Origin of the sequence: Occallatibacter riparius (assembly GCF_025264625.1) — a bacterium.
GTDB lineage: Bacteria > Acidobacteriota > Terriglobia > Terriglobales > Acidobacteriaceae > Telmatobacter > Telmatobacter riparius.
Window position 1 is genome coordinate 346,029 of record NZ_CP093313.1, and the last position, 461,373, is coordinate 807,401.

Annotated in this window: 382 protein-coding genes, 3 tRNA genes and 2 pseudogenes (2 of these 387 running past the window's edge); 237 read left to right on the forward strand and 150 right to left on the reverse strand. The window is 60.7% G+C overall.

Features of this window, described 5'->3' with window-relative positions; translation table 11 throughout:
- Window positions 1–438, forward strand: the final stretch of a protein-coding gene (locus MOP44_RS01210; RefSeq protein WP_260794072.1) for a tannase/feruloyl esterase family alpha/beta hydrolase. Its footprint begins 1,113 nt before the window's first position; only the last 438 of its 1,551 coding nucleotides appear in the window; its start codon lies beyond the left edge, outside the window; it ends in the stop codon at window positions 436–438.
- A 25-nt stretch (window positions 439–463) separates the two neighbouring features.
- Here the strand turns inward: MOP44_RS01210 and MOP44_RS01215 are convergent, their stop codons facing one another.
- Window positions 464–1,873, reverse strand: coding sequence for a tetratricopeptide repeat protein (locus tag MOP44_RS01215; protein WP_260794073.1), 1,410 nt, complete (start codon window positions 1,871–1,873; stop codon window positions 464–466).
- 222 nt (window positions 1,874–2,095) lie between these two features.
- Window positions 2,096–5,767 carry a TonB-dependent receptor gene (locus tag MOP44_RS01220; RefSeq protein ID WP_260794074.1) on the reverse strand — a complete coding sequence of 1,224 codons (3,672 nt, stop codon included), beginning with the start codon at window positions 5,765–5,767 and terminating at the stop codon, window positions 2,096–2,098.
- A 280-nt stretch (window positions 5,768–6,047) separates the two neighbouring features.
- On the opposite strand from MOP44_RS01220, the gene MOP44_RS01225 reads away from it, so the two are divergent.
- Window positions 6,048–7,097 carry a LacI family DNA-binding transcriptional regulator gene (locus MOP44_RS01225; RefSeq protein ID WP_260794075.1) on the forward strand — a complete coding sequence of 350 codons (1,050 nt, stop codon included), beginning with the start codon at window positions 6,048–6,050 and terminating at the stop codon, window positions 7,095–7,097.
- On the opposite strand, the gene MOP44_RS01230 is transcribed toward MOP44_RS01225, so the two are convergent.
- Both MOP44_RS01230 and MOP44_RS01235 read right to left on the reverse strand, forming a co-directional pair.
- Window positions 7,078–8,646 (reverse strand): sodium:solute symporter family transporter, encoded by a 1,569-nt coding sequence (locus MOP44_RS01230; protein WP_260794076.1) that lies wholly within the window; start codon window positions 8,644–8,646, stop codon window positions 7,078–7,080. The two genes, MOP44_RS01225 and MOP44_RS01230, sit on opposite strands and share 20 nt — an antisense overlap.
- 142 nt (window positions 8,647–8,788) lie before the next feature.
- Complete coding sequence (locus MOP44_RS01235) at window positions 8,789–10,402, reverse strand: GH35 family beta-galactosidase (protein WP_260794077.1); 1,614 nt, start codon at window positions 10,400–10,402, stop codon at window positions 8,789–8,791.
- Window positions 10,403–10,704: 302 nt separating this feature from the next.
- On the opposite strand from MOP44_RS01235, the gene MOP44_RS01240 reads away from it, so the two are divergent.
- Window positions 10,705–11,667 (forward strand): cation diffusion facilitator family transporter, encoded by a 963-nt coding sequence (locus MOP44_RS01240; RefSeq protein WP_260796718.1) that lies wholly within the window; start codon window positions 10,705–10,707, stop codon window positions 11,665–11,667.
- An 11-nt stretch (window positions 11,668–11,678) separates the two neighbouring features.
- Here the strand turns inward: MOP44_RS01240 and MOP44_RS01245 are convergent, their stop codons facing one another.
- The 5 genes from MOP44_RS01245 to fdh form a co-directional block, all read right to left on the reverse strand.
- Window positions 11,679–12,977 carry a flavin monoamine oxidase family protein gene (locus MOP44_RS01245; protein WP_313901042.1) on the reverse strand — a complete coding sequence of 433 codons (1,299 nt, stop codon included), beginning with the start codon at window positions 12,975–12,977 and terminating at the stop codon, window positions 11,679–11,681.
- Window positions 12,978–13,125: 148 nt separating this feature from the next.
- On the reverse strand, window positions 13,126–13,971 hold the full coding sequence (gene fdhD, locus MOP44_RS01250) for a formate dehydrogenase accessory sulfurtransferase FdhD (RefSeq protein ID WP_260794078.1): 846 nt from the start codon (window positions 13,969–13,971) through the stop codon (window positions 13,126–13,128).
- 15 nt (window positions 13,972–13,986) lie between these two features.
- Window positions 13,987–15,108 carry an NrfD/PsrC family molybdoenzyme membrane anchor subunit gene (nrfD, locus tag MOP44_RS01255; protein ID WP_260794079.1) on the reverse strand — a complete coding sequence of 374 codons (1,122 nt, stop codon included), beginning with the start codon at window positions 15,106–15,108 and terminating at the stop codon, window positions 13,987–13,989.
- Window positions 15,101–15,940, reverse strand: coding sequence for a 4Fe-4S dicluster domain-containing protein (locus MOP44_RS01260; RefSeq protein ID WP_260794080.1), 840 nt, complete (start codon window positions 15,938–15,940; stop codon window positions 15,101–15,103). Before MOP44_RS01260 ends, nrfD begins: the two co-directional genes overlap by 8 nt.
- Entirely contained in the window at window positions 15,937–19,164 is a 3,228-nt protein-coding gene (fdh, locus tag MOP44_RS01265; protein WP_313901043.1) for a formate dehydrogenase, read from the reverse strand. The genes MOP44_RS01260 and fdh overlap by 4 nt, the downstream gene beginning before the upstream one ends.
- A 673-nt stretch (window positions 19,165–19,837) precedes the next feature.
- Here fdh and MOP44_RS01275 point away from each other — a divergent pair.
- The 7 genes from MOP44_RS01275 (at window position 19,838) to MOP44_RS01305 (ending at window position 32,768) form a co-directional block, all read left to right on the forward strand.
- A complete protein-coding gene (locus MOP44_RS01275; protein WP_260794083.1) occupies window positions 19,838–24,553 on the forward strand; it encodes a choice-of-anchor D domain-containing protein in 4,716 nt (1,571 codons plus the stop codon).
- A 357-nt stretch (window positions 24,554–24,910) separates the two neighbouring features.
- Window positions 24,911–26,335, forward strand: a complete 1,425-nt coding sequence (locus MOP44_RS01280) for a TolC family protein (RefSeq protein ID WP_260794084.1) — start codon at window positions 24,911–24,913, stop codon at window positions 26,333–26,335.
- A gap of 25 nt (window positions 26,336–26,360) precedes the next feature.
- Window positions 26,361–29,531: an efflux RND transporter permease subunit gene (locus tag MOP44_RS01285; RefSeq protein ID WP_260794085.1), complete on the forward strand. Its 3,171-nt coding sequence runs from the start codon at window positions 26,361–26,363 to the stop codon at window positions 29,529–29,531.
- Window positions 29,528–30,679 (forward strand): efflux RND transporter periplasmic adaptor subunit, encoded by a 1,152-nt coding sequence (locus MOP44_RS01290; RefSeq protein WP_260794086.1) that lies wholly within the window; start codon window positions 29,528–29,530, stop codon window positions 30,677–30,679. The genes MOP44_RS01285 and MOP44_RS01290 overlap by 4 nt, the downstream gene beginning before the upstream one ends.
- Window positions 30,680–30,699: 20 nt before the next feature.
- On the forward strand, window positions 30,700–31,038 hold the full coding sequence (locus MOP44_RS01295) for a PadR family transcriptional regulator (protein WP_260794087.1): 339 nt from the start codon (window positions 30,700–30,702) through the stop codon (window positions 31,036–31,038).
- Window positions 31,039–31,228: 190 nt separating this feature from the next.
- Window positions 31,229–32,434, forward strand: coding sequence for a tetratricopeptide repeat protein (locus MOP44_RS01300; protein ID WP_260794088.1), 1,206 nt, complete (start codon window positions 31,229–31,231; stop codon window positions 32,432–32,434).
- A 13-nt stretch (window positions 32,435–32,447) separates the two neighbouring features.
- Window positions 32,448–32,768 carry an L-rhamnose mutarotase gene (locus MOP44_RS01305; RefSeq protein ID WP_260794089.1) on the forward strand — a complete coding sequence of 107 codons (321 nt, stop codon included), beginning with the start codon at window positions 32,448–32,450 and terminating at the stop codon, window positions 32,766–32,768.
- A gap of 5 nt (window positions 32,769–32,773) precedes the next feature.
- Here MOP44_RS01305 and MOP44_RS01310 read toward each other — a convergent pair whose 3' ends face one another.
- The 4 genes from MOP44_RS01310 to MOP44_RS01325 all read right to left on the reverse strand — a co-directional run bounded on the left by MOP44_RS01310 (window position 32,774) and on the right by MOP44_RS01325 (window position 40,817).
- Window positions 32,774–34,201: an L-arabinose isomerase family protein gene (locus tag MOP44_RS01310; protein ID WP_260794090.1), complete on the reverse strand. Its 1,428-nt coding sequence runs from the start codon at window positions 34,199–34,201 to the stop codon at window positions 32,774–32,776.
- Between the two features lie 25 nt (window positions 34,202–34,226).
- Window positions 34,227–35,720: a GH39 family glycosyl hydrolase gene (locus tag MOP44_RS01315; protein WP_260794091.1), complete on the reverse strand. Its 1,494-nt coding sequence runs from the start codon at window positions 35,718–35,720 to the stop codon at window positions 34,227–34,229.
- Window positions 35,721–35,776: 56 nt separating this feature from the next.
- Complete coding sequence (locus tag MOP44_RS01320) at window positions 35,777–36,763, reverse strand: amidohydrolase family protein (RefSeq protein WP_260794092.1); 987 nt, start codon at window positions 36,761–36,763, stop codon at window positions 35,777–35,779.
- A 277-nt stretch (window positions 36,764–37,040) separates the two neighbouring features.
- Window positions 37,041–40,817, reverse strand: a complete 3,777-nt coding sequence (locus tag MOP44_RS01325; protein WP_260794093.1) for a TonB-dependent receptor — start codon at window positions 40,815–40,817, stop codon at window positions 37,041–37,043.
- A 1,586-nt stretch (window positions 40,818–42,403) separates the two neighbouring features.
- Between MOP44_RS01325 and MOP44_RS01330 the strand changes: the two genes are divergently transcribed.
- On the forward strand, window positions 42,404–43,708 hold the full coding sequence (locus MOP44_RS01330; RefSeq protein ID WP_260794094.1) for a sensor histidine kinase: 1,305 nt from the start codon (window positions 42,404–42,406) through the stop codon (window positions 43,706–43,708).
- Window positions 43,709–43,711: 3 nt separating this feature from the next.
- Window positions 43,712–45,151 (forward strand): sigma-54-dependent transcriptional regulator, encoded by a 1,440-nt coding sequence (locus MOP44_RS01335; protein ID WP_260794095.1) that lies wholly within the window; start codon window positions 43,712–43,714, stop codon window positions 45,149–45,151.
- A gap of 6 nt (window positions 45,152–45,157) precedes the next feature.
- Here the strand turns inward: MOP44_RS01335 and MOP44_RS01340 are convergent, their stop codons facing one another.
- Together MOP44_RS01340 and MOP44_RS01345 are read right to left on the reverse strand one after the other, a co-directional pair.
- Window positions 45,158–47,074: a heavy metal translocating P-type ATPase gene (locus MOP44_RS01340; protein ID WP_260794096.1), complete on the reverse strand. Its 1,917-nt coding sequence runs from the start codon at window positions 47,072–47,074 to the stop codon at window positions 45,158–45,160.
- A 350-nt stretch (window positions 47,075–47,424) separates the two neighbouring features.
- The gene (locus tag MOP44_RS01345; protein WP_260794097.1) at window positions 47,425–48,396 is read right to left on the reverse strand and encodes a universal stress protein; all 972 of its coding nucleotides are present in this window, start codon (window positions 48,394–48,396) and stop codon (window positions 47,425–47,427) included.
- A 443-nt stretch (window positions 48,397–48,839) separates the two neighbouring features.
- Between MOP44_RS01345 and MOP44_RS01350 the strand changes: the two genes are divergently transcribed.
- Window positions 48,840–49,466, forward strand: a complete 627-nt coding sequence (locus MOP44_RS01350; RefSeq protein ID WP_260794098.1) for a rubrerythrin family protein — start codon at window positions 48,840–48,842, stop codon at window positions 49,464–49,466.
- Between the two features lie 59 nt (window positions 49,467–49,525).
- Window positions 49,526–50,023 (forward strand): DUF2231 domain-containing protein, encoded by a 498-nt coding sequence (locus MOP44_RS01355; protein ID WP_260794099.1) that lies wholly within the window; start codon window positions 49,526–49,528, stop codon window positions 50,021–50,023.
- A 617-nt stretch (window positions 50,024–50,640) separates the two neighbouring features.
- Here the strand turns inward: MOP44_RS01355 and MOP44_RS01360 are convergent.
- The 7 genes from MOP44_RS01360 to MOP44_RS01390 all read right to left on the reverse strand — a co-directional run bounded on the left by MOP44_RS01360 (window position 50,641) and on the right by MOP44_RS01390 (window position 57,697).
- Window positions 50,641–50,772 (reverse strand): LuxR C-terminal-related transcriptional regulator, encoded by a 132-nt coding sequence (locus MOP44_RS01360; RefSeq protein WP_260796720.1) that lies wholly within the window; start codon window positions 50,770–50,772, stop codon window positions 50,641–50,643.
- A 152-nt stretch (window positions 50,773–50,924) separates the two neighbouring features.
- Window positions 50,925–51,018, reverse strand: a tRNA-Ser gene (locus MOP44_RS01365).
- Between the two features lie 117 nt (window positions 51,019–51,135).
- Window positions 51,136–51,627, reverse strand: coding sequence for a cyclic pyranopterin monophosphate synthase MoaC (moaC, locus tag MOP44_RS01370; protein ID WP_260794100.1), 492 nt, complete (start codon window positions 51,625–51,627; stop codon window positions 51,136–51,138).
- A gap of 7 nt (window positions 51,628–51,634) precedes the next feature.
- Window positions 51,635–52,876 carry a molybdopterin molybdotransferase MoeA gene (locus MOP44_RS01375; RefSeq protein ID WP_260794101.1) on the reverse strand — a complete coding sequence of 414 codons (1,242 nt, stop codon included), beginning with the start codon at window positions 52,874–52,876 and terminating at the stop codon, window positions 51,635–51,637.
- A gap of 284 nt (window positions 52,877–53,160) precedes the next feature.
- Complete coding sequence (locus MOP44_RS01380; protein WP_260794102.1) at window positions 53,161–54,342, reverse strand: acyltransferase family protein; 1,182 nt, start codon at window positions 54,340–54,342, stop codon at window positions 53,161–53,163.
- Between the two features lie 274 nt (window positions 54,343–54,616).
- Window positions 54,617–57,325: an ABC transporter permease gene (locus MOP44_RS01385; protein WP_260794103.1), complete on the reverse strand. Its 2,709-nt coding sequence runs from the start codon at window positions 57,323–57,325 to the stop codon at window positions 54,617–54,619.
- Window positions 57,326–57,328: 3 nt separating this feature from the next.
- Window positions 57,329–57,697, reverse strand: a complete 369-nt coding sequence (locus MOP44_RS01390) for a PadR family transcriptional regulator (RefSeq protein ID WP_260794104.1) — start codon at window positions 57,695–57,697, stop codon at window positions 57,329–57,331.
- Between the two features lie 220 nt (window positions 57,698–57,917).
- Here MOP44_RS01390 and MOP44_RS01395 point away from each other — a divergent pair, with 220 nt between their 5' ends.
- Window positions 57,918–58,277, forward strand: coding sequence for a PadR family transcriptional regulator (locus tag MOP44_RS01395; RefSeq protein ID WP_260794105.1), 360 nt, complete (start codon window positions 57,918–57,920; stop codon window positions 58,275–58,277).
- 2 nt (window positions 58,278–58,279) lie between these two features.
- A complete protein-coding gene (locus tag MOP44_RS01400) occupies window positions 58,280–60,943 on the forward strand; it encodes an ABC transporter permease (protein ID WP_260794106.1) in 2,664 nt (887 codons plus the stop codon).
- Window positions 60,944–60,983: 40 nt separating this feature from the next.
- Here MOP44_RS01400 and fabI read toward each other — a convergent pair whose 3' ends face one another.
- The 4 genes from fabI to MOP44_RS01420 form a co-directional block, all read right to left on the reverse strand.
- Window positions 60,984–61,766, reverse strand: a complete 783-nt coding sequence (gene fabI / locus MOP44_RS01405; protein WP_260794107.1) for an enoyl-ACP reductase FabI — start codon at window positions 61,764–61,766, stop codon at window positions 60,984–60,986.
- A 92-nt stretch (window positions 61,767–61,858) separates the two neighbouring features.
- Window positions 61,859–64,150: a DUF3141 domain-containing protein gene (locus tag MOP44_RS01410; RefSeq protein WP_260794108.1), complete on the reverse strand. Its 2,292-nt coding sequence runs from the start codon at window positions 64,148–64,150 to the stop codon at window positions 61,859–61,861.
- A 324-nt stretch (window positions 64,151–64,474) separates the two neighbouring features.
- Complete coding sequence (locus MOP44_RS01415) at window positions 64,475–67,144, reverse strand: glycoside hydrolase family 9 protein (protein WP_260794109.1); 2,670 nt, start codon at window positions 67,142–67,144, stop codon at window positions 64,475–64,477.
- Window positions 67,145–67,365: 221 nt separating this feature from the next.
- A complete protein-coding gene (locus tag MOP44_RS01420) occupies window positions 67,366–68,529 on the reverse strand; it encodes a carboxypeptidase-like regulatory domain-containing protein (protein ID WP_260794110.1) in 1,164 nt (387 codons plus the stop codon).
- A gap of 343 nt (window positions 68,530–68,872) precedes the next feature.
- Between MOP44_RS01420 and MOP44_RS01425 the strand changes: the two genes are divergently transcribed.
- The 5 genes from MOP44_RS01425 (at window position 68,873) to MOP44_RS01445 (ending at window position 77,492) form a co-directional block, all read left to right on the forward strand.
- Window positions 68,873–69,385: a GNAT family N-acetyltransferase gene (locus MOP44_RS01425; RefSeq protein ID WP_260794111.1), complete on the forward strand. Its 513-nt coding sequence runs from the start codon at window positions 68,873–68,875 to the stop codon at window positions 69,383–69,385.
- 138 nt (window positions 69,386–69,523) lie between these two features.
- Window positions 69,524–70,882: a methylenetetrahydrofolate--tRNA-(uracil(54)-C(5))-methyltransferase (FADH(2)-oxidizing) TrmFO gene (trmFO, locus tag MOP44_RS01430; protein ID WP_260794112.1), complete on the forward strand. Its 1,359-nt coding sequence runs from the start codon at window positions 69,524–69,526 to the stop codon at window positions 70,880–70,882.
- Between the two features lie 372 nt (window positions 70,883–71,254).
- Window positions 71,255–74,722 carry a carboxypeptidase regulatory-like domain-containing protein gene (locus MOP44_RS01435; protein ID WP_260794113.1) on the forward strand — a complete coding sequence of 1,156 codons (3,468 nt, stop codon included), beginning with the start codon at window positions 71,255–71,257 and terminating at the stop codon, window positions 74,720–74,722.
- A 208-nt stretch (window positions 74,723–74,930) separates the two neighbouring features.
- Window positions 74,931–76,094 (forward strand): Gfo/Idh/MocA family protein, encoded by a 1,164-nt coding sequence (locus tag MOP44_RS01440; RefSeq protein WP_260794114.1) that lies wholly within the window; start codon window positions 74,931–74,933, stop codon window positions 76,092–76,094.
- 18 nt (window positions 76,095–76,112) lie between these two features.
- On the forward strand, window positions 76,113–77,492 hold the full coding sequence (locus MOP44_RS01445) for a Gfo/Idh/MocA family protein (RefSeq protein WP_260794115.1): 1,380 nt from the start codon (window positions 76,113–76,115) through the stop codon (window positions 77,490–77,492).
- 14 nt (window positions 77,493–77,506) lie between these two features.
- Here MOP44_RS01445 and MOP44_RS01450 read toward each other — a convergent pair whose 3' ends face one another.
- Complete coding sequence (locus tag MOP44_RS01450; protein ID WP_260794116.1) at window positions 77,507–79,045, reverse strand: glycosyl hydrolase family 79 C-terminal domain-containing protein; 1,539 nt, start codon at window positions 79,043–79,045, stop codon at window positions 77,507–77,509.
- A gap of 172 nt (window positions 79,046–79,217) precedes the next feature.
- On the opposite strand from MOP44_RS01450, the gene MOP44_RS01455 reads away from it, so the two are divergent.
- Complete coding sequence (locus MOP44_RS01455) at window positions 79,218–80,471, forward strand: ROK family transcriptional regulator (protein ID WP_260794117.1); 1,254 nt, start codon at window positions 79,218–79,220, stop codon at window positions 80,469–80,471.
- A gap of 35 nt (window positions 80,472–80,506) precedes the next feature.
- On the opposite strand, the gene MOP44_RS01460 is transcribed toward MOP44_RS01455, so the two are convergent.
- Together MOP44_RS01460 and MOP44_RS01465 are read right to left on the reverse strand one after the other, a co-directional pair.
- Complete coding sequence (locus MOP44_RS01460; protein ID WP_260794118.1) at window positions 80,507–80,977, reverse strand: SRPBCC family protein; 471 nt, start codon at window positions 80,975–80,977, stop codon at window positions 80,507–80,509.
- Window positions 80,974–81,279, reverse strand: a complete 306-nt coding sequence (locus tag MOP44_RS01465; RefSeq protein ID WP_260794119.1) for an ArsR/SmtB family transcription factor — start codon at window positions 81,277–81,279, stop codon at window positions 80,974–80,976. Before MOP44_RS01465 ends, MOP44_RS01460 begins: the two co-directional genes overlap by 4 nt.
- A 110-nt stretch (window positions 81,280–81,389) precedes the next feature.
- Here MOP44_RS01465 and MOP44_RS01470 point away from each other — a divergent pair, with 110 nt between their 5' ends.
- The 4 genes from MOP44_RS01470 (at window position 81,390) to MOP44_RS01485 (ending at window position 86,104) form a co-directional block, all read left to right on the forward strand.
- The gene (locus MOP44_RS01470; protein ID WP_260794120.1) at window positions 81,390–82,475 is read left to right on the forward strand and encodes an NAD(P)H-dependent flavin oxidoreductase; all 1,086 of its coding nucleotides are present in this window, start codon (window positions 81,390–81,392) and stop codon (window positions 82,473–82,475) included.
- Between the two features lie 39 nt (window positions 82,476–82,514).
- Window positions 82,515–83,528 carry an SAM-dependent methyltransferase gene (locus tag MOP44_RS01475; RefSeq protein WP_260794121.1) on the forward strand — a complete coding sequence of 338 codons (1,014 nt, stop codon included), beginning with the start codon at window positions 82,515–82,517 and terminating at the stop codon, window positions 83,526–83,528.
- Between the two features lie 145 nt (window positions 83,529–83,673).
- Window positions 83,674–84,714 carry a DUF7544 domain-containing protein gene (locus MOP44_RS01480; RefSeq protein ID WP_260794122.1) on the forward strand — a complete coding sequence of 347 codons (1,041 nt, stop codon included), beginning with the start codon at window positions 83,674–83,676 and terminating at the stop codon, window positions 84,712–84,714.
- Between the two features lie 220 nt (window positions 84,715–84,934).
- Window positions 84,935–86,104, forward strand: coding sequence for a DUF6599 family protein (locus MOP44_RS01485; RefSeq protein ID WP_260794123.1), 1,170 nt, complete (start codon window positions 84,935–84,937; stop codon window positions 86,102–86,104).
- A gap of 476 nt (window positions 86,105–86,580) precedes the next feature.
- Here the strand turns inward: MOP44_RS01485 and MOP44_RS01490 are convergent, their stop codons facing one another.
- Window positions 86,581–86,829, reverse strand: coding sequence for a hypothetical protein (locus tag MOP44_RS01490; protein WP_260794124.1), 249 nt, complete (start codon window positions 86,827–86,829; stop codon window positions 86,581–86,583).
- Window positions 86,830–87,028: 199 nt separating this feature from the next.
- Window positions 87,029–87,259, reverse strand: a complete 231-nt coding sequence (locus MOP44_RS01495; RefSeq protein ID WP_260794125.1) for a hypothetical protein — start codon at window positions 87,257–87,259, stop codon at window positions 87,029–87,031.
- A 281-nt stretch (window positions 87,260–87,540) separates the two neighbouring features.
- On the opposite strand from MOP44_RS01495, the gene MOP44_RS01500 reads away from it, so the two are divergent.
- The 49 genes from MOP44_RS01500 (at window position 87,541) to MOP44_RS01735 (ending at window position 123,908) form a co-directional block, all read left to right on the forward strand.
- Window positions 87,541–87,616, forward strand: a tRNA-Thr gene (locus MOP44_RS01500).
- Window positions 87,617–87,765: 149 nt separating this feature from the next.
- On the forward strand, window positions 87,766–88,788 hold the full coding sequence (locus tag MOP44_RS01505) for a hypothetical protein (RefSeq protein WP_260794126.1): 1,023 nt from the start codon (window positions 87,766–87,768) through the stop codon (window positions 88,786–88,788).
- Window positions 88,785–90,224 carry a ParB N-terminal domain-containing protein gene (locus tag MOP44_RS01510; protein WP_260794127.1) on the forward strand — a complete coding sequence of 480 codons (1,440 nt, stop codon included), beginning with the start codon at window positions 88,785–88,787 and terminating at the stop codon, window positions 90,222–90,224. Before MOP44_RS01505 ends, MOP44_RS01510 begins: the two co-directional genes overlap by 4 nt.
- On the forward strand, window positions 90,221–90,466 hold the full coding sequence (locus tag MOP44_RS01515; RefSeq protein ID WP_260794128.1) for a hypothetical protein: 246 nt from the start codon (window positions 90,221–90,223) through the stop codon (window positions 90,464–90,466). Before MOP44_RS01510 ends, MOP44_RS01515 begins: the two co-directional genes overlap by 4 nt.
- Window positions 90,463–90,783 (forward strand): hypothetical protein, encoded by a 321-nt coding sequence (locus tag MOP44_RS01520; RefSeq protein ID WP_260794129.1) that lies wholly within the window; start codon window positions 90,463–90,465, stop codon window positions 90,781–90,783. The genes MOP44_RS01515 and MOP44_RS01520 overlap by 4 nt, the downstream gene beginning before the upstream one ends.
- Entirely contained in the window at window positions 90,780–91,226 is a 447-nt protein-coding gene (locus tag MOP44_RS01525) for a hypothetical protein (RefSeq protein WP_260794130.1), read from the forward strand. The genes MOP44_RS01520 and MOP44_RS01525 overlap by 4 nt, the downstream gene beginning before the upstream one ends.
- Complete coding sequence (locus MOP44_RS01530; protein ID WP_260794131.1) at window positions 91,183–91,458, forward strand: helix-turn-helix domain-containing protein; 276 nt, start codon at window positions 91,183–91,185, stop codon at window positions 91,456–91,458. Before MOP44_RS01525 ends, MOP44_RS01530 begins: the two co-directional genes overlap by 44 nt.
- Complete coding sequence (locus tag MOP44_RS01535) at window positions 91,455–91,889, forward strand: hypothetical protein (RefSeq protein WP_260794132.1); 435 nt, start codon at window positions 91,455–91,457, stop codon at window positions 91,887–91,889. The genes MOP44_RS01530 and MOP44_RS01535 overlap by 4 nt, the downstream gene beginning before the upstream one ends.
- Window positions 91,886–92,392 carry a hypothetical protein gene (locus MOP44_RS01540; protein WP_260794133.1) on the forward strand — a complete coding sequence of 169 codons (507 nt, stop codon included), beginning with the start codon at window positions 91,886–91,888 and terminating at the stop codon, window positions 92,390–92,392. The genes MOP44_RS01535 and MOP44_RS01540 overlap by 4 nt, the downstream gene beginning before the upstream one ends.
- 2 nt (window positions 92,393–92,394) lie before the next feature.
- Complete coding sequence (locus MOP44_RS01545) at window positions 92,395–92,652, forward strand: hypothetical protein (RefSeq protein ID WP_260794134.1); 258 nt, start codon at window positions 92,395–92,397, stop codon at window positions 92,650–92,652.
- Entirely contained in the window at window positions 92,649–93,860 is a 1,212-nt protein-coding gene (locus tag MOP44_RS01550) for a DUF6745 domain-containing protein (RefSeq protein ID WP_260794135.1), read from the forward strand. Before MOP44_RS01545 ends, MOP44_RS01550 begins: the two co-directional genes overlap by 4 nt.
- Window positions 93,861–93,928: 68 nt before the next feature.
- A complete protein-coding gene (locus tag MOP44_RS01555) occupies window positions 93,929–94,228 on the forward strand; it encodes a hypothetical protein (RefSeq protein WP_260794136.1) in 300 nt (99 codons plus the stop codon).
- Window positions 94,229–94,239: 11 nt separating this feature from the next.
- The gene (locus tag MOP44_RS01560) at window positions 94,240–94,479 is read left to right on the forward strand and encodes a hypothetical protein (RefSeq protein ID WP_260794137.1); all 240 of its coding nucleotides are present in this window, start codon (window positions 94,240–94,242) and stop codon (window positions 94,477–94,479) included.
- Window positions 94,476–94,742 (forward strand): hypothetical protein, encoded by a 267-nt coding sequence (locus MOP44_RS01565; protein WP_260794138.1) that lies wholly within the window; start codon window positions 94,476–94,478, stop codon window positions 94,740–94,742. The genes MOP44_RS01560 and MOP44_RS01565 overlap by 4 nt, the downstream gene beginning before the upstream one ends.
- A 9-nt stretch (window positions 94,743–94,751) precedes the next feature.
- Window positions 94,752–95,228: an NUDIX hydrolase gene (locus MOP44_RS01570; protein ID WP_260794139.1), complete on the forward strand. Its 477-nt coding sequence runs from the start codon at window positions 94,752–94,754 to the stop codon at window positions 95,226–95,228.
- A gap of 355 nt (window positions 95,229–95,583) precedes the next feature.
- Complete coding sequence (locus MOP44_RS01575; RefSeq protein WP_260794140.1) at window positions 95,584–95,889, forward strand: hypothetical protein; 306 nt, start codon at window positions 95,584–95,586, stop codon at window positions 95,887–95,889.
- The gene (locus MOP44_RS01580) at window positions 95,886–96,497 is read left to right on the forward strand and encodes a hypothetical protein (RefSeq protein ID WP_260794141.1); all 612 of its coding nucleotides are present in this window, start codon (window positions 95,886–95,888) and stop codon (window positions 96,495–96,497) included. Before MOP44_RS01575 ends, MOP44_RS01580 begins: the two co-directional genes overlap by 4 nt.
- Window positions 96,494–96,619 carry a hypothetical protein gene (locus MOP44_RS01585; protein WP_260794142.1) on the forward strand — a complete coding sequence of 42 codons (126 nt, stop codon included), beginning with the start codon at window positions 96,494–96,496 and terminating at the stop codon, window positions 96,617–96,619. The genes MOP44_RS01580 and MOP44_RS01585 overlap by 4 nt, the downstream gene beginning before the upstream one ends.
- Window positions 96,619–97,191: a DUF4031 domain-containing protein gene (locus MOP44_RS01590; RefSeq protein WP_260794143.1), complete on the forward strand. Its 573-nt coding sequence runs from the start codon at window positions 96,619–96,621 to the stop codon at window positions 97,189–97,191. Before MOP44_RS01585 ends, MOP44_RS01590 begins: the two co-directional genes overlap by 1 nt.
- Window positions 97,192–97,370: 179 nt before the next feature.
- Window positions 97,371–98,399: a helix-turn-helix domain-containing protein gene (locus tag MOP44_RS01595; RefSeq protein ID WP_260794144.1), complete on the forward strand. Its 1,029-nt coding sequence runs from the start codon at window positions 97,371–97,373 to the stop codon at window positions 98,397–98,399.
- Window positions 98,400–98,401: 2 nt separating this feature from the next.
- Complete coding sequence (locus tag MOP44_RS01600) at window positions 98,402–98,686, forward strand: helix-turn-helix domain-containing protein (RefSeq protein WP_260794145.1); 285 nt, start codon at window positions 98,402–98,404, stop codon at window positions 98,684–98,686.
- A gap of 329 nt (window positions 98,687–99,015) precedes the next feature.
- A complete protein-coding gene (locus tag MOP44_RS01605) occupies window positions 99,016–99,438 on the forward strand; it encodes a hypothetical protein (RefSeq protein WP_260794146.1) in 423 nt (140 codons plus the stop codon).
- Between the two features lie 220 nt (window positions 99,439–99,658).
- Window positions 99,659–99,874 (forward strand): hypothetical protein, encoded by a 216-nt coding sequence (locus MOP44_RS01610; protein WP_260794147.1) that lies wholly within the window; start codon window positions 99,659–99,661, stop codon window positions 99,872–99,874.
- 15 nt (window positions 99,875–99,889) lie between these two features.
- On the forward strand, window positions 99,890–100,765 hold the full coding sequence (locus tag MOP44_RS01615; protein WP_260794148.1) for a hypothetical protein: 876 nt from the start codon (window positions 99,890–99,892) through the stop codon (window positions 100,763–100,765).
- A gap of 95 nt (window positions 100,766–100,860) precedes the next feature.
- The gene (locus tag MOP44_RS27955; RefSeq protein ID WP_390905463.1) at window positions 100,861–101,133 is read left to right on the forward strand and encodes an HNH endonuclease; all 273 of its coding nucleotides are present in this window, start codon (window positions 100,861–100,863) and stop codon (window positions 101,131–101,133) included.
- 216 nt (window positions 101,134–101,349) lie between these two features.
- Window positions 101,350–101,898, forward strand: coding sequence for a hypothetical protein (locus MOP44_RS01620; RefSeq protein ID WP_260794149.1), 549 nt, complete (start codon window positions 101,350–101,352; stop codon window positions 101,896–101,898).
- 1 nt (window position 101,899) lies between these two features.
- Window positions 101,900–103,588, forward strand: coding sequence for a terminase large subunit (locus MOP44_RS01625; protein ID WP_260794150.1), 1,689 nt, complete (start codon window positions 101,900–101,902; stop codon window positions 103,586–103,588).
- Window positions 103,589–104,944: a phage portal protein gene (locus tag MOP44_RS01630; RefSeq protein WP_260794151.1), complete on the forward strand. Its 1,356-nt coding sequence runs from the start codon at window positions 103,589–103,591 to the stop codon at window positions 104,942–104,944. It begins immediately after the preceding gene.
- Between the two features lie 12 nt (window positions 104,945–104,956).
- Complete coding sequence (locus tag MOP44_RS01635) at window positions 104,957–105,958, forward strand: HK97 family phage prohead protease (RefSeq protein ID WP_260794152.1); 1,002 nt, start codon at window positions 104,957–104,959, stop codon at window positions 105,956–105,958.
- Window positions 105,959–106,048: 90 nt separating this feature from the next.
- A complete protein-coding gene (locus MOP44_RS01640) occupies window positions 106,049–107,419 on the forward strand; it encodes a phage major capsid protein (protein ID WP_260794153.1) in 1,371 nt (456 codons plus the stop codon).
- A 178-nt stretch (window positions 107,420–107,597) separates the two neighbouring features.
- Window positions 107,598–108,269 carry a head-tail connector protein gene (locus tag MOP44_RS01645; protein ID WP_260794154.1) on the forward strand — a complete coding sequence of 224 codons (672 nt, stop codon included), beginning with the start codon at window positions 107,598–107,600 and terminating at the stop codon, window positions 108,267–108,269.
- The gene (locus tag MOP44_RS01650; RefSeq protein WP_260794155.1) at window positions 108,266–108,652 is read left to right on the forward strand and encodes a phage head closure protein; all 387 of its coding nucleotides are present in this window, start codon (window positions 108,266–108,268) and stop codon (window positions 108,650–108,652) included. The genes MOP44_RS01645 and MOP44_RS01650 overlap by 4 nt, the downstream gene beginning before the upstream one ends.
- An 18-nt stretch (window positions 108,653–108,670) precedes the next feature.
- Entirely contained in the window at window positions 108,671–109,066 is a 396-nt protein-coding gene (locus MOP44_RS01655) for a DUF3168 domain-containing protein (protein ID WP_260794156.1), read from the forward strand.
- Window positions 109,067–109,095: 29 nt separating this feature from the next.
- The gene (locus tag MOP44_RS01660; RefSeq protein ID WP_260794157.1) at window positions 109,096–109,533 is read left to right on the forward strand and encodes a hypothetical protein; all 438 of its coding nucleotides are present in this window, start codon (window positions 109,096–109,098) and stop codon (window positions 109,531–109,533) included.
- Window positions 109,534–109,566: 33 nt separating this feature from the next.
- Window positions 109,567–109,971, forward strand: a complete 405-nt coding sequence (locus MOP44_RS01665; protein WP_260794158.1) for a hypothetical protein — start codon at window positions 109,567–109,569, stop codon at window positions 109,969–109,971.
- 70 nt (window positions 109,972–110,041) lie between these two features.
- Complete coding sequence (locus MOP44_RS01670; RefSeq protein ID WP_260794159.1) at window positions 110,042–110,425, forward strand: hypothetical protein; 384 nt, start codon at window positions 110,042–110,044, stop codon at window positions 110,423–110,425.
- Between the two features lie 41 nt (window positions 110,426–110,466).
- Window positions 110,467–110,748 carry a hypothetical protein gene (locus MOP44_RS01675; protein WP_260794160.1) on the forward strand — a complete coding sequence of 94 codons (282 nt, stop codon included), beginning with the start codon at window positions 110,467–110,469 and terminating at the stop codon, window positions 110,746–110,748.
- A 20-nt stretch (window positions 110,749–110,768) separates the two neighbouring features.
- The gene (locus MOP44_RS01680; protein ID WP_260794161.1) at window positions 110,769–111,188 is read left to right on the forward strand and encodes a hypothetical protein; all 420 of its coding nucleotides are present in this window, start codon (window positions 110,769–110,771) and stop codon (window positions 111,186–111,188) included.
- Window positions 111,189–111,251: 63 nt separating this feature from the next.
- The gene (locus tag MOP44_RS01685; protein ID WP_260794162.1) at window positions 111,252–111,743 is read left to right on the forward strand and encodes an HK97-gp10 family putative phage morphogenesis protein; all 492 of its coding nucleotides are present in this window, start codon (window positions 111,252–111,254) and stop codon (window positions 111,741–111,743) included.
- Complete coding sequence (locus MOP44_RS01690; RefSeq protein ID WP_260794163.1) at window positions 111,744–114,323, forward strand: phage tail tape measure family protein; 2,580 nt, start codon at window positions 111,744–111,746, stop codon at window positions 114,321–114,323.
- 54 nt (window positions 114,324–114,377) lie between these two features.
- Window positions 114,378–117,308, forward strand: coding sequence for a hypothetical protein (locus MOP44_RS01695; RefSeq protein ID WP_260794164.1), 2,931 nt, complete (start codon window positions 114,378–114,380; stop codon window positions 117,306–117,308).
- A gap of 36 nt (window positions 117,309–117,344) precedes the next feature.
- Window positions 117,345–117,755, forward strand: coding sequence for a hypothetical protein (locus tag MOP44_RS01700; protein WP_260794165.1), 411 nt, complete (start codon window positions 117,345–117,347; stop codon window positions 117,753–117,755).
- 14 nt (window positions 117,756–117,769) lie between these two features.
- Window positions 117,770–118,426, forward strand: coding sequence for a hypothetical protein (locus tag MOP44_RS01705; RefSeq protein ID WP_260794166.1), 657 nt, complete (start codon window positions 117,770–117,772; stop codon window positions 118,424–118,426).
- 14 nt (window positions 118,427–118,440) lie between these two features.
- On the forward strand, window positions 118,441–119,046 hold the full coding sequence (locus tag MOP44_RS01710; RefSeq protein WP_260794167.1) for a hypothetical protein: 606 nt from the start codon (window positions 118,441–118,443) through the stop codon (window positions 119,044–119,046).
- An 11-nt stretch (window positions 119,047–119,057) separates the two neighbouring features.
- Window positions 119,058–119,408 carry a DUF6527 family protein gene (locus tag MOP44_RS01715; protein ID WP_260794168.1) on the forward strand — a complete coding sequence of 117 codons (351 nt, stop codon included), beginning with the start codon at window positions 119,058–119,060 and terminating at the stop codon, window positions 119,406–119,408.
- Between the two features lie 9 nt (window positions 119,409–119,417).
- Window positions 119,418–120,050 carry a hypothetical protein gene (locus tag MOP44_RS01720; protein ID WP_260794169.1) on the forward strand — a complete coding sequence of 211 codons (633 nt, stop codon included), beginning with the start codon at window positions 119,418–119,420 and terminating at the stop codon, window positions 120,048–120,050.
- A 264-nt stretch (window positions 120,051–120,314) separates the two neighbouring features.
- Window positions 120,315–120,743, forward strand: a complete 429-nt coding sequence (locus MOP44_RS01725; protein WP_260794170.1) for a DUF6950 family protein — start codon at window positions 120,315–120,317, stop codon at window positions 120,741–120,743.
- Entirely contained in the window at window positions 120,731–120,949 is a 219-nt protein-coding gene (locus MOP44_RS01730; protein ID WP_260794171.1) for a helix-turn-helix domain-containing protein, read from the forward strand. Before MOP44_RS01725 ends, MOP44_RS01730 begins: the two co-directional genes overlap by 13 nt.
- A gap of 22 nt (window positions 120,950–120,971) precedes the next feature.
- The gene (locus MOP44_RS01735; protein ID WP_260794172.1) at window positions 120,972–123,908 is read left to right on the forward strand and encodes a phage tail protein; all 2,937 of its coding nucleotides are present in this window, start codon (window positions 120,972–120,974) and stop codon (window positions 123,906–123,908) included.
- A 2-nt stretch (window positions 123,909–123,910) separates the two neighbouring features.
- Here the strand turns inward: MOP44_RS01735 and MOP44_RS01740 are convergent, their stop codons facing one another.
- Window positions 123,911–124,072 carry a ribbon-helix-helix domain-containing protein gene (locus tag MOP44_RS01740; RefSeq protein WP_260794173.1) on the reverse strand — a complete coding sequence of 54 codons (162 nt, stop codon included), beginning with the start codon at window positions 124,070–124,072 and terminating at the stop codon, window positions 123,911–123,913.
- 155 nt (window positions 124,073–124,227) lie between these two features.
- On the opposite strand from MOP44_RS01740, the gene MOP44_RS01745 reads away from it, so the two are divergent.
- The 6 genes from MOP44_RS01745 to MOP44_RS01770 all read left to right on the forward strand — a co-directional run bounded on the left by MOP44_RS01745 (window position 124,228) and on the right by MOP44_RS01770 (window position 133,820).
- The gene (locus MOP44_RS01745) at window positions 124,228–125,532 is read left to right on the forward strand and encodes a tyrosine-type recombinase/integrase (protein ID WP_260794174.1); all 1,305 of its coding nucleotides are present in this window, start codon (window positions 124,228–124,230) and stop codon (window positions 125,530–125,532) included.
- 555 nt (window positions 125,533–126,087) lie between these two features.
- Window positions 126,088–127,041 carry a tetratricopeptide repeat protein gene (locus MOP44_RS01750; protein ID WP_260794175.1) on the forward strand — a complete coding sequence of 318 codons (954 nt, stop codon included), beginning with the start codon at window positions 126,088–126,090 and terminating at the stop codon, window positions 127,039–127,041.
- Between the two features lie 307 nt (window positions 127,042–127,348).
- Window positions 127,349–130,690 (forward strand): protease pro-enzyme activation domain-containing protein, encoded by a 3,342-nt coding sequence (locus MOP44_RS01755; protein WP_260794176.1) that lies wholly within the window; start codon window positions 127,349–127,351, stop codon window positions 130,688–130,690.
- Between the two features lie 126 nt (window positions 130,691–130,816).
- Window positions 130,817–131,977, forward strand: a complete 1,161-nt coding sequence (locus MOP44_RS01760; protein ID WP_260794177.1) for an acyl-CoA dehydrogenase — start codon at window positions 130,817–130,819, stop codon at window positions 131,975–131,977.
- 98 nt (window positions 131,978–132,075) lie between these two features.
- A complete protein-coding gene (locus tag MOP44_RS01765) occupies window positions 132,076–133,050 on the forward strand; it encodes a metallophosphoesterase family protein (protein WP_260794178.1) in 975 nt (324 codons plus the stop codon).
- Window positions 133,047–133,820 carry a heme-binding domain-containing protein gene (locus MOP44_RS01770; protein ID WP_260794179.1) on the forward strand — a complete coding sequence of 258 codons (774 nt, stop codon included), beginning with the start codon at window positions 133,047–133,049 and terminating at the stop codon, window positions 133,818–133,820. The genes MOP44_RS01765 and MOP44_RS01770 overlap by 4 nt, the downstream gene beginning before the upstream one ends.
- A gap of 10 nt (window positions 133,821–133,830) precedes the next feature.
- On the opposite strand, the gene MOP44_RS01775 is transcribed toward MOP44_RS01770, so the two are convergent.
- Window positions 133,831–136,155 carry a RelA/SpoT family protein gene (locus tag MOP44_RS01775; protein ID WP_260794180.1) on the reverse strand — a complete coding sequence of 775 codons (2,325 nt, stop codon included), beginning with the start codon at window positions 136,153–136,155 and terminating at the stop codon, window positions 133,831–133,833.
- 379 nt (window positions 136,156–136,534) lie between these two features.
- Between MOP44_RS01775 and MOP44_RS01780 the strand changes: the two genes are divergently transcribed.
- Together MOP44_RS01780 and MOP44_RS01785 are read left to right on the forward strand one after the other, a co-directional pair.
- A complete protein-coding gene (locus MOP44_RS01780; RefSeq protein WP_260794181.1) occupies window positions 136,535–136,963 on the forward strand; it encodes a c-type cytochrome in 429 nt (142 codons plus the stop codon).
- A gap of 40 nt (window positions 136,964–137,003) precedes the next feature.
- Window positions 137,004–138,398, forward strand: coding sequence for a class I SAM-dependent rRNA methyltransferase (locus tag MOP44_RS01785; protein WP_390905464.1), 1,395 nt, complete (start codon window positions 137,004–137,006; stop codon window positions 138,396–138,398).
- On the opposite strand, the gene MOP44_RS01790 is transcribed toward MOP44_RS01785, so the two are convergent.
- Together MOP44_RS01790 and MOP44_RS01795 are read right to left on the reverse strand one after the other, a co-directional pair.
- Entirely contained in the window at window positions 138,395–138,979 is a 585-nt protein-coding gene (locus tag MOP44_RS01790; RefSeq protein ID WP_260794182.1) for a plasmid mobilization protein, read from the reverse strand. The two genes, MOP44_RS01785 and MOP44_RS01790, sit on opposite strands and share 4 nt — an antisense overlap.
- Window positions 138,980–139,090: 111 nt before the next feature.
- Entirely contained in the window at window positions 139,091–140,458 is a 1,368-nt protein-coding gene (locus MOP44_RS01795; RefSeq protein ID WP_260794183.1) for a sensor domain-containing phosphodiesterase, read from the reverse strand.
- A gap of 352 nt (window positions 140,459–140,810) precedes the next feature.
- Between MOP44_RS01795 and MOP44_RS01800 the strand changes: the two genes are divergently transcribed.
- Window positions 140,811–141,011 carry a hypothetical protein gene (locus MOP44_RS01800; RefSeq protein ID WP_260794184.1) on the forward strand — a complete coding sequence of 67 codons (201 nt, stop codon included), beginning with the start codon at window positions 140,811–140,813 and terminating at the stop codon, window positions 141,009–141,011.
- A gap of 18 nt (window positions 141,012–141,029) precedes the next feature.
- Here MOP44_RS01800 and MOP44_RS01805 read toward each other — a convergent pair whose 3' ends face one another.
- From MOP44_RS01805 to MOP44_RS01820, 4 genes are all read right to left on the reverse strand, one after another.
- Complete coding sequence (locus tag MOP44_RS01805; protein WP_260794185.1) at window positions 141,030–143,165, reverse strand: prolyl oligopeptidase family serine peptidase; 2,136 nt, start codon at window positions 143,163–143,165, stop codon at window positions 141,030–141,032.
- A 129-nt stretch (window positions 143,166–143,294) separates the two neighbouring features.
- Window positions 143,295–143,786, reverse strand: a complete 492-nt coding sequence (locus MOP44_RS01810; protein ID WP_260796722.1) for a bactofilin family protein — start codon at window positions 143,784–143,786, stop codon at window positions 143,295–143,297.
- A 228-nt stretch (window positions 143,787–144,014) separates the two neighbouring features.
- Window positions 144,015–144,575 (reverse strand): bactofilin family protein, encoded by a 561-nt coding sequence (locus MOP44_RS01815; protein WP_260794186.1) that lies wholly within the window; start codon window positions 144,573–144,575, stop codon window positions 144,015–144,017.
- A 232-nt stretch (window positions 144,576–144,807) separates the two neighbouring features.
- The gene (locus MOP44_RS01820; RefSeq protein WP_260794187.1) at window positions 144,808–147,282 is read right to left on the reverse strand and encodes a zinc-dependent metalloprotease; all 2,475 of its coding nucleotides are present in this window, start codon (window positions 147,280–147,282) and stop codon (window positions 144,808–144,810) included.
- 146 nt (window positions 147,283–147,428) lie between these two features.
- Between MOP44_RS01820 and MOP44_RS01825 the strand changes: the two genes are divergently transcribed.
- Both MOP44_RS01825 and MOP44_RS01830 read left to right on the forward strand, forming a co-directional pair.
- A complete protein-coding gene (locus MOP44_RS01825; protein ID WP_260794188.1) occupies window positions 147,429–147,917 on the forward strand; it encodes a protein-tyrosine phosphatase family protein in 489 nt (162 codons plus the stop codon).
- The gene (locus MOP44_RS01830; protein WP_260794189.1) at window positions 147,887–148,489 is read left to right on the forward strand and encodes a hypothetical protein; all 603 of its coding nucleotides are present in this window, start codon (window positions 147,887–147,889) and stop codon (window positions 148,487–148,489) included. The genes MOP44_RS01825 and MOP44_RS01830 overlap by 31 nt, the downstream gene beginning before the upstream one ends.
- Here MOP44_RS01830 and MOP44_RS01835 read toward each other — a convergent pair.
- From MOP44_RS01835 to MOP44_RS01845, 3 genes are all read right to left on the reverse strand, one after another.
- The gene (locus MOP44_RS01835) at window positions 148,445–149,734 is read right to left on the reverse strand and encodes a glycosyltransferase (RefSeq protein ID WP_260794190.1); all 1,290 of its coding nucleotides are present in this window, start codon (window positions 149,732–149,734) and stop codon (window positions 148,445–148,447) included. The genes MOP44_RS01830 and MOP44_RS01835 overlap by 45 nt on opposite strands.
- The gene (locus tag MOP44_RS01840) at window positions 149,731–150,891 is read right to left on the reverse strand and encodes a hypothetical protein (protein ID WP_260794191.1); all 1,161 of its coding nucleotides are present in this window, start codon (window positions 150,889–150,891) and stop codon (window positions 149,731–149,733) included. Before MOP44_RS01840 ends, MOP44_RS01835 begins: the two co-directional genes overlap by 4 nt.
- A 203-nt stretch (window positions 150,892–151,094) precedes the next feature.
- Window positions 151,095–152,075 carry an LOG family protein gene (locus MOP44_RS01845; protein ID WP_260796723.1) on the reverse strand — a complete coding sequence of 327 codons (981 nt, stop codon included), beginning with the start codon at window positions 152,073–152,075 and terminating at the stop codon, window positions 151,095–151,097.
- Window positions 152,076–152,198: 123 nt separating this feature from the next.
- Between MOP44_RS01845 and MOP44_RS01850 the strand changes: the two genes are divergently transcribed.
- Entirely contained in the window at window positions 152,199–152,516 is a 318-nt protein-coding gene (locus MOP44_RS01850; RefSeq protein ID WP_260794192.1) for a hypothetical protein, read from the forward strand.
- Window positions 152,517–152,959: 443 nt separating this feature from the next.
- The gene (locus MOP44_RS01855) at window positions 152,960–153,511 is read left to right on the forward strand and encodes a hypothetical protein (protein ID WP_260794193.1); all 552 of its coding nucleotides are present in this window, start codon (window positions 152,960–152,962) and stop codon (window positions 153,509–153,511) included.
- A gap of 73 nt (window positions 153,512–153,584) precedes the next feature.
- On the opposite strand, the gene MOP44_RS01860 is transcribed toward MOP44_RS01855, so the two are convergent.
- The 4 genes from MOP44_RS01860 to MOP44_RS01875 all read right to left on the reverse strand — a co-directional run bounded on the left by MOP44_RS01860 (window position 153,585) and on the right by MOP44_RS01875 (window position 155,664).
- Window positions 153,585–154,109, reverse strand: coding sequence for a DinB family protein (locus MOP44_RS01860; RefSeq protein WP_260794194.1), 525 nt, complete (start codon window positions 154,107–154,109; stop codon window positions 153,585–153,587).
- A 32-nt stretch (window positions 154,110–154,141) separates the two neighbouring features.
- Window positions 154,142–154,600, reverse strand: coding sequence for an SRPBCC family protein (locus MOP44_RS01865; protein ID WP_260794195.1), 459 nt, complete (start codon window positions 154,598–154,600; stop codon window positions 154,142–154,144).
- Window positions 154,575–154,964: an ArsR/SmtB family transcription factor gene (locus tag MOP44_RS01870; protein ID WP_260794196.1), complete on the reverse strand. Its 390-nt coding sequence runs from the start codon at window positions 154,962–154,964 to the stop codon at window positions 154,575–154,577. The genes MOP44_RS01865 and MOP44_RS01870 overlap by 26 nt, the downstream gene beginning before the upstream one ends.
- 94 nt (window positions 154,965–155,058) lie before the next feature.
- Entirely contained in the window at window positions 155,059–155,664 is a 606-nt protein-coding gene (locus MOP44_RS01875) for a porin family protein (RefSeq protein ID WP_260794197.1), read from the reverse strand.
- Window positions 155,665–155,796: 132 nt separating this feature from the next.
- Here MOP44_RS01875 and MOP44_RS01880 point away from each other — a divergent pair, with 132 nt between their 5' ends.
- Entirely contained in the window at window positions 155,797–157,425 is a 1,629-nt protein-coding gene (locus MOP44_RS01880; protein WP_260794198.1) for an alpha-L-fucosidase, read from the forward strand.
- Between the two features lie 134 nt (window positions 157,426–157,559).
- Window positions 157,560–159,011 (forward strand): glycoside hydrolase family 32 protein, encoded by a 1,452-nt coding sequence (locus tag MOP44_RS01885; RefSeq protein ID WP_260794199.1) that lies wholly within the window; start codon window positions 157,560–157,562, stop codon window positions 159,009–159,011.
- A 31-nt stretch (window positions 159,012–159,042) separates the two neighbouring features.
- On the opposite strand, the gene MOP44_RS01890 is transcribed toward MOP44_RS01885, so the two are convergent.
- The 4 genes from MOP44_RS01890 to MOP44_RS01905 all read right to left on the reverse strand — a co-directional run bounded on the left by MOP44_RS01890 (window position 159,043) and on the right by MOP44_RS01905 (window position 164,854).
- Window positions 159,043–160,968: an amidase gene (locus tag MOP44_RS01890; protein ID WP_260794200.1), complete on the reverse strand. Its 1,926-nt coding sequence runs from the start codon at window positions 160,966–160,968 to the stop codon at window positions 159,043–159,045.
- A gap of 125 nt (window positions 160,969–161,093) precedes the next feature.
- The gene (locus tag MOP44_RS01895; RefSeq protein ID WP_260794201.1) at window positions 161,094–162,824 is read right to left on the reverse strand and encodes a choice-of-anchor D domain-containing protein; all 1,731 of its coding nucleotides are present in this window, start codon (window positions 162,822–162,824) and stop codon (window positions 161,094–161,096) included.
- 4 nt (window positions 162,825–162,828) lie between these two features.
- Window positions 162,829–163,320 (reverse strand): hypothetical protein, encoded by a 492-nt coding sequence (locus tag MOP44_RS01900; protein ID WP_260794202.1) that lies wholly within the window; start codon window positions 163,318–163,320, stop codon window positions 162,829–162,831.
- A 193-nt stretch (window positions 163,321–163,513) separates the two neighbouring features.
- A complete protein-coding gene (locus tag MOP44_RS01905; RefSeq protein WP_260794203.1) occupies window positions 163,514–164,854 on the reverse strand; it encodes a M48 family metallopeptidase in 1,341 nt (446 codons plus the stop codon).
- A gap of 122 nt (window positions 164,855–164,976) precedes the next feature.
- On the opposite strand from MOP44_RS01905, the gene MOP44_RS01910 reads away from it, so the two are divergent.
- The 10 genes from MOP44_RS01910 to MOP44_RS01955 all read left to right on the forward strand — a co-directional run bounded on the left by MOP44_RS01910 (window position 164,977) and on the right by MOP44_RS01955 (window position 176,048).
- On the forward strand, window positions 164,977–166,722 hold the full coding sequence (locus MOP44_RS01910; protein WP_260794204.1) for a TldD/PmbA family protein: 1,746 nt from the start codon (window positions 164,977–164,979) through the stop codon (window positions 166,720–166,722).
- Window positions 166,722–168,374: a metallopeptidase TldD-related protein gene (locus MOP44_RS01915; RefSeq protein ID WP_260794205.1), complete on the forward strand. Its 1,653-nt coding sequence runs from the start codon at window positions 166,722–166,724 to the stop codon at window positions 168,372–168,374. The genes MOP44_RS01910 and MOP44_RS01915 overlap by 1 nt, the downstream gene beginning before the upstream one ends.
- Window positions 168,375–168,525: 151 nt before the next feature.
- The gene (locus tag MOP44_RS01920; RefSeq protein ID WP_260794206.1) at window positions 168,526–169,389 is read left to right on the forward strand and encodes an FKBP-type peptidyl-prolyl cis-trans isomerase; all 864 of its coding nucleotides are present in this window, start codon (window positions 168,526–168,528) and stop codon (window positions 169,387–169,389) included.
- Window positions 169,390–169,487: 98 nt separating this feature from the next.
- On the forward strand, window positions 169,488–169,778 hold the full coding sequence (locus tag MOP44_RS01925) for a muconolactone Delta-isomerase family protein (RefSeq protein ID WP_260794207.1): 291 nt from the start codon (window positions 169,488–169,490) through the stop codon (window positions 169,776–169,778).
- Between the two features lie 93 nt (window positions 169,779–169,871).
- Window positions 169,872–170,255, forward strand: a complete 384-nt coding sequence (gcvH, locus tag MOP44_RS01930; RefSeq protein ID WP_260794208.1) for a glycine cleavage system protein GcvH — start codon at window positions 169,872–169,874, stop codon at window positions 170,253–170,255.
- A 127-nt stretch (window positions 170,256–170,382) separates the two neighbouring features.
- Window positions 170,383–171,732 (forward strand): aminomethyl-transferring glycine dehydrogenase subunit GcvPA, encoded by a 1,350-nt coding sequence (gene gcvPA, locus MOP44_RS01935; RefSeq protein ID WP_260794209.1) that lies wholly within the window; start codon window positions 170,383–170,385, stop codon window positions 171,730–171,732.
- A gap of 2 nt (window positions 171,733–171,734) precedes the next feature.
- Window positions 171,735–173,246 (forward strand): aminomethyl-transferring glycine dehydrogenase subunit GcvPB, encoded by a 1,512-nt coding sequence (gene gcvPB, locus MOP44_RS01940; protein WP_260794210.1) that lies wholly within the window; start codon window positions 171,735–171,737, stop codon window positions 173,244–173,246.
- 403 nt (window positions 173,247–173,649) lie between these two features.
- Window positions 173,650–174,975, forward strand: a complete 1,326-nt coding sequence (locus MOP44_RS01945; RefSeq protein ID WP_260794211.1) for a TadE/TadG family type IV pilus assembly protein — start codon at window positions 173,650–173,652, stop codon at window positions 174,973–174,975.
- A 21-nt stretch (window positions 174,976–174,996) separates the two neighbouring features.
- Window positions 174,997–175,509 carry a TadE/TadG family type IV pilus assembly protein gene (locus MOP44_RS01950; protein ID WP_260794212.1) on the forward strand — a complete coding sequence of 171 codons (513 nt, stop codon included), beginning with the start codon at window positions 174,997–174,999 and terminating at the stop codon, window positions 175,507–175,509.
- Window positions 175,506–176,048 carry a TadE/TadG family type IV pilus assembly protein gene (locus MOP44_RS01955; RefSeq protein WP_260794213.1) on the forward strand — a complete coding sequence of 181 codons (543 nt, stop codon included), beginning with the start codon at window positions 175,506–175,508 and terminating at the stop codon, window positions 176,046–176,048. The genes MOP44_RS01950 and MOP44_RS01955 overlap by 4 nt, the downstream gene beginning before the upstream one ends.
- A 219-nt stretch (window positions 176,049–176,267) precedes the next feature.
- Here MOP44_RS01955 and MOP44_RS01960 read toward each other — a convergent pair whose 3' ends face one another.
- Complete coding sequence (locus tag MOP44_RS01960) at window positions 176,268–177,107, reverse strand: manganese catalase family protein (RefSeq protein WP_260794214.1); 840 nt, start codon at window positions 177,105–177,107, stop codon at window positions 176,268–176,270.
- Window positions 177,108–177,360: 253 nt separating this feature from the next.
- Here MOP44_RS01960 and dnaB point away from each other — a divergent pair, with 253 nt between their 5' ends.
- Together dnaB and MOP44_RS01970 are read left to right on the forward strand one after the other, a co-directional pair.
- Window positions 177,361–178,752: a replicative DNA helicase gene (gene dnaB / locus MOP44_RS01965; RefSeq protein WP_260794215.1), complete on the forward strand. Its 1,392-nt coding sequence runs from the start codon at window positions 177,361–177,363 to the stop codon at window positions 178,750–178,752.
- Between the two features lie 218 nt (window positions 178,753–178,970).
- Window positions 178,971–181,838 carry a M48 family metalloprotease gene (locus tag MOP44_RS01970; RefSeq protein WP_260794216.1) on the forward strand — a complete coding sequence of 956 codons (2,868 nt, stop codon included), beginning with the start codon at window positions 178,971–178,973 and terminating at the stop codon, window positions 181,836–181,838.
- Between the two features lie 27 nt (window positions 181,839–181,865).
- Here the strand turns inward: MOP44_RS01970 and MOP44_RS01975 are convergent, their stop codons facing one another.
- Window positions 181,866–182,252, reverse strand: coding sequence for a response regulator (locus MOP44_RS01975; RefSeq protein WP_260794217.1), 387 nt, complete (start codon window positions 182,250–182,252; stop codon window positions 181,866–181,868).
- Between the two features lie 181 nt (window positions 182,253–182,433).
- The gene (locus MOP44_RS01980) at window positions 182,434–183,129 is read right to left on the reverse strand and encodes a hypothetical protein (RefSeq protein WP_260794218.1); all 696 of its coding nucleotides are present in this window, start codon (window positions 183,127–183,129) and stop codon (window positions 182,434–182,436) included.
- A gap of 732 nt (window positions 183,130–183,861) precedes the next feature.
- Between MOP44_RS01980 and MOP44_RS01985 the strand changes: the two genes are divergently transcribed.
- On the forward strand, window positions 183,862–184,473 hold the full coding sequence (locus MOP44_RS01985; protein WP_260794219.1) for a hypothetical protein: 612 nt from the start codon (window positions 183,862–183,864) through the stop codon (window positions 184,471–184,473).
- Window positions 184,474–184,596: 123 nt separating this feature from the next.
- Here the strand turns inward: MOP44_RS01985 and MOP44_RS01990 are convergent, their stop codons facing one another.
- The 3 genes from MOP44_RS01990 to MOP44_RS02000 form a co-directional block, all read right to left on the reverse strand.
- On the reverse strand, window positions 184,597–186,597 hold the full coding sequence (locus MOP44_RS01990) for a DUF3857 domain-containing transglutaminase family protein (protein WP_260794220.1): 2,001 nt from the start codon (window positions 186,595–186,597) through the stop codon (window positions 184,597–184,599).
- 47 nt (window positions 186,598–186,644) lie between these two features.
- A complete protein-coding gene (locus tag MOP44_RS01995; protein WP_260794221.1) occupies window positions 186,645–188,582 on the reverse strand; it encodes a DUF3857 domain-containing protein in 1,938 nt (645 codons plus the stop codon).
- A 149-nt stretch (window positions 188,583–188,731) separates the two neighbouring features.
- Window positions 188,732–189,382: a Maf family protein gene (locus tag MOP44_RS02000; protein WP_313901044.1), complete on the reverse strand. Its 651-nt coding sequence runs from the start codon at window positions 189,380–189,382 to the stop codon at window positions 188,732–188,734.
- A 928-nt stretch (window positions 189,383–190,310) separates the two neighbouring features.
- Here MOP44_RS02000 and purM point away from each other — a divergent pair.
- From purM to MOP44_RS02030, 6 genes are all read left to right on the forward strand, one after another.
- The gene (gene purM / locus MOP44_RS02005; protein ID WP_260794223.1) at window positions 190,311–191,363 is read left to right on the forward strand and encodes a phosphoribosylformylglycinamidine cyclo-ligase; all 1,053 of its coding nucleotides are present in this window, start codon (window positions 190,311–190,313) and stop codon (window positions 191,361–191,363) included.
- 203 nt (window positions 191,364–191,566) lie between these two features.
- A complete protein-coding gene (gene purN, locus MOP44_RS02010) occupies window positions 191,567–192,190 on the forward strand; it encodes a phosphoribosylglycinamide formyltransferase (RefSeq protein WP_260794224.1) in 624 nt (207 codons plus the stop codon).
- Window positions 192,191–192,251: 61 nt separating this feature from the next.
- A complete protein-coding gene (locus MOP44_RS02015; protein ID WP_260794225.1) occupies window positions 192,252–192,911 on the forward strand; it encodes a phosphoribosyltransferase in 660 nt (219 codons plus the stop codon).
- Window positions 192,912–192,986: 75 nt separating this feature from the next.
- A complete protein-coding gene (locus tag MOP44_RS02020) occupies window positions 192,987–193,907 on the forward strand; it encodes a CPBP family intramembrane glutamic endopeptidase (RefSeq protein WP_260794226.1) in 921 nt (306 codons plus the stop codon).
- Window positions 193,908–194,207: 300 nt separating this feature from the next.
- Entirely contained in the window at window positions 194,208–195,107 is a 900-nt protein-coding gene (locus tag MOP44_RS02025) for a glycosyltransferase family protein (protein WP_260794227.1), read from the forward strand.
- Between the two features lie 139 nt (window positions 195,108–195,246).
- Complete coding sequence (locus tag MOP44_RS02030) at window positions 195,247–195,957, forward strand: hypothetical protein (RefSeq protein ID WP_260794228.1); 711 nt, start codon at window positions 195,247–195,249, stop codon at window positions 195,955–195,957.
- 12 nt (window positions 195,958–195,969) lie between these two features.
- Here the strand turns inward: MOP44_RS02030 and MOP44_RS02035 are convergent, their stop codons facing one another.
- Together MOP44_RS02035 and MOP44_RS02040 are read right to left on the reverse strand one after the other, a co-directional pair.
- Entirely contained in the window at window positions 195,970–198,705 is a 2,736-nt protein-coding gene (locus tag MOP44_RS02035; RefSeq protein WP_260794229.1) for an ABC transporter permease, read from the reverse strand.
- An 11-nt stretch (window positions 198,706–198,716) separates the two neighbouring features.
- Complete coding sequence (locus tag MOP44_RS02040; protein ID WP_260794230.1) at window positions 198,717–199,046, reverse strand: PadR family transcriptional regulator; 330 nt, start codon at window positions 199,044–199,046, stop codon at window positions 198,717–198,719.
- Window positions 199,047–199,190: 144 nt separating this feature from the next.
- Between MOP44_RS02040 and MOP44_RS02045 the strand changes: the two genes are divergently transcribed.
- Window positions 199,191–199,754, forward strand: coding sequence for a hypothetical protein (locus MOP44_RS02045; protein ID WP_260794231.1), 564 nt, complete (start codon window positions 199,191–199,193; stop codon window positions 199,752–199,754).
- Between the two features lie 41 nt (window positions 199,755–199,795).
- Here the strand turns inward: MOP44_RS02045 and MOP44_RS02050 are convergent, their stop codons facing one another.
- Window positions 199,796–200,116, reverse strand: coding sequence for a hypothetical protein (locus tag MOP44_RS02050; protein ID WP_260794232.1), 321 nt, complete (start codon window positions 200,114–200,116; stop codon window positions 199,796–199,798).
- 98 nt (window positions 200,117–200,214) lie between these two features.
- On the opposite strand from MOP44_RS02050, the gene MOP44_RS02055 reads away from it, so the two are divergent.
- Window positions 200,215–203,184 carry an FAD-binding and (Fe-S)-binding domain-containing protein gene (locus tag MOP44_RS02055; protein ID WP_260794233.1) on the forward strand — a complete coding sequence of 990 codons (2,970 nt, stop codon included), beginning with the start codon at window positions 200,215–200,217 and terminating at the stop codon, window positions 203,182–203,184.
- A gap of 39 nt (window positions 203,185–203,223) precedes the next feature.
- Window positions 203,224–203,520, forward strand: a complete 297-nt coding sequence (locus tag MOP44_RS02060) for an antibiotic biosynthesis monooxygenase family protein (RefSeq protein ID WP_260794234.1) — start codon at window positions 203,224–203,226, stop codon at window positions 203,518–203,520.
- A gap of 4 nt (window positions 203,521–203,524) precedes the next feature.
- Here MOP44_RS02060 and MOP44_RS02065 read toward each other — a convergent pair whose 3' ends face one another.
- Complete coding sequence (locus tag MOP44_RS02065) at window positions 203,525–203,752, reverse strand: hypothetical protein (protein ID WP_260794235.1); 228 nt, start codon at window positions 203,750–203,752, stop codon at window positions 203,525–203,527.
- A 68-nt stretch (window positions 203,753–203,820) separates the two neighbouring features.
- On the opposite strand from MOP44_RS02065, the gene MOP44_RS02070 reads away from it, so the two are divergent.
- Window positions 203,821–204,432 carry a YkgJ family cysteine cluster protein gene (locus MOP44_RS02070; RefSeq protein WP_260794236.1) on the forward strand — a complete coding sequence of 204 codons (612 nt, stop codon included), beginning with the start codon at window positions 203,821–203,823 and terminating at the stop codon, window positions 204,430–204,432.
- Between the two features lie 8 nt (window positions 204,433–204,440).
- Complete coding sequence (gene alr / locus MOP44_RS02075; RefSeq protein ID WP_260794237.1) at window positions 204,441–205,679, forward strand: alanine racemase; 1,239 nt, start codon at window positions 204,441–204,443, stop codon at window positions 205,677–205,679.
- A 6-nt stretch (window positions 205,680–205,685) separates the two neighbouring features.
- Here alr and MOP44_RS02080 read toward each other — a convergent pair whose 3' ends face one another.
- The 4 genes from MOP44_RS02080 to MOP44_RS02095 all read right to left on the reverse strand — a co-directional run bounded on the left by MOP44_RS02080 (window position 205,686) and on the right by MOP44_RS02095 (window position 209,997).
- Window positions 205,686–206,330: a cytidylate kinase-like family protein gene (locus tag MOP44_RS02080; RefSeq protein ID WP_260794238.1), complete on the reverse strand. Its 645-nt coding sequence runs from the start codon at window positions 206,328–206,330 to the stop codon at window positions 205,686–205,688.
- A gap of 213 nt (window positions 206,331–206,543) precedes the next feature.
- On the reverse strand, window positions 206,544–208,046 hold the full coding sequence (gene hslU / locus MOP44_RS02085) for an ATP-dependent protease ATPase subunit HslU (protein ID WP_260794239.1): 1,503 nt from the start codon (window positions 208,044–208,046) through the stop codon (window positions 206,544–206,546).
- Window positions 208,047–208,100: 54 nt separating this feature from the next.
- Entirely contained in the window at window positions 208,101–208,661 is a 561-nt protein-coding gene (gene hslV / locus MOP44_RS02090) for an ATP-dependent protease subunit HslV (protein ID WP_313901045.1), read from the reverse strand.
- Window positions 208,662–208,806: 145 nt separating this feature from the next.
- On the reverse strand, window positions 208,807–209,997 hold the full coding sequence (locus MOP44_RS02095; protein ID WP_260794240.1) for a serine hydrolase: 1,191 nt from the start codon (window positions 209,995–209,997) through the stop codon (window positions 208,807–208,809).
- Between the two features lie 103 nt (window positions 209,998–210,100).
- On the opposite strand from MOP44_RS02095, the gene MOP44_RS02100 reads away from it, so the two are divergent.
- The 8 genes from MOP44_RS02100 to MOP44_RS02135 all read left to right on the forward strand — a co-directional run bounded on the left by MOP44_RS02100 (window position 210,101) and on the right by MOP44_RS02135 (window position 217,499).
- Complete coding sequence (locus MOP44_RS02100; protein WP_260794241.1) at window positions 210,101–210,511, forward strand: PadR family transcriptional regulator; 411 nt, start codon at window positions 210,101–210,103, stop codon at window positions 210,509–210,511.
- The gene (locus MOP44_RS02105; protein ID WP_260794242.1) at window positions 210,504–211,934 is read left to right on the forward strand and encodes a S41 family peptidase; all 1,431 of its coding nucleotides are present in this window, start codon (window positions 210,504–210,506) and stop codon (window positions 211,932–211,934) included. Before MOP44_RS02100 ends, MOP44_RS02105 begins: the two co-directional genes overlap by 8 nt.
- A 171-nt stretch (window positions 211,935–212,105) precedes the next feature.
- On the forward strand, window positions 212,106–212,585 hold the full coding sequence (locus MOP44_RS02110) for a hypothetical protein (protein ID WP_260794243.1): 480 nt from the start codon (window positions 212,106–212,108) through the stop codon (window positions 212,583–212,585).
- 100 nt (window positions 212,586–212,685) lie between these two features.
- Window positions 212,686–213,657: a cation diffusion facilitator family transporter gene (locus MOP44_RS02115; protein ID WP_260794244.1), complete on the forward strand. Its 972-nt coding sequence runs from the start codon at window positions 212,686–212,688 to the stop codon at window positions 213,655–213,657.
- Window positions 213,658–213,721: 64 nt separating this feature from the next.
- Entirely contained in the window at window positions 213,722–213,952 is a 231-nt protein-coding gene (locus MOP44_RS02120; protein WP_260794245.1) for a hypothetical protein, read from the forward strand.
- Window positions 213,953–214,174: 222 nt separating this feature from the next.
- Entirely contained in the window at window positions 214,175–215,377 is a 1,203-nt protein-coding gene (alaC, locus tag MOP44_RS02125) for an alanine transaminase (protein WP_260794246.1), read from the forward strand.
- A 169-nt stretch (window positions 215,378–215,546) separates the two neighbouring features.
- Window positions 215,547–216,530, forward strand: coding sequence for a catalase family peroxidase (locus tag MOP44_RS02130; protein WP_260794247.1), 984 nt, complete (start codon window positions 215,547–215,549; stop codon window positions 216,528–216,530).
- Window positions 216,531–216,713: 183 nt separating this feature from the next.
- Window positions 216,714–217,499: a hypothetical protein gene (locus MOP44_RS02135; RefSeq protein ID WP_260794248.1), complete on the forward strand. Its 786-nt coding sequence runs from the start codon at window positions 216,714–216,716 to the stop codon at window positions 217,497–217,499.
- A 679-nt stretch (window positions 217,500–218,178) separates the two neighbouring features.
- On the opposite strand, the gene MOP44_RS02140 is transcribed toward MOP44_RS02135, so the two are convergent.
- Window positions 218,179–218,472: a helix-turn-helix domain-containing protein gene (locus MOP44_RS02140; RefSeq protein ID WP_260794249.1), complete on the reverse strand. Its 294-nt coding sequence runs from the start codon at window positions 218,470–218,472 to the stop codon at window positions 218,179–218,181.
- Window positions 218,473–218,643: 171 nt separating this feature from the next.
- Here MOP44_RS02140 and MOP44_RS02145 point away from each other — a divergent pair, with 171 nt between their 5' ends.
- Genes MOP44_RS02145 through MOP44_RS27960 form a run of 3 tightly spaced genes read left to right on the forward strand, consistent with a single transcriptional unit; the run spans window position 218,644 to window position 220,381 of the window.
- A complete protein-coding gene (locus MOP44_RS02145; protein ID WP_260794250.1) occupies window positions 218,644–219,345 on the forward strand; it encodes a hypothetical protein in 702 nt (233 codons plus the stop codon).
- Complete coding sequence (locus MOP44_RS02150) at window positions 219,342–219,776, forward strand: hypothetical protein (RefSeq protein ID WP_260794251.1); 435 nt, start codon at window positions 219,342–219,344, stop codon at window positions 219,774–219,776. Before MOP44_RS02145 ends, MOP44_RS02150 begins: the two co-directional genes overlap by 4 nt.
- Window positions 219,755–220,381: a nucleotidyltransferase domain-containing protein gene (locus MOP44_RS27960; protein WP_390905465.1), complete on the forward strand. Its 627-nt coding sequence runs from the start codon at window positions 219,755–219,757 to the stop codon at window positions 220,379–220,381. Before MOP44_RS02150 ends, MOP44_RS27960 begins: the two co-directional genes overlap by 22 nt.
- Window positions 220,382–220,523: 142 nt before the next feature.
- Here the strand turns inward: MOP44_RS27960 and MOP44_RS02155 are convergent, their stop codons facing one another.
- Window positions 220,524–221,597: an aldo/keto reductase gene (locus MOP44_RS02155; RefSeq protein ID WP_260794252.1), complete on the reverse strand. Its 1,074-nt coding sequence runs from the start codon at window positions 221,595–221,597 to the stop codon at window positions 220,524–220,526.
- Between the two features lie 120 nt (window positions 221,598–221,717).
- Between MOP44_RS02155 and MOP44_RS02160 the strand changes: the two genes are divergently transcribed.
- Window positions 221,718–222,554: a DUF1003 domain-containing protein gene (locus MOP44_RS02160; protein WP_260794253.1), complete on the forward strand. Its 837-nt coding sequence runs from the start codon at window positions 221,718–221,720 to the stop codon at window positions 222,552–222,554.
- 54 nt (window positions 222,555–222,608) lie between these two features.
- Here the strand turns inward: MOP44_RS02160 and MOP44_RS02165 are convergent, their stop codons facing one another.
- The gene (locus tag MOP44_RS02165; protein WP_260794254.1) at window positions 222,609–223,964 is read right to left on the reverse strand and encodes a hypothetical protein; all 1,356 of its coding nucleotides are present in this window, start codon (window positions 223,962–223,964) and stop codon (window positions 222,609–222,611) included.
- A gap of 160 nt (window positions 223,965–224,124) precedes the next feature.
- Here MOP44_RS02165 and MOP44_RS02170 point away from each other — a divergent pair, with 160 nt between their 5' ends.
- Complete coding sequence (locus MOP44_RS02170; RefSeq protein ID WP_260794255.1) at window positions 224,125–224,457, forward strand: PadR family transcriptional regulator; 333 nt, start codon at window positions 224,125–224,127, stop codon at window positions 224,455–224,457.
- Between the two features lie 30 nt (window positions 224,458–224,487).
- Entirely contained in the window at window positions 224,488–225,537 is a 1,050-nt protein-coding gene (locus MOP44_RS02175; RefSeq protein WP_260794256.1) for a hypothetical protein, read from the forward strand.
- 280 nt (window positions 225,538–225,817) lie between these two features.
- On the opposite strand, the gene MOP44_RS02180 is transcribed toward MOP44_RS02175, so the two are convergent.
- The gene (locus MOP44_RS02180) at window positions 225,818–226,063 is read right to left on the reverse strand and encodes a hypothetical protein (RefSeq protein ID WP_260794257.1); all 246 of its coding nucleotides are present in this window, start codon (window positions 226,061–226,063) and stop codon (window positions 225,818–225,820) included.
- Window positions 226,064–226,479: 416 nt separating this feature from the next.
- Between MOP44_RS02180 and MOP44_RS02185 the strand changes: the two genes are divergently transcribed.
- From MOP44_RS02185 to MOP44_RS02230, 10 genes are all read left to right on the forward strand, one after another.
- Window positions 226,480–226,866 (forward strand): hypothetical protein, encoded by a 387-nt coding sequence (locus MOP44_RS02185; RefSeq protein ID WP_260794258.1) that lies wholly within the window; start codon window positions 226,480–226,482, stop codon window positions 226,864–226,866.
- Between the two features lie 325 nt (window positions 226,867–227,191).
- On the forward strand, window positions 227,192–228,058 hold the full coding sequence (locus MOP44_RS02190; RefSeq protein ID WP_260794259.1) for a hypothetical protein: 867 nt from the start codon (window positions 227,192–227,194) through the stop codon (window positions 228,056–228,058).
- Window positions 228,059–228,466: 408 nt separating this feature from the next.
- Complete coding sequence (locus MOP44_RS02195) at window positions 228,467–229,210, forward strand: sulfite exporter TauE/SafE family protein (RefSeq protein WP_260794260.1); 744 nt, start codon at window positions 228,467–228,469, stop codon at window positions 229,208–229,210.
- Window positions 229,211–229,308: 98 nt separating this feature from the next.
- Window positions 229,309–230,091, forward strand: coding sequence for a hypothetical protein (locus MOP44_RS02200; RefSeq protein ID WP_260794261.1), 783 nt, complete (start codon window positions 229,309–229,311; stop codon window positions 230,089–230,091).
- Window positions 230,075–230,869 (forward strand): tetratricopeptide repeat protein, encoded by a 795-nt coding sequence (locus MOP44_RS02205; protein WP_260794262.1) that lies wholly within the window; start codon window positions 230,075–230,077, stop codon window positions 230,867–230,869. Before MOP44_RS02200 ends, MOP44_RS02205 begins: the two co-directional genes overlap by 17 nt.
- A 159-nt stretch (window positions 230,870–231,028) precedes the next feature.
- Window positions 231,029–231,418 (forward strand): 30S ribosome-binding factor RbfA, encoded by a 390-nt coding sequence (gene rbfA / locus MOP44_RS02210; protein WP_260794263.1) that lies wholly within the window; start codon window positions 231,029–231,031, stop codon window positions 231,416–231,418.
- A 7-nt stretch (window positions 231,419–231,425) separates the two neighbouring features.
- Window positions 231,426–232,511 (forward strand): DHH family phosphoesterase, encoded by a 1,086-nt coding sequence (locus MOP44_RS02215; protein WP_260794264.1) that lies wholly within the window; start codon window positions 231,426–231,428, stop codon window positions 232,509–232,511.
- 188 nt (window positions 232,512–232,699) lie between these two features.
- A complete protein-coding gene (locus MOP44_RS02220) occupies window positions 232,700–234,496 on the forward strand; it encodes an ArnT family glycosyltransferase (RefSeq protein WP_260794265.1) in 1,797 nt (598 codons plus the stop codon).
- Between the two features lie 114 nt (window positions 234,497–234,610).
- Complete coding sequence (locus MOP44_RS02225; protein ID WP_260794266.1) at window positions 234,611–235,612, forward strand: GNAT family N-acetyltransferase; 1,002 nt, start codon at window positions 234,611–234,613, stop codon at window positions 235,610–235,612.
- Between the two features lie 3 nt (window positions 235,613–235,615).
- Complete coding sequence (locus tag MOP44_RS02230; RefSeq protein WP_260794267.1) at window positions 235,616–236,245, forward strand: hypothetical protein; 630 nt, start codon at window positions 235,616–235,618, stop codon at window positions 236,243–236,245.
- 1 nt (window position 236,246) lies between these two features.
- Here the strand turns inward: MOP44_RS02230 and MOP44_RS02235 are convergent, their stop codons facing one another.
- Both MOP44_RS02235 and MOP44_RS02240 read right to left on the reverse strand, forming a co-directional pair.
- Window positions 236,247–236,423 carry a hypothetical protein gene (locus MOP44_RS02235; protein WP_260794268.1) on the reverse strand — a complete coding sequence of 59 codons (177 nt, stop codon included), beginning with the start codon at window positions 236,421–236,423 and terminating at the stop codon, window positions 236,247–236,249.
- Window positions 236,423–236,848 (reverse strand): DUF6677 family protein, encoded by a 426-nt coding sequence (locus MOP44_RS02240; RefSeq protein WP_260794269.1) that lies wholly within the window; start codon window positions 236,846–236,848, stop codon window positions 236,423–236,425. Before MOP44_RS02240 ends, MOP44_RS02235 begins: the two co-directional genes overlap by 1 nt.
- 389 nt (window positions 236,849–237,237) lie before the next feature.
- Between MOP44_RS02240 and MOP44_RS02245 the strand changes: the two genes are divergently transcribed.
- The 3 genes from MOP44_RS02245 to MOP44_RS02255 all read left to right on the forward strand — a co-directional run bounded on the left by MOP44_RS02245 (window position 237,238) and on the right by MOP44_RS02255 (window position 243,414).
- Complete coding sequence (locus MOP44_RS02245; protein WP_260796725.1) at window positions 237,238–240,519, forward strand: efflux RND transporter permease subunit; 3,282 nt, start codon at window positions 237,238–237,240, stop codon at window positions 240,517–240,519.
- A 52-nt stretch (window positions 240,520–240,571) separates the two neighbouring features.
- Window positions 240,572–241,867 (forward strand): efflux RND transporter periplasmic adaptor subunit, encoded by a 1,296-nt coding sequence (locus MOP44_RS02250; protein WP_260794270.1) that lies wholly within the window; start codon window positions 240,572–240,574, stop codon window positions 241,865–241,867.
- A gap of 92 nt (window positions 241,868–241,959) precedes the next feature.
- Window positions 241,960–243,414 (forward strand): efflux transporter outer membrane subunit, encoded by a 1,455-nt coding sequence (locus tag MOP44_RS02255; RefSeq protein WP_260794271.1) that lies wholly within the window; start codon window positions 241,960–241,962, stop codon window positions 243,412–243,414.
- Between the two features lie 70 nt (window positions 243,415–243,484).
- Here the strand turns inward: MOP44_RS02255 and MOP44_RS02260 are convergent, their stop codons facing one another.
- Entirely contained in the window at window positions 243,485–245,620 is a 2,136-nt protein-coding gene (locus MOP44_RS02260; RefSeq protein WP_260794272.1) for a PA14 domain-containing protein, read from the reverse strand.
- A gap of 409 nt (window positions 245,621–246,029) precedes the next feature.
- Here MOP44_RS02260 and MOP44_RS02265 point away from each other — a divergent pair, with 409 nt between their 5' ends.
- Entirely contained in the window at window positions 246,030–246,929 is a 900-nt protein-coding gene (locus MOP44_RS02265) for a hypothetical protein (RefSeq protein ID WP_260794273.1), read from the forward strand.
- Window positions 246,930–247,001: 72 nt separating this feature from the next.
- Here the strand turns inward: MOP44_RS02265 and cysE are convergent, their stop codons facing one another.
- Window positions 247,002–247,733 (reverse strand): serine O-acetyltransferase, encoded by a 732-nt coding sequence (gene cysE / locus MOP44_RS02270; RefSeq protein WP_449290006.1) that lies wholly within the window; start codon window positions 247,731–247,733, stop codon window positions 247,002–247,004.
- A gap of 75 nt (window positions 247,734–247,808) precedes the next feature.
- Window positions 247,809–248,783 carry a cysteine synthase A gene (cysK, locus tag MOP44_RS02275; protein WP_260794274.1) on the reverse strand — a complete coding sequence of 325 codons (975 nt, stop codon included), beginning with the start codon at window positions 248,781–248,783 and terminating at the stop codon, window positions 247,809–247,811.
- 316 nt (window positions 248,784–249,099) lie between these two features.
- On the opposite strand from cysK, the gene MOP44_RS02280 reads away from it, so the two are divergent.
- Window positions 249,100–250,296: a radical SAM protein gene (locus tag MOP44_RS02280; RefSeq protein ID WP_260794275.1), complete on the forward strand. Its 1,197-nt coding sequence runs from the start codon at window positions 249,100–249,102 to the stop codon at window positions 250,294–250,296.
- 8 nt (window positions 250,297–250,304) lie between these two features.
- Here the strand turns inward: MOP44_RS02280 and ppc are convergent, their stop codons facing one another.
- Complete coding sequence (gene ppc / locus MOP44_RS02285) at window positions 250,305–253,151, reverse strand: phosphoenolpyruvate carboxylase (RefSeq protein WP_260794276.1); 2,847 nt, start codon at window positions 253,149–253,151, stop codon at window positions 250,305–250,307.
- Between the two features lie 138 nt (window positions 253,152–253,289).
- Here ppc and MOP44_RS02290 point away from each other — a divergent pair, with 138 nt between their 5' ends.
- Window positions 253,290–254,405, forward strand: a complete 1,116-nt coding sequence (locus MOP44_RS02290) for an alpha/beta hydrolase (RefSeq protein ID WP_260794277.1) — start codon at window positions 253,290–253,292, stop codon at window positions 254,403–254,405.
- Window positions 254,406–254,417: 12 nt separating this feature from the next.
- Here MOP44_RS02290 and MOP44_RS02295 read toward each other — a convergent pair whose 3' ends face one another.
- From MOP44_RS02295 to MOP44_RS02310, 4 genes are all read right to left on the reverse strand, one after another.
- Window positions 254,418–254,873 (reverse strand): hypothetical protein, encoded by a 456-nt coding sequence (locus MOP44_RS02295; protein ID WP_260794278.1) that lies wholly within the window; start codon window positions 254,871–254,873, stop codon window positions 254,418–254,420.
- Window positions 254,874–254,954: 81 nt separating this feature from the next.
- Entirely contained in the window at window positions 254,955–255,533 is a 579-nt protein-coding gene (locus MOP44_RS02300) for a DNA-3-methyladenine glycosylase I (protein ID WP_260794279.1), read from the reverse strand.
- Between the two features lie 15 nt (window positions 255,534–255,548).
- Window positions 255,549–257,540: a ribosomal protection-like ABC-F family protein gene (gene abc-f, locus MOP44_RS02305; protein ID WP_260794280.1), complete on the reverse strand. Its 1,992-nt coding sequence runs from the start codon at window positions 257,538–257,540 to the stop codon at window positions 255,549–255,551.
- Between the two features lie 100 nt (window positions 257,541–257,640).
- The gene (locus MOP44_RS02310) at window positions 257,641–258,072 is read right to left on the reverse strand and encodes a hypothetical protein (protein WP_260794281.1); all 432 of its coding nucleotides are present in this window, start codon (window positions 258,070–258,072) and stop codon (window positions 257,641–257,643) included.
- Window positions 258,073–258,242: 170 nt separating this feature from the next.
- Between MOP44_RS02310 and MOP44_RS02315 the strand changes: the two genes are divergently transcribed.
- Window positions 258,243–260,543: a winged helix-turn-helix domain-containing protein gene (locus MOP44_RS02315; protein ID WP_260794282.1), complete on the forward strand. Its 2,301-nt coding sequence runs from the start codon at window positions 258,243–258,245 to the stop codon at window positions 260,541–260,543.
- A complete protein-coding gene (locus MOP44_RS02320; protein WP_260794283.1) occupies window positions 260,540–262,504 on the forward strand; it encodes a winged helix-turn-helix domain-containing protein in 1,965 nt (654 codons plus the stop codon). Before MOP44_RS02315 ends, MOP44_RS02320 begins: the two co-directional genes overlap by 4 nt.
- A gap of 158 nt (window positions 262,505–262,662) precedes the next feature.
- Here MOP44_RS02320 and MOP44_RS02325 read toward each other — a convergent pair whose 3' ends face one another.
- Window positions 262,663–264,942, reverse strand: coding sequence for a beta-glucosidase (locus MOP44_RS02325; RefSeq protein ID WP_260794284.1), 2,280 nt, complete (start codon window positions 264,940–264,942; stop codon window positions 262,663–262,665).
- A 257-nt stretch (window positions 264,943–265,199) separates the two neighbouring features.
- On the opposite strand from MOP44_RS02325, the gene MOP44_RS02330 reads away from it, so the two are divergent.
- From MOP44_RS02330 to MOP44_RS02350, 5 genes are all read left to right on the forward strand, one after another.
- Window positions 265,200–265,553, forward strand: a complete 354-nt coding sequence (locus MOP44_RS02330; RefSeq protein WP_260794285.1) for a PadR family transcriptional regulator — start codon at window positions 265,200–265,202, stop codon at window positions 265,551–265,553.
- 3 nt (window positions 265,554–265,556) lie between these two features.
- Window positions 265,557–268,196 (forward strand): ABC transporter permease, encoded by a 2,640-nt coding sequence (locus tag MOP44_RS02335; RefSeq protein ID WP_260794286.1) that lies wholly within the window; start codon window positions 265,557–265,559, stop codon window positions 268,194–268,196.
- Between the two features lie 27 nt (window positions 268,197–268,223).
- Complete coding sequence (locus tag MOP44_RS02340) at window positions 268,224–268,622, forward strand: PadR family transcriptional regulator (protein ID WP_260794287.1); 399 nt, start codon at window positions 268,224–268,226, stop codon at window positions 268,620–268,622.
- Window positions 268,622–269,323 (forward strand): hypothetical protein, encoded by a 702-nt coding sequence (locus tag MOP44_RS02345; protein ID WP_260794288.1) that lies wholly within the window; start codon window positions 268,622–268,624, stop codon window positions 269,321–269,323. Before MOP44_RS02340 ends, MOP44_RS02345 begins: the two co-directional genes overlap by 1 nt.
- Window positions 269,324–269,460: 137 nt before the next feature.
- Complete coding sequence (locus MOP44_RS02350; protein ID WP_260794289.1) at window positions 269,461–270,468, forward strand: alpha/beta fold hydrolase; 1,008 nt, start codon at window positions 269,461–269,463, stop codon at window positions 270,466–270,468.
- Window positions 270,469–270,534: 66 nt separating this feature from the next.
- On the opposite strand, the gene MOP44_RS02355 is transcribed toward MOP44_RS02350, so the two are convergent.
- Window positions 270,535–271,290, reverse strand: a complete 756-nt coding sequence (locus MOP44_RS02355) for a DeoR/GlpR family DNA-binding transcription regulator (RefSeq protein ID WP_260794290.1) — start codon at window positions 271,288–271,290, stop codon at window positions 270,535–270,537.
- A 55-nt stretch (window positions 271,291–271,345) separates the two neighbouring features.
- Between MOP44_RS02355 and MOP44_RS02360 the strand changes: the two genes are divergently transcribed.
- The 11 genes and pseudogenes from MOP44_RS02360 to MOP44_RS02405 all read left to right on the forward strand — a co-directional run bounded on the left by MOP44_RS02360 (window position 271,346) and on the right by MOP44_RS02405 (window position 284,897).
- The gene (locus MOP44_RS02360; protein WP_260794291.1) at window positions 271,346–271,945 is read left to right on the forward strand and encodes an NUDIX domain-containing protein; all 600 of its coding nucleotides are present in this window, start codon (window positions 271,346–271,348) and stop codon (window positions 271,943–271,945) included.
- Window positions 271,942–272,328, forward strand: coding sequence for a DUF4406 domain-containing protein (locus tag MOP44_RS02365; RefSeq protein ID WP_260794292.1), 387 nt, complete (start codon window positions 271,942–271,944; stop codon window positions 272,326–272,328). The genes MOP44_RS02360 and MOP44_RS02365 overlap by 4 nt, the downstream gene beginning before the upstream one ends.
- A gap of 99 nt (window positions 272,329–272,427) precedes the next feature.
- Entirely contained in the window at window positions 272,428–272,775 is a 348-nt protein-coding gene (locus MOP44_RS02370; protein ID WP_260794293.1) for a PadR family transcriptional regulator, read from the forward strand.
- 8 nt (window positions 272,776–272,783) lie between these two features.
- Complete coding sequence (locus tag MOP44_RS02375; protein ID WP_260794294.1) at window positions 272,784–275,525, forward strand: ABC transporter permease; 2,742 nt, start codon at window positions 272,784–272,786, stop codon at window positions 275,523–275,525.
- A gap of 165 nt (window positions 275,526–275,690) precedes the next feature.
- On the forward strand, window positions 275,691–276,035 hold the full coding sequence (locus MOP44_RS02380; protein WP_260794295.1) for a PadR family transcriptional regulator: 345 nt from the start codon (window positions 275,691–275,693) through the stop codon (window positions 276,033–276,035).
- Window positions 276,036–276,039: 4 nt separating this feature from the next.
- A pseudogene (locus tag MOP44_RS27965) lies at window positions 276,040–276,228 on the forward strand (permease prefix domain 1-containing protein); the annotation flags it as partial.
- Window positions 276,182–278,707, forward strand: a complete 2,526-nt coding sequence (locus tag MOP44_RS02385) for an ABC transporter permease (protein WP_260794296.1) — start codon at window positions 276,182–276,184, stop codon at window positions 278,705–278,707. The pseudogene MOP44_RS27965 and the gene MOP44_RS02385, both read left to right, overlap by 47 nt.
- Before the next feature lie 168 nt (window positions 278,708–278,875).
- Entirely contained in the window at window positions 278,876–279,742 is an 867-nt protein-coding gene (locus MOP44_RS02390) for a sugar phosphate isomerase/epimerase family protein (protein ID WP_260794297.1), read from the forward strand.
- Window positions 279,743–279,805: 63 nt separating this feature from the next.
- On the forward strand, window positions 279,806–281,311 hold the full coding sequence (locus MOP44_RS02395) for a Gfo/Idh/MocA family protein (RefSeq protein ID WP_260794298.1): 1,506 nt from the start codon (window positions 279,806–279,808) through the stop codon (window positions 281,309–281,311).
- Window positions 281,312–281,429: 118 nt separating this feature from the next.
- Window positions 281,430–282,023: a DinB family protein gene (locus MOP44_RS02400; RefSeq protein WP_260794299.1), complete on the forward strand. Its 594-nt coding sequence runs from the start codon at window positions 281,430–281,432 to the stop codon at window positions 282,021–282,023.
- Window positions 282,024–282,872: 849 nt separating this feature from the next.
- Entirely contained in the window at window positions 282,873–284,897 is a 2,025-nt protein-coding gene (locus MOP44_RS02405) for an SEC-C metal-binding domain-containing protein (protein WP_260794300.1), read from the forward strand.
- A 474-nt stretch (window positions 284,898–285,371) separates the two neighbouring features.
- On the opposite strand, the gene MOP44_RS02410 is transcribed toward MOP44_RS02405, so the two are convergent.
- The 7 genes from MOP44_RS02410 to MOP44_RS02440 form a co-directional block, all read right to left on the reverse strand.
- A complete protein-coding gene (locus MOP44_RS02410; RefSeq protein WP_260794301.1) occupies window positions 285,372–285,593 on the reverse strand; it encodes a hypothetical protein in 222 nt (73 codons plus the stop codon).
- A gap of 139 nt (window positions 285,594–285,732) precedes the next feature.
- Window positions 285,733–286,248, reverse strand: coding sequence for a L,D-transpeptidase family protein (locus MOP44_RS02415; protein ID WP_260794302.1), 516 nt, complete (start codon window positions 286,246–286,248; stop codon window positions 285,733–285,735).
- 124 nt (window positions 286,249–286,372) lie between these two features.
- Window positions 286,373–287,941: a Do family serine endopeptidase gene (locus MOP44_RS02420; protein WP_260794303.1), complete on the reverse strand. Its 1,569-nt coding sequence runs from the start codon at window positions 287,939–287,941 to the stop codon at window positions 286,373–286,375.
- A gap of 73 nt (window positions 287,942–288,014) precedes the next feature.
- The gene (locus tag MOP44_RS02425) at window positions 288,015–289,367 is read right to left on the reverse strand and encodes a M56 family metallopeptidase (protein ID WP_260794304.1); all 1,353 of its coding nucleotides are present in this window, start codon (window positions 289,365–289,367) and stop codon (window positions 288,015–288,017) included.
- A complete protein-coding gene (locus tag MOP44_RS02430; RefSeq protein WP_260794305.1) occupies window positions 289,367–289,771 on the reverse strand; it encodes a BlaI/MecI/CopY family transcriptional regulator in 405 nt (134 codons plus the stop codon). The genes MOP44_RS02425 and MOP44_RS02430 overlap by 1 nt, the downstream gene beginning before the upstream one ends.
- Before the next feature lie 913 nt (window positions 289,772–290,684).
- Entirely contained in the window at window positions 290,685–295,007 is a 4,323-nt protein-coding gene (locus MOP44_RS02435) for a kelch repeat-containing protein (RefSeq protein WP_260794306.1), read from the reverse strand.
- A 246-nt stretch (window positions 295,008–295,253) separates the two neighbouring features.
- Window positions 295,254–296,150, reverse strand: coding sequence for an RluA family pseudouridine synthase (locus MOP44_RS02440; protein WP_260794307.1), 897 nt, complete (start codon window positions 296,148–296,150; stop codon window positions 295,254–295,256).
- A 115-nt stretch (window positions 296,151–296,265) separates the two neighbouring features.
- On the opposite strand from MOP44_RS02440, the gene MOP44_RS02445 reads away from it, so the two are divergent.
- The gene (locus MOP44_RS02445) at window positions 296,266–296,934 is read left to right on the forward strand and encodes an HAD family hydrolase (protein WP_260794308.1); all 669 of its coding nucleotides are present in this window, start codon (window positions 296,266–296,268) and stop codon (window positions 296,932–296,934) included.
- Between the two features lie 130 nt (window positions 296,935–297,064).
- On the opposite strand, the gene MOP44_RS02450 is transcribed toward MOP44_RS02445, so the two are convergent.
- The 3 genes from MOP44_RS02450 to MOP44_RS02460 form a co-directional block, all read right to left on the reverse strand.
- Window positions 297,065–297,925 (reverse strand): ChaN family lipoprotein, encoded by an 861-nt coding sequence (locus MOP44_RS02450; protein ID WP_260794309.1) that lies wholly within the window; start codon window positions 297,923–297,925, stop codon window positions 297,065–297,067.
- Between the two features lie 93 nt (window positions 297,926–298,018).
- Window positions 298,019–298,384 carry a hypothetical protein gene (locus MOP44_RS02455; RefSeq protein ID WP_260794310.1) on the reverse strand — a complete coding sequence of 122 codons (366 nt, stop codon included), beginning with the start codon at window positions 298,382–298,384 and terminating at the stop codon, window positions 298,019–298,021.
- A gap of 102 nt (window positions 298,385–298,486) precedes the next feature.
- Window positions 298,487–299,200, reverse strand: a complete 714-nt coding sequence (locus MOP44_RS02460) for a DUF2490 domain-containing protein (RefSeq protein ID WP_260794311.1) — start codon at window positions 299,198–299,200, stop codon at window positions 298,487–298,489.
- Between the two features lie 345 nt (window positions 299,201–299,545).
- Between MOP44_RS02460 and MOP44_RS02465 the strand changes: the two genes are divergently transcribed.
- Window positions 299,546–302,236 (forward strand): EAL domain-containing protein, encoded by a 2,691-nt coding sequence (locus MOP44_RS02465; RefSeq protein WP_260794312.1) that lies wholly within the window; start codon window positions 299,546–299,548, stop codon window positions 302,234–302,236.
- Between the two features lie 64 nt (window positions 302,237–302,300).
- On the opposite strand, the gene MOP44_RS02470 is transcribed toward MOP44_RS02465, so the two are convergent.
- The 3 genes from MOP44_RS02470 to MOP44_RS02480 all read right to left on the reverse strand — a co-directional run bounded on the left by MOP44_RS02470 (window position 302,301) and on the right by MOP44_RS02480 (window position 306,694).
- Window positions 302,301–303,863, reverse strand: a complete 1,563-nt coding sequence (locus MOP44_RS02470; RefSeq protein WP_260794313.1) for an acido-empty-quinoprotein group A — start codon at window positions 303,861–303,863, stop codon at window positions 302,301–302,303.
- A 30-nt stretch (window positions 303,864–303,893) separates the two neighbouring features.
- Window positions 303,894–304,976, reverse strand: coding sequence for a c-type cytochrome (locus tag MOP44_RS02475; protein ID WP_260794314.1), 1,083 nt, complete (start codon window positions 304,974–304,976; stop codon window positions 303,894–303,896).
- Window positions 304,977–305,302: 326 nt separating this feature from the next.
- Window positions 305,303–306,694, reverse strand: a complete 1,392-nt coding sequence (locus tag MOP44_RS02480) for a multicopper oxidase family protein (protein WP_260794315.1) — start codon at window positions 306,692–306,694, stop codon at window positions 305,303–305,305.
- Window positions 306,695–307,005: 311 nt separating this feature from the next.
- Here MOP44_RS02480 and MOP44_RS02485 point away from each other — a divergent pair, with 311 nt between their 5' ends.
- The 5 genes from MOP44_RS02485 to MOP44_RS02505 all read left to right on the forward strand — a co-directional run bounded on the left by MOP44_RS02485 (window position 307,006) and on the right by MOP44_RS02505 (window position 314,909).
- On the forward strand, window positions 307,006–307,446 hold the full coding sequence (locus MOP44_RS02485; RefSeq protein WP_260794316.1) for a MarR family winged helix-turn-helix transcriptional regulator: 441 nt from the start codon (window positions 307,006–307,008) through the stop codon (window positions 307,444–307,446).
- Window positions 307,443–309,113 carry a chloride channel protein gene (locus tag MOP44_RS02490; RefSeq protein ID WP_260794317.1) on the forward strand — a complete coding sequence of 557 codons (1,671 nt, stop codon included), beginning with the start codon at window positions 307,443–307,445 and terminating at the stop codon, window positions 309,111–309,113. The genes MOP44_RS02485 and MOP44_RS02490 overlap by 4 nt, the downstream gene beginning before the upstream one ends.
- 85 nt (window positions 309,114–309,198) lie before the next feature.
- Window positions 309,199–310,080, forward strand: a complete 882-nt coding sequence (locus MOP44_RS02495; RefSeq protein WP_260794318.1) for a ThuA domain-containing protein — start codon at window positions 309,199–309,201, stop codon at window positions 310,078–310,080.
- Between the two features lie 125 nt (window positions 310,081–310,205).
- Window positions 310,206–311,330: a 4Fe-4S binding protein gene (locus MOP44_RS02500; protein WP_260794319.1), complete on the forward strand. Its 1,125-nt coding sequence runs from the start codon at window positions 310,206–310,208 to the stop codon at window positions 311,328–311,330.
- A gap of 465 nt (window positions 311,331–311,795) precedes the next feature.
- Window positions 311,796–314,909 (forward strand): TonB-dependent receptor, encoded by a 3,114-nt coding sequence (locus tag MOP44_RS02505; RefSeq protein WP_260794320.1) that lies wholly within the window; start codon window positions 311,796–311,798, stop codon window positions 314,907–314,909.
- A 78-nt stretch (window positions 314,910–314,987) separates the two neighbouring features.
- On the opposite strand, the gene MOP44_RS02510 is transcribed toward MOP44_RS02505, so the two are convergent.
- Together MOP44_RS02510 and MOP44_RS02515 are read right to left on the reverse strand one after the other, a co-directional pair.
- Window positions 314,988–315,527 carry a hemerythrin domain-containing protein gene (locus MOP44_RS02510; protein WP_260794321.1) on the reverse strand — a complete coding sequence of 180 codons (540 nt, stop codon included), beginning with the start codon at window positions 315,525–315,527 and terminating at the stop codon, window positions 314,988–314,990.
- A gap of 201 nt (window positions 315,528–315,728) precedes the next feature.
- A complete protein-coding gene (locus tag MOP44_RS02515; protein WP_260794322.1) occupies window positions 315,729–316,874 on the reverse strand; it encodes a TIGR04053 family radical SAM/SPASM domain-containing protein in 1,146 nt (381 codons plus the stop codon).
- Window positions 316,875–316,942: 68 nt separating this feature from the next.
- On the opposite strand from MOP44_RS02515, the gene MOP44_RS02520 reads away from it, so the two are divergent.
- The 3 genes from MOP44_RS02520 (at window position 316,943) to MOP44_RS02530 (ending at window position 319,771) form a co-directional block, all read left to right on the forward strand.
- A complete protein-coding gene (locus MOP44_RS02520) occupies window positions 316,943–317,644 on the forward strand; it encodes a Crp/Fnr family transcriptional regulator (protein WP_260794323.1) in 702 nt (233 codons plus the stop codon).
- A gap of 70 nt (window positions 317,645–317,714) precedes the next feature.
- Window positions 317,715–318,467 carry a DUF542 domain-containing protein gene (locus tag MOP44_RS02525; RefSeq protein ID WP_260794324.1) on the forward strand — a complete coding sequence of 251 codons (753 nt, stop codon included), beginning with the start codon at window positions 317,715–317,717 and terminating at the stop codon, window positions 318,465–318,467.
- The gene (locus MOP44_RS02530; protein WP_260794325.1) at window positions 318,464–319,771 is read left to right on the forward strand and encodes a hypothetical protein; all 1,308 of its coding nucleotides are present in this window, start codon (window positions 318,464–318,466) and stop codon (window positions 319,769–319,771) included. Before MOP44_RS02525 ends, MOP44_RS02530 begins: the two co-directional genes overlap by 4 nt.
- A gap of 143 nt (window positions 319,772–319,914) precedes the next feature.
- Here MOP44_RS02530 and MOP44_RS02535 read toward each other — a convergent pair whose 3' ends face one another.
- A complete protein-coding gene (locus MOP44_RS02535; protein WP_260794326.1) occupies window positions 319,915–320,835 on the reverse strand; it encodes a hypothetical protein in 921 nt (306 codons plus the stop codon).
- A complete protein-coding gene (locus MOP44_RS02540; protein ID WP_260794327.1) occupies window positions 320,822–322,057 on the reverse strand; it encodes a multiheme c-type cytochrome in 1,236 nt (411 codons plus the stop codon). Before MOP44_RS02540 ends, MOP44_RS02535 begins: the two co-directional genes overlap by 14 nt.
- 234 nt (window positions 322,058–322,291) lie before the next feature.
- Between MOP44_RS02540 and MOP44_RS02545 the strand changes: the two genes are divergently transcribed.
- The 8 genes from MOP44_RS02545 to MOP44_RS02580 all read left to right on the forward strand — a co-directional run bounded on the left by MOP44_RS02545 (window position 322,292) and on the right by MOP44_RS02580 (window position 331,282).
- The gene (locus MOP44_RS02545) at window positions 322,292–324,565 is read left to right on the forward strand and encodes a nitric-oxide reductase large subunit (RefSeq protein ID WP_260794328.1); all 2,274 of its coding nucleotides are present in this window, start codon (window positions 322,292–322,294) and stop codon (window positions 324,563–324,565) included.
- A gap of 96 nt (window positions 324,566–324,661) precedes the next feature.
- Window positions 324,662–325,576: a bifunctional 5,10-methylenetetrahydrofolate dehydrogenase/5,10-methenyltetrahydrofolate cyclohydrolase gene (locus tag MOP44_RS02550; RefSeq protein WP_260794329.1), complete on the forward strand. Its 915-nt coding sequence runs from the start codon at window positions 324,662–324,664 to the stop codon at window positions 325,574–325,576.
- Window positions 325,577–325,594: 18 nt separating this feature from the next.
- Entirely contained in the window at window positions 325,595–326,530 is a 936-nt protein-coding gene (locus tag MOP44_RS02555; RefSeq protein ID WP_260794330.1) for a hypothetical protein, read from the forward strand.
- A gap of 2 nt (window positions 326,531–326,532) precedes the next feature.
- Window positions 326,533–327,240: a dephospho-CoA kinase gene (gene coaE, locus MOP44_RS02560; RefSeq protein WP_260794331.1), complete on the forward strand. Its 708-nt coding sequence runs from the start codon at window positions 326,533–326,535 to the stop codon at window positions 327,238–327,240.
- Window positions 327,241–327,359: 119 nt separating this feature from the next.
- Window positions 327,360–328,514, forward strand: a complete 1,155-nt coding sequence (locus tag MOP44_RS02565) for a S1C family serine protease (protein WP_260794332.1) — start codon at window positions 327,360–327,362, stop codon at window positions 328,512–328,514.
- Between the two features lie 112 nt (window positions 328,515–328,626).
- Complete coding sequence (locus tag MOP44_RS02570; protein WP_260794333.1) at window positions 328,627–329,601, forward strand: SpoIIE family protein phosphatase; 975 nt, start codon at window positions 328,627–328,629, stop codon at window positions 329,599–329,601.
- Window positions 329,602–329,700: 99 nt separating this feature from the next.
- Window positions 329,701–330,333, forward strand: coding sequence for a DUF4126 domain-containing protein (locus MOP44_RS02575; RefSeq protein ID WP_260794334.1), 633 nt, complete (start codon window positions 329,701–329,703; stop codon window positions 330,331–330,333).
- 187 nt (window positions 330,334–330,520) lie between these two features.
- Complete coding sequence (locus MOP44_RS02580) at window positions 330,521–331,282, forward strand: DnaJ domain-containing protein (protein ID WP_260794335.1); 762 nt, start codon at window positions 330,521–330,523, stop codon at window positions 331,280–331,282.
- 502 nt (window positions 331,283–331,784) lie between these two features.
- Here the strand turns inward: MOP44_RS02580 and MOP44_RS02585 are convergent.
- Complete coding sequence (locus tag MOP44_RS02585; RefSeq protein WP_260794336.1) at window positions 331,785–332,552, reverse strand: hypothetical protein; 768 nt, start codon at window positions 332,550–332,552, stop codon at window positions 331,785–331,787.
- 279 nt (window positions 332,553–332,831) lie between these two features.
- On the opposite strand from MOP44_RS02585, the gene MOP44_RS02590 reads away from it, so the two are divergent.
- From MOP44_RS02590 to MOP44_RS02600, 3 genes are all read left to right on the forward strand, one after another.
- Window positions 332,832–333,023, forward strand: coding sequence for a type II toxin-antitoxin system VapB family antitoxin (locus MOP44_RS02590; protein WP_260794337.1), 192 nt, complete (start codon window positions 332,832–332,834; stop codon window positions 333,021–333,023).
- On the forward strand, window positions 333,016–333,423 hold the full coding sequence (locus tag MOP44_RS02595) for a type II toxin-antitoxin system VapC family toxin (protein ID WP_260794338.1): 408 nt from the start codon (window positions 333,016–333,018) through the stop codon (window positions 333,421–333,423). The genes MOP44_RS02590 and MOP44_RS02595 overlap by 8 nt, the downstream gene beginning before the upstream one ends.
- Window positions 333,424–333,740: 317 nt before the next feature.
- On the forward strand, window positions 333,741–334,715 hold the full coding sequence (locus MOP44_RS02600; protein ID WP_260794339.1) for an energy transducer TonB: 975 nt from the start codon (window positions 333,741–333,743) through the stop codon (window positions 334,713–334,715).
- A gap of 207 nt (window positions 334,716–334,922) precedes the next feature.
- Here the strand turns inward: MOP44_RS02600 and MOP44_RS02605 are convergent, their stop codons facing one another.
- Complete coding sequence (locus tag MOP44_RS02605; RefSeq protein WP_260794340.1) at window positions 334,923–337,061, reverse strand: radical SAM protein; 2,139 nt, start codon at window positions 337,059–337,061, stop codon at window positions 334,923–334,925.
- 418 nt (window positions 337,062–337,479) lie between these two features.
- Here MOP44_RS02605 and MOP44_RS02610 point away from each other — a divergent pair, with 418 nt between their 5' ends.
- The 3 genes from MOP44_RS02610 to MOP44_RS02620 all read left to right on the forward strand — a co-directional run bounded on the left by MOP44_RS02610 (window position 337,480) and on the right by MOP44_RS02620 (window position 342,998).
- Complete coding sequence (locus MOP44_RS02610) at window positions 337,480–339,522, forward strand: Kelch repeat-containing protein (protein ID WP_260794341.1); 2,043 nt, start codon at window positions 337,480–337,482, stop codon at window positions 339,520–339,522.
- A 335-nt stretch (window positions 339,523–339,857) separates the two neighbouring features.
- Window positions 339,858–342,251, forward strand: a complete 2,394-nt coding sequence (locus tag MOP44_RS02615; protein ID WP_260794342.1) for a chitobiase/beta-hexosaminidase C-terminal domain-containing protein — start codon at window positions 339,858–339,860, stop codon at window positions 342,249–342,251.
- A 90-nt stretch (window positions 342,252–342,341) separates the two neighbouring features.
- Window positions 342,342–342,998 (forward strand): YceH family protein, encoded by a 657-nt coding sequence (locus MOP44_RS02620; RefSeq protein WP_260794343.1) that lies wholly within the window; start codon window positions 342,342–342,344, stop codon window positions 342,996–342,998.
- A gap of 130 nt (window positions 342,999–343,128) precedes the next feature.
- Here MOP44_RS02620 and ndk read toward each other — a convergent pair whose 3' ends face one another.
- The 3 genes from ndk to MOP44_RS02635 all read right to left on the reverse strand — a co-directional run bounded on the left by ndk (window position 343,129) and on the right by MOP44_RS02635 (window position 347,610).
- Entirely contained in the window at window positions 343,129–343,545 is a 417-nt protein-coding gene (gene ndk / locus MOP44_RS02625; RefSeq protein WP_260794344.1) for a nucleoside-diphosphate kinase, read from the reverse strand.
- A 41-nt stretch (window positions 343,546–343,586) separates the two neighbouring features.
- On the reverse strand, window positions 343,587–345,527 hold the full coding sequence (locus MOP44_RS02630) for a glycoside hydrolase family 125 protein (protein ID WP_260794345.1): 1,941 nt from the start codon (window positions 345,525–345,527) through the stop codon (window positions 343,587–343,589).
- Between the two features lie 97 nt (window positions 345,528–345,624).
- Window positions 345,625–347,610 carry an alkaline phosphatase family protein gene (locus MOP44_RS02635; RefSeq protein WP_260794346.1) on the reverse strand — a complete coding sequence of 662 codons (1,986 nt, stop codon included), beginning with the start codon at window positions 347,608–347,610 and terminating at the stop codon, window positions 345,625–345,627.
- Window positions 347,611–347,805: 195 nt separating this feature from the next.
- On the opposite strand from MOP44_RS02635, the gene MOP44_RS02640 reads away from it, so the two are divergent.
- The gene (locus tag MOP44_RS02640; protein ID WP_260794347.1) at window positions 347,806–349,200 is read left to right on the forward strand and encodes a hypothetical protein; all 1,395 of its coding nucleotides are present in this window, start codon (window positions 347,806–347,808) and stop codon (window positions 349,198–349,200) included.
- Between the two features lie 108 nt (window positions 349,201–349,308).
- The gene (locus tag MOP44_RS02645) at window positions 349,309–351,345 is read left to right on the forward strand and encodes a M13 family metallopeptidase (protein WP_260794348.1); all 2,037 of its coding nucleotides are present in this window, start codon (window positions 349,309–349,311) and stop codon (window positions 351,343–351,345) included.
- A 73-nt stretch (window positions 351,346–351,418) separates the two neighbouring features.
- Here MOP44_RS02645 and MOP44_RS02650 read toward each other — a convergent pair whose 3' ends face one another.
- The 3 genes from MOP44_RS02650 to MOP44_RS02660 form a co-directional block, all read right to left on the reverse strand.
- Window positions 351,419–352,120 carry a potassium channel family protein gene (locus MOP44_RS02650; protein WP_260794349.1) on the reverse strand — a complete coding sequence of 234 codons (702 nt, stop codon included), beginning with the start codon at window positions 352,118–352,120 and terminating at the stop codon, window positions 351,419–351,421.
- A gap of 87 nt (window positions 352,121–352,207) precedes the next feature.
- Window positions 352,208–353,062, reverse strand: coding sequence for an OmpA family protein (locus MOP44_RS02655; RefSeq protein ID WP_260794350.1), 855 nt, complete (start codon window positions 353,060–353,062; stop codon window positions 352,208–352,210).
- A gap of 163 nt (window positions 353,063–353,225) precedes the next feature.
- Complete coding sequence (locus MOP44_RS02660) at window positions 353,226–354,626, reverse strand: PQQ-dependent sugar dehydrogenase (protein ID WP_260794351.1); 1,401 nt, start codon at window positions 354,624–354,626, stop codon at window positions 353,226–353,228.
- Window positions 354,627–354,736: 110 nt separating this feature from the next.
- Between MOP44_RS02660 and MOP44_RS02665 the strand changes: the two genes are divergently transcribed.
- Both MOP44_RS02665 and MOP44_RS02670 read left to right on the forward strand, forming a co-directional pair.
- Window positions 354,737–355,519, forward strand: coding sequence for a zinc ribbon domain-containing protein (locus MOP44_RS02665; protein ID WP_260794352.1), 783 nt, complete (start codon window positions 354,737–354,739; stop codon window positions 355,517–355,519).
- 59 nt (window positions 355,520–355,578) lie between these two features.
- On the forward strand, window positions 355,579–356,115 hold the full coding sequence (locus MOP44_RS02670; RefSeq protein WP_260794353.1) for a 5' nucleotidase, NT5C type: 537 nt from the start codon (window positions 355,579–355,581) through the stop codon (window positions 356,113–356,115).
- A 52-nt stretch (window positions 356,116–356,167) separates the two neighbouring features.
- On the opposite strand, the gene MOP44_RS02675 is transcribed toward MOP44_RS02670, so the two are convergent.
- The gene (locus MOP44_RS02675) at window positions 356,168–357,955 is read right to left on the reverse strand and encodes an acyloxyacyl hydrolase (protein ID WP_260794354.1); all 1,788 of its coding nucleotides are present in this window, start codon (window positions 357,953–357,955) and stop codon (window positions 356,168–356,170) included.
- A gap of 317 nt (window positions 357,956–358,272) precedes the next feature.
- Window positions 358,273–358,824: a Jag family protein gene (locus MOP44_RS02680; protein ID WP_260794355.1), complete on the reverse strand. Its 552-nt coding sequence runs from the start codon at window positions 358,822–358,824 to the stop codon at window positions 358,273–358,275.
- A gap of 96 nt (window positions 358,825–358,920) precedes the next feature.
- Between MOP44_RS02680 and MOP44_RS02685 the strand changes: the two genes are divergently transcribed.
- The 3 genes from MOP44_RS02685 to MOP44_RS02695 are packed head-to-tail and all read left to right on the forward strand — an operon-like array spanning window position 358,921 to window position 364,696.
- Window positions 358,921–360,297 (forward strand): TolC family protein, encoded by a 1,377-nt coding sequence (locus MOP44_RS02685; RefSeq protein WP_260794356.1) that lies wholly within the window; start codon window positions 358,921–358,923, stop codon window positions 360,295–360,297.
- Window positions 360,298–360,308: 11 nt separating this feature from the next.
- Complete coding sequence (locus MOP44_RS02690) at window positions 360,309–361,607, forward strand: efflux RND transporter periplasmic adaptor subunit (RefSeq protein WP_260794357.1); 1,299 nt, start codon at window positions 360,309–360,311, stop codon at window positions 361,605–361,607.
- Entirely contained in the window at window positions 361,607–364,696 is a 3,090-nt protein-coding gene (locus tag MOP44_RS02695; RefSeq protein WP_260794358.1) for an efflux RND transporter permease subunit, read from the forward strand. The genes MOP44_RS02690 and MOP44_RS02695 overlap by 1 nt, the downstream gene beginning before the upstream one ends.
- A gap of 73 nt (window positions 364,697–364,769) precedes the next feature.
- Here the strand turns inward: MOP44_RS02695 and MOP44_RS02700 are convergent, their stop codons facing one another.
- The 5 genes from MOP44_RS02700 to MOP44_RS02720 form a co-directional block, all read right to left on the reverse strand.
- A complete protein-coding gene (locus MOP44_RS02700; RefSeq protein ID WP_260794359.1) occupies window positions 364,770–365,681 on the reverse strand; it encodes a TIM barrel protein in 912 nt (303 codons plus the stop codon).
- 108 nt (window positions 365,682–365,789) lie between these two features.
- Entirely contained in the window at window positions 365,790–365,978 is a 189-nt protein-coding gene (rpmB, locus tag MOP44_RS02705) for a 50S ribosomal protein L28 (protein ID WP_260794360.1), read from the reverse strand.
- A gap of 481 nt (window positions 365,979–366,459) precedes the next feature.
- Entirely contained in the window at window positions 366,460–366,816 is a 357-nt protein-coding gene (locus tag MOP44_RS02710) for a DUF2911 domain-containing protein (RefSeq protein ID WP_260794361.1), read from the reverse strand.
- A 104-nt stretch (window positions 366,817–366,920) separates the two neighbouring features.
- A complete protein-coding gene (locus tag MOP44_RS02715) occupies window positions 366,921–368,255 on the reverse strand; it encodes an ATP-binding protein (RefSeq protein WP_260794362.1) in 1,335 nt (444 codons plus the stop codon).
- A 3-nt stretch (window positions 368,256–368,258) separates the two neighbouring features.
- Window positions 368,259–368,960 carry a response regulator transcription factor gene (locus MOP44_RS02720; RefSeq protein ID WP_260794363.1) on the reverse strand — a complete coding sequence of 234 codons (702 nt, stop codon included), beginning with the start codon at window positions 368,958–368,960 and terminating at the stop codon, window positions 368,259–368,261.
- A 154-nt stretch (window positions 368,961–369,114) separates the two neighbouring features.
- Between MOP44_RS02720 and MOP44_RS02725 the strand changes: the two genes are divergently transcribed.
- Entirely contained in the window at window positions 369,115–370,041 is a 927-nt protein-coding gene (locus tag MOP44_RS02725) for a sugar phosphate isomerase/epimerase family protein (RefSeq protein WP_260794364.1), read from the forward strand.
- Window positions 370,042–370,605: 564 nt separating this feature from the next.
- Here the strand turns inward: MOP44_RS02725 and MOP44_RS02730 are convergent.
- Both MOP44_RS02730 and MOP44_RS02735 read right to left on the reverse strand, forming a co-directional pair.
- Window positions 370,606–372,438 (reverse strand): hypothetical protein, encoded by a 1,833-nt coding sequence (locus tag MOP44_RS02730; RefSeq protein WP_260794365.1) that lies wholly within the window; start codon window positions 372,436–372,438, stop codon window positions 370,606–370,608.
- On the reverse strand, window positions 372,431–373,204 hold the full coding sequence (locus MOP44_RS02735) for an ABC transporter ATP-binding protein (RefSeq protein WP_260794366.1): 774 nt from the start codon (window positions 373,202–373,204) through the stop codon (window positions 372,431–372,433). Before MOP44_RS02735 ends, MOP44_RS02730 begins: the two co-directional genes overlap by 8 nt.
- A 107-nt stretch (window positions 373,205–373,311) precedes the next feature.
- Here MOP44_RS02735 and MOP44_RS02740 point away from each other — a divergent pair, with 107 nt between their 5' ends.
- Entirely contained in the window at window positions 373,312–373,629 is a 318-nt protein-coding gene (locus tag MOP44_RS02740; protein ID WP_260794367.1) for a PadR family transcriptional regulator, read from the forward strand.
- Entirely contained in the window at window positions 373,626–375,119 is a 1,494-nt protein-coding gene (locus tag MOP44_RS02745) for an ADOP family protein (protein ID WP_260794368.1), read from the forward strand. The genes MOP44_RS02740 and MOP44_RS02745 overlap by 4 nt, the downstream gene beginning before the upstream one ends.
- 45 nt (window positions 375,120–375,164) lie before the next feature.
- Here the strand turns inward: MOP44_RS02745 and MOP44_RS02750 are convergent, their stop codons facing one another.
- Window positions 375,165–376,931, reverse strand: coding sequence for a DUF885 domain-containing protein (locus tag MOP44_RS02750; RefSeq protein ID WP_260794369.1), 1,767 nt, complete (start codon window positions 376,929–376,931; stop codon window positions 375,165–375,167).
- 219 nt (window positions 376,932–377,150) lie between these two features.
- Here MOP44_RS02750 and MOP44_RS02755 point away from each other — a divergent pair, with 219 nt between their 5' ends.
- From MOP44_RS02755 to MOP44_RS02770, 4 genes are read left to right on the forward strand one after another with little or no spacing between them, the layout of a single operon-like run.
- A complete protein-coding gene (locus MOP44_RS02755) occupies window positions 377,151–378,005 on the forward strand; it encodes a c-type cytochrome (protein WP_260794370.1) in 855 nt (284 codons plus the stop codon).
- Window positions 378,002–379,615 (forward strand): acido-empty-quinoprotein group A, encoded by a 1,614-nt coding sequence (locus tag MOP44_RS02760; protein WP_260794371.1) that lies wholly within the window; start codon window positions 378,002–378,004, stop codon window positions 379,613–379,615. The genes MOP44_RS02755 and MOP44_RS02760 overlap by 4 nt, the downstream gene beginning before the upstream one ends.
- Window positions 379,612–380,901, forward strand: coding sequence for an MFS transporter (locus tag MOP44_RS02765; protein ID WP_260794372.1), 1,290 nt, complete (start codon window positions 379,612–379,614; stop codon window positions 380,899–380,901). The genes MOP44_RS02760 and MOP44_RS02765 overlap by 4 nt, the downstream gene beginning before the upstream one ends.
- Before the next feature lie 43 nt (window positions 380,902–380,944).
- On the forward strand, window positions 380,945–381,700 hold the full coding sequence (locus MOP44_RS02770; protein ID WP_260794373.1) for an SDR family NAD(P)-dependent oxidoreductase: 756 nt from the start codon (window positions 380,945–380,947) through the stop codon (window positions 381,698–381,700).
- Window positions 381,701–381,712: 12 nt separating this feature from the next.
- Here the strand turns inward: MOP44_RS02770 and MOP44_RS02775 are convergent, their stop codons facing one another.
- Window positions 381,713–382,585, reverse strand: coding sequence for a ThuA domain-containing protein (locus tag MOP44_RS02775; protein ID WP_260794374.1), 873 nt, complete (start codon window positions 382,583–382,585; stop codon window positions 381,713–381,715).
- Between the two features lie 330 nt (window positions 382,586–382,915).
- Entirely contained in the window at window positions 382,916–384,070 is a 1,155-nt protein-coding gene (locus tag MOP44_RS02780) for a PP2C family protein-serine/threonine phosphatase (protein WP_260794375.1), read from the reverse strand.
- A 437-nt stretch (window positions 384,071–384,507) separates the two neighbouring features.
- On the opposite strand from MOP44_RS02780, the gene MOP44_RS02785 reads away from it, so the two are divergent.
- The 5 genes and pseudogenes from MOP44_RS02785 (at window position 384,508) to MOP44_RS02805 (ending at window position 393,473) form a co-directional block, all read left to right on the forward strand.
- Window positions 384,508–387,243 (forward strand): MGH1-like glycoside hydrolase domain-containing protein, encoded by a 2,736-nt coding sequence (locus MOP44_RS02785; protein ID WP_260794376.1) that lies wholly within the window; start codon window positions 384,508–384,510, stop codon window positions 387,241–387,243.
- Between the two features lie 87 nt (window positions 387,244–387,330).
- Window positions 387,331–388,041, forward strand: coding sequence for a 3',5'-cyclic-nucleotide phosphodiesterase (locus tag MOP44_RS02790; protein WP_260794377.1), 711 nt, complete (start codon window positions 387,331–387,333; stop codon window positions 388,039–388,041).
- Window positions 388,042–388,081: 40 nt separating this feature from the next.
- Window positions 388,082–388,540: pseudogene (locus MOP44_RS27970) on the forward strand (MCP four helix bundle domain-containing protein); the annotation flags it as partial.
- 105 nt (window positions 388,541–388,645) lie between these two features.
- Complete coding sequence (locus MOP44_RS02800; RefSeq protein ID WP_260794379.1) at window positions 388,646–392,416, forward strand: response regulator; 3,771 nt, start codon at window positions 388,646–388,648, stop codon at window positions 392,414–392,416.
- A gap of 4 nt (window positions 392,417–392,420) precedes the next feature.
- Entirely contained in the window at window positions 392,421–393,473 is a 1,053-nt protein-coding gene (locus MOP44_RS02805; protein WP_260794380.1) for an adenylate/guanylate cyclase domain-containing protein, read from the forward strand.
- Between the two features lie 127 nt (window positions 393,474–393,600).
- Here MOP44_RS02805 and MOP44_RS02810 read toward each other — a convergent pair.
- Window positions 393,601–393,675, reverse strand: a tRNA-Phe gene (locus tag MOP44_RS02810).
- 322 nt (window positions 393,676–393,997) lie between these two features.
- On the opposite strand from MOP44_RS02810, the gene MOP44_RS02815 reads away from it, so the two are divergent.
- From MOP44_RS02815 to MOP44_RS02825, 3 genes are all read left to right on the forward strand, one after another.
- Entirely contained in the window at window positions 393,998–395,521 is a 1,524-nt protein-coding gene (locus MOP44_RS02815) for an adenosine deaminase family protein (protein ID WP_260794381.1), read from the forward strand.
- A gap of 9 nt (window positions 395,522–395,530) precedes the next feature.
- Complete coding sequence (locus MOP44_RS02820) at window positions 395,531–395,962, forward strand: MmcQ/YjbR family DNA-binding protein (RefSeq protein ID WP_260794382.1); 432 nt, start codon at window positions 395,531–395,533, stop codon at window positions 395,960–395,962.
- 128 nt (window positions 395,963–396,090) lie between these two features.
- Window positions 396,091–396,609 carry a hypothetical protein gene (locus tag MOP44_RS02825; protein ID WP_260794383.1) on the forward strand — a complete coding sequence of 173 codons (519 nt, stop codon included), beginning with the start codon at window positions 396,091–396,093 and terminating at the stop codon, window positions 396,607–396,609.
- Window positions 396,610–397,199: 590 nt separating this feature from the next.
- Here MOP44_RS02825 and MOP44_RS02830 read toward each other — a convergent pair.
- The 4 genes from MOP44_RS02830 to MOP44_RS02845 form a co-directional block, all read right to left on the reverse strand.
- Complete coding sequence (locus MOP44_RS02830) at window positions 397,200–397,772, reverse strand: hypothetical protein (RefSeq protein ID WP_260794384.1); 573 nt, start codon at window positions 397,770–397,772, stop codon at window positions 397,200–397,202.
- Window positions 397,773–397,846: 74 nt separating this feature from the next.
- On the reverse strand, window positions 397,847–398,428 hold the full coding sequence (locus tag MOP44_RS02835) for a TetR/AcrR family transcriptional regulator (protein ID WP_260794385.1): 582 nt from the start codon (window positions 398,426–398,428) through the stop codon (window positions 397,847–397,849).
- Window positions 398,429–398,584: 156 nt separating this feature from the next.
- The gene (gene arr / locus MOP44_RS02840; RefSeq protein ID WP_260794386.1) at window positions 398,585–398,998 is read right to left on the reverse strand and encodes an NAD(+)--rifampin ADP-ribosyltransferase; all 414 of its coding nucleotides are present in this window, start codon (window positions 398,996–398,998) and stop codon (window positions 398,585–398,587) included.
- A gap of 243 nt (window positions 398,999–399,241) precedes the next feature.
- The gene (locus MOP44_RS02845; RefSeq protein WP_260794387.1) at window positions 399,242–400,093 is read right to left on the reverse strand and encodes a sugar phosphate isomerase/epimerase family protein; all 852 of its coding nucleotides are present in this window, start codon (window positions 400,091–400,093) and stop codon (window positions 399,242–399,244) included.
- Window positions 400,094–400,296: 203 nt separating this feature from the next.
- On the opposite strand from MOP44_RS02845, the gene MOP44_RS02850 reads away from it, so the two are divergent.
- A complete protein-coding gene (locus MOP44_RS02850; RefSeq protein ID WP_260794388.1) occupies window positions 400,297–402,201 on the forward strand; it encodes an AsmA-like C-terminal region-containing protein in 1,905 nt (634 codons plus the stop codon).
- Between the two features lie 282 nt (window positions 402,202–402,483).
- Here MOP44_RS02850 and MOP44_RS02855 read toward each other — a convergent pair whose 3' ends face one another.
- Window positions 402,484–402,696, reverse strand: a complete 213-nt coding sequence (locus MOP44_RS02855; protein ID WP_260794389.1) for a DUF4926 domain-containing protein — start codon at window positions 402,694–402,696, stop codon at window positions 402,484–402,486.
- A 222-nt stretch (window positions 402,697–402,918) separates the two neighbouring features.
- Here MOP44_RS02855 and MOP44_RS02860 point away from each other — a divergent pair, with 222 nt between their 5' ends.
- From MOP44_RS02860 to MOP44_RS02870, 3 genes are all read left to right on the forward strand, one after another.
- Window positions 402,919–404,715 carry a glycoside hydrolase family 13 protein gene (locus MOP44_RS02860; protein ID WP_260794390.1) on the forward strand — a complete coding sequence of 599 codons (1,797 nt, stop codon included), beginning with the start codon at window positions 402,919–402,921 and terminating at the stop codon, window positions 404,713–404,715.
- Window positions 404,716–404,743: 28 nt separating this feature from the next.
- The gene (locus MOP44_RS02865) at window positions 404,744–405,067 is read left to right on the forward strand and encodes a hypothetical protein (RefSeq protein ID WP_260794391.1); all 324 of its coding nucleotides are present in this window, start codon (window positions 404,744–404,746) and stop codon (window positions 405,065–405,067) included.
- Between the two features lie 251 nt (window positions 405,068–405,318).
- On the forward strand, window positions 405,319–407,097 hold the full coding sequence (locus MOP44_RS02870; protein ID WP_260794392.1) for a glycoside hydrolase family 13 protein: 1,779 nt from the start codon (window positions 405,319–405,321) through the stop codon (window positions 407,095–407,097).
- 109 nt (window positions 407,098–407,206) lie between these two features.
- Here MOP44_RS02870 and MOP44_RS02875 read toward each other — a convergent pair whose 3' ends face one another.
- Complete coding sequence (locus MOP44_RS02875; protein ID WP_260794393.1) at window positions 407,207–408,124, reverse strand: TIGR01777 family oxidoreductase; 918 nt, start codon at window positions 408,122–408,124, stop codon at window positions 407,207–407,209.
- 134 nt (window positions 408,125–408,258) lie between these two features.
- Here MOP44_RS02875 and MOP44_RS02880 point away from each other — a divergent pair, with 134 nt between their 5' ends.
- From MOP44_RS02880 to MOP44_RS02890, 3 genes are all read left to right on the forward strand, one after another.
- Window positions 408,259–408,996: a helix-turn-helix domain-containing protein gene (locus MOP44_RS02880; RefSeq protein WP_260794394.1), complete on the forward strand. Its 738-nt coding sequence runs from the start codon at window positions 408,259–408,261 to the stop codon at window positions 408,994–408,996.
- Window positions 408,997–409,202: 206 nt separating this feature from the next.
- Window positions 409,203–410,348, forward strand: coding sequence for a c-type cytochrome (locus MOP44_RS02885; RefSeq protein ID WP_260794395.1), 1,146 nt, complete (start codon window positions 409,203–409,205; stop codon window positions 410,346–410,348).
- Window positions 410,345–411,979, forward strand: coding sequence for a hypothetical protein (locus MOP44_RS02890; protein ID WP_260794396.1), 1,635 nt, complete (start codon window positions 410,345–410,347; stop codon window positions 411,977–411,979). Before MOP44_RS02885 ends, MOP44_RS02890 begins: the two co-directional genes overlap by 4 nt.
- Window positions 411,980–412,136: 157 nt before the next feature.
- Here the strand turns inward: MOP44_RS02890 and yidC are convergent, their stop codons facing one another.
- The 4 genes from yidC to rpmH all read right to left on the reverse strand — a co-directional run bounded on the left by yidC (window position 412,137) and on the right by rpmH (window position 414,957).
- Window positions 412,137–414,005 carry a membrane protein insertase YidC gene (gene yidC / locus MOP44_RS02895; protein WP_260794397.1) on the reverse strand — a complete coding sequence of 623 codons (1,869 nt, stop codon included), beginning with the start codon at window positions 414,003–414,005 and terminating at the stop codon, window positions 412,137–412,139.
- A 53-nt stretch (window positions 414,006–414,058) separates the two neighbouring features.
- Window positions 414,059–414,322: a membrane protein insertion efficiency factor YidD gene (gene yidD / locus MOP44_RS02900; RefSeq protein WP_260794398.1), complete on the reverse strand. Its 264-nt coding sequence runs from the start codon at window positions 414,320–414,322 to the stop codon at window positions 414,059–414,061.
- Complete coding sequence (rnpA, locus tag MOP44_RS02905) at window positions 414,319–414,732, reverse strand: ribonuclease P protein component (RefSeq protein WP_260794399.1); 414 nt, start codon at window positions 414,730–414,732, stop codon at window positions 414,319–414,321. The genes yidD and rnpA overlap by 4 nt, the downstream gene beginning before the upstream one ends.
- A 69-nt stretch (window positions 414,733–414,801) precedes the next feature.
- Complete coding sequence (gene rpmH, locus MOP44_RS02910) at window positions 414,802–414,957, reverse strand: 50S ribosomal protein L34 (RefSeq protein WP_260794400.1); 156 nt, start codon at window positions 414,955–414,957, stop codon at window positions 414,802–414,804.
- A gap of 501 nt (window positions 414,958–415,458) precedes the next feature.
- On the opposite strand from rpmH, the gene dnaA reads away from it, so the two are divergent.
- Entirely contained in the window at window positions 415,459–416,874 is a 1,416-nt protein-coding gene (gene dnaA / locus MOP44_RS02915; protein ID WP_260794401.1) for a chromosomal replication initiator protein DnaA, read from the forward strand.
- A gap of 179 nt (window positions 416,875–417,053) precedes the next feature.
- Here dnaA and MOP44_RS02920 read toward each other — a convergent pair whose 3' ends face one another.
- Complete coding sequence (locus MOP44_RS02920; RefSeq protein WP_260794402.1) at window positions 417,054–418,523, reverse strand: RecQ family ATP-dependent DNA helicase; 1,470 nt, start codon at window positions 418,521–418,523, stop codon at window positions 417,054–417,056.
- A gap of 224 nt (window positions 418,524–418,747) precedes the next feature.
- Here MOP44_RS02920 and hemL point away from each other — a divergent pair, with 224 nt between their 5' ends.
- Window positions 418,748–420,067, forward strand: a complete 1,320-nt coding sequence (gene hemL, locus MOP44_RS02925; protein ID WP_260794403.1) for a glutamate-1-semialdehyde 2,1-aminomutase — start codon at window positions 418,748–418,750, stop codon at window positions 420,065–420,067.
- Here the strand turns inward: hemL and MOP44_RS02930 are convergent.
- Window positions 420,064–420,834, reverse strand: a complete 771-nt coding sequence (locus tag MOP44_RS02930) for a polysaccharide deacetylase family protein (protein WP_260794404.1) — start codon at window positions 420,832–420,834, stop codon at window positions 420,064–420,066. The two genes, hemL and MOP44_RS02930, sit on opposite strands and share 4 nt — an antisense overlap.
- Before the next feature lie 197 nt (window positions 420,835–421,031).
- On the opposite strand from MOP44_RS02930, the gene panB reads away from it, so the two are divergent.
- The 6 genes from panB to ypfJ all read left to right on the forward strand — a co-directional run bounded on the left by panB (window position 421,032) and on the right by ypfJ (window position 426,205).
- Window positions 421,032–421,922, forward strand: a complete 891-nt coding sequence (panB, locus tag MOP44_RS02935) for a 3-methyl-2-oxobutanoate hydroxymethyltransferase (protein WP_260794405.1) — start codon at window positions 421,032–421,034, stop codon at window positions 421,920–421,922.
- Window positions 421,922–422,764 (forward strand): pantoate--beta-alanine ligase, encoded by an 843-nt coding sequence (gene panC / locus MOP44_RS02940; RefSeq protein ID WP_260794406.1) that lies wholly within the window; start codon window positions 421,922–421,924, stop codon window positions 422,762–422,764. Before panB ends, panC begins: the two co-directional genes overlap by 1 nt.
- Window positions 422,765–423,375: 611 nt before the next feature.
- Window positions 423,376–424,275, forward strand: a complete 900-nt coding sequence (locus tag MOP44_RS02945) for an Fpg/Nei family DNA glycosylase (RefSeq protein ID WP_260794407.1) — start codon at window positions 423,376–423,378, stop codon at window positions 424,273–424,275.
- Between the two features lie 122 nt (window positions 424,276–424,397).
- The gene (locus MOP44_RS02950; RefSeq protein ID WP_260794408.1) at window positions 424,398–424,808 is read left to right on the forward strand and encodes a DUF1761 domain-containing protein; all 411 of its coding nucleotides are present in this window, start codon (window positions 424,398–424,400) and stop codon (window positions 424,806–424,808) included.
- A 29-nt stretch (window positions 424,809–424,837) separates the two neighbouring features.
- Window positions 424,838–425,227 carry a RidA family protein gene (locus MOP44_RS02955; RefSeq protein WP_260794409.1) on the forward strand — a complete coding sequence of 130 codons (390 nt, stop codon included), beginning with the start codon at window positions 424,838–424,840 and terminating at the stop codon, window positions 425,225–425,227.
- A 117-nt stretch (window positions 425,228–425,344) separates the two neighbouring features.
- On the forward strand, window positions 425,345–426,205 hold the full coding sequence (gene ypfJ, locus MOP44_RS02960) for a KPN_02809 family neutral zinc metallopeptidase (RefSeq protein WP_260794410.1): 861 nt from the start codon (window positions 425,345–425,347) through the stop codon (window positions 426,203–426,205).
- A gap of 24 nt (window positions 426,206–426,229) precedes the next feature.
- Here the strand turns inward: ypfJ and MOP44_RS02965 are convergent, their stop codons facing one another.
- Window positions 426,230–426,547 (reverse strand): hypothetical protein, encoded by a 318-nt coding sequence (locus tag MOP44_RS02965; protein WP_260794411.1) that lies wholly within the window; start codon window positions 426,545–426,547, stop codon window positions 426,230–426,232.
- Window positions 426,548–426,738: 191 nt separating this feature from the next.
- Here MOP44_RS02965 and msrB point away from each other — a divergent pair, with 191 nt between their 5' ends.
- The gene (gene msrB / locus MOP44_RS02970) at window positions 426,739–427,161 is read left to right on the forward strand and encodes a peptide-methionine (R)-S-oxide reductase MsrB (protein ID WP_260794412.1); all 423 of its coding nucleotides are present in this window, start codon (window positions 426,739–426,741) and stop codon (window positions 427,159–427,161) included.
- A gap of 34 nt (window positions 427,162–427,195) precedes the next feature.
- Here msrB and MOP44_RS02975 read toward each other — a convergent pair whose 3' ends face one another.
- Complete coding sequence (locus tag MOP44_RS02975; RefSeq protein ID WP_260794413.1) at window positions 427,196–429,739, reverse strand: glycoside hydrolase family 2 TIM barrel-domain containing protein; 2,544 nt, start codon at window positions 429,737–429,739, stop codon at window positions 427,196–427,198.
- 150 nt (window positions 429,740–429,889) lie between these two features.
- Here MOP44_RS02975 and MOP44_RS02980 point away from each other — a divergent pair, with 150 nt between their 5' ends.
- Window positions 429,890–430,594, forward strand: coding sequence for a CoA transferase subunit A (locus MOP44_RS02980; RefSeq protein ID WP_260794414.1), 705 nt, complete (start codon window positions 429,890–429,892; stop codon window positions 430,592–430,594).
- A gap of 2 nt (window positions 430,595–430,596) precedes the next feature.
- Entirely contained in the window at window positions 430,597–431,223 is a 627-nt protein-coding gene (locus tag MOP44_RS02985; protein WP_260794415.1) for a CoA transferase subunit B, read from the forward strand.
- 6 nt (window positions 431,224–431,229) lie between these two features.
- Here MOP44_RS02985 and MOP44_RS02990 read toward each other — a convergent pair whose 3' ends face one another.
- From MOP44_RS02990 to MOP44_RS03010, 5 genes are read right to left on the reverse strand one after another with little or no spacing between them, the layout of a single operon-like run.
- Complete coding sequence (locus MOP44_RS02990) at window positions 431,230–432,126, reverse strand: hydroxymethylglutaryl-CoA lyase (protein WP_260794416.1); 897 nt, start codon at window positions 432,124–432,126, stop codon at window positions 431,230–431,232.
- The gene (locus tag MOP44_RS02995) at window positions 432,119–434,119 is read right to left on the reverse strand and encodes an acetyl/propionyl/methylcrotonyl-CoA carboxylase subunit alpha (RefSeq protein WP_260794417.1); all 2,001 of its coding nucleotides are present in this window, start codon (window positions 434,117–434,119) and stop codon (window positions 432,119–432,121) included. Before MOP44_RS02995 ends, MOP44_RS02990 begins: the two co-directional genes overlap by 8 nt.
- 2 nt (window positions 434,120–434,121) lie before the next feature.
- Window positions 434,122–434,916 carry an enoyl-CoA hydratase/isomerase family protein gene (locus tag MOP44_RS03000; RefSeq protein WP_260794418.1) on the reverse strand — a complete coding sequence of 265 codons (795 nt, stop codon included), beginning with the start codon at window positions 434,914–434,916 and terminating at the stop codon, window positions 434,122–434,124.
- Between the two features lie 7 nt (window positions 434,917–434,923).
- Window positions 434,924–436,528 carry a carboxyl transferase domain-containing protein gene (locus tag MOP44_RS03005; RefSeq protein WP_260794419.1) on the reverse strand — a complete coding sequence of 535 codons (1,605 nt, stop codon included), beginning with the start codon at window positions 436,526–436,528 and terminating at the stop codon, window positions 434,924–434,926.
- A 9-nt stretch (window positions 436,529–436,537) separates the two neighbouring features.
- Window positions 436,538–437,698 carry an isovaleryl-CoA dehydrogenase gene (locus tag MOP44_RS03010; protein WP_260794420.1) on the reverse strand — a complete coding sequence of 387 codons (1,161 nt, stop codon included), beginning with the start codon at window positions 437,696–437,698 and terminating at the stop codon, window positions 436,538–436,540.
- A gap of 382 nt (window positions 437,699–438,080) precedes the next feature.
- Here MOP44_RS03010 and MOP44_RS03015 point away from each other — a divergent pair, with 382 nt between their 5' ends.
- Window positions 438,081–438,281 carry a cold-shock protein gene (locus MOP44_RS03015; protein ID WP_260794421.1) on the forward strand — a complete coding sequence of 67 codons (201 nt, stop codon included), beginning with the start codon at window positions 438,081–438,083 and terminating at the stop codon, window positions 438,279–438,281.
- A gap of 69 nt (window positions 438,282–438,350) precedes the next feature.
- Here the strand turns inward: MOP44_RS03015 and MOP44_RS03020 are convergent, their stop codons facing one another.
- From MOP44_RS03020 to MOP44_RS03040, 5 genes are all read right to left on the reverse strand, one after another.
- Entirely contained in the window at window positions 438,351–438,575 is a 225-nt protein-coding gene (locus MOP44_RS03020; protein WP_260794422.1) for a DNA-directed RNA polymerase subunit omega, read from the reverse strand.
- 208 nt (window positions 438,576–438,783) lie between these two features.
- Window positions 438,784–439,566 carry a LytR/AlgR family response regulator transcription factor gene (locus tag MOP44_RS03025; protein WP_260794423.1) on the reverse strand — a complete coding sequence of 261 codons (783 nt, stop codon included), beginning with the start codon at window positions 439,564–439,566 and terminating at the stop codon, window positions 438,784–438,786.
- Window positions 439,563–440,693, reverse strand: a complete 1,131-nt coding sequence (locus MOP44_RS03030) for a sensor histidine kinase (RefSeq protein WP_260794424.1) — start codon at window positions 440,691–440,693, stop codon at window positions 439,563–439,565. The genes MOP44_RS03025 and MOP44_RS03030 overlap by 4 nt, the downstream gene beginning before the upstream one ends.
- Before the next feature lie 210 nt (window positions 440,694–440,903).
- Window positions 440,904–442,277 carry an outer membrane protein assembly factor BamB family protein gene (locus MOP44_RS03035; RefSeq protein WP_260794425.1) on the reverse strand — a complete coding sequence of 458 codons (1,374 nt, stop codon included), beginning with the start codon at window positions 442,275–442,277 and terminating at the stop codon, window positions 440,904–440,906.
- Between the two features lie 61 nt (window positions 442,278–442,338).
- Window positions 442,339–446,334, reverse strand: coding sequence for a putative Ig domain-containing protein (locus MOP44_RS03040; protein WP_260794426.1), 3,996 nt, complete (start codon window positions 446,332–446,334; stop codon window positions 442,339–442,341).
- Between the two features lie 298 nt (window positions 446,335–446,632).
- On the opposite strand from MOP44_RS03040, the gene MOP44_RS03045 reads away from it, so the two are divergent.
- From MOP44_RS03045 to MOP44_RS03065, 5 genes are all read left to right on the forward strand, one after another.
- Window positions 446,633–446,788 (forward strand): hypothetical protein, encoded by a 156-nt coding sequence (locus MOP44_RS03045; RefSeq protein ID WP_260794427.1) that lies wholly within the window; start codon window positions 446,633–446,635, stop codon window positions 446,786–446,788.
- Window positions 446,789–447,032: 244 nt separating this feature from the next.
- Window positions 447,033–448,541, forward strand: coding sequence for an amino acid permease (locus MOP44_RS03050; protein ID WP_260796727.1), 1,509 nt, complete (start codon window positions 447,033–447,035; stop codon window positions 448,539–448,541).
- Between the two features lie 8 nt (window positions 448,542–448,549).
- Complete coding sequence (locus MOP44_RS03055) at window positions 448,550–448,873, forward strand: hypothetical protein (protein ID WP_260794428.1); 324 nt, start codon at window positions 448,550–448,552, stop codon at window positions 448,871–448,873.
- A gap of 124 nt (window positions 448,874–448,997) precedes the next feature.
- Window positions 448,998–449,198 carry a hypothetical protein gene (locus tag MOP44_RS03060; protein WP_260794429.1) on the forward strand — a complete coding sequence of 67 codons (201 nt, stop codon included), beginning with the start codon at window positions 448,998–449,000 and terminating at the stop codon, window positions 449,196–449,198.
- Window positions 449,199–449,222: 24 nt separating this feature from the next.
- On the forward strand, window positions 449,223–449,717 hold the full coding sequence (locus tag MOP44_RS03065) for a hypothetical protein (protein ID WP_260794430.1): 495 nt from the start codon (window positions 449,223–449,225) through the stop codon (window positions 449,715–449,717).
- A 321-nt stretch (window positions 449,718–450,038) separates the two neighbouring features.
- Here MOP44_RS03065 and MOP44_RS03070 read toward each other — a convergent pair whose 3' ends face one another.
- From MOP44_RS03070 to ygfZ, 5 genes are all read right to left on the reverse strand, one after another.
- Window positions 450,039–450,611, reverse strand: a complete 573-nt coding sequence (locus MOP44_RS03070; RefSeq protein WP_260794431.1) for a YdeI/OmpD-associated family protein — start codon at window positions 450,609–450,611, stop codon at window positions 450,039–450,041.
- A gap of 88 nt (window positions 450,612–450,699) precedes the next feature.
- Complete coding sequence (locus tag MOP44_RS03075; protein ID WP_260794432.1) at window positions 450,700–451,656, reverse strand: bifunctional riboflavin kinase/FAD synthetase; 957 nt, start codon at window positions 451,654–451,656, stop codon at window positions 450,700–450,702.
- Window positions 451,653–452,486, reverse strand: coding sequence for an MBL fold metallo-hydrolase (locus MOP44_RS03080; RefSeq protein ID WP_260794433.1), 834 nt, complete (start codon window positions 452,484–452,486; stop codon window positions 451,653–451,655). The genes MOP44_RS03075 and MOP44_RS03080 overlap by 4 nt, the downstream gene beginning before the upstream one ends.
- A 198-nt stretch (window positions 452,487–452,684) precedes the next feature.
- Window positions 452,685–453,332, reverse strand: a complete 648-nt coding sequence (locus tag MOP44_RS03085; RefSeq protein WP_260794434.1) for a DUF1844 domain-containing protein — start codon at window positions 453,330–453,332, stop codon at window positions 452,685–452,687.
- A 19-nt stretch (window positions 453,333–453,351) separates the two neighbouring features.
- A complete protein-coding gene (gene ygfZ, locus MOP44_RS03090) occupies window positions 453,352–454,464 on the reverse strand; it encodes a CAF17-like 4Fe-4S cluster assembly/insertion protein YgfZ (protein ID WP_260794435.1) in 1,113 nt (370 codons plus the stop codon).
- Window positions 454,465–454,582: 118 nt separating this feature from the next.
- On the opposite strand from ygfZ, the gene MOP44_RS03095 reads away from it, so the two are divergent.
- The 3 genes from MOP44_RS03095 (at window position 454,583) to MOP44_RS03105 (ending at window position 457,885) form a co-directional block, all read left to right on the forward strand.
- Window positions 454,583–456,331, forward strand: coding sequence for a hypothetical protein (locus MOP44_RS03095; RefSeq protein ID WP_260794436.1), 1,749 nt, complete (start codon window positions 454,583–454,585; stop codon window positions 456,329–456,331).
- A gap of 162 nt (window positions 456,332–456,493) precedes the next feature.
- Window positions 456,494–457,441: a chitobiase/beta-hexosaminidase C-terminal domain-containing protein gene (locus tag MOP44_RS03100; RefSeq protein ID WP_260794437.1), complete on the forward strand. Its 948-nt coding sequence runs from the start codon at window positions 456,494–456,496 to the stop codon at window positions 457,439–457,441.
- A gap of 129 nt (window positions 457,442–457,570) precedes the next feature.
- The gene (locus tag MOP44_RS03105; RefSeq protein WP_260794438.1) at window positions 457,571–457,885 is read left to right on the forward strand and encodes a superinfection immunity protein; all 315 of its coding nucleotides are present in this window, start codon (window positions 457,571–457,573) and stop codon (window positions 457,883–457,885) included.
- Between the two features lie 134 nt (window positions 457,886–458,019).
- On the opposite strand, the gene MOP44_RS03110 is transcribed toward MOP44_RS03105, so the two are convergent.
- Both MOP44_RS03110 and MOP44_RS03115 read right to left on the reverse strand, forming a co-directional pair.
- On the reverse strand, window positions 458,020–459,078 hold the full coding sequence (locus MOP44_RS03110) for an AI-2E family transporter (protein WP_260794439.1): 1,059 nt from the start codon (window positions 459,076–459,078) through the stop codon (window positions 458,020–458,022).
- Between the two features lie 13 nt (window positions 459,079–459,091).
- Window positions 459,092–459,862 (reverse strand): TIGR00266 family protein, encoded by a 771-nt coding sequence (locus tag MOP44_RS03115; protein ID WP_260794440.1) that lies wholly within the window; start codon window positions 459,860–459,862, stop codon window positions 459,092–459,094.
- 107 nt (window positions 459,863–459,969) lie between these two features.
- Here MOP44_RS03115 and MOP44_RS03120 point away from each other — a divergent pair, with 107 nt between their 5' ends.
- Window positions 459,970–460,320 (forward strand): ComEA family DNA-binding protein, encoded by a 351-nt coding sequence (locus MOP44_RS03120; protein WP_260794441.1) that lies wholly within the window; start codon window positions 459,970–459,972, stop codon window positions 460,318–460,320.
- Window positions 460,321–460,434: 114 nt separating this feature from the next.
- Here the strand turns inward: MOP44_RS03120 and MOP44_RS03125 are convergent, their stop codons facing one another.
- A complete protein-coding gene (locus MOP44_RS03125) occupies window positions 460,435–460,761 on the reverse strand; it encodes a GYD domain-containing protein (RefSeq protein WP_260794442.1) in 327 nt (108 codons plus the stop codon).
- A gap of 184 nt (window positions 460,762–460,945) precedes the next feature.
- On the opposite strand from MOP44_RS03125, the gene MOP44_RS03130 reads away from it, so the two are divergent.
- Window positions 460,946–461,373 carry the 5' portion of an alpha/beta hydrolase gene (locus MOP44_RS03130; RefSeq protein WP_260794443.1) on the forward strand. It continues 451 nt past the right edge of the window, so 428 of the gene's 879 nt are visible here — the first part of the coding sequence; its start codon is at window positions 460,946–460,948; the stop codon falls past the right edge of the window.

A 461,373-nucleotide genomic window follows, 5' to 3' on the forward strand; every position in this document is an offset into this window, starting at 1 on the left:
GACATGGACAAGGCGGCGCTGAATTCGAATGATCCGCTGGTGGAACCGGCGTCGACGAACATGTCGACGTTCTCAGGCAATGGCGGGAAGTTGATCTTCTTCCATGGCGACAGCGATCCTTGGTTCTCGCCGCTGGATACGCTGGAGTATTACAAGTCGCTGGCGGAGCCGAATGGCGGCGCGGAGAAGGTGGCGACGTGGAGCAGGATGTTCCTGGTGCCGGGCATGGGGCACTGCGGCGGCGGGCCGGCGCTGGATAACTTCGACATGCTGAGCGCGGTGGTGAACTGGGTGGAAAAGGGCACGGCTCCGGATGCGGTGGTGGCGACGGGGAAGGCGTTTCCGGGACGCAGCAGGCCGTTGTGCGCTTATCCGGAGCACGCGCAATACGCGGGTTCGGGGGATACGCAGGACGCGCGGAATTTTCAGTGCAAGTGAGGCGGGCGTGCGCGGGTGAGCGCGTTTAGCGAGAGGGCGGAAGATTTACGACGAAGGTTGTGATCTGCTTGAGGCGGCGGTCGAGGTCTTCTTTTTCGGCGCTGGCGTATTTCTTTTGTAGCTCCATCTGGGTTTGGCCGTCGGCTTTGCGGCCGGTGCGCCAGTAGGCGAGCGCGAGGTGATAGTGCGCCTGGGCGTGATTCGGCTTGAGAGCCACGGCGCGTTCGAGGTAAGGGACGCTGCCCGGCCAGTCCGACTGATTCTGTTTGAGGACACCTAACTGATACTGAGCTTCGGAGAGGTCGGGGCGCGCCTTGACTGCTGATTCGAGGAGCCTGCCTGCGTGATCCGTAGAGGACCCCGCGTCGGGATTTGTCAGCAGGAAAGTTGCGGCGTGCGTGGCGGCGGCGGCGTCTTGACTATGCGCGTCGGCGTAGGTGACGAGCAGAGCACAGCGGCTGTCAGTCTCCTGCATGACCGCAGTGCAGGAGAGGCCGAGCATCTGCGCATAGCCAGCGTTGTTGGGATCGGACGATAGCAGGCCGGCGAACTGCGGGATTGCTTTGGCGTACGCGCCGTTGCCGAAGTAGGCAGCACCGAGCGCGACCTTCATGCGGGTGCTGGAGGGGAAGCGCTCAGCGCCGGCTTCGAACTCTTTTACTGCGGCTTCGAAGGTCCAGTGGCGGAGAAACTCCATGCCAAGCTGCCAGATGTTGTCTTCGCTGGGCTGGAGCTCTGCGGCGCTTGTGAAGTGATGAACGGCGCTCTCGTAGTTGCCGTTGTGCTCGTCGATCTCACCGAGCAGCGACTGCGCGAGTGGAGATTGGCTTGCAGTTGAAGCGGAGGCGAGCGCCTGGGCCGCATCGCTGTATCGATTGGCGGCGACGAGGGTGGCGGCGTAGCTGAACATCAGGTCTTCGTCGCCGGGCTTGAGGCGGAGGGCGGCGGCGAATGCGGTGCACGCTTTGGCCGCATCGCCCTTGTCGAGATAGAGCTGGCCAAGACTCTGTTGCGCGACTGCGCTTTTGGGATTGAGACGCGCGGCGAGTTCGAACTCCTTGATAGCTTCGTTGTTGCGCTGGAGATTGTAGAGAGCGGCGCCCAGGTTGGCGTGAGCTATGTCGGAGCCTGGCTGCAGGCGCGCGGCTTCCTGCAGAAATGGGAGGGCTTCGGCGTATTTCTGCTGAGCGACGTAGATAAGGCCAAGGGACTCCTCGATGGGGAAGGAGTGGGGGCGCTGCTGTCGCAGTTCGAGCAGGAGAGTGCGCGCCTTGTCGAAATCGCCGGCGTCTTCGGCGGCCATGGCGGTTTGGAATTTTTGATCGAGCGAGGAGTGGGATGTAGTCTGCGCACGGAGAGGAGCGAGAGAGATGAGGAGCAGGATGAGGGAACAGCAGATTCCCTGCGGGAATGACAGAAAGAAAGGCAAGGGCAACTGCAGGTCCCTCCGTCCGCTGACGACCACCCCACGGACGAAGACCTGTCCGCGGGGGCCCCGTGAAACGCGCGGACTGTCGGGATGACACAGCTGTGGGGGAGCAGACTTGTGTTGCGAGAGCATTGCTTCCATCGTATGTGAATCGCAGAAAGAAAGAGGAGGAGACCCTGGTTGGGGTCTCCTCCAAAGTTGGGAGACAAAACTAACCGGCCGTGCTGGTTAGTAGGAGTACCGCAGAGAGAGTTGGAAGAACCGCGAGTCCGGAGCATAGCGCTGGAGGTTGCGGGTTCCGGTGATTTGTCCGCCCGTGCTGCCGATGCCGTTGTCGCTGGGCTGGCCCAAGGTCGGAGTGTTGAGGACGTTGAAGATGTCGGTGCGGAACTCGAGCGCCTGCTCGCGCCATGTCTTGAAGCTCTTGAAGATGGACATGTTCACGCGCTCATAGCCGGGTCCGTAGACTTCGTCGCGCTTGCCGCCGGAGTAGCCGAGGACAGAGGCGAGGTCAGTTACGTACACGGGGGTGTTGTTTCCATACGTGGAGCTCACGTTGGCCGCATCGGCTGCGTTCTTGGGAATGTAGTGCGGGTTGGCACTGCCATCGGAGAAAGTGACGTCGCCTGCATCCCAGGGGTTCTGGAAGGAGCAGGGGTTGTACCAGTTTTCGCGGGTGCGAGTCTTGGCCGCGCAGGTCACAGAGCTGACGAGCGACGGGTTGGGAGAGACAAAGGTGCCGCCGGTTGCGAACGGATCCTTGGTCTTGATGGCGCGGGTTCCGCTGCCGCTGGGCGAACTGACGCCGCGGGGATAGACGGTGAACGGATTGCCCGTCTGCGCGACCCACATGGCGTTGGCCGACCAGCCGCCCGCGAGGATATCCACGAACCGGTTGGAGTTGAGGTACTTGCGACCGGCGCCGAAGGGGAGTTCGTAAAGCGCGTTGAAGGTGACCCTGTGACGCGTGTCGAAGCCGGCGTTGGAGTAGTCCATCTTGATGGGAATCAGATTGCTCTGGCGGAATCCGCCGTCGCCACTGGTGCCCAGCGGTGTGGGAGCGTCGTCAAGCGCGTGCGACCAGGTGTAAGTGGCCAGCAGATTGTAGCCATGCGACATGCGCTTTTCAATTTTGCTCTGCAGGCTGTTGTAGTTGCTGTTGCCTGAGTAGGAGGTGTAGGAAGAACCGCCGAAGTCGGGCAGAGGACGCGCATGCTGCGTGCTGTTGTTCGGGTTCTCGTAAGCGAGCGGGTTGTTGGGATCAGGGAACACCTGGAGGTGATGCGAGTTGTTCCCGACGTAGCTGATGGTCGCCACGAAGTCGTTCGTGATTCCGCGCTCGACGGAGAGGTTGTAGTCCTGCGTATACGGAGTCTTCGCGGACGGATCGGAACCACGCATCGTCAGGCCGGTGACGTTGGAAGCGAAACCGTTGGCGATGATGGTGGAGAAGCCGTTGGCGATGGTGATGCCGTTGGTGGGGCAGTTGTACTGACCACAGCTCGCGGCGGGGAACGTACCCGCGTACTGGAACGGATAGTTCTCGCCGAGGTTCGGCCAGTAGCCAGTGCTTTCCAGACCGCCGTAGAAGATGCCGTATCCGACGCGCACAGCGGTCCTGGCATCAGGCGCCCAGGCTACACCGACGCGCGGGGCGAAGTTGGTGTGCTGCGCCTTAATGAGACGAGGATCGGCAGACGCGACCAGAGCAATGTTGTTCTTCTGCAAGATCTGGCCGAAGTTGGGGCTGTAATCCGGGTTGTTGATGATGGTGAGCGCGTACTTGTAGGTTTCCTTGGGAATGAGGTACTGAGCCGCGCCGCTGCCAAAGCCGGTGGTGGTGTCGAGGGTCGACTTGCCGGTCATGTTATAGGACGCCTGGTAGCCACCTACGTCCTGATAGGGCTGGAAGTACTCCCAACGCAGGCCAAGGTTCAAGGTGACCTTGGGAGTTATGCGCCAGTCGTCCTGCGCGTAGACGGCGTTGTTCCAGCGCTGATCACCATTGGTGACTTCGTTGGAGAGACCGCCGTTGTTCTGCTGGTCGAGGAGGAAGTCAGCAACGCCGTAGCCTGTGTTGGAGGCGTTGAGGTTGCTGGTGTACTCGCCGTTGTAGCTGTAGCTGCCGCGCGACTGCTGCGGCTGGAGGGTGGAGAAGCGAACGTTGGAGAAGCTGACGCCCGCCTTCAGAGCATGATTGCCGGTGATCTTGGTGACGTTATCAAGGATTTGATAAACGTTTTCATGTTCATCAGTCGTTGACCACGTAGGGCTGCCGAAACCGCTGATGCCACTGACGCTGACCGCGGGGAGGCCGCCATTGAGCGGAGCCTTGGGAATTCCGCCGAATCCGACCGAAGCGGCGAAATCAAGGTTGTCGGCATTGGGGTGCTGGAAGCCGGTGTGCAGATAATTGAAGCCGAAACGCGCTTCGTTGGTTAGCGTGGGCGTGAAGACGTGCGACTCGCTGAACATGAAGTTGGCGCCGTAGTTCTTCTGCTTGCCGTCGTCGCCGAAGCCGCCGCCGTCGAGGATTGGACCGAGAGGAGGCGTGTTGTAACCGACTTCATTCCAGTAGCTGTAACGGGAGTACGCCGTGTCCTTCTCGCGGATGTTGTAGTCCATGCGAGCGTCCCACTGGAAGGTGTTGTCGACGATGGGGCGCGAGACGACGTAGTTGTTGTAGAGCTTGTTGCCGTTGGCGTTGGGCAGAGGATAGTAGTTGAGCATCTGCTGCGCGGTCTGGTTGAGCGCGACGCCGGCGACATTGCTGGTGCAGGAGCCGCTGGTGACGAGGCAGTTGTTGGCGAATGCCTGCGGCGGAGCGTTCGGGGTCTGGTGATAGAGCTGCACGGGCGAATTGCCGGTCAGCGAGCTGTTCAGCAACTCGGAGAAATCGCCGCTGCGCTCGAGGACGGTCGGCACGGTGTAGGTGCCGGTCTCGGCGTAGCTGATGCGGTTGGCCTGGACATCAGCGAAGAAGAACAGCTTGTTCTTGAAGAACGGTCCGCCGATGGTGCCGCCGAACTGGTTCTCGTGATAGGCGGGCACAGGGATGTGCTGCTGCGCCAGCGCGTAGTCGTTCCAGTTGTAGGTGTTGAAGACGGTGTTGCGGAGGTACTCCCAGAAGCTGCCGTGGAAGCTGTTGGTGCCGGACTTGATGCTGGCGTTAACGACCGCGCCGGCCGAGTGACCGAATTCCGCGGAGTAGTCGCTGGTCTGGACCTTGAACTCAGCGAGGGCGTCCGGCGGCGGCTGCGCTACGAAGCTTGCGCCGTTATAGAAGTCGACAACGTTTACATTGTTGTCGACGCCGTCGAGGATGAAGTTGTTCTGCTCGGCGCGCTGACCGTTGGCGTTGAAGTCGCCCTTGCCGCCGCCGCGTGAACCCTGAGGCGGAACGGCACCGGCAGCGAGCTGCGCAATGTAGACCCAGTTACGGCCATTCAACGGCACGCTGTCGATGGTCTTGGTGTCCATGGTCTGGCCGACGGAGCTCTCCTGCGTCTGCATGAGGGGAGTGTCGGTAGTCACGGTGATGGTTTCGGTTGTTGCACCAGGCTTGAGCGACACTACGACATTGAGGCGCTGCTGGATGGAGACGTGCAGGTTGGTCTGAGTGGTGGTCTGGAAGCCCGCGGCGCTGGCCGTGATCTTGTAGTTTCCGATTTTGATGGGGGAAAAGACGTATACGCCGGCACCGTCGGACTTGGTGCGGAGCACCTGACCTTCGTCGACATTGATTAGGGTTACATCAGCATTGCCGATGACGGCTCCAGAGGGATCCTGGACGACGCCGGTAATGGTGCCCTGATCAGCCTGCGCATAAAGCCAGCGCATTGGCATGAGTATCAGGGCGAGAGCGAGCAACGATAGCAGATGCGATCGCCTCAATTGCATGAGAACAGCCTCCTGACAAAGACAGGTCTTGTCGGTGAGATTTTGACTTCGAATTGCGTGGACACCGATGGAGAGAATTCTGGCCGGTTTTTTACGTCTGGGAGCAGCCGTGAATGTATACGATTACATTCCTGGGGAAATTCATCTCCGGAACGGAAATTATCCCAGTGTTTACGCGCTTGTCAAGCGCGGGTTTCACAGAGGGAGAGAAGAATGTGAAAGAATCCGGTTACAATCCTATGCAACTGGACCATTTAACAGCCGGTTGACAGGGGCAATTATGTCGATCAGTATGCGCGAGATCGCGAAGCTGGCAGGCGTCTCCAGTGCGACCGTGTCACGCGTGATCAACGGCTCTGAGCTGGTGACCGAAGAGACGGCCAGCCGGATTCGCAAGATCATAGCGGATGTGAACTTCGTTCCCAACACCAGCGCGATCCATCTGAAGCACGGCAAGAGCCAGATTTACGGAATCATCATTCCGGATTTGACGAACCCGTTCTTCACGGAGCTGGTGAAGATGTTCGAAGAGCTGCTGGTGGAAAACGAGCAGGAACTGCTGGTAGCGAATACGGATTTTGCGTCGACGCGGCTGCAGCGCTCGCTGCGGCGCATGCTGTTGCGGCGGGTGGATGGCGTGGCGATTCTGACATCAGAACATGAAGCTGCCGCGCTCGAGTCGCTAGTTCAGAACCGGATTCCGGTGGTGACTACGGATCATTACAAGTCCGCGTGCGGCATCAGCGACATCATTATCGATTTTCCCGGCGGCATAGCGCAGATGGTCGCTCACCTGAAGAAGCTTGGACATCGCAAGCTGGGCTTTATTGGAGGAACGGAAGGGCTAGAGACGTCTCGGGTGCGCCGAGAGTCGTTCATGGACGCGATCGTGAACCAGGGCCTGACATCGCGGTCGGAATGGATGGTGACCGGCAACTACAGGATCGATGGCGGATCGGTTGCGATGAAAGGCATTCTGTCTCAGAAGGAAAAGCCGACAGCGATTATCACGGCAAATGATCTGACGGCGATTGGCGCGATGCGTGCAGCGTATGACAAGGGGCTGCGGATTCCTGACGATATTTCGATTGCGGGTTGCGACGACATTGAGATGAGCGACATTGTGTATCCGCCGCTCACTACTCTGCGTATCTCGCGGAGAGAGTACGCAGGCATGCTGTTCGAGGCACTGCGCGAGACCGCGAAGGACCTGAGCAAGCCAGGGCCGCAGTTCCGACTGCCGATGAGCCTGGTGGTGCGGCGGTCGACCGGGAAGGCTCCGAGCGACAGGAAGCCAGCGCGCAAGAGTGCTACCAGACGAGGCCGTTGAGAAAAGCACAGACGCCGAAGACGACGATGGCCCACAAGACGGTGGCACGGGAGAGATGGAGCCGCACGCGCACCCTGGAGTGGTGCTCAGTGTGCTCCGTCTTCCTCAAGGCAGCGATCGACCACACGCCCAGGACGCTCAACGAAAAGCTCGCGATGGCGCAATAGAAGTTGGCGCTCATCTGGCTGCCGTAGTGAAGCACGCCTGTGCGCACGAGCGCCTGGTGCAGGAGCGCAGCCGCCACTCCGATGAGGAAGCCGCCGAATGAGCCTGCTGCGGCGAGTTCCGGTGCGAGCGCGGCGATTGCGACGAGGGCGAACAACGGTGCGTTGAATGTGGAGAGAATGAGCTGGATGTACTCCATGAGGCTGAGGTAATGGAGCGCCAGATAAGCTGAGCCGATGGAGAGCGCGATGGCCGCGAGATTACAGAGCCGGCTTGCCGCGACGTAGTGTGCATCAGGCAGCGAGGGGCGAATCCAGTGTTGATAGATTCCCTGCACGCACGCAGAGGTGAAGCCGGCGACATTGTTAGCGAAGGTGGAGACGAGGCTGGCGGTGAGGCCGAGGAATCCGAGAGCGAGCCACGCGGGACTGTAATAGTGCTGCATGAGAAGGGGCAGCGTTGCGTTGTAGTTTGCGTTTGCGCGCTGCGCGAGAACGAGAGGAGCGGCTACGCCCGGAAGCACGATGAAGAATGCGAAGACCGTTTTGGCAGCGGCGACGGTGAGCGGGATCCGGGCCACGCGATCCTTATCGCGCACCGCGAGCGCGCGCTGCATCTGGACGAAGTCGGTGCTCCAGTAGCCGAAGCTCAATACGAAGCCGAGACCGACGATGAGACCGAGGCGATCCATGACCGCGTGCGGCGAGACGATGGGGAGGGACTGCCATGCATGCATCCTGTTAGCCGGGACGCTGGCGAGGAACTTTCCGAAGCCGCCGAAGTCGCGCATGACGAAGAACAGAAGCGGAACTACGGCTGCAAGGACGACGGCAAAGTGAATCAACTCTCCGTAGATGGTTGCGCGAAAGCCGCCCAGCGCCGTGTAGAAAGAGACGACCACGATTGTGAGCAAGACGGCCTTCAGGAAGCTCCAGCCGAGCCACGTGGCGATGGCCTGCGCTGCCGCGCAGAGACAGACGCCGGACAGCAGCAACATCATCAGCGCCATGGATACGGTGACCACGAGGCGCGTGCGTGCGCCGCAGTAGCTGCCGATGAAGTCGAGCACGGTGGGGTAGTGGCCGCGAGCGTAAGCAGGAATGAGCCAGAAGCCGAGCACGATGAGCGCGGGAACCGCGCCGATCCAATAGAAGTGGCACGCCAGCATGCCATATTGCGCGCCAAGCGCCATCATCGCGATCACGTCAAGCGAACCGCAGTTGGATGCGATGCAGGCAGTGGCGCAGAGCCAGAATGGGAGGGATCCTGTGGCGTTGAGGAATTGGTTCGAGTCGTGCTTCTTGCGGCCGGCGAGGATGCCCACGACAAGAAGGCCGACGATGTAAAGCACTGCCAGAACAGCTTGAAGAGGATACCAGTGCATAGGAGAAGATGGCGGTCCTCAGGCAGCTGCGTGAACACAGGCGCAGGGAAGCGTGTGCTCATTATAGTGAGGCGCGGGTGGTGCGGTCTGCGAGACGACGGTGTTCATGCCGCCGCCTCTGTATGGGGCTTTGCCATGCGGATCAGAACTTGCCCATCTTGACACGCACCACTTCGGGCGCGCTGTGGAAGCACAGGCCGCGATCGGTTTCGTCGCCGTTCCAGCGGCGGAGAGGTTTCCAGACGCCGTTCTCGTATGTGCCCTGCTCGGCAGAGATGATCTGGCTGCGAATCCACGGCTGCTTGCCGGGAATATGGAAGCTGACGCTTGCGTCGATGCCTGTAACGAGGAATTCGTCGGGGCCGATCTGCGCGACGAGTGCGGCTGCGTGCGCGTCTTTCGTGCCGGGAGCTCTGCGGCCGTCGGGCTGGGGAAAGCCGAATGCTACGGTGGCCTGCCAATCGCCGAGGTTGATCTCAGAGGAGGTTTGTCCGGGCTCTTCGACAGCGGTCTTGAGCTTGCCTTCGAATTCCGCCTGGGCAATTTCGCGGTCCATGGGCCCGATGAGCGCGAAGTTCATTGCATGCGCTTTCCAGGGCTCGTCGCCGAGGATGTTCCATCCGCTCTCGTCGACGCCGAAGGGCGCGAAGCCTAATGCGCCTTCTCCGAGTGCGTAGAAGAAGTATTTTCCAAAGCTGTCACCGCGGCCTGTTTCCGGTATCCACAAAGGATTGTCGGGGCGATGGTAGGCGTTCATCGTGTCGCGATAGAACTGCGAATCGTCTGAGTAGATGTCGGGGCCAATCATGTCGATGGCGGGTGCGAGAGCGCGCCACATTCCGACCAGCTTTTGCACGGCGCCGCCGCTTGGGTAGCCGATGCCGGGCGTGTCGATCTGTCTTTGCGGCAATTCCGCCGCAGGATACGTGAGCCACACGTTGATGTAACAGGGGATTGCGAATTCAGCCTTGCCGGCGGCGACGATCTCGTTGATGTACTTGGCCTGGTGATAGGCCTGGAAGGTTTCGTCGGCCTCGCCGGCGAAGACCTGGCGCCAGGTTCCAGGGCTCTTGCGAACGATCGCAAGGAGATCCTGGGGCACAGGGCCGTCGAATTCACGATGGGCGACGGGGGAGTTGTCGCGGATGCTGCCGACGTTGCCCGATTCGTTTTCCACCTGAACAACGATGATGGTGTGCCGATCGCCGTCGACTTGCTTGAGGTGACGCATGAGGGCGACGAATGCTTTCTTGTCGGCCTCGAGCGTGTTCCGCGAAAGAGGCGAGAGGACATCGATGGGCTCGCCGTCAGGGCGAATGACGCGCGGGAAGCGCGTGGTGTCAGTCTTCACCCAGTCGGGAACGTAGTGCATGTTGCCGTTCTTCCACGTGCCGAACCAGAGCAGCACCATACGCAGGTTGTGAGCGCGGGCTCCGTCGATGAGCTGATCGACGTTCGAGTAATCGAAGTGGCCCTCCTGGGCTTCGAACTGCTCCCAGTAGACAGGCGCCTCGACGGTGTTGGCGTGGAGAGCGGCTATGGCTTTCCAGACTTGCGGCAGTTCGGAGGGCCAGGCGCTGGAGTTGTGGATCTGGCCTCCCAATGCCAGGTAGGGGCGGCCATCGACGAGCAGGGCGTAGCGGCCGTCCTTCTGGACGACCTTGGGGGCATCTTCCGCGAACAGCGGCAAGGACAAGACAAACAGAGCAAGGAGGAGCAGGGTTGCCCGCAAGGGGTTGCGAGAGGTGGTGTTCATGAATGGATCCTCCCGAAAAATGTAATCGTATACATCAAAAATCCGCAAGAGGTGACTTCCCTTCCCCTGCTTTTTGAGAGGCATCCGGTTCAGCGCAGGTGCTGATTGCAACCATGCCACTGGGCGAGTGGTGCGGCAGAGGACCCAGGCTCCGCCCGGCCGATTGAAGCGCATGGCGCCAGTCCGAGACTCCCGGTCTGATTTCCCTTCTTCGCAATGGCGCATCGGAACAGAGTGAGTTCGCCGCTTTTGAAAGACGGAAAACAGCGCCTCGATAGAAGCGAACCTGAAGGAGGCTAGCCATTTCCCCATCGGCGCGATCCAGTGGCAGCAAGAAGGTCGTATACGCAGGGATTTTTGCGAATACGGCTATCGCATGCGTCAAGTACCTGGCTGCTCTCAGCACCGGCAGTTCCGCGATGATGGCGGAGGCGATCCACTCGAGTGTGGATATTGGGAACGAGATTCTGCTGCTGATTGGGATGCGGCGAAGCGGCAAGCCAGCTGATCCACTTCACCCTTACGGATATGGGAAGACGCTCTATTTCTACTCGCTCCTGGTGGCCATTTACATTTTCGCCCTCGGAAGCGGACTGACCATTTACAGAGGTATTTCGCGGATCCTCAACCCGTCGATTCCGGAGAATGTTGGATGGAGTTACGGCGTTCTGGTAGCTTCTGCCGCGTTCGAGTTCTACTCATGGCGGATTTCTTATCGAGAATTGAAAAAGCGCAAAGACCCTGATGAAGGCGTGTTTGACGAGGTGATTGGCAGCAAGGATCCTACGGTGTTCACGGTTTTCCTGGAAGACTCAGCGGGGATGATCGGCACCGTGATTGCGTTTCTGGGAATACTTTTGGGTGCGATCTTCCGGAATCCGTATCTCGATCCTGCGGCGTCGATACTGATTGGGCTGCTGCTGGCCGGTGTTGCGCTTCTGCTGGCGAGAGAGACCGGGGCGTTGCTGATTGGAGAACGTACCAATCGCGCTCGCATACGGACGATTGAGAGCATCATCTCTGATGATTCGGCGGTCGAGCAGATTGGAGAGCTGCTCACGATGCAACTGGGACCGGGGCAGGCGTTGCTTACGGCGCGCGTCACGTTCAAGCGCTCGTTAAGCGTGCAGCAAGTGGAAGGCAGCATCGCGCGATTGAAGAACCAGATACGCAAAGAGGAGCCGGCCATGGAGAGAATCTACATCGAGCCGGATTCGTTAGGTAGCCAAGAAAACGAGCATCCTCACTCCGGCACGGACGGCTAGCAGAATCTGAGTTACGCGTTCAGAATCTGGGAGGCCGCGCGGAGTCCGCTGCGAAGCGCTCCATGAACGGTTCCCCAATTTCCGCTGGTGTCTGTATGTTCGCCGGCGAAATAGAGGGTGTGATCAACGGGCTCCGTCATCATCTTTGAAGCATCCGCGGCGTCCACCGGGGCATAGCTATAAGCGCCCATAGTGAATGGATCGCGCTGCCAGTCATGCATCCAGGAGCGCACAAACAGTTGCTGAAGGTCTTGCTCTCTGCGGGCAAAGATGCGGGATAACTGGCTTAGCAGATGCTGCTCGAGCTCATGTTGGGTCTGCGGCAGTGACCGAACGCGAGGACCACCGGTCCAGGCAGTCAACCGGGGATGCTGATCTGGAAATGGCGTCCACCACGCGTTGGGCGCGTTGCCGGTGCTGAAGAGGAAGCTCAATTGACTCAGTTGACCTTGCAGATCGCCTCTGCTGCTGATCCAGAACGGCTCGCGGAATTCGAGTATGGTGCGTTCAACAATTCCCATTCTCATTTGCGCGGCAGCCTCCAGGGTTTTGTGAGGACGCGGTGTGAAGACTACCGCTCCAGCCAGCAGGACTCCGAGGGGGAGAGTGATGACCGCGCGTGAGGCGCGGATCTCCTGGCGACGGCCGTCGTTTTCGAAGCTAATCAGCACTGATCCCGGCTGCCACTCGATGGAGGTCGCGCGGGCGTTGAGGATGAGTTCGCCTCCATCGCGGATCATCGCCTGCGATACAAACTGAGGAACCTGGTGATATCCGCCGACGACGTGGAAGAGACGATCGGCTTCCATTGCGTCTTCAGCCGCTTGCTGGGCGCCGAGAGACTTCACGCCGATGTCTCGATGATCGGCAGCGTTGAAGCCTTCTACATAGTCGATGAGCCTGCGTCTGGCTGGTTCAGGTACGGAGGCGCGATCGAGATATTCCTTGAAGGAGCAATCGTCACCTTTCCAGTTTTTCAGCGCTTCTATCCAATCAAATTCGCGTTCGAGCGATTCTTCACAAGGAGCCAGCGTTTGATTGTTCCAGCAGAGCTGAGAGCCGTGCAGTTCCTCCGTGCGGAGGCCGGCGTCTCGCAGAAGGCCACGTAACTCGGGCGGATTGCCATGGACGAATTCGGCACCTAACTCGACGGCCTCAGGTCCGGGATTGACGGTGAAGACGCGGCCGCCTATCCTGCCGCGCGCTTCGATGACGGTGACACGGCGTCCCGCTTGGGCGAGGACGCCGGCGGCGGCGAGGCCTGCGACACCGGCGCCGATCATCACGATGTCCGTTTCGATCCGAGCCATATGAGGATCAGATGCGCGCTACTTAGCCTTTGGTTCGGTGATGCGGCTATGCGATCCCCACGATAGCAGCCGCGTTGCTCACGTTTGAGCGGGACAACGAAGAAGCGCGAATGTAACGAAGGAGAATTTACGAGGCCGTAGTTTCGCGTTAGGAGGCTTTTGCGTAGTCCCCGGACTGAGGCAGACAACGGTGGCTTGCCGAATAGATCACGAATCGCTCACCGCGGAGAAATCCGATCAGCGTCAGTCCGAACTCACGGGCAAGTTTGACTGCGAGACTGGAAGGCGCGGACACGGAGGCAATCACTGGAATGCCGACGGCGAGCGCCTTCTGGATAATTTCAAAGCCACCTCTGCCGCTCACGAGCAGGACATTATCACTGAGTGGCACGCGGTTTTGCAGGAGCGCCCAACCGGCGATCTTGTCCACCGCATTGTGTCGACCGACGTCTTCTCGCAGGACGACGAGGTCGCCTTGCTTGTCGAAGAGTGCGGCAGCGTGAAGGCCGCCGGTCCGATCGAACAGGGCTTGTTGTGCGCGCAATGCCTCAGGCATTTTGCATAACACTTCAGGGGAGATGCGGAAACTTTGATTGGGGGAGCGCAGCCCTCTGCGGCGGACGGTTTCGATGGTGGCTTTGCCACAGATGCCGCAACTCGAGGTTGCGAAGAAGTTGCGCTGGAGTGTGGTCGAGTCGAAATCAGCGTTCGCCAAGCGAACTTCCACGATATTCCGCTTTGTTGTTGTCTTGGTAGTAAGGTGGTCCACTTGCTCGATCTGTTCGCATGAATCGATGATGCCCTCGGTGAAAAGGAAGCCCAGAGCTAATTCGCGATCGTGCCCGGGGGTGCGCATGGTTACGCTCACGGGAACGCCGTTGACGCGGATTTCGAGCGGTTCTTCGGCGACCAAAGAATCCTGGACGGAACTGACTGCGCCGCTGCTCCATTCGGTGACCTGTGTCAATTCGAGGCTCTGCGGGGGTGGTCGCATAACAGTGGCGCTATTTTACGCGGATTCTCCTGAAATGAGCGTTGTGGGCGCGCTAGAGATAAATGAATCGCTGGATTGCTGCTCGCCTGCGTCTGAGCGCGGTCCCCAGAACGGTCTTCCGGTTGACGATGGTGCGTTTCGATTGGCGAGTTCGGCATCCATTGCTGACTCCTGGCCCGCGTTTGTGATCGCCCATTTGAGAGCCAGACCGCCGGCGATGGTCATCAACGGTGCGAAGACGGAGCGGAGGACGGAGGAGCGGCTTCTGCGCAGAACTGCGGGTGCTACGATGCCGAGACCGATGGCGCCCAGCACGAACAGAGCAGACTGACTGCCGGTTGTAAAGGGGCGAGTTGCCGGACCAGCGCTGGCGGCGTAGGCGATGAGGGAGGCAGCTTCGGCTGCGGCCGAAATGTCCTCGAACCGCGCGAGTTGCCGATCCAGTTCGTGGTCATTTGAATTGCCGCTCGCCAGAGCGAGTGCCGCGGCGCCAGTGCTCATAGAGCTTGCGGCGAAGAGTGGGCCGAGGAAGTTGGTGTGCGACCAAACTGGATTAGCGGTAGTTTCCAGCAACACTCCGGGATAGCTGATCATGGTGAGCGCAAAGGGAAGGCCGAGTGCGGAGACGACGCGTGCGGGAAGTAGACGCTGCAGCAGATGCAGGAGAACCCGGCCGAACGGCAGGCGTGCCGCAGGAATCATGAACACCGCGAGCAGCGTTGCGAATAAACCATCGCCGGAGAGCGCCCATGCCCCATGATTCATGGGCGAGGTTTTCTTGAAAATGCGAAGCATGTGGTGGAAGCGCTCAGGGCGACCGAGATCGGCGATGAGCAGAGGAGGGCAAGCCAGCATGGTGGCGAAGGCGATGAGGCGTCCGCGGCGAACGAGTTTGGCATAGCGTTCGTTGCCGGTGAGATCGGCAATCGCCGATAGGGTGTAGGCGCCGGCACTGATGCCTTCGAAGAAGAAGTAGAGCGCGATCTCCCAGCGCCAGAAAGGGCGTTTAAGAATCGGAAGGCCGTAGTAACCGGGTTCGCCGACGCGCTCTGGAGTGGCGCTGCGCTGGATGTCGTAAGCGGGCGTGAGCTGGCTGAAGACGTCGCGCGGATCGTTAATTTCCTGGAGCTCAGCCACGACTTCCTCCAGCGAAGAGCAACGCGGAAACTGCCGTGAGGGCGATGGCTGCGGCAAAGCTGAAGATGTAGTTCTTCTTGAGATGAGCCGCCGGTCGGCGCGGGCGCTCAGGGAGGTTGTAGACGAAGGAATTGTCTTTCAGCAGGAAGAATGAGTTCAGCGCGCTGTATTCACCGGATGCTTCAGCACCGTAGAGGTACGCATCGGTCTCGCCGCGCGCGTGGAGTTCCTCAACACGCTTGCGAGCGATTTCGCGGAGGTCTTTGACCTTGCCGAACTTGATGGATTCGGTAGGACACGACTTTGCACAGGCCGGTGTGAGGCCGTCCTTCTGGCGGTCATAGCAGAGGGTGCACTTGTGGGCTCGGCCATCGGATTTGTTGCGCGCGATCACGCCGAAGGGGCACGCAACGACGCAATTCGCGCAGCCGTTGCAGACATCCTGCTGGACGTAGACGTTGGCGAATTCGTTGTAGAGAAGCGCGCCTGTGGGGCAGGCTTCAACGCACGGAGCCGCCTGGCAGTGCTTGCAGACGTCGCTCATCATTAGCCAACGATTGATTTGTTCGATGGGATCATATTGCTCGACGAACGCCACGTGGCGCCAGGTTGTATCGGACAGCGCCACTGTGTTGTCGTAGCTGTTGCCGGTCCAGTTGAAGCCGTCGGCGGGAAGCTGGTTCCACTGTTTACAAGCGACCTCGCAGGCCTTGCAACCGATGCAGAGCGTCGTGTCGGTAAAGAATCCCGTCTCTTCTTCATCGGCAGGCGGCTCGGGGCGAATCCAGGTGTCGCGCAGGTCGGCGGCGATTTGTGCCAGCGACTCGTTCATATGGCTTGTCCTTCCGGCTGAGCGGATTTAGAGGTGTCTGGCGATTCTTCACGGGTGGGCCACGGAGCAGCGGGCAAAGGCTTGATGTCCTCATGGTGTTCAAGGCGGCCGGCACGTACATCCACGGTGAATGCTTTGGCTTCGTGCATGCTCACGTTGGGATCGGCGCTGATGGAGGTGAGGTCGTTTGCGATTGCGCCGACTGTCTCGCCGGCAAACCCCCAGTGGAAAGGCATGCCGATCTGGTGCACAGTCCTGCCGTTCACGATGGGGGGCTGCACGCGGCGAGTGACCATGGCACGCGCTTCAATGGCGCAGCGCGAGTTCCATGCCACCATCCATCCACCGTGGTCGATTCCCTTCTCTTCCGCCAGTTCCGCACTGATCTCGATGAACATGCCGGGCTGCAGCTCGTTGAGCCAACTGTCAAAGCGGCTCATGGGGCCGCTGAGATAGTGCTCGGTGAGGCGATAGTTGGTGGCGACGATCGGGTACTCCGCGGTAGGGCGGTTGTAGGTGTTGAGCGGGACGTGATAGAGCTCGATGGTGGGGTTGACGCGCTGCTCGGGATAGAGGAGGTTGGGAATGGGCGACTCGATCGGCTCGTAGTGCGTGGGCAGAGGGCCGTCTTTCACGCCCATCGGCGCGAATAGCCAGCCGCGCCCGTCGGGCTTCATGATGAAGGGCGCGTCGCCTGAAATGGCCTGCATGCCTGTGGAGTCGGAGTTGGGGCGATAGTCGGGTGGTTTCGTCGGTTCGAAGTCGGGGACGTCGGGGCCGGTCCAGCGCTTGTTCTCCTCATCCCACCACATGTACTTTTTGCGTTCGGACCAGGGACGGCCGTCGGGATCAGCGGACGCGCGGTTGTACATCATGCGGCGGTTCAACGGCCACGAGAAGCCCCAGTCGGGACTGGTGTATACGCCGGGAGTGAGTTTGCGCGAGCGCGATCGATTGTTGCCTTCTTCCGGGAATACGCCGCTATAGATCCAGCAGCCGCAGGCGGTGCTGCCGTCATCGCGAAGGCTGTTAAAGTCGCGCACCTGCTTGCGGTCCGCAACGGTGTAGCCATTGATTTCCATCAGGATCTTCTGGGCATCCGGTTCGCCTTCGATTCGGCTTGCCGAACCGTCGGGCAACACCTCGGCACGATCGAATTCATAATCCCAGGTGAGATTCAGCAGGCCCTGATCGCGCTCGCGCGTTGAGCCCGCGTAAAGCTTCTTCAAGCGCTTGCCGAGTTCGTAGACGAACCATGTATCGGAGCGGCAGTCTTCGGGTGGATCGATGGCTTTGTCGTGCCATTGCAGCAGACGCTGCGTGTTGGTGAAGGTGCCCTCTTTCTCGGCGCTCGACGCAGCAGGGATGAAGAAGACTTCGGTGCCGATGGTGGCGGGATCGGGATTCTCGGGTCCCTTGTACCAGAACGCAGCCGTGTCGATTTCGAACCAGTCGCGGACTACCAGCCAATCAAGCTTCTTGAGGGCTTCGCGGTTCAGTTTGCCATTAGGAGCGCCCGCCGCAGGGTTCTGGCCAAAGAGGAACATGCCTTTGATCTTGCCTTCGAGCATGCGGATCATGCAGGCGAGATGCGAGTAGTTGTCGTCCACGCGCGGAATCCACTTGAAGCCGTACTCGTTTTCTTTCGTGGCGGCATCGCCGTACCAGGCCTTGAGCAGGCTGACCATGAATTTCGGCAGATTGGCCATGAAGCCAGTCTTGGGCGTTTCCTGCTTGAGATAGCATTCGAGTGTGCCGTGATCGCGCAGAGCAGATGGCTGCATGATGTAGCCGGGGAGCAATTCGTACAGAGTCGGCACATCGGTGGAACCTTGAATGCTGGCGTGGCCGCGCATGGCCATGATGCCGCCGCCGGGACGTCCCATGTTGCCGAGCAGAAGCTGCACTATGGTTGCGGAACGGATGATCTGTACTCCGGTTGAATGCTGCGTCCAACCAACGGCGTAGACGATGCAGCATGTTCGTTCGCGACCTGAGTTGGAGCAGATCGTTTCCGCAACGCGCACGAAATCCTGTTCGCTGCAGCCGCAGATGTCGGCCACCATCTCAGGGGTGTAGCGGCGATAGTGGCGTTTGAGAATGTTCAGCACGCAGTTGGGATTCTGCAACGTCGGATCGCTTGGTGGTAGTGGATTCTCAAGGTGGCCGGTGCGCTCGGTGAACGACTCGGCTTTCATGTGATGGCCGGCCTGCGTGCGCTCGCCTTCGCCTTCGCCCTCGTAGTGCCACGTCTTTTGCGCGTCGTAGGTGCGCTTCTCCTGGTCGAAGCCGGAGAAGATGCCGCCAAGGTCCTCAGCGTCCTTGTATTCGTCATTCACGATAGTGGCGGCGTTGGTGTAGGCCAGCACGTAATCCTTGAACCACTTGTCGTGCAGCAGGATGTAATGAATGAGTCCGCCGAGAAAGGCGATATCCGTGCCGGTGCGGATCTTCACGTATTGTTGACACATGGCCGAAGTGCGCGAGAAGTGCGGGTCAACATGGATCAGCTTCGCGCCGCGTTCTCGCGCCATCATGGGAAAACGGAAACCGACTGGATGCGCCTCCGCCATGTTGGAGCCCATGATCAGAATGCAGTCAGAGTTCTGCAGGTCTTCCTGAAAGCTTGTGGCCGCTCCGCGACCGAACGAGGCGCCCAGACCGGGCACCGAAGCGCTGTGTCATATTCGCGCCTGGTTTTCGATGGGAATAATGCCAAGGCCGCCGTTGAGCAGCTTTTTGATGAGGTAATTCTCTTCGTTGTCCATGGTGGCGCCGCCCAGCGACATCATGTTCGTCACGTGGTTCAGCATTTGGCCGTCGCGGTTTTCGACGAATCCCTGCTCCCGCGTTTCCACGGTCAGGTGCGCGATGCGATCCATCGCCCAGTCGAGCGGCCTGGGCTCCCAACGATCGGAATAGGGAGCGCGATACATTACGTGCTTGATGCGATGGGGGTTCACGTTCAGCTGAAATGTGTTCGCACCCTTGGGACAGAGAGTGCCGCCGTTGATGGGGCTGGCGGGATTGCCCTCGATGTCAATGATCTTGCCGCCCTTGACATACACAAGCTGGCTGCAGCCCACCGCGCAATAGGGGCAGACGCTGTTCACCTCTGTGGCGCCGTTAATGCGTGAGTGCTTGTTGACTGAATTCGGGCTGAACGGCTGGTTTGCGCTGGCGCGTTCCGGATTTCGGGCAGGAATTCCTGAATGGTTCGGCATCAGCATCTCTCCACAACGCACACGGGGCCTATGGCTGGCACAGCCACCGTGGGTAGTCGGATGTCAGGAACGGCGGAGATGTTGCCATGACCTCGGGCAGCCAGATCGCGCCTGCCATCCGATAGAGTCACAGAGCCTGAGAGGCGACATCACGTAAGTGATATTCACGAGTGACCTGTGCACGTGGCAGAACGGTACGTTAGTTCTGACTGTCGTTACCCGCAGGCCCAATCCCTCGCGGCTCGATCCTCTACTTCGACGTGCACCTCAGGGCGTCCCCTGCGGTGGCTAGAAAACATTGCTGCCGCAGGATTTAAGGCTCTTGGACCGCCGGAAGAGAAGCCCGAGGACCCCCGGCCAAGGTTCGGCGCGCATAACAGCGGGAGAGCTATGTCGATCTCAGAGCGGGAGGACGAGGCACTCAAAGGCGCACCCTCCTTCAGGAGAATGGGAGTAAACAGATCCATTATCCGTGCGTGATGAATCATTGCCGTTGACCGAGAGTGCAACGGGCAGTATTATCCGGTCCACTCCCTCCAAGTGCCGCTATTCGGCGCCTGCATCAGCTCCTGTAAGCACTCGGCCCCCCGACCCCCTAACGGTGAGTGAACTATCTAGAAACCGCTAATGCTGTGCGGGTTTCTCAAGGCAACCTGCGCCTTCGGAGGAGCACATGTTCGTGTTTGAAATTTCCCCTCGAGTTGAATCACCGCAAATCGCGCTTCGGCTACCGCGGCGGATTCATGGCTTTGCTCTGCGCGTCATCGTGATGTGTTTTACCGCACTCATCGGTGCTATCTCTCTCCATGCCACGAATCGTGTCCAGCAAGAGAACAGCCTACCCGGCACGCCGGGATGGAATGACTTCTCCACGGTGGCGACGCAGGATCTGATCTCAGGATTTGGGTCTACGATCAGTGTCAATGCGGGTGGTTCGATTGATTTCTACGTCACCACCACGGACCCGAGCTTTACCATCAATGTCTTTCGCACCGGCTACTATCAGGGCATCGGCGCACGTCTGGTTCAATCGCTGGGCAGCTTCCCCGGCTTACATCAGGCTATTCCGACGCCAGATCCGGTAACGGGCATGGTCGCGTGTACAAACTGGACGAAGACCACGACATTGCAAGTGCCGTCAACATGGGTTTCGGGGGTCTATCTGGCCAAACTTACCACCTCCGCCAACCATTCCAGCTTCATCTTCTTCGTCGTACGCGATGACGGCGGCCATGAAGACATTCTTTTCCAGACCAGCGTGACAACGTATCAGGCTTACAACACGTGGGGTGGCACGAGCCTGTACGACAATCAAACCAGTAAGAGCGTCTACTCCTACCCGCATGCAACTAAGGTCAGTTTCGACCGACCATTTAATCCTCTGGACAGCAACGGTGCGGGGCACTATCTGTTGTACGAACAGTACTTCGTGTTCTGGCTGGAACAGCAGGGATACGATGTGGCGTACACGACGAATGTGGATCTCGACCTGGGCAGCAGCCCTCTAGTGAACCACAGGGCCTTCCTTTCGGTTGGACACGACGAATACTGGTCGCGTCCTATGCGCACGAACGTGGAGAACGCGGTTGCGTCGGGGCTCAATGTCGGTTTCTTCTCGGCGAACTCGATCTATTGGCAGATTCGATTGGAGCCTAACCCGAATGGCGTTGCCGGCCGCGTGCAGGTTGGCTATAAGGACTTCGCCCAGTCTCCGACGCCGCCGGGACCGGACCCGCAGTGGCAAGTAAATAACTCGATTCTCACCGCGAACTGGCGCGATCCGGCTATCAACGATCCCGAGAATGCCCTAATCGGCGTCATGTTCGAGAGCGCCGCAAGCGGAAACTACATCGTTCAGAATTCCTCGAATTGGATTTACGCCGGCTCCGGCTTTGTTGATGGAACGTCGATTCCCAACATCGTGGGATACGAGTACGACAAGGTCTGGAACAACGGCTTTACCCCGGCAGGGCTGACAATACTTTCGCAATCGCCGGTAGTCGATGGATCGGGGCTTCATTCGAATGCCAATTCGACAATATATACCGCTCCCAGCGGGGCCACTGTGTTCGCGTCGGGAACGATCCAGTGGAGTTGGGGGTTGGCAAACCTGAACTCGAATAACTTTGCGAACGCTGGAATTCAGCGAACGACCGCCAACATTCTGAACAACTTTATCCTCGGCGTTGCCGAGGTGAGTTTCAGCCCAAGCACGGTGAATTTCAATGGCGTTCAGGTCGGCAGCACAAGCGCCTCGCAGACCATCACGCTCACGAACTCGGGCACGGGCACGCTGAACATCGCCAGCATCGGCCTGACGGGCCCGGATCCGGGAGATTTCGCCCAGACCAACAACTGCCCAGCCGCGCTGACCTCCGGCTTATCGTGCACCATCAACGCGACATTCACGCCAACGGCGGCCGGAACCAGAGGCGCAACCATCACGGTCACGGATAACGCTGCGAACAACCCGCAGGGTGTGCCCCTCAGCGGCACTGGCCAGGCGGTGACCGCACCCATTGTGAGCCTGAGTCCCACGAGTCTCACATTCGCAAGCCAGAACGTAGGCACATCCAGCGCACCGCAGACCATAACACTCTCAAATGTCGGCACGGGTCCGCTGTACATCAGCAGCATCGCCATCGCAGGCACCAACCCTGGCGACTTCAGTTCCACGAATACGTGCCCGAGCGGTACCAACTCGCTGGACGTGAATGCTTCGTGCACCATCAGCGTGACCTATTCGCCGCTTGCAGGCGGTTCGCGCACTGCGAGTCTAACGGTGACCGATAACGCGGCAGATAGTCCCCAGAACGCCTCACTGATTGGGTCAGCGATTGTGCCTACCATCTACTTCAAAGATGGTTTTGAATCGGGGAACTTCAACCTTTGGAATCTGCCCAGCGGGGACAGCACCGGCACGCGGACGGTCCAGACACAGGTGGTCAACAACGGCACCTATGCTGCGTCTTTCGTAAATGCCACCAGCAAGTACAGCTATATCTATACCGCGATGTCCGCTGCGCACAGCCAGACGTTTACGCGGTTCTACTTCCGGCTGGCGAGTCTGCCACAAACGACCCCTCTCGCGATAGGTTCGGCTGCCAGTGGGTCCAGTAGTTGGGAGATAGACTACGACAGCACTTTCCAGGGCCTGGACTTCTACTTCTGGGACAGTACGGGGAACGTGCAGAGCGTGTTCTCGGCTAAGAGTTCCATCGTTGCCAACCAATGGTACTGCGTGGAATTAGGTGTTAATCAGACGACTGCCGGAGTAGGCCAGGCGTGGCTCAATGGAGCTCTGATCGGCACTGTCAATGCCAATCTTCTCACTGCCAATCCGTTCGTCAATCTGATGCTGTATACCACGTCTGCCGGCACGTTCTACTTCGATGACGTGGTAGTGTCCAATCTCTACAACGGCCCGCTGAATGCTGGGCCATCAGCGAACGTGAGCCCGGCGAGCGTGGTGTTTGCCAATCAACTGGTGAATTCAACCAGCAGCTCGCAGGCGGTTACGCTGAGCAATCAGGGAACGGCTGCCCTGAGCATCAGCAACATCGCGCTGGGTGGAACGAATCCTGGAGACTTCGCTCAAACGAACAACTGCCCCAGCGGGACCAATACGCTTGCCGTCGGCGCTTCCTGCACGATCAATGTCACGTTCACTCCAAGCACTACCGGAACGCGCGGCGCCACACTTGCAATCACCGATAACGATCCGACGGGCGGCCAGAACGTGCCGTTGAGCGGAACAGGGGCCCCGCCAACTCCGGGGGCTACGGTCACACCAACCAGTCTGACTTACGCCAGTCAGGCAGTGGGTATGACCAGTACCGCGCAGGTCATCACGATCAAGAGCAGCGGAACATCGGCGCTGAGCATCAGCAGTATCGGGCTAGGGGGAACCAACCCCGACGACTTTGCGCAAGCCAGTAACTGCCCCACCGGAGCCAATACGCTGGCGGTCGGCGCCTCGTGCACAATCAGCGTCACCTTCACTCCGACTGCAACGGGCACTCGCAGCGCCATCGTCACCATCACAGATAACGACCCGAGCGGCGTACAGAATGTATCGCTGAGCGGAACGGGGACTACACCGACGCCGGGCGCGACAGTGACCCCAACCAGCCTCAGCTATGCCGGGCAGGTTGTAGGTACAACCAGCGCGGCGAAGACCGTTACGATCAAGAGCAGCGGAACGGCTCCGCTGAGCATTAGCAGCATCGGGCTGGGTGGGACGAACGCCGGTGACTTTGCTCAGACCAACAACTGTCCCAGCGGTACCAATACGCTGGCGATCGGCGCCTCCTGCACGGTAAATGTCACCTTCACGCCAACTGCTACCGGTGCTCGCAGCGCAACGCTGGTCATTACCGATAACGACCCGTCGGGCACCCAGAACGTGGCGCTGAGCGGATCAGGCGCTTCCCAATCCGCAGGGGTGACGGTCACTCCCACCACGCTCGCCTTCAGCAGCCAGATTGTGGGTACAAGCAGTGCCGCGCAGATCATCACAGTGAAGAGTAGCGGAACGGCCGCACTGAGCATAAGCAGTATTACGCTGAGTGGGACCGCTGCCGGGGACTACGCTCTTGGCAACAACTGCCCCAGCGGAACTAATACACTGGCGGCCGGCGCTACCTGCACCGTCGGCGTCACGTTTACTCCAACCGCTCGTGGCACCCGCACTGCCACCGTAACGGTGAGCACTAATGCGCAAGGTACAGCACCTACCGTCGCGCTCTCGGGCACGGGAATCGGACCAGTCGCGTCGCTCTCGACCACCGCGCTCACGTTCGCTACTCTGAGGCTGACGACAACCAGCGCCGCGAAGAGCGTCACTCTCAGCAACAAGGGCAATTCCACACTGAACATCGCCAGCATTGCTGTCACAGGCGATTTCGCGAAAACAACCACGTGCACGTCTACCCTGGCGGCGGGCACCAGTTGCACAGTGAGCATTACGTTCTCGCCCACCGCGACGGGGACCCGCACCGGGACGCTAGCGGTGACCGATGATTCGGTTAGCGGTAGCACTCAAACTGCGTCTCTGACCGGTACCGGAGCGGACTTTACAATCTCGGCTTCGCCCACAAGCGCAGCCGTAGCGGCGGGAGGCAAAGCGAGTTACACGGTTACCGTAACTGCGCTGGGAGGCAATTTCACGTGGTCCGCCGCCTTCTCGTGCTCGGGACTGCCCAAGGGTGCCAAATGTACCTTCTCGCCAACATCTGCGTCACCGGGGACGACATCGGCAAGCTCCGCCCTGACACTTTCCACCACGAGCGGATCTACAGGCACGCCCCCTGGAACGTACACCATCAACATCAAAGGAACCTCCTCGACCTTGGTGCATACGATCCCAGTCACGCTGCAGGTGAACTAGGTACGGCGTCGCGGCCGACGGGCGGAGTCGCTGACCTCTGTTTCCAGAGACGAGCACTTGCATGCGGGTGAGGACGAACTTCATCCTCACCCGCGCTCGAAGACTCACTGGCGGTCCAGCACTTATCGATGATTTCAACCGGGCGCTTGCGATAAGCCCGTTTGCGAAGAACCATTTGAGCGGCGTGCTATTCGAATGACGCGCAGACCTCTTCGGTTCCGATGCTCCGCTTTGGCGAGTCGCGTGGACTGATGGCCATTCCGAAGGATGGGCATTGCATTGACATGCAGCGTCCTGTAGTGCAAGCATCGAACTTCGATGGTAGTTCACCCTTAACTACCTCCGAAGGATTCCTACGTGAAAACTGCGGTACGAAGGACGCAAATCGCACTTGCGCTTTCCATCGTGTCTTTGCCGCTGGCGGTCAGCGCCCAGGACGCCACACCGAGCCAGCAGACAATTCATGAGCCATTAACACTGCAGGCCGCAGTGCAGCAGGCAGCGGACAGGTACCCGGCGATACGCGCAGCGGAGGCGCAAAAGGAAGCGGCGAGGAACGCCATCGGTGTCGCGCAGGCCGCTTATCTTCCGCGTGCCGACATGCTCTGGCAGCTAAACCGCGCGACCACGAACAAAGCGAATCTCACACCGCTTGGCCAGGGCATTGTGCCGATCCCGACGGAGCCTGCGCGCGCAACCACGGATCAAAGCCAGTGGAATACGCTCACCGGCGTTCTCTTTTCCTGGCAGCCCTTCGACTTCGGTGTGCGGCACGCACAAGTTGGTGTGGCGCGTTTCGGCTACGAGTCGGCCAGGCATGCGGCGGATCTGACGAAACTCGATGTTGAGTCCGCGGCCGCGGGTGCTTTCTTTGACCTCGTTGCCGCGCGACAGCTCGACAAGGTGCAGCAGGCAAACGTGCAGCGCATGGAGGCCTTCTCCCGTTCAATTCACGTACTTGTCGACAACACTCTCCGTCCCGGCGCAGATGCATCGCAGGCCGATGCTCAACTGGCACAAGCGCGGACACTGCTCATTCAAGCGCAGACGCAGGAGAAGGTCCGGCTGGAGACTCTGGCAAACCTCTTGCAGATTTCGTCCGATCAGATACAAATCGACGACGCGGCTGTAATGGGAGATGTGCCTGCCTCATCCGATCAAAGCGGTTCAGTCGAGGCTAACCCGCTGGTTGAGCAACAGACCGCAATTCGCGATCAGGCGAAAGAGCAGCTTCATCTGTTGAATCGCTCGTGGGTGCCCTCGTTCTCACTGTATGGATCCGTTTCCGGACTTGGCGCCGGCCTGACAAGCGCGCCTGTTCCAGTGTTTCAAGGCGGAACGGCTGGGCTCGCGCCGCAGACGTACAACTGGCTCGCTGCCGCACAGGTAACGTTCCCCGCATTCCAGATCTTCACGCTGCATCCGCAGCAGAAAGCACAACAAGCTCAGCTCAGCGCAGCCGAAGCGAATCGAACGCGCGTGATGAGCGACGTTTCGGCGCAGCTGAAGGAAGCTCGCGCATTGCTCGCGGGAGCGAGAGCGGTAGCACAGAATACTCCCGTAGAACTTGATGCGGCACGCCAGAGCGAGCGGCAACAGCAGGCGCGCTATCAGGCCGGGCTGGCAACGGTGATAGAGGTCTCAGCCGCCGAGTCGGCGCTCGCGCAGGCCGAAGGCGACGATGCTGTTGCCAGGTTGAATGTCTGGCGCGGATTGGCCGGGGTCGCAGAGGAGGAGGGAGATCTCAACCCTTTCCTGCAACTGCTGCAGAGGAAACCGTGAACTCGCAGATGAGGAGCAAAGTCGAATGGGTCTGATTCGCGCAGCACTTCGCAGGCCGATCACGGTTCTCGTTCTGGTTGTTGCGCTCGCGTTGTCTTCGATCGTCGCGCTGATGCGCACGCGGATCGATATCCTGCCGTCACTCGATCTGCCAACGATTTATGTGGCGCAACCCTACGGAGGAATGAGCCCGCAGCAGATGGAGGGCTTCATCTCCTACTACTACGAGTACCACTTCCTCTACATCAATGGAATCGAGAGTGTTGAAGCGAAATCGATTCAAGGGACGGCGCTGCTGCGGCTGAATTTTCATCCAGGCACAGACATGAGTGAAGCGTTGGCGCAGACGATTTCTTACGTGAACCGCGCCCATGCATTCATGCCGCCTGGGACAGTCTCGCCCTTCGTCATTCGATTCGACGCCGGCACGCTTCCTGTCGGATATCTTGTCTTCTCCAGTCCATCGCGCACGCTCTCTGAGATTCAGGACCTCGCGCTGAATCGCGTGCGGCCGGTCTTCGCCACGCTACCAGGTGTCTCTTCGCCGCCGCCATTCGGTGCAAATCAGCGCACGATCATCCTCAACGTCAAACCTGACAAACTCCACGCCTACGGACTCTCGCCGCAGTCGCTGGTGCAAGCTCTTACCGCGGGCAACAGCATTCAGCCCGCGGGCAATGCGGATATCGGCACAACGAACACCCTTGTTTCAACGGATTCGACAGTCGTCGATTATCAGGACCTGTTGAACATTCCGCTCAAGACAGGCGCCGGCGCTGGCGTCTATATGCGGGACGTTGCCAGCGTCTCTGATACATCAGACATTCTGGCCGGTTACGCTCTCCTGAACGGGAAGCGCACCATCTACATTCCAGTTACAAAGCGACCCGATGCCTCGACCATCTCGGTGGTCAACGAAGTGCGGCAGAGTCTCAGCCGGTTCCAGTCGCTGCTGCCTAGCGACATCAATGTCAACTACGAGTTCGATCAATCGCAATATGTACGCTCCGCGCTGAACGCTGTTCTCCGGGAGGGATTGATCGGCGCGGCATTGACGGGGCTGATGGTCCTGCTGTTCCTACGCGATTGGCGTTCGTCGCTGATAGTGGTCATCACGATTCCATTCGCGCTGCTGGGCGCCGTGGTGGCGCTCAGACTCACCGGTCAGACCATCAACATCATGACACTGGGCGGACTCGCTCTAGCGGTCGGCGTGCTGGTTGATGAAGCGACCGTCCTGCTTGAGAACATTCACGTGCACGTTGAACAGGGAGAGACGACTGCACGCGCCGTCTTTTTGGCGAGCCGCGAAGTTGCCACTCCTCGTCTGCTCGCGATGTTGAGCGTGATGGCCGTCTTTCTCCCGTCTTTCTTCATGACTGGACCGGCGCACTCTCTGTTTCTGCCGCTGTCGCTGGCGGTCGGCTTCGCCATGGGCGCTTCTTACCTTTTATCGAGCACTCTCGTTCCGGTGATGGCGAACTGGCTCCTGCCCGACAAGGAACAACGGCAGGAACATGCGCAACAAGAAGGCCGATTCGCGCGCTTCCGCCGCCGCTACCATGGAGCTCTCGAGCGCGCGATGCGGTATCCGGCCTTGCTGCTCACCGGATACGCGGTTGTTGCCGCCATCGTGTTCGCGCTCGTCGCGACGCATATTCCGCGCGAGATCTTTCCCTCATCGGCTTCCACACAATTCAGGTTGCGCATCGACGCTCCTGATGGAACGCGCGTCGCCGTAACTGAAGATCTCGTTCGGCGCGTGCTAGCCTCCATCAATGACGAAGCCGGAGCGGGCAACCTCGACCTCAGCCTTGGCTACGTCGGAACTCAGGGGGCATCTTACCCAATCAACACAGTCTTCCTTTGGACGAGCGGCCCGCAACAGGCCGTCATCAATGTCGCCCTGAAGCTAGGAAGTGGGATCTCACTTCGCGATTTTGAGGAGCGTCTAAGAAGCCGGTTCGCGCGCGACTTCCCTGCCCTGCATTTCTCGTTTGATCCGGGTGACTTGGTCAGCCAGATTCTGAACTTCGGTTCTCCCTCTCTCGCGGAGGTCGCAATCACTGGGCCGCAGTACGGGGATGTGCAAGCGTACGCGGAGCGAGTCCGCCAGCAGCTTCTCAAAGTCGGCTCTTTGCGTGATGTGGAGTTCGAGGAGCCGCAGCACTACCCGGCGATCGATGTGCGCATCAACCGCATTCTGGCAGGGCAGTTGGGCGCGACCGCGACTGACGTTGGCACAGCGGTCGGGTCTGCTACTGCGTCCAGCAGATTTGTCGCTCCGAACTACTGGCGCGACCCGAAATCCGGGGTCAGCTACCAAGTCGAAGTAACTGTCCCGCAGGCCCAGATGACCTCGATGGCTGACGTGGCGAACATCCCGGTTTCCAGCACGACTGGCGCTCAGCCACTGCTCAGCCAGGTGGCGTCGATTCGGTCCACCAGCGTACCCGGCGAACTCGATCGTCAAAACGGCCAATGGATGCTGATCATCAGCGCCAATCCAGCGGGAAATAACCTTGGGACTGTTGCAAATGATGTGGACCGGGCGATTCGAGACGCGGGCGATCCACCACGCGGCGTAACCACCTCAGTGCGCGGGCAGATCAGCGCGCTGCGACAGATCTTTGGCGAACTCCTGATTGGCCTCAGCGCTGCCGTACTCGTGATCCTGCTTCTTCTCTCTGCGAACTTTCAATCCGTTCGTCTTTCGCTTGTGGTCGTGTCTACTGCTCCCGCGGTGCTGGTTGGCGTGGCGCTGATGCTGCTGGTGACAGGCACGTCACTCAACCTTGAGAGCTTCATGGGAACCATCATGGCCATCGGTGTTGCTGTTGCCAATGCAATCCTGCTCGTCACATTTGCGGAAAAGAATCGCCGCGCCGGAGTCGAACCACATAAGGCCGCTCGCGAGGCCGCCGCGGAGCGATTGCGCCCCGTTCTCATGACGAGCCTCGCCATGATCGCGGGCATGATCCCCATGGCTCTTGCCATCGGCCAAGGAGCGGAAGAGACCGCGCCGCTCGGCCGTGCAGTCATAGGCGGGCTGGCCGCAGCCACGCTGGCGACCTTGTTTCTGCTTCCCACCATCTTCGGAATCGTCCAAAGTAAGGCTTCCACTGAATCCGGTTCGCTCGATCCCGAAGATCCCGATAGCCGCTACTACTCTCCTGCCTCGGAGCCCTTGCGATGAGAATCTGCCTTATTGCCTCAGCGCTTCTGCTTGCTGCCCTGAGCGGCTGCGAAACGGGAAATACGAACAAGGCGAAACCCGCGCAGGCTACGGCTGCGCCTGATGTCGAAACCGTTCCCGTCACATCGCGCCAGCTCGACCTGAAAGTCAGTTTGCCCGCACAGCTTCTGCCGTATGAGTCTGTCGACATCTATCCCAAGGTGACCGGCTTTCTCGACTCCATTCGCGTGGATGTGGGCTCGCGCGTGACTCAGGGCGAGGAACTGATGCGCTTGTCTGCGCCGGAACTTGTGGCGCAACGCTCACAGGCTGAAGCGGCGGTACACGCGGCTGAATCGCAACTAGCTACTGCGCAGGCAAAGCTCGCCTCTGATCAGGGAACGTATCTGCACCTTTCGTCGGCAGCGGAGACCCCCGGCGTCGTCGCGCAGAACGACGTGATGGTTGCGGAGCAGACCGTTGCCGCCGATAAGGGGACCGTCTCCGCCGGTGAACATAATTTGGGCGCGGCAAAAGATGCGCTTCGCAGCGTCTCACAACTCGAGTCGTATCTCACGATCAAAGCGCCTTTCAGCGGCGTTGTGACCATTCGCAATCTACATCCCGGAGCGCTCACCGGGCCGGCCTCGGGTCAGGCCGGTTCGCAGCCGATCGTGCGCATCGTCGACACCGACCGTCTTCGCGTGGTTGTTCCCATTCCCGAAGCAGAAGTGGGGGAGATCAAACAGCAGGAGCCGGTTAGCTTCACAGTGCCTGCTTATCCGGGCGAAGTCTTCCACGCGCCGATTGCTCGGATCGCTCACGATGTGGATGTGAATACGCGGACGATGCATGTCGAACTCGACGTGCGGAACAGCGACGGCAAGCTCGCTCCCGGAAGCTTTGTGACTGTCTCGTGGCCTGTTCGGCGCCATGCCGCCACGCTGTTCGTCCCAGCAACAGCCGTCACCGGAGACCAACAGCACACGTTCGTGATCCGCGTCCGCGACAACAAGGCGGAGTGGGTTAATGTGCAAACCGGGCAATCTGCCAATGGCGAGACAGAAGTCTTTGGAGATCTGCATGCCGGCGACCAGATAGTCCGAATTGCCTCCGATTCCATCCGCAACGGTCAGAACGTCACGGTTCGCATGGCGAAGCAATCCTGAGCGCAGAAGAGGAACTCCCGATGGCAAAGCGGAGCAGCGCCAAATACCAGGATCTCTACATCGGCCTCGTCCGCCTGCACGTCCTGCATCATGCCGCGAAGGAGTCGGTTTTCGGCCAAGGCATGATCGAAGAACTTGGCCGGCACGGCTATCGGCTTGGGCCAGGAACCATCTATCCGCTGCTGCACAGCATGGAGCGGCGCGGCTGGTTGAGAGCCCAGCTTGTCGTGGTCGCGGGGAGAAGAAGAAAATCCTACGTTGCCACTCACGCTGGCAAAGCCGCATTGACCGAGGCGATTGCCCGGGTCGAAGAGCTGGTCCACGAGGTCGCGAAAAGTGATGGGGAAGCGCACACGTAAGAGCGCGGTCTCGCCAGCACAGCGCTCCGACCAATTACACGTGGCGCATAAATCGTGTGAAGAACGAAAGGCGGGATTGGGTTTCCAATGGATGAGGCAATGTGGTAAACAGTTTGTCTATTGGTATGAATTGCCGGCAGATTCCCTGTAGGCACGTTTCGATGAGCACGAACGGAGATACACTCTCGCGATGAAGTCTCACGCATTGGCAGCAGCACTGGCGATTTCGCTTCTGTATGCAGGCACAGGCGCGGCATTGGCGCAAGCTCCAAATGAGGAGCAGATGCAGCAGTACGCGCAGGCCGGACAGAGAGCTCTGGCATCCGGGAAGTACGATGAAGCGCGGGAGAACCTGGAGCAGGCGCTGAAGCTGAATCCAAATATTGCGGAGCTGCATGCGATGCTCGCGGCGGTCTACTTTAAGCAGAGGGCGTATGCGTCCGCGGTGCAGGAGATTCGCACGGCGCAGAAGCAGAAGCCTGGCCTGCCAAGGCTCGATAGCCTGCTCGGGTTGTCCCTTTCTGAAATGGGCGATTTCAGGGAAGCCCTGCCTCACCTGGAGAAGTGGTTCAGGCAATCAAAGGAACCTGACGTGCGGCGAATGTGTGGGCTGCAATTGTTGCGGGCGTACGACCGATTGGGGCGCGACTCCGAGACGGTGGAAACCGCGCTGCAACTGAACAAACTGTATCCCGACGACCCCGAGGTGCTTTATCACACGGGCCGCGTTTATGGTAACCAGGCGTACGTGGTGATGGAGAAGTTGCACGACTCTGCCCCGAATTCGATCTGGATGCTCCAGGCGCAGGGCGAAGCGAACGAAGCCAACAAAGATCCGGAATCGGCGATCATCGCATTCAATCACGTGCTGAAGATAGATCCGCGACGTCCGGGGATGCATTACAGGATCGGGCGGGTTTATTTGCGGCGGTATAACGAAGCGCGCCGTCCTGAGGATCGCGAGCAAGCCGAACGGGAGTTCAATGCGGAGCTTGAGATTGATCCGAATAATGGAAATGCGGCTTACGAACTAGCCCAGATGGCGGCGGATGATAACAAACTTGAGGAAGCGAAGACGCGATTCGAGCAGGTTGTGCAGCGCTTCCCCGATTTTGAACAGGCTCTCGTGGGTCTCGGCGGCGTGTACCTGCAGGCGCAGAATTCGGCACAGGCTGTGCAGCCGTTGAAGCAGGCGACCAAACTGGATCCCTCTGACGAAGTAGCGTGGTACCGGCTCGCGCAGGCGGAACGCGGCGCCGGGAATCGCGAAGGTGCGCAGATGGCCATGCAGACGTTTCGCAAGCTTCATGACTCGAGCAGCGCTGCGCATAAACCGCCGGCTCTCGACAGCGTAACGGCGCAAGAGCTGCGTTCTGATCCGCAACAGCAGCCATAGACAGGAGGACAGTTTGTCACGCTACGCATTTCTTCTTCGACTGAAGCCGGGGACCGGGCCAGATTACGATAAGGCGCACACTGCAGTGTGGCCCGAGTTGTTGACGGTACTCAAGGACGCGGGAATCTCCGATTATTCGATCTTTCGGCGCGACGAACTGTTGGTGCTGACCATGCGAATTGAAGGCGATTTTGAGGCCGCGTGGAAACGCATTAGTGAGGCGGAAGTAAACGCGCGCTGGCAAAACGCGATGGCGGAATACTTTGCACCGCAGCAGGAAACTCGGCCAGACGAGCGGTTTCCGATGATGCAGGAAGTGTTCTATTTGCCGTGAACGCTTCAGCACACCTGCACAAAGGGAATCTGCAGCAGGCTGGCCAGCTTGTTCAGCTTTCCGGCGATGTGGCCAACGCCAACCGCGCAGTGATGTGCAGGACCGTGAGCATTCCAGGCTTCAACGAAGCCACGCGCACCGAGCGGAAAGCGGTAGTGACTGTTGGTGTTGCCGATGCGGAGGATTTCGCCGGGAACGCTCTCGCCATGGGCGGCAAGCAGTTTGAATCCGCGTGCGGGATCTTCGACTATGGAAAGCAAAGTGACCGGGCCGTGCTTCACTGACATCTCCACGCCCAAGCCCTTTCCAACTTTACCGTGGTAGACAGACAACGGGCGGACTTTGATTCCGCCTTCAGCAATCGCGATGTGGCCGGGGCCATCGTGGCCCATGAGCACATGATCGGCTTTTAGATCGAGTGCGTAGTACTCGGTGAAGGAACCGCCCGCGCCGAAGCTACCCATGATTTTCATCGCAAGCGCATTCTTGACCTCATACTCTCCCGCCACCGGAATTCCGCGCGCGGTGAGAAGCGAGGTGCCGACAATGATCGAGCTCATGGTGTCTTCGTTCGCCGGAATGCCCGTGCCCTTGTAGTAATACGCGAGAGACTGCAGGTCGTGTTCGGCGACGAAGCGATCAAGAGCAACGGATGTGCGCGCGGCGCGAGCGAGTTCTTCCGCAGAGCAGTCCGGCTGCACCTCGAAATGGCTATGAAATTGGCTGATGCGTTGGCTGATCTCCGCATCGTTAACGGCTTTGCATATCGCACTCAGCTGATCGACTTCAATGTGTTCAATGTGGGTTCCGAAAGTGATAGCGACCTGCGTGAGATCTGTCTGGATATCGAGCATGCCGCTGTAATAGTGGCCCATCAGTCCTAGACGATTGTTCTGGAGTACCTGCCTTACGCGGGCCGCATCGATCCACTCGCCAATCTCGGCTTCTACGGATTCATCGCCCAGGACGCCCGTGATCTGATGAAACGGGATGCCGGCGCGCCGGAATACGTTCGCGATTTCGGGCACGGGACAGGCAGAACAGAAGGCGAGCCACTCGGCAGTCATCGCGGTGCGATCGGGCAATCGATTGAAAGATTCGTAATCGATGGCATCGGCGGGCTGAAGGTTCAGGACCAGGACGGGTACCTGCGCTCGCTGAACCAGGGGCAGCACTGTCGTGGAGAGCGCGTAGGTGGTGACATAGATGATCAGGAGGTCCACATCGGCAGTACGGCAAATGCGGCCGGCTTCGCGGCCTCGCTGAGGACTGTCAATGAGCCCGAGGTTCTCGACGACGGCCCCGAATCCACTGACCTTGTCCGCTACTATGCGTACGCAACCTTCAAGGCGGTCGCGCAGGCCGACGAACTGTGGCCAGTACGCATCGAGCCCTATGCCGCAGAGCGCAACACGCAGAGAAGTGTCATTCATCGGGCTCTCCGTTCGCGAGATGGAATCACTTGAGGCTCAGGATTGAGACGGCGAATGGCGCGAGTTTGAGCTCATCTCCATTCACGGTTCCAACCCGCGGAGGTTCGTCTCCTGATTCTTCATCGACGGTCAGCGTCGACGCATTCTGTAGTTCGGCAGCAACCTTGATGGTCTTCTCTGCATTGGTGCGGTTGACGAGAAGGACTTTTCGTCCCTGGGGAGTGTTGAATCCCTGGATAGAGACGTCGGAGGGCTGAGCCTTGCCTCCCGTTTCCACCAGCTTATCTCCAGGATGGAAGTTGTCTTTGATCATCTTCAGCACCCAATAGCGAGCGTTCGGCTTGCCGGTGTTGTAGTTCATCATTGAAACGCTCGGGAACTGAGATGGATAGCCGACGAGTTGCGACTCGCCGATAACGTCAACGCCGAGCCTTGAGAGCTCGATGAAGAGATGTCCATACAGAGCTGCCGCCGCATTCCAGTAGCGGTGCGGAATGTGATCGGGGAGAGCTTTCGATGCACGGATCTCGAAGTCATCGGTGGGAAGAATAACGCCTAGTTCGTCCGTGTCGATTTTTGTATAGGGCGAGAGGCGATCGCGGATGGCGATAACATAGCGGGTCAGTGTAATGAATCCGGCTGCCTGGTTGAAGAACGTGTGCTGCCAGCCGTCGAGGCTCTCGTCGAGAGCGGGCGAGGCATAGAAGTGGAACGAGATGTAATCGAGTGGGATGCCCGGCTTGTGGTTCTTCGGATTGAGGAAGTACTCGAAGTACTTCGGATTCGACCCAGGCGCAGCGAGCGCCAGGCCCATGAACTTCGTTTCGGGGCTTACCTTGCGAATGCCTTCAACGATAGCGTCGTAGCGCTTTGTGTAATCCTCGGGCGTGGTGTTGTGTTCGAAATCGACTTCATTCAGCACCTCCCAATAAGGAAATCCGTAGTGATAGCCGGATTCGTGGCGCTTGCCGTTTTCGTCGGTGAAACCTCCCTTCGTGAACCAGCTCACGAGGCGTCCGTAGTAGTCGCCCAATTCTTTGCCGGTGGGATCACGCAGTTCCGTGCCTTTGGTGTAGTCCCAGAAGACTTGATTGGGATCGTCTGGATACTTGACCGGCTGATCTGTCTTGAACATCCACGCAGGGATCGTGCTGAAGTTGATGATGGTCGAATGGCCGTTCGTGGCGGCGAGAAAATCCTTGGTGACCGGATCGATGTGGGTGAAGTCCCACGATGTTTTCTCTTTCGTGGGAGGCTCAAGTTCCGCGACTGCGATCTTAGGGTAGGGAAGCCACGGCACGTAGCGAACATAATCCGCACCAAGCTCCTTTAGTGCAGCGAAGGACCCATCGTGTATCGGGGCGCCGGGATTGAGCATGGGATTTGTGACCACCTGCAGCGTAGGAGTTGACCTGGATACGAGGATGGTCTTGTTCCAGTTGATCTCAAGAACAGGTTTCGACTCCTGTGCCGCTGCGGGCAGCACTGATAACACCGCAAGGAGAATCGACGAGAACATCCCTGCTGTTCTCAAGGAGCTAAAAGCTGGTCCGGGCACATGCGCCTCCATCCTGTTCAATGGTTGATTGTCTGGCTGGACATTCGCGTCAGGTCGGTTTGCGCAGACGTGCGCGCCCGCCACTGATAAGCCGCACAGGAGTTCTTCGAGAAATACTTTTCCTGCGCCTGGGTGCTGCGGGTTGCGATGTAGCGCTGCGCCACGCCAAAGGTGTGGTCATAATCGGCGAGTTGATCGCTGTTTGGCCAGTCGCTGCCAAAGAGCATGCGGTCCTCCCCGAAAAGCGACCAAAGCTGATCGAGGTGCTCCTTGTAACGGCTGACATCGAAGGATACGCGACCGTCGAACGTGCGCACTATCTGGGAACCCTTCACAAAAATGCGAGGGCGTTGAGCTAGTTCGCGAAGCGTTGATTCGTACTCGCGACGGTCAGGTCCTTCGCTAGGAATATCCAGGTTCGGCAGGTGATCGATAACTACGCGGAGATTTGGTACGCGATTCGATATCTCCAACATAGCGGAGATCAATGCAGGATTGGGGTTCGCAGTGTCGAGCACCAGACCGGCCTCGGCGAGCAGTTTGAGGCCGGCGATGAATTGCGGGTTGTGGGCCGCAGCAACTGGATCTCGATTCCAGAGATTGCCGTAACGAATCCCCAGGAACAGGTGCGAGCGGTGGAGCTGGTCAAGGGTGGCCGCGAAATCTGGCGTGGCGGGGTCCAGGTCTCCGATGAAGCCCACCACAAGCGGATTGCTTTCGACGACCTCCTGCAACCAGAAGTTATCGATCAGCCATGGGCTGCACTCGATTGCGATTGCGCCGGCGACGCCGTGCGGTCCGGCAAGACGCGCATAGCGGTCCGGTAAGGCAGGCTGGTAGAGCTTTTTATCCGATCTGTCGGGCCAGGGGATGCCGCCAGGGCGGCCCGGATCAAACAAGTGGATGTGCGTGTCTATAACAGGTGATCCCGGAGCCTGAGCCGTAACGCGCGGAAGAGCGAACGCAGCGAGGCTGGCGGATTGGAGGAAGATTCGGCGATTCATGTCGTCGCATCGGCGCGAGTCCAGGACTAGCGCACGGAGATTCACGCGGGAACGGGATGGAAGACCTCCGCTCCTCCTGCTGCCATCATCGCAACGCACTATAAGGATGAAGGCGGAAAGATGTCAATATAAATCATTTATGTATTGGACTGTCGGCCAAAGTAGAAATTAGGCTCAAGCTTCGGCGCCAGCTACCGCCTCTTCCACTAATCCGCACAAGCAGCACGGCGCCCGGGCACTAAACCCGGGCCCCGTCACGTCTGATTTCACTGTGCTTCTAGAACTCCAGGCGGGCCGCGAACTGCGCCTTGCGTTGATCCGTGAGCAGAACTGTCGCGTTGCCGAAATTAGTCGCGTTATCAAGCGTCGAGTTGATCGAGTGCGAGTCAAACCGGACGCTGTTGGTCACGTTGAAAGTTTCCCACCTGAGTTGGATGCGCATGCGTTCCCCCAGTAAGAACGTCTTGTTCAGCCCCGCATCCCAGTCATAATAGCCATCTCCGCGCAGGGGATTGCGTGTGCCCGACCCTCCGGGCAGTGTGTAGTCGAAGCTCGCGAATACTGCCTGCGGGTCCGCGAACCGCTGGGCCAGGTGGCCGTGCTTCGCCGCCCGCGAGGGAATCCGCGCAATCTGTGTTGCCCAGCCTTCAATGTCCCAGTTCGTCGGCCAGTTGCCTCCCTCGTTGACGGCGAAGGGGAACCCGCTCGTCCAGCGAACAATGCCTGTGGTCTGCCAACCTCCCAGCAGCGCATTCGTCAGCCGGTTCGCCGTCCCAAGGAAACGTCTTCCGCGCCCGAAAGGCAGGTCCCAAACGTAGTTCCCGTTGATCTGGTGGGTGGCGTCGTAGTCCGACACCCCATAAAGCTGGTTCGGCGCCCACGTGTTGATAATCTGCGCATTGTTATTCGAGCCCGAACTGCTCAGCCGTTCCGCCTGCGAAGCGATGTCCATCGACTTCGACAACGTGTAGTTCACGTCCGCGAACATCCCGGTGCCGATCTGCTGCCGATAGATCACCTGTAGCGCGTGGTAGTTGGAATACGCGATCGAGCGCCACGCATACAGCGCCGAATACTGGTCGTGATAGAAGCGGTACGACGGATAGGCTCCATTCGGATTGACTCCAGCGCCCGTCTGGGAATCGGGCAGATCCAGCGAGAACAACGCGTAGGTCTCGTTATAGATGTTTTGCTGGAAGATCTGGTAGACGTTCTGCGTCGCGGATGCCGGCCCCGCTCCATAGCCCAGATCCACACCCCCCAGCCCGCCGAACAACTGCTCCCAATACGGAATCGGCTGCACCGCGCCCACATCCGTTCCCGCACGGGCAAGCTTCGACAGCCTCGCCGCCTCGGCAAAGTAGTTCGATCCCGCCGCCGAAAGATTGATCGGCATGGCGACATCTTCCTGCGCCAGCAGGTGATGTGCGAGCCTCCCTACGTAAGCGATCTCGAGCGAAGAGCCATTGTGCAGTTGCCGCTGGATGGAGAAGTCGATCAGGTGGGCATACGGCGTCTTGATCTTTGAATCCATGCCCCAGCTGATCGCGAACAAAGAGGGATCAGGCACCGCCGGAAACCCTCCCGGAGGTGCGGCCGGGATCACTTCGGCAGGAATGGTGTTGATATCCGTGAAGCGCGGTGCGGTACCCACCTCAACCGACCCCGGCACGTTGGAGATCTGCGAAGACAATCCGAACGACCCCGTCGTGTCGAACGTGTTCACAGTGGCCGCGCCAAAGTGATCGAACACCAGCGAGTATCCCGCGCGGATGCTGCTCTTCCCATCCCCCAGAAGCTTGTTCCAGAGACCATCCGTTGGGCTGGGCGACCACGCCACGGCCACTCGAGGCCCAAGGTCCTTCTTTTCCATGTTCCAGAAATCGGGCCGCCCGTTCGAGCGCCCGTTCAGATCGAACCCCACCTGGCCCACGGCGTTTGCCGCCCCGCCCTGCGCTGCCTGGTTGGCGCTCTGTTCGTAATAGTCGGTGAGCGAGAACGGCGAGCAGGTACCTCCCGATACCTTGCAGATCCCCACCTGCGTACCACTCGTTTCCACCGGCGGCTGCAGCAGCGAGTAGCGTAGCCCGTATGTGATGGTCAGGTTCCTCAGCGCCTTCCACGAATCCTGCGCATAGAACTCGTACTCGTTCCAGCGGTAATCTCGCTTCAAGGGAGTCCCCAGCGCGAGCGCGGCTCCCGTCTTGGTGTAGTTGTAGACGGCATCGCCTTCGGTGATGATTCCCACGTCGCTGAGCAGCGCTGAGTTATAGCGGTTCTTGAAGGTCTTTGATACTGCCGGATAGCCGTAAGCTGCCGGGTCGAACGGTCCGCCATTGCCCGCCACCGTCGATCCATTCGCAAGCCATCCCGCATTCATCTGTCCCGAGGGAAACGAGTTGGCGTTGCTGGCTCGCTGGTCATCGATTAGCCGCAGGTTCACGCCCACTTGGAAGCTGTGGTCGTGCTTGGTCCACGACAGGTCATCCACCACGTTATGCAGCGGGATGATCACCCCCGTGCTGTACGTGAATGCCTGCGGCGAAGCAATGCCGGAGAAGTTCACGTGCGGCTGGGTTGAAAGTCCAGCGGCCTCCACCCCCTGTCGCGTGAAACCATACCGTAGCTCATTCACCAGGTTGGATGTGATGACCGCTGAATAACCTGCCGCGAATCCTTTGTTATTGGTCAGCACGCGTGTTGACGGCGGCTGGTCGGGAAATGCCGGCGTCGTAGGCTCATCGTCATTCTGAAGATTGCCCCGAAAGAAAACGCTCTGCTTGCCCGTCACGTTCCAGTCCAGCCGCCCAATGTACGTGTTGTACGTGCGATGGATGTTGTAAGGGAAGCGGTAACCTTGCGTGTTCAGTCCATCGCCCTGCGTCGCATCATTCGGCATCGGATAGTGCGAGAACACATTCAACACGTTCTCGTTTACCCCGATCCCCTGCGGGTCCATGCGCTTGATATCGGCAGGCGTTAGCGTCGTCACCGTGCCCGATGCGTTCTCATACTGGATATTTCCTGCCCGAAGGCTCGCCATCGGCACGGTCCCCGCATACACGCTCTGCCCCTCGGCATCCCGCCGTCCTTCGTAGTTCATGAAGTAGAACACCCGGTCTCGCAGCAAAGGACCCCCAACTGCCCCGCCGAACACGTTGCGAATAAGCTTGGGCGGCCGGTTCGGCTCGCCGGCCGCAATCTGTTGCTGCTTGTTGAAGAACGAATTCGCCTCCAGCAGGCTGCTGCGGTTGTATTCGTATGCCGAACCGTGAATCTTGTTCGTCCCGCTTCGTGTGATCAGGCCCACCTGCGCCCCTGAAGAACGTCCCTCCGCAGCATCGGGATTACTCGTCGTCACGCGAAATTCCGAGATGGAATCCTGTGTCACTCGAAGAACGCTGGTGAACGCGTATCCATTGTTGATGTCGTTCACGTCCACTCCGTCCAGCGTGATGTTCGACTGATCGCTGTGCCCGCCGTTCACCGCGCCGCTTCGCGAATCCCCCGCGCTGTTCCCCACTGAATTGGTTCCGTTGTTCGAATCCGTGCGACCCAGAAATGTCACTCCCGGTTGCAGGCTCAACAGGTCAGGAACATTCCTTCCTTCAATGGGCAGCGATTCGATATGTTCTTGCGAGAAGGCATTGCCCAGCGTGGCGTCAGTCGTGTTCAGCATCGGCTGGACGTTCATTTCAACCTTTACGTCTTCCGTCACGGATCCGAGGGTCAGCACTACATCTTCCGTTGCCGGCTGACCGACCAGCAGATTCATTCCGCGCTTTTCGGCCACCGAGAACCCGGCGCCCGTCACCTTGAGCGCATACTCTCCTGGAGGAAGCTGCGAGAACTGATACTCGCCCGTACTGTCCGTCGTGCTCTGCCGGGTCGCTCCGGTTGCGGTTAGGGTCAGTTCGCAGTGGGCCCCGGTCACCGCAGCCCCGCTCGGATCGGTCACATGGCCCCGCAGCGATGTTGTGGCTTGCCCAAACACCTGAACACAGCAGCCAATCATGGAAACGAGCACAAAGCATGCAATGCGCGCACGCCGCATCTGGACCTCCTGAAGAAGTGGCTATTTTGCAATGTCTGTAGCTACCGGGTAGGGGAGACTGCTCACCGGATTAGAATTCCGGCCTGAATGGCTTCCTTTGTACAGCAGAAGCCGTGAAAGCAGAATAGATCATTTCACCCGATCTCGATCGGATGCTTGTGGCCTTAATCTTCCGCCTTTACTGTTCCGATACTGCCTTCACGCCCACCTCGTGATCTACCGACGTGGTTCCGGATTGCCACGCCTGCGGCGGAGAACTCGAGCCGATCATCCAATTCTTGCTCGCCACGTGTCCGTCCAAACGACGGAACCCTACCTCGGATGCAAGTAGAGGATTCGCGGTGCCGTGAACGACAACCGGGTTCCTGAATTGATCATCTTCGACTAGATTTGAGTCCCAGGACTGAACAGTTCGAGAGCCGCGGATTGCGCCGCGTCACCGCGGGCCGCCGGACTGCGCGCCACCCTCTGGTCAGCGCTTGAAAGACAGTCCTGGCTCAAGCCATAAAAACAAGGATCGGCCTATCTCCGGGAGCTGACACGCTATCAGCGTAAGCAGCGGAATACCCACAATCGGAAGCACCTTGATGAAGAAATCCACGTCCAGCTTTCCCGATTCGGTCTCCGTCGTTCGGCTCAATATTTCTTCGCGGCACACCTAACCTTGTATGCCTGAACCAGGGTCAAACGCATCCGATCTGAACACGCCAATTGAGATCACGAAGAATGCCCGGCGTTTGTGGGAAGATCACGATTTGCGTGCTATCGGGAGATCACACGGCTCGATCCACTCCGAAGGATGCTGCGTCAGGCGGGGAAGCGTCTCGCTTCCGATAGCCTTCATATATGAATCGAAGGACTTCCCGCGACTCGCCGAATCACGGTTCTGTGCAAACGCGATTTTTGAGCCGTCGAAGAGGGAGACGTCAGTGAGGTCTTGCTTTGCAGCTGGTTCCGGAGGCCGCCAGCAGAAGGCTCTCCCATTCTTATGCTGGCGGCCCCCTCCGGCCAGGCGCGTGTATGCAGCGGCGCGCACCTGGAGCGGACCGGAGGAGCCCACCTAGAGTATGGGCCCATGTAATCTAAGCATCTCGGGCTCGGCGCCACAGCGAGTCCGCGAGAGACCTCGTTCCAGGAGCAACTTGGGCGGGTCTCCTGAAACAACGTCCAGTTGAGTCGCCCGACGTGTACGCCAGGTATCGAAGCAGAGAAGAGGGCTGCCCGAGGTCCACGTTCTGCAACTGCAATTGAGATTGCAACTGACCTGCCAAACTTAGGAAAAGATGGGCAGACACAGCTTGGCGTGGCTATGCTGTAGTCAACTTGTCTTAAGAACAGGGATGGAAGAGCTTGCGCGCCCGCAACCAAGGCAGCAGAACTATTGGGCAGGGTATGTTCCGGCGTGGAGGGCTGACATCCAAGGCGACGGTCAGATTTGATGTTTGGATTTTCGGACAGATGTCTGAATTACAAGACGCTCCGGCGATGTGATTTCCCGCACTGCGGCGCCGAAGCTGCCGGTTTAAGTTCGGCAAAAGGAGTGCTGTAGCAAGCTTCATTGACCAATGTTCCGGCCCTGCTGAGCCATGATTCAGAGCGCGCCATCTCTCGACCGTATTGAAAGACTGGCGTTCCGACGCCAAGAGACTGCTTTCTGCGTTCTCACGCTGTTGGTGCTCGCATCGCTTCTGGTGCTGCATACCTGGTTTGCATCTCTGCTGGGCGAACCTTCGCAAACGGTCATTCTGCTGCTTGTCTTCAGTTTCCTAGGGAAACTTCTTGAGTGGTACTGGCTTTGGCGTCAGCGGGACGGGATCAGCATTAGGACGGTGCGGATTGAAACAGCTATTTCGATGGTGGGCCTCTTCCTGTTGACTTGGCTGCTGGCCGTCTACACGGGCCGCGATGAGACCCCCTATTTTGTTCTCCTTGCGATCTCAATCTTGCAGTGTGCCTATCACTGCAGTTTGCTGGAGACAATCGTCACGGTTGCGGCGGCGATAGGACTGATGTTCGGGTGGGCTAACCATTTCTATGCGCTGCACCCTCCGCCACGGGCGACGCAATTCCTGGAGTCCGGGATGATCTCCGTGATCTACGCAGTGATGGGGTTGCTTGTCTGGTACCTCGTTCACCAGCTCGGCGATAAGGAAACCAGGCTGTTCGAGAACATGGCCGAACTGGAGGCTACTCGAGAACGGCTCGCTCGCGAAGAGAAGCTTGCGGCGGTGGGGAGCTTGGCGAGTGGAATTGCGCATGAGATTCGGAATCCTGTGGCAATGATCGCGAGTTCCCTGGAAACGGCCGGATATCCCAATGCGAATCCGGATGAGCGCGAGGAGATGTTCGCAATCGCCGCGAGGGAGGCCAAACGGCTGGAGAATCTGACTTCTGACTTCCTCGCTTATGCGAAGCCCAGGGTGCCACAGCGGACCGACGTGCGGATCTCGGATGTTCTGGATCACGTGGCAAACATAGCGCGACTCCGGGCGAATGAGTCGGGTATTCGGGTCAAGTACGGCCCATCGCATGACGGAATTGTCGCGGTTGACCCCTTTCAGGTGGAAGGCGCTCTGGTCAACCTGGCAATCAACGCGATTGCAGCAACGAAACAGGAGGGAACGATCCATATCCGGTCCCAGATCAAGGATGGCTACGTTCATTTCGAAATTGAAAACACGGGGGAGAAGATCCCGGAGGATGACCTTCAACATATCTTCGAACCCTTCTTCACGACAAAGCGCAGTGGAACAGGGCTTGGACTCGCAATTGCAAGAGCCATAGCCAGATCGCACGGCGGAGACATTTTGGTAAGCAAGAACGAAGATGGTGCAGTAGCATTCACCATGACCGTAGCGACCGCACCTGCCAGTAACGATGAGGAGATGTGACACATGGCGAAGATCCTGATTGTCGACGATGAAGCCGGGATGCGGCGGATTCTCGCAGTCAATCTGCACCGGGACGGGCATGTCATTGTTGAAGCGGGCGGAGCGTCAGAAGCTCTGCGAGTGCTGGCCGCTCACGATTTCGACGTAGTGTTGACCGACCAGAAGATGCCTGACGGCAGCGGGCTGGATGTGATGCGGGCAGTTCACGAAGACGATCCGACGACATCGGTGGTCTTTCTCACGGCCGTTGGAACGGTGGAACTGGCGGTTGAAAGCATGCGCGAGGGCGCGTTTGATTTTCTGACCAAGCCGTTTGTGCCGGACGTGGTGCGGGCCGCGGTTCGCCGCGCATGTAAGCATTCGGCTCTTCTGAGAGAGAACGCCGTTCTCAAGAGCCAAGTGCGCCAACTGGTGGGAGCCGATGAACTGGTGGGCGAATGCCGAGAGATCCAGACGGTTCGCGAACTTATCGCGCGGGTTGCAGGCACGAATTGCACGGTGCTGATTACGGGCGAGACCGGAACCGGAAAAGAGCTAGTGGCACGCGCCATTCACAAAAACAGCCAGCGATCAGAGCGACCCTTTATCGCCATCAACTGCGCCGCCATGACGGAGACTCTGCTGGAGAGTGAGCTGTTTGGCTATGAACGGGGTGCGTTTACGGGCGCCGATAAGGCGCGGGCGGGACTTTTCGAGGCAGCGCACGAGGGCACGCTGTTTCTTGACGAGGTTGCGGAGATGTCCGCCGCCGCCCAAGGGAAGCTCCTGCGCGTATTGGCTTACGGAGAGCTGCAGCGCGTCGGTTCAACGACCACACGCCAAGTGGACGTGCGGGTGCTTGCGGCAACGCACAGGAGCCTTCAGGAGAGAGTGCAAAGCGAACTGTTCCGGGAAGACCTATATTACCGGTTGGCAGTGGTACCGATTCATCTGCCGGCGCTGCGCGAAAGAGTTGAAGATATTGAAGAACTCTGCAAAATGTTATGTGCGCGCATCGCCGCGGAAATGAATACGGCCCCGCGTGTATTAAGCCCGGCGGCAATGGCGAAACTTAAGGCATACCAATTCCCGGGGAACATTCGGGAGCTCAAGAACCTGCTCGAACGCGCCATGATTCTGGCTCAGGGGCCTGAGCTAGGGGCGGAAGACTTTCCGCTGCAGAGTGCTTCGGCATCGCTGCGTGGAGCGTCGGCAGAGTTGTCCATCGAGGATCTGGCGGAGCGTCTTCCAAAGCAGCTGAACCTTCGAGATACACTCGCAGAACTCGAACGGGCACTCATCCAGCGTGCTCTGCGCATCTCGAATGGGATTCAGGCTGAAGCGGCGCGGCAATTGGAGCTTTCACGCAGCGATATCGGATACAAACTCGGTAAACATTCGCTGGCCGGCTCCTCTCGCACGACCATATCGGCCGGCGGGGAATTGGAGCATCGCACGGAGTAGCGCTTCCTACGCGGCGGCTGTTCGTTCCTCTGGCAATTGGGTCCGGCCGGCTTGGGAGCTCCGAAAATCTCCGACCGGCTCGCCTGGGGCGACAACGCGCAGAGCATACAGAATCGACAGGAGATCGATACCCTCCTGCAATATTGCTCCCTCGATTGGCTTGAGATAGCCGAGAGCACTGAAGGCGATTCCAATGGTACTGAGGGCCATTCCTCCGATTGCACTTGTCAGTGCGATGCGCCGCATCTTCATAGATATGTGAATGAGTTCATCCACACTTGCGAGCGATGATTGAAGAATCACTGCGCCAGCCGCCTCTGACGTGATGTCGCTGTTTACGCCCATCGCGATACCGACAGTGGCGCTCATCATAGCGGGAGCATCATTGATGCCATCACCGATATAGAGGGTGGGGTGAGCGACGGTGAGCTCTCGGACGATGGAGAGCTTCTCCTCAGGAGACTTCCCGCCGAATGTGTCGGGAATCCCCATGGTGGAGGCGAAGGCTTCCACCGCGGCGGGCCGGTCGCCGGACAGTAGCACAACTTTGGTGATTCCATGGCGAGAACGAACGTGCCCCAGAAAGGGACGGCTTTCTGGACGAGGTTCATCCCGGAAGCGGAGCAGGCCGGCGAGTTCTCCGTCGATGAGAATGATTGACTCAAGTCCGGGCATGACCTCTGGTAGACGGCGCTGCAAGCGAGCTGGGAGTTGATTGCGGCCAGTCATGATTACCATACGACCGTCAATGTGCGCGCTGATTCCGTGTCCTGGAATTTCGAAGACGTCTGAAGTCGGCGAGAGTTCCATCTGCTCGGCGCGGGCAGCTGTGAGGATCGCGCTGCTGAGAGGATGCTTCGAATACCGTTCAAGTGAGGCAGAGAACCACAGGATTCCCCTTGTGGAGTACGGACCGAGGCTGACGATCTCCTGGAGCTCGGGCCTTCCGTATGTGAGGGTGCCGGTCTTGTCTGCGATCAGGGTCTCGCAGGCAACGATTTTCTCAAGCACCAGGGGGTCCTTAATGATGATGCCGCGTTTTGCAGCGACCGAGATTGCGCCAATAATCGCAACGGGTATCGCCAATATGAGCGGGCAGGGAGTGGCGATGACCAGGACAGCGAGGAAACGCTCCGAGTCTCCGCTGGCAAACCAACTCAGCGATGCGATTCCAATCGCGGCCGGCGTATACCAGCCTGCCAGGCGGTCTGCGATGCGTCGCATCCTGGGGCGGTTCAGTTCGGACTCCTTCAGGATGCGAACGATCCGTGCATACCGTGAGTCGGCAGGAATATGCGTAGCCTGAATCGTAAGACACGCGCTTCCGTTGATAGCACCGGACAGCACAGTAGCGCCGGGCGCCTTGGCCACGAAGAACGGCTCCCCTGTCAGGTAGGATTCGTCCATCTGGCTATTGCCTCCGATGACAGCACCATCGACGGGGCAGAGTTCGTGTGGATGAATCGCCAGAAGGTCACCTACCGCAATCTCCTCGAGCGCAACATCCTTCTGCGTTCCGTCAGGCATGATCTGATGTGCAATCTGAGGCATCCGCTTGGCGAGGGCAGTCAGCATCGAAGAGGCGCGCCCGGTTGCGTAGTCTTCCAGCGTCTTGCCTCCGGACAACATCAGGATGACAACGCCTGCAACCCAGTATTGGCGGAACAGCAGAGCGCTGCCGATAGACAGAGCAGCGAGAACATCTACGCTGAAGTTGAGACGGAATAGCTGGCGCGCCAGGTCTAGCAGGAGCGGAACGAACGCAACCAGCGTCGCGATCAAAAGGACGAGTTCTGCTGCCTTCACATAAGCCAGCATGTGCAGAGTCCCGCTCACTGCCATCCCGGAGAGTATCCATAGCGCAACCACTGCGTGCCCCGATGCTCCGGAGGACCATGCCGTGTTTTGTGTCGATCCTGGCATACATCCTTCCCCCGATCTATGACGCGAGCTTCGCCGGGCGAGCGCCCCGGAGCCGTTGGGTTCGCGATCTTACCGAGTTACTGGCTGACGAGGCTTGTCCGGTCGCGCGTGTTGAAGTCTTGGCGAACGGCTTGACGATGATCCCCTTCGGAGTCCACCTATGAATCTCCAAGGACTTCGAGCACTCCGGACAAAGCCAGAAGTAGCGGCTGGGCACAATGCAGACCGGAAACCCGCTCTCGTCGCCGGTGGTGCGGCCTCCTGGCGGCAGGTCCAGTTCAATCAGCCGAAGCGTTCCGTCGAAGAAGTGATCTGCAATTCTGCCGCATTCTGGATTCGCGCAACGCATCTCAACCCTCCATGCCAAGCGGCTCGGCACGCAACCGAGTTCTGCGGTGATGAATGTCCGGAGCGGCGCACGAAGCTTGGTCGCGGGGCTGTTCGATTGAATTGCCAAGAACGAGAACAGGACATGGCATCTCAGAATAGAGCCGTCTCACGATGCTTGAACGCGGAAACGACCCATGATGACGCCCAGGTAAAGAGCGGAGCACCAAAAGATCATGCGGCTTGCGCGCATTGAAGTCCAGGATTTCAGACGCTGCATTGCCGCGTCGAATTGATATCTCGATTGGACCAGTCAGTGAAGTGCTTCGCGCAGCTGAAACAGGAAGCCATGACCTGACCGTCAACGGGCTTCTTTGCTCTGCCGCCAGTGTAGACTCTGCGCCGTCGAACACATGCAGAACTGATAAGGCGGCATGCTGCGCTCTGGCCACTTCCAACGCAAAGTTGAAGGTGAGTTCAAGGTCCGGGGAGTGTGTAACGGGAAGCAGCACACGGCGGATCGGAGGTGCTGGAGACAGGCTCAGAGAAACAGATCTGCCGATGACACAGACTGGCACGCTCAGGGCTGAGACGAGAGATTCTTCCAGTCCAAACTGTGCAACTTGTTGATTACCGCGGCTCTGGGTAACCATGACGCGATCTATGTCGAACGTCCGTACCACAGCGGGTAGATGTTGCGGTGTAACGTCGGTGAGGAGGAAGGCTCGGGCCAGGAACTCCGCTAAGAGAGTCTTGCGTCCATCATCCGACTGAATGCTTACGCGCCCGGGCACCCAGGGTGAACAGGAGCCGTCCGCACTCCGCGAATCGTCCGTCAGAGTGCTCCCTGGGCTCAGTTTGGCAAGGAGCAGTCGGGCGCCGGATTTCTCAGCATAGCGGATTGCCGTGAGCACCTGGGCAGGATCGTCGGATGAACGCATCACCACCAGAGTCGTTTTCGGAGAACACCACTTGCGAAATAGCTTGCGAGACATCGAGCCTTCTTTCGGTCGCGTGCAGCGACGACGCGCGGGTGCAGTCGAGACCACGCAAGACCCTCCGATTCTGCACCAACGCGCCGCTACCAATCGCAAGTGCATCTCAGTGACCAACAACAAAGCGGGGATTCATTGGACTTAGGGGAGGTGTGTGCTTGTTTGTTGGGGTGCATGTCTGAAGTTCGTAACGGAGTGTCTGAAGTTTCGGACCATCGCGCTGGCCGGCTGTCCAGGCGGCAATCACCTGGTCGCTAGCGCGGATGTCAAAATTCTTTTACGAATCGATCAAAGATCTCGTACAGTCGGCTATCTCGAGACATCGGCACGTTCGCAACTGCCGTAGATCATCGCATCTGTCTGCCGCGGGCACGGCCCTCGAAGTGCTAGAGACAGGATGTCGGGGCGCAATTACTTGCAATTCTGCCCTGAGGAGAGGATCTATGAAATCGAATTGCCTCGTCCAGCGTGTGTGGCTGGCTCTGCTTGCGATCGCCGCTATTGTCGCGTTTGCACCCGGCATTCGCGCTGCCACTACTCTCGAGAATATGCAGGCCGCCTTCAACGGAGAAAGCAACGCGCACGCCCGCTACATCGCCTTCGCACAGCAGGCCGACAAGGAAGGATATCGCGATGTCGCCAACTTGTTCCGTGCGGCAGCGCGTGCGGAACAGATTCACGCTTCGAATCATGCGGAAGTCATTAAGCAACTGGGTGCCCAGCCAAAGGCGGACATCGAGAATGCGCAAGTAAAGTCGACGCGCGAGAATCTTGAATCTGCCGTGAAGGGCGAGACGTATGAGCGCGACACCATGTACCCGGACTTCATCAAGCAGGCCAAGTCGGATGGGAACGCGAAGGCTACCCGAAGCCTGAACCTGGCGAAGACGGCCGAAGCGGAGCACGCCAAACTTTACCGGGCAGCGCTCGAGGGGCTTAGCGGCGGCAAGACCGCTTCAGCGGCAGGCTATTACGTGTGCCCGGTCTGCGGCTTCACCGCGCGAGTCCCGGATTTTGAAAAGTGCCCTTCGTGCTTCACGCCAAAAGAGAAGTTCGAGAAGATAGCCTGAAATCGAGCCCGATGTGTTGCCCTGCTCGGCGACACATCGGATTGCCAGTTGGAGGGCATATGATGCTGGTTCCATATCTGCCGGATTGGGAATCGCTACATCCTCTGGTGATTCATTTCCCGATCGTGCTTCTACTCCTGAGTCCCGCCTTTGTCCTGACCAGTGCTGTGCTTTCACCACAGAGAGGAAGAGCTTATCTGATCGTGGGGCTGGCATTGTTGCTGACCGGAACGGGAAGCCTCTTTTTGGCCGTTGAGACCGGAGAAGCGGCGGCCGAATTGGCCGACCACACGCCGGGAATGACTCCCGTGCTTCAGGCCCACGAACAGCTTGCATCCCAGACGCGGATGCTCTTTTCCGGCCTGAGCTTTCTCCTAGTGGCCTTGTTTGTCCTGCCCCATTTTTCGGCCCGGCCGTTAGCGAGGATATACTCAACAGTCCTTCCCATGGTTTTCCTCGCGCTGTATTTAACAGGCGCACTCGCACTTGTAAATACAGCACATCAGGGCGGCAGACTGGTTCATCAATTTGGAGTTCACGCGATGATTACGCACTAGGTGATTTGATTGTGCGCTGACAGAAGAGCGACCTGTGCATCTCGATACGAACATAAAAACCCTGCAAAAACCTCGTACCTAATTCTCACTGTTCTGCTGGTCGCTCTAGCTTGGCTGCATTTCGGAACCTTCTTGCTCACTTTGTTGTTTGGCTAATGCACTTTGCTCGATGGGGATCGCACTGGCCTGCTTCTAGCGACTGCTCGTAATTGGGAAATGAATAGACAATTCTCACCCTGGGGTTAACGCCTGTCGTCGGCAACCCATGGGGTCACCGCCGAGGGATGGGCGACATCCCAGGGTTAGGCTGCGCTGGTTTCATCAGGCCGTCCACAAGTTGCGCTGCCCCTCTTTGAAGCCTAGATATTTCTGGGTATTGCAGCGGAGGCATTGCATTAGCGAACGGAACTGATGGTGGTGAGTCGAGACGCCGTCACGAGCTACATCGGCGAGATCCTCTACGGCGAAACTCGCCCTAAGCTACGCAATCGCGAGCGGTTTGCTGGCTAAAATCTCCGGTGATCTATACCTTCTGAACACAAGTGGCCTGACCGCAGAATCCGTATGACGAGCCCTCAGCAGCTTCGAACTGGCGGTCCACCTGGGGAGACCCGGAGCTAGGGCTGGATTACCCCTTCGCGAACCGCATAGCGGACCAGACCAGCGGTATCGTGAATGTTGAGCTTCTCCATGATTTTCGCTCGATGCGATTCGGCTGACTTCGTACTGATCCCTAACATCGAGGCGATCTCCTCTGCCGGCCGAAGATATTAGCTCGATAAATGGGGTGAAGGAGGCTAATCCGAGGTATTCGGGAGAATATGGAGACTTAGGCCCATTTATGACAAGTGGCTCAAAGCTAATCTATTTAGCTGATTATGCGGATTTTGCTTTGACGGGATGGCGGAGAGAGGGGGATTCGAACCCCCGATACAGGTTTTAGCCCGTATAACGGTTTAGCAAACCGCCGCCTTCAGCCACTCGGCCATCTCTCCAAGTCTGTTTGGATTATACCGGGAAGTTGGAGGTTCGTCGCGCAAGAGCTTGGTTTTCGTTGTCGCTCCGAGAAATGGCTGTGCAGATGTGTTGCCGGTCGATCAGACGAGCGCACACTATGCTCGGGCGCCTTCACGGGCAAAGTCGCCGGATTTGCCGCCGGTTTTCGCTTCGAGCTGGATATGGCGAATCACGATTCCTTTATCGAGGGCCTTGGTCATGTCGTAGATGGTGAGAGCGGCGATCGAGGCTGCGGTCAGGGCTTCCATTTCTACTCCAGTGGGGCTTACGGTCGCTGCAGTGGCGGTGATGCGGACGCCTTCGCCCTCAATCTGAGCCTGCACGTCGACATGCGTCAGCGGGAGTGGGTGGCACATCGGGATGAGTTCCGAGGTGCGCTTGGCCGCCTGGATGCCAGCGAAACGGGCGACTTCGAGGGGGTCGCCTTTGGGGTTCTGGGGGAGTACGGCGAGAACTGCAGCGGAGAGTTCGACGAACGCGGAGGCGGTGGCGGTGCGGCGGGTGGGCAGTTTGGCGCTGACGTCGACCATGGAGGCCTGGCCGGCGTCGTCGTAGTGAGAGAGCTTGGGCTGATTCTTGTCGGGCATAGGTCCTCTATATAGGAAGGATGCGGGCGATGTCGCCGGCGGGTATGCGGTCGATTCCTTCGGGTACGAAGATGAAACAGTTGGCGCGTGCGAATGCAGCCAAGTCACCGGAGCCCTGCCAGGGCACCGGCGCAACCTCTGGGAGATGGCAGGAGAGCGGATCAGATTTGAAGGCTGCCGGGATGAAGCGGGTCAGGTTTGGCTTGCCTTTGGCGTCGCGGGAGAGCTGAGCGGCGGAGAATAAAGGTGCGAGCAGGTGGTTTCCGGCCAGGGCACGGAGGACGGCCGAGCCGAAGAGGAGAAATGTCGCGGCGGAGGAGATGGGATTGCCGGGCAGGCCGAAAAAGGCGAGCGGTGATTTGGCTCGCGGAATCTCGCCAAAGACCAAGGGCTTGCCGGGCTGGATGCGGACTCCAGTGAAATGGAAATGGGCACCGAGGCTGGCGAGGACCGGCTCGACGAGGTCGAATTTTCCGGCGGAGACGCCACCGGAGATGAGGAGCATGTCGGCTTCGATGCCTTTGCGGAGAGCGGACCCGAGGGCGGCGGTGTTGTCTTTTGCAGCGGGTAGTATCCAGGGTTCGCCGCCGTTCTGCGCCACCAGAGCGGCGAGCATGGAAGCGTTGGAGTTGCGAATCTGGCTGGAGCCGGGAGTTGTGTCGACGGGGACGAGCTCGTCGCCTGTAGTGAGGATGGCCACCCGGGGGCGGACGAAGACCTCAAGGTGAGCGTAGCCGCAGGTGGCGGCGGCGGCGATCTGGGAGGGGCCGAGCCGAGTTCCGGTGGGGATGAGTTCCTCGCCGGCGTGGGCTTCGGCGGCGGCGGGAACTACGTTTTCGCCGGGGTCGAGCGTGCGGCCTTTGATGAGACGGACCTTTTTGCCGTCCTGCTCGACGTGTTCGAGCATGGCGACGGCGTCGGCGCCCTCGGGGACGGCGGCGCCGGTCATGATCTCCCAGGCGGAGGCGGTGGGGAGCGGACCGGCGGGGGGCTCTCCTGCGCGGATGGAACCGGCGACTTGGAGCCATTTGTGGGCGGAGGCTTCGGCGGCGCGGACGGCGAAACCGTCGCGGGTAGAGCGCTGGAAAGCGGGCATGTCACGGTCGGCGCGGACCGGCTGGGCGAGGATGCAGCCGTAGGTGGAGTCGAGCGCGAGGCGCTCCGTGCGGGGGTGGCAAGCGAGGAGGTTCGAGGCGTAGTCGTAGACGACGCGAGCGGCTTCAGGGAAGCTCGGAACGGCTGAGGCCATGATCTGGATTGTAGTTGGGCGGGCCTTGGCCGACGGGCTGCTTGGTGGGTAATGCTTATAGTTGTTTATAGCCAATAATTTGAATCCATGGTACGACTGAAATTTCAACGGCTACATCGTTTCTGGTACGGCGGGGGCGGGGGTACCATCCTGCCGCCGCCCCTGAGGCTTCGGTTCCCGGCGCTTATTGCCAGCGGCATTTTTGGCAGGTGCGGGTAGTCAGGGGGCGATGCGAGATAGGTGATGGGCACTGTCTGGAACAGATTTCAGTCAAGGCTGGCAGATTATCTCGAGTGTACCCCCGGCTCCGGTTCCGTGCCGAACGCGTCGCGGATCATGTCATATGGATGCGCCGCCAGAATAATGCTCCTCACTCTATCGCTGCGCCGCTCAAAACATAGATAAAGCAAATAGCAGATACCGAAGGTTAGCGTCAGCACTGCGGAGACGACCATCCATGCTCTCAAGTCATGTGCCCGAACAAAGCCCCGCGAAGCGAACAGGGCGCAAAAGAACACCAGTATAGGGAGATGCGTCAGGTAAAGCGTGTACGACATGTTTGACACGCCCTTGGCTGCTTTCACGTAAAGGCTTCCTTCGTTCGCCGGATCGGTTTTATGCAGAATTACGTAACATAGCATTGCGCAGACGCAGCCTTCAATGAGATCGGAAGCGAACAGGTTCCACTTCGCTGCCCACAGGACCATCGACACAACGAAGAGCAACGCCACTCCGACTTGAGTCAACCGTCGCGCCTGTTCCGACGAGAGCTTCTTCGGAGCCAGTTGCAGCGCCGCACCCATCAACCAGATGAGAAAGTAGGCTGAAATCCGGTGACCAACAAAGAACCCCGCGCCAATCAGTAGAGCCGCATTCAGCATCCGGGTAGGCAGGGAGAACCGGGAACTTAACGCACTTAGAGCCAACGGGAAAGCGACATAGAACCAGAACTCGTAGGAAAGCGTCCAAAGCGCACCGTTCGACCCGAGAGGCTCCACGAGTATCTTTTGCAGGAAGAAAAGACAGCCGCAGAATGTCCACGCATTGAGTGAACTCAGGATTCCCGTGGAGATGAAACTTTCCCAGTGGGGACGGCCATACGGGCTGTCTAGCCCAAAAAAATGCAACCCGGTCAGATCGAGCGCAAGGGTTACAAGAAGCGCTGGGAGCAGCACTATCCATAATCGGGTGAGCCGCTGGATGGCATATGTTCTCCAAGTCCAGATGCGATTCTTCCAATTACGCAGCACGCCGCCTCCCACAAAATATCCGCTCAGGACAAAAAACACGATCACCGCTTCGTGTGCAGGGCTGGTGAACTCGGAGGGATTCCTTCCAGCCGCCGCGCCATGCTTCAGCACTGAGCCGATAAACAGCCCCTTGGCGTGCATGACGAAAACGGTCACGGCGGCCAGTGCGCGTATCGCGTCCAGATCGACCGAGAATTTGGCTTTACTTCTTGCCATTTTGTAGCCTGTACCCCTCTGACGCTTGCCCTTTGCGGGCCGCTCTGGGTGGTGATTCACTCTTTACCGGACTTCCCATGGTAGTCGCGTGCTGATCGAAGTCCGGACGCAACTCTGCGCTCAGCCCTATTGCGCTGGCCGAGGAACAGAGTAGTCCGGAATGCAGTCTGCGGCTGTGACAGGACTCACGGGTCGGTGTGATGATGGTGGGCCCGATCGACATTCTCTGTTGGAACTCCGATCGAGCGCGCGGGGGATGGAGCTTACTTTCCGGTTACTCCTGACGTAACGGGATGACTGGGTCAACTCGCCCGGATCGCCGAGCCGGGAGATAGCAGGCCAGCAGGCCGACCATGAAGAGAATGCCCAGGGCTCCTGCGGCGATTCGCGGGTCGGACTGGCTGTGCTGAATGCTTCGCGACACCGGGTCCATGCTCGCTGCCATCACGTGCATTGCCAGCACTGCTAACGCAATGCCCATACAAGATCCTATTGAGATCAGCGCCGCGCCTTCAGCCATGATCATGCGCAGAATGTCTCGTGAGCGAGCTCCTAAGGCGAGCCGGATACCGATTTCGTGCATGCGGCTTGAAACCGAATAGGCCGTGACGCCACCAAGTCCCACGCTCGCCAGCACCAAGCCAAACGCTCCTATCAGTCCGTAGCTCCATAGCCCGATCTTGACAATGAACATGAGCTGCTCGATCCAGTCCGGCATCGTCTTCACGTTGAACGTTGTGAGCTTTGGATCGATCGCCGCGATCTGGGCACGGACGATCGTTGCAGCATCGACACCAGGAGTGGTGCGAGTTGCCAGGGTGATGCCCTGAAACGTTGGCCTGGCGAAGTCTACCTGCGTCATCGGCAGGTAGATGGCGGGGCCAGGGCGTTCGATCGGAGTATCCAGCACATCGGCCGCGACACCAACAACCTCGTAAGTTTCGTCGCGCGATGCCATTCTGTAGTCAGCGGCCGAGCCGTTGAATAATCCGAATGCTGCACCGCTCTTGCTCACGAGAGTAAGCCGTCGTCCGATGGGGTCGGCGGTTCTCGATAGGCTTTGCGCCAGAGCCTCACTCACCACGATCGAGTGCCGACCAGGTTTCTCGTCATCACTCGTCAGGCCACGGCCACGAACGATGCTGATTCCCATGGTCTGAAAATAGCCGGACCCTACGATGTACTCCGTGGCTTGATCGACTCGCCTCGAACCGTCCGTATCTGTGGTGAAAGTCACTCTCCCGCTGGGCTGCATCGGAATCGCCTCCGTCCATGTGGCAGAGACGAATCCGGGCAAACCCTTCACATGCTCCAGCAGCTTGGGATAGAGCTCCTTCGCCTGTTCGGCGCTGTACCCATCGCGAACGGGGTCAATGGAAACGAGCTGAACGTTGCGGGCATCGAATCCGGATGCGTGAAGCATTGTGCGCTCCATGCCGAAGACGATGTAGCCAATGACCAAGAGCAGGGTGAGGGATGCGGCCATTTGCGAGACGACCAGCAAATTTCGGGCACTAAACGCCCGCCGTCTTCTTATCTGGAGGTTGCCGCCCTCTTTCAGCGCAGGCACGAGTTCGGACCGCGTCGCTTGAATTGCCGGCAAGAGGCCGATCGCAAGTCCCGTGAGGGCCGTGAGTCCGATTGTGAAAACTAATACGCGCCAATCCACCTCTACGTTGAAACGGATTGGCATGGCATGCGGAAGGCGTAGCTGAGACAGCATGTGCATCAGCCAACATGTAAGCGCAAAGCCGAGAGTTCCTGCGCCGGAGGCGATCAGCAGACTTTCGATGATGAGTTGGCGTATGAGACGCGCCCGGCTGGCGCCCAATGACAGTTGCACGGCAACCTCGCGGCGTCGATCGAGAGAGCGCGCAAGAAGCATATTCACGACATTCGAGCAAGCGATCAGCGAGAGAAGTGAGATGACCACCATCGGGAGAAAAGTAAATAAGGCGCGGTCCTTTTCCCGCGTCGGGATCAGCTTGCCGCCGGTAGCAACCGAGACGAGGCGATCACTTTCAACTGCCGGTTGTCCGCTATCTCGGAGTATCTGCCGCTGGATGGCGTCCAAAGCGGTCTCGATCTGCGAAGGCTTTACGCCCTGTCTTCGTCTGCCGATAAATTGGAACATCGCCACTTGCGGCCGTTCCAATGCGTCGTCTGACAATTCCGGTGCTACCGCAAGCCCCCCGGGAACTGGCAGCCAGAGGTCTGCAACGTACATCATTGGCGAAGCGCCTTGGAATCCGACGGGCACTACGCCTACGATCGTGCACTGCTTGCCATTGATGTGAATCGGCCTGCCGATCACGTCCGGATCAGAGCCGAGATTGCTTTTCCAGTAACGATCGCTGACAACGATTGATGGAGTTCCACGCGCTAATTCATCCTGTGCATCCAGGAGACGTCCTAACTCCGCCGTGACTCCCAGTGTCGTGAAATATGTTGGCGTGACGATGTGTCCCCAGATTCTCTCGGTGTGCCCGTTTGAGTTTACTCCGAATGGAACCGGAGCGACGTAGGCCGCAGTGGAAGAGAACAGATTGGTCTGGTCGCGGATGCGACGGTACGCAGGATACGAGACGGGTTGCTGTAAGGTGACCAGGTCATCGGCCTGGCCCACTCCGGGCACATCGCGCAAGATGGTTCCGTTCAATTCGCTGAAGAAGGCGGAACCCGCACAGATCGCAAGGCTCATCGAGACGACCGCAACGAAGGTGAAGGCCGGCTTTCGGATCAGGAGCCGCAGCTCGTAGCGAACGTCCCATGCAATTTCTCGCAGGTGCGCGACGGCGAGTTGGGCCGCAAGATCAGCGAAAAGGGCCACGAGTCCTGCCAGGCTTTGACGCCGCATTGAGGCGGCCGCCCCTTCAGTAGTCTCAAGCATTTCGTGCTCGAATGCACAGCGGAAACGGTGCGGAAAGAATCGCAGCAGACGCCGATAGAGGCTAACGACGAATCCAGCCGAGCGCGCATTCATACATCATGCCTCCGATTCGGCGGCCCGGCGCTTGGCGCGGATTACGCGAACCAGATCCTCAAGGCGTACACATTCAGCAGCCAACACGCGTCGCCCCAACGGAGTTAGCCGGTAGTAGCGACGCCGTGCATCATCCTCGTCCGCCGAAGGTCGGCGGTTTGCCTCTGCAATCAAACTCGCATCGAGCAGACGCTCCAATGTGCCGTAGAGCGTCGCCGGCCACAGCCGAACCTTCCCATCTGTGCGCTCCAGTACCTCCTGCATGATGGCGTAGCCGTGCTGCTCTTCGTTGGCCAGCGAGAGCAGGACGTGGAACCAATTCGGCTTCAGTGGAAGGAACTTCTGCTCGAGGCTAGAGTTTGAATCGTTCATTAGCGAGGAACTATATATTACTTACGATATATATCGTCAAGCATAGAGCTGATATGACATAGGCATCCAGGCGGCCCGCGAGGGCAGCGTCTCAGCGGCCGCGAGTCTTCTTCGTGATATCGGGGCAGTTTGCGTGGGGGCCGTGAACGCGGGGCACTCACCTCCCTTTTTTGCTTTCTTGGGTTGACATTCTACCCAAACGGGTAGATGCTTGGGAAGAATGTCGACCCGAGAGAACAACGACGACCGCATTTCCCTGCTGCAGGGCACCCTTGACCTGCTGATCCTCAAAAGCCTTGTCTTCGGTCCGTGCCATGGCCAGGGCATCGCACGATCGATTCAGGCCCAATCAGAAGATGTCTTTCTGGTTGAACATGGATCGTTGTATGTGGCTCTGCAAAGGCTTGAAGAGAAGAACTGGGTTCGCGCCAAGTGGGGCGTGAGCGAGAACAACCGCAAGGCCCGCTTCTATTCGCTCACCGATCAGGGGCGCGAGCAGTTGGCGGAGAAGGCGAGCCAGTGGCGGCGGCTGACGCGCGCGGTGGGCCTGATTCTTGATGGCCAATCCGAGGAGGCATGAGCATGTTCAAGCGGAAGCGGAGCGCGAAAGATTTCTCTGAAGAATTGCAAGCGCACATTGAGCTGGAGGCCGAGGAACTGCAGCGCGAGGGCTTGAGCGAGGAAGAGGCGCATCGGCAAGCACGATTGAAGTTCGGCAGCGTGCGCCGGGAGCAGGAACGCTTCCACATGCGGGGCCGTTGGGCCTCGCTGGACCATTGGCTGCGCGATCTGAAGCATGCGCTTCGCTCATTGGTGGACAGCCCGGGATTCACCATTACAGCAGTTGTGACTCTCGCGTTGGGGGTGGGCGCAAACTCGGCGGTGTTCAGCGTGATGCACGCGGTGCTGCTGCGGTCGCTGCCGGTGAACGATGCGGACAGGTTGGTGTATCTGCAGACGACGCATGCACCGCATGGGACCGGGACGGTGGGGGCTCACGACACGTTCTCGTACCCGGTTTACGCCGCGCTGCGAAACCAGAATGGCGCGATGGAAACGGTGATGGCGTATGTGCCGCTTTCAGCGAGCAAGGTGGCGGTGCGCATTGGTACGCAGCCGGAGGAAGCCGAAGGGGATATGGTGAGCGGCGACTTTTTCTCCGGATTAGGAGTAAGGCTCGAGCGAGGCCGTGGATTCACTGAAGACGACGAGAAGGATCACGCGCCGTTCGCGGTAATCAGCGATGCCTATTGGACGCGGCGATTTGCGCGGAGTCCTGATGTGCTGGGCACGACGCTGTATGCCAACGGCGTCGGCCTAACGATTGTTGGGGTCGCGGCGCGCGGCTTTGAGGGGCTGGAAGCGGGGCGATCCACGGATTTCTGGATTCCGCTGCAGAGCCGGCCGGAGCTGAATGCGTGGGGCAATCCGCTGGATGAGGGCAAGGTGTACATCACCAATCCAACGTGGTGGTGTCTGCGACTGATTGGGCGGCTGCGGCCAGCGGTGACAAAGGCGCAGGCATTGGCGCAAATGCAGCCGGTGTTTCAGGCGGCGGCGTATGAGGGATTGGGCGCCCCGGCGGCGGGCGAAAACAAACCGGTGCTCAGCCTGGGCGATGCCAGGGGGTTCCCTGCGTTGGGCGAGCAGTATGGCAAACCGCTGCGAATGCTGATGGGGCTGGTGGGGCTGGTGCTGCTGATCGCGCTCACCAATGTGGCGATGCTGCTGATGGCGCGCAACACGACGCGGCAACGCGAGTTCAGCATGAAACTGGCGCTGGGCGCCGGGCGCGGCGATCTGCTTCGACAGCTGCTGGCGGAGAGCCTGCTGCTGGTGACAGCGGGAGGACTGCTGGCGTGGATTTTCGCGATTTATGCCACCCGAGCGCTGGGCGCGTGGGCTCAGATTGAAGCGAGCCTGGCGCCGGATGGCGCGGTGCTGCGATTCACCGTGGCGGTTCTGGCGGTGGCGGTGGTTCTGTTCGGAGCCGTGCCTTTGCGCATCGCGATGTCAGCGGGGCCATCGCTGGCCGTCAAGACGTCGGCAGCGGTTTCCGGCGCCGACACGGGGAAAACGCGCATGGGCAGAATTGTCGTGGTTCTGCAAATGACAATCTGCGTGGTTCTGCTGGTGGCCGCGGGACTTTTGATTCGCACGCTGCGGGGTCTTGAGAACACGCCTCTGGGATTCAACACGGACGGGCTGGCGGTGTTTGGCGTGAAGCCGGAGATTCACTCGCTGGAACAAGGGAGAGAGTTCTACCGCGACCTGACGGTGAAATTGCGGCAGATTCCGGGCGTGGAGTCAGTGGGATTGATGATGTGGCGCATCGGATCGTGGTCATCCGACAACACGGAGATGCGGGTGAACGGGAAGCTACCGGACGTGCCAAACGGCGGGTCGCGAAGGGTGCGCATTAATGTAGTCGGGCCTGGCTTTTTTGGGACGCTCGGTGTGCCTCTGGTTGAAGGCCGGGACTTTGCCGACAGTGATACGGCGAGCTCTCTGCATGTGGGCATCATCAATGAGGAGTTTGCGCGGCGTTTCCTTCCCGGCCAGAATCCGTTGGGCCACGTCATCGAAACGGAGCGCCGGGGATTTCCGTTGACGATTGTGGGCGTGGTGAAGGACCACAAATTCCGGAGCATCGACGAAGAGCCGATTCCGATGGCGTGGTATGAGTATGCGCAGATTCCGGTGATCGGCAGAATGGACGTGGAGCTGCGGGTGCATGGCGAGCCGCTGGCGATTCTGCCTGCCGCGCGCAAGGTGGTGCAGCAGATGGACCCTACGCTGCCACTGATTCAGCCCATGACGCAGAGGGCGCAATACGATCTGACGATATCCAGCCAAATGCTCTTCGCTCGCCTGGCGGGATTCTTTGGAATTTTGGCGGTGGCGCTGGTGGCCGCAGGGCTGTACGGCACGCTTGCTTACCGCGTGAGCAGGCGGACGGCGGAGATTGGAATCCGTATGGCCATGGGCGCGCGCCGGGGGCAGGTGGTCTGGATGATCCTGAAGGACTCACTCGTACTGACGGCGATCGGCGTGGCCGTGGGCGTCCCCTCGGCCATGCTGGTGGGGCGTGCGTTGACCTCATCGTTGTATGGTGTGACGCCGCTCGATGGAGCGAGCTATGCGCTGGCGATTGGGGGAGTGGCGTGTGTTGCGCTGGCAGCAAGCGCCTGGCCGGCGCGCCGCGCCGCAAACGTGGAGCCGTTGACGGCATTGCGCACGGACTAGCGGCGCCCCCTTTCGGTGGGAGATATCCGGGGCAAACGACTCAGGCCATGATGTTGACGCCGCCGTCGATGTACATGGTCTCGCCGGTGACGCGCCTGGCGTAGGGTGTGGCGAGGTACGCGCAGGTGAAGCCGACGTCCATGATGTCGACGAGTTCGCCAACCGGAGCGCGCTGTCCGGCTTCGTTGAGCAGGAGGTCGAAGTCTTTCAGGCCGCCAGAGGCGCGGGTCTTGAGAGGGCCGGGAGAGATGGCGTGCACGCGAATCTTTTTCGGGCCGAGCTCGTAGGCGAGGTAGCGGCATGTTGCTTCGAGCGCTGCCTTGATGGGACCCATGACGTTGTAGTTGTTCACGACTTTCTGGGCGCCGTGATAGGTCATGGTGAACATCGAGCCGCCGTCTTTCATGAGCGGGGCGGCGAGGCGCGCCATGCGAATGAAGGAGTGGCAGGAGACGTCCATTGCCTTGGCGAAGCCCTCCGCGGAACAGTCGAGGAGGCCGCCTTGGAGGTCTTCTTTGGGGGCAAACGCGATGGCGTGCAGCAGGATGTCAAGCGAGCCCCAAAGCTGCTCGATGCGGGCGAAAACTGCTTCAAGTTCGCCCGGAGCAGAGACGTTGAGCGGCATAAAGATGGGTGCAGAGACTGACTCGGCCAGCGGCTCTACATAACTCTTCGCTTTCTCGTTGAGGTAAGTGATGGCGAGATCCGCGCCGAGTTCGTGAAATGATCGGGCGCAGCCCCATGCGATTGAGTGCTCGTTGGCGATGCCGACGACGAGGGCTTTCTTGTTTTTCAGCACTGGCTGTGGGATAAGGAGCGACATCGTAGTTTCCTCCAGCGGTGGCGGGAACATGCGTTGTTTGGGCCGTGGCGATTTCTCTGTTAGAGTCAGCCCGGCCCAGTTGGTTCGTACGGTCAGACGCGGGCCAATTCAGGGGTTTGTTCGGGGACATGGAGAACGTCGCGAATGCGCTGCAGCATGGTGCTCTGTTCTTCTGTCATGCCGAAGGTGGCGGAGTAGTCGTCGACAACGGCTTCTATGAGGGTGAGGAAGTTCTCCTGATCGGTAGGCGTTGAGAGCAGCAACGGCAGAGTCTTCAAAGCTCTTTGAGGCGCGTGACGGCAGATGACTTCCTGGTTGCCGCGAATGATTCGCATCTGTTCGGGCGTGACCTTGGGAATCAGATGGCCGTACTTTGCGATCAGCTTTTTCTTCAGTTCGAACTGCGCGAGCGGGAGGGGCTTTCCCCTGGCCGAGAGCAGGTAGCCGGCACGCGCAATGGCTTCGGCGTAGCCTCCCTGCGAGACTGCTTTGGCGATTCTTTCGGAGGCGGTGAGATCGTCATCGCTGGATTGTTGACTTACATCGGCTTGGGGTTTGTGTGAGACGAGGCTTCCGTAGGTCTGGAAGAACATGGCCTCGCTGGCGGCGTCGCGCACGTCGCGGTAGTAGTCGAGCGAGGCGCTGATGAGGTCGGAGAATCCGCGTTCGAACTTGCGCAGTTCCTGGTCGGAAGCAACGGGCTGTCGGTTCTCTTTCACTTTGTCGGCTGCGGGCTCGAGCCACCACAGCCATGGGTTCAGGTTGGAGATGGCCCAGCGCTGGAAGCGCATGGGGTGGAAGAGGCGGCCCATCATGGCGGTGTACTGGTTGGACCAGCTCTTCACGATGGGGCTGAGGAAGAGATCGTAGGCGCGCTGGTTGAACTCGGATATGTCGGCGACGGCCTGGAAGGGTCGCTCGTCCTGGCGCTTGAAGCGGTTGAGGCGATCGGTGATGTCTTCGAGACTGTGCTCGATGAATTCGACATCGTACTGCGGCTTGCCATCTTCGTCCTTGCTTTCGATGATGTGCATTCCATAGATGCCGGGGGGTAGCATTTCAATCGTCTTCAAGACGGAGACGATTTCGGTGTATTCCTTTTTGGCGACTTTGCCGGAGACGAAGATGCCGAGGTGGCCGATGCTCTTGTGTACAAGGCCGATGATGACGTGGCCGCGCGCTTTGATCTCGTCGGTGGAGTGGTAGATATCCGCTATCCAGTTGAAGGCCTGTTGCGGAGGAGTGATGTTGTCGCCCATGGAGGCGAAGAGAATGATGGGCGACTTGATGTCGCGCAGATCGAAGGTCATGCCTCCGAGGTCGGTCTTGCTGCCGGACCAAATGCGGTTGCCGACGAAGAGATTCTGCACGATCCACTCGATCTCCTGTTTGTTGAGGAGCGAGTATCCGCCCCACCAGCGCTCGAAGTCGAGGAAGCGCTCGGGCTCGTTGTCTACATTGGCGAACAGGTTGTAGTACTTGTCCCAGAAGGTGTTGGCAGGGTTGAGGTCTTCAAAGTTGAGCACAAGATTGGCGCCGTCGAAGATGCCATCGCCAAGGTCGGCGACAAAGGAGGACAGCCAGGAGCCACCGAGCAGGCCACCGGAGTAGCGCATGGGGTTTTCGCCTTCGCCTTCGCTCCACGAGCCGCCCCAGTAGGACATGGGCGCGCCATTGATGACGAGGGGACCGACTGAGTCGGGATCCGAGGCGGCGAGCATCATGGCGGCCCAGCCTCCCTGACAGTTGCCAATGACAACGGGCTTGGCACTGTGAGGATGCAGCTCGCGCACCTTGCGGACGAAGCGCTTTTCTGCGGCGCAAACATCGAGGAGCGTCTGGCCCGGAACCGGCTTCGGGTAGAACATGACGAAGTAGACGGGATGGCCGTCGCGCATAGCAACGCCAGCTTGGGAGTCGTCTTTGAATCCGCCGATGCCAGGGCCGTGGCCAGCGCGTGGGTCAATGATGATGTAGGGTCGGCGCTTGGGATCGGTGGTGACGCCGGCCGGAGGCAGGAGTCGGAGCAGAGCGTAGTTTGCTGGCCGATCGAAGGTGCGCGCGTCGACGATTAGCTCGTAATCGAAATGAAGGACGGGCGGCTTGCCGGCTTGCTCGTGCGCGATGAAGTTGTCGCCGCGCTGGCGAAGGGTGTCCCAGTAGAGGATCCAGCGTTGTGCGAAGTCGGTGGTGTATTGCGTCCACTGCTGGAAGAAATCGGACGGCAGCGCTGTTTTTTGCTGAAGGTCGAAGAGGTCTTTGCGGACTTCGTTTACATGCTCATTGAATCGCTGCGTGGCGGTTTGCAGTCGTTTGGCGAAGAGTTGCGTGGTTTTGTCGGTTGTGTCGCTGAATCTGGCAAGGAACTCGCTTGGATCGGTCATCAGCCGCCTCCCTTTGAACTGGAGAGCCAGAGGAACGAGCGAGTGAAAGGGGCCCACGTTGCGCCGCGCCCAGAGGCCCTGGCCGAGAATCCGTGGAAATGGGGTCGCACCCTAACCGCTGGAATGTTAGGAGCTTGTGTTTCCGGGAATCTGTGATGAGGGGCACAGGGGTAGGTGAGGCGCCTGCAGTGCGGCCAATTGCTTCGTTGCACTCAGGGTCAGAATGACAAATTTGTGGGGGAGCGGGCAGGGGCTGGCGGGCTCTGTATTTTCCCGCCTTCGCCGCAGCCCTGACGGGACGCGGACTTTCCGGGGCGCGTACCGTTACTTCGATTCGTGGGTGAGGGCTTCGGCGGCGTTGCCGGCTACTACCCAGCTTGCTGAGCCGGCGACGACGGCTTCGTCTTCGAACCAGAGGAAGCCGAAGTCGTCGATGCACTCGAGGAAGTCGGGCTTGATGATGATGTAGCCGGGAATGACAGCGCCTGGGATGAAGGCGTTGTCGCCGCGGTTGTTGCTGTAGGTCTTGGTTTTGGAGACGGTGCCGACGCCGGCGACATACGAGGTGCTGGAGACGGGGTGCGTGCCCAGGATGTAGTTGACGGCGCGGAGGGTGTATTCGGGACCGACGAGGTCAGGAAAAGCCTTGTGCAGGAAGTACATGCGGATTGCCATGTCGACTACAGCTCCCGATCCGCCCCAGGTGCCGAGGCTGGGGGGTACGCCGAAGGGGGTGGCTTCCATCTTCTTGTCGAAGCCTTCCATGTAGGTCTTCACCGCTTCGTGCATCTGGTCTTTGGCTGCGGGGTCGAGCCAGGGCAGGGCGCGGACGGCGGTCCAGCCGCCGAAATCCATGCGCTGCGGGGTGATCATCTGCGGGAACAGTTCTTTCAGGCGGGACTTGTAGGGTTCGGCTCCATGGGTGGCGATGGTGAGTTCGAGGGTTGCGGTCCATTCCATCGCCGGGCCGAAGTTGCCACGAGCGCCGGCGGGGGGAGGGGGTGGGGTGCTGGATGCCGGAGGGTTGGAATGGGGTTGAGCGCCGGCGGTCGTGCCCTGCGAGGCGGCGAGGACGCCGTTGGCCGGAGCACTGCCGGGGGCTCCGCCCCAGCCGCCGGAGGGGAAGGGGGTGGGGTGGGCCTTCTCGTCGTTGTAAGCCTTGATGGCGGTGTCGAGGCAGTCCTTGGCCAGCGCGTCATCATAGCCTTTCAGCGTGTCGGAGGCGGCGGCGAGGGCAGCGATGGCGTTCCACTGGAAGAAGGGATTGTTGGTGGTGAAGATCCAGCGGTCGTCGGGTCGGCCGGAGTAGTCGCCCTTGACTTCGTTGGGACCGAGCTTGGGGTCATAGATGCGGCCGTCGGTTTTCGAGGCTCCGTCGCCGAGGTGGGTGTACTGGCGGAGATCGGGCTCGTGGGTGCCGCGGATGGCGTGGCCGATGTTGTGGAACTGCGCGAGGATGAGGAGTGCGCCGTGCTTGACCTGCTCGACGGTGTCGGGCACGCCGTCAGGGCGGTGCATCTCGACCTGGCGTGTGGTTTCGTCGACGGTGAGCTCGTCGTACTTGAGGTTGAATTCGCGGTAGGCGAGAGCAAGGCTCTGGATGACGTTGAGCTGCGCGGGCTCCTCGAGGTCGAAGTCGCCGGCGTCGTACCAGCCACCGACGTTCATGCCGGGGATGTGATCGCCGCCTTTCCACTTGCCGTCGGTAGCGGTGGCCTGGTTCCAGCCGTCGAACTGCTCGCCGACGACGGGGGCCATGCGGCCGTCGTCGAGATGAGAAGCGCCATGCCACACGCGGTAGCCTTCACGGACGGCGACGTGATCCATCTGCTCGGCAATGTGATGGTCGAGGCTGTCCTGCCAAATGTTGGCGTATGCGTCCTTGGAGATGGGGAAGGGCGCGGTACGCTGACCGGCGTACTCAATGACATAGAGGCCGGGGTCTTTGATCGGGGTGAAGTCAAATTTCGAATAGACGTAGCGCAGCCAGGGGATTGAGGGGGTGATGGGGCCCTCGAATACCTGCTTGTAGGAGCCGTCTTCAGTAAGGCGCAGCACTTTGGCGGTTTTGGGCGCGTCGTACTTGGGATCGAGTTCGATGACCGCCACTTTGGAGAACTCGGGCACGTAGCCGACTTGGCTGTGCGCGACCATGGGGGGACGCGTCCAGTTGGGAATGACGTCGGGGTGAATGTGCCAAACGATGGCGCCGGTGGTCTTGCCGGAGGGGATAAGCGAGCGGAGCACGAACCAGCCGTTCTGGGCGCGGTTGCGGCCGTCGAAGAGCATGAGGTCGGAGGTGTCGGAGGTGACTTTGACGCGGGCGAGGGCGTCGTCGACGCCGAGGGTGATGGTCTTGCCCTGCGCAAACGGAAGCGGCTGGGTGTATCCCTTGGCCTTGTCCCAGTCTTCGAGGTAGTAGGCCTTTTTGGGCTCGTCGACCAAGGGCATCACTTTGACCATTGGGTCATCAGGGGTGCGCGGGAAGATGCCGGCCTTGGTTCCGTCGACCAGGTAGGCCTTTCCCATGTAGATGGAGGGCAGGAACTCGAGGTTGAAGCCGGCGCGGCCGGCGAGCTTCTCGGGTAGAGGCTTGTCGAGATTGATGCTGACCTTCACGCCGCCGGGTTCCGCTGCGACTTCGAGGGTGTAGCTCAGATCGAAGCTCGGGAACGCGAGGTTGGCGGTGAGGCGGTTGTTCTCCTTGTCGGCGTGACGGCCTTTGAGAGTGGCGACCAGGTCCCACTGCTCGGGGGTGGGCATGAGGCGCACGTCGCCGTTGGTGGCGATGCGCTGGCCGTGGAGGATCATCTCCATGGCGGTGTTCTTCTGGTCGACGAAGACGGGATGATAGGTGCTGTCGTAAAGGAAAACGCTAAATCCCTGGGTGTTGAGGTAGTTCTTGTCGGTGACCTGCATGTTGACGTCGGCACCGAAGAGGCTGGGAACGGAAGCGAGGGCCAGGAGGAGGCAGACTCCGAGACGGATGCGCATGGGTTGGGATACAACTGCTCCTTTGCCCCAAGCTAACATGCTGTTCCGGATTTGTGGATGTGAAGTAAGGCGATTTATCTCGAGCCGGCCCTGCTGTGCAAAAGCAAAGGGCGCTCCACATTGGGAGCGCCCTTATGCTTTCTCCGGTAACCGGGATGGCGGTGGTCTCCCACCCTAAACGCACAAAGCGCGTTTAGGATGGGGCACCCGGGCTCGTGCGGCTACGACTTCTTGCCGGCCTTGTAGGAGGAGCTGACCTTCTGGCCGGCCTGCTGCAGGATGCCCTGCGCATCGGCGGCATAGGGGCCGTTGGGCGCCAATTCGAGGTACTTCTGGTAGGCTTCAGCGCAGCCCGGAGGCAGAATGATGATCTGCTGCTTGGGGTTCTTGGGGTCGGGTCCCATGGTGGCGCTGCCGACCAGTCCCTGACCCTTGAGGTAATAGAGGATGGCCAGGTTGGGGTCGTTGGGATTGGGGTTGGCGGCAATAGCCTTGTCGGCCGCGGCGATCTGGGCTTGGGCGTTGTTCTGCTGGAAGAAGATGACGGCCTGGTTCTTCAGATAGAAGGAGGCCTGGGGGGGATTGGCCTTGGCAGCGGCGTCGTAGGCGGCGTTCGCATCTTCAACCTTGCCGGTGCGGGCGTACGCTTCGCCGAGAATGCTCTGCGCCAGTCCCTGCACTTCAGGATTGGGCTTCTTCGAGGTTGTTTCGAGATCGACGGCCTTCTTGCAGGAGGTGATGGCGTCGTCGAACTTCTTGAGGCCGACCTCGGCCTGGCAGAGGCGAGCCCAGAGGATGGAGGCGTCGGTCTTGGCCGCGGTGTCCTTCAGCATCAACTGTTCGGCTTCAGTGAACTTCGCTGTCTTGGCTGCGGGGTCCTTGGTTGCGTCGGCCTCGTGGATGTCGTCGGCGACAGTCTTGAGGTCGGCGTTGAGGTGCTTGATGACCTCATTGGCCTTGAGCGCCTCAGAGTTGTGCTTCTTCATGTCCTCGAGCTGCTTCTGCTGATCAGCGGGGAGGGTCTTGACGTAGGCCTCGCGGGACATGTCGATGTCCTGCTCGGTGGTCTGACCGGCAGTGACCTTGACGTTCTCGATCTTGTCGACCTGCTTGTCCTGGGGGGTGTCAGGCATGCGGAAGACGAGCGTGTAAGTACCGGCCGGAACTTCGCCGGTGAACTCGCCCTGAGCGTTGACCTGGAAGACATCTCCCTTGTCCTTGCCAGACGGCAGAGCGGTTACGTTGCCGGCACCCTGCGGAGCGCCGGTGGGATTAATGACGTGTCCGTGGATTTTGCCCGTGGGTGCGGCGGCAGGCGCCTGGGCCATCACGGGGACAGCGACAAAGGCCACCAGCCCGAGGCAAAGTGAGAGGATCCGTTTCATCGTTTTATCTCCTTGGAGCACCGCGAGCCACCAGGGCCGCGGACTCAAAAATCAATCTCACTCGACCTTCGCGCACGGGGCGGCGAGGACGAGGAGCGAAGCTTGCGGGAAGATGTGATGAGTCAGAAAGCTGAACAAAGTGTCCCGCATACAGATCGTCCAGCACAGCCAAAGTTAAACCCTCGCGCAACCTCTCGACAAGGGTGCGCTGCCGTATATGGATGTGAACACGGCTGAGGCGCAAACGGTTGCGTGCGGCCGAAAAAGAGCTGCACCAACAGACTATGTTAGTGCGTCAGCCGGACGGACGATTGTGGCATAGATCACAGCCTAGAATAAAGACATGGGAACGACGATTCGGGCGGCGACGGCCGAGGATGTGGGGCTGATTCTGCGGTTTGTCCGTGCGCTGGCAATGTATGAGCGCGAGCCGGACGCCGTGGAGGCCACCGAAGAGGACCTGCTGCGGCATGGGTTCGGGGAAACTCCTTACTTTCAGTGCTTAATCGCGGAGCGCGACGGGCAGCCGGCGGGTTTTGCGCTGTATTTCTACGATTACTCGACGTGGCTGGGGAAGCCGGGGCTGTACCTGGAAGATGTGTTCGTGGATCCACCGTTCCGGGGACTGGGGATCGGCAAGGCTCTGCTGCAACGGCTGGCGGCGATTGCGCTGGAGAAGGGCTGCGCACGGATGAAGTGGGAGGTGCTGGACTGGAACCAGCCAGCCATCGATTTCTATGGGGGGCTCGGAGCGGAGTTCCTGGATACGTGGCGGAACGTGCGGGTGAGTGGAGAGGCGCTGCGCAAATTGGCAGGCACCTGCGGTGCGGCTGACTGCGGCTTCGCAGTTAGTTGAATTGAGGTTTGTGATCTCCCACCCTAAACGCAAAAGACGCGTTTAGGATGGGGCACCCCAGGGTCCGTGTCCGGGCTGGCCTGGAACGGCAGATTCCCTATCGGGAATGACAGCAAGAAGAGCAAAGGCAAAACGACATTGAGGAAGATTCGGGTGATTGGCGGAGGGCTGGCGGGGCCGGAGGCGGCGCTGACGGCGGCCCGGTTGGGCTGCGAGGTGGAGCTTTATGAAATGCGGCACGTGGTGGATGGAAAACCGCTGCTGACGCCGGCGCACCGGACCACGGATTTCGGCGAGCTGGTCTGCTCGAACTCGCTGAAGAGCGAATCGGAGAATACGGCTCCGTGGCTGCTGAAGCAGGAGATGCGGCGCTATGGGTCCGCGCTGTTGAAGATGGCCGATGAGACAGCGGTTCCGGCGGGGCATGCGCTGGCGGTGGATCGGGTGGAGTTTTCGCGGCGGATCCAGGAGGCGATCGAGCGGGAGCCGCGGATCAGGGTGGTTCGCGAGGAAGTGACTTCGCTGGAGGATTACGACGGGCTGACGATCGTGGCGACGGGGCCGCTAACGTCAGATGCGCTGGGCACGGAGATTCAGAGGATTACCGGATCGCAGCACCTGGCGTTTTATGACTCGATTTCGCCGATCGTGGATGCCGAGACGATCGATATGGAGCGGGTGTACTTTGCCGCGCGGTGGGATAAGGGCACGCCCGACTATATCAATTGCCCGATGAACCGCGAGGAGTATGACGCGTTTTATGAGGCGCTGGTGGGTGCGGAGGCCGCGGAGTCGAAGGAGTGGGAGAAGTGCGACTATTTTGAGGGCTGTCTGCCGATCGAGGTGCTGGCGCGGCGCGGGCGGGATACGCTGCGGTTCGGGCCGATGAAGCCAGTGGGCTTGCGCGATCCGCGGACCGGGAAGACGCCTTGGGCGGTGGTGCAGTTGCGCAAGGAGAATCTGCGGGCGGACAGCTATAACCTGGTCGGGTTCCAGAATCACCTCAAGTATGGTGAGCAGGCGAAGGTGCTGCGGTTGATTCCCGGTCTCGAGAACGCGCGGTTCCTGCGGTACGGGCAGATTCATCGCAACACCTATATCTGTGCGCCTGCGCTGCTGGATGCGGCGCTGCGCCTGAAGGAACGGCCGGCGATTCTGTTCGCGGGGCAGATTTCCGGCGTCGAGGGATATACGGAGTCGATTGCGACGGGGATGCTGGCGGGGATCTACGCAGCTGGAATCTCTCGCGGAGAGGAGCCCGTGCCGGTTCCGCGGGGAACGGCGCTGGGGTCGCTGGTGCACTACATTACGCACGCCGATGTGAAGCATTTTCAGCCGGCGAACATCACGTTCGATCTGCTGGTGCCCCTTGAGGAAGAGACGCGCAAGAAGGTGCGGGATAAGAAGGAACGCAAGCGGATCCAGTGCGAGAGAGCGCTGGCGGAATTCGATGCCTGGATGGCGGCGGAGCAGCTCTACCACTCTAAACACGTTTAGGGTGCGGCACTCGGGTGCGTGGTTAAGTGGGTATTCAAAAGCAGGCTCTTCACCTGCAGTTCAGAATGACAAATTCTAGAGAAGGAGTTTGGCCCAAAAGCTCGTCCGATGAGTTACGGCCGAGCTTGACGTGCAGTTTGCCGGCTTCCCTACCCTCTCGCGTAACTCGTGCTCCATGGCTCGAACGGCAGGCAATCGTACTATCCACAAATTAAAGGGCTTTTCCTGCGGCTCATTCAAGCTTCCCTCCGCGCCGGAACAGGGGCGTTGACAGGCGTCTCTCAGGGGACGTACACTTCGCGCGCCCTTTAGTTCAAGTCTCGAACAAATGCAAAATTGAAAGACGGATTCAGGGAACAGGGAGGCCAACGTATGCAACGCAGGTCAAAGGCAGGTTCCACCTATCTACGGTGGGCCATTCGGATGTGGGTGTTCCTCGGGGCGCTCACATTCACATTAGGAGCGTCCGCCCAGGGTGGAGGCAACGTCGCGATCTCCGGAACGGTAACGGATGCATCGGGCGCGATCGTCAGCGGAGCCCAGGTGAAGGTGACCCAAAAGAACACCTCAACCGTTCGCACGGCAGCGACGAATAACGCCGGTCAGTTCAACTTCCCCTCGCTACCCCCTACTACCTACACGGTGTCGGTGCAGGCGCAAGGTTTCAAGCAATATGTGCAGGATGTGGTGCTGCTCGCCGATCAGATCCGTGACCTCGATATTCATCTGCAGGTCGGGTCGGAAACGCAGCAGATCACGGTGGAAGCATCGAATGTCTCGGTCAACACGGTGAGCCAGGAATTGAGCCAGGTGATTGAGAGCTCGCGGCTGAGCGATCTGCCACTGAACGGCAGAAACGCGGCCGATCTCACGCTTCTAGTGCCCGGGGCAACGACAGCGATCGCGAACAACTCCGGTACGCTGCAGGGTGACACTAAGCAGGTTCCTGGCGCCGAAGCGATCGCGGTGAATGGTGCGCGTCCCGATCAGATTGGCTACAACCTGGATGGGGCCAACAACCAGGATCTGATGAGCAACACGAACAATCCGTTTCCGTTCCCTGATGCGCTACAGGAGTTCAGTGTTCAGACGAACAGCTTCGACGCGCAGTATGGCAATAATGCCGGCGCCGTTGTGAACGTGGTGACCAAGTCAGGCACCAACAATTTCCACGGTGACCTGTTTGAATTCGTTCGCAACGGCGCGTTCAACGCGCGCAACTACTTTGCCCCGACGGTAGATCCGTTGAAGCGCAACCAGTTCGGCGCAACTGTTGGCGGTCCCATTCACAAGAACACTACCTTCTTTTTCTTTGGGTGGCAGAAGACGATCATTCGCAGCGTGAACAATGCCACGAACGCGATTGTGCCGACGGCGGATAACCTGAACGGAAATTTCTCGCTCACTAATCCCAACACCGTCATTACCAATCCGTTCACGCACACCCCTTATGCCAGCAACGCCAACATCGGACCGCTTGACCCGGTAGCCCTCAACATGGCGAAGAATCTGCCGGTGCTGCCGGCGGGATCGACGAATGGGTCGGTGACGTTCGGCACGCCGCTGCAGCAGAACTTCGACGAGTACATCACTAGGGTAGAGCAGATGTTTCGCGGTCAGGACCGTCTGTTTGGACGGTTTTACCTCAACAAGTACCGTCACGCGCCAACCTATGACGGCAAAGACCTGCTGACGGCAGGGCCTGGATCAACGGTCACAACACAGAACTGGGCGATTGGCTATACGTGGGTGATTTCGCCGCAACTGGTGAATAACACGATCATTGACTTTGTACGTTCGGCCTCAGATCGCGGCCAGCAGGGCGGACCGGGGGGCACGGTGCCGGACATGAAGACCTTCGGCTCGAACATCTGGCAACTGCCCACGGCGCAGAGCGGCATGCGCAACTTCGGTGTTGCCGGCGATTTCACGCTGGGCGGCTTCACCGATGCGAAGTTCATCCGGAACACTTATGACCTTCGCGAGGTGCTTGACTGGAACAAAGGCAAGCACGACATGACGTTCGGCTACGATCTGGAACTGGATCAGTCGATCATCCGGAATACCGATCTGGAGAATGGCAGCTTCAACTTCACGAGCGATGTGACGGGACTGTCGATGGCGAGCTTCCTGCTCGGCTATCAGCACACATTCACCCAGACATCGGGCGACTTCTCCGACTCGCGCGAGAACCCGATGGGCGTGTTCTTCAATGACAAGTGGAAGGTGTCGCCGCGGCTCACGCTGGATTACGGATTACGCTGGGAACCGCAGCAGGTGATGAAGGAAACCCGGGGGCGCATCGAGCAGTTCCGTCCTGATGCGCAAGCTGCCGGTGTTCAATCGGCGATTATTCCGAGCGCCCCTGCGGGCCTGTTCTTCATCGGCGACAAGTACAACGGCATCAGCGTGCCGGATCGTGGCCAGACGGGCGACTTCAACAACTTTGCTCCTCGCGTGGGCATTGTGTGGGACCCGACCGGATCGGGCAAGATGTCTCTGCGCGCGGGAGGCGGTCTGTTCTACTACTCGCGGCTGCCCGGATTATTCCTGAACGATGCGGCAATTTCCGCGCCCTTCAGCCTGCGCATCGACCTCAACGACTCAACAACGGGACCCTCGCAGATTGGTACGCTCTCGGATCCTCTGGCTGCGTATCCGAACTTCACCAGCGGCTTTCCGCAGCGCTATACCTTGGAGACCGCTCCAAAAGATGCGACGTTCGTAAAGAACCCGACGGTGTTCAGCCTGCAGCCGGGGGTCAAGTGGACAACGCCGGAGATCTACGACTGGAACGTCACATTTGAGCGCCAACTGCGCGCAGATACCGTGATGCACGCCTCGTATGTGGGCACGCGCGGTACGCATCTGCGCCAGGATGTGAACCTCAACCCGGGCGTTTACACGGCCGGCAGCAGCGCTTCACTGCAGACGCGGAGGCCGTTCCAGCCGTTCGCCGTAATTTACGAGAACCGGAACACGGGGGCCAATGGCTATAACGGTCTCCAGTTCGATTTGGAGAAGCGGGCGACGGGGAACGGAGGCCTCCTGAATCAGATCACGCTGCTTGGCAATTACACCTACTCGCATGCGAACGACTACGGGTTGGCGGAGAATGGCGGGATCACCGATATCGGATCGAGCATCGGATCGGGAATGTCCTTCTATGATCCGAGGCAGCATGCGTTCGAAACCGGACCAGCAACCTTTGATCGGAGACACCACGTGGTGGTTTCGTACGTATGGAATCTGCCCAAGCTGACTAACTCGAATGCGTTGGTTCGCAACGTCATTGGCGGATGGCAATGGACGGGTATCTATTCGTTCAGCTCCGGCGATCCGCTGACGATCCTGGCAGGAAAAGACCGTTCAACCACGGGCAACAATCTCGATCGTGCAGATTACGTCGGCCCTGCGGGCCAGCTCGGCAGCAGGGGAACCCCAACTCAATGCCCAGCTGGAACTCCGGGGAAATTCTTTGCCTGCTCACCCTGGCTTGACACATCGCGGTTCTATGTCCCTGGAGTGAACAACACCGATAAGCCAGATGGACAGTACGGCAATGTTGGCAAGGGGACCTATCGCGGGCCGAACGTCTGGACCGCGGATACGGGGCTCATCAAGAACATTTACCCGTTCTCATCGCACGAGAACTTGAATTTCCAGTTCCGCGGCGAATTCTTCAATATCTTCAACCATCCGCAGTTCAGTGACCCGAACACGACGGTGGCAAACGCGGCCTTTGGCAGCATTCGGTCGACGATCGGCACGGCCACAGGCAATGTGGGCACAACTGCGGATTCGCGCATCATCCAGCTCGCCCTGAAGTTCAACTTCTAGGGCGCTATCAACAGCCTGCGATTCACGGAACGCGTGAATTGCTCAGCAGGGAGGGCCGGGATGACCGGCTCCTCCCGTAAAATACTGGCGGATTCGCCGCTCTCTAGTTTTGGTGGCGCGCCTGACTCTCCTATTGTGAGTGGCCCTCATGGATGCTGATTCCCTTCTCCCTCGCCGCGCATTTCTTCGCAATCTTTCTGCTGCCGGCATGATTTCTGCTCTTCCTTCTTTCGCGGCTGCTCCGCCAGTGATTTCTGGCGACAGTGTGCGGGAGGAGGTACTTCCCTTTTCAGAGGATGCGCCGCCGCAACATTCCATCAAGTTTGGCGTGTGCGGCATCAGCCATCCGCATATCTACGGGATGATTGAAGCGGTGAAGCGCGGCGGAGGCGTTCTGACGAAGGTGTGGGCGCTGGAGCCGGAACTGCTGGCGGCGTTTCAGAAGCGATACCCCGACGTGGCGGTGGCGAAGACGCAGGACGAGGTCATTCACGACAGCTCGATTCAGCTTGTGCTGAGTTCGCAGATCGCCAACGAGCGCGCGCCGATCGGGATTCGGTGCATGAAGGCCGGCAAGGATTTCCTTTCGGACAAGCCGGGTATCACTACGCTCGAGCAGCTGAAGGAAGTGCGCGAGACCATCGCCGCGACGAAGCGCATTTACGCCATCATGTATTCCGAGCGGCTGGAGGTGAAGGCCGCGGTGAAGGCCGGCGAACTGATTCAAGCGGGTGCGATCGGGAATGTGATTCAGACGATCAACATCGCACCGCATCAGATTCGGCAGAAGCCGGGCAGCGATGCGGGAAGTGCGGGATCAATCGACGGCAGGCCGGCGTGGTTCTGGAAGGACGTTCAGTTCGGCGGGATTCTGTGCGACATTGGCTCACACCAGGTGGATCAGTTCTTGTACTACACCGGGTCGACACAGGCCGAGGTGGTTGCGTCGCAGGTTGCGAATGTGCGGCATCCGAGCCATCCGGAATTCCAGGATTTTGGCGACATGATGCTGCGCGGAAACAACGGCTTCGGTTACGTGAGGCTGGATTGGTTCACGCCATATGGCCTAGGCACCTGGGGAGACGGAAGGCTCTTCGTGCTGGGGACGGAGGGCTACATCGAGCTCAGGAAATACACGAATGTCGCAGTAAGCAAGCAGGGGAACAATCTGTTCATTGTCGATCAGAAGGAAGCCAGGTACATCGACTGCAACAACCTGACGCTGCCGTTTGGTCCGCAGTTTGTGAGCGACATCGTGAATCGCACGCACACCGCGCAGGACCAGACGCAGTGCCTTTTGGCCGCCGAGCTTTCAATCAAAGCGCAGATGCATGCAACGCACGCTCACCTCGCCTGGGAGAGCCGGGCCTGATTTGCTTTGGAGATGCAGATGAAACCGTCACGCAGGGACTTTATCAAGGGATCGGTTGCCGGGAGTGTTGCCGTGGGATTTCCAACCATTGTGCCTAAGTCAGTGTTTGGAGCGACCGCTCCGTCGAATCGCATCACCATTGGGGCGATCGGCGTGGGACGTATCTCGCGCGGCCACGATATGCCCGGAGTGATGCAATTCACGGGCGTGGCGGGACGTGACAACCGCATCGTCGCAGTGTGCGATTTGAGCGAGCAGCGAGTGGAGTTGGGCAAGCAGTTTGTCAATAAGCACTACACGGAGAAGCTCGGCAAACCTTACACGGGCACGAAGGTCTACTCGAATTACAAAGAGCTTCTGGCGAATAAAGAGATTGATGCCGTGCTGATCTCGACGCCGGATCATCAACATGCGCGACTTGCTGTTGCTGCAGTGAAGGCAGGCAAGGATGTGTATCTGCAAAAGCCCGCTTCGCTGACTATTCATGAAGGCCGCGTCATGGCGGATCAAGTGAAGGCGAGCGGACGGATTGTGCAGATCGGATCTCAGCAGCGGTCATGGAAGCAGTTCGCGCGCGCGGTGGCGCTGGTGCGCAATGGTCGCATCGGAACGGTGAAGCAGGTTGAGGTCGGGCTGCCGGGGGATCCCGCGGGCGGCGACCCTGAGACGATGCCGGTTCCTGCGGGGTTCAACTACGATGCGTGGCTGGGATCGACGCCGGAGGTGCCGTACACGCTGGATCGCGTGATGCCTACGAATGATTTCTCGCGGCCGGGGTGGCTGCGCATGGAGCAGTTTGGCGCAGGCATGATTACCGGCTGGGGCGCGCATCACGTGGACACAGCACACTGGGGCATGGATACGGAACTCACCGGGCCTGTTGAGATTTGGGGAAGCGCGGAGTTTCCGCAGCAGGGACTATGGGATGTGCACGGGCCGTTCAAAACGTATGGCCGCTATGCGAATGGCGTGGTGATGACCATCTCGGGTGAGTTCGAAAACGGCATTAAGTGGATCGGCGACAAAGGATGGATCTTCGTGTGCCGCGATGGGATGACGACGCCGACCGCGTCAGCGAGTGACAAGCAGGTGCCGATTGTGCCGATCCGCGCAAGCGATCCGAAGATTCTGGATTCCGAGATTGGGCCGAATGAGTTTCATCCGTACACGTCGGATGATCAGCATGGCAACTGGCTGGATTGCATTCATTCGCGTAAGGCGCCGACTGCTCCGGTTGAAATTGGGCATCGCGCGTGCACGACGTGCCTGCTGCACTGGATTGCGATGAAGACGGATCATCACGTTCATTGGGATCCAGAGACGGAGGCGATCAAGGGCGATGACATTGCCGCGAGCCTGCTTTCGCGCCATCAACGCCATCCGTATGAGATCGCGTAGCTGACTCAGGTGTATCAACGCAGGAACAGGACCGCGGCACTTGCAGCCGGCACGGTGATCCGCAGCGAGTTGGTGCGTGTCTTCATCACCTCTGTTCGCGGATCCCACGTGCCGTCGGTGCTCACGTCGGCTCGCTTGAATTCGACGCCGGTGGTTGCATCGAGCGCGGGGGCGGTTAGCCGCATCATTCCCGCGCGGGAGAACGGCCTCTCGACAGTGATGGCAACTTCTCTGTCGGCCGAGGATGATTTGTTGACCAGTGCGACGGTTATGCCGCCGTTCTTTTCGGCTGCGTATGGGCGCAGCATCGGGTCTTGTGCCGACTCGACGGCAAGCATGCTGCCGCCCGCGAAATGCTGTGCCAGTTGCATGCCGTAGAAGACGGGGCGCGGTTCGGCGGGCTGGCCTTGCTCCGTTGCAATGGGCGTGTAGAAACCGTTGGGCGCGCTTTGCTTCTTATTGCCCGCGGCTTCAAGGCCGGGATTGTGATCGCCAAGACCAGCGGAGAGGAAGCGGCTGTCTCCGCCATGAAGATTAACGCCAGCGCAGCCAAGACTCGCCAGCGTCAGCAGATAATCGGCGGCCCAGAGAGATGCGGCAAAGGCATTGCTCATGCCGGGCTTGCCGCCGCGATAGCACGAGTTCCCCTCTGACATGCGATAGATCAGGTGATGCGCATCGGCGGTGCGGACGATTTCGCGCGCAGATTGCTCGACGTTGGGATCGCCGGCGAGGAGACGCTCGGTGGTGACGCGCGGATCGTTGGGTGGACCCTCGGCGTAGTAGTGACCGCTCAGGGCCACGAGACGCTCGCCGAGCTTCGGCGCAACTTCGTCGCCGAAGCGAATCACCCAGTCGGACGCGGCCGCAGTGTCTGGACCTCCGAAGCGTGCCTGAGGCACGCGCGCGCTGACGGCGTCAGCAAAGGCAAGCCATTCGCGTACGTAATCGTCGAACCCCCAACCGGGCGGACGCGTGCCGTTGCTGGCTTTCTGATAAAGATCGGGCTCGTTGCCGATCTGGAAGAACGCGAGCTTCGAGCCGAGTCTCTTGTGTACATAGGCCGCTTCAGCGGCAGCGCGTTCCGGCGTGCTGTTGCCGAAGTTGAGGCCGTAGATGGCCGTCCAGCCGGTTGCCTGGAGAAAGCCGGCGAGAGCATCGATCGCTGCTGGTTCGATGGCGAACAGGCGGTGCGGCATCCAATTCTGCGCCAGGTCGCCCGGGGGGACGTGGAGTTTGGGGGCGGGCGTAGCCGGCGTGGCGCGGAACCAGCAGAACTCGCTGGTGTTGCCGCCAACTCTCAGGACGCCTGACGGACTTAGCCTGCGAAACATTGCGATGAGGTCCTGGTGCTGCGGAGAGAAAAAGGCCGGTTCGCTGAGCTGCGCCAGTTCATAGCTGAGACCGACGAAGTTCGGCGGAACGACGTGTCCAGGCTGGCTGCTGCGAATGCGAACGGAGTGCGGCGCGCTCTGCGCTTCTGTGCTTGACGTGCAAGCGGCCGCCATCGCGGAAGCTGTCATCTGCAGGAAGGAACGACGATCTATTCGCATTTATGGGACCTCGCCCGGGAATTAGTCCATCCGCTCGACGGAACTCGGGTTCGATTTTAGCGGTCCGCAAGGAGGAAAGTCATGCCCCTGCACAATCAAGGTTTTCTTTGGGTCGTTCTTAGTGATTCTTATCACTTTCTTTAGACAGATGGAGTTACTATTCTGATTTGCGATGTCTCTGCGAAATATATCCACTGTGAATGAACGCAATCGATCGTCGCGCCTGATTCCGAAGGATCGCTCATCGGGGCGTGCCCAGGCCATGTCTCCGATTCGCGACAGTAACCGCGATCTGGTGCTCGAAGTACTCAGGCGCAACCAGCCGATCTCGCGCGTCGATATCGCTCGCCGTTCTGGGTTGCAGCGATCAACTATCTCCTCGATTGTGGATGAGCTCATTGAGGAGCGGTGGGCTCGCGAGGGGTCTGTGGTTAAGACGGAGCGAGGCCGCCGTCCAACCATGTTGACGATGAATGACGACCTGCTCCTCCTAGTCGCCGACGTGCGGCCCACCAAGGCGATTCTTGCGGTGGTCGACTTGAACGGCAGGTTCCTCGATCGCGCCGTAGTCCCGATCATTGCGGATGCGAAGGAGGGGGTTGAGCTGATCGCAGCGGGGATGCGGCAGCTTCGTTCCAACTTCCCGGGAAAGAGGTGGGAGGGAGTGGGCATCAGCCTGCCAGGGCGCGTGAACAAGATCACGCACAAATTGGCGTGGGCGCCAAATCTTCCGTGGGTGGGTTTCGATATTCGCGGAACGCTGCAGAAGGCGCTCAAACTTCAGGTGGAGTTGGAGAATGCCGCAAACGCCTGCCTGCTTTCGGAGGTGTGGTTCGGGCATTTGGAGGGAGTGCAGAATGCGGTGCTGATCACGATTGCTGAAGGCGTTGGGGCATCGGCAATTGTGAATGGCACGCTGATGGAAGGCGCCGAAGGGCTGGCAGGCGAACTGGGGCACGTGACGGTTTCCGACTCGGGCCCGCGATGTGCGTGCGGGCAGGTGGGCTGCTGGGAGATGTTCGCCTCATGCCGGGCGGCGTTGCGCTACTTCCACGAAGAGATGAAGGGAAAGGGCGCTGCAACGATCCAGGACCTTCTGAACCTCGAAGCGAATGGCGACAAGGCGGCACGCGCGGCGTTGAATTGGCAGGCCGAATGGATTGGACGCGGAATGCGCGTGGTAACGGCAGGGTTTAATCCGGAGCTGATCCTGTTTGTGGGCGATATTACGCTGCGGTGGGATGCGGTGGGGCCGATTGTGCGTGCTGAGCTCACCAAGCGGCTGGTGGGCGGCGCGCAGCCGAAGATTGCGATCGTGTCGGATGGCGAAGCGGCGCGATTGCGTGGCGCGGCGGCGGTGCTGCTGCAACGCCACATCAGTTTCAAGCGAACATCGAGGAGCCGGAAGGTCGCGGTAACTGCCTAAAGGCCGCGACCTTGTGGCATCGGATTCATGCCACTTCATCGGCTGTGAGAATGATCGGCTTGCGTCAGGACGACGCTGCCCGTTTCGAGCAAAGACTTGAGGTTGGACAGAATCTTCGGCCATCCGCCTGAAACAGCCTGGATGAACTTCGACTCAGCGAGTTCGATGGAGTGTGCGATGGTAAGCCGCACGGCTTCGCTATAGGGCTCCAGATCGATGGTGCACAGGGCAAAGCCTTCGGCCTTAAGCTCCGGACGAAACTCGTTGCGCCACTTGAGCTGGATCCGATGGGGCGGATCGAGCTCGAGGATTTCTCCGGTGTCTGCCACTCTGCCGTCAGGAAAGAGCATTTGCCATGCGGCTCCGGGCTTCCAGTCGCTGATGATTTGCATGCCAAACCAGTAGTCCTTCATCTGATTGGCATCGGTCAGCGCAGACCATAGCTTCTCCGGAGTCGTGCGGATGAAGGTTACATATACGAAGCTGCTTTCGGATGATTTGCTCATGATTGCTTGCCCTCCAGATTCTTTTTCAGTCTCGATAGCGCCTGCAGGCGCGGGTGCTCGAACTTGCTGATCCAGCGTTCGGCGATTGCGTTGATAGGTACCGGGTTGATGAAGTGAAGCCTTTCCCTTCCCTGCCGCTTCCACGAGACCAGGTTCGCCTCTTTGAGAATCCCCAAGTGTTTTGCGACTGCCTGACGGGTCATATCGAGGCCTTCGCAGAGTTCGCCCAATGTCTGGCCGTTCTTGTGGCGTAGCCGGTCGAGGAGTTCGCGTCGGCTTGCGTCCGCCAGAGCCTTGAACACCGTGTCATCGTTCATCGCGATATGCAACCATTCAGTTGCGTAATCAGAATAGGAAACCTATTGGTTGCCTGTCAAGATCAGTGTGAATCCATTTGCGAGAGAATGTCGGCATGAGAGGCTGGCCCGATCGTCGACTGCTCGACATGCTGAAACTTGAGACTCCGATCATTCAGGCGCCGATGGCGGGATCGGATTCTGTTGCGCTGGCGCGCGGGGTTTCGTCCGTGGGGGCGCTGGGGTCGCTCGCCTGTGCGCTGCTCGGGGCGGACGCGGTACGCGATGCGGTGCACGCGTTGCGCGACGGGATGGAGCGGCCGTTCAATCTGAATTTCTTCTGCCACACGATGGAAGAACCGGGCACGGCTGCAAGGGAGAAGTGGAAGAGCTTCCTGCGACCGCACTACGAGCGGCTGGGTCTTGACATTGAGGCGGTGGGGGAGAGCCGCCTGCGGCTTCCGTTCGACGACGAGATGTGCGCGGTGGTGGAGGAGGTCCGGCCTGCGGTGGTCAGCTTCCATTTCGGATTGCCTGCTGCTGGGCTGCTGGAACGGGTGAAGAAGGTGGGTATCCGGATACTGGCGTGCGCCACGAGCGTGGACGAGGCGAAGTGGCTTGAAGATCGCGGATGCGATGCGATTGTCGTTCAAGGGCTCGAGGCCGGCGGACATCGGGGGATGTTTCTGGAGACTCAGGTGGCGGCTCAGGTGGGGCTGTTCGCGTTGCTGCCACAGGTAGCTGACGCAGTTTCGGTTCCGCTGATTGCAGCGGGCGGCATTGCCGATGGACGAGGCATTGCGGCTGCTTTTGCGCTGGGCGCATCGGGCGTCCAGTTGGGGACGGTTTACCTGTTCTGCCCGGAAAGCAAGGTGTCCCCGATGTATCGAAAGGTGCTGGAGCAAGCGACAGATACGGCAACTGCCGTCACGAATTTGTTCAGCGGGCGGCCTGCCAGGGGGATTGTGAATCGGTATCTCAGCGAGGCGGGACCGATGTCTGACGATGCGTTGGCGTTCCCGTATGCGGGAACGCTGATTGCGCCTCTGCGCGCGGCGTCGGAGAAGGCGGGCCTGATGGACTACATGCAGATGTGGGCTGGACAGACATCGAAGCTTGGACGCGCGATGCCGGCGGATCAGTTGACTCGGAAGCTTGCGACGGAGGCGTTGGATACGCTGCAAGCGTTGTCGGGCGAGTAGACGCGCACAGGCCTGGCGGTGGCGTGAATAATAAGGACAATGTCTCTCAAGCCATTCTTCAACCTGCTGCGCGAAGGGCGCCTTACGCCTGTGCTGGGCGTGGGCGCCGCACTCAAACCGTTTTACAAGCTCACCTGGCTCGCAGCCGCTGGAGAGTCCGGGCTGTTGAACCGGCTAGCGAGCGGACCGGCTACGTTCGAGTCGCTCGCTCAGGGCGGTGGCACAGCGGGTCAGAGACGCGAAGCGCTGGAGGCTTGGCTCCAGTTGGGCGTTCGGCTGAAACTGCTCAACTTGGGAGCCGGAGGCTATGAACTGCGCGGAATGGCGAATGCGTTGGCACGGCCGGAGAACGACGCCACGCTGGCCATGGTGCAGGAGGTAGCGGGGCTCCACCACAAGCTGATTGCAGACACGCTTCCTCGGGTCCGCAGAGGGGAACTCTTCACTCTTGCCGACCAGGATGGGGAGCTGATTGCGCGATCGTCGCGGATCCTTGAACCATTCCAGGTTGAGGCGATTCAAGAGTTCTTCCCGGGGAGCGGCAACGTGCGGCTGCTCGAGATCGGGTGCGGGTCAGGAGTTTATCTGCGATACGCGGCTGCGAGGAATGCTTCGCTGACGGCTGTAGGGCTGGAGCTTCAGCCTGCGGTGGCGGAGATGGCGCGCAGGAATCTGCGCGGCTGGGGTCTGGAGGGCCGGGTGAAGGTCGAGGATGGCGACTTCCGCGCGAGGCCGGTTGGAGAACTCTTCGATATCGCGACGCTTTACAACAACATTTACTACTTCCCTGTGGCAGAGCGCGTGGCCCTCTTGGAGCGCATTGCGAGCTTTCTCAAGCCGGGCGGGTTCCTGCTTTTGACGACCTGCTGCCAGGGTGGAAGCCTTGGCGCCGAAGCGCTGAACCTGTGGGGGGCGGCGACCAGCGGAGCTGGGCGTCTGCCGGCTGAAGATGAACTGGTTGGCCAGCTTCGGCAGGCGGGATTCGGCGTGGTCAAGACAAAGAGCCTGCTGCCCGGGGACAAGTTCCTGGCCTTTCAGGCGTTCCGCGGATAGCAGAGTCTGCGGCGGCACTTGCAATGAGGAACATCGAAGGCTCGCCTTGCGTATGAATGGATGCCGGCAATGCCAGCCTCAGCGCGTTGGCACGCGTCCGGTCTTAGGATTCGTGCTACGCTCGTCGCGTTGAAGGAGGCGCATCATGTACGTCCTCTCTGCCACGGAAGCGATCTCTCCTGCCTTGAATCGCACCCGCGACTTTCTATTCCGGCCGTTCCGCTGGGGGAATTATCTGAAGTTCTGCGCGGTCGCGGTGCTGACGGAGGGCATGTGGGCTAACCTGCAGGGGAATAAGGGCGGCTCACCGTCGTCGGGGAGTGGGTCGCATGGAGTTCCGCTGAATCTTGATCCGGGGATGATTGCGGCTGTTATCGCGTGTGCAATCCTGCTGGTGGTGCTGGGCATTGCGCTGATGTATGTCGTGGTTCGCCTGAGATTTGCGCTCTTCCACAGCCTGGTGCATCGCTCGCGTGAACTGGCGCCCGGGTGGCACCTCTATCGCGAGCAGGCGATGCGCTTCTTCGTGCTTTCGATCGTGGTGGCGGCGGGGTTCCTGGCGGTAGCCGCGGTAGCTCTGGCTCCCTTTGTGCCGGGGTTCATCCGGGTGTTCCGCGAGAGCCAGGAGCAAGGGCACCTCATCTTTGGCGACTTTCTGCCGCTGATTCTGCAACTGGCGCCGGTGATTATGATTCTGATGCTGGCCGGCGTGGCGGTCGGCGTGGTTCTTCGGGATTTCATGCTGCCGCATATGGCGCTGGAAAATGCGACGGCGGGCGAGGCATGGTCGGCGGTGCTGGAACGCGTGATGGAAGAGAAGGGCTCGTTCTTCCTGTACGCGGTGCTGCGGGTGATACTGCCGTTTGCGGCTACCATTGCGCTGACGATTGTGCTCATCGTGCCGGCGATCCTTCTGTTTGGCATTCCGGGAGTGCTGTTTGCGCTGGTGCACGCGGCTCAGGTGCATTCGACAGGCGCAGCGTGGCTGGTGATGGTGCTGCTCCAGGTGGCGCTCGGGATCTTGATGGTTGCGATCGGACTGCTGATGGCGATCTGCTTCGGCGGTCCGGTGAGTGTAGCGATTCGCAACTACGCGCTGGTGTTCTATGGCGGCCGGTATGAGCTGCTGGGGAACATTCTGGCTCCCGCGCAGACGGCGCCTGCGGCGCCGCCGCTGCCGGCGTGATTACTGCCGGGAAAAGCGAGCAGGGTACAGAAGGGCAGATGGACCAAACAGGCGCAATCCGCCTTGCGGATTGCGCCTGTTTGGTTCTCGTCCGCAGGGAATGAGGATTGCGCAGTCCAGTCTCGGGAACCTTTCTCAGAGATGGGGTGTCCAACAAGAGAGGGGGCGCGCGCCGGTCTAGAGGGCGAAGCTGTACCCTGAAGGTTGGAGTTCTGAATTGATGCGTTGGATTTATACATTTGTTGCTGGCGCGGCTCTGGCGGGTGCCGCCGCTGCAGGAGCGCAGCAAAAGCCTGCTGCGCCTGCGGCGGGACAGAAGACGGCTGCACCCGTTGCAGCCAAGGCGGCCCTGCCGGACGGGAAGCTGCTGCCGGATTCGTTCGCAGGGTGGGTGGCGAAGGGCGTTGCCAGGCCTCTTGCCGACGCGGCGCAGGCCGATGCAGCGAATGCCGCAGCACTGAAGGAGTATGGGTTCCAATCGGGAGCAACGGAGGCCTATGAACGCGACGGCGAGACGCTGACGTTGCGCGCCATGCGATTCAACGATTTGAGCGGCGCTTATGGGGCGTATTCGTTTTATCGCGGGACGGGGTGGCCGAAGGAGGATGTGGGCAACGGCGCGGCGTCGAACAAGAACCATGTGATCTTCTGGCGCGGGTTTATCGTCGTCGATGCGGAGTTCTCCAGGGTCGGCTCGATGTCGGGGTCGGAGCTGCGAGACCTGGCGGGACGCCTGCCTGAGGCGCAGGGAACGAAGGCGTTGGCTCCGCCGATTCTGTCGGTGCTGCCGAAGAAGTGGATGGACGCGCAGAGCACGCACTATGTGCTGGGTCCGGCGGGTTATGCGGGCTCGGGCGGCGTGCTTCCGCCGGAGCTGGTGGGCTTCGATCGGGATGCCGAGGCTGTGACGGCGAACTATTCGCTGTCGTCGGGGCCGGCGGTGCTCACGTTGATTGCTTATCCCACGCCGCAGATGGCGGCGGCTTACGAGACGAAAATTCGCGACTACATCAAGACAGGGGACAAGGCGCAGCCGGCGTTTACGAAGGCGCTAACGGACTCAGACCAGGCTTCGCTCGAAGTGCGGCGCAGCGGGCCCGTGGTGGCGCTGGTGAGCGGCGATGCGATTCCCGACGAGAGCCATAAACTGATCGGCAGCGTGTATTACCGGGAGGACTTCGTATCGATTCCGCAACCAACGGAGTCGGAGGTATCGAAGACAGGAAAGCTGTTGATGGGGATCGCGACGCTGGTGCTGATCGGCGCGGGCACGGCCATCTTCCTGGGGGTGTTCTTCGGCGGTGGGCGGGCGCTGTACCGCATCGCGAGAGGCAAGCCGGTGTCGAGTGTGTACGAAGCCGAGTTCATTCGCCTTGATTTGAGGGATTAATGAACGGGGGTTACCCCACGGCGGCAAATTGGTACGCACCAGAAGGGTTAACCGGGGAAACAAGCCTGTGGAAAACAGGTCCGAAATAGCAGAAAACTACCCGAAAACCCGAGGAAAACCGGAACCAAAAAGGCGAAGAAGCTACGAAGATCCGGTTGCGCGGAAAAGATGGGCCTTCCTTGCAAACCATTGAATATAGGCTATTTAAATTCTTCAGAATTATTCTTGACACTGGTAGAGCCGGAACCTACTATGCAGCCAGAAAGTTCTGATGGCTTTGCCTCCGTTGGAACTATTCTCCCTAAGGGAAGAGCTGCCCTGTTGCCGGGCGGCTCTTTCCATTTCTAAGGCACTTGCGGTGCGGCCACTGCGCTTGGCCCGATCATGCTCACGGCGCCGCTCGGGCCACTCTCGTGACCTCCCCTTTCCAGTCAGAGTTGATTCGGTTTTGTGATCGTCTGAGCTCGGGAGAGCTGTCAGCGGGCGGGGGTGGTGATGTCGCCCATCATGGCGCGGATGACGACCAGTACAGTGACGGTTACGGCGGCCCAGATGCAGGTCCAGAAGCCGATGCGGCTGAAGGGAATGAATAGGGCGCCCTGTTTGCCGTTGATATTGAAGCCGAACTGGTCGGGAAGCAGCGCGCGGACGGCGACGGCGAGCAGGAAGCCTCCAGCCCAAACGAATGCGATGCGGAAGGCGAGCACCAGCGTCTGCGCCATCATGGGCGTGTCCCCTTTCGCGGCGCGAGGGCAGACGAGATGCGCCGTCAGAATCTAAACATTACAGAAAAGGGGCTGAGAAGGAAAAGGGCGGAGGAGTGCGCTTCGTTTTCGAGACAACACGACTACGGTCAGCGGAGTTGGGCGGCGCTTGGGGGAGGGCAATATTTGGCGTAACTGGAGCCCGGGGTGAATCAGAGGGTCAGCGGTGCAGCAGGCGATGCCATCCGAAATAGGATGCGCAGGCGCAGGCGACGATGAGGGATTCAAGAATCAAAGCGTACACCACTCCACGAAAGGCCGGAGAGATGTAGCGCGCTTTGCGGTATAGGGTGAGGCTTGAGGTGGGGTCGACGATGAAATGCTGTGAAACGCGGACTAACGGCTCGTCTTGGTCCAGCACTCCGGCTGGAAAAGGGATGCAGGTGGGCATAGTGGTCGTGCGGTTTCCTGTTCAAGAAATCGGTTTAGTTGGAGAACCGAAACAACTGTACCACGACCTAAACCGCTGTTGAGTGATCTTGAGCACGTTACTTTTCCGGAATTTGCATGGCTAGAAGACGGATGTGTGAATGTCCTGACCGGGCATGGGACGGAACTATATTGGAAGGACGAGAGAAGTCGCCGGCACGGCAAACAGGCTGAAAACGATGCTGCCAATGAGCGCCGCAGCCTTTACCGAAAAGGTCGCGAACGATACAATCAGAAAAGTGTGCCGACGTAGCTCAGTTGGTAGAGCAGCTGATTCGTAATCAGCAGGTCATCGGTTCAAGTCCGATCGTCGGCTCCAGATTCCCTTAAAACCAGCGGATTTTATAAGGGAATCTGCCGGAATGCAAGTCAAGTTCGACTCCAAAGGGCGATGGAACTGCTGTTTAGAAACAGCGGCTCTATCGCCCTTCGCATTTCCGGCGATGATTTTCCGTGGTTGGTCCTTCGGTGCCCGCACCAAGGAGCGCAACCATGGAGCAGCATTCAAACGTATTCCGGCTTTCGCCAGCTGAGGCGAGGCCGTTTCCTGCCGCGGGCCTGGATGCCCGTCCGGCCGTGCCCGGCCCTGAGCCGGGAACCCCTGAACATCTGAGCGCACCTGCGCAGCCGTCTGGCCCGCAGGAATCCTCTCGCCGCGAACCGGAGCCTGGGTCCGGCTCGGCGGGCGAAGCCCCCTCCACGCGCTCCGGAGGGGAGCAGAACGGCGCCGCCGCGGATTCGACCCCCGCGGCGGATGCTGTGTTGGTGGCCCATAGCGCCAAGGCGCTCGAGGCTGGCGTCGAATCTATCAATGAAGTTCGTTCGGCGCTCGGGCTGGGGGCGGCCGCGGCGGATGCTGTTGACCAGGCGGACGGGTTTGGCGTTGATGCCTCGCTGCGCTGCCGTGACTGCCATCGGCCGCGTCATTCCACCCCCCGGCATGCGCCGGACTGCCGGTACGCCTACCAGAACTGCCCGGGCTGCACCTCGCGGGGTGCGCACCTGGCTTCCTGCCCGTTGAGCACGCAACTGCGCCGGCCTGACGATACGTGCTGCCCTGGCGTCGATATGCCGGGCGTGGGGGCGGTGCACACGCACGAGTGCCGCGTCCAGCGCCAGGTGCTGCGCGCCAGCGCACCCTACGCCGCTCCGGTCAAGCCAGCACTTGAGGCCTCCGACTTTGCCGGATATGCCGGGCCGTTCGGGCAGCTCCTGTTTGCGGCCCGCGATCTGGCCCGGTCGCGTGTGATAGGGGCCGATGCGTTGACCATGCCGCGCGACTGGTGCCTGGAGTGCGATCGCTCGGTTTCGCCGGACGGCTCCGGCCACCTCGAGCCCTGCCGCACCGGCCGCGTGCTCGACCTGGTCGCGCGGATCTGCGCGATCGCACCGGACTTCGATTTTTCAAGCCGTCGCCCGTGCGAAAGCTCTTCGGTCGAGGAGATCGCTGGCGCTCTCGCCGCTCGGCTCAAGAACGGCGGTGCGCAATGATGAAGGCCACTGCCATCACCCCTGCCGAAATAGTGCACGGCGAGATTCCGCTGGAGCAGCTCGTGCGCTCGCGGTTTGAAACGCGCAAGGCGATCGACCCGGGCCGCCTTGCCGAGCTCGCTGAAAGCATCCGTCGCAATGGCGTTATCGAGCCACTCATTGTGAGGCCGCTCGGAAAGCTTGGCCCATATGAGATTGGCGCCGGCCAGCGGCGTTGGGAAGCCTCGAAGCTCGCCGGCAAGACCACGGCGCCTTGTATTGACTGCGTAAGGAGTGCTCAATCCGAGGGAGCAATGGACGGGATGAGCCCTTCGCGGGTGACGGTCGCCGAGTTGCGCGCGCGCATCGTGCGGACTCAACTGCGCGTTCTGCGCGACGTCCCCTTCCCGCTGGACGACGAGATCCCGCCGATGGCCTGCACCGCGTGTCCGAAGCGCGCGACCGGAGCGGCCTCGCTGTTCGCCGACGTCGCGGAGGATACCTGCACTGATCCTGAATGCCTAAGCCAGAAGATCCGCACCTGGGTCAAGTCTCAGCTGGAAGCCGCGGAGCGCGCGGGCCGCGTGCTTGTAATGCTCTTCGATGGTCACGCGCAGGATCGGGCGGGCGTCAGCCGCTGGAACTGCGTAGTGGCCGCCGACTGCGCTTGCAAGGAGCAGGCGATCTGGGTTACCGGCAATCGGATCGGGCATTTCGTCCAGATCTGCCGCGACAAGAAGTGCCCTGAGCATGCTGCGAAAAGCGACGCTGACGCGCCCTCGACGACGAGCAGTGGTACCAAAGGTGGCGTGTCGAAGTCTGCAGCGCCTAAGCAGAGCGCGGAGGATAAGCGCCGGATCGAGGCAGAGAAGGCTGAGCGCGCCAAGCTGGCCGAGAAGGTCAAGAAGGAACGCGAATACCGCGCGAGGCTCTTTGCTGAGATCGGGCGGGTGGCGGACGCGCAGATTGATACACCGCGCATCGCTCTCCTGACGAAGCAAGTATGTCTGCGCGTGTTGGCCGGTGCGGGGCAATACGGCGCGGAGCTGGCCCCGGTGCTCGGCTGGGATCGCTCGCTGTTTGACTACGGCAACGACCGTCTGGAGGCGCAGGTGCGCGGCCTGACGTTGCAGGGCGCTCTGAGGGCGGCCGCGCTGCGCCTCGCTGTCGACCAGCTTCCGGTGGGCGATTACGACATCCAGCGCGGGCTGGCGCCTGAGCGCATGGAGCAGATCGCGAGTTGGCTCGGCATCGACGTCAAGGCGGTGCGTGCGGGCAAGCCGGGCACGGTGACGACATCGGTTGATCGTGCCCTTGCTCACGCCGCGGCGATCCGCGAGCGCGAGGCGGCGAAAGCTCCTGCAAAGAAGAGTGCGAAGAAGACGCCGGCGAAAGCTGCCAAGCCTGCGGCGAAGAAAGCTGCCAAGAAGGCCGCGAAGAAAGGCGGCAAGCGATGAATTGTGTCGAGATGTCGCTTGCTATTCGCGAGCGCGCAAGAGCTCTCAGAGATGCCGACCAGGGCTTGACGATCGGACAGCTTGCCGACGCCGGCGAGCTCCTCGTCGTTCTTGCCCGGATCGTCGAAGGCAAGGACGTAGAGCGCGCATTCGGTCGGCCCGGCGACTGGGGCTACTCGCATCCGATCGGGAGAGCTCTGGCTGCTCGCGAGGACAGCGAGCGAGAGGCGGCGAAGCGATGAGCCTGCTGGTGCCAGGGCGGTGCCGGCATTGCGGGTGCGGCGGCGAAAGCTGCCGCCTGCCCGACGGTGATTTGTGCGTGTTCACCGATCGGGAGCGGCTGGTCTGCTCCGCGCAGGCCTGCCAGATCGCCGAGGCGGATCGTAGGGCGCGCGCGGTTGAGGAGCGAAAGGCGTCCGTGCCGCGTTCGCCGCGCGATGCCTGGCGGGCGGCTTCCATCGCGATGTCGCGGCAAGGCCTGAACCAGGAGCTGATCAACGAAATATTGGCGCGCCGGCGCGATCGCGCGAAGCGGCGGAAAGGGAGACGGGCAGCATGAGTACTGCGGGAAACAGGGATCAGGATTCAGGAAACATCTTCAGCTACGTACCGGCGATGACGTGCAAGTGCGCGGTTGCGGGCTGCGGAAGAATGGCTTTCCCGGGCGAACGCTTCTGTGAGCGCTGCCTGGATGAGATCTCCGCGCTGGTCTGGATGTCTCAGCAGCGCGATGAGCGCGAGACCATGCGTGCGCAGCGCTTGGCGAAGCTGCGGAACGCCTGCAAGACCTGGCGCGCGGTGGGGCTTTATTACGCGGCGATTCGGTTTGAGTATGCGTGCGTGTGGCTGCACAAGTGGCGCTGGCGGTTTCTGGCGGCTGTGGTTCTCGCCGCGTTGATGTGCTTTTTCGGCGATCTGCTCGGCACCGCCTTCGAGATGTGGATGACGGGGGGGCGCAATGAGCGTAGATCTGCTGATCTACAACCCTTCCCAGAGCTTTGAGCAGATGATGGCCGATTGCCGCCGGGTGATTCTGCGGGCGGCGCTGGTCGACGCGCGGGGGAACCAGTGCAAGGCCGCAGAGCGTCTCGGCATGCACCGCAACACGCTGGCGCGGCACTGTGAGGCGCTGGGAATCAATGCCGCAACCTGCAAGCCGAAGCCTCCGCGCGGATATCGGCCGAGTGAGCTGGCGCGTCTGGTGCTGCGCAATGCGTCGGGCGGTGCCGCATGAGTCGCCACAGCTATGTGGTTGTCGATATGGCGGATCCGGGCGCGTCGATCGTGATGCTCGCGGTGGCGCAGCTCTGCCAGGACTGCGAGGCCATCACGGCCGCCGGCAACGGGCGCTGCGCGCGCTGCGGTTCGCAGTCGCTGCTCTCGATCGCGAAGGTGCTCAATCGCGAGGAGGAAGAGAAACCTCCGGTCCATCCCGTCGAAGTTCGCATATCGATCGGCGGTGACAATTTCGAGTACGTCCAGCGCGTGCTGAGTGAGCTTGATCGCGAGGCGTTCCTGCGCGACGCGGACAGCTTCCGGATGTGCAGCGGCGGTGCCGGCGGCTCGTATTCCGTGACGACAGTGACGCGGGATATCAGCGCGGAAGACTTTCGGGCAGAGTTGGCTGCATGGTTTGAGCGCCGGCGCGCGGGCGGTGCGCGATGAGGTTCTTCGAGAAGCAGCGGCCGGAAGTCTACATCCACACCGCGAAGCTGAAGCGCGACAGGAAGTCCGGCATCCGGTTGTGGCAGTTCACGCTGATCGTCACCATGACGGCGGAGCATGTGAGGGCCTGCGATGTCCCGGTGGCGAAGGCCTGGGACTACATCACGGACCGCGATAGCGCTGCGATCGAGGTGCTGATTGCGAGCGAGATTCAGGCCTGCGGGATCGATTTCTTCGCGCAGATCGATGACGTCACGCCGGTGCTGCACCTGGATGTGGTCGACCTGAAAGGGCTGCGGTTCACGCGGGAGAAGAACACAGTCGAGTTCTGGTTCAGCGGCGAGCACGTAAACGAGGGCGGCATTCACGACTTCATGAAGCCGTACGCGTACACGCGGGTGTGGGCGGCGTTTACACCGGCGCGGCAAGGTGAGCTGCAGATGCAGCCGGCGGCGCAGGGCAAGCTCGGCAGCAAGCCGAAGCGGATGAAGGATCCGGGATAGCTATGAGCAGCGGGAACGCAACGAGCGAATACACGCGCCTCGAACTGGCGATCGACGAGGAGATGATCCTGCGCGAGTCGGCGCTAACGCGCAACGCGGTGTTGCGGCGGGCGGTAGCGATCGCCTGCTGTGACCAGGCCGATGCGATGGCGCAGGCGCAGGGCTACGCGCGTGAGCCGCTGCCGGATGCGGGCATGGTGCTGATGCTGTGCGCAGTGATGAGAGCAAGCGAGGAAGTGGAACAGGAGAAGGCGGGATGACAAGGAGAATCACGAAGTTGACAGAGGCGCAGAGAGCGCGCTTCGACGAGTGGGCCGACAAGTGGATTGAAGTCGGCTTAAGAACAGGGAATGCGGATCGATTTAAGTTCGAAGCCGCTGTGCGCGAGTGCTATCGCTTCGCAGGTTTGCAGCCACCGAAGGTGATCGTGTGGGCGCCGTCGCCACTTGTGGTGGCGATCGCCGGGCCTGCAGCGTCGTACCTGCTGGCGCTGCGAGAGCGCCAGGGCCAGCGCGACGCGGTTCACGGCGCGGTTCACGGCGCGGTTGGCGGCGCGGTTGGCGGCGCGGTTCACGGCGCGGTTGGCGGCGCGGTTGACGGCGCGGTTCGCGACGCGGTTCTGCAGACGATCGCAAACAGTTGGTACTACATCCTGGGCGGTCAGTTCTGGGTTTCTGGAGGCTGGTGGGGTTGCGCCTTTACTTCGTACTTCCGCGATGTTTGCGGGCTTGAGCTCGAAGGCGATCTATGGAACCGCGGCCGCGCCTATGAGGCTACGGCTGAATCGGCGTGTTGGTGGTGGCCGCACCGCGACTTCGTGATCGTGAGCGAACGGCCATTAGAGATTCATCGCGAGCTGGCCGATCCGCCGCGGCCTCGAGGCTGGGGTTCGCATAGGCTGCATCGCGAAGACGGCCTGGCAATCAGCTTCCGCGATGGATGGGGTGTGTGGTCCTGGCATGGGACGCGCGTAACCCGCCAGATCATTGAAGCGCCGGAAACACTGACAGTCGCGCAGATCGCGGCCGAGGAGAATGCCGAGGTTCGGCGCGTGATGGTGGAGCGGATGGGCTGGGAGCGCTTCTGCTCAGAAGCCAAGATGAAGATCATCCACGTGGACGAACTCCACTCGAAGTTTCCGGATATCCCTGTTTCAGAGACGGTAGAGGCTGGCACTCGCTTCGTGACGCATTACCGCCCCGGCACCGAGCGCGCAGAGCTGCTCGAGGCGGCCGAACTCCGCGACTTTGAGGACAGGCCGCTGCGGTTCGTGCGCCTAACGGATCCATCGACAGGCCGGCAATACACGATCCGTGTGCGCCACGATCACAAGCGGTGCTACGAGGCTGTGGCGTGGACCTTTGGGCTCGATGATGAGCAGGCCTACAAGCGCGGACGCTTCCTGCGCCAGGGCGATGTTTTTCTGAAGCCATTGTTGGGCGGCCCGTTGGCACAGCAGCACAGCTAAAAGACCTCCATCCAATGCGCCGTTCGCGACGGTGCGCAACCTTAACTCTCAACCGAAAAGGATCATCGATGATGAGAACCAAGATTCCTGAAAGTGCGAAGCGTATTCCCGTCAGGCCTGTAGCTCTGGGTGAAGTGACGGGCCATCACCATAGCTTCATGTCGAACGTAGCCGAAACGGATGTTGCTGACCTGGTCGAGATGTATGAGGGTCCGGACGGTATGACTTATGTCCGCGTGCTCGGCGAACCCGGCGACGTCTCACTTGTCCACCAGGAGCACAAGGCCCATATCGTCCCGCCGGGTGAATACAGCGTGACGATTCAGCAGGAAAACACCGACTGGGGCGCGCGCCCCGTGGCTGACTGACGAGGCCCGCGTTGGCGAAGAGCACTGAACCAAAGCGCCGCTTTTTATTGCAGACCTCTCAGGCTGTCTTCGAAGAGGGTGCGCTGCGGCAGGTCACGGTTGAGGCGTACGACGGCTTTGCTGTTGTGCGCCTCAAGGGCCTTCCTGGTGCGTTCCCGTTACCTTGGGGAGCCGTGTATCGCCTGGCTGAAGCGCAGGCCGCGGAGCGCAGATTCAAGGGACTTATGGCGAAGCTGGGGATCGACGCGTGAGCAAGGGCAAGGATCATCTGGACTGGGGGAAGCTGGGGACCGTGGAGGCGATTGGCGAGTGGTTGCGCTCGAAGTCGGACGCGATCTGCGTGCTCGTGATTCGCGCGCCGGACTCGGTGCTGCTGGTCGATCCGGCCTGCACGCCGCGCGATGCCGGCGAGCTGGTCGCCGAGCGGCTGGGCCAGTTGTTGCAGCGCGTGGAAGCGGCGCGCAAAGAGGGCAAGAAAGGCATTCGGCTCGATCACGGGCCGGTGATGGAGTGAGGAGAGGAAATGGTTAAGTACGTTGCTGGATTGTTGTTTGACGAAGACTGCAAAAAGGTCGCTCTTGTGCTTAAGAACCATGGACCGTCGGCCATCGTCGGCAAGTGGAACGCGATCGGCGGCAAGCGCATCGACAGCACCAATCTGGGCCTCGGATTTGAGAGCGGGCCAGCTGCAATGTATCGAGAGTTTCTGGAGGAAACAGGCGTCGAAGTGCGCGATTGGTCGCTGTTCTTGCGGCTCCAGGGTGACCAATGGGAGGTCGAGTTCTATCACGCATTCGATACGGCGAAGCAGTCGCAGGTCCGCACGATGGAGTCGGAGCAGATCATGGTTTGGCCTATCGACGATGAGCACCCCGTCTGGGTGCCAAACCTCAACTGGATCATCCCGATGGCTCTTGGGCACACGGAAGATCACGTCTGGGTGTACGACGTGATGGAGAAAGAGACCATGGCACGGGTTCCTGAGTACAGAGGGCACTGAGGCGGCTATGGCGAGGCGAAGCGGCGGGGGAATGCGGAAGAGCGGATGGCATCGAGAGGCGCGGCGCCGGGAGCACGGGGACTTTAACCCGGAAGTCGCAGCGCCGTCGCGGTGGGAGCTGTTCCTGCGCGAGCTGGATGTGCGCGAGGCGCAGGTGCCGGAAGTGCTGTGGACGGGAGGCTCTATCGCCGCGCGGGATCCGGACCTTGGTGAAGGCAAATCGGCTACATGCATACGTGCCGGAAGTTGTTTTGGCTGCGCTTGGCTTCGACGTGGCCCGCGATCTTGAAAGCGTGCGCGAGCTGCAGCTGGCAACGATGGCGCGCCACGCGGCGGCCGCTGGGGGAGTAAGTCGATGGCGAAGCGCGAACGTCCGGAGGATGGCGGGATCGAGTGGCACGACAGGCTGAATGCTTTTGAGTGCCTGGGGTGCGGGGAGTTCGATGAAGTGCACAGCGCGCGGCGCCGCAACGATGCGGAGTGGATGCAGGAGCGCCGCGAACTGCTGGTGCTGGATCACACGGAGTGCTGGGAGTTCGACGATCCGAAGATGGCGCGGGACGCGCGGCGGTATCGCAGCGAGAGGAAGCGGCGAGAGTTGCTGAAGGCGCGTGCGGGTGCAGCGCTGGACAGGCAGGCAGTGAGTTGGAGGGGGAGATGACAAAGGCAGGGACCAGGGAACAGGGAGTAGGGAGTAGAAGACTGCGGCGCCGGCTGGGCGGCTGGCTGCGTGAGCTGGGGCAGGCGATCGCGGAGTCGGAGTATGAGACGACGCCGCAACCGCAACGGCGTGAACTTGAAGAGCAGGTCGATCGGCTGAATCGAAGTTTGGAGTATGCCGAGAAGGCTCATGATGCCGTGGCGCGCCGATTGGCTCGCACGGAAGAGCTGCTGTTTGCGGCTACCGAAGGCTATGAGGTTCCCGGGCTGACTCCGGCGGAGATCGAGCGCCTGGCGCTGCTGGCGGAAGAATGCGGCGAGGCAGTCCAGGCGGTCTGCAAGGTTCTGCGGCACGGCTGGGAGAGCCAGTCGCCGTATGGCGGCAAAACGAATCGCGTGGCGCTGGAGCGTGAGATCGGCAACGTGCGGGCCGTGGTGAATCTCATGCTCGATGAGAAGGATGTGCGGCTCGGCGATGTGCAGGCCTGGCAACGGGCGAAGCGCGGGCAGATTGTGAAGTGGACGCACCACCAGGCCTGCTCGATGCCGCGCGACGAGCAGCTCGCGATGATCGAACTAATTCAACTGAACGGAGGAAGTGAACGATGACGTGGAAAGAGAAGACTATCTATCGAATTTTGCTCATCATTGCGAAGCATCTTTCCGAAGGCGACTTGAAAACTGACATCGGCAATCTGGCGAACCACGTGAGTCTGGGCGAGAAGAACTGATGGCGGTTTACGTCGACGACATGCAGGCTCCGTTCGGGCGCATGGTGATGTGCCACATGATCGCGGATACATCGACGGAGTTGCGCGAGATGGCGCGGCGGGTGGGCGTCGCCGCGCGCTGGATCCAGTACGCAGATACCTGGAAAGAGCACTTCGATATCTGCAAATCGAAACGAGAGTTGGCGATCAGCTTCGGCGCGATCGCGATCACCACAAGGGAACTCGCCGCCATGGGCTATCGTCCATACCGAGCAAGGAGCCCTGAAAGCCACAATTCAAGGGGTGCGAACGTGGGAATGCGATTCATGGTGATAGCGAGTTCGGTGCGGGGGCAGCTGGCGGTGCCGGAGCCGCTGGATGAAACGGGGCAGGCGCTGGCGATCGCTCGCGTGGAGATGGAGCAGCGATCGCAGGCGCAGGCGCACGCGCTGTGGAATGACCGGCCCGGCGGCGATCCCACACTGCCCATGCGGGACCGCATGCGGGTGACGCCGGATGAAGTGGCCTGGGCGCGGCGGATTCTGGCGTGCATTGGCGAAGAACGGTTTGCGCGTACGTTCAGCCGGATTTGAGAGCTCTGCGGCGCAGTGAAATGGCCGCCGGGAGAAAGGGCGCGTCTCTACAGCGGTGGGACGCTAGAGGGACTTGTGGAACGTAACCCACGGGCCGGGCGGGATGGCTGCCCGGCCCGTGGTGCGAGTGCGGGGGAGAATCAAGTGGGTAAACAGCACGTAACACGACAGGGCGGACGATGACGAATCGCGGGGATCAGGAAGTGAGCCTGCGGGATCAGCGCAAGCCTTGTCACTTCTGGGTGGATAACGAGGTTGCGGACTGCTACCAGCCGCTCATCGGCGCGGACGCGACCTGGGTGTACTGCAGGATTGCGCGCTATGCGCATGGGGCCTGGATTGTTTCTCCGAAGGTGCGCAGTGGCGATACACGCGTGAGCCTTCGCGAGATGGCGGAGTGGTGCGGAAAGAGCGTGGACACGGTGTGGCGCTGCCTGCAGGTCCTGCAGCACGTTGGCCTGATTCACGCGCAGGGTGCGGTGAAGAGCAAGGGGCGTTATGCCCTTGCGGATGTGAAGGACCTGGTCTCGCGCGAGGGCGGGGCTTACGACTCGGGGATGGGATGCCTGCAACTGCCGGTGGCGAGGGCCGCGGCGTTGAAGGTGGAAGTAAGAGAGCTGCGGGCGCGGCTGGCACGCAAAACGAGCGGACTTTCCGTAGTCGGTGGGGTTTCCATGGCTAACGCATCTGTCGCTCTGAGCGACAGATTGGAAGGCTCGCTTTTTTCTGTGCCTGGGGAAAAGTGCGACAGATCTGTCGCTCAGAGCGACAAAACTGTCGCACCAGGAGCGACAGACGACAATGTTTTAAGAACACAAGACTGCAAGACTGAAAAACTCCCCCCAGCCCCCAGTTGCTGCGCGACCGGGGGAGATGGGGGCACGGCTTCGCCGGATCGCGAGATCGACGACGCTGTGAAGCGGGTGATGGACGCCATCGGTGCGACAGCACGGCGGCTGAAACGGAAAATCCGCGAGCAGATAGGCCTGCGGGTGGATGCGGGCAGTGGGCGGGCTGCGGAGGTCGCGGATCGAATGATCGCGGCGCAGCGCAAGCTGGAGAAGAACAGCCATCTGCTTTTCAAAGTGCCCAGTGCAGCCGAGTTTTACGAATCCGGCATGTGGGAGAACTCTGCCCGCTGGAACTGGGATCAGACGGCGATACGTGAAGCGCAGCGCGCCATGGAAGCGCGCGCAGGGAGCTTTTGAGAATGGCGAAGGCGCGGACGGAGGAAGAAAAGCTGTTCGACGTGGAAGTGGGAAAGCGGATCACGGCGGCGCGCGAGGCGGCGAAGGTCTCGCAGGCGGAGCTGGCATCGGCGATCGGCGTCAGTCAGCAGCTCGTTGCGAAGTATGAATCGGGCGGCCGGATTTCACCGATCCTTCTGAGGAAAACAGCGGTCGCATTACGCGTTTCGTTGTTGTTTCTGGTGCCAAATACAACTCCGAGTTGTATTCTTGCGGATTCTTCGCAGCGCCTGATGAATTTCCATTAGGATTCGATTCGACTCATGGACAATTTCCGGAGTGATCCGGCGGACACGGCAGAACCTGAAGTTCTCCGCACTGCCCAAAGAGACGATGCCGTGCGTCTGAAAAAGGAGCCCCGTTTTATGCAAATCCAGGGTGAGCATGTAAAGGCACCCAAAACTTGCGCTTTATTGTTCCGGATCGATCTCAGCTTACTCGTTCATCCGTCGCGTGCGGGTGGAAGAGGGTCTCGCCAACGTGAAGCTTGGCATTTGGCGGGCGGTGCGGCATGACGTGAGCGGAACTTTGACTGCCTTTCAAGAGCTCGATAAGCGATTAGCTTCTGGAGGCGCAAGTGGCACGTCGGGGAAGGCGGAACGGTGATCAGTTCAAGGTGTACGCGGCGGAAGGCGGCTTCCGTGTCATCCAGCGTACGAGCCTTGCGAACGCGCAGCTCTATGAGGCTCTGAAGATCTGGCGCCGCGAGTACGACACGGTGACGGGCGCGCACATCGGCTTTCGCGTGATCGGTGCGGAGTCAAAGAAGGTGGACAGCGATCTGCGCTCGATTCAGACCGCCGCCGCGATCGACAGCGCGGAGATGGAGCTGAACGTCGAGCGGTCGTGCACGGCCGGGCTGCCGGAAGTGTTGCGCCTGAAGCGTGCGAAAGAGGGACGGCTTCCGGAGGATGAAGTGGAACGCGTCCAGGCGAAGATTGCTGTGTATCCGCATGTGGGCGCGGCGCAGGGTGACATTTTGCGGGTTTGGCCCGCGTAAAGGGGAATTAACGAGAGGGGCTGAGTAGCGAAATGCGAAAGGCCCCGTATTAGAGAGCTCCTGCAGGTTTGGCTCGTAAATTGTCCACGGTGCACAGTGGTGAGCCGACGGGTAGTAGACAGGGAGCGTGAGCGGCGGCACTGATCCAATTGGCCCGGATCAGTGCCGCTTTCATTTGGGTGCAAGATCAGCCGAATCGATTCATTGGGAGAACGCAAGGGTGAATCTTTCCGAACAGTTCTGGCTCAGTCTTGTGATCCAGGTCGTCATCGGGGTCGCGGTGATCGCGATGATGAAGCAGCAACTTCGGGACCTTGTCGGGTGGGTTCGCCAGATCAGCCAGGACGTGAAGGATCTGCGCGAGAAGCACACGGACCATGAGGGCAGGCTCTCGCATGTTGAGGGTCAGCTGGGCGTGACGCGGAAAAAGCAGTGAGAGGAGCATGAGGCGATGCAGAACTGGAAGACAACGATCATCGGATTGGCGATGGGTGGCCTGCAGGCCGCGGCGACGTACCAGGGCAGCGGCGGCTGGAAGGGTTACGGGATTGCGATCGGCATCGCGCTGATCGGCATCCTGGCGCGCGATTTCAATGTGACGCTGAGCGATGCGGAGCTGGCGTCGATCAAGAACTTCATGAATAGCGGTGGGAAGGTTGCGGGTCTCGATGATCCGGCACACAAGCCGTGCCCGATGCCTCCCGATGGAAATGCTGCGCAGAAGCTGGGCGTGCTGATGTTGTGCGCGCTGCTCCTGCAGGCAACGTTGTTCACGGGATGCACGAAGGCGCAGGCCGCGCAGGACATTGTGAACTGGATGCCGGCGCTGCAGAACGCGGTGCATGTGGTGGATGCGACGGCTGCGGTGCTGGATCCGGCGGCGGCGCCGATTCTGGCAGCGGCTACGAAAGGATTCGACGCGGGCGCGCAGTTGGTTGTGGCGCAGGCGCAGGCGTATCTGGCAAGTCCAAGTGTATCGGTGCTGGCGCAGTTGCAGGCGGCGGTTGTGACGCTGCAGCAATCGGTGAACCAGGCGGTGCTGGAGGCGGCGCGTATCGTGAATCCTCAGAGCCAGCAGAAAGCATTGGTGGATATTGCAGCGGTGGCCACGATCGTGAACACGGTGCTGGCGCTGGTCAATGGGATGATCGGGCCGAGTGCAGCGAAGTCAGCGAATGCAGCCGCGATCAAGGTGGCGCAGGTGACTGGTTATCTCGACCAGGACAAGGCTGCCCGGCTGATTGCTGAGCACTACAGGATCAGCAACGAAGCGGCGCGGGTTGAGTATCGGGCAGGGTTGCAGGAGCTGGCGCAAGCCGGGTTCTAAGGTTGCCTAGTCGCAGTAAGACTCCATGCGGGCAGCCTGGCTGCGCTGAGTTGGTCAATGCGGGCGAGGGCTTTTGCGGAACGCATCGGAAGTCGGTGAGCAATCCGCGCAAGCAGTATGACAAGGCTCGGGGCAGCGCGGCGAGCCGCGGTTATGACAGAGATTGGCAGGCGGTCCGAGAGGAATTCATCAAGGAGAATCCGCTCTGCCAGGATTGTCTGGAGTTGAACCCGCCGCGGCCGACGCCGGCAACGGAAGCCCACCATGTGCTGAAGGTTGTCGAACGTCCGGATTTGCGGCTCCGGAAAGACAATCTGCGAGCGCTCTGTAAGGAGTGTCACAGCGCGCGGACGGCTCGGGGAGAGTGACTTGCCCGGAGGGGTAGGGGGTCAAAATCGCTAGCGACCTCGGCCTCGTAGACCGTGCCCCAGCCTTTTGCATGCGTCCACAAAATGGAGTTTTTGTCAGTTAGCTGTTGTTTTTGAGGTAGTTAGCCGTAGCTCATAACAAGCCCGTCAGGATCGCGCGTAGATGCCCCGTAGAGCGCGTCATGGCGGATCAACCACGCGAAAAGGTGCCTCAACATGGCTGGACGCCCGCGCAAGCCGACGAACCTCCTGGAGATCACAGGCGCTCTCCGGAAGAATCCGTCCAGGGCACGCGCGCGCCAGGGAGAACCTCAGCCTGCCCTCGGCCTGGGCGAGCCGCCGGTGCGGTGGCAGTCTCATCCTGCCGCGGCTCAGGCCTACGAGTTGTTCGCCCAGGACAAGAGCACCAACGAAGTCGCCGCGCAGCTCGGCATCTCCTGGGACGAGGCCCGTGCGATCCGTGAGAACCAGGCGCAGGCTGCCGACAATGCCAAGCTCTGCGAGCTCTGGCGCGAGCTTTGTGAGATGGCGGACTGGCTCACGAAGGCTGATCGCTGGACCGCTGAGCAGATCTGCGAGCTCAAGCTGCTCCAGGTCAAGCGCACGATCAAGTCCGCCGATCGCAAGGAACTCAACAGCCTCTGCAACAAGTGCGGCCTCGATCCTTCAGGCCGCTCTAAGGTCAACACGACTCCCGCGGATGCGAAGGCCGCCGCGACTGCCGATCCTCGCGACGTCTACCTGCGCAAAAAACTGAGGGCGTAACTTGGCCAGGCGCACCGTCGCCGAAAAGTACATCGCGGATGTATTGGCCGGCAGGATCCTCACTTCGCAACACGTCCGCCGTCAGATCGAGCGCCATCAGCGCGATCTGAAAGACGGCGCGAAACGCGGCCTGGTCTTCAACCGCGAAGCCGCGCAAGATGTCATCGACTTCTTTCCGCTCTTCCTCGAACACTACGAGGGCGAGTGGAACGGCAAGCCTTTCGAGCTCCGGCCGGACCAGCAGGCCATGCTCTGGATCCTCTACGGCTGGAAGTGGGCGGACACCGGGTACCGCCGTTTCAAGTACGCCTACGTCGAACAGGGCCGCGGTACCGGCAAGAGTCCGCTCGCCGCCGGCCTTTGCATCTACGAGTTCTTTGCGTTCGGCGAGCCGGGCGCCCAGGTCTACATAGCCGCCACCGACAAGGCAACGGCAAAGGTAGTCTTCAACGCAGCGAAGCAGATGGTCGAGAACTCCGACTATCTGCGCGCCCGCATTACCGAGCGCGGCGTTAACAACATGGCAATCCCGGAGACGGCCTCCTTCATGGAGCCGGTCTCCTCTGAGGATAAGAACCTACTTGGCCGGCGGCCATCCTTCACGGTGCTGGACGAGCTCCACGTCCACTCCAGCTCTGGCGTCTGGGATGTCTTCGACTCGGCCTCCGGCAAGCGTCCCAACTCGCTCATGTTCGCCATCACGAACAGCGGGTTCAATCGCGAGACGGTGTGCTGGAAGAAAAGGGAATACGTCGTCAAGGTGCTGCAGGGCATTATCCCTGACGACACCTGGTTTGGATGGGTCTGCGGCCTCGATGAAGAGGACATCAAAGATCCGAACGGTTGGAAGAACGAAAAGAACTGGATCAAGGCCTGCCCCGCTCTCGGCGTCATCATCCGCATTGAGCAGATGCGGCGCATGGCGGAGCAGGCCGCCAACGATCCGTCGGCGCTCAACACGTTCCTGCGGTACCAGATGTGCGTGTGGACATCCGGTCACAGCAACTGGATGCCGATGGACAAATGGGATCTCTGCAACGATCCCATCGACCCCGCAGCACTCCGCGGCCGCAAGTGCATCGGCGGCCTTGACCTGTCCACCACGATCGATATCTCGGCGTTCGTGCTTTTGTTCCCGCCGGCGCCGGACGATCCGCTCTGGCGCGTGTTGCCGTGGTTCTTCCTGCCGAAGGAAGCCATCGAGAAGCGCGCCAAAAAGGATCAGGTGCCCTACGACGTGTGGGAGCGCCAGGGATTGTTCACGCTCACTGAGGGTGATGTCATCGACTACGACTTCATCCGGGCCAAGGTAAACGAGGTCGCCGGCGAATACGAGATTCAGGAGATCGCCTACGACCCCTACAACGCGCAACAGATCGTTACGCAGCTCACCGGAGACGGCTTCACCATGGTTCCCATCCGCCAGGGCTTCCTGACGCTCAACGCGCCCACCAAGCGGCTTATGGAGCTGGTGCTCACGCACCTGTTCGCACACGGTGGCAACGCCGTCCTGCGCTGGATGGCCTCCAACGTAATCGTCTCCACTGACGCCGCCGGCAGCATCAAGCCTGACAAGAGTCTGATCCGCGAAAAGATTGACGGCATCGTTGCCATCATCACCGCCCTGGCGCGCGCCATCGTAGCGCCCGAGGACGACGGCTACATCTCGCCCGTAGTGAGGAGCGTGTAAATGTTCGAAGGAATCAAAGGCGCCGTCAAGGATCTCATCGTCCGCATGGGGCAGGAGGAGCAGCCGCTCTCGCTGTTCTCTGAGGCCAAGGCCGCGGCGTTCTCTTTCGATACGGTCTCCGCCGGCTGGTATGCGCGCAACGGCTACTACGGCATATACTCCGCGCTCTCCGGAGGCCTGCCCGCCTGGTCCGGCGAGCCTGTCTCCACTGAGACGGCGATGGGTCTCAGCACCGTCTGGGCCTGCAACAAGGTCATCTCCGAGTCGATCGGCTTTCTCGCGCTCAACATGATGCGCCAGGTGGGACAGGAAAAGCAGCCCGCTGTCGGCCATCCCACCTACAACGCGATGAAGAATGCTCCCAGTCCGGAGATGACGTCGCAGAATTTCACTGAGCTGCTCAGCTCGCATTGCGTCCTGCAGGGTAACGGCTTTGCGAAAATCGTGCGGCGCTCCGGAACCGGCACGGCGATGGAGTTCTATCCCATCCAGCCGCAGATGGTGTTTCCCGATCGCGAAAAGACCGGCCAGAAGCGCCTGGTCTACGTAGTCAAGGAGAACAATCAGCCGGACCAGACCTACACTGTCCAGCGCGACAAGCCGCAGGACATCCTGCACATCCGCGGCCTCGGCTGGGACGGTATGCGCGGTTACAGCGTCATCACCATGGCGCGGCAGTCGCTGGGTACCGCGATCGCGCAGGAACGCAACGTTGCCAACTTCTATGCGAAGGGCGGCCGAGTTCCATACGCGCTAAAGCATCCGTCGAAGTTCAAGGACGACAATGATGCGGAGCGCTTCAGCGCTAACTGGCTCAAGGCCTATTCGGATCCGCACAAACCGCCAATTCTTGAGAGCGGCCTAGAGTATGTCAAGCTCGGCCTCACGGCGGCCGACTCGCAGCTCATCGAATCGCGCGAGTTCACCATTCCCGAAATCTGCCGCTGGTTCAGCGTGTTTCCCACCCTGGTGGGCGATCTCTCGCACGCTACGTTCAGCAATATCGAGTCTCTCGCCGAGCAGTTTGTACGCTTCACCCTCATGACCTGGCTCACTCGTTGGGAGCAGGAAATGTGGCGCTGCGTACTGACGCCCGAGGAGAAGGGGCAGGGCTACTTTTTCCGCCATGACTTAAGTGCCCTGCTCCGCGCCGACTTCCAAACGCGCATGGCCGGATATGCGCAGATGCTTCAGATGGGCAAGAACTCCATCAACGAAGTTCGCGCGATGGAAGGCGAAAACCCCATCGATGGCGGCGACGAGCACTACGTCCAGGTCAACCTTGCGCCCGTGCAGAACATGCAGGGCGCCAACGCGCCGGCCGTGCGCATCCGCGTCGGCAGCGACAAAAAGTAGCGAGGAGTGAACATGAAGAACAAGCGCCGTGAAATGCGGTTGTCCATCAAGAGCGTGTCTGAGGACGGCACGTTTGAGGGGATGCTCTCGCCTTACAACAACGTCGACGACGGCGGGGATGTGGTCGAGCCCGGCGCGTTTACCAAGACGCTCCAGGAGAACGGCAGCACCGTGCCCATGCTCTGGCAGCACAAGGCGGATTGCCCGATCGGCGAGCTCGAGCTGAAGGATACCGCCGACGGCCTGGCCTGCAGCGGGAAGCTCTTGCTTGAGATCCCCGAAGCGAAGAAAGCCTATCTGCTGATGAAAGCGAAGATCGTCAAGGGGCTGTCCATCGGCTACGACGCCATCAAGGCGCAGGTTGTCGACGGCGTACGCCATCTCAAAGAGATCCGCCTCTGGGAAGGTTCCGTCGTCACGTTCCCCATGAACACGCTCGCCGGCGTCACCGATGTGAAGGCGCAGCGCGAGGAGAAAGGCGACTTCAACGAAGAGCTGCACGAGCAGCAAATGCTTGATGCCTGGTACCAGATTCCTTCTGCATTGCGTAGCGCGCTTTATAGTGCGGTGTGGCAATCGGGAGCCAAGCGCGCCGATATCATCGCCGCGAGTGAAACCGCGATCGATCAGTTCCGCGCCGCCTACATGGAATTCCTGCCGCAGTATCTCGACGTGATCGCGGAGCTCTACGGTATGGATACAAAGGCCTGGGCCGGCCGTCGTGAAACCAAGGATGGCCGCAAGCTCTCCGCTGCCACCAAGGGCACGCTGAGCGAGTGCCATGGCCACATGAAATCCGCATTCGATATTTTGGCCGCACTGCTGGACGACGAAGCCGGCGAGGACGTCGACGACGACTCCGAGGATGCCACTTCCAAATCCGCAGCCGCGCGCCAGCACAAGTCCAAGCCGGAAGACGGGGCCCCCGGCGACAGGTCCAAGTCGCTGGGGTCGCAGGAACTCCACTTGGCGGCCGACTCCCTCGAGGCTATGAGGGCGCTCCTGCGGGCGTAATCGCAGGTTTCGGGGTCCCCGGCGACAGGTCTACGTCGCTGGGGTGAAGGTTCACAACTCCACAACCCAATTCAATCAGGAGGTTCCCACGTGGAACTGAAGGATCAGTTGTCCGCTCTGCAGACGGAGCTGAAGAGCTACGTCGAAAAGGCCGCCGAAGAGAAGAAGAATTTCGGCACGATGCTCACTGAAACCAAAGAGTCTGTCGAGAAGCTGCAGAAGCAGATCGACGCCGTCGATATCAAGCTTGCCGAGAAGCACCAGGCCGGCGCGCCTGAACTCTCGCTCGAGGAAGAGCTCAAGCAGAACGACGACGTCGCCCGCATCATCAAGAACCGCTCTGGCCGTGTTTCGTTCACGGTCAAATCGAACCGCTTCTTCGATCGCAAAACCACCATCACCTCCGCCGCGGTGGGCGCTTCCACCTCCGGCGTGCTCACCATCGATCGCATCTCCGGAATCACGGCAGAAGCGCGCCAGGGCCTGCGCGTGCGCGATCTGTTCCTGGCGCGTCCCACCAGCCTGCAGCTCGTCGACTTCGTCAAGGTGACGTCGCCGCCGTCGTACACCATCAGCATGACCGGCGACACAACCAATGGAAGCAAGGCCATCGCCAACACTTCCATCAGCACTTCGGGCCTGAAGGTCGGTCAGCCGATCTCCGGCACGGGCATCGCGGCCGGATCTGTGATCGCCAGCATCACCGGCGCCAACGCCATCACTGTTTCGAAGAATGCTACCGCCACCGCAACTGGCGTCGCACTCTCCGTCACGGCTGGCGCGGGCAGCGTGACGGCAGAAGGCAACGCCATCAACGAGAGCGCCGTGACGTTCGCGTCTGCCTCGGAGAAGGTGAAGACGATCGCGGCCTTCATTCCCGCTACCAAGCAAATCCTCGACGACTTCGCGGAGCTGGCCGGCTACATCAACACGTCGCTGCCCTACTACGTGAACCTCGAAGAGGAGCTGCAGCTCCTGTCCGGCGATGGAACGGGCGAAAACCTGCACGGGTACATCCCCCAGGCGCAGGCCTATGACACCTCGCTCAACGTCGCCGGCGACAACAAGATCGACCAGCTCGGCCACGCCATCAGCCAGATCGCGCGGTCGAAGGAACTGACGCCCACCTTCATCGTCCTCAATGAGATGGATTGGTGGGCGATCCGCCTCACCAAGGACTCCTACGGCCGCTATATCCTCGGCGATCCGCAGACCGCGGTGCGTCCGTCGATCTGGGGCCTCGACGTGGTTCCCACGACCTCGATCCCGCAGAATCAGTTCCTCGTCGGCACCGGTGCGCCGCCGGCAGCCGAGATCCGCGACCGCATGGATATGCAGGTCGAGATCTCGACCGAGCACGCGGACTTCTTCCAGAAGAACCTGGTCGCGATCCGTGCGGAGAAGCGTGTCGCCAACGTGGTGAAGCGCCCCAACGCCTTCGTGCAGGGCCAGTTCAGCTAAACCTCTTCAACCCCTCAAGAATGGCGGGGATCTCCGGGATCCCCGCATGAGGTTGCACTCATGCGCGAAGTTCAAACGCCGGCGCCTCGGAAGTTCGAAACCAAGGTCGTCGCTCCGTCTCAAGCGAAGCCGCAGCTGAAGCCCGAATCGGGCCTGAAATAACTGGAGCGCAGCGACCATGAACTTTCCGTACGGCTATCCCTACGTCTCGCCTTACGATTCGAACTTCGACTCTTTCGGGACTCTGCGCCTCACGCAGACCGAGGAGCCGCAGACTTTCGTCGAGCCGCTCAATCTGGGCGAGGTTAAAACCTATCTCAAGCTCGATGACACGTTCACCGACGATGACACGCAACTCGCCGTCCTGATCTCGGCCGCGCGCGAGCAGGCAGAGATCCTGCAGAACCGCGACCTGGTCCGCAAGCAGTGGGATGTCAGCTATGACTACTGGCCTGCGTATCGCATCGGCCTGCGCGCCCCCTGCGTTTCCGTCGACCTGGTGCAGTACACGGATCTCGCCGGCAACGTGACCACGATGAACGTCACTGCGGATTACTTCGTTGACCTCAAGAAAGAACCCGCCGTCGTAACGCCGCCCTGGAACCGCTCCTGGCCCGCGTTTACGCCGGCGCCATCCTCGGCCATCCTGGTCCGCTTCACCTCCGGCTATGCGGCCAACGATCCGTTCTGGTCCGGGTCCGGAGCGCGCATCAAGATGGGCATGCTGATGTTGATCGGCTCCTGGTACGAAAACCGCCTGCCCTTCACCCCGGGCGCTCGCGCTGACGCTGAGCTGCCCTTTGCCGTTACCTCCTGCCTCAGCTTCGGGCAGCTTTGGAGAACCAAATGAAGGGTGCCTTTGCAGATCCTCTCGTCATCAATCCCGGCGAGCTGCGCCACCGCATCGAGATCCAGGAGGTCAGCAGCACCGCCCAGGATCCGCGCGGCAAGTCCGTCAATCCGAAGATGTGGGACAAAGTGCTTTCCTGCTGGGCGAAGATCGAGGGCGCTGGGTCGCGCACATTCCGCATGTCGTTTTCGAATAACGCCCAGGTATCGCTCTCCACGGATGTGATCACCATCCGCTGGCCCGGCAGCAATGTCGTCCTCAAGCCAGGGCAGCGCGTTCAGTTCAATTCAAACCTGTTCAATATCGACGCGGTCGACAACGTCCAGCATCGCAACCGCAAAGTTGTCCTGGCCTGCACCCAGATCAGCGCCGATTCCAACTAGTGAGAGGGAGAGCGTCCGATGGTAGATGCAGGTCTGGTAGCGCGGCTTGCCGCCGATGCAGCAGTGAAGGCGCTCTCAAAGGGGACGTGGCAGGTGGCCGCGCCGCCCATCTCTCCGGATGTCGACCCATGCCTGAGCTATCGTTTCGTCGGCGGCTCGAATGAGATCACGTTTAACACCTCTGGCGTCTTCCGCCAGCGCATCGAGCTGACAGCACACTCCGCCGATGCCGGCAAGGCCGCCGATCTGCGCGACAAGGCGATCGCCGCCCTGCTCGACTGGACGGGCCGGTTGTCGGACGGCGTCTTCGTGCTCGAAGTCCTCTTGCTCAATCCTGGAACTGACTTCATCGGTGAAGATCGTGCATTTCACCGCATGTGTGAGTTCTATGTCCTCTACACCATGCCCAGCTAAGGCCGGTCCGCCGGCGAGGAGAAAAGCTTATGGCTTACGCAGGTTCCAAGGCTCGTGCGGGCCGGAATATCATCGTCTCGGTCGGCGAGACGCCGACTGTGATCGGCGACGTTTTCGACTACGGAACGTTTGGTGGCGAATGGGCCACCACAAAGGTGACGCGACTGACGAGCTCGGCCGACGAGTTTATCAAGACCATCAAGGATAACGGCAATCTGCAGCTCAAGCTGAACGCGGTGCCCAGCGATGCCGGTCAGATTGCGCTCGAAGCCGCCGAGGCGGATGCTGATCCCACCAAGATCACGGTGCAGTTCCCGGTGCTGGATGGACAGACAACCACCGGAAACAGCTTCGTGTTCTACGGCCTGGTGCTCGGCTTCAAGTATTCGGGCGATCCCAGCAAGCAGCTCCAGGTCGAAGTCAACATCAAGATCACCGGCGATGTGACCAAGACTCCGGGGGCCTAAAGCGTATACTGCGAGGCGCGGGGGAATTCAAACATGACCAAGCTTCGCAGGTATCTTTTCGTTGCAATGCTCGCCGTCCTGGCGCCTCTGGGCGCGATCGCGGCCGACGTTTGGCATGAGGGGTATATTGAATACCCTCATACTCTCGCGGCGGCCGTGCACGGCGTGGTTCCGGAGGGCACGCGTATCACGCTTGACGACGGCACGGCGATCGAGCTTGCAACTCTCGATCCTGGCGATGTGTTTCAGAAGCTCATCGCCTATTGGAGCAAAGAACGCACGGACTACCGCGCGGCACCGCCCAATGTGGATAAGTTCCTCTTCAAGGTGCGAACGGGCAAGCCGGCGGCGAATGGTGGCCGCTATGTCGAGATTCGCTATTCGGCAAACGACTGGTACGGCCGTTCCTGGAAAGGTGTAACGCACGCCATCAAGTGATGGCCGTCGCGGGGCCCTGACAATCTGTAAGAGAAAGCCGCCTTCGGGTGGCTTTTGTTTTTGGAGACGAATGATGAAGAGAGCCAATGCGCCGACAAACAATCCGGCCCTGCCCAGAACCCCGGTTGTCATTGCCGGCAAGACTTATGACCTTTGCTTCGACTTCGCTGCCCTAGGCCGGGCGGAGAACGAGATCAATGCCGAGCTGGCACGCGCCGGCATTGCGGAGCGCGTCAACCTGCTCTATGCGCTTCCCGTAGCGAATCTGCGCAATACGCAGCTCGTGTTTGCCGCCGCGGTTCGGACGTTCCATCCTGATCTGAGCTTCGCAGAGGCGCTTGCGCTGCTCACGTTTGACAACCTCTGGGATGTGGCCGAAAAGATCCGCGAGGCCTGGAAGACGGCCGTTCCGGAGGCGGACAAAAAGCCGGTCCCTACCGCGCCCGGAAAGTAGGCCGGGCGCCGAGCTGGCATGAATACCTGGCCTTTGCGCGCGTGCGCATCGGCCTGTCTGAGGAAGAGTTCTTTGGGATCACGCCGCGCATGTATATCGCCCTTTGCGATGAGTGGAAACGGCAGGAGCGCGAAAAGAGGACAATGTGGGCGCAGTTGCGTACCGACATCATCAACTTCAGTATGAGGGGACCGGCGGACCCGGTCCGAGTCTCGGATATCCTGCCCGATCCGGACACGAAACCGCGGGCCCGTGGGCGCTGGCAGTCCAAAAAGCGGCTGGCAGAGGGTCTGATGGCGGTTTTTGAGCGCCTGGCCCGCTGATCGGGTGTATACTGCGGCGCATGAAACGCACGTGGATACTATGCAGCCTTCTGGGCCTCGTAGTCATCGGTTACGGAGTTGTGAGGTATGTCCATCACCGCCAATGGAGCCAGGCGCAGGCTGTGGCGCAGGTGGCCTTTCAGAAGGCGTGGCTACATAAGGATGATGACGATAGGGTATTTTCCCCGTACAAAAACGCACTTTTCGATGCCCGCGAGGCGGCCGAGGATATTCCTGCATGGGGCGAGACGGATCGGATAAGCGCGACGAAGTTTAGTTCTTGCGTTTCGATTCTCAACATCTACCGGAGCGATTCAAAGATCATCGCGCTTCGGGTATCGGACAATCAACCTGCCGACGATGTGCGTGTCGAAGGGATGAAGATGGCAACCGAGCTCGATCGCTGCGTGGGGCGCTATCCGTTCCATCCCGGCGACTAGTTTCGCCTTCCGTTTAATTCGTCAAAGCCGCCTTTCGGGGCGGCTTTCTTATTGGAGTTCACAATGCCCATGCGTATGCGGTCGACCGGCTGGAACGAGATGCAGGGCGAGATGAAGCTCCTTCGCGAGGCAGTCAACCGGGACGCTACTCGGCAGGCGGTGCGCGCCGGTGCCACCGTCATCCTCGAAGCAATGGAGACCGCGGCGCCGATCCTGGATCAGAAGACAGCCGAGAGCACTGCGCTGCCGCCGGGAGCGCTCAAACAAGATCTCAGCATTAAGTTCTTCAAGCGGTCGGAAAAGCTGGGCGTGGTGCGCGCCTGGATCGGCCCAACCCTCAACTGGCATGTGGCGCACTGGGTCGAGTATGGACACTTCCTGGTCAAAGGTGGCTATCTGAGCCTCAAGCGCGGCAAGCTGCAGGGGCACGGCCGCCGCGTCGGTGAAGTGCAAGAGCATCCGTTCCTGCGGCCCGCCTATGAGGCGAGCTGGCAGGCATCACTGGCGGCCTACGCCGCCGAAATGAAAAAGCAATTGCAAAAGTGGGTGAGCTGAATGGCGTCAACGGGAATCGGTTCGGTCCGCGCGTTCTTTGAGTCGGACAACACGGCGTTCGATCGCTCTGTCGAGGCGTCGGCATCGCAGCTCAAGGCCGCGGCTGTGGCTGCCGAGCTCGCCGGCGACAAGATTACAGAAGCGGGCGGCAAAATCGATCGCGCTGCGGCCATGCAGGAGCGCGCTGCTGAGCGTGCCCGTCAGGCCTGGCAGCGGGAATTGCTTGCGCAGGAGCGAGCCGCCGAGAAAGAGGCTGAGGTTGCGCGTGCCCGCGAGATGGCAGCGCTCAAGGCTGACATCCTGGCGCGGTCGCTCGCCGGCCAGGAGAACGCGCAGAAGATGGTGAACGCCGCTACCGAGCATGGCATTCCGGCCATGTCTGCCGCATCGGCCGCGGTGCGCACGCTCGAAGGCAATATCACGCATAACATCCGCGCTGCCGAGCGCTTCGTATCAACTACGCTCGGACTCGCGCCACTGCTCGAAAAAGCCTTTCCGGTTGTTGGAGCGGTCGCGCTGGGTGCGGCTGTCGTGGGCGTAGTCGGGGAGCTAGTTGATTTCGGCAATGAGGCTCAGGATCTCGCTAACACCCTTGGCACCGGATGGCTGGATGGCGCGATTCTCAAGCTCGAAGGCTTCGGGAAAAAGGTCAAAGAGGAAGAGGACAACATAAAGCAGTTCCAGCAACAGATCGATCAGAGCATCGCCGCGGAAAAAGAGAGTTCGTTTCAGACCACCGGGGAACGCGAGGGGCCTGCGGCTGAGGCGACCGCGCGGGCACAGGAGATGCTTCGTAAGGTCCAAGGACTTGAGTCAATGATGCCGGTGCTGCGTGAGAAGCTCCGCGTCGCCGAATATTTCGCGACCGCGCCCGACGCTCAGCGGTTCCAGTTCGACCCTTATGGTCAATCCGTCAACCGAAACAACGCCGATCCGGTGTTTCAGGCCAACGCTCGCATTGCGGAGCAATACAAGATCGATACCGGGATTCCGGCGATTGCCAAGGAGCAGGCCAAGGAGGCCCGCGCGCAGCTTGTGGCCACCCAGGCGGAAATCGACAAGATGCGGCAGGAGATGACGAAGGTCGTCACAAAGACCAGCGAGCCTGGATCGCGCTCGCCCGTCAAGGCTACGGATGAGGAGACCAGGCTGCTCGAACAGAGCTGGCAGCGGCAATTGCTGGCGCTCAAGGCGCATCACTACACGACGCTGCAGGAAGAGGCTGCATTCTGGCAGGCCCGCGCCAATCTGTCCAAGGGAGCCGCCGCGCAGTATGCGCAGGACGAAGCGAACAAGGCGCTCGCACAGATCCTCAATCGCACGCACGAGGCTTTCCAGAAGTTTCGCGAAGAGGAGGCTCGGCGGCTCCGTGAGCAGCCCCGCATGCCTGACTCGATGACCCGGGCGGCCGGCTTCACGATCTCCTCGGGCGGCACCTTTGGGTTGTTCTCCGAGCAGGGCCAGGCGCTGCGCGAAGCTACAACCAAGGCTGCCGAGGCGCAGGCCTCTCTAAATGCACAGTGGCAAGCGGCGGTGGATAAGGTCAACCTGCTCCACGGCCAGATCTCGCCGCTCGATGCGTCCATGAACGCGCAGGCTGCGCACGCTGAGCAGTATCGCTTGCAGCTCGAGGCGCTAAATGAGCAGCTGGAGGAAATGCAGAAGGGCGAAGCCCTGGCCGCGACACTGGGCGATACGGGCTACGCCGCGAAAGAAGTCCAGCTGCGCACGCAGATCGCGGAGCTGGAGAATAAGGCGCGCATCTCCGCTCTCGAGGATCAGCAGCAGGTCCTCAGTGACACATGGAAAGGCGCCATCGACAGCGTGTGGGATGAGCTGATCGCAAAGGCGCAGAACACACAGCAGCAAATCGCGCAGATTGCCGGACGCTTCATGGACGGCATCAATTCTGAAGCCGCCAAGGGATTGACTGGCGGCAAGACCGATTTCGGCGGTGTCTTTCGCGGAGCCAGCCAGAGCCTGATGAAGACGGGCCTGGAGAAGCTGGAGGGGTCGTTTCTTCACGGGTTGGGACTCGGCTCCAAAAAGGTCGACGGATCGGCCGGAAGCCCATTTCATGTGATTGTGGACAACAACGGTAATATCGTCGGCGGGGCTGGCATTCCGGCTGACATTGCAAAGCTTTTCGGCGGCCAGGCGCAGCCGTCCGTCTCAGGCCCGGCTGGCGCGGTAGCTGATGTTGCCGGGCATGGAATTATGGGCTGGGCTGGGAAGCTTTTCGGCGGTCGCTTGTCTGGCCTTGGCGGCATCTTCAGCCACCTGCTTGGTTTCGCCGGTGGCGGCGAGATCCCCGCTAACCTTCCGGTCATGGTCGGTGAAAATGGCCCGGAGATCCTGCCTCCGCTGAGCTCGCCTCGCCCGATCTTGTCGAATCGCGACAGCATGAAATGGGGTGCGGGCGCTGGCGGCGGCGTCTATATCGAACACGTTGACGCCAGGGGCACGGATCCGGCCTTGACCAGGTCGAACATCGAACAGGGATTCCAGCGCGTGCATGCGTCGGCCGCCGCCAGCGCTGCGCACGCCATGGCCGATCGGCAGCGGCGCGTGCCGCGGTAAACAACGCAACGCAGTCAACGTCAACCGCTCAAAAAAACTCCGGAGGAAATTTCCATGACCTGTCTTTTCCGGCTGCGCGCCTGCGCGGCGATCGCGGTTGTGTGCCTGCTCGCGTGCTTTGCCGTCCAGGCGCGCGCGCAGTACACCACGGTGACCACGACCTATCTGGGCGGCAGCCTGTCGCTTGTGGGCAGCGGCACGCTCTATCTGCAGCCCGTCTCCGGATGTAATGCCGGCGTCGGCGCCGCGCGCGTGGGCGCTTCGAATGGCCAGATCTCCGGACTGCCCTTCCAGGTTCCTGTGGTGAACGGCGCATCCTCGAAAGCGGTTCCGGACGCGCTGCAGACCACGCCCAACATCGCCTACGCCATTACGGCTCTCGACGACACCGGCACCGTGATTCTGGGCGCGGGCCTGCAGTCGGACGGGATCCACGTGCGGCCGGGCGGTCCGTATGGCTGCGTCCAGCCGACCGGCACTACCTGGAGCCTCGATACGTACGTTCCGAGCTCGCCCGTGAGTATCCTGCCCTCGACAATCTTCGACGCGCCTAGCACCACGACAGGTGCGCCGGGCAGCTCCGCCGCCGTCACGCTTTCGATGCTGACTGGCGGGCAGTATCACTTCGCCTTCACCGTGCCGCAAGGCCTCCAGGGCCCGCAGGGCATACCCGGCGGTTCTCTCAGCTATCCCGGCGTATCGTCGGATGGAGCAAAAGGGCTGAGTCTCGGTGCTGTCACCACTCAGGCGGCATCTACTACGTGGACTACTGCGCAGATCCGCGGCGACTCTCTGTTCTGTGGCGGCCAGGGCACGCTCGCGAATCCCTGGCATTGCGGCCCTACCACCGGACATGGACTGGCTGCGGCTCTCGCGGCGCTTCCCTCCATGGCCGGGAAATCCTTCACCGTTCTTGCTATCCCTGGTCAGACTTCGAACCAGACGCTCGCGGTCGCAAACGCCTTTGCCGGCACTTCTAAACAGCAAGCGACCATCACCGGCGGCTCGCTGACCTCGGGCACGCCGGTCACTATCACTTTCACATCGGGCTATGAGCCGACTTACAACGCATTCTTTACCGATACAAACTCCGTTCCGATCACTATCTGTGGTGTCTCAGGAACGGCGAGCGAGGGCACCGGTCACGTCGCAACATTCACGCCCTCCGGATCTGCAGCATGCGCGGGCACTCAGCAATGGACCACGACTGATCCGTCAGGCCCGCAGATCGTTCTCACCGGGTACAACGATCACGGCTCTGTATCGCAAGTCCAGGCGAATGACGCCACTCTCGCTGCGAAGTTCAACACTCTCGGGCTGCCGTTCCTGTTCCTGTCTATTCCCTATGGAGAGGGCGCCGGCCCTGGGAATTATCCGGGCGCAAACTCGTTTTGGTCGATCAACAATTCGCGAGCGGCGCTCTACGGAGCCTCCTATGTAGACGCCAACTACGCGCTGGCGCAGGGATATAACGCGGGGAATGCAGCGGATGTGAGCGATCACAACGCCGGTGTGGTTCCGACCTACACGGAGCGCGCTGTCAGCATGCAGGGCACGCTCAATGGCGCTCTCGGCACCACGGGGTGCCCGGCGGTCGTCATGACGTCCTCTTCAATCTTCAGCCTCGAAGTAAACGGCATTATGAATATGGCTGGCGGCGAGCAGATTCTCGTCACTGGTGTTTCGGGAACTTATCCAAATATCACGGTAACAAGCTGCCTTCGCGCTCAAAACGGTACGACCGCCGCCTCGTATTCATCGGGTGCGGCCTTCACTGCGACCGACTGGCTGCACTTCAACGATTATGGCCAGAGCCTGATCGCGGCGGCCGTCGCACCCCTGATAGGCAACGTGGCTTCGCCGAATGTTACGCTCCCTTCCAATAATGGCGGGGCGATTGCGCAGAGCGGCGGCCCAGGTGTGTGCGGGTTCGGAATCAATGGGGATCTCGATTGCCAATCGAACCTTGTCTCGTCTTCTGGCAAGCAACTCGGCACGGTCTCCCGGCCCTGGGGGGCGATGTTCTCGCTCTACGCGGGCATTCGCGGCGGCGCTCCCGCCACCTACACTCTTTACTCGAATATCGGCCTGATCGAATACAGCAATCCGCAGTTTGTGTTCGATGCTGTCGGCCCGACGCCCGCCGTCAATGGGCAGTACCTCTTCCGTGTGATGACTGCCGGCAACGCAAGCCACACCAATTTTTTGAGCAGCGATGCCAGCGTCAACGCTATCTTCGGCGGAGGAGTGACCGCGAAATCCTACGTCTTCAACAATACGCCTCCGTCCGCGCTAACCTCTGCCGGGTCCTTGGGTTATAGCTCTGGCGGCTTTTTGGATCTCTACGGGCCGGACGCTTCCACCTATCCGACCTTCAGCTTGCGGCTTCAGGAAGCAGGAGGCGCGGGTGTAATCACCGCGATGACCATTGACAACGCGGGGAACGCCATCCACCCAGGTGGACTTCAGTCGAAGTGGTTCACCCTGCAAAATACGTCGTCCCCGTCCTACTCCTCCCTGACTACGGCCGCCGTGTTCTCCCTCACCTCAACCCAGTTGGTGATGGACTCGATTGGCCCCAATACTTCCACCATCGGCAGCCTCCTGATCCGAGGGATTGCGGCTCTGAATACGAGCAACAAGATATTCCTGATTGGCGATAACACTGGGCTTGTCTCGACGCCAAATGGGCTATCCACGCCTAAGTTCTATTCGACGGCCGCGCAGACAACGACGAGCTGCGGAACTTCCGGTTCCATCATCTCCAGCGAGCCGTTCCTCGGTTCCTCGCACAAGACCGTTGTGATCCATCTCGCTGCCTGCAACGGTGCGGCTACTTACACCTTCCCAACCGCGTTTGCGAACACTCCCGGGATCTTCGCTTCCAGCAGCACCGCCGCCAGCGTGGTCACTTCCTTGTCTGCCAGCGCCGTGACAATCACGGGCACTACTTCCACCGGCACCATAGTTCTCACCGACTACTAACCTGTCAACCCTTCCCTGAAAAAAGAGAGGAATTCTATGCAAGTGAGGCTCTTCGTCCTGTTTATCGTCGTCGCTGTATCGCTCTTTGTGGGCGCGGCTCATGCGCAGGCCCAGGCTCCGATCGGGCGCCATATCGATTTCACCGCTAAGCTCCTGGACCTGAACTCGCATCCGATCGCGTTAAGCGAAAAGGATCCGACTCAAGTCACGTTGAGCTATGTGTGCATCAACGCGCTGGAGACCCCCGTGGATGCGGATCGCGAAATGGCTGGCGAACAGAAGTTCGCGATGGACCAGCTCGCCCGTAAGATCTACGCGCAAAAAGATGTGGTGCTGAGCGCGGAAGAGATAACGCTGCTTAAGAAGCGTGTCGGCATGCTCTATGGACCTCTCGTCGTTGGCGCGGCCTGGCGCATGCTCGACTCAGACGCTGCAGAGAAGAAATAGCGCGCGGGAGAGCCATGCTGATCACAGGTACTACCTTCAATGGCGCGAATGTCATCGCGCTGCCCTGCGACGTGGTGCCGCGTGTGACGGCGCCTTCGTCGATCGAGTGGGACGATCACGAAGCGGTGTCCGCCAGCGTCTCGCCCTTCGACGCGTCCACGCAGACCTACGACTGGATGCAGTCCTGGTGGGAAGGCCAGGTCAGCTTTCCGCCCATGGACCGCTGGTCGCACGATGCGTGGAAAGCCTTTCTGCGGGCCTGCCGCGGGCCGCTGAATGTCTTTATGCTCGGCGATCCTAAGGCGAAGCGTCCCAAGGGCGCCGCGGCCTTCAAGGCGGGCACTCCGGTAGTCAACGGCTCCGGGCAGACCGGCTACACGCTCAGTACGCGCGGCTGGACGGCAAGCATCAAGTCCATGCTCCAGTTCCATGACTACATCCAGATCGGGAACCGGCTCTACTCCGTCATGGACGTAGTGGACGTGGCCAGCGATGGAACCGCGACGCTGCCCATCTGGCCGCCGCTGCGCGATCTGCCGGCGGACGGCGCGGCAATCATCACCCACAACTGCCGCGGCATGTTCCGCCTGGTCAACAACAGCGGCAACAAAGACTCAGTGAACGTGGGCAACTACGGCCTGAGCGGTTTCGCCATCCGGGAGGCCATCTAACCGTGCCACGCCAAATGACAACTGCGATGGAGGCCGCGCTCTCTGCGCCTGTCCTTCGCTGCGCGGTCCTGGCTTCACTCGAGTTCGCCAGCGAGACCATCTATGTCTGGACCGGCCTCGGCGACCTGGTCTGGAGCGGCATGACGTTCAAGGGCATCGGCGATCTGAGTTCGATCGAAGGGATCTCCGAAGACTCGAACGTCGAAGCCAAGGGCGTGAAGATCGGCCTCTCCGGCATCTCCAGCGAGCGCGTGAACGATGTGCTGTTCGAGACGCGCCTCATGGAGACGGCGAAGATCTGGCTCGCGGCGTTCGATGAGAGCCTCGCGATCATCGCGGACCCGATCATGATCTACCAGGGCCTGATGGATGAGCCGGAGATTGTCGACGACGGCATTACCTGCCCCGTCACCATCAACCTCGAAAACATCCTGGTCGATATGAACCGCGCCATCAACAGGCGACTCAGCGACGAGGATCAGCAGCTCGATCTCGCCGATACTCTCGCGCGCCTGGGCCTGCCGTCTACCACTGTCGATACAGGCTTCACCCATGTCGCGGGCCTGCAGGAACAAATCACCTTCTGGGGCCGCTCGCCCAGCTCGGTCAACAACGTTTAACGGAGATTGCGATGGCGCAGAAGGCTCGCCGCTGCGAAGGCGGCATTGTGACGTTTTTCTGCCCTGGCTGCAAAGGTGGCCATGGCGTTCGCGTCGAGGGACCGCATGCGTGGGGCTGGAATGGATCGCTCGATGCGCCCACGTTCAATCCAAGCATCCTGATCCGCAGCGGGCACTACGCCGAGGGCCGCGCGAATCCTGACACCTGCTGGTGCACCTACAACGCGCAGCATCCGGACCAGCCCGCGCCGTTTGTTTGCTCGGTATGCCACTCGTTTGTGCGCGATGGCCGCATTCAGTTCCTGGCCGACTCCACGCACGCGCTCGCTGGCCAGACCGTCGAGATCCCGGACTGGGAATAGGAGTCTTTCATGCCTTATAAATGCTTTCTAATCCAACCATCCAAGGTCTGGACGGTCGAAGTGTCGTTGCATGGTATAGCTGGCTGCCTCAAGGGTTATATGGGTTCTCACTTCTTCGAGGCGGAGCTTTTCCGGGGCGAGCAGAACGAAGCTGAGAAGTTCTTCGCGCTTGGCACGGTTTCTCGTCAATTCGACGGCGTGTGCCGGCATTGCGCAGAGAAGCGCGCGGGTCTTGTCTCCACGAGCGGCTGTGTTGGTTCGATGTGGGAACGGTCCGATACCGGCGAAACCAAACGCCGCATCGATGAATTTCCAGCCGGGGCTATGTGGTTTGCCGATTGGTATAAGTCAGATGAGCGCAAAGACGCCGCCGGTCGGCATCTGTATGACTGGGACTGGGACAATCAGTTTGAACCGCCGCTGATTGTGAAGACGCCCGGGGGCGACTGGAACATCGATTCGCGCTGCAGCAACTGCACGATGCCGGCGGATAAAACGCATCGCTGCTGGGTGCGGCATGGCAATGTCCCGGAGATCACCGTAGATAAGAATGGCCACACCTGCGCCGCTGGCGCGGGGTCGATCCTGTGCGGGAATTATCACGGCTTTTTACGCAACGGTTACCTGACGGACGGGTGCTGAGCCCATGACGAAGTCGACTGGGACACGCGCTCAACAACATCGCCGCGAAGAGCTGTTTTCTGCTGAACTCACGCTGCGCCGAGTTTTGCTGCATCTGTTCGTCGCGCATAGTTGGGCGCGTGAGTGTTGCCACCAAATCGCGACCTGTGCCAACCATTCTTCGGAGCATCGGGCCGCCCTCCTTCGGTACCTCGGTGTGGATGAAGCAACTCAGATCGTACGCAAGCGCGTGTACCGGGTGCGCGCAGAGGTAAAGCGGCTCGGATGATCCGCCGCCCTGACTGGCAGTCGCGCCTCAGCGCGTACATCGTCGATTGCGCGCATCGGCCGTTTCGCTACGGCGAGCTAGACTGCGGCCTGTTCGTCGCCGGCGCCATCGAGACCATGACCGGCATCGACGTCGCCGGCGAGCTGCGCGGCAAGTATCGCTTCCGTCGCGAGGCCTTCGCGGCGATCCGCGCGCTCTGCGGACAACCGACCATGGCCGCGATCGCCGATCACCTGGCGGCGCAGTTTGGCATTGAGCCAATTGCGCCGACATTCGCGAGCCGCGGCGATGCGGTGCAACTTCGCTCCGGACAACGCGCCTCGCTCGGCATCGTGGACCTGCACAGCCACCATCTGCTCACGCCTTACAGCGCAGGCCTGCTCCGTCTGCCGATGAGTCACGCGGTGCGCGCATGGCGGATATGAAAGACGACCTCACACCGCGGCAGGCGGAGATTGTCGTCCTGCTCTGCAGGGGCTTCGAATACAAGGAAATCGCCGCCGAGCTGGGCATCTCGCACCAGGTCGTGAGGAATTACATGGCGAATGCTGTACGGCGCAGCGGCGCGCGCACTGCAACGCAGCTGGCGGTGTGGGTCGCGCTGGCCCGCGAGCGCAACAAAAAGTCCTAACACTCTTCGGGAGCTTTTCTTCATGGCAAAAGCAGTCACTGAAGTCGCGATCGGCGCGGCCGCGATCGGCGCATCGTTCATCATCCCCGGCTCGGGGATAGCGCTGCTCGGCATGACGCTTTCGCATGCGGCGGTCACGAGTGCGTTGGTCAGCATGGGCGCCTCGCAGATCATGGCTGGCCTGGCTGACGCTCTCCGCACCAACAAGAGCGGCATCGCCGTCGCTGTGACAACGCCGATTGGTCCCTGGGCCTATGGTTATGGACGGCAGAAGGTCGGCGGCGTCGAGATCTTCCGCGAGTCCAACAACAACACCGGCGTGAGCGGATCCACGTCGAACAACAAGCAGCTCCATCGGGTCTACGCGCTCTTCTGCCATCCCTCGAAGATCGGCTCCTTCCAGCTCCGCATCGATGGCAAGCAGGTGCTGCTCACTCCATCGGGCAGCGACTGGGTAAGCTTCTCCCCGACACAGGCCGTACGTAATATCACTTCCATTAGCCGCACCGCCGGCGTGGTCACCATGCACCTCGATGGCGGGGGTATCATCGGCGCTGACGGCACCACGCTGCAGATCCGCAGCGCGCCGGATAACACCCTTAATGGAACATTCCTGGTCACGCAACCCAACCCTGCCGATGCGACGGTTCTCACCTATATCTGCGGCGGCCCTGACATCGCCTCCACGAGCGGAGGCAGCGCGCGCACCACGTTCTCCGATTACAAGGACAAGATCCGCGTCTCGTTTCTCGACGGCAATCACACCTCGACGTTCCCTACGCTGCTCGCCGCGGGCACGTCCTGGAAGGCCTCTGACCTCTGCCTTGGCCATACGCTGGTCTACGTGCAGATGGGCTATGACGATGGCGTTTTTCCGAGCTCGATTCCCAATGTCTCCTTCGTGCTCGATGCGAAGAACGACATCCTGGATCCGCGCACCGGCCTGCGCGGCTGGACCGACAATGCTGCCCTCTGCATCGCCGACATGATGTGCCTGCCCAAAAAGCGCGGCGGCTTCGGCATGACCATCGGCACTGACATTCCCACTGCGCAGCTCATCGCCGCGGCCAACCTCTGCGATGAGACCGTGGCTCTCGCCGCCGGGGGTACGATCCGGCGCTATCGCTGCAACACGTTCTTCCAGCTCTCCGACGCGCGCGGCACGGTGCTCAAGGACATGCTTTCGAGCTGCGCCGGCCGCGTGAGCTACCAGGGCGGCCAGTATTCCATCTTTCCGGCCGGGTGGGTTACGCCCACGCTCGATCTCACCGATGCGGATCTCGCGGGTCCTATCCGCTTCCGGCCGCGCCTCAGCATCAGCGACACCGCCAACGCGATCAAGGGCACCTACGTCTCGCCGGAGAACGCCTACCAGCTCGCGGACGTGCCCGCCTATGCGATGGACGCGAAGCACGGGTTCGTTAGCGATCCCTACCTCGCCGAGGATGGCGGCGAGCGCATCTACAAAGACGCGCACTTCCCGTGCACCGATGATTCGGCCACCGCGCAGCGCCTCGCGAAGATCGCGCTCATGCGCCTGCGCAACGGCCAGGGCCGCATGACCCTGACCTGCAAGATGAGCTCCTATCGCGCCGTGGCCTGTGACGTAATCACGCTCACGCATCCGCGCTACACCTATTTGCGCAAACCCTTCGAAGTGCTGGCCAGCCGCGTGGTTTTCAAGCAGATGAAGGGCGGCGCCGTCCGGCCGCATGTGGAGCTCGATGTTACCGAGACCGATTCATCGAGCTTCGATTGGAATGCCTCCACCGAGCAGCTCACCCCACAGGGCTACCAGCAGCCGCAGAACGTCGGCGTGCGCCTCTGCGCGCCTCCGGAGGATGTCACCGCATATTCCGGCCCAGGCGCGGTGATCGATGGCATCACGTATCCGTCCACGTTCACGACGGGCGCCGATGGCCGCGTGCAGAACTCGATCTATGTGCGCTGGCTCCAGCCCAACGATGCGAACGTGGTCTCCGGCGGCCATCTCGAGGTGCAGTGGCAGCCGCTGGCCGCGGTTACCTGGTCAGGGTTGGCGAAGGTCGATCCGAGCAATGACCATATCTTCATCCCGAACGTCACCGACGGTGCGCAGTACAACATCCAGGTGCGGGCGGTGAACTGCGCCGGCGTCCCTTCTGACTGGATTGCGGTTGGACCGATCACGGTGAGCAACGGCTACTCGGCGTCGGCCACTTCGGGGAGTCCCGTCGCACCTCCGGGAACGCTGAGCGCGCAGGGCCTGGCCGATGGCACTGCGAACATCACCGTGCTGCCCTTTACGCCTACCATCGGCACGCCGGCCTGCACGCCGTCTCCGACCATCCTCACCGGCCTGAATCAATCGCAGCTCTACCACGTGTACTATGTCGACGCGACGTTCTCCGGCGGCACCATCACGCCGATCGCCACGCAGAATCCTGCGGACTATCTGAACAAGGTCGGCTATTTCCTGATCGGCGATATCGTCACGCCCAGCTACACGCCGCGCTACCAGCCTTCGACCTTCTCGGACCTGGGCAACTCGACAACGTCGAATCCCGTGGCCGCCTACGACAACGACGTGACCAGCGAGGCCATTGTCAGCTCCAACTGGTGGACGACAGGATCGCCCGGATCCTTTGTCGGCCATGTGAGCAGCGGCCAGTGCCAGTGGGCCGGCTTCCCATCCGTCAGCCCTGCAGGCGCGACCACGCTGCATGTGATCGCAAGCTTTGATGGCGGCGGGAGCTCCGGAACAACCATCTCTGGCAGCATCGATGTCAAGATCGGCGGCACGGTCACCAACCTCGTGAGCTTCAGTGCCGTGACGGCCGAAGCTGATTACACGATGACGATCCCGGCGGGCACCGATCTCAGCACCATCAGCGTGAGCGGATCCGCGACCGCCGGCGCCGGAACGCTCCCGGGCAGCGGCGGCTGCGCGCTGAAGGGGTTCGAAATATACATCCAGTAGTTTTAGCGGGGCGGGGAGTTGTGGATAACTCCCTCGGCCTCGGCAAGCCGCGCGATGGCCAGCCGGATCACGTTCGTCTTGTCGATACCAAGCTTCGCGCTAAGCTTCTCCACGACTTTGGTTTGCGCGGGCGTCAGGCGCATGGTGAAGGCGTTCGATGGCATCTAAAAGCCATAGTAACTACTCGCATAGGTACCTAAGAGGTGCGCTCAGGTGTCACAAAATAGCCCCACCTTTCCACATACCTACAACTTTAGGGGTAAATTTGGCGGGTGGCGTGGGGTGATTTTTCATGTCTACGATGGAGGAAACTCCAAAAATGAAACACACGCTGGGCCATGTGGAATGCCCGGCTTGTGCGCGGGCTCAACTGGTGCTTTATCGGGCTTTGTCTGGTGATCTTCTCTTCTCCGCCGCATTCGACATCTGGATCTCCCATCGCACTCTTGAGGCGGAAGGCCTCCGCATCGAGGGTGTTGAATACATCTCTCGCAAAACCGAGCGCGATTACCGCGTGTGCGCCAAGGCGCTGGGGAAGTACTTCCATAAATTGCGCTTGGATCAGATCGATGAGGCGCGGCTCTCGGCCTACCAGCAACTCCGGGCGACGAATCCCGTCGACCAGGTGAACGGGAACTGGTACTGCTGGCGCGGCGGTGTGCTGGCGGGTCACAGGAAGGCCGCGGACAACGAAGGCGGCTGGCGCGATGACTTCGACACGCTGGAAGCCGCTGAGGACTGGGCAAGGAATCACGGCGGCGGCTGCGAGTTTGTGCAGACCGTGTGGGCGCGCCGGGCGAGCGCCGGCTGTATTCGCAAAGAGATTGCCTTGCTGCAGAGAATCCTGCGCGACGCGGCGCTCTGGACCGAGGAGCGATCGAAGCGCTTTCTCAAAATCAAGTCGTCGGAGCCGGACGTCGAACGGGCGCTGAGCCGCGCCGAGCAGCATCGGCTTCTGCATGTGGCGTCGGGTCCGGCGAAACATCGCTTCATCTACCAGTACACCCTGGTCGCGCTGCAGACCACGGCGGGGCCGAACGAACTGCGGCAACTGCGCCTCGGAGACCTGGTGCTCGAAGGGCGCGAGCCGTATATCCAGATCCCGCGCGCCGGCGCGAAAAACAAGTATCGCAAGCGCATTATTCCGCTGATCACCGAAGATGCGGTGTGGGCGATGGAAGGCCTCGTCGGGCGAGCTCGCGAGAGGGGCGCATGGTCACCGTCGCATTACCTGTTCCCGCTGCAGCTCTCGCGCACGCACTACGATCCGAATCGGCCGATGAGCGAGTCGGGATTGAAAAAGCCGTTCGATGCGCTGCGCAAAGAGGCGCAGATGCCGGAGCTCCGGATCTATGACCTGCGCCACACCGGCATCACGCGCATGGCGGAGGCCGGCGTTCCGCTGCCGGTGGCGATGAGCTTCGCGGGCCACATGACCGAGCAGATGCAGCGGCGCTACACCGCAATCTGTATGGCTGCGCAGCGTCAATGGGGTTCGGCGGTGTGGGGCGCGCCTACGCGTCCGAGCGGCGAGGAGACGGCGCAGATCCGCGCGGCCTTCGACGTTCCGCGCAAGCCGGTAGCCGCGGTCGGTATCCCGACCAGAGGCGTGCGCCACGCCTGATCTTTTTTTACATGTACCAAGTTATGCACAGGGGGTAATCTTGACGCCGCATGAAATTGCGCGTACACATGGAAATCAGAAATTGCACCGAAAACAACCAAATCCACTGGTTAAGCATCCGGAGCGCGGATAGAACCACGGATGAACCGATTTGAGCAGCTGATTCGTAATCAGCAGGTCATCGGTTCAAGTCCGATCGTCGGCTCCATTGTTCCCTTCCCTTCTCACTCATCCAGTCCAAGCGGATTCGAGCTGTCATTTCCACAGCCATGCCGGTTCCACAACCGGATGTACCAAATCTGACACCAGTTATCCACGTACTTTTTGTTGCAGGGTTAATTCCTGTCTGCTTATCCACTTCTATTCTTGGCATAATCGCAGCAAGAAGAGCGGTTACTTCCGATGCTGTTCCGCCAACACGCAAGGAACGGCGCAGGAAAACGAGAGCCCGAGGGCCGAGCCGGGGGCACGATCGGTGCAATCCGGTACTTGGTTGACTATAGGCGAGTCGGTTACAGGGCGGCGAAGCATGCCGCGACTAGCCAGGAGCCATGAGTGAGCAGCTATAGCCGCCAGGATGTGTTGCGAATCCTACAGATCAGTGCCCGCCAGTTGCAGGGGTGGGAGCGAGCCGGGCTGATCGATCCCCAGCAGACATACACATTCCAGGATCTTGGGCAGTTGCGAATCCTGCGTGGGCTGCGCGAGGATGATGTTCCGGCCGCGTCGATTCGGCACTCGATCCGCGCGATGAAGGCAGTGGCGGGCATGACGAATCCGCTGCTGGAGGCGACGGTGGTGCGCACGGGCAGCACGCGCATCGCGTTCCGGCACCTGGGCGCGATGGTGGATCCTATCCGGCGCCAGCTTCTGTTCGATTTTGAGCGCGCGGGGCAGAAAGAGGCGATGGCCGAACCGGCGCCGCTGCGTCCGCGGGGCGTCGACCCACAACGGAATCAGCAGGACCTGTTTCTGGCCGCGGTGCAGGCCGAAGAGGCGGGCGAGCGTCAACGCGCGATCGGATTGTATGAGCAGATCATCGCCGCGGATCCTACCTACGCCGCGGCGTTCATCAATCTTGGCACTATCTACTTCCACCTGCGTCAGTACGGCCGGGCAGAAGAGCTATACCGGCGCGCGACCGAAGTAGACCCTGATTACGTGCTGGCATTTTTTGATCTTGGCAATGTTCTGGATGAGCTGGACCGGCCCGAGGAGTCGATTGCGGCGTACGAGCAGGCAGTTGCGCTAGCTCCCCGGTACGGTGACGCGCACTACAACCTGGCGCTGGCTTACGAGCGCAAGGGCGATCTGCGCAATGCCCTGCGGCACTGGCAGTCGTACCTGCGGCTGGACCGCACGGGCCCGTGGGCGGACCATGCACGCGGGCAGATTCGCAAGCTGCTGAGTCGCGAAAAACTAGCCATCGCGTGGCGCGCGGAGAAGTACGTGGCGCCGCCGAGCGGAAAATCGGCTTTGCGGCTGGCAAAGAGCTGGGAGAGCGAATAAGGACCGGGGCACATCCGGTGCTAACCCCAAGGCTCTTGAGCTCTGTCTAAGCGATGCCGGGCAGTGTTACCAAAAAATCCGCGGCCTGCACAACTTTGCTTTTCAAGCAGAGTCTAAGCTGGTTAGAATCCCGGTCAGAGCCGGGCCGTGCCGACTTGTAGCCTGTATCTGGAATTATCTGCTGTCGCACTTGAGCGGCCCTTAATCGTTTAGACCTGTCTTTTGCAGGCCCGAATTCGTCTACGTTTGTACTCCCCGGCGCCTGCTATGTAAGGATCGCATCTCAAGACGTCACAAGGAAAAACCTATGAAGACGATGTTTGCACTCTGCCGGCAGTACCGCCTTCGGGTGTGCGGCGCGGCGGCCAGCACGCTGTTGGCAGCCAGTAGCCTTTTGGGGGCGCAGAACGTTGCGCCGCGAATAACGGAACCCGTAGATGACGCGGCGCGCGTATCGCTGAAGGGCAGTGTAAGCGCGGCCGTGCGAGCGGCCACCGACTTGGGCGAGGTGCCTGCTTCCACGCAGATGACGCATGTGCGTCTCGGGCTGAAGCGCAGCGAAGCTCAGCAGGCAGCGCTGGAACAGTACCTCGCGGAGCTGCAGCAGAAGTCCTCGCCGAATTATCACAAGTGGCTGACTCCCGAGCAGTTCGGCGCGATGTACGGACCGGCCGATTCGGATATCGCAGCCATCGTGGCGTGGCTCGAGTCCCAGGGGCTCACGGTCGAGCCAATTTCGAAGGGTAAGACAGACGTTGCTTTTTCGGGTACGGCTGGACAGATCGCAAAGGCGTTCGGGACTTCGATTCACTCGTTCCGACTGGGAGACCGCGAATTCATGTCCAACACGACGGAGCCCAGGATACCGGCGGCTTTGGCCGGAGTGGTTTCCGGCGTGACGCACCTGAGCACTCTGGCTCCGCGGCCGATGTCGCACCGTGGCACCCCGGCGACACTGAACATTAACACGGGCCGCTTTACGCCGATGAGCGATGCGGCCGGTGCGGGGCCTCACCCGGAGCTCAGCTTCTCGGGCTCATCGTCGGGCAGCCAGTACCTCTATGTTGTTCCCGCGGATGCAGCAACCATCTACAACGCGCCGAACAGCTTCAACGGGACCTTCACCGGATCACAGAGCTATACGGGCGCGGGGGTAACGATCGGCATCGGCGGCGACGCGAATGTAAGCACCACGCCGGTGGTGAACTATCGCAAGGCCTTCCTGGGGAACTCGACGGCTCCCACCATCACCTATACCGACACGGTAAACAGTACGAATGATGCCAGTGAGGCCTATCTCGACATGGAGATCTCAGGCGGAATGGCACCAAGTGCGAAGATTCATTACTATGCCTCGCAGAATCTCTACGATGCGATTTCGCAGGCGCTGAATGATAACACCGTAGATATCTTCAGCCTGAGCTTTGGCCTGTGCGAGCTGTACTACACGACCAGCGATAACCAGACCATCAACAGCTGGTGGAGCCAGGCGGCGGCACAGGGCATCGCGGTGACGGTATCCTCTGGCGACAACGGCTCCGCAGGCTGCGACCCAACGTCGGACTCGAGCGGCAACTCCATCACGGCGGCCAAGGTCGGGCTGCAGGTCAATGGCCTGGCATCGACGCCTTATAACATTGCGGTGGGCGGTACTGACTACAAGGCCCTGCACGATAACTTCAGCCTCTACGCTACGCCTCCGGGGTCGACCGGTGTTTCGGGAAGTGCCTCGACGTTCTTTCGCACAGCCCTGAAGTATATCCCCGAGACGACGTGGAACGACTCGACCTCAAACAACACGACGATCAGCGCGAACGTGCCGTGGACGAAGGTGACGGATCAGAACATTGTGGCCGGGAGCGGCGGCAAGAGCACATGCTCGACCAACACGACAGTCAGCACGACCTCGACCTTCACGCCGGGCACATGCACTTCGGGGTACGCCAAGCCATCGTGGCAGCAGACCGGCACCTCTAATGACAGCGACGGAGCGCGCGACCTTCCAGACGTATCTTTACTTTCGGGCAACGGGCTTTATTCCGCTGTGTGGACAGTGTGCGACACGTATGTTCCTTCGGGCAGCACGCAGGCTCTGAACTGCTCGGATATGAGCGGCGCATACAACGTGGACGGATTTGGCGGCACGTCGGCGGCGGCTCCCGCATTTGCCGGCATGCTGGCGCTGGTGCAAGAGAGCCAGGGCGGCGGACGCCTGGGGCAGGCTGCTGAGAATCTCTACAATCTCAACAAGAACAGCGCGAACGCCAGCAAGATCTTCCACGACGTAACGGTGGGTAACATCTCGGTGCCCTGCACTGCAGGGACACCGAACTGTGGAAGCAACGGCTTCCTGAAGGGGTTTGACACCGCCACAGGCTACGACTTGGCGACCGGGTTGGGCAGCGTGGACGTGAGCGCGTTGATCGCGAACTGGGCTAACAGCACAGGCACGGCCACGGCGACCGTGACGGTGACGCCGGCCAGCTCGACGGTAAACGTGGCGAACACGCTGGATGTGAAGGTGGTGGTCAGCGGCGGTTCCGGTGGCCCGACCGGCTCGGTGACGTTGAAGAGCGGCACCTATACCTCTGCAATCACCAACCTCAACAGCGGATCTGCCACCATCACGATTCCCGGCAACAAGCTGGCAGTGGGAGTGGATACGCTCACGGCTACTTACGGCGGCGATGGAATTTATGCGTCGGCCTCCGGAACGGCCATGGTAACGGTGGATTCGGCCACGCTTACGCCAACCACTACGACACTGACCGTCGACAATGCCTCGCCCACGCAGGGAACGAACATCACTTTGACTGCCACCCTGGCGCCTTCAGCGGCGACCGGAACGGTGACTTTCAACGACGGGACGACAAAACTGGGAACCGGCACGCTCGCTTCGGGTAAAGCCACGTTCCAGACGAGCTCTCTTTCAGTGGGCGCGCACGCGATCACGGCGGTTTACGGGGGCGACACCTCGTACGCCTCGTCCACCTCGACGGCTGTAACGGTCACTGTGGCGGCACCGATCAAGGGATCGTTCACACTGGCGCTCAGCCCCTCATCGCTCACGGTCAGCCGCGGCTCGAGCGGAAACGAAACGATGACGCTGACGCCCGCCAATGGCTACAAGGGGACGGTGCAGTTCAGTGTCACCACCTCGGACAACAACGCTCTGGCCAATCTCTGCGTGTTCGGCGGGACGGGCTTTGACACCAACGGCAACCTCCAAGTGACCGGCTCTTCGGCAGTGTCGGCGACGGTTCAGATCGACACGAACGCGTCAGACTGCGTGAGCGCTGGGGCGATCAGGACCACTGGACCGCATGGCATGCGACTGCTTCCGCGCGGCGGATCGGCACATGCGAGCAACCAGAAGAGCAGCGGCTCCATTCCGGGCGGACTGGCGTTTGCTGGACTTCTGCTGGCCGGGTTGCTGGGCCGCTCCTCGCGCAAGCTGCGCGGATTGGCCTGCGTGATCGCGCTGACAGCCATAGCGTTCGGCCTGAGCGCATGCGGCAGCACCAGCGGCGGCGGTTCATCGGGGGTGTCGAATCCACCCAAAGGAACGTACACCATCACGCTTATCGGTGAGGACGTGACAGACACCTCGATCACAGCGCAGGGCAGCTTCACGCTGGTCATCAAATAGAAGAGGTGATCTTTCACTCCGCAGCGGGCGCTTCGGCGCCCGCTTTCTTTTGGCGGTAAGCGCGTGGGAGCGGACGAACGCGAACAGGCTCGGCTTTGATACACTCCGAAGCCGGAGGCCGTGATCTTGAGCACGCACAAACCTGCTCCACTTACCCGACTCAGTGAAGAAGAAGAGCTGTTCTATTCGACCGTGCGGCAGTTTGCCCAGGAGACGATTGCGCCGCTGGTGCACACGATGGACGAGGAACAGCAGATGGCGCCCAGCCTGGCGAAGAAGCTGTTCGAGCTGGGCCTGATGGGCATTGAGGCGGCCGAGGAGCATGGCGGAGCCGGCGGGACCTTCTTCGAGGCGGCTCTCGCGATCGAGGCGATCTCGACTGTTGACCCGGGTGTGGCGGTGCTGGTGGATGTGCACAACACGCTGGTGATCAACGCGCTGCGCCGCTGGGCGAGCGATGCGCAGAAGCGCAAGTGGCTGCCGAAGCTGGCGACTGACACGGTAGGCGCGTACGCGCTGAGCGAGGCGGGATCGGGCTCGGATGCGTTCGCTCTGCAGACGCGGGCGGAAAAGGCAGGCGGCGGCTATCGGCTGAATGGGCGCAAGCTGTGGATCAGCAACGCGAAGGAAGCGGGGCTGTTCATCGTGTTTGCGACGATTGATCAGGCGGCGGGATACAAGGGGATTACGGCGTTTCTCATCGAAAAGGGCATGGCGGGGTTCACGGTGGGTCGCAAGGAAGACAAGCTGGGGATTCGCGCGTCGAGCACCTGCGAGCTGATCTTCGACAACTGCGAGGTTCCGGCGGAGAACGTGCTGGGCGAGGCGGGCAAGGGATACAAGATTGCGATCGAGACGCTGAATGAAGGCCGCATCGGGATCGGCGCTCAGATGCTGGGCCTGGCTGAAGGCGCGTGGGGACATGCTGCGAAATACGCGCAGGAGCGGAAGCAGTTCGGAAAGGCGATTGCCGAGTTCCAGGCGGTGCAGTTTGCGCTGGCGGAGATGGCGACGGAGATTGAAGCGGCGCGACTGCTGGTCTACAACGCTGCGAGGCTGAAGGATGCAGGGCAGCCATACCTCAAAGAAGCTGCGATGGCAAAGCTGTTTGCTTCGCAGGTGGCCGAGAAGACGGCGAGCCAGTGCGTGGAGATTTTCGGCGGCAATGGCTTTGTACGCGATTATCCAGCGGAGAAGTATTATCGCGATGCGAAGGTCGGGAAGATTTACGAGGGTACCTCGAACATGCAGTTGATGACGATTGCCAAACAGATGCTCGGGAAGTAAGGCGCCCTTCCCTTCCACATGGCGACGTAGACGATGGAATAGAAACACACTTGTTCAGTTCTCCTCTGTGCAGGCTTTCAGAGATCGCAGGAGGATGAATGAGCAAGGACGTTGTGAACGATGCGCCTGTGCCGGACGCGCATGACGGTATTGATCGCCGGAACTTTCTCTCATGCATGGCATGGGCTGGTACCGGGCTGCTGTGGTCGATGGTCGGAGGCGTCCCGAGCGCCCGATTGCTCGGTCAATCTAAGGCGAGTGGACGCTTTGGTGGACATGAAGACTTTACGTTCGCGCATATCAGCGACAGCCACATCGGATTTAACAAAGGCGCAAATCCGGATGTCTCCGGCACGCTGCGCAAGGCCATCGATCGCGCTAACACGATGGCAGCGGGCATGAAGCCGCCGGACTTCCTGCTGCACACCGGCGACATCACGCAGAATTCAAAAGCAACTGAGTTTGACACGGCCGCGGAGTTGAACAAGAGCTTTCGCGGTGAGGTGTTCTATGTGCCGGGCGAGCACGATTTTATCGACGACGGCGAGCAGTACAAGCAGCGCTTTGGCAAGAACACCGTCGGCAACGGCTGGTACAGCTTTAATCACAAGGGAGTTCATTTTGTCGGCCTGAACAACTGCGTTCAAGTCGATGCGATGGGGAACATTGGTGCCGAGCAGCTGGCGTGGATGAGGTCCGATCTGGCTGGGCTTAGCGCATCCACTCCGATCGTGGTATTCGCGCATATTCCGCTTTGGATGGTGTATGAGAAGTGGGGCTGGGGCACCGGGGACGCGGCACAGGCTCTCGCGCTGCTGAAGCGGTTCGGCTCGGTCACTGTTCTCAACGGCCACATTCATCAAGTGATGCAAAAAGTCGAGGGGAATGTGTCGTTTCACACTGCCATGTCGACGGCGTTTCCGCAGCCCGCACCGGGCGCGGCTCCGAATCCTGGGCCGATGACGGTCGCGGCCGGCAAGCTCGCGAGTGTTATTGGCATCACGGATGTGAGAGTGGTGCGCGGGCATTCTCACCTCGCGGTGGTGGATCACACGCTTGGGGAAGGGGCATGACGGTTGCGAGCAAGCTGGGCATCGCGTTCGCCGTCATTGTTACGTCTGTCGCTCTCGCTCAGGTCCATCCGTTCGGCGATCCGAAACGCGACTCTCAGGAGTCGCGTGAAGGCTTGCTTCAGGCGGCAGGAATGCCCGATTCCGCACGCCGCACGTTGGTCACTAAATGCGCTGACTGCCATTCCAACGCGACGCGCTGGCCGGTGTACTCGCGGGTCGCACCGGCATCCTGGCTGATCGAGCGGGATGTGGCGGAGGGGCGCAGGCACATGAATCTGTCGCGCTGGCATGAGTTGTCATCCGATCAGCAGCAGTCACTGGAGCAGGAGATTGCGCAGGAGGCAAAGGCGGGTGAGATGCCTCCGGTGCAGTATCGGCTGCTGCACTGGACGGCGCGCCTGAACGCGGCTGACCGGGCGGCGTTGGGCGCGCTTGCTCCGGCAGGAGATGGCGAGTTGGGGACGGCGAAGGCTGGAGATGCGGAGCGAGGGCGCGACCTTTTCGGCGGACGGTGTACTGGCTGCCATGCACTCGATGCGGATCGGGAAGGGCCGCGGCTGCGCGGAGTGTACGGGAGGCGCGCGGGCTCGGTGCCTGGTTTCGGGTACTCGTCGGCATTGAGGAATTCAGGAGTGACCTGGTCCGACGCCACTCTGGAACGATGGCTCAGCGGCACGGATGCGATGGTGCCGGGCAATGCTATGGAGTTCTTTGTTCCGAGGGCACAGGAGCGAGCCGATCTGATCGCCTTCCTAAAGTCGTTGCACTAGCACGGGCGCGTCAGATTTTCTGGGTGCGCTGAACGGAGCGAACGCCGGGAACGCGGCGGAGGCCGAGGACCATCTTGTTGAGATGGCGCAGGTCTTCGGCTTCGACGACGAATTCCACAGCGGCTTCGCCGTTCTTGTCGTGCTTGGTATCGACGCCGCGGATGTTGGTGTCGTCGTCAGAGATGACGGCGGTGAGTTCTTTCAACATGCCGGCGCGGTCGTCGCAGAAGACGGTGATCTTGACGGGGTAGCGCTGGCGGCGGCCGGGTGTTTCGTCGCCTACTCGGGACCACTCTACGGCGATGCGGCGGTCGCTCTCGTAAAGCAGGTTCTGCACGTTAGGACAACTGCGCGCGTGAACGGCCACGCCTTTGCCGCGGGTGACGTAACCCACGATCTCTTCGCCGCGGATGGGATTGCAACATCGCGCTCGATAGACGAGCAGATCATTCTGGCCTTCAACTTGGAGAGAGTCAGAGCCCGTGAGGTGCAGCTTGCGGACGGCCTCGGACATCTCGCCGGGCTGGGGCTCAGCGGCAACATCTTCCCCGGGCTGGTGGACCATGCCGGGCGCGAGCTTGTTGAGCACCTGATGCGCGGAGTGCTTGCCTTGGCCCAGCGTCGCGAGCAGGTCAGCGGCAGTCGCGACTCCATACTCGTTGGCGATGCGGCCGAGGTCCTGGTCAGAGAGCTGCGCCATGGGCACCTTGTAGCGGCGGGCTTCTTTTTCAAGGAGCTTGCGGCCGATGTCGACGGCGCGGCGGCGCTGGTCTTCATTGAGCCAGTGCTTAATCTTGTTGCGGGCGCGCGGACTCTTGACGAAGGTGAGCCAGTCGCGGCTGGGCTTGTGGTCTTTCTGGGTGACGATCTCGACGATGTCGCCGGTGCGGAGCTTGGTGCGGAGCGGCACCATGCGACCGTTGACCTTCGCGCCGACACAGGTGTGTCCGACTTCAGTGTGGATGGTGTAGGCAAAATCGACAGGAGTGCCGTCTGCCGGAACCACAACGACCTTCCCCTTGGGCGTGAAGGTGTAAACCTCGTCGGGATAGAGGTCCATCTTCAGGCTGGAGAGGAATTCGTTGGGATCGGTCATCTCCTTCTGCCACTCGACGAGTTGGCGGATCCAGGCGAGACGCTCTTCGTCGCGGGCGGTGACGGGGTCACCCTTGGCCTTGTACTTCCAGTGTGCCGCGATGCCTTCCTCGGCGATGCGGTGCATCTCCTCTGTGCGGATCTGTACCTCGAACTGGTGCCCCCCCTCGCCGATGACCGTGGTGTGCAGCGACTGGTAGCGGTTGGCGCGGGGGATGGCGATGAAGTCCTTGATGCGGCCGGGGACCGGTCGCCATATTGAGTGGATGAGACCGAAGACGGCGTAGCAAGCGCCGACGTCCTGGGTTATGACGCGGATAGCGAGGAAGTCGTAGACCTGGTCGAACGAGCTGCGCTGGCGCTGGATCTTCTGGAAGATGGAGTAGAGGCGCTTGATGCGCCATTCGACGCGGGCGTCGATGTTGTTCTCACGCAACTGCTCGTTCAGAATGTCTTCAACAGTGCGCAGGAACTGCTCGCCCTCGACGCGGCGGGCTTCGACGGCCTGCGACATCTTTTCGTAGCTGACCGGATCAGTGTAGCGGAACGCGAGATCTTCGAGTTCGCCGCGCACCTTGCCCATACCGAGGCGGTGGGCCAGGGGGGCGTAGATGTCCATGGTCTCGCGGGCGATAGCTTCCTGGCGGTCGGGCTTGAGGTGCTCAAGGGTCCGCATATTGTGCAGGCGATCGGCGAGCTTGATGAGCACCACGCGAATGTCGGTGACCATGGCGAGAAGCATCTTGCGGACGTTCTCAGCCTGCCGGTCTTCGCGGTTGGCGAATTGGATCTTGTCGATCTTGGTGACGCCCTCGACGATGTGGGCTACCTGGTCGCCGAAGTTGACGGCGATTTCGTCGCTGGTGGCGGGGGTGTCCTCAACCGCATCGTGGAGAAGCCCGGCGGCGATGGCCGTGGCGTCGAGCTTCATCTCGACAAGAACTTCCGCCACTTCAAGCGGATGGATGATGTAGGGCTCGCCGGAGGCCCGCATCTGGCCGGCGTGGTGCTGGACGCAGAATTCCCAGGCTTTACGGATTAGGCAAACGTCTTCATTGGGGCGATTCGCCAGCACCTGGCGCAGAAGGCTCTCGAAGCGCTGATCGATGTCGGCCTGGGTTAGGTTGCGGCGAGATTTGGGCGGCTTTGATTCGGGCCGCGCCGGGGCCGGAGTCCCCTGAACCGCAGTCTCAGCTGCAGGGGCAGAGGCATCGGGTATGGTCTGCCGGACCGTCGCCATACTTCATTATAGGCAGATCGTGTTTCAGAAGCACCTGAGAGGAGGTGAGATAGACCCAGGAATGCCGGTACTGCGCCGGTTTAGGAAACCAGGAATGAGCTGCTGGAAGCGGCGAAAAAGTGGTGCTTATGCGAATAGATGGTAGCGTTTCCGCAGTTGGGATGTCGGTGTCTTGCGGCCCATTTGAGTGTGTCGGCAATCACAGCCCGGGCACCCGAAGGCGGGGGTAAAGTACCCAGCGGACTACGGTCAGACCAGAGTCCGTTCTGTGTTTGGATCCCGCCGAATTCACGGCTGAGAAAGCCGCTGGGCATCGGCGCTGGTAGTACGCAGCAAGCCGGATTCTGGCCTGCCCCAAGTGTCCAGAACCGAGGATCTTATGTTGAAACGCTTCGCAGTCATAGCCGCCGCAGCTGCTCTTTTTATGGCTGCCGGTTATGCCAATGACAACAAAGGAAAAGTGACCGTTCCCGTGGAGCGGGTAAATCCCACGGATGGCAAACTTATGTACAACAGCTACTGCGCGCCGTGCCATGGCACGGACGGACGCGGGGCTGGACCGGTTGCCGGTGCTTTGAAGTCGCAGCCGACCGACCTGACAATCCTGGCCAAGGCCAACAACGGGAAGTTTCCGGATGCGCATCTCGTATCAGTGCTGCAGTTTGGCTCGAGCCTGCCCGCGCACGGGAGCGCACAAATGCCGGTGTGGGGCCAGCTTCTTGGTAAGATAGACACCGTTCACAAGCAGGACACGCAGCTCAGAATCGCGAATCTGAGCCACTACCTGCAGAGCATTCAGGCGAAGTAAGCAGCCGGCGGCGGCTTTGCTCCGGCCGTGAGGAGGAGCAATGCCAAAACCAGCGAAAACATCGAAAGGCAAATTGAAGGCGCCCGCGTCCAGAACAGGCGGGGCGCCTTCTGATTTTCAGGCTAGGAATTCGGGTAAGTCTCAGAAGCCTGGGGGAGCGGAAGTTTCAACGAAGCCAAAGAGGACGCCGGCTCCGGCTTCGGGTGGCCCATCTGCTTTCGGTGCACGGATAAGCCAGCGGGCGGCCGACCGGCTGCGCAGCGGACATGTGTGGGTGTACGCGTCGGATGTGGAGAGTCTGGAGACGGGGGGTGAGTCCGCTCCCGCTCTGCTGCCGGTTGCGGATAATCGCGGCCTTCTGCTGGGAACCGCGCTCTACAGTCCGTATTCGCAGATTGCGCTGCGGCTGGTGTCGCACGAGGCGATCGGCGGGAGAGTGTGGCTGGGGCTGCTGGAGTCGAGATTACGGAAGGCGATTGCCGGCCGCGCGGCTTTGCTGGGCGAGAACACGAATGCGTGCAGGCTGGTCTTCAGCGAGGCAGATGAGATTCCCGGGCTGGTAGCTGACCGGTACGGCGACCTGGTGATTCTGCAACTGCTGACGCGGGGACTGGATTCGGCGGCCGTGCGAGATGCCTGCGTGCGGGTGCTGCGCGAGGAGCTGTCGCCGGCGGCGATTTTGGAGCGGCCGGATCCCAGGGTGCGCGAACTGGAGGGGCTGTCGGCTCCGGGGCTGGCGCCGCTGTGGGCGAAGGACGCCGAGTCTCAGTTGACCAGCACGGTCTTCCGGCTGAATGGACTGGAATTCTTCTACGACGCGAATGGCGGCCAGAAGACCGGGGCGTTCCTCGATCAGCGTGCCAATTACCTGGCGACTGCGAATTGGGCGGAACGGCTGAATACGACAGGGCGGGCGCTGGACGTCTGCACCTACCAAGGCGGCTTTGCACTGCACCTGGCGCGCGTGTGCCGGCAGGTGACGGGCATCGATGCCTCCCGGGCATCGCTCGAAGTTGCGGAGAAGAATCTGGAACGAAACCGGGCACGTCTGAAGGCCGAAGTGGACTGGGTCGACGCCGACGCATTCGATCTTTTGCGCGACTGGTCAGATGCGAAGGAAAGCTTCGACACGATCGTGCTGGATCCGCCGGCGTTTGCAAAGACGAAGCGAGCGGTAGAAGGCGCGCTCCGCGGCTACAAGGAGCTGAACCTGAGGGCGCTGAAGATGATCCGACCCGGCGGGCTGCTCGTGACGTGTTCCTGCTCGCATCACGTGGGTTGGAGCGATCTGGAAGGCGCCGTGGCTTCGGCTGCGGCCGACGCGCACCGGCGCGTGCGGATCCTGGAGAGGCGCGGGGCGGCGCTGGATCATCCGGTGGTGCTGAATCTGCCCGAGAGCGAGTATCTGAAGTGCCTGGTGCTTGAGGTGGATTAGGCGGCTGAACGCTTCTTCCATGAGAAAAGGCGAGTGAGCCGACTCTGGTGCTGCGGGGACTGCGCGGGCGTTGGTTCCGTGTGCCGCATTTCCGCGATGGTCTGCTTCACCTGGGTACGCAGGCTCTCCACTTCAAAAGCGCAGGAACGTAGGTAAGCGGAAATGGTGAGACCGGCTTCCCCGGCACGCTGGCGCAGTTGGTCATTTTCGGCGCGCGTGAGGCGGACAGTCACGCTGGCTGACTTGCGGCCAGCAGCATCGGTACAGAGCGACGATGCCTGGGCGGAGAGTGGCGCTGTGCGTTGCGGGAGGTCAGCAGAGGCGGGGCTGGAATCAAACAGCGGCAAACTGGCCGGAAACGCAGGCTGTGAGGGCTGCGCTTCCGGGCTCAACGCATGATCTGAAGAGGGCCGATACCGTGCATGCGTCTTGAGCGCATGTTCGTAGGTGAGTGTAGCGATGTCCTCGGCGAGACCATCGAGGTCGCGTGCCGGAGGGAACTTCTTCTCCGGGGAGGCGATGTCAGCCAGCATTCCTGCAAAGCTGCGATGACCGGGGGAGGGCTGTGCGAAAGCTGACATGGGACCAGCGTAGGTCCGGACCTCCGCAGACTGCAGCAGAAAAACGAATCGCCGATCGATGCCGTTCCCATTTTGGCGCGCGAAGAACAGCTTCCCGATTTGGACCGGGCCTCACGCGACGTAGGCGGTGGGGGCGCACTCGGGGTCGGGGAGAACGCGGCCGGGCAAGCGGAGTAGGTGGCTGATCTCTCTTGCGGGCATGGGCTTCGCGAACAGGTAGCCCTGCCCGTATCGGCAGCCCATCTGGCGGAGAAGTCGGTACTGGTCGCGCGTCTCGATGCCTTCGGCGACGACATCCATGCCCAGCACGCGCGCGAGCTCGATGATAGTGCGAACGATCTGCAATGGCTGGTCGCCATCAGACATGCGGCCGACGAAGGAGCGGTCGATCTTGAGTACATCGAACGGGAAGGAATGCAGGTTCGACAGCGAGCTGTAGCCGGTGCCGAAGTCGTCCATCGAAAGAGAGATTCCCAGGGAGCGCAGGCCGCCGAGGACTTCGACGGCAGTTCCCATGTTGGGGATAAGACTCGACTCGGTCATCTCGAGACCGAGCTGGCGGCTGGAAGTTCCAGACTGCATGAGGAGCGTCTCTACGTGGTCGGCGAGTCCCTCGCGAAGGAACTGCCGCGCGGAAAGATTCACGCAGACGCGCAGGGAGCCGTGGCGCGGATCTTCTTCGCGCCAGACCTGGATCTGGTTGCAAGCCTCGGCGAGGCCCCAGTCGCCAATGGGCAGAATCATGCCACTTTCCTCGGCGGCCGGAATGAAGTCCATGGGAGAGACGAGTCCGCGGTCAGGATGATGCCAGCGAATGAGCGCTTCAAGGCCGACGATGCGGCGCGAGGCGAGGTCAACTTCAGGCTGGTAATGGAGCACGAATTCGCGGCGCTCGAGCGCGCGGCGCAGATCGGCACTACGTGGCCAGGCTTCAGTGTTCGGGCGGAAAGCCTGGACGTGGCGCGCCGGCTGACTCGCACAGATGCGACGCAGCCGCTGCAACTCAAGCTGAGCGGAAACCATCTCCGCCATGTTCTCGAGCGACTGGAGTTCGGAAGCCGTGAGGCTGCGATGCTCGTGTCTGTACAAGAGTGTGAGAGAGCCGAGGATCAGGCGTTCACTGGAGCGCACCGGGACGCTGGCTGCAAAGGCGAAGTTGCGGTCGTTCACCTGTTTCCAATGTCCGGCAGACCGCGCCCATTCATGCAGGCCGGGGACCTGGCACGGAGCGTCGCTGGCGAGAATCATTTCGAAAAGGGATCCCTGGCGGGGAATCTCGCGGAGTGCTTCGCCCCAGTGCGATTTCACCCAGTAGCGCGTCTCGTCAGCAAAGCCGATGAGAGCGGTGTCAGCATTGAAGTATTCGGCCGCGAGACGCGTAATGGCATCAAACGCAGGATCGGGTGGGGTATCCAGAATTCCGGTGGCATCCAGAGCAGCCAGCCGCGCTCCTTCTTCCTCAAAGAACTGTTCGCTCAACCTGGTCTCTTCAATCATCAATCCCGGGCCCTTTAATGAGGCTCTAAGGTGAGCCTCACTCGCGAATAGCGACAAAATTCATGCACGCTCGGATAGGTTATCGGTGCTTGCGATGAAGTCCGCTACGTTACGGTAGGCCAGCCGACCTTGGTAATGGAGGTTATTAGAAGACGAGTGCGAGTTGTCCTGTTTCGGGACGTCGTGCTGATTCGATTCAGTGGCGTGAGCTCACACAGATTGCATCATCGGAATTGCAGGCAACCGTCCGGTTACAGACACCATCCGGTACCGCGTTGGTGCTAGCATCCGTTTTGATCAGACGCTCGACTGCGCCGATCTTACTGGGGGATGCATGAGGATTCCGGCGGTTCGGGAGCGCGTAGCGATCACAGGTTTACCGGGCTCATTTCTGGTAATGGCAGTGGATCGCGATCGCCAGGTTGCTGATCTTCTTCCTACGATCGGCGACCGGGTGCTCGAAGAGGATGTGCCGTTCGCGTCGATTCTGCCGATGCTGGACATCCGCGGCCGCCACAATTCGCAAGGCGATTAGAACTCCCCAACACAGTCTCTACTTCGCGTGTGCGCTTGCCTTCACGAGACCACTTTCGGTCCACAGGAAGGCAAGTTGGTCTGCATCGTCTTCGATCTGCTGCTCCACGCTGACGCCGTCAGAGTGGCCGCCCTTCACGCTGTAGTGCAGCAGAATGGGACGGCCGCTGGTTGAAGCAGCCTGCATGAGCGGCGTCATCTTGCGCGCATGTAGCGGATCGACACGCGTGTCGTTGTCGCCAGTGAAGAACATGATGGCGGGGTAAGGCGTGCCCTGCTTCACGTTTTGATAGGGCGAGTACTTGAGCAGATAAGGAAACTGCTGTTCGTCGTCGGCCGAGCCGTACTCGGTGGTCCACTGCGGGCCCTGCTCGAACTTCTGGTAGCGCAGCATATCGAGCAGCGGATAGCCGCACCAGATGGCGGCGAAGAGCTCAGGGTGCTGCGTCATGGACGCGCCCATGAGCAGGCCGCCGTTGGAACGGCCGGTGATGGCGAAGTGATCCGCTGACGTGTACTTCTTGTCGATGAGATATGTAGCTGCGGCGAACCAGTCGTCGAAGACATTCTGCTTTTTCTCGAACATCGCCTGCTCGTGCCACTTCTCACCGTACTCGCCGCCGCCACGCATGTTGGGCTGCGCGAACCATCCGCCTTGCAGCATCCACCACGCCCACGCGGGGTTCCAGCGTGGGGCCATGCTGAGATTGAATCCGCCGTAGCCGGTCATCAGCAGGCGTTCGGAGCCGTCCTGCTTCAGGCCCTTCTTTCCGGCGATGAACATGGGGATGCGCGTGCCGTCTTTCGACTGATAGAAGACCTGCTTGAGATCGAATTGCGCGGTGTCGAAGGGGACCTTGGGCTGTGCGAACACTTCGCGCTTGCCGGTGGCTGTGTCGAGCCGGTAGAGCGTGGGCGGCTGGATGAACGACTCAAAGCTGAAGAAGCCGTACCGCTCGCCTGCGTGGCCCTGGATGGCGGATGCTGATCCCATGCCGTCGAAGTCAACTGTGCCGGCGGGCTTGCCAGCCAACGTGTAGGCGGAGATCTCGGTCTTCACGTCCTTCAGGCGCTTGACGTAAATTCTGCTGCCGACGATGGAGAAATCGTCGATAACATCAGCGCCTTCGGGAACGACCTTGGCCCAAACATCAGGCATGATGCCGCCGAGATCGGCTTTGAGGATGCAGCCATTGGGTGCGTGATAGTCCGTCTTCACATACCAGCCGTTGCCCGCGTGAATGGCGGAGAAGCGGCTGTCGATTCCCCACACGATGAGGTCAAACGGCGAGTCGGCCTTGGTGAGGTCGCGATAGACGATGTCGACCCGCTTGGCGGGAACGCCGCGGTTGATGGTGATGACGAGATAGCGCCAGTCCTCGGTAACGCTGGCGGTGAACAGATCGATGGGCCCCAGTTGCTCGCCGCGAAATTCGTTGCCAAAGATCAGCGCGTCCTTTGAATTGCGCGTGCCGATGAAGTGCTCGTACATCAGCGTGCCCTTGCGGGTCTGCTTGCAATAGAAGATGGCTTTGCCGTCGGGGGTGAAGCTCACGGATCGGTAAAGAGCAGAGGGCAGCTCATCTTCGAGCGTCTTCTTCGTTTTCACGTCGAGGATGTGCAGCACGGTCTCATCGGCGCCGCCGGCGCGCTCGCCATAGACGATCATTGACGCGTCGCGTGAAACGGCCGAAAGTGTGAGCGATGTATTGGGATCGCGGCTGAGCTGCGCCGGATCGACGAGGCGCTCGTCCTTCGCGGTCCAGCTGCGGCGCACGTAGATGGATGCCTGGTCTTCGCCGGCGATGCGCTTGAGGAAGAAGTAATTGCCGTTGCGCTCGATGGGCAGCGACCAGCGCGACACATGCTCGAGGCCGTCGAGATCATCGAGAAGCTGCGTGCGGATCTTGGCCTGCTTCAAATACCGCTGTGTATAGACGTTCTGCTCGTCGATGAACTTTCGCGTTTCTGCGCTCTTCGCGTCTTCGAGCCAGCGGTAGTCGTCGGTGATTTTGGTGCCGAAGTAGTTGTCGATGACCGGCTGTTTTTCGACTTCAGGAGGGGGCGGCAGAGTAATGCCATCGCGGCCGTGAATGGCTTGGGCGTGAGTAAGAGTGGCGCAAAGAACAAGGCTGAGAACGAGAAGACGCCTCATGAGATCCCCCGCGGACAGGATACGCGACGATGTCACGAAAGGCTGCGTGATGTGCGAACAGCTGCAAAACGCACAAGCCCCGCATCAGCTTAAGCTGACGAGCGGGGCTCGGGTTTATCTGCTTACAGGCTAGGCGTGCGCTTTGGCAGGCTCGCTGGCCGAAGCAGCGGCGGGCTGGTTCTTGGCATCGGGCTTGCGAATGTCGATGCCGCCCTTGAAGAACGCGCCGTCTTCAATGCTGATACGCGCCGCGGCTACATCGCCGGTGAGGGCGCCTTCGGCACGGATGTCCACGCGGTCAGTGGCGGTGACGTTGCCGCGCACCTTGCCGAGCACAACGACTTCGCGCGCGGTGATACTGGCGGCGACATGGCCGTTGCGTCCAACGGTGACGCGGTTGCCGTTCAAGTTCACGCTGCCCTCAACCTTGCCATCAATAAACAGCGATTCGGAGCCGGAGATTTCGCCCTTGATAAACAGGCCCTTGCTGATGGTGGCCTGGTCACCAGCGGTCACACCCGCGCTTCTGGCGGTTTCGACGGACGACGAGGGCGGAGCCGGGCGCACCGGCTCGGGCGGAGTGTTGGACACGGGCTGCTCGGGTTGGCTTGGTTTCCACATACGATTCAAAAAGTTCCTTTCCTGGCCGCTCGGGGGGATTAACGTACAACAAACGGGGCGATAGAACCAAACGCGGCTGTGAGCATTCTATTTAAGCCGTCTCCTTACGCGCATGCGGCTTCCAGTACTCGCCCGGACCAAGGCTGCAGACAAATTAATACTGCAATGGAATGATTCTCGCACACAAGAGGCTGCGGCGGCCCAGGGAGGGGCCGTGCGGAGACGTATCTAAAGAGATAACTGGACTTCTACCGCTTCGGCCGGCTGAGCTTCCGCGGGAGCGTCAGCGGACGACGCTTCGGCGGTGGCGGGCTGGGCCGGCTTTTGGTCGCGCCGGATGTCAATGCCACCACGGAAGTAGGCGCCGTCTTCGATGCTGACGCGGGCGGTGCTCACATCGCCGGCCAGCGAGGCCTGGGCACGAAGGTCGACCCGGTCGCTGGCGAAAACACTGCCGGTGACCGAACCGAGGATCACGATTTCCCTCGCGGTGATGCAGGGACCCGGTTCTCCGCTTTTCGCCGCGATCACGTGGCCATTCTTGCCGATGGTGACGCGTTCGCCGGGAATGCTAATTGTGCCTTCGACGGTGCAATCGATGAAAAGCGGATCGGTGCCAGAGATATGGCCTTTGACCACAATGCCCTTGTTCAAGCTGGTCTGGTCAGAACCGGCGAACGCGGCACGCGGCCGCGCGTCAGCGGCCGGTAGAGGAGCAGCCGGGCGAACCGGTTCAGGGATGGGGACAAACGCTGGAACTGAAACGTTCTCTGGCTTCTGCTTCCACATGGGTCTTTCCTTTCGGGATATTCCGCAGAAACATTTCAACGGCAGGCGAATTGCCCGTTATGAGAAATCGTCAACGCGCGCACGGCTGTTCCCTTCACCGGGGGCGTTGGTAGCGGGAATTTCGCAAACCAAGGCTTGGAGAGGATTCTCGCACACGGCTGATAGTTCTGCTAGTTACCTGCGCAGGTGCTCGTAGAGCCTGCGCGAATTTGCCGGCGCTGTGAGTTACTTGTCACTCCAGCGAGGCATCCCCTAAGTCATCGCCGATCGGCTGGCCGGGCGGCGTGGGCAGTTCGGCAGCGGGGGCGAACTTCTCCGGCTCGCGCAGGAAGCGATCGATCTCAGCCTGGCCTGCTGACCTGTGCGCGGTGAGATCGCCGGCCGCATTGGAACGCTGGGTTGCGAGCCAGTCCTTCAGCTCCACCGCCTTCGCTCGGGCGATCCCACGCGCCTCGGCCGAAGCCTGATTGTCCGCTGCGAGGCCAAGCAGATGATTGAGCACGATGTGTTCAACTGTGATCTGAGTCTGCGCCGCGAGGCTATTCTGGCGCGGTGATTTCCATGTTGCTGAGAGAACCGCGTCGAGCACTTCTTCCAAGCCAGGCTGGCTTTCGTCGCGCGCGTGATCCTCTATCAGCCGCGAAGCGCGTGCTGGGTTGAAGAGGAGCGAGCTCGTCAAGTTCGTAGCGGCTTCCACAGGTCCCGTTGCATCGAAGGTCAATCCGGTGTGAGCGCCGAAGGACTCGCGCGTGCGGGGATACTCCGGCGGGCGCGGCGGAAAGATCTTCAGCAACGACTCAGGTACAGTGAGGTTCTCAGGCGAAAGCGTTTGGAGCACGGCCTTGAGCGCGTCGCGCTGCTGATCGGGCGGAAGGAGTTCGGTGACCATGCCGCCATCGCCGCGCACGGCATACCGATAATTGAGCCCGCCAATCGACTTGGCCGCGGCTTCAGTCTGATAGCGGTGCAGCAGGTAGAGCGGGACGAAGGTGTCTTCAAGTTGCGCCATGGGAGTGCCGGGACGAATAGCGTCTTCGCTGAAGCGCGCCAGCGCCGCTTTGCGAACCTGCAGGATGCGCGTGAGTTCCGCGGGTGCGGATCCGCCGTTATCCCAGAGATGCGCGTAAGGGTGCGCGCTGCCGAGCGGGCGTGCATCTTCATCGGTCATATAGCGCAGGCCGGCGGCTTCGTCGTCGCGCAGGAGTTTGTCGAGCGCGGCGTGTTCATCGGCGCCCGGCGCGAACTGCGTGTAGCCATACTTGATGGCGGCCATATCCCACGCGCCGATTCCGGTTGCGTAGGCATGCGACAGTTCAGGCCGGCCGCTGGCGTCGAGCGTGATCAACGGGTGCGGATAGTCCATCACCGATGTGCCCTGCGCGATGGAAGACGCCGCGAAGTTATGCATCAGCCCCAGCGTGTGGCCTACCTCGTGCGCGGCGAGTTGCCGTGTGCGCGCCAGCACCATCGCTTCCATGTCTTTGGGGATCGGCTTGCCGTCGATGTAGGGTGCGAGAAGCGCCTCGGCAATCAGGTAATCCTGGCGCGAGCGCAGGCTGCCCAGAGTGACCTGGCCCTTGATGATCTCGCCGGTGCGCGGGTCGGTGACCGCCTCGCCATAGCTCCAGCCGCGCGTGTAGCGGTGCACCCACTGGATCATGTTGTAGCGGATGTCCATGGGGTCAGCGCCCTCGGGGAGCACTTCGACTTTGAAAGCGTTCTTGAAGCCCGCCGCTTCGAATGCCTGCGCCCACCAGTTCGCGCCTTCCACGAGTGCCGAGCGGATAGGTTCGGGTGCGCCGCGATCGACGTAATAGATGATGGGCTTCACGGGCTCGCTGATTGCGGCGTTGGGGTCCTTCTTTTCGAGGCGATGGCGCGCGATGAAGCGCTGATCGAGCGGCTCGCCGACAGGCACGGAATAATCGCGGTAGCTGACGCCGAAGTATCCTGCGCGCGGATCGAAGCGGCGTGGCTTGTATCCGGCATCGGGCAACTCGATCATCGACGTGTGCTCGCGGATGGTGATGGCGTGCGGATCGGGCGTGACCTCGGCTACATGCTCGCCCTTCGGCAAGCCTTCGGATGCGAACGTCAGCATGGCTTCAACTTCGGTGTTCTTCGGGAATGCTTTCGTGTTTTCAAGCGCGATGGCGCTTCGGCTGGGGTCGAGACGATACGCGCCCTGGCCTGTGGCCCGTAGCGATTCGGCTACGCCATGGGCATCGCGGAGAAAGAAGTTTGTAGCGTCCACCAGCACGCGGCCGTTCTCTTCCGCTTCGACTGTGAATCCCCACAGCACCGACTCGGCAAAGGACTGCGTCACCGCCATGCGCTCGTCGGGATCGGTTGCCGAAGAACGGAAGTCCAGGTTGGGCTCGATCAGCAGGACTTTGCCGCCGACGCGGGAGAAATGCACCACGTGGCCGCGGCCGAGTTGTCCGCGATCGAGGCCGATGTCGTTGGAGCCCATGCCGTGCGGCAATTGATCGAGCAGAAGGAAATCCTGGTCGAAGCGCGGAATCTCAAGGTAGAGCTTGCCTGCTTTCGCCTCCCAATCGAGCGGAAAGAGGCCGTCCTTGCGCTCCATGCCGGCAATCTTTTGACTCAGGCTCTGAGTAGCGTCGGCGGCATGCGCATGGGGCGCGGAGGCGACGGCGGACGCAACTGCGGCAGCGGCGAACAGGACACGAACGAATCGGCTCATGAACGAAACCTCGGGGAGACTCTAACTGGTGACGGATTCAAGCTGCGCTTGATAGGTATATACAGGATGAGGGGCCGGAGATCGAAACACTCTGTGGCTGCGGGTCACCGCCTCGATGATGAAAGCACTCCTGAGGGGACAAAGACTTGCACGAAATCTTTTGGATTCAGGACTCACCTGAGCTCAGGCTCGCGATCGTGATGCGTCCGCGAGGAGAAGATTGGCTCGAAAGCGAGTTGCGGCACATGAGGGAAAACGGCATCGAGACGCTCGTCTCCATGCTTGAGCCGTTTGAAGCGCGATGGCTCGGTTTGGACGCCGAGGAGAGCACCGCACGGCAAGTCGGCCTTGAGTTCCTCTCCTATCCAATACCCGACACGTATGTGCCGGCTGACGTGCCCGGTTTTCGCGCGTTTGCCACGGATCTGGCCAGACGGCTGAAAGCGGGAGAAGTTATCGGATTCCATTGCCGCGGATGCATTGGTCGAGCCACGATCGCATCCGCATGCGCGCTCATTCATCTCGGGTGGAGTGCGCAAAAAGCTCTCCATGCCATCCGCAAGGCGCGCGGCGTCTGGGTGCCAGATACGCCCGAGCAGGAGGCTTGGATACTCGCTTACCAGGCGCAATCATGACCATGCCGACCGTCAATCTAAGCTTCCCGCATGCATGGCGAGCAGAGATTCTTGCAGCGCGGCCGATGATTCTGCCGACTCGCCACTACGTTTATCCGCAGGCCGTGGAGGAAGTGGAACGCGGCGCGCTGGAGATCGAGGTGCGAACCGCGGCCGACGCGGTTCAGCCGTTCCTGGCCACATGCGCACTGGGCTTTCGCGATCCCATCACGCCGACCGGTATCTGGTCGGCGCCCAATGAGCATGAGCTGTGCGCGGTCTCCGGTGGCTACGCGTACATCATCGACACGACGCAGCCGGAGCAGTTCACCATGATCCACTACAGGCCGGTGCTGCAGGTGCTGCCTGCGGTCGAATCCGGTTTGCTGCTGTTTGTCGGCAATCGCACGATTCTTGCATGGGGACGCGACGGGCAAGCGTGGGAGTCGCCCAAGCTCTCCGACGAGGGCATGACGATTGAGGAGATCAGCGGCGCGGTGTTGCATGGCCTCGGCTGGGACATGTTCACCGATCGAGAGGTGCCGTTCTCACTCGATCTCGAGATGGGCAGCGTCGTTCGGCAGCCTCGATAGAATTTGCCTGTGCTTCGACAGGGCGGTCTCGTATCCACGATATACGCCTTCAAACACAGCATCCCAGCTTGCCGTTTCCGCATAGCCACGCGAGGCAACACGCATCCCTTCCAGCTTCTCCGCATTACCGAGCAGTTCGGCAATCGCTGTCGCAAACTCCTCGTCGGGCACAATGCGTCCAGTTTCTCCGTCGCGCACAATCGATTTGGGGCCGCCTTCTGGAGTGACGATGGCCGGGAGGCCGCTTGCCAACGCCTCCAGCACTACATTGCCAAACGTGTCGGTGTGCGAGGGAAAGACGAAGACGTCCATGTTGGCGTAGGCCGCTGCAAGCGCGTTGCCGGTCAACACCCCGGTGAACTCAGCTCGCGGCAAGTGCTCGCGCAGCCACTGCTCTTCCGCACCATGCCCAACAATCATGAAGCGGAAATTCGTCACACCAATCTGCTCAAGCTGTTCCTGCACGGTGGCAAGCAGGGCGACATTCTTTTCGACTGAGAGCCTGCCGCAAAAGCCCAGCACATATTGCCGATCATCAGCCAAGCGCGTCCGATTGCGCGGATGAAAGAGCTCTGCATCCACGCCGCGCGGCATCAGGAAGCATTGCCGGCTTGTAGTCCGTTCGAGCATGTCGCACAACTCGAGGTTGGGGGCGAAGAGCACATCAGCAATCGAATAGATCCTCGTGGCGACCGCGAGCGACGCGCCTTCGATCTTCTGCCCGACCGCGTCGGCCTGCTCCTTCGGCAGGATCTGCAACACGTGTTGCAACCGCCGAGCTGCATACTCATGGACATTAGTGTGCCAGCTTGCCGCAAGGGGCAGATCGCGCGTATGCGCAAGCGCAGCGCCAAGCATGCCGACTTCGCTGGGGCCGGTGATGTGAATCAAATCCGGCTCGAATCGCGCGAGGGCATCCTCGATCTGCGGTAAATGGCGCATGAACGCGGGGTCGAAGCGGAGGTCCTTTTCGAGTGCGAACGACAGGAACCCGCGCGGCAACTCGAGTATCCACACATTGTCTTCCTGGGTCAGCTTCTGCTCGCGGTCGCCAGCGCGCACGCACAGAAACGGCAACCCCCGGCGCCGCGCGAACGCCTCGAAGTTGCGGCTCGTGTGCGCGACGCCGTTGATCTCATGAAACGAATCGGGGAAGTACGCGACACGGGGCACTCGATCGAAAGGCCCGCGATCGAGTAAGCCATGGCCATTGAGTTCGTGGTGAACCGCTTCTCGTTCGCTCAACCTTCCTGCTCGCCCAATGCCATGCGCAGGTCATTCGTATCGCTCCACGCGAATCTCAAGCTGCCTGAAACCGGAGCGGAGCCCATCAGCATTACCAGCCCGATCGCCCAGCGCATCGCTCTAGGCGCCGCACCCTTCGGCCATATCTCGCTCAGCGGGCGAACGACGCCATTGGAGTCGGGATGAAACGTACGCTCGTCCCAGGTACGCGATCCCTGCGGAAAATCCGGATACGTGCGGATCGCATCGAGCGTCGATTGCAGCAGGCGATGTTTCCAGGGCTGCGCATACTGAGGCATGAAGAGCACGTTGCTGCGTCGCTCGCGCCTAATTTCGTGCACGAACTCGGTGAAGTTCGCAGCGTTCGTCACGTTGATATTTCCGTTCGGCTCCACACCGTGACGATCGCCGCCTGAGATCAGCAGCATGTTCCATTTGGCCGCCAGCGAACGTACTGCGCGGTTCTCTTCCCACGGCCGCAAGCCGTTCAGTTCCAACGCGTGCAAATAGTTCCCGTTCTTCAGCAGGAATTCGTTTACAAGGAATTCATGCTTGGCGTTACCTATCAGGAACAGGTCCCACATGGGATGGTTGAACACCACCAGAACATTCGGCTCGTCATTGAGTGCAGCCAGAATCTCCGTCAGGCGCTTGTCGCTGGGATTACGCGTGTAGTCTGCCAGCGTTTGCATCCACTCCTGGGCGCGGGCGCTGGGCAGGTTGTGGATGCCGAGATGGAAATCCTGCACGCCGCCATAAGGCGCGCTCCACTCCACTGACACTGGAATCTGCCGCGCGCTGGGCACGGTGCGCAGCAGCATGGGAGCGTTGATGTTGTCGTGATCGCTGATCGAAACCATCGAGTTGAGACCGAGATCTTCGATCTGCTTGCTTTCGAGATCGAAGGCAAGCTTCGGCGTCATGGGCGGCGTCCAATAGCTGGCCGCATAATTCACGCGCAGATTGTGAAAGGTCTGTGCTCTGGTTTCGAGCCTGGTGAGAAGTGGCCGAATCAGAGGGTACTGATTTCCAAGGTTGGCCAGAAAGTCGAGTGTCTCGTGCGACTGGTTGGTGTGACTATGAAGTGAAACGCCCGCGAGATATCCTCGAGCGGCGTCCTTGTCGCGCCACAGATAAGAGACGGTTGAGTTGGGCATGTCTGCTCCTCATTCCCGCTTTCCTGTTGGATGAGTTGTGCTTACAGTCCAGTCTCCCGGATACGCGTCAATTTCCGATGAACGGAAGGCGAACGGTAGTTCAATTGCGCGCGAGAATCAAGATGGTGACGGATCGCGTGGATTCGCGAATCGAAGGCTGTAGAAGCTTGACTCAGCGAGGTGAATCCGGCGCTTAAGCGAATTTATCGGCGGGTCCTGGCCACATCGGGAGGGAGGATTTCTTCGATGCTGACGCCGGGCAGCAGTTCCGGATCGGTGCTGACTTCCGGGCGGCGGCTGCCGGCCGCCTCCGGAATCAGGTAGTTCTCAGTGAGCCCCTGCTTGAGGCATTCGAATGCCTCTTCGGGCGTGTCTGCGAACTGAAAGAGTGCAACATCGTCGGGGGAGATGGCGCCTGTATCCACCAGCGCCTGGATATTGAAAACTCTCTTCCAGTAATCCGAGCCGTACACGACGACCGTGATCTTCTTTGCCAGCTTCTCGGTTTGCGTGAGCGTGAGGATCTCGAACATCTCGTCGATGGTGCCGAATCCTCCGGGGAAAACCACCAGCGCCTTCGACAGGTACGCAAACCACAGCTTGCGCATGAAGAAGTAGTGGAACTCGAAGTTCAGCGACGGCGTGATGTAAGGGTTCGGGGCCTGCTCAAACGGAAGCCGAATGTTCAGGCCGATCGTCTTGCCGCCGGCCTCGTGCGCACCACGGTTGGCGGCTTCCATAATGCCGGGGCCGCCGCCCGATGTGACAACGAAGCGGTGGCGCCGCGACGGGATTGTCTTCGCCCATTGCGTGAGCATGAACGCCAGACGCCTTGCATCTTCGTAGTAGCGCGCCATCTCCACGGCCGCAACAGCGCGTTTGCGCTGCAGATTGCTCGCCTTGCCTTCGACAATGTCTGGAATGGTTGCCGGTTGCTCTGCGCTGGGCGCCGCTTTGGTGGCGCCGGGCTTGTCGAGCAGTTCGAGCGCGTGATCGGCTTCTTCTTTGCCGCGAAAACGCGCGGAGCCAAAAAAGACAACCGTGTCCTGGATCTGCTCTCGCCGGAAGCGCGCCAGTGGCTCGGTGTATTCAGCGAGGATGCGGATGAGGCGACCATCCGCGCTGTTCAGAAAGGTGGGATTCTCATAGGCCAGAGGCGCGCGCTCCAGAGGCGGAGGCGACATCTCGTCTGGCGGCGGTAACTTTGCTTCTGCTGCAGGCTGCACATCTGTGCCGGCCTGTACCTTGTCGGCCTTGGCATTTTCTGCGGCCGCTTGCTGACTAACTGCCATAAACTATCCGTCCCGATGGCGGATCGCATCCCTGAACGCGATCCAAAGATTCAACAACCCCAGACCCGATATGATGCCGCGCACGGCGCCATTGGCAGCATATGCGCCGATCGTTGGAAATTGATTGAACAATGGATTCTGGTCCCAGAACGCACGGAACCATGGCGCAAGGCACACAGCCAGCCCGATATAGAGCCGCAGCAGGACGCGCAAAAACAACTCAGCGCGTTCCAGCCAGCGTGGGATGCGCTGCGGACCGTGCCTGTGCCCCTGGGATTGGGGTACGGTGCCTTCGGCTGTTGGACCGGATGCGGTGCCGGGAACCTGGGGTAAAGCGGAGCCTGTCGCTGTCCCGGGCTGTGTGGCCGGGTTCGCGGGGATAGGCGTCAATTCCGGCTCCTTCGACATTCAGTAGCGTGCCCAGCTCGTCGCCAGATGTCCGTAATCAGTTGCATCTACGAACTTTGACGCGCCGGCCGGAGCTTCCGTTTGACGCGCTCTCCAACGTTGCCGAGGCAACGGGCTAGTCCCACGGTAACACAGCGCATGGATGGCGTTTGGAGCGCCGGGCCAGAGGACCCATTGAGCCGGGTTGAACGATGACCAGCGCGGGCGTATCGTTTGGAGGTCGGGGCTTCGCGCGGCGTGGGCAGCACCTGTTCCGATCGCGCAATAACTCTCCAGTAGCTGCCCCTCACGACTGCGTTGGAGAATCGTCCAATGGGCGTAAGCTATGGTGCCCATGCAGGCACAACGCCCGGGCAAGGGGGCTTCCCGTGAAAACATTCGTTGTCCTTATCGCAATTGGAATGCTGGGCTCAGGTTTAACCATCGCGCAGCAGGCCGCCCCTCCGACCCCCACCGCTTCCACTCAGTTCGATATCACTCCGCCCCATCCCTGCTCCGTTGCCGAGATGCGCGTGCGCCAGGGGGGCGGTCTGCAGATGCTCCGCTCAGCGGATGGCGATTCAAAGCCGATCATGACGCCGGGGATTACCCTCAAGTCGAAAAACGGCAGACCGCTAGTATCCGCCACAGTTACTGTTCATGGCACAGCGCCTGGATCTGCAGTTGTTCCGGCCGTTTCAGACAGCGCCAACAACCTCAATCCAAAACGTCCGCACAACATGGCCACCACGGTCCAGGTAAAGCTCAGGGAAGTGGGAGATGGCAGCTATTCAGGTGAACTGACGCTGTCGGGATTCGGTGTGATCACCACAGTCGACTTGAAGGCCATGACCTACGCCGATGGGACTAGCTGGAAGGCGCCTGCGAAGCCGGAATGCAGCGTAGCGCCCGACCCGCTGCTCCTGGTCAGCGAACGGTAGTCCAAGTCACGAATGCGGACGCCTTGCAACGTGCAGCGGGGCCTCCGCATTCGTTTGCTCTGTCGGAGCGGATTCAAACGGCAACCGGCTCCCCCTGCTCCATCGAGACAGGCTTTTCATCCGCGCTCGGACCCCAGCTTGACGGCACGGGGATATCGAGCAGGCGCAAATAGACGCAGAACTGGCCGCGATGCTGGTACCAGTGGTTCAGCATCACGTTGCGCAGAAACTGTTCGCGCGGCATGGCCAGCACTTCCCTGCCCCCCGACTCCATGCGCCAGAGTTCGTTCATGGCCGCGTCGTCAAAGCCGTGGAGAATCTCGCGGACTGCCTGGACGCTGCTTTCCAGGGTCTTCAGGATCTCCGCGACGGTGGCGGGCTGGGGGACCTTGAATTCCGGAGCCTGCGCGGGGTTATTCTGCACGAAGCGAGCCACTGCGCTGGGAACCAGCGCCAAATGCAGCGCAAGTTGGCCGGCAGTCATGGACTTGGGGTGCGGCTTCCAGGTGAGCTTGTCTTCGGGCAAGCGCTCGAGGAACCTGCGAGTGACGGGCGCCTGCTGCTCGAATTCAGCCAGTAGTGTCTGTGCGATGGACATGATTGCCTCCTATGGGAAATGGATGTGTGCGGTTAGCGCGATGCGTTACGCTCGGCGCGCAGCCGGGCCTGCTCGTGAGTGTGATTCCAGCCGGTGGTGACGCCCTTCTTGTGCTCTTCCGGGATGAGGCCGAAGGCGGAATGAGTGAACTTGATGAGGGTGCCGCCCGGGACTTCGCTGAGGCGATACTGCACATTGTTCACGACAGGGTAAGACATGAACAGCGGGCCGGCGAATTCAATCAATGCGGGCTGCTTGAGAGCTTGAACCGTCGCCCAGAAGTGGCCGTTATCGCCGCCGAGATCGCGGAACCAGCGGCCGCCGGGCCGCAACTCGAGCTTCATCGGCATCGGCGTGCCGTCGGGGTGCTCGCTCGCGGTCGTAAGCTGCTCGATGAGCGCGGCGAAAGTGGCTTCGAGCGGTGCGTTCACGTGGATTTCCTGAGTGATGTTAAGGGTAAGGTCCTCAATGCCCGGTGCCGTTGCGATCATGTTTCCCTCCTGGTTGTGTTTCAGATTTGCTCTCGGCTGCCCTCGCCATCTGCTCGGCGCGCTGTTTCACGCGCAGCAACTGGTGGCTCCAGTAGCGCTCGAATGTGGATGCCCACTCATGCAGCGGTCTGATTCCATCGGCACGCGTCTGGTAGAACCTGTGCCTGCCGTTGCGCCGCATTCGCACCAGCCCCACTTCATGAAGAACTCGCAGGTGCTTGGAGACGGACGGCTGGTCCAGGTTGAGTTGCTCAACGATGTCAGTAACGGGGCGCTCGCGGTCGAGAAGAAAGATGAGGATCTCGCGGCGGCGGGGTTCGGCGACGGCGTTGAAGACATCCGAGGTGGTTGCAGCCCTTGCCATGAAGAGAATAATGCATTCCTATATGGGCATATGTCAAGGCCAATAAATGGGGCCGCCTGCGTGAAGGTGCGAACCGGCCCCTGAGTGGCTGAAATTACAGACGGAAGTAAATGCCGATCATCGGCTCCGCCGTGTGCGTGAACCTGTCGGCGGAGGTGAACAGCTTCGTCACATCGGGAGCCTTGTAGAGGTTTCCGCGATATTGCAGGCGCACTCCGAAGTGTGGAATGACCGGCCAGTCGAGACCCGCTCCATAAACGTAAACGGCCTTGGTGTCGGTTTTGGTCTCAATGGTGGAGTCGCCGCTCTGCGGTACATTGATCAGGGCTCCCACTCCAAGCACGCCGAAAGGACGGACGCCGAGCACCTTGATCGACGGCACCCAGTCCACAGTGACTTCATGTGCGTCAGCCTTTACCGTGGCTTCGCTGATGTTTCCACAGGAAACACCACACGAATACTTCTGGTTCGCGCGGTTGAAGGAGTAGGTGCCTTCGAAGCCGACGATGGGGTTGGCGAGGTGCCGCAACTCCACGATTCCGCCAGCGCTGTTCGCGGGGCTCTGGGTGACGCCGTTCGCGTCCGTGGTTCCTGAGAACGCTCCGTAGACGCTCAGGCCTACGTCGGTCTGCGCCGATGCGCAGGTACAGCCAAGTCCTGATAAAGCAATGATCGCCAAAACTGCGGTAGAGAGTTTCATTTGCAATTGACCTCCTGAAATTGGGGATCAAAGAAATTTAAGACACTGATCCCCTTCTGTATTGGATTCAGAACAATGTTAGATGTAAACCTTTGCAGAAACGAAACCTGCCAATTTACGATTTCACCCGACATGAAAAATCTGCTTTTATGCCTGCCTCTGCTCGCCCTGTCCGCGGGTTCAATTGCAATTGCACAATCTTCCGCACCGGCCGATCCGCTGGCGCCGACGTTGGGCGTCAAGTCCGCTGCCGAAATCGACCGCGAGTGGCAACAGTCCGTCTCAAAATATGACGCGGAACGCAGCCGCCTGTTGAAGGAAGCAGACCGGCAAGCCAACGACGGTCCGTATCGCCCGGACTGGGCTACGCTGATGAAGTATCAGCAGCCACAGTGGTATAAAGACGCGAAGTTCGGCATCTTCATCCACTGGGGGGTGTACTCGGTGCCGGCTGCGGAAAATGAGTGGTATCCCAGAAATATGTACCAGACGAAAGAAGGCGCGTATAAGAACTTCCGCGAGCACTACGCGAAGGGCGATGACTCGAAGGGTTACAAGGACCTGATTCCGCTCTTCAAGGCGGAGAAGTTCGACGCGGCGGAATGGGCCAAGCTTTTCAAAGAGTCGGGCGCGCAGTACGTCGTTCCAGTGGCAGAGCATCACGATGGGTTCTCGATGTACGACTCGGGGCTCTCAGACTGGACGGTCGTCAAGATGGGTCCGAAGCGCGACACGCTGGGCGAACTGGCCAAGGCGATTCGCGCGGAAGGGCTTCACTTCGGGCTCAGCTCGCATCGCGCCGAGCACGACTTCTTCTACGACGGCGGGCGCACCATGCGCTCCGACGTGAACAATCCGAAGTATGCGTCGCTCTATGGTCCGGCGCACCAGTGGATCGATCCGGGCGGCGACGAACACAGCTTGATCAACGACTGGACCTATGTGAGCACGGCCTGGACGCAGGATTGGCTGGCGCGCGATACCGAACTGGTGGAGAAGTACAAGCCAGAGATCGTCTACTTCGACTGGTGGATCGGGCATCCGGTGTTTCGCAATGCGGTGGCTGAGTTCGCGTCGTTCTATTACAACTACGCCGCGGCCAATGGCTACACCGGCGTGATCGACTTCAAGGACTACTCGCTGAACTGGAAGGCCGGCGTGCGCGATTTTGAGCGTGGCCAGCAAGATCACATCATTGCCGACCACTGGCAGACCGATACATCCATCAGCAACAAGAGCTGGGGATATATCGAGAACGACACGTTCAAGTCGCCCGAGTTCCTGGTACATCAACTCGTCGACATCGTAAGCAAGAACGGCAACCTGCTGCTGAACTTCGGGCCGCGGTCTGACGGAACCATTCCCGACGAAATACAGAACACACTGCGCGAGATGGGGGCGTGGCTGAAGGTGAACGGCGAGGGGATCTACGGCACCACTCCGTGGAAGACCTATGGCGAGGGCCCGACAAAGGTGGTGGCCGGAGCGTTCCACGACACCGACACGAAGCCCTACACGGCCGAAGACTTCCGCTTTACGACGAAGGGTTCGACTGTATATGCGATCGGCATGGCTTGCCCGCAGGACGGGAAAGGGACGATCCACTCGCTGGGCTCATCGAGCCTTCCAATCGGCAACGTGGAGCTGCTTGGCTCAACCAGCAAGGTCACGTGGAACCAGACCGCAGAAGCGCTCGAAGTGACGCTGCCGGCAGGAGCAAGCTGCAAATACGCTTACACGCTCAAGCTCACAGCAAAGTAAGCACAAGGTCGAATCACGGCCCGCAGCCTTGTACAGAGGTTGCGGGCCGAGTTGCGTGAGAGCGGCGCAAAACTGATATCCTCCGGTTCGTGAAACGCCGAACATTTCTCAAAGCTGTTGCAGGAGCGAGTGCGATGAGCGCGCTTCGAGTCAATGCGGAGCCGGATGTGGCCACCATCGCGCACGATTCCAATCGGCCGGAATGCCACCTGCTGCCGCAGCACAACTGGATGAACGACCCCAATGGGCCGATCTTCTGGAAGGGCAAGTATCACCTCTTCTATCAGCTCAATCCGCATGCAGCGGTGTGGGGCGACATGCACTGGGGGCACGCCGTCAGCACTGACATGGTCCACTGGAAGCATCAGCCGGTTGCGATGGCGCCCACGCCCGGCGGTGCCGACAGCGAGGGATGCTTTTCGGGATCCGCCGTGGTACTCAATGGCAAGCCTACGTTCATCTACACCGGCGTGCAGAATGCGCCCAAAGAGCAGGTGACAATCCGCGACGGCAGCGACAAGCTGCGCGAGACGCAGATGATTGCCGTGGCCGAGGACGATGAACTGCTGCGCTGGAAGAAGGATGAGCAGCCCGTGATTCCGCTGCCTCCGCCGGGCGTGCAGGTGACTGGCTTCCGGGATCCTTGCCCCTGGAAGGAGCACGATGGGTGGTATCTCGGAGTGGGCTCGGGCGAGCGGGGCAAGGGCGGATGCGTGCTGCTGTACCACTCGCAGGATTTCCGGCACTGGGATTATCTGCACAAGTTGGTGGAGGGCAAGCCGAACGGCAAGCAGGCCGCAAACCCGTGCGACAGCGGCGAGATGTGGGAGTGCCCGGATTTCTTTCCGCTGGGGAAGCGGCATTGCCTCATCTATTCGACTGAAAACAAGGTGTTGTGGACGACGGGTCGCTATGACGCAGCGGCGCACATCTATACGCCCGAGCGCAGCGGCGTGCTCGACCACGGCGCGGCCTACTACGCGCCGAAGAGCTTTGTTGCGGCGGATGGACGGCGTGTTCTCTGGGGCTGGCTGCGCGAGACGCGGCCCGACGCGGAGTTTGCGGCGGCAGGCTGGTCGGGCTGCATGTCCTATCCGCGGGTGCTGACGATCGGGTCGCAAGGGCAGCTCGAAATGCAGCCGGCGAAAGAGGTGGAGCAGTTGCGCGGTCCAGTCGAGCGCGCCACTGTTACCGATGGGTCGCCGTTTCGCGGCAAGCTGGACGGGCTCCGCGGCGAGCTGAATCTGCGCAGCAATCTTCTCACCGATACGGTGACGACCGTTCGGCTGATCTCGCGTGGGCAGGCAGCGTGGGAGCTGACGGTGGACGTGCCTGCAAAGACGGTCCGCTGCGGCGAACTGGAATTTCCCTTTCCCGGGTTGCCGTGGCCGCACCCCGACTTGCGGATGTTCCTCGACGGTTCGGTGATCGAGTCGTTCATTGGAGCGCGCGAGGCGCTGACCAGCCGTGTGTACGGAATGAAACCAGGTGAGACGGAGCTTGAGGTCAGCGTGAAGGGAAAGGGCCAAATCAAATTGCAGACGTGGCCCTTGAAGGCGATCTCCGCGGACAGGCTGACGAGCTGAGTCTTAGACTAGCGCCGCTAACTCCGCTGTCTTAGTCCAGCTTTGGGTGCTGCTTGTGGAAGTCCGTAGCTTCCTGGTAAGCGCGGCCAAAGGCGGCGAGCTTCGCATCCTGATAGAGGCCAGCGAGAAACGTGATGGACACCGGAGTACCAGGACCTCCGATGTTGTCGTCGTTGCCGTCATCTTCCTTGGGAGGGTGTGGGGCGTCAGGGCCTCGGAAGCCATTGGGGACGATCAATGCGGGGTGACCAGTGAGGTTGGTGGCCACCAGTTGCTGGCTTTCCGTTGGTGCGACGATGATGTCGACCTTTTCAAAAAGCGCTGACACCTGCCGGCAGGCAAGCGTGCGCGCCCGGGCGGCCTGGATGTATTCGACCGCGGGGAAGAAGCGGGCGGTGCGGAAGGAGTTGGGCCAGTCATCGGCGCTCTGCTCGGTGAGGAGCTTGTCGCGGCCGGAGAGGGTGAGGTCGTCGAATGCCGCAGCGGCTTCGCATTCGAGCATGGTGACCATGGCGCCGTAGGGAAGCTTGGGCAGCTCAACGGGGATGAGATTCACGCCCATGCTCTTGAGCTTGTCGAGTGCGGCTAACTGGAACTTGTGGTCGTAGGCCACGCGGGTGCTGCGGGCCTGCATGTATGCGTTGCGCTCTTCGCGTTTCTTCTTGTCTTCGGCGGATTCGGTGGCCGGCGCCTGATCCGGCTTGAACGGCTTGGGGTCGTCGAAGTCAGATTTGAGGTAGCCGACGCGGAGCGAGCGCCAGTCGAACGCCGGGTTCCAAAGGAAGTTCGCGTAGGGGTATACGGATGTGTCCTTTCCGTCCTGACCGTGGATTACGCCGAGGACCAGCGCGCAATCCTCAGCGGTGCGGCAGATGGGCCCCAGCTTGTCCATCGTCCAACTCAGGGCCATGGCGCCAGTGCGAGGTACAAGGCCGAAACTGGGGCGGAGGCCAGAGTCGCCGCAGCGTGTGGAGGGCGAGGCGATGGAGCCCAGCGTCTCCGAGCCCAGCGCAAAGGCGACGCAGCCGGCAGCAACGGCCGATGCCGATCCGGCAGACGAACCGCTCGATCCCTGCTTGGGGTTCCATGGATTGCGGGTGCGCCCACCGAACCACTTGTCACCCATGGCAAGTGCGCCCAGAGTGAACTTGGCCACGAGGACTGCCCCGGCTTCGTCGAGCCGCTGCACCACGGTTGCATCCTCGTCAAACGACTGATGCTCGAACCCACCCGCGCCCCATGTCGTTGGATAGCCGTTCACCGCGAGGAGGTCCTTTGCGCCCCATGGAATCCCGTGCAGCGGTCCCCGGTATTTGCCGGCCGCGATCTCTTCGTCGGCTTTCTTTGCCTGAGCAAGCGCGCGGTCTTCGGTGAGCGTGATAACGAAGTGGAGCTTGGGGTCGTAGCGCTTCAGGCGTGCGAGGTACAGCTTCGTGAGATCGGTGGATGTGATTTTGCGGAGTTTCAACAGGCTGGCCAGATGGCTGACGCTCGCGAAGGCGAGATCTTCGATGTTCGACGGCGCTGTGGCGGATTCGTCCGCTGCCCAGCCGATCATGCCCGTGGGCGCGGTCCCGGCTTTTGGTGCAAGGACCTGAACGTTCTTGTGCGCGTGGGTCACCTCGCCCCTTGCGGGCTGCGGATGGAACACGAACGACGGTGCAACCGAATTCGGCAGCTTCAGCTTGCGGATCGCCTTCATCGACCCATTGCGATCCACCAGGCCGTCGATCATCATCTTCTTCTGCTCATCCGTGAACGGGCCGATGCCGGCGAGAATGGCCGCCTGATCGATCATCTCGGGGGTGATCTTGGGAGGCTTTGACTGATCGGTGCTGTCGCTCTCCTGTGCCTGTGCGGATTGCGTGGCGAGCGTGTAGAGAACACCGGGGAACAGTGCCGAGGCGACGCCTGCGCGGCTGCAAGCGCTGAGGAAACTGCGGCGGTCGAGTGTCATCGAGTGAGCGTCCTGAGGAAGATGAAGAGCGTCTCCGTCACTATAGCGGACCCTGAACGGAAGTCGCAGCCCTGAGTGCGGTCGGAACAGATTTCTCCAGTAGCGTTCGATCTCAACCTGGTCGTCTATTGAATCGGCGGCGGCGTGTTGGACGGGGCCGGTTTCGGCCGGTAAATCGTGTTCGCACCTTTCATCGTGATCGCCCCCTTGATCGATGGAGCGACGGTCGCGTGCAGATTGGCGGTGCCTAGTTGCTGGGCGCCGCCCAACACCGAGAGCACAGCGTTGAACTGCCCCACCGTCGAGCGCGCAATGAACACGGCGAGGACCCTGCAGCTCTGGCCAACAGCAAGGCCTGCGCAGTTGCTGTCCGTGAGAGAGAAAGAGCTGCTCTGGGGACCTTTGAGCTGTAGCTGGATGGCCTGCAGCGGCACCTTGCCGTCATTCATGATTGTGATCAGCTGGCGTATGTGCGGAGGCGAAAGATCCGGTTCTGCCGGAGTGATCGTCACATGTGGCCGCGGTTGCGGTTGCGGATTTGGTTGGGGCTGGGACGGAGTTCCCTGCTGGGGCGCAGTCGGCACAGACGAGGACGGCGGCGGAAATTGCGGCAACTGCCATCCGGAACCCGGTCGATTTCGTCCTACCAAAGCCACATCGTTCGCGACCATCTGGTTCAGGATCGCTTGCGTACTGCCGGGGGTGATATGCAACTCGGCCGTGTAGCTGGAGCGAAATCTCACCGCACCCGGCGCAAAGCGAACCGAAATCCTGCAGCTCTCATCGCTCCTCAGCGGGTTGGCGCATCGATTATCGACGATCTCGTAGCTGCTGGCACTCTTCCCCTTGAGCACTGCGTTCACGGTTAGCCCCGGGCCGCCTACGTTCGACACCTCCACATCCTGCGCTGCTGAGTCGACCTCGAACTGCAGCACAGACGGGATCACCCGCATCACGGGAGGGGCTACTGTCGCAGGCGCAGGAGGTGCCGGCGCAGACGGAGGAGGCTGTTGCACCGGGGGCGGTGTCGGTGGAGTCTGTGCCTGCTTGTTCCCCAGGTCTTCGCCGCTCGCAGAGGACTTTCCCCCCGCGTTCAGATCCAACACCTGCACGGGAGCTGGCGCGGTCCCGTTCGCCGTGAGCGGCACCTTGTGCTGTATACCGCTGCGATTGTCCGACACATCGAGAACTCCGGCTCGCTCTCCGGCCGTCGTGCCTGATTGAAATTGCACGGCAACTTTACAGATGGTGGTGCCGGCCAGGTTCTCACAGCCTCTTTGTCTGGCTATGTATCCGTCTCCCTCTGCGGATGCGGCCGTCAATGTGAGACCGGGCGCGCCACTTACACTCACAATCTGCTCGGCGGACGTGCTGCCCGTGAAGACGTCTCCGAAAGCCAGAAACTCCGGTGTAACCGTGACGATATCGGGCAGCGAGATAGCTGTAAGATCCGATATCAGGCGCTGCCCGGAAGCGGTTTCCACCACCAGCCGGGCGCGCTTGGCGCCGGGATCGCCGGAGTGGAAGGTCACATCAATCGTGCAGACGTTGGAGGCCGGCAGGTCTTTGCATTCGTCCGCGACGACTGTGAACTCCTGCGCGTCTTGTTCCACGGAAAACCGCGCGATCGGCAAATCGCGAAAGCCGCGGTTGGTGAGCTTCAGTTGTTTCTGCACAGCAGTGCCGTATGAAACCGCTCCGAAATCCACCTGCCCCGGATCGAGCTCGCCGCCCGATACAAGCCACAACACTGCGCCCACCAGCAGGACCGACAACCACGCAGATGAGCTTCGTGCCCGCTGCTTCCGGCTCAGTGCGCGCTCAGGAATGGTCAAGGTCAGCTTCAGCTGGCGCATGGGCTCACCTCGTGCTGGTCCGCGCACCTCGTCCGCCGTCCGCGACCAGTTCTCGGTCGTCCTCCACGCCCGCGGGGACCAGCGTTATAGTACCGGCCACCTGAACTGGCGGGCCGGAACTCTCATCCGGAGCCGCTGCTGGACCGTCTCCCAGAATGTCCTTCAGGCGGTCACATCCCGCCACCAGGACGAGCCACGTCACCATGGCATCGAGCACCGGCTGATTCTGAACCCCCATAGCGGCCAACACGCGGAGATCCTTGCCGAAGTAGATCAGGATCAGCGACAGCAAGCCGCACACCGTGAAGGAGGCCCACTTCTGCCTCCGCGCTGCTGCGTCCTGGACTTCCTGATCTTTGAGGCTCGCAGGGTCGGGAAACTTCGTCCGCCAGGCTTTGAACGATTCCAGAAGAAACAGGAGACCGCGGCTGATTCTCTCCACTCCAAACGCGGCCAGCAACAACATCGCCGTCACACTGACAGCATCGTGTGTCATAGCAACCTCCCGATCTGAAGCTTCACAAAAAAGCGGAAAGATGGGCGGCCCGAAAAAACGAGGAGATCACGAGTATCTGCCGGCAGTTGCGCGACCTGGAGACCCTGACAGCCGGAGGGAGAATTGATGCACAAGTATACGCCGGATTTGGTCGGAAGCAGCTTGATTTGATGCTTCCCGGCGCGCGGATTCCCTACTTCTGGAAGAACTCTCCGTGGCCGCCGTTGGCCCATGGGTCGTAATGCGCGGCGAAGTTGGCGCGGTTCTTCACGGAAGGGTGATTGTAGAGCCAGAACTCCACGATGGGGCTGGGATCGGGATCTTCGAGCCAGGCCTCGCCGAGAGCGTTGAAGGCGGCGACCGCAGTGCGTTGCGGATCGGGAACAAGGCCGTGCATGGCCTCCTGCCCGTAGACGTCGGACTGGTGCTCAAGATAGCGGCTGAAGGTGTTGCCGATCGGAGTGACGATGAATCCCGCCATGGATACCGCGAAGAGCAGCACTACGAAACCGGCGCGCGTGGCGAGGGGCGCGATCCCTCCCTTCGGGCCGGTTTGCTCGTGGATACTCCAGCGCTCGCCGTAACGCGCCACAAGCCATCTTGAGAAGCCGGCGCACACCCAGAAGAGGAAGAACATGCCGACCGCTGAAGCCGCAAGTCCCTTGGGGATGTGGTGCAGCACGTAGTGTCCGGTCTCGTGGCCGAAGATGTACATGACTTCGTCGTTGGGCACGCGGCCCGCGGTAGTATCCCACACAACGATGCGCTTGGTGGCGCCGAGCCCGCTGACGTAAGCGTTGAGGCCATTGGTCTTGACGCTGGCCTTCATAAGGTACATGCGGTCAGGCGGGATGTTGGTGCCGGTGCGCGCGACGACCTTTTGGAGGTCCGCGACGAGCGCGGCGTTGTTCTTCGACAGCGGTTCGAACTGGTTATAGATGGGCTCGAGCAGCGGTTCGCCGATTGCACCAGCAATGGAGAGGGGCACGGCGACGATCCAGCACAAGAGCCAGAAGCGCTGTGGGGAGACCTTCACGATCCAGTTGAAGAGCAACAGGCCCAGCAAGCCGAAGGCAAGCGCCAGGCCGAGGCTTTTGCCCTGGTCGCCGAACCAGCCTGCCCAGCCCTGGACGCTGATGCCGTAGTGGCGGCTGACGGTGTGGCCGATCATGTCGAGTGGAAGGCTCGCCAGAAAAGCAATCAGGATGAATGCCGCGAAGAACCAGACGCCCTGCATCCAACGGCGGGGCGAGCGACCGGCGGCCCATTGCTCCAGCGCGGCAGCGGTGCGCGTGGCCAGCAGCAGCCACAGGACGGCGAGTCCCCATATGGATCCGACGATGTCGAGAGTGAGCCGGATCTTGTTCAGCGTCTTTGCCTTGGCAAGCTTGTCGGGCGGCAGATGATAGGCCTGATCAGACGGTGCCTGCTGCTGGGCAGTGATCATCTGCTTTTCTTCGGGCGTGGGCTCAGGCGCGTTCTGCGCATTGAGCGTGGCAGCGCCGGTGACGAGCGATGAAACGAACAGAATCATAGTAAGAAGGCGCGCGAATCGCATGAGCAGTTCCTCAGGAGTGCTGTTGATTTGAGACAATTGCGGCACCAATGTTTTTACCCGATATTCTCCGTTCCCTGCCATTCCATTCCCGTGGCTCTGTGCAGCGAGGTCTCCGTTGTGGCACTGCTTCGGCTCTCGGACTGGCCGCCGCAATCGCTCTAGCGCAGCCGCACGTTGTTACCGCGCAGCAATCGCCGGTGCTGCTCGACGCCATGACATCAGAATTACACCGCGCGTTCACCTCGCTGGGCCGGGGCGATGCGGCGGCCAAGGAGAATGAACTGCCGCCGTATTTCCTCAGCTACTCGGTGAGCGATGCCGATGTTGTGATGATGCAGGCGCAGTATGGCGCGGTTGTCGCCGACAATGCGAACCGGGTGCGCGTTGCCGACATCCAGGTACGGCTGGGTGATGCGAAGCTCGACAACACGCACGGCCAGCATCGCGGCTCCGCAGTGAACAGCATGCAGCTTCCGCTGACCGACGATGCGGCAGCGCTGAAGCGCTCATTGTGGCTGGCGACCAACTCGGGATACTCGAACGCGCTCGACAACTACCTGCGGGTGAAGACTGAGGCGCAGGTGCGCGCGAAAGAAGAGGACACCTCGCCCGACTTCAGCGAAGAGAAGCCGCAGGTGGCTATCGGGAAGATCGCGCCGGCGGTGAAAGTGGATCGCGCAGCGTGGGCGCAGCGCATCACCGCGCTGTCGAAGGTGTTCCGCGCCTATCCGGATGTCTATCAGAACGCGGTGATCCTGAGCGTTCAGAACGACACTTACTACTTCGCATCGTCTGAGGGCTCGCGAATCGTTGCGCCGCATGAGCAGGCACGCCTCGTGGCTGTGGCGGTCACGCGTGCCGACGATGGCATGGATCTGTTCCGCGCGCAAACGTTCGAAGCCGAAACCATTGATGGGCTGCCTTCGCAGGCTGATCTCGAAGCAGCGATGAACGAACTCGGCAAGAGTCTCGAAGACTTACGGAAGGCCCCGGTGACGCAGCCCTTCGATGGTCCTGCGATTCTCTCCGGGCGGGCCGCCGCGGTGTTCTTCCACGAGGTGCTTGGCCATCGCCTGGAGGGCCAGCGCCAGCGCGGCGAAGAGGAAGGCCAGACCTTCACCAAAGATATCGGTAAAGAGATCCTGCCGTCGTTCCTGTCGGTTTCCGATGACCCAACGAAGACCATCTTCAATCACACATGGCTCAGCGGCAGCTATCAATATGACGACGAGGGCCAGAAGGCGCAACGCGTCGAACTGATCCAGGACGGCGTATTGAAGACGTTTCTCATGTCGCGGCTGCCGATTGCGAGCTTTGGTGAATCGAACGGGCACGGCCGCGCGCAGACCGGCCGCATGCCCACGGGTCGCCAGGGCAACCTGATCGTGACTTCGACCAAGTCGGTCTCAGACGCCGAGTTGCGCAAGCAGTTGATTGAGGAAGCGAAGAAGCAGGGCAAACCCTTCGGTCTCTACTTCGAAGACATCTCTTCGGGCTTCGCCGTGACGACGCGCAACTCGCCGCAGGCATTTCAAGTGATTCCGCTGGTGGTGTATCGCGTTTATGTGGATGGGCGGCCCGATGAACTGGTACGCGGCGTCAGCATTGTGGGCACGCCGCTGGCCGCGATGAAGCGCATTATCGCCACCGGCGACAAGAGCGAAGTGTTCAATGGCGAGTGCGGCGCGGAGTCGGGCTCTGTGCCGGTAAGCGCCGTTGCGCCCGCAATGCTGGTGAGCGAGATGGAGACGCAGCGGCAGCCGCAAGGGACGGCAAGGCCGCCGATTCTGCCCATACCGTCGGCAGAGGGAACAGAAAACAACTCGAGCAAGGGGGTGCGGTAATGAAGATGAGGTTCGTTGCACTCCTTGCAGGCGCCGGATTCCTCGCAATGGCGATGGCGTCTTCTGCGCAACCTACGCGCGCTGACGCTGAGAAGGATCCCATTCTGAAGGCGATGTTGCAGGAACTGGACCGCAGCAAGAGCGATCTGCAGCTTAAGGGATTCGAAAAACCGTTTTTCATCGAATACCGCATTGAAGAAGTTGACGCCTTCGAGACAAAGGCCGAGTTCGGCGCGACTGAGGGCTCTTCGCATGCGCATCAGCGCATCGCGCGCGTCACTGTACGCGTGGGCGATTACAAGACGGACAGCTCGGGGCAGCGCGGCGACGGCGCTCTGCAACTGGCCGGGCTTGGAGATGACCCGATCGCCATTCGCTCGGCGCTGTGGCAGGCCACTGACCAGGCCTATAAGGAAGCGCTCGACGCCTACGCGCAAAAGCAGGCCGAGCTCAAGCAGGTGCAGACGCCGCCGCAGGCTGACGACTTCAGCAAAGAGAAGCCGGTCATCTCCCTCGAGCCGCAGAAGCTGCTGGTCTTGTTCGATACCGATTGGCCGGGACGCGTAGCTAAAGCCAGCGGCCTCTACCGCACGGATCCCACGGTGAAGGCGAGCGAGCACGACGTGCAGTACTCCATCGCCTCATTCAGCGCGCGCGTAACCACCTCGCGCCTCGTCAACAGCGAAGGCACAATCGTTCGCAAGAGCTCGTCCAGCTACCAGGAGAGCTTTGCCGTGGGCACGCAGGCCGTGGACGGCATGCGCATCGACCGCTCGCACGCAACGACGGGCGCAGCTCTCAGTGATCTTGACTCTGCGGAGGCATTCGACAAGCATGCTGTGGCGCTCATTGCCTCACTCAACGATCTGCGCAATGCGCCTGTAGTTGAAGAGGAGTACCACGGGCCCATTTTGCTCAGCGCCGATGCGAGCACGGATGTGCTGCGTGCGCTGCTGGCGCGGGGTGTGGCTGCTACGCGGCCGCGGCTCGGAACGGAGGCGCGCACCAACGGGCCGTTCGCTTCGAGCTATCACACCAAGGTGCTGCCGGAGTTCATCAACGTTGTAGACGATCCGCTGATGAAGGTATGGGACGGCCGCAACCTGATCGGCGCATATGCCGTGGACGATCAGGGCGTTCCCGCGCAGTCAGTCAAGCTGGTGAACGCGGGAAGACTGGAGAATTACCTGATCGGACGCGAACCGGTGCGCGATTTCCCCAACTCGAATGGACACGCGCGCGCAGCCCTGATGAGTGCGCCGCGCCCAACGATCGGCGTACTGAAGATCACGGCTGAGAACGGGCTGAGCGACGAGGACCTGAACAAGAAGCTGCTTGCGCTGGGCAAGGATCGCGATCTGAAGAGTGTCTACTACGTGCAGACCATGGGCGGGGCCACCACGCCGAGATTGCTGTATCGCGTGAGCCTCGACGGCAAGCGCGAACTGGTGCGTGGTGCTCAGCTCGACGACCTGGACCAGCGCGCACTCAGGTCGAGTATTGAAGCTGCGGGCAAGGACCTGTGGGTGACCAATTATCTTGGCGAGATCCCAGAAACCGTATTGGCGCCGGCGCTGCTGCTGAACGATGGAACGGTAAAGCGCGCAAATGAGAAGCATGAAAAGCTGCCGTTTTATCCGGCGCCGGAATAAAAAATCAGTTCACAGTTCTTAGTCATAGTTCACAGCAGCGGCGATCGCGCCTGGACGCGGTGGAACTATGAACTATGAACTCAGGGGCAAGCGCCGAGGCGCTTGCCCTGATACACTCCCCATGAATAAACCCCCGGAGTTGAAACCACTCATGAAAAGCTTTGTTCCATTTGTCTGCCTGGCAGCCGCTGTCGCCGTCACGGCTCAGACTGCGCCGAAAGCCCCGGCTGCTTCCACTACCCATAAGGCCGCAACCACGTCGGCCGCCAAAACCGCTGCCGCTTCAACCACCGCGGGGTTTCCCACCATCTACAAGGTGCCCGCGGACGAGAAGCGCGTCGTCGCCCCTCAGAAGAAAGTAGCCGTGCTCACCTACCAGGACATCAAGATTGGCACCGGTCCCGAGGGCGAGTCGGGCAAGCTCTGGCATGTGAAGTACAAGGGCTGGCGCGCGGCCGACGGCGTCGTGTTCGATTCCTGGGAGAACAACAAGCGCCCCGTGATGGACAAGGACGGCAAGCCGGAGATGGACGCCGACGGCAAACCCAAGATGGGCGATCCCGAGCCGTTGACGTTTCCGCAGGGTGTGGGCCGGCTGATCCCTGGCTTCGACTACGGGGTCATGGGCATGAAGGTGGGCGGCAAGCGCCGCCTGTTCATTCCCTGGCAAATGGCCTACGGCACGCGAGCCATGCCGGACCGCCCCGATCACCCCGGCATCCCCGCTAAGTCGGACCTGATTTTTGACGTCGAGCTCGTCGAGGTGACCGATATGCCCGCGCCGCCGCAGAGGCCGATGATGCCTCCGGGTGCTGGCGGCAGTGTTCATCCGCAGCCGGTGATTCCGCCAAAGGGCAGTGGCGCGACGCCGCAAGGCAGCGCTCCAGCTACGCCTCCGACGGGCGCACCTCCGACGGGTACGCCGGATGCCACCAAGCCCACCACGCCGCCGCCGAGCACAAATCCGGGGACGACGCCCCCACCGCAGCCCTCCACCCCGCCGCAGCCGAAGTAAAGCTGTCCGATCCGCAGAGCCTCCGCTCCGATTCAGGACGGAGGCTTTGCTGTTTCTGGCGAGCATCTAGATCCGTAACCGTCTTCTACAATCAGCTCATGCAATTTCTCTCGGTCAGCCGTCGCCGCACAGATGCTTTTCCGCCCGAGGCTTTCACTCCTGAACTGGTGGGCCGCGAGGGCCGGCGGGTCAAAGAACTCTACGCCTCCGGGATCCTGCGCCAGATTTGGCGCCGGGGAGACATGCCGGGCGCCGCGATTCTGTGGGAGGCCGGCAGCGAAGCCGAGGTGCGCGAGGCGATCAACAGCCTTCCCCTCGCCCAGGCGGGCATGTTGGAACTGGTTTCACTCCTGCCGCTAGAGCCCTATCCCGGGTTTTCACAGCCCTAAAATCCCGCCGGAGGCAAAGCCACCGCCGCCTGTGCCTGGACCCGCCCCAAGCCTTACACTGGAAGGTTGTCATTTTCAGTTCGAGGGAGCCCCATGGCTTATCCGGCAAACCTGCGCTATACCCGCGAGCACGAGTGGATCGCGGTCGAAGGCAACATCGGAACCATCGGTATCACAGACTACGCACAGAACTCGCTGGGCGACATCGTTTACGTCGATGTGCCTAAGGTGGGCGATTCAGTGACCGCCAACCAGACGTTCGGCTCGGTCGAAAGCGTGAAGGCAGTCAGCGATCTCTATTCGCCGGTCAGCGGCACCGTGACGGCAACCAACGACGTTCTCAAGACCGAGCCCGACAAGATCAACTCCGCTCCGCACGACACCTTCATCATCAAGGTCGAGCTGTCGAACCCGGGCGAGTTGGACTCGCTGCTGGATGCAGCAGCCTACGAAGCGTTCATCGCGGAAGAACAGTAAGACCGTTCTTAGTTCGCCGTTCACATTGCTCCCTCCCTGGGGGGAGTCACATCCAAATGAGGACCGCCAGCTGAACCCTCGTTTGCACTAGCGGTGAACTGCGAACTAAGAACTCTTAAAGGACCGTATGCGTTACCTACCCAAAAGCCCCGCCGAGCGTGAGCAGATGCTCAAGGAGATCGGCGCGGCAGCTATCGACGACCTGTTCTCCATCATTCCAGCCGAGTACCGCCTGAACCGCGATCTCGATGTTCCGCGTCAGCAGGCGGAGAGCGAGATCATCGACTACTTCAAGGCCGCCGGCCACAAAAACGCGACCGATTACACCAGCTTCCTGGGCGCGGGCGCGTATCGGCACTACCGGCCGGTCATCATCGACTCGCTGGTGCAGCGCGGTGAGTTTCTTACCAGTTACACGCCCTACCAGGCCGAGATCACGCAGGGCACGCTCCAGGCCATCTTCGAGTTTCAGACGATGATCGCCGAGTTGACCGGTATGGACGTGGCCAACGCCAGCATGTACGACGGATCGACCGGCGCGGCTGAAGCGATCCTCATGGCGATGCGCGTGACTGGGCGGCATAAGGCTGTGGTCGCGCGTTCGGTGCATCCCGAGTACCGCGAAGTGATCGACACGTATCTTAAGCATCGCGAGTTGCCGAGTTCGCTGGTGAGCTTCGAGCCGAAGACGGGCCGCGTCGATCTTGCCGCGCTCGAGGAGTCAATCACGGAAGAGACAGCAGCCGTGCTGGTGCAGAGCCCGAACTTCTTCGGCGTCGTCGAAGACATTCCGGCAATCGCAGAGATTGCGCACAAAAAGGGCGCACTGCTGATCGTCTCCATTGCCGAGGCCGTGAGCCTGGGCGTGGTGCGACCGCCGGTTGAGGCAGACATCGTTAGCATGGAAGCGCAATCGTTTGGCGTGGCTCTGAGCTACGGCGGGCCCTTCTGCGGTGTCATCGCGGCGAAGGAGCAGTTCCTGCGGCAGATGCCCGGCCGCCTCGTCGGCCAGACAACGGATCGCGATGGAAACCGCGGCTTCGTGCTCACGCTCTCCACGCGCGAGCAGCACATTCGGCGCGAGAAGGCGACTTCGAACATCTGCACGAATCAGGCGCTCGTGGCTCTGATGGCGACCATCTTCCTCACCGTCTATGGCAAGCAGGGCATCCGCGAGTTGGCTGAGCAGAACCTGGCGAAAGCCCACTACGCCGCGACCGAACTCACCGCGCAGACGGGAAACAAGCTGTTGTTCAATGGCGCGCCGCGATTCCACGAGTTCGTGCTGCAGACCGGCGAGTCGCCGGCGGTGTGGCAGAAGCGGCTGATGAAGAACAAAATTGTCGGCGGCATCGAGCTCGGGCGCTGGTATCCGGAGCTTGGCGACGCGACTCTGTGGTGCGTAACCGAAGTGATTCCGAAAGAGCAGATCGATAAGGCGGCGAGCGTTCTGGCTGCGGGGCTGGTGGAGGCTTAAGCATGGCGACAACTGAAATCAACGCATCCAGCAAGACGACGGGCAAAGTACGCGCGCACCAGACGCAGAACGAGCGCCTGACTTTCGAAAAATCCGCACCCGGCAAGAAGGCCTACAAACTACCGCCACTCGACGTTCCTTCCGTGAACGCCTCCCAACTCCTGGGAGAGACCTTCCGCGAGAACGACGGCCTCCTTCCTGAGCTGAGCGAAATCGAGATCATCCGCCACTTCACGCGGCTTTCGACCTGGAACTACGCCATCGACCTCGGAATGTATCCACTCGGGTCCTGCACGATGAAGTACAACCCCCGCGTGAATGAATTCGTGTCGCGCATCGAGGGTCTGGCGGACGCCCACCCCTACCGCCCCGACGAGCTGGCACAGGGCATCATGGAGGTCATCGACCTGCTCCAGCGCTGCCTCATCGAAATCACCGGCATGGACGCCATCACCCTCCAGCCGGCCGCCGGCGCACATGGTGAATTCACCGGCATCCTCCTCGCGCGCGCGTGGCATGAGTCGCAGGGCAATGCCCGCAAGAAGATCATCATTCCCGACTCCGCGCACGGCACCAACCCTGCCACCGCCGCCATCTGCGGCTATCAGGTCGAAAACCTCAAATCCAATGCTGACGGCGGCATCGACCTCGAAGCGCTCGCCCGGCAGGTGGATGAAGACACAGCCGCGCTGATGATCACCAATCCATCGACCATCGGCGTGTTCGAGAACGAGATCCACAAAATCGCCGACATCCTCCATGCCAAGGGCGCGCTGCTCTACATGGACGGCGCCAACATGAACGCGCTGGTCGGCAAAGTCCGCCCCGGTGACTTCGGCGTGGACGTGATGCACCTGAACCTGCACAAGACGTTCTCGACTCCCCACGGCGGCGGCGGCCCCGGTTCGGGTCCGGTCGCTTGCAAGAAGTTCCTGGAGCCCTTCCTCCCTACCCCCGTCCTCGTTCAACGCCAGAACGGGACGAAATCCTGGAACTACGATCGCCCTCAGTCTGTCGGTCGGGTGCGCGCGTTCTACGGCAACACAGGCATGTTCATCCGCGCGCTGGCTTACATCCTGGCCAACGGACCGGACGGCCTGCGCCAGACCACCGAAGACGCCGTACTCAATGCCAACTACATCCGCAAAAAGCTCGAAGACCTCTACGAGCTGCCCTACAAAACGCCTTCAATGCACGAGGTGGTCTTCAGCGACAAGCGGCAGCAGGCCAAAGGCGTGAAGACGGGCGACATTGCCAAGCGGCTCATTGACTACGGCTTCCATCCCTACACGGTCAGCTTTCCGCTCATCGTGCCAGGGGCGCTGATGATCGAGCCGACCGAGAGCGAGTCTGTCGAAGAGCTGGACCTGTTCATTGAGGCCATGCGGTCCATCGCGAAGGAAGTGGAGGAGGACCCAGAACTGGTCAAGACGGCCCCTCATTCTACGCGGGTGTCGCGGCTCGATGAAGTGACCGCTGCCCGCAAGCCGATTCTGCGCTGGAAACTGGAATAATCCAGCCAGGCGATGGTGCTGAAGAGGCCTCCTGCAGCGCGGGAGACCTCTTTGCTTTTTGGGCTGCTACAGACGGGCGCTAAGCTGGAGTTGTAACCCTTCGACGTCCATGCGACCGGTTGAACTGTAAACACCTGTATACGGTTCGGCGCGCTTGTTGCTGCCCCTTCTGCTCCTCAATTTCCAATCCACACATTTTAAACAACATACTGAATAACCGCTTTGGCATCGCTGTTGCTAATTCCTCTTGGTCGGGGATTGGCAGCGCAGCGCCAAAGAACCGGCCCGTCCCCTTCTGTCAAGAACCAATGACCGAGGGATGGTGGCATGAAGGCGTGCTCGACCCGCTCGACCAGGCTGCGACCGAGCAGGCAGTCAGATTCAACACGCCTCAGGAGCAAGTATGAAGATCGTTCGCGAAGAAGAAGGGGCAACCTTGGTCCTTGTGGCACTGAGCATGACGGTGCTGCTTGGGTTCGTGGGTCTCGCAACCGACGTTGGAATCCTGCTGCGCCAGAGAAGGATCGCGCAGACAGTTGCCGACAGCGCTGCCCTCGCCGGCGTAACTGAATCCATGTATGAAGGCAGTCCGTCGAGCGTAACCTCGGGAATGTATACTGCGGCCTCCCACGACGCCACAATGAATGGCTTCACCCCGGGGTCGTCCAATGGGGCGGCGAACTCCGCGAACGGACTCACCCTGACCCTCAGGGTAGCTCCCACCATCTCAGGCTACAGCGGTTCCGGGCTGGTGCAGGCAACAGCGAGCTTCGCCACACCCACGATCTTCATGAACCTGTTCGGCATTCACTCCTTGAATGTCGCTTCCACAGCGATCGCATCGAACCTGCTTAATTCCGACGGGTGCTTCAATGTTCAGAATGGCGAGGGCCTGGCCAATCCCGCGGCCACCATGGGTGGGAGTTCCCAGCTGTTCGGTCAAAATTGCGGCGTCACCATTAACGGCAATCTGAGCATGGGAGGCAGCTCAAACATCAACGCTAAATTCGTTACCGCCTCTGGCACAATTACGAACGGTGGCAGTTCCAGCATCACCGGCCCCGTGTCTCAGAATGCTCCACCCACAAGCGACCCGTTGTCCAAGCTTCAGCAGACTGCGAATCAGCCACAGATCGATACCACCGCCAAGACTTGCACCGCGCCTTCCGGCACCGGGATGAGTTGCATCTACAACTTCAACAGCGGCAATCTCAGCGGCACACTGCAGTCGAACACCATGTATGTGTTCGACAAAAACGTAAATGGCGGCAACGGACCTTCAATCACCGGTTCGGTAACGGGTTCCAACGTCACAATCTATCTCGCCGACAACATCCCCTTCAGCTTCGCCAATAATGGAAACCTGAACCTCACGCCCCCGGGATATGGCCACCCCTGCGCGGGAAGCCTGAACCCGCTTTGCGGTGTTCTGTTCGACGCTCCCAGCGATGGCGCCAACGGCAAAGGCACCTACACCTGTTCGCATGGCAAGGGCAATAACTACGGCAACCCCGCTGAAATCTATTTCGATTTTGGAAGTAGCACGTCAGACCTGGAGGGCGTTATCTACGCGCCGTACATGCAGTTGTTCGTCCAGGACCAGGGCGCGTCTACCAAGCTGGCGAATGATGTAATCATCGGTAACTTCTGCTCGCAGGCTGCGACTCTCAAAATACAAGGGTACGACTCATCCGACTCGCCCCTGGCCAGAGTTGGGCTGATTTACTGAGCGGGTTAAAGGAGCAGATAGATGAAGTTTCGACTCAATGAAGAGAGTGGCGCGGCCCTGGTCGAGTTGGCCGTAATGATGCCGCTGTTCATCCTCATAACCTTCGGCGCCTTTGAGTTGGGTCGCGTCGCACACTACACCATCGAGGTAGAGAACGCGGCGCGTGCCGGGGCCTCGTTTGGCGGCGAGAACATGGGCAACGCCACGTCGACCAGCACGGTAGCCCAGGCAGCGAAGAACGATGCTCCCGATCTCTCCACGCTGACCGCCAGCCCGAGCGCAGGCTGCGTCTGCGAGACACTCAACCTTACCACCGGCACGCCCACCTACAGCCCGGCAAGCGGAACCGTGAGTTGCAGCGATGCGACCATCACCGCCTGCACTGGCTCCAGCAGCTCAGTCGCCCACTACGTGGTGAGTTACGTCACGGTCTCCACACAAGCTTCCGTCAATGCAGTGTTTTCGGTTCCACGGATCCTGCCGCGGACCTACACACTCCACGGATATTCCGCGATGAGGATTCTTCCAAATTGATCTGTCGACGAACATTACGGCAACGCATAGACGCCCTTCTACGGGGCGCTTTCAGGCGGTCGGCAAGAGACGATCGGGGCGCCACCGTCCTTGAGATGGCGATCTCCTTCACATTCCTGTCGGTCCTGATATTCGGCGTGTTTGAGGTCTGTCTGGCCGTGTACGCTTACCACTTTCTCGGCAACGCCGCGCACGAAGGCGCTCGGTATGCCATCGTTCGCGGATCGACCTGGACCTCCAGCTGCTCCGGATACTTGTCGAACAAGTGCACGGCATCCACAACGGATATCAAGAATTACATCGTCCACCGCAGCTATCCAGGCATACTTCTTACAACTGACAACATTTGCGTGCAGTATCGCGGCCCTGTCCCGGGAAGCGCAACGACGTCATGCAATGCCGCCAATTCAATCACCGGCGACAATGCCAAGGGAGACATCGTCCAGATCACGGTGAATTACCCATTCACCTTCAATCTTCCCGGGTTTCGCAAGAGTATCAACATGGCGAGCACTTCGCAGATGGTGATCGCCCAGTAATCCGCTGCCATTCGTGAACCGCGCCAGCGGATCACGCCAGCGACACATTGGCCTCCGTGGCGCCCAGGGAACCATTAATGTAAACAGAAGTTCTCCCCGGCCGGGTGAACTGTGTACGGTAAACGACACTCCAATCCAGCGGCCGTGTGTTCAACGTGCGATTCCTTGCATCCGGGGCCCGCGAAGTAGCTCAACCTCGCAAGCCCCGCCAGCCATCCTTCAATACTTCGCATCCGCGACACCGATCAGTTCATCGAGTTCCGGAGCCGTAGTTGTGCGCTGGCCATCGTCCTGCTTGCCCCGGTCTTCCGGCCCGGCCACGCCATCCACATGATCGATCGACAAGCCCTCGCCGCCGTCCATGGGCGACTGCACCTCATGCAAGCCATGCATGCTGGTCCACGGGCCTCGAACGTCCATGTCGGCCTCATCGCCAATCCCGGTTGAGCCGTTGAAATACTCATCCACGAGCTTCGGCGTGGGAGCCAGCCGCCCAATCGAGAAGGGCCGCTTCTCCAGGGTCTCCAGAGCGGCGGTGAATGCCTTCATGTGCGTGATCTCGCGGGTCATCAGGAATTGCAGTGTGTCGATCGACCCCGGATCGTCCGTATGGTCGATGAGCCGCTCGTAAACGATCTTGGCGCGCGCTTCCGCCGCGATATTGCTGCGGAGATCCACGTCGAGCTCACCGGTGATCTTCAGGTAATCGGCCGTCCAGGGATTGCCGGCCGAGTTGTATAGCGCCACCCCGCCACCCCCGGCGATGGTCACGAGGGGATCCGCTTCGGCCGCCTCCGCCTCGGTCTTCAGAGGCTTGAGGTGCATGCGGATCAGGGCGCCGACCACCTCCAGATGGCTCAGCTCTTCCGTGCCAATGTCGAGCAGAAGGTCGCGCCGCGCGATATCGTCCACGCAGTTCCAGCCCTGAATGGTGTATTGCATGGCAGCTGCGAGCTCGCCATTCGCGCCGCCGAACTGCTCGAGCAGCATGCGGCCGAACCGCACGTCAGGCGTGCCCACTTTGACGGTATACATAAGCTTCTTTACGTGGTGATACACAGAGAGTCCCTCCTCGATGGATCCTGATGGTTGTGGAGAGCGGACGCGCTTTCCCCGTCAAACCAGCGGCCTCATGAGCCGCAGCGTTGACGCCCGCGCGGGCGCAATTTGATCATCCTGCCGCTGTGATGCGAGGCTGAGCCCGAGGTTGGCCTGTCGATTGAAGTTCACATCTTCGGTGGGTCTGCTTTTGCAGATTCCTGTCCAGATGTTCACACCCATCCTCAGCCGCCTGTCCGCCTAAACTCGATCCATGGCCACCTTTGCCAATCCCGGCTACGATCCCGGTCTGCCCGCGGCAGTCGATGCCGAGAAAACTATCCTCGGCGCCATTCTCCTCGACAACCATGCGCACTCTGAAGCCGCGGAGAAGCTCGAAGCCGACGATTTCTCGCTCGACTCGCACAAGCGCATTTACCAGCGCATGGGCGACCTGCTGGCTGAGCAGCGCCCCGTCGACATCGTCACCCTGGCCAACGAGCTCGCCAAGTTCAAGGAGATCGAGGCCGTCGGTGGCGTCGCCTACCTCGCGTCGCTGACGGAAGGCCTGCCGCGCCGGCCCGTGATCGAGGAATACATCAAGATCGTCAAGGACAAGAGCCTGCTGCGGCGGCTCATGATGATCTGCTCCCAGGCCATCGCCCGCGCGGCCGACCAGAGCGAGACCGCCCTCGAAGTCCTCGGCGCCGCCGAAGCCGGCCTGCTGGAAGTCAGCGAGAAGAGCATCTCCAACGGCTTCCAGAGTCTGGACCAGATCGTCGCTGGCTCCTTCGGGTCAATTGACAACCTGTACAAGCAGAGCCGCGAAGTCACCGGACTCGCTACTGACTTCTACGAGCTCGACCGGAACACCAGCGGCCTTCAAAAGGGTGAGCTCGTTATCATCGCTGCTCGTCCGTCGATGGGCAAAACCGCATTTTCGGTCAACATCTGCCAGAACGCAGCCGTGAACCACGGGGCGGTGGTGGCTGTCTTCTCGCTCGAAATGGGCAAAGAGTCGCTCCTGCGCCGTATGCTTTCTGCCCAGGCCTGGGTCGATCAGCGCAAGCTCCAGACCGGCTTCCTGGGCCGCGAAGATCACGACAAGCTGCAGAAGGCCCTCAATGACCTGGTCGAGTCGCGGCTGTTCATTGACGATACGGCCGGCATCTCGCTGGCCGAAATGCGCGCCAAGGCCCGCCGCCTCAAGCAGCAGAACAACGGCAAGCTCGATCTGATCATGATCGATTATCTGCAGCTCATGTCCGCCACGTTGCCCTCAGCCGGCGGCAAGCGCTACGAGAATCGCACGCAGGAAGTCTCCGCTATCTCGCGCGGACTCAAGGCCCTGGCCAAGGAACTCGACGTGCCGGTAGTTGCGCTGTCGCAGTTGTCGCGTTCCAGTGAGCGCCGCGGCGACGACAAGCGCCCTCTGCTTTCGGATCTCCGCGAATCCGGCTCCATCGAGCAGGACGCCGACGTGGTCATGTTCATCCACCGCGAGGCGTACTACAACCGCGACGAAGAGATGTCGGAGTCCGACCGCGCCAAGAGCGAAATCATCATCGCCAAGCAGCGTAATGGCCCTACCGGCACCATCCACCTCAACTTCATCAACAAATACACCCGGTTCGACAATCCCGCGGAGGCAGTGCCCGGCGAGTAGTTATGCCAAAGCTCGTCCGGCGGTCCGGTAACTAAAGTACATAGATACCTCAGAGTGAAAGCGGAGTTACCGCTTTCGAGTCATTGAATCTACGGCATTTCGCTGGTGTACTTGGGGCGATCCACCTGGAGCCGCTAATGCACGCCGAAACGCCGTCGGGAAGATCTCGCCTCTTTCTACGCTCAAGTTATTCCGCAAGTAAATGCGCCTGTTGGGCGATGATCCTTCTCATCGTGGCCTTCTTCCCCGCCTGGCTGCACGCACAGGACGACGATGACGCGGATGATGACTCCGACGGGCCGTTTGTCAATCTGATCGTGACGTATGCCGCACGCGGCGATGCGACGGTAAGTTTCTACTCGTATCAGTTGGCAAACCTCGGCGGCATCCAGGCGGCTCTGGAACAGGCCTTGCATTGCCCGGCCGGTTCGCTCGTGAATCCGCCTGCCCAGACAGAACTTCCGCGATATCTAAAGTCCCGCCCGCTGAAGGATCAGGAACGATACCTGAAATATCGGGAGCAGATGCGGCACGGAAATCTAATCGGCACATGCGCCGGCGCCATGCAGCGCGCCGGGCTTCTGCTCTCCACAAATATCCCATTGGACCGGCTCAACGGCGAACTAAGAAGCGCCGGCATTCGGAAACTATGGGTGCACATCACCTATCCGCGGGCAAGGTTCGCCGAGTCGTCCGCCGCGGGCCGGAGCCCCAGACTGCCGGAAGAGGAACTACAGGCCAACTCAGCGCGTGCGGAACTTTACGATGACGCGAGTTACGCCATCGATACGGCATCCGCATCGCCTGATGCCATTCATCTTGCCTTCGGGTTGCGCCGGCAGGACGCGATCCGTGCGGCGGTGTTGCCGGTCATCTTCCTGATTACGCCAATCGTGTTGTGCCTGTGGATGCGGCGCGCGGCCATTCGCGACTCTTCCGCGGATCCCATCGGCGCGTGGTTCAGCTACCTCCGCGTGCTCCTCTTCAGCGGCAATTGCCTGCTGCTTATCTGGATCGTGGGGCAGACCGTCCGGAAAGGTTTCGACGACCTGATCGGCTACTACACATCGGCGCACAGCGCGAGTGCCGTCGCACTGAACGTGGGCGTGCTGTTTCTGCCGCCGTGGATCGCATACTTCGTCTGCCTGCTCCTGTCTTACCGCGTGTTTGCACAGGCCCGTGGCAACCGGTGGACACGAGGAGAGTTCCTGGCCAGCCATGCCCTGACACTGGCCGCGCAATTTCTCCCGGTCATGTGTCTCATAGCAAGCATAGAGATGGCCCCAATCAATGGGCAGGCTTCAATGGCCCTGCTCTTCTGCGTCTATGCCTCGTACAAGCTCTGCACCTGGCTGCTGTCGCGAGTTACAGGAATGCAGTTTGAGCCGTTGGCCACCGGCGAGCTGCGCGATTGCGTATTCACGTTCGCGAAGAAGGCCGCGGTGGAACTGCGCGGCGTATTCGTCATGCCCGCTGGAAAGTCGCAAATGGCGAATGCGTTTGCCTCGCGTCAGCGCATGGTGATGTTTACGGACTACCTGCTGAGCAGGCTCAACAAACGCGAGGTCGCGGCGATCGCCGCGCACGAAATTACCCACATTCAGAAAAAGCACGCGATGTGGACGGGCCTGGCGTTTTTTGGCCTGATGTTCTCGCCTGAGATCTTCTACTGGATATTGCGCTCCGTTTTGGGAGCGTTCCGGCATGCGCTGGAACTGCGGCGAGTCGCCGATGGAGCCGCCGCGGCCCCCGGTCTCTCCAACTTGGTGCATTTCGGTGATCGGGTGATGGCTTTCCCGGAACTGATCCTGGTGCTCTACATCATCGGTCTCGTTCTCTATTACCTGCAGTCGCGCTATTTTGAGCATGTAGCCGATGCTGGCGCCTTGCAGTTATCCGGCGATCCCGAGGCTGTGATTACAGCGCTGCTGAAGCTGGCGCGCCTGAACCTGCTGCCAGTGCAGTGGGACCGTGTCACCGGCTCCCTCATGACTCATCCCTCCATGCTGCGCCGCGTAGAGCGCCTGGCAAAAATCGGCCAGGTTCCACCCGAGCGCCTGCAGGAACTGATGCGCGAGCAGGCCGTCGGTCGAGCCGAGCCCACAGATGATGCGACCGGGTTGAGCGAAGAGCAATTTAAGGAAGGCGCGCCGCGCAATCCCGTAGTAACCCTAAGGGCCGTTTCCGAGCTGCTTGCGCTGAAGAAGTGGGTCCTGCGCTTCTGCTCCATTGCGACGCCGGGCCTGGTGGCGCTGGCCATCCATCATGCGGCTCTTCCGCATCCCGCGCCTGCATACATCGGCGGCGCAATCGCATGCTTCGCAATCTACGTGCTGGTTGGGGAGTGGCAGTCCGTATGGGGGCTCTCGCGGCGTCGCCAGAGATTTGTGACACGGCTTGAGGCAGAGGGAATTGCATGCGGCGAGGACCGCGCGGAGCTGATCGATCTGAATCCGCATCCCGTGCTGCGCACATACGACTTGGTCTTTGTATGGGACTTCGGCATGCTGTTCCTGGCGAAGGACCGGCTCAGTTACGCCGGCGACCAGTTGCGCTTCGCGCTGCGGCCTGAACAGGTACTTGCCGTGCGGCTGGGTCCCGGCATCCCGGATTGGCTTCCGGTTCGGCGAATCTATATTGACTGGCAGTTGGAACCGGGCGCGCCGGTGCAGACGTGGAACCTGGGAGTCAGGTCCCCTTGCGCATTTTGGCGAATCCGGAGCCAGGTAAAAGCAAAGTATGAAAACTTGCTGCGCTGGAAGCTCTCGTCCGCCTCTTTTCCTGAGGCTCCGGCTGCCCTGCAAAGCCTGCCCGCGCCTTCCATAGGCGAAATCACCAATCACGCCTTGCGTTCAATGGTCTCCATCCGGCGATACCTGAAGGTGGTGTTCCTGAACATGATCCTGGCCATCGCCGCGTGCGTTGTGTTCCGAATCCCGTCAGCATGGTATGTCTGCCTCTTCGACTTCCTCATGCTCACCTGGTCGTTTTCACCATTCTGGTTCTTCAAGGAGGCAGGAGCGGCCGCCCAGACTAACGAGGGTCTGCGCGGACATGAAACGCTGGCGCGCGAGGCGGGCGACTGAGCAGGAGTTGCAATCCGCGAATACTGCCTAAGCGGCCGTTCTCTTTCTGTCGAGAAGCTCGATGAGGTCGGAAACGAGCACCGGCTTGGGAAGGAAGGATATCTCCTGGGCAGGCTCAAACGGCAGGTCGCTCGGATCGAAATGATGCAGGTTGGCGGAGGTCAGAATGATCTGGCACCCAGGCTGCTCTTTCGAGAACCACTCGGCCAGATCGATGCCGCTGAGCCCGGGCATGACGACATCGGTGACGAGGACGTCAGGCCGGAAGCGCTGCGCCGCCTGCGCCGCCCCCTTTGCACTGTACTCGCACATGGTCTGGAAACCACGATGGCGGAGAATTCGCGCGAGGGTGTCGGCGATGGCGCACTCGTCATCGACCACCAGAACGCGGACACAGTCAGGGGAAGAGGGCAAAACAAAATCCTTTTGACGGCACCACAGCCATCATTGTCTCAATTTTATCCAATGAAAGAACCGGGGATTGTCCCTAGTATTTTGACGCATAAATCGCATTTATGTCGCGCTTTTTTCAAGGCGGTTTTGCCAGCAGGCGTTACGGACTCTAGAAGGCGGCGGACGAAGCCGATCGAGCTCTCTAGAACTCGTTCATCACCATAACAATTCGTCCGACGATAAGGTCGCCAGGCGACTCCCCCGGCCCGGGCTCGAGCAGGTCAACCGGAGCAGCACGATTATGCGGCCGCAGCAACAACCGGCCAGCCTGAAAATCCGCATAGCGCACCTTCAGGCGCGTGTCGTGCCGCACGGCGTAAAGGTTTGCCCGTGCAGGCCGGTATTGCAGCAGTGAGTTGTAGTGGCGGTCGAGGAACACCACGCTGTCCGCCAGCACGATCGGCTCCATGGCCGGGGCATCGAGCGCCGGGATCTGGATGGCGACAAAGCGATGCCACGCGCGCCGGCTGACCGTGGCTCTGGCTATGGCCCTGGACAGCAACCCTGCCGGAACCGGCAGCAGCTTTTGCACGGCGGCCAGCCTGAGTTGCGGCTCGTACATGGCGGTGGAGTGCGATACCAGCGGCACATGAAGCAGGTCTTCCATCTCAAAGGGGGGCGGTCGCGAGGGCACAAGGTCCGCCGCGGTCATCTGCTGAGCTTTCAGAACTCGATCAAGACCCTCCAGCGACAACTGCCGCTTGCCGCCTAGAAAATTCGACAGGTGTGGTTGGCCGTAGCCTGTCTGGCGCGCAAGAAGCGAAACGCTGAGTGTTCCCCGCTGAATTCTGCGCAGCAGCTCGAGCCGTAGATGCTCGTGCATCTGGGAAAAGTTCATGTGGAAAACTTGCCCAAGGCAATAACTCGCAACTAACTTCAATTGCTGTCAGCAAAACAATTACGCACAAATCGCCTTATTCTCTCGGTTCCTGAGTTCCTTGGAAAGCCAAGGAGCTGAGTTTCACCGGAAAGCCGTTGACCGAAAAGGTTCTGCTTCATAAATTATTTCTACTTACATCACACACTCTGGGGTCTGCCTCTGCACACGCGTGTCGCCTGAAACTCCGCCATAACCAGAAACTGTCGCGGACAGCGTCCATGCCCGCCGGGGAGTTCCTTCTTCCGGCACAGAAGCAAACACCAGGAGATACGAGGCACGTTAGAGGCTTCGATCTGGGTGCTGTGTGCGACTTTCCAGAATCTGTGCATTATTACCGTTATGTTTTGTGTAGAAGGAACCCGGCAGGCAATCCCCCAACAGGACGGTTCGATCCTGAAGCACCCGCCCGCGTCCCGCCTAACCCCGGTTCTAACAAGGAGAAGAAACAAAGGCCGGGATACGAACCCAAGGGAGACCCATTATGGAGTTGCGCGTGCAACTGAAAGTTTGCGAAGGGTGCGGCAGTCTTTGGTTCCGCGCCCAGAATCACTGCAGTACTTATTGCCGAGAGTGTGCCACCAGGCTCGCCGATTTCCCTGTGGACACCGGCCGGCGCCGCGGGCCGAAGCATAGGCTGTCCACCCCGAACCTCATGCGGACGTGGACAGTCGCTGAAGCAGGAGGTGCCGAATGAGCGCCGTCCTGCAATTTCCAACCATTGCCCTGGCAGCAGCCGCTCAGCGCCAATGGCAGGCAACCGGAACCTACGAAGCGCACCCGCAGAGCGAGGCGACGCCTCAAAGCGGCTTCGGACCAGCCCGCCAGCTTCCAGATTCTCCGTCGGCCTCTCAGATGCCTGGAATCGGCGAGCAGCCGATTGGCCGTCCAGTTCCTTCTCCGAACCTGGCCTTCTACCGCAAACATACTGAAAGGCTGCTGCGGCGCTACCTGCTCGCTTCCATGCTGGTGGCCCGGTCTCCGGTTGTCTTTAGAGAACGCATAGGACGCGGCCGCTCCTCCAATCGGCGGAACTACACCTTCGAGGACAGCGTCATCTTCGTGCTTGATGTGGAGAAAGGGCTGGAGCAGGTCTCGGCGCTCGACCGGGTGCTCATCAACCGGATCGTGCTCCAGGAATACTCCATCACCGAGGCGGCGCTGCTGCTCAACAAGAGCCAGCGAAGTATCGGGCTTCGCTTGGCCGACGCACTCGACCGCCTCACCGGCATTCTGATCGAGAATGGCACCCTCAAGATCCCGAACCGCCAAGGTCCGATGCCGGAAATAGATACCGACGACTAACAGGGATGCCCATCCCTGGTGTGAACCGAATACAGCCGCAGTCGGGTCATGCTGGAGATGGGCATCTTCCTATACGAACTTGGGCAGACCGCAGTCTCAAGCCAGAGCGCTCAGCGAAGGAGCCTAGTTGGCGGCCTTCTTCAGCACCGCTGTCCCCTTCTCATCCATCAGAATCGCCGACTGCAGTTTGCGGAACTCCGCAGCTTTGCCGGCAGCTATCTCCACTTTCTTCACCACGTACTCGCGTTCGTAGTGAAGGGTCTTGCCCTTGGCACTTACCGCGGAGTGATAGCTGGCGAAATCCACGTCCAGATCCACCGGGTCAGGGGTCTCGTCCACCACATAGCCGTCGGGCAGAGTGATGTCGAAGGAGTCCTTCCACCTCCCGGTAGCATCCAGATCGATCGGCACCTGGCGAGGCTTGTCATCGAAAGGCATGGCATAGGACCCGACCACGCGCGGCCGCACCAGCAGCAGAGGACCGGCCGTATGCGCATACTGGCTGGCCGTCAGCTTGTAGTGGAACTCCAGCGGCTTGTCGAGCGCCGGAGGCTGCACAAACTCGAACGAAGTCAGCGACACCCCCGGCAAATCGCGCGCAATCTTCTTCTCCAGATACTCGCGCCGCTGCTTTTCATCGGTGTCCTTGAGCAGATAGCGCATGTCGCTGCCGTCAGGGCCGCTGTGGACCGTATCTAGCGATCCGGTCAGCGTGCCGTCCGCCTGAAGCGAGAATGCTCCTGTGCGCTCCGTGCCGTTAGCGGTCGGCGGCAGCACCGGCAGCGCGATCACCTGGCTCGATCCGCCCGCGGCCAGCAGCCCATAACCACCCTGCTCGTTTGAGGGCAGGTTACCCACCGGCGTCCGCTGATCGGTGGGATCAAAAATCAGGTATCGCTTGCCGTCCTTGCCCTTCACCACAGCCTGCAGGCGCGCGTCCTGCACATCATCGGGGACCTCGATCGCCGTGATCATGTGATCGCCTAGCAGCGACGGGTCCTCCGGATCGACGACCCCGCGCCGGTGATCCACGGGGACGTAATAGGCCTTGATCCCAGCCACCTGCAACATCGCGATCAGAAGAGTGGTCTTGTCCTTGCAGTCGCCATAACGATTGCGATAGATATCCCCCGCATGATTCGCCTGGAGGCCGCCAATGCCTCGGCTGACAATGAAATAACGGATGTTCTTCTGGATGTCTTCGGTGATCCGGCTCAGCTTGGAATAGAAGTCCGGCGCGCCGGCGACAAGCTCATTCACCCGGGCAGTAATCTCCGGCGATGGCGTGGGACGGTCCTGCTCAAGCTTCGTCACCCACTGTCCGAGCGCACGCCACTCCTGGTCCTTTTCGGCGATGGCTGCATCTCCCCATTGCACTGTCATGCGCCCGGCAAGCGCGAACCATTCCGGCGACGAGGGCACATCCCGCAGGTTCAGCGCCGGCACATCTTTCAATTCCCACCGCCAGTGATTGGGCGCAACCTGCGCCGGCTTCACCGGATCAAACCGGTGCCACGCCTCGGAATAAGAATGACCCGCTGGCAGGTCCAGTTCCAGCGCCTGGAACACCACCGGAATACCGTTCTGCAGGGTCCAGACCTTCTCCTGCATGTAGGGCTTCATCACCTCTTCTGACTCGCATACGATCGTCGCGCCCACGTCAACGGCCGGAGGATGTGCGATGCGGGCCTTGCGCGTTGAGAGCATGACGGGCACGTCGGTATCGCCCTGCTCCACAAAATCCGTAGGCTGCGCTTCGTATGTGTTCTTTTCATCCGCCGCGATAGTCCACACGCGGAAATAGTTCAACTTCTCGTCGACGTCGTAGCTGACTTCGCAGGTGTTGTGCCGCCCCTGTGGCTTCAGAATGCGGATGACCTGGCGCTCGCGTTCCGTCGCCCTGCCGTTACCGTCGATCGTCTCGACGTACTCGTCATAGAGAATCACCGCAGTGGCATCCTTCACCACCGCGGCAGCCGGCGTGGGCGTTTTAGCGGCCTGCACGCCCCAGTCCGGTACCGGCTGGCCCTTGCTGAACCAGCTCGCCGAAGCCGGCATACAAGCCGCCGCGATCAATACGGTCACCGCAGCCCATCCAGTCAATTGGTTCCTCAAACCTGCCATCCCTGCCCCCGCCCCACGCTGGCCTCTCTATTCCCTATTCCCTGCTTTTACTTCGCTGCCTGTGCGGCCCGCGCCAGCACCAGTTGCTGCTGATCGGCCGTCGCCACCTTCTGATAGAAGTCGCGTAGTTGCGTGTAATCTTTCTGCTCAACCAGCGTGAAGTTATACGCCAGGCTTCGGGCGATTTCCACTTTGTCCTTGTCGTTCTTCGACGCCACGCGCAGTTGCGCCGAACTTCCGAACGGAATTGTCGCCGCCTGGGGAGCGCTCTCCACCGCGAAACCCTCCGGCAGGTGATAGGTCACGTCATCCACCACGCGTTCCGGATAGTGCACATCCACCGGGATCTTGCGGGACTCGGTGGCCACAAACGGATGCTTGGCACGTGACTCAAAGAACATGCCCGGCAAAAAGAAACGCTTGCCCGTGGCGCTGCCAAGCTGGCCATTGACCTTCAGCACGGCCACAAGATTGGCGTTGTAATCATCAAGCGCGAGGAAGTGATCGAACTCGGCCTCCATCCCCTCGGGCACGCTGTCACGCATCGTTTCGTTGAAGCGCTTCTTGACCTCGTCCTCATCATTGCGGATGGCTGTCTGCCGCCAGTGGAGCGCCTGCTGGCCGCTCATGACGACCCGCAGGGTGCCAGCTGCGCTGCCGTCCGGGCTCACCGTCAGGTCGGCGACGCGCTGCATCGTGTTCTGCGTGTACAGGTTGCCCGGCGTTGCCGCAATCTCGGCGCCCTTGCCACTCACACGAAGCCCGCTGGCATACGTGTGCTTCCAGTGCAGCAATCCGAACGGGCACATCTTCTGGCCGGGGTCGAGATACACTTCCTTGCCATTGATCGTCGCCACGGCAATGTAATCGTCGAGCTGCAACACTTGCAGGTAATCGGGATCGAAAATGGCGCGATCGCGATTCACTACCTGCATGGGAACTACCTGCAGACCCGCAGCCCGGGCCATCGCCACGTAGAGCAAAGCCAGGTCGTCGGAGCCGCCGCTCTTCTGCATCCACACATCCTCGGCCTTCTTGACCTCCTTGATCTTCTCCTTCTTGCGTTCTTCTTGGCTCTTGCGTCGCGTGAAGTCGGTGTTCTCGAGCTTCATCACCGCGTCATAGAGCTTCTTCGCCTTTTGCTCCTCGGTGTCGGTTGCACTCACCAGCTCAGCCACTGCTCCTTTGATCGCCTTATCGGCGCTGGCGAACTTCTCCGTATCCTTGGCCCACTCCTTGCCGCGCTCCCGCCAGAACTGCTGCCCGTCTGGGTAATCGGCGTAGTAGAACGCGATGCGCATCTTGAGGCTGTTCAATGGCGGCATCCAGTCCTCGTCAGGCAGGGCCGGCACATCGTCGACATCGTAAGTAAAGCGGCCCTGGCTGTCGCGGACAACCTTGGTGCCTTCCTTCACGTGCGGGGACCACATGATGCCTTCCCGATAGTGCGACGGCTGAAAGAAGTAGTGCGCCTTGTGGACGAAATAGCGCTGCTGAATGATCCACTCAGGAGACGATATCCACTGATCGTCATAGCGTATCTGCAGCCTGTACTCGATCACGCTGCCCACTTCAACGTTGGGCAGCGTGAACACCATTTCATTGAACTGAAAGTACTTTGAATTCACATCGGTGAGATCCGAGGGTTTGGTAGTGAGCGGATACACCGTTCCGTCCGAGTGAATGGTGCGGCCCTGAATGTCCTGGACCTTGGTCCAGCTCCTGTCGTAGGGGACATGGATGGTGGCGGCATCCTTGCCCTTTTCCGTCAGGATCTTGATGCGCTCGACGATCGAGTGGTAGTGCAGGTTATCGTCGGTCCGCTCTTCGAGGTAGAGGATGGAGGCAGCCGCCCCGGGAGCCTTCGGATCCGCGGTCATCTGGAGTTGTTCTTTGGTGAGTTCAGGCAGTTGCGCGCAAAGGGTGCCGGCGAAACCAAGACAGGCAGCAATAGAGACAAGCAGGGCAACGAAGCGAATCCGCATCGGGAGACCTTTTCCAACCAGGACTGGAGTTATCCCGCGATTGTACAGGCAACTTAATATCGAAAGGCAACTAAATAAAGGCCTGGATGACCGGTGGGGAAATAACGCCAGTTACGGAAGGTGTAGAAGGTCAGGAAGGAAACAGCGTCCTAAAGCCGCCGGCTCTCAAGCATGGACGTAACCAGCGCCAGCGGCAGCCCGACGACATTGAAGTAGCAGCCTTCGACACGCGGAATCCATTTCGCGGCGCGGCCCTGGATGCCATACGCCCCCGCCTTGTCCATCGGCTCGCCGGTGGCCACATACTCGGCAATCTCGTCATCGCTAAGCGTGACGAAGCGGACAGCCGTGACCTCCGCCGCCACCTCGCTGCCTTTTGCATCCACCACAGCCACTCCAGTGATCACGCGGTGCGTCCGGCCGGACAGCATGCGCAGCATCCGGGCGGCGTCTTCCGCGTCGCGCGGCTTTTCGAGGATGTGGCCATCGAGAGTGACGGTTGTGTCCGCGCCGAGGACGACGATGCCGCCGTGCGCGTGAGCGCCGTCAGCCGCACCGCAGGTGCCTGTTCCCTGTTCCCTGTTCCCTGTTCCCTGTCTTTCTGTTCCCTCGCCGGCGAAGACAGCGGTCGCCTTCTCGCGCGCCAGGCGCGTGACGTATGCGACGGGGTCTTCGCCAGGGCGCGGCTCCTCGGGAATGTGGGCGGGGATCACATCGAAGACGAACCCGGCCTGCGCCAGCAACTCGCGGCGGCGCGGCGATGCGGAAGCAAGAACCAGCCTTCGAACGTGACTCGACATGTCTACCATGTTCGCAGGTCCTTTTCGGAGATGTGTACCAGGCCACAAAAGCCCATGAAGACGGCTGCGCCTCACAGGCCTCGGAAAAACTCAAATGGGCGATGAAACGCGAAAGGGCACTGCTTTACAGCTTGCTGAATAAGGCCATTCGGAACAGGCCTTGTATCAGGGGCTGCCTTCAGGCAGCCCGTATGCCCCTCCACTGGTTGATCCTGGGCCTTTAGGCCCTGCCAAAGCTGCCTTGCTGAAAAGCCCGATTTCGATTCCTTCAGCAGGCTGTTTAGTCGTGCCGAAAAGCCAAAGAAATGACTGGGCCTTAGTCCCGAGGGACGCCGGTCGGGCACCTCAGCGCCAGGCGAGGAACTCCCCCGCAATCTCTTCAGCCCCTGCTCACGCTGGCCTCACTCCAGACTCGCCTCTGTCATCAGCCTGCGGAAAATTACCTCCACTATCGTGACCGCTATCACATACACAGCAAGCCAGACTCCCTACCATCAGAGGACCGCTCAGAAGGGAGGGAGTAGTGTCTCATCTCTTGTCGCAGACATCTCCTTGCCCCAGAGAAGAATGGAAGGTTGGGTTAACTAGTTCAGTACTGTGTTTACTAGAAAATTAGCTACCCCTCCCCCTGTTTTTACTTCTCCATTCATTCGCCAAAAATGACATCAAGCCAAGCATAATATTGAAGATATCGACCTACTATATTTCATAGCCAAGAAACAAGTCGTTGCAACAGCGAATGCGCCATTGTACTTAGCAGTAAACAGCATGGCCGTGTATCCAGCTAGACGCTGAAGGATGACCCATCCACGTTTCCCATACAACCGCTGTGCCGGTGATTCAAGGTCCTCGAGATCCTTGTTCCGTGGTGTAAAATCAGGGTTTCCGGCAGCAGAGCTGTCCCAAATTCGCGTAGGAAGCCCTCATCGTGCCTGATACTCCCAAGCCCAAGTCCGTGACCTATGCCGATGCCGGCGTAGACATCTCCAGCGGCGACCGCGCCAAGGAACGCATCAAGTTTCTCGCCCAGAAGACATTCAACCGTAATGTCTTAGGCGGCATCGGCGGATTCGGTGCCCTGTTCCGGCTCGACCTGCAGAAGTTCAAGAACCCGATCCTGGTCAGCTCCGCCGACGGCGTGGGAACCAAGCTGAAGATTGCCTTCCAGCTCGGAATGCACCAGACGGTGGGCCTGGACCTGGTGAATCACTGCGTGAACGACATCGCGGTGCAGGGTGCAACTCCTTTGTTTTTCTTGGATTACCTGGCCAGCGGCAAGCTCGACCCGCAGGTGACCGAAGACGTGGTCAGTGGCCTGGCCGAAGGCTGTAAAGCCAATGGATGCGCCCTGATAGGCGGCGAGACGGCGCAGATGCCCGGGTTCTATACCGATGGCGAATACGATCTTGCCGGCTTTATAGTCGGCGCGGTAGACCGCGACAAGATGATCAACGGACAGGGCATCAAGCCGGGCGACGTGCTCATCGGCTTCCCTTCCACCGGCCTGCACACCAACGGCTATTCGCTTGCCCGGAAGCTCTTCTTCGAGGTCGCCGGCTACAAGCCGACCCAGTACGTAACGCCCATCAAGGACAAGGCCGGCGCCGCCCTGATGAAGACCCACAAGAGCTATCTGCACGTGATTCAGAAGCTTGTTGCCGCAGGACTTACGACGGGAATGGCGCACATTACGGGCGGCGGCATCACGGAGAATTTGCCCCGCATTCTGCCTAAGGGCACAGCGGCGCAAATCGAGCTCGGCTCATGGCCGGTGCTGCCCATCTTTGAGCACCTGCGCGAGCTGGGCGAGGTGAGCCAGGACGAGATGATGCGGACGTTCAACATGGGCGTCGGTCTGATCGCGGCGATTCCAGCGGCGAAGTTCACCCGCGCCAAGAACCTGCTCGATAAAGCCGAAGAGAAGTTCCACATCATCGGCCGCATCGTGAAGGGCGAACACCGCCGCGTCCAGTACACCTGAACCAAACCGTTCGCTCATGCCGTCATCCCGAGCGAGGAGCGCAGCTACGAATCGAGGGATCTGCGGTTGCCTTTAGCGTTTTGACAGGGCACGATTTCTAGCTTGCTAAGCAGTCATTCGGATTGGCCTCGTGTCAGGGCACGACTTTAGTCGTGCCGTAAAGCCGCTGATAGAAACCGGGCCTTAGCCCTGAGGGAAGCTCTTTGGAATCCGCCCCGAAAAAACTTCGCCTCGGCGTTCTGCTCTCCGGCCGCGGCTCCAATTTTCTGGCAATCGCCAACAACATCCGCTCCGGCGCTCTTCCCAACGTCGAAATCGCCATCGTCCTCTCCAACATTGCGGACGCTCCCGCCATCGCCGCCGCCCGGCAACTAAACCTGCCCACAAAGGTCCACGTCTCGAAAGGTCGCCCGCGCGCCGAGCACGACCGCGACATGCTCGCCACCCTCCGTGAGAACAACGTGGATCTGGTCATCCTTGCCGGCTACATGCGGCTGCTCTCGCCGGAGTTCATCCACGCGTTCCCGACCCGTATCCTCAACATTCATCCGTCGTTGCTGCCGGCATTTCCGGGACTCGATGCGCAGACGCAGGCGTTTGAATACGGCGTCAAGATCGCCGGGTGCACAGTCCACTTCGTCGACGAACATCTCGACCACGGGGTAATGATCCTGCAGCGCGCTATCCCGGTGCTTGACACCGACGACGCCCACTCGCTCGCCGAGCGCATTCTGGCCGAGGAGCACCAGGCGTACTCGGAGGCCATCGCGCGAGTCGCGAGCGGCCAGTACGAGATCGACGGCCGGCGCTACATGAAGCGTGTGTGACAGCCGTCCTTTCCCCGTCGTCACTGCATCCCTAGAATGGCCTCGAAGTCAGGAGGCGCCCATGCGCTTTCACGACCGGTCCGACGCCGGACGACGGCTGGCAGAACAGCTTGCCGCCTTCACGAACCTGCCAGATGTGCAGGTGCTTGCCCTGCCGCGGGGCGGGGTTCCGGTAGCGTTCGAAATTGCCCAGCGGCTGCATGAGCCGCTCGACGTGTGGGTAGTCCGTAAGCTGGGCGCGCCGGAGATTCCAGAGTTGGCCATCGGCGCAATTGCGCCTGGCGATATCGAACTGCTCTCGCCTGACATCATCCGGCATCTCGGCATTCCCAGCGAAGTTGTTGGAGCCATAGCCGCCCACGAACGCGCAGAGCTGGATCGCCGCGAGAAGACCTACCGCGGTGACCGGCCACCCGTCGAAGTGGCGGGAAAGACCGTAATCCTGGTGGATGATGGCCTGGCCACAGGTTCAAGCATGCGCGCGGCCGTCGCCTCGCTGCGCCAGCGGAACCCGACGGGAATCGTTGTGGCGGTTCCCGTCGCAGCGCGGCAGGTAGTCGCCCAGCTCCAGCGCGAGGGCAGCCAGGTTGTTTGCCTGTTGACGCCGGCGGATCTTGATGCAGTGGGCCAATGGTACGACGACTTCAGCCAGACCTCGGACGCCGAAGTTTGCGTGCTGCTGGCCCGTGCTGCCGAATTAGCACAGTCGCGACCGGCGTAGCCTCTACAACCTTCGCGTCCTTCCCCGAGGGCTGAACCCGCCGGTAGAATGGCCGCATCCTTGACTTGAGGTCCCATGCTGGACGCCACCGCCGCTACGTCCGAAACCGCAGCACCTGTTCCCGCCGTTCCCGCTGGCCTGGAGATGCCGTCGACGCCAGCTGAAGCTGCGCTCGCACCGCCCGCCAAGCCGGTCCGCATCCCGCACCTGGGGCATGTTGCTCTGCTCGGCGCGGTCATGCTGGGTGGACTGTTCGCCGCGATCATCGTGATCTTTGCGGCGGTTTACTTGCGCGCGTTCGGCGTCTCAAAGATTGAAGACGCGATGCACAGCATGGCTTACGCAGTGGGCACCATGGCTATCTGGTACCTGGTGGCGTTTGCGCCGGCAGTGGCCATCTTTCCATCACTGTGGGGTAAGAGCTTCCTCGCCGGCCTGCAGTGGAATGCCTCGACCGCCCGCCGCCGGTGGCCGCTGTTGATGGCGACGGGCGCAAGCTGTTTTCTGCTTGCGTTCGCGGCCAAGGCGCTGCTTCATTTCCCCGACCACTCGCCCATCTCGGGTCTACTGACCACACCACAGGCCGTGTGGATTATGTTCGGATTCGCAGTGACCGTCGCGCCGCTGTGCGAGGAGATCATGTTCCGCGGGTTCCTGCTGCCGGCGCTCTCCACCGCATTCGATTGGCTCGGCGAGCGCATAACCAAACGTGCACCGCGCCCGCTGGCCGAGAACGGCCATCCGCAGTGGTCGCTCCCCGCGATGATCCTCGCATCCGTAGTGACCAGCGCGATCTTCGCTGTGTTTCATCTGAGCCAGAACGGCAACGCGCTGGGGCCCATGGTGCTGATCTTCACCGTCAGCTTGATTCTCTGCGCGGTACGGCTGGGCACGCGGTCGCTGGCGGCTTCAGCCCTGACGCACGCTACTTACAACTTCACGCTGTTCCTGGTCATGGCGATCGGGACACGCGGATTTACACACCTGCACCCGTAAGAGTCGCTCCGAAATCGCCGCGCGTCCCGCTCGAAACGGTGCTAAACTTTCCGCCGTAAGGAGCGGGAGCCTTTTCGGGGCTTTGTTCGGTAAGGGCTTCTGGTTTCAGAGGTTTCCTGTCATGGGAAACACCAGATGTATTAGAGATATTCGGCTTCACGGCTGTCCGCACGCGATCGTCGCGCCTTCTCAAAATCCCTGCCACGTCAACCCGCGCTCCCCAAACGGTTCCGCTCCGGCATTTGCGTTACGCGCCTGCCGGAGTCCTATCTGCTTGCACGCAGGAAAGGTTGATACGCCATGATGAGTCCGACCTTACTTGTTCTCGCTGCCGGAATGGGCAGCCGTTACACGGGTGTGAAGTGGCACGATCCGGTGGGCCCCGCCGGCGAGACCATCGTGGAATACTCCATCTTCGACGCCCGCCGCGCTGGTTTCGGCCGCATCATTTTTGTCATCCGCAAGGAGCAGGAGGCGCTGGGCCGCGAATTTGTGAAGGAGCGCTTTGGCCGCAGGATGACGCTCGAATATGTCATCCAGGACCACCATCGAATTCCGCCGGGATTTGGGATTCCCAAAGAGCGCACCAAGCCATGGGGAACCACGCATGCCCTCCTCGGCGCGGCAGGGGCGATCCACGAGCCTTTCGCGGTGATGAACCTGGCCGACTTTTACGGTGCGCAGGGCCTTGGCGCGGTTGCCAGGCACCTTTGTTCCGGGTCAAGCGACCAGGCCATGGTGGGCTTCACGCTGCGTAACACTCTCTCAGACTTCAGGCCGGTTCCTCGCGGTGTATGCGAAGTGGGCAGCGATGGCTACCTGCGCAAGATCGTAGAGATGAAGGATATCGAAAAGGACGGCGGGCGCATTCGCAACGCCGATGCGGCCGGCCGCGAGATCCAGCTCACCGGCAACGAGGTCGTCTCCATGAATTTGTGGGGATTTACACCGACGATCTTCGGGCCCCTGCGCGAGCATTTTATTCGCTTCCTCGCCAAGCATCATGAGGACCTGAACGCCGAGTGCTACTTGCCCAACACGGTGAACAGCATGATCCAGGAAGAGCAGATTCGCGTGAGGGTACTTCCCAGCCAGGAGGACTGGTTTGGCATCACGGACAGGGGCGATCATCCGCGCGCGGTCGACCGGATCGCTCACATGGTGGCGGACGGCCATTATCCGAAGCGGCTCTGGGCCTGACTCAAATTCGAGGCGAATATGCCGGTTCGTGCCACACTAAGTCCGGCTGGTGCTGAATACCTTCAACACCTTTGATCGCTCATGGCATACTCACTCGCGTTGATATCAACCCATATACCCACGCGAGAAGGAGAAGCCCATGCATGCAAGATGTGTTGGCTCCATTGCGATCAGGAGCCTGAGGATTATCGTTGTGCTCGGCGCGGCGTGCCCCGTGATTGCACAGGACACCAACGGAACAGCGTCGGGGATGGCTCCGCTCGAGCAGTATCTGATCGAGAATCGGGATTCGGAAATTGCGCTTGCCAGGAGCGCCGCACCGGAATCGATTGCCCTCGCCGCAGAGGTCCTGGTGCTCGGCCGCCATGGTTACGAAACCGCCGTTCAGGGGAAGAACGGCTTCGTATGCGTGGTGCAGCGTTCCTGGACCTCTCCTGTGGACGATCCGGACTTCTGGAGTACGAAGCTGCGGGCACCGATCTGCTACAACGCTGCCGCGGCACGCTCTTACCTGCCTCGCGTGATCAGGAAGACAGATCTGATTCTCGCTGGCAGGAGCAAAGAGCAGATGATCGAGGCTGTTTCGGCGGCGATCGACAAGAAGGAACTGCCCCCGATGGAGCCCGGAGCCATGTGCTACATGCTTTCCAAGCAGGGGATTATCAACGTGCACGCTGGGCACTGGCATCCGCATCTGATGTTTTTCATTTCGCAGTACGAGCCAGCGGAGTGGGGAGCAAGCCAGCCAGACTCGCCTATCCTGGCCGACAATGACAAACGAGAACACGTCACCACGTTCATGGTGCCGGTGAAGAAATGGTCCGACGGCACCGACGACGATGACCATTGAGGCTGTGAGAACCTAGTCCGTCCGCAGCGCTCGTGCCGGGTCGACGCTGGCCGCGCGCCGCGCCGGCAGGAATCCGGCCAACGCGGCCACCATGCAGATGGTGAGAATGCCGGTGAGGTAGACCGCGGGGTCTGCGAACGACACACCGAAGAGCTGGCTGCGCACCGCCCGTGCGGCCAGGAGCGCCAGCGGAATGGTGGCCCCCACGGCGCATCCAGCAAGGATCAGTGTTTCGCGCAAAATGAGGGCAACCACGGAGCCGCGGCGCGCGCCCAGAGCCATGCGGATGCCGATCTCGCGCGTGCGCTGCGCCGTGGAGTAGGCCAGGATTCCATAAAGCCCGATGCCGGCGAGCAGGGCGGCCAGTCCACCGAACACAAGCGCAAGCAACGCGATGCTGCGCTCCGTGAGGAGGTTCTCGTCAATCTGCTGCGTCAAGGTTCCGACGTCGTTGACGATGAGCTTGCTATCAATGTTCGCAACCGCGGCGCGGATGGTGTTTGCCGCCGACTCGGGCGTCTGCCAGGTGCGCACATAGAAGGAGAGGCCTCCGGGCCGGGTTGCCTGATGGAAGAGCGTGTAGCAGGTGGGCAGCGGCTGTGCTTTCACAGAAGTGTGCTTCACGTCGGCGACGACTCCGACGATCACTGCGTCCGTTGTAGTCGCCCGGTTAGGCCGGCCGAGGTGCCTGCCCAGTGCAGCCTGCGGATTGGCGAAGTAGTGCTTCGCAAAGCTCTCGTTAACGACGGCGACCCTCTGTGAAGTTACCGTATCGCTGGCGCTGAAATAGCGGCCCGCGACCAGGCGGATTCCCATGGTCTGCAGGTACCCGGTGCTCACCCACGGCAGCTCGACATCGAATTCATCCTCATCCCGCTGACTGGAGTAGCCCGTGACATAGACGTCGCCGGAAACCTGCTCGTCGGAGAGCTCGTTGTCATTAGTGGCTGCAACGCCGCGAATGCCCGGCAGGCTCGAGAGCGCGTCGAGTATGCGCAATTCTACGGGAACAATGGCAGAACCCGGATAGCCGGCGAACTGCGGCGCGATGCTGAATTTCAGCAGATGATCGGTGGCAAACCCCGGATCGACACTGCGCAAATTCTGGATGGTGCGCACGAACATTCCGGCACCCACCATGAGGAGCAGGCTGAAGCCTATCTGCAGCGCAACGCAGGTACGGCGGAAGCGAAGCGAACCGCCTAAGCCAGTATTGGCCTGCTGCCTGAGCGAGTCGGCCAAACGCGGGTTCCTGAACTGCACAGCAGGAGCGAGACTGAAGATCATGCTTCCGGCCAGCATCGCCAGAGCGGTGAAGGCGAAGACACGCCAATCGAGCGAAGCCATGAAGGCCGATGTGTCGCCTGTGCTGCCCTGCATCCAGCGTATGAGCAGGCGCAGCGTTTGAGGCGCGATGGCAAGGCCAAGCCCGGCTCCCGCGATACCCAGCAGTAGTCCCTCGCACAAAAGCTGGCGAATGATCTGCGAGCCTGTCGCGCCGAGCGCATAACGGACGCTGAATTCGCGCACGCGGTTGGCGGCGCGCACCAGCAGAAGGCTAGCCACATTCACAATGGCCATGGCGATAACCAGAAGCACCATCCCCATCATGATCATGAGCGGCATGGTGACTTCGTCACGCAACGGAGAGAAACCACGCGCACCATCCTCGAGGTTCAGATGCGTGCCGTCGAGGTATTCCTTGCGCGAATTCGCCGTTTGATCTTGAAGGGCTGAGAACTCCTGCTCACGCAGCGCGTGAAAGAGCGGATTCACCGCCGACTCGGCCTGCTTGGCGGTGACGCCGGGCTTGAGGCGCCCGACGAGGTCGATCCAGTAGGAATTGCGATCGCTGACGAATTTCCACGCCGGGAGCAGCGTGCGCTGCATGGTAATGGGCACGTAGAGAGCGGGCGTGCGGCCCCACACTACGCTGCGGAATCCTGGCGATGCGACGCCGACGATAGTGAACTGCGTGCCATTGATGAGGAGTGTGCGGCCTTCCACCGGCGCTTCGCCCAGGTGGGTGCGCCAGTAGTCGAAGTTCAGGACTGCTACAGGATTCGCGCCCTCGGCGGTTTCATCCCCCGAGCCAAAGACGCGGCCCGCCGCGGGCCGCACGCCCAGGACATTGAAGTAGTTGCCGGTGACCATCTCGGCATAGAGCGCTTCAGCATGGTTGTTCCATGTGACTCCGGCCTCAGCCATGCCTGAAGCAATGAGCCCGCTGAACACGTCGTTGCGGTCGCGCAGGTCGCGATACATGGGATAGGAGAACTCGTGGCGATGCCCAGGCGAATTTCCGCCCTCTGAGTGGACGTGGCCCTGAATGGAGCCGGCGAAGCTAAGCACCACAAGCTGCTGTGGGTCGGCGACGGGAAGCGCGCGCAGCAACGCCTGGCTCAGCATGCTGAAGATTGTGGTGTTGGCTCCGATAGCCAACGCCAGCGTAAGCACCGCTACGCTGGTGAGGCCGAGATTGCGCAGCAAGCCGCGAAACGAGAAGCGCAGATCGCGCAGCAACAGCTCAAGCGTCCAGGAGGGACGCTGTTCGCGGCATTGCTCCCGCGCGCGTTCACGGCCACCGAACGCGACGCCTGCCTGTCGGCGAGCTTCATCGGGACTCATTCCGGCGGCGATATTCTCTTCAATTTGACGCTCGATGTGAAACTGTAGTTCTTCATCCACTTCAGCGCGGCGCTTGCCCCGAAAGAAGAACCCCAGATGCGCAATCATCTCGCTGAACATGGGCCGCCTCCTCAGATTTCCTGCAGAACGAGATTGACCGCGCCGGCCAGGCGCTGCCAGTTGTCGAGTTCAGCAGCAAGCTGTTTTCGACCGGCCGCAGTGAGGGAGTAGAAACGCGCCTTGCGGTTGTTGCCGCTGGCCCCCCACTGCGCCTTGATCCAGCCCTTGTATTCAAGGCGGTGCAACGCGGGATAAAGTGACCCCTGCCCCACCTGCAGCACATTGTTCGACACCTGCTGAATGCGCTGCGCAATGGCCCAGCCATGTTGCGGGTCGTTGGCAATGGCCTTCAGGATCAGCATGTCGAGCGTCCCCTGTAAGAGTTCTACGGAAGTCGGCATTAGGCAGTTCCCCCCGATATTCGACAAGAGAATACCGAGACTTCTTGTCGAACGTCAAGGGGAGGCGGGGATAGAGATTAAGGAGGATTAGGGATTAGAAAACTTCCGTACTGCCTGAAAAGCTCCCCCTGTTATCCTTGATCCGTGATCCCCCCGTTTCGCATGAAGGGCGCTGCGGCCGTTACTCTGCTGCTGCTGGCTGCTGCCATTTCCGGCTGCCGCCAGGAGAAGCAGGCTGTTCAGAATGTCGCCCAGCATGCCGCTCAGGTCGAACAGAAGGCGCAGGCCGCAGCCACGCAGCGCGACGCCGACCGCGCCGAGCTGGCCAAAATTCCGCTACCCACAAAGAGCCACTACATTAACGTGCACGATCCCGGTGAGTGGAAAAACCCTTTCATCAGCGTGGATGCGGACACGATCGATCTGCGGATCATTCAGGCCGACGCGAACCCCAGCGACGTTGGGCAAGGCAGCATGCTGCGCCCGGAGGCTGCTCGTCGGCAGGAGCTGCAGATCCGACCTGAAGACCTGACCAAGGCGTTGATCGCGCTGCCTGAGCGAGCATGGCCGTACGGACGGGTGGTAGCGATTGCCGAGTCACCCGAAGCCGACCGCAAGAAGCGCCCGCTGGTGCGGCGGAACGTGGAAGCCGCGATTCAGAGGCTGAACGATCTGGGCGTGGTTGTAGAGGAGTGGCCTGCGCGATAGCTCATTTCATCCGCAGACCTCGCAACGGAGAAGGCGCTAGTTCATGGCCGGTGTGAACGAGCCTGCCTCCACGAGCGCCAATCTTGGATCCCACTGCCCACGAACCACCCTGCAGTTCCATAGAGCAGGAACGTGCCGCCGAACATGATCAATGCCTGGAAAAGCTGTTTCGTGAAGTCGGCCGGCGACGGATCGAACAGGAGCATGGAAGTAGGCAGTAGCACGAAGATCACCGCCAGCGGCGCGTGAATCACATAGACGGCAATGAGGGCAATAAGCAGTTCAGCCGTACCCACGGCGATAAACCAGTACCACGGTGACAGCCTTGGCGGTTCCGCAGATACATCGGAGGCTGGAGCCATTGTGCACCTCGCTTCGCAAAGCTGAGGCGAGTGTAACTCAAGCCTCCAACCGCTGAGTGGATGAGTCGACCAGAGCGTTCCCGCGCTACTATGGGCGGGTGAGCTCATTTCCGATTTTGAGCAACCTCACTCCTCATGAACATGAGCGCTTCGCCGCCCATCGCGAGCTGGAAGCGCGCCTAAAGCAATCCGTTCGTGGCGAGATCCGCTTCGACTCGGGATCGCGCGCGCTCTACGCGGTCGACGCGTCGAACTACCGCCAGTTGCCTATTGGCGTCGTGCTGCCGCGCGATGCGGCGGATGTGGAAGCCGCGCTGGCTGCCTGCCGCGAAGTGGGCGCCGCGGTTCTGCCCCGCGGGGCCGGAACCAGCCTGGCCGGGCAGTGCGCGAATGTCGCGGTGGTCTTCGATTACTCGAAGTACATGAACCGCCTCGCGTCGATTGATCCGGCGACGAAGCTGGCCATTGTCGAACCAGGCATTGTGCTGGATTCACTGCGCGATGCGGCGGAGCGGCACCAACTCACCTATGCGCCTGACCCTGCGACGCACAACCGCTGCACGCTTGGCGGGATGATCGGCAACAACTCCTGCGGCGTGCATGGCCTGCTGGGCGGCAAGGTCGTCGACAATGTAGATTCGCTCGACATCGTGCTCTACGACGGCACGCGCATGACGGTCGGCAAGACAAGCGCAGAGGAACTCGACGCGATCATTCGCGATGGCGGACGCAGGGGGCAGATTTACGCAGGCCTCAAGGGCATCCGCGACAAATACGCCAACCTGGTCCGAGAAAGGTTCCCGCGAATTCCGCGGCGCGTCTCGGGGTACAACCTCGATGAGCTTCTGCCCGAGCGTGGTTTCCACGTTGCACGCGCGCTAGTAGGGACCGAGGGCACTTGCGTCAACGTGCTCTCCGCCACGCTGAACCTGACGAAGAGCCCACAGCATCGTGTACTGGTCGTGCTGGGCTTTCCTGACGCATTCGCGGCGGCCGACGCAGTTCCGCTCGCGCTGCAGCACAAGCCGATCGGCCTGGAAGGCTTCGACCATCTCCTGGTCGAGTTCATGCGCCGCAAGGGCTTGGCGCTGACCGAATTGAACAGCCTGCCGAAAGGCGTGGGCTTTCTGCTCGTCGAAATCGGAGCGGACAGTCCGGAAGAAGCTCACACCCGCGCCGAAGCACTTGCTCGGGATGCGGGCTCGTGGCCCGATTCGCCGGCGGCTCACGTCTGCACGCCGGAAGAGGCGAAGAGCGTCTGGCATGTGCGCGAGTCCGCGCTCGGCGCAGTGGTCTTCGTACCGGGCGAGCCGGATCGCTGCGAGGGCTGGGAAGACGCCGCGGTTCCGCCGGAGCTGCTGGGCAAATATCTGCGCGCTATCACAAAGCTAATGGACGAGTACGGCTACACGAGCCCGTTCTACGGCCACTACGGCCAAGGCTGCGTGCACACGCGCATCAACTTCGATTTCCGCACGGATGCCGGCCTGCGCAAATTCCGCGAGTTTATCGATCGTGCGGCAGACGTAGTCATCGAGTTCGGCGGCTCGTTCAGTGGCGAACACGGCGACGGACAATCGCGCGCTGTGTTGCTGCCGAAGATGTTCGGGCCGGAGCTGATGCAGGCATTCCGCGAGTTCAAGCACCTCTGGGATCCAGATAACAAGATGAATCCCGGCAAGCTGGTGGATGCGGTGCGCGTCTATGACCCGGTGGAGAACCTGCGCTACACGCCCACGAGCCCCGCGAATCATCCGCGCGAAGAGACGCAGCTCGAAACGCACTTCGTGTTCGCCAAGGATCACGGCTCGCTGGAACTCGCCACGGAGCGTTGCGTGGGCGTAGGCGCATGCCGCAAGGCGTCGGGCGGCGTGATGTGCCCCAGCTACCAGGGTACGGGCGAAGAGATGCACTCCACGCGCGGCCGCGCGCATCTTCTGTGGGAGATGCTTGCCGGTAGCCTGCGCAAAGAGGGCTTCCAGAGCGAGGCCGTGAACGAGGCGCTCAGCCTCTGCCTGAGTTGCAAGGCGTGCAAGAGCGAGTGCCCCGTTCAGGTGGACATGGCGCAGTACAAGGCCGAATTCCTGGCGCAGCGCTACAAAGGGCGAATGCATCCGCTGCAGCATTACATCTTCGGATTCGCGGACAAGATGGCTCGGTTCGGGTCGGTGATGCCGGGGCTTACGAACGCGATTCTCAATGGACCGATGACAAGCCCGCTGATCAAGTGGATGGCGGGAGTGGCGAAGGAACGCAGGTTGCCGGAGCTTGCTAGAAGGCCTTTCGTGAAAACACGAAAGACCGGTCTGGAAAAGATACGCGATTCGCAGGCAGCCACATCGCAGGTGCTCTTGTGGCCCGACACATGGAACAACTACTACCATCCGGGTTCGCTGAACGCTGCTGAATCCCTGCTCACTGAAGCTGGCTTCCGAGTTGAAGTGCCGCGAGGCCATATCTGCTGCGGACGGCCGCTCTACGACTTCGGGCTGCTGGATCACGCGCGCTCGTACTTGAAGAACGTGCTCGATCGCATGGAGCCTCAGATCCAGGCCGGCCTGCCGTTCATCTTCCTTGAGCCGAGTTGCGCCAGCGTTTTCAAAGATGAGCTCCCTGAGCTGTTTCCCAGCGACCGCCGTGCCACGCTGCTGCGCGATTCCGTCTGGCTGCTCGCAGACTTCCTCGCTGCCAAAGTGCCCGGCTTCGCGGCCGGACCCGCCAAGGAGCGCCTCGCAGGCAAGCAGATCCTGATTCATGGTCACTGTCATCACAAGGCTGTATTCGGCGGACCGAAAGCGGAGGTCGAGCTGTTGCGGCAGGCGGGAGCCAATGTATGGATGATCGAGGCGGGCTGCTGCGGCATGGCCGGCCCATTCGGCTTTGAGGTCGACAAGTTCGAAGTGTCGAAGACGATTGCCAACCAGCAGTTGTTGCCCGCGGTGGAGAAGGCCAGCGACGAAACGATCGTGGTCGCTGACGGCTTCAGTTGCCGCGAGCAGATCGAGCAGCTTGGGCACAGGCAGGCAAGGCACTTCGCCGAGGTGCTCGCTGACAGTCCGCGGAAGTAAACCGGCTTCTGCGATACGATGGAAAGCAAAGGTCAGTGCATGTTTATCGTTATCTGGCAGTTTGAGATTGCCGAAGAGAAAGTTGCAGCATTCGAAGCGGCTTACGGTCCTGAAGGGGACTGGGCGCGGCTGTTTCGGTCATCACCCGAGTACCGCGGCACTGAGTTGCTGCGTGATGCCTACGTTCCCGGCTCGTACCTCACCATCGACCGCTGGAACAGCGAAGAAGCCTTCCGCGCATTCCGCAAGGAGCACGATGCGGATTACGAGACGCTGGACCGCGCCTGCGATTCGCTGACGCAGAAAGAAACCCGCATCGGCGCTTACAGAGCCTGACGCATCAATTCACGGGCTCCCAACCCGCGCCGCCGTGATAGGTATCTACATGCAGCTTGAATGCCCGTCCGCAGGTGGTGCACTGAAAATCGTGCGAGAGCGAGTCACCCGGCCAGATCGGCCCAAGCACCTCATTGAGTAAGCAATCAGCATGCACGATCAGCAACGTCCCCTGTGACACGATCTCGATGAGTTGGCGGACCAAGTCCCTGTATTCGCGGGGTGAGGTCATGTTTATCCGCTCAGCAAATCTCTTGCATCGAGGGCACGGTTCCATGCGGTCCAGTGTACGCTGACGCTATGGCTCTACCCGCGCGCGATTCCGAACTGATTCAGATCATGGATGCGGCGTGGGCCGATGCCGCGCGGCGGGCTGGTTCGCATCTCGCATGCCGGCCGGGATGCACACAGTGCTGCCATGGGGCATTCGCGATCAACGCGCTGGATGCGGCGCGGCTGCGAGCCGGCATGGATGAGTTGCGCGCGAAAGATCCTGCGAAAGCAGCGATGGTAACGCAGCGGGCGCTTGCCTGGATCGAGCAGTGGAGGGCAGCGTTTCCGGGCGACTCAGAGACTGGCACGCTTGGCAGCTCCGAGGCCGACGAGGAAGGTTTCGAGGAGTTTGCAAACGACGCCGCGTGTCCGGCGCTCGATCCGGCGACAGGACGATGCGATGTGTATGCATGGCGGCCGATGACCTGCCGGGTCTTCGGACCGCCAGTCCGGCAGGAGAGTGGCGCATTGGCCTGCTGCGAGCTGTGCTTCACCTCAGCGAGTGACGAAGAAACCGCTGCCTGCGAGATGCCCGTCCCGCACGATCTGGAAATGCAGATCGTGAACGAACTGGGCGATGATGCCGAGACCGTTGTGGCATACGCGCTGGTGAAACCCGCCTCAGCCTCAGGGCGATAAACTGACTCTTGGACTCAGGTTTGGATTCAACGCTGAAAACACGCCCATGCAGGGTCGAGATTCGCACCCTCGCTCTCGAGGACAATTACCGGTTTCTGCGTGGCCTGGCCGGCCCCGATGCCGAGTGTCTTGCCATTGTGAAGGCTGACGCCTACGGTCACGGCCTGGCGCTGTGTGCGCCCGCAGCAGTACGAGCTGGCGCGCACTGGCTCGGTGTCACCAGCGTTGAGGAAGGCGTAGCCGCGCGCGCGGCTTGCCTGACAGCTCATCTCGACGCGCGCATTCTTATCATCGGTGGAGTCTTTCCGGGGCAGTGCTCCACAGTGCTGGAGCATTCGCTGACCCCGGTAGCCTGGGATGGCTGGCATTTCGATGAGCTGGAAACGGCAGCACGGGCCTCGGGAGCGGCGCCGCAATCGGTCGGAATACATCTCGAGATCGACACAGGCATGAGCCGGCAGGGGGTTGCGCTGCGAAATCTGCCCAGTCTGCTGGCCCGGTTTGGACCGGAGTCGCCCCTGCGGGTTGAGGCCGTAATGACGCATCTCTACGCCTCAGACGAGGCGCACGGCGAAACGACACCCGCGCAACTAGCGCGGCTCGAAGAAGCGCTTGCAGCGATCGAGTCACAACTGCCCGCCGGAGTTCCCAAGCCGGAATTTCTGAGCGTTGGAGCGTCGGCAGCTTTGCTGGGCGGAGATGGCCGCACACTCCGCGATCTTGCCGGGCGGCACAATCTAGTTCCGATGCTGCGACTCGGCCTCGCGCTCTACGGGCTGGCTCCGGCATTCGATCCGGACTTTCCGGCCGGCCATGCACCGGCAACACTCACCTCGGCTCGCGCCAGTCTGCAGCCGGTGCTGGAGTGGAAGACGCGCGTCGTCAGCGTACGGGAGATTCCTGCCGACACTGAAATCGGCTACAACGGCACCTTTGTGGCGACGGAGCCGATGCGACTGGCTTTGATCGCTCTGGGCTATGCGGATGGAATCGACCGGCGCCTTGGAAATCGCTTCAGCCTGCTGGTGCGCGGCCAGCGCGCGCCACTGGTGGGGCGCATCAGCATGGACCAGGCAGTGCTTGACGTGACGGAGATTGACGGTGTGGGGCCGGGACATGATGTGGTGATTCTTGGCGCACAAGGCGGCGAGGTCATTACCGCGTTCGATCATGCTGCGGCATCCGGCACCATCCCGTGGGAGATCTTCACGCGGATCGCCTCGCGCGTACGGCGCGTAGAAGTCTGATCTCCTTCAGCGGCCGACCGCCTCAACGGCATGCAGCCCCGTCGCGGCAAGGGCGGCCTCGATCATCGCATCAATGCCAATGCACGAGTTGAGCAGCATGTGGTAGTGCCCGCGCGCGCACCACTCCTGATTGTAATAGCGCTTGACCACAGCGGCGCGCCGCTTGTCAGCGGCGATAAGCTCCTCCTCGGCGCGGCCTGCGTGGTCCGGGAAACTCCGCTCGAACCACTCCTTCTTGGCGGCCATGGTGGCGTAGACAAACGCATGGAAGCATCCCGGCTTGCCGGCCAGCGCAATCGCCGAGCCACGGCCTACGATCACGCAATTGCCCTGTTTCTCGGCTTCCAGAATCTCCTTGTGAATGAGCGCATACAGCCGCTGGCAATCGAAGAACTGCTCATCGCAGGGGCCGGTCGTCGAGTACATCGAGTCCTGCCAGAAGACCTTGCCGTAGCGGTAGTACCAGGGATCGAGTCGCTCGTCGAACTTGGCAGCCTGAGCTGTGGGGACGCCGGCGGTACGGGCGGCTCCCGCTATGAGTTCAGCATCGAGCAGTTGCCAGCCTAGGCGCGCCGCAAGATCGTGTGCGAACTCGGCGCCGCGCGAGCCGTACTCTCGTTCGACTGTGATGACGCGGATGGGGCGCTTCATGAAGTGCCTCCTTTCGAAATCCCGCCAATGGAGCATACAACGAAATGAGGGATTCCGGGCAAGCCGAATGTCGGTCGTACCTGGGTGTGGTACGCTCCAACCCGTTTGGATGCAAGACGGCTGACCAGAGGGACAGCCTTTGGGCAATTGGAGGGACCACATGAAAAAGCCCGGCACTCGTCCAGGGCTTCCGACTATTCCTATTTCCTGTATTTACAGGATGTAGCGGCTGAGGTCCTGATCTTTCACGACCGAAGCGACCATCTGTTTCACGTAACCATCGGTGATTGTGAAGACTTTTTCCGGTCCTGAAGCCGTCATGCGCTCCTCATAGGGCAGAGGTGCGGAAGCCTCGGCATTGATCCCGTCGGCAATCACGCCCGGCCCCTGTGCGTCGGCGGCGCGCTTCACCACGTCGGGCGCGAGGAAGCTGACATCCTCCAGGACGCGCTCCATGATTGTGTGCAGGCGGCGGGCCCCAATGTTCTCCGTGCTCTCATTCACTTTGAACGCAAACTCAGCCATCTCGCGCAGCGCCTCAGGGAAGAACTCGAGCTTCACGCCTTCCGTCTCAAGCAGAGCCGAGTACTGCTTGGTCAGAGACGCTTTCGGCTCCGTGAGAATCCGCAGGAAATCATCGACTGTCAGGGACTGCAACTCGACGCGAATGGGGAAGCGGCCTTGCAATTCCGGGATCAGGTCGCTTGGCTTCGAAACATGGAACGCACCGGCGGCGATGAACAGGATGTGATCGGTGCGCACCATGCCGTAGCGAGTGTTAACCGTAGTCCCTTCCACAATGGGGAGGATGTCGCGCTGCACGCCTTCGCGCGAGACGTCGGGTCCGTGCCCGCCCTCGCGGCCGGCGATCTTGTCGATCTCGTCCAGGAAGATGATGCCGCTCGATTCCACGCGTTCCACGGCGGCGCGGTTCACGCTGTCCATGTCGATCAGGCGCCCTTCTTCTTCCTGCACCAGGTAATCGAACGCCTCGGCCACCTTCATCTTCCGTTTCTTCGGCGTCGAGCCAAAGATGTTCGGCAGCATGTCCTTGAGGTTCATCTCCATGTCCTCAAGGTTCTGGTTGCTGATGATGCCGAACTGCGGCATGTTGCTCGGCCGCACGTCGAGCTCGACCATGCGATCGTCCAGTTTGCCCTCGCGGAACTGCTGGCGGAGCTTTTCGCGCGAGCGCTGGTGAGAATCTGCCTCGGGTAGCTTGAGCTGGCCTTCCTGCCCTGAGGGCGTACCCGGCGGAGGCGGTAGCAGCAGGTCGAGCAGCCGCTCCTCGGCATTCATCTCCGCGCGGTCTTCCACCTCTTCCAGGCGCTCTTCGCGCACCATGTCGATGGAAATCTCCACCAGATCGCGGATCATCGACTCGACGTCGCGGCCCACGTAGCCCACCTCGGTAAACTTCGAGGCCTCCACCTTCAGGAAAGGCGAGTTGGTCAACTTGGCCAGCCTCCGCGCGATCTCGGTTTTGCCCACGCCGGTCGGCCCAATCATGATGATGTTCTTGGGCATGATGTCGTCGGCAAGGTCGGGCGGCAGCTTCTGGCGGCGCTGGCGGTTGCGCAGCGCGATAGCCACGGCGCGCTTGGCGGCCTTCTGCCCCACGACGTGCTTGTCGAGCTCGGCGACGATCTCGCGCGGCGTCAGCTCGTCGAGTGAGATGTCTTGTTCTTCAGCGGATGCGGGAAGATAGATTGCCATTCTTCTCTTTACTACTCCTGGCCGGCGCTCAATGCGGCTCCCAATTCGATCAGATTACTTCAGCTCTTCAAACGTCACATTGTTGTTCGTATAGATGCAGATGTCACCCGCGATCTTCATTGCCTTCTCGGCAATATCGTGGGCGCCCATTTCGGTGTTCTCCATCAGTGCGCGCGCCGCAGCCGTGGCATAACTACCGCCCGAACCGATAGCCGCCAGCGGTTCGTCGGGGTCAATTACGTCGCCCGAGCCGGAGATAAGAAATGTCTGGTTCTTGTCGGCCACCAGCAGCAGGGCCTCGAGATTGCGTAGCATCTTATCGGTGCGCCAGTCCTTGGCGAGTTCGACCGCGGCACGGTTCAGGTTCCCGGCGTACTGCTCGAGCTTGGCTTCAAACCGGGTAAACAGATTGAACGCGTCTGCTGTCGAGCCCGCGAATCCCGCGAGAATCTTCTCCTGATAGAGCCGGCGAATCTTGCGTGCTGAGTGCTTCAACACGTGGTCGCCTAGGGTGACCTGGCCGTCGGCAGCCATCACCACCTGGCCGTTACGTCGGACGCAAATGACCGTCGTCGAGCGGATGCGCCTTTTCGTCTCTGAACTCTTCGAACCCAACAGAAACCTCCGGAAAACGTGCGTCCGGCGAGTCAAGAAACTGCCCGAGTCGCAGATTCGAGTATACCGCCCCTGCGGGCACCTGCGGTGCGGCCAACGGCGCCTTCGGCGCTGGTCAGGGCCGATAGTCATTGAGCGGTGATTGTTACTGGGAGGACGATTTCGCCAGCGTATTGAGAATGCTCCCGTAGATCCCGAAGAACTTCGCCTGCTCGAGAGCCGCATCGTTGTTCCATGTGACTGCCACGCAATAATGCTTGCCGTTCTTGCCCATCAACGCGGTGGTCATGTTGAGCACGCCGCCCTCCGATCCGCCTTTGAACGCGACCTGCCGCCACTGCGCGCGATTGGCCAGGCCGGGGTTGATCTGGAACGCGGTGGCATCGGCTGCCTTTGCGGCCAACGAGCAAAGCTCCTCAGGCGTGAAAAACCATTCGATGTCCGTCGCGGTAGGGGCGTCGCTGAACTGGCTTGTCTCTGGCAGCGGCTGCATGTCGACCTCGGCCAGGAGGGCCCGGCGTTCGCTCTCATCGGCTTTGCGGTAGCGCTCCAGCAGGGCGGAGTTGCTCTTTGCCTTCAGCACGAATGCCTCGCGCGTGCTCAGGAAAGGCTTGTTACGTAGGGCGAGCTTCTCGGCCTGGTCGCGGCCCACAATCGAAAGCATCGCATCGGCGCCGGTGTTGTCGCTGATCGAAATCATCTCGTTTTCCAGCGTGGCCAGGGTCAACGGAGTGCCGTCGGGCCAGCCCTGCAGCACGCCCGAAGGCAGCGACTTCCACTCCTTCTTCAGCGCGAACGTCTGGTCCAGGCGTAGCTTGCCGGCCGCGGTCTGCTGCTGGGCCGCGGCCAGGATGGCCAGCTTGAATGCCGAGCCAACTGCCAGCGCATCCTCGGGATGCAGCGAGACCAGCGGCTTGCCCTCTTCCAGAACCAGCGCGGCGGATTTACCGGGCAGGGTGGAGATTTCCTTCATCGCGTCTTCGAGGCTGACCGGCTTCGAAGGTGAAGGCGCGCCGAACCACAGGCCGTCGATGCGGCCCTCGGCGTCAAGATGAATTTTAGCCGGAGCGGTCCCCTTCTCCATCACCAGGGTAAAGCCGTCAGATGTCGCATCGGCGCGCTGAAACGCCCCTAACGTGCCGGTGTATTGCTTGACGATGGCATCGACCTGGGCAGGCTGGATCTGCGCCAGGAACACCGGCGCAAACCACGCCGCCTGGGCTGGGGTTTGCTGCAGCACGCGAGCCAGAACCTGCTGAGGAGTGATCGAGGTCTGGGCGACGCCCAGCGAGACATAGAACAGCACAAGCGCAATAGCGCTCAAGAACTTACGCATGAAAACACCTCGGCATGGATTCGGTTACGCATTATAGGCCCGCTCAACCTCACGATCTTGTGAGGGCCAACGCATCGTTCAGGGGCCTTTGAGGAAATACTTCTTGACGCGCCAGGCAATCGGAGGTACTGTCGTTCATCGATATATCGAAGATCGAGTACAAATCATCCCCAAACGCAAGCTCGACCCGCTCCCTTCCGCCGCCTTTCAGATCCTGCTCTCGCTGGCTGCCGACGACCTGCACGGCTACGGCATCATGCGCCAGGTGGCGGAGCAGACCGGCGGACGCATGCGCCTGGGGCCGGGCACGCTCTACAGTTCCATCCAGACGCTGCTCGAAGAGGGGCTAATCGAAGAGACTGATGGTCCGGAAGATCCGTCCGACGCCCGTCGCCGCCGGCACTATCGCCTGACCGCCGGCGGGCGTAAACTGGCCCGGTCTGAGGCCGACCGCCTGGCCGATCTGCTGCGGGTGGCCCGCGCACGCAAGATCTTCAAGGGGGATTATGTCTGAGAAGATCTATTCCCTTCTGTTCCGGCTGTTTCCAGCGCGGTTCCGCGCGCGGTGGCAAGAGGAGGCGCTCGAACTCTTTCGCGATCGCGCGGGTTACGAGCGCGGAGTCGGACCACGGCTGCGGATGTGGTTCGACATCCTTTGCGATTTTGCCGTCTCGCTGCCACTGGCCTACATGCGTGAGCACGAGGCTCTGGATCGGGCCCCCGTCGCCGCGCGCCCGGCAGGCCCGTCCTTCACCATGCTCGACGAGAAGCCCATCCGCTCCAGCGCCTACCTCTACGGCACTCTGCTTTCGCTGGCCATCCTCGCTGGAATCGGCTTCATGGCCAAACATGCCGGCCACTTCCCCATTCGCGCCGATGCTGACAGCAGCGGTATCACCATCGATCCCTGGGCCACGGGAGCCGGGGGCGATGGGGACGGCGGTTCGACCTTGGTTCTCGGCAACGGGGAAGGCACTACGCACGTCACGAACCCCAGCACGGTGCGGCCGATAAGCAAGGTGGTGCACGTTGCAGATCCGGCAAAAGTGCCGTTTTTCGACGCTGCGGAAAAGCATCGCGTTCTAGTAGGCGTGGCGGCTGTTCTCAAGCAGCGCTATCCCGATGCGGCTGCGGCGCAGCGCCTGGGCAAGTCTCTGCTCGGTGCGGAAAGCACCCTTGCCCGCACCAACGATCCTGATGCATTCGCAGCGGCAGTAACTCGCCAGTTGCGCGCTGACAGCAGGGATATGCACTTCGAGGTAGCGTACCTGCGCGAAGCGGCGCCTGCCGGTGCGACACCCACAGTCAACGACGCGGCCTACAGCGCGTCGATGCGCGCGGCCAACTGCATGATGGCGCCGTCCATCCTGCCGCACAAGATTGGCTACCTGAAGCTCGACTGGTTCCCTGATCCCCGCGTGTGCGGCGAGTCGCTGACATCCGCCATGAAGACGCTAAGCCGTGCGGACGGCCTGATCATCGATCTGCGCGAGAACTCGGGCGGCTCGCCGGAGATGGTGAAATTCCTGGCCGGCTGGCTCTTTGACCGGCCCACGTTTGTCTGGAATCCGCGGGAGAACTCGGCTGCCGGCATGTGGACCCACTCGCCCATGGCCGAGAGCGGCCTGGCCGGTAAGCCTGTGTGGGTGCTCACGTCGCACCAGACGTACTCCGCCGCAGAGGAATTCGCGTACAACCTGAAGATGTTGCATCGCGCCACGCTAGTTGGTGAGACCACCGCCGGCGCCACCGACGTGGGCATATTCCATCACATCGACGATCATTTCGGCATCGGCTTGCGTGAGAGCAAGGTCCCGAACCCCTACTCGTCGCCGGACTGGGCGGTGCATGGCGTCGATCCGGATATCCGCGTTGCTGCGGATCAGGCGCTGGAGACAGTCCAGAGGCTGGCATCCACGAACCTAGCCCGCCGGTGATCGCAACCTGCCCTTGTCGCCCTCGCCAGCCAGAAAGGCGATTTCCGCTTTCGTGTCGACCGGTGCGGTGTTTTCATTCCGGGAGCGCGCCGCGCCCTCCGTACCGCGGATCGAGTGGAACCTGAGCTATGCTTGAGTCGGGTCCTCCGCCGCGCGGAGTGCCGCGTAGCAATGAACCTTAACGCCGTCAAAATCTGGGAGATCGCCGGGGGAGTGGTCCTGCTCACCGGGGCTGCCGCCGTGGGTACCTGGCTGCTCCGCCGCAAGCGTCCCACCCCCGCCGAAATCGAGCTAGGACGACGCCAGTTCCTCACCCAGAGCGGCCGCATCGTCGACGGCACCCTGCTCGACGTGGCCGAAGTGCCCGGAGAAGACGGCAATCCCCTCACAATGCTCATGTACGAGTACCGCATCGGCGGCGTCGACTATGAGGCATCACAGGACATCACGCTCATGGGCGACGTCGTCACGGTGGCTCATGTGCGCTCCGGATTCCCCTGCTCGGTGCGCTACCAGCCTGGCAACCCGGAGAACAGCATCGTGGTCGCCGAGGGGTGGTCAGGCCTGCGCAAGACCGTGCCACTGATGACCGTTTGGGACGACCGACAGCGGGGCAACTCCGCGCGACTTCACACCGAGACGAGCGAATAGGCCGGTCACCTTTCGGACGGAATTCAGTTAAGCCTCTGACCAGCAGAGGCTTGCAAAAGCAATGCTGGCAGGCAAACTCCGCCCCCGGTACACTGGATGCATGCATGTCCATGCCGCGCCCGCTTCCTCTGCATCCGGCCCCGGCGCCAAAAGGACACAAGCCGTACTCCAGGTCTCGCTGGTCGCAACCGCCCTCTATGTTGCGGTAACGTTTATCGCGGGGCTGCGCGCCCACTCCCTGGCGCTGCTTTCTGAGGCCGGGCACAACGTCAGCGACTTTCTCGCGCTGCTGCTCAGCTTTGCAGCCGTCCATTTCCAGACGCGCCCCGCCGATCCCGTTCGCACCTTCGGCTATCAGCGCGCGGGGGTTCTGGCCGCCTTCATCAACGCGGGCAGCCTGATGGTCATCTCCGTCTGGATCGGGCTCGAGGCCGTTCACCGGCTCTATGCACCTGTGGCTGTGCATCCCCGTACCATGATGTACGTGGCCGCCGCCGGAGTGCTGATGAACGGCGTCATCGCCGCGCTGCTGTGGGGCGTGGCGCGCGACGTCAACATGCGCTCGGCCTTCCTGCACATGGCGGGCGACACGCTCTCGACCGCCGCAGTCATCATTGGAGGCGCAGCCATCCTCTTCACCGGCCAGAACTGGATCGATCCGGTTCTCTCGCTGGTGATCGCCGCGCTGATTCTGTGGTCCTCCTGGGGCATCGTCCGCGAAACACTGAACATCCTCCTCGAAGGCACCCCGCGCGGTGTTGACCTCAACCAGATCCGCGGCGACATGGCCGCCATCTCCGGCGTGCTGAATGTCCACGACCTGCACATCTGGTCGCTGGGCTCGCAGTCACGCGCTATGGCCTGCCACGTCACCATCGCTGACATTCCGCCGTCGGAGAGCGCCGGGATCCTTGAGAAGCTCAATCACGTGCTCCGCGACCACCACAACATCTGCCACACCACCATCCAGTTCGAGCACGAAAACTGTCCGGAACTGCACGGCTGCGTAGTGCCCATCGAAGAGATGTCCAGCGAGCCCGCCCATCATCACCATCATGGGCATGCGCATTGATCTGAACAAGTGGTCAGGTGATCAAGGGTTCAGCAATCGTCAATTCCGCGCTATACTTCCGCTCATGACCCCCCTGAATAGCCATGATGATCGGTTGTCTCTTTTCAGAGCCATCGGCTACACGGCGGTCTACGCATCCCTGATGTTCTTTGGTTTCCTGCAACTGAATTCCGCTCTGCAGACCCCCGACTCCTACTTCCTCTTTTCCGGTCCACTCATTCTGACCGTCGGCGTTATCGGCGTCTTCAGTGGACTGAGACAGGTGCGCCCCGTCGACCACCGCAACGGCCGGTGATGCCGTTGCTATAATCCCTTCATGCACCCGTACACCATCTCCGCGCATCTCCTCACCGCCCGCGCGGCGCGTGCTGCGGCGTAAGCCGCCCAAGACTCCGCAACACCTCATCTCCCAATTCAGCCCAAGCGTTACACAGCAGGAACTTCCGCGCCTGCTGCCTCGAACGCCCGCGCCGACCCAACCGCAACTCACTTACACTGGAAAGAACCGGAGTCAGCCATGGAAGAGTTCAGCCGTATTCAGCGCCTGCCCCCTTACGTCTTCAACATCACCGGCGAGATGAAGATCTCCGCCCGCCGCCGCGGTGAAGACATCATCGACTTCGGCATGGGCAATCCCGATGGGGCCACGCCCAAGCACATCGTGGACAAGATGATTGAGGCCGCGCAGAAGCCGGTGACGCACCGCTACTCCGTCTCCAAGGGACTGCCGCGTCTGCGCCGCGCCATATGCAACTGGTATGCATCGCGCTACGGCGTTGAGCTTGATGCGGACCGCGAAGCCATTGTCACCATCGGCTCCAAGGAAGGCATTGCCCACCTCTGCCTCGCCATCCTCGACTCGCGCGACACCGTCCTCGTACCCAATCCGTCGTATCCCATCCATATCTATGGGCCGGTTATCGCCGGAGCTCACGTGGTCAGCGTGCCCATCGTGAACCACGAGGCGTTCCTTTCCGAGCTTGAAGACCTGATCCCGCGCATGACGCCGCGCCCCAAGGCGCTGATCGTCAACTTCCCCTCGAACCCGACGACGCAATGCGTGGAGCTGCCCTTCCTCGCCCGCCTGGTTGAGCTCGCCCGCCAGTACGGCTTCCATCTCATCCACGATCTCGCCTACGCCGACATCGCCTTCGACGGCTACAAGCCACCCAGCGTGCTCCAGGTGCCGGGCGCCAAGGATGTCGCGGTTGAGTTCTTTACGCTTTCTAAGAGCTACAACATGCCGGGATGGCGCGTGGGATTCATGGTCGGCAACCCGGTGCTGGTCAACGCGCTCGGCCGCCTCAAGAGCTACTTCGACTACGGCACCTTCACGCCCATCCAGGTGGCTAGCATCCTTGCGCTTGAGGGCCCGCAGGACTGCGTTCGCGAGATCTGCGGCACTTATCAGAAGCGCCGCGACGTGCTCGTCGAAGGTCTGAATAAGTTGGGATGGCAGGTCCCCATGCCCAAGGCGACCATGTTTGTGTGGGCGCAGATCCCCGAGAAGTACCGCCACCTCGGCTCACTGGAGTTCTCGAAGCTGCTGCTCACCGAGGCGAAGGTAGCAGTAAGCCCAGGCATCGGCTTCGGCGACTACGGCGACACCCACGTTCGCTTCAGCCTCATCGAGAACGAAGAGCGCACTCGCCAGGCGCTGCGCGGTATCAAGCAGATGTTCGCGAAGAGTCAGAAGGAAGCGACGGTCGGAGCGGTTTAGCGTCCGGGCCGCCTCTGCAATCAGCTCGGGCGCCGGAACGCGTAAGATGATGGAACAGTCGGATTCCCCCTGACGCTTTCTCCCTCGCTCGACCGGGCCCTTCCACCCTCCTACCGCATTGTCTTCGCAGATCAGTGACAGCACTTGCTTGCCCGAAAGGAGCTCCTCCATGCCTCTCCCCAATGATGAGCGTCTCGTCGCTCTGGCCAACGATATTCTCCTGCAATTCGATCAACTGTTCGGTGTGCATCCCGGCTACCGCCCCGCTCACGCCAAGGGACTCATGCTCATCGGCACCTTCACGCCCGCGACCCAGGCCCGCTCTCTGACGATGGCGCCGCACATCCTGAGCGCCTCGACAGCCGTCACGGCGCGATTTTCGAACTCCACCGGCCTTCCCGAAATCCCCGACAGCGCCCCGGAGTCGAACCCGCGCGGCCTCGCCATTCGCTTCAATCTCGCCGAGCACGTGCACACCGATATCGTGAGCCACTCCACCAACGGCTTCCCGGCGCGCAATGGAGAGGAATTCCTCGGACTTTTGCGGGCAATCGCCGCCAGCGGTTCCGAAGTACCGTCGCCCAAGCCGATCGAGCAGTTCCTGGGGTCTCACCCGGCCGCGCTCGCCTTCGTGCAGGCGCCCAAGCCGTTTCCCTCCAGCCTGGCAAGCGACACCTACTTCGCCCCTAGTGCGTACTCCTTTACCAATGATGGGGGTGAGACGCGCTTCGGCCGCTATCGAATCGTGCCGGAAGAAGGCAATGACTACCTCAGCGACTCGGAAGTGATTGGGCTTGCCGCTAACTACCACTATGACGAGCTTGCGGAACGCGTCACGATCCAGCCCATCCGCTTCCACATTCGTGTGCAGCTGGCCAAGCCTGGTGATATCACGGACGACGTCACCGTGCACTGGCCCGAGGATCGCGAACTGGTCGACTTCGGCACAATCGAGCTGACCGAAGTTGTGCCCGATTCTGTAGTGCAGCAGAAGCACATTATTTTCGATCCCATTCCGCGGGTTGAGGGCATTGCAAACTCAGCCGATCCACTCCTCGAGTTGCGGGCCGCCATCTATCTCGTGAGTGGCCGCCGCCGCCGCGCCGCCCGTGTGCAGGAGCAGGAATCGGAACTCACCGCCGGGGCCGTGTAGTCACTGGGAGCTCAAGGTTCGGGCCCCGGAAGGGGACCCGAACCGCGAGGCGCCTCACCTGACTGTGAAATTAACTTCCGCTTGACATTCGCAACCCCGCAAGCGACCCTCATACATCCCCGCAACTGCTATCCCCGCTGACGCGCCGGGAAATCTCCTTTATGGCAACTCTGGAGGTCCCCTTTGGCTACTGCGTCCGCCCTCTCTCAACCTGGAACTACTCTGCACACGCGTGGCACGTGGAGCGCGCGCGACGACCGCACGGCCTCAGCCGTGTATCTGGGCGTTCTGTGGGTAGGCATGATCGCCGGCTTCGGAGTCGACTTTCCACGCTATCTGCGCGAGAACCCCGCGGCGCCCATGATCGTGCACATTCATGGAGCCATTTACTCCGTCTGGATGCTGCTCCTCACGGTGCAGGTTCTGCTGGTGGTCCGCGATCGCGTGGCTCTGCATCGAAGGCTGGGCTGGCTGCTTGCAGGGTGGGCCTGCCTGATGGGAGTCATGGGGCCGGTAGCCATCATGGTCTCCCAGGCAGCCAACATGCGCGGCGGTCCAGTCTACGATCCGCCGTTTCTGTGCGTCGCCTTCAACAATGTCCTCTGCTTTCTGATCCTGCTCGCCTGCGGCATTGCGCTCAGAAAGAATCCGGCAGCCCACCGGCGGCTGATGATCCTGTCGAGCGTGTCGCTTGCCGATCCGGGCTTCGCCCGCTTCTCTGGCTGGATCTGGCCGCAGGAGCCCGCCTCGATCCCGGTGTGGTTCGTCTACACGTTCTATGGGAATGTGCTGCTGATCGCACTGATGACCGCCTGGGACTGGTATCGCGGGCGGCTGATGCGCCAGTTCGTGATCGGCGCCTCAGCGCTGCTGGCAGCCGAGTTCACGGCGACGGTGCTCTACTTCTGGGGACCGTGGAGAGCCTTGAGCGCCAGTTGGGTGGCAGGGTGGGCCAGGCATTTCGGCTGAGCCGAGGCGAGGGCAGAATTGGAGTTGCCGGCTCCGTAATTCCGGTATCTTGTTGAATCTAAATAGAACGGTGGGGGGAGGGGGTGGGGTATCTGCCCCCGCTTCTCGCGCCGTCGTTGGCTGCACCGGCGGAGGGGGGTGGCACGTCCTGGCTGTCTGGCCCCCGCGGACATGCCTTAACCGGTACCCGGAAACTTCTTGCCCTCACACCGCGCCAGGGGGGAGGGGGTACCCCTTCCGGATGGATTCGGGGCCCGATTCGGTCGCCCCCGGGGGGGGGGGGAGGGGGTACCCACTCCAGTCCCGACGGGGGGCGTGGTGCTTGCATCGTCGGCTACCCGGGGGGGTGGGGGTACTCGCCCCCGGTCCCGTGCCTGATGGCATTGCTGGCGCAGAACGTTTGACCCTGCCCTTGAAGACACAACTTCCCTTGCCCGATGCCGGGCTTACCTTCAGCATGGCGCAGCGGAGTGGAGAACGATGTGCCGGCGGTCACGGTTGGGTGTGATGTCGGTGGGGGACGGGCGGGGGGGGTGGTTCGGGGTCCGGGCTTCCGCCGGTCTTAGCTTCCGATTTGCTGATTAGCTCGGAACCTACCAGGTGCAAGCATCTCTCCCCGGTCCCCAGAAGCGAGGGACCGGGCACCCGGCACCCGGGGGTGGGGGGTCGTGCCCAAGGATCAGGCTGCGTCTTCTACCTTGACCGTTACCTTGCGGCCGAGGGCGGAAGCCATATTGACCAGAGCATCGAGGGAGAAGCGGGCGATTCGGCCACGCAGGAGATCGTTCATGCGGGGCTGCGTTACGGCGCAGCGCTCGGCGGCTTCGGCCTGGGTCCAGCCGGCCTTCTCCACGATGGCTGCGATCTGGCGCATCAACGCCGAGCGCAGGCGCAGATTTGCTGCTTCCTCCGGCGTATCGGCAAGCGCGTCCCAGACGCTGGAGAATGTCGCGATTTGCGCCTTCTTCTTCATAGCTTCATGCGAGATGATTATATCCGATTGGATATAGAAAGCTTCGATGGGAAGGTGTATGGCCGAACGCGGCGGAATCCCGAGGAATTGGATTCGTTGCGAGCGAGCGGCCCAAGAGCTATATTGTTGTTGCTAATTCACACAGCGAAACGCTTCGATCGGGAGGTCTGCTTGAGCGAAGGTGTGACCAAGGACGCCCCCCTCCCAGACGAGTCAAGCTCTCTCCTCGATGAGTACAAGATACTTCAAGACAAGATCGACAAGATCGGCGGGTTTAGGGTCACTATCAAAGGATGGTCGGTAACGGCGACCGTCGCAGCTCTTATCGCAATTACTACAGGCAAAGGCTTTTCTCCAATCGTCAGTGCGTTTGGCCTGGACGCCTTGTTGGCGTGGTTCTTTTGGTTTGAACGTGAGCAAGTCAGCCGGGGCTGGAAATTCAACGCTCGTGCGAGGAGCATCGAAATACAGATCGAAAAGCGGCAAAGGGCCGCCGGAAAGCGCGTCACATTCTCGAGTCCGAACATCGCTAGGGCACTTTTTGGGGGCAAGAAGCGCAGGGAATTGATTTCTCACGAATTCGAAAATCGTCATCTTGAGAGTTCACGTTTCGCTGTAAACGAGCAGTTCAGGCTGGCCGTCAAGTCCGATTTGCTCTTTTATGTGACACTGTGTCTTGCTGCGTGGCTTCCAATTTGGTTTGGCGGAACGCCGGCTTCAACAGCTCCCCCGATCGTTATCCATGACACCATTCAGGTCCCCGCGCAGACTAGCTCCCAATCAGGACAGCCCGCCACTGGTGGTATCTCCAACCCCGCAAGTGATGTTCAAAGTCATCCTAAAGCGCGGCACGCGAGTCGAGGTTCGAGGTGAGCAAAATCAGGAAACGGCCGACGATCCGACTCGTCGATACCCTCATCGAGGAGTTGGAAGGCATCAGGGATTTGCTTCCCACCGTCTACATGGAAGACGAAGAGGAAGATGATGAGGGCGAAGGCGGGCCCATCAAGGCCGCTGGCAAGATTGACTCGGAGGAGATTGAGGTCGCTCTGAGCGCACTCGTTTCGTCCATTAGTGAGAAACTAGACTTGCGAGTTGAGCCCTCATCCTTTTCCGACCTGCTGGAAGCGCTCTTCTCTCCCGAAGATGACCTCGTAAGTCTTGCAGTCAATCTCGAAGACGCGATCAACGGGTATTTCGGAGAGCTATTCGGGGAGAACCTAGATCTGGCAGACACATATTTCGGGGACTTGATTGCGCTTCTAAAGGAGAGGAGGGAGAAATGGAAACGCCCCAAGCCTTAGAGACTCCGCTGCGGCAACGCGTCAAAAATCTCCCGCCAGAGATCAAGCGGCGTTTGAGATCATCCAGCCAGATAGTCATCTTTGGTTCGTATGCATCTGGCGTCCAGACTCGACACTCGGACATGGACGTCTTCTGTGTTGGCGAACCCAAAACACACTTCAAGACGCCAACAATTGAGGTCCTAATTCTGCCTGAATACGATGTCTACTCGGACTTGTGGCTTGGCAGCGAACTCGCGAATCACATCAGCCACTATGGTGTTCCCTTGGGGCCGAGGCCACACTGGTTCGACCTCGCGAACATAAGCCACGAAGCCGTTGAGCGAAAGGAACGGCGAATCGACGCATACGTCCGCTCGTTGGAGCGACATTGGGATGAGCTTAGCTTTCAAGCAAGATCTCGGTACGAGATCAAGATCAGGCGCGAGCTCCAGCGGTTGCAGTTGCTGCAGAAGGGCGAACCAGTGATGCCTACTCCGATCCTCGACAGAGCTCTCGAATCGACAGCGCAAATTGACGCAATCGTCTCGTCTTGTGCTTCACCTTCTCTACTGCAGAGAATATCGAAGCTCTTTTGGAGTCGATCGGCGACATTTGCGCGCTAGTGAGAGTATGAATTCCGTCTCACACTGTAGGGCTCTCGGCAGTGCCTTCAGGAACTGAGGTCCGCAGTGCACTCCGCGTCAGAAGTTTGAAGCCTCGATTCTTATTAACAAAGACCTGGTGCTGTGACCCTCCGCAGGTGCCTTACGGCCTGTCGTAGAACCGGAAGAACAGCGACGGTTTCGCGCAGGGTTCGGCTTTGGCTACTAACTCGCCGGCGTGCTTGTCGGTGAGCGGGGTGAAGTCGCGGGCTAACTGCACGTTCTCTTCTAGCTGGGCGATCGAGTCGCAGCCGATGATTACCGTGCTCACGGGGCGGGAGAGCGTGTAGTACATCGCTTCGCGCATGCTGAGGGTGCCGGGGCTGGAGGTCTGGATGGTCATGCCTTCCCAGCTCTTCTTCTGCGCTTCGATGGACGGCGGGTTCCACGAGGAGAGGATGCGGCCGCGGCCCGGGATCTTCATCCCGATGATGCCCATCTGCTTCTCGACGGCCATGGGCAGCAACTGCTCGTTGAAGCTGTAGTGGTGCGGGTCGGCGGCGTTCATCGCCATGAGGATGCAGTCGAAGTCGTGGCGGCGCATGGTCTCCATGAGCGCGTCGGGCCGGTAGTGTCCGGTGAGGCCGAGATAGCGGACCACGCCCTGCTGCTGCATTTCGACGAGCGCCTCCATGGCGCCGCCCTTGGCGAAGATCTGGTCGACGTCGTACTGCGTGCCCACGTCGTGGAGCTGCCAGAGGTCGATGTGGTCGGTCTGGAGGAGCTCGAGCGACTTGTGGATCATCTGCATGGATCCGTCGCGGGTGCGCTCCTTGGTCTTGGTGGCGAGGAAGGCCTCGTTGCGGCGCTTCGCCATGACCTTGCCGACATATTGCTCGCTCCAGCGGGAGGGGCCGCCGTAGATGGACGACGTATCGATGTAGTTGACGCCGAGGTCGAGGGCGCGCTCGATGATGGGCACGGCGGTGTCGAAGTTGTTGGGCTTTTCGAGAGCGGCCTGTCCGCCGAGCGAGAAGATGCCCACCTTGTATCCCGTCTTGCCCAGGTTGCGCGTTGGCATGGCCTTCTGCGTGCGGGGGTTCTCCGGCATCGCGGGCATGGCCTTTGTGGCATCGGCCAGCGCTGCGGCGGGTGCGACCAGGGCTGCGGCAACGGCGGTGCCGGCTTTCAGGAATTGCCGGCGGCTGTTCATCGATTCGCGATTGGATTCACTCATGCTTCCCTCCCTGGCTGCAGACCCATAATACCGCCGCGCCCGCATCTGTAACATGACTTTGCTACTCTGCTGACTGACCGTAATCTTGCTTCAACACTCACTTCCCCTTAAGGAGAGTCCATGCCCTGCGATCCCGAAGAACTCAGGCACGTAGCGCTGTTCGAACTGCTCGACGACGATGAATTGGCTGTGCTCGCGGCGCAGGTGGATAAGCGCACATTCGCCGCCCGGCAGCGCATCTTCAAGATCGGCGACCCGCCGTCAGCGGCCTACCTGGTGCTCTCAGGCAGCGTAAGTGTCACGATGATCGACGAGGACAACCAGGAAGTCGTCATCGACGAGCCTGGACATGGAGGCATTTTCGGGTTCGCCTCCATGGTCGATCAGACTCCGCACCAGGCCAACGCCATGGCCCTCGAGGAGTGCATGTGCATCGAACTGGATCGCGAAGACATCGAGGTTCTCGTGACCCGCAAGCCGATGGCCGGCCTCGATATGCTGACCATTCTTGGACGCCAGATCCACGCCTCGCAGAGGCTCGTAAAGCTGCGCGCCAACCGAAACCCGAACCAGATGATTGAAGACACCGCAACGGTGGGTGAGCGCATCGCAGATCACGTGGCCCGCTTCGGCGGCTCGTGGAACTTCATCATCACATTCGCGGTTCTGCTGGTGGGCTATACGGGGATCAACGTGGTGCTGAACACCAAGGCCTGGGACCCGTATCCATTCATCCTGCTCAACCTGTTCCTATCGATGCTCGCGGCGATCCAGGCGCCAGTCATCATGATGAGCCAGAACCGGCAGGACATGAAGGACCGCCTCCGCAGCGAACTTGATTTCGATGTGAACCGGCGCGCCGAAGCGGAGATTCAGAGCCTAGCGCACAAGATCAACCTGCTCACCGACAAGGTGTCGGACGTGGAGGATTTTCTGCGCGACACGGCGAAGCGCTGACCGGGGGGTGGGGGACCGCTGATAAGAGGCTTCGAGCTGAGAAGTCGGGCTGGGTCAATTCTCCTGGATCAGCGCGCGGACCTTGTCCCAGTCCACCTTCTGAATCACCTGTTCGGTCATGTCCTTCCCCGCGCGAATCCGCACCCACACGTTCTGCACGGCTAACGTGGGCTTGCCAGGGAGCAGGCCACCGTTCGCGTCGATGTGCTCGCCATCGCTGCCCAGGCTCTTCGCGGTCACCTGTTTCCACGGGCCGACGAGCACCCAAGTCACCGCTTCACCGGAATCCGGACCGCCGCCGGTCGAGGGCTGGGCTGCAGGAATATATACGACCGTGCCGCCGCCCGGCAGCGACGCGGTGTTGTGGGTTCCCGCGAAGTTCACCACGCCAATGGAACCCGCGTTGATCCCCACGCTGATCTTCACGCTCATGTTGTCCATCTGCGCGGCGACTGAGCGCGCCAGCTCGTCCATCGTCTTTTGGCCAGTGGCCGGACCGCCGTTCTTCATCGCTTCGGAGACCTGCTGGTTCATTTTCTCCATCGCCTGCTGGTAGGCCGCGGCGCGCTGCTGATACTCAGCCGATTCCTGCTTGAGGCCTAGTTCAATGTGGAACGCCCCGTGCGACGCGGAGTCGAGATGATACGGCGACTTCTCCGAGTGACGAGCCATGGCCTGGACCGGGCCCATCTGGGGCTGCTTGGAAACAACCCAATCGCCCTGCTCGAGTCTGGCCATCAGAGGAGCGAAAGCGTGCTGCAGCTCTTGACGCACGTGCTGGTCGAACTTCACTTCGCATTCGGAGGGAGAGCGGGCTTCTGCGCCCACCATCTTGTCGTGAATCTGCGGGTCGCAATCGTGCCACGCGCCGGTGCTGGCCACGGCATGTGCGCCCGTGCGCCGCACGCTCAGCGCGCCATCGAAACTCACCTTGCCCTCGGCCGTGGCCGTGCCGGAGAGATGCGCCTCAAGCGAGCTGTCGTCCATGTGAGTGATGGTGATGGCCACCACGTCAGAGTCATGCGGAGCCGCCGCCCGGCTATTGCCGTTTTCGCCCGGCAGCATCAGGTAGAACGTCGAGTGGCCCGTGCCGACCACGGTGTCGTTGGTATCGTGCGTGATGGTGTGGGTCTTCCCCGCGCCGTCCCACTGCAGCTGCACGATATAGTGCGGACCCGAGCCGGTTTCGAAGTCGAGGTTGGCGTGCGCGTCGTCTCCGCTGACGAACCAGTCACCGCGTACGGCGGTCAGGCTGATGGTCTGCGCCTGCGGCCCGTCGCCGCGGATGGTGATCTGGCTGTTGCTGACAAGCGAGGGAGCCTTGGTCTGGGCCGACTTCGCCTGCCCGGGGACCAGAAGTGGAAGAAGCAGGGCGGCGAGGGCGGCCATGCCAACTCGGACTGAGTGCATGGCGCGCATTCTAACCACGCGAGTTACAGGACGACCAGCAGATTCTTCGTTGCGGTTTCCCGCCCCTTCCAACTTCCGGCAAAGAGAAAGTTCAGAAAGATACTTGACATCACACACTGTTTGCCGCACAGTATGTATTACACAGTGTACGAGGTACAGCATGACGCCCGTTCCGGAAAGCCTGTTCGAGAATCTTCGCCTGGAACTTCGCCGCGGCTGCCTCACTCTCGCGGTCCTGGCGCAGCTTCGCAAGGAGCATTACGGGTACACACTGCGGAAAACCTTGGCCGAGCGCGGCCTGGCCATCGATGAAAGCACTCTTTACCCGCTGCTGCGCCGGCTTGAGAGCCAGGGGCTCCTGGTCAGCGAGTGGCGCGAAGAGGACAAGCGCAACAAGCGGTTTTACCGGCTCTCCGCAGAGGGCGAACGCATGCTGGGCATGCTGCTCGCGGAGTGGAACGCAATTAATACGTCGGTCGAAAACATTCTTTAGGACCGGATTTGGATTGGGAAGGAGAACGCCATGGACAACGTCATGGATCTGTTCGAACGCTATCTTCAGGCGGTTGGCAGGTATCTGCCCTGGGAGCGGCAGGCTGACATCGTTGCCGAGCTTCGGGCGAATCTTGAGTCGCAGCGTGAGGAGCGCGAAGCCGGCCTGGGCCGCCCACTCACTGAAGGCGAGATGATCGACTGGCTCAAGGAGCTGGGGCCGCCCATGCAGATGGCCTCGCGCTACCAGGCGCCGCGCTACCTGATCGGGCCGACGGTGTTTCCCATGTATCTGTACATCCTCAGGCTCGCGACGATGTGGGCTACGGTGGCCTACGCCATCGCCACTGCTGTGCGCATGATCGTCGAGACGCATTCGTTCGATTGGGTCGCCCAGCAGGTCTTCAAGTATCCGGGTTTCCTGATCGTCGTGGCGGCCTGGATCACGGGTGCGTTCGTGGTGCTTGAGCTCGTCTCCGAGCGCTGGCCCGAAAAGTGCCCCGCCATCTTCGCCGCGGGGCCACAGTGGTCGCCCAGTACCCTGCCCCCACTCGAAAAGCAGGAGGCCAGCACAGGCAAGCCGCGCTCATTCGGGGGTGCCGTAGCCGAGTTCCTTTTTGAGATTGCGGTGCTGGGTTGGCTCTTGCTCATCCCGAACTATCCTGTAGTGCTTCTCGGGCCGGGCGCTGTAATCCTCGAACACTCGCCGGTACGCCTCGCGCCCATCACCATCACGTTCTTCTGGGCTATTGTCGCCTTTAACGCCATACAGATCGCCGTGCACGGCTATAACCTGCTCAGCGGAACGTGGCGCAGGCGCCATCCGATCCAGAAGCTCTTCTTCAAGGCGCTCGGCATCGTGCCGATTGCCATACTGGTGGCCGCGCCCAGCCACATCTATCTGGAGCTGAATCCTGCTGAGGCGAGCCGTCTGCCCGCGGGCTTCGACTTCGACAAGCTCAACCAGGCCCTCTTTACGGGCGCGGAAGTGCTGGTCTTCATCGTGGCGATTCAGTTTGTGTGGGAGCTGTGGAAGGCGATGCGGAAAGAGAAGGGGGAGCCTTTTCAGGCGCTCGTCTAGGGCATTCCTGACTGAGTTTACCCTTCAGTAAATCGTCGCGACGGATGCAAGTTGGATCTTTCGCTTTATTTTCGCAATCTATTCGCGATTGGGGCGAAAACGTGTGATGAGTCGTTTCCTAATTAAGTTATTTAGGTTATGATATTTATACGCTTTCTCCCGTAAAGTGAAAATATTCATCTTTCATTTTTGTATTATTTTTGTGGTTAATACCCCTGGATAGAAAATCGCTTCCCACCCTGCCGACTCTTTCGGTCGAGAGGGTGGGAAACCAGGAACCCTACCGGCCCGCCGGCGGATTCACCCGGGAGCTGGCCGTGGCGTCAGCCGGGCTCCCCGGATCCCGGGCCAGCAATCCCAGAAAGGCCGTCGCCAGCGCCCCCGCGAGCGAGACCACGCTGCCGGTTCCGGCTTTGCCCATCGTGATGCCCTGCTGAGCCAGGACTCCGGACACGGTAAGGGTTGCGATCAGAATGCCTGCTGCGGAAGTCCGCGGATGCTGCCACATGTTCGAAAACGAGTTCATAACAATCTCCTTCGGGGCGGCGCAAGGCCGCCCTCTTCGTAGTTGGTTGTGAGGGTTTTGGGACGTCAAACCTGACTCCCAGTGCTGCCATCGCCGGGCTTGAGGAGCGCGGCGCCTGGCGCCAGAAACACGAAAGCCCTTCTGCTCCGGCCGGGTGAACGGCAGGAACGGAAGGGCTGCGTTGAGCTTCAATTGTGAGGGTTTGCCATCGCCCGCCAGGCGGCCGAAAGGCAATAAAAAACGCCGCATGCGCGGCGTGTTTTCTCCCTACTTAAAAGCGTACTCTCTTCCGATAGTATTTCGGCAATTTTCTTTGATTTGTATCTGGTTGATATGTAATGTAGTTACAAACTATTTTTCGAAATACCCCTTGACAAGTTTTCCACAGGGGCGGTTTTTGGCTCCGGAAAGGCCCTATGTCCTCGCGGGAGTGGCGGTATGCAAGCGCCGTGTTTATGGGCGTGATGTTCGACGCGGTCTTCCTCTGGAAGTTCCGGCCTTACACGGCGCGCGAGCACGGCCCTGACTTGCTCCCGTGGTATCTGCTCCCGGTACTCGCGTTCGTTGCCGGGCTGCTGCTGACGCTGGGCTTCGATGGGAAGAAGCGCTGGGTGCCCGTTGCCCTGCTCGGCGGATTCTTTGCCGCCAATGCGTGCCTGATCGTGGCCGACTGCTCCGCCGACCCCACCAACCACAACCTCTGGCCGTTCGAGTTCGTGCTGATCGCGGTGGCGACGGCGCCTGCGTTCCTGGGGGCGGGGGTGAGCCACCTTATTGGGCGGGGGCGCAAAGTATCGGGCTGAGGCCGCGGGGCTACCGGCGCTTGCGCTGAGTTGGTCTGAGGGACATTGACAGAATCGGCACACAGTTTCGATGGCGATTTCCGGGTAGGGGGTGACTCGGCCAAAACCCAGTTGAACGCCCCACGTTCCTCGTGCCGGAATTCATGTGATTCAAGCTCAGCCTTTGTCACGCAATCGAGTACCAACGGTCACAGACGCGATAGCCGCTCTGTTGATGTGATAGCTGTCGATCTGTCTCTCTAAAGGAACACACCCCTCGTTTCTTCCGCACACGCCTTGAAGAGAGAGTCCGATCATCACCTGTCGATGAAGGGAGGCGCTCCCAATGTACAGATTTTCAATCTTGTGCTTCGTTGCCCTTTGGGCTTGTATCAGCACAGCCCAAAGCAAAAAGAACCCGGTATTTACGTCCTTTGACTATCCCGGTGCTGTGAATACCGAGGCCACCGCCATCACCCCATCCGGCCAAATCCTCGGCCGATACGTCACCTTTGACGGCACAACGTATCACGGGCACGGATTCCTGCTCATCAACGGACAGTTTCAATCCATTGACTTCCCGGGCTCACTCTGGACAGATGCCACCTACATATCTCCTCGCGGAGAGATAGTGGGCTGGTACGACTCGGCGAATGGAACTGAGCATGGCTATGTACTGAAAAATGGAAAGTTCACGTCCATCGACTACCCCGGGGCACTCGGAACAGACGGCTTCGGCATCGACCCCAATGGAGTGGTCGTCGGAACCTGGTGGGACCAAACGGGCAATCACGGCTACCTGTTGGACAAACAGGGCAAATTCACGCCATTTGATGTGCCCGGTTTTCAGACCTTGGCGACGCAGATCACCTCGGGTCGTATAATCGGCGACTACTCCAACGACTTCAACACGGAATCTCACGGATTCGTCTTCAAAGACGGGGAGTTCCAAACCATCGATTTTCCCGAGGCATGCCAGACCACTTATCTCAGCGGACTGAACCCTGAGGGCGACATTGTGGGAGGCTGCATCCGTGGCTTTTTAGACGAGAGCGGTTGGCTGATAAAGAATGGCGAGTACATTCAAATCAACTATCCAAAGTCACTAAGCACCTACGCCAATGGCATCAATCCGCAGGGTCAGATCGTAGGACGCTACACTACAAACGACGGCCAATTCAATCACGGTTTTCTGTTGACGTGGCGGCCGTAACGATCTGTTCTGGTTCTCCTCACTTGGCGCTGGTTCCTCGCATAGGAACCAGCGCCAACTTCCCTCGGCGACGGTCTTGCCAAACGTTATGAGCGTGTCGTAGGCGATTCGGAAATAACCCCACCCAAGGGCGCAAGAACAACCGCAGATCCTTCGCTGCGCTCTGGATGACAGCGCAGGGGATGAGGGTGGCGGTCTGGGGCGACGTCCCGAGCCGGGATTTGTGGTGATTTGGGGCTAGGCGACTTTGGCTGAATCGGCACAACGTTTCCTGGCAAGCTTCCGGATAGGCGATGGTCACTCGCCGGGAATGGCCAAGGTTCACGCCGACGCTGAGATACTCGACTGAGCTGGGTTCTCTGACCACCAGTTCGGGTACGACCTCGCTCACCAGGCGTTGAGGTATGTTTGCCGCACATTCTGATATGGCCGACCTTACTTTTCGTTGCGCTGATCGCTTCGACGCTAGCGGCTGTCACGGGATTCGGAGGCGCAGCGGTGTTGCTCCCAGTGCTCGTCGCATTTTTTGGGATGCGGGCTGCTGTTTCTATCCTTACCATCGCGCAACTCATCGGGAACGGAAGCCGCGTCTGGTTTAACCGGCGTGAGTTAGATTGGCGAGTTGTCGGATGGTTCGCTCTTGGCGGCGTTCCTATGGCGCTCATCGGCGGAGCCTTGTTTGCATCGGCCCCTTTGGCGAAACTGACTCATTTACTAGGGGTCTTCTTGCTGCTGGTGGTGGTCTGGCGTCACCTCCGATTTCGCTCGGCCCACCCATTTCCGACACCAGCCTTCGCCGCAATCGGAGCAGGATCAAGCTTTCTTTCCGCTCTAGTTGGCAGCGTCGGACCAATCATGGCTCCCTTCTTCCTAGCATACGGATTGATAAAGGGAGCCTACATCGGCACCGAGGCCCTCTCCACGGTTGTAATGCATGTGACCAAGCTGTTTGCTTATGGGCACGCTGCATTGCTCGTCTGGTCCGACATCCTCACGGGTATTGCTTTAGGCCCGGTTATGATTCTGGGATCATTCCTAGGCAAGAGAATTGTTGCTCGCCTTCCGGAGAGGGTCTTCGTTTGGGTCATCGAGGCCGTCCTTGTGATTGCAGGATTCACTTTCCTAATTCATGACGGAGGAACACTTCATTGACCGGATGAACTCAAAGGGGCAAAAGGCGTTCAAAATGGGCGCGTTGTCCTTCCGATTTGCAGGCCAGCTAAACTAGAAGCAGCCCTGACGGGAGCCAGATGCCAGCCGAAATCATCCTTCAGCAGAGTCCCGACGCCGCAGCTCTCATCGAAATGCGGCAGCGGCTTGCTGCCGTTCGCTCCGCGCTTGCCGAGCGCGAAGCCGAGGTTGCGCGGACTCGCTCGCAGTTGAAGGCGTTCGAGGGGCGCTATCTCCACCGGGTCGGCATTCTCTATGCGGAGCTGGACGAGATTAACGCGCGCATTACCGAGCGAGAAGTGGATCTATACGACTCGGACTCCGCGCGCCGGCGAGCACAGGAAGCCCGCCAGCGCGCGCAGGAGACCCACGATGCGGCCTTCGGCGCCGACCAGGAGCCGGAGGAGTTTGACCCGTCACCAAGTCTTAAGACGTTGTTTCGCGAGGTTGCAAAGCGCATCCATCCCGACTTTGCCAATGACGAAGCCGAACAGAAGCACTTTACATTGCTGATGATGCGCGCCAACCAGGCCTATAGCCGCGGGGACGCCGATACGCTGCAGCGCCTGCTGGACGATCATCTGGAGATCAACACCTCATTGGCCGACGAAGGAAACGCTGCCGCACTTGTTCGGATTACACGGCAGATTCAACATGCAGAGCGAGACATTGCCGCGCTGGATCGCGAACACAAGACGCTTGTTGGCAGCGAGATTGGGCAACTCTACGTCGATGCCGAGGCGGCTGCCCGCGAGGACCGCGATCTGCTTGGTGAGCTCGCCGCCAGCCTGCGGGAGCGCATCTCCGATGCTCAGTACCGTTTGGAGTTCGTCGAGCGCCAGGTGAATGCTCTTGGAAGATAAAGCTCAGGCCGGGCTGCAGCACATACCCACCAGCGGCGCGTTGTCGCTTCACTCCGTTCGCTCCAGCATCTTCGCCCGCGGCCGGCGCGACGCCGCAAATTCGTCCTCAAACTCTGACTATCGGAACGCGGTGGCCGAGTACAACACGGGGCGATTTGTCGAAGCGGCGGCAAGCTTCCGCCTGGCGGCCGAGCAAGGCCACGCCGAATCGCAATACATCCTGAGCACGATGTATGACGCAGGCAAGGGTGTGCCCCAGGACGACTCGCAAGCCGCACGCTGGGAGCGATTGGCCGCGGAGCAGGGCCAGGTGTATGCGCAGGCCAACGTGAGCTTCAGGTGTTACAGCACCAACGACTTCGCCGGGGCGTTTGAATGGTGCCGGCGCGCCGCGGACGCGAACCTTGCCTGGGCGCAGTACAACCTTGGCCTCATGTATCAAAAAGGGGAAGGCGCCGCGCAAAGCGAGGCCGAAGCTGCGTACTGGTATAGGTTGGCGGCATCGAAAGGCTTTGTGGACGCCCAACAAAGGCTGGCGGATCTCTACTACATAGGCAAGGGCATACCACGCAGCTACACGCAGGCCGCCCGGTGGTATCGCCTTGCCGCGGAGCAGGGTAATGCCAGGGCTCAGTTTCAGCTTGGCCACCTCTACGATGTCGGCCTCGGCGTCGAGCATGACTACATGCAGTATCGGTACTGGACCTCTAAGGCCGCGGAGCAAGGGCTCGAAGAGGCCATCCGCGAAGTCAAGCGCCGCGATTACCGCGATCCATAAGCCACCCGTCACGCTGATCGACCTTCGTCCTTTGGTCCAGCTAAGTCGGCTTGTGTAGCCGCAATCTGCCCTCATCCTGACTCTCTGCTATCCTGAGTGGTTTACCCAACCACTCAGAGAGGCCAAACCGGCCCCTGGAGCGGTGGGAAGGGGGCTGACATGCCGGAACATCGGGCACGCAAACATCATCACGACCGGGTGGCCGAGACGCTGCGCGAAGAGATTGGCTCCATGATCGAGGGGGAACTCTCCGATCCCCGCATCGGCTTCTGCTACGTCAGCGAAGTCATCCTCAATCCGGGGGGCAAATCGGCACGCGTTTATGTCGCGATTGACGGCGCGGTTCCGGACATCGTGAAGGCCGAAGAAGAGACGATCGCCGGCCTCGAGGCTGCCAAAGGGTATATTCGTTACGAGTTGAAAGAACGCATGGGAGTGCGTCATGTTCCAGACCTTGCCTTCTTCCCCGATCGCTCCGGCAGGTTCCAGGCGCGTATTAACGAGCTGATCTCGCGCGGCCGGAAACGACAGAAGACACAGGTGGAGTAGTTTCTGGATGAGTCTCAGCGACCACGGCAGCGCGCCAGGTAACGGAGCGGCCTCGAATAACGGATGGTTCCCCTGCCATGGGGAGCCGGGCTGGGTTCCGGAAGACCCTCTCGCCGCCATCCTCGACATCCTGCGCCAGGGCGAACGGTTCCTGGTCTGCTCGCATTCGCGGCCTGACGGCGACGCGGTGGGCTCGATGCTCGCCATGGGCGTGCTGATCCAGAAGTTGGGCAAGCGCGTCGACCTGGTGGCCGCGGATCGCGTGCCGAACATCTACCGCGGCGTTCCCGGTGCAGACGCGATCCACTTCGCCATGCGCGTGCATGGCCCTTACGACGCCGTCATTGTGCTGGAGTGCGACAGCACGGAGAGGACCGGGCTGCGCGGCCTGGAAGAGTTCCAGCTGGTCAACATCGACCACCACTCCACCGGCCGCAACTACGCCCACGTGAACTGGATCGACCGCGACGCAGCCAGCGTGGGAGAGCTGGTCCACCGGCTGATCAAGGCGTCGGGCGTCGCCGTTACGCCCGAGATGGCCACCTGCCTCTACATCACCGTGCTCACCGATACGGGCGGATTCTGCTACGGCAACACCAGCGCATCCACCTTCGCGCTGGCCGGGGAACTGGTGCAGGCCGGGGCTGACCCGATCCGGATCGCCCAGGAAGTCTATTTTTCGACTGCCACTTCAAAGCTGCTGCTGCTGGGCGCGGCCCTGAGCAATCTGAAGCGGGAAGGCCGCCTGGCCTGGCTCTCGGTAAGCCACCAGGACATGGTGAGGACCTGCGCCGCTGAAGAAGACTGCGAAGGCATTGTGAACTACGCCGTGTCGATCGCCGGCGTGGAAGCCGCCATTTTCCTGCGGGAGCTGCCGGAAGGGCGCATCCGCGCCAGCCTGCGCAGCAAGGGAGGGGTGGACGTCGCCTCGATTGCTCAGGGGCTGGGCGGCGGCGGACACGAGAATGCGGCGGGTGTCACTCTGGACGGCCCTTTGCCGCGGGCGCTCGATGAAATCCTCGCTGCGCTGCGGCCTTGCGTAGCGCAGCATCTGCCCAAACATGAAGAATTACCGTGGGATCCACGAGGATAAATTGAACCTGAATTCAGGCTGAACCTATATCGATCTGTTAGCCTTTTGCCATCGAAAGGAAAACCGGCCCGCGGTACCCGCGAGCCGTGCCTCTGCCGGCGCAGTGCAGTGCATTCCGCATCGCCCGCGCCGCTTGAACGCCCTGAGCTCCGGAAAAGCCAGCGGCGTGCTTTGGAGAAGTTCTCGAAGTGGAGACCTACCTGGAACCATCTGCTCCGGTTTCGCCTGAAGGCCGGCACACGCGGCTGCCCGCATGGAGCACCGTATGCGAAGCGGCAGTCTTGGCCGTTTTCGCCATCTTCTTTATTGCCTATGGAGAGACCCCGGCGCTGGGCGGCGCGGGTCTGGGCCTGGTTGGGGCAGACGAGCCTCGGTACGCGCAGATCGCCCACGAAATGCTGCAGCGTTTCGAATCCGCCGACACCGTAAAAGCCAAGCTGAGTGCCTGCGTCACGCCGTTTCTCTACGGCCGCCCCTGGCTGGAGAAGCCCGCTCTCTACTACTGGCGCGCCATGTTCGTCTTCCAGGAGTTCGGCGTGCATGACTGGAGCGCGCGCCTGCCCTCCGTCAGCTTCTCCTTCATGATGATCGCGCTCATTTACCTGCACATGCGGCGTTTCCGACGAGGCGGGCACCTGGACGCGGCCCTGATCACGGTGGCCTGCGCGGGAATCATTGGCTTCTCCCGCGGCGCGTCCACTGACATGCAGATGGCCGCCCCACTCTGCATTGGCCTCCTAGGCTGGTATGCCTGGTACGAGACCGACTCGAAGTTCTGGCTCTTCGACATCTACTTCTTCACCGGCGTTTCCACCTTGGCCAAGGGGCCGGTGGCGCCGTTTCTGGCGTTCGTCATCATCTGCTGCTTCGCCGCGTTGCGCAAGGAGTGGTCCATCATCTGGCGTTCGTTCTGGTGGCCGGGCGTAGTGCTTTACTTCGCCATTACGCTGCCCTGGTTCATCGCCGTTCAGCACCAGAACCCCACCTTTTTCCGCGAGTTCTTCCTCGAGCACAATCTGGAGCGATTCGCCACCAACCGCTACCAGCATGAGCAGCCGGTCTACTACTACCTGGTGGTCGTCCTGCTCGGCACCATGCCGTGGACCGTCATCGCGTTGCGTGCGCTCTGGGACGGCATTCAGACGTCAATCGCGGAATGGCGACTGCGCCACCAGCCGAACGCCAAAAAGAAGGTCAACCGGCCCGGCGATGCCTTCCCTGAGTTTCTGGTCATCTGGGCCATCATCCCCATCCTCTTCTTCTCCGTCTCGCAGTCCAAGCTCCCCGGCTACATTCTCCCGGCCATTCCGCCCATCACCATCCTCACGGGAGACTACCTCTACCGGAAGCGTCCCGGGGGCCTGCACCGGCTCGAACTGGCCGGCCATGCGGTGCTGTGCGGAATCATGACCATGTTCGCGCTGCTGCTTCCGTGGTTCGTGGAGCACGGCCCGGCGATGCCACCCGCTCACCCGCTGGGAGTCGCCATTGTTGCCGCGGCCGGCGCAGCGCTGCTCATTGTGGTGGTGGTCAACGGCTTCGGCGTGGCGCGCCTGCGCCTGGTCACGTCCATGGTGATCGTGGTGCTGATGCTGTTCGTCTACGGCGTCGGCCCGGTCTTCGGGATTCCCGCCATCGGCGGCACCAAGCACGTGATCCAGGTGCTCGACCGCTCCTACTCGGCGCGCCCGCTGGCGGAGAAGCTCGAAAACTACGCGCCTCCCACCGAGACCGTCGCCGTATTCCGCGTCCGCCGCGACGTGGAATACGGCCTCGCTTTCTACCGCAACCATGAAGTGGCCAATTACGCTGAAACCGGCGTTCCGAACGAGCAGCATCTGCTGGTGGCAAGAGTCAGCGGCCGCGGCGGCGCCGACCTTCACACGCCGGCCGATCTCGAACAGTACCTCGAAGGCCGACACTACGAAGACCTATTCAGTTGGCCAGAACAGGGTTTGGAAGTCTATTTAGTAGGAGCACGTTAACCGACTCGCGTCCGGCGGAAGCATTCAGTACCGCCGCAAGTTGCAGCGCAAGGCAAGTCGTGGCACAGTAACCGGAAGGCCCTGCAGCCTCTGCAGGGCACAGGTGTATAGAGAATGACCTCGGGTGTATCGCTTGAAATCCTCGATCTTCGTCACTTCAGCGCGTCGCTTTTGCGCCCGTTGCTGGAGTCAGAAGGCGAGGTGTGGCGCGTGCGCCTGAACTGGGATTACGCCACCTCTGCCCGGCTCCTGCTGCAGTACCTCGACAGCCGCATGCTTCCCGGCTATGCAGCGCTGGAAAACGGCCGGGTCACCGGATACGCCTTCTGCGTCTATGAGGAAACCAAGGCCGTCATCGGCGATGTCTTCGCCGTCGATGGCGAACCCGGCTATGGCGCGAAACCGGTTCCGCCACAGACCGCCGCGGAGATCGAGCACCGGCTCCTCACCCACCTATTCGAAACGCTGCAGCACTCGCCGCAGGTGGATCGCATCGAGTCGCAGCTGCTGCTCCACCCCTCCGGGGACCACGCAGACGTCTTTCGCGAGGCGGAATTCACGCTCTACCGGCGCCTGTTCATGGTGCAGGATCTGTCCGCTGCGCACATTGAGCGGAGGCGCGAGGCTCAACCTGACCTCGAGATCCGCCCCTGGCGCGACGACGACCTCAGCCCCGCCGGCCGACTCATCTCGGAGGCTTACGCCGACCACCCGGACAGCCTGATCAACGACCAGTACCGCTCCTCGCACGGCTCCATGCGGTTTCTGCACAACATCGTCCGCTACTCGGGTTGCGGAACGTTCGCGCCGCAGGTTTCCTTCGTGATCTGCGACAGGCACACCCGGGAAATGGTGGCCCTGGTGCTGGGCTCACGCGTCAGCGCCGACAGCGGCCACATCACGCAACTCTGCGTGAAGCCCCGCTATCGACGTCGCGGCCTCGCCCGCACCCTGCTTACCCTGGCGTCCTCGGGCTTCTCGCGCCTCGACATGAGAGAGGTTTCCCTCACCGTGACCGAGGCGAACCAGCGCGCCATCGAGCTCTACAAGTCAGAGGGATACACCTGCCGGCACATGTTCGACGCGGCAGTGTGGCAGCGGCCGCGGATGGCGTGAGATATGCCCGTTCCGCGATCGAAAGATTATTTCTGGCGCAAAGACTTCTTCGAAACGCTGAAGGCGGTTGCCGAGCGGGCTCAGCAGGTTCCCGACTGGGCCGAGTACGGCGAATTCTGCCTCGAATATGAACGCGGTTTACGTTCCAGTGCCTTCTCTATCCTGAATCGATTTCTGAAGAGGTTCGAACAGAGGCCGTTCCAGGACCGCAAGGGGTTCGTATCCTGGTTACTAAACATCGTGGAAAATGCACCTGGACGTCACATGCTCATTCCCCACCCTCTCCAGCGGCGGCTCATTGAACCGACTTTGCTCGAATGGACACTGGCTGATCCGGCTAGTGCGGAACCGCACCGTTGGCTCGGCACTCGTGATGATCTGGAGAAAGCGGTTGCAGTCGATCCGCTCGATCAGATCGCAATCCGACGGCTCCTGCGGATCATCCTCGGTGGCGTGGATTACGCAGTGCATGAATTGCCGACGGGTTACCTTGGCAACCCTGATCAGGATTTGATCGCGCTCGAGCGCTCCGAGAAGTTGATCAATCGGCTGATAGACCCAGCCGAAAAACAGGCGCTTCTAGCTGAGGTCGAGGAACTGCGAGCAGCAGTTCTGGGATTTCTAAATCGGTAGGCTATCGCGCGATCAAAAACATCAGCCAGCTCAACACAATCGCCGCGCCTACGAACATCACGAAGCAGTACGCCCCATAGCGCACCATCCGTTGCGGCGTGTCGCGCATGGTGATGCCGAAGACGATGGAGACAAACAGGGCGAACAGCAGCACAGCCGAGAAATGAGAAGGATGCATTAGAGCGGCTTCCTCCCGGTGCGCAGATTGTGCGCGTCAATGGCTGCAATCACGTTCAGCAACCCAGCCACCACGATAAAGGCGCGGCCGTAGTCACCGGTGGTCACCTGCACCTGGTCCGCGCCCAGGTTCAGTGCCCGCCCCAACACATAGAGCAGCCCGTTGCCGAGGTCTCCCACCAGTCCGAGCACGTCGAGGATGTCATGGGCGCTCGAGTAGATCTTGCCCTGCATCGCAATTCCCAGCACGAACATGCCGATGATGGAGAACGCCAGCAGTGCGCCGCGTCCCCACTTGCGCAGCAAAAAGTGCCCTGCGCCGGGCACCAGCCATCCGGCAATCAGTGGCAGGTAGACGAAGCCGCCCTGCGCATTTCTGGGCGCGGCGGCGCTTGCCGGGGCAATCCTGTTGGGAGGTGTGGCCATTCCTTTCTGACTATAACGTACCGAGATGGCTGGAAGTTCCCCGCGCGGACCAGGGTTTTGGCGATCAGTGGCTTAGAGTGGTTTGCACATTTCGGGAAAGGCTCAAAGCCTTTACATTTCTTCACAATGCGCGGGAGGCAAATATTGCGTCGTATGCCCCTTCCTGAACGTCTCTACGAAGGAGGGAAACTTCCCCATCGTGAAGTCGTTCTGTGTCTTCCTGCGACTTCGACTACCATAGTAGATTCACTCGGTTAAATGACCGCGGCGGGTTTGCCGGCGGGTCAGAGTGGTACTGCCGGGCCGGCCCACGCGGGTTAATTTGCTGAGACGACGCTGCGCAGCCCTGTCCCAGCCGGCCCTGCTCTGGAGCGAGAACCAGCCCTATGATGTGGATTGTCCGGCTTGCGCTGCGACGGCCTTATACCTTTGTCGTCTTTGCGTTTTTGATTTTGATTGTTGGCGTCTTCAGCATCGAGTCGATGCCGACCGATATCTTTCCGAATATCAATATCCCGATCGTCACCGTGGTGTGGAGCTTCAACGGCCTCTCCGCCGAGCAGATGGCCAACCGCATCGTCTCCAGCAGCGAGCGCGGCATGACCACCACCGTCAACGACATTGAGCACATTGAGTCGAACTCGCTCAACGGCATCGCCGTCATCAAGGTCTTCTTCCAGCCGCACGTCAACGTGGCCAACGCCGTCGCCCAGGTCACGTCCATCAGCCAGGTGATGTTGCGCCAGCTTCCGCCAGGGACCAACCCGCCCTTCATCATCCAGTACAACGCCTCGAGCGTGCCCGTGCTTCAGCTCGGGCTTTCCGGCGAGGGCCTCGACGAGCAGCGCCTCTTCGACACTGGCCAAAACACGATTCGTACCCAGCTCGCCACCGTGGAGGGCGCCCAGACCCCTTACCCCTATGGCGGCAAGCAGCGCCAGATCCAGGTCGATCTCGACCTCAACGCCCTGCAGGCCAAGGGGCTTTCGCCATCCGACGTGGTCAACGCTATCAACGCGCAGAACGTCATCGCACCCGCCGGAACCATGAAGATCGATCGCTTCGAATACGCGATCGAGACCAACTCCACGCCGGAGGTAGTCGCACATCTCAATCAACTGCCCATCAAGGCAGTGAACGGCGCGATCATCTACATCCGCGACGTTGCGCATGTGCGTGACGGCAGTCCACCGCAGACCAACATTGTCCGCGTAGATGGCCGCCGCGCCATCCTGATGAGCATCCTGAAGGTTGGTTCCTCCTCCACGCTCGAGATCATCGATGGAGTGCGCTCGAAGATCGAAGGCATAAAAGGTCAGCTTCCGGAACAGTTGAAGATCTCCACGCTCAGCGATCAGGGGATCTTCGTGCGCGGCGCCATCGAGGGTGTGGTGCGCGAAGGGATCATCGCCGCCTGCCTCACGGGCGTCATGATCCTGGTCTTCCTCGGCAGCTGGCGCTCCACGCTGATCATCGCGGTTTCGATTCCGCTGTCGATCCTCTGTTCGCTCGCATGCCTTGCGGCCCTCGGCGAAACCATCAACATCATGACGCTCGGCGGACTCGCACTGGCCGTCGGCATCCTCGTCGACGACGCCACCGTCGAAATCGAGAACATCAACCGAAACCTCGAAGCCGGCAAGGAAATCGAGCAAGCCATCCTGGACGGCGCCGCACAGATCGCCACACCGGCGCTCGTCTCCACACTCGCGATCTGCATCGTCTTCGTGCCGATGTTCTTCCTCAGCGGCGTGTCGAAGTACTTGTTCGTACCCATGGCTGAAGCCGTCGTATTCGCCATGCTCGCCAGCTATCTTCTTTCGCGCACCGTGGTGCCAACGATGGCGCGCTACCTGCTCCACGAGCATGACGACGCCGAATCGGCCCGCAAGCAAGCCAGCCGCAATCCCTTCACACGCTTTCAGCTTGCCTTTGAAGAGCGCTTCGAAAAAATCCGCATCGGCTACCTGCGTTTTCTCACTCTCGCCGTCCATCACGCCGGAATCTTCCTCGTACTCTTCGTGATCTTCGCGATCGCTTCGGTCGGCATTCTCACGCCGTTCCTCGGCCAGGACTTCTTTCCCACCGTTGACTCCGGCAGCTTCAAGATTCACGTCCGCGCACACACCGGCACGCGCATCGAAGAGACCGCCGCACTCTGCGATCACATCGACGCAACGATCCGGCAGAACATTCCCTCGGACGAGATCGTCAACATCGTCGACAACATCGGCCTGCCCTACTCCGGCCTGAACCTGTCCTACTCGACCTCGGCGCCCGTTGGCCCCGCCGACGCCGACATCCAGGTGCAGCTCACCGAGAAGCACCACCCCACCGATAATTACGTCGAGAATCTCCGCACGCTTTTGGCCAACGACTATCCGGGCGTCACGTTCTATGTGCTCCCCGTCGACATCGTCACGCAGATCCTCAACTTCGGTCTCGCCGCGCCTATTGATATTCAGATCATTGGGCCGAGGCTATGGGAAAACCGCGCGCTGGCCGAGCGCATGCTCAACGAAATCCGCTACGTGCCCGGCGCTGCCGACGCGCGCATTCAGCAGCCGTTCGATTATCCGAAGATGACGGTGGACGTCGATCGCACCCGCGCTGAGTCTGTAGGCCTCACGCAGCGCGATGTCGCGCAGAGCATCCTGATCTCACTCAGCGGCAGCTTCCAGACCGCGCCGAATTTCTACCTCGACCCGCGCAACGGTGTTAGCTACAACATCGCCACGCAAAGCCCGCAATACCGCCTCGACAGCATGGCCAAGCTGCAGAGCCTGCCGATCTCCGGGAGCGCCACGGCGCAAATCAACCCCACAGTCATCGGCGCCGGGGGCAGCCCGACGAGCGCGGCCTCCATCACTGCGCCGGGAACAACGCGTCCCGTGCAGGTGCTCGGCAACCTGGCCAGCATCCAGCCCGGCGCGGAGATCGGCGAAGTCAGCCACTACGACGTGCAGCCCGTCATCGACATCTTCACCAACGTGCGCGGAACCGATCTCGGCACTGTTACGCGCGAAATGCAGCGGATCGTCAACGAACACAAGAAGGAGCTGCCGCGCGGCTCGCAGTTCATCCTGCGCGGCCAGAGCGAGACCATGTACAAGTCCTACATCGGCCTGCTCGGCGGCCTCGCGATGTCTATCCTGCTCGTGTATCTGCTCATCGTGGTCAACTTCCAGTCGTGGCTCGATCCATTTCTGATCATCTCGGCATTGCCCGCGGCGCTGGCTGGAATCGTGTGGTTCCTCTTCCTCACCGACACGCGGCTCAGCGTGCCTGCGCTCACCGGCGCCATCATGTGCATGGGCGTGGCCACCGCCAACTCGATTCTTGTCGTGAGCTTTGCCCGCGAGCAACTTGAAGCACTGGTCGGCGATGCGCAGAAAGCCGCGCTGAATGCGGGTTTCGTCCGCTTCCGCCCCGTGCTCATGACCGCGCTCGCCATGATCATCGGCATGGTGCCCATGGCGCTCGGCCTTGGCGAAGGGGGCGAACAGAATGCGCCTCTCGGCCGCGCCGTTATCGGAGGCCTGCTGCTCGCAACCACTGCAACGCTGTTCTTTGTTCCTGTGTTCTTTTCTGTCGTTCACGGTTGGCTCGAACGTCGCCGCACGCGAACGGTTGCCACGGTAGGCGCCACCCTCGACGAGTTCGACCAGTAAGTCGAGTTTGACCCCGTAAGTCGAGTTCGACCAGTAATCGGAGTAGCTTTTTATGACGAACGAACATCCCTCTCAACCGCAGCCCGCGCCGCGCAACGCGCACCAGGACAATCACGAGTCCGCGCCTGACCATCCGCCCGCGTCGAAGCGCGGCACGTCGGTCGCGCTGGTCATCGTGGCCATCGCCATCACCGTTTACGCGATCTTCGGCATTCTCAAGCGCCGGCAAAACGACGAAGTCCTGGCGCGAACTACGCAGGAGAACGCCGCGCCCACCGTCATTGCGCTGGCAGCCAAACCCGGCGCCGCGGTCAGCACCATCACGCTCCCCGGAAACGTAACTGCGTTCACGGATGCTCCGCTCTACGCGCGTACCAACGGCTACCTCGTCCGCTGGTATTACGACATCGGCGCGAAGGTGAAGAAGGGCGCGCTGCTCGCCGAGATCGCCGCGCCTGAAGTCGATCAGCAGGTCGCGCAGGCTCAGGCTGACCTGGCCACCGCCGAAGCCAACGCCGGCAACGCGAAAAACCAGGCCGAGCGCTACAAGGGCCTCGTCGGCTCCGACGCAGTCTCGAAGCAGGACACCGAAACCTTCGTCACGCAGGCCGCGTCCACCTCTGCCGTAGTCAAGTCCGCGCAGGCCAATGTCGCGCGTCTCCAGCAGTTGCAGGGATTTGAAAAGATCTACGCCCCATTCGACGGCACCGTCACCGCCCGCGGCGTCGATACGGGCCAGCTCATCAGTGAGGGATCGGCCAGCGAGCTGTTCCACATGCAGGCGCTGCAAACGCTTCGCGTCTACACCAACATCCCCGAGATCTACGCCTCCTCTGTGAAGCGTGGCGAGAAGATCGACCTCACCTTCCCGCAGTATCCCGGCCGCGTCTTCCAGGGCACGCTCGTGCGCACAGCCGACGCTATTGATCCCTCCAACCGCACGCTGCTCGTCGAAGTCGACATCGACAACCGCAAGGGCGAGCTGATGCCCGGCTCGCTCGCGCAGGTACAGTTCAAAACGCCCTCCATCGGCCAGACGTTCATCGTGCCCGCGTCGGCCCTCATCTTCCGCCGCGAAGGCATGCGCGTCGGCACCGTCACTGACCAGAACGGCGCAACCATCGCGCACCTCGTTCCTGTCACCATCGGCATCGACGACGGCGCAACCGTGCAGATCATCACGGGCCTCAACTCCGGTGACCGCATCATTCAGGATCCGCCCGATTCGCTCATCGAAGGGCAGAAGGTCCGCGTCGAGACGCCCAATTCGCAGAACGAAAGCCAGAACACGTCGCGTCCTCAGCCGCGGCACGATCAGGACGCCCAGAAGCCCAACGGAGGCCAGTAGCAATGTCTCCGGCGCTCAAACTTTTCCGTGCCCCGTCCTTGCGGCGTCTTTCCGCTGCAAGGGCGGGAAAGCACGAACCCCGACTCGCCCGTGTGATAGCCGTGCTCGCCGGCGGCACGATCGCACTTCTCGCCGGCTGCAAGCCCGTCGGCCCCAACTACAACAAGCCCGGCTTCACGGCGCCCGACACCTACAAGGAGACCGGCGCGCCCTCCATCACGCCGCCGCCCAATCCCATCAACGGCTCGTGGAAACCCGCATCGCCCTCTGATGGCATGCTGCGCGGCAACTGGTGGGAGGTCTACAACGACCCGCAACTCAACAAGCTCGAAGAGCGCATCGCCACTAACAACCAACAGCTCAAGCAGGCGATGGAGAACTACCTCGCAGTGCGCGACCAGATCACGGTGGTGCGCGCCGATCTGTTCCCCAGGCTTTCTGCCGGACTAGGTTTCACGCACTATAAGCAATCGGGCAACAAACCGCTCGCGGCGCCGGGAGCGCACGGGAATTACAACGACCTCACCATTGGCGGCCAAGCCACATGGGAGCCCGATTTCTGGGGCAAGATTCGCCGACAGGTCGAGTCGGCGCGCGAGTCGACGCAGGCCAGCGCCGCAGACCTCGCCAACGTCGATCTGCTGCTGCACTCCGAACTCGCATCCGACTACTTCCAGCTACGCGGTCTCGATTCGCAGGTCCAGGTGCTCAAGCAGACCGTCGCCGATCTCGAACATCAGCTCGACCTCACGCAACGGCGCCTGAAAGGTGGAGTGGCCACCGATGTCGACGTTGCCCAGGCGCAGACGCAGCTCGAAACCGTGCGCGCGCAGCTTGTTGATGTAGGCGTGGCGCGCGCGCAGTTCGAGCACGCCATCGGCACCCTCGCCACCTACAACCTGCCCGATTTCAGCATTCCCTTTTCGCCGCTCGATCTGAAGCTGCCGCAGGTTCCCGTTGGCGTTCCGTCGCAGCTGCTCGAGCGCCGTCCTGACATCGCCTCAGCCGAACGCCAGACCGCCGCAGCCAACGCGCGCATCGGCATCGCGATAGCGGCGTATTATCCGACGATCAGTCTCAACGGCACCGGCGGATTTGAAGGCACGCACGGCGGCACATGGCTGCAGGGCCCCAGCGCCTTCTGGTCACTCGGTGCGCAGGCTGCCGAGCTTCTCTTTGACGCCGGCCAGCGCCGCGCTCTCACCGACCAGGCGCGCCATCAGTACGAAGCACAGGCCGCGGCCTACAAAAATACGATCTTCAACGCCTTCCAGGATGTGGAGGACAATCTCTCCACTCTGCGCATACTCAATGAAGAATCCGCGGTGGAGCAGCGCGCGGTAGCATCGGCGCAGCACTCGTACGACCTGTCGAACCAGCGCTACAAGGCTGGCGCCACCAGCTATCTGGAAGTGCTCACCGCCGAACAGGCTCTTCTCACCAACCAGCGCACACTCACTGATCTGGAATCGCGCCAGTTCGCAGCGAGTGTGCAACTCATCCGCGCGTTGGGTGGCGGATGGGACACGACGCAGCTGCCTAAATAACAGGCATTAGGCAATAGGGATTAGGCATTAGAAATGCGCGACGATCGCACCGGATGCCTAATGCCCTGTCCTATTTCCCAAATCCGCGGATCACCACTTGCCGCAGCGACGAATACGCCGCGTCCGGCACATCGGTCAGCGGCAACCCCGGCCCTTCCCATAAGAGGCGAGGCGCGCCGTTGCTGGCCTGATGCAGTTGCTCCACATGCAGAATGTGCCTGCCTGCATGCAATCCCAGCGCGCCGCGATCGTAGCGCACGGCATTTCCCGGCGACCCACACACCTGCGGAAACGGCGGCCCCGTCTTCGCAACTTCAACGCCATCGATCACCACGCGCGCACCATCACGATCCATCAGGTGGAACGTGTATCCACCATCCGCAGGAATATCGATAAAGCCATCCCACGTCACGCCGTAGTGCGTGAATCCCTGCGCATTCGCATTCAGGTCCGGCGCAGATCCCTCGATCACTGCCTGCTCCTTGGTGAAGTCCGGCAGCTCCGTCCACGTGCCCGGGTAGACATGAAACGCAAGCCCAGGCACTGTCTCGCTCACTGGATTCGCAGGTTCAAACCACTTCGACACAACGACCACCCCCTGCGACGACCAGTCTTCCTTCTTCTCCTTGTCCACCGCGCGCAGCATCACGCGGAACCGCCCCGCGCCATTGCGCCCGTCGAGATCCGTTCCATCAGCATCGGTGAAGACGTGATGCACCACGCGCCTCTGCGCCTCAGTACCGTCGCCAAACAGCCACGCGTACTTGCCGTGCGGCGTCTCCTTCGCCGTGAACGTCACCTCGGCTCCCTTCGCAACCACCGGCGGATACACCGCAAAGAACGCCTCCGCACCGCTATCTGCCGCGTACTTCACCGGCTGCGGAATGTCAGTCGCCAGCGGCACATCGGCGTTGGTTGTGGCCACCTTCTGTCCGTACTTCACGTTGTCGAGCACCGCGCCTGTAATATCCCCGCGCATGCTCGATCCCGCCAGCGGCGGCTGATCCAGCGCCCAGATGTTCTTGAATGTGAAGTTGCGCAACGACGGCGCCTGCTGCTCCATCTGCACCAGCGAGTACCAGTTGTCGAGCCACAGATTCTCGAACCTGTAGTTGTTGTGATCGCCCCTCGATCCGTTCGCGCCCCAGAACCCGATCAGCCCGAACGTCTGCCCGCACCCACCAATGCCCGCATGCAGAATGTCCGAGTTGCGCAGCGTGAAGTTCCACGAGTTGAAGATCTTCTTCGGCCAGCCCGCGCGCACAATGTTCGAGATGCTCGTCGACAGCTCGCTATCCTCCACCGTGATGTCGTGCACTTCCTTGCCCGGCCTCACCATGTCGGCGTCGGTATAGCCGTCCCAGTTGCCCATCAGCGCAATGTCATCGTCACTGGCGCGAAAGAATGAATTGCGCACCAGCCCATGGCTCGATCCGATCCAGTCCATGCCGTCCTGGTTCGCATTCCCGGGATTGCCGCCGATCACGCGCAGATCGTCATACACAATCCCGTCCGAATCCTTCATCTGAATCGACCACGTCCGCGACCGCACGATGCACGTCAGCCCATGCACCTCGATATCGTGCGCCTGGTCAGCCACCACGCAATGCCAGTCCTGCTTGTGCATCCAGCCTTCGTCGGCGGCCGGGTCCTGCGGCCCGTCATACACAACCGTTCCGCGCCCCAGGATCTTCACATGATCCACCTGCCACAGATTCACGCCGCCGAAGAAATACGACCCCGGCGCGAGGTAGATGGTCTGCCCGCTATGCGCTGAAATGCTCTCGTGATACACGCCCGGGGCGTAAATCTTCACGTTCGCATCAACCTTGGGCGCGGCCGGCGGCGGCGTGCCCGCGAACAGAAACAGCATCTTCGCCTGGTTCAGAAAATCGCGCGGCCGTGATATCGCGAGCTTCGCCGGCCCAGCCAGCCGGAACCGGATCGTCTGCCTCTCGCGCACCGGCCTGATGCCTAACCGCCACGGCTCAACATCCACACCGCGATCCCAAAATCCCTCTTCGGCAGCAGTAATTTCCACGTCGACCGGACCGCCGCTGAAATCGAAGCTCACATAGGAGTAGTTCGCCGCGGCATGCGCCACATCAACCGGTTCGCCATTCACCTTGATCGTGAACGCACTCGACCGCAGCTCCGCCGGCACGGGCGCGGACTCAACACGGGTATGCGTAGCTGCATGAACCACTGCAGGTGCGAAAAGCAAAGCTGGCAGAAAAAGACACGCAAATTGCAAAAACGGTACTCCCGCAAGTAAGTGCTTGGATAACTTTAAACTACCATTCCGACGAATTGCGGGTGTGTCGGCATAGTGCTTGCAGGAGCGATGTTGATGGTCGGGAAAAGCGGGTTCGTCAGGCCCAAAATGAGGAAGCCTTTGGAGACGATACAAGAAGCTCGTCGCAAGTCATCAGGTTAGTTCAGCCGCTCCACCTGACAGCGCCGGCTCTTCCAACTTAATCCAAATTATTTTGAGTTAGATTTTCAATTGCATGTTATCGTTTACGCGCCAGGTTGCCGCGCGCGACTAACTATGCCAATCACATTGAAATGCGCCGACGGCCTTCGCTCAGACTCCAGTTCGAAAGGTCGAAACAATGTTCGGATCGAATGTCATTGATATCGCGATCGGTCTGGTATCCCTCTTCCTCTTGCTGAGCCTGATTGCCTCGGCGGTCAATGAGTTGATTGAGGGCGTTTTTAAAAAGCGGGCTCAGGCTCTGGAGAAAGGGATCAAGGAGCTGGTGGGGAGTGTGGATGCGGGCGACTTCGTTTCTAAATTGTATGATCACGGCCTCATCAATTCACTCTTCAGAGGCAAATATGAAACAACTGTCAAGAAGAAGTTGCCCTCCTATATACCCTCCCGCAACTTTGCGCTTGCTCTGATTGATCTCGTAAAGGGCGCCTCTGCTGCCCAGACCCTCCCGGCCAATATCACGTCCGCACTTGCAGCGTTCGAGAGAGTTGCCGCGGGGGACGCCGAGAAGTTGCAAAAGAGCGTAGAGGACTGGTACAACAGCGCGATGGACCGTGTCTCCGGCTGGTATAAGCGCCGCAGTCAGTTCATCGTACTTGTTGTCGGCTTGATCTTGGCAGTCGTATCGAATGCTGACTGCATAGGTTATGCAAAGAGGCTTTCAAAGGACGCGAGCTTGCGGCAAAGTGTTGTCGCCTACGCTGAGGCGGCCGCGAAGAATGATCCCACAAAGGACACTACAACCAGCGCCCCTGACAAGATCAAAGCGGCGATCTCGGAGTTAAACGGGATTGGGATTCCTATAGGATGGAAGGGCGTGACCTGGGGCGATGGGCCTGCTGATTTCGAGCGTGTGATGGGATGGTTATTGACTGCTCTCGCCGTCTCGCTAGGTGCGCCCTTCTGGTTCGACATGCTCAACAGAATCATGGTCATCCGTTCGACTGTCAAACCTGATGAGAAGAGCGGCGAAGAGAAGGCCAAAGATCCCTCAGCAGACGCCACACCGCGGAAGTAAATCTGCATCGATGAGAAGCGAACGGTCGGGCAGGGCGTCTTGTCTAAAAGAAAAAGGGCGTTGTTTGCTTTGTTAGATCCCCTCGCCCATCGATACGAACTCCGCCAGCCGCACTTCCTCGCGATACGCTGTCCGCTCCGCCTCTTCCTCGGCAAACGGCTCGGGCGTGCGTCCGCGCGCGCCCAGCAACTGCTCCAGCTCTTCCACGCGCGATGACAGCGCGATCAGCGCATCCGACAGCGGATCCTTGATGTCGTGCGGATCGGTGATCAGCACGCGCTGCCCATTGCTGTAAACGATATGCGCGGGCACACCCACCACAGTCGAGTTCGGCGGAACGTCCGTCAGCACCACTGACCCCGCGCCCACGCGCGAGTTCTTGCCCACATTGATATTCCCCAGCACGTTCGCGTTATTGCCGATGAACACGTTGTCGCAGATCGTCGGATGCCGCTTACCGTGTTGCTTGCCCGTTCCGCCCAGCGTCACGCCCTGGTAGATCGTCACGTCGCTGCCCACAATCGCCGTCTCACCGATCACTACGCCCGTCGCGTGATCGATGAACAGCCTGCGGCCCAGCAGCGCGCCCGGATGAATATCCACGCCCGTGATAAAGCGCGCCACCTGCGACAGCATCCTCGCCGGCAGTCGCAGCTTCGCTCGCCACAGCCGGTGCGAGACGCGATGAAACCAAACCGCCCACAGTCCCGGATAGCACGTCAACACTTCGAGGCGCGAGCGCGCAGCCGGATCGCGATCCAGCACGGATTGGATATCTTCGCGGATGAGTTCGAACAATGCCATCCCACTTCGATCGTTCCCATCCTCCGCGCACGCAGCGCGAAGGACGGGAGCCCACGATCAACAGGCTTGACTGCGTTACAGGGTGACGGTCTGGGTCTGAAGCGCCAGTGCTTCCTGCCGCAGCGGCTCAAACAGAATGCTCGAGAGATAGCGCTCGCCGAAGCTGGGCAGCACCACCACAATCAGCTTGCCTGCGTTCTCCGGCCGAGCCGCAACCTTCAGCGCCGCCACAACCGCCGCCCCCGACGAGATGCCGACGAACAGGCCTTCTTCCTTGGGAAGGCGCCGCGCCATCTCGATCGACTCCTCGTTGGTCACCTGGACCACTTCGTCGATGTTCTTCGTGTCGACGATGCTGGGAATAAAGCCCGCGCCGAGCCCCTGGATCTTATGCGGCCCAGGCTTGCCACCCGAGAGCACCGCGCTGTCCGACGGTTCCACCGCAATCGCCTTGAACTCCGGCTTCTTCGCCTTGATGTACTTCGCAACACCCGTGATCGTTCCGCCCGTGCCTACACCCGAAATCAGAATGTCGACCTTGCCGTCGGTATCTTCCCAGATCTCCGGACCCGTCGTCGCCAGGTGAATCGCGGGATTGGCCGGGTTGTCGAACTGCTGAAGAATGTAGCCGTTCGGCGTCTGTGCCAGAATCTCGTTCGCCTTTGCGATCGCGCCCTTCATGCCGTTGGGACCGGGCGTCAGCACAATTTCCGCGCCAAACGCGAGCAGCGTCACACGGCGCTCCATGCTCATGGTCTCCGGCATCGTCAGGATCAGCCGGTAACCCCTCACCGCCGCCACAAAGGCCAGCGCGATGCCGGTGTTGCCGCTGGTCGGCTCGATGAGCACCGTCTCGCCGGGCTTGATCTTGCCCGCTTTTTCAGCGGCGTCGATCATGGCGAATCCGATGCGGTCCTTCACGCTGGCAACGGGGTTCTGGCTTTCGAGCTTTGCCACCACCGTAGCGGGCAATCCGGCGGCCACACGATTCAAACGAACCAGCGGAGTCTTTCCAATCAATTCAGTTACGTCAGCGGCAATACGCGCCATCGTCGTCTCCTCTGCCGGGAAAGGGACCCGGCGTTTCTTCGATGCGTTGGGGATAAAGGTGGAGCTGTCAGGATGGGAAGGATACGTGCGCGAGCAGGCGCGCGCCGGCATCGGAGCTCTCACCAGGCCGGTGTTAGCGACATCGATGCATGCCTATAGCCTAGACCTCCGGGGCGGCTGCGCGCAAGCATTCCCGCTGCGTAAGTACTTGACGGGAGGCCGCCACCCACCTGCCGGTCCCGTGATTCGGCTCACTTCATGGTGTGTCTTCAAGTCCCACCGGAACCGGTTCCGCGCCACATCCGTACTTCCTACTATGAGCCCAGACAGCAAGATTCGCGACGGCTCCCTCTCCGCACGCATGTTCGGCCTCGCCGGCCGCTTCCGCGACATCGATCCGCAGCTTACACGCGTGATCGTCCCCTGGATCAACCGCCATCCGCGTTATCTCGCCGGATTCCTGCGCCTGGTCCACACCCACGCGCAATCCAAGCGCATTCGCGCCCGCATGCTCGCTGATGGTCTCAAGGTCCCGCCGTTTTTTGTGCTCAGCGTGACCTCCCGCTGCAACCTGCGCTGCGCCGGATGCTATGCCGCTGCCGTGGGCACAGTCGCGGCCAAACCAGCCCGGCCGGGGCTCGATCTCAGCGCCTGGTATCGGGTGGTAGACGAAGCCATTCAGCTTGGCGTCATGGCCTTCCTCATCGCGGGCGGCGAGCCATTCCTGCTCCCCGGCATCGTGAATCTGTTCAGCGATCACCCTGACCGCCTCTTCCTCGTGTTTACGAACGGCACCGCGCTCACGCAGGCCGACTACGACACCCTCAAGGCCTGCACCAACACCGTCATCGTCGTCAGCCTCGAAGGCGATCGCGATCTCACCGATCTCCGTCGCGGCCGCGGAGTCTATGAGAAAGCCCTCGGCACACTCGACCGCCTGCGCACCGACGGCATCCTCACGGGGATCGCTGTCACCATTGGCTCCGCCAACATCGGCTACTGGACCGACCCGCATCACATCGACGAACTCATCGCCCACAGCGGTCCGCTCGCCATGTTCATCGAGCAGATACCCACCGCTGGCTGCGACGCTGGCGCGACACTCACTGACGAGCAGCGCCGATTGTTCCGCCAAACTGTCGTTCAATATCGCGACCGCATGACCGGCGGCGCGTTCATCATTCACTCGCCCGGCGACGAGGAAACGCTTGGCGGATGCGTGTCGGCGGGCCGCGGATTCGCACACATCAATCCATCGGGCGACGTCACCGCCTGCCCGGTCTCCGCACTCGCGACACACAACGTGAAGTCGGCGAGCCTGCGCGAGGCGCTTGCCAGCCCACTTTTCACGCTGATCCGCGACAATCTCCACTTGCTCGAGACCGAAGGCCACCCCTGCGGCCTCTCCGCGCACGCACTCGAACTCGAAGAGATGGCCGAGGGGCTCGGCGCGTATCGAAGCGGCATGTCCGAGGCCGTGTCCGTCGAGCAACAACTCATATCGCTAAGCTGAGCGCAGCATCAGCCCGTATTCCGCAACCCCGCCGCGATCCCGCTGATCGTCGCCGCAATCGCGCGATTCACCTCAGGCGTATCCTCGCCCGCGCGCTTGCGCCGCAGCATATCCACCTGAATCAAGTGCATCGGGTCCACATACGGATTGCGGAGGCGGATAGAGCGCGCCAGCACCTGGTTGTCTTCAAGCAGCTCCGTCTGGCCGGTGATAGCGAGCACCACGCGCACGGTGCGATGGAACTCTGCTTCCAGCATGTTCAATACGCGATCACGCAGCGCCGCATCCTCCACCAGCGATGAGTACATGCGCGCGGTGGCCATGTCGGCCTTGCCGAGCGCCATCTCCACGTTGCGCAGCAGGTCGATGAAGAGCGGGAACTCGCGGGCCATGTCCTTGAACAGCTCCAGCGCGCCCGGCCGCTCCAGGTACTTGCTGAGCGCGTGGCCCACGCCGAACCACGCCGGCACCAGCAGCCGCGACTGCGTCCACCCGAACACCCACGGAATCGCGCGCAGATCGCCGATATACCGCGTAGCCTTGCGCCGCGCCGGCCGCGACCCGATCTTCGCCTGCTCCAATTCGCCTACCGGAGTCGACTGCTCGAAGTACGTAATCACGTCGTCGTTTTCGAGAATGTGCTTGCGATAGAACGCGAATGAAATCTCCGAGAGCTCGTTGAGCGCCGACTCCCACTCCGGTTTCAGCACGCCCGTAAAGTGACCCTTGGGATCACGCGCATTCGGCCTGGCCAATGCATCGAGCGACGCCGCAATCATCAGCTCCAGATTGCGTTCCGCCAGAATCTCGTCGGCGTACTTGAAATTCAGCACCTCGCCCTGTTCGGTGATGCGCAACTGCCCCTCGAACGAGTCCATCGGCTGCGCGAAGATGGCGCGATGCGTCGGCCCGCCGCCGCGTCCCACCGTTCCGCCGCGCCCGTGGAACAGCCGCAGCTTCACGCCGCACTCGCGCGCAACTGTGTGCAGATCGCGATGCGCGCGGAAAATCTCCCACGTGCTCGTCAGCATTCCGCCGTCTTTGTTCGAGTCGGAATACCCCAGCATCACTTCCTGCCAGTTATTCCACGAGGCCAGCAGCTCGCGATAATCCTCGCGGCTCCACAACTCTCTGCAAACTGCCGGAGCGTTCCGCAAATCCTCAATCGACTCGAACAGCGGCACCGGCATCAACCCGGGGTCTTTGTCGCTGCCCTCAACCTTCACGCCACCCAGCCGCGCCAATCGCACCACTGCCAGCACATCATCCACCGTGGCCGCGCCGCTGATCACGTAGTGCCGAATCACCTCCGGCGTGCAGCCCTTCTTGGCTTCGGCTACCGCGCGGAACGTGTCCAGCACGTTCGACGTCTCCGCGGACAATCCCGCCGGCAGCTTCTCCGCCGCGGTATCCGCAACTGCCTCTTTCAGCGCCTGCGCATGCAAGCGTGCATGCTGCCGGATGTCCAGCGTATGCAGATGCAGCCCGAACGTGCGCACCTGCAGCAGCAGCGGATCGATCAGCGTCCGCGCAATCCGCAACCCTTCGTTATCGGCCAGAGACTTCCGTAGCACCTCGAGATCGTCCACGAAGTTTCGCACCGAGCAGTACGCCGGCAGCGCCTGTACCAGCTCATCGTGATCATGCGACACCACGTGGCGCACCACGGCCAGCGCCTTGCCCGCCGCGCTCATAAAGCGCCCTACATCCATCGTGCGCTGCACGCGCGCCTTCACGCACATCACAAAGCGCCGGTAGTACTCGTACTCATAGTGCTCGCCAAAAACCTGCGTCTCGGGCGTGTGCAGATGCGAGAGATACTTCTCCAGCCGCTTCAGCAGCTCCGGATTTACATTCCGCTGCTGCGCGCTGGTCGTCAGCAAGTCGATGATCTCGTCCAGCTTGTGCTCATAAAACAGCAGCAGGTGCCCGCGCGCCAGCTGGATCGCGTCGCGCGTCACCTCCGGCGTCACATACGGATTCCCATCGCGATCCCCGCCAATCCACGAGCCGAACCGCAGCACCTGCGGCAGATCGTGCGGATCCAGCTCCAGCCCGTACGCCAGCCGCAGATCGTCCGCAATCTCCTGGTACAACACCGGCAGAGTTTCAAAGATGGAGACGTCGTAGTAATCCAGCCCCATCTTGATTTCGTCGTACACCGTCGGCCGCCGCGAGCGAACCTCGTCGGTCTGCCACAGGCTCGTGATCTCTGCGCGCACCAGCTCTTCCAACCGCTCCAGATCCTGCTCAGGAATCGGAATGCGGTCGAGCTCCGCCAGCAGGTCCCCGATCCTGCGACGCTTCAGCATCACCGAGCGCCGCGCCACCTCAGTGGGATGCGCCGTGAACACCGGCACAATCAACACCCGCCGCAGCCACTCCAGCGCTTCTTCCGCGCCAATGCCCACGCGCTTCATGGCGCACAGCGTTCCCGCCAGCGACCCGCGCTGCTTCTCCGCTCTGCCCGCCAGTTGCAGCGCCAGCTTGCGCCGTTTGCGGTGGTTAGTCTCCGCCAGGTTGATCAACTCGAAATAAAACGCGAACGCCCGCGTAAGCAGAATGGCCCGTTCCGCCGGCAGCGAGTGCACCATATCCAGCGCCGTCGCCCCATGCTGCGCGGCTTCTTCTTCGCTGCCGCGCGCCTCGGCATCGCGTCGGCGAATCGTCCCCTGCCGCAGCGCTTCCACATGCGAAAACAAGTCCTCGCCGGCCTGCTCGCGCAGCACCTCGCCCAGCAGAATGCCGAGCGATCGCACATCGCGCCGCAGCGGCGCCTCTTTCAGCTCGCCGGTCTTTGCTTCAAGCTCCGCCAGCCTCTGCGACCAGCTTTCAGGGTTCCACAAAAGGGCCATCGTGATTCGATTATCCACGATTGGCAAGGGCCTCCGTCACAGTTCGTAGTACGGAGGGCCCTATCTACAGCCCTCAGTTGCCTGCGAACTGTGAACTACGAACTGTGAACTCAGAATCCCATGCTGCACAATAGCTGCATGCGTTCCTGGTTCCCCGTTGCCTTCCTGCTCACCAGCGCCCTCATCCTCGCGGCGCAGTCAGCGCCCGCTCCTCACACCGAGCGCCCCGCTCCACCCACGCGCGATCCCAACACGCCCGGCTACGTGAAAGCCACGGAACTCCCGGATGGGTCCATCCCTTCACCTGACAAGGACGGCAACTTCATCATCGGCCCCACGCACGCCCGCTCGCCCGAGTTGGGCGATCCGTCTCGCCCCCTCGGCGGCTCCGTTATCGAGTTCACCATGAACTCTGCCGACAGCAAGCTCTACCCCGGCATCGCGCGCGAGCCCGGCACCTTCGGCACGCCTGACCCGGCCAATCCGGCAAAGCTCATTGTCACCGCCAGCCACCCCGCGCCCTACACACGTAAAGTCGCGGTCTATGTGCCAAAGAGTTACAAGCCGGGCACTGAAGCCCCCTTCATCGTGGGCGCCGACGGCCCCGACCGCCTGCTCTTCCAGTCGCTCGACGCTCTCATCGCCGCGCACAAGTTGCCGCCCATCGTCGCCATCTCCATCGCCAACGGCACCGGCGACGCCCAGGGCAGCGAGCGCGGCCTCGAGTACGACACCATGTCCGGCCGCTACGCCGAGTTCGTCGAGACCGAAGTCCTGCCGCGCGTCGAAGTCGAAGCCCACGTGAAGCTCACCCACGATCCCGACGGCCGCGCTGCCACCGGCGGCAGCTCCGGCGGCGCCGTCTCGCTCATCATGGCCTGGTATCACCCCGAGCTCTACCACCGCGTCCTGGCCTACTCCGGCACGTGGATCAACCAGCAGTGGCCGTGGAACCCCGAAACCCCGCACGGTGCATGGGGCCTGCATGAGACGCTCATCCCGCAAAATCCCGCCAAGCCCATTCGTATCTGGACGGAAGTCGGCGACCGCGATCTCTACAACCCCAACATCATGCGGGACGACATGCACGACTGGGTCCGCGCCAACGAGAAGATGGCCGCGGCCCTCGCCGCGAAGCACTACCACTATCAGTTCGTCTTCGCCCGCAATGCCGGCCACGTTGACCATGCCGTGCGCGAACAAACCATGCCCGAAGCGCTGCTCTATGTCTGGCAAGGATATCGGCCGCACTGATCGGCCGGAGAATTACGCAGCCCTACGTGCTTGCCTGGTCTCCGGCGGCGTGAACCCTGCGATTTCGTCCTGGTTGGAGCTGCGCAGCCGAAGCAGGGCTGACCTCCGGCACGACGCGCACCTCCACGGATAAAACCCGAGGCGCGGAAACACCCGGCACTGCAGAAACCCCCTGCGCTCCCTGCGATACAGCGCCCTGACGCCGCAATGCGGGCAATTCATTGGAGCGTACACCACTTCCACCTGCAGCATGTGCACATGCTGCCCCGCTCCGGCCCACGCGCGATTCAGCCGGCAGACCAGGTCCGGCGCCAGAAGCAGCGGACTGAATTCCCCTGAGACCAGCGCCTCAATCTGCACGCGCGTCATCTTCGGCTGCGCGATCTCTGCCTCAAACCCATCCGCATTACGCTGTGAGTATTCGCCTTGAACCCAGATGAGTCTGGGCAGATTAGAGCAACCGCTCATCCTTCGGAGCCTCAGGAGCAGGATTCCCGTCCAACAAGTTCGATGCTGCACATCCTTGACGGGAAGCCCGAGATGGTCAAGTCACCCGCGGGCGATGGCCTTCCGTCGAAAACACTCCGGCGCGTGATCGTTCACCATCCCCGCCGCCTGCATGAAGGCGTACACAATCACCGGCCCCACGAACTTGAATCCGCGCTTCTTCAACTCCTTCGACATCTCCACGGCCAGCGGCGTCTGCGTCGGATATGGCGTCTCGGTCTGAATCGGCTTGCCTCCCGTGATCCCCCACAGCCACGCGCCAAAGTCCTGGCCCGACTTCTTCATCTCCGTGAAAATCCGCGCGCCCTGGATAGTTGCCAGAATCTTCGCGCGCGATCGAATAATCCCCGGATCACCGAGCAGCCGCTCGATGTCAGCCTCCGTGAACTTCGCCACCTTCGCCGGATCGAACCCCTTGAATGCCTTACGGAACGCATCGCGCTTACGCAGCACCGTAATCCACGCCAGCCCCGCCTGGAAGCCCTCGAGCATCAGCAGCTCCCACAGCGCACGGCTATCGCGCTCGGGCACGCCCCACTCCTCATCGTGGTAGGCACAGTACAGCGGATCGCTCCCGCACCATTTGCAGCGAGTCTTGCCGCTCTTCTCGCCTGCCGTCATACGTCCTCCTGCTGACTACGCCTCTAACTGCATCATCAGCTCTTCCCACTCCGCCGTAAGCGCCTGCAACTGACCACGCAGATCCTCGGCAAGAGTAGTCAGCCGCTGCGTCTCCGCCGCCGACACATACACGCCCAACTGCTGCTCGGTATGCGCCAGCGCCGCCTCCACCCGCGGGACTTCTTCCTCAAGGAAAGCGCACCGCTCCTCCATCTGCTTCTGCTTGATCGGATTCAGCCGCCGGTTCTTCGCTCCCGCTCCGTTCCCCTCCGGCCCGCCCTCAATCACAATGGTGTTTCCCATAGACCCGGGTGCCCCAGAGATGGGTGCCCCCGGTCTCTCGCCTTTGGAGACCGGGGTGGGAACTGCGCTCGCAATAGAACCCGCGATCAACCCCGCCGCGAGCTCTTCCTTCTTTCTTAGATAGTCTTCGTAGTTCCCCTCGTACGTCGTAACCGTTCCGTTCTCCACCTCGAGCACCCGCGTCGCCAGCCGATCGATAAAGTACCGGTCGTGCGACACAAACACCACCGTGCCCGAAAAGTTCGCGATCGCCTCCAGCAGCACGTCTTTCGCGCGCATGTCGAGATGGTTCGTCGGCTCGTCCAGCAGCAGAAAATTCGAGGGCGACACCAGAATCCGCGCTAGCGCAAACCGGTTCCGCTCTCCGCCGCTCAACACGCCGAGTGGCTTGAACACGTCATCGCCCGAGAAGAGAAAACATCCCAGCAAACTGCGCAGCTCGCTCTCCGGAACCTTCACAGCGGCGCGACTGATGTCGTCCAGCATCCGCGCCTCGGCGTCCAGCACCTTATACTGGTCCTGCGCAAAATACTCCGGCACCACGTTGTGCCCCAGCTTCACCATCCCAGCCGACGCCGCTTCCAACCCCATCATCAGCTTGATCAGCGTCGACTTGCCCGCGCCGTTCACCCCCACCAGCGCCACGCGGTCGCCGCGCTCAATGGTGAACCGCACATTCTCCAGCACCTTCTTCTCGCCGTAGCTCTTCGCCAGCGCATCGGCTTCCACAACCATGCGCCCCGAAGGCTGTGGCTGCGGAAACTTGAAGTGGATCACCGGCTCTTCTTCTGGAATCTCGATGCGCTCAATCTTCTCCAGTTCCTTAATCCGCGACTGCACCTGCTTGGCCTTCGTCGCCTGGTACCGGAAACGGCTGATGAACGCCTCGAGATGCTCGATCTGGTCTCGCTGATTCTTGTACGCGGCCTCGAGCTGCGCCTTCCGCTCATCCTTCTGGGACAGATACTTCGTGTAGTTCCCGTTGTAGATCGTCAGCCGCTTGTTCCATATCTCCACCGTGCGGTCGATCGTCACATCCAGAAAATACCTGTCGTGCGAAATCAGGATGTACCCGAACGGATACGCCTTCAGATACTCCTCGAGCCAGTTGCGCGTTTCCAGATCCAGGTGGTTCGTCGGCTCGTCCAGCAGCAGCAGATTCGGCTTGGCCAGCAGCAGCTTGGCCAGCGCAATCCGCATCTGCCATCCGCCGCTGAACTCATCCGTTAGCCGGCTCCAGTCTTCCTTGCCAAAGCCCAGCCCTGTCAGCACCGCTCCCACCTGCGCATCCAGCGCATAGCCGTCCAGCGCGTGGAACCGCTCCTGCAGAAGCGAAAACCGCTCCGCCGTCGAAGCATATTCAGCGCTCTCGTGATCCAGCTCCGCCATCTGCCCGCCCAGCCGCTCGATCTCGCCTTCCATCTCGCGGATCTCGTCGAACACCGTCAGGCATTCCTCGAAGATGGTCCGCCCGGTGAGCCGCAGCCCCTCCTGCGGCAGGTAGCCGATGCTCATCCCGCGCGTGCGCTGCAGCTCGCCGTAGTCCAGCGTCTCGAGGCCGGCCAGCACCTTCATCAGCGTGGACTTGCCCGTCCCGTTGGCGCCCACCAGCGCAGTCTTTTCGTTATTGCGGATCAGCCAGTTGGCTTCAGTAAAAAGGATGCGCGGCCCAAACCGCTTCCCGGCATTTTGCAGTGAAAGCATTCCTTCTCAATTCTCGCAGAGCGCAAACGGCAACATCTCAACCCGCCAGACACAACAAGACCGGCCGCAATTGCAGCCGGTCTCGCGAGTTCCAGATGACTTACTTCATCGCAATCTCAACAGTTGAGGCGGCGGTGTTTTGGGCTTTCAGCTCCCGCGCCAGGCTCGGCTGGATCACGGTCGTGCTGTGCAGGCTCGAACCTGCAAACTGAACATCGACGAGGTAATACCTGCTCCCATCCACGATGAACTTCAGCCGCCCGCGTGTCTCAATGTACGGCGCAGAATCGGGATTGACCAGAATGGCAGCCCTGTGCTCGCCCGTGCCCTTGTCACTGAAAACCAGGAAACGGTTGGACAGCAGTTCCAGCTTGTAGTGGCCCGCTGCCATGGTCTGATGATTGGCAGTAAACGCGAACGGAACGTATACAGTCGCCTTCGTCTGCGCAAAGGCCCAGGTACCGCTCAGCAGCGTTGCTGCCGCCACGGCCATCACAAGCATGTGAGTGATTGAGGAAAGACGGCGTTTCATAATTCACCTCCAATTTCGCTTTGCCGGCCGGCCTTCTTTCATCCAACCCGGCCGGCGACGCTCCTCACCTTGCACCCACACGGCTCCGCGCTCAATGCACCGCAGATCGTTTTGCCGTAAATCGAAGGTAGACACCTACCTCATTGCACGCCCGCGACTTAGCCTGCGCGATGCATCGAGCCATCATTGCTGCGACGCAGCAACCCGTGCTAAACTCCCTCGCATCGCGGGCTCGCGTGGAAAGAGAGTGGGCCGTGGCCGCACCTGTCAGCGCCAAGCCGGGCTGGCACTTCGGTGTGTTCGAAGTGGACACCGCCAGGGGGGAATTGCGTCGCTCCGGCATCCCCCTCAAGCTGCGCGACCAGTCCTTCCAAATCCTCCTCGCCCTCCTCGAACATCCCGGCGACATCGTCACCCGCGAAGAACTACGCCGGCGCCTCTGGCCTTCTGACACCTTCGTCGACTTCGACCACAGCCTCAACACCGCCATGATGAAGTTGCGCGATGCCCTCGGCGACTCCACCGACGCTCCCATCTATATCGAAACCATTCCCCGCCACGGCTACCGCTTCATCGCCCCGGTTTCATCCCTGCCACCTCTGCCGGAACAGCGGCCGCTCTCCGGATCCATGGCGATCCCGCCGGCCGCCGCTATGACTACTCAGCGTCGAACGAGTCCGGTGATGAGCTTCGCGCGCCGGCATCGGACCCTCCTCATGATTGCGGCAATCGGAATCCCGCTGCTGGCTGCCCTCGCAACACTCGCCCTGCGGAATCGGCACGTGGGATCCTCCACGTATCGAGACGGAAAGGCGTCGTCAAGCTTCCGCATCGACTCCGTCACCACCGCGCGCGGCAGTTTCAGGAACCCCGCCATATCGCCCGACGGCCGCGACGTCGCGTTTGCGTGGAATGGAGGCGGAGGGGATCACTGGGACATCTACGTGCAGCGCATCGGTTCTCCACAACCGCACCGACTTACATACATCAGCACCGGCTTCGTCGACTTTCCCGCATGGTCTCCCGACCAGACCCAGATCGCATTCACGCGGTGCGATGGCATCAACGACGGTATCTATACCATTCCATCCATCGCGGGATCGGAAGAAGGGCCGGAACGCAAGCTGACAGGGACCAGTTGCCAGTATGACTACCCGACACCGGTGGTCTGGCTTTCCGGTGCGCAGATGCTGATGATCGACCGTTGTCCCGCAAGTGGTCTGCACGCTTTGATGCTGTTCTCAATGCAGACCGGGCAGAAGCGGTGCCTAGCTGACTTCGGCTCCGAAGGGGTAAACCGCAGGTTCAGTTATGCGCTCTCACCCGATGAACGAACAGTGGCATTCGTCCCTTCTACAGAGCTGCCAGTTTGCGAACTCTACACCATGCCGATTTCAGGCGGAAAGCCCTTTCGGCTCGTCGATGACAACTCCAGTTGCGACGATATGATGTGGACTCCCGACGGGAAAAACCTGGTGTTTGTCTCCGAAAGAGCCAAGTTTCATTTGTTGTGGCGCATCCCGGCGCACGGCGGCCAATTCGAACGCGAGTCGGTGTATCCGGCTATTGGAACATTCTCCAAAGATGGCCGCCGTTTCGCCTACGCGGAACAGGCGAACGGAGAACCTCGTTCCATCTGGCGATCGGACCTTGCAGGTGCGGGCGGAAAGGTTCTGATCAACAGAAAACTGATCGCCACCCAGTTTCCGGAACTCGACGCGCAGCCCTCGCCAGACGGCACCCGGCTGGTGTGGGCGGAACGGCGAGCGGGGATGGAAGAAATCTGGACGGGCGGCTCCAACGGAGAAAACCCATTTCAGTTAACGCACCTGAACAGCTACTCCGGCACACCGCGCTGGTCGCCCGATGCCAGGTGGATTGCGTTTGACTGCGCGACGCCGCATGGCAACCAGATCTTCATCATTGATGCGGAGGGCAGGAACCTGCGTCAAATCACGCCGGGACCCAATCAGAACGTGGTGCCGAGTTGGTCGCGCGACGGCAAGTCCTTATACTTCGCCTCCAACCGCACCGGAAGAAGAGAGGTCTGGAAGCACTCCTTCGGGTCCGGAAAAGAAACGCAGATCACGACGCACGGCGGCTTCGATCCTTTCGAGTCATTTGACGGGCAGACCGTGTACTTTTCGAGATTCGACGAGGCCGGGATCTGGAGCGTGCCCGCGATAGGGGGGCAGGAAAGCCTGGTCCTCGCGGGCCGGCCGCAACTCCTGTTCTGGGGACATTGGGCGCTCACAAGGACAGGCATCTACTTCATCAACGCCGATACGAAACCCAGGGCGCGGATCGAGTTCTACGACTTCGCCTCCCGCCGAATAACTCCTATTCTCTTGCTTGAGAGGAACGCGGCCTATGGCCAACCCAGCCTGAGCGCCACGGCAGACGGGAAGACTATTCTTTACACGCAATCCGACCCGCAGGGCGTGATCAAGATGATGGAGTTCCAGCCATGACTCCGTCTGATGCGTCCGTGAGCACCGGGCATGGCTGGCACTTCGGAGTCTTCGAAGTAGACACCGCCAGGGGAGAATTGCGCCGCTCCGGCATCCCCATCAAGCTGCGCGACCAGTCCTTTCAGATCCTCCTCGCCCTCCTCGAACATCCCGGCCAGATCGTCACCCGTGAAGAACTGCGCCGCCGCCTCTGGCCGTCCGACACCTTCGTTGACTTCGACCACAGCCTCAACACCGCCATGATGAAGCTGCGCGATGCCCTCGGCGACTCCACCGGCGCACCGATTTACATCGAAACCATTCCCCGCCACGGTTACCGATTTATCGCGCCGGTTACGTCGAGAGACGAGACGAAGAGCCTCCCCGGGGAAGGCGAAGCGGCTGTGTTGCCGGCAAAACCGGAAGGCGGCGTTGTTCCGATCAGCGTAATCGTGAAACCGTCTTCCAGTCGGAAGCCTTGGCTCGTCGCAGCGGTTGTCATCGCCGCAGTCGCTGCAATCCTCTTCGGCCTGAATGTGATCGGCCTCCGAGATCGGGTGGCAGCAATGCTCGGGAACTCACGCTCGGCCGCGCCCCCGCGAATCCAGTCCATCGCAGTTCTGCCGTTTGAAAACCTTTCTGGTGACCAGTCGCAGGAGTACTTCGCCGATGGAATGACCGAGGAGTTGATTACGGAGTTGGGCGCATTTAGCGGCGTTCGCGTGATTTCACGAACTTCCGTCATGCGGTTCAAGGACACGAAAATGACCTTGCCGGAGGTTGCCAGGGAATTGGGAGCAGATGGTGTCCTTGAAGGCACCGTCGCCCGCTCCGGCAATCGCGTGCGCGTTACTGCAACCCTGCGGCATGCAGCAACGGACCACCAACTCTGGGCCAGCCGCTATGAAACGGAAGTGGAGGACATGCTGATTGTTCAAAACAAAGTGGCGCGTTCCATTAGTGATGCAATCCGAAGCGAACTGGCGCCCCCAACCCCAGCAGCGCGGTCAGCCCTTCATCGCGTAAATCCGGAGGCTTATCAGGCTTACCTGGAAGGCCGGTATCAGGCTAACAAGTGGACCGACGCCGGATTCGAACAAGCAGAAGTGGCTCTGCACCGGTCCATCGATCTTGATCCGACCTTTGCACCTGCTTACACCGCGCTCGCAAACGTTCATGGCGCCCAGGCAGTCTGGGGTATTCGGCCCGCTACCGAGGTGTTCCCGGCTGCGAAGTACGCTGCATTGAAGGCAATAGAACTGGATGATGGCCTTGCAGAAGCGCACGCGATGTTGGGCGCCGTCAAGCTGGTCTACGACTGGGACTGGGCCGGCGCCGAACAGGAAACCAGGCGCGCGGTTCTCCTGAATCCGAGCAGCGTGGAGGCGCGCACCTGGTACGGAATATTCCTGACCGCAATGGGCCGTCATGACGAAGCCCTGAGAGAAGGACGCGAGATGGTGCGGCTCGATCCGCTTGCGCCCACGTCGAATCTCCAACTTGCCTGGCAACTCCACTGGGCCCGCAGGCACGATGAGGCCATCTCTCAAATCGCGCGGGTGATCGAACTTGATCCTCATTTCGCGGGGGCGTACCTGGAACTGGGATGGAACTACGCCGCGAAGGGGATGTATTCGGAAGCAGTCACGAATTGCCGCCGAGCCCTCGATATGATGCCGGACGACCAGGTATTTCTCAGCACCTCCGGCAGGGTGTATGCGCTGGCCGGAAAACGACAGGAAGCCTTCGCCCAGCTGGCTCGCTTACAGCGCCTCTCGAGAACGAGCCATGTGGATCCCTGGTATATTGCGGTGCTCTACGATGGAGCCGGTGATACAGACAAGAGCATCGAATACCTTCAACGTGCATACAGCGAACGCTCCGGCAGCTTTTACATGTTGAAAGTTGTGTTGTTCTCCGAGCGCCTGCGCTCGGATGATCGCTTTCAGGTCCTGCTCAAAAAGCTCAGTTTCCCTTCCTGAAATCGCCGCCTCCGCAGATCTCGTCCATCTGGAAGGACGCACTCGCCCATCATGGTCCGCACTAGCGGGCTCCCGCGGGAAGAGAGAGTGGGCCGTGGCCACACCGGTCCCCTCTCTCCCTATTTTATTTCTGTTCTTCAGTCACTACCTACTGCCCGCTAAAACTTCATCGTCGCATTCACCGGCAGATCCCGCGATGACCCGCCCGCCGACACCTTGTACTCGCCCGGCACCCGCTCCCACGCATTCCTATCCACGTTGAACACTGACAGCATCAGCGGCTCCACATGTACGGTGACGGTCTTCTGTTCGCCGGGGCCCAGCGTGACCTTGCTCCATCCCACCAGACGGCGCGGCGGCTCTCCCGTGTCGGGCGGCAACGATAAATACACCTGCGCCGTCTCCTCACCCGCGCGGCTGCCCGTGTTCTTCAACTTGAACGTAACATCCATGCCGTCGCCGGCCGTCGCCTTCAAATCCGAATAAGCAAACGTCGTATACGACAGCCCGAACCCGAACGGAAACAGCGGCGTCTTGTTCTCCGCGTCATACCACTTGTAGCCCACCTTGAGCCCTTCGTCGTAATGCACATCGAAGAACGGCCCCACGCCCATCGCCATTCCAATCAGCCCCGGCGCACCCACCAGCTTCGGCATCGGATGCTCCGCATCCACCTTCGGCGGAGCCAGATGGATCGGGTGCGGCATGTCCGCCTCGCTCTTCGGAAAGGTCAGCGGCAGCTTGCCTGAAGGATTCACATCGCCGAACAACACATTGGCAATCGCCTCCGATCCGCGTATCCCCGGATACCACGCCTCCACCACGCCCGCCACCTTGTCCAGCCACGGCATCAGCACCGCGCCGCCCGTCTCCAGCACCACAATGGTCCGCGGATTCGCCGCAACCACCGCCTCAATCAGCGCGTCCTGCTTGTTCGGCAGCGAGAGGTTCTCCAGATCCATTCCCTCGCTCGCATGTTGCGTTGCAAACACAATCGCCACCTGCGACTGCTTCGCCAGCGCGGCCGCCGCCGCAGGATCGGTCCCCGCATCGAACTTCACCACCGCCTGCGGCGCCTTCGCTGCAATGCCCTTCAGCGGAGCCGACCGGTGATAGGTCACCTGGAGCATGAAAGCGAGCGGATTCCTCGCGATCTCTGGCGGCGGCGGAACCGGATTGCCGCCCGCCGGCGATACCTGCGACGATCCGCCACCCGACATCACGCCCACATCCGCGTGCCCGCCAATCACCGCAATTGACTTCACGCTCGCAGCCTTCAGGGGCAGTACATTCCCTGCATTCTTCAGCAGCACCGCGCCGCGCTCTGCTGTCTTCTGCGCCACCTCGAATCCGTGCATCACATTCGGCGACTCCGGCTGCGGCGGATCATCCACAGTCCCTGCATCAAACTCCGTCCGCAGAATGCGGTGCACCATGTCGTTCAGCCGGTCCATCGGAACCTCACCGCCCTCGACAGCCTTCTTCAGCGCCACGCCAAACGAGTCGTTCCCCGGCATCTCGATATCGAGCCCCGCCATCGCCGCCTTCACCGTGCTCTGCGTCGCGCCCCAGTCGGAAACCACGAACCCCTTGAACCCGAAGTCCTTCTTCAGCACATCGTTCAGCGTGTACTCGTTCTCGCACCCATAGGTTCCGTTGATCTTGTTGTACGAGCACATGAACGCACCGGCGTCCGAAATCTTCAGCGCTATCTCAAAAGCCAGCAGATCGCTCTCCCGCATCGACCGCTTGTCGATAATTGAATTCACCACGATGCGCCCCGCATCCTGGTCGTTCACCGCATAGTGCTTCAAATCGGTAATCAGGTGCAGCGCCTTCTCGGCCTTCAGCTCCGTTCCGGCCAGCGTGCCCGCCAGCAGCGGATCCTCGCCCTTGTACTCAAACACGCGCCCGTTGCGCGGCTCGCGGATCATGTTGATGCCCGAGCCTAGCGACATGTTGAAGCCCATCGCCCGCATCTCCTGCCCCAGCATCGTCCCTATCTCCCACGAGAGCTTCGGATCCCACGCCGCCGCCATCGCCTCACCCGACGGCAGCGCCGTGGCATAACGGCCATTCGTCCCGGCGAGGGAGATGCCCTGGTTCGAATCCGTCATCTGCAGATCGGGAATCCCCAGCCGCGGAACGCCCGGAATAAAGCCCAGCACAGCAATCGCGCGCGTCAGCGGCCCCGACTCCGGCTTGGCAAAGATCGCTCCCCACCCCGGCCCATGCAGCATCTGGATCTTCTCGTCCAGCGTCATTTCCTTGATAACCATGTCTGCCCGCTGATCGGGCGAGAGCGTCTTGTCGGACCACGCATAGTGCTTCGCGGGTGTCATCCCCGGAATCTGCGCACGCAGCGCAACAGAGGGCAGCAGCGCAAAACTCAGAGCCGCAAACGCAACGGTCTTCATCCATCCACCAGCAGTCATCATCGAGCCTCTTTCAGTCGGGCGCGGCAGCGCGTCTATGCAGCATCGAAATCCGCTGCATTTAGCCGACGGCCAAAGCCTACCCCGCCCGGCGCGACCATTATGCACCGTGAGGCTCATACAATCGGCGCGACCTCAGCGTCCAACTTTCTCGACTGCTTGTCACTTTGCTCTTGCCAACCGCAGGCACCTGGGTGTATTCCTCACTCCCATAGATAATCTTCTGGTGCTCCAGTCGATGATCTATGGGAGAGCCTCTGATGCCAAAGCCCGGCGCACCACCCCTGGATGCCGACCTGCTGCAGGGAACCCTCGATCTGCTCATCCTGCAGACGCTTCTGCCCGGGCCGGCCCACGGACACACCATCGCCCATGTCATCGAACACCGCTCTGACGAGGTCCTCCAGGTGGAGCACGGCTCGCTCTACCCTGCCCTCCACCGCCTCCAGAATCGCGGCTGGATCAAATCGGAATGGGGACCTTCGGAGAACAATCGCAAGGCGCGCTTTTACCGCCTCACCGCCGCCGGTAGAAAGCAGCTTCTGCGCCAGACCAGCCGCTGGGAACAACTCGTTGCTGCCGTAAATAGCGTCTTGAAACCCGCACGGGAGTAGACCATGAGTTGGACACGCTTCTTTCAGCGCCGCGCCCGCCGCGAAGAGTCGGCGGCCGAACTCGAAGCCTATCTCGAAGCTGAAACCCAGGACAACATCGAGCGCGGGATGCCCCCTGCCGAAGCGCGCCGGGCCGCCCACATCAAGCTTGGCAACGTCACCAACATCCTCGGCAACATGGCACAGCAGGATAGCGTCAGTTGGCTCGAGACGCTATGGCAGGACGTCCGCTACGGCTTTCGCATGCTGCTCAAGCATCGCGGATTTGCCCTCGTTTCCCTGCTCACGCTTGCCCTCGGAATTGGCGCCAATACCGCCATCTTTACCGTCGTCGACGCGACTCTCATCCGCCCGCTGCCGTTTCCTAATGCCAACCGCGTCGTCATGGCCTGGGAACACCGCATGCCCGATGGGGAACGCCAGAACGTGACTTCGCCCGCCACATTTCTGCGATGGCAGCAGGACAATACCGTCTTCGATCAGATGGCGGCCATATTCAACGACTCCTCGATCCTTTCTGGCGGCGATGTGCCGGAACAAATCGCGACCGCATCGGTCTCTCCGAATTTCTTCTCCATTCTTGGCGTGAATGCCGCTCTCGGTCGCGTTTTTGTGCCCGAGCAGGATGGCAAGTCAAATTCGAACCGCGTCGCCGTTCTCAGCTTCGACACATGGCAGCGGCGCTTCGCATCCGATCCCGGCGTGCTTGGCCAGGCCATTACTCTCGATGACAAGCCCTATACCGTTGTGGGCGTCATGCCGCGCGGATTTGACTTCTTCGTCAAGCAGGGATCGTTCTCCCAGAAGAAGCCCCAGATCTGGGTGGCCATGAATTTCTCTCCCGAGAACCGCACCTCTCATGGCAGATACCTGCAGGCGATCGGTCTCTTACGTCAGGGCGTCACGCTCGGCCACGCGCAGGACGCGATGCTCAGCCTCCAGTCCCGGCTCGAGGCAGAAGATCCCGCTTCCATGAAGAACTGGAGCGTGAATCTTGTTCCCTTGCGTGCACAACTCACCGGTGAGGTCGCGCAGGGACTGCGCCTGCTCCTCGCCGCCGTGGGAATGGTGCTGCTCATCGCGTGCGCCAACGTCGCTACGCTGAACCTGGCTCGCGCCTCCGCGCGTCGACATGAAATCGCCATCCGCATGGCACTTGGAGCCGCCGCCAAGCGGGTGGTGCGCCAGGTCCTCACGGAAAGCTGCCTGCTCTCCCTCATGGGCGGGGCGGCCGGCTTCTGTTTGGGCTACCTTTGCCTCGCTGTCCTCAAATCCATCGCGCCCGCCAATCTCATTCCGCTCGATGCGCTTCGGCTCGACTGGCGCGTGTTTGCATTCGCCACTGCCGTTTCCGTGCTCTCCGGCCTTCTCTTCGGCACCATCCCCGCCCTCGACGCCGCGCGCACCGCGCCTCGCGAGCCCTTGCAGGAGGGGGCAGGAACTGTAAGTAGCGGCGAAAATCGCGGTGTCGCTCGCCGCATCCTAGTCGTAAGTGAGATCGCCATCGCCCTTGTGCTGTTGATGGGTGCGAGCCTGCTCATTCGCAGCTTCTATCGCATCGTCGCCGTCGATCCCGGGTTCCGTCCGCAGAACGTGCTCACCGCGTGGGTCCAGTTCCCGAACGCCCGCTACCAGAAGGACGAACAGAAGAACCAGTTCTTCGAGCGGCTGCTCGACTCGGTTCGGGCCATACCCGGCGTCCGCTCCGCAAGCGCTGACGGCTTCCTTCCCTTCGCCGGCATCATCGCCGCCACGGCCGTGCAGGTCGAAGGACGCCCGGTGCTCCCCATCTCCCAACTGCCCGTAGCGGACGTCTCTCTTGTTGAACCCGGCTTCTTTGAAACCCTCGGCATTCCCCTCATCAGCGGCCGCACGTTCAATCAGAGTGAAGCCTTCCAGGCCACCGGCAACGTGGTCATCAGTCAGTCCATGGCGCAGACGCTATGGCCGCACGAGGACCCCATCGGCAAGCGCGTCACCATCTATATGAAACGCGACAATAAGCCGAGCACCGTCATCGGTGTCGTTGGCGACGTGAAACATGCTGGCCTCGCCAGCGCCGTGCGTCCCACTGCCTACTGGTCCTACCCCGAACTCGGGTTTCAATTCATGACCCTTGTCATTCGTACCGACGGCGATCCCCGTGCATTCATCCCCGCGCTGCGCGAGGCCGTATTGCGTATTGACAAGGATCAGCCGCTCGCCGATGTCGTCCCCATGGAAACGCTGCTCTCCATGTCAGTAGCGCGTACCCGTTTTGCCACCCAGGTCATGGCGGCATTCGCGTTGATCGCCTTCCTTCTCGCCATCGTCGGAATCTACGGAGTGGTCTCCTACGATGTTGAACAGCGCGGCCGCGAAATTGGCATACGCATCGCCCTCGGCGCGCAACGAGCCGGCGTCATCGGCCTGATGCTGAAGCGCGGAATGGTGCTGGCAGGTATCGGCATCGGGCTTGGCATCGCCGCGTCGCTTGGGCTCACGCGCCTCCTCACCAGCGTGCTCTACCAGACGCGCCCCAACGAGCCCATCCTCATCGCGCTCGACTGTGCGGCTCTCGCCATGGTGTCGCTTTTCGCCAGCTACATCGCCGTTCGCCGCATCACCCGCATCGATCCAATGGCCATGTTGCGACGAGAGTAGACGACTCGGCTGATCGTCCCACGCAGATTGAAGCGAAAAAAGATGTTGCGTGGGCCGGATTTCTTCACTATTGTGGAACTAATGCCAGAGCGAAGCTACCTTGGCGAACTGGAATTGATGCTTCTTCTCGCCGTGATCCACCTTGGCGAGGAGGCATACGGCGTCCCCATCGCGCGCGAACTGGAAAAATACCGCAAGGCGGATGTTGCGGTTAGCAGCGTGTACGCGGCGCTCGAGCGCCTCCAAGCGAAAGGGCTGATCACTTCCATGCTTGGTGATCCGACTCCGGAGCGGGGCGGCAAGGCCAAGCGCTTCTTTCGGATTACAAAAGAAGGAAGGCGTCAAGTACAGGAAATGCGCCGGGTTCTCACGCACCTCTGGCAGAAGATGCCCGACATGAAAATGGGTGCGGCGGAGGAGAGTTGATGAAGCGCAGAGAACCTCCTTATCTTGCAACGTGGATGCTGCGGCACCTCACTGCCGGATATCGCGACGAAGCGCTCGACGGCGATCTGATCGAAGCCTTCAGGCTGGGCCGATCCAACGCATGGTACTGGCAGCAGGTTGCGATCGCGTGCATTCATTCCTGGTGCAACAGTCTATGCGCTCGAGGCCCGGTACTTGTCTTTGCATTGTTGTGGTCGATGCTCGCACCGGCATGGTTCGCAACCATCGATTCAATCGAAACCTCATCTGCAATCGGTAAAGCATCGCAACAGTTTCAATCGGTCTGGCTACCCCTGGCTCTCATCGGTTGGATGGTGATACACACAGTGTTTTTCTGGGCGGGGCTGCTCGTCTATCGATCAGTTCATCGTGTCCTTCACAAGCCCCTTCCCCAACAGTCGGCGCAGCGCTCGTTCTGGATCGCGGCATTCGTCTTCCCGTTCATTTCCGGTGTGACTTTCCTGGTTGCGGACCTCTATTGGTATTCAATCCCCAGCCTTTGCCAGGCCAGACTCGCATCCAGTTTCGTTGGTCAGGTATCAGATCTAAGCTTTCTCGCCGACTTCATTCGCTTCCCCTACTTTGCCGCTATGCTGATCGCGCTTTGGGGAACAGCGCACGAACACGGAAATGATCAGGCAGATGAGCCGTTTATCGACTCCACGACGAATCCCATTTGAACAGCCAATAACTTTCTAGATCATGTCCTATCAGGACCCACGGAATCTCGCAGAGCTGGCACTATTTCTTCTTGTTTATGGAATTAACTCCGATCCATCGCCGAAAGCGCAAGCTGAGTTCTTCAAGGAGGCATCAGTTGAAAGGACTGTATCCACTTCTATCGTTCGCCTTAGCCTGTGCAGCCGCTCCCGCGCAACAGGATGCTGCTAAACCCGCAGACACCACCGCTCACACCGTTCAGATGATCCCGGTAGAAAATGATGTGAAATTGGAAGTGGTTGACTGGGGCGGCTCGGGACCTCCCGTGATTCTGCTTGCAGGCCTTCGATTCGACGCCCACGTCTATGACACATTCGCGCCGAAGATGACCGCGATGTATCACGTGTATGGCATCACACGTCGAGGATTCGGCGCATCCAGTGCCCCTGCTCCAGACTGCCAGAATTATTCGGCCACTCGCCTCGGAGAAGACGTGCTCGCCGTGATGAACGCCCTGCACATCACCAGGCCTGTTCTCATTGGTCACTCGCTTGCCGGCGAAGAGCTTAGTTATATCGGCGCGCATGCTCCTGAGAAAGTAGCTGGGCTCGTCTACCTCGACGCTGCCAACAGCTACGCCTACTACAACGCGTCCGCTTCGCATGGTGACCCCATAGTCGATGCCGAACTGCTGCGCGCAGAGATTCAGGATCTCGTGTTTCCTGCCTCACCAAAAGAGATGAGGACGAGGACCGAACATCTTCTCAACGTCAGCATTCCTCACTATCAGCGAGACCTACAGGAAACCTTGAAACAGTTCGAAGGAATGCCGGACACAATTCCGGGACCGCCTATCACGCCAGACCTCAGAATCGGCGTGGCTATTCAGCGCGGAGTCGAGCGATTCGAGGGCGTCAAATGCCCAGTGCTCGCCATCTTCGCCGATCCCCATAGTTTCGGACCGGCGGGTGCTCAGGACCCATCGAAGCTCGCGCAGATGGTTGCCGAAGACAAGGCCCGCGTTTCAGAGCAAGCCGACGCGTTCCAGGCGGGCAATCCGCAGGCGCGCGTCGTCCGTATCCCAAACGCCGATCACTTCATCTTTCGCTCCAACGAAGCAGACGTGCTTCGCGAAATCAATGCCTTCATGGCGACTCTTCACTAATGGCGCACTGTTATGCCGCGCCGCGCGAGTGCCCCCGCGGCGGAAGTAAGGATTCCGTGGTGTCACTCATCCCCGCAGAATGGAGAGCCCAAGCTCACGATATGGCTGCGTGATCGCTTCGCCGATGTCCGGCTCCGTGATCACGCCAGCAACCTCACTCAAACCCAGGACGAGATAAGGCGATGCAGCATTCCATTTTTCAGCCGATGCGAGAACATACGTCTCCGCCGCGGCATTGCTGAGCGCCCGTTTAACTGCGGCCTCCTCGTAATCGCCTGTCGTCAATCCGGCTTGCGTATGGATGCCCGTCACGCCCATGAAGAACAGGTCTGCCCGAATTCTGCTGATGGCTTCGAAGCATGCAGCCCCGACTGACACGACGGAATGCTTGAAGAGCCGCCCCCCCAGCAAAATGACTTCGACAGCTTTGTGCTCCACAAGCTCGATCGCGATCGTCGGACTGTGCGTGATCACCGTTGCTTGGAGTTGTGGCGGCAGATGCCGCGCAATCTCCCGTGCAGTAGTGCCTCCGTCCAGAATCACCGTCTGCCCAGGCTGGATGAGCCCCGCCGCGGTCCGTCCAATTCCCACCTTGCCCTCATGACGGATTTGCTCGCGACCCGCGAAGTCGGCAATCGCGGGTGAGGCGGGTAGAGCACCCCCATGCACCCGCTGCAGCAATCCTTCCTGCGCCAGCTCCCGCAGATCGCGGCGAATCGTGTCTTCCGACACATCAAACCGTGCGCTCAGATCCTTCGCCACGAGCTTGCCGTCGGCCTTGAGCATTTCGAGCAATTGCTGCTTGCGATAAGAAGTCAACATGTCTCTTGCACGAGAATACTTGACATTGCACGAAACTGCACGCTATTTTCCGACTATGAGCTTTCCTTACCAGCCCGAGGTCCGCGTTCTGGATGTTCGTACCCTCTCCGACGACTGGTACCTGCTGAAGAAGACCCGCTTTGCCCTTCGACGCCGAAACGGCGTCTGGCAGGAGATGACGCGCGAGACCTACGACCGCGGAGACGGCGCAACCGTCCTCCTCTACAACCGTGAACGCCGAAGCGTCGTCCTCACCCGGCAATTTCGCTATCCCGCCTATGTGAACGGCCATTCTGGAATGCTGATCGAGGCCGCGGCCGGTCTGTTGGATCAGGCGAGCCCGGAGGAGCGAATTCGCGCCGAAGCAGAGGAAGAGACCGGCTTTCGCATCGGCGAAGTCACCCGCGTCTTCGAAGCTTTCATGAGCCCGGGATCCGTCACCGAAAGGCTCTACTTCTTTGTCGCCCCCTATGAGCTTGGACCCCGCGCGCACCAGGGCGGCGGCAACATCGATGAGGGCGAGGACATTGAGGTCCTTGAACTGCCCTTTGAGGAAGCCTGCAAAGCTATCGAAAACGGACTCATCCAGGACGGCAAGACCATCATGTTGCTGCAATACGCCGCCCTGCATCTTTTCGCGGAGCGGCAAGCATGAAGACCACTCCCTCCCTCATGATCCTGATTGCTGGTCCTTATCGCTCGGGAACCGGAGACGATCCCGCGCTCATGGAAAAGAATCTCCGCACACTCGAAGATGCGGCTCTCCCTCTCTTCCGGGCCGGCCACATCCCCGTGATTGGCGAATGGCTTGCGCTGCCGCTGCTCAGGGAAGCCGGTTGCGAACGGCCCGGCGATGCCGCCTGGGAAGAGATCCTCTACCCCGTGGCCAATCGCCTCATTACCCGCTGCGATGGCGTACTCCGTCTGCCCGGCGCTTCCAAAGGCGCCGACGAAGATGTGCGCCTCGCAATGGAACTCGGCCTCCAGGTCTGGTTCAAATTGGAAGATGTGCCGGGCTGCGGCGTAACCATCGCTTAGATCGACACAGCAGCATCCCGAGCACACATTTCGCGTTTGCGTTGCTCAGCGCAATGGTGTAGATTGTCTACATCATTTGATGTAGAGGATCTACAGCCTGTGGCAACGAAGAATTCCTACCAGAACCGAATCGAACTCCTGCAGGGAACGCTGGACATGCTGATACTCAAGACGCTCCAGTGGGGAGAACAGCATGGTTACGGCATCAGCCAGGCCATCCGGGCGAACTCCGGAGATGTCCTGCAGGTCGAAACCGGCTCGCTCTATCCGGCTCTTCATCGATTGGAGCGCCAAGGCTGGGTCAAGGCTGAGTGGAAGAAGAGCGAAAGCAATCAGCGCGCCAAGTTCTACAAGATCACGAAGCTGGGCAAAGAGCAGCTGGCCTCCGACTATGAACGTTGGGGAAGGATGGTCGCCACCATTGAAGGAATCATGACTGCAAAGTGAGGTGGTTCGTGAGACTGTTTCAGTTTTTGCGGCGCAGATCCGATCTGGCAGAAGAACTTGCGAGTCATCTGAAGATGGCAATCGCCGACCGCATCGCAAGGGGGCAATCGCCCGCGGACGCGCGGGCATCGGCGCTGCGCGAATTCGGGAGCGTCCCCATGATCGCGGATGTAACGCGCGAGCAGTGGCGATGGTTGCGCCTGGACTTATTGGTCCAGGACCTGCGCTACGCATTGAGGCAGTTGTACAGGTCGCCGGGCTTCACAGTGACGGTAGTGCTCACGCTGGCTCTCGGCATAGGCGCGAACTCCGCCATCTTTACCCTTGTACACGGCATCCTGTTGCGCTCGCTTCCGGTGAATGATCCTTCCCGTCTCTACCGCATCGGAGACAAGGATGATTGCTGCTACTTTAATAACTTCCAGAATGACAATGGCGACTTCGATCTCTTCTCCTACGATCTCTACCTTCGCCTCAAGCAGGCAGCGCCGGAATTCGAACAGCTAGCAGCGGTCGAAGCCGGAGGCAACAGCTACACCGTGCGCAGAGGTGCAGCGCCGGCACAACCCATGCGGACAGAGTATGTCTCCGGCAACTACTTCAGCACTCTCGGCATTTCCGCCTATGCGGGCCGCGTACTGAACGATACTGATGACTCGCCCGGAGCGGCTCCTGCCCTTGTCTTGAGCTATAAGACCTGGCAGTCCGATTACGGCGCCGACGCCTCGATCATCGGCTCCACAGTCTATGTACAAATGCACCCGTTTGTCGTCGCAGGCATCGCTCCTCCCGGCTTCTTTGGCGATCGTGTCATCGCCAATCCGCCTGACCTCTGGATGCCCTTAGCAAGTGAGCCCCTGCTTGAAGGCGCGAATTCGGCCGTGAAGCAAGACGACGAGTTATGGCTCTATCCAATAGGCAGAGTAAGTCACGGCGTAAACATCGAAGCTCTGCAAGCTAAGTTGTCCATAACTCTGCGGCAGTGGCTGGCCACTCGCCCGCTCTACACGGACCATGGCGAAGCGGCCTTGATACCACGGCAGCATGTAACTCTGGCTCCCGCTGGCGGAGGTATCCAGAAACTACAGCAACAAACCGGTGCCGGCCTGCGTCTGTTGATGATTCTCTCCACAGTCGTTCTTCTCATCGCCTGCGCCAACACGGCCAACCTGTTGCTTGCGCGCTCCACCGCCCGGCGCGCTGGCGTAGCCGTGCGCATGGCCCTTGGAGCGGCGCGGCGCAGAATCATTCGTCAGGTCCTTACCGAGAGTGTGCTGCTCAGCCTCATCGGAGGAGCCGCAGGACTGGCCGTCGCCTATGCGGGCTCGCACATGATGCTGGCCCTCGCCTTCCCCCGTGCCAGAAACATGCCCATCGCCGCGACCCCTTCCCTCTCCGTGCTCGGATTTGCATTCCTCGTCTCGCTGCTGACAGGCGTCGTCTTCGGCATGGCCCCGGCATGGATGTCCTCGCATGCGCGGCCAGCCGATGCTCTTCGAGGAGCGAACCGCTCCAGCGGAGACAGTGCATCCTTGCCGCAAAGAGCGCTGGTCGTTCTGCAAGTGGCTTTATCCGTGGTCCTGCTCGCAGGCGCGTTTCTCATGACCAGGTCCCTCCGCAATCTGGAGCATCAGGACTTCGGCATCGCGACCACAAATCGCTTCGTACTGCAATTCGATCCCAAAGGCACTGGCTACACACTCGACCGGCTCCCCGCCCTCTACCGTCAGATCGAAGAGCGTTTCTCTGCATTGCCGGCAATGAGCCATGTAAGCCTGGTCCGCTACATCCCATTGGGTGGCAACATGTGGGGTTCCTGCGTCATTCCTCAAGGGCATCCTGCCCCGGGGCCAAACGATCATTGCATGTCCGTCTGGGATCGTGCCAGCAATCAGTTTCTTGATTCCATCGGCGTCCCCATTGTGCGCGGGCGCAATTTCTCTCCACAGGACACCGCGACGTCGCAACAGGTAGCCGTTGTGAACCAGGCCTTCGCCAAACAGTTCTTTCCCCATGAGGACCCGATAGGAAAGCATTTTGGAGTCAACAAACCGCAGTATTCCGGAGCTTTCGAAATCGTCGGTGTCTTTGCCGATTTCAAGATGACCGATCCGCGCCGGGACATAGGACCGCTCTTCTTTCGTCCGCTGTCTCAACAGTTCACCGGTTATCAGGAGTCGGAATCAGACGCAGGCGAAAAGAGCTCCATGTTCGTCAGTTTCATCATTCTCGACTTCGCCCAGGTGCCTCCCGATGCCGAGGCTCTCTCCCGCAAGACACTCGCCGCCATTGATCCAAATCTAACCGTCCTGCGCTTCAGCCCTTACGATGCGGAAATTGCCGGGAACTTTAATCAGGACCGACTCCTTGCGAGGCTCACCAGTCTGTTCGGAATCCTGGCACTCGTGCTGGCTTCCGTCGGCCTCTACGGAGTGATGTCGTACTACGTGGTGCGGCGCACGGGCGAGATCGGCATCCGCATGGCTCTCGGCGCTGCGCGTTCTGCCGTAGTGCTCATGGTCCTGCGCAACGCGCTCGGTCAGATTCTTATCGGCCTTGCGCTCGGAGTTCCCGCTGCGCTTCTCGCAGGTCATCTCATGGCCAGCCTTCTCTACAAGGTCAGCGGTTACGATCTGCTGGCTTTTTCCGGAGCGATTCTGCTGTTGACGATTTGCGCCACGGTGGCAGGATTCATCCCCGCGCGACGCGCCGCTTCCATCGACCCGATGCAGGCACTCAGGACGGAGTAGTCGATTCAGCTTCGCAAGTGGTAGCCAAACAACTATAAGGCTTCATTCACAGGACGGGTCCGGTCTGGTCGCCCCCTGACAGACATCTAGCGCCCAGGGAAATTCCTCTGGACATTCCAAAGGTGACGATGATAGCTTCTATGGAATATCCAAAGGAGCGAAGCCGTGAGCGAGGCAAAATCCGAGGTACTGCAAGGAACACTGGACCTGATGGTTCTCAAAACGCTCTATGCCATGGGGCCTCTTCACGGCTTCGGCATCGCTCGACGTATCGAGCAGGTCAGTGACGGAGTTCTCGACCTGAATGAGGGCACGGTCTACACCGCCCTCCTTCGTCTCCAGCAGCAAGGCTGGATCGCCTCAAAATGGGGTACTAGCGAGAACAACCGCCGCGCACGCTTCTACTCCATCACCAGACAGGGCATGAAACAACTCGATCGCGAGACCGAAAACTGGGAGCGCGTAGCCGGCGTAATGGATCGCGTCCTGAAGCTCCAGAAGCAGGGGTGATCCGATGCGAAGACTCAGAATCCTTTGGTCGAAACTGAAAGGGCAAGCCAGACAGCACCGCGAAGACGGCGGCTTCGACGACGAGATCCGCGAGCATCTCGCCCTGCTCGAACAGCGCTACCAATCGCAGGGCATGAATCCGCGCGATGCCGCCCGTGCGGCAAGACGCCAATTCGGCAACGTCACAGGGCTCAAGGAACGTCAGCGCATCCAACGCGGCCTTCTCTCCCCTTCAGAATGGTGGCGCGACATGCGCTTCGGTATGCGAATGCTCGCCAAGCGCCCAAATATCAAGTGCCGCTGTAGTCGTGGCACTTGCGCTTGGCATCGGCATGAACTCCGCCGTATTTACCTTCGTGAATGGCCTTCTCCTCCGTCCTCCTCAAGGTGTCAGCGACACCGGCAAACTTATCGAGATCTGGCTGCACGACCCGAAATCCAGCGGCGTGCAAGGCTGGGGCCCCTTCAACTATCCCGATTACGCCTACTACCGCGATCATGCAAAATCAGTTCAGGGCCTCATGGCCTTCGACGGCGATCCCGAAGAAGCAATTTGGAATCACCAGGGCTCCGGCGAAATCCTTCATGCGCAATTTGTCTCCGGCAACCTGTTTTCGCTCCTCCGAATAAACCCGGTCCTCGGCCGCGCGCTCTCCGTAGACGACGACAACATCGCGAACCCGCGCCAGGTCATCGTCCTGAGCTATCCCTTCTGGAAGCAAAAGCTCAACAGTGATCCAAACGTTGTCGGCAAAACGCTGATCATGAATGGCACAGCATTCACAATCATCGGTGTGGCACCAGCCGGATTCACCGGCCTCATGGTCGGCATGGATCCCGACTTCTGGGCGCCGCTCACTGTGATGGCGCGCTTTCGGCACGAAGTTGCAGAACGCTTCACCAGCCGCAACTCATATTGGCTTATCGTCGCGGGCAAAATGCGCAGCACCGCCGACCGCAAGAGCGTGCAGGCAGAGATGCACGTGCTCGCCCAGCAGGTCTACCACAACAACGGAAGCAAAAACGATTTTCAGGACGCCATCGTCTATCCACTTACGCTCGTCCCCGGACCGTTCCGTGTATACGTCGCCGCTTTCACCGGTGGGCTCCTCGCCGTCTTCGCGCTGGTTTTGCTGATCGCCTGTACCAATGCCGCCAGTCTGCTGCTGGCCCGCGCCACCGGCCGCGGACGCGAAATGGCAACGCGCGCGGCACTCGGAGCGGGTCGTGCACGTCTCGTGCGCCAGATGCTCATTGAAAGCCTCATGCTCGCCACACTCGCTGGAGCAGCCGGCATTGCCGTGGCCTGGGTTACTTCGCGAATGCTCATGATGCTGAAGCCCGCGAGCATTCCTATCACACTCTCCATTCCCATCGACTGGCGAGTCGTCCTGTTCACGACGGCGATCTCCATTGCCACCGGCGTGGTTTTCGGCCTCGCTCCAGCATTACGTGCCGGTGCCGTGCGGGCCGCCCGCATTCTTAAGGAAGAAACGCAGACCGCCGGCCCGAAAAAATCGCGCCTCCGCAGCGCGCTTGTCGTCGCGCAAATGGCCGCTTGCGTTGTGCTTCTCGCCGGAGCAACGCTCTGTGTGCGAAGCCTCCTGAATGCGAACGCCATCGATGCCGGTTTCGATACCCATCACATCGCGCTCACTACACTTGACCCGAGCAACCTCGGTTACTCACCCGCAAAAATCGACGAGTTCTACACCCGCCTTCTGGATCGGGTTCGGCAACTCCCCGGAGTCACTTCGGCCAGCTACACAGCCTTTCTGCCCCTCGGCACCTCGCGCTCGGGAACAACGGTCGGCAAGGACTCCGGACCCAACCAGGACAAAACAGAGGTCGACTTCTATCGCGTCTCTCCCGGATTCTTTCAGACAATGGGCATCCCCCTTCTCCGCGGGCGCGACTTCACTCAGAAAGAATTCAACGGCGACAAGGCCGACGCAGTCGTCATCAATCAGACTCTCGCAAACCGGCTTTGGCCCGGAGAAGACCCCGTGGGCAGGCGCCTCGCCATGCACGATGAGAAATCCACGCGCCTGGTCGTCGGCGTTGTAAAGGACGGCAAGTACCACACCCTCGGTGAGCCCCCCGCCGCTGTAATGTTTCTACCGAGTCTGCATCCTCAGCGCACCATCGTAGTGCGTTCCACAGGAGACTCCCGCACGCTCCTCGACGAAATTCAGCGCGAGGTCACAATCGTCGACCCGCTCATGGCGGCTACTGATGGACAGACCATCGAGCAGTACATGGCTCTTCCCCTGTTCCCCGCCCGGGCAGTAGGCTGGCTCCTCGGAGTCTCCGGACTCCTCGCTGTCGTGATGACCGCCATCGGCCTCTTCGGCGTCATTGCCTACATGGTCTCGCAGCGTACGCACGAAATCGGAGTGCGCATGGCGTTAGGCGCGCGCCGCAGCGATGTGATGAAAATGGTGATGAACCAGGGCTTGCGCCTCTCCGCGATTGGCCTGGGCATCGGCTTCATGGGAGCCTTCGCAGCATCGCGACTGCTTGCCCCCGTCCTCTATGGCATCGGCGCAAACGATCCTGTTACGATGGCGGCCGTAGTCATTGGACTGACCTTAATCGCCCTCGCGGCATGCTATCTGCCCGCCAGGAAAGCGATGAACATCGATCCGTCAGTAGCATTGCGCTATGAATGAGCTGCAGCATAGCGGCTGCGACTAGACCGTTTTCCGGTTTGCCAGCCGCGACCTTGATTTCTCCCTTCAGCAAGCCACTCTCATTTGGAATGCTCATCGACAAGGTCGGAGACCCCTTCGGCAGGTGCTATATTTCTTCCATCGATCACCATGGGGCCACGCACACTTATGAATCGCAGAGAGTTTCTCACCACAGGGGCCGCTGCCGCCGCTCTTCTCTCCTCCAAACAGTTCGCATTCGCTGATCCGCTTGGTCTGCCCATCGGCTGTCAGACCTATCCCGTGCGCAAGTCGATCGGTTCGGACTTCGCCGGCACCATGAAGCAATTGCATGCAGCCGGCTTCACGCAGATCGAGCTCTGCTCGCCCTACGGCTACGAAGAATTCTCCAGCCTGCAGAAATACAAGCCACAGGAGTTGCGGCGCATGCTCGAAGACTGGGGCCTCGGCTGCATCTCCGCGCACTGGGGTGCAGATGAGCTCTTCCAAAAGGCGGACCAGAGCATCGCCTACGCCAAGGACTTCGGCATGACGCAGATGGCGATCGCCGCACTCGGCCCCTGGGCTCCCCGCACCACCGAGTCACCCGACGACGTCAAGCGCATGGTCGAGCCCTTTAACGCCTTCGCCGAAAAGGCGCACGCCGCTGGCATCGTCGCATTGCTGCACAATGAAGCGTTCGTCTCCGAGCACATCGACGGCAAACCCGTCTACGACATGATGATCGCCGCACTCAATCCCGCCACCACCAAATTGCAGTTCCAGGTATCCACCGCGCAGCAGGGCTACGATGCGGTGACCTATTTCAACAAGTATCCCGGCCGTTTCCTCTCCATGCACTGCCAGGACTGGGTAAAGGACTCCTCCACCAAATCCGGCTTCCGCCAGGTCCCGATCGGCAAGGGAGTCGTCGATTGGAAGTCCGTCTTCGCGGCGGCCAAAACCGGTGGCGTAAAGAACTACTTCGTCGAACTCGAAGAAGATCCCTCATTGATGCCGGCAAGCGTGCCTTACCTCAAGTCCCTGAGCGTCTGAGCCGGCCAGCACCCGCACACCTTGTTATTCCGAATGAGCAACAAAGCAGAAAGGGTCACATTCATGTTGAATCGGCGCGATTTCCTTGAAGCCGCATCCGCCACCGCTGCTTTCACCATCCTCCCGCGCCATGTATTGGCGAAAAGCGGCGCTGTCCCTCCCAGCGACAAGATCACCGTGGCGCACATCGGCACGGGCACCGAGGGTCTTCGCGAGATGCCGCGCCTCATGGCGAGCCCTGAAATCCAGATCGTCGCCGTCTGCGACCCTTCCCAGCACGCCATCGGATACCGCGACTGGGGCAAGGACGACCTCCTCAACGAACTGCGCACCGTCCTCGAGAAGCCCGATTGGATGAAAGGCACCGAAGGCATCGTCCCCGGAGGCCGCGACCTGGCCAAGAACTTCGTCGAGACCTACTACGCGGCCGACCAGCCCAGCGGAACCTACAAGGGCTGCGCGTCCTACGCCGATTTCCGCGAGCTCCTCGACAAAGAAAAAGACATCGACGCAGTCAAGATCATGACGCCCGATCATCTTCACGGCGTCATCAGCATCGCCTGCATGAAGAAGGGCAAGCATGTCATCCTGCACAAGCCCATCGCCAATCGATTGCAGGAAGCCAAGCTCGTCATCGAAACTGCGCGCCAAACCGGTGTCGCCACGCACTTCATGCCCTGGGAAGCCAACGGTTCCATGGATCAGATCATGGCCTGGATCAACGGCGGAGCCATCGGCACCCTCCGCGAAATCCATAACTGGACCAACCGTCCCGTCTGGCCCCAGTACACCAACCTCCCCACCGCCGCGCCTGTTCCTGATGGCTTCGATTGGGATCTGTGGCTCGGTCCTGAAGCCGAGCGACCCTACTCGCCCGACTATACGCACATGGTGTTTCGCGGCTGGTATGACTTCGGAGGAGGTTCCATGGCCGACATGGGCCATTACAGCCTCTGGGCGGTCTTCAATGCTCTCGATCTCAAGTCCCCCACCAGCATTGAACCGGCGAAGACGCACGTCTGCGGATTCAACAACGGAATCGCCTTCCAGGTGCAGAACGACTATTCGTTCCCCACCGCCTCCTCCGTCCGCTTCAAATATCCGGCCAGCGGCACTCGGGGCCCTGTCGACCTCGTCTGGTACGACGGCGGCATGCGCCCTCCCACACCCGAGGAGCTGGAGGCCGCAAACGAAGAGCTTCCCGTCGAGGGCATGATGTTCACCGGCACCAAGGGGAAGATCCTCTCCGGCTTCATGCTGGAAGATCCGCAACTGATATTGCCAGGCGGAACGCCCAAAGATCAGCCCCCGCCGACTTATGCCCGCGGCAAACAGGTTGCGCCCAGCATGCGCCAGTGGATTGCCGCCGTACGCGGCAGCGGATCGCAACCGCCCTCGAGTTTCCTGAACGCATGGCCCATCACAGAGGCAGTGAACCTCTACGCCGTCGCACTGCGCACCGGCAAGAAGCTGATCTACGATGGCCAGTCCCAAAAGATCACCAACCTCGCAGATGCCAACAAGTATCTGGCCCGCGAATACCGCAAGGGCTGGGATCCCCAGGCATAAGCGAGCCATAAATCGCCAAGTCACGAAGGGACTGGGGCCAATCTCCGATAAATGAATCTCCCCAGCCGCTCTGGTAAGCTGGGGTCGCTGTCAAACAAACCTGAATGGAGAAGAAACAATGCGCATTCGTGCTCTGGTTCTTGCGGTTGCTGTCATCGTGAGTGGGGTTACGCAGATGCGGGCGCAGATGAGCGAGCAACCGCCGGCGCCTCCCATCGGTACAAAGGAAGATCCCTCGAAAGCAATGGACAGCTTGCTCTCCATGATGGAAGGCGAGGTAATGGGCGCGGCCAAGGCTATGCCGGCCGATAAGTACAGTTTCGCGCCCGCGCAAGGCATCTTTGCCGAGAGCCAGAAGACGCAGTTCGATACCGTGCGCACCTTTGTAGGACAGGTAACGCATCTGGCGCAGGCCAACTACTTCTTCTTCGGCTGGAGCGGCATCAAGCCTGACCGCGACGTGAAGGCAATCGGCTCCATCAAAACAAAGGACGAAGCCGTGGCCGCACTGGAAGCCTCCTTCGTCTACGCGCACAAGGCCATTGCGACCATCACCACGGAGAATGCATTCATCGCTGTCAAGCCGGTCGACGGCTTCAGCACGCGCATCACGATTACCGGATTTGCCGCGGCCCACGGGTATGACCACTATGGCCAATTGGTGGAGTACCTGCGCATGAACGGCATTGTGCCGCCGGCCAGCGCCAAATAGCGATCCCCGCCAGTCACAAATCCGGGCGCCCCATCCTTGAATCGGTTTCATCGATTCAAGGGTGGGAGACCCAAACCCGGCAGTTCCCCTCCTCGCGATGCTCCACGCTCTCCACCCCCAGACCCGTGTCATCCCGAACGACCGCGCACTTTCTCCTCAAGCCTGACAACACCTAAGAGCCGAGCTTTGAAAGGGCACTTACTTATCCGTGCCGCTCAACTCGTTGAGATGTGCCCGGCTTTAGCCGCTGAGGGATGGTTCTCGAGCGTTCACCGCCCGTTCATCCTCATGACCGGCTTTCTTCACAAGGTCGGCGATACCATCTGCTGGCTTACTTCAGAAGCCGATGCGCGCGCCGTAGGTGCGCAACGACAATAGCCCAGGCCAAGGTCCGAGCAGCGCGAGGATCTGTCCTGGGTCAGTGCGCCATACACCTCACGCGTCCCGTAAGGCCGCGTCGAAGTAGCCTGATTATTCCGCAGTTTGCGTGCGGTCTGGTCTTCCAGCGGCCCCTCGCTTGATTCATGCTCATTCGCCGAGGTGCATCCGGTCATCACGGCCCCGTCCTCAATGAGCGGTTTGCCCTGCACGCGGCAATTGAGGCGAACCACCTGGAATGCTGGTTAAAACCTGGCTCTACGGGATTTGTCTAGCGAGACATACCGCCTGAGTCTTGACCCCCTCCGTCCACTGTTGCATGCTTAGGAACGTTTAGAACTTAGTCAATCTCCCATGCGCAAAGAAGATGAGATCTTTCGGGACCTATCGGTCGTCTGCACCTCGCCAGGCTACGTACATGCTTTGGCGTACCTCTGCTTCCGAAACACCGTGATCAGTTACTCTTCCGAGATGTCAGCCGAGGACACGGCCCATTTGTTCTCGAGAGAGCATTTAATCCGTACCGAAAGGTCGACCTTGATCGGACTTATGGTGCAGCAGGCAATCGACTGGTCATTGCCGGATGCGAAGACATTGCAGCGCTACATCGATGAAACAGAGAGATTGCTTGAGGAATTTCACGAGAGCATGTCGGGTCCGACAGTGGAGGAGCTTCGAAGAGCCGTGGAAACCGGTAGCGGAGCGAACCCCTTTCAACGAGGGGAGAATCTGCGCGAGCCCATCTTTTACAGTGGCGAATCAGCGTATTCTTTCCAGTTCCGTGACCTCTCTGTTCCGAAGTACCAAGCCGATAACCCATGGTTAGAAAAGCAGAGGGGCTTCACCATCCAAAGCGCCCGCGATGTCGTTCACGCTTTGGTCAAGTTGCAGAACGGCAAATTTACTTCGACCTTTGCTAGTCTTGCGGACCTCAGTCCAGAAGAGTGGACCTTCTTGCCCTCCTTTGTCTTCACTGTCGATGAACTCGCAGAGGCTTCAGACATGGATCGAGGTCTGATCGAGCGGGTCGTGAACACCTTCATTCTGCCGGCCGATCAGAGAAATGCCTGTTTTCGCGCTGTTGACGATTTCAACGTAGTTTGTGCAGCGCCAATAATTCCGATTCGCGACGGGCAACTTCTCCTGCTCGAACAGTACACACTAGAGCAGTCGCTGTATGAATCGCCGTTCTTTTGGATGTGGGATGACAAAGCCTATCGCAATACATTGCATGTCAATCGCTGCAAGTTTCTTGAAGATCTATCGGAGGCGCGGCTAAAGGCGATTTTTGGCGAAAGAGCCGTGCTCTCCAATATCCGGGTCAGCGAGGGCAAGGGAAAGGACGCGGGGGAAATCGATACTCTAGTCCTATTCGGTGATCGTGCCATCATCGTGCAGGCGAAATCAAAACGGTTGACCATGGAAGCGCGGAAGGGGAATGACAACCTGATCCGCAGTGACTTCAAGAAGAGTGTTCAGGACTCCTATGATCAAGCCCTCGGGTGTGCGCGAGCTTTGACGAGCTCGAGCTATGCGTTTCTCAGGCCCGACGAGACAAGGATCGAAGTACCGAAAAACCTCAAAGAAATATACATCCTCTGTCTGGTCTCAGATCATTATCCCGCGCTGAGCTTTCAGGTGCGGCAGTTCTTGAAATATGAAGCAGACCTTGTGATACAAGCTCCATTCGTACTCGACGTCTTCACATTGGACGTGATCGCAGAGATGCTCGAGACTCCGATTCAATTCCTTAGCTATTTAAAGAGGCGGGCCAGCTATCAAGAGAAGATTTACACCGGCCACGAGTTGACGATCCTCTCGTATCACCTCAAGCGGAATCTGTGGTTTGAAGAACAGTACGACATGATTCAGCTTGGAGATGACATTGCCGCTGATCTCGATATCGCGATGATGGTCAGGCGCGAAGGAGCACCGGGTCCACGCACACCGGATGGGATCTTGACCCGTGTTAAGGGCACTAGGGTAGGCGAGATCTTGAGGCAGATCGAATCCAGACCCAATCCAGGCACGATCAATCTTGGATTCGCTTTGCTTATGTTGTCGGAAGACGCAGTGGTCAATCTGAGCGATGCCATTGACAAAATGGCTTGGCAATCAGCTAACGACGGATCCCATCACGACCTAACCATGCCAATGGGAGAAAGCGGAGAGGGTCTAACCGTACATTGCAATAGCCATCCGATCCCTGTCGCCGTCCCCAAACTGGAAAAGCATTGTTTAATGCGCAAATACAGAGCTCGTGCGGCTCGGTGGTACGGTATTTGCATTGCCCCGGACGCTTCAATCCGATTCGGTGTCAATCTCGAGTTCACGTGGGAGCCAGATCCGACAATGGATCGTGTCATTAGCGCTTATCCGGGGCACGGCTCGTTCACTAGCATGTCAGCACCCCACGGGAAACGGGGGAAGATCGGCCGCAACGATCCCTGTCCTTGCGGAAGCGGTCGAAAATTCAAGAAATGCTGCTCGCTCTGATCAATCTTGGGGCGATTGAAGCGCCAGGTACGAGCCCTTGCTAATCGATCGTCAGTCAATGCCAAATCGCCTACGCACTCACCGACAGTAACTCGACAGTTGCGATCGAGTTACTTCCTATTAGGAGGATCGCTTGCGCGAACCTGCCCGCTCGCTCGCGTTTGTGATCCGGTCGGCCCTCACCCGTGACCACCATCACAGACTCCACCCTCAAATTCGCCTACCCTGCTCAGGTGAGTCGTGGTGTGCCTGGGCTCCTCTCCTAACCAAACGACGAACTGAAGGGGAGTAACTAGAAAGGGACTGGGTTTACTAGAAAATTAGCTACCCCTCCCCCTGTTTTTACTTCTCCAAATCTTCGCTAATTTTCGCTTATTCGGCTCATACAAAATAGATTAGCTCAATATGAATAAGCATATGCGCAAAATCGAATATGATTTGCGAACGAGGTAAAGGTTATTAGCTGATTAACAGCTATTCCTTCTTGGAACCGCGCTTCCTATACGCCTTCCCATCCGGATCGGTCAGAACATCCTTCCCATCCTCCGCGGCGATTGAGAACTTCCGCCGGCCGTCCGACGGCTTCCGGCTCTTGTCCGACGCGGCAATATGCTCATCCGCCCGAAACATGAACACCACCAGAACCAGAAGCAACGGAGCACCAAGCAACAGCACGTCCATACCATCGGAATGCATCGGCAACTCAAAACCAGGCGGCAAGACACCGCCTAAAGGGGAATTCCAACCATGGTAACTGTGATTTAGTTACTCAGTCACTCATAAGCCAGTTACCTAGGTTTATACCCTCAGCGCAGCAAAAGATACGGCACTTTAGTCACGGCCGAATCTCCACCGGCGTCCCGACGGGAACCAGCTTCCAGATCTGCTCAATCTCATCGTCCGTCACCGCCACGCAGCCGAGCGTCCAGTCGATGGTGCGGTGCGCCGCGCCAATCCAACCTTTCCCGTTCGGCAGCCCATGAATCATGATCTTGCCGCCCGGGCTCACACCCAGCTTCGCCGCCCGCCGTCGATCCTCTTCATTGGGATACGAGATGTGCAGCGCCTTGTGATACGCCGAGTGCTCGTTGCGGCTGTCGATCACGTAATGCCCTTCCGGCGTGCGCCCATCGCCGGCGCGCTCCTTCGCCGCCAGCCCTCCCGATCCCAGCGCCACCTTGTAACTGCGAATCACCTTCCCGCCGGCGAGCAATTCCAGCACATGATCCTTCTTCAGAATCAGCACCGAATCGGCCCGCTCAGTTGGAGCCGCAGTTTTGGAACCCGCGGGCACCGCAAGCCACAACACCGCGGCCATCACAATCCAGGGCCACAAGAAGCATTTCCGCATGCCGCAACTCTACACCGTCTCTCCTACTCCCTATTCCCTGTTCCCTATTGCCTGCCTTCAAAAAATGCCCCGGACGCGCTCTCCGTCGTCCGGGGGCTGAGAGAATCAGTGGTCAGTCGCAAACTTACTGGCGGTCCTGCGCAAGGTTCTGCGCCGGATGCACCGTGCGGTAACTCGAGTTACCCTGCGACCACACCAGCAGCAGGATGTCCTTATCGGCCGGAGTCGTGTGCACATCGCTCGCAAACTCGCTGGCCGAGGCCGCCGGCTTGCGGTTCACTTCCTCGATCACATCGCCAGGCTGCAGTCCCGCATCCTCCGCCGGGCTGCCGGGCTTCACGTCCTGCACCACAACGCCCTTCACCTGCTCGGGAACGTTGAACTGCTGCCGCGCATTCTCATCCAGGTTGCCAACGGCCACGCCGATCTTGCCCTTCTGGCCGCTGTTCTCGCCCGCATTCGAAGCCTGCTCCGTCTTTGCCTTGAACTGCCCCACAGTCAGGTTCACCGTCATCGGCTTGCCGTCACGCACCACGTTCAGCTTCAGCGGAGTTCCGGGAGTCATCTCGCTGACCGCCATCTGCAGTGCGCCCGCGTTGCCCACCGGCTGCCCGTTCGCCTCTGTGACGACGTCACCCTGCTTCAGGCCGCCGCTCGCAGCCGGCGAGTCCGGCGTCACCTGCGCCACAATCGCGCCCGACGCTTCCTTCAGCTTGAAGAACTCGGAGTTTGCCGGCGTCACGTCGTTGATGTTGATGCCCAGGTATCCGTGCTCCACCTTGCCATGCTTGATGATCTGGTCGGTCGTTGCGCGTACCAGCTGCGCCGGAATCGCGAATCCCGCGCCCGCAAACGAGCCGTTGTTCGTAATGATGAACGTGTTGATGCCCACCAGCTCTCCGTGCGCATTCACCAGAGGCCCACCCGAGTTACCCGGATTGATCGCCGCATCCGTCTGAATATAGCCACCCGGTTTCCGCGCGTCATCCGAGTAGGGATTCGGCCGGTTCAGCGCGCTCACAATGCCGCGCGTGACCGAAAACTGGAAATACCCGAACGGACTGCCAAACGCCAGCACCGTCTGTCCGGGCTGCAGCTTGGCCGAGTCACCCCAAGTCACTGTCGGCAGGTCCTTCGCGTCCACCTTGATCACCGCGAGGTCAGTCAGCTTGTCCGTGCCGATCACCTTCGCGGGCAGCACGCGGCGATCGTTCAGCGTCACGCGGATCTGCGTCGCCCCATCCACCACGTGGTTGTTGGTGACAATGTACCCGTCCGGCGAGACGATCACGCCCGATCCCACCCCGTGCTCAAGCTGCGGCCGCTGGCGGCCAGGCGGCATCATCTGCCCGAAGAACCGCTGCAAGCCGGGAGGCAGTTGCTGTTGCATTTGGCCACCATCCTCGTCATCGCCATCTCCGCCGCCCATCGTCATCTGACCGGCGGGCACCCGCGCCGTCACCGACACATTGACCACCGCCGGCGTCACTTTCGCTGCCACCGCTTCCATGGCGTGATCAATGCTCGTCAGCGCCGCAATGCTGTTGTCGTCGAGCGCCGGGGTGTTTGACGCCGCATGTACCCCACCGTGTCCGGCAAACATTGCCGCACCAAGGCCAAACGCAGCAGCCACGGCAGCCGGCGCCGACAGTCTCTTTGCTCCACTTACTAAATGATTAGTTGTACCAGACATAACGCTTCCACTCCAGGGTTGAATTGTTTTGTTTCCAGGCTTGCGTGCGGTTTTCGGCCGCACAGTAGATTCCTTAAATCTTGATCACCAGCCAGCCGTCCGGCGTCTGCAGTACGGCAAACGTGCAGCGCACCACGACAGGCCGACGGGTATGACGACCGGTCTGCTGCATTGCCATCACGACCTGCGGCGGTACGCCCAGATCGTCAAAGTCAGTCATCACCAGTAGCGTGCCCGCTACTTCGACCGGAGGAGGAGGTGACATCAGGTTTGCCAGCCGTGCCGGAGGCTCCGCCTTCTTCACTCGGCGGCAGAGCGCGGCCTTCTGGGGCTTCCCAGGCTTCGTCGTCGCGCTGGGAAGAACTGCCTTCACCAACTGGGGAGTTCCGCCCATCGACCGAGCTACTTCATGCGCATCGAGCGCAGGCGAAAAATTCTGGGCCTGGGCTGCGCGGGTCAATGGGCTGAACCGGACGAGTTGGGGGGAGCGGGCGAGGATGAGGGTGCAGGCCAGCGCTCCGGTCGTCAGTCCGGCCATGGCGGCGAGGGCCGGCCTGCGGCCCATGGATCGAGCCGGTTCACTCAGGATTCGTTGGACGCGCCGCACCAGTTCGGGCCGCCGCTCCCATGCGCCGAGTGCCAGGCTGAAACCGCGCCGAACCAAGGTAAATTCGGCCAGATGAGTGAGGCACAGGGCATAGGCTTTGCGGCCGGATCCGGCGTGCAGGACACGATCATCGCAGGCCAGTTCTCGCTCGGCGCAGAGGCGGCGTTCTACCCAGGCCAGCGCAGGGTTGAGAGGAAAGAGAACCAGGGCAAGTTTCTGCAGCAGGTTCGTCCAGTCGTCGCCGCGGTGGAGGTGCTCCATTTCGTGAAGAATCACTTGCTTGAGTTCCGCCTCGGAGAGCTGCTCGAGCAGGGCCGGAGGAACCAGGATCCGGGGGCGGAAGAATCCAAGCACGCTGGGACGGGCGACTTCGTCAGATGCGCACAACGCGACGGGATGGCCGTTGTGCACCAGCAGCGGCTTGAGCGCGTCTGTTACTTGCGCCGGGACGGCGTTTCGGCCCATGCGGCGCAGGTGAAGCGCTCCTGAAGCGAGCTGCGCGAGGCGAATCAGCGACATTGCCAGCCAGACGGCAGCCACCGCCAAGCTCCAAAGTGGATTGAGTCGGACGGCGTGGCTTGCGGACGCTGCGGGCAAAGCCTCCTGTCCGCCGATGAATACCGGCAGGATGTGGAGCAAGGCGAGCAGGATAAAGACGTTGAGCCAGATGACGGAGCGGGCTGCGGCGCTCAGGCCGGGAAGCATGCGCAGCACGAGGAATACGATGGCAGCCAGCAGCGCGCCCTGCCAGATGGCCGAAACCAGGGCTCCCGTCGCAGTGGCCGACAGGTTGACTGCGTGCAGAACCAGCTCGTTCATCACCCGACCTCCGTCGACGTGGCCTCGTCCGGCGCCAGCGCGATTGCTTCTTTAAGACGCCGCAACTCTTCCGCCGTGATCTCTTCGTCCCCGAGCAGGCTCAGCAGGAGGCGCTCACGTGAGTTGCCGAAGAACCGCTGGAGCACATTCTTGACTTCGCTGCGGCTGGCTTCGTGCTCGGCCACGGAGGGGCTGTAGAGGAATGCCCGGCCCTCCTGACGGTGGGTCACGTATCCCTTCTGTTCGAGGATGCGGACGGTCGTCAGCACCGACGTGTAGGCAAGGGGAGTCTCGCCGGCGCAGGCGGCCACCAGGTCGGCAACGCTCGACTCACCGCGGGTCCACATCACTCGCATGAGCCTTAGCTCGGCCTGGGTCAGCGTGTTGGAGGGCTTTGGGGGCATCTGCTTCTACTGCTACTCAGGAAGAAGGCGCCTTCCAACGCCTTCACTCTGTCAGACGAATTACTAATAATTTAGTTAGCGAGCGGAAGTCAAGAAAAGACCGCCGAGGAAGGAGGGGGTGGGGCTGATCCGGGGCTGGATGCTGCGTTTTGCACCACCTTTGGTGCAGAGGGCGGAGGGGGGGGTCCCCGGCCACTCTCCCGTCCCGGGTTTGCACCTTTTGCGGTGCATGGGGGGAGGGGGTGGGGTCTCTGTGCTTCCCCAGATCCCTCTGGCGTTGCGCCCCCAAGTCGCCCTGGAGGGGTGGGGGCTGCCGTTCTCTCTCCCGTTCCCACCGCTTCCACGTGCGGGGGGGATGGGGGGTGCCTGACCCTGTCCTTGCCCCCGGTTTGCACCTTTTGCGGTGCATTGGGGGAGGGGGTGGGGGGTGCACTGTTTCCTCTGCCCTCGCAGCCGATTCGTCCCCAGCCCACCGCAGGAGAGGGTGCTGCCGCCTTTGCCGGCTCACACCTGCAGACCCGGGTTTAGGGGGAGGGGGGTACCCCTTTTCCCTTTTTCCTGGGCGGCCGTGTCAGCCGCTTCCCTGTTTTTGGACAAAGATCTTCCTGCACCGCAAATGGGCGCAATTGGGATTATGGGGTGGTTCGAGGATGGCGGCTGTGCGCGCCATCACAGAGCTAGGTTCAGGAGTGGGTTGGGGCGCCAACTTCAAAAGCCGGGGATCACTCCTCCGGTCTTCGAGGCGCGGATCGGTAAACGGAAGCCGACAGCTTGAGTACTTATCCGGTTCGGTGAGTGCATCGGGGATGATGCGCTAATTGGCTTCGGCGGTGAGGCACGGCACCCTCTCCTTCTCGCCTCTCGAAAGTCGACTGACTCACTCTGAGATAAGGCGTCGACCAGTCCCGCTAAGCTATTGGACGGTTAGGGTGATTGATCCCGTTTGCGAGATGGTGCCCGAGGTCGCGGTCATGGTGATGACGTATTTGCCGGGGCTGGTTCCCGGGTCAGATTTGGGAGTTCCTCCTCCTGCGGACCCGCCTGAGCCGCCGCCGCAGCCGGACAGAGCACCTGCAATGGCAAGAAGCAGCCAGGCGAGTGCGAGTGAGGCACGGAATCGGCGGAGATGGCGCCGCAGGCCTAAGAGCAACACGCAGCCGAGGACGGAACCCGCAGCGGGCAGCCAGGGATTGCGCTGCGGGTGCGCCCGAGCCACGGTGGTGGGGCCGGTAGTGTTGACGGTTAGGGTTGCGTTGGCAGGAAGGGTTCCTGTGATGTTGACGGGGCTGGTGCTGCCGAAGGAGAGGGTGGGCAGGTGCACGGCGCCCGCGGGCGAGGAGGTGATCTGAGCGGCGAGGTTGACGCTGCCGGTGAAGCCGTTGACAGGCAAGACCATGACGTTGAGGGTGGCGGATGCGCCAGGCTGGAGGGTGGCGTCTCCGGCGCTGATCGACAGGCCGGGGGGCGCCTGGATGACGTAGCTGGCGGAGGCGACCGCGCTGGGGGATGCGCCGGGAGCGATGGCGATGGCCTGGATGGTTTTAGAGGCGGAGATGGTGAGGGGGGCGGTGTAGAGGGTAGATGACGCCGAGGGTGTGGAACCGTCGGTGGTGTAGTAGATGGCCGCGTTGGGCGTGGCGTCCGTGATCTGGAGGGTTTGCGCGGCAGTGTAGGTTCCGCTGGGGACGCTGAAGGCAGGCAGGGCGGTGGCCGGGGTGATGGCGGAACGGACAGGCAGTTTCCACAGGTCGCCGAGGAAGCCGAACTGCGTGGAAGGATCGACACCCCATCCGCCGAAGACCCACACGACATCGCCGGCGCCCATCCAAACGGCGGAGCCGCCGCGGCCGCCGGGGATGTTGGCGGAAGCGGGAAGGCCGGGCGTGCCGTAGGTGGGAGCGCTTCCGCAGTTTCCGCCTAAGGTGGGGCAGGTGGTGAGCTGTTCGCCGGCGATCCAGGCCCATTGGGCGCTCTGGGGATCGAATTCCCAGAGGTCATTGAAGTAGAGCTGGCTTTGGTTGGCGCTGTCGTAGCCGCGGCCACCCCAGAGCCAGAACTTGCCGGCGCTGTCAGCCCATCCTGAGGTCATGAAGCGACCGGAGGGGGTGTTGGCGGGCGCGATCTGCCCCTGTGTACCGTAGACGGCGGGCCCGTAGCTGAGGTTGTTGCCGGCCATCCAGGTCCACTGCATGGTGGCGGGATCGAAGCGCCACACGTCGTTCAGTTCGCCGGCAGCGCCCTGGGAGTCGATACCCCAGCCGCCGAAGAGCCAGAATTTGCCGGAGGCGTCGCGCCAGGTGGTGGCATCTTCGCGGCTGCCGGGGAGGTTGGCGGAGGCGGGCACGCCGCGGGTTCCGTAGGCGCCGGGGATATCGCCGCCGCCGAAATCGGTGATGCCGCCCATCCAGGTCCACTGATTGGCGGATGGGGCGTACTTCCAGAGGTCGCTGCGGTCTCCGAAGGTACCGAGCGCGGAGACATCATGCGCACGGCCGCCGAAGAGCCAGACATTCCCCTGGGCGTCGAGCCAGGTGGCGGCGAAGCTGCGGCCGCCGGGAGTGTTGGCGGGATCGGGTGAGCCCAGGGTGCCAAAGACGGGGTCCTGGCCGTCGAAGCGGCCGTTGTTGGCGAGCAGGGTGCTGCCGCCGATCCAAGTCCACAGGCCGGTGGCGGGATCAAAGCGCCACATGTCATCGAGCTCGCCGAAATTGCCATCGGCATCGAAGCCTTCTCCGCCGAAGAGCCAAAGACGGCCCTGCGAATCGAACCAGGTTGTGGCGGCGTCGCGGCTGCCGGGCATCTGGCCGGGCGCGGCCTGGCCGCGAGTTCCGTAAAGGCCGTGGAAACCGCAGATGTCCTCAGTGTGGCGCGAATGGGTGCAGGCGGTGCCGACGGTGTTGCCACCGCTGATCCAGGTCCATTGATTGGAAGCGGGATCGAACACCCAAAGGTCGTTGAGCAATTGGCCGTTGACCGACTGGCCGACGCCAAAGCCGCCGAAGACCCAGAGGCGCGCGCCGGCATCGACGGCGGTGGCGGGGAAGAGGCGCTTGGCGGGCTCGTTCTGATCGGAGGGGACACCGCGAATGCCGTAGTTGAAGGATAGATCCGTGCCAAAGCTTTGGACGGCTTTGGTTGCTCCCCTCATCCAGACCCATTGGTTTTCAGGACTCGACGGCGTGCCGATGAGGGCGGTTTGCGCGCCCGAGGTGCTGGGGGCAAACTGCGCATCACCGCTGTAGGAGGCGGTGAGGGAGGCTGAGCCGACGGGCAAGGAGGCGACGGTGAGAGCGGCTGAACCTTGCGCGAGTGGGACTGAGCCGAGGGTCTTCGCACTGGTTTTGAAGGTCACCGTGCCGGTGGGACTGCCGCCGCCGCTGTTGGCGACGGTTGCCGTGAGCGTGACCTGCTGCGCGAAGGCTGTCGACGCGGGCGATATGGAGAGGGTGGTGGAGGTTGGAGTCGGGCCAGGCGCGGCGATGTTGAAAGTGGCCGCCGCGACAGGACTGGGTAGGTAGTTGGGAGCGACGGCGATGGCCTGAAGCGTCCGCGTGGAGGAGACGCGCACGGGCGCTCCGTAAAGGGTGGAGGAAACGGAGGGCGTGGTGCCGTCGGTGGTGTAGTAGATGAGCGCGCCGGGAGTAGAGGCGCTAATGGCGACGGTTTGCGGAGTGGAATATGTGCCCTGAGACGGGGAGAAGACCGGCGAGGAGACAGAGGGACGGTAGGTGTTGTCCGGCTGGAATTCCCACATGTCGTTGAAAGCGTCGAAGGTGGTCCTGCCGCCGAAGAGCCAGAGATTGCCAGCCGAGTCAGTCCAGATAACGGCGCCGTCGCGGGAGGCGGGGATGTTGAACTGACCGGGGATGCCCTGGGTGGCGCTGATGGAGGTGAAGCTGTCGTTGACGTTTCCAGCCATCCAGCCCCACTGGTTGGAAGCCGGGTCAAACTTCCATTGGTCGCTTAGCCAGCCGTAACCTGCATTGCCGAACCAACCGTTTTGAATTCCGCCGAAGAGCCAGATATTCCCTTGTGCATCCTTCCAGGCGGGAGCGCCCCAACGGCTTGGGGGGACGTTGCCCTGGGCCAACTGGCCATAGGTGCCCCAGGTGGCGCTGAGCCATTCCTTGTAGTAGTCGACGACTGCGTTCATGCCATCCATCCACGTCCATTGCTGGGTAGAGGGGTTCAACATCCACACGTCGTTCATGTCGCTGAAGCGGCCGTTGGTATCGAAAGCCTGGCCGCCGAAGAGCCAGAGATTTCCGGCAGAGTCCACCCAGGTGGTAGAGCCGCTTCTGGCGCCGGGCAGATTGCCGGCTCCGGCTGTGCCGAGGGATCCGTACTGGCCCGGTTCACCGCAGGACAAGTACCACAGGTTGACGTCCTGAAAGCAGGCGCTGCCGGCGCCATCGGTCGTACCTGCCTGCAGGGTCCACGCTCCGGAGTCAGGATCGAAGGTCCAGAGGTCGTTGTAGTAGTACCGGACGTAGTTTTTTTGATCGAAGCCAAAGCCGCCGAAGAGCCAGACTTTGCCGGTGTGGTCAGTCCAGGCGAAGGAGAAGTTGAGGCCGGGGGGAGTGTTGGTTGCGGCTGGAGTTCCCGGAGTTCCGAAGATGGGAGGTGCGCTGCAGTCGAGGCCGCCTCCGGCATCGGTAAAGCAGTTGTTACCGAAGGCGCTGAGACCGCCTTTCCAGGTCCATTGGGCAGAGGCGGGATCGAGGAGCCAGAGGTCGTTGAGATAGCCGTAGGCGCCGGTGGAGTCGAGTCCGTAGCCGCCGAACATCCAGAGCTTGCCGTGGGCGTCGGTCCAGAAGGCGGCACCGAAGCGGGCGCCGGGGGCGTTGGCGGGGTCGGATGTTCCGAGCGTGCCGTAGACGCCGGGCTTCAGGGGATCCTGACTTCCGCCCATCCAGGCCCACTGGCGGCTGGACATGCTGAACTTCCAGAGCTCGTTGTAGAAGACGCCGCCATTGCGGCCGCCGAACATCCAGAGGTCGCCGTTGCTGTCGGTCCAGAAGGCAGGGGCGGTGCGCGCGGGGGGCAGGTTCGCGGGCGCCGGGACACCCAAGGTGCCGTAGATCGGTGGCGCGTTGCCCTTGTCCGGGGTGCTGACCCACGTCCACTCGCCGGGGGAGTCAGTCTGCGCGAAAGCTACTATATGTGCCGAAAGAACGAATAAAAGAAGGCAGAGCGCCAGGGAGGCCCCAGGCCTGCGCCCGTTGAACGAGAACATGCTTCCCTCGGAGTGGATGTGTGGTCACACGATTCTATACCGAACCAGGAGCCGCATGTGGGCGGTTTCTCATCGTCACCTTCATCCGACGGCTCGGAATTGAAAACGATGGCCGATTACACGCGCCTTTCTCATCATTGGGAATAACAGCCCAAATTGCCTTCCGGCCGGAGCCACCAAAGGATGTAGAGACTATGCTGAAGCATCAGGAAACGCGGCTTGCTGCCAGCATGGCGTGTCCGGGTGCTAGGTGAGCGATGGGGAACTGCACGGCAAAGGCGCCTCAAGACTGATTTGTTTTCCGGTGAAGGGATGAGGGAACAGCAAGAATTGGGCGTGCAAGAGATAGCCTCCATCCCCGGGGAGTCCGGGCAGATGATCAAGAGGCTTGCCATTCACACCATAGAGAGGATCGCCCACCAGAGGATGGCCGATGGAGGCCAGATGGATTCTGATTTGGTGAGGGCGCCCGGAGTTCAGGCTTACTTCAAAGGTTGTTGTGCTTGAGGTGCGCGCTATCACCTTTGCTAATGACTTTGATGGTTTGCCACCTGGGTGAGCGGCCCACACGGATCCGATCCGTGGGTGCGGTACAAGGCCGATGGGGGTGAGGATCTCGTAGGTGTCGTGCTCCGCAACGTTTTGAGCCAGCGCCCGGTAGATCTTTTGAACTTTGGACGTATTCCAGGCGGCGGTTAGATTCGACGCAGCCTGCGGCGTCCTGGCGAAAAGGACGATGCCGCTGGTGCCTCGACCCAACCGGTGGACGGGATTGGCGCCAGGCCAATGTTGTTGCACCAGGCGTAGAAGCGTATTTTCCAGGAACCCACCCGCGGGCAGGGTGGGCAATGCGCTGGGCTTGCTGACAGCCAGGATATGGGCGTCACTGAACAGGACTTCGAAGTGTCGAGGGACTTCTGGCTCGATCCAGGGTGCACGATTCCAGACAAGAGTCTGGCCTGACACGACAGATTCATTTCCTGTGGAGGGAACGCCGTCGAGAGTGACCTCGCCGTTATTCAGTTTTTCTTGCCAGGCGTGTCGGCTGGAGTGGGTGTAACGACTTGCCAGGTAGGAGAGCAGGTTTTCTCCATGGTGCTTGCTGCTGATGGTTGAGGTATACACGTAGCCCCGGTTGAGCATGTAGTCGAGTGTACGGCGTGCGGCACACGACCTTGGCGGAAGGCGCGAGGGTGAGATTGCAGAGCGGGGACCCATCCCGGAGGCGGCTCGCGCCATCTACGTGACGGGAGGCAAGATGGCGGACGTACTTCTTACGGATATTGACGGGACGCTGATCGACAGCAATGCGCTGCATGCGGAGGCGTGGCGGCGGGCGTTTGAGCATTTCGGCATCGAGATTGGGATGGACGATGCGTGGCGGCAGATTGGGAAGGGGGCGGACCAGTTGATTCCCACGTTTCTGCCGGAGGCGCAGCGGGAGAGGATCGAGAAGCCGCTGAAGGAGTACCGCAAGGAGATCTTCCACCGTGATTACATGCCGCGCATCGTTCCGTTCGCGCGTGCGCATGACCTGCTGGTGCGGGTTCGGGAGGCGGGGATGAAGATCGCGCTGGCGACTTCGTCGGACCCTGAGGACCTGAAGACCTACGGCAAGCTGCTGGGGATGGAAGACCTGGTGGACGAGGCGTCGTCTGCAGGCGATGCGAAGCGGTCAAAGCCAGCGCCGGATATCTTTGCCGCGGCACTGGAGAAGATGGGGATGCGGCCAGAACAGGCGATCGCGCTGGGCGATACGCCGTGGGATGCGCAGGCGGCTGGGAAGCTGGGGATTCGGGTGGTGGGCGTGACGTGCGGCGGGTGGAAGCGCGGCGATCTGATGGATGCAGGGTGCGTGGAGGTGTGGCGCGATCCGGGGGATCTGCTGGAGCATTTTGGGGAATCGGTTTTGGGAGGCAGGGAGTAGGGAATAGGGATTAGGGAATAGGACGGTGCGGTCCTAACGGGATGGTGGGATGCATGGCGCACGGGACCCGGGACAAGCCTTCGCGTGGCGGGGAAGTCGAATCGGGAAACAACGGATGAGTCGATCTCAATTAATGCCCGCGGCAAAGCGGGAGATGATCTCGGACGAGGTTCAAGTTGAAAGGGCATCCCCACTGAATTCGAGCACGCCGGTTCAGTTCAAGCAGATATGCTTTGTCCTTTTGATATTCCGACCACAGCGGTTCGGCATCTGAAACCGATGTGCCCAAATACAACATGGCGTCGCCATACTCGCCCACAACTGCCTCTTTTCCACCAGGCAACGAAACTCTGGGCCAAGGCAGGAGTATGGGTGGTGTGCCCTCAGTTTCACGTTCCGGTTTGTTGAAGGAAAGCAGCACCACGAAGACCGAGTTCGGGTAAGCCTGTTCAACAAGCTTTGTCACGTTGGGAGGCCAACTTGGATCGGAATTCCTGGATACATGGGCCGAACCGAGAATCACCAGCGCGCGATGTCCTTTAGCGAGTACCTGGCGCTTAATTACATCTGCGAAGCACGTGTCGTTTGGCTGATACCTTCGCCAGTCAAGATGATTGCGGACATGCATCCAGTCGATGCTGCAGTCTCCTGCTAACACTCTCAATCGCTTTTGCGGTGGAAGATCGGCATTCACTTTTCTAACGGCAGAGAGAAGCTGTGCGTATATGGGTGACTCCCATGCGAAGACCTTCGTGGTATCTCTCCAGACGCTTCGCAGGCTTTGGGAGGAGACATTCTTCCCGTTGACATACGCATCCAGCGTCGGCTGCGATTGCTGGCTTGCAAATTCGATCACAATGTCGTTGATGTTCTGTTGCAGCTTTCGATTTTGAACAAGCGAGACATAGAAACTGCCCATTTGCTCAATGGAATGTGCCTCGCCGATCGCCACGATCGGATATCGATCCAATGCCTGCAAAATACCTTTCACCGCATCTTCGGGAAGAGATCGGACTGGCGAAGCCGATGCAAGAATCAGGAGTGCACAAATCCAGGCCCTTGAAATGCCTCTCGGTGTAAACATTCAATGGACCGGCTTGAGCCAAACCTCTGCCGTGACAGGCGTACCCGCTCCCCTGATCACCACAGTCCCTCGCAGCTCACCGTTCATTTCCTTCAGATCGTAGACGAAATCCCGCAGCTTGGACTTAACTTCGAATCTCAAATGGCCGCTTGCAAGCTGGCCCTGGATGACAGGATATTGTTCGGACGAATCCGGCCCCCCAGTCCCGGTTATCTCCGCACCCGTCTGCTTGAACGTGAAAAGCTGGGGAACATTATGTTCGCCATCAGGCACGCGAAACGCTCCATTCCAGACACCCGAAACTGTTGCTGCTGAGGCGACAGTCGTGAACAAAGCGAAGGTCGCCAACACCGCTACTGTCTTCATCTTGACCTCCTATGCGGGTTCAGCTCGCATAGAAAATCATCATAGTACCAGGGTGTTCGGGACCACGGCGGATTTGGGCGAGAACGGAGAGAGAGCGAGTTTCTAGCGGTTCTGGCCTAGGTAGATGTTGAGGATCAGGCCTAACTGGTTGAGCTGTTTGTTGGGCGTGTTGCCGGTCTGGTTCTGGTGCTCGTAGTAGGCGTCGAGGGCGAGGCGCTGCTTGATGGGGAAGAGGCATCCGGCGTGGATGGCCGTGTTGCTCCACTTCGCGAACTGGCTTTGATAGAAGACTTCGGCGCTGGCGTAGGGGGCGGGTTTGTAGCCGCCTAGGGAGACGGCCCGCTGGAGTTTGAGGCGGTTGCGGTAGCGCCAGACGAAGGGGCCAGAGGACCAGTCGAGGTCGGCGCGGTTGCGATCGGCGAGAAGGATTTTGCCGGGCACGGGCAGGTTGACCACGAAGCCGAGGGGGATTCGTTCGACGTCGGATTTGTTCTGCGACACAACGTGACGGTAGCCGACGAAACCCTGGAGCAGGCGCGACTTGGATTTCTCTGGATCGAAGATTGGGATGTTCTCAAGGGAGACGAGCGGCTCGGCGAACAGGTTAAGGCTGGGGCCGATTTCGACCTGGGCGGGGTCGCCGCCTTCGCGGGTGTCTTTTACCTGGAAGTCGACGCGGAGGCTGTTGTTGGCTCGGTAGAGGACGTCGACTTCGGGGAGGAACTGGGAGGTCTGGGCGTGTACGGCTGCAGGCAGAAGAGGCAGGAACAGCAGCAGCGTTTTTAGAAGGAAAGCTGTGTTCCGCTTTGGCCGCACTGCTGTCTCTTTCCGGTCCAGATTTGTGGATTCGCTATAGGGATTATCGCGCGGCGGGGAGGGCGTGCCCGTCGTCGAGTTTCAGTGCTCCGAGGAGTCAAGCGACCAGCGGGTTATTCGCCTGCGGCTCAGAATGACCAATTCGAGCAGGAAACGAGCTGGTTCATGATCTCGCATCCGGCGATCACACTTCCGTAATCGGGGTGTGAACAGGACGACGATCTGCGTCGATAGAGAATCTATCGGCGGCATACGACTGCCGGGAAGAATGCGTACGCCCGCGTACGCGCAGGAGACTGAGAGCCGGTCGGGCATCGATCCATCATGCACCTATTCAGGGCTCAATTGCGTACGCTCGACCGTGTCGATTTATCGGCGAGTTCGCTCGCGCGTACAGCGCTGCTGACCTCATCGGGGCTGGCCGTGCTTGGATCGTGTCTTGGCTTCGCCGCCATGACGCAAGGCGCAATGGGCATTGCCGAAGGGGTGCTGATCACCTGCGGAGGTGTCTTCGGCGCATTACTTCTGGTGATCCTTCTCGCCTTCCGCAGTGTGCGCACCCAGCGGGTTGCCGTGGCCGCCGTTGCGTTCTATGGCGCGTATCTTTGCGCAGGGCTCCTGATTGCGCTTCTCACTGCAGGGCAACATGAGAGTGCATTGATCTACCTGCAGTGGTTTTTTCCGCTGCTGATCCTCAACCGGATGGTGAACGCACCACGGGCCGGGCAAATCGCCGCGAATATCCTGCTTGTACTGCCGCTGGCCATCATCGTCGCGTTCCTCGGTGTCTTGTTCAGAGACACTCAGCCGACGATGGTCTATCTCACCCTGGTGGCGTGTCTCAGTTACACGCTTTTTTCTTTCATGCTGAGCGCAGTCTCGCGTTATCGCGAGGCCTACATTGTGGAATCAGAGCGCGGCAAGTCATTGAGCATGCAGGCTGAGGTGCTGGAGAGCATCTCCGATTGCTTCATCTCGATGGATGGGGAGTTCCGTCTGACTTATGCGAACGATACTGCCTGCGCGGAGCTGGGTATCGAGCGAAAGAGTTTGATTGGCAGTGAATTGCGGTCGATCAATCAGAGCCTCTTCCCTGCCTGGATGCTGGCCGAGCTAAGCAGTACGCGCGGCGACGTGGCGAGCCAGCATGAGATCCAGAGTGACCAGGGGCAGTGGTACGAGATGCGCTGCTTCAGCCATCCCGAGCGAATCTCCATCGCTTTCCGCAACGTCACGGAGATGGTGACGTCGCGGCACAACCTACAGGCCGCCTACGAACGGCTGCGGGAGCAGTCGGAGCTGCTGGACAAAGCGCAGGACGCGATCTTCGTGCAGGATTTCGATACCCGCATTCTCTACTGGAACAAGGGAGCGGAGGACCTGTTCGGATGGTCTGCGGAGGAGATTCTGGGGCGCCGCGCAGCCGATCTGCTACTGGTAGACGCGGAGGCCATTGTCCCCGCATGGCAAGCGATCGTTCACGGCGGCGAGTGGTCCGGGGAGCTCGAAAAACGGAAGAAGGATGGAACGCGGATCACGGTTGAATCGAGGGTGAAGGCGTTGCGGGAGGAGACCGGCCATCCGCGGTCAGTGCTGACGATCAACACCGACATTACGGATCGCAAGGTGGCCGAGGACCGAATTCACAACCTGGCGTTTTATGACCATCTGACAGGCCTGGCGAATCGAACTCTGCTGATGGAGCGGCTGGAAGAGATTCTGCGGCGAAAGCAGCAGAGGGACCACCACGCCGCTCTCCTGTTCATCGATCTGGACGATTTCAAAACGCTCAATGACACGGCTGGCCATGAGGCGGGTGACGGGCTGCTAAAGGAGATTGCGCGGCGGCTGCGACAGATTATCCGCCGAAGCGACTCCGTGGCGCGATTCGGGGGTGACGAATTCGTTGTGATTCTGGAGGAGCTGAGCAGCGATCGCGGCAAGGCGACGGCGGAGGCACGTCGCGTGGGTGAGAAGATACTGCGCGCCTGCCGCGAGCCGTACGTCACGGCGCATTGCAGCTTCGAGAGCACGGCGAGCATCGGGATCACGTTGTTTGTGCCGCACTGCGTGACGGTGGAGGATCTGCTGAAGCGCGCCGATCTAGCCATGTATCAGGCGAAAGAACAGGGGCGGAATAACCTGTGCTTCTTCGATTCGTCGATGGAGGTTTCGGCCTCGGAGCGCGCCGTCCTGCTGGCGGATATGCGCAGCGCACTGCAGAATCAGGAGTTCTCGCTGCACTTCCAGCCGCAGCTCGACAGCAGCTTCCACATTACCGGGTGCGAGGCGCTGCTGCGCTGGCGGCATCCGCAGCGCGGCAATGTGTCCCCAGGTGAATTCATCCCTCTGGCCGAGTCTTCAGGGCTGATTGTCGACATGGGAGCGTGGGTGCTCAGGACCGCATGCCGCCAACTGGCGTATTGGGGTGGGCAGCCCCACATGAGATCGCTGGAAATGTCAGTGAACGTGAGCCCTCGGCAGTTCCTCGACAAGGATTTTGAACGCCTGGTGGCAAACGTAGTGGCGGAATCGGGCGCTGATCCGCGGCAGCTCAAGCTGGAGATTACAGAGAGCGTGATGATGGAGAACATCGAGGAGACGCTCTCGACGATGACCGCTTTAAAGGCGCTGGGGATCGGCTTCTCGCTGGACGACTTTGGTACCGGCTACTCATCGCTGTCGCAATTGAAGCGGCTGCCGCTGGATCAGCTCAAGGTCGACCAGAGCTTTGTGCGGGGAGTGGAGCAGGCGGAGACCGATGCCTCGATTGTGCGCACCATCATCGGACTGGGGCGAGAGTTGGGCCTGAACGTTCTTGCCGAAGGGGTGGAGACGGCGCAGCAGTACGGATTTCTGAAGGAGCATGACTGCCATTCGTTCCAGGGCTTCCTGTTCAGCCCGGCCCTGCCGGCCTCGCAATTCGAGAGCTTCGTCAAGGACTTTTCTCGACGGGATGGCGGGATGACCGGCGATGCAGAGCCGCGATTTGTCGAGGCCGGCGACTACCCGACGGCGATGACAGCGGCGGATTAATTCAATTCGCATCCCTCCCCGGTCCCCAAATGCGAGGGACCGGGGGCACCCGGCGGAGTGGGCGTCAGCGGCCCCTAGAGGCTGGGTGGGTCGCGGTTTCGGGGAGGGCCCAGACGAACATGACTCCGCCGGCGCTGGTGAGGATGTACTGGCGGCCGTCGAGTTCGTAGGTGATGGGGGAGCTCTGCATGCCTTCACCCATGCCGGCGTGCCAGAGGGTTTTTCCGTCGGCGGTATTGAGGGCGAGCAGGTTGCCGTAGGTGTCGCCGGTTATGGTGAGGCCGGAGTCGGTGGTGAGGACGCCCGCGCCGCCGTAGGGGCCGACGTCGTGGGTCCAGCGGATTTTGCCGGTCTGGTAGTCGATGGCCTCGATCTGGCTCTTGCCCCAGACGCCGTAGTCGGCGCCGGCCCAGCCGTAGTAGCCGTCGGCGGGCTTGGCGAAGTAGAGGCTCCAACTGGGGCGGGCGTTGACGAGGAAGAGGCCTGTCTTGGGGTCGAAGCTGGGGGCGCGGTAGTTGGTGACACCGCCTTCATCGGGGGCGACGATGCGGCCGTCGGGCGCGGGTTCTTTATCGGGATTGGGGATGGGGCGGCCCTGTGCGTCGATGCCCTTGGTCCAGTTGGTGGGGCCATAGGGGACGGTCAGCAGATTCTTGCCGGTGGTGCGGTCGAGGACGAAGAAGTAGCCGTTCCGCGAGGCCTGCATGAGCATTTTGCGCGGCTTGCCGTGGAAGTCGCCGTCGACGAGGATGGGGGTTTCGACGGCGTCCCAGTCGTGGGTGTCGTGCGGGGAGACCTGGAAGCCCCAGGCGAGTCTTCCGTCGTCCGCGTTGACGGCAACGATGGAGCAGGTCCAGGGGTTGTCGCCGGGGCGGGTGGTTCCGTTGAGTACGGGGGTGGGGTTGCCGGTTCCCCAGAAGATGAGGTTGAGGTCGGGGTCGTAGGTGCCGGTCATCCAGGTCATGCCGCCGGTGGAGGTGTTGGGGGTGCCGGCGGGAGGGGTGGCGTCCCATTGCCACTGGGTGTCGCCGGTTTCGGGGTCGACGGAACGGAGGTAGCCGGGGAGGTTGTCGAAGTCGCCGGAGACGCCGACGACGACGTGATTGCGGACGACGAGGGGGGCCATGGTCATCCAGTAGCCGCGGTTGACGTCGGCGATGACTTTGTCGAAGCGAACGCGGCCGGACTTGGCTTCGAGGGCGATGAGGTGGCAGTCGGGGGTGGTGAAGTAGAGCAGGCCCTTGTACATGGCGACGCCGCGGTGGCCGATGTGGTCGCCCTGGGTGGAGGCGCGGTGATAGTGCCAGACCTGGTGGCCGGAGCGGGCGTCAACGGCCCAGACGTTGTCAGGCACGGTGAAGTAGAGGATGCCGTCGACCAGGAGCGGCGAGGACTTGATGGAGGCGTTCTGGTGGGTCTGAAAGATCCAGGAGAGACCTAGATTGCCTACGTTCTGCGGGGTGATTTGCTTGAGCGGGGAGTGGCGCCGGCCGGAGTAGTCGCCGTGGTAGAGAGGCCAGGAGTCGGGGGATGGGTGCTGGATCTGGTCGGGGTCGAGGTTCTGGGCGTGCATCCCAACAGACATACCCAATGCAGCCGCGGCGGCGATCACAACCTTTTTCATCATGGGAGAACTGAACATCATTAAGCTCTTCATTTACTTCAGGGTCTGGAGATACTTCATCAGGTTGTGGATGTCGTCGTCGGTGTACTTGGGGAGCAGGTCGACGTGGGCTTCGGCGGGCGACTTGACCGTGTACTTGATGCTGCCGGTGGGCCAGGAGCGGTAGGTGCCGGAGCTGTCGCGGAGGCCGATGGTGAACTCGTCGCGATAGGCGAGAGTGCCGGAGACGGTCTGGCCGGATGGGGTGGTGACGGTGACTTCGCTACGCGCGCCTTCGGGATAGAGCATGCGCTTTTCGAGGCTCAGGCCCGTGAGGCGGCGGGCAATCCCGGCGAGGTCGCCGGTGGGCGAATGGCACTTGGAGCAGCCGCCGGCGCCGTTGAAGTAGGTCTTGCCGGCTTCGGCGTCGCCGGTCTGGAGGTCCTCAGGAGTGACACCGCGGCGGCCACCCTTCTGGGAGGAGGCAGCTTTAACGCGCGCGTGGATGAAGGCGACGAGGCTGTTGATCTCGGCGTTGGAGAAGTTGAAGGCGGGCATCTTCTTTTCCGGGCGGCCTTCATGGATGACCACGCCGATCTTATCGCCGCCGTTATCAGAGAGGACGAGCTTGGACTGGGTGAGGTCGGGGCCGGTTTCGCCGCCCATGGCGTCGCGGCCGTGGCAGAACGCGCAGTTCTGATGGAAGAGCGCTTCGCCGGCGGCGGCCTCGGGGGATTCCTTCGAGGGGCTGGCGGGGGCGGCGGCAGCAGCCGTGGCGGGCGCGGAAGGAGCCGCGGAGAGGAAGTTCAGCAGATTGGTGAGGTCGTCGCCCTCAAGCTTGGGGAAGCCGGGCATGCGGCCGCGGCCGGTGTGAATGAGCGTGGTGAGCTGGTCATTCGTGTAGCGATGGCTGATGCCCTGGAGCGGCGGGAAGGCGGGAAGGCTGCCTTGACGGTCGGTGCCGTGGCAGATGGCGCAGCGCTTGGCGTAGACCGCGGCTCCGGGATCGACGCCCGGGGTGTGCTTGGCCGGCTGCGTTTCGGTGCCGGGGGTGCTATTTTGCTGGCCGGCGTGGAGCAGCGGATGAGCGGCGAGGAGAACGGCGGCAACGAGTGAGGCGTGGAATTTGTGTTTCAAGTACATCCCTCGAGGGCTAAAGCCCGGAACCTTTATTGCGATCTTTCGGCACGGCTGAAGCCGTGCCCCTTCAAAACGTCGTCCCTACGGGACTTGCAGCTTCTTCGCTGCTAGCCCCACGCTGAAGCGCGGGGCTAGCAGACTCTGCGCCTACGGCGCGGGTGTTGCGTTTTCGAGAAACCAGTGCGGAGGATTACATCCGCGGGGCTAAAGCCCGTCTTCTGATTGATGCCTTGATCGGCACGACTAAAGTCGTGCCCTGTTACAAAGCCAGTTCTCTTCGGCACGACTAAAGTCGTGCCCCTTCACATTGCCTGCTTGCCGGGTTATGCGTACTTGAAGAGCATCATGAAGCCGTAGTCCATGTGGAGCTGCTGATGGCAGTGCAGCAGCGTGTCGCCAGGGTTGTCGGCGACGAAGTCGACCTCGACGGTGTCGAGGGGCATGATGTTGACGGTGTCTTTGCGGACGCCGCTGGTGAACTTGTCGCCGATGCTGGTGATTTCAAATGTGTGACGGTGCAGGTGTATGGGGTGCTGGTCACCCGAGCCGTTGCGCAGGACGAGGCGGTATTTCCTGCCCTCCTGGAGCATGACTGGATCGGCGTCAGGCCAGGCCTTGTTGTTAATGGTCCAGGTATCGAACTTGGAGCCCTTCTGCGGGCCGATATCGCGAAATGTGAGCTCGATGCTCTTGTAGGCAGATGGAGCGGGGGTGGCGAGACCGAAGATCGTGTAGTCCCAGTCAGCGGGCTTGGGGTCTTTCCAGACGGGCTGGCCTTTGCGGCCGGCGTATTCGATGACGACGCCGAGGCCCTGCTTGCGCGAGGACTCGAGCGTGGAGCCGAGGACCCAGACGCCTGGAGCGTTCATCTCGACGATGGCGTCAACGCGCTCAGCGACGGCGAGGGAGAGGACCTCGACGCTCTTGGGCGCGGGGACGGAGTTGCCGTCCATGGCGATGACTTTGAAGGTGTGGCCGGGTAGGGCGAGGACAACGTTTTCAGTTGCACTCGCGTTCAAGAGGCGCATAAGCACGCGCTGGCCCTGCTTGACGCGAATGGGTTCGCCTGCGCCGAGCATGTGGGAGTTGATGGTGGCGTACTTGTATCCGACATCGGAGCCGTTGGTCTGCGGGACGTTGGCGCTCATGGCACGCATGGTCTCGACCATTGGGACGAAGGAGCCCTCCCAGTGATGAATGGCGAGGTTCACTTCCATGTCCCAGGGGGCGGGGTTCTCTTTGGGCTCGATGAGGAGGAATCCAAACTGGCCGGAGTAGGTGCCGAGAGCGAGATTGTCGCCAGCGCCGGCGTGGGTGTGGTACCAGCGCGTGCCGGAAGGCTTGGGCGTGAAGCTGTAGCGGTGCGTTTTGCCGGGGGCGATCATGGGCGAGCCTTCTTCCATGGCGCCGTCGTTGAGCGAATCGATGGCGAGGCCGTGCCAGTGCGTGAGGTCGGCGACATTGCTCGCGTTGGTGACGTCGATAGTGACGGGCACGCCTTCTCTCAGCTTGAGCAGCGGGCCGGGGACCTGGCCGTTGAAGGCGGTGGTCTTGATGGTGACGCCGGGCGCGATCTCGATGGAGCAGGGCTCAATGCGCAGGCTGTGATCAGCCTTGCCTGCAGCTTGTGCAGCAGCCTGGGCGGGCATCATGGCTTTCAACGTGCGGCCTGCGAGCACAACGCCAGCCGAGGCAAGAAAATCTCTACGCTTCATATCTAAAGCCTGTTTACGTGCGGGTGAGTCCAGCCGATGTCTTGCTGCACAAACGTTTCCCTTTTTACGCGTGCCGAATGGACTTGGGTTCGGGCGGGGAAGCTCGACGACGCGATTCGTGCCGCATCTGTTACAGGAGAGAAGTCTATCCGGCGCGATGGATGGGAGGCAAACGGGGTTGGAGTGGCTCGAAGAGTTGGAATGCAGGGGTTAGGGGCTAGGGGAGCAGGTGGTCGCGCTGGCTGTCGTGGATTCGGGAAGGCGCGGGTTGCATTCCGAATTAAGTCGTGAAACGATATAAATAGACGATTATGCCAATGAACGAAATTCACGATCCCGCGATTTTGATCAGAACGCTGGCGGAGTTCCGCTACGAGATGCGGCGGTTTTACCAGTTCAGCGAGAAGGCCGCGCTGGACGCCGGCACGCATCCCCGGCAGTATCAACTTTTGCTGCAGGTGGCAGCGGCGCCTGAGGGCACAAACGTCACCATTGCGTATCTGGCCGAGCGGTTGGGGCTGAAACATAACAGCACGGTAGAGTTGGTGGACCGCTCTGAAAACGAAGGGCTGGTGGGCCGGTATGAAGATTCGGCAGACCGGCGGCGGACGATACTGCGCGTGACGCGTAAAGGGCATCAACTCTTAAGCAAGCTTGCGGGCCAGCACGGGCGGGAACTGAACGAGGCAGCGCCACGGCTGATCCAGGCGCTGGAACGCATCCGCAGCCATGCGCATAAGGAGGCCGAATGAGGTCGAGGTCCTCTGCACTGCGTGATTTCACGGTAGATAGCCGTGTGTGGCTGCTGAGCAGCGTGGCGCTGGTGATTGGCGCGGGAGCGGCAGGGCTGGCGGTGTTCCTGCTGCGCGCGATTGCGTTTGCGACGAACCTGTTCTATTACCACCGGTTCAGCATTGCGATGGTTGGCCCGGCGGGGTCGACGTGGCCACACTGGGTGATGCCTGTAATCCCGGTGGTGGGTGGGTTGATTGTTGGATTCATGGCGCACTACGGCTCCGACAAGATTCGCGGTCACGGAATTCCGGAAGCGATTGAGGCGATTCTGTTGCGCGGAGCGCGCGTGGATCCGAAGGTGGCGGTGCTGAAGCCGCTGTCGGCTGCGGTGGCGATTGGGTCGGGCGGTCCGTTTGGCGCGGAGGGTCCGATCATTATGACGGGCGGCGCGTTCGGATCGCTGGTGGCGCAATGGCTGAAGCTGAGCGATGCGGAGCGCACGACGCTGCTGGTGGCCGGTGCGGCGGCGGGCATGTCGGCGACATTCTCCGCGCCGATTGCGTCGATTTTGCTGGCGGTGGAGTTGCTGCTGTTCGAGTGGCGGCCGCGCTCGCTGGTGCCTGTGGCAGTAGCCAGCGTGTTGGCGGGAACGCTGCGCATGTACTGGCTGGGGGCGGGGCCGCTGTTTCCGGTGGAGCTGCATGGGAAGCTTCCGCTGGAAGAGCTGCTGCTGGTGGCTGCACCGCTGGGATTGCTGATTGGCGTGGCGGGCGCGCTGCTGAGCCGGTTGATGTACGGGTTGGAGGACCAGTTCGAGCACCTGGAGACGAAGCTCCGTATCCACTGGATGTGGTGGCCGGCGATTGGCGCGATTGCGGTGGGCATTGGCGGCATCTTCTTTCCGCGCGGGCTGGGCGTGGGCTATGACAATATCGCCGAACTGCTGCGCGGGAACGCGACGGTGTATCTGATTGTTGGCGTGATCGCCGCGAAGTCGCTGATGTGGGCGTTTTCGCTGAGTTCGGGAACTTCGGGCGGCGTGCTGGCTCCGATCATGATGATTGGCGCTGCGATTGCGGAGGGCCTGGCGCAGTTGCTGCACCTGCCGGGCGACACGCAGGCAGTGTGGGCGCTGATGGGCATGGGCGCAATGCTTTCAGGCGCGCTGGGCGTGCCGCTGACGGCGATTTTGTTTTCGCTGGAGGTAACGCATGGGTTCGAGGCGCTGCTGCCGCTGGTGCTGGCATGCATTGCGTCGTACCTGGCGACGTCGCTGCTGATGCCACGGTCAATTTTGACGGAGAAGCTGTCTCGGCGCGGCTATCACTTGTCGCGCGAGTACGGTGTTGATCCGCTGGAGACGATCACGGTTGCCGAGGTGATGACGCGGCTGGCGGAGAAAGACCAGGTGGCTGCTCCACCGGAGAACGAGATGCCGGAGACGCTTGCCTTCACGGACGAGACGTGCCGCTCGGTGGCAGAAGCTATGGCTACCAATGGGGTGCTGCGCATGGAAGTAGTGGATCGCGAAAGCGGGCGCATGGTGGGCACGATTGGCGCGGCCGAGTTGCTGGCCGGGCGCAAGCGCGCGGTGCGGCGCGAGTCGGAGCGCAGGATCGCGTTTCAGTCGCTGGACGGGCACGGACGCGAAAACGAGAAGGAGAGCGACCTCGTATCCGGTTGAGCGGCTTCGAGTTCACTTCAGCCAGCGGTTGCGTTGGATGCGCGTCGCTGGCTAGACTTCTGAGCGTATCGAAAAAGGAGATTCTGTGCGCCTGTTCCGTGCGTCGTTCCCAGCGTGTGGTTTGTTGGCAATTGCTTTTGCCTTGTTCTCAATCTCAGCCTTCAGCCAGGCTGCGAACCGTGCGGGTATGCCTGCGCCGCCCAAGGCCAAGCAGGTGCATGTGAAGCATGTGCTGGTGATCGGGCAGACCAAGGGATTCGAGCATGACTCGATTTCGGCGGCGATGGCAGCCATCTACAACATGGGCAAGGAAAGCGGCCTGTGGGACACGATGCTGCGCACCGACACCGAACTGCTGACGAAGAAAAACCTGGGCAACAACGCGAAGAACCTTAACTACTTCGATCTGATCGTGTTCACGAGCACCACGGGCGAGCTGGACATGGACGACAGCCAGAAAGCCGACATGATGTCGTTCATCAAGGATGACGGCAAGGGCTTTGTGGGGGTTCACGCAGCGCTGGATACGAATTACAAGTGGCCGGAGTATGGCGAGATGATTGGCGGATGGTTCGACCAGCATCCGTGGATGACGTTCCAGGCGCCGATTATCAATGAGGATCCCGACTTCCCGGCGGTAAAGCATTTTCCGAAGGCGTTTGTGAAATACGACGAGATCTATCAGCCGAAGGAGTGGTCGCGCGACAAGGTGAACGTGCTGCTGAGCCTGGATGCGAGCAAGCTGGATTATGAGAACAATCCGCGCGTGCACCGGCAGGATCACGACTTTGCCGTGGCGTGGAGCAAGATGTACGGCAAGGGTCGCGTGTTCTATTCGACGCTGGGGCATACGGAAGAGGCGTGGGATGATCCCGATATCAAGAAGATGTATTTCGAGGCGATTAAGTGGGCGCTGGGGATGACAGAGGGGTCGACGGCTTCGCACGCGAAAACCGCAGGGAAATAGGGACAAAGGAAAATAGGGAAACAAGAAAGCGCCGGGATCGATTCCGGCGCCTTTTTGTTGTGTGACTTATGTCATTGGGGATTTTGGGCGGGGTTCGTAGCCTCTTGATAGAAGAGGTTCGAACCATGGCTACCCCGGTCGCAGTTCCGCATGAGGTCACAGAGAAGACAATTCGCGGCGAGAAGAAGAAGCTGGTTCGGCGCACGAAGCCGGATCGCTCGCAGCAGATCCGGCACTGGGTGCAGGGGCTGTTTGTCGCGCTGAATGCGTGGCTGGGGATTCAGTTCTACCTGTGGGTGCGGTACTACGAGCGCGGCGGGACAGGCTTGTATGTGCCGCGGCCGGCAGGGGGCGAAGGCTATCTGCCGATCGCAGGCCTGATGAACCTGAAGTATTTCGCCGTGACAGGGCACGTGCCGCAGGTGCATCCCGCAGCGATGTATCTGCTGGGCGCGTTTCTGCTGATGAGCATCCTGCTAAAGAAGGCGTTCTGCAGCTGGCTTTGCCCGGTGGGCACGTTTTCGGAATTTCTGGCGGCTGCAGGGCGGCGGATTTTTGGGCGCAATCTGCATCTGCCGACATGGGCGGATGTTTCGCTGCGCAGTTTGAAGTACATTCTGCTGGGATTGTTTGTGGCGGTGATTGGGGCGATGTCGGCTGAGGCGCTGCTGGGCTTCATGAATACGCCGTATGGGCTGATGGCCGACGTGAAGATGCTGAACTTCTTCCGCGATGCGAGCATGACGGCGGTCGTGGTGCTGGGATTGCTGGTGCTGCTGTCGATGCTGGTGCAGAACTTCTGGTGCCGCTATCTGTGCCCTTATGGGGCGCTGATGGGGTTGGTGTCGCTGCTGAGCCCGGTGAAGATTCGCCGCGATGAAGAGGCCTGCATTGACTGCGGCAAGTGCGCGAAGGTTTGCCCGGCATCGCTCAAGGTCGATCAGCTTGTGCAGATTCGCTCAGTGGAATGCGCTGCGTGCTTGCAGTGCGTGGCTGCGTGTCCGGCGGAGAATGCGCTGCAGTTTGCGCTGACGCCGCGCAAGGCGCAGACGGCCGCGCAACGGTGGTATCGGCGCGCGCTGTCACCGGTTGTGGTGACGTGCGTGATTGCGTACCTGTTCTTCGGAATTGTGCTGTATGCGCGGGTGACGAATCACTGGAAGACGGATTTGCCGCGCGAGGTGTATATGGAGCTCGTGCCGAATGCGGATCACCTGAGTCATCCAAGGTCGGTGAGTACGGGACAGTGAAGTAAGTCGAGGGAATAGGGAGTAGGGAATAGGCTGAGGCGCTTCCATTGTGGAAGCGCCTTTCGCATCTCGGAGGTAACCACGTCCGCGAGCCTCACATAAGGACCGCATAAGGAGCTATGTTCGCCCAGTACCTGGAGTTATTGGTCAGAAAACTGCAGATAATCACAGAGAGTCGTATGTGGATATGAGATTCCGTAGGTCCAATTCCGTTGGCACCGCGTTCACATTGCTGGCAGGGCAAATATTACCGCTTAGTAAATCCCTTTAACAGTGCTCTAAGTCTTTCTTCCCAAAATGGCACGGCGATTGCTCTCTACGGCCGTAGAAATAGCAGTTCCCCGGCCCCCTCGTGATCAAAATTTCCTCTTCTATTCGTTTTATTGGGTCTTTTCCACAGCAGCATCTTCCGCAAGCACTGACAAAAAGAAAAAACAACCACCCCAAGACTTCTCTGGAGAATGTATGACGAAACGGGTATTCCGAATTACCCTGCTGTTCCTTCTGGTCTTGACCGCAGTCCCCCTTCATCTCCTAGCTCAGGCCACCGCCAGCGGTTCCGTTCAGGGAACCGTGACTGACCCATCAGCCGCAGTCGTGAGTGGGGCGGAGGTGACGATCACCAGCGTTTCGACAGACGCCAAACGCACCACTACCACCAACGCGACAGGCGGCTACCGCTTCGACCTGCTCCCGGCCGGCAAGTACAAGCTGCAGATCTCGTCCGCCGGATTCTCCACCGTGTTGCAAAACATCGAAATTCTGGTCGGCCAGACCGTCACTATCAACGTGGGGTTGAAGCCCGGGTCCACTACCCAGACGGTTGAAGTGAGCGCCGAGAGCGCCATCATCGATACGGCCAAGACCAGCGTCGGCGTCGAAATCACGCCCAGCGAAGTCCAGAACCTGCCCATGGTTGGACAGGACGCCGCGAACCTCGCCTACCTTGCCCCCGGCGTGAAGCAGACCGACTCTTATGACCCCACCAAGAACCGGTACGCGATCCTCTCGGTGAATGGCGACGGCGGCCGTAACGTGAACGTGACCGTGAACGGCGTCGACAACAAGGACAACACGGTCGGCGGCCCGGTCATGCAGCTTCCCCTCGAGGCCGTGCAGGAATATCACATCAGCACCCAGCGTTTCTCGGCTGAGAACGGCCGGTCTGAAGGCGCTGCCATCAACATCATCACCAAGAGTGGTTCGAACCAGTTCCACGGATCGGTCCTGGGCTTCTTCCGCGACACCAATCTGAACACCGACCAGAAGCAGCCCAACGGTGACGGTAAGACAACCACCTCCTCGCACCCCGATTACACCCGCCAGCAGTTCGGCGGCTCCATCGGCGGCCCGGTCAAAAAGGACAGGGCGTTCCTCTTCTTTGCGATCAACCGTGAGCGCGAGCACCAGAACCTCGCCGAAGACCCCAGTGCCTATGCGCAACTCGTCGCAGCCGCGCCCTTCTTCAATGCGGGCGGCACCAAGCTCGTTGATCCCGCGGCGGCCATTCCCCGCCCGTTCTTCGAGACCCGCTACAACGGCCGCGCCGACCTGATCATCAACCCGAAGAACAGCGCCTACCTCAGCTACTCCTCGCAGGCCAACAACAGCAACAACGACCAGTCGGACGGCACCGGCGATCTGAACAACGGTAACTTCACCGTCAATCACCTGCAGATTGCCAACTTCACCGTCAACTCCATCTTGAACGACACCACTGTCAACACCTTCACTTCAGGCTTCCAGTACTGGAACAATCTCATCGACAGCCACATCAGCTCACCGCTGGTGACGTTCCCGAACCCCGCTTCATTCGGCACGAACACGAACGTTCCCCAGCAGTCGTACCAGCGCAAGTGGCAGTTCAAGGATGACTTCTCCAAGGTGGTCGGCAAGCATACCTTCAAGGGCGGCTTTGACTACCTCTGGAACCCCGTCGAAGGTGGCTTCTTCGAGTTCAGCTCCACGCTGGAGATCGACTTCTCGGACAATCCCACGAATATCAACAACGCGTACGCAGATACCTTCTCCCACCCCGGCCTCGTCTCCGGCATGACCATCGCCAATGGCGACCCGACGTTCCAGGTCGCCACCAAGCAGCTCGGCTTCTATGGCCAGGATGACTGGAAGGTCACCCGCCACCTGGAGTTGAGCCTCGGCCTGCGCTGGGATAAAGACTTCAACATGATTGGCGGGTCGGATATCAAGAACAGCCGTACCTATAAGGACCTCAAGATCGTCAACAGCCCGATCTCTAATCCCTATGTCGACAGCGTCGCCCACGACGACAACCTCGACTTCAGCCCGCGCGTCGGCTTCGCCTGGGATATGAGCGGCAAGGGCAACCACGTGCTGCGCGGCGGCTATGGCATGTACTTTGGCAACGTGTTCCAGAACATCCCCTTGTTCATGGAGCAGATGTCCAATGCCACTGTTTTCCAGAGTGTGCTGAGCCTCACCAATTCCTGCCCGGTGGATGGAACGAAACCCTGCACGGGCGATCCGGTTCCTGGCACCACCAAGACCCTCGATCAGTGGCGCTATGGCATCGACCCCATGCCGACCATCCCGCCGCCCTCGACCGAGTTGGCATCCCGCAGCGTCGGCCGCCTGATGGATCCCCACTACCGTAACCCGGTGACCCAGGAGTTCAACTTCGGGTACACCTGGGCGATTAATCCGCGCACTGCCGTCGAAGCCGAATATGTGCACGTCCTCGGCCTCCACACCAACAAGACCATGAACATGGACCAGAAGATCCCGACGGGCACGGCCGCAGGCGATTGCTGCACGCGTCCGCTCGACCCTGCGTACGAGGCTTCGTCAATTCCCGAGCGCGTCCCCGCCAGCGTGCGTGTTGACTCCGCCATCGGCCGCGAGCACTACGACGGCATCAACTTCAGCTTCCGCGAGCAGATGGCCAACCGCTTCCAAGTCCAGGCGAACTACACCCTGGCATGGGCCTACGGTTACGGTTCAGGCGGCGGCTCGTTCCGCAACTATCCCAAGCTCTTCACGGCTCCGTTCGCAAGTTGGGAGTGGGGTCCGTCACCCAACGACGAGCGCAGCCACATCACCGTTTCCGGCGTGGTCAACCTGCCGTGGCGGTTTGACTTTGCTCCGATCCTCCAGTTCGGCACGGCGCGTCCGTTCGACCTGACCAACTCCTCCAATACCCTCAACACCGGCGGCGGCACTGGGGTCGGCGTGGTGGTGCCCAAGGCGACTCCGAAGGACTACTTCGCGTTCGCCGGAGACAATGCCGGCGCGCAGAACTGCTTCTACGGACTCGGCCAACAGGCGAGCTGCACGATCGTTCCCTACGATCCGCTGCGCGGGCAGGCGTTCTTCGAACTCGATACCCGCCTGGCCAAGAGCATCCTGATCAAGGAGCGGTACAACATCCAGCTCGTTGCCCAGGCGTTCAACCTCACCAATCGCGCCAACTATGGCAACAACTTCGGCAACAGCATCGGTTCGCCCGATACCTTCAACCACCCGGTGGGCTTTATCGGACCGTCGTCGACCATCATCCCGCGCTCCACGTGGGGCGAACTCGGCGCCCGCTTCAGCTTCTAATAACTCAACCCCCAACGCAGCAAAAGAATCGGCTGGAGCTTTGCTCCAGCCGATTCTTTTCGCGAGGATGAGCAAGCGTTATGCGCGGCGCGCGCGGAATTCTTCGCCCATGGCTGCGAGGGTTTCGAGGTTGAGCATCTGGGCGGCGCGGGGGAAGACTACTTCCTCTTCCAGCTTGATGTGTTCGGTGTAGAGCTGCTTGAGCTTGCCGGTTGCGGCGGCGAGTTCTTCGTGTTGCGCTGGTGTGAGGCTGCCAGTGGCGATCCAGGTAGAGTAGAGGGCGTCGACTTTGTCGTGCATTTCGGCTGCGTCGCGATGATCGTGTTCGAGGCCGTCGATTGCGCCGGCCTGATCGGTTGCGCCAGCTGCGCGCATGCGTGGGAATAGGGACTGCTCTTCATCGGCGTTGTGGCGGATACCGCCCACGCGGAAGTAGTTGAGCGCGGCATGGACGGCGGCTGTCTCTTCCTCGGAGAGGGCGCGGTTAGCGGCGCGATCGACCACCAGGCAGACGATATTGAGGAAGTGCTCGATGCGGCGGTGGCAATCCTTCAGCATGGCGAGGGGGTCGTCGAAACCCGCGTCAGGCTTGGCTCCGATTTGAATACCTTTGTGCATCTGATTGCTCCAATGATAAAGATGCGCCGGAGAGGCGATGTGTTCATGGGAGTGCTCAAAGGCATCCCTCAGGGGCTAAATCCCCGCACATTTTGTTGAGCTGATCGGCACGACTAAAGTCGTGCCCTTTCACAAGGCCTGTTCCAGATGTTTTCCAGTTAGCTATGAAGCTGTGCTCTCTGAAGGCAGAAGCGATTTGGCTCATGCGCCTTGCAGGACGTGCAGGCTGGTGGCGGTTTTCACGGCGGGGGGCGGCACGGTGTAGCCGCGGGGGATGTAGGAGCAGCAGGGCTCCTCGCCGTGGGGGTTGCCGGTGAGAGCGTAGGCGCGTGCGCGGGAACCACCGCAGATCTCCTTGAATTCGCAGGCGCCGCATTTGCCTTCGAGCTTGGACGTGTCCCGAAGGGCGCGGAAGACTGGTGAGTTGCGGTAGATGTCGGCGAGTGATTCCTGGCGGATGGTGCCTGCGGAGAGGGGGAGGAATCCGCTGGGGAAGACTTCACCCGTGTGCGAGATGAAAACGAAGCCCTTGCCGTCATTGAGTCCGCGTGGTGCGCGGCCGATGGCGTCTTCGACGCGGGCAGGCGCATCCGTGGCGATGCCGGCTTTGCGGTCGGCCACCTTTTGCTGAAGGGCGTAGCGGCGATAGTGTTGCGCTTCGGTCGTCTTGATGTCGAAGCCGGCTTTCTTGGAGAGCTGGTGGACTTTGGCGAAGACTTTCTCGAACTCGTCGGCGGTGAGCAGGTCGTTGAGTTTGCCGCGGCCGGTGGGCACGAGAAAGAAGACGGACCAGAGGGTGATTTTGAGCTGCTCCATGAGGGCGACGATGGAGTCGATTTCGCCGATGTTGCGGCGGCTGAAGGTGGTGTTGATCTGCACGGGGAGGCCGGCTTCGTTGGCCCAGCGGACTGCGTCGAGGGTGCGAGCGAATGAACCGGAGAGGCCGCGGAATGCATCGTGGGTGGCGGCGCTGGCTCCATCCATGCTGACGGCGAGGCGCGCGAGGCCGGCTTCTTTCAAACGGAATACGACGTCGCGCGTGAGCAGCGGTGTGGCGCTGGGTGTGAGCGAAACCCGCACGCCGACTTTGCGCGCGTGAGCGATGAGCTCAAACAGGTCAGGGCGCTTGATGGGGTCGCCGCCGGTGATGACGAACACCGGGACTTCGAGCGCTGCGATCTGGTTGATGAGCTGCTTGCCTTCGTAGGTGCTGAGTTCCATGGGGTGGCGCTCGGGCTGCGCCGACGCGCGGCAATGGACGCAGGCGAGGTCGCAGGCCTGGGTCACTTCCCAGATGGCAATGAAGGGGCGCTGGTTGAAGTCGACGGTGTTGACGAGCGGGTTCATGAGTTGATGAAACTGGATTTCAGAGCAATGTGCAGTGACGTAAGTCTCTCCATTGATAGAATCGACGCGTGAATGCCCCCAGGACCGATCTTGCAGCAGTACTTGCCCAGACCCCTCTGCTCTCGAACCTTTCGCAGCCTGAGTTCCAGAGCCTTGCCGCGCGGACGGTGCGCAAGCTGTTCAGCTCGGGTGAGCTGATCTTCTCAGAAGGCGAGCCGTGCAACGGACTGCACATTATTGCGCGCGGGAAGGTGCGGATCTTCAAAACGTCAGTGAACGGACGCGAGCAGGTGCTGGCGCTGAACGGGCCGGGCGAGTCGGTGGCGGAGCTGCCGGTGTTTGATGGCGGCCCCTTCCCTGCCTCGGCGATGGCCCTGGAAGATACGGAGATGGCGTTTATTTCGCGCCGCGATTTTCATGCGTACTGCATGGAACATCCCGAGGTGTCGCTGAAGGTGCTGAGCGTAGTGGGTAGCCGCCTGCGACGGCTGGTGGGGATCATTGAGGAGCTTTCATTCACGACGATTCGGCAGCGGCTGATCTCGGTGTTGGTGAAGCTGGCGCAGAGCGAGGGGAAAAAGTCGCCGCGGGGAGTTGAGTTTCTGCTGCCGGGGACACACCAGGAGCTCGCGAATCAGCTTGGGACGGTGCGGGAACTGATCTCGCGCAACCTGATGCGTCTGCAGGCTGAAGGGCTGATTGAGGTAGAGGCGCGTCATATCGTAGTGAAGGATTTGAAAGGGCTGACGGCGCAACTGGAAACGACGTAGTGGAACCTGAGTGACATAAGTCGCTGTGGCGCGGTTGCAAGCGCCTTAGTGTTGCAGGTGGAGAGTCGTTATGACCACGGCAACACAGTCCATTCGCGAGATCGTAAGTTCCCAACCCACAGCGGCAGCAGTTCTGCAGCGCTTCGACATTGATGTGTGTGCGCAGGCGAACGAGTCGCTGAACGAGGCGTGCGCGCATCTGCAGCTCTCGATTGAGCAGGTAATGGAGAAGCTGGAAGATGGAGCCGGCATGCAGGATGGGGCGAGGCGAGCGAATCCCAGCGAGTTCACGCCGAGCCGGCTGATACAGCACATTGTGCGCGTCCATCACAAGAACGTGCGGCAGGAGCTGCCTCAGCTCGTCGAGATGGCGCATGCGATTGCGGACAAGCACAGCGAGCGAGCGCCGGAGCTGCGGAAGGTGGAGCTGCTCGTAGCCGAGTTGCACGCGGAGATGTGCGAGCATCTGCGCAAGGAAGAACATGTGCTGTTTCCTTATATCGCGCAGGTGGATGAGGCTCCGCTGCTTGCGTTCCGGCCTCCGCAGCAGTGCTTCAGCCAGGTGGGGCAGCCAGTGTTCGTGATGGTGCAGGAACATGAACGCGCGCTCTTGATGCTCACCGAGTTGCGGCAGCTTACCAACGACTTCAAACCGCCGGTGTGGGCGTGCGCGGGTTTCGCGGCTCTTTATGAGGGCATGCGCGGTTTCGCGACGAATCTCGAGGAACACATACGGCTGGAGAATGATGTGCTGTTTCCGCAGGCGATTGCGATGGAAGCGGAATTGATGCAGCCCGGGCTGGTGCAGGCAGGTGCGCAATGAAGGCCGTCGAAATGAATGCCGCGTTGCGCGAGCGGCAGAAGAGCCTGATGCTGCGCACGTGGATTATTTCAGGCCTGTTCTTTATGGCGTTGCCGGGGACGCTGCTGGGGTTCTCAAACCTGGTTGCGATCAGTGAGCATCACGGGCTGGGATTTCTTCCGGCGGCGTGGATGGAAGGCCACGGGCATGCGCAGATGTTCGGATGGATCGGGAGCTTCATTTTGGGAATCGGGTTTTATTCGCAGCCGGCTCGGGGGAAGTCGGTACTGCGGATTCCGTTGACGTGCTTTGTGCTGTGGACTTCGGGCGTGGCGCTGCGGTGGACCGCGAATATCTACGCGTGGCACTGGCGGACGCTGTTTGTGGTTTCGGCGACGGCGGAGTTGCTGGGGGTGTTGCTGTTTCTCTGGGCGGCGCGGCATCACAAGCTGCCTGAGACGGCCGGGGCGAAGACGAAGCCGCGCATTGAGTTGTGGATGATCTCAGTGTTTGTGGGCACGGCGGGGCTGTTGGTGGGAGTCGTCTTCAACCTTGTTGAGTGCGTGAGGCTGGCAATTGCAGGAACGAGCGAGAGCTTTCCGCATGCGCTGGATCAGCGATATCTGGTGATCCTGGGATGGGGATTCCTGGCGCCGACGGTGTGGGGATTCTCGGCGCGTTGGCTGCCGACGTTTCTCGCGATCGGGCACCCGCGGGAGAAGCTGTTCCGCTATGCGCTGGTAGCTGTGGTGGTTGCGGTTGGCACTGCGCTGTGCGGCTTTGTGCCTGCGGCAACGATGCTGCTGACGGCGACGTCGATTGCGGTGATGCTTGCATTGCGGCTGACTGAGCGGCCGCATGGTAAGGCCAAGGTGCAGGGGATTCATCCGAGCTTCCCCGTGTTTATTCGGATTGCCTATGTGTGGCTGGTGATTGCGGCGGCGATGAGCGTGTGGGCCGCGCTAGCAGATGTGCATAACGGTATCTGGGGCGCGTCACGGCATGCGCTGACGGTAGGGTTTGCGGCGACGATGGTGTTCGCGATTGGACCGCGGATTCTGCCGCACTTCGGCGGCGTGTACAACCTGTTCAGCACGAGACTGATGCTGGTGAGTCTGTTGCTTCTGCAATGCGGATGCACACTGCGCGTGACGTCGGAGCCGCTGGCGTATGAGGGGTTCTCGATGTTTGCGTGGAAGGTGCTGCCCGTTTCAGCAACGCTGGAGTTGGCGGGCGTGCTGGTGTTTGCGTTCAATCTGGCGATGACGTTCGCGAAGGGGAAGGCGTTTGGGGTTCTGGAGACGCGAGAGAGTAGTGCGGCGTAGGAAGAGCAGATCCCCACTCGATGCAAAAGCGGGTTCTTCGCTTCGCTCAGAATGACAAATATGTGGGGAACCAGCGGTGTGACAGCAGATTCCCTGCGGGAATGACTAAAGAAAAGCAAAGACAAGAACAAAAGCAACGAGCGCTATTCGTCGTTATCGGGTTGGGCCCAGGCGTAGGTGGCGCCTAGCCAGGATGTGCCTTGGGGGGCTTCAGGGACGTGCGGGATGAGTCCCCAGAGGCCGATGAGGGCCAAGCCTACGAGGTTTGGGAAGAGCAGCGGTGCCATGGGTGGGGCGCCGTTGACGAGGCGGTCCCAGAGGCTGGCGCCGGGCTCGATGAGATTGGCGCGGAGATGGAGCCAGAAACCAAGCACGCCGACGAGCGCCTGCAAGATCATCACGATCAGGCAGAGGTCGAGATAGCGACGCGTGACGTTAGTGATGAGCGGCACGAGTAGAAAGCCCGTGGCGAATGCGGATGAGATGACGGGGATCCACTCGGTTTGCGCGAAGAAGCCGTTGGCAGCGTGATCAGTAAGCGTGAGGACGAAGTTGCCGAGGAATCCGCCGAGCGCCATGGCAATGATCCAGCGGGCCCAGTCAGCGGTGCGCACTTCGACCATGCGGTCGACGAGCAGGAGAAAGCCGAGGCCGGTATAAGAGAGCGGGGCGGCGAAGGGCGCGGCGTAGGTGAGGCTCTTCAACGTGCGGTCGAGGAAGAAACGGCTCTCGAGGTGATAGAGGACGCCAGCGAGTCCGACGAGGATCGCAAGCCATCCGACGAGATAGCCGATGTCGCGCCAAGGGGCATGTATGCGCCAAATCCACCGCAGCGCGATGACGATGGCGAGTGCGATGGGCGCGGCTATGGAGAAGTAGAGCGGGATGTACTCCGCCGCCTTGCGGAACTGGTTGACGGAGTGGGCGATGTAGATGTCGGCGGCGAGGACGAGCAGGTTCGAGGTGACGAAGAGCTCGACCCAGAGCTGGGGGTCGCGCGCCCAGCGCATGCGCGGATGAGTAATGAGAGCGCGCCCGCGGGCGATGAGGTTATTTGCGGCCATGCTCTTTCCTCAGCGCGTCGGCCTGGTGCTTGAGCTCGACGGTCTTGGCGAACAGCTCGTAGTTGCCGTGCCACTGGACGAAGTCGGCTCCGCCCATGAAGACTCCGTGCTTGCTGGTGCGGCCGTCGTAGTGCCAGAGGTTGAAGAAGGTGAAGTCGATGGGTTGCGTGAAGGCGGCGCTGCTGAGAGTGCCGTCCTTGTGCAGGCCGTCCATGATGTCCTGCGCGACTTTCACCTTGTCGTTGGTCTGGGCGACGATGGCATCGGCCTGCGTGTAGACGCGATCGATGAGGCCCTGGGTGTGGCACTGCGTGCAGACCTGCTTCATATTGATCACGGCCTGCTGGTAGTTGGGCCGACGGGTGGTGATCTTGTCAGCGAGATACCAACTGAGGCGGTCAGACGGATTGTGCGTGACCTTCAGACCGTTGATGCCGCTCATGTGGCAGGTGGCGCAGGTGGGCACGAACATGTCTCGCGTGGTGAGGGTGCGCGGGTCGGCGTCGAGCTTGAGCAGGTTGCGCTGCGCGGCGAACATGATGCCGTGCTTGGATTCGCTGTAGATCTCGATCTGCGAGTGGTCAGGGCCCATGTGGCATTGAGCGCAGGTGGTTGGGAGGCGCGCCAGTTCGACGGAGCTGGTGTGGCGCGAGTGGCACTGGGTGCAGGTTCCGATGGTGCCGTCGTCGTTGGGCTTGCCGACGGCGTGGCACTGCTCGCACCCGGAGTTGACGGCGGGGTGGCCTTCGGGCGTGACGAGCGGGTTGGGCGCGCGGTTGGTTCCACCGGGCTGGAACTGCTCGCTGAATGCGACTTGTTCCTTGGTGAGTCCGGCGGCGCCGAAGACAGCGGCCCAGCTGGGGGCGGCGTGACGGCTGCGCAGGAATTCCTGATATATGCCTTCGTGACATGAGCGGCAGTTCCCTGCCGTCAGGTGCTTGGAGATGGTGAAGCCGTGGTGGTCCATCTTCTCCTGGCCCGCTGCGGGCTGGTGACAGTCGAGGCAGTTGACGCCCTTCTTCGCGTGCGCGGACATCTCGTACTCATGGACGACGGAGTATTGCAGGCGGGCGTGGCACTCGGCGCACTTGCCAGAGGCGCGCACGAAGTCGGCGGTGGGCTGCTCGGTTTCAACCCTGGGGCGGGCGCGGTTGATGAGGAATGCCGCGACGATCAGTGCGAATGCTGCCACAACTGCGATGAACACAGAGCGAAAGGACATGCAAATGCACTCCCAGGGAAGATGACGAAGCGCCTGCTTTGCAAGGGAAGCGGGTCGAGGCAAAGCAGCCAATCAACAATCTAGAGGGCGGCACGAGAGGCTTGCAACCGCCGAATTGTGACTCGCGCGAAAAACATGGATGCGTGTGACTTTAGTCCCTGCCTCGAGATTCGTATCCCGCTAACGTGACATGTAGCAGGAACACTTTGCACGCGAGTGCGAATCGAGGCAAGCATGAGTTATAAGCGTTATTGGCTGGCGCTGGCCGTCGTCATATTAGGTTCTTTCGCCGTCCTGGGAACGGTGGGGCGGAAGATGATCAGTCAGGCACCGCCCATCCCCGATGTATATTCCCCGGATGGCCAACTGCTCTTTACCGGAGCGCAAATTACCGATGGGCAGGGCGTGTGGCAGTCGATCGGTGGGCAGGAGATCGGCACGGTCTGGGGGCACGGCGCTTATGTCGCTCCCGACTGGAGCGCCGACTGGCTGCACCGCGAGTCGGAGATTCTTCTGGACACGTGGGCGCAGCGCAAGGGCGCAGCGAACTTTGCGGCGCTGAGCCTGGAAGAGCAGGCTGGGCTGAAGGCCCGGCTGGTGCGCGAAGAGCGCACCAACACTTACGATGCGGCGCAGAATCGGGTAGTGATCTCGGCCGATCGCGCGGCGGCGTTCAACAAGCTGGCTCCGTATTACGCGGATGTATTCGCGACGGGTCGCAAGGAATACGCGATTCCGCAAGGCGCGCTGGTGGATCAAGCGAAGCAGCATCAGCTTGCCGCGTTCTTCTGGTGGAGCGCGTGGGCGACGACGACGGAACGGCCGGGATCGGATGTGTCGTATACAAACAACTGGCCGCACGAGCCGCTGGTTGGGAACAATCCGACATCAGGCGCGGTGTTGTGGAGCATGATCAGCGTGATCTGCCTGATTGCAGGCGTTGGCGGGCTGGTGTGGTGGAACTCGTCACGCGAGAAGGAGCATGTGAGCGGGCCGTATCCGACACGCGATCCGTTCCTGGGCGCGAAGCCTACGCCATCGCAGCGAGCGACGATCAAGTACTTCGTGGTGGTGGTGATCCTGTGGGGCGTGCAGATCCTGATGGGCGTGATCACGGCGCACTACGGTGTCGAGGGACGCGGCTTCTACGGCTTCCCTCTCGATAAGTTCCTGCCTTATGCGATCACGCGCACGTGGCATCTGCAGATCGCCATCTTCTGGATTGCGACGTCGTGGCTTGCGACTGGTTTGTATGTCGGGCCGGCGGTGAGCGGACACGAGCCGAAGTTCCAGCGGCTGGGCGTGAATGTGCTGTTCGGCGCGCTGGTGCTGGTGGTGGGCGGATCGCTCGCGGGCGAGTGGATGGGCATTCAGCAGAAACTGGGCAACGCGTGGTTCTGGCTGGGATCGCAGGGATATGAGTATGTCGACCTGGGCCGGTTGTGGCAGATTCTGCTGTTCGTCGGATTAGTGCTCTGGCTGGTGCTGATGGTGCGGTCGCTGAAGCCCGCATTCACGAAGAACAGCGAAGACAAGTCGCTGCTGTCGCTGTTCCTGGTGTCGAGCATTGCGATTCCGACGTTCTACGCGGCGGGGCTGATGTATGGACAGCGCAGCCACCTGGTCACGGCTGAATACTGGCGCTGGTGGGTGGTTCACCTCTGGGTGGAAGGCTTCTTCGAAGTGTTCGCGACGGTGGTGATTGCGTTCCTATTCACGCGGCTGAAGCTGCTGGAGATTCGCAGCGCCACGAAGGCGGTGATGTTCTCAACGATCATCTTCCTTTCGGGCGGCATCATCGGCACGTTCCATCACCTCTACTTTGCGGGCTCGGGTGCGGCAGTGATCGCACTGGGCGCGGTGTTCAGCGCGCTGGAAGTGGCGCCGCTGACGCTGATTGGCTACGAGGCATGGGAGAACCTGCGGCTGGCGAAACCGACGGAGAAGGCGCCGTGGGTTGCGAACTACAAGTGGCCCATCTACTTCTTCGTGGCAGTGGCGTTCTGGAACCTGGTGGGCGCGGGCGTGTTCGGCTTCCTGATCAACCCGCCGGTGGCGCTCTACTACATGCAGGGGCTGAATCTGACTCCTGTGCACGGACACACGGCGCTATTCGGCGTGTACGGCATGCTGGGACTGGGATTGACACTGTTCTGCCTGCGGGTGCTGCAGCCGGGACGCAAGTGGAAGGAAGGCGTGCTCAAGTACTCGTTCTGGTCGATCAACCTGGGCCTGATTTTCATGGTGGTGCTTAGCATGTTCCCGATCGGCATTCTGCAGGCCGAGGCGTCGATCAAGTACGGCACGTGGTATGCGCGGTCGGCTGAGTTCATGCAGTCCGGGCCGATGCAGGTTCTGCGCTGGATGCGCGTACCGGGGGATGTGCTGTTCGCCGTGGGTGCGGCGCTGCTGGGTTGGTTTGTGCTGGGGCTGCTGACTGGGCACTCGTACGAGCCTGAGTCACGCAAAGCGGCGGAAGATCGCGAAGCGGTTTTGACGGCACTGTAGTACTTCCTCAACACCGGGAAAGCGGCGCCTGAAGTTGAGGCGCCGCTTCTTTTTGTCTGAATTGCGCGCGATAGGATGATGTTGGGGAGCTCTTAAATGCCGAAGGTTCTTGATGGCGCAACGATCGCAGCGGAAATCAAGCAGGACGTTGCAGAAGAAGTGAAGGCGCTGGCAGCGCGCGGAGTGAAGCCGGGGCTGGCTGTGGTGCAGGTGGGACACGTGCCGGCGTCAGAGATTTATGTCCGCAACAAGGTGCAGACGAGCAAGGAACTCGGCTTTCTGAGCGAGCATATTACGCCAGCGGAGACGGTGACGACCGAGGAGATGCTGGCGTTGATCGCCACGCTGAATGCGCGCGAAGATATCGACGGCATCCTGGTGCAGTTGCCGCTGCCGAAGCAGGTGGACGCGAAGGTTCTGCTGGATGCGATTGCGCCGGAGAAGGATGTGGATGGGTTTCATCCAGTGAATGCGGGAAGGCTGCAGGCGGGCAGGCAGGCGCTTGCGCCATGCACGCCGGCGGGCGTGATTGAGATTTTGAAGCGCAGCGGGATTCCGATCAGTGGCGCGAACGCGGTGGTGGTGGGACGCAGCGATATCGTGGGCAAGCCCGCGGCGATGCTGCTGCTGCATGAGAATGCGACTGTGACGATTTGCCATTCGAAGACGCGCGACCTGGGCGCGGTGACTCGGCAAGCGGACATTCTGGTTGCGGCGATCGGGCGCCCGGGGTTCATCACGCCTGACATGGTGAAGCCGGGCGCGACGATTATCGATGTGGGGATCAATCGCATCGACACGCGCGAGGAGTTCGACAAGTTTTTCAAAGGGAACGATAAGCGCGAGGCAGCGTTTGCCAAGCGCGGATCGGTGCTTGTGGGCGATGTGCATCCGGCGGCCTTTGAGGTGTCGGGCGCATATACGCCGGTGCCCGGCGGCGTGGGTCTGCTGACGATCGCGATGCTGATGGCGAATACGGTGCGCGCGGCTAAGATACGGCGGGGGATGTAAGACAGCAGGGAGCTAGCGATGTTCAAGCCGATCTTGGCGCTCGTTATGGTCTGCGCGGGGTGCTCTTGCAGCGCGCAGACGCTCGGTGAGGAACTGAGCAAGGCTGGCATTCCAGCGAGCGGGTTCAGCAGCACCGACCTTACGCAGCCAGTGAACGCTTCCAGTGGCCGCGACCAAGGCTCTAACTACCTGGTGTACATGCGGGTGAACCGCGAAAATATCCTGAGCGGCTTTCCGCAGTTGGTGCGATATGACTCGGGGACGAGACGACTGGTTCGCAAGGAGCTTCCAGTGGGCGAAAAGGAGAATTGCTGCGGAAGTCCGAACGGCATAACGTTCACGCGGAGTTATCAGCTCCTCGAGTTTCATCTGAGCCCGTCTGCAAGCACCGTCATTGTGACTGACAGAAGTCTCAAACCAGTGGAGATTCTGTATGGGTTTGGCATACGGGAGATTGCGCCCGACGAAGTGATCTTCACCGAGGACATGGTCCACTTCGCGCCTGCGCACCCGGAACGGATCATGTTGGCTGACCTGCGGACGGGGGCCTCGCAGGAGTTGTATCCGCCGAAGGGAGATGCCTTACGCGCGGCGTTCGCCAAGGAGCACAAAGAGCACATGCCGCCGCATGACGTGTGCATAGCGATGAACGATCCGTGCAGGCCGGACTATTACGACGAAGCGATCGAGTTTCTGGTTGCCAATGCGCCGGAACGATTTTCGATTCGCGTGAGCCGGGATGCCGTGCATTCCATGACAAAGGATGCCGACCCAGATTCTGTGGCGTCTGATCGGGCCTTCTATGTCTACCAACGACGGGAGGGGCAGTGGTTCTATTGCTCACAGCCGCTCTCCGGCACGACTGATGAAGGGCCGAACTGCCTGCCAAGTCTTCCAGTAGTTGCGGATGGGGCGCCTGAATTCCAGCGTCCGCTTATCCGGAGGGTGAACTGAGAATGCTGCGCGTGGGACTTACGGGCGGGCTGGGAAGCGGCAAGAGCACCGTGGCTGCGCAACTGCGCGCGCTGGGGGCGCAGGTCATCGAAGCTGACGAGCTGGGGCGGGAGATGATGGAGCCGGGACACGCGGTCTATGACGAGATTGTGCGCGTGTTCGGGCCGGAGGTCGTCGTGCAGGACGGGCGGCTGAATAGGCCGCGGCTGGCGCAGATGGCCTTCGGCCGGACTGGCGAGCGGGGGCGGCTGGATGAGTTGAATGCGATCATTCACCCGGCAGTGATTGCGGCGCAGCAGCGTTGGATGGAAGGCGTGTTCGCGCGCGATCCGGCGGCGGTGGCGGTGGTGGAGTCGGCGCTGATTTTCGAGGTGGAACGCGATGCGAAGGCACGCGGTGAGAGCGAGGGTGTACTGGCCGACTGGCGCAACCGCTTTGACCATATCATTGTGCTGACGGCTCCGGATGAAGTGAAGATTGCGCGCTATGTCGATCGGATCGGAGCTGATCCTGCGCGGCGGGAAGCTGCTATTGCAGATGCGCGGACACGGCTGGCGCGGCAGATGCCGGACGCCGAGAAGGCTGCGCGGGCCGATTTTGTGCTCGAAAACGTCGGAGATCTGGAGTCTCTGCGGGCGCGGGTGTGTGCGATCTGGGAGCGGCTCCGGGCGGAAAGCAACAACCGTTTGAATTCCGGTTCATTAAAATAGAGGTAGCTGCGCAGGACGGAACGGGAAAAACTTTCCCGTGAAGCCTGGCGTATCTGAGATTTGCGGCTGGTGTGCAGGGCTAAAGCCCTCGCCAGCGCTAAAGAGGTTCGGAGCGATACATGAGGATGCGAAGGATTCTGCTGGTTTTGTTGCTGGTGGGTGGCTTCTGGTACGTTGCAGCCCATTTGCCTGGGGACCTGAGGAATCTCTCGTTGATCGGGCCGGGCAGCGGCGGCTCAGCGCTGCAGCTGACGGAGGCGCACGCTGCGCCTGAGTACGACTCCGAGGAACAGAACAACATCGCCGTCTACAAGCGGGTGCTTCCGTCGGTGGTGAACATTACCGCGACCAACCTGGTGTTCAACTTCTTCTACGGAGCGGTACCGCAGCAGGGGCAAGGGTCGGGATTCGTTCTGGACAAGGCCGGGCACGTGCTGACTAATTTCCACGTGGTGGAGAACGCCAATCGCGGCATCGAGGTGCAGCTCTCGAACAAGCACAAGTACACGGCGAAGGTGATTGGCACGGATCGAGTGCATGACCTGGCGCTGCTGCAGATTGACGCGCCGAACCTGCAGCCGGTGACGCTGGCGGACTCGTCGGGGCTGTCCGTAGGGCAGAAGGTGTATGCGATTGGCAACCCGTTCGGACTGACGGGGACGATGACGCGCGGCATCATCAGCTCAATTCGTTCGATTCGCGGAGCGGAGGGAGCGCCCATTGAGGACGCCATCCAGACGGATGCGGCGATCAACCCGGGCAACTCGGGCGGGCCGCTGCTGAACTCGCGGGGCGAGGTGATCGGCATCAATACGATGATTGCTTCGAATGGTGCGGAGCAGAGCTCGGGAATCGGCTTTGCGATTCCGATCAACACGGCCAAGGCGGTGCTGGCCGACCTGACACGCTATGGGAAGGTGAAGCGGCCGTCGCTGGGTATCTCGTCGTTTGCGATTGGGCCAGACCTGGCGGAGCAGCTTGGGCTGGCGGCGGATTACGGTGTGCTGATCCAAAAGGTAATTCCGGGCGGTGCGGCGGAAAGGGCGGGATTGCGCGGTGGAAACGAGCAGGCGTACCTGGGCAATCAGCCGATCATGCTGGGCGGCGATTTGATTGTGGCGATCGACGGCCAGCAGGTCACCGATCCACAAGACATACAGGCGATCATGGACAAGCACCAGGCGGGCGATACGATCTCGGTGACGGTGGTGCGCGGGCGCCGGCAGATGACGATCAAGCTGATTCTGGGCGAGGCGCGCGGGCAGACCACGTAAAGCGGAGGAATGACGGATGGAGGCGCGCTTCGGCGTGGCTTGCGGCCGGACTCACACAACAGACAAACAGTTGTTTTCCAAGCCTCGTCACGTGACATTCGGAGGTATCTCGATGTTGAGCGTCGAATTGGATTTCCTGCAGAGCCAGTTAGAGGAACGGAAGCGTCGGCTTGAGACCGCCATTGCGCTGGCGCCGGATAATGCCAATGCCGAGGCCCTGCTGCGCGAGGTGGATTCCGCTCTGGATCGTTTTGCAGCCGGGACGTACGGCGTGTGCGAGACGTGCCACGAATCCGTGGAGCGGGACCGGCTGCTCGCCGATCCGCTGATCTGCTATTGCCTCGACCATCTTACGGACTCCGAGCGAGCCGCACTGCAGCGCGATCTGGACCTTGCTTCCGCACTGCAGCGCGGGCTGCTGCCGCCGGCGGAGCTTCGCGTTGACGGGTGGGAAACCAGCTACCACTACGCGCCGCTGGGCCCGGTGAGCGGCGACTATTGCGACCTTTACCCCTGGGGCGGATCGTTGTTCTTCATGCTCGGCGATGTCTCGGGAAAAGGAGTTGCCGCGTCCATGAGGATGGCGCAAATGCATGCGCTCTTCCGCAGCTTGATCGGTATGGGTCTGCCGCTCGCGCAAATTGTGACTGAAATCAATCGATTTCTGTGCAACAGCGCACTGGCCGGAGAATACGCCACGCTGGTCTGCGGGCGCGCCAACCCGGAGGGCGATATTGAACTCTTCAATGCAGGGCACTTGCCCGTGGTTGCCCTTCAGCGGGGACAGGTGCAGTTGCTTGAGTCCACTTCGTTTCCGGTTGGCATGTTTTGCGATACTGCGTTCGCTCCTGCGCATGTGCGGTTGAGCGGGGACGACATGCTGTTCCTGTTTACCGACGGTGTCTCGGAAGCGGTGGGAGCAGACGGCGAATATGGGGTCGAGCGGGTGGCTCGTCTGATCGGTGCGATGTCGCCGGATTGTGCGGCTGGCGCGATCTCGGCGTGTCTCGAGGATCTGCGCCGGTTCGCCGGAAGGAATCCGGGCATGGATGACGTGACCTTGCTGGCTATGCGGCGGACAGCGTGAGGCCGGCTGATGGCAGGTTCCGTGCTTTGCGGAACCAGGAAGGGCTCTCCAGTTCAGGTCGGGTGACTCGCCTGGCGAGGCGCCACCTATACTGACGAGGTGAAGCTGCCGTTTCCGGGACAGGAGCTGGTTGCGCTGATTGTGGCGGTGTCGTTTGCCGCGGGGCTGAACGTGTATGCCACGGTGGCCACGCTGGGGCTGCTGGCGCATGCGGGCGCGTTGGAGCTGCCGGAGAAGCTTGAACTGCTGGGAAACTGGTGGGTGATTGGGGCAAGTTCCGCGCTGTTCGCGGTGGAGTTTTTTGCGGACAAGATTCCGGCATTCGACCTGGTGTGGAACGCGCTGCATACGTTCATCCGGATTCCGGTGGCGGCGCTGCTGGCGTATCGGGCGACGTCGGGGCTGAGCCCCGGAGCGCAGTTATTGGCCACTGCGGCGGGAGGGCTGATTGCGCTGGCGGCGCATGGGGGCAAGACTGCTATGCGGGCGGTGATCACGCCGTCTCCTGAGCCGGTTTCCAATATGGCGCTCAGCATGGGCGAGGATGTGGTGTCGATCGGGCTGACCTGGCTGACCGCGCACCACCCGGTGTTGGCAACGTCGATTGCGGCGGTGTTTGTGCTCGTGGTGGTGCTGCTCATTCGGTGGGTGTGGCGGGCGCTGCGGCGGCTGTTTCGCGGGGCGGAGCGGGTCGTGTCGGGCTCCGATTCCGGCATGGAAACTCAAGGCTGAAAGCAGTGCGCCACAAAAGTGGAATGGCCTGGAACACGAAGAGCCATTAGGCTGGTTTGCAAACTCCGTTTGCTTATAAACCGCCGCCCGGTTCCTGACTAGAGGTCTACGGCTGTTTGGGTGCGGATGTCGCGGATTCGGGAGCCGGCTTCAGTCCTATCTCAATGGAGCCGGATAGCTAGACGGAATGATCGATTACTACGAATTTCTGCAAATCAGCCCTCATGCAGATGCTGAGACGGTCCATCGGGTGTACCGCTACCTGGCGGCCCGTTTCCATCCGGACAACCCGAAGTCGGGAGATTCCAGCCTTTTCTGCCTGGTGAAGTCGGCGTATGACGTGCTGTCGGACCCGGGAAAGCGCGCTGAATACGACGCGGCGCGGAGGAACCAGCTCGTCGAAGTGGAGCCGCTCTCCTCGTCCGTTGACTTCATGGATGACCTGGAAGGTGAGTTGAATCGAAGGCTGGCGGTTCTGGCGGTGCTCTATAGCCGGCGACGCACAAGGCCCGACGTGCCGGAGGTAAGCCTGATGGACATCGAGGACCGCCTGGGTTTCCCTCGTGACTACCTCGACTTCACACTCTGGTACCTGGTGAAGAAGCAGTATTTGACTCGCACGGACAATGCGCAATACACGCTGACGGCCGACGGTGTGGACTTTGTGGAGGCGCAACGGATCAATATCCCCACATTGAACAAGATGTTGACGGCAGAATCCGGATTTTCGAACGCAGACGCGGTCGGTCTCAAAGCGATTGCGGAAGGTGCGCGGCACTCGAAGCCGGCGGCCGCGCGGGTGACGCAAGCTGGACCGGGTCAGACGCCTATCATTCTGCCTAACGAGCTGACGCCGGATACGCGATGGCACCCCGGAATGCCGGATCGCCGGAAAAACGGGGGAAACCGCCGGGGTAACTCCACGGGTGGACGGCGCTCGACGGACTGATTCGTCCGGCTATCCCAGCTTGTTGCCGCACTCGGGGCAGAACTTCGTTCCGCCCTCGGATGTGCACGAGGCAGCAATCGAATCGATCGTGATCGCCATCACATACACAGCGGTCCAGATCCCCTACCATCGGAGGCAAGGAGTGGTGTCTCCTTTGCTAAAGAACGAAAGAGAGTTGGTTAACTAATGCATAACTGGGGTTACTAGAAAATTAGCTACCCCTCCCCCTGTTTTTACTTCTCCGTATATTCGCCAAAAACGGGCCTAAGCTACAGATTATATTTAAATTATCCTTCTACTAAATCCCATAGCCGCAAAACAAGTCGTTATAACATAGATCGCCCAATTGTACTTCTTGATAAATAGGCTGCTAATGCCGTGGGCGAGTGCGCTGCTGTGGCACGTATTCCAGATCACATTCTGAACGAAGTTGCGGTTGGGTGGAGGCGGTTTTCCAGCGGCGCTCCGGGACTTGCGGGGCAAGTGGGATTGATTCGCTCACTCACCGATGTTGGGCAAACTGCGGGGCGAGTGGGGTGGAGGTACCGATCCAGAGTTCGAAGACACGGGGAGGCGCGCAGCCGGCCTTCAGATATCTGGGGCTCAGATCCTGCTTCTGCACCTGGCCTACATCGAGCGGCTTCAGGGCATCGATCACCTTCGTAGCGGCGTCGTTGTTCTCAGGGCTGAAGTAGTACCGAAGCTGGTTCACGAGAGGCCCCTGATCAATGCGCTGTACACCCTGCAATGGCAGCGGGAGACTGCCATTGTTAAGCGAGCTCGCGAGTCCGCGGCCTCGGTCCAGTTGCTCGGTCGAGTTGGCCACCTGAATGTAGAGGCCATCGGGGTTTGAACTGCACAGGCTTTTCTGCTGTTCACGGCCCGCGTCCGCGGCTTGCCGCACTACGCTGGCCAGTTCCGGGAACTTGTTGGGGAGCTGCAGAATGGTTACCTGCAACTCGGTTGGGGCCTGTTGGTCTTTGGTCTCGGCGGTGTAAACCTCTACCGCCATTTTGACTGTGTCTGCCTTATCGCTGGTGAGGAGCGGCAAGAGAGCTGCCAGATTGGCGTAGCGCTTCTGCGCGTTATCGAAGATGCGCTGCTGTGTGTCCTGCTTCTCCTGAGCATCCCGGCTCAATTTGTCGCTGTTATCTTTCTGGATGGTGTATGCGGCGCCCACGGCCGCGATGACGACGGGCACGAGGATGCCGGCGATTTTGGAGAGACGCTCGAGGACCACATCGGTGCGGGACGGGGTGTCTTCGGCCATGCTGCGGGGCTCCATCTGCAACCCGCACGTGAAGTGCGGATGCGAAGGGCAGGATGACTGCTGGTTTGGGACCACTCTACAGGAGGGTGGATCGGGTGACAAGGATTAGTTCGAAGGGGCTGTCAGCCGGGATCGTCTCTAGTCATCGCAAGGAGCGCGATGAATGGGGCACAGACCTGCGGAGGTGCTGAAGCTGAGGTGATGAGTGGCACCTGCCAGAGCGCCGGGATACTTGACGTCCATATATATCAGAGTCAGACTCTATATATACGGGGGCTGATGATGACTGCACCGCTGACGTCAATACGGCTGGACAAGAGGCTGGCGGATAGGGCCGCCAAGGTCCTCGGCGTGAAAACCCGCACCGAAGCGGTGCATCGGGCCCTTGAAGAGATCGTCAAACTCCAAGATTTCAAGAACCTGATGAAGAAACACGGCGGGAAGCATAAGTTCGAAGGGTCCGATGAGTGAGATTGCTATGTTTGACTCCTCTGTGCTGCTGGACCAGTTCCGCACCGGACGGCACGCCGAGCGCTTTGGCCGCCTTGACGTACCGATCAGGAACTCGGCGGTGGTGCTGGCGGAGCTTTGGCGAGGCGCAACGAGTGTAGAGGAGCGGGAGCTGGTGCTGGAACTTGAGGAAGACTACCCGGTTCTGACTCCGAGCACGGAACAGTGGATCGACTCCGGCCAGATTCTCGCCCATCTGCGTGCCCGGCATGGATTCGAGCCTGCAAAGCTTCGCGACCTGCACTTCGATGTGCTGATTGCGCTGACGGCGCAATCGCATGGTGCTCGGCTGATTACGTCGAATCGCGCGGATTTTGAATTGATTCGGGAGTACAGGGATTTCAAGTTGGAAGTATGGTAGGTGATCCCGGATCAGATTCCAAGCCGCGAAAATGCGGTTGGGCGGACGCTGCTTTCCATCGTCCCTTACGGGACTCGCGGATCATGTTGGGACTGGCTTCCCCACGTTGAAACGCGGGGCTGATGAACTGTGCGCCTACGGCGCCTGTGGTAAGCCCGCTGTGTTGTGGAGGCCGGCATACCTCCCGCTCATCGCAAAGAACGCGATGAACGGGGCACAGACCTGCGAAAGTGCTGAAGCTGAGGTTGGTGAGTGGACCACCTGCCCTGTATCGAGTGTCACAGAAGTGTCTTTCCGCCTGCGGTAAGGTCGCCGCCATGATCAGATCCACGTTTTTGCTGGCTGCTATCGTCATGGGGCCGGGCGCACTATTTGCGATGGATAAGACCGGGGCCCAGGACCTGCTTGCCTCGGCCGGGCGCCAAGCGAGACTTTTTGAGGATTCTGCCCGCCCGTTTGCGATGGATGTGGATTTCACCGCCGAGTTCGACATGCCCCGGCAAGGGCACCTGCGCCTGCAATGGGAAGCGAAGGATCGCTGGTGGAGCAAGCTGAAGATCGGACCAATTGAGGAGATTAAATTCCAGGACGGCGAAAAGAGCTACACCCTGAGCAATACAGGATTCACGCCGAAACAGGTGCGCGACTTGATGGACCTGCTGCACGTCGCGAAGAATTACGACAAGCTTGTGGTCAAGAAAGACCAGGAGCACATAGAGAGCGGCGTCACAGTGAAGTGCATGGAGACGGAGCGGCGGGAGTTCAAGAGTAGCCCCCGCCATCAGATATGTACGGATGTAGGCACCCGCGACATCATGAGCGAGAGTTGGGAATGGAGCGAGGACCGGGTGTACAGAAAGCAGTTTAGCGATTTTGCCGATTTCGCAGGACATCGGTATCCACACAGGCTGGAGTTCCTGAAAAACGGAAGAACGATCATCAGTGCGAACGTTATCGAGTTGAGACAGACGCCGCTCGACCCGCAGCTGCTGGTGCCCCCGCAAGGCGCGATTGAGCGCCGCGAATGCCCGAACTTTCAACCGCCCTCCATGGTCAGCGAGCCTGTACTAGCTCTTGGCGGCAGGACCGGCCTGAATGGCAGTAGCGAGGTGGAAATAACCGTCCTCGCTGATGGGAAGGTGGGCGGCCTGCATGTGCTGCAAAGCGGCGGTCCGGTTATGGACGACATAGTCATTGACGCAGTCAAGCACTCGAAATACAAGCCGGCGATGTGCGGAACAGAGCCAGTGATTGCCGAAATGGATATTGAGCTTGGTGTCGGGATGCATTAAACCCTAGTTGCTGGCCAGGTCCTTACATCCCGCGAGGAGATGCGGGCGTGCGGCTCGTGCGGACTGAGACGGGGACAGCTTCTACGAGCCGCTCAAAGCAGGTCCTTCGCTTCGCTCAGGATGACAACCCTATGGCAATGCAGGACTGCAACACGAAAGGGCCGCCCTGGCGGGCGGCCCTTGTTCTCCCCTGAGTAATGTTGGTGATTAGTCGCCGGCGACTAGGTCTTTCTCTTCGCGGTGGCGGTTGACGGGGCTGGCGGCGTTGTTGCTTGCGGGGCGGATCTGGTCGAGGGAGACCAGGCCGGTTTCCTGCGGCTTGATGCCGAGGATGTGCTCGTTGTAGAGCTTGGCCATCTTGGCGTTCTCGGCGTCTGACTTAATCTGCTCGGTGGCCGACTTGGCGTTGCGGGCGCGGATGCGCTCTTCACGGGCGTTCTTGGCGATGCCGAGCTCGTCGAGGGTGTGGTTGGCTTCGGAGTTGACGTGCTCCATGTTGAGGTTGAGCGTGTGCCCAACTTCGCTCATGGCCACCTTCTTGCCGCCGGCGAAGATTTCATGGCGTCCGTGCTCCTCATACCACTTGGTGAGGGTCGCGGTCATGTGCATCTTCTCGATGATGTTGCGCCAGCCGATGCCGGTGTTATACGCGCAGAAGCTGATTTCGCCTTCCTGCGTGGCGTAGGGGATGATGCACTGCTCGGTACGGCGGAAGTCGTAGTTGAACAGGTCCTGGAACCACATGCCGGCGATGAAGAGGAAGTTCCAGCGGTCCTGGCGGCGCTTCTGGATGTCGTCCATGGTGCGGTCGCCCTTGACCGAGCCGTAGTTCTTGCCGGTGGCGTTGAAGGTCTTGTCCATCTTCTTGAGCATGTCAGTGATCTTGAAGTGGGTGGGCGCCTGGAAGGGATCGTAGTTGCGCAGGAGCGCGAGGCCGAAGCCGATGACCGAGAGCCACTTGCCGCGGGCAGCGTCGTTGACCTTGGCGAGGTCCTTGGCGACCTGATCCATGTGGAGGAAGGCCGTGACGGGCGCGGCTTCCTTGGTTTCCTTGTCGATCATGAGGGCCATGCCGATGCCGCAGTTGGGGTGGCATCCGCAGGAGAGCTGGCCCCACTCGGCCGAGGGCCCGTGAACGAGGTCGGCCCAGTCAGAGAAGGTCGACATGAAGGAGATGGGGAACCAGTCGCGCTCGGGAACGCCGAAGCCGCACTGGTTCTTGATGTCGTGCGCCATGTGCGAGAGCGTGTAGCGCTGGGCGTTGCGGCGCTCGTCGGAGATTTCCTCGTCGCGGCCCGTGAAGCTGACGGGCTGGAAGGAGAGGAAGCTGATCTTCTTGGGGTTATCGAGCGCGAAGTTGATGATGCGGCCGACCTGCTCGTTGTTGATGCCGTTGATGATGGTCGTCACGGGGACGATTTCAACGCCGGCTTCATGCAGATTGTTGATGGCCTGGAGCTTCACATCGAACAGGTTGCCGACCTTGCGGTGGCTGTTCGCGGCGTTGCCGATGCCGTCGAACTGAAGGTAGACGTAACGGAGACCGGCTTCAGCAGCGGCGCGGCAGAGCTCCTTGGACTTGGCGAACTCGATGCCGTTGGAGGCGGCCTGAACCGAGTTGTAGCCGACCTTGCGCGAGTAGGCGACGGCGTCAAGGAAGTAGGGGCTGAGGGTGGGCTCGCCGCCCGAGAACTGCACGCTCATCTGACGCCGGGGCTTCATGTTCACGGCGTTGTCGAGCATGGTCTTGATTTCGTCCCAGGTGAGCTCGTGGACGAAGCCAACCTGGTTCGCGTCCATGAAGCAGGGGTCGCACATCATGTTGCAGCGGTTGGTGAGGTCGATGGTAAGGACCGAACCGCGGCCGTGCGTGACGGTGGAGGTGCCGTGGTTGTGGAGCTTGTCGCTGGTCTCGCCGTGAGCGCGGATGTCGCGGCCGGGGAAGGACTCTTCAAGGTGCTTGAAGAAGGCCGGATCGATGGACATGACGTCTTCGAAGTGGCCGTGCTTGGGGCAGTCCTTGACCATGAGGATCTTGCCGTCGCGCTCGATGATCTGGGCCTTGATTTCGCCGACCTTCTCATTGAGGAGGACTTCGTGGGGCAGCTTGCCATCGAGGATCTGCTGGCGGATCTCAGGGACGCACTTGGGGCAGAGCGAGTCAGTCGTACGCGGCCAGCCCAACGGGGGCTTCTCTTTCTGATAGGACTTCAGCAGCGGCTTGTCGCTCCACTTGGGAGTGAAGGACGGGTTGGGGCTGATGCGGTTGACCCGTTCGAAGACGGACCAGGCGCCCTTTGCCGCGTAGACTGCGACCTTTTCTGCGTACTTCATCGCTTTGGCCATTTGTTGCGATCTCCTTCAAAGAATTGATTCCGGCGTCCGGTCACTGCGGGCGGCCACGGTGGCCGCTGAAAGTCGAGGTATCGGAAGAACCGCTCGGTCCGCCCCCATTCCCCCGCGTGGCGGAAAGGTGGAGGCAAGAATTCATTGCTAGGCTAGCCGCCCGGGCTCGTCAACCAAAGGGGGCTGCAGCGAATGGGGATATAGGGAGCTGAATGGCGAGATTGTGCAGGGAATGGGAAGGGCTTTTCGGCTGGTTCCTGTGGATTGCAAGTAGTTGCTGGTGTGAAACTTAGGTTCGCGGGCCGCCGAGAGGATTCAGGTTTGCCAGCCAGAGTTGATGGAATGGGGCTACAATTCATTTCTCCCCCGTTCCCGTTTCCTCGGGAACCCGATATCACTTCATCTTGCCGAGGTTGGCATGAGGCAATCCTTGCTTAACCCGTTGCGCGTATGCGGCCGGTTGTGTTGCGCGCTGGTTGTGTGCGCCGTCTTTGCCGGCGCGGCGATGCAGGTTTCGGCGCAAGCGAATCAGTGGGTGTGGATGGGCGGAGGTTCTACGTATAACCCGGTACAGGGGGAGTTCGGGACCCAGGGGGTTCCTTCGGCGGCGCATGTTCCGGATATCCGCGCGGGGGCGATTTCGTGGACGGATCGGAGCGGGAGTTTCTGGCTATTCGGGGGAGGCAACTACTCGACGCTGGGGCTGGCGAATACTCACAACAACGATCTGTGGAAGTACGATCCTGCCACGAACCAGTGGACATGGATGAGCGGGAGCAACACGAACGCGCCCGGGGTTTACGGCGTGCAGGGGGTGGCGGCTGCGGATAATGCCCCGGGAAGCCGGGAGTCGGGCGCGGCGTGGACGGATGTGGATGGAAATCTCTGGCTCTACGGCGGCAGGGGATTCGACGCGCAGGGGTTCATCGGCACGCTGGATGATTTGTGGAAGTTCGACGTGGCAAGAGGAGTGTGGACGTGGATGGGTGGCGACAGCCATCTTGCCGATAACAGCAAACGGGCATGCTCGCAGCCGAGCTACGGAACACTCGGTGTGCCTTCGACGGCGAATACTCCCGGGGGGCGCATGCGGGGGGGGGCGTGGACCGGCGCGGACGGCACATTCTGGCTGTTCGGCGGCGGGGGATGCGACGGAATCCTGAATGATCTGTGGAAGTACGAGCCCACGAGCGGTATGTGGACATGGATGGGGGGCAGTGCAACGGCGAATGACACAGGGCGCTACGGGACGCTCGGCGCCGCCTCGTCGAGTAATGTGCCGGCCGCGCGCCTGAATGTCGCGAGCTGGACGGATAAGCAGGGCCGTTTCTGGCTGTTTGGAGGCGACGGGGTGGGCGCCGATGGGTTGCGCGGCTATCTGAACGACCTGTGGGCGTACGACCCTGGAAAGCATGAGTGGACGTGGATGAGCGGGAGCAGTTCGGTGGGGACGGAGAACTGCTATCACCCCGGCCTGATGTGTGCGCGATCCGGGGTGTATGGAAAGCTGGGCCAGTTTGCAGCGGGAAATGTTCCGGGCGGACGCGAGGGGTCGATGGGAGCGGTGGACGCGTCAGGAGATCTGCTGCTGTTCGGAGGAAGGAACAACCCCAGCGAGGCCATCAACAAGATGAACGACCTGTGGGCGTTCAATATTGGCACACGGCAGTGGGCGTGGATCTCGGGCAGCAACGTGTTTGAGTGCGTGACGAAGGATGCCGGCGGCGCGTGCCAGCTCGGCGGGCAACGGGGCGTATACGGGACGCTCGGAGCTGGCGCCGCGATCACCATGCCGGGCAGCCGGGACTCAGGGTTGAGCTGGAGCGACAAGGACGGGAACTTCTGGATATTTGGCGGCGAGGCCGTGGACAAGAGCGGAGTCAACGCGCCGCTGAATGATCTCTGGGTCTATCAGCAGCTGGCGCCGACTTTCACTCTGGCATCGGACTCGAATGCTCTTACGATCAGCGCGGGAGGCCACGGGACGGTGGCGCTGACGATCACCCCTAAGAATGGGTTTGCAGCGGCGGTGACTTTCTCCTGCGCGGGGCTGCCAGCGGGAACAACGTGCAGCTTCGCTCCGTCGAGTGTGACGCCCGCGGGCAGCGCGGTGAAGACGCAGCTCACGATCACTTCAAGCGCATCGGCTGCTGCGAGCGCGCAGGCTGCGAACCACGGGCATGTGGTGCGGCCATTGCTTCCGCTAGTGGCGCTGGGACTGGTGGGATTCTTCTGGCTTGGCGGGCGGAGGCGCGGTCGGCTGTGGCTGCAGGCGGTGCTGCTGTTGGGGCTGCTGGCGAGCGTGACGGCGTGTGGCAGCGGCGCCACGGCGAAGAGTTCTGGGCCGACGCCGCCTCCGCAGCCTCCGCCGACGCAGCCCACGGTTGCCACGGTCACGATTACGGCTGCTTCGGGATCGCTGAATCAGGCGACTACGCTGACGCTGACTGTGACGCACTGACGTGACGCACTGACGTGTTCTTTGATGAATACCTGTAATCAGAGGTCGAACCGCGAGCCGGTGATCATCCTTAAACGGCTTCCCATACAACGGCGCGGTTATGCCGTATAGTCATTTCATCCATACATCGCCTTGCAGACAGTTGCTGCTGACTGACTGTCAGGGAACTGCGTCACGTGTGAGGCTTCGAATCCTTGCTCTGGGCAGCTCATCGGTTTGGGTTGCGGAAGACGGGAATCGGCCGAATCACGGACCCAAAAAGGGTTCTCAATATGCTGCGCCGCTTCCGGATTATTTTCGCTCTGCTCTTGCTTTCAGTCATCATTGCGCCAGCGATGAGTGCCTCGACCGGCTCCGGCGACTGGGTATGGCAGAAAGGCAGCAATGAGTTCAACATCAATCCTGTGTTTGGAACCCTGCGGGTTTCCTCCCCCGCGGCTAATCCTGGGAGCCGCTCCGGAATGGCCTCCTGGACCGATAACTCGGGAAACCTCTGGATTTTCGGCGGCGGCGTGGGCTACAGCGACGTGTGGGAGTTCAATTCGAGCACGATGGAATGGGCGTGGATGGCCGGGCCGAACACCCCCTCTCAGGCAGCCGTTTATGGCACCCTCGGTGTCGCGGCCCCAGCCAACGTGCCCGGCCTCAGGAGCGGTTCTGCCACATGGAAAGACAAGGACGGCAATTTCTGGTTATTCGGGGGCGAAGGCCAGGATTCGGCTGGAAACTACGGATATCTGAACGATCTCTGGAAGTTCGATACCACTACTTTTGAATGGACCTGGATGGGCGGCTCCAACGTTCTTCCCACCTGCCCGTCCACGAACAGTTGCGGGCCTCCGGGCGTTTACGGCACGCTTGGCACTAGCTCGGCGAGCAACGTTCCCGGAGGGCGTTCCGATGCGCTGGGCTGGACCGATGCTAGCGGCAATTTCTGGATGTTCGGCGGCCGCATCTACATTGTCTATCTCAACGGCTGGGGAGGGTACGAAAACGACCTCTGGAAGTACAGCCCTTCCACCCATGAATGGACATGGATGGGCGGTAACAGCTCTTTGCCATCTGACTGCACGTTGAACGACAGTTGCGGTTATGCAGGCATCTACGGCACCCTGCTCACTCCATCCAGTTCAAATCTTCCGGGCGCGCGTGAGGAGTCCACCGTCTGGACCGATTCAAACGGCAACTTCTGGCTCTTTGGCGGTTTCGGCTATGGCTCAAACCACATCAGAGGCGAACTGAATGATCTCTGGAAATTTGCTCCCTCCACCGGCGAATGGGAATGGGTGAGCGGAAGCGACACTATAGGCACGCGAACCTACGGCGGTCAGGCCGGTGTCTATGGAACGAAGGGGGTTTCTTCTTCCGCCAACCATCCAGGAGGACGCAACTCCGCAGCCGGTTGGATGGATCAGGACGATAACCTCTGGCTCTTTGGCGGATATGGATTCGGCTCGACCAATGCGGACTGGGCTTTCAGCAGTGGTTTCCTGAATGATCTGTGGAGGTTCAATCCGGCTACCGACGAATGGACCTGGATGACCGGCAGCGATCTGATTGGCGGCCTTGCTTCGTTCGGCACCCTCGGCGTCGGGTCGTCCAATGATCCGGGGAACCGCATTGGGGTTGCCGCCTGGTCCGGCCCATCCGGGAATCTCTGGTTCTTCGGTGGCTCGTACAGGATCGACAACTATCAATCCGGTGCCATGAGCGACGTCTGGGAGTATCTGATCGACGGCGCGGATCGCGCTGCTCCTCCCACGTTCTCGCCGCCCGCAGGTACCTACACAAGCGCGTTGTCAGTCAAGTTGAGGTCCGTGACGCCCGGCGTGACTATTTACTACACCACCGACGGTTCAACTCCCACGGTCAGCGCGACTGTTTACAACGGCCCCATCACCGTAACGCAGTCGCAGACGATCTCCGCCATTGCTGCCGGCTCGGGTTATTTGCAATCTTCTGCCGTCTCCGCCAGCTACGTGATCAACCTGCCGGTCGCCGCAACTCCGACCTTCTCCGTGCCAACGGGAACCTACACATCGGCGCAGACCGTGACCATCAGCGACGTGACTCCCGGCGCGACTGTGTACTACACAACCGACGGATCCGCTCCGGGGACCAACTCTGCGCGATACACCAACCCGGTCTCGGTCTCCCAAACGGAGACGCTCAAGGCGATCGCCACTGCCAGCGGCTACGCACCCAGCCTCACTGCCTCCGCCACTTACACAATCAGTGCAGCCAGTGCGCCGCCGAGCTTCACCTTCTCTGCATCACCCTCTACGATCACCGTGATGTCCGGCGGGACGGGAACGACGACGCTGACAGTGACTCCGCAAAATGGATTCAGTTCCGCTGTCAGCTTCAGTTGCTCGGGCTTGCCTTCCGGGACAGCGTGCACCTTCAGTCCCGGCACAATCAAGCCATCAGGCGCTCCGGTCACATCACAACTCGGCATTGCTGCGCGCGCGGTCGCGTCGAATGGGCCCATGGAACGAACACCCTTGCTACCCGGCGCAGCCGTCGCAGGGGCCGGAGCGCTTCTCTTCTGGAGAAAGCGCCGCCCATGCACGTTCTGGATTCCCGCGCTGCTGCTGTCGTTTGGCTTGGTGCTGCTTACGGCGTGCAGCAGCTTCACAGTGAAATCGAGGACAACCACGGTTACCGTCAGTGCCAAAGCGGGAAGACTGCAGCAGACGGCTCAAGTCACTCTTACTGTCAATCCTTGACGGCTTAGGCGGCTGTCGATTCGTCGCCTGTCGAGCTCGTGGTGCTCATCGATCCTCGCGAAGACGAGGCAAGACGTAGAGAATGGTCTCATGCCGAATGAGCCGTTTGTTCTGACCGCTGCGCAGGCCCGGGTGCTCGGGTCGCTCGTCGAAAAGGAAGTGACCACGCCGGATTACTATCCGCTGAGCCTGAATGCGTTGATGAATGCGTGCAATCAGCGGTCGAACCGCGAGCCGGTGATGGACCTAGATGAGGATGCTGTGCGGCAGGCGCTGCATGGGTTGGAGGATCTGCGGCTGGCGGGACGGGCGCGCGGGGCGGACAGCCGCGTGACTAAATATGAGCACTGGCTGGGCGAGGCCTTCAACTTTTCGCGTGCGGAGACGGCATTGATGTGCGTGCTGCTGCTGAGGGGGCCGCAAACGCCGGGCGAGCTGCGCGGGCGGACGGAGCGGTTGCATCGATTCGAAGAGATCAGCGATGTGGTTGCGGGCCTCGAGAAGCTGATGCAGCGCGAGCCGGCGCTGGTGGCAGTGCTGCCGCGGCAGGCGGGGTCGCGGGAGGCTCGGTATGCGCAGTTGCTGTCGGGGGCGGTTTCGGGGACGGCGGGGTCTGTGGGGCCTGAGGTGAGCGTGGTTTCCAGCCCGGAGCACGACGAGCGGATAGCGCAGTTGGAGGCTTCGGTGGAGGAGTTGCGCAAAGAAGTCGCGGAGTTGCGGAAGAAGATTGAGGATTTGTTTGGGTAGATAAAGTCACGCCGGCCCTACGGGACGGCGTGAATCTAATGCGAACCCTGACCCAGGACGTCGCGCTGCGCGCTCCGGCCTGGGCTATTCTCGTTTCCTCCCTACGGGAGGAAGTGACCAGATCCTCTGTTTAGACGAGTTCGTAGCCGGCGAACCAGTAGCCGATTTCGAAGGCGGCGGTTTCCTCGGCGTCGGAGCCGTGGATGGCGTTCTGCTCGATGTCGGTGGCGAACTTCTTGCGGATGGTGCCTTCTTCGGCGTTGGCCGGGTTGGTTGCGCCCATGAGCTTGCGAAGGTCGGCGATTGCATTGTCCTTCTCAAGAACCATGAGGACGATGGGGCCAGAAGACATGAATTTGGTGAGGCCTTCAAAGAAGGGGCGCTCCTTGTGGACAGCGTAGAAGCCCTTGGCCTGGTCCTGGGAGATGGACTGCTTTTTGATGGATACGATTTTGAAACCGGCCTTCTCGATCTCGGCGAGGATGGCTCCGGTGTGTCCGTTGCGGACCGCGTCGGGCTTGACGATGCTGAATGTGCGCTGCGCCACTCTGTCTTGCTCCTATGGGGAAAATTCCCTGCTCCTCGATTTTATCGGGTCGAGGCGGCAGTGGCCGGAGGGCTGCAGAAGGCGGTGCAGATGGCGTCGGCTACGTAGCCGGCGGCGGTGGCGAAGGCGCGGCCGGCCTGGTCTGCTTTGCCGGTTGAGGCGCTGACGCCTTCCGTGATGATGCCGCCATCCCAGTCGCTGCCGAGGAGTATTTTCATCGCCTGGTCGCGACCGGATTTAAGGCGCAGATGGTCGGCGACGCTCCACGAGGTTGTGAACGGCAGACGGTAGGAACCGGGGAGGCCGAAGGGCTGGTCGCTGTAAGACCACTGATAGTTGGGCGAGTGAAGCCAGCGATACGTGCGCTGAAAGATGCGGTCGTCTTCGGAGACGAAGCCGAGGAATGGAAGCTTGAGGAGCGAGCCGGGAGGGACGTCGGCGAGGATGGGGTCTTTACTGGCCGGGGAGCCATCGGTGGCCGATACGAGGATGGGGCCGTCGGCGCCGGGGGCGTTTTGGGTGACGCAGAGTTTCAGGATGGCGGCGTGTAAGGCATCGGCTCGCGCGGCCATGTCGCGGCTCGTTGCTGCGTCGCCGAGACGCCCGTAGATCTGGGATAGATCCTTGAGAGCGAGCCATGTGAGTGCGTTGTCGTATGTCGAATAGCCCTGCTTGCGGTACTCATCCTGGGGATCGTGGAGCGTGATGAATAGACCCGTCTCGGGCACGAAGTTGGTCAGGATGTTCCGCTGCAGGAAATCCAAATCAGCGCGATGCTTTTTGATGAAGGCGAAGTCTGCCGTGGCTGCGAGATAAGCGTAGAGCGCGGTGACGGGGGCATCGGCTTCGTCGAGTTCGAGTCCGTCTTCGAGCACGACGCCGTCGATGAAGCGGCTGTGCGTGCCGGTGTTGCGCAGCTGCACGGAGAGGGCATACTCGAGGGCGGAGCGGGCCATGTCGGGGTCGGTGTCGAGGAGCGCGGGGAAGCTCCACAACATGGCGTCGCGGTCCCAGTAGGCCGCGGAGACGTAATAGCGCGGGCTGCGCGAGGTGATGCCGACTACCTGTTCGGTGTCGAGCGCCTTGCCCCAGGCATACATGCGGGTGAAGAGGAGGTTGCGGTTCATCAGCATGTCGAGATCGGCACGGCCCGTTGTGCGCGTGCGCCGTAAGAACCACGTTGCTGCGTCGTTGAGAACCCCCTTGACGCCTTCGCGGTCGATGGTCTCGGCGAGAGCCTTTGCGGATTGCGTGGCCGAGTACTCCTCGAGGCCGACGCCGATAGCGAAGTGTGCCTCTGCTGTTTTTCCGGGTTCGAGGGTGAGGGTCTGGGAGGTGTCAGAAGAGGGGCCGCTGGTGACCGGCGGGCCGTTCACGTCGGCTTGGGAGCCGGGATGCAGGAGGGTCCACGCGAAATGCGTGTCAGACGTGACGAAGGAGAAGACTTCGCCTGAGCCGCCGGTCCAGGGAGCGGGTGCGCCTCGCAGTTCGCCTTTTAATTCAACGGGCGTGTAGGTGACGCGATTGAGAGCGCCGAAGCGGGCGCGCAAACCGAGCGTGACCTTTGTCGCAGAGGTCTTGTTGTTGGTGATGGTCAGGCTGAGAAACGCGGCGCGCACGCCTGGAGGCGCGCACCACATGAGAGTCGCGGTGATTCCATCTTTGGTTAGCGTTGCTTTCGGAATCCACCAGGAGTGCAGCGTCCACTCGGGGTTGCGGAATTCGAGCGGCTTACCGTCGATTGCGAAGTAGGGCTCGAGCACTGGTTGGCCGCCGCCGCCGGTGACTTCGAGCAATCCGCGATCGCGCATGGAGAGCACGTTGAAGTTGTCGATGGCGCCATCGACGGCGCGGATGGTGGGCAGAGCAATCCACTCGTTGCCGGTGGGGATGACGTCCGACGAAGCGAGCTTTACGGGAACCGCGTTTTGCGCCAGAGCTACGTGCGCTACAGCAAGGCAAAGCAGGAACCGCAATTTCATGCCGCCATTTTCGCAGAACTGGCTTTGTGTTGGGCTTCACGCAGGACGGCGCGCTTCTGATCGAAGCGCGCCGTGGTTGTTCCGCTCGCGGGCTGGTTCAGCGACCCATGCCGTGGCCGTGATCCTGACCATGATCGGGGCCGTGATTGTGGCCGCCGAAGTCGAAGAGGTCGAACATGTCGCCGATGGCGGGAGAGTTTGTGGGCACGTACGGGTTGTTGTCGTCGACGCGCGGGTTGGGCAGATTGTCGCGGCTGCGCATGGTTACCGGCTTCAGCCGCCAGTTGCGTTCTATGAATTTATTGAGGGAGACGTGGTCAGTGTATTCGTGCGAGATGTGGCCGGCCTGCGTGAAGGGCGAGACCACGATCATGGGCACGCGGGAGCCGTCGCCGAAGAAGTCGACGGGCTGCACGTAGCCGGAGTCATAGTAGCCGCCGCCTTCGTCGAAGGTGACGAAGATTGCGGTGCTGGACCAGAGGTCCTTGTTGGACTGCACCATGTCGACGATCTTTTTGACGAAGCCCTCGTAGAGGTCGAGCTTCGATGAGGCCGGGTGGCCATCGAGCAGGCCGCTGGGCTTTACCCAGGAGACTGCGGGTAGCGTGCCGTTCTGGATATCGCTGTAGAGATTGGTGGTGTCCTGGATATGCGCGTCGCGCACCGCAGGATCGGTCATGAACGAGGTGGAGTACTGAAGGAAGTTGCAGATGTTGCAGTAAATGTCAGTGGGATCCTGACCGTAGGGATCGTTCACGTAGCGATTCCACTGGTCGCCGTAGTACTTGAACGAGATGTTCTTATCAAGCAGCGCATTGCCGATGTTGCGCGTGGTGACCGGCGGGATGGTGAATGCGGTCGTCTTGGGATCGCCGTAGGCCACGTTGCCGTTGCCGAAGTATCCGGGGTTGTAGTTGTTGAGGATGTAATAGGCGCCCTGCTGGCACTTGGGATCGATGTGATAGGGCAGGTTGGCTTCGTACTGCAGGATCTCGGAAGCGCCGGGCGCATTCGGATCGGAGCAGTTGGAGTAGCTGCCGCCGCTGTAACCATCCTGCGTGTAGTAGTTGTTGGTGCCGGGCTGCGGGTTGGGATTCTCGATCTGATTTGCGGGAGGCGTGGCGGGATTGCCTTGCGGGTCGCTGAAGTAAATGTCGTCGCTATAGCCGAGCAGGATGTGATTGATGCCTGTTCCGCCGCTCCCTGCCTGGTGGAAGTTGTCGCTCATCGCATAGTTGTCGGCGAGGTACTTGAGGTAAGGCGCGTCACCCTGCTGCACGTTGTAGAAGCCCATGGACGTGGAGCCTTCGCCGGTGCTCATGTCGTTGAAGCCGGAGGGCTGGGGTTTGCCGTTGGAACCAGCGCCAACGGTAACTTCAACCCATGGGAAGAGATCGGACTGGCAGCCGCTGTTGTTCCAGCGCGTGGCGCGCCAGGGATTGCAGTCGAGCTGTTGCCACATTTGATAGAAGCGGTGCACGGGGCTGGCCGCGTAGGCGTCATAAGGCACGCCGGGCGTGAGCTGGAAGGGGCCAGGAGGCAGGCTGGTGGCATTGGGGATGCGGGTGTCGATGGTCTTTGCGGGAAGGCCGGTGCCGCCGGTTGTGAGATAGGTGTAGTACTGATCGTCGGGCAGGCCGTTCTCGATTGCTTTCGCTTCAGCCAGCGAGGAGATGTAAGGCTTGGTGGGGCCGCCGACGAGAGGGGGAGGAAGCACCTTGTAAGGACTCTTGCCATAGGGGATCGGCATCTCGTAGTCCTCTGGTTGCATGTCGATTGCTTTGTCCTGGTGGGCTCGCCAGTAGTGCGGGCCCGGAGTGCCGTCGGCGTTGATGATGTGTTTGGAGAGCAGGTTATCGACGTGCTGATCCCCCTTTGGCTTGTAAGTGGCGAAGACATGATCGAAGGTGCGGTTCTCGCCGATGATCACGATGACGTGCTTGATGGGTGATGTGGTCTTTGCGTCGGTGCTTTGAGAGGCTTGCGCGAGAGCGGGCGTGGGAAGGCCCGCAAACACTTGCAGCCCAGCCAGAATCGCTGTGCCGCTCCTGAGGCAGATGGACTGAAGGGGGATCAGTTTCATCGCACGCTCCGGGGATCAGTTGTTTCGCGGCGAATCGGAAATCCGCGAACATCCGGAGCATATTTGGGCAGCCCTGCGTGGTCCTTGAATGAGCGGATAAAATCAGGCGGCATTTCTGTGAACTCTTCGAGCAGGGTCAAGAAGATTTTGCTGTTTGGCAGGTAATTGGATTCCGTATTATGGCTGTCACATCCGATGATCGGGCAGGTCCAGGTCGTGTCTCCGGCCCAAGGCGCCCATGAGGGCGCGCTTGATGCTGCCCGCTGGAGTCTCGTTAGCCGGATAGGGTTCCGCTTCGTCTTTTCCTATCTAGTCCTGTACGGGCTGTACGTTCTCGAGATTCTCTGGTTTTTCCTGGTCATGGTAGGCCGTCACAGGATGCCCAGCGGTTTCATCGCGCCGCTGTGGCATGTTGTGGTTCCGTGGTTTGGACACCACGTGCTGCATCTCCATTCGGCTATGGATTTCAACCAGAACGGCAGCGGCGACACCACGTACGAATACACGCTTGTTTTTTGCGAACTACTCCTGGCTGCATTGGCTACTGTCGTTTGGTCGCTTTTCGATCGGAAACGGCCTCACTACAAGAGGCTGTATGCGTGGATTCGTCTTCCGGTGCGACTCTTGCTGGCCGCGATGATGTTCACTTATGGGTCAGACAAGATGTTTATGCTTCAGTTCGGCCGGCTGACGCTTGCTGATCTCGCACGGCCTTTCGGCGAGATGTCGCCGCCCACGCTCATGTGGAACTTCATGGCCGCTTCGCCGGTGTACACGATTTTTGCCGGATGCGTGGAGACACTGGGAGGCATTCTGCTCCTGTTTCCGCAGACGGTGGCTCTTGGTGCGATTGTTGTGCTTGGCGCGATGACAAACGTCGTTTTCATGGATCTGAGCTACGACGTCGGTGTCAAGGCACTCTCCGCGCACTTCGCTCTCTTCGCCTTGTTCCTACTCGCCGATCGCATGAAACCTCTGGCCGACTTGCTGATTTTTAACCGTTCAACGCAGGCGGTGCCCTGCATACCCCTGGCACGCTGCAAATGGATCGATCTCGCTGCGCAATTATCCGTGCCGGTTCTGGGAACCTTCCTACTCTTCTTCTTCATGTTTTTCGGGTACCGCGCGTATGGGCGCGTTCAGGCGAGAGCAGCCGATCGGAGCCCTCTCTACGGGATCTGGGATATTGACTCGTTTACCGTGAATGGGCAATCATCCGGGCCGTTGCTGACGCCGAAAATTCGTGATGTACTGCAGATTCCCGCAGAGAGCGAACGATGGCAACGACTTGTGTTTGAAGACAACAAGACTGCGGTGATTTTGCTCAAGAACAAGCAGGGCGCCCAGTTACTGGATACGGTGCAGGTGAAGGTCGATCCGCAGAAGGGATCTATCCTGTTCACCGATGACCGGGATTCAGCATGGAAGTGCACGCTCGATTTTCAGCGCGCCAACCCATCTCGGCTCGCTATCCAGGGCGAGATCAATGGTTCGCCAGTTTCCATCGCGCTGCATCTCGAAGACGACTCACGATTCCTGCTTCGCAACCGCGGAGTGCACTGGATCATCGAGCAAAACAACTTCAATTGAACGGTGGCACTCTCGGCGTGCGCCATCCAGCGCAGCATCTGCTAGAGTTTCGGCATGCAAAGCTACTGTTCCAAATCGCTTCGCTGTTCCTTACTCCTTGCCGCTCTCATGGTTTCTCCTCTGTTTGGGCAGGACAGCACGTCTTCGCCGTCAGGCTCACAGACAACGGCTTCGCCCTCTGAGTTGAAGGTGTTTGATTCTTCGCTGCTCGATACGACGGTAGACCCGTGCGATAACTTCTACAAGTTCAGTTGCAATGGCTGGTTCAAGAAGAATCCGCTGCCGGCGGATCAGACTTCGTATGGGCGGTTCACGGAGCTCTATGAGCTGAATCGCCTGCATCTGAGGCAGATATTGGAAACCGCGGCGGCGGCCGGCCCGGAGTTGCGCAGTTCGAACGAGCAGAAGATCGGCGACGAATATGCGAGCTGCATGGATACGGAGGCAATCAACAAGACTGGGATCACGCCGCTTAAGCCAGAACTGGATCGCGTGGCCGCGCTGAAGTCGATGAAGGATTTGCCGGAGTTGCTGGGGCACCTGCATCGCTCGGGCGTGAGCGCGTTTTTCGCGATGAGCTCGAACCAAGACTTTGCCGATGCGAGCCAGGTGATCTTGTTTTATTTCGCATCGGGGCTGGGCCTGCCGGAGCGCGATTATTACACGCGCACGGATGCCAAGTCCGTGGAGCAGCGCAAGCAGTACGTGGCGCACGTGACGAAGATGTTGACGCTAGCAGGCGAGCCCGAGGCGCAGGCGGGGAAAGATGCACAGACGGTGCTCGATCTGGAGACGCGGCTCGCGAAGACGTCACTGACGATCACTGAGCAGCGCGATCCGCATAATCTGGATCACCCGACCACCGTTGCAGCGCTGGATAACGATCTGTCGCATTTCTCGCTGGCCGAGTACAACCGCGCGGCGCGGACGCCGATCAGCGGGAAGGCGAATGACAACGAGCCAAAGTTCATGGCGGAGTTTAACCGCATCCTGGCGGACACTCCGCTGGATGAGGTGAAGACCTATCTGCGGTGGCATGTGATCCATGCATACGCGGGGACGTCGATGCCTGAGGCGTTTGAGACGGAGAGCTGGAATTTCTACGCACACATTTTGAATGGCGCGGAGAAGCAGCAGGAACGATGGAAGCGCTGCACGAGCCGGGTGGATCGCGAGATGGGCGAGGCGCTGGGGCAGGTGTATGTGGCAAAGTACTTCCCGCCCGAGGCGAAGGACCGTGCGCTGACCATGACGATTTCGATTGAAGACGCGATGGGCAAGGACATTGGCTCGCTGGACTGGATGAGCGCGGAGACGAAGGCCAAGGCGAAGGAAAAGTTGAAGACGGTGATGAACAAGGTCGGGTATCCCGACAAGTGGCGCGACTACTCGAAGCTGGAGATTGTGCGAGGCGATCCATTCGGCAATCAGCAGCGCGTGCGGCAGTTCAACTTCGACCGCGAGATCGCGAAGATCGGCAAGCCGGTGGACAAGGCGGAGTGGTATATGTCGCCGCCGACGGTGAATGCGTACTACGATCCGCAGCAGAATAATGTGAACTTCCCGGCGGGATATTTCCAGCCGCCATTTTTCAGTGACAAGGAAGACGACGCGGCGAACTATGGGGACATGGGATCGACAGTGGGGCATGAGCTCACGCATGGCTTCGACGACGAGGGCCGGCAGTATGACAAGGACGGCAACCTCAAGGACTGGTGGACCAAGAACGACGAGAAAGACTTCAACGACCGCGCCGAGTGCATGGTGAAGCAGTATGACGCGATTGAGGCGGTTCCCGGGGTGCATCTGAATGGGAAGCTGACGCTGGGAGAGAATCTCGCCGATCTGGGCGGCCTGTGGCTGGCGTGGATTGCGTGGCAGGACAAGGCGAATGCCGCGCACATCGACATGGACGACAAGACGGACGGCTACACGCCCGAGCAGCGCTTCTGGATTGCTTATGCGCAGCAGTGGTGCACGCAGACGCGGCCGGAGCAGTTGCGGACGCAGGCGCAAACTGATCCGCATGCGCCGGATGAGTATCGCAGTAACGTAGTGCTCAGCGATCTGCCGGAATTTGCGAAGAGCTTCAGTTGCAAGAAGGGCAGCAAGATGGTGGCGGAAAAGCCGTGCCGCATTTGGTAAGGCGCGGTTGGGTGTGACGAAAAGGCGTCCCTCATGGGACGCCTTTTTTGCTGCTGCGAGCGTACCTCGCAGGCTATTCCTTCTGTTCCTGGCGCGAGGCGACAAGGCGCGCGACGGTGATGGCAACGTAGAGGACGCCGGCTGCGGCTTCAAGAGTGGTGCACATGCGGGCGGCCGGCTTTACGGCGACGATGTCTCCGTAGCCCAGGGTGGTGAGCGTGGTCATGCTGAAGTAGAGGAAGGTGCTCCAGGGAACTGGCTCGGGCATGGGAGCGCCGCCCTGCGTGAACGAGCCCGGCTGCACGATGTTGAGCACGCCGTAGATTGCGAACCAGCACATGCCCAGCAGGAAATAGAGGCTTACCGAGACATACATGCCTCCTTTTTCTGTGCCTCCGGCTCTGCCGAGGTACACGAAGAGGCTGACGGAGACGAAGAAGAAGAAGATGGCCAAGGCGATCCGGCTGGCAAGGTCGAGCCATTGGTAAGGCAGTGACTGGCTCAGCGCCAGAGAGATCATGGACAGCAGGGCGAGCGGGATGGCGGTCCAGAAGATGGTGCGCTTCTCCGCAAGTTCCATGGCGGAAGCGACCAGAGCGACATAGAGCACTATGATGATCGCGATCTTGCCGATCAAGCGATTCTCAGAGAGCGCGGGCAGTATGTAAAAGAGAACGATGGAGGCGAGCAGCAGCTTGGAGCGCCGCTCGCGGTTCAAGATGCCTGCGGGTCCGAAGAACTTACGAAACAGGCTTGAGTGCTGGTCTTGCGTCATCGGATGATCACAGAAAAACGAAGGGGAAGCGGCAAGGGCTGGAAGATGTTTCCCGTGCCGTCCAAGAGCCGCTTCCCTTCCGGTTGACTAGCTGGTTTTGGCTGCGGTTCCGGCGATGGCCTTGTTCTGCAGCACGCGCACCACGACGCGGCGATTCTGCTCCTGCCCTTCTTTGGTTTGGTTATCGCCCACCTGTTCGGTGACGCCCATCGCGCCTGGCGCCAGCATGCGTGTGAGCGGAATCTTGCACTGCTGGATCAAAATCGTCGAGACGTTGTCGGCGCGTTTCTCGCTCAGTTCCTGGTTCTTGGCCGCATTTCCGACAGCGGACGCATACCCCTTGATCTCGATCATGTATCCCTGAACGTTCTGCGCCTTCTGCGCGAGCGCCTGCAACTGCGGAACGTACTGCTGTTCAACGTTGGTCTTGCCGTTCGCGAAAAGAATCGTGACTTCATCCAAGATGTAGTAGTCGTCCAGTTGACCGAACCGCGCAACCGCCTCCTGGATGGCCGCATTCTGCTTGGTCAGCTCCTGTTGGTTGGCCGCGACCTGCTGATTTGTTTCGTGCATTCCCGCCTGGATCGCGTTGGCCTGCTTCAGGTCATCGCCGCTAAACCGGATGGTCTGTGCGACGAGCTGATTCTGGTCGTTGAGGACTCCTTTGACCTTGATCGGCAGTCCCGGGATCAGCGAAGCGAACGACATTGCTTTGGAGCGTTTCTTCAGCATCCCCTGCGCTTGTCCCACATCCGTGCTGTCAGTGAGCACGACGGTCGTTTCTGTGTTGTCTTTGTTTTGCAGAGTCAGCTGCTCGCCGCTCCGCGTCTTGATGATTCCGTTGGCTTCGGTCTGCTGAGCCGAAGCCGCAATGCTCGCCCCTGCCAGGACGATGACTGCAGCAGCCGCGGTAAAGGATCTGAGCACGCGCGCATGAAACATGGTTCTCTCCGCCTCTTCTTCAAGTTGGTTCAGTTGGTTTAGGACCAGCCGGGAATGCACGCCTCTGGGTGGGGGCACGCGTTGCTCCGGCGGCTTTCCTGCTTATAGAGAGCGTGGCGGTAGCGGGCGGTAGAAGCCACTCGCACTTTTACCAGAGAGGCGATCAGGCGTGCGGATGGATGTAGTACACGAGGCCGAGGTAGTCGTCGGTGAGCAGAAAGGCATCGGGACCGATGCGGAAGAGGCCACAGGGCCGACCGTGCACGGTTGGCTTGCCGTCTTTGATCGTGAGGAAACCGGTGATGAAGTCTTGCGGATTGCGGTCTGCGCTGATTCGCACCACACGGTAGCCGGTGCCGATGCTGGGGTGGCTCGCGCCATGCAGTGCTACGAGGAAGCTGCCGTTGAGGTTGGTGTCGGTGTCGGAGAAGCGCTCCAATCCTAGTGGCGAGCTGTGCGCCGTAAACCATGCGTAAGGTTGGGGAACCGACTGGCAGGAGGCGAGCGGCGCCGGCGCTTGGCCAAGAGCCGCATTGGGATCGGGCTCGGCCGTGTGGCCGCCGCCTGCGGCGAGGTTCGTTCCTGCTTCCGCGACGCCGCTTTGCTTTCCATATACCGAGTCCTGCGGATGGCGTGGGGGGACGTCGGTGCGCGCTTTCATCGCCGGATCGTGCATCGACGGCAGAGGAGTGGCGTCGTGGACTGCTGTGCCGCTGGAGAAATAGCAGGTGGGCCAGCCGTAGTTCAGAGGCTGCTTTGCGCTAGCGTCGATCTGGAAGAGTGTGTCGTCTGGCAGCTTGTCGCCGAGATGATCGTCTCCCATGTTCGTTGCGAAGAGCGAACCGCCGTCGATCTCTGGGATCCAACGCAAGTCAACAGCGTTGCGCACGCCTTGGGCGATGATCTTTGCGTCGCTGCCGTCGGGGTTGATGCTGAGAATGGAGGCGCGCGCGGCTTCGCGTTCCTGGCAGTAATTGCAGGACGATCCAACTGCGATGAAGACGCGGGGAGTGCCTTGAACCTGGCCGACTGCGACCGTCCGCGTGAGGTGCCAGCCACCGTATTTGTAGTTCAGGCCGTAGTCGGGAAACCGGATCAGCGTCTGCGGCGGGGCGGCGGGATGGAGATCGCCGGGATGGTACTCATAGCGGACCAGCTTGTCAGTGAGAGCGACGTAGAGCCAGGTCTGCTTCGTCGCGGGGTCCGTCCAGAACGCGATGCTGTTGGGATTGCGCAGGTGATCGAGATAATGCGTGATGCGGCCGAAGGTGCCGGTCTGCGCGTTCCATTCGTCGAGGATGAAGACCGACCCGAGGTGGTTGTCAGAGAGGTCGTGCATGCCGGTTGCAAAGATGCGGCCGTCGGGCGATTGCGCGAAGAAGCGTACGCGGCGCAGTCCTTTAGCGGCGATATCGATGTCGAAGGCGGCGGGAAGCGAGAGCGTGATCGACTTGCCGGGAGCATAGGGGAGCGTGTGCTGTTTCTGTTGAGCAACGCCGGGAGCGGTGCTGCCCAGGGCGAGCAAAAGAGCAGTAGCGATGGCCAAGGGGAGCGGCGAGCCCATATTGGATAGTCTAGATGGCCGCTGTCGAACTCGTTGCGGCTGGGCGGGGGCCGAGCGGGGGTGGGGTCGCCGCGCGCACCTGACCATCGGTGTTATTCTTCATTTCAATCGTGCTGCCTCTGGTAGAAAACCTGATCAAGCTGCAAGCTGTCGAAGTGGAACGGGCCCGGCTCGCACAGACGGCGCTCGCGCTTCCGGCGGAGATCGCGCAGGCGCAGTCAGCGCTGGACAAAGCGCAGGGCGACCTGGCCGCACAGACCGATGCACTAGCGCGAGAAGAGGCTTTGCGCACGCGGCTGGAGCGCGATATCAAGACGCATCGCGATAAGGCAACGCGCTACCGCGGGCAACTCGACTCGATTACCACTCCCGCGCAAGCCCAGGCGATTGAGCACGAGATTTCGTTCGCGGAGTCAGAGATCGATCGGCTGGAGAACGAAGAACTGGCCAGCCTGGAACGCACCGACCAGCACGAATCTGCGCTGGCCGAAGCGCGCACACAGGTTGAATGGATGGCCAACGCACTGGTGAAGACGCGGGAGCGCATTTGCCAGCGCCAGAAAGAATGCGCGACGCAGCAGGCCGAGCTCACCGCGGAGCGAGAGAAGATCCGCCGCAATGTGGATCCCGACTGGCTCGTCCGGTTCGACCGTATTGCTGCGCATCGGGGCACCGCCGTGGCCAAGGCAGAGAACCAGCAGTGCACTGGGTGCCGCATGGGCATCCGGCCGCAGATTTGGAACCAGGTCCGCGAAGGCGAACTGCTCACGTGCGATAGTTGCGGGCGCATTCTCTACTGGGATCCCGCGATGACCGCACCGGTCCAGACAGCTGCGCAGGCCATGCTCAATCCGGACCCGCCGGCCGTTCCCAAGCCTCGCCGCATCAGCTAAGCTGCGCCCACGCCCCTGCTAGCCTGAAGAGTAGGTTGGATTCGGGGAGGAGCCGTCGCATGCGCCGCATCTGTGTCGATATGGACGAGGTCATGGCCGATACGCTGTCGGAGCATCTGCGCCGCTACAACGAGGCGTTTGACGAGGCGATCACGCCGGACGACCTGCAGGGTCGAGGCCTTTGGGAGTACGCGCCGGAAAACCGGCGACAGCAGCTGAGGGATTTTCTGGATGCTGAGGACTTCTTCGAAGACCTGCCGCTGATTGATGGTGCGCAGGAGGTTCTTCACAAGCTGAGCGAGCGGTTCGAGATCTATATAGCCACGCAGGCGATGACGGTTCCGAACTCGCTGGGGCCCAAGTTCCGGTGGCTGCAGCGGCATTTCTCTTTTATTCCGCCGACAAATTACGTGTTCTGCGGCAACAAGAGCATTCTGCTTGCCGATTACCTGATTGACGACTTGCCGCGCAACCTGCAGCGGTTTCGGGGGACGGGGCTGCTCTACTCAGCACCGCACAACATGAATACGACAGAGTATGTGCGGGTAAACGACTGGAACGAAGTCGCTGCTTATTTCGCGTCGGTCGAGGACTGATTGTAAGCAGGGAGGGAGAGGCCCGGCGCGAGGGAGCCGGGCCTTAGTGCGTTTAGCGATAACCCTTAATGCGGAATCGCGAGACAGCGACGTAGAACGTATTGGCATCAGTGCCGGGGTTATGGTGGCTGATGTTGGCGTTCGAGAGGTGCTGATAGCGATAGCCGAGTGACCAGGCCTGGCGTTTCTTGCGGAAGAACTGAAGGCCCGTGCCGAAGTCGATGGTGTACATGAACTGCGAGCCCTGTGGAGAGAGCACGCGCTGGTTGAAGTAGATGAAGCCGCCGACGCCCGAGACGTAAGGCTGGACGCGGGCATCGGGGAAGAAATTCGTACGGAAGCCCACCGGACTTACACCGGCGCCATAAGAGCGCTGGCGCTGGGTGTAGCGATCCTTCGGCGTGAAGGCCTTCTCATCGAGCATGGCGAGAGCAGTGACTTCCGGTGCGTAGCGGAAGGCCCAACGATGGCTGTTGGGATTCAACAGATAAGAGTAGTTGACGTCGATGGGCATGTACTTGACGTCGGGGGCGTATCCCCAGACGTGGCCGGTCATGAGGGAGAGGCCCCACCATGCGCCGAACTCGTGGACACCGCCGATACGCGGCCATTCGGGCTTTTCCCCAGGCTGGCGACGAGGTGAAATGGCGGAGGAGCCGGGCGCGCTGGCATCTGCGGCCGAGGCGATGTCAGTACCGGAAACTGGCGGGTCGTCGCCCACGGGTTGGTTGGCCTGCTCGGGACCGGCGGGGTCACTCCAGAAGGTGTTCGCCTTGACCTGATAGGCGTCGCGATACCACGGCGGACGGAAGCGGAAGATGTTGGCGGTCGCCCTGGAGGGAGTCAGGAAGCTGGCCAGCAGCAGGGTGACCGGGCGGTGTGGTTTGGCCGCGATTTTGCGGAAGAGATGCTTATCGAGGGCGTCTTCTCCAATGGTCCAGCCCAGGCCCCCGAGCGGAGTGGTCACGAGCTCAACCCAGCCGGTCTCATTCGTTATGACGCCTTTGTCTGGGAAGTAATGGTCTCCATTGTGGCCGATGCCCGCTTCGCCCGTCGGGCCCATCTTCCACCAGAAGCTGAAAGCTGTAGAGAAGGCGAGCGCGCGGAGACGACTGCGCCAGTAGATCCAGTCATTGGCCTGCTCCACGGTCATGCCCTTGGGGTCGTTCTGGATCCACATGTAGTTGGTGATGGAACCCATCATGGAATGACCGACATAGTCGTCGAGAACGGGGTTGTCATCTCCCCAGTGGTCCCAGCGCCAGCGCTGAACGCTATCGACGTAGCGGTCCCACCATTTGCCGTGCGTCGTCTCCCAACGGTACCAATAGCCGGTGTAGAGATTGCCCATATCCTGGAAGGCGTTGTAGATGGAGGCCTCGATGATGAGCTGGTGCCAGTGGATGCGGCACTCCCGGGCCCTGGTCTCGTCGGTTGGGCACTGGTTAAGGGGAACGGTCGGACCCGCGCCTTTGTGAATGAAAGCCATTGCGTGGGCGGGATCGGCGGGAATGAAGTCCAAGGAAGATGAGAATGATTCGGAGGGACTGGTCGCGCTAAGGGCCCTGTCCAGTGTGGAGAGCGGCGCGTCGGGTGCATCGGGTAGATCCGCGGGCGTTTCGAGGGGTGCAGGGGCCGGCACCGCTGCAACCGCAGGGTCGGCGTGATCGGGAGTCGCGGATTGGGCGAGCCCACAACGACTGAGAGCCAGGAGGCCGAGGAGCATGACGCCCAGCATGCGGCGCCCCTGAAAACGAGAGGGGCGAAGACTCGCAAGGGCGGAAACCGGTGCGCTTGCGTCGTGGCTCGGGAGAAGCTGGCGCTGCACAGGGAACTTCATTGGGGGATGGACCTCTTTTATTGAAGTAGCGCGACAGTGAAAAGCGTGGCCCGCAAATTTTCCGAAACAAACATGGTGATTGCGCCGTTCTCTCGGGCCCGGTAACCTGGCGGACTTGGGATACACGGGGCCTATGGAACAATCATCGGGGTCACACAGATTTGCCGAAGGATGCGTGGACAACCAGTAACCTATTTGCCTGAATTTTACACGGGACGTGTGCAAGGGCAACCAGTCAGGGCTTCGGCGCAGGTGGAAACGGGGAGTCCAACTGGAGTTGGACTCCCCGTTTTGGGAACATGCGACTGGGGCGCGATTTAGCGGCGGCCGAAGCCGCGGGGACGAGAGGGAGCAGCGATGGGCAGGTGAGTCTTGCCGGCAGGATAGACGGCGAGGAAGCGGTCCTGGCCTTCGCCGGAACTGGCTGTCTCAACGCCTTCGAGATCGCGGAAGGCCAGATGGAGCAGGCGGCGTTCGCGGCTGTTCATGGGCGGGAATGTGTAGGGTACTCCGGTGCGGATGACTTTCTCAGCGGCGGTTTCGGCAGCCATCTTGAGTTCCTGCGCGCGCAGGGCCTTGTAGTTGCCGGCATCAAAGCTGACGAGGTCGTGTTCACGCTGATCGAGGCGGAGCATCTGCACGGCGAGGGTTTCAAGGGCGCGCAGCAGTTCTCCGTTGTGCTGGGTGAGCAGCGGCGTGTCGGGGCCGCCGAGTTCGACATAGATGACACGACCTTCGAGGCCCTGCGGGTCGCGCGCGCCGTCGCCAGCGGTGATACGGTACTTCAGGCGGAATCCACCAAGTTTGTTGAGATGGGCTAGGAAAGCGGCGATTTTCTGGGCAGCCAGTTGCAGATCATCGATTGGCATGACAAATAAGTATCGCAGAGCAGGATAGGCCCTGCACACCCGCTTCGAAATGAGTGGTTCATGCTGTCTTAAGGTGACCTTGTGAAACTGGAGTGGATGATGAGGAAGGAAGTCCCTCTTGGGGTAGAGAAAGCCTGCCGGCGCGCGCTTGCTTTATTGCTGGTGGCTGGCGTGTTGCCGAGCGGCGTTGCGCATGCCCAGGCCTCGGCAGCTGGGGCATCTGGCACGCCGGTGATCACGCTGGAGGAGGCCGTTCATCGCGCACAGGCGAACGAACCGAGCTATGCGGCGTCGCTAGCGGAGATGCGCATGGCGAAGCTGGACCGCTCGATTGCGCGCGCGGGTCTGCTGCCAGATGCGACCTATCACAACCAGTATCTCTACACGCAGCCGAATGGCACGGCAAACCAGGCAGGACAAACCGGATCGCAGGCGGCTCCGATTTTCATCGCGAATAACGCCGTGCGGGAGTATGCGAGTCAGGGCGTGTTCAACGAGACGCTGGGGCTGGCGCAGGTGGCGGAGGTGAAACGGGCCGATGCCGCGGCTGCGGTGGCCGCCGCGGAACTCGAGGTTGCGCGCCGCGGGTTGGTCACGGCAGTTACCGGGCTGTTCTATGGAGTGATTGCGGCGGACAATCGCCTGCGGATTGCGAAGGAAGCGGAAGCGGAGGCGGCGGATTTTGTCAGCCTGACGACCAAGCGCGAGCAGCAGCGGGAGAGCGCACACGCGGACGTGGTGAAGGCGCAGTTGCAGAAGCAGGCGCGAGGGAGGGAGCTGTCAGACGCGCAGGTTTCAGCAGAGAAGGCGCGGCTAGAATTGGGCGTGCTGCTGTTCCCCGATCCGCGGACGCCGTTCACGGTGCAGGGCGAGGACAATGTGGCGGCGCTTGCGACGAAGGCTGACGTGGAGCAGGCCGCGGCGAAGGGCAATCCTGAACTGAAGAGCGCGCTGGCTTCATTGACCCAGAGCGGTGCTGAAGTGCTGGCGGCGCGGGCGGCGTATCTGCCGTCGCTGGGATTGAACTACACGTACGGTATTGATGCGCCGCAGTTCGCGGTGAACGGGCCGGATGGAGTGCGGAACCTGGGCTACTCGGCAAGCGTGACGCTGGATATTCCGGTGTGGGATTGGCTGGCCACGCAGCACAAGGTGAAGCAGAGTGAGATAAGGCGCGATGCTGCGAAGGTGGTGCTGACCGCCGCGCAGCGCAGGCTGATTGCGCAGATCGACGAGACGTATTCGGAGGCCGCGGCAGCGCGTGATCAATTGGCGTCATTGGATGCGAGCGAGCAGACCGCGGCGGAGAGCCTGCGGTTGACGAAGCTGCGCTACACGGCCGGCGAGGCGACGGTGCTCGAAGTTGTGGATGCGCAGGGCGCGTATCTGACGGCTGCGAATGCGCGCGAAGATGGGCGCGTGCGGTATCGGACAGCGCTGGCTCAATTGCAGACGCTGACAGGAACGATGTGAAGATGATCGAGATGCGGAAGAGAGCAGGCTTGTTGACGTTGAAGCAATGGGGCGCGGCGATGGCGGCCGCGTCTGCTCTGACGTTGGTGGCGGGCTGCAAGAAGGAGCAGCCGGCGCCGGTGGAAGTGACGGTGCAGGCGGAGAAGCCGGAGCAGGGCGCGATTGCGGAGAAGATTGTGGCCGATGCAGTGCTGACTCCGCAGGCGCAAGCCGCGATTGAGCCGAAGATCACGGCGCCGGTCAAAAAATTCCTCGTCCAGCGCGGCGCGAAGGTGAAGGAAGGCGAGTTGCTCGCGGTGCTGGAGAACTCGGACCTTGCCGCAGCGGCGCTCGACAACAAAGGCGCATACCAGGCCGCGCAGGCGGCGTATGCAACGGCAACGAAGGCGCAGGTTCCGGAGGATGTGCAGAAGGCTGAGCTGGACTATGCGCAGGCCAAAGCCAATCTCGATCTGAACCAGAGCATTGTGAACAGCCGCAAGCAGTTGTTTGCGGAAGGGGCGATACCGGGGCGCGACCTGGACACGGCACAGGCGGCGCTGGTGCAGGCGCAGGCGGCGTATGACACGGCAAGTACGCATTTGCAGTCGATGCAGAAGGTGAGCCGCGATGCCGAGCTTCAGACCGCACAGGGTCAATTGACTTCGGCCGAAGGCAAGATGAAGGGCGCCCAGGCGCAGGTGAGTTACTCGGAGATTCGCAGCCCCATCAACGGAGTGGTGACGGATCGTCCGTTATTTGCGGGCGAGACGGCAGCAGCGGGAGCGCCGCTGGTTACCGTGATGGATACGAGGGTCTTGATCGCGAAGGCGCACCTGGCACAGAGCTTGGCGCAGCAGATGAAGATGGGCGACGCGGCGCAGTTGCAGGTGCCCGGAATCACGGATCCGGTGGATGCGAAGGTGTCGCTGGTGAGCCCAGCGCTCGATCCGGGAAGCACGACTGTCGAGGTTTGGATCAAGGCGGACAACAAGAAGGGCGAGCTGAAAGTGGGCACGCCGGTGAAGATCGTGATCACGGGCCGCAGTGCGGAGAAGGTGTGGAAGATTCCGCAGACCGCGGTGCTGACGGCACAGGATGGATCGAAGTTGGTGATGGTGGTGGGCGACGATGGCGCGGCGCACAAGAAGCCGGTGACGCTTGGCATTACGGATGGTGAAGATGTGCAGGTACTGAGCGGCATTGCACCGAATGACACCGTGATCACGGGCGGTGCTTACGGACTGGATGACGGCACGAAGGTGAAGGTGGGTAAGGCGGATGAGGACGAGCAGGCCAAGCCAAAGTCGAAGGGTGGAGACGAGGACTGATGGCCACACTGACCTCAGCAAAGCCCGAGACGTTCTGGCTGGCACGAAGCACGCGGACCATCTTCTTTTTTGCGGCGGTGCTGACGCTTGCGGGGATCTACTTCGCGCTGCAGGTGCCGATCTCGGTGTTTCCGGAGACGAATTTTCCGCGCGTGGTGATCGGCGTGGACAACGGCGTGATGCCGGTGGAGCAGATGGAGGTGACGATCACGCGTCCGATTGAGAACGCGGTGAATTCCGTACCAGGTCTCGAGACGGTGCGATCGATTACGAGCCGCGGATCGGCGGAAGTAAGCCTGTTCTTCAATTGGAACGAGGACATGATCCGACAGCTACAACTGGTGGATGCGGCGCTGAGCAAAGTCCGCCAGTCGTTGCCTTCGACTGCGGTGATTACGACGAACAGGCTGACGTTCGCGACGTTTCCCATTCTTGGATACAGCCTGACTTCAGACACGGTTCCGCAAACGCGGCTGTGGGAGATTGCAACCTATGAGTTGAGGCCGCCGCTGAATCGCGTGGCGGGCGTGAGCACGGTTCTGGTGCAGGGTGGGCAGGTGCCGGAGTTCCAGGTTACTCCGAACATGGCGCTACTGGCGCAGGACGGCGTGACAGTAACGGACCTGGTGAATGCGATTCAGGCTTCGAACATTGTGGATTCACCGGGACTGTATGAAGCGAACCATCAGCTCATTCTGGGCCTGGTGGGCGCGCAGGTGCACGATCTCGATCAGCTTCGCCAACTGGTGGTGAAGACAACCGCCGCGGGCGCGCCGGTGCGATTGGCGGATGTGGCGACCGTGAGTGACTCGACCATGCCGGTGTATACCACGGTGACGGCGAACGGTAAGAGCGCGGTGTTGTTGACTATCGCGCGGCAGCCCTCAAGCAATACCGTAGCTGTCGCGGACGGCATAGCGGCGGAAGTTGTGCGATTGAAGAAGGCACTGCCGGCGGGCGTAAAGCTAGAGCCGTTCTACGATCAATCGCAACTGGTGCGCGACTCGATTTCGAGCGTGCGAGACGCGATTCTCATCGGACTGGTGCTGGCGTGCATCATTCTGTTTCTGTTTCTGCGCGACTGGTCATCGGCGCTGGTTGCGGGACTGGTGATTCCAGTAACTGTGTCGGCGACGATCCTGGTGCTGCACATCTTGGGGCAGAGCTTCAACCTGATGACGCTGGGCGGACTGGCGGCGGCGATTGGGCTAGTTATCGACGATGCGATTGTGGTGGTCGAAAACATCGTGATGCATCGCGACAACGGCGAGACGCGCGTGGAGGCGGTGCGCAAGGCGCTGCATGAGATTACTACCCCGCTGATCGGGTCGACGATTACGCCGGTGGTGGTGTTTCTGCCGCTGGTGGGGACGAGCGGCGTGACAGGCTCGTTTTTCCGCGCGCTGGCGATCACGATGGCGTCGTCGCTGCTGACTTCGCTGCTGCTGGCGCTGACGTGGACGCCGGGATTGAGCATGGTGCTGCTGCGCCAGAAGAAGAATGAAAATCACGATCATGGCGCGGGAAGATTCTTGCAGCGGGTTCTGCATGTGCATCGGCGGGTTCTGGACTGGTCGCTGGCGAAGCCGGTGTGGCTGGGCGTGATCTGCCTATTGCTGGTGGTGGGCACGTGGTTCGGTTACAAGGCGCTTGGGTCAGATCTGCTGCCGGAGATGGATGAGGGCGGATTCATTCTTGACTACATCATGCCAGCGGGCAGTTCTCTGACGGAGACGAATCGCGTGCTGCAGCACGTGGAGCGCATTCTGCGGGCGCAGCCGGAGGTAGAGAGCACATCGCGGCGCACAGGGTTGCAAATGGGGCTAGCTGCCGTGACGGAGGCCAACTCGGGCGATTTCACGGTGAAGCTGAAGGGCGGCCACAGGCGGCCGATTGACGATGTGATGTCCGATGTAAGGGCCGAGATCAAGCGCACTGAACCGGAGCTCGACGTTGAGTTCATCCAGGTTCTACAGGACATGATCGGCGATCTATCGAATGCGCCGGAGCCGATCCAGATCAAGCTTTACTCGCCGGATGAGGCACTGTTGACGCAGCTTGGGCCGAGAGTGGGTGACGCGATCGGCAAGATCGAAGGTGTTGTGGATGTGCAGAACGGGATCGAGAACACGATCAGCGGACCGGCGACGAACTTCCAGGTGAATCCGGTGAACGCGGCGCGACTCGGATTCACACCGACCGAAGTTGCCGAGGATGCGACGTCGATTCTGGATGGGCTGCCGGCGACCGATCCGTTGATTGCGAATGGGCGGCCATACACGATTCGGGTGCGCTTGAGTGATGAGCATCGCGCGTCGCTGGAGGCGATTCAGAACACGGTCTTCACGAGCGCTTCAGGACATTCGGCCTCGCTGGGGTCGCTGGCGCAGATTGAGCAACTGCCGCCGCAGAACGAGATCCGGCGCGAGAACCTGCAACGCATGGTTGCGGTGACGGCACGGCTGGAAGGGACAAATTTGGGCGCGGGGATGGCCAAGGTGCGGCAGACGGTGGACGGTTTGCATCTGCCCCCCAGCGTGCATGTGACTTATGGCGGTACATACGAGGAGCAGCAGAAGTCGTTTGCAGACTTGCTGCACGTTCTGCTGCTGGCGCTGGCGCTGGTGTTTGGCGTGCTGCTCACGGAGTTTCGCAACTTCCCTGCCCCGACGGCGATTTTGACTTCGTCGGTGCTGTCGATTGCCGGCGTGATTCTGGCGCTGGGGATCACAAGGACGACGTTCAATGTGGCGTCGTTTATGGGGCTGATCATGGTGATCGGCATCGTGGCGAAGAACGGGATTCTGCTACTGGATGCGGATGAGCGCTACCGCGCAGAGGGCATGGCGGCCGCGGATGCGATGATTCATGCTGCGCAGCGCAGGCTGCGGCCCATTGTCATGACTGCCATTGCGGCGGTGTGCGGCATGCTGCCTCTGGCTTTTGCGCTGGGCGCGGGATCGCAGATGCTGCAGCCGCTGGCGATTGCGGTGATCGGCGGGCTGGCGATCTCGATGGTCCTGAGCCTGGTGGTGACGCCAGTAGTGTATTTCCTGCTGACGAAGAATCGGGTGGAGCAGCGAGCGTAGGCCGCGTGATCGCTCCCGCCCAAGCAGTGCTTGGACGGGGCACCCGGTTCGAGCACTGAGCCGACATGGTTCGCTACGCGCGGGTGGAGCGGATGACCTCGTCCTTTGCGGCGCGGAGCTCGGCGACGGGGTCGCCGGTGGGCAGGAATTCCATTGCGACGATGTGCTGGTATTTCAATTTGGCGAGCTTGCGGTAGACGCTGGCGTAGTTGATTTCGCCGGTGCCGGGGATGTGGCGGCCGGGGACGTCGGCGACGTGGATGAGTCCGACGACATCGATGTTTCTCTCTAGCTTCTCAATGAGATTGCCTTCGGCGATCTGCTCGTGGAAGAGGTCGTAAAGGAACTGCACCTGCGGATGGTTGACGGCGCGGACGATGTCCATGGCTTCAGCCGCGGAGGTGAGGAAGTATTTCGGGTTCTCTTCGGGGTCGATGCACTCGAGGAGGATACGGACAGGCTGGCCGGCGATCTTGCGGCCTTCGACGAGAGCCGCCATGGCTTTGAGGCCGTCAATGCAGGACTGGTGCTGGGCATCGTGGGAGAGGCCGGGAACCACGTTGCCAGAGAGGACGATCATGGCCGGGCAGGAAAGCGTTTCCATCGGGGTGAGTGCTTCGCGGAAGCTGGCGAGCAAGGCGTCACGTTCGGCGGGATTGCCGACGCCCTGGTGAAGGCCGGCGGTGGCGTCGAAGGAGATGCCGAGTCGCTTGGCGGCGGCTGTGGCTCGGTCGAAATCGGCGGAGGTCCATTTCGCGTATTCCCCGACGAGTTCGATATTCGTGTAGCCTGCCTGGGCGATTTTCTCGAGGCGCTGCTCGAAGGGGAGATCGCGGAAGACGCACCAGAGCATGACGGAAAGGGGGAAGGGGGGCTGCAGCGCCGAAGACGGGGAGGCGGACTGGGCTGGGGCGGGGGCGGCGGAGACGGTGCTGGCGGCGGCAACGGAGGCGGCGAGCGTCCGGACGAAATTACGACGGTTCATGGCGAGCTCCTCGGGGAACTCCGCCATGCTAAATGGTGGGCCGCGGGCACAACAAAACCCCGCCGGAAAGGCGGGGTCTTGGCGGATTAGGGGAGCCGTCTGAGGTGGTTAGGCCTTGGTGACCTTGCCGCTCTTGATGCAGCTGGTGCAGACGCGGATGCGCTTGGAAGCGCCGTTCACGAGAGCTTTGACAGCCTGCAGGTTGGGGTTCCAACGGCGGCGGGTCACGTTGTGAGCGTGTGAGATGTTGTTACCGAACTGCGGACCCTTGCCGCAAACGTCGCATACCTGTGCCATGACATTGCTCCAAATCTCGAGAGGTTTTGCTGGTGCCGCGGCTTGAACTCAAGAGGAAGCGGATGTTTCCGCTGCCATGTTCCCAGCCCGCCCGGAACTTCAGCAAAAGGGCCGGTTCAGCGAAGGGGCGCACAAAGGCGCAATCCCCGCGGCTTGCCGAATTCTCAGTATACCTCAGTGGGAGCATTCTTGCCACCACCCGCGGTGGGGCCACTGCGGCTTCGCCGCCATTTCGGCTGGGGCGGAGTTGGGGCTACTGCTCGCGACAGAACGAAGTCGCGAGCGGGTAGTGCAGCTCGAAAGAGCGGTCGCCAGAGTCGTCACACACGGGAATGACAGAAAGAAACGCAAATGCAAAGATGAGGGCTCGCAGGGGATCGTGCATGAAAAAAAGAACCCTTCCCCCCGGGGGGGAAGGGGCAGGAAGGCACACACCTACAAGAGAGGGTGTTGCTAAAAACAGATCTTCTGGCCGCGAGAACTACTGGCCGGATGCAGGCGAGCTGGTGAAGTTCACCGTCGCGTCCTTGAGCTGGATGCTTTCAAGGGTGAGGGCTCCCGCCTGGCTGTTGGTGGTCAGGGTGGTGCGGTCGTGCTTCTCGGCGACCATCTTGGCAGGCACGGTGACGGTGGCGGGATGCTGCACATTCTTCTGCTCAATGGTGACCTGCACTTCAGGAGCGGTACCGGTCCACGAAAGCTTGTACTCGCCTGCAGGCAGCTTGGTGGTTCCGACGGTCGTCGCACTTGAAAGGGTGATGGTCTGGGAGTTCTTGGCTGCGAATGCGGGAATGGACAACGAAGAGAGAACGAGGGCGAAAGTAAGAAGGCGCTTCATGAATGTCATCCAGTGCCTCGAAGAGTTCTCTTTCGAGAGAGGCATGGCTTGATTACACGCGTTCCGGCGGGAAATTCAGCTTAAGAAACGTAAAGTGATGCACGTCACGCGTGATGTAGATCAGCCGGCAGCGGCGCGGTGACGAGCGGGATGACAATGCGCACGCGCAGGCCGGGTTCGGCATTTTCTGCCTTGATGCAGCCGTGGTGCGCCTGTACGGCACGCTTGGCAATGGAGAGACCGAGGCCGGAGCCGGCGCCGTTGGTGTTGCTGCGCGATTCTTCAACGCGGAAGAAGGGATCGAAGATGCGGGTGAGAGTCTCAGTGGGGACGCCGGGGCCGTGATCTCGGACGACGATGACGGCATTTCCCTTCTCTTCGGCGAGGGAGACCTGGATGGAGGAGCGGTCGGGGGAATAGCGGATGGCGTTCCGCAGGACGTTTTCGATGGCGCGGCGCAGAAGTTCGCGACTGCCGATGGCTTCGTGTTCCAGATCGCCGGCGACGTGAATGGAGCAGCCGCGCATCTCGGCTTCAACGTTGCAGTCGCGGACGACCTCTCCGATGATCTGCTGGATGGGTACGGGCTCTGCTCCGCGGAGCGCGGGATCGCCTTCGACGAAGGTGATCTCAACTATGTCGGAGACGAGGGAGGCGATGCGGTTGACGTCGCGCTCGATGCGGTCGAGGGCTGCGCCGGTGTCAGAGGAAGTGCGGGCGAGTCGGATGGCGAATTTGAGGCGCGCGAGCGGGGAACGCAGTTCGTGGGAGATGTCGCCGAGCAGGCGGCGCTCGCTGACGATGAGTCGCTCGAGGCGTTCGGCCATCTGGTTGAAGGAGCGGCCGACCTGGCCGATTTCGTCGAGGCGCTGGGTTTTGACACGGCGGGAGAGATCGCCCTGGCCGAAGAGAGCGATGCTGGCTGCGATGCGGCGGAGGGGGAAGATCACGCCAATGGCGGCGAACCAAGTGAGGACAGCGATGACGCCGATGACGAGGAAGTAGTACGGCAGGAACGTCTCGATAGGGATGCGGCCGAGGGGGCCGACGGCGGCGAACCAGAATTTGCCGTCGGGCGCGCGGTGGGCGATGATCCATTGTCCATGAGTCCGGCTGCGGCGGATGGTTTCGGGTGGCGGGGGAAGAAGGCTGGAGCGATTCTCACCGGTGACGAGGTCGATACCATTGGCGTCGAGGAGGTAATGAACTCCGCGGAAGGTGTGGTCGAGGCGATACATGTAATCGCCAAGGGCCTGCCTGCCGTGCTGCTCATATTCTTCGCGGGCGCTGTCGAGCTGGAGCTGATCGAAGTGGTTGAAGGTCGGGTCGATGGTCATGCGCTGCATGCGGTTCCCGATGGCCTGAAAGACAAGGAACGAGACTCCAGCGATGAAGAGCATGGAGAGCAGCGTAGCGACGATGAGGGACTTGATGCGCACGGCTCAGCTAGCCCCCGTAAACATGTAGCCGACGCCGCGGATGGTTCGGATGAGGCGCGACCCGCCTTCGAGTTTTTTGCGAAGGTGGCTGATGTGCACGTCGAGGAAGCGGTCGTAGGGGGTGGCTTCGCGCTCGAAGAGAGCGGCGGTGATTTCGTCGCGGGAGACGATGCGGCCGGCGGAGCGTACGAGCATCTCGAGCAGGTCGAACTCGGTGGAAGTGAGATCGACGGGCTGACCGGCGCTGAAGACTTCGCGGGTGGAGGGATTGACGCTAACCGAGCCGATGGTGATGGATTCGGCAACGGGCTGCGGGGCGGACTCGGTGCGGCGGAGGACGGCGCGGACACGGGCGAGGAGTTCGTCGGGATCGAAGGGCTTGGGGAGGTAGTCGTCGGCTCCGGCGTCGAGGCCCTGGATGCGGTCTTGCTGCTGGATGCGGGCGGTGAGCATGATGACAGGCGTCTGCTTGCGACGCCGTAGCTGGCGAAGGACTTCGAAGCCGTCGAGTACGGGGAGCATCACGTCGAGGATGACGAGATCGAATGCGCCATTAAGAGCAGAGGCGAGGCCTTCGCGGCCGTTGTGGATGCAGTCAAGGTGGTGGCCGGCCTGAGCAAAGAACTCGCGCATCATGCCGCAGAGTTCTGCGTCGTCATCGACGAGGAGCAGCGAGAGCGACTTCGATCTTTCCTGTTGTTCCATGCGTTGACAACCGGAGCGCGTACAGGTGCTCCGGTCCCAAGTCTCGCATATCCGGAAGGAACGGGCGGGGGGTTAACAATTCTTAATGGATTAGGGCGGGGGCGGCGCGTGGGGCTGTAGGCGTCCGGTATACTCGCGTGCACAAGGAGACCCGATGAACAGAGACCTTTCCCGCCGCAGTATGCTTTTTCGGTCCGCTGCCGTTGTTGCCGGTGTGCAGGTGGCCGGCATGACACGCCTTTGGGGCGCAGACGCCAAGTCGAAACCAGGCGTGCAGATGTACATGGTGAACGCGGAGTTCAAGAAAGATCCGGCCAGCACGCTGACGAAGCTGGCGGGGATTGGATATGGGTACATCGAGGCGTTCGCGATGGCGATCACCAATATTGCGGACTTCAAGAAGATGTTGGCGGACGCGGGGCTGGGCTGCCCGTCGGGGCACTTCCCTTTCGGGTTTTCGGATACGGAGAAGGTGCTGGACAACGCCGCAGCACTGGGCGTGAAGTACGCGATAAGCTCGGTGCTGCCGCCGGAGCCGCCGAAGGGCGCTGAAATGGCCGGGATCATGCAGAAGATGAATCATCTGACGGCGGATGATTTCAAGAAGATGGCGGCAGTGGCAAACCAGATTGCGGAGAGCGCGAGCAAGCGGGGCATCGAGTTTGCGTACCACAACCACAATGTGGAGTTCCGGAAATTCGACGGCGTTACGGGCTACGACATTCTGCTGAAGGAGACGGACCCGAAGCTGGTGAAGCTGGAAGTGGACGCAGGGTGGATGGCGGCGGGCGGGGCTGATCCGGCGGCGCTGATTACCGCTAACGCGGACCGCGTGAAGCTGCTGCACTTCAAGGATTTCAGCACCATCACTCCCCCAGTGAATGAACTGGGCGGCGAGGCCGGGGGTCACATTGTGGACCTGGGAGCGGGGGTGGCTCCGCTGAAGGCCGCGTATGAGGCGGCGAAGCAGGCCGGGGCGGAGTACTTCATCGTGGACCACGATCCGCCGTTCAAAGGGAAGACTGCGTTTGAAGCGGCGCAGGTGGATTACGCGTATGTGGCGAAGCTGATGGGGGCGTGAAGGGTTCGCTACTGAGCGCCTGCAGACGCTCAGTAGCGAGCAGGCTGAAACAGAAGCGGATGATGCTACGCCGACCGTAAGTAGCTAAGGTGTTTATCCAGCCGCCCTACGCCCTTCAGCCACGAGAACCAGAGAAACCACACACCATGAAGTACCGTCCATCCGCGAATCTGGGTCACGGGTTCGACCGATGTAGTCATTGGGAATGGGCTTTGTTCGGTCTGACAGGCGATAAAGGTGCGAGGCTGAGTTCTAAAGCCAACAGAGATGCCGTCGAAGATGAATACCGACGTGCCGTTGTTCTTGCCCTCGATTATGTTCCAGGCTTGTGAGATACCGATTTGGGAAGACCGCGCAGGCAGAGGAGCAGGAATTAAAGGGCGGGAGGTATTCCACCACCATTGCGGAGGTGTAGAGGGTCCTATGTATGTGAGACCCCACCTGCAGGCGAGTCGACGCATAGCGCGAGCCCGAAGAGAATAAGCGATACGCACCACGCCAAGAATGGCGGCTACGAACAAAATTAGCCTGAGCGGTATCACACCGCCATTTTAGCGGGATGGCTCAGTAGCGGAGGCCCAGGCGTAAGAGGAAATCGTCTTCGTCTTCTTCGAGGGCGCGTTGGGCGGAGTCGAGGCGGACGATGCCGCGGTGCCGCCAACGCAGCCAGAGATGCAGGACGGCAATGACTGTGAGGGCGATGCCGAGACGTGCGCCGCCGCGCTCCATCAGGTACTGGAAGCCGACGGCGCCGGTGGTCACAAAGGGAAAGAACGTGTAGTAGCGGAGGACCGTGAAGGCGAGGTTCTGCTCGTGCGCGGGGCGCTCTCCGGTGAACGGGATGGTGGTGACGTTGAGGAAGAAGGCGTCAGTGAGGAGCAGGCAGAGGCCAAGGCCGGTGATCAACTGAGCCGTGAGCGAGGGCCAGGTGCGGAGTTCCGCAGGGGCGACGAGTTGAAATGCGGCGATGGCGGCGGACGTGACGGTTGAGGCGGTGAGCCAGGACCAGAGCGGAGCAGCCTGGAACTGGCGGAGCGCGACGTCGTAGGGGGCGGGCTTGCCATGGATGGTGCGGAAGATCCAGCCGCCTTGCTGATTGCCCGGGGAGACGAAGGTGCTGCGCAGGCCGGCGATGACCCAGAAGGCGATGATGCCGATGGAGGCACGGATACCGTCGGCCGAGAACGCGGCGCGAAGATGGCCGTGATCGACGTCGAGGCGGAGAATGGCCGCGGTGACGAGGGCTACGCCGACTCCGCAATAAAGAACCAAGTAGATGCGATAGCGCGGGACACGGAGCAGTGTCTGGCTGATGAAGTGGAATACGCCTCGGCGAAGCGGTGAGCGGAGGATCGTGCTGTGCAGCAGGCGATGCAGGGGGACGAGGAGCCAGTTGCGGCCGCGGCGCGAGGTGGTTCCCTGAATGAGAGTGTTGACGCGGCGGAAGTGGGCGAGAGGGTAGGCCGCGACGACGATGGCCCAGACGAGGGCAGTGGCGAGGATACCGGTGTGGGCGAGGGTGGGCCACGAGGGTAGCGTTGGTGCGTCGGGCAGGTTTAGCTGGAAGACAGCGAGGAACCAGAAGGGCGGGAAAGCTCGCGCAAGGGGCGCATTGGATTGGAGCAGTCCCGGGGTGATGCCGGAGAGGACCGGGAAGAGCAGGAGAAGGACGAGGAAGGCTGCAACGGTGAATCCCTGAAGGAGTAGCGAGAAGCGGCGGAAGAGTTTTTCGCCGACCAGAGCGAGCAATGTGCCTTGCAGGGCGAGGACGAATCCAGCGGAGAAGATGCCGGCGAGCGCGACTGCGCAGGCGTGGCTGGTGACGAGCGGTAAGAGCTGGGGCGGGTCAACGGACAACGGCAGAACAAAGATGGCGAGCAGATTTGCGTCGAGGAGGAAGCCGCCGACCAAAACTGCGATGGCGGCGACACGGGCGGCGAACTGGCGCAGCTGCGGGATGGGCAGCGTGCCGAGCACGAAGACGTCGAGCAGATCGGGGAAGAAGAGATCCCACTCGAAGACGGTGATGAGCCCCATGACCACGAACGAGTACATAACGAAGAAGAAGTGATGATTGGCTTGGACCCAGTACGCGGGTGGACCGCCGGAATTGCCTGGAGGCCAGCCCTTGAACGGATGATAGACAGGCCATAGGTAGACGGCGACCATCAGCGGGGGCAGGCCGGTGGCACAGGCGATCTGCACGAGGCGTGCTTTCCCGTCGCCAGTGGCAGAGGCGGTTTCGTGATTGAAGAAGCGCTCGAAGAAGTGGCGGAGGAGGAGTACGAACTGCGAGCGCTCGGGCTGACGCACAGGACCGAGCGCGGCCTGCACGTTGAGCGACTGGACGGCGGCGATATCGGAACGCTGGAAGAGACGCTGGAAGGCTTCAGGCATGGCGGATCTTCATGACCTCCACGATTTCTTGCGCGGTGGTGCGGGTGTCCTGTTGCTGGACGAGTTGCGCAAAGACGCTCTCGAGGTTGGGCAGGCTCATGAGCTGAGTGAGCTCGGCGGGTTTGGCGTCGGCGAGGACTTTGCCTTTGGCGATGACGATGACGCGGTCACAGACCTGCTCCACGGTTTCAAGTACGTGCGAGATGTAGAGGACCGCTTTGCCCTGGGCGGCGAGGATTTCGAGCAGGTCTTTGAAGAGGCGGGAAGAGACAACGTCTAGTCCGGAGAGAGGCTCGTCGAAGATGAGCAGTTGCGGATCGTGGATGAGGGCCGCGGCTATGAGGACGCGCTGGCGCATGCCCTTCGAGTAGGAGGAAATGGGCGTGTGCTGCCAGGAGTCGAGGTTGAGGAGGCCGAGGAGGGAGACGGCTTTTTCTTCGATTACGGCTTCGCGCATGCCGCGCAGGCGACCGACGAGCTGGAGATATTCGAGGCCGGAGAGATAGCTGTAGAGATGCGCTTCTTCGGGGACGTAGCCGAGGATTTTGCGGAAGGCGACCATGTCGTCGTGGATGTCGCGGTGATCGAAGAAGACGTGGCCATCGTTGGGGCGGAGCATGCCGGTAATCATTTTGACGGTGGTGGATTTGCCGGCACCGTTGGGGCCGAGGAAACCGATGATTTCGCCGGAGTCGACCTGAAAGCTGACGTCTTCGACAGCGGGGATTCCGCGGAAGCTGCGGTAGAGGTGCTGGACTTGGAGCATCGGGATGGCCCTCCTGGACCGTATACGGGACCCTATGTAGCATTCAGCATCGATCGAAAAAGATTATTTGTCAAGTAGCTTGCTACATAGGGTGTATGATGATGCCCATGGGAGCTGACCCCAAGCTTTCGCACACCGCGGCCATGATCCTGCAGGCGATTCATGCGGGGTATAAGTATGGCTTCAGCATAATGGAGATGACGGGGCTGCCGAGCGGCACCGTTTATCCAGCGATGCGGCGGCTGGAGCGTGACGATTTGATCCGGTCGGAATGGGAGCGGCAGGCGATTGCCGATGCCGAGCAGCGACCTCCGCGGAAGTATTACAAGCTGACGGCGGCGGGAGTCACGAGCCTGGAGGCTTCGCGCAAGCGCTATCCGTTGCTGGAACGCCTGATCCCTGAAGAGGAGGAGAAGGTGAGATGATCCCGGCCGCCAGCTTCGCCTTCCATGCGATGCACGTTGCACTGTTGCGCGGCGCGTCGATGATGGTTCCCTTCCCTCAGCGCGACGAGTGGTATCGGGAGTGGACGAGCGAGTTGTGGCATGTGCGGCGCGACTGCGTTCCGGTGGGCGCTTTCTCGTGGACTGCGGAGCGGGAGGTTACGGCCTTCTGCATTGGATCGTTTCAGGATGCAGCGTGTTTGCGCGGGCAACGGGGAACTGTGCCGGTGGCGTCTGCCTCGATGCATGGGTCGGCGCGGTATTGCGTACTTCTGCTCTGCGCTGTTCTGGCGGTGTGCGTGATTATCGGGCGTTTTCTGCCGGGCATTGAGAGCGAGAAGGAGGCGGCGCAGTCGGCTTTGCCTCAGGGCGTAATCCTGATTGAGGCCGGCCAGTACGGTGACGGCGAACGCGCCACGATCCCCTTTGATGAGTACCGCAAATGGGCTACACGGCGGCAACGGTATTTCGAGGACATGGCTTTCTATCGCATGGCGAAGGAGCGCGTGCAGGCGGGCGGGCTGGACGCGGGGCAGTGGGTGGTGGCGCACGCGACGGAGAACCTGGCCGGCCTGGTGGGCGCAGGAGTGGCGGATACAGGGGCGGATGTACCGCGCGTGATGCTTGGCAGGTCGATGTGGCGGCGGGTATTTCAATCAGACCCGAGCGTGATTGGGCAGGCAATTACAGTAGCTCATCACAAGGTGCGCATTGCGGGGATTGCGCCCGCTGGCGTGTGGCAACTACCTGGACACGCGGACCTGTGGGTGATGGAGAGCGGCGCAGCGATGGCGCTCACGCCGCACGCAGCGAAGGGACATGTGATCGCGCTGCTTTCGCCACTGGGACGTGCCGAGATGAGCGGAGCGGCCGTGGGGATCACGGCATACAGCGAGGACGGCGAAGCGATCGATCATCACGGGATGCGGCTGGCGCCTTCGACGGGCGGGCCGGTTTCGCTCTACCTGTTTGCGCTGCTGCTTGCGGTGCTGGCGCTGCCCGCGATCGTGTCGGTATTTCAAACTGAGTCGAGCTTCGACTCACATAAGCCATCGGTTGCGGCGCGCGTGAAGCGGGCCGCATTCCTGGTGACCAAGATGGGGCTGGTGGCGGCGCTGGGCTACTTTGCCGCTCTGGATATCGCTTACTGCAGTTTTCCGGAGTATGCGGGGGCGGCGGAGTTTTTGCAATTTGCGTCGAGCTTCACCATTTGCCTGTTTGGGCTGCGCTGGGCGCTGATGGACCAGAGCAGACGCTGCCCGGTGTGCCTGCGGTGCGTGACACATCCGGCGCAGGTGGGCATAGCTTCGTGCACGTTCCTGGGTTGGAATGGCACGGAGATGATGTGCACCGGCGGGCATGTGCTGCTGCATGTGCCCAGCCTGCCGACGAGCTGGTTTAGCAGGCAGCGGTGGATGTATCTGGATACGTCGTGGGATTTCTTGTTCGCGGATAGGCCGGGGCAGATTTGAGGCCCATCCAAGCGGAGCTTGGATGGGGCACCCGGTGTGTGACGGCTAGTTGCCGGACTGCGCCTGAAGCCAGCGATTGACGCGAGCTTCGAGAAGGTCGAGGGGCAGCGCGCCGCCCGAGAGAACTTCGTCGTGGAAGGCTTTCAGGTCGAACTTCGCGCCGAGCTTTTCTTTGGCGCGTTCGCGCAGTTCGCGGATCTTGAGCTGGCCGAGCTTGTAGCTGCAGGCCTGGCCGGGGCCGGAGATGTAGCGGTCGGTTTCGGCCTGAATGGTGGGCTCGTCGACCGAGTGGGATTTGCGCATGTATTCGACGACCTGGTCGCGGCTCCAGTTCATGTCGTGGATGCCGGTGTCGACGACGAGACGTACGGCGCGGAAGAGCTCTGAGCGCAGGCGGCCATAGTCGGAGCCGGGATCCTGGTAGAAGCCGATCTCCTTGCCGAGTTCCTCTGCATAGAGGCCCCAGCCCTCGGTGTAAGCGGCGTTTCCACCGTGCTTGCGGAACTCCGGCAGGCCAGTGAGCGATTGCTGGATGGTGATCTGGAGGTGATGACCGGGGACGCCCTCGTGATAGGCGACCGCTTCATCGTTGATGAAGCTGCGATGCGTTGGATCAGAGACTGCGACGGAGACGCGTCCGGGGCGCTTGCCGTCGGGCGTTCCGCCCTGGTAGTGCGTTGCCGCGGCTGCCTGGAAGGGCGGGATGGGCTCGACGGTCACGGCCGTTCTGGGCAGGAGGCCGAAGAGCTCAGGGAGGCGGGGCTGCATCCCCGCGATGTACTTCTGGAAGTCTTCGACGATGGCGTCGGCGGAGGCCGGCTTGTATTTCGGATCGTTCTCGACGTGCTCGCGGAAGCTGTCGAGATCTTTGTAGCCGTTGGCTTTGGCGAGGGCGGTCATCTCCGCCTCGATGCGATCCACTTCTTTCAGGCCGATGTTGTGAATCTGCTCAGCGGTGAGGTCGGTGGTGGTAAAGCGGCGGAGTGTGGCCTGGTAGCGGCGCTTGCCGCCGCCGAGGGAGTTGACGGAGAGCGTGGTGCGGCAATTTGGGATGTAGCTGGTGCGGATGAATTCGGCGAACTGTTTGTAGGCCGGGAAGACTTCGTTGTTGACGGTGGTGGTGATCTCGTCGGAGAGGCGCTTCTTGTCTGCGTCCGGGAAGCTTGCCGGGAATTTCTTGAGAGGCAGAATGAACGGGTTCGCGGATATCACGCCTTCTGCCTGGCCGGGGATTTTTTCTGCGATGAAGCGCACGGGAAGGAGATGGTCGTTGACGCCGGCGCGGAGGACTTCTTCAGTCTGCTGAAGGGCGCGGGGGATCTGGTGCAGGCGCGCGATGTAGTCCTCGTAGTGCTTGACGGAGTCGAAAGGCATGGAGAGCGGCATGTCGGCGAGGTTGGCGTGGATGCCTCCTCCGCCGCCTGAGGAGCTGAGCGGCATCTCATACTCTTTCAAGTCGTAGTCGTCGACGCGCTGCTGCAATTGGCGCTGAAAGAGATCGTGGGAGGTGAGGTCCTGCTCAGGGAAGCCTGCGGGGTTGATGGCCTTGATGCGGGCGAGATCGGCGAGGTCGCGGTTGTGGCGTTCGGCGGAAGCGGCGAGCGAGTAATCGCCAAGCTGGTCGTTGTAGCGGTAATCGCCGACGGCCGTGGCCAGCATGGGATTCATTTTGAGCGCAGCCTGCCATGCTTCATCGAACAGAGCGTTTTGAGCGGCGACGCGTGAGGCAACCGGAGAGGATGCCTGAGAGAAAGCGACTGGGGACACCGCGGCAAAGAATAGAACGGGGGCAGCGAGCAGCTTAGGACGCATGCGGACAAGCGTAGCAGAGCGGCGGTCGCATTTCAGCGCAGAGCTGGTCGGGATTCGCGCGGAGATTACGGGGTGCGCGATGGATTTGTATACTGCGGTCGGTATTTCATACCGGCTGTGACCCGCGGCCAAATCCTTGCACGCATAAGATGCTCCTTCAACTAAGCTCAAACATCGTCTGAGGACACATTGATATTCGGCAATCGACACCTAAGGACGATGCGAAGAATCGCGGTGCGCGGCGTTGCGTGTGTCGCCTTGTTGGGCGTGATCGCTGCGGCCGGTGCGGGGAGCCAGCAGCCCCGGGCCGATCAGCAGGAAGGTCCGCAGCAGGGCTATGCGAAGGCGGCTCCGGCGCAGAGGGCCGATGCGACACGCGTATTTCTGGGACTGGGCGCTGTGCCGGACAAGGCTGCGGCTGCGCGGGGTGGGCCGCTGTTTGCGCAGAACTGCGCTTTCTGCCACGGCGAGAAAGCGCGCGGTGCGACGGGACCTAGCCTGATTACCTCAGACCAGGTGCTGGCAGATAATCACGGAGAGCACCTGGCGCAATTTCTCAGGAAAGGAATTCCGGAGAAAGGAATGCCGGCGTTTGCGAGCATGGCGGATCAGCAACTGACCGATATCGCGGAGTTCCTGCACCAGCAGGTGGAGGATGTGGCAAACCGCGGAGCGTATCACGTGCTGAACATCGTGGTGGGGAATGCGGCCGAGGGGAAGGCGTATGTGGAGAGCCACTGCATGCAATGCCACACCGCGGAGACGTTTGCGCATTTCGCGAGCAAGTTCCGATCGCCGGAGCAGTTGCAGGGCAACTGGATTTGGCCACGGCGGAGCGCGCAAATGACGGCGCATGTGAAGACGGCGGAGGGTACGGTTGCGGGGCGAGTCACGCAGATCAGTGATTTCCGTATCACGCTTGTGGATGCTGCGGGCAAGACGGCCGTGATCGATCGCAAGCCGGGGGTTGAGGTCACGATCGATGATCCGCTGGCTGCGCACCAGGAGATGGTGATGACTCTGGGGAACGATGCCATGCACAATGTCACCGCGTATCTGGAGACGCTGAAGTGAAGTTGGCTGTTGTGTTGTGCATCGCGACTGGCGCTATGGCGCTGGCGGGAGCAGTACTCCATGGGCAGCAAGTGGCAGTTGATCCGGAGACGATTGGGAAGGCGCCGGTGACGAACTGGACTACGTTCAATGGGGATTACAGCGGGCAGCGCTACAGCACGCTTACGCAGATTACGGCGGACAACGTAAACCGGCTCGAGGCGCAGTGGGTGTATCGGATCACGGAGGTGGGAGCGCAGCGAGGAGCGCCTGTTCCGATTATTAAGTGCACACCTCTGCTGGTGAATGGCGTGCTGTACATGACGATCCCGGATCACCTGTGGGCGCTGGACGCGCGGACTGGCAAGCAGATCTGGCGCTATGACTGGGTGGATCACGGCGGGCACCTGATAGGGCAGCGCGGCGTGGGGATATGGAAGTCGACGGTGTTTTTCCAAACGCCGGATAACTGGCTGATCGCTCTGGATGCAAACACGGGAAAGGAATTGTGGAGGAAGAATTACGCGGATGCGCGAAAGCAGTATTTCTCGACGTCTGCGCCGCTGGTGGTGAGGAACCACGTGATTGTGGGTGTGGGCGGAGACGCGATGGACATGCCGGGCTTTCTCGACTCATTCGACCCGGTAACCGGCGATCTGCAATGGACGTGGTGGTCGACGCCACGGAAGGGCGATGCAGCGCTGAAGACCTGGCCGAATGCGGCTGCGGCCGAACACGGTGGCGGGATGACGTGGATGCCGGGGACGTACGATCCGGACCTGAACCTGCTGTATTGGCCTACGGGGAATACGAATCCGGTATTCGCGGGGCAGGGGCGGCCGGGCGCGAATCTGTGGACCGAAGCGATTGTGGCGATTGATGCGGATACGGGCAAGCTGAAGTGGTACTTCCAGGTGTCGCCGCACGATACGCATGATTTCGACAACACGACTGCGCCGATTCTGTTTGATAGCACGATTGATGGTAAGCCAAGGAAACTGGTGGCGCAGGCGGCGCGCAATGGCTTTTTTGTGACGCTGGATCGCGACACGGGCAAACACCTGGTGGTGAAGCCGTATGTTCCACTGGATTACTCATCAGGGATGTCGAAGGACGGGGAGCCTATTCCGATTGCAGACAAGGATCCGCAGGTGGGCGGGTCGATCAACATTGTGAACGCTTCGAACTGGCCAGCACCGGCGTACAGCCCGCAGACGGGGCTGATGTATGTGAACTCGGTGGAAGGCAAGGCGATCTATTACCTCACCGACGACAGCGACAAGCCTTCTGGGTATGGCGGAACGGGCGACGGGATTGGCCGCTCGGTGCGAGTGCTGCAGGCGATTGATCCGCTCACGGGGGAGGCGGTGTGGAAGCACGCGTATCCGAACGTGAAAGATGCGCCAACGACGGTGGGGCCGAGCATTCTGACGACGGCGGGCAATCTGCTGATCTCCGGTGACGATCAGAAGAACATGATCATCTTCAGCGCTGACAAGGGGAAGATTCTGTGGCACTACGAACTGAACGCGAATGAGTCCGGCGGCATTATCACCTATCTGCTGGACGGGAAGCAGTACATCGTATTGGGAGCGGGAGACAGTCTCTACGCATGGAGCCTGAGCAAATGAAGCCGACGCGTACGCGTTATCGCGTGGTGGTGCTGGCAATTGGGCTGGCGGTGCTTTCGTATGTGCAGCGGGTGGCGATTTCAGGAGCGGCGGTTCCGATTGCGCACGATCTGCGGCTCTCGAAAGAACAGATGGGGCTGGTGTTCGGCGCGTTCGGGCTGGCGTACGCGCTGTTTGAGATTCCCGCGGGGTTGATGGGCGACAAGCTCGGTGTGCGGCGCGCGCTGACGCGGATTGTGCTGGCGTGGTCAGCATTCACCGCGCTGACGGGCGCGGCGTGGAATGTGGTTTCGCTGGTGGTGATTCGATTTGTGTTCGGGGCAGGCGAGGCGGGGTGCTTTCCGAACCTGACGCGCATGTTGAGCGCTTGGCTGCCGGCGCACGAGCGAGTGACGGCGCAGTCGCTACTGTGGGCTTGTACGCGATGGGGCGGGGCGATCACGCCACCGCTGACGCTGCTGTGCATTCAGTGGTTCGGATGGCGATGGGCGTTTGTGAGTTTCGCAGCGCTGGGCCTTGTGTGGTGCGCGATTTTCCTGGCGTGGTTCAAAGATGATCCGGGGACGCACGGCTCCGTGAATGCGGCGGAGCGGGAGATGCTGGACGCATCGCGCAAACTCACGATGCACGGATCCGAAGAAAGCTGGTTGCGGCTGCTGCTGACGCGGCGGGTTGCGGTGCTGGGGCTGCAATACTTCTGCTTCTCCTTTGTGTGGTACTTCTACATCACCTGGCTGCCAACCTATCTGCGCGAGGGACGAGGGCAATCGGCGAGAGATGCGGCTCTGTTCGCGATGCTGCCATTGCTGTTTGGCGGATTTGGATCGCTGGCGGGAGGGATTGCCGCGCGACGGCTGCCACGGCGTGCAATTGCGTTGGGAGGGTTTGCCGCGACGGCGATGTTGCTGATTGCGTTTCCACGGATTGAGCATGTTGGGCCGGCGATGGTGGTGATGGGGCTGGCAAGTTTCGCGAGCGATCTGACGATGCCGATTTCGTGGGACGCGTGCGTGGATATTGGGGCGGGCTACACGGCCACCGTGGCAGCGACCATGAATATGCTCGGCAACCTGGCTGGATTTGTGTCGCCGGTGATAGGCGGGCTGCTGCTGCAGCGGATCGGTTCGGCGAAAGTCGGGTGGAACCTGCTGATCGAGACGATGGCGGGAGCGGCGGTTGTTTCGGCGTTGTGCTGGCTGTATCTCGATCCGGATGCTGTGCGCCGGGAACGGGAACTCAAGATGAGCGGGGCCGGCTTGCCGAAGACCGATGCGGTGCTGCCTTGAGATGCGTGATGGGCAAAATACTTCAGGTGCGAAGGGGCATTCGATGGAGATAAGTCTGAAGGGCCGGACGGCAGTGATTACGGGCGGAAGCCGCGGACTGGGCGAAGCAATGGCCAGAGCACTGGCCGGCGCGGGCGCGCAGATTGCACTGGTGGCGCGCGACCGCACGCGCCTGGAGCAGGTGCGAGAAAGCATTGCCGCGAGCGGCGGAGCGGCCGAGGCGTTTGTCGCAGATGTGACGCGCGAGGATGAGGTGACGAAACTGGCCGACGTCGTTCATGCACGCTTCGGGAATGCGCAGATCCTCATCAACAATGCGGGCATTAATGTGCGAAAAAACCTCGTGGACTTTACGCTGGATGAGTTTCGCAGCGTGCTCGACGCGAGCCTGATTTCGACGTTCCTGATGTGCCGAGCGTTCGCGCCGGGAATGAAGGGTACAGGATACGGGCGCATTGTGAACATGACATCGATCATGAGTCACGTCTCCATTGCGGGACGGACGGCGTATAGCTCGGCGAAGGCCGCGCTGCTGGGGCTGACGAGAGCGCTCGCGCTGGAACTTGCCTCGGAGGGAATCACGGTGAATGGGATCAGCCCAGGGCCGATTGGAACGGACATGAATCTCTCGCTGATGGCCAACCCCGAGGTGAGCGCACAGTTCATGGCGAATATCCCGGTGGGGCGCTGGGGCAAGGTGGAGGAGATCGGCGCGCTTGCGTGCTATCTCTGTTCAGACGCGGCAGGGTTCGTGACCGGAACTGACATTTTGATCGATGGCGGATGGACTGCGAAGTAGATTTAGTAAGCACTAGCGCGGTGCGGCCGCCGGTTGCGGATGTTCTGGAGGCGGCGGGACGTAATCGACGAGGGAGTCGACCGGTTTGTGCCCGGCCCACGCGATACCGCGCAACAGCATCTGCTGAATTTGATAATTGGCGAAGTTTGCGTACTCGTGGCCTTGCATCCAGACGAAGGCGCGGGCGGGCTGGCCTCCTGCCAGCGTGTGTTCATAGGTCCATATCTGCGGAACTACTTCGCCCTTGTGCGCGCCTGCGCTCGGAGTGCCAGGGATTGCGGTGGTTGCGAGCACGTGGATGCCGGGGTCGTGAGCCCAAGTCATGTTGTAGAAGGCTTCGTCGTAGAGAGTGAAGTTGGACATGCCTTTCATAATGGGGTCGGCCGAATCGACGACGTTATACGCGACCGGGGCTCCTAGGGTGTAGTTGACCTCACCGTGTTTCTTGGCGCCTCCGACGAGCGTTGCGAAGTAGGCAGGATCGGGGCCGCAGAGTGAATCATGCAGGCTGACGAGGCCTCCGCCGCGCTGGACGTAGTGTTGGAGCGCTGCTCTTTGCTCATCGCTGAGATAGGCGGCGTCGCCTTTGTAGATGATGACGACGTCGGTGTGCTCGAGGTCCGCAGGGGAGGCTGAGTGGAGCGCGCCGTCAACGATGGCACCATGCTCGGTGAGGAGTTTGCTCCAATCGGCGAGGAATTGCGGGTAGTCGTGCTGACCGGCCCAGTGGGATTTGAGTCCCGCCCAGATGTAAATGCGCATGCCGTTCTGGTTCTGGTCCCATGGACGAGGAGCCTGGGCGGTGGAAGGGGCAGACTGCGAGCGGGCACCCGACGGGGCAGAAGCTGCGGCGGCGAGCACTGCGGCAGCACAGAGCCGGTGCATCGCGTCTCGGAACCGCGTAGCGCGCGCTGGAATCACATTCCGATACTTAAAGCTAGATTTAACCCTCACCGTAGCCTCTCCTGATGTTCTCGATGCAGCGTGAATCGCAGAAAATGCGAATCGAGGATCATGGATAAAGGATCGCGAGGCGATATGTCAATTGCACTGGTGGCCGAGGTGGAAGAAAACGTGATTGCCAAGTTGATCTTCTTGTGGAGAGACTCGCGCAAGAAAAGGCTCGCGTTTTGAGGATGCTGATGTCGACGGTTTGAACGGACGAGTGAGAAGAGTGAGTTTGGCTCGGGAGTGATTCTCTGTTCTGTTCCGAAGCTAAGACTTCACATGGAGTGCAACCATCGTCACGTCGTCATCAAGGTCTTCGCCCGCTCCTCGGGCAGACCACTGCGTGAGTTCGGCGAGCAGCCGGTCCGCAAAACGATCTGCTGTATCGTCGGGACCCGCTTTGAGGACGTCTTCCAATCGCTGATCTCCGAACTCTGTCATCTGCGGATTGGTGGTTTCGGTCACGCCATCGGTATAAAGCATTACCCAGCTGCCGGGTTGCAGTGGAATCTCCTTTGAGGTGTACGTGGCGAAATCGAATTTGCCCAGGAAGAGCCCGTTCTCCTCGATCTTGCGCATTTCGTAATTCGGCGCGCCCCAAAGCACCAGGGGCGGGTGGCCCGCTCCTCCGTACGTCAGGGTGCCTCGTTCCATGTCCACATATATGTAGGCTGCGGTTACATAGTGATGCTGGAATTTTCCGCACAGAGCGCGGTTGAGGCCATGCAGTACTCGGGCCGGGTCGGCCGCGCAATCCGCCTGCGCGGCGAAGGCGATCTTCAGCATGGACGCAATCAAAGCGGCCGGCATGCCATGCCCCGATACGTCTGCGATGAGGATGCCGATGTGTTTGTCATCGACAACGATGAAGTCGTAGAAATCGCCGGCGACAGCGGTCATCGGGATATATCGTGCTGCAATGTCGAGCCCGGCAAGCTGAGGAATCTGGTGCGGCAGAATCGAAAGCTGGATCTGGCGAGCCGTCTCAAGCTCTTTCTGGATGGCTGAAAGTTGCATCGCAAGTTGCTCGCGCGTGGCGCGGAGCACGAGATGCGTCTGAACCCTTGCCTTCACGACGGCCGGCGAAAACGGCTTGTGGATGTAGTCCACGGCACCGACGTCGAAACCGCGGGTTTCGTCCTGGGTTTCAGTCTGCCCCGTAAGAAAGATCACTGGAATATCGTGCGTGTCAGCGTCCGCCTTCAGACGTGTGCAGACCTCATACCCATCCATTCCGGGCATCATCACGTCCAGCAGAATGAGATCCGGCTGGGGCGCAGCTTTTACAAGCTCAAGTGCCTTCGCACCGCCAGTGGCAATTCGGACATTGTAAGAACCCTTCAGGATGGAGTTGACCATCTGGAGGTTGGACGGTGCGTCGTCCACGATGAGGACGGTCTTCTTCTGGTCCTGCTGGCTCATGTCGTTTCCGGGACTTCTCGGTGCTGCCACGCAGACTCGTCTAGTGGCGCGCCCCATTCAAAGGCGTTGAGGGGAGACTATCCAGCATGGCCGTGTACCGAAACTGGAATTTATGCCAGTGGCCGGACGCCTTTCGGAAGTCGCGAAAATTGTGACGGTTGCGCCCTGGAGATGATTTTCGGCTGGTTGGCAGCCTTCTTCCGTGGTTAACGGCTGGCGGCAAATCGGCGCGGATTCAGGGCAGCTGACTAGCACTTTTGGCAGTTATACGAGCGCTCTAGGGGAAGGATTATTTCTACTCAACTGTTCCCCCGGAAGTGGGCTGCGCCATGTTTTCCCTTCTAGTCTTGCAGTGCACGGAGGCCGATTTCCTGGTTGAGATTTCGGCTCATGGTGGGTTCTTGCATTGCCCTTGGAAGGCCTGATCGAGAAAGCCGATGACGATAACGGCGGTTGGATACGATGCGCAAAGTGAAGTGCAAGCTGACGGGAACGGGCTTGCCCGGCCGCCGCATCCAGAGAGTACGGCTGAAGGCATCCGATTGCGGGAGACGTTTGGAAAGCTCCTCTGGCGCCGGTGGGGACCGTATGCCAGCGAGCGTTCGTGGGGGACAGTTCGCGAAGACTACAGCCCAAATGGCGCGGCTTGGGATCATTTGTCGCACGATGCCTCGCGGAGCAAGGCTTACCGGTGGGGCGAAGATGGGATCGCAGCAATTTGCGATCGATACCAGTTGCTTTTATTCGGGCTCGCTCTCTGGAATGGGGAAGATCCGATCCTGAAGGAGCGGCTTTTCGGACTAACTCCGGCGGAGGGGAATCACGGCGAAGACGTAAAGGAGTATTACTTCTATCTCGATAACACTCCGACTCACTCTTACATGAAGTACCTCTATAAGTATCCGCAGACACGGTATCCGTATGAGCGGTTGACTGAGGAGAACAGGAACCGCGCAGGCAAGGGTCTCGAATTCGAATTGCTGGATACCGAGATCTTCGACGAGGACCGGTACTTCGACGTGTTTGTGGAATATGCGAAGTCCTCGGCCGAGGACATCTGCATACGGGTTGAGGCGGTCAACCGCGGTCCAGAGGCTGCACCGCTGCATTTGATTCCGCATCTCTGGTTTCGCAACACGTGGGCATGGGGTGAGACGCGCGGCGTGGCGCCTGTCATTGGGGAGGGACCCGACCGGGAACAATCGATTAGTCTTCTCGCCGACGACACGCATGCAGACCGCTTGAAGAACCTTCCGTTCGAATACCACCTCGGCCAGCGCTATTTGTTCGCACCTGACGGGGGAGAGCGTCTCTTCACAGACAACGAGACAAACGCAGAGAGGTTGTACGGAGTACCGAGCGCGAGCCGGTACGTCAAGGATGCGTTTCATCGCGCCATCGTCAAAGGCGAGACAGAGGCGGTGAACTCGAACCGGACCGGAACGAAGGCATGCCTGCATTACGCATACAAGGTGCCTGCCGGAGAGTCTGTCGTGTTGCTTCTGCGGCTTTCCGCCGAAGCGCCATCGGACCCGCTAAGAAACGTTGAGCAGATCGTGAAGACGCGCCGGGCGGAGGCTGATGAGTTTTATGCGACCATTCAACCGCCGAACGCGACAGACGACGAGAAGTTGATACAGCGGCAAGCATTCGCAGGCCTGTTGTGGTCGAAACAGAGCTACTTATTCGATGTGAACGCATGGTTGGAGGGCGATAACTCCAATGCGCCACCGCCCGCTTCTCGTGCAGCAATTAGAAATCGGCATTGGCGGCACCTCAACTCGATGCGCATCCTATCGATGCCGGATAAGTGGGAGTACCCGTGGTTCGCAGCTTGGGACCTTGCGTTTCACACTGTACCGTTCGCAATCATTGATCCGGAGTTTGCGAAGGAACAGCTCTTCCTGATGCTGTTCGAACAGTTCCAGCACCCCAACGGGCAAATCCCCGCCTACGAATGGGAGTTCTCCGATCTTAATCCTCCAGTGCATGCGTGGGCAGTGTGGCGCGTGTATGCGATGGATAAGGCGCGCCAAGGGAAGGGCGACCGTGAATTCTTGGAGAAATGCTTTCATAAATTGCTGATCAACTTTGCATGGTGGGTCAACAAGGTTGATAGCGCGGGGAACAACGTTTTCGAAGGCGGATTCCTCGGGCTGGATAACATCACGGTGATTGATCGCAGCGACAAACTGCCGGGAGGGGCGGTTCTAGAGCAGTCGGATGCCACAGGCTGGATGGGCATGTTCTGCCTGAACCTCATGCGCATTGCGCTCGAACTGGCAGTGGAAAGCAAAGCATATGAAAGCCTGGCCCTGAAGTTCTTCGAGCACTACATCTATATTGGCGCAGCCATGAAGAACATGGGAGGCCGTAGCTACTCGCTGTGGGACGAGGAGGACGGCTTCTTCTATGACGTGCTGCGATTCCCGGACGGGAGTTTCCACAAGTTCAAGGTGCGGTCCCTGGTTGGGATCATTCCGCTCTATGCCGCGGAGACGCTTCGGCTTGCAGACATTGATGGGTTTCAGGAGTTCCAAACCAATTTCCTGTGGTTTGTGAGGAATCGCAAGCAGCTCACTGAGAGCTGCTGCCATTATGTCGAGTGCAAGAACCAATACGAACTCACCGTGGTGAATGAACAACAACTGAGGCGAATGCTGGAGAGGCTCGTCAGCCCCGACGAATTTCTCTCTCCGTTTGGAATTCGAAGCTTGTCCAAGTTCCACGAGTCTCATCCGTTCCAATTTGGCTACAGCGAAGTTCGCTACGATCCAGCCGAGTCGGACAACAAAATCAAGGGCGGTAATTCCAATTGGCGAGGCCCTATTTGGTTCCCGACGACTTTTCTGATCATTGAGTCGCTGCGGACTCTCGGCGCGGGCTATGGCGACGACTTCAGGATCCGTATTCCAGGGCAGTCCGGTGAAAAGAATCTACTGGAGATTGCGCGCGAAGTTGCCAATCGGATGATCAGGATCTACACGCGGAACGAAGAGGGTGAAAGGCCGGTATACGGCGGCACGCGGAAGTTCCAACAGGATCCGCACTGGAGGGACCTGATCCTGTTTTATGAGTTCTATCACGGGGACAATGGCGCCGGGATTGGAGCCTCTCACCAAACCGGATGGAGCGCGCTTGTCGCTGCTCTTATTGATGATTGGAGGCGCTGAGACCGTGTGCGACGCGCGAGTGATTGAGGTCCGGCGATGAGAGTCAGACTACTTGGATCGTGTGCGGCCGACATTTCCCGCCAATATGTGTCCAGCTATTTGATCAATGATTCAGTAGCAATCGACGCAGGCAGCCTTGGATTCTGGCGGACACCACAAGACCAAGAGGCGGTTAAGCATGTTTTTCTGACGCATGCACACACAGATCACATCGCCAGTTTGCCCATCTTTATCGAAAATGCGTGGACGCCGACCGGGGATTGTCCAACTGTATATGGGGGTATTGAGACCCTCGAGGACGTACAGAAGCACATATTCAATAACCGGACGTGGCCGGATTTCATCGCGATCTCCAAGACCATGCCTCCGTTTCTGCGCACCGTCGTACTTCGACCCGAATTGCCGGTGCAAGCGACGGGGCTCACAATGACTCCGGTACCGGTCAACCACTTAGTCCCCACTTTTGGCTTTGTTGTAAGCGACGGAGAGAGCGCGGTCATCTTTGGAGGCGACTCGGGCCCTACCGATCGGCTTTGGGAGATCGCTCGCAAAACACCCGGAGTACGCGCCGTTTTTCTTGAGGCGTGTTTTCCCAACTCGATGTCGCGTCTTGCCGAGGTGTCACGTCATCTGACGCCGCAGATGTTCGCGGCTGAAGCCGCGAAATTGCCGCCGGGGACCCGCTTCATCGCTGTTCATATCAAGGTGCGTTATCGCGATCAGGTGATTCAGGAATTAAGTGAACTCAACATGGCCAATCTGGAGATCGGCGAATGCGAGGAAGAATACCGCTTCTGAGGTGCTGGGCCTCTGAAACGGCTGCGGCGAACGAGGGTTTATGACCATAGCGAAGAGATTGGCTTTCCTACTTGCGTTACCGATTGTAGTGCTCATAGCGCTGAGTGGTTTCGTAGTTTATGAATTGGCCGGCATCGAAAAACAGAGCCGCTTTGTAAGCGAGCAGCAGATTGAAAGCCTCGCCGCGCTCGGCAATATCTCGAGGGAACTTGGCAATGCGAGGGTGGAGTTGCGCAACAGTCTGCTTGCCGAAGATCCGGCTTTGACTGCGCAAACGGCTGCGGAATTCGACAAGCACGTTAAAGCAACAACGGATCTGCTTGCTCACTATGGAGATACTCTTGTTTCGGACGAACAGGACCGGCGGCAATATCTTGAGTTCCGCGAGCTATTCCACGACTGGACCTCGGAGTCCAGGAGGCTGATAAGTTCGTCAGCCGGCGGACATCGAGCCGAGGCCCGATCTCTTTTGCTGTCGGGGTATATGCCGGATCTAGGGGTGCGCCTCAGTGAGGCACTGTCGTCATGGATCGACCATAACGAGGCTCTGTCGCGGCACGCAGGGAGGGAAGTTTCAGGCTCTGTTGGGAGGCTTCTGCGAAACTTGTTGATCGCGACCGCAAGCGCAATGCTCCTTTCCTTCGCTTTCGGATACTTCACATTCCGCCGCATCGTGCACCCGATTCGGGGATTGCAGAACTCGGTACAGGCAATCGCAGGGGGCGATTACATACAGGCAGTGCCGTTCACAACGATGGCCGGGGAAACAGGGGACCTGGCGCGCTCCATTGAGGTGCTTAAGCAAGATGCGTCGGAAACATCGCAGCAGCGCTGGTTGAAGGCGAGTGTTGCCAAGCTGTCATCGATCCTGCAGGGTGCTGAGTCGATTCCGGCGTTCGGCGAGAATCTGTTGTCCGAAATCGTGCCACTTCTCGGCGGGGGCGCGGCCGCATTTTACGTGCGCGAGGGCGATGCTGGGCGCTTTCGGCGAGCAGCAGGTTATGGAATGGCCGACGGATGCCCGGCCGATTTCATCACGGAAGACGGGGGTCTGGCTGGTGAGTGTGTACGTCAACGAGTGCCCCTCACGGTGAAGAGTCTGCCCAGCGCCTATATCAGGATCTCGTCGGCATTAGGCTCTGCTCCGCCGGTGGAGACGACGGCCTGGCCGATTCTCTCTCTCGACTCAGTGCTGGCGGTGCTCGAATTTGCCTCGTTCCGCGAGCTGAGTTCCAGAGAGAAGGCATTGACAGAAGAATTGATGCCGGTTGTGGCACTGAATCTCGAAGTCCTGTTGCGCAATCTTGCCACACAGCAACTACTGCTTCAGACTCAGCAGCAGGCGAAGGAATTGGAAGCGAGCGAGGAGCGCTCACGCCTCATACTCGGGTCCACAGCGGACGGAATCTTCGGGACAGACGCGGACGGAGTCATTACGTTCATCAATCCTGCGGCCTGCCACATGCTTGGCTTCGCTCAGGAGGAACTCCTTGGCGGACATTCACACGCAATGTTCCATCACCATCATCCTGACGGGAGCGACTATCCCAAGGAACAGTGTCCGATGTTCGCGGCTTATGCGCATGGCACTTCCAGCCACGTCGACGACGAGTTCCTGTGGCGCAAGGACGGCAGCGGCGTCCCGGTTGAGTATGGCGCGAGACCGGTGTTCAAAGACGGAGCCGTGATCGGATCAGTCGTAAGCTTTACCGATATCACTGAACGGCGAAAGGCAGAAGAGCGCCTCCGCGAGACGGAGCGGTTCTTCCGCAGCGTTTTGGAATCTGCGCCGGATGCAATGATGGTCGTTGGCCAAGATGGCACGATACGGATCGCGAACGCACAGTGCGAGAGAGTGTTTGGATATACCCGCGAGGAGTTATCGGGCCAACCTGTGGAGATGCTGGTGCCGGAGGACATCCGAAGGGGGCACCCTGCTCTGCGAGAGGGATTTTTCCATGCCCCCAGTGCCCGCCCAATGGGAGCAGCTCTAGCCCTGGCGGGCCTGCGGAAAGACGGCTCGCTGTTTCCGATTGAGATAGGCCTGAGTCCGTTACCCGCGAAGGGCAACGAATCGGCGCAGGTAGCCGTATCGATCAGGGACATCACGGAGCGGAAGGAGCAGGAACGGCAGATCATCGAGGCGAGACAGAAGGCCGAAGAGGCCACTGCGGCCAAATCGATGTTCTTGGCAAACATGAGCCACGAGATCAGGACACCGATGAACGCCATCATCGGCATGACCCACCTGGCGCTCAAGACCGATCTCACGCCGAAGCAGGCAGACTACCTGACGAAGGTGCGGTCGGCTGCCGGAACACTGCTGGGAATCATCAATGACATTCTCGACTTCTCAAAGATCGAAGCGGGCAAACTTGACATCGAAAATGCGGAATTCCAGTTTGAGAACGTGCTCCAGAACCTGATCACCGTAGTTGGCCAGAAGGCGGAAGAAAAAGGGCTGGAATTTCTGGTCTCGGCGCAATCCGACATTCCACCAAGTCTGGTGGGTGACCCGCTGCGGCTCGGGCAAATTCTCATCAATCTGGTCAACAACGCCGTGAAGTTCACTCAGCACGGTGAGGTCGTTGTGTCGGTTGCCGTTGAGGAGCGCGCATCCGACCGGATCACTCTGGGCTTTGCTGTCAGGGACACGGGTATCGGTATGACGCCGGAGCAGTGCTCACGGCTGTTCCAGGCATTCTCCCAGGCGGATACGTCGACGACGCGCAAGTTTGGAGGGACTGGCCTGGGGTTGTCGATCAGCAAGCGGCTGGTGGAAATGATGGGTGGGCGAATCTGGGCGGAAAGCGAGCCCGGCGTGGGCAGCACTTTTCGCTTCACTGCCTCATTCGGGATTGGATCGCAACAACACCAGCAGAGGTTTGTTCCCGATCTGGCTGGGCTCCGCGCGTTGGTGGTGGACGATAACGCTCAGGCGCGCGAGATTCTCTGCGATGCGCTTCGGGGGTTCGCACTACGCGCCGATTCAGTTGATTCGGGCCGCGCCTCTCTCCAGGCGCTTGCGAGCGCCGATGCAAGCGACCCCTACCATCTGGTGCTGATGGATTGGAACATGCCCGAGATGGATGGCATTCAATCAAGCGCTCTGATCCGAAGAGATTCAGGGTTGAAGAACATGCCGCGGATTGTGATGGTTACCGCATTTGGGCGCGAGGAGATCCGCCACCAGGCAGAACAACTTGGAATTGATGCGTTTTTAACGAAGCCAGTGAATGCCTCGGTCTTGTATGACACGCTGATGGGGCTATTCGGAGCAGCAAGCCTGGGACACGCTGGAGGGACATCCCACAAAGCCGGCGCGGCGGAACACAATGCGCGCGGGATACGCGTGCTCCTGGTGGAAGACAACGAAATGAATCAGCAGGTCGCCACCGAACTGCTGGAAAGTGCCGGAGCTGTGGTGACCGTGGCGAATCATGGTGGCATTGCGGTGAAGGTTCTGCAGGAGGGCCCGCAGCCACCACCGTTCGATGTCGTCTTCATGGATCTGCAGATGCCGGAGATGGACGGCTTCACCGCGACTGGAATACTCCGTGCGGACCCGCGGTTCCATGAGCTTCCCATCATCGCAATGACTGCTCACGCATTAGTGGAAGAGCGCGAACGCTGTTTGAAAGCGGGGATGAATGACCACGTTACCAAGCCGATCGATCCAGACGCGCTGTTCGCCGCTTTAGCGCGCTGGACCAAGCCGCGCGAGACTACCGTAGCGGAGGTCGACGATGCGGCACCCGCAGAGGACAGCGAGCCCACTCTGCAAATTGAGGGCGTGGATACCATTGGAGCGTTGAACCGAGTTGCGGGGAACGCGCGCCTCTACCGAAGGCTGCTGGAACAGTTCGTTACGAAGGAAGCCGATATGGACGATCGGATCGGCGATGCTCTTTCGATGGAGGATCGAGAGAGTGCCGAACGGCTTGCCCACACATTGAAGGGTCTGGCCGGCAACCTGGGAATGGGCAGCGTGCAAGCCGCGGCGGCAAAGGTTGAGAAGGCGATCCGAGACGGCGCCGCTGAAGCGCCTGCATTCCTCACCGAGTTGAAAGGCGTTTTCCGGTCGCAGGTGGGCCGGATTCGGGCGGCTTTAGGGAGTGCGGCGACCCCGGTCGCTTCACAGGTTCCATTCGACGCCGAGGCGGCCGGAAATTCGATCCGGCGCCTCTTGTCGATGATCGACGCCAATGATGGAGACGCAGCCGACATGGTGGAGGATGTGACTGCAAACCTGGCGGCGAGGATCGATCATGACCGGCTCAACTCATTGCGTGACTCGATCTCCGAATTTGATTTCGATGCGGCGCGAACAAAGTTAGTGCAGATCGCAGCGGATTGCAGTCTGCCTGTTGGGTGAGCACATGACGAGCAGCGATGATAAGAAGACCATTTTGCTGGTTGATGACGCGCCGGCCAACATTGAGGTCGCTCGCGAGATTCTAAAAGGGGTTTTCAGGACACGCATTGCCACCAGTGGCGCCAAGGCACTTGAATCCGTCAAGGTCTCGCCTGCTCCGGACCTGATTCTGCTCGACGTGAAGATGCCTGAGATGGACGGTTACGAAGTTTGCAGGCGATTGAAGCTTGACCCCGCGACCCGCGAGATTCCGGTGATCTTTTTGACCGCGATGACCGAAGCCGCCGACGAAACCAAAGGGTTTGATATGGGAGCGGTCGATTACATCCACAAGCCCTTTTCACCGCCGGTTGTACTCGCGAGGGTTCAGACTCATCTAAATCTCCGCGAAACACGCGAACAGCTGGCGCGAGAGAAGCAGCTTGTTGATCGTCTCCTTGACAATATTCTGCCTCCGGCAGCTGTTAAGGAATTGAAGACGACCGGGAAGGTCGCGCCTCAGCGGTTCGAGAACGTGGCGGTTCTGTTTGTTGATCTCGTCAGCTTCACGGCATTCTGCGATCGGCACGCGCCGGAGGAGGTCGTGAGCGCCTTGAGTGACTTGTTTCTGATGTTTGAAGAGACGGCGAGCAGATACGGACTCGAGAAGATCAAAACGATTGGTGATGCGTTCTTGGCAACGGCAGGCCTGCTCAATCCCGTGGCCGAGCCACTCAGGGCAGCGGTTAGCTGTGCGCTGGACATCGTGGCCGCGACGCCTCATATTCGAGACGGATGGCGCGTTCACGCCGGGGTCCACCTCGGCCCCGTGATGGCGGGCATTGTGGGTCGTGAGCGGTATCAATTCGATGTCTGGGGCGACACCGTGAATGTAGCTGCACGGCTCACTTCAGCCGCATCGCCTAACTCGGTGGTGCTCACCGAATCTCATGCAGCGCTGCTTTCAGGACTAACCATTGCTCCACGAGGCAAAGTAGAGCTGAAAGGCAAGGGCCTGGTGCCTCTGGTCGAGATATCGGCCAGTGCATTGTTTCCTGTAACTACTCAGTTGGCGTGAGGCGAAGCGAGATGATGGTGGCCAGGGACGGGATTGAACCGCCGACGCCGGCCTTTCGGAGGGCCGCGGACGGATACGGCGCTTCGCGCAAAAGCCCGCGCGGCTTGAGATTTTCGTTTGATCGGAATGGTGGCCAGGGACGGGATTGAACCGCCGACGCCGGCCTTTTCAGGGCCGCGCTCTACCACTGAGCTACCTGGCCTCAGTGCAGACTGCGTTGCAAGATCCTGTGCGGGAGTCCGGCGACGCCGGAGGAGGGTGGGTTTCCTCGAACAGTGGGCTGCAACAACTTTTGTGAGTATAGCAACTCACGGGGCGATGAGCCAAACAGGGTAAATGCGTCGGGAGCAGGCTCCATATTTTTGTGGCTTGCGAGCGGAAACACTGCCCTAAACTGGAAAGCACCTATGCGAGCTTACCTCGGGTTCCCTGCCCCCATTGTCCTGTGTCTTTCGTTTGTTAATGTTGCGGTTCAGCCGGCTGCAACCCAGCCAGTGCCCGTTCGAAGCCGCGCGGCAACGGCAGTGGCCCGTTCCGCCGATGAGGCACGGGCAGAACGAGCCTACGACGAGGCCTTGAAGGCTGGGCCACTGACATTGCGGGCTTTCCTGGTGAAGTTTCCCAAAGGGGCGGATCTGCATGTGCATCTTTCGGGTGCGGTGTATGCAGAAACGTTCATTCGCGATGCGGGCGAGGACAAATTGTGCGTCGATCCGGAGGGGAAGAAGTGGGCGCGCGACGGCCAGGGCAATCTGCTGAAGGAGCCGTGCCCGGGACAGTTGGTTGCCGCGTCCGTACTTACGGGGCACTCGCTGAAGTCGGCGGACCAGGACCTGTATGACGCGCTGGTGAACTCGTTTTCGATGCGGAGCTTTGTGCCGTATGCCGGGTTCAGCGGGCATGACCAGTTTTTTGCGACGTTCGGCAAGTTCGGTGGGATCGACAAGCGGCATACGGGCGAGTGGGTGGACGAGGTGGCGAGCCGGGCAGCAGAACAGAATCAGCAGTACCTGGAGCTGATGCAGACGCCGGTTTTCTCGCACGCGACGATGATTGCAAAGGGGATCGGTTGGCCGGAGGGACAGGTCGATTTTGCCCAGCTACGGCAGAAACTGCTGGATGGCGGGCTGCGGGACGAGGTCGCGCCAGACATGGAGGATGTGCGGAGTTCGGAGGAGCAGCGGAAGCAGATTGAGCACTGCGGGACGGCTGAGGAGGCTCCGGCGTGCGAGGTTGAGGTGCGCTACATCTATCAGATTCTGCGCGCCAGCCCGCCAGAGATAGTGTTTGCGCAGACGCTGCTCGGGTTCGAAACCATCCAAAAATCGATGGATACGGGCGCCGACGGGTTTGTCGGGATCAACTTTGTGCAGCCCGAGGATGGGTTCGTCTCGATGCGCGATTACGCGCTGCAGATGAAGATGGTAGGGTATCTGCATTCGGTGTATCCCAAGGTGCATATCTCGTTGCATGCAGGCGAGTTAGTTCCGGGCGTGGTGACGCCGGAGGGGCTGCGGTTCCACGTGCGGGAGGCGGTGGAGACCGCGCATGCGGAACGAATTGGCCATGGCGTGGACGTGATGTACGAGACAGATGCCGCTAAGCTGTTGAAGGCAATGGCTGAGAAGCATGTGATGGTGGAGATCAACCTGAGCTCGAACGAGGGCATTCTGGGGGTTAAGGGGGAGGATCACCCGCTGCCTCTGTATATCAAGGCGCATGTTCCGGTGGCGCTTTCGACCGATGATGAGGGGGTCAGCCGCATCGATCTGACCAATGAGTACGTGAAGGCGGCGATGGAGTATCACCCGTCGTATCAGCAGCTTAAGATGTTCGCGCGGACGGGGATGGAGCATGATTTCCTGCCTGGAGACAGCTTGTGGGCGGAGGGGGATGATTTTCGCGCGGCGCGGGGGGCCTGCCGGGGACAGTTGCTGGGCGGCGACAATCCATCGGGTGGATGTAAGTCATTGATAGAGAAGAGCCAAAAGGCTACGGCGCAGTGGGAACTGGAGCGGCGGTTCCGGGCGTTTGAGGCGGCGTTCTGAGAGGCCGGGATGGATAACGAGCGGGTTCGGGCGATCTGCATGGCGCTGCCCCACGTGTGCGAGACGGTGAACTGGGGGCACCACCTCGTGTACTGGGTGGGTGATCGGGATATCGGTGGGAAGATGTTCGCGATGACGGACCTCGATGGGTCTGGGACCGGGGTGCTGTGGTTCCACTGCGGGGCGGAGCGATTCCATGAGCTGCTGGAGGTGGAGGGGATCTCGGGTTCGCCGTACCTGGCCAAGGTGCACTGGGTGACGGTGGACCGGTGGGACGTGCTGCGGCCTCGGGAGATTGAGGACGAGTTGAAGCGGGCGCATGCGCTGATCTATGAGAAGCTGCCGCCGCGGACGAAGAAGGTACTCGCGCTGCCGGAGAAGGAGCGGAAGAAGGTTATCCGGGAGAGGAAGCGAGTGCTGGCGGAGAAGAAAAAAGGCTAGCAATCGCCCTGCATCAGGCTGACACGACGGATAGAAGGCGTGTAGAGTTGTCGCGTCGAAAAAGTCCCTGGGAGGGCCCCGGCGCTTCCCATTCCCCAGCGAAGCTCAACCGGAGAGGTCCCCTCAATATGCCCAAAACTACGCGTTGGCTCCTCAGCCTGTCGGCTGCATGTGCCTTTGCCGCGCTGCCGGCGTTTGCCCAACAGGATAAGAGCGAAGATCCGGAACTGCGAGAGATGGAGCAGTACACGCTCACGATGGAGAACCTGACGCGATGGATGGATGTGATGGTATCGCTGCAGCCGGTGGCGAACAGCCATCCTGACGACCTGAAGGCGCTGGAGATTGATGGGGACAAGGACGAGTCGCTTGACCAGTTGGCGAAGAAGATCTCAGCGGTGCCGGCTCTGGTGGACGCGATGGCGAAACACGGGTTCACTCCGCGGCAGTTTGTGCTGGAGGAGATGGTGCTTTTCCAAGCCAGCATGGCGGCGGCAATGATGCCAGCGGGCGCGAATGAGGCGGAACTCGCGCATAAGGCCCACGTGAATCCGGCGAACGTGGCGTTTGTGCGGCAGCACAAGGACGAGATTGAGGCGATGCAGAAGAAGTACGCGCCGCAGGGCGGAGACGACTCGAACCAGTGACTTCGGCCTGGGTCATTTGCTGGGTGTTTACGGATAAGTAATATGGCGCGATCAATGTTGAAACGACCTAGTTTTTCCACTATGAGAATTTGGATATGCCTATGTGGTCTATTCCGTTTGCGTTACATAAAAATTGGCGAATATATGGAGAAGTAAAAAAGGGGGGAGGGGTAGCTAATTTTCTGGTAAACGCAGTGCCTGACTAGTTACTCCCCTTCTGATTCCCCATTGTCGGGGCTGTTCGCAGGCCGTGTCGAAGCCTTTGGCGACGGATGTTGATGAATATTGAAGGGGCTCGGTGCACGCCGGCTGTCATGATGGGTCATCTGAGTTCCTCTTTGGGCAAAGAAAACGCCCGCCGGTGGCCGGCGGGCGTTTGTTTTGTCCTCTATATCCAGTATGGCATATTCGATCAGTAATCCGCAAAAACTTTTCCACATTTTGTAACGAGCGGATTCAGTGGGTTAGGTCTGTTTTCCACAGTTGACAGGGCTTGACAGGATTTCGGGAGAGAGGCCGAACGGCGGGGCCAGCTTGCATTCTTCCCCGGGTCCAAATACGAGGAGGCGGGGGGTTGCCGACGCAGAGGCTTAGCCCTGGATTGGATCGGCTAGGGCTTGTGACAGCTTTCTGCTCAGCAGTACCCCGGCGATCAGGAAGTAAATTGCACCGAAAATGGCGTAGCCCCCCATGTCCTTCGCGTGCAACTTGCCGCCTAGGCCACCGAGTACAAAGGCAATTCCTGCGGCAGTCGATTGGAGGCCGCTCAGGATCATCGCCCATTGTCCGCCGAATTGCTTACGGCGGATGAGCCCGGCAACGAGTTGAAGCGCGCCGGCTCCGAATGCCCAGGCACCGAAAATCGCGATTGAGTATGCCGGTTTGCTAGAGATGGTGAAGCCGATTCCGAGCGCAACAGCGGAGCCCAGAAGAGCATTGATGATCTGCGAGGTCCTGGCGTCCCCTGTAAGACGTGAGGCTCTGAGATCGTACAACGTGCAGGCGACGTCCCAAAGCGGGTAGACGATCAGCAAGATGGAAGCGACATCTGGCTGCGCAGATGCGGTGGAAAGGACAGCGGCAGCCCACAACGCCTGGAAGACGGTACGCACAAAGTAAAGGTTCCGCAAAGAGCGAGCTGATCCGTTGAAGTGATTTTGCATCGAAAGGTTCTCCTCTATCTTCTAGTTGGTAGATTTTCCGGACACGCAGAAATCTTACAATCGACCTCTGCATTTCAGTTCTTGGCTGGATTGAGACGCTTAAGTGCTGTTCCGGTCACGATCCTGAAGACGTCACCATCGCCGGTGGCGCGCGCGGAGAGCATAGCCCCGTGCACGACTGCCATTAGAGCCTGGGCCTCGGAGGCTGCAGAGTCTTGCAATTTGAGGACGCCTGACTTTGCTCCAGCCTTCAGAGTTCGCTCGAGCCATTCGCTTAATGCTGTGAAATGCAGACGCACTTCGGCTTGTACTTCCTCGGGCAAGGACGGGAGTTCTGCTCCCATGAGTGCAGCAACGCAGAACGGGACCGTACGCGCGCGTATGCATCCCTCCCAGTAGTGGACGTATGCGTGAAGACGTTTGCGTGGATCTTCGATCTCGCGGTCGAGTTGTCTGGTTCCTTCAATCGTCTTCTCTCGATGGCTCTTGAGAACGGCCACTGCCAAGGCAGCTTTTGTAGGAAAGTGATGATGGATGCTGGGTTTCCTGATTCCTACTGCATCGGAGATGTCGGCATAGCTGAATGCCGAATATCCTCTCTCAATCATCAGGGTCTCCGCCGATTTCAGGATGCGTTCTGCCGTTTCTCCTCGCATGCAGAGTAGACTACCAACTAGTCGGTTTGGTTGCAAAATATCCGATCGACGGAAATGCAGGTCCTTCGACTTCGCTTCACTGCGATTCGCTACGCTCAGGATGGCGGCGTGTAAATGGCTCTGAGGCGACTTCTGAGCGCCGGCACCACGGTTCGTTCAGTCGATGATTTTGGCGCCTTGAGCTTTCAGGCGTTGCAGGCCGTCTCTCATTTGCTGCAACTGCTCGGGCGAATGCCCTTGCCAGTTCGTCACCTCTCCCACGACACGCAGCGGATCGCGGGAGCGATAGGAGAGGGTTGGATTTCCGGGGAACTTCTTGTCGGTGAGGTTGGGGTCGTCGACGATGGGTCCAGTAGGCTCGACGAGGTAGATCCTCCCGCGTCCCTCGCCGGCAGCCAGTTCAGCGCCCCAGATGGCGGCATCGAGCGTGCCAGTACAGTAGACCCAGGACAGGGGTTTGCCGTCGCCGAAGTTCGAAGTGTACCCGGCTGTGATGAGATCTCCGTGCGTAAGATCTGCGCGGGTGCCGTGGAAGAACTGCTGACGGAACTTGCTGTCGGTGGTTGACATAGACCTGGTGCTTCCTCCCAATAGATGGCAATGCAAACTCGCATAATAGTGAGGAAGGACAAGGGCTTGCGGCAAGCCCCCGCATGTCTGGTAGCTTAAGAATGGGAGGAGGATTTTCCTTCCATCCTTTCGGCCCAAGCCGGGTCGGTTCTCCTTAAAAATCTTTGCTGAGGCCCAGATACACGTCTGCGCTGCCCAGCAACGGGCATTCCATCAAGATATTCTTCATGCGCCCGAAGTCGATCACACCTGTAGCTGCTTCAGGTATGGCACGCTGGCTTGCATTAAGGGGAGGTCCATTTCTACGAAGTAGTTTTGGATGCCGGCGGTTTTGGCGGCGGTGAAGATGCGCTTCCAGTCGAGGGAGTCCTGGCCGATGGGGACGATCTTCTTCTGTGTCGCTGACCAGCCCTGCGCGTGCATGGAGATGAAGCGGCCGGGGTAGCGGGTGAAGTAGTCGGCGGCGTCGAATCCGTATTGGATGTTGGAGACCTGGAACTGGAACTTCACGTAGCTGGGGTCGAGGAGCTCGAACAGCATGTCGTAGACCCGCTTGCCATCGACGGTGGAGCACTCAAAATCCTCATTGTGGAGGCCCTGGGTGATGCCGGCGGCGTGGGCGCGCTCGCCGATCTTGTTGTACTCGTCGGCGGCGCGCTTGACGTCGTCGGCGGTGGGGTTTTTGGGGCCGCCGAGACTGGCGACGAGCATCTGAGTGAGGCCAACTTCCTTGGCCCAGGCGATGCGGGCGGGCTGGTCCTTGCGGAGCTCGTCGAGGGAGAAGTGGCTGCTGACGGTGGTGAGGCCCGCGTCGTTGATGACTTTGCGGAGGTCGGCGCCGGAGTACTTCTGGAGGCCGCCGAAGCCCATGGTGGCGTAGCCGACGGGCGAGCAGAGCTCGATGGATTTGAATCCGGCGGCGGAGAGCTGCTTGAGGGTGCCGGGGAAGTCCTTGGCGATGAGCTGGCGGACGGGCCAGGTCTGGCAGCCGATGGGGAGGCCGAGGGGGTCGGCGTTAGCTGAGCGCGCGAAGGGCAGGATGGCGGCGGAGGCAGCTGCAGTCTGAAGGAATGTGCGGCGAGAGATAGAAGGCATCAGGAGGGCTCCATTAGATCGAGATGATTTTAGCGGAGTTGGCGGGATTGGCGGAGTTAGTAACAGGGCGGGTGGGGTTCGTGGTTTCCCACCCTTTCGCAAAAGCACGAAAGGGTGGGGCACGGTGGGGTTCAGCAAAATCGGATTGCTATCGCAACAAATGAACGGCATCCAACTCTGTATCTGCATTGGGGAGACGTGCGTTGCGGGGTTCGGGAGCACAGCGGAAGAATGACGGCATGGATGAGCCGCAGGCGCGATTGAACGCGGCGGACGACGCAGCGGCCAGTTCGGCAGAGGCGCGGGAGGACGGGTCGCGGGTGGGAGTGCGGGAGTTTCCGCCGCCGCGGCGGAAGGGCTTCTGGGGCCGGCACAGGTGGCTGCTGTGGGTCTGCATAGCGGCGGCGGTGGTTCTGGTGGCACTGACGGTAGCGCTGTCGATTGCGGCGCGGCGGTTTGAGCCGTTCCTGAAGGAGCGGGTGGTGGCGAGCCTGTCGGAACATTTCCATACCAGGGTGGAGCTGGACTCTCTGCATATAGCGGTGCGGCACGGCGAGCATGCGATGTTCGGGCTGTGGGCGACGGGGAAAGGATTGCGAATCTGGCCGCCAAATCCGGAGGGGGGATGGGATAGCGCGACGGCGTCGGCGGTGGCGAACGTGCCGCTGATTCGCCTGCAGGAGTTCAGCTTTCATGTTCCGCTGCGGTGGGAGCAGAGGCAGTTTTTGAAGATTCCGCAGGTGCGACTGAAGGGGCTGGAGGTGCATGTTCCGCCGCGGGCAAAGCGGAGTGAGGCGGCCGAGCCGCTGGAGGTTCGGGATGCGACACCTTCGGAGCCGAAGACTGAGCCGCTCTCGAATGTGGAGGTGGAGCGGATTGACTCAGAAGACGCGCTGGTGGTGATGGAGACGAACAAGCCAGACAAGATTCCGCTGACGTTTGCGGTGAAGCACCTGAAGTTGCGGCATGTGCGGGCGGGGCAGCCGATGGAATACCAGGCGGAGCTGACGAATCCGAAGCCGCCAGGGTTGATCAACGCGGAGGGCAAGTTTGGGCCGTGGGTGATGGACGATCCGGGGCAGAGTCCGGTGGAGGGCAAGTATCGCTTTCAGCATGCGGACCTGGGAGTGTTCAAGGGGATTGCGGGGATGCTGGCATCGAACGGGACGTATACGGGCACGCTGCACGATCTGAAAGTGGATGGCGAGACGGTGGTTCCGGACTTCAGGCTGACGCAGTTTGGCGGCAAGCTGCCTCTGCATACGCAGTTTCATGCGCGGGTGGATGGGACGAACGGCGATACGTGGCTGGACAGAGTGGACGCGGTGCTGGGCGCGACGCGCTTCACCACTTCGGGCAAGGTGGTGCGGGTGAGGGTGGACGCGGGGGGCAAGCCGGTGGCGGCGAATGCGACGGATGCCGCTGCGCAGCCAGGACACGTGATTGATGTGAAGGTGGATGTGCCGCATGGAAAGATGGATGATTTTCTGCGGCTGGTGAGCAAGTCCGGGAACCCGGCGATTACGGGTGTGGTGGAGACGAAGGCGACGCTGCATATTCCGCCGGGGGATGATCCGGTGAACAAGCGCATGAAGCTGGATGGATTTTTCAAGCTGGACAATGCGGTGTTCACGAGCGATAAGGCGCAGGGGAAGGTGCAGGAGTTGAGCTATCGGGCGCAGGGGCGTCCGGATGGGATGAAGTTTGCCGATCCCAAGACTTCGACGTGGGAGATGCAGGGGGATTTCCACGTGGCGAATGGGGTGATCGCGCTGCCGGACCTGGTATATGGCGTGCAGGGTGCGCAGGTGCAACTGCATGGGACCTACAACCTGGATGGCGAAGTGAGTATGGATGGGACGGCGCGCATGGACGCGACGGTTTCGCAGATGGTTGGGGGATGGAAGGGGTTCCTACTAAAGCCGGCGGATAGGTTCTTCAAGAAGGATGGCGCGGGGACGCAGGTGCCGATCCGCGTGCGGGGGACGCGGGATCAGCCGGATTTCAGTGTGGATTTTGGAAAGATGGGGAATGGGACGCATCCGGAGAGGCCGCAAGACAGCGGAGCTAGCGGAGTTAGCGGTGCTGGCGGAGCTAGGAACTGGTAGGGGGAGGGTCGCGCTCTTCTTCGGCAGGTTCCGGTTTGTAGATGACTGGCTCCCTATCCCATCCTCTCCAATAAACCAGGAGCCGACCGCACTGTGAGCATTTGAGCATGGGAAGAGTCGCTTGGTGAATCTCTTCTGCATCGACATTCCCGGAAAAGCGGTCGAATGCAGTGTCGGAAATAACTAGCCACTCAGAGGGATTGGGTATCTCGCTGAGCGAGATCACGTGCTCACATGAACAAAGCACCTTTGGCAGCGGATGTCCTGATTTCGTGACGAGTTTCAACTGTGGGCTTCGATGTCTTCAGCATAGACCGTAACCAGGCCGATGGTGTCATGGTCTGCGTTGAAGAGCTCCACTTCATATCCAGTTCGCTCAGGTGAGTCGTAGACCATTACGATGGTTCCCACAGTGCCCGCTTCGAAGGATTCGATGCGGCGAGTCAAGCGAACCACTTGGTATTCAGAGAACACGGTCTTCGAATGATAGTTCATGGGGAATCAGCCCATCCAAAAGCAACCGCAGATCCCTCAGCTGCGCCTCGGGATGACAGTGCCTCGAAGAGATGTGAGCGACCCGGAAATCTGTGCGAAGAACGGCGGCTCAGTGTGTTAGTTTGGCTGCGGAACCACGCTGCCGGAATTATGAGCGGCGGAAGCACCTGTGGTGCGCCCAACTGCGCCTTCGGCGCTAGAACAGCTTTTTGAGGAACGCTAATGCACTGGACCGGATTCGCTGCGAGGGGACTCGCGGGCACGATTCTCTCGTTGTCTCTTGTAAGCGCTGTGGCGACCGCCGCGGCGCAGGATTCCACGAACAAGCAGGACGCGGCAACGACATCGCAGAAGGGCGGCGATGAGTGGTGGCGGCATGCGGTGATCTATGAGATCTATCCGCGGAGCTTTCAGGATTCGAATGGCGATGGAGTCGGCGATATCAAGGGCATCACGTCGCGTCTGGATTATCTGAAAGACCTGGGCATCGATGCGATCTGGATTACGCCGATGTATCCGTCGCCGGGCGTGGATTATGGCTATGACATTTCGGATTACACGGCGATCGATCCCGAGTATGGGACGTTGGAGGATTTCGACAACCTGGTGGCGGAGGCGAAGAAGCGCGGCATTCGCATCCTGATGGACTACGTGATCAACCACACGTCGGACCAGCATCCGTGGTTTCTGGAGTCGCGGTCGTCGCGGGACAATCCCAAGCGCGACTGGTATGTGTGGAAGGATGGCAAAGGGGAGACTGCGACGGATAAGGGTCAGCCGCCGAACAACTGGCAGTCGTGGTTTGGGCACTCGGCGTGGCAGTGGGATGAGAAGACGCGGCAATACTACTACCACTACTTCTATGTTCAGCAGCCGGATTTGAACTGGCGCAATCCTGAAGTGCACAAGGCTATGGATGGGGTGCTGGATTTCTGGATGCAGAGGGGCGTGGCGGGGTTCCGGATTGATGCGGTGTCGCGGCTGTTCGAGGACCCGCAGTGGCGGGACGATCCGTATCTGCCGGGGATCAATGTGTACGGCGACCGCAATATCAAGCACCTGTACACGGACGATTTGCCCGAGGTGCATGACATTCTGAAGGAAGTGCGCAGCGTGGTGGACAAGTATCCGGGGGACCCGGTGCTGGTGACCGAGGCCGATGAGCCGAATATCGAGGCGCTGGCGAAGATGTATGGCAATGGCGATGAAGTGCAGTTGCCGATGGATTTCCAGATTGCCGATGTGAACGAGCTGAACGCGGCGCGGTTTCGGAAGCTGTTTAATGAGGTGGAGAACAACTCGGCGCATGGGCAGCCGGAGTATTTCTTTTCGAATCATGATCAGCCACGCCAGTGGGACCGCTATGGCGACGGCAGGCACAACGATCAGATTGCGAAGCTGATGGCGGTGCTGGAGCTGACGACGCGCGGGACGCCCCAGATGTACTATGGCGAGGAGCTGGGGATGCGCACGACCGATCCGGCTCGGATTGAGGATGTGCACGACCCGATCGGGAAGCTGGGGTGGCCGAAGGAGAAGGGCCGCGATGGCGAGCGCACTCCGATGCAGTGGGACGCGACGGCGCACGCGGGCTTTACGACGGGGACGAAGGCGTGGCTGCCGATTCCGCCGAGCGCGAAGCAGTACAACGTGAAGACAGAGACGAAGGATCCTAACTCGATTCTGAACACGTATAAAACGCTGCTGAACCTGCGCAAGACGAATGTGGCGCTGAGGGATGGCGAGCAGATCACCATCAACGAGGATGATCCGAACTTCTTCGCGTTTGTGCGCAAGAGCGGCGACGACGCGGTGGTGGTGGTTTTGAATATGAGCGGGCAGGAGCGGAGCATCCGGCTGGACGCGGCGAAACATGGGGTGCACGGGTTGCCGCTGCAGTATCTGTATGTGTCGGATTGCTGTAAACAGGAGGACCCGTACGTACTGCGGTTCCAGCCTTATGGGGCGCTGGTGGCGCGGCTTGTGCCCCTGGAGAGGCTGCGGATGCAGCAGAAGTGATACTCGCCTAAGGACTCGGTCTAATTCTATGGAGATCACCGACACGCAGTTAGCTAAGGTACGACAGATCGCCCAAACCGTCGTAGAAGGTGATATGGGCGCGGTAGAAGCCGCATACCTCCTGCTTCCGATCCTGCGCCGGTTCTCAGGGCTGGTAACGCAAGATGATCTGAATTTCGTAATCGCGATAGGGAGCGAGACCGATGACCTTCCGCTCGGGCCCGTTAGAGAACTCTGGGATCCGAACGTATTGATTGAGAAGGACCGCGAAATTGCGCGATGTGATGAACTTTGGAAAGACCAGTTTCGAGCGACTTGCGAACGGATTCAATCGCGCTTACTGCCCTCGTAATGGCTCTTCGCGGCGGCCCTAGGGGACGCGGATACGTTGGCGTAGCGTTCCCAGGACTGCGTCCTCGCCTCGCTCGGACTTGTCCTGGGCTACTTTCGTTCCACCCCTCCGGGGCGTAGAAGCTTCGGCATTAACAACCTGCGCCGAATGTGTTACTTTTCTCACCGAACACCGTTGCCGAATCCACGAGTAACGGGAACAGAGAGGCGCGGCTGAGGTACTCGGCTGGCGCCTTAAGGTAGGAGACCGCAATGCATTGGACCAAACGCATGGCGGCAGGCGCTTTGACCCTTAGTCTGGGGGTCGCGCTGGCCGCACGAGGGCAAGCCACGCCCGCATCCGACAATAAAGCCAGTCTCAGCAACTGGTGGAAGAACGCCGTCATTCTGGAGATCTATCCCCGCAGCTTCCAGGACTCAAACGGGGATGGGATCGGCGACCTGAACGGAATCACACAACGGCTGGATTATCTGAAGAGCCTGGGCGTGGATGCGATCTGGCTCACGCCAATCTATCCCTCGCCGCAGGTGGACTTCGGCTACGACATCTCGGATTACGAGGGGATCGATCCGCAGTACGGGACAATGGCGGATTTCGACAAGCTGATGGCCGAGGCCAACAAGCGCAATATCCGCGTGATTATGGACATGGTGATGAACCACTCGTCAGACAAGCACAAGTGGTTCATGGAGTCGCGGTCGTCGAAGAAGAATCCTTATCGCGACTGGTATGTGTGGAAGGACGGCAAGGGTGAGACGGCGACTTCGCAGGGCGAGGTGCCGAACAACTGGCGCTCGGACTTTGGCGGATCGGCGTGGGAGTGGGATCCGACGACGCGGCAGTACTGGTATCACAAGTTCTATACCGAGCAGCCGGACTTCAACTGGAACAATCCCAAGGTGCACCAGGCGTTCAAGGACATCATTGCGTTCTGGCTGAAGAAGGGCGTGGCGGGGTTCCGGTTCGATGCGATTACGACGCTGTTCGAAGATCCGCAGTGGCACGATGAGGATCCGGTGTTGGACAAGAACGGTCAGCCGGTGAAGGGCCCGGATGGCGAGGTAGAGCTGCAGGAGGCCCGAACCAATAATCTGCCGGAAGTGCACGACGTGATGAAGGAGATGCGCGCCTCGGCGGATAAAGGATTCAAGCCGATGACGTATCCCGGCACGCGCGTGTTTATCGGCGAGACGTATCTGCCGAATATCGGCGAGCTGGCCAAGCAGTATGGCACGGCAGACCGACCAGAATTCCACCTGCCGATGGATACCCAGATTCTGGGCATCAACAAGATGGATGCGGTTGCGTTCCGGTCGAAGCTGAATGACGTGGAGACGGGGATAGGCAATAACGTTCCGCTGCTGGTGTTCGATAACCATGACAATCCGCGCATTGACGCTCGCTATGGCGACGGCACGCACAACGAGGACATCGAGCGGGTGCTTGCGACGGTGTTGTTCGCGAGCAAGGGCACCTCGCTGTTCTACTACGGCGATGAGATCGGGATGAAAACGACTCCGCCGGAGCGCAAGGAAGATGTGAAGGACCCGGTGGGACGGCGGTATTGGCCGGCCTACAAGGGCCGCGACGGCGAGCGCACGCCGATGCAGTGGGACGATTCGGCCAATGCGGGCTTCACGACGGGCACGCCCTGGCTGCCGGTACCGCCGACGTACAAGACGGTAAATGTGAAGGCAGAGGACGGCAAGCCGGACTCGATGCTGACGTGGTATCAGAAGCTGATTGAACTGAAGAAGACGAACGCGGCGATGGGGCAGCAGGGCACGAATCTGATGCTCGACCAGAACAACAGCAAGGTTCTGAGCTGGCTTCGGCAAACACCCGACGGCAAGCAGGTGCTGGTGAGCTGCAACTTCTCGGCGGATCCGCAGACGGTGAATTTGTCGGGCGGCGGCGTGAAGGGAACGAAGGCAACGACGCTGCTGAAGTCGCCGAGCGGGTCGGAACCAAGCTCGCTGGATGCGGTGCAGTTGCCGGCGTTCGGGGTTTGGATTGGGGAAGTGCAGTGAGACAGGGAATAGGGAGTAGGCAGTAGGGAATAGGGAGTAGAAAACCTCTCTGATCCGGTGAGTGCTTTCCGCCGGCGATTCCGTTTGGGATCGCCGGTTTTGTTTTGGTCTATTTGAGAATGGCGGCGAGGGCTACGCCGAGGTCCGGATAGGCGAAGGTAAAGCCGGAAAGAGTGAGGCGGGTGGGGTGGACGCGAGCGCTGGCGAGGAGGGCTTCGTCGGCCATCTGCCGGAAAGCGGCGCGCAGGGCGAACGCAGGGACCGTGAACAGAGCCGGCCGATGGAGGGCTGCGGCCAGTGCGCGGGTGAAGGTGGCGTTGGTGACGGAATTGGGCGCGCAGAGGTTGAAGGGGCCGGCGAGGTCGGACGTGAGGAGGAAGCAGACGGCGGAGACGGCGTCGTCGAGGGCGATCCAGCTCATCCACTGGCGACCGGAGCCGAGCTTGCCGCCGAGACCGAGCCGGAAGAGGGGGAGCATTTTGGCGAGCGCGCCGCCACGGGCAAGGACTACGCCGAAACGCAAGTGCACGACGCGGATTCCGGCGCGGGTGGCAGGCTCGGCGGCTTCTTCCCACTCGCGGCAGAGCTCGGCCAGGAAGCCTGCACCCGGCTTGGAAGATTCGTCGAGGACTTCGTCTCCGCGGTCGCCGTAGATGCCTACGGCGGAGGCGACCAGGAGAACCGGCGGCGGTTGCGGCAAGGCGGCTAGCATCTCAGCCAGAGCACCGCTTGTCTTGACACGGCTGGACCACATCTCGCGGCGGTAGACGGGTGTCCAGCGCTGCGCGGCGACGTTGGCGCCGGAGAGATGGATGGCGGCGGTAAGGCCTTCGAGAGCGGTTAAGGATTCAATTGGCCGCTGCGCGGCGGGGTTCCACTCGAGCTCGCGGGGGCCGGCGGAGGGGCGGCGGACGAGTTGCACGATTTCTGCGCCGGAGCCGAGGAGCGAGGTGCGCAAGGCCGTACCCAGGAGGCCGGATGCGCCGCTCAGAAGTATCCTGTGGCCCGTGAGGCTGGATGGATCCATGCATCCAGCATCCACGTCGGGGGCGCAGGGGGTGGTGCATCTTTGATTGAAGGTTTGATCCCGCTTTGGTAACATGCGAATAGATTTTGATCTGGGCAACAGAGACAGCGGCAGCCCCCGCCGAAAGGTTCCCCATGAGCGATTCCTCGACCCTGCGCACTGAAGAGACCCAGAAGACCCAGGTCGACAGCGAGACGGCCGAGCGATTCATTGCCGAGAAGCATATTGGCGAACGGATCAAGCGGCTGCGGCTGAAGAAGTCGATGGGGCTGGTGGAGCTGGGCAGGCACACCGGACTCTCGGCGAGCTTTCTCTCGCAGCTGGAGACGGGGCGGGTGGTACCGACGCTGCGCAATCTCGCGCGCATTGCGATGGTGTTCTCGAAAGATCTGTCGTACTTCTTCGAGACAGAACCGCAGGCGATGTTCCGGGTGCACCGGCGCAAGGAGCGGGTGCGGATGCCGCAGACAGGCACCGACACGCCGGCATACTTTTTCGAGAGCCTGGGCTACATGGTTCCGGACCGGCACATGGATCCTTACTTCGCGGAGTTTGTGCCGCTGAGCCCGCAGCACGAGCCGAAGGCGCACATGCATCCGGGGTACGAGTTCCTATACGTGCTGGAAGGAGAGCTGACGCTGCACCATGGCGAGAACCGGTGCACGCTCGGGCCGGGCGATGCGGTGTATTTCGATTCGGCGACAGCGCACTCGTATTTCTGCCACGGGACAAAGTCAGCGAGCGCGCTGATTGTGACGATGCATCAGCCGCTGCCGCAGCCCTCGGCACAGACGCGCAATGCGTTTCCGCCAGGGATTCCGCGGCCCACCGCATTGCCGAGCAATGCGCCTGGGATACACGAGCGGCGCTGAGCAGGCTACGAAAGCGCCGAGGGCGCATCCAACGAGCTAGATGACATTGCATGGTGCGAGTGCGCTCCAATAACGAGCGCGGAAGAGAGCACTGCGCGGCGGTTCCGTCTGGTGTAAATGACGGAATCGTCAAGATGTTTGGCTAGCAAAGAACCGTAGCATTTATATAGAAGCTGGCGCGCGGTAACGGGCCGGGTGGAGGGCGTTTGCAGCGAGACGGAGTTGGATACAGACGGCTTCCTCTGTTCTGGTTTGTATTGACCGTCGTTACATTTTCGTCGCTGGCAGTGATTGGCCAGCGGCTGGATCTGAAGCGCAAGCCGGACGTCAGCAACGGCAAGCGTGTTTACAACAGCGGGTGCAACACCTGCCACGGCGAGACCGGTAAAGGGGCGCCGCAGACGAGCACGGTGTTCAATCGTCCGAACACGTTTCCTGATTTCACCGTCTGCAGCCAGACCACACCGGAAGCAGATATGCAGTGGAAGGGCGTGGTGGTGCACGGGGGACCTTACAAGGGCTTCTCGACGATCATGCCGACGTTCGGGCAACTGCTCTCAGAAAACGATATCGACGATGTGATCGCGTATATGCGGACGTTCTGCGATGCGCGAGGGTGGCCGCGCGGCGAGTTGAACCTGCCGCGGGCGCTGGTGACGGAGAAGGCATTTCCTGAGAACGAGCTGGTGATCTCGACGAGCGCGAATGCGACAGGCGCGCCCTCGTGGGAGACACATGCGATTCACGAGCAGGCGTTCGGCAAGCGCGATCAGCTTGAAGTGGATGTGCCGTGGGTGCTTCAAGACGTGAATCACAGCCTGGAGAGCCACACGGGCGACATGACGATCGGGCTGAAGCACGTGATGTTCTCGAGCCTGAAGACGGGATCCATCCTGAGCCTGCAGGGGGGAGTGCTTCCACCCACCGGCAGCACGAAGCTGGGGGGCGCCGGCACAACGGTCTTCGAGCCGTTCGCGGCCTTCGATCAGTTGTGGCGGACGAATACGTGGGTGCAATTCCAGATGGGCGCGGACCTGCCGGTGGATACGAAGAAGTCGCCGCAGAGCATGTTCTGGTACACGGCGCTGGGGCAGACGATAGCGCAGGACAAGCGGCTGGGAAGGCAGTGGTCGCCGATGGTGGAGTTTCTGGCCAACCGCGATCTTGTGGACGGCGCGAAGACGGACTGGGACGTGCTGCCGGAGATGCAGGTGACGCTGAGCCCCCGGCAGCACATTCGCGCGGACATTGGCGTGCGCACGCCGTTCACCAACACAGCCGGAAGGAATCCGCAGGTGCAGTTTTACATTCTGTGGGACTGGGCTGACGGGAAGTTCTGGGAGGGCTGGTGAGGGCGGCGCGGTTGGGATTGTTGTTGGGCGCGATGGCATCGCTGGGGGGAGCCGCGCTGCTGGGGTCGGGCGGAGTGCAGGCGGCTTCGGACGCGCATTCGAAGCCGGAGGAGGAATTCCGCACGTCGGACCGTTGCGTGGCATGCCACAACGGGCTGAAGACGTCGCAGGGCGAGGACATCTCGATCGGCTTTCAGTGGCGGGCGAGCGTGATGGCGAACGCGGGGCGCGACCCCTATTGGCAGGGCAGTGTGCGCAGGGAGACGATCGATCATCCTGAGTCTTCCCTCGAGATCCAGAACGAATGCTCGACGTGCCATATGCCGATGCAGCACTTGGCTGATCGTGACGTGGGCGTGAAGACGGACGTGCTGTCGCGGCTTCCCTTCTCCGCGGAGAAGGATCACTTCAAGGCCTACAAGGATGGCGTGTCTTGCTCAGTGTGCCACCAGGTGGAAGCCAAGGGGCTGGGAACCCAAGAGACGTTCAACGGGAACGTGGCTGTGGCGGCGCCCGCGGACAAGGCCCATCGGCAGGAGTATGGGCCGTTCGACGTGGATGCGGGACACCAGCGCGTTATGCAGTCATCGACCAAGGGCTTTGTTCCGACGGAGGCTGCGCATATTCGCGATTCAGGGCTGTGCGGAAGCTGCCACACGCTGTACACGATTGCACGCGGGCCTGGTGGCAAGGAGATCGGGAAGCTTCCGGAGCAGATGCCGTTTCTGGAATGGCAGCACAGCGATTACTACAATCGCGAATCGTGCCAGAGCTGTCACATGCCCGAAGTGACGGAGCCGACGCGGATCACGGCCGTGTTCGGGCCGGAGCGCACGGGGATGCATCGGCATGTGTTTGTGGGCGGGAATGTTCTGCTGCCGCAGGTACTGAATGAGCATCGCGATGAACTGGATGTGCAGGCGCTGCCGGAGGAATTGAAGGACGCGACCGATCGCACGACGGAGTTCCTGAAGACGCGGTCGGCGCGCGTGAGCATTGCCGATGTGCAGGAGAACGCAGGCGACGTGCAGTTTGCTGTGCGCGTGGAGAATCTGACGGGACACAAGCTGCCCACGGCGTATCCTTCGCGGCGAGCCTGGCTGCACGTTGTGGTGCGCGATGCGGCGGGTAAAGTGGTGTTCGAGTCAGGCACGCTGCGGCCGGATGGGTCGATTGCGGGCAACGATAACGATGCGGATCCGAAGCGGTTTGAACCGCACTATACCGAGATCACGAAGCAGGACCAGGTTCAGATTTTCGAGCCGATCCTGAAAGACCTGAATGGGAACGTGACCACGGGGCTGATCGCGGCTGTGGGATATCTGAAGGACAATCGGATTCTGCCGTCGGGGTTCGACAAGAAGTCTGCGGCTGCCGATGTGGCGGTGGTGGGCGGTGCGGCGGAGGATGCGAACTTTGCGGGAGGCGCGAGCTTGACGCGCTATGTTGTGCCGGCGGCTAACGCGCAGGGTCCGTTCAGGATTGAAGCGGAGCTCTGGTATCAGCCGGTGGGGTTCCGCTGGGCGCATAACCTGGAGCCGTATCAAGCCGCGGAGCCCCAGAGATGGGTGAAGTATTACGAGGAGAATGCGGCGCAGAATGCGGTGGTGCTGGGGAGAGCGGAGCGATAGCGCTGAGGGCTTTGAACAGCAGAGCTTAGAAGCAAGGACAAAAGCGGGTTCTTCCCCTTCGTTGCACTCAGGGTCAGAACGACAAATCTGTGGGGAGATGAAGATCAAGGCAAAGGCTTCCCGGTTGGGAAGCCCTTTGTAGTTCTGCTGCTGCTCTTTAGCGGCGGCCCTGGATGGTGGGCGGGGTTTTACCCAGCTTCTTGGCTGCTCGCTTGGCGGCGATGGCGTGCATCTCCTTGCCGATGTGCGACTGGTTGATAGAGAGCTGAATGGCAAGGTTGATGAGGTTGCCCGTGCACCAGTAGAGCGCGAGGCCCGAAGCATATTGCCATAACGTGAAGCCGAAGATGACCGGCATCATGATGGCCATCATGCGGCGCTGGTTGGGGTCCATACCTGGCGACGGCGTGATGAACTGCGTGAGGAACATGGTGACGATGATGATGATGGGCAGGATGTGCAGCGGGTCGGGCGCGGACAGATCATGCAGCCATCCCCAGCTCGCCTGCCGCAGTTCCACGGTGTTCTGGAGCACGCGGAAGTAGGCGAAGAAGAGCGGCATCTGGATGATGAGCGGAAGGCAGCCGCCGTACATGTTGACGCCCTCGGTCTTATAGAGGGCCATCATCTCGGCGTTCATCTCGGCGCGCTTGGGATCAGTGGCCTTGAGGTGGGCGAACTTGCGCTTGATTGCCTCCACCTTGGGCTGAATGCGCATCATCTTCAGCGATGACTTCATCATCATGAGACGCGTGGGCAACAGGATCATGTTGAACAGCGCGGTGATGATGATGATGGCCCATCCCCAATTGGGGACGCCGTGCTCGTAGAGGAAGTGCAAGGCGAGAAAGAGCGGCTTGGCGATGATGCCGAGCCACGATCCGAACTGGATCAGGTGCTCGAGGGTCGGACCGGTCTGCTGGCCGTCGGCGCCGATGGAGTGAATCTTGGAAACGATATCCATCTGCTTGGGGCCGGCGTAGAGGCGGAGGCGCGTGTAGCCGCTGGTGTCTCCGACAGCGACGCCGATGATGTCGGCGGGTTTCTTCTCGCTGTTGGGATTCGATGGATCGGTGGGCAGGTCGACTGCATTGTGAAACGTGACCACCGTTGCGCGCGCGGGCACGTCGGGCATGAAGGCCGCTGCGAAGTAGAGGTCAGATGCGGCGGCGTATTGGTATTCGCCGTCGAGCGTGGCGTTGTTCGAGACCTTGCGGGCGTCGAGCGTGTCCTGCTTGTTGCCAAGCGACCAGGCGAACTGCGACGGGGTGCGTGAGAGGCCGGGGATGCTGCTGCGGCCCTGGAACTCTTCCATATCGCCAAGGCCAGCGGGCCAGGCAAGGAGAGCGCGCACCGGTTCGCCGTTGCGGCGGACCTGGAGTTCGGCAGTGACAACATGACTCCCGTCAAAGTGGAAGGTCTTCACCACATCGACACCGTTCTGCGCGTAATGGAATGTAAGCGTGTTGGGCGCCTGGAGGGTTCCGGTGGCGGAGGCCTGGTAGAGCGCCTGGTTCAACTGCGAGTTGAGGGCGGGCTCATAGGTAAAGAGCGAGAGTGGGAAGCCGAAGCGGATGGAAGCCTGCTGCTGCACCATGTCGAGCTGATGCTTCTGGATGGAGTCCTTGTAGTGGGGATTCTTCAGGATCCAGTGCTTGACGAGCGCGCCGCGATTGGAGAAGACGATGCGGAAGTCCGCGTTTTCGACGGTGGTCTCCGTCTCAGAGGAAGCTACGACGGCGGGCGTTGCCGAAGGAGCCTGCGGCTGGGCTGCGGCGGGCTGCGCCGCTGCCGCGGCTGGGGAAGTACCCTGAGTGCCGGCATTCGGTTGGGCGGCCTGCTGCTGTGTTTGCTGCGCAGGCGCGGGGGTGGAACTGGGCTTCTGGAAATACTGGAATCCGAGGATAACGGCGAGGCCGACAAACATCATGACGAGGAGCGACTGCATGTTGCCGCCACCGCCGCCGCTGTTACCGGAGCCGGGACCACCCTGCGACTGCAGATTAGGATTTTGGAATTCGGGCAAAGGTTACGTCCTGTCTTTCAAGCACGCGGCAGAGGCGAAATCTGCCGCTGTTTCTATGGTAAAGGTTCGTGGGCGGTGTGCCGGTGCGATGCGGGAACGGGCACCTGGTCGAGTCCGCCGCGGCTGAAGGGGTGACAACGCAAGAGGCGCCATGCAGCGAGCGCTGATCCGCGCAGAGGTCCGTGCAGGACGATGGCGCGGGCGGCGTACTCGGAACACGTGGGTAGGAATTTGCATCCGCCGACACCGAGCGAGTGCACGGCCGGCGAGAGCCATCTCTGGTAAAACGCGAGCAGTGCGAGCAGGATGCGGGTCATTGCGAAGGCGCGGGCTGGCGTTTGCGCTGAGACTCAGTCCGTGCCTGAGTAAGGATACGCACGAGCTCGGCTTCGAGTTTCGTGAACTCGATGGTGAGCACTGTACGGCGGGGATGGAAGATGAGGTCGACGCCGTGCGGGATGAGATCGAGGTGGCGGCGCAGGGCCTCGCGCATGCGGCGCTTGATGCGATTGCGCTCGTGGGCCTTGCCGAGGACCTTACCTGCGGTGAGGCCTATGCGGGGGTGACCATCCGGAGACTCGGGCTGCGGAGCCATGAACCAGCTCATGGAACTGGACTGGCGTTTGCGGCCGGCGGCGGTGTAGGCACGCTGGTAGTCGGCATGCTTGCGCAGACGCGCGCCCGCGAGCGATTGCTTTGGCTCAGCAGCGTTGGCAGGGGTGGTCATGGTGAAGCCGGAAGGGTTGGCCGAATACCCTGGGGAAATGCGGGCTTCGGCCCCTTGATGAGGCGCGAACTAGTCGCGGTAGCCGGCGCTGACAGCGACGCGCTTGCGGCCCGCGGCACGGCGGCGGCTAAGCACGGCGGCGCCGCTCTTGGTCTTCATGCGGGCACGGAAGCCGTGGGTCTTCACGCGGCGGTGGCGGTTAGGTTGAAATGTGCGCTTGGGCATGGAAAATGCGCTCCTCTATCCTGACTAGTTTCTGAGCCTTGACGGCAAGATTCAAGTATATCGTAGAAGGCGTTTCGAATCCAGTCGGAGGCGCACGAGGCTTGGTATTTGCACTGGAGCAACCATGTGCAAATGAGGGGTGTCCAATGAGACAATCGAGCATCACGTGAGGCGGTAATTGGTGACTCCAGTCACTTGCAATCGCCACTTTCACCACCTATGGTGCAATGAAAAAATGGCACGTGAAAGATGTATGAATGAGGCGTTGCAAGGCGGTCCAAATGTGCTACCATCGGGACCGTTCAACAAAAGTTTCTAGCGTCCCACGAAACGAAATTTGTCCACCGCCCCCGGAGCTCACAGCGCAAGGGGCAGATCAACGGCCGAAACACCAAAAGCAGTAGATAACTGACGGGAAGCAATATCTCCCGCCTCTGCAGGGGTGTTGTCTAAAGACGATTGGGCGAACCGTTTTAAAGGGACCACGCAAGGATTGCATCGATGGCATTTGCAATGACGCCGGCCTCCACGGCACTCAACCCCTGGCTTCAGATTCTCGCCGCTCTCGAGAAAAAGGTAATCCGCCAGTCGTTCGAAACCTGGCTAAAACCTACGCGCTACAGTCATGCGGCAGGACGCATTCTCTATGTGAGGGTGCCCGCGCCGGAGTTCCGGCACATCGGCGACAAGTATGGCGATCTCATTCAGGAAGCGATTGATACGCAGAGCCTGGAATTCGATGAAGTATGTTTTGTAACCATGGAGGAGGACCCTTCGGTTCCTCCGCAGCGGAAGGATGGCGGCTTCGGGCCGGTTCCATCGCACGCGCCCACAGCTCCGCCGCCGGCACCGGCGCAGCGCAACGCGCCTGAGCAGTCGCGCTTCGACTGGTCGACCGCCGCGCAGCTGAACCAGCGCTACACGTTCGATAATTTCGTGATCGGCAACGGCAACCAGTTCGCACGCGCCGCTGCATTGGCGGTGGCAGAGCGTCCCTCGCGCGCCTACAATCCGCTGTTCCTGTACGGTGGCGTCGGCATGGGCAAGACGCACCTGATGCACGCGATTGGGCACGAGGTGAAGCGGCGCAATCCTGCGTCGGTGATTTCGTACGTTTCGGCTGAGAAGTTCACCAACGAGATGATTACGTCGCTGCGCAACGACCGCATGACCAGCTTCCGCGATCGCTTCCGCTCGGTGGACGTGCTGCTCATCGACGATATTCAGTTCATCGCGCAGAAGGAACGCACGCAGGAAGAGTTCTTCCATACGTTCAACGCGCTGCACGAAAGCATGCGCCAGATCGTGATTGCGTCGGATCGTCCGCCGAAGGAACTGGCTGAAATTGAGGATCGGCTGCGCTCGCGGTTCGAGTGGGGCCTGATTGCGGACATCCAGCCGCCCGATCTGGAAACCAAAGTCGCCATCCTGCAGAAGAAGGCCGAGTCAGAGCAGGTTGTGCTGCCAACTGACGTGGCACTCTTCATCGCCTCCAACGTCCGCACCAACGTGCGCGAGCTCGAGGGCGCGCTGGTGCGCTTGATTGCCTGGTGCCAGCTGAACCACGTGGAGATCACGCTTTCAGCCACGCAGCAGTGCCTGAAACAGTTCATCGATATGCAAGTGCGCAAGGTTACGATTGAAGCCATTCAGCGCGCTGTGGCCGAGCAGTTCGGCATGCGGGTCGCTGACCTGAAGCAGAAGAACAACTCGCGCCAGGTAGTGGTGCCGCGGCAGATTGCGATGTATCTCGCCAAGCAGATGACGGAGGCGAGCCTGCCGGAGATTGGGCGCCAGTTCGGCAACAAGCACCACACCACGGTGATGCACTCGATTGGCAAGATCGACGAGCAGCGGCGCACCGACAAGGACCTGCACCGGATGCTCAACAAGCTGCAGGAAACGCTGAACGGATAATCGCGCTGTAAACGCAACGCAAACACGAAGGCCGCGGAGATAAACCGCGGCCTTCGGTGTTTATTGGCGCTGCAAGATGGCCCTCCTGCCAGCATTTCTGGCTTCCCACCCTTGCGGCAGAAAAAAGCCGCAAGGATGGGGCACGGCAGGTCTGCAGCGGCAGCCCGCTCTGCGAATGCTCAAGCAGCCTTGGGCATGAGGCGCAGTTCCTCGCAGCGGTCGCAGTTGCCGCAGGGGCCGGCGTAGTCGTCGCCGAAGTAGCGGAGCAGATACTCGCGGCGACAGGAGCGCCATTCCGCGTAGCTCTGCATCTTCTGCAGGCGCTGCTTGCGCAGATCCTTCTGGAACTTCTGATTTTCCGCTGCAGCCTCGATTACCTGCGACAGCGGGCGGCTGCTGGTCGCTTCATAGTCGCCGTTGTCGAGATGGCGAATGGCCTCTGTCTCCTCAAGCCTGTGCAGCAGTCCGACGAGCTTGCGCGCGTTGATGCCAGTCTCGAGGACGATCTCATCGCGGGTCATGGGGCCTCTCATCGCGATGAGCGTGTTGTAGACGGACTCGAGGCCTTCGGAGTCGACGTGCGCCGGTCCGGTTTTGAATTGCTGTGCGGAGATGTCCTGGGGACGATAGAAGAGCACGGCTTCGGCTTCTTCTCCGTCGCGGCCGGCGCGCCCGATCTCCTGGTAGTAGGCGTCCAGCGAGTCGCTGACGTCGGCATGAAAGACGAAGCGGATGTCCGGCTTGTCGACGCCCATCCCGAATGCATTGGTGGCGACGATGACTGGAACTTCGCCGTTCATGAACTTGTTCTGTATCTCTTCGCGCTGCTTCGCTTTGAGGCCGCCGTGATAACAGAGCGCGTCTACGCCCATTCGTTGCAGATCAGCGGCAATGTCTTCGGCGTGCTTGTGGGTCGAAACGTAGACGATACCGGGCTTCTCTGCGAACTCGACACGGCGCAGCAAGGAAGCACACTTCTCGTCTTTATTCGAGAAAAGGTCGACGCGCAGCGAGATGTTAGGCCGATCAAATCCGTGCACGAAGACGCGCGGATTCTGCAGGCCGAGACGTTCGATAATTTCGCCGCGCACTTCGCGCGAAGCCGTCGCGGTCATGGCCAACACGAGGGGATGATCGAGCGCTTCAATGACCTGACACAGGCCGAGATAGTCGGGACGGAAGTCATGACCCCACTGGCTGATGCAGTGCGCTTCATCAATAGCGATGAGCGAGACGTTGGCGGCGCGCAGGCGTTCGATGGTTTCGGGCTTGCGAAGCTGCTCGGGGGCTAGGAAGATGTATTGCACCTTTCCCTGCTCGATGCGGTCGAGGACTTCGCGCTGTTCGCTAGCTGACAGAGTGGAATTGACCACGGCGGTAGCCTCGAGCCGGCTGGCTTCGATGGCATCGGCCTGGTCTTTCTGCAATGCGATGAGCGGCGAGACTATGACTGTGGCACCCTCAAGCAGCGCACCGGCGATCTGGTAGACGGCGGATTTGCCGGAGCCCGTGGGTTGCACGAGCACGGTGTCGCGGCCCTCAAGCAGCGACTGGATGGCGTCATGCTGACCAGGACGAAGCGACTGGAATCCGAGGAGCTTTCTGGCCGCGCCTGCGATATCAATAACGTTCCGATTGGTTTTGGACATATGGGTTAGGGGTCCGAATGCGCTCTGGTCCCGGCCGGAACACCCATTCAGGACTGCTTCAGACACTTGATACGACGCAGAATCCTCGGCAGATGCTGCTTTACATTTGAGAAATAAGCAATTTGCAAGTTATGAGACGGATGCATAGCGGACAATGGGGGCCTACCGATGGTGTGACGGGCGCCATTCAGAGCCGGATCAAGGCACTTCTATACTGGGAGACGATGACCACGCAAAAAGCAGCTCCCGTCCACACGCGATCGCAGGAACTTCAGCAGCGCGCAGAGCGCTATTTTCCCGGCGGAGTGAATTCGCCGGTGCGGGCGTTTCGCGCGGTGGGAGGGCACCCGCCGTTTCTGGAGAGCGCGGAGGGCGCGTACCTGACCGATGCGGACGGCAACCGGTACATCGACTACTTCGGATCGTGGGGACCGATGATCCTGGGCCACGCGTTTCCGCCGGTTGTGGAGGCGATCGAACGAGCGGCGCGCAAGTCGGCGAGCTTTGGGGCGTCGACCGCCGCCGAGGCGGAGCTGGCCGAGCGCGTGGTGTCGTGCTATCCCAAGCTGGAGAAGCTGCGGTTCGTGTCGTCGGGCACCGAAGCGACCATGTCGGCCATTCGGCTGGCGCGCGCCGCGACGGATCGCAAGCTGATTGTGAAGTTTGAAGGCTGCTATCACGGACATGCGGATGGCCTGCTGGTCAAGGCAGGATCGGGCGTGGCGACGTTCGGGATTCCAGGCTCGGCAGGAGTGCCGGACCAGATTGCACACCTCACGCTGGCTCTGCCCTACAACGACCTGGTCGCCGTGGAAGCGGCCTTTGCGGCGCATCCAGGCGAGATCGCAGCGGTGATCCTGGAGCCGGCTGTGGGCAACGCGGGCTGTATTCCGCCTGTGGACGGGTACCTTGAAGGGCTGCGCGCGATTACGCGGCGCGAAGGCGCTCTGCTGATTGCGGATGAGGTGATGACGGGCTTCCGGGTGGCGCTGGGTGGGGCCGTCGAGCGCTACGGCATGGACCCCGATCTGATTACGCTGGGCAAGATTGTAGGCGGCGGGCTGCCCGTTGGCGTGTTCGGCGGCAAGCGTGAGTACATGGACCTGCTGGCTCCGCTGGGGCCGGTTTATCAGGCGGGCACGCTGAGTGGGAATCCTCTGGCCATGGCGGCGGGATTGGCGACCATGGACTATCTGCAGGAGCATGCGGGCGAGATCTATCCGCGGATTGAGGCGACAGCAAAGGCGGTTGCGGAGGGCGTTGCCGCGGAGGCCAAGAAGGCGGGCGTGCCGTTAACCACGAATCGCGTGGGCGCCATGTGGACCTGGTTCTTCACTCCGGGGACCGTGACGGATTACGAGTCCGCGGCGAAGTCTGATACCGCAATGTTCGGGCGATTTCATAACTCCATGCTGGAGCAGGGCGTATGGCTGCCGCCCAGCCAGTTCGAAGCGGCGTTCCTGGGAACCGCGCACGGAGAGGCCGAGGTGAAGGCGACGATCGAGGCGGCGGGTGAGGCGTTCAAGGCTGCGCTGGGGCTCTAGCGGGTGCTCACGGAGACGGGCTTAGGTCCCCATTGCAGGTACTCGGCAGTGACGAAGCGGCGCACGCCGATGAAGCGTTTGATGAGCTTTTCGGCGGCCTCAACTGAGGGCCCGCGGTCGGCAGCAGGGTCCAGGTGCCCGCCGTCGTGCAGGACAATCGTGGCTGAACGACCGCGCCGGCCCAGGGAGTCGACCTTGTCGCCGAGCCGCTCGGCGATGTCATCAGCCGAGGGGTCCTTCCAATCATTCGTCATTGCATTCCAGAGCACAGGAGACATTCCGAGTTCGCGCGCTTGACTGAGCACGAAGGGACGCCGCGCGCCGAACGGCGGACGGAAGTAGCGAATCCGCGAGCCGGTGATCTGCTCGAGCATGTGCTTGGACTGGTAGAGTTCCTCGCGAATCTTCTTCCGTCCCGCGAGCGCAAGGTTGGGGTGCGACCACGAGTGGCTGCCGATGATGTGGCCTGAATCAGCGATGTAGCGTGTGAGATAAGGCTCGGCCTCAGCGTATTTCCCGACCAGAAAAAACGTCGCCTTGATTCGGTGCGACGCCAGCATCTCGAGCAGCTTCGGCGTCCAGATGGGATTAGGACCGTCGTCAAACGTAAGCGCAATTTCGCCAATGCGTTCGGGGGCGATCAGCGTCGGGCCAAAGATCTGCGACTGTGGGTAGAGGGCCGCGTAGCTCCAGCCGCCTGCGGCGAGCCCCAGGGCCGCGGCCGCACCGGCGCCCTCGGCTATAAGTCGTACTGATTCTGAAAGCATTGCTGCTAGTAGTTTGCGGCGATTGGGTGCTCGCCTGCAACTCCTCCGGGGCGACATCGCATTTTGCTCGGTAATACGGCGGCGGAAAGGAGAAACTTGGACCGCCGGCACACAATCTGACATCCGATTCATACAGCGGGTGTACACTCGCGGTACGGGCCGTATCCTGACCACGCGGAGCGGCACTGGAGGGCAGCATGAGCCTGACAAACTTCCCCGCTGGGAATTCTCCCAGCACTCCCGTAGTCAAAGTAACCATGCCGGCGCTGAGCGAGATGAAGCGCCAGGGCAAGCCCATCTCCGCGCTTACGGCCTATGACTACGCGACCTCGCGGCTGGTAGACGAAAGCGGCATCGACCTGATCCTCGTCGGCGACTCGCTGGCGCAGGTGGTACTGGGGCACGACAACACTCTCGCCGTCACCGTGGACGAGATGCTGCATCACACGCGCGCCGTGCGGCGGGCGGTTCGGCGTGCGCTGGTGGTTGCGGATATGCCGTTCGGCAGCTATCACGGCGCAGTGAGTGAAGGGGTGTCCAACGCCGTGCGCTTCATTAAAGAGGCGGGTGCCGAGGCGGTGAAGATCGAGGGGCCGCGCACTGAGCTGGTGCGCGCGCTCACGGATTCCGAAATTCCGGTTGTGGGGCACCTGGGCCTGACGCCGCAGAGCGTGCACCGCATGGGTGGCTATCGCGTGCAGGGCAAGACCGCCGAGGCAGCCGAGCGGCTTCGAGCCGACTCGCATGCGCTGGCTGAGGCCGGCGCGGCGCTGCTCGTGCTCGAAGGGGTTCCGCGCGAAGTGGCTGCGCAGATCACGGCTGAGTTGGAGATTCCGACCATCGGGATTGGCGCCGGACCGGATTGCGACGGGCAGATCCTGGTATTCCACGACCTGGTAAACATGACCTTTGCGCCGCCTGCGAAATTCGTACGGCGTTATGCCGATGTGTCTGGGCTGATTCGTGGGGCGGTGGAGCATTATCGCGAAGACGTGGAGCGCCGTGCGTTTCCGTCGGATGAGGAGAGCTATCATCTGCCGGCCAAGACGCGCGAGGCCATTGAAGACAGGAAGCTACGCCGAGCCTGATGAAGATTCTCCGAACCGTGCAGGAGCTGCGCGCGTGGTCGCGCGCAAATCGCAAAGAAGGCAAGACGATCGGGCTGGTGCCTACCATGGGCGCGCTCCACGCGGGTCACGCATCGCTGATCAAAGCGGCGCGGGAGCGCTGCGATGCGGTTGCCGTCACAATCTTCGTTAATCCCACGCAATTCGGGCCCAACGAGGATTTCGCGAAATATCCGCGGACGTTTGACGCGGACTGCGCGCTGGCTGAGCGGCTAGGCGCGGATGTGGTGTTTGCGCCGGCTGTCGATGAGCTATACCCCGACGGTGCGATGACGTTTGTGGATGTGGAAGGATTGAGCGGGCGGCTCGATGGGGCTTCGCGGCCGGGGCACTTTCGCGGCGTGGCGACGGTCGTGACGAAGCTGTTCGTCGCGGCTGAAGCGGATTTGGCGTTCTTCGGGCAGAAGGACGCGGCGCAGGTTGCCGTGCTGCGGCGTATGACGGCGGATCTGCGGCTGGCGACCGAGATTGTGGTTTGCCCCATTGTGCGTGAGGCCGACGGCCTGGCGCTCAGCTCGCGCAATGTGTATCTGAGCGCGCAGCAGCGACATCAGGCATTAGCGCTGAGCCGCGCCATTGGGACGGTGGAGTCGCTGGTGGGTCACGGACAGCATAATGTCGCCACGTTGATCGAGGCGGCGGAGGCGGTCTTCGGCGCGGAGCCGGACATTCGCGTTGACTACATCACTTGCGTGGACTGGGCTACCCTGGAGCCGGTGGAGACCGCCGCGCCGGGTACGCTGTTTGCGGTTGCGGCATGGGTGGGTGAGACGCGGCTGATCGATAACACGATCCTCAGCTGAGCTGGGCCAAGCCCGCCGTTGCTGCGATAGACTGTTCGTTTTAATCACATGTACACCGTCGATCAACTCGACTCTGTAGTAGAACTCGACAATGTCCCGCAGTCTTCCGTGGGAGCACCACTGCCCATGATCCTCTGCGGAGAGCATTTCCTTCACCTTGCTTATCTCCTCCAAGCGACTCCAAAGAATTGGGATGGTAGGACCGTTCGCATCGTGAGCGAAGAGACTGAGGGAGAACCGTGCGCACTCGTGAAGTTCGACGGGGAGATCTCACATATGTTTGGGCCTCCCAACGATGAGGCATTCGCCGGTCATCCGCTTGCCTCGCGCGGACTGAGGCCATATGGTGTCTTTGAGATCAAAAACTCATCCTGGATACGTCAATTGGAAAGGATGAACTCGGTCCACCCCTACCACGCTCGCGTTGCAGAACGATACAGTCGATATCGCCACCTTATTTTCGCGTTTCATGACACTACGTTTGAGTGTGTGGCCATGGGGTTCAGTATCTCGATTCATCAGGGTAGTATCTCCTCGGTACTGCGCGATTCCTGGCCTTCGCAGCAAATGTGATTGCCTCTGCACCGTCAACCGGGGCAATCTGAACTCGGATGCCTGAATTACCCGATATCTCCGCTTACATTCATGCGCTTGAAGGGCGCATTCTCGGCCAGAAGCTTGAGCACGTGCGGCTGGGGTCGCCTTTCATCCTGCGCACTGTGGACCCGTCGGTGTCAGCGGCCGAGGGGCGGGTCGTAACTGCGCTGCGGCGGATCGGCAAGCGCATTGCCATCGGCGTGGAAGGCGACGTCTGGCTGGTGATCCATCTCATGATTGCGGGCCGACTGCACTGGAAGCCCTCGAATGCGAAGCTTGGCGGACGAAACGCTCTGCTGGCCCTCGATTTTGACAGCGGCACGCTGACGCTGACCGAGGCCGGATCGAAGCGGCGAGCTTCGCTCTATATGGTGCGCGGCGAGCACGGGCTGCACGAGATGAATCCCGGCGGAGTGGAGATTTTTGATACCGATCTGGCCGGATTCACCGCCGCGCTCTCGCGCGAGAACCGCACGCTGAAGCGCGCGCTCACCGATCCGCGGATTATCAGCGGGGTGGGCAATGCGTATTCCGATGAGATTCTGCATGCGGCGCAGTTGTCGCCGGTAACGCTGACGCAGAAGCTGAAGCCGGAGGAATGGGAGCGGCTGTTCGGAGCGACGAAGTTGATCCTGACGGATTGGATTGAACGGCTGCAACGGGAGGCCGATAAAACGTTCCCAGAGAAGGTCACGGCGTTCAGGCCAGAGTTCGCCGTGCATGGCAAATTCGGCCAAGCCTGCCCGCGCTGCGGCAACCCGGTGCAGCGCATCCGTTATGCCGATAACGAGACCGACTACTGCGCGACGTGCCAAACCGGCGGTAAGGTGCTGGCCGACCGCAGCCTGTCGCGCCTGCTCGGGTCCGACTGGCCGCGCACCCTGGATGAACTCGAGGCGCTCAAGCGCAAATAGGCGCGTAGCGGCGCGAGAACGCGCGTGCGGATTTCCGTTGACACGCATCGCCGACATGCGAAAGATTCATTTCGATTCCCACTCGCCTTTGTTTATCAGCCAGATTCAATCGAGGAGGCCCTATGCACCATCTTCATGATCTGAACTTCGTCGCCATCGTAGTGTGCGCGGTGATCGTGTGGATGCTCGGCGCGCTTTGGTATTCGCCGGTATTGTTTGCCAAGCCGTGGGTGGCCATTGTGGGCCGGCAAATGGGCGAGAAGCCCAAGGGCGTCTACGTGGGGATGATCGGCTCGCTGATCGGTGATCTGTTCCTGTGCTTCGTGCTGGCGCACATCATCCGCTGGGCCGGTGCGGAAGGCTGGATGGGAGGAGCGCACATTGGCTTGCTCATGTGGGCTGGATTTAACGCGGCGGTGATGTTCCCGCAATCGATCTACGAGGGCCGTCCGCTGAAATACTTCCTTATCAACACGGGCTACTGGCTGGTGAGCCTGGTGATTGTTGGAGCCGTGCTCAGCGTCTGGCGTTAGGCGAGCACCTCCGCGGCTAGAATGTGTGCATGAGCAAAGAACGCGTATCCACTTCCTCCGCTCCGGCAGCTATTGGCCCTTACTCGCAGGGCATTCGTGTGGGCAATCTTCTCTTCACCGCCGGCCAGGGGCCGCTCGATCCCGCTACCGGTAAGATTGTCGACGGCGGGATCACCGAGCAGACCACGCGCGTGATGGAGAACCTGAAGGCCATCATCGAGGCAGGCGGATCGAGCCTCGAAAAGGTCGTGCGAGCCGGGGTGTTCCTCAAGGACATGAACGACTTCGCGGCCATGAACGCGGTATATGCGAAATATCTTGCGCCTGAGGGTGTAACGCCGCCCGCGCGCACCACGGTGCAGGCCGCGCGGCTGCCCGGCGACATCCTAGTCGAGATTGACGTGATCGCCGAAGTTTAGTTCCGCTTCCCTTCTCCGGTGCCGGCGGCAGATGTCGCCGGCACACGCATCTCATATTGAAGAGTCCGGCAGTTGACCGAAACTGCCGCGACAGTTTGCGCTGAATGAGGATGGAAGATGGACTGGACGCCCGGAGGCATGAGTGACGACATTGAAGACCGCCGCGGAGACTCGGGCGGCTTCGGCATGGGCGGCGGCGGAATCGGCATCATTGGATTCATCGTTCTGCTCCTTATCAGCCTTGTTACGGGCCACAACTTCATCGGCCTCATGCTGCATGGCGGCGATGCAACCAGCAGCGTAGCGCAGAGGCCCGCGGCTCCGCCGTCGGCCGCCGAAAACCGCGATGTGCAGTTGATCAGCTTCGTGCTCGACGATGCGCAAAAGACCTGGACCGAGATCTTCGCCGCGCACCATCGCACGTATCGGCATGCCAAGCTCGTGCTGTTTCGCGGCGCGACGTATTCGGGTTGCGGAACCGCGCAGGCTGCAACTGGGCCTTTTTACTGTCCCGAGGACGAGAAGGTCTACATCGACCTGAGTTTCTGGAATGAGCTGCAGCGCTTCGGCGGCGACACCGGAGACTTCGCGCAGGCCTACGTAATCACGCACGAACTCGGCCATCACGTGCAGAAGCTGCTGGGTATTGAAGGGCGCGAGCGGCAGCTCGTTGAATCCAACCCTGGGGAAGAGAATCCACTCTCTGTGGATCTCGAATTGCAGGCCGACTGCTTTGCCGGCGTGTGGGGACACACCACGGAGCAGCGCAACATGGTGCATCCCGATGATGTTGCAGGCGCGCTGCGCGCCGCGGCCGCGGTCGGCGACGATCACCTGCAGCGCATGAGCGGACGCGCAGTGAGCCCTGAGAGCTTTACGCATGGATCGAGCGCGCAGCGCGAGCACTGGTTCCGTCAGGGTCTCGATGGCGGCCAGGTAAGCGGTTGCGCCACGTTCAACGGCAGGCTCGCGCCCTAAAGAGCACTTGCGGACCCGTGCCCGCTACTGCGGCTGAGCTGCCTTCTCCTGCTCGTTGATCTCCTTGTCGTGTTCCTTTTTGGCCTTTGCATCGTGCTTCGCTGCCTTTGCGCGAGCCTTGGCCGCCTTCTCCTCGTGCTTCTGCTGCTTACGCTGAGCCTTCATCTCTGAGGGCGTCATGGTGGTTGTGGAGGTGTCAGAAGATTGGCCATTGGTGCTGGTGGAGGTGGTCGTGGTGCTCTGCGAATCCGTGGGTTGCTGCTGTTGTTGCGCCTGAATTGTCATGCTGCTGAAGGCGGTCATGGAGCTTAGAACAATCGGCAATATGAAACGTCGGTTCATGGGTCGGTTCCTTCGGCTAAATATATGGCGCGACCGATGGTTCGGCAGAATCGAATGCCACTGCCGCGCTGAACCGTATTCGATGCAAGCACATTGGTGGAAGCCGCTCGGCGGTTCGCTGGTTTCACCGTGAGTCTTCGCGCTTTGCCGGAGAATCAAATAGACTGTACAACCGTATCAGCGAGGTCAGAATGAGCAACTCTTCCGAGCAGAAGTCTGAGAAGGTCGTGAAGTCCGACGCAGAGTGGCGCGAACAGCTCACGCCGGAGCAGTATCACATCCTGCGTGAGAAGGGCACCGAGCGGCCCTTTACCGGCGCGCTTGAATTTAACTACGAAACCGGCGACTACCATTGCGCGGGATGCGGAGCGCTGCTGTTCAACTCCGGCGCCAAGTTTGACTCAGGCTGCGGCTGGCCAAGTTTCATGATCCCCGCGGATTCAAAGGCCGTCGAGGAGCACGAGGATAACAGCTTTGGCATGCGCCGTATCGAGGTGACCTGCGCGCGCTGCGGCGGACACCTGGGCCATGTGTTTCCTGACGGCCCGAAGCCCACTGGCCTGCGCTATTGCATCAACTCGGGCTCGCTCACGTTCACGCACGCGGAGAAATAGCGGGCACCCGTCGTGGCGTCCGCGTGCGCAATCATCACCTCAATTTCACGACAATAGAAGCAGGTTCGAGGTTGGGCGCTTCCGCTTTTAGCGTGATGCTGCCCGGTTCGCCTTTCGGCTGCAGGATCGCCACACATGTGCCATGGAAGGTGGACTTCTGCGGCTGCTTGAAGCTGCCTACGTCCTTGGGGTTGGCATTGCCGACAGCCGCAATCGTGCCGTTCCCACTTACGATGAATCGCACAGGAACTGTGGCGTCCGGAACGGTACGGCCCTGGTCATCGACCACGGTCGCCATCACGTAGCTGAGATCGTCACTGCTGGCGCGGATCTGCGCGCGATCTGGCGTGAGCACAAGGCGCGCGGGTTTGCCCACAGTGTTGAAGACGAGGGTCCCTATCTCCTGTCCTTTCTCGAGAGCCACAGCTCTCAATTCGCCCGGGCTGTAGGGCACATCGAACTCGGCCTTCAGCGCGTCCTTTGTCGTTAGCTGCTTCTGCCCGGCCGGCTTGCCGTTCAGGAACAGGCGCACTTCATCGCCGCGCGTGTAGACGCGCACTTTGAGCGCAACGCCGTCGAGGCCGGGCCACGTCCAGCTACGGAGTTCGTCGCTCCAACCCCACAGGCTGATATGCTCTTTGTATTTCGCCGGGATAGGCCTCTGCACGGCCATCTCGATTTTGCTGCGACGCCACACCACATCGCGGAAGTACGACTGCGGCTTCTTGTTGCCGATCAAATCGATATCCCCGCAGTAAGAGTTGAACCACGGATAGAACGGCGAGAAGCCGGACGTGTCATTGCCCTGCGATACCGACGAGTGCCCGATGCCCGATTCACCGAGGTAATCGATTGCAGTCCACACAAAGTCGCCAATAACCCATGAGTTGCCTTCGACAGCGTCCCAGTTCTGAAGGGCCCCCAGCGGGAACGATTCGGTGCCGACCATCACGCGCTGCGGACTGATCGAGTGATCTGGCACGTATTGGCTCAACTGGTAGTTGTAGCCGCCGATGTCCAGATAGGTGAACGCCGCCTGCATGTCTTTCCACGTCTGCTTGGGGTGATCCCACGGCGCGCAGATCGCCGCGGTGACGGGTCGGGTCGGATCAAGCTTGTGCGCGTGGGCCTGCAGTGCCTTGCCAATTTCGACTCCGTTAGATTCGGCGCGTTCGGGAATCTCGTTGCCGATGCTCCAGATGATCACGCAGGGATGATTGCGGTCGCGCAGGATCATGCTCTCAAGATCACGCTGCCACCAGTCCTTGAAATAGACGCTGTAGTCCTGCGGGTTCTTGCCCACGGTCCAGCAGTCGAACGCCTCATCGATGACCAGCATGCCCAGCCGGTCGCACGCATCCAGGAATTCGCGCGAGGGCGGATTGTGGCTGGTGCGAATTGCGTTGTAACCATTGGCTTTCAGAATTTCCACGCGCCGCTCTTCCGCGCGTTGGATGCAGGCGGAGCCGAGCGGGCCGTTGTCATGATGCACGCAGCCGCCCATCAACTTGATGGGCTCGCCGTTGATGCGGAGACCCTGCTGCGCATCCACTTCAACCTTGCGAAGGCCGACATGCACGGCAGCGGAGTCAGCCGGCTGATGGTCAGTCTCAACTGAGATCTCCGCGCGATAGAGATAGGGATCCGCTGTGGACCACAGATGCGGATTCTTCACCGCGAGTGTCGCTACAATCGGAGTCTGCGCACTTGGCGCAAGCTTTGCTGTCGCCTGCGTCTCCGCGGCTACTGTTCCTTGCGTATCCAACAGGCGCACGCGCACGACTGCAGACTTCGCGGCGGACGCTCCGTTTTCAAGCGTGGTTTCGACCTTCACAGTGGCCGCGGCCTTCGAGACGTCCGGCATGGTGACATAGACGCCATGCTGTGGAATGCGTACCGCGCCCGTCACGCTGAGCCACACCTTGCGAAATATGCCTGAGCCCGAATACCAGCGGCTGTTGCGGCCGGTGTTGTCGACGCGAAGGGCAAGGATGTTGGGGCCGTCCTTCAGATGCGGCGTCAGGTCGTAAGCGAAGCCGGTGTAGCCGTAAGGGTGATTGCCGAGTTTGGTGCCGTTGAGCCACACATCGGAATTCATGTAGACGCCGTCGAAGCGCACTTCCACCTTGCCGGATGCAGGAACCTGCGGCCGCTGGAAGGTCTTGCGATACCAGCCGATGCCGCCGACGGTCCAGCCGGTCGCACCCTGACCTTCGCTCGCGTACAGATCGAACGGGCCGGTGCGGACCGGATTCGTTCCCTCGGCCCAGATCGAGTCTCTATTCTGCACCGCCGGATCCGGCAGGTCCTCGATGCTCCAGTCATGCGGAACGTCCGGCGTGCGCCATTCCGAGTCGTCGAACGAAGCCGCATCCGCCCCCGTCACGTCGCCGCGATGAAAGCGCCATCCATCGCTGAAGGGCTGCTCGCCGCCCTTTTCCTTGCTCGCAGCTGACGGTGTTTGTGCGAGCGCAGTGGATGCGAGTAAAGACGACGCGGCGACGGTGGCAAGGCCCTGCACCGCCTCACGGCGGGTCAACTGAAATTCTGAAGTGTGTGAAATCGCGTTCTCGTTCATCCCGACAAGGATACGCGACTTATTTCCGGTGTCCAGAGTCTCAACACAGACGGTGAACGCGCCGCCTATTGCGCGCCTGGCGGTCGGCCTCGCATACTACTGAGCGGGATTGCGGACTCTCTCATTCGCTGCACCGGAAAGGTCTTCCCCTTGGCCAAATCGAAGGTATACCCGGATGCGCAGTCGGCACTCGCCGGGATTGTCGAAGATGGAATGATGCTGGCCGTGGGAGGCTTCGGCCTGTGCGGCATCCCTGAGGCGTTGATTGCAGCCCTGCGCGATACCGGCAAAACCGGCCTCACTGTTGCCAGCAATAATGCGGGCATCGACGGTGCGGGGCTGGGCCTTCTGCTTGAGACCGGACAAATCAAGAAGATGATTTCGAGCTACGTGGGCGAGAACCGCGAGTTTGAGCGCCAATTCCTCTCGGGCAAACTTGAGGTCGAGTTCTGCCCGCAGGGTACGCTGGCTGAACGAATGCGCGCCGGCGGCGCCGGTATCCCAGGCTTCTATACGCGCACCGGCGTCGGCACCATTGTTGCGGAAGGCAAGGAGCACCGCGACTTCGACGGTCATACGTACATTCTCGAGCGGGGCATCCGCGCGGACCTCGCGCTCGTGAAGGCGTGGAAGGGCGACACGTACGGCAATCTCATCTACCGCAAGACGGCGCGCAACTTCAATCCGCCGGCCGCTACTTGCGGCCGCATCACGGTTGCCGAGGTTGAAATTCTTGTCGATGCGGGGGAGCTCGATCCAGACCAGGTTCATACGCCCGGCATCTTTGTGCAGCGCATCGTGCACAACCCACATCCGTCAAAGCGCATTGAGAAGCGCACCACGCGTGAGGCATAACAATGGCATGGTCTCGTGAGCAGATGGCGCAGCGCGCCGCGCAGGAGTTGCATGATGGGTTCTACGTGAACCTCGGCATCGGCATTCCCACGCTGGTGGCCAATTACATTCCCGACGACATTCATGTCACGCTTCACTCGGAAAACGGGCTGCTCGGTATTGGGCCCTTTCCCACGCATTCCGAGGTGGATTGCGACCTCATCAACGCCGGCAAACAAACCGTCACCGCACTGCCCGGCGCGAGCTACTTTTCAAGCGCGGACTCATTCGCGATGATTCGTGGCGGCCATATCGACCTCGCGATTCTCGGAGCCATGCAGGTTTCAGCACGCGGCGATCTTGCCAACTGGATGATTCCCGGCAAGATGGTAAAGGGGATGGGCGGAGCCATGGATCTGGTCGCAGGCGTGAACCGCGTGGTGGTAGTCATGGAGCACACATCGAAGGACGGCGAACCGAAGATTCTCAAGCAGTGCACGCTGCCGCTGACTGGCGCTGGCGTGGTTGGCCGAATCATCACTGATCTGGCGGTGCTCGACGTCGCGCCTGACGGTCTGAAGCTGATTGAATTGGCACCCGATATAACGCGCGAAGAGCTGCAAGCGAAGACGGAGCCGGCAATCAACTGAGCAACATCAGCACGCCTTATGCCGGGCCCTCGCCACTTTCGATTGCGTCTGCCGCCCGAGCTTTTCGCAGATGAATGCGCCCGCGGCAATGAGGCGGTCGAGGTTGACGCCAGTCTCTACTTCCATGCCGTTCAGCATGTAGACCAAGTCTTCGGTAGCAACGTTGCCTGCTGCGCCGGGAGCGTACGGACAGCCGCCTAAGCCGCTCACGGACGCATCGAAGACGCGGACGCCACACTCGATCGCGGCGTAGACGTTCGCCAGCGCCTGACCATATGTGTCGTGGAAATGCCCCGCGAGATTTCGAACCGGAACGCGCTGCGCGACAGCGGCGATCATCGCCTTCGTTTGATTCGGCGTACCTGCTCCGATGGTGTCGCCAAGTGAGATTTCGTAGCAGCCAGCGTCGAACAGGCGCGTTGCAACATCCGCTACGCGCGCAGGATCGACCGCGCCCTCATACGGGCACCCCAGCGCGCAGGAGACGTATCCGCGCACTCGCACTTGTGCCACAAGCGCCGCGTCGAACACTGGCGAGAAGCGCTCGAGGCTCTCCGCAATGCTGCAATTGATGTTTCGTTGCGAGAAAGTCTCCGACGCCGCAGCGAACACGGCCACTTCAGTTGCGCCGGCAGCGACGGCCGCCTCGAACCCACGAAGGTTCGGCACCAGAACGGGATAGCTCACGCCCTCGCGACGCTTGAGCTCGCGCATTATGTCAGCATGGTCTGCCATCTGCGGCACCCACTTCGGGGAGACGAACGCGGTAGCCTCAATTGTCTTCAATCCGGCATCAGCCAAGAGCGAGATGAACTCCAGCTTCGTTTCCGTTGATACATTCTGCGGCTCGTTCTGCAACCCATCGCGCGGACCTACTTCAACGATGCGCACTCGCTCAGCCATTGGCCTTACCGTTCTCGTCGTCGCGAATAAATTGCAGGAGTTCGACGCCTTCGTCGACCTGGTCGCCAGCAGCAAAATTAAACGACTCTACACGCCCGGCCGCTGGCGCATGAATCGTGCACTCCATCTTCATCGCCTCAAGTACCAACAAAGACGCACCCATCTGCACGCGCTGGCCCGGCTCAGCTGTAAGGGCAACGACACGGCCAGGCATCGGAGCGAGCAGGCTGCCTTCGCCCGCATGATGCTGAGTCTCGATGTTCAGCGGATCGTCGTAGCCAAACTCATAATGCCTTCCATCGACAAATACGTGATAAGCCGTACCTGCGGCGATCACGCGCGCGCCAATTCGCTTGCCATCGATGACAACCTGAACTTCATTGTCATTGCGCGATCCATAACTCACCTCAAAGCGGCGCTCGTCCATGCGCATGCGGAACTGTCCTTCGCCGCGATATCGGATAGCAACTTCGCGCGCGGTGTCGCCCAGCTTCAGACGAATCGCACGTTCTCGTACGCCATTCATACGCCAGCCGTCGCGCGCGGCCCACGGTGACGAGTCGGAATTCTCGTTAACAGCGTGAGGCTCGATGACGCTCATGGCTGCGATCAGCAGCGCGGATTCCGGAATGGCCTCTTCCTTCACAAGCCATTCGTGTTCCCGTTCTATAAGGCTCGTATCCAGATGCAGTTCAGTGAATGACCTGCTCGTCACGAGGCGGCGAAGAAACTCGACGTTGTTTCCTACGCCGACAATCTCGAATTCTTCTAACGACTGCACCATGCGCCGGACTGCCATTTCGCGCGATTCGTCCCAAACGATCAGCTTCGCGATCATGGGGTCGTAGAAAGGAGTGATCGCATCACGCTTCTTGATGCCGGTATCGACACGCACATTTTCCGATGCCATGGGCGCGCGCAGATGAATGATTCTGCCGATCGACGGCCTGAAGTCGTGCGCGGGGTCCTCCGCGTAGATACGAGCTTCGATCGCGTGGCCTCGCGTCGTTGCCTGTTTCTGCGTGAGAGGCAGGGGCTCACCGGCGGCCACACGAATCTGCCATTCGACCAGGTCGAGGCCCGTGATCATCTCTGTCACCGGATGCTCTACCTGCAGTCGCGTGTTCATCTCCATGAAGTGGAATCCGCCATCGCGATCCACAAGAAACTCGACCGTGCCGGCGCTGACATAGTCCACTGCTTTCGCCGCGCTTCGTCCAGCCTCACCGAGCCTGCGACGCAGATCGTCCGAAAGATTTGGGGCCGGCGCCTCTTCAATCACCTTCTGGTGCCGCCGCTGCACGCTGCAATCGCGCTCAGACAAGCTGATCACGTTGCCATGCGTATCACCAAAAACCTGCACTTCGACGTGGCGCGGCTCCACAAGATACTTCTCGAGCAGCACGGAGTCATCACCAAAAGATGCCAGGGCCTCGCGCTTACAACTCGCCAGCGAAGCAGCAAACTCATCGCGTGCGTCCACGCGCCGCATGCCTTTGCCGCCACCGCCTGCATTGGCCTTGATCATGACCGGGTAGCCGATGGCATCCGCCTGCTGCTGCAGAAACTCGGGATCCTGATTGGTCCCGTCGTATCCGGGCGTGAGCGGCACGCCCGCATTGCGCATCAATTCCTTCGCCGCAGCCTTCGAGCCCATCGCGCGGATCGCCGCAGCAGGCGGCCCGATGAAGACGATGCCGGCGTGGGTGCATGCTTCTGCGAACTCGGCATTCTCAGACAGGAATCCGTAGCCTGGGTGAATGGCCTGCGCGCCCGCGCGCCGTGCAGCATCAAGGATGTGGGCTATGTTGAGATAGCTCTCGCGTGAAGGAGCGGGGCCGATGCGCACTGCGGTGTCTGCCACTCGCGCGTGCAGGCTGTGCGCATCGGCATCGGAATAAACAGCAACCGTGCGGATACCCATCTTCCGGCAGGTCGCGATGATGCGGCATGCGATCTCGCCGCGATTGGCAATCAGTATGGTGTCAAACATGGTCATGATGTTTGCGGCGTCCACCCTGGCTTGCGCTTTTCGAGATATGCGCTCAGCCCTTCCTTCGCCTCATCCTGTGCGCGGATCACGGCAATGCGCTCGGCGGTGTACTCGATCAGCTCTGCAGTAATGGGCCTGTTCGCAACGGCGTCAATCAGGTCTTTCGCCGCATGCTGCGCTCCGGGCGCACCCGCCAGCAGATCGTTCACGATCGATTCCACACGCGCGTCGAGCGCTTCGGCCTCAACGGTTTCGTGCACCAGTCCGATCCTCTCGGCCTGCGCCGCTGTGATGCGCTCGGCTGTTTGAAATAGTCTGCGAGCCCAGCGGGGACCAATGGCTCGCACGACGTATGGACCGATGGTTGCGGGGATGAGCCCGAGCCGCACCTCCGAGGCCGCGAACTTTGCATCGCTGCTGGCGATGACGATGTCGCACGCGCTTACAAGCCCAAGGCCGCCGCCAATCGCCGCGCCGTTAACGCGAGCAATCGTCGGCTTCGGCGATGACGCAATCGCATGGAAGAGGTCCGCAAGCTCCCGCGCATTGTCGCGATTCTCCGCCCTGCTCGCCGCGCCCAGCCGCTTCATCGACTCGATATCCGCCCCGGCGCAGAAGCTTCTACCGCGTCCGGAGAGCACGATCACGCGCACGGCCGGATCATCACGCAGGCCGCGCATCACCAGCGTCAGCTCGCGGATCAGCTCTTCGTTGAGCGCGTTGTGCAGCGCCGGCCGGTTCAGCCACAGCCATGCAACCGCGCCGCGGTTCTCCACTTCGATCGTTTGTTCGCCCATATATCGCTTACATCCGGAAGACGCCGAAGCGCGTTGGCTCCTCAGGCGCGTTCTGTGAGGCTGCCAGGCCCAGCGCGAGGGCGCGCCGCGTATCCAACGGATCGAGAATGCCGTCGTCCCACAGCCGTGCTGTCGCGTAGTAAGGATTGCCCTGCTCCTCGTATTGCTTGCGGAGCGGAGCCTTGAATTGTTCCTCTTCTTCTTCGCTCCACTGCCGTCCCTGGAGTTCCATAGCATCGCGACGGACACGGGCCAGAACATTCGCGGCCTGATCGCCGCCCATCACACTGATGCGCGCGTTCGGCCACATCCACAACAGGCGCGGATTGTAGGCGCGCCCGCACATGCCGTAGTTCCCCGCGCCAAAGCTGCCGCCGATCAGCACCGTGAACTTCGGAACGCGCGCGCACGCCACGGCTGTCACCATCTTGGCGCCGTCCTTGGCTATGCCACCGTTCTCATATTTGCGCCCCACCATGAAGCCGCTGATGTTCTGCAGAAACACGAGCGGAATGCCGCGCTGGGCACAGAGTTCGATGAAGTGCGTGCCCTTCTGGGCCGACTCGGAGAACAGAATGCCATTGTTGGCGATGATCCCGACTGCGTATCCGTGAATGTGCGCGAAGCCGGTGACCAGCGTATTGCCGTAGCGCTGCTTGAACTCATCAAGCCGGCTGCCGTCCACCATGCGCGCAATCACCTCGCGCACGTCGTAGGGCTTGCGTGTGTCCGAGGGGACAATACCGTAGATTTCGTGCGGATCGAACAGCGGGTCCTCGCTCATCTGTTGCGGTCCTGCAGGTCGCGGCCGGTTCAGGTGCGCTACGATGCGCCGCACCATCGACAATGCGTGCGGATCATCGTCTGCAAGGTAATCGGCAACTCCAGAGACGCGGGTGTGCACGTCCGCGCCGCCCAACTCTTCCGCTGACACTTCTTCACCCGTCGCGGCCTTGACCAGCGGCGGTCCGCCCAGGAAGATCGTTCCCTGCTCCTTCACGATTACGACTTCATCCGACATGGCCGGCACATACGCGCCGCCGGCTGTGCATGAACCCATTACGCAGGCGATCTGCGCAATGCCTTTCGCGCTCAGGTTCGCCTGGTTGTAGAAGATGGCGCCGAAGTGATCGCGATCTGGAAACACCTCGTCCTGCATGGGTAGAAACGCACCGCCCGAGTCGACCAGGTACACGCAGGGCAGGTTATTCTCCATTGCAATCTGCTGCGCGCGCAAATGCTTCTTCACGGTCAGCGGAAAATACGTGCCGCCCTTTACCGTCGCGTCATTGGCGACGATCATGCACTCGCTTCCGTTGATGCGGCCGATGCCTGTGACAATGCCTGCCGCCGGCACATCGCCGTTGTACATGCCGTTCGCTGCAAGCGCGGACAACTCCAGGAAAGGCGTGCCCTGATCGATCAGCAGATCGATGCGCTCGCGGACGAAGAGCTTGCCGCGCGATTTGTACTTCTTGCGCGCCTCTTCACTGCCACCGTGCGCCGCCATGGCGGTTCTGTCGCGAAGGTCGCGCACCAGTTCGTGCATGCGCTCCGTATTGGTGCGGAATTCTTCGCTGCGTGTTTGTATCTGCGACGAGAGGATTGCCATGGTCGCCCCTTATGCCGTTTCCTTGAATAGCTCGCGGCCGATCAGCATGCGGCGAATCTCCGACGTGCCCGCGCCAATCTCGAACAGCTTGGCATCGCGCCAAAGGCGTCCCGTCGGATGTTCGTTGATGTATCCGTTGCCGCCCAGCGCCTGAATCGCCTGGCCCGCCATCCACGTCGCCTTCTCGGCAGAATAGAGGATGGCCCCCGCACAATCCTTGCGCACATTTTCGCCGCCGCGATCACATGCCTGCGCGACCGCATACACATATGCGCGGCAGGCGTGATAGGCCACATACATATCAGCAAGCTTACCCTGCATCAGTTGAAACTCGCCTATGGGTTTGCCGAACTGCTTGCGCTCGTGCACGTACGGAATCACCACATCCAGACACGACGCCATAATGCCGAGCGGGCCGCCGCACAGCACCAGCCGCTCGTAATCCAGGCCCGACATCAGCACGCGAACGCCGCCGCCCACACGGCCGAGGACGTTTTCCTCGGGCACTTCGCAATCGTGGAATACCAACTCGCAGGTGCTCGACCCGCGCATGCCCAGCTTGTCCAGCTTCTGCGACGTCGAGAATCCCTTGAAGTTCTTCTCCACGATGAAAGCCGTGATGCCGCGCGATGCTCCCGACGGATCGGTCTTCGCATACACGATCAGCGTGTCTGCGTCCGGCCCGTTGGTGATCCACATCTTGGTGCCATTCAGAACGTAGTGGTCGCCGCGATGTTCGGCGCGCAGCCGCATGCTCACCACGTCCGAGCCGGCCTCGGTCTCGCTCATGGCCAGCGCGCCGATGTGCTCGCCGCTGATCAACTTGGGCAGGTATTTCCGCTTCTGTTCCTTGTTGCCATTCTTCGCAAGCTGATTCACGCAAAGATTGGAATGCGCTCCATAGGAAAGCCCGATCGAGGCCGACGCCCGCGAAATCTCCTCCATGGCCACAACGTGCTCGAGATAGCCAAGCTCCGCGCCGCCAAATTCTTCATCGACCGTGATGCCGAGAAGGCCAAGATCGCCCAGCTTGCGCCAGATCGCGCGCGGGAAGGTGCCGTCGCGGTCTACCTTATCCGCAATCGGCGCAAGTTCATCCTGGGCAAATTGGTGCACAGTCTCTCGCAGCAGCGCGATTGACTCGCCCAGGTCAAAATTCAGGCCTTTCACAATGCAACTCCCGGAGTGCAGGAACGGTTGGGAAGCCTCTTATGACGAAGAAACCGCACACACTGTTGGACGCAACTCAAAGCGGAACCGACCAGCCGTATTCCAACAGGAGAGTCTGATACACAGCGTTTTTCGCTTCGGCAAAGACGATACACCCCCCGCGCCAACTCCGTCCAGATGAGGCGTCTGGCGTGCAATCGCAGAAGGAAGCGGTTCAATCGACTTGCCCGCAGTTCCGTCACACCACTTGCACGGCATCCGTGGTACAGTATAGGTACTGGGATCTAATCCAGAAGTTCTTGCCTGTTCCGAGTAACCGCTCTATACACGCAATCACTTCGGCATTGCATTCGCGGTAACTCAATTTCAAAGGAAAATCATCATGGAACAAGGCACAGTCAAGTGGTTCAACGACGCGAAGGGTTTCGGCTTCATCAGCCGCGCTAACGGCGAGGACGTGTTCGTCCATCACAGCGCCATCAACTCCAACGGCTTCCGCAGCCTTCAGGAAGGCCAGCAGGTACAGTTCAACGTCACCAAGGGCCCCAAGGGCTGGCAGGCTGAGAACGTCACGGCGCTCTAAGGCTTGGCATCAAACCTCAAAAGGGACGGCGTCTGCCGTCCCTTTTTCGTGTTCCATTCCATCATCGGCCTAGGCTGCGGATCTCATCTTTTTCGCGGTCGCAATCTCCGCCGCGCTATGGATGCTGTCGGCATCGTCTTCCCGGACGCCGAGATATTGCAGCACGTCGTTGATTGAATCCTCAAACCGCGATCCGGTCTTGTGCGTTCTTCGAACGCCCTTGGAAACAAGTGAACAGACCTCAAACCGGTTAATCCCGTGCGCCAGCGCGCGATGTATCTGATCAGAACGCATGAAGACTCCTCGTGTCCTGGTGAATAGTGCGTGGACTGCGGAGCTCGTCAGGATCGGAATGGCAGAAAATGCCGAGCAGGCGAAGCGATTGACAGGCTCAAAGGACTTCTCCCGAACCTGCTTTGATTGTACCCGCGTGCGGTGTTCCGTCGTGAAATATTGTGTTTCACCGCTGCTTTGCAGTCCGTTCACGGGCTTGTCCACTCGGCTATAGCGGCTGGCCGAGCCGCTTCTCCAGTTGCGCCCGATACGTGCGGCTTACGCGCGTTCTCGCACCATTGCGCAGCACCGCGTCGAATTCTCCATGGGAGATTGGCTCGAGTTGCAGAATGCTCTCGATATTCACGATGGCCGATCGGTGCACGCGCACAAACCGTCGCGGATCTAGCCGGTCGGCCAGTTCATTCAGCGCCGCGCGATACAGCAGTTCCTTGCCGGCAACGTGAAGGTTCACATAGACGCCGGCGGCCTCGATCCAGTCAATGTCGACCACGCGCACAAACCTAGTCGTGCCGCCTGCCTTTACCACCAGGCGGTCCCACCGCTTGTCTGAGGACGACGGCGCCGTGGACACCATCTTCATCACGCGTTGGCCGAACTCGCGCAGGCTGCGCTCGTCCAGGCGCGTCTTCACACGTGCCATCATTCCTTCAAAGCGCTCGTCGCTGAAGGGCTTCAGAAGGTAATCAAGCGCGTTGGCTTCGAACGCCCGTAGTGCGTGCTGGTCATAAGCCGTGATGAAGACGGTCAGTGGCATCTCCGCGGGGCCGATGGCGTCAATCACGCCCAGCCCATCCAGTTCCGGCATTTGCACGTCGAGCAGAACGAGGTCTGGGCGAGCTTCTACGATCGACTCAACCGCAGCCTGGCCGTCGGCCGCTTCCGTAATTGAACCCACCTGCGGATCGCGGCGCAGCAAGTCGATCACCCGTTGGCGCGCCGGCGCTTCGTCATCCACCACCAGCACGCGCATATTCTCAATCCCGGTCATCCCTCTTCTCCCTGAAAACGCAAAGGCAGCACAATCTCTACGGTTGTGCCACCTTCCAGCCGCCGCCGGATCGAAAACGAGTGCCGCGCGGGATACATGCCGTCGATACGTTCGCGCGTAACTGCCAAGCCAAGCCCTGAGCTGCTTTCCAGCGTCCAGCCGGGCGCCAGGCCCACGCCGTCGTCCTCCACCTGAATCACGATGTTGTTGCCCACCGCGCGCGCTGTCACCATCACCGCCCCGCCTGAAACCCTGCGGGAAATCCCATGCCGGATCGCATTCTCCACCAGCGGCTGCAGAAACAGCGATGGCACCAGCGCATAGCGGACCTCGGCGGTCACGTCGATGTCGATGGTGAGCTGATCGCCGAAACGGATCTTCTGGATCTCGAGGTAGTGATCGAGGAACGCCAACTCCTCGGCGAGTGGGACCTCCTGCTTGTCTTTCGTCTCCAGCGACAACCGCAGCAGATCACCCAGATGTTCGATCATTGCGCGCGTCAGACGAGGATCGCGCTCCACGTGGGATGAGATCGTATTCAGCGCATTGAACAGGAAGTGCGGGTCGAGCTGCATGCGGAGGGCGTTCAACCGTGCCTGGCTGTAGCTCTTTTCCATGCGCTCCAGGCGCAGTTCGCTGCTGAGGTAACGCTCGTAGTAGCGGTAGGCTTGTAAGCCGCCCACAATCATCCAGTAGATGAGCACGCTCCAAATGAACCATCCCGGCGCCATCTTCAGCATGTGCCCCGGACTCAGCATCTCCCACTTGATATCGCCCACCACCGCGCGAAGAACAAAGAACACGTAGATGTAAAGCGACGTAAATACAACCGAAAGAGGAATGTGCGCCACGGCGCGCCGCCCGAACTGCCGCCCTGAAATGGGAAGCTTCTGATCGACCCAGAAGATGACCGGAGCCATCAAGCCCCAGGCCCACCACTGCGCCATGGTCTGCTTCCATCCCATCTCTGCCCAAACGGGCAGGATGAAGATGAAGCCGATTACAGACGCGCACAGCAAGGTCAGCACCGTGCGCCCCGGCCATGAGCGCACGATTGCGCGCGCGAAAGGAAGCCGCGGAGGCACCTCCACGGCTACGATTTTTCCGGCGTCAGCTATCGTCGCCATATGAAACTCCCTGAGCGCGTCTCTATCTCGAACCGGCGTGCGCAGCGGCGCCGATTACTCCATGATTCACCGTATTATCGCTTGTCCGGCTCAGAGGGCATGGCCCCTTCCAGGCCATGCTCCCGCTGCCGGTTGGGTCTGCGCGTCAGAAAGAGACCACCCCGACTTCCGTATCGCGCTCCCAAAACGGAGAACCGCTCGCTGAACCGGTTAGTTCAGCGCGTAGAGGTTCCCGTCCACGCTTGCCACATAGACCACGTTGTCCACTACCACCGGCGAGGCCAGAATCGGCCCCATCGTCAGCAGCTTGTTATACGCCGCAATCACGTCGTCATAGAAATCTGTAGTGAAAGGCGCAAAGTAGCTCTTGATGCCGGCCCCATTCTGCTTGTACGCCTCGGTCTCGAACGACCACGCCACGCGCCCGCTCGGCGCGTCAATGGCGGCCAGCTTCCCTTCGGTCGATCCCACATACATTGCGTTGCCGGCGATTGCCGGGGACGAGTACACCGGCCAGCCGCCGAAGCCAACGGCATAGTCAATGGCGCCGGTCTTCTCGTCGGCGGCATACAGCAGGCCGGTGTCGGATGTGCCGAAGAACACCTTGCCCTTGCTCACCGCCGGCGAATTCAGCACCCAGGATCCCTTTGTGCTGAAGGCCCACTTCTTCTCGCCGGTCTTTTCGTCCAACGCGTACATATGGGAGTCGCGGCAGCCGAAGAACACCATCCCGTCCGCCACCGCGGCCGATGACTGGATCCCCTGCTGATTGTGGACGTCCGGGTCCTCGCCGGTTTTGAACCGCCAGCGCTCCTTGCCGGTGGCCGCGTCCAGAGCGTAGAAGTTGCTGTCCCAGCTCCCGATGAACAGCACGCCGTTATTGACGGCGGGCGAGGCATGCACCACGTCGCCGGTCTGGAACTTCCACTTCAGCGCGCCAGTCGCTGCATCGAGCGCATACACGTTGTGGTCGCCTGAGCCGAAGTACACCGCGCCGTTCCAGATCACGGGGGAGGAGAGCCAGCAGTCCCAGGGGTCTGGCATGGTTTCACTCGCCGGCTGCATACCGTGCAAATGCCTGCCACTGAAACGCTGCTCCCCTCCTGTCTTGAATTGCCATTTCACTTTGCCGGCCGCCGCATCGACCGCGTAGAAGTTGCCATCGAACGCGTTCAGGTAGACAAGCCCGTCCGCTACCGCCGGCGACGAGGTCAGGCGCGCCTTCAGGTCCAGTTCCCACTTCTTCGCGCCCGAGGCCCGGTCGACCGCGAAGAGCTTGCCACCCGTGCTGGGGACGTAGATGGTGTCCCCGTCCACCGCCGGCGAGGCGATAAGCTGGCCGCCGGCATGAAACGTCCATTTCACCCCGCTCAACTGCAGAAACCCCGGCGCGTTGTAGACGCCGGTATGGGCTGCGTTGCCGCGGAAGGTCGCAGTGTCCGACGCGAACAACAGTGCCGCCCCAAGCAGAACCAGCACGAGAGCGCCAAAGCGCAGCGCCACCGCCGCCAGCCAGTCCCCAGAGAATGAGTATCGCCCGTCTTCTGACCTTTCGAGAGATGAATGATTGCTATCGTCGTTCATGCTCAACAGCCTACGGTGGTTGGGCTTAGCCGTCGACAAAAGCGTTGCCACCCGGACCGGCTCATTCCCGACCCGGTCTGCCCACCATCCGGACAAGGCACCGCGGCTTTATGTCCACAGTTCTAATTCCTGTGTGGGTCCGAAAAGGTCCTGGAGCGCCCCGGTTAATAGTGGACACGTAAATGCGGTTCGCGTACTCGTACATTGCATTCGGACCCGCGATGGAGCCAGGGCTTGGGTACTGATTATGTCTATCAGGTCCCTGCCAGACCGGCGAGCCATCTGTGAGTGAGTAAATGGTGTTGCCCCAGAGTTCGTAGACGATGTTGTTGGCCGAATCGATGGCAGCGTTGTCCGACAACAGCGGTGGAATAGAAGAGAGTGGAAATGAAGTGATGGCCTTCCCCGTCGAATCATAGATGGAAGTTTGGGTGATCTGCACACGGTCTCCGACCTGTCCGAAGTCAACCGCCAGCAGGTGGTCATTGTCGATCCAACCCACCGAGATTCCGGAGAAAGAGCCGGATAGGACCCCGTTCGCATATATATCCGTTGTGGGAGTGGGCCACCACCCGTCCCCACAGGGGTCAACTGAAACGTTCGGAGCAGCAATCCTGGTTCCATCCGGCGAAAGCGCGAGCGCAGTGGTACCATGGTCGGACCAAAGAACCGGAAAGCCGGAGATGTCTGTTTCCTCGCGAGAATATTCCCCAGCCGTCGCAAGCAGCAACGCAAGATCCTGACCGGAGGCTGCAAGTGAGAAATCAATCGAATAGGTGGAATAAGGAATCGTGTAAAGCGTAGTCAACGCGGGCAGCGAATAGATATTGAGCGATCGCTCGTGGGCGGACGTGCCTGCCAACGCTGCCATGATACTGCCGTCGGATGAAAGCGCGACCTTCTCACCCCCGTAATCGATGCTACCCTCAGGCTCGCCTGTCTGGTCAAAAGTAAGAATCTTCCCGATCGAGGTGGCAACTGCCATCCTGTTGGGCGAGCCAGCGACGCTTAACGCGGCGCCATAGCCGAAGTAACGCGGCTTGGTAGATGCGTTCGTGCCGTCAAGAACTACGCCATAATTTGTGCCCAGTATCCATTGGGAAGCGGAACTGGCGCCAAATGCTGAAATGGAACTGGCGCCCCCGCTGACTGTGGCCGGCAGAGGATAGGTGGTCTCCGTTGGCCTGGCACCTGACAGGTCAACCAATTGAATTTGATCCGCGCCATAGTGCGGGAAGATGATTATCACCGATCCGTCCGAAATAACCTTACCTTGCCAGGGTACGTCATAGGCGGCAGACGCTGAACCATTACTACTGCCGATGGGATAAATCAAGACCGCGTCGTTACCCAGCTCGTGATCCACAACCCAGAGCCAGTTGCCTTGGCCGGTCAAGGAATCCACTGAGTACAACCATGTGAGACCCTGCAGAACAGCGCCGTTGCTGTAAACCCGCACATCGTGGCCGTCAGTAGTGAGGAACCTGCCGCCATCAAGGAACCAGGAATGGAAGGTTCCAATGAAGGACGGGCTTACCGACGACGTCCCGTCGGGGACTGAAATCGTTTCGATGACAGAGTCGCCGGCAGGTCCGAGGGCCACTTCCACCTGACCGGGAGCAGCGAAGACGTTTGCTGTGGCATAGTTCCCGGAGCGACTGAACATGAGCGCGCCTGACGGCGACCAGACTGCGAGGCCAGACGATGAGCCGGTGCTGACATAGCTTCCGTCCGGAGCGACGCGGAACCATCCGGGAGATGGCAAGATTCCCAGCAAGCTGCCATCAACTGAGGAAAAGAGTTGTACGATCCTTTTGGTGCCCGAATAATTAGGGACAGCGACGAGCGGGCCAGCGAGTTGAATATCGGAATGAATAATATGCGGCGGCTGCCCATCCACCCAGCAACATGTGCCGTATCCCGATGCAATCATCGTTGTGGCGCTGTAATCCCACAAGATCCAGCGCTTCCCATCAGATGTGAGGAGACGATTTGCGGCAACTCGAATGAATTGGACTCCGTCATCGCGTCCGTGTCCCAGGTCGAGAATTGCGGTGGTGGGTGTACTGAAGACGACGATATCGATGAGGGCATAGGTTGAACCGCCATCGTTGGCAGCGGTAACCGTGTAGGTTGTCAGCCCGCTCGCAGCAGTCGGGGTTCCAGAGATCACGCCTGTAGAGGAGTCCATCACGATGCCGGTGGGAAGCGCAGGCAAGACGGAGAAGTTCGTTACTGTCCCGACGACGGCGGGAGAGTCGGGAGTAATAGCCATGCCGATGGTGGCATTGATCGAGGTGTGGGGATAGACGAGGTGCGAAGGCGGAGCAGATCCACTCACCTCGATGGAGATAGAGGCGGTAGTGGAACCGCCGGAGTTGCTGGCAGTGATTGTGTAAGTGGTCTTTGAGCTCGACACCGTGGGCGATCCGGAAATGACGCCGGTCGAAGTGTTGATCACTATGCCCGGCGGCAATGCGGGAGCAACCGCATATTTGGTTACGGTCCCCGTCACGCTGGGGGTCTCGGGAGCTATGGCGACTCCAACCGTGGCCAGGATTGAAGTCTGGAAGTAAACGAGGTTCGATGGAGGAACCAGCAGAACCTCAATGGAGATCGAAGCGGTAGTGGAACCGCTGGAATTGCTTGCTGTGACTGTGTAAGTCGCCTTAGGACTCTCGGCCGTAGGCGTTCCGAAGATGACACCGGTTTTGGAGTCGATGCCAATGCCGGCGGGAAGGGACGGCGAAACGGAATAACCAGTTACAGTTCCGATGACCGTAGGAACAACGCCTTGAATAGCGAAGCCTACGGTGGCCTTGACGGAGGTTTCGGCATAAACCAGGTTCGAAGGCGGCGCCAGGACGACTTCGATGGAGAGCGAAGCCGTGGTTGAGCCGGAGGAATTGCTCGCGGTGATCGTGTAGGTAGTCTTCGGGCTCGGCGCTATGGGCGTCCCGGAAATAACCCCGGTCGAGGCGCTGATCGCAATGCCGGCAGGTAACGCAGGCGAAACCGAATAGCTGCTTACTGTTCCCTTTACTGTCGGCGTATTGGGGGAGATGGCGGCGCCAACCGTGGCCTTGATCGAGGTTTCGGGATAAACCAGGTTCGAGGGAGGCGCCAGAACGACCTCGATGGAAATCGAGGCGCTGGTGGAACCGGAAGAATTGCTCGCGGTGATCGTGTAGGTGGTCTTCGAACTCGCTGCAGTGGGCGTCCCGGAAATAACCCCGGTCGAGGCGCTGATCGCAATGCCGGCGGGCAATGAAGGCGAAACCGAGTAGTTGGTCACGGTCCCCGTGACGGTGGGCGTGTTGGGGGAGATGGCGGCGCCAACCGTGGCCTTGATCGAGGTTTCGGGATAAACCAGGTTCGAAGGCGGCGCCAGGACGACTTCGATCGAAATCGAAGCACTGGTGGAACCAGTGGAATTGCTCGCGGTGATCGTGTAGGTGGTCTTCGTGCTCGCTGCCGTGGGTGTCCCGGAAATAACACCCGTCGAGGCGCTGATCGCAATGCCTGGGGGCAAAGAAGGGGAAACCGAGTAGCTGGTCACTGTCCCTGCGACGGTGGGCGTGTCAGGCGCAAGGGCGACGCCAACCGTGGCCTTGATCGAGGTTTCGGGATAAACGAGGTTCGAAGGAGGCGCCAGAACGACTTCGATGGAAATCGAGGCGCTGGTGGAGCCGGAGGAATTGCTCGCGGTGATCGTGTAGGTGGTCTTCGAGTTCGCTCCAGTGGGCGTCCCGGAAATAACACCCGTCGAGGCGCTGATCGCAATGCCTGGGGGCAAAGAAGGGGAAACCGAGTAGCTGGTCACTGTCCCTGCGACGGTGGGCGCGTTGGGGGCAATGTCGACGCCGACCGTGGCCTTGATCGAGGTCTGAGGATAGACTAGGTTCGATGGCGGAGTCGATGAAGGACTCCCATCACCTCCGCCGCATCCACTGAGAATCAAAAGGGTAAGGATGGCAAATCCGAGTGTATGCCCTACCTTGTCGAAAACGTATGTTGTGTGGCCGGTCGAGAATTGGATCGAGCCTCTCGAGTACATCCTCCCCCCCCCCAAAGCAGCTTAGTGACGGATTAGTTCAAATCGCATCTAGCTAAGCGCAACGCTTCAAGGCATCGACGGGGAATGTCGCTGCGTAGGTTCTTGGAGACCAGTTTCAGGAACCGTTCACTTTACCACAGAATCGGTTTATTGGCCCTTGTGCAGCGCCACCATGGCCCCAGATCCCGGTTCTCTTGGTTCTGTCTCGATCCGCTGTTAGGATAAAAGAGCATATTTCCGGACGCACTCGGACCATTCCCGGACCGGACACATCTGAAAAGCACCGAAAGAGGTACACGTGGCCAACACCACCAAGATCGAAGACAAAGTAGAACGCAAAAAGGTAAAGCGCGCCGCTCGCAAGAAGGCCGCCCCCAAGGCCAAGCGCACCACGCCGCGCGGCTCGAACAAGAAGAAGGTCAAGAAATTGGCCCGCGGCCAGTCGAAGCGGTAAACGACAGCCAACAACTTTCAGCCCTCAGCCGTTAGCTTTCTCGCCTGGGATTCACTCTCCGGGCACGCAGAAACTGACGGCTGAGGGCTAATCGCTGATAGGCTGCTGTTCGCCCCTTTATCATCAGCCCCTCCTTCCGCTATCTTTAGGCAGGTCCCCTGCGACGCAAGGTACATGGTTTAGATAGAAGAGGAGAGCTGCCCTGCCCAGCCAACTCGTAGCGCGCAAATCCATCGACAAGCTCATCCGCGAGTCGGAAGAGCCCGGCCAGGCGCTGAAGAAGACTCTCGGGCCCTGGTCGCTTACTGCTCTGGGCATAGGCGCCGTCATCGGCTCCGGCATCTTCACCGTGATCGGCACGGCCATGGCCGGTCAGCACTTCGACGAGCCCTCGATTGCCAACACGCCGCTGATCCACTGGCTGGTTTACCACTCAGGCCTGCCTGGCCGTCCCGGTGCCGGACCTGCCCTTGCCATCTCGCTGGTGTTCGTCGCGATTGTCTGCGCGTTCACGGGGCTCTGCTATGCCGAGCTCTCGTCGATGATTCCGATCGCCGGGTCGTCATACACCTACACCTACGTGACGATGGGTGAGCTGGTCGCCTGGATCATCGGGTGGGACCTGATCCTCGAGTACGCCTTTTCGAACATGAGCGTCTCGGTTGGGTTTGCTGCGCATGTGCTCGACCTGCTCGATTGGTTCGGCGTCCATCCATCGCTCCGATGGATCTCGCCCGCTTACCTGCCCACCGGCCTGCAGGATATGGCCGGCAACAATCTCTACGATCCTGGCTGGCATTTCGGCTTCAACGTTCCGGCGTTTCTGATCGTGATGATCCTTACAGTCATCCTGGTCCGCGGCATCCGCGAGTCGGCGCGCACCAACAACATCCTGGTGCTGGTCAAGATGATCGCCATTCTCGCGTTCATCTTTGCCGCTGCCACGTTCGTTAAGCCGCACAACTGGCATCCCTTCATGCCAAACGGCTGGAGCGGCGTGCTCACGGGCGGCTCCATCATCTTCTTCACGTATATCGGCTTCGACTCGGTCTCCACCGCGGCTGAAGAGTGCAAAAACGCCCAGCGCGACATGCCCATTGGGATTCTCGCCACGCTGGCCGCCTGCACGGTTTTGTATGGCGGAGTCGCCATCGTCCTATCCGGAATCATTCCGTGGCAGTCGGTGATGGGAGACGCCGCGCCGGTCGTCAACTCGCTCAAGAGGCTCACCATCTCTACCGGATCGCCGCTGCTGCATTGGGTAAGGCTGGTTGTGCTGATCGGCGCCATGCTGGGCATGATCTCGTCGATCCTCGTGTTCCAGCTCGGCCAGGCTCGCGTGTGGTTCGCCATGTCACGCGACCGGCTGCTGCCTCGTGTCTTCGGCGTGCTTCATCCGCAGTTCCGGACGCCGGCGTTTGCTACCTGGGTCGCCGGATTCGTCGTCGGCATTCCCGCCGGCCTGCTCGACATCGGCACAGTGTCGAATCTGTCTAACATCGGTACGCTGTTCGCGTTTGTGCTGGTCTCGATCGGTGTGCTGGTGTTGCGCCATCGGGAGCCTAACCGCCAGCGCGGGTTCCGCGCGCCTTTTGGGCCGCTGTTCCCGGTGCTCAGCATTGTCTTCTGTATCCTGCTGATGATGGGTCTGGAAGTCCTGACCTGGATGACCTTCTTCATCTGGCTCGCGGTTGGCCTGGTGATCTACTTCCTTTACAGCCGCCACCGCAGCGAGTTTGCACGGGCACGATAATGGAGCCGATGGACGGGAATGCCAAAGTGACCCCGAAGCGCCGGCAGGTGCGCTTGGTTCTGCTGGTGCTGGCGGCCATTGTTCTTATCGCCGTATTTTGGTTTGCGCCCTCGTCGAAGATGGATACCGCTCAGCGGATCGCTCGCGAGGTACACGACTTTCAATACACTCACAACCGTTTGCCTGACTCGCTCACCGAGATCCGGGAAAAGGAAGGCGCTGTCCACTACCAGAAACTCGACGAGCGATCTTTCAAGGTCTGGTACCAAGCGAACTCTGACGAGAAGGAAGTCTACGATTCGCTGTCCAATACGTGGTTCCGGCAGCCGTAATGCAATGAGCCGGACCCGGTTCTCCCGCTCGATACGCTGGCTCCCGCCTGCACTGGTTGTTCTCCTTGCTTGCGCTATCTGGTTTTTCCGGCCAGATCCACGCAAGAAGATCGGCACTCGTGTGGTGAAGGAAGTAGAAACGTTTCAGCGGGTTCATGGCCGTTTGCCTGATTCGCTTTCGGAGATCGGCGAAAGGGACGGCGAGTCCGGACCGGTCTACTACCAAAAGCAGAAGGACGGCTCCTTCGTTGTCTGGTACGGTCTGCGCCTCGGCGAATCGGAGGTCTACGACTCGAAGACCGGCCGCTGGGATGAGCGCGATTGATTCACCCGGCATAGACTGGCTTTTGTGGAAACAATGGATCCCCTGGACCGGCAAATCGCGGCTGCGCGCAAACTGGCACGCGAACGAAAGCTTGACGAGGCGTTCGTGAAGGCGGACCGGATTATCGAGCAGTTTCCCAGCGCGCTTGAGGCGCTACGACTGCGAGCTTTCGTCTGCGAACTTCGCAACGAATGGGAGCTCGCGGAAGCCGATACCTCGCGGGCCATTCATCTCCAACCGGACGAGATTGTCCTCTACTTCAATCGTGCACGGTTCCTCTTCGCTCAGGGCATGTACCGACCTGCGCTGGAGGATATCAACACGGCGTTTGAGATTTCGGTCGCTGAAAACGAGTCGTACTATGTCACCGCACTGTATGGCTGGCGCGCGGAGATTCTTCTGAAGTTAGGCAGACGGGCAGAAGCACGCGAAGATATCGAGAAACTCGACGACGATTACCGCAACTGGACTGACCAACTCAGAACTAAACAGGACTTGCTGAGAGATGCCGGATCATAGCGGAGAACCTCAACTCAAAACGGGTGTGACCGCCAGCACAGCTCACGCGCGTCGATTGCTGCACAATCACAACTGCGCGTGGGCGGATTTGAATTCCAGCCTCCGCTCAAAATCTCGGATCTATTAACCAGAAAAATAACAGATAAATTCTCTTTTCCGGGCCTCTGCGGTCCGGTTTAAAACATAACCTATTCATTCTATGACACTTTATAAGACATCTCCAAAGTAACCACTTTCGCCCGTAACCCAAAGAAAATACGAAAACATGGCGAAAATCTCCACACTTTGGCTAGACGTCAGGTTATCTACTTGATAACTATCTCACTCGGGCGGCCGTTCGAGGAAGCCACGGCCGGCCAGGATCAGGGGGATGCATTTTTCGGCGCGGGAGACGCGGGTCTTTTCCTGCTTGGCGCCGGTGATGTGGAAGAAGTAGGACTTGCGGCGGCCGGGGGTGAGAGCTTCGAAGGCGGCTTTCAGCGTCGGGTTCTTGTCGAGGAGGGTCTGGAGTTCTTCCGGTACCGCGTACTCGGCGGGCTTCTTGAGCTTGACCTTCTCACCTGACTCCTCGGCTTGCATCGCCTCGTAGAGGTAATCGCGCAGGGTGGTCTGGAGGGCTGTGATCTCCTTGACCGAGGTGAACTTGATCCAGCGGCCGGCCTGGGAGTGCTCACCGATCTTCTGAAGGATGCCCTTCGGGTCCTTGAGCAGAGCGCCTTTAAAGAACGAGAGCGCGCACGACTCCTTGAGCGGAATGATGATGGCGACGTTCTTGTTCTGGTAGGTGAAGCAGGGCTTGCTCCACTTCAGCTCTTCGGTGAGGTCGCAGTCGAGAGCGATCTTGCGGAGCTTGTCGGTTTCCTTCTGCCACTTTTTCGCGAAAGGGACTTGCATGGGGTGGGTCCTGGAGTTCGGGGATGGGACCATCTTACGGTGTTGAGAATGGAATGTGCAGGGTCCGCACGGGACCCTAGCGGAGCATTCAGGGGGTAGCGCGGCGGAAGTAGCGCTGGGCGCGGGCGATGTCCTTCATGATTTGCACCTTCAGTGCCTCCGTCGAATCGAACTTCTCCTCATCCCGCAGACGCACCAGGAACTCAAGTTCGAGGGGCGTTGTTTCGTCCATCTCCACCGGCTCGAAGTTGAGGATGTGCGTCTCGATGGAGAAGCCGGCGCCTTCAAACGTGGGCCGCATGCCCAGGCTGGTGACGGCCTGGAAGCAGCGGGCGGGTCGCCTATTCTGGCCGATCCGGAGCTGGGTGACGTAGATGCCGTAGGCGGGGACGAGGCCTTCGTATGCGGCGAAGTTGATGGTGGGGACCAGAAGCTGGCTGCCGACGCCGCGGTCGCGCTTCTGGGTGCTGACGATGGAGAAGGGGCGGCCGAGCATCCAGCGCGCGCGGCGCATGTCGCCGGCGGAGACCATCTCGCGGATGGCGGAGCTGGAGACCTCGAGGCCGTGGGTATGCACCGCGGGGTGGACGGTGAGACGGAAGCCCAACTCGCGGCCGAAATCGGCCAGTTCAAGCACGCCAGCTTCGGCCTTGTTCCCGAAGCGGAAGTTGCCGCCCTCATGCAGGCCGGCGATGCCGAGGGCGTCGCCCAGAACCCACTCGACGAACTGGCGGGCGGTGAGGCGGGCCAGAGCTTCATCGAACAGCAGGATCACGACGGCATCGATGCCAGTTTCAGAGAGCAGTCGGATACGGTGATCCATTGGAGTGAGCAGCCCGGGCGCGTGATCGGGACGCAAGAACTGCTCGGGGTGGGGATCGAAGGTGATGGCGACGGCCTTCATCTCGCGCTGCCGCGCTTCGGCGACGACGGCGGAGAGGATCTCGCGGTGGCCTAGGTGGACGCCGTCGAAGTTACCGATGGCGGCGACGGCGGGGCCGAAGTCTGGCGGGAGCGACCGGAGGCCGCGGTAGACGGGGATCATGCGGCCTCTCCTGCTCTGCGGAGCGTAACGGGTAGCTCAAGGCCGTCCCAGGCCATGCGGACGCTTTCAGGAAGCATGCTGTTCGTTTCGTCGTGGCCCAGTTCGTGGGCGATGTGGGTAAGGAAGGTCTGGCGCGCGCCGATGCGTTCAGCCCAGCCAACAGCCTGCGCGACGGTGGCGTGGCTGGGGTGCGGCTTATGGCGTAGCGCCGGGAGCACGAGGGTCTCGACGCCTTCGAGGAGCTCGAAGCTGGACTCGGGTATTTCGCTAACATCTGTCAGGTAGGCGGCATTGCCGAAGCGGAAGCCGGCGACTTCCATATCGCCGTGGAGGACGGGTATGCGGAGGAACTCGACGCCGTGGATGGTGGTGCGGTCGGCGAGGGGGCGGATCTCAACGCGGGCGCGGGTGGCGTAAGTGGCGTTGGGCGAGAAGGTGTAGTCGTAGACGCGCTCGAGGATCTCGGCGGTGTGGGGCGAGGCGTAGAGGGGGATAAGGCCGCCGGCGCGATGGGCGATGAAGCTCAGCGGCCGGAGGTCATCGAGGCCGAGGATGTGATCGACGTGGCCGTGGGTGTAGAAGACGGCGTCGACGTGGGCGAGGCCAGTGCGCAGGGCCTGTTCGCGGAAGTCGGGGCCGGTATCGATGACCACGGCACGGTGGCGCGGGGCGACGCCAGACTCAGGCTGGATTTCGTTCCAGCGGATCATGACGGAGGGGCGGAGGCGACGGTCGCGGGGATTCGACGAGGTGCAGACGGAACAGGGACAGCCGATCGTCGGGACGCCCATGGAGGTGCCGGTGCCGAGAAAGGTGAGGGTTCCGTTCATCGAGTCCGCTTATTGGCCGGCAGCCGATAGCCGGCAGTCGTTAGCTCACTGAGGCTGAGTTGATTTCGGCCTAAACAGCAGATTCCTTTCGGGAATGACAGGCCAGAGAAGCAAGCGCAAATGCCGATCCTTCGACTTCGCTTTCACCGACTGGTGCTCGGGGATCGCTACGCTCAGGGTGACAAATCTTGAGATGCATCAGCGCTTGGGCGGAGGGGGTGGGGGGGTGCCCACGCCGGGCATGGAGATCATGCTGGTGAGCTCAAGGAAGGCCATGCGGGCTTCAAAGAGGACGGTGTCGAGCATACGAGCTTCAGAATCAGACAGATTGCCCTTCGTCTTCTCCTGGAGAATGCCAAGGAGGTCGATGGTCTGCTTGGCGCCGAGGATGTCGACGCGGGGGCGCTGCCCCTCCTGAGTGCCTGCACCCATCTGGATCATGGAGGACAGGTAGAGCTGCTGGATCAGGTGCTCGAGGGTGACGGGGGGCTGGGGGCCTGCGCCGGGGTTCTGGGCGCGGACAATGTCTTCGAGGCGCTGGGAGGCGCCGTCATAGGCGGTCTTCTGCTCCTGGCTCTCCTCGGGGGAGGGGGGTGGGGGCATCTGCGGACCGGCTCCGGCGAACTCATCGTCATCGGGGGCGGCGGCCGGAGAGGTCTGCTCTGCCGGCTCGGAGGTGACGAGGCGGGGGCCTGCGGTCTTTTCGGAAGCAGGGGGAGCCTTGGGGGCATCTGCTGGGGGGGTGGGGGGTTCAGGCTGGGCGGATTGGGACGCGGATTCGCGCTCTTCTTCGTCGGCCTTGTACTTGCGGCGATCGATCACTTCGAATTTGGGGGTGTCGGTCATGTCTTTCGTCACCAGAACCTTAGAGAGCTGGAGGTGCGGTTAAAAGGCGCGCAGTGCCGGCGGCGTCTGGGGCGGCGTAGTTCAGCGGCTTGTTGGCGGCTTCAGCCTCGGCGCGGATCATAGCGAGGGCGAAGCGGCGAGGCTTGCTGGGCAGCGGCAGCTCGGCGGCGGAGGTGATGTGGCCGACCGGGGCGCCGTCGAGGGTAAGTTCCGCGCCGGAGGGGGGTGGGGGACCATCGAGCTCCAGTTGGCGCAGGTGGCGGCGGACATTGCCGCGGCTGCGGATGCGCTCGACGATCTCCTGGCCGAGGTAGCAGCCCTTGCTGAAATGCAAGGCGCGATCGACCTGCGAGGTCTCCTGGGGCAAGTCCTTCTCGGCGATATCGATGCCGTAGGCGGGAATGCCCTCGGCGATGCGGAACTTCTCGAGGGATGCCGAGCCGACGGGGATTGCGCCGCCGGTGATGAGGAACTTCCAGAGCTTGCCGACGGTGGGGGTGGTGGTCCAGAGGAGGTAGTGGTGCGATAGGGTGCCGTAGCCGCGGCGGATCCGGAGGCTGAGCCCGTTGAAGTCGGCGCGGGTGTGGGTGCGGGGCTCGGGGAGCGAGGGCAGGCCGAGGCGGGCGAGGACTTCTCCGGCGCGGGGTCCGGTAAGGCCGAGGGCGGTTTCGCGTTCGCGGGGAATGAGCTCGACATCATCCATGATGATGAAATGCTCGAAGTGTGCGAGGAGCGCGTCGGTCTGATCGGCGGCGATTTCGAGCTCGAGCTTGTCATCTCCGGCGGCGTCGAGATTGCGCCAGACGGTGAGGTCGCCCTGGATCCGACCCTGGGCGTTGAGCACCAGGCTGTAGTTGCCGTGGGAGGGGCCGAGGTCGCTGACGGTATTGGTGACCATGCCGCTGAGCCAGCGGAAGCGGTCTTCGCCGCGGACTTCGACGCGGCGGAGCCAGCCGAGGTCGTGGAGGGCGGCGCCGTAGGCGAGAGCCCCTGTTTCTGTATCCGGCGCGTCCAATTGAACAGGCGTGACGGTACCGCGGTGGGCAGCAGTCTGCGGATGTGAGTCTGCGGACTCGAGCCAGGCTGTGAGGGGGGTGGCCGTCGGGGTGGCGGCGAGGGCGATGTCGGTCATGACGAAATTCCCGGTGCAGGCCGCGCGGATAAGACTTGCGTTATTTCCGCCCCGGCGCATCCTAATTATAGCCTTCAGATAGTACATGGTCGGGTAGGCGGCAAGGCAGGAGTATCGAATGAAGAAGCAGTTTGGAGCGGCGGTGAAGAGGAGTTTCGACCGGGCACTGGGCTATGTCCTAGTTGCGGGTCTTGCCACCGGTCTGGTATGGGGTGCCGGGGCCGCTGCCGCCCAGGAGAATCCTCAGACCGCGCCGCCGGGGCAGACTCCGGCCGCGCCTGCCAAACCGGGACTGCAAAAACGGCCGAGCCAGAGTTCAGGCCAGAGTGCGGCGCAGAGTTCGGGCCAGGACTCCGCCGATACCAAAAAGCCCGAGAAACGCATCACGCCGGACGAGGCGAAGGAGTTGTTCGCGCTGGTGGATCAGCTGATGCAGTTCTCGTCAGAGGAGACGGGGCTGCCGGTGAAGAGCCAGGTGAAGCGGCAGTTGACCAGCCGCGCCGAGGTGGAGAGCTATCTGAAGGAGAAGTTCGACGAGGACGAAAGCGCCAAGCGGATGCAGCGGGGCGAGATCGTGCTGAAGAAGTTCGGGCTGCTGGATCATGATTTCGACCTGAAGCCGTTTCTGCTCGATCTCTTGAAGGAGCAGATCGAGGCGTACTACGACTCGAAGACCAAGACGGTGAACATGCTGGACTGGGTGGACGTGGAGGAACAGAAGCCGGTGCTGGCGCACGAGCTGACCCATGCGCTCCAGGATCAGCACGTGGACCTGGAGAAGTGGGGCGACCAGACGCCGGACGAGGTTTCGACTGACTACAAGGACGATATCGATCACCTGTCGAAGGACGAGATGGACACGGCGCGCGAGGCCGTAACCGAAGGCCAGGCCACGGCGGTGATGATGGACAACATTCTGAAGCCGATGGGCAAGAGCCTGATCAAGGACCCGGAGGTTGTGGAGTACATCAAGCACCAGATGGTAGGCACGTCGGACTCGCCGGTGATGGCACGGGCTCCGCTGCTGTTATCGGAGTCGCTGCTGTTCCCGTATCGCGAAGGGCTGAGTTTTGTGCAGGACGTGTGGATGGACAAGGGGCAGGGGCAGGCGTTTGCAGGAGCGCTGGACCGGCCGCCGAGCTCGACCTGGGAGATCATCAATCCGCGGGAGTTCGAGAAGGCGAAGATTCCAATGGTGCCGTTGATGCCGGATATCCACCCGCTTTTGGACAAGGTGTACAAGCCGTATGACATTGGCCAGGTGGGTGAGCTGGATCTGCATATCCTGACGCAGTTGTTCGGGGGCGAGTCTGCGGCGCGCGACCTGACGCCGGCGTGGGATGGGGGCATCTATTGGGCTGGGCAGCGGCTGAGCGCGAAGACGCCGGCGGAGCAGGCCAGCACCAAGTCGATTTCGCTGTTTTATCTGTCGGCGTGGAAGTCGAATGAGGCGGCGACGGCGTTCGCGCAATTGTATGCGAAGTCGCTGGGACGGAAGTACTCGGGGCTGAAGAAGGACGTGGCGGCGCAGAGAACACTGCCCGCGGAAGCGCCCTCGGGAACCGTGGAGCAGGTGTTCACCACGGACGAGGGGCCGGTGACGATTACCACGCGCGGCAAGCTGGTGATGGTGGCCGAGAGCTTCGATCTGCCGATGGCGCGCAAGCTGACGCAGATGGTGCTGGACGCGCAGGGGACGGGGGATATGCGGCAGGCGCGGATGATAAAGCCCGTTCTGCCGGGAGCACCGGACAGGGGCATGCGAACGCTGAGCGGCGGGTTCGTGAAGCTGTTCGCTGAGAGCGGCGTGATGAAAGCGGCGGTGGCACCTGCGGTGCGGCTAGCCGCGCCTTCGACGCCCTTCTAGGCCGGATGAGGTTCGCGGCCTCCACCCTGCCGCTAGCAATCACGGCATCGACGAAGACCTGTCGATGGGGACCCCGGCAAGGCGACAGGATGGGGCACGGCAGCGGGCGATTCTTCGTAACTCCGAGGGCCCAGGCACCGTCTCTTGTGTGAGGGTACGCAGATGAGACGCACTCTTGGGATTGTTCTCTTTGGCGGGTTGGCGGTGGTCTGCGGTTTTGGGCAGGACCCGACGACCGCGGCCATGCAGGCCACGCAACAGGCGAACGAAGCCGCAATGCAGGCCAACCAGCAGGCGATGCAGGCTATGCAACAGGCCAGCACGGACGCGATGCGGGCCAACCAGCAGGCCATGGACGATGCGCAGCGGACGAACACATTCTCTGTGCCGATGACGCGGCAGCCCCGATTCTCTGTGGATTCGGGACATGTGTCGGGTGGCACGCTACTGCGGATTACCTGTCCGACGCACTATGCGGTGATCTATTACACAACGGACGGCTGGACTCCGACGACGGCTTCTGCGCGGTACACGGGTCCGATTGTGATCGACCGCGATACTTCGATCCAGGCGATAGCGATTGCGCCTGACCTGACCAAGAGCCTGATCTCGCGCGCCGATTATCAGGTGGCAGGCAGCAAGCCCGAGGCGGTTCTGCCGGTGGCTACCGATGGTGTGTTGCGCATTGGGACGCCGTTGCGGCTGGTGACTGCGGGGGCTGTCGACTCGAAGACCGCGCAGGTGGGCGACAAGCTGACGTTGACGCTCGAGCAGAATGTGCTGGTTGGGGACCACATTGTCATTCCGCGAGGAACCACAGTGGAGGCGACCCTTACGCATGCCGATCGCGCAGGCCACGTGGGGGTTCCCGGAGACCTCGTTTTTGAGGTGCATGATCTTGTGGCGAATGGGCTCACGATTCCTCTGCGCGGCGGCGAGACGATGGAAGGCGTGAACCACTACAAGAAGACTTTTGGATTGCTGATGGTGCCGGTGGTGGGGGTGGCGGCGCTGGCGACCCACGGGGGCGACGCCACGATCCAGCCGGGTATGCCGGTTACGGTGTCAGTAACGGCCGATACGCCGCTGGCGCCAACGGCGAGCCGATGATCCCGACTGGAAGAATCGACTGAATGTCGATCACGCGCTCAGGGTCTGGATCACCAGAAGGCGTGACCCCGCGCACATCTCAGACACTTGGGCAGCGCTAGACTTATGCCGCTTTTCCGGGGGTGGCATATGACCCATATACTTCGAGTTCTCATCGTCGGGGGGCTTGCCGCGCTCGCTGTTCTCTCGTTTGGGCTCGGTATGGCTCACAACGCGGCGGCGATACTGGGGCCGGCCCATCTACTGCTGTTCCTTCTCGCGATTGTGCTCTACCTGGCTCCAACCGGTCTGGCCCTCTACCGTGATAGCGAATCGCTGGGTTGGATAGCGGCGCTGAACGTGCTGCTGGGATGGACGCTGTTTGGCTGGGCAATTGCCCTCGGCTGGGCGGCTGCCGGTCATGCGCGCGGCGTCACGGATCAGCAGCCGGTGCATAGCCATTAGGGCATCTCGGTTTTTGCTGTGTTTAGGCGGGGGCCGAAGCCCGGTTCCAATCCGCCCAGCATTCGGGCTGATTGAAATCAGTCTCTGATACGTCGTAACGGCCAGGAGCGCGACACAGCGATCCGGAAATTGCTCTAGGGGAGGGGCTGAGATGAGACGGGTTCAGCTTCTTTCGTGATGAGGTACTCCTCGAGGAGGACGGAGACGAGGACCGCAGTGGGAACCGAGATGAGCGCGCCGGTGACGCCGGCCAGTTCCGAACCGATGACCAAGCCGACGAGGATGGAGAGGCCGGGCAGGTCGACGGAGGACTTCATGATGCGCGGCGTGAGGAACGAGTTCTCGACGTTGATGTAGATGAGATAGAAGATGGCGACGCCGAGGACGCGTCCCCAGGAGTCGATGGCGGCGACCACCAGGGTAAGGCCGATGCAGACTGCCGCACCGATGACGGGAATGATGTTGAGCAATCCGGTTAGGAAGCCGAGCGCGTAGGCGTAACGGACGTGCAGCGCCATGTAAGTGACGGTGCTGCAAACGCCGAGGATGAGCATGAGGCTTCCCTGCCCCACTAGCCAGCGCTGCATGCGGGTTTCCGCGCGGCGGAGTGCGGCATCGAGGCGCACGCGGTTGCGGGGTGCAAAGAAGGACAATCCCCATCGATAAGCTACTTCGCCCTCGAGGCTGAAGTAGACGGTAAGAATGAATCCCATGCCGATGGTGAACAGGGCGCTGGCCCATCCTTTGAGGGAATGGAGGATGGAGGTGGCGGAGCCTGTGACGGAGCCGGCGAGTTGGTTGGTGATGTTGTTGGTGTCGATGTGGGCGAGGAAGGGCAGGCGCTTGAGATGGTCGAGGATCTGCGGAAGGCGCGTGGGCATTTCCTTCGCGAAGTCACTCAGGTCGTCGAGTGCCGGCGGCAGCGCGAGGAATACGAACCCACCGAGTGAGGCGAAGACGAGGAAGACGATGACGACGATGGCGGCGCGGCGGAAGGGTTTCCAGCGGCCGATGCGGAGATCGGAGATGTAGCAGACCAGCGGATTGAGTACGACAGCGAACAGCGCGCTGACGTAGATGAGCAGAAGGACGTGCCGCAGGAGCCAAGCCAAATAGAGCGCGAGGCCCACTGCAAACGCGAACATGATGTTGCTGCGGACGCTCTGGCGCTGGGTGCCTGCGGTGTCGTTCATGCGTGATGGGATGCTACTGATCTCCTCCGCTGAGAATGGAGCCAACGATGCCGCCAAGGATTCCCGCGCCGGCCGCGTTCTGCACATTACTGCGTTCGCCGCGCGGCAGGTAATGCGCCATTTGATGCGCGAGACGGGATATGGGCAGCGTCTGAAGCCAGACGGTGCCGGGGCCGACGAGCTGGGCGAGGAAGATGCCGTCGCCGCCGAAGATCATGTTCTTGATGCCGGGCACGGTGGTGATGGTGAACGAGACCGAAGAGTGGAACGCGCCTACGTGGCCGGGGTGCACGCGCAGGACTTCGCCGGGGGCGAGGTCCTTCTGGACGAGCTCGCCGGAGATTTCAAGCCACGCGGTGCCGAGGCCGGCGACGCGCTGGAGCACGAAGCCCTCGCCGCCGAAGATGCCGGCGCCGAGCGACTGCTGAAATCCTACGCTGAGCGTGACCTGCGGCGTGGCGCAGAGGAAGCCGTGACGGTGCACGAGGTAGTCGACGCCCTGGCCGAGCTGGATGGGAATGATGTGACCGGGGACCTTGGTGGCGAAGGCGACTTCGCCGGGATACTGGAAGGCGCGGTACTCGGTCATGAAGAGGCTGCCGCCGCCGGCCACGCGCTTGAAGACTCCGAGAAGCCCGCCACCACCGCCCATCTGCGTGTGTGTGGTCATCTGGATGGATTGCGACATCCAGGAGAGTTCGCCGCTTTCGGAGAAGACGCTTTCGTTGGGGTCAAGCTGAACCTCAAGCACCGGCATGGTGGTGCCCTGAATGCGTGTCTGCATGGGTAGCCTCCTCAGGCTGGGAACAGTGTACAGGCTGCGAGAGGGATAAGGAGCAGGGATGGGAATAGGACTGGGCGCGGGCGGCCGAAGCTGCATCGAAATATCGTATGAAGCTTGTTTTGATTTCGTCTCTCGTTTTGCTTTCCCTCACGGCATGCACGCCGGAAAAGAAAAGCCCTGAAGCAATTCGCCAGGAAACCGCTAACGCCACCAAGGAAGTGACGCAGGACGCCAAGGCCGTTGCGCAGGGGGTGGTCGACGGCATCCGCAACAAGGGGCCGGTGAATGTGAACAAGGCGACGTCAGGCGACCTGAAGAAGCTGCCCGGCGTGGATGACGCGGTCGCGCAGAAGATTATCGACAACCGGCCTTATGACGACTCGTATGACCTGGTGAAGAAGGGCGCGGTGTCGAAGAGCGAGTACGACCAGCTGGCGGGGAAGGTGACGACGCACTAAAAGCAGGGAACAGGCAACAGGGATCAGGGAACAGAAGGCACACATTTGCTGCGCGGCGGATCCGATGTCTCGAATCCGCCGCTTTGTGGTTCATCAGATGAGAATGAGGCGTGCTTACTGCTGGACCGGTGTGTAGCCGGATTCGGAGGCTTTGGTTGCGGCCGCCTTCGCTTCTTCCGTGCTCAGCAACGGCGTTGTCTTGATGCTCTTCAACGAACCGCCGGCTGCGGCTGCCATCGCGAGCGCAGCGGCGCTGACGTTATCGGGCATGTCGGCGATGAGCACAACGTCGTAGTCGCCGAAGGAGAGCCAGGAGCCGATGAGCTTTCCGCCGAGGTTCTTAATCGACTTGCGAATGATGCCGGTGCGGTCCTGGGGATTGTGGACGAGGGCAGCGACGGCTTCAGAGGTGTAGGACACCTGCACGAGATAGCTGGGCATGGCTTGCGCCTTTCAAGGAAATTTTGGAGCGAGCGGGGGGAGCGCGGATGAGTATACATCCGCTGTGGGAGAGGGCGCTGGGTTGTTTTTTGGCGGGTGCGTTCGCGCGCTCGATGCGATGATCCCGGCTGGTTAACAGCGACGGGCGCGCAGGGATGAGACCGCGGCTAGAATCGGATTTCCGATGAATCGCGCTCGTTCTTGCTGCCTTGTTGTGTTTGGGGTGTGCTGCCTGCTCGCCGCGGGATGCCGTGCTCGGGGGCCGGTGTTTGTGGATCGGCCGCGGGCGTTTCCGGGCGTCCAGATGCAGGATGTGACGTTCGGCTCGGCGGCGCTGCGGCGCGATATCACGTATCGCGTTTATGTGCCGGCGCAGGTGCAGCAGGGGCGGAAGCTTCCGGTGATTTATCTCCTGCATGGTGGCGGGGGCGGATTCAGGGACTGGTCGAACTACTCCGATGTTGGCGCTTACGCCTCGCGCGGATACGTGCTGGTGATGCCGGATGGCGGGTCGTCGTATTGGGTGAATGCGGCGGAGGGCGCGAAGGAGCGGTACGGGGATTTTCTTACGCAGGATTTGATTGCGGACGTGGAGCAGCGGTTTCCGGTTGC

Bases quoted from the DNA above. Each gene is read 5' to 3' on its own strand.
- MOP44_RS02425 (WP_260794304.1), bottom strand. From the start codon at position 289,367: ATGAACGAGCTGGTTCTGCACGCAGTCAACCTGTCGGCCACTGCGACG.
- MOP44_RS01530 (WP_260794131.1), top strand. From the start codon at position 91,183: ATGAGCGTAGATCTGCTGATCTACAACCCTTCCCAGAGCTTTGAGCAG.
- MOP44_RS01460 (WP_260794118.1), bottom strand. From the start codon at position 80,977: ATGAGCAAATCATCCGAAAGCAGCTTCGTATATGTAACCTTCATCCGC.
- arr (WP_260794386.1), bottom strand. From the start codon at position 398,998: ATGTCAACCACCGACAGCAAGTTCCGTCAGCAGTTCTTCCACGGCACC.
- MOP44_RS02535 (WP_260794326.1), bottom strand. From the start codon at position 320,835: ATGGCCGCAAATAACCTCATCGCCCGCGGGCGCGCTCTCATTACTCAT.
- MOP44_RS02685 (WP_260794356.1), top strand. From the start codon at position 358,921: ATGATGAGGAAGGAAGTCCCTCTTGGGGTAGAGAAAGCCTGCCGGCGC.
- alaC (WP_260794246.1), top strand. From the start codon at position 214,175: ATGGAAGAGTTCAGCCGTATTCAGCGCCTGCCCCCTTACGTCTTCAAC.
- rnpA (WP_260794399.1), bottom strand. From the start codon at position 414,732: ATGACCACCCCTGCCAACGCTGCTGAGCCAAAGCAATCGCTCGCGGGC.
- MOP44_RS02645 (WP_260794348.1), top strand. From the start codon at position 349,309: ATGGTTTCTCCTCTGTTTGGGCAGGACAGCACGTCTTCGCCGTCAGGC.
- MOP44_RS01785 (WP_390905464.1), top strand. From the start codon at position 137,004: ATGCCAAAACCAGCGAAAACATCGAAAGGCAAATTGAAGGCGCCCGCG.
- MOP44_RS01950 (WP_260794212.1), top strand. From the start codon at position 174,997: ATGAAGTTTCGACTCAATGAAGAGAGTGGCGCGGCCCTGGTCGAGTTG.
- MOP44_RS02650 (WP_260794349.1), bottom strand. From the start codon at position 352,120: ATGACGCAAGACCAGCACTCAAGCCTGTTTCGTAAGTTCTTCGGACCC.
- MOP44_RS02050 (WP_260794232.1), bottom strand. From the start codon at position 200,116: ATGGCTCCAGCCTCCGATGTATCTGCGGAACCGCCAAGGCTGTCACCG.
- MOP44_RS02580 (WP_260794335.1), top strand. From the start codon at position 330,521: ATGATCGATTACTACGAATTTCTGCAAATCAGCCCTCATGCAGATGCT.
- rpmB (WP_260794360.1), bottom strand. From the start codon at position 365,978: ATGGCACAGGTATGCGACGTTTGCGGCAAGGGTCCGCAGTTCGGTAAC.
- MOP44_RS02415 (WP_260794302.1), bottom strand. From the start codon at position 286,248: ATGCGGAAATGCTTCTTGTGGCCCTGGATTGTGATGGCCGCGGTGTTG.
- MOP44_RS01285 (WP_260794085.1), top strand. From the start codon at position 26,361: ATGGGTCTGATTCGCGCAGCACTTCGCAGGCCGATCACGGTTCTCGTT.
- panB (WP_260794405.1), top strand. From the start codon at position 421,032: ATGAGCCTGACAAACTTCCCCGCTGGGAATTCTCCCAGCACTCCCGTA.
- MOP44_RS02595 (WP_260794338.1), top strand. From the start codon at position 333,016: ATGAGTGAGATTGCTATGTTTGACTCCTCTGTGCTGCTGGACCAGTTC.
- MOP44_RS01415 (WP_260794109.1), bottom strand. From the start codon at position 67,144: ATGCGCATCCGTCTCGGAGTCTGCCTCCTCCTGGCCCTCGCTTCCGTT.
- MOP44_RS02680 (WP_260794355.1), bottom strand. From the start codon at position 358,824: ATGCCAATCGATGATCTGCAACTGGCTGCCCAGAAAATCGCCGCTTTC.
- MOP44_RS02345 (WP_260794288.1), top strand. From the start codon at position 268,622: ATGAAGCGCAGAGAACCTCCTTATCTTGCAACGTGGATGCTGCGGCAC.
- MOP44_RS02110 (WP_260794243.1), top strand. From the start codon at position 212,106: ATGAACCTTAACGCCGTCAAAATCTGGGAGATCGCCGGGGGAGTGGTC.
- MOP44_RS03110 (WP_260794439.1), bottom strand. From the start codon at position 459,078: ATGAACGACACCGCAGGCACCCAGCGCCAGAGCGTCCGCAGCAACATC.
- MOP44_RS01535 (WP_260794132.1), top strand. From the start codon at position 91,455: ATGAGTCGCCACAGCTATGTGGTTGTCGATATGGCGGATCCGGGCGCG.
- MOP44_RS01790 (WP_260794182.1), bottom strand. From the start codon at position 138,979: ATGTCAGCTTTCGCACAGCCCTCCCCCGGTCATCGCAGCTTTGCAGGA.
- MOP44_RS02280 (WP_260794275.1), top strand. From the start codon at position 249,100: ATGAGCCCAGACAGCAAGATTCGCGACGGCTCCCTCTCCGCACGCATG.
- MOP44_RS02950 (WP_260794408.1), top strand. From the start codon at position 424,398: ATGCACCATCTTCATGATCTGAACTTCGTCGCCATCGTAGTGTGCGCG.
- MOP44_RS01350 (WP_260794098.1), top strand. From the start codon at position 48,840: ATGAAATCGAATTGCCTCGTCCAGCGTGTGTGGCTGGCTCTGCTTGCG.
- MOP44_RS03005 (WP_260794419.1), bottom strand. From the start codon at position 436,528: ATGGCAATCCTCTCGTCGCAGATACAAACACGCAGCGAAGAATTCCGC.
- MOP44_RS02140 (WP_260794249.1), bottom strand. From the start codon at position 218,472: ATGAAGAAGAAGGCGCAAATCGCGACATTCTCCAGCGTCTGGGACGCG.
- MOP44_RS02115 (WP_260794244.1), top strand. From the start codon at position 212,686: ATGCATGTCCATGCCGCGCCCGCTTCCTCTGCATCCGGCCCCGGCGCC.
- MOP44_RS03125 (WP_260794442.1), bottom strand. From the start codon at position 460,761: ATGCCCAGCTATCTCGTGCAGGTGTCCTACACCTCTGAAGCCGTCGCT.
- MOP44_RS02720 (WP_260794363.1), bottom strand. From the start codon at position 368,960: ATGGAACAACAGGAAAGATCGAAGTCGCTCTCGCTGCTCCTCGTCGAT.
- MOP44_RS01875 (WP_260794197.1), bottom strand. From the start codon at position 155,664: ATGAAACTCTCTACCGCAGTTTTGGCGATCATTGCTTTATCAGGACTT.
- MOP44_RS02730 (WP_260794365.1), bottom strand. From the start codon at position 372,438: ATGCCTGAAGCCTTCCAGCGTCTCTTCCAGCGTTCCGATATCGCCGCC.
- MOP44_RS01870 (WP_260794196.1), bottom strand. From the start codon at position 154,964: ATGGCAAGGGCTGCAACCACCTCGGATGTCTTCAACGCCGTCGCCGAA.
- MOP44_RS02020 (WP_260794226.1), top strand. From the start codon at position 192,987: ATGCTGGACGCCACCGCCGCTACGTCCGAAACCGCAGCACCTGTTCCC.
- MOP44_RS01310 (WP_260794090.1), bottom strand. From the start codon at position 34,201: ATGAATGACACTTCTCTGCGTGTTGCGCTCTGCGGCATAGGGCTCGAT.
- MOP44_RS03075 (WP_260794432.1), bottom strand. From the start codon at position 451,656: ATGATCCCCGTCTACCGCGGCCTCCGGTCGCTCCCGCCAGACTTCGGC.
- MOP44_RS01985 (WP_260794219.1), top strand. From the start codon at position 183,862: ATGAGCGCCGTCCTGCAATTTCCAACCATTGCCCTGGCAGCAGCCGCT.
- MOP44_RS01545 (WP_260794134.1), top strand. From the start codon at position 92,395: ATGAGCAGCGGGAACGCAACGAGCGAATACACGCGCCTCGAACTGGCG.
- MOP44_RS03020 (WP_260794422.1), bottom strand. From the start codon at position 438,575: ATGCGTTCTGATCAGATACATCGCGCGCTGGCGCACGGGATTAACCGG.
- MOP44_RS02855 (WP_260794389.1), bottom strand. From the start codon at position 402,696: ATGAACTATCATTCGAAGACCGTGTTCTCTGAATACCAAGTGGTTCGC.
- MOP44_RS02230 (WP_260794267.1), top strand. From the start codon at position 235,616: ATGCCCGTTCCGCGATCGAAAGATTATTTCTGGCGCAAAGACTTCTTC.
- MOP44_RS01710 (WP_260794167.1), top strand. From the start codon at position 118,441: ATGACAACTGCGATGGAGGCCGCGCTCTCTGCGCCTGTCCTTCGCTGC.
- MOP44_RS01315 (WP_260794091.1), bottom strand. From the start codon at position 35,720: ATGTTCTCGTCGATTCTCCTTGCGGTGTTATCAGTGCTGCCCGCAGCG.
- MOP44_RS01395 (WP_260794105.1), top strand. From the start codon at position 57,918: ATGTCGACCCGAGAGAACAACGACGACCGCATTTCCCTGCTGCAGGGC.
- MOP44_RS01490 (WP_260794124.1), bottom strand. From the start codon at position 86,829: ATGATGGCGCAGACGCTGGTGCTCGCCTTCCGCATCGCATTCGTTTGG.
- MOP44_RS01220 (WP_260794074.1), bottom strand. From the start codon at position 5,767: ATGCAATTGAGGCGATCGCATCTGCTATCGTTGCTCGCTCTCGCCCTG.
- MOP44_RS01890 (WP_260794200.1), bottom strand. From the start codon at position 160,968: ATGACACTCGACCGCCGCAGTTTCCTCAGCGCTTGCAGCCGCGCAGGC.
- MOP44_RS01745 (WP_260794174.1), top strand. From the start codon at position 124,228: ATGAAACACACGCTGGGCCATGTGGAATGCCCGGCTTGTGCGCGGGCT.
- MOP44_RS02875 (WP_260794393.1), bottom strand. From the start codon at position 408,124: ATGGATCCATCCAGCCTCACGGGCCACAGGATACTTCTGAGCGGCGCA.
- MOP44_RS02240 (WP_260794269.1), bottom strand. From the start codon at position 236,848: ATGGCCACACCTCCCAACAGGATTGCCCCGGCAAGCGCCGCCGCGCCC.
- MOP44_RS01920 (WP_260794206.1), top strand. From the start codon at position 168,526: ATGAAAAGCTTTGTTCCATTTGTCTGCCTGGCAGCCGCTGTCGCCGTC.
- MOP44_RS02395 (WP_260794298.1), top strand. From the start codon at position 279,806: ATGTTGAATCGGCGCGATTTCCTTGAAGCCGCATCCGCCACCGCTGCT.
- MOP44_RS02215 (WP_260794264.1), top strand. From the start codon at position 231,426: ATGAGTCTCAGCGACCACGGCAGCGCGCCAGGTAACGGAGCGGCCTCG.
- MOP44_RS02245 (WP_260796725.1), top strand. From the start codon at position 237,238: ATGTGGATTGTCCGGCTTGCGCTGCGACGGCCTTATACCTTTGTCGTC.
- MOP44_RS02635 (WP_260794346.1), bottom strand. From the start codon at position 347,610: ATGAAACTGATCCCCCTTCAGTCCATCTGCCTCAGGAGCGGCACAGCG.
- MOP44_RS02545 (WP_260794328.1), top strand. From the start codon at position 322,292: ATGAGTTATAAGCGTTATTGGCTGGCGCTGGCCGTCGTCATATTAGGT.
- MOP44_RS02780 (WP_260794375.1), bottom strand. From the start codon at position 384,070: ATGAGCCAGCAGGACCAGAAGAAGACCGTCCTCATCGTGGACGACGCA.
- MOP44_RS02670 (WP_260794353.1), top strand. From the start codon at position 355,579: ATGCGCCGCATCTGTGTCGATATGGACGAGGTCATGGCCGATACGCTG.
- MOP44_RS01570 (WP_260794139.1), top strand. From the start codon at position 94,752: ATGGTTAAGTACGTTGCTGGATTGTTGTTTGACGAAGACTGCAAAAAG.
- MOP44_RS02505 (WP_260794320.1), top strand. From the start codon at position 311,796: ATGACGAAACGGGTATTCCGAATTACCCTGCTGTTCCTTCTGGTCTTG.
- MOP44_RS02640 (WP_260794347.1), top strand. From the start codon at position 347,806: ATGATCGGGCAGGTCCAGGTCGTGTCTCCGGCCCAAGGCGCCCATGAG.
- moaC (WP_260794100.1), bottom strand. From the start codon at position 51,627: ATGCCCGACAAGAATCAGCCCAAGCTCTCTCACTACGACGACGCCGGC.
- MOP44_RS02920 (WP_260794402.1), bottom strand. From the start codon at position 418,523: ATGTCCAAAACCAATCGGAACGTTATTGATATCGCAGGCGCGGCCAGA.
- MOP44_RS02485 (WP_260794316.1), top strand. From the start codon at position 307,006: ATGCCAATGAACGAAATTCACGATCCCGCGATTTTGATCAGAACGCTG.
- MOP44_RS02660 (WP_260794351.1), bottom strand. From the start codon at position 354,626: ATGGGCTCGCCGCTCCCCTTGGCCATCGCTACTGCTCTTTTGCTCGCC.
- hemL (WP_260794403.1), top strand. From the start codon at position 418,748: ATGACCACGCAAAAAGCAGCTCCCGTCCACACGCGATCGCAGGAACTT.
- MOP44_RS01435 (WP_260794113.1), top strand. From the start codon at position 71,255: ATGCAACGCAGGTCAAAGGCAGGTTCCACCTATCTACGGTGGGCCATT.
- MOP44_RS02985 (WP_260794415.1), top strand. From the start codon at position 430,597: ATGGCATGGTCTCGTGAGCAGATGGCGCAGCGCGCCGCGCAGGAGTTG.
- MOP44_RS02095 (WP_260794240.1), bottom strand. From the start codon at position 209,997: ATGCGTAAGTTCTTGAGCGCTATTGCGCTTGTGCTGTTCTATGTCTCG.
- MOP44_RS01575 (WP_260794140.1), top strand. From the start codon at position 95,584: ATGGCGAAGCGCGAACGTCCGGAGGATGGCGGGATCGAGTGGCACGAC.
- MOP44_RS03115 (WP_260794440.1), bottom strand. From the start codon at position 459,862: ATGCAGACACGCATTCAGGGCACCACCATGCCGGTGCTTGAGGTTCAG.
- MOP44_RS01385 (WP_260794103.1), bottom strand. From the start codon at position 57,325: ATGAATGCGCGCTCGGCTGGATTCGTCGTTAGCCTCTATCGGCGTCTG.
- MOP44_RS02870 (WP_260794392.1), top strand. From the start codon at position 405,319: ATGCATTGGACCAAACGCATGGCGGCAGGCGCTTTGACCCTTAGTCTG.
- MOP44_RS02025 (WP_260794227.1), top strand. From the start codon at position 194,208: ATGATGAGTCCGACCTTACTTGTTCTCGCTGCCGGAATGGGCAGCCGT.
- MOP44_RS02590 (WP_260794337.1), top strand. From the start codon at position 332,832: ATGATGACTGCACCGCTGACGTCAATACGGCTGGACAAGAGGCTGGCG.
- MOP44_RS01900 (WP_260794202.1), bottom strand. From the start codon at position 163,320: ATGACACACGATGCTGTCAGTGTGACGGCGATGTTGTTGCTGGCCGCG.
- MOP44_RS02615 (WP_260794342.1), top strand. From the start codon at position 339,858: ATGAGTGCCTCGACCGGCTCCGGCGACTGGGTATGGCAGAAAGGCAGC.
- MOP44_RS02990 (WP_260794416.1), bottom strand. From the start codon at position 432,126: ATGGCTGAGCGAGTGCGCATCGTTGAAGTAGGTCCGCGCGATGGGTTG.
- MOP44_RS01990 (WP_260794220.1), bottom strand. From the start codon at position 186,597: ATGGCAGGTTTGAGGAACCAATTGACTGGATGGGCTGCGGTGACCGTA.
- MOP44_RS01470 (WP_260794120.1), top strand. From the start codon at position 81,390: ATGAGAGGCTGGCCCGATCGTCGACTGCTCGACATGCTGAAACTTGAG.
- MOP44_RS01380 (WP_260794102.1), bottom strand. From the start codon at position 54,342: ATGGCAAGAAGTAAAGCCAAATTCTCGGTCGATCTGGACGCGATACGC.
- MOP44_RS02835 (WP_260794385.1), bottom strand. From the start codon at position 398,428: ATGCGAGGAGAAACGGCAGAACGCATCCTGAAATCGGCGGAGACCCTG.
- MOP44_RS01580 (WP_260794141.1), top strand. From the start codon at position 95,886: ATGACAAAGGCAGGGACCAGGGAACAGGGAGTAGGGAGTAGAAGACTG.
- MOP44_RS02385 (WP_260794296.1), top strand. From the start codon at position 276,182: ATGCCGCCCGTGCGGCAAGACGCCAATTCGGCAACGTCACAGGGCTCA.
- cysE (WP_449290006.1), bottom strand. From the start codon at position 247,733: ATGGCATTGTTCGAACTCATCCGCGAAGATATCCAATCCGTGCTGGAT.
- MOP44_RS02975 (WP_260794413.1), bottom strand. From the start codon at position 429,739: ATGAACGAGAACGCGATTTCACACACTTCAGAATTTCAGTTGACCCGC.
- MOP44_RS02735 (WP_260794366.1), bottom strand. From the start codon at position 373,204: ATGCTCCAAGTCCAGCACCTCTACCGCAGCTTCCGCGGAATCCCCGCT.
- MOP44_RS03055 (WP_260794428.1), top strand. From the start codon at position 448,550: ATGGACGGGAATGCCAAAGTGACCCCGAAGCGCCGGCAGGTGCGCTTG.
- MOP44_RS01290 (WP_260794086.1), top strand. From the start codon at position 29,528: ATGAGAATCTGCCTTATTGCCTCAGCGCTTCTGCTTGCTGCCCTGAGC.
- MOP44_RS03025 (WP_260794423.1), bottom strand. From the start codon at position 439,566: ATGACCGGGATTGAGAATATGCGCGTGCTGGTGGTGGATGACGAAGCG.
- MOP44_RS02965 (WP_260794411.1), bottom strand. From the start codon at position 426,547: ATGAACCGACGTTTCATATTGCCGATTGTTCTAAGCTCCATGACCGCC.
- MOP44_RS01665 (WP_260794158.1), top strand. From the start codon at position 109,567: ATGACCAAGCTTCGCAGGTATCTTTTCGTTGCAATGCTCGCCGTCCTG.
- MOP44_RS02040 (WP_260794230.1), bottom strand. From the start codon at position 199,046: ATGCCGACTTCCGTAGAACTCTTACAGGGGACGCTCGACATGCTGATC.
- abc-f (WP_260794280.1), bottom strand. From the start codon at position 257,540: ATGCTTTCACTGCAAAATGCCGGGAAGCGGTTTGGGCCGCGCATCCTT.
- MOP44_RS02225 (WP_260794266.1), top strand. From the start codon at position 234,611: ATGACCTCGGGTGTATCGCTTGAAATCCTCGATCTTCGTCACTTCAGC.
- MOP44_RS02400 (WP_260794299.1), top strand. From the start codon at position 281,430: ATGCGCATTCGTGCTCTGGTTCTTGCGGTTGCTGTCATCGTGAGTGGG.
- MOP44_RS02655 (WP_260794350.1), bottom strand. From the start codon at position 353,062: ATGTTTCATGCGCGCGTGCTCAGATCCTTTACCGCGGCTGCTGCAGTC.
- MOP44_RS02570 (WP_260794333.1), top strand. From the start codon at position 328,627: ATGTTGAGCGTCGAATTGGATTTCCTGCAGAGCCAGTTAGAGGAACGG.
- MOP44_RS01725 (WP_260794170.1), top strand. From the start codon at position 120,315: ATGATCCGCCGCCCTGACTGGCAGTCGCGCCTCAGCGCGTACATCGTC.
- MOP44_RS01330 (WP_260794094.1), top strand. From the start codon at position 42,404: ATGATTCAGAGCGCGCCATCTCTCGACCGTATTGAAAGACTGGCGTTC.
- MOP44_RS02690 (WP_260794357.1), top strand. From the start codon at position 360,309: ATGCGGAAGAGAGCAGGCTTGTTGACGTTGAAGCAATGGGGCGCGGCG.
- MOP44_RS02630 (WP_260794345.1), bottom strand. From the start codon at position 345,527: ATGAAATTGCGGTTCCTGCTTTGCCTTGCTGTAGCGCACGTAGCTCTG.
- MOP44_RS01770 (WP_260794179.1), top strand. From the start codon at position 133,047: ATGACGGTTGCGAGCAAGCTGGGCATCGCGTTCGCCGTCATTGTTACG.
- MOP44_RS01845 (WP_260796723.1), bottom strand. From the start codon at position 152,075: ATGTCGCCTCCGCCTCTGGAGCGCGCGCCTCTGGCCTATGAGAATCCC.
- MOP44_RS01685 (WP_260794162.1), top strand. From the start codon at position 111,252: ATGCCCATGCGTATGCGGTCGACCGGCTGGAACGAGATGCAGGGCGAG.
- MOP44_RS01390 (WP_260794104.1), bottom strand. From the start codon at position 57,697: ATGAACGATTCAAACTCTAGCCTCGAGCAGAAGTTCCTTCCACTGAAG.
- MOP44_RS02320 (WP_260794283.1), top strand. From the start codon at position 260,540: ATGACTCCGTCTGATGCGTCCGTGAGCACCGGGCATGGCTGGCACTTC.
- MOP44_RS02515 (WP_260794322.1), bottom strand. From the start codon at position 316,874: ATGAACCCGCTCGTCAACACCGTCGACTTCAACCAGCGCCCCTTCATT.
- MOP44_RS02555 (WP_260794330.1), top strand. From the start codon at position 325,595: ATGTTCAAGCCGATCTTGGCGCTCGTTATGGTCTGCGCGGGGTGCTCT.
- MOP44_RS01970 (WP_260794216.1), top strand. From the start codon at position 178,971: ATGATCCTTCTCATCGTGGCCTTCTTCCCCGCCTGGCTGCACGCACAG.
- MOP44_RS01730 (WP_260794171.1), top strand. From the start codon at position 120,731: ATGGCGGATATGAAAGACGACCTCACACCGCGGCAGGCGGAGATTGTC.
- MOP44_RS27960 (WP_390905465.1), top strand. From the start codon at position 219,755: ATGGAAACGCCCCAAGCCTTAGAGACTCCGCTGCGGCAACGCGTCAAA.
- yidD (WP_260794398.1), bottom strand. From the start codon at position 414,322: ATGACCCGCATCCTGCTCGCACTGCTCGCGTTTTACCAGAGATGGCTC.
- MOP44_RS02205 (WP_260794262.1), top strand. From the start codon at position 230,075: ATGCTCTTGGAAGATAAAGCTCAGGCCGGGCTGCAGCACATACCCACC.
- MOP44_RS01295 (WP_260794087.1), top strand. From the start codon at position 30,700: ATGGCAAAGCGGAGCAGCGCCAAATACCAGGATCTCTACATCGGCCTC.
- MOP44_RS01355 (WP_260794099.1), top strand. From the start codon at position 49,526: ATGATGCTGGTTCCATATCTGCCGGATTGGGAATCGCTACATCCTCTG.
- MOP44_RS02830 (WP_260794384.1), bottom strand. From the start codon at position 397,772: ATGCAAAATCACTTCAACGGATCAGCTCGCTCTTTGCGGAACCTTTAC.
- MOP44_RS01840 (WP_260794191.1), bottom strand. From the start codon at position 150,891: ATGCCCAACTCAACCGTCTCTTATCTGTGGCGCGACAAGGACGCCGCT.
- MOP44_RS01375 (WP_260794101.1), bottom strand. From the start codon at position 52,876: ATGGCCTCAGCCGTTCCGAGCTTCCCTGAAGCCGCTCGCGTCGTCTAC.
- MOP44_RS02700 (WP_260794359.1), bottom strand. From the start codon at position 365,681: ATGAACCGTCGTAATTTCGTCCGGACGCTCGCCGCCTCCGTTGCCGCC.
- MOP44_RS02725 (WP_260794364.1), top strand. From the start codon at position 369,115: ATGAACAGAGACCTTTCCCGCCGCAGTATGCTTTTTCGGTCCGCTGCC.
- MOP44_RS02510 (WP_260794321.1), bottom strand. From the start codon at position 315,527: ATGCACAAAGGTATTCAAATCGGAGCCAAGCCTGACGCGGGTTTCGAC.
- MOP44_RS02175 (WP_260794256.1), top strand. From the start codon at position 224,488: ATGGACAACGTCATGGATCTGTTCGAACGCTATCTTCAGGCGGTTGGC.
- ypfJ (WP_260794410.1), top strand. From the start codon at position 425,345: ATGGACTGGACGCCCGGAGGCATGAGTGACGACATTGAAGACCGCCGC.
- MOP44_RS01650 (WP_260794155.1), top strand. From the start codon at position 108,266: ATGAAGGGTGCCTTTGCAGATCCTCTCGTCATCAATCCCGGCGAGCTG.
- MOP44_RS02930 (WP_260794404.1), bottom strand. From the start codon at position 420,834: ATGCTTTCAGAATCAGTACGACTTATAGCCGAGGGCGCCGGTGCGGCC.
- MOP44_RS02610 (WP_260794341.1), top strand. From the start codon at position 337,480: ATGAGGCAATCCTTGCTTAACCCGTTGCGCGTATGCGGCCGGTTGTGT.
- MOP44_RS03030 (WP_260794424.1), bottom strand. From the start codon at position 440,693: ATGGCGACGATAGCTGACGCCGGAAAAATCGTAGCCGTGGAGGTGCCT.
- MOP44_RS01475 (WP_260794121.1), top strand. From the start codon at position 82,515: ATGTCTCTCAAGCCATTCTTCAACCTGCTGCGCGAAGGGCGCCTTACG.
- MOP44_RS02250 (WP_260794270.1), top strand. From the start codon at position 240,572: ATGACGAACGAACATCCCTCTCAACCGCAGCCCGCGCCGCGCAACGCG.
- MOP44_RS02315 (WP_260794282.1), top strand. From the start codon at position 258,243: ATGCATCGAGCCATCATTGCTGCGACGCAGCAACCCGTGCTAAACTCC.
- MOP44_RS02750 (WP_260794369.1), bottom strand. From the start codon at position 376,931: ATGCGTCCTAAGCTGCTCGCTGCCCCCGTTCTATTCTTTGCCGCGGTG.
- MOP44_RS01425 (WP_260794111.1), top strand. From the start codon at position 68,873: ATGGGAACGACGATTCGGGCGGCGACGGCCGAGGATGTGGGGCTGATT.
- MOP44_RS02120 (WP_260794245.1), top strand. From the start codon at position 213,722: ATGACCCCCCTGAATAGCCATGATGATCGGTTGTCTCTTTTCAGAGCC.
- MOP44_RS03095 (WP_260794436.1), top strand. From the start codon at position 454,583: ATGAAGAAGCAGTTTGGAGCGGCGGTGAAGAGGAGTTTCGACCGGGCA.
- MOP44_RS02015 (WP_260794225.1), top strand. From the start codon at position 192,252: ATGCGCTTTCACGACCGGTCCGACGCCGGACGACGGCTGGCAGAACAG.
- MOP44_RS01690 (WP_260794163.1), top strand. From the start codon at position 111,744: ATGGCGTCAACGGGAATCGGTTCGGTCCGCGCGTTCTTTGAGTCGGAC.
- MOP44_RS01880 (WP_260794198.1), top strand. From the start codon at position 155,797: ATGAAAAATCTGCTTTTATGCCTGCCTCTGCTCGCCCTGTCCGCGGGT.
- MOP44_RS02310 (WP_260794281.1), bottom strand. From the start codon at position 258,072: ATGAAACGCCGTCTTTCCTCAATCACTCACATGCTTGTGATGGCCGTG.
- MOP44_RS01850 (WP_260794192.1), top strand. From the start codon at position 152,199: ATGGCGGATCGCATCCCTGAACGCGATCCAAAGATTCAACAACCCCAG.
- gcvH (WP_260794208.1), top strand. From the start codon at position 169,872: ATGGCTTATCCGGCAAACCTGCGCTATACCCGCGAGCACGAGTGGATC.
- MOP44_RS01495 (WP_260794125.1), bottom strand. From the start codon at position 87,259: ATGCCCACCTGCATCCCTTTTCCAGCCGGAGTGCTGGACCAAGACGAG.
- coaE (WP_260794331.1), top strand. From the start codon at position 326,533: ATGCTGCGCGTGGGACTTACGGGCGGGCTGGGAAGCGGCAAGAGCACC.
- MOP44_RS02035 (WP_260794229.1), bottom strand. From the start codon at position 198,705: ATGTTCAGCGAGATGATTGCGCATCTGGGGTTCTTCTTTCGGGGCAAG.
- dnaB (WP_260794215.1), top strand. From the start codon at position 177,361: ATGGCCACCTTTGCCAATCCCGGCTACGATCCCGGTCTGCCCGCGGCA.
- ppc (WP_260794276.1), bottom strand. From the start codon at position 253,151: ATGGCCCTTTTGTGGAACCCTGAAAGCTGGTCGCAGAGGCTGGCGGAG.
- MOP44_RS02160 (WP_260794253.1), top strand. From the start codon at position 221,718: ATGCCCTGCGATCCCGAAGAACTCAGGCACGTAGCGCTGTTCGAACTG.
- MOP44_RS02490 (WP_260794317.1), top strand. From the start codon at position 307,443: ATGAGGTCGAGGTCCTCTGCACTGCGTGATTTCACGGTAGATAGCCGT.
- MOP44_RS02200 (WP_260794261.1), top strand. From the start codon at position 229,309: ATGCCAGCCGAAATCATCCTTCAGCAGAGTCCCGACGCCGCAGCTCTC.
- MOP44_RS01450 (WP_260794116.1), bottom strand. From the start codon at position 79,045: ATGCGAATAGATCGTCGTTCCTTCCTGCAGATGACAGCTTCCGCGATG.
- MOP44_RS01915 (WP_260794205.1), top strand. From the start codon at position 166,722: ATGAAGATGAGGTTCGTTGCACTCCTTGCAGGCGCCGGATTCCTCGCA.
- MOP44_RS01765 (WP_260794178.1), top strand. From the start codon at position 132,076: ATGAGCAAGGACGTTGTGAACGATGCGCCTGTGCCGGACGCGCATGAC.
- MOP44_RS01485 (WP_260794123.1), top strand. From the start codon at position 84,935: ATGCGTTGGATTTATACATTTGTTGCTGGCGCGGCTCTGGCGGGTGCC.
- MOP44_RS02335 (WP_260794286.1), top strand. From the start codon at position 265,557: ATGAGTTGGACACGCTTCTTTCAGCGCCGCGCCCGCCGCGAAGAGTCG.
- MOP44_RS01300 (WP_260794088.1), top strand. From the start codon at position 31,229: ATGAAGTCTCACGCATTGGCAGCAGCACTGGCGATTTCGCTTCTGTAT.
- rbfA (WP_260794263.1), top strand. From the start codon at position 231,029: ATGCCGGAACATCGGGCACGCAAACATCATCACGACCGGGTGGCCGAG.
- panC (WP_260794406.1), top strand. From the start codon at position 421,922: ATGAAGATTCTCCGAACCGTGCAGGAGCTGCGCGCGTGGTCGCGCGCA.
- MOP44_RS01775 (WP_260794180.1), bottom strand. From the start codon at position 136,155: ATGGCGACGGTCCGGCAGACCATACCCGATGCCTCTGCCCCTGCAGCT.
- MOP44_RS02880 (WP_260794394.1), top strand. From the start codon at position 408,259: ATGAGCGATTCCTCGACCCTGCGCACTGAAGAGACCCAGAAGACCCAG.
- MOP44_RS01740 (WP_260794173.1), bottom strand. From the start codon at position 124,072: ATGCCATCGAACGCCTTCACCATGCGCCTGACGCCCGCGCAAACCAAA.
- MOP44_RS01780 (WP_260794181.1), top strand. From the start codon at position 136,535: ATGTTGAAACGCTTCGCAGTCATAGCCGCCGCAGCTGCTCTTTTTATG.
- MOP44_RS01515 (WP_260794128.1), top strand. From the start codon at position 90,221: ATGAATTGTGTCGAGATGTCGCTTGCTATTCGCGAGCGCGCAAGAGCT.
- MOP44_RS01335 (WP_260794095.1), top strand. From the start codon at position 43,712: ATGGCGAAGATCCTGATTGTCGACGATGAAGCCGGGATGCGGCGGATT.
- MOP44_RS02955 (WP_260794409.1), top strand. From the start codon at position 424,838: ATGAGCAAAGAACGCGTATCCACTTCCTCCGCTCCGGCAGCTATTGGC.
- MOP44_RS03035 (WP_260794425.1), bottom strand. From the start codon at position 442,277: ATGAACGACGATAGCAATCATTCATCTCTCGAAAGGTCAGAAGACGGG.
- MOP44_RS01680 (WP_260794161.1), top strand. From the start codon at position 110,769: ATGAAACGCACGTGGATACTATGCAGCCTTCTGGGCCTCGTAGTCATC.
- MOP44_RS02410 (WP_260794301.1), bottom strand. From the start codon at position 285,593: ATGCATTCCGATGGTATGGACGTGCTGTTGCTTGGTGCTCCGTTGCTT.
- MOP44_RS02785 (WP_260794376.1), top strand. From the start codon at position 384,508: ATGACGATAACGGCGGTTGGATACGATGCGCAAAGTGAAGTGCAAGCT.
- MOP44_RS01445 (WP_260794115.1), top strand. From the start codon at position 76,113: ATGAAACCGTCACGCAGGGACTTTATCAAGGGATCGGTTGCCGGGAGT.
- MOP44_RS01800 (WP_260794184.1), top strand. From the start codon at position 140,811: ATGAGGATTCCGGCGGTTCGGGAGCGCGTAGCGATCACAGGTTTACCG.
- MOP44_RS01630 (WP_260794151.1), top strand. From the start codon at position 103,589: ATGTTCGAAGGAATCAAAGGCGCCGTCAAGGATCTCATCGTCCGCATG.
- MOP44_RS02000 (WP_313901044.1), bottom strand. From the start codon at position 189,382: ATGTCGAGTCACGTTCGAAGGCTGGTTCTTGCTTCCGCATCGCCGCGC.
- gcvPB (WP_260794210.1), top strand. From the start codon at position 171,735: ATGGCGACAACTGAAATCAACGCATCCAGCAAGACGACGGGCAAAGTA.
- MOP44_RS02470 (WP_260794313.1), bottom strand. From the start codon at position 303,863: ATGATGAAAAAGGTTGTGATCGCCGCCGCGGCTGCATTGGGTATGTCT.
- MOP44_RS02155 (WP_260794252.1), bottom strand. From the start codon at position 221,597: ATGAGTGAATCCAATCGCGAATCGATGAACAGCCGCCGGCAATTCCTG.
- MOP44_RS01980 (WP_260794218.1), bottom strand. From the start codon at position 183,129: ATGAACTTTTCCCAGATGCACGAGCATCTACGGCTCGAGCTGCTGCGC.
- MOP44_RS02290 (WP_260794277.1), top strand. From the start codon at position 253,290: ATGCGTTCCTGGTTCCCCGTTGCCTTCCTGCTCACCAGCGCCCTCATC.
- MOP44_RS01345 (WP_260794097.1), bottom strand. From the start codon at position 48,396: ATGTCTCGCAAGCTATTTCGCAAGTGGTGTTCTCCGAAAACGACTCTG.
- MOP44_RS02525 (WP_260794324.1), top strand. From the start codon at position 317,715: ATGACCACGGCAACACAGTCCATTCGCGAGATCGTAAGTTCCCAACCC.
- MOP44_RS01695 (WP_260794164.1), top strand. From the start codon at position 114,378: ATGACCTGTCTTTTCCGGCTGCGCGCCTGCGCGGCGATCGCGGTTGTG.
- MOP44_RS02355 (WP_260794290.1), bottom strand. From the start codon at position 271,290: ATGTTGACTTCTTATCGCAAGCAGCAATTGCTCGAAATGCTCAAGGCC.
- MOP44_RS02060 (WP_260794234.1), top strand. From the start codon at position 203,224: ATGTTTATCGTTATCTGGCAGTTTGAGATTGCCGAAGAGAAAGTTGCA.
- MOP44_RS02550 (WP_260794329.1), top strand. From the start codon at position 324,662: ATGCCGAAGGTTCTTGATGGCGCAACGATCGCAGCGGAAATCAAGCAG.
- msrB (WP_260794412.1), top strand. From the start codon at position 426,739: ATGAGCAACTCTTCCGAGCAGAAGTCTGAGAAGGTCGTGAAGTCCGAC.
- MOP44_RS01245 (WP_313901042.1), bottom strand. From the start codon at position 12,977: ATGGCTCGGATCGAAACGGACATCGTGATGATCGGCGCCGGTGTCGCA.
- MOP44_RS02070 (WP_260794236.1), top strand. From the start codon at position 203,821: ATGGCTCTACCCGCGCGCGATTCCGAACTGATTCAGATCATGGATGCG.
- MOP44_RS01480 (WP_260794122.1), top strand. From the start codon at position 83,674: ATGTACGTCCTCTCTGCCACGGAAGCGATCTCTCCTGCCTTGAATCGC.
- MOP44_RS02775 (WP_260794374.1), bottom strand. From the start codon at position 382,585: ATGCACCGGCTCTGTGCTGCCGCAGTGCTCGCCGCCGCAGCTTCTGCC.
- MOP44_RS02530 (WP_260794325.1), top strand. From the start codon at position 318,464: ATGAAGGCCGTCGAAATGAATGCCGCGTTGCGCGAGCGGCAGAAGAGC.
- MOP44_RS02585 (WP_260794336.1), bottom strand. From the start codon at position 332,552: ATGGCCGAAGACACCCCGTCCCGCACCGATGTGGTCCTCGAGCGTCTC.
- MOP44_RS02265 (WP_260794273.1), top strand. From the start codon at position 246,030: ATGTTCGGATCGAATGTCATTGATATCGCGATCGGTCTGGTATCCCTC.
- MOP44_RS03080 (WP_260794433.1), bottom strand. From the start codon at position 452,486: ATGAACGGAACCCTCACCTTTCTCGGCACCGGCACCTCCATGGGCGTC.
- MOP44_RS02825 (WP_260794383.1), top strand. From the start codon at position 396,091: ATGCCCAAAACTACGCGTTGGCTCCTCAGCCTGTCGGCTGCATGTGCC.
- MOP44_RS03040 (WP_260794426.1), bottom strand. From the start codon at position 446,334: ATGTACTCGAGAGGCTCGATCCAATTCTCGACCGGCCACACAACATAC.
- MOP44_RS02295 (WP_260794278.1), bottom strand. From the start codon at position 254,873: ATGAGCGGTTGCTCTAATCTGCCCAGACTCATCTGGGTTCAAGGCGAA.
- MOP44_RS01400 (WP_260794106.1), top strand. From the start codon at position 58,280: ATGTTCAAGCGGAAGCGGAGCGCGAAAGATTTCTCTGAAGAATTGCAA.
- MOP44_RS01945 (WP_260794211.1), top strand. From the start codon at position 173,650: ATGAAGATCGTTCGCGAAGAAGAAGGGGCAACCTTGGTCCTTGTGGCA.
- MOP44_RS01755 (WP_260794176.1), top strand. From the start codon at position 127,349: ATGAAGACGATGTTTGCACTCTGCCGGCAGTACCGCCTTCGGGTGTGC.
- MOP44_RS02845 (WP_260794387.1), bottom strand. From the start codon at position 400,093: ATGCCTTCTATCTCTCGCCGCACATTCCTTCAGACTGCAGCTGCCTCC.
- MOP44_RS02600 (WP_260794339.1), top strand. From the start codon at position 333,741: ATGATCAGATCCACGTTTTTGCTGGCTGCTATCGTCATGGGGCCGGGC.
- MOP44_RS02805 (WP_260794380.1), top strand. From the start codon at position 392,421: ATGACGAGCAGCGATGATAAGAAGACCATTTTGCTGGTTGATGACGCG.
- MOP44_RS01895 (WP_260794201.1), bottom strand. From the start codon at position 162,824: ATGCGCCAGCTGAAGCTGACCTTGACCATTCCTGAGCGCGCACTGAGC.
- MOP44_RS03000 (WP_260794418.1), bottom strand. From the start codon at position 434,916: ATGGGCGAACAAACGATCGAAGTGGAGAACCGCGGCGCGGTTGCATGG.
- MOP44_RS02065 (WP_260794235.1), bottom strand. From the start codon at position 203,752: ATGACCTCACCCCGCGAATACAGGGACTTGGTCCGCCAACTCATCGAG.
- MOP44_RS03120 (WP_260794441.1), top strand. From the start codon at position 459,970: ATGAAGCTTGTTTTGATTTCGTCTCTCGTTTTGCTTTCCCTCACGGCA.
- MOP44_RS02170 (WP_260794255.1), top strand. From the start codon at position 224,125: ATGACGCCCGTTCCGGAAAGCCTGTTCGAGAATCTTCGCCTGGAACTT.
- MOP44_RS02390 (WP_260794297.1), top strand. From the start codon at position 278,876: ATGAATCGCAGAGAGTTTCTCACCACAGGGGCCGCTGCCGCCGCTCTT.
- MOP44_RS02185 (WP_260794258.1), top strand. From the start codon at position 226,480: ATGTCCTCGCGGGAGTGGCGGTATGCAAGCGCCGTGTTTATGGGCGTG.
- MOP44_RS03100 (WP_260794437.1), top strand. From the start codon at position 456,494: ATGAGACGCACTCTTGGGATTGTTCTCTTTGGCGGGTTGGCGGTGGTC.
- MOP44_RS01510 (WP_260794127.1), top strand. From the start codon at position 88,785: ATGATGAAGGCCACTGCCATCACCCCTGCCGAAATAGTGCACGGCGAG.
- dnaA (WP_260794401.1), top strand. From the start codon at position 415,459: ATGGCATTTGCAATGACGCCGGCCTCCACGGCACTCAACCCCTGGCTT.
- MOP44_RS02860 (WP_260794390.1), top strand. From the start codon at position 402,919: ATGCACTGGACCGGATTCGCTGCGAGGGGACTCGCGGGCACGATTCTC.
- hslU (WP_260794239.1), bottom strand. From the start codon at position 208,046: ATGGCAATCTATCTTCCCGCATCCGCTGAAGAACAAGACATCTCACTC.
- MOP44_RS03015 (WP_260794421.1), top strand. From the start codon at position 438,081: ATGGAACAAGGCACAGTCAAGTGGTTCAACGACGCGAAGGGTTTCGGC.
- MOP44_RS01820 (WP_260794187.1), bottom strand. From the start codon at position 147,282: ATGAGCCGATTCGTTCGTGTCCTGTTCGCCGCTGCCGCAGTTGCGTCC.
- MOP44_RS02565 (WP_260794332.1), top strand. From the start codon at position 327,360: ATGAGGATGCGAAGGATTCTGCTGGTTTTGTTGCTGGTGGGTGGCTTC.
- MOP44_RS01635 (WP_260794152.1), top strand. From the start codon at position 104,957: ATGAAGAACAAGCGCCGTGAAATGCGGTTGTCCATCAAGAGCGTGTCT.
- MOP44_RS01805 (WP_260794185.1), bottom strand. From the start codon at position 143,165: ATGAGGCGTCTTCTCGTTCTCAGCCTTGTTCTTTGCGCCACTCTTACT.
- MOP44_RS01525 (WP_260794130.1), top strand. From the start codon at position 90,780: ATGAGTACTGCGGGAAACAGGGATCAGGATTCAGGAAACATCTTCAGC.
- rpmH (WP_260794400.1), bottom strand. From the start codon at position 414,957: ATGCCCAAGCGCACATTTCAACCTAACCGCCACCGCCGCGTGAAGACC.
- MOP44_RS01715 (WP_260794168.1), top strand. From the start codon at position 119,058: ATGGCGCAGAAGGCTCGCCGCTGCGAAGGCGGCATTGTGACGTTTTTC.
- MOP44_RS02130 (WP_260794247.1), top strand. From the start codon at position 215,547: ATGCCTCTCCCCAATGATGAGCGTCTCGTCGCTCTGGCCAACGATATT.
- MOP44_RS01325 (WP_260794093.1), bottom strand. From the start codon at position 40,817: ATGCGGCGTGCGCGCATTGCATGCTTTGTGCTCGTTTCCATGATTGGC.
- MOP44_RS01670 (WP_260794159.1), top strand. From the start codon at position 110,042: ATGATGAAGAGAGCCAATGCGCCGACAAACAATCCGGCCCTGCCCAGA.
- MOP44_RS01455 (WP_260794117.1), top strand. From the start codon at position 79,218: ATGTCTCTGCGAAATATATCCACTGTGAATGAACGCAATCGATCGTCG.
- MOP44_RS01700 (WP_260794165.1), top strand. From the start codon at position 117,345: ATGCAAGTGAGGCTCTTCGTCCTGTTTATCGTCGTCGCTGTATCGCTC.
- MOP44_RS02865 (WP_260794391.1), top strand. From the start codon at position 404,744: ATGGAGATCACCGACACGCAGTTAGCTAAGGTACGACAGATCGCCCAA.
- MOP44_RS01660 (WP_260794157.1), top strand. From the start codon at position 109,096: ATGGCTTACGCAGGTTCCAAGGCTCGTGCGGGCCGGAATATCATCGTC.
- MOP44_RS02455 (WP_260794310.1), bottom strand. From the start codon at position 298,384: ATGAAGACAGTAGCGGTGTTGGCGACCTTCGCTTTGTTCACGACTGTC.
- MOP44_RS01705 (WP_260794166.1), top strand. From the start codon at position 117,770: ATGCTGATCACAGGTACTACCTTCAATGGCGCGAATGTCATCGCGCTG.
- MOP44_RS01645 (WP_260794154.1), top strand. From the start codon at position 107,598: ATGAACTTTCCGTACGGCTATCCCTACGTCTCGCCTTACGATTCGAAC.
- MOP44_RS02620 (WP_260794343.1), top strand. From the start codon at position 342,342: ATGCCGAATGAGCCGTTTGTTCTGACCGCTGCGCAGGCCCGGGTGCTC.
- MOP44_RS02710 (WP_260794361.1), bottom strand. From the start codon at position 366,816: ATGAAGCGCCTTCTTACTTTCGCCCTCGTTCTCTCTTCGTTGTCCATT.
- MOP44_RS02325 (WP_260794284.1), bottom strand. From the start codon at position 264,942: ATGATGACTGCTGGTGGATGGATGAAGACCGTTGCGTTTGCGGCTCTG.
- MOP44_RS02405 (WP_260794300.1), top strand. From the start codon at position 282,873: ATGTCAGCCGAGGACACGGCCCATTTGTTCTCGAGAGAGCATTTAATC.
- gcvPA (WP_260794209.1), top strand. From the start codon at position 170,383: ATGCGTTACCTACCCAAAAGCCCCGCCGAGCGTGAGCAGATGCTCAAG.
- MOP44_RS02765 (WP_260794372.1), top strand. From the start codon at position 379,612: ATGAAGCCGACGCGTACGCGTTATCGCGTGGTGGTGCTGGCAATTGGG.
- fdhD (WP_260794078.1), bottom strand. From the start codon at position 13,971: ATGCGACCACCCCCGCAGAGCCTCGAATTGACACAGGTCACCGAATGG.
- MOP44_RS01615 (WP_260794148.1), top strand. From the start codon at position 99,890: ATGCAGAACTGGAAGACAACGATCATCGGATTGGCGATGGGTGGCCTG.
- MOP44_RS02190 (WP_260794259.1), top strand. From the start codon at position 227,192: ATGTACAGATTTTCAATCTTGTGCTTCGTTGCCCTTTGGGCTTGTATC.
- MOP44_RS01540 (WP_260794133.1), top strand. From the start codon at position 91,886: ATGAGGTTCTTCGAGAAGCAGCGGCCGGAAGTCTACATCCACACCGCG.
- MOP44_RS01995 (WP_260794221.1), bottom strand. From the start codon at position 188,582: ATGCGGATTCGCTTCGTTGCCCTGCTTGTCTCTATTGCTGCCTGTCTT.
- MOP44_RS01585 (WP_260794142.1), top strand. From the start codon at position 96,494: ATGACGTGGAAAGAGAAGACTATCTATCGAATTTTGCTCATCATTGCG.
- MOP44_RS01550 (WP_260794135.1), top strand. From the start codon at position 92,649: ATGACAAGGAGAATCACGAAGTTGACAGAGGCGCAGAGAGCGCGCTTC.
- MOP44_RS02480 (WP_260794315.1), bottom strand. From the start codon at position 306,694: ATGAAGCGTAGAGATTTTCTTGCCTCGGCTGGCGTTGTGCTCGCAGGC.
- MOP44_RS01225 (WP_260794075.1), top strand. From the start codon at position 6,048: ATGTCGATCAGTATGCGCGAGATCGCGAAGCTGGCAGGCGTCTCCAGT.
- MOP44_RS02105 (WP_260794242.1), top strand. From the start codon at position 210,504: ATGTCTGAGAAGATCTATTCCCTTCTGTTCCGGCTGTTTCCAGCGCGG.
- MOP44_RS01260 (WP_260794080.1), bottom strand. From the start codon at position 15,940: ATGAACGAGTCGCTGGCACAAATCGCCGCCGACCTGCGCGACACCTGG.
- MOP44_RS02435 (WP_260794306.1), bottom strand. From the start codon at position 295,007: ATGTTCTCGTTCAACGGGCGCAGGCCTGGGGCCTCCCTGGCGCTCTGC.
- MOP44_RS02605 (WP_260794340.1), bottom strand. From the start codon at position 337,061: ATGGCCAAAGCGATGAAGTACGCAGAAAAGGTCGCAGTCTACGCGGCA.
- MOP44_RS02300 (WP_260794279.1), bottom strand. From the start codon at position 255,533: ATGACGGCAGGCGAGAAGAGCGGCAAGACTCGCTGCAAATGGTGCGGG.
- MOP44_RS01410 (WP_260794108.1), bottom strand. From the start codon at position 64,150: ATGACCGATCCAAGCGAGTTCCTTGCCAGATTCAGCGACACAACCGAC.
- MOP44_RS01720 (WP_260794169.1), top strand. From the start codon at position 119,418: ATGCCTTATAAATGCTTTCTAATCCAACCATCCAAGGTCTGGACGGTC.
- MOP44_RS01555 (WP_260794136.1), top strand. From the start codon at position 93,929: ATGATGAGAACCAAGATTCCTGAAAGTGCGAAGCGTATTCCCGTCAGG.
- fabI (WP_260794107.1), bottom strand. From the start codon at position 61,766: ATGTCGCTCCTTATCCCACAGCCAGTGCTGAAAAACAAGAAAGCCCTC.
- MOP44_RS01925 (WP_260794207.1), top strand. From the start codon at position 169,488: ATGCAATTTCTCTCGGTCAGCCGTCGCCGCACAGATGCTTTTCCGCCC.
- MOP44_RS02995 (WP_260794417.1), bottom strand. From the start codon at position 434,119: ATGTTTGACACCATACTGATTGCCAATCGCGGCGAGATCGCATGCCGC.
- MOP44_RS01595 (WP_260794144.1), top strand. From the start codon at position 97,371: ATGACGAATCGCGGGGATCAGGAAGTGAGCCTGCGGGATCAGCGCAAG.
- MOP44_RS02740 (WP_260794367.1), top strand. From the start codon at position 373,312: ATGGGAGCTGACCCCAAGCTTTCGCACACCGCGGCCATGATCCTGCAG.
- MOP44_RS02445 (WP_260794308.1), top strand. From the start codon at position 296,266: ATGGCGGACGTACTTCTTACGGATATTGACGGGACGCTGATCGACAGC.
- MOP44_RS03105 (WP_260794438.1), top strand. From the start codon at position 457,571: ATGACCCATATACTTCGAGTTCTCATCGTCGGGGGGCTTGCCGCGCTC.
- MOP44_RS03070 (WP_260794431.1), bottom strand. From the start codon at position 450,611: ATGCAAGTCCCTTTCGCGAAAAAGTGGCAGAAGGAAACCGACAAGCTC.
- MOP44_RS02030 (WP_260794228.1), top strand. From the start codon at position 195,247: ATGCATGCAAGATGTGTTGGCTCCATTGCGATCAGGAGCCTGAGGATT.
- MOP44_RS02945 (WP_260794407.1), top strand. From the start codon at position 423,376: ATGCCTGAATTACCCGATATCTCCGCTTACATTCATGCGCTTGAAGGG.
- ygfZ (WP_260794435.1), bottom strand. From the start codon at position 454,464: ATGACCGACATCGCCCTCGCCGCCACCCCGACGGCCACCCCCCTCACA.
- MOP44_RS02540 (WP_260794327.1), bottom strand. From the start codon at position 322,057: ATGTCCTTTCGCTCTGTGTTCATCGCAGTTGTGGCAGCATTCGCACTG.
- MOP44_RS02695 (WP_260794358.1), top strand. From the start codon at position 361,607: ATGGCCACACTGACCTCAGCAAAGCCCGAGACGTTCTGGCTGGCACGA.
- MOP44_RS02770 (WP_260794373.1), top strand. From the start codon at position 380,945: ATGGAGATAAGTCTGAAGGGCCGGACGGCAGTGATTACGGGCGGAAGC.
- MOP44_RS02330 (WP_260794285.1), top strand. From the start codon at position 265,200: ATGCCAAAGCCCGGCGCACCACCCCTGGATGCCGACCTGCTGCAGGGA.
- MOP44_RS01620 (WP_260794149.1), top strand. From the start codon at position 101,350: ATGGCTGGACGCCCGCGCAAGCCGACGAACCTCCTGGAGATCACAGGC.
- MOP44_RS01320 (WP_260794092.1), bottom strand. From the start codon at position 36,763: ATGAATCGCCGAATCTTCCTCCAATCCGCCAGCCTCGCTGCGTTCGCT.
- MOP44_RS01235 (WP_260794077.1), bottom strand. From the start codon at position 10,402: ATGAACACCACCTCTCGCAACCCCTTGCGGGCAACCCTGCTCCTCCTT.
- MOP44_RS01440 (WP_260794114.1), top strand. From the start codon at position 74,931: ATGATTTCTGCTCTTCCTTCTTTCGCGGCTGCTCCGCCAGTGATTTCT.
- MOP44_RS02420 (WP_260794303.1), bottom strand. From the start codon at position 287,941: ATGTCTGGTACAACTAATCATTTAGTAAGTGGAGCAAAGAGACTGTCG.
- MOP44_RS02430 (WP_260794305.1), bottom strand. From the start codon at position 289,771: ATGCCCCCAAAGCCCTCCAACACGCTGACCCAGGCCGAGCTAAGGCTC.
- MOP44_RS02165 (WP_260794254.1), bottom strand. From the start codon at position 223,964: ATGCACTCAGTCCGAGTTGGCATGGCCGCCCTCGCCGCCCTGCTTCTT.
- MOP44_RS01340 (WP_260794096.1), bottom strand. From the start codon at position 47,074: ATGCCAGGATCGACACAAAACACGGCATGGTCCTCCGGAGCATCGGGG.
- MOP44_RS02080 (WP_260794238.1), bottom strand. From the start codon at position 206,330: ATGAAGCGCCCCATCCGCGTCATCACAGTCGAACGAGAGTACGGCTCG.
- MOP44_RS02755 (WP_260794370.1), top strand. From the start codon at position 377,151: ATGCGAAGAATCGCGGTGCGCGGCGTTGCGTGTGTCGCCTTGTTGGGC.
- MOP44_RS02820 (WP_260794382.1), top strand. From the start codon at position 395,531: ATGGATAACGAGCGGGTTCGGGCGATCTGCATGGCGCTGCCCCACGTG.
- MOP44_RS02235 (WP_260794268.1), bottom strand. From the start codon at position 236,423: ATGCATCCTTCTCATTTCTCGGCTGTGCTGCTGTTCGCCCTGTTTGTC.
- MOP44_RS02440 (WP_260794307.1), bottom strand. From the start codon at position 296,150: ATGCTCAACCGGGGCTACGTGTATACCTCAACCATCAGCAGCAAGCAC.
- MOP44_RS01865 (WP_260794195.1), bottom strand. From the start codon at position 154,600: ATGATCGCAACGGCACCGGGCATTGAGGACCTTACCCTTAACATCACT.
- MOP44_RS01885 (WP_260794199.1), top strand. From the start codon at position 157,560: ATGAGCGCGCTTCGAGTCAATGCGGAGCCGGATGTGGCCACCATCGCG.
- MOP44_RS01590 (WP_260794143.1), top strand. From the start codon at position 96,619: ATGGCGGTTTACGTCGACGACATGCAGGCTCCGTTCGGGCGCATGGTG.
- MOP44_RS02500 (WP_260794319.1), top strand. From the start codon at position 310,206: ATGGCTACCCCGGTCGCAGTTCCGCATGAGGTCACAGAGAAGACAATT.
- MOP44_RS01420 (WP_260794110.1), bottom strand. From the start codon at position 68,529: ATGAAACGGATCCTCTCACTTTGCCTCGGGCTGGTGGCCTTTGTCGCT.
- MOP44_RS01860 (WP_260794194.1), bottom strand. From the start codon at position 154,109: ATGTCCATCGCACAGACACTACTGGCTGAATTCGAGCAGCAGGCGCCC.
- MOP44_RS01230 (WP_260794076.1), bottom strand. From the start codon at position 8,646: ATGCACTGGTATCCTCTTCAAGCTGTTCTGGCAGTGCTTTACATCGTC.
- MOP44_RS01520 (WP_260794129.1), top strand. From the start codon at position 90,463: ATGAGCCTGCTGGTGCCAGGGCGGTGCCGGCATTGCGGGTGCGGCGGC.
- MOP44_RS02745 (WP_260794368.1), top strand. From the start codon at position 373,626: ATGATCCCGGCCGCCAGCTTCGCCTTCCATGCGATGCACGTTGCACTG.
- MOP44_RS02675 (WP_260794354.1), bottom strand. From the start codon at position 357,955: ATGAAGTTCCCTGTGCAGCGCCAGCTTCTCCCGAGCCACGACGCAAGC.
- MOP44_RS01905 (WP_260794203.1), bottom strand. From the start codon at position 164,854: ATGATTCTGTTCGTTTCATCGCTCGTCACCGGCGCTGCCACGCTCAAT.
- MOP44_RS01600 (WP_260794145.1), top strand. From the start codon at position 98,402: ATGGCGAAGGCGCGGACGGAGGAAGAAAAGCTGTTCGACGTGGAAGTG.
- MOP44_RS01655 (WP_260794156.1), top strand. From the start codon at position 108,671: ATGGTAGATGCAGGTCTGGTAGCGCGGCTTGCCGCCGATGCAGCAGTG.
- MOP44_RS01275 (WP_260794083.1), top strand. From the start codon at position 19,838: ATGTTCGTGTTTGAAATTTCCCCTCGAGTTGAATCACCGCAAATCGCG.
- MOP44_RS03085 (WP_260794434.1), bottom strand. From the start codon at position 453,332: ATGACCGACACCCCCAAATTCGAAGTGATCGATCGCCGCAAGTACAAG.
- cysK (WP_260794274.1), bottom strand. From the start codon at position 248,783: ATGGCGCGTATTGCCGCTGACGTAACTGAATTGATTGGAAAGACTCCG.
- MOP44_RS02365 (WP_260794292.1), top strand. From the start codon at position 271,942: ATGAAGACCACTCCCTCCCTCATGATCCTGATTGCTGGTCCTTATCGC.
- MOP44_RS02180 (WP_260794257.1), bottom strand. From the start codon at position 226,063: ATGAACTCGTTTTCGAACATGTGGCAGCATCCGCGGACTTCCGCAGCA.
- MOP44_RS02360 (WP_260794291.1), top strand. From the start codon at position 271,346: ATGAGCTTTCCTTACCAGCCCGAGGTCCGCGTTCTGGATGTTCGTACC.
- MOP44_RS01815 (WP_260794186.1), bottom strand. From the start codon at position 144,575: ATGTGGAAGCAGAAGCCAGAGAACGTTTCAGTTCCAGCGTTTGTCCCC.
- MOP44_RS01735 (WP_260794172.1), top strand. From the start codon at position 120,972: ATGGCAAAAGCAGTCACTGAAGTCGCGATCGGCGCGGCCGCGATCGGC.
- MOP44_RS01810 (WP_260796722.1), bottom strand. From the start codon at position 143,786: ATGTGGAAACCAAGCCAACCCGAGCAGCCCGTGTCCAACACTCCGCCC.